This window comes from Microbacterium sp. NIBRBAC000506063 (assembly GCF_017968845.1).
Lineage (GTDB): Bacteria > Actinomycetota > Actinomycetes > Actinomycetales > Microbacteriaceae > Microbacterium.
Map to the genome: position 1 here is coordinate 1,510,724 of NZ_CP072876.1, position 455,477 is coordinate 1,966,200.

392 protein-coding genes, 5 tRNA genes, 128 pseudogenes and 1 riboswitch (2 of these 526 running past the window's edge) are annotated in these 455,477 nt (G+C 69.0%); of the genes and pseudogenes, 328 read left to right on the forward strand and 197 right to left on the reverse strand.

Annotation, left to right across the window (positions count from 1 at the left end; genetic code table 11):
- The 3 genes in view from KAE78_RS08645 to KAE78_RS08655 are tightly spaced (each overlapping or abutting the next) and all read right to left on the reverse strand, a layout consistent with a single transcriptional unit that may run on beyond the window.
- Positions 1-671, reverse strand: the 5' portion of a protein-coding gene (locus KAE78_RS08645; RefSeq protein WP_223170560.1) for a CoA-transferase. Its footprint begins 25 nt before the window's first position; the window shows 671 of its 696 coding nt (coding positions 1-671); the start codon lies at positions 669-671; its stop codon lies beyond the left edge, outside the window.
- Positions 668-1,528, reverse strand: coding sequence for a CoA transferase subunit A (locus KAE78_RS08650; protein ID WP_223170561.1), 861 nt, complete (start codon positions 1,526-1,528; stop codon positions 668-670). Before KAE78_RS08650 ends, KAE78_RS08645 begins: the two co-directional genes overlap by 4 nt.
- Positions 1,528-2,286, reverse strand: coding sequence for an enoyl-CoA hydratase family protein (locus tag KAE78_RS08655; RefSeq protein ID WP_223170562.1), 759 nt, complete (start codon positions 2,284-2,286; stop codon positions 1,528-1,530). Before KAE78_RS08655 ends, KAE78_RS08650 begins: the two co-directional genes overlap by 1 nt.
- A 153-nt stretch (positions 2,287-2,439) precedes the next feature.
- On the opposite strand from KAE78_RS08655, the gene KAE78_RS08660 reads away from it, so the two are divergent.
- Genes KAE78_RS08660 through KAE78_RS08675 form a run of 4 tightly spaced genes read left to right on the forward strand, consistent with a single transcriptional unit; the run spans position 2,440 to position 5,549 of the window.
- Entirely contained in the window at positions 2,440-3,342 is a 903-nt protein-coding gene (locus tag KAE78_RS08660; protein ID WP_223170563.1) for an SDR family oxidoreductase, read from the forward strand.
- Positions 3,339-4,121, forward strand: a complete 783-nt coding sequence (locus tag KAE78_RS08665; RefSeq protein WP_223170564.1) for a MaoC/PaaZ C-terminal domain-containing protein — start codon at positions 3,339-3,341, stop codon at positions 4,119-4,121. Before KAE78_RS08660 ends, KAE78_RS08665 begins: the two co-directional genes overlap by 4 nt.
- Positions 4,118-5,041: an NAD-dependent epimerase/dehydratase family protein gene (locus KAE78_RS08670; protein ID WP_223170565.1), complete on the forward strand. Its 924-nt coding sequence runs from the start codon at positions 4,118-4,120 to the stop codon at positions 5,039-5,041. The genes KAE78_RS08665 and KAE78_RS08670 overlap by 4 nt, the downstream gene beginning before the upstream one ends.
- Before the next feature lie 16 nt (positions 5,042-5,057).
- Positions 5,058-5,549 (forward strand): nuclear transport factor 2 family protein, encoded by a 492-nt coding sequence (locus tag KAE78_RS08675; protein ID WP_223170566.1) that lies wholly within the window; start codon positions 5,058-5,060, stop codon positions 5,547-5,549.
- A gap of 133 nt (positions 5,550-5,682) precedes the next feature.
- Here the strand turns inward: KAE78_RS08675 and KAE78_RS08680 are convergent, their stop codons facing one another.
- The gene (locus KAE78_RS08680) at positions 5,683-6,189 is read right to left on the reverse strand and encodes a GNAT family N-acetyltransferase (RefSeq protein WP_317451737.1); all 507 of its coding nucleotides are present in this window, start codon (positions 6,187-6,189) and stop codon (positions 5,683-5,685) included.
- A 132-nt stretch (positions 6,190-6,321) separates the two neighbouring features.
- Here KAE78_RS08680 and KAE78_RS08685 point away from each other — a divergent pair, with 132 nt between their 5' ends.
- The 7 genes and pseudogenes from KAE78_RS08685 to rocD all read left to right on the forward strand — a co-directional run bounded on the left by KAE78_RS08685 (position 6,322) and on the right by rocD (position 10,888).
- A complete protein-coding gene (locus KAE78_RS08685; RefSeq protein ID WP_223170568.1) occupies positions 6,322-6,882 on the forward strand; it encodes an acyl-CoA thioesterase in 561 nt (186 codons plus the stop codon).
- Between the two features lie 337 nt (positions 6,883-7,219).
- Positions 7,220-7,453: a hypothetical protein gene (locus KAE78_RS08690; protein ID WP_223170569.1), complete on the forward strand. Its 234-nt coding sequence runs from the start codon at positions 7,220-7,222 to the stop codon at positions 7,451-7,453.
- On the forward strand, positions 7,453-7,674 hold the full coding sequence (locus tag KAE78_RS08695) for a helix-turn-helix transcriptional regulator (RefSeq protein ID WP_223170570.1): 222 nt from the start codon (positions 7,453-7,455) through the stop codon (positions 7,672-7,674). The genes KAE78_RS08690 and KAE78_RS08695 overlap by 1 nt, the downstream gene beginning before the upstream one ends.
- Positions 7,671-8,558 (forward strand): NAD(P)-dependent alcohol dehydrogenase, encoded by an 888-nt coding sequence (locus KAE78_RS08700; protein WP_223170571.1) that lies wholly within the window; start codon positions 7,671-7,673, stop codon positions 8,556-8,558. Before KAE78_RS08695 ends, KAE78_RS08700 begins: the two co-directional genes overlap by 4 nt.
- The gene (locus KAE78_RS08705) at positions 8,474-8,662 is read left to right on the forward strand and encodes a zinc-binding dehydrogenase (protein WP_223172450.1); all 189 of its coding nucleotides are present in this window, start codon (positions 8,474-8,476) and stop codon (positions 8,660-8,662) included. The genes KAE78_RS08700 and KAE78_RS08705 overlap by 85 nt, the downstream gene beginning before the upstream one ends.
- 151 nt (positions 8,663-8,813) lie before the next feature.
- Positions 8,814-9,698 carry a dimethylargininase gene (gene ddaH / locus KAE78_RS08710; RefSeq protein WP_223170572.1) on the forward strand — a complete coding sequence of 295 codons (885 nt, stop codon included), beginning with the start codon at positions 8,814-8,816 and terminating at the stop codon, positions 9,696-9,698.
- 58 nt (positions 9,699-9,756) lie between these two features.
- Positions 9,757-10,888 (forward strand): annotated as a pseudogene (gene rocD / locus KAE78_RS08715) (ornithine--oxo-acid transaminase).
- Between the two features lie 36 nt (positions 10,889-10,924).
- Here rocD and KAE78_RS08720 read toward each other — a convergent pair.
- A pseudogene (locus KAE78_RS08720) lies at positions 10,925-12,279 on the reverse strand (MFS transporter).
- Positions 12,276-12,716 carry a MarR family winged helix-turn-helix transcriptional regulator gene (locus tag KAE78_RS08725; RefSeq protein ID WP_223170573.1) on the reverse strand — a complete coding sequence of 147 codons (441 nt, stop codon included), beginning with the start codon at positions 12,714-12,716 and terminating at the stop codon, positions 12,276-12,278. Before KAE78_RS08725 ends, KAE78_RS08720 begins: the two are co-directional and overlap by 4 nt.
- 65 nt (positions 12,717-12,781) lie before the next feature.
- On the opposite strand from KAE78_RS08725, the gene KAE78_RS08730 reads away from it, so the two are divergent.
- The 3 genes and pseudogenes from KAE78_RS08730 (at position 12,782) to KAE78_RS08740 (ending at position 15,741) form a co-directional block, all read left to right on the forward strand.
- Complete coding sequence (locus KAE78_RS08730) at positions 12,782-13,747, forward strand: alpha/beta fold hydrolase (RefSeq protein WP_223170574.1); 966 nt, start codon at positions 12,782-12,784, stop codon at positions 13,745-13,747.
- A gap of 62 nt (positions 13,748-13,809) precedes the next feature.
- Positions 13,810-14,854 (forward strand): annotated as a pseudogene (locus KAE78_RS08735) (biotin/lipoate A/B protein ligase family protein).
- Positions 14,851-15,741 (forward strand): annotated as a pseudogene (locus KAE78_RS08740) (DNA-methyltransferase). Before KAE78_RS08735 ends, KAE78_RS08740 begins: the two co-directional pseudogenes overlap by 4 nt.
- A 27-nt stretch (positions 15,742-15,768) precedes the next feature.
- On the opposite strand, the gene KAE78_RS17635 reads toward KAE78_RS08740, so the two are convergent.
- The 4 genes and pseudogenes from KAE78_RS17635 to KAE78_RS08750 form a co-directional block, all read right to left on the reverse strand.
- Positions 15,769-16,386 carry a carboxylesterase family protein gene (locus KAE78_RS17635; RefSeq protein ID WP_262927608.1) on the reverse strand — a complete coding sequence of 206 codons (618 nt, stop codon included), beginning with the start codon at positions 16,384-16,386 and terminating at the stop codon, positions 15,769-15,771.
- Positions 16,387-16,511: 125 nt separating this feature from the next.
- A pseudogene (locus KAE78_RS17640) lies at positions 16,512-16,940 on the reverse strand (carboxylesterase family protein); the annotation flags it as partial.
- A complete protein-coding gene (locus KAE78_RS19640; protein WP_411155922.1) occupies positions 16,838-17,275 on the reverse strand; it encodes a carboxylesterase family protein in 438 nt (145 codons plus the stop codon). The gene KAE78_RS19640 and the pseudogene KAE78_RS17640, both read right to left, overlap by 103 nt.
- Positions 17,276-17,409: 134 nt before the next feature.
- On the reverse strand, positions 17,410-18,558 hold the full coding sequence (locus KAE78_RS08750) for an MFS transporter (RefSeq protein ID WP_223170575.1): 1,149 nt from the start codon (positions 18,556-18,558) through the stop codon (positions 17,410-17,412).
- 257 nt (positions 18,559-18,815) lie between these two features.
- Between KAE78_RS08750 and KAE78_RS08755 the strand changes: the two genes are divergently transcribed.
- Entirely contained in the window at positions 18,816-19,451 is a 636-nt protein-coding gene (locus tag KAE78_RS08755; protein WP_223170576.1) for a phosphatase PAP2 family protein, read from the forward strand.
- Complete coding sequence (locus tag KAE78_RS08760) at positions 19,448-20,155, forward strand: alpha/beta fold hydrolase (RefSeq protein WP_223170577.1); 708 nt, start codon at positions 19,448-19,450, stop codon at positions 20,153-20,155. The genes KAE78_RS08755 and KAE78_RS08760 overlap by 4 nt, the downstream gene beginning before the upstream one ends.
- An 8-nt stretch (positions 20,156-20,163) precedes the next feature.
- Here the strand turns inward: KAE78_RS08760 and KAE78_RS08765 are convergent, their stop codons facing one another.
- The 9 genes and pseudogenes from KAE78_RS08765 to KAE78_RS08805 all read right to left on the reverse strand — a co-directional run bounded on the left by KAE78_RS08765 (position 20,164) and on the right by KAE78_RS08805 (position 26,625).
- Positions 20,164-21,417, reverse strand: a complete 1,254-nt coding sequence (locus tag KAE78_RS08765) for an NADH:flavin oxidoreductase/NADH oxidase (protein ID WP_223170578.1) — start codon at positions 21,415-21,417, stop codon at positions 20,164-20,166.
- Entirely contained in the window at positions 21,381-22,154 is a 774-nt protein-coding gene (locus KAE78_RS08770) for an FAD-dependent monooxygenase (RefSeq protein WP_262927609.1), read from the reverse strand. The genes KAE78_RS08765 and KAE78_RS08770 overlap by 37 nt, the downstream gene beginning before the upstream one ends.
- Positions 22,067-22,600 carry an NAD(P)-binding protein gene (locus KAE78_RS08775; protein WP_223170579.1) on the reverse strand — a complete coding sequence of 178 codons (534 nt, stop codon included), beginning with the start codon at positions 22,598-22,600 and terminating at the stop codon, positions 22,067-22,069. The genes KAE78_RS08770 and KAE78_RS08775 overlap by 88 nt, the downstream gene beginning before the upstream one ends.
- Position 22,601: 1 nt before the next feature.
- Positions 22,602-22,817, reverse strand: a complete 216-nt coding sequence (locus tag KAE78_RS08780) for an AMP-binding enzyme (protein ID WP_262927610.1) — start codon at positions 22,815-22,817, stop codon at positions 22,602-22,604.
- Positions 22,796-23,993 (reverse strand): annotated as a pseudogene (locus KAE78_RS19645) (AMP-binding protein). Before KAE78_RS19645 ends, KAE78_RS08780 begins: the two are co-directional and overlap by 22 nt.
- A gap of 41 nt (positions 23,994-24,034) precedes the next feature.
- Positions 24,035-24,262 (reverse strand): hypothetical protein, encoded by a 228-nt coding sequence (locus tag KAE78_RS08790; RefSeq protein WP_223170580.1) that lies wholly within the window; start codon positions 24,260-24,262, stop codon positions 24,035-24,037.
- 71 nt (positions 24,263-24,333) lie between these two features.
- Entirely contained in the window at positions 24,334-25,053 is a 720-nt protein-coding gene (locus KAE78_RS08795) for an acyl-CoA thioesterase (RefSeq protein WP_262927613.1), read from the reverse strand.
- 157 nt (positions 25,054-25,210) lie between these two features.
- Entirely contained in the window at positions 25,211-25,639 is a 429-nt protein-coding gene (locus KAE78_RS08800) for a cupin domain-containing protein (RefSeq protein ID WP_223170581.1), read from the reverse strand.
- Between the two features lie 12 nt (positions 25,640-25,651).
- Positions 25,652-26,625 (reverse strand): annotated as a pseudogene (locus tag KAE78_RS08805) (fumarylacetoacetate hydrolase family protein).
- On the opposite strand from KAE78_RS08805, the gene KAE78_RS19650 reads away from it, so the two are divergent.
- From KAE78_RS19650 to KAE78_RS08820, 4 genes and pseudogenes are all read left to right on the forward strand, one after another.
- The gene (locus KAE78_RS19650) at positions 26,624-27,055 is read left to right on the forward strand and encodes a helix-turn-helix domain-containing protein (protein WP_223170582.1); all 432 of its coding nucleotides are present in this window, start codon (positions 26,624-26,626) and stop codon (positions 27,053-27,055) included. The pseudogene KAE78_RS08805 and the gene KAE78_RS19650 overlap by 2 nt on opposite strands.
- Positions 26,982-27,266 carry an IclR family transcriptional regulator C-terminal domain-containing protein gene (locus KAE78_RS19655; RefSeq protein ID WP_411155923.1) on the forward strand — a complete coding sequence of 95 codons (285 nt, stop codon included), beginning with the start codon at positions 26,982-26,984 and terminating at the stop codon, positions 27,264-27,266. Before KAE78_RS19650 ends, KAE78_RS19655 begins: the two co-directional genes overlap by 74 nt.
- Positions 27,161-27,430, forward strand: coding sequence for an IclR family transcriptional regulator C-terminal domain-containing protein (locus KAE78_RS17670; RefSeq protein ID WP_262927615.1), 270 nt, complete (start codon positions 27,161-27,163; stop codon positions 27,428-27,430). Before KAE78_RS19655 ends, KAE78_RS17670 begins: the two co-directional genes overlap by 106 nt.
- Position 27,431: 1 nt before the next feature.
- Positions 27,432-27,829, forward strand: a pseudogene (locus KAE78_RS08820) (RidA family protein).
- On the opposite strand, the gene KAE78_RS08825 reads toward KAE78_RS08820, so the two are convergent.
- Positions 27,813-28,652, reverse strand: a complete 840-nt coding sequence (locus KAE78_RS08825) for a PaaX family transcriptional regulator C-terminal domain-containing protein (protein ID WP_223170583.1) — start codon at positions 28,650-28,652, stop codon at positions 27,813-27,815. The pseudogene KAE78_RS08820 and the gene KAE78_RS08825 overlap by 17 nt on opposite strands.
- A 136-nt stretch (positions 28,653-28,788) precedes the next feature.
- On the opposite strand from KAE78_RS08825, the pseudogene KAE78_RS08830 reads away from it, so the two are divergent.
- A pseudogene (locus KAE78_RS08830) lies at positions 28,789-30,395 on the forward strand (carboxylesterase/lipase family protein).
- Here the strand turns inward: KAE78_RS08830 and KAE78_RS08835 are convergent.
- Positions 30,296-31,477 (reverse strand): MFS transporter, encoded by a 1,182-nt coding sequence (locus tag KAE78_RS08835; protein ID WP_223170584.1) that lies wholly within the window; start codon positions 31,475-31,477, stop codon positions 30,296-30,298. The pseudogene KAE78_RS08830 and the gene KAE78_RS08835 sit on opposite strands and share 100 nt — an antisense overlap.
- Before the next feature lie 262 nt (positions 31,478-31,739).
- On the opposite strand from KAE78_RS08835, the gene KAE78_RS17675 reads away from it, so the two are divergent.
- Positions 31,740-32,195 carry a carboxylesterase family protein gene (locus tag KAE78_RS17675; protein WP_262927616.1) on the forward strand — a complete coding sequence of 152 codons (456 nt, stop codon included), beginning with the start codon at positions 31,740-31,742 and terminating at the stop codon, positions 32,193-32,195.
- Positions 32,096-33,256 (forward strand): carboxylesterase family protein, encoded by a 1,161-nt coding sequence (locus KAE78_RS08840; protein ID WP_262927617.1) that lies wholly within the window; start codon positions 32,096-32,098, stop codon positions 33,254-33,256. Before KAE78_RS17675 ends, KAE78_RS08840 begins: the two co-directional genes overlap by 100 nt.
- Before the next feature lie 281 nt (positions 33,257-33,537).
- Here the strand turns inward: KAE78_RS08840 and KAE78_RS19660 are convergent.
- The 15 genes and pseudogenes from KAE78_RS19660 to KAE78_RS19685 form a co-directional block, all read right to left on the reverse strand.
- Positions 33,538-34,002, reverse strand: a pseudogene (locus tag KAE78_RS19660) (ROK family protein); the annotation flags it as partial.
- A gap of 142 nt (positions 34,003-34,144) precedes the next feature.
- Entirely contained in the window at positions 34,145-34,528 is a 384-nt protein-coding gene (locus KAE78_RS08850; protein WP_223170585.1) for a MarR family transcriptional regulator, read from the reverse strand.
- Positions 34,529-34,574: 46 nt separating this feature from the next.
- Positions 34,575-35,507, reverse strand: coding sequence for a formylglycine-generating enzyme family protein (locus tag KAE78_RS08855; protein ID WP_262927619.1), 933 nt, complete (start codon positions 35,505-35,507; stop codon positions 34,575-34,577).
- Between the two features lie 216 nt (positions 35,508-35,723).
- Complete coding sequence (locus tag KAE78_RS08860; RefSeq protein WP_223170587.1) at positions 35,724-36,449, reverse strand: hypothetical protein; 726 nt, start codon at positions 36,447-36,449, stop codon at positions 35,724-35,726.
- The gene (locus KAE78_RS17680) at positions 36,407-36,658 is read right to left on the reverse strand and encodes a sulfatase/phosphatase domain-containing protein (RefSeq protein ID WP_262927620.1); all 252 of its coding nucleotides are present in this window, start codon (positions 36,656-36,658) and stop codon (positions 36,407-36,409) included. The genes KAE78_RS08860 and KAE78_RS17680 overlap by 43 nt, the downstream gene beginning before the upstream one ends.
- 59 nt (positions 36,659-36,717) lie before the next feature.
- A pseudogene (locus tag KAE78_RS08865) lies at positions 36,718-37,497 on the reverse strand (sulfatase); the annotation flags it as partial.
- A 72-nt stretch (positions 37,498-37,569) separates the two neighbouring features.
- Positions 37,570-37,959, reverse strand: a complete 390-nt coding sequence (locus tag KAE78_RS19665) for a hypothetical protein (protein ID WP_411156021.1) — start codon at positions 37,957-37,959, stop codon at positions 37,570-37,572.
- A pseudogene (locus KAE78_RS19670) lies at positions 37,948-38,198 on the reverse strand (MgtC/SapB family protein); the annotation flags it as partial. The gene KAE78_RS19665 and the pseudogene KAE78_RS19670, both read right to left, overlap by 12 nt.
- A gap of 97 nt (positions 38,199-38,295) precedes the next feature.
- The gene (locus KAE78_RS19675) at positions 38,296-38,577 is read right to left on the reverse strand and encodes a hypothetical protein (RefSeq protein WP_411156022.1); all 282 of its coding nucleotides are present in this window, start codon (positions 38,575-38,577) and stop codon (positions 38,296-38,298) included.
- A gap of 90 nt (positions 38,578-38,667) precedes the next feature.
- Positions 38,668-39,140 (reverse strand): annotated as a pseudogene (locus KAE78_RS19680) (ATP-binding cassette domain-containing protein); the annotation flags it as partial.
- Between the two features lie 18 nt (positions 39,141-39,158).
- Complete coding sequence (locus KAE78_RS08880; protein WP_223172454.1) at positions 39,159-39,782, reverse strand: ABC transporter ATP-binding protein; 624 nt, start codon at positions 39,780-39,782, stop codon at positions 39,159-39,161.
- On the reverse strand, positions 39,686-40,078 hold the full coding sequence (locus KAE78_RS08885) for an ATP-binding cassette domain-containing protein (RefSeq protein ID WP_223170588.1): 393 nt from the start codon (positions 40,076-40,078) through the stop codon (positions 39,686-39,688). Before KAE78_RS08885 ends, KAE78_RS08880 begins: the two co-directional genes overlap by 97 nt.
- Positions 40,079-40,169: 91 nt before the next feature.
- The gene (locus KAE78_RS08890; RefSeq protein ID WP_223170589.1) at positions 40,170-40,961 is read right to left on the reverse strand and encodes an ABC transporter permease; all 792 of its coding nucleotides are present in this window, start codon (positions 40,959-40,961) and stop codon (positions 40,170-40,172) included.
- A gap of 97 nt (positions 40,962-41,058) precedes the next feature.
- Positions 41,059-41,898, reverse strand: coding sequence for an ABC transporter permease (locus KAE78_RS08895; protein ID WP_223170590.1), 840 nt, complete (start codon positions 41,896-41,898; stop codon positions 41,059-41,061).
- Between the two features lie 66 nt (positions 41,899-41,964).
- A pseudogene (locus KAE78_RS19685) lies at positions 41,965-43,883 on the reverse strand (ABC transporter substrate-binding protein).
- Between KAE78_RS19685 and KAE78_RS08905 the strand changes: the two are divergent.
- Positions 43,782-44,324 (forward strand): TetR/AcrR family transcriptional regulator, encoded by a 543-nt coding sequence (locus tag KAE78_RS08905; RefSeq protein WP_262927855.1) that lies wholly within the window; start codon positions 43,782-43,784, stop codon positions 44,322-44,324. The pseudogene KAE78_RS19685 and the gene KAE78_RS08905 overlap by 102 nt on opposite strands.
- On the opposite strand, the gene KAE78_RS08910 is transcribed toward KAE78_RS08905, so the two are convergent.
- Positions 44,307-44,921 carry a TetR/AcrR family transcriptional regulator gene (locus tag KAE78_RS08910; protein WP_223170592.1) on the reverse strand — a complete coding sequence of 205 codons (615 nt, stop codon included), beginning with the start codon at positions 44,919-44,921 and terminating at the stop codon, positions 44,307-44,309. The genes KAE78_RS08905 and KAE78_RS08910 overlap by 18 nt on opposite strands.
- Positions 44,922-45,057: 136 nt before the next feature.
- On the opposite strand from KAE78_RS08910, the pseudogene KAE78_RS08915 reads away from it, so the two are divergent.
- The 4 genes and pseudogenes from KAE78_RS08915 (at position 45,058) to KAE78_RS08930 (ending at position 50,928) form a co-directional block, all read left to right on the forward strand.
- Positions 45,058-47,349: pseudogene (locus tag KAE78_RS08915) on the forward strand (glycoside hydrolase family 3 C-terminal domain-containing protein).
- A 179-nt stretch (positions 47,350-47,528) separates the two neighbouring features.
- Complete coding sequence (locus tag KAE78_RS08920; RefSeq protein ID WP_223170593.1) at positions 47,529-48,671, forward strand: ROK family transcriptional regulator; 1,143 nt, start codon at positions 47,529-47,531, stop codon at positions 48,669-48,671.
- Positions 48,668-49,594: a polysaccharide deacetylase family protein gene (locus KAE78_RS08925; protein WP_223170594.1), complete on the forward strand. Its 927-nt coding sequence runs from the start codon at positions 48,668-48,670 to the stop codon at positions 49,592-49,594. The genes KAE78_RS08920 and KAE78_RS08925 overlap by 4 nt, the downstream gene beginning before the upstream one ends.
- Positions 49,591-50,928 carry an MFS transporter gene (locus tag KAE78_RS08930; RefSeq protein ID WP_223170595.1) on the forward strand — a complete coding sequence of 446 codons (1,338 nt, stop codon included), beginning with the start codon at positions 49,591-49,593 and terminating at the stop codon, positions 50,926-50,928. The genes KAE78_RS08925 and KAE78_RS08930 overlap by 4 nt, the downstream gene beginning before the upstream one ends.
- Before the next feature lie 155 nt (positions 50,929-51,083).
- On the opposite strand, the pseudogene galE reads toward KAE78_RS08930, so the two are convergent.
- From galE to galT, 3 pseudogenes are all read right to left on the reverse strand, one after another.
- Positions 51,084-52,063, reverse strand: a pseudogene (gene galE, locus KAE78_RS08935) (UDP-glucose 4-epimerase GalE).
- 164 nt (positions 52,064-52,227) lie between these two features.
- Positions 52,228-53,395, reverse strand: a pseudogene (gene galK, locus KAE78_RS08940) (galactokinase).
- Positions 53,392-54,604: pseudogene (gene galT, locus KAE78_RS08945) on the reverse strand (galactose-1-phosphate uridylyltransferase). Before galT ends, galK begins: the two co-directional pseudogenes overlap by 4 nt.
- A gap of 51 nt (positions 54,605-54,655) precedes the next feature.
- Here galT and KAE78_RS08955 point away from each other — a divergent pair.
- The 3 genes and pseudogenes from KAE78_RS08955 to KAE78_RS08965 all read left to right on the forward strand — a co-directional run.
- Positions 54,656-55,189 (forward strand): annotated as a pseudogene (locus KAE78_RS08955) (LacI family DNA-binding transcriptional regulator); the annotation flags it as partial.
- A gap of 38 nt (positions 55,190-55,227) precedes the next feature.
- Complete coding sequence (locus KAE78_RS08960; protein WP_223172455.1) at positions 55,228-55,599, forward strand: substrate-binding domain-containing protein; 372 nt, start codon at positions 55,228-55,230, stop codon at positions 55,597-55,599.
- Between the two features lie 66 nt (positions 55,600-55,665).
- On the forward strand, positions 55,666-56,784 hold the full coding sequence (locus KAE78_RS08965) for a glycerate kinase (protein WP_223170598.1): 1,119 nt from the start codon (positions 55,666-55,668) through the stop codon (positions 56,782-56,784).
- Between the two features lie 90 nt (positions 56,785-56,874).
- Here KAE78_RS08965 and pgm read toward each other — a convergent pair.
- A pseudogene (gene pgm / locus KAE78_RS08970) lies at positions 56,875-58,513 on the reverse strand (phosphoglucomutase (alpha-D-glucose-1,6-bisphosphate-dependent)).
- Positions 58,514-58,590: 77 nt separating this feature from the next.
- On the opposite strand from pgm, the pseudogene pheA reads away from it, so the two are divergent.
- A pseudogene (pheA, locus tag KAE78_RS08975) lies at positions 58,591-59,554 on the forward strand (prephenate dehydratase).
- Positions 59,555-59,718: 164 nt separating this feature from the next.
- Here the strand turns inward: pheA and KAE78_RS08980 are convergent.
- A pseudogene (locus tag KAE78_RS08980) lies at positions 59,719-60,758 on the reverse strand (MsnO8 family LLM class oxidoreductase).
- A gap of 86 nt (positions 60,759-60,844) precedes the next feature.
- On the opposite strand from KAE78_RS08980, the gene KAE78_RS08985 reads away from it, so the two are divergent.
- Together KAE78_RS08985 and KAE78_RS08990 are read left to right on the forward strand one after the other, a co-directional pair.
- Positions 60,845-61,852, forward strand: a complete 1,008-nt coding sequence (locus KAE78_RS08985) for a LacI family DNA-binding transcriptional regulator (protein WP_223170599.1) — start codon at positions 60,845-60,847, stop codon at positions 61,850-61,852.
- Positions 61,853-62,099: 247 nt separating this feature from the next.
- Positions 62,100-63,740 (forward strand): annotated as a pseudogene (locus tag KAE78_RS08990) (glycoside hydrolase family 13 protein).
- A 91-nt stretch (positions 63,741-63,831) separates the two neighbouring features.
- On the opposite strand, the gene KAE78_RS08995 reads toward KAE78_RS08990, so the two are convergent.
- On the reverse strand, positions 63,832-63,993 hold the full coding sequence (locus KAE78_RS08995) for a hypothetical protein (RefSeq protein WP_223170600.1): 162 nt from the start codon (positions 63,991-63,993) through the stop codon (positions 63,832-63,834).
- 257 nt (positions 63,994-64,250) lie between these two features.
- On the opposite strand from KAE78_RS08995, the gene KAE78_RS09000 reads away from it, so the two are divergent.
- From KAE78_RS09000 to KAE78_RS09015, 4 genes and pseudogenes are all read left to right on the forward strand, one after another.
- A complete protein-coding gene (locus KAE78_RS09000; RefSeq protein WP_223170601.1) occupies positions 64,251-64,754 on the forward strand; it encodes an extracellular solute-binding protein in 504 nt (167 codons plus the stop codon).
- Positions 64,751-65,158, forward strand: coding sequence for a hypothetical protein (locus tag KAE78_RS09005; protein WP_223170602.1), 408 nt, complete (start codon positions 64,751-64,753; stop codon positions 65,156-65,158). The genes KAE78_RS09000 and KAE78_RS09005 overlap by 4 nt, the downstream gene beginning before the upstream one ends.
- A gap of 73 nt (positions 65,159-65,231) precedes the next feature.
- A pseudogene (locus KAE78_RS09010) lies at positions 65,232-66,198 on the forward strand (carbohydrate ABC transporter permease).
- A pseudogene (locus tag KAE78_RS09015) lies at positions 66,195-67,083 on the forward strand (carbohydrate ABC transporter permease). The pseudogenes KAE78_RS09010 and KAE78_RS09015 overlap by 4 nt, the downstream one beginning before the upstream one ends.
- Positions 67,084-67,089: 6 nt before the next feature.
- On the opposite strand, the gene KAE78_RS09020 reads toward KAE78_RS09015, so the two are convergent.
- The 5 genes and pseudogenes from KAE78_RS09020 to KAE78_RS09035 all read right to left on the reverse strand — a co-directional run bounded on the left by KAE78_RS09020 (position 67,090) and on the right by KAE78_RS09035 (position 69,270).
- Positions 67,090-67,326, reverse strand: a complete 237-nt coding sequence (locus KAE78_RS09020) for a GAP family protein (protein ID WP_223172456.1) — start codon at positions 67,324-67,326, stop codon at positions 67,090-67,092.
- A complete protein-coding gene (locus KAE78_RS17695; protein ID WP_262927876.1) occupies positions 67,287-67,415 on the reverse strand; it encodes a hypothetical protein in 129 nt (42 codons plus the stop codon). The genes KAE78_RS09020 and KAE78_RS17695 overlap by 40 nt, the downstream gene beginning before the upstream one ends.
- A gap of 80 nt (positions 67,416-67,495) precedes the next feature.
- A pseudogene (locus tag KAE78_RS17700) lies at positions 67,496-67,759 on the reverse strand (GAP family protein); the annotation flags it as partial.
- Positions 67,756-67,992: a sodium-independent anion transporter gene (locus KAE78_RS09030; protein ID WP_262927622.1), complete on the reverse strand. Its 237-nt coding sequence runs from the start codon at positions 67,990-67,992 to the stop codon at positions 67,756-67,758. The pseudogene KAE78_RS17700 and the gene KAE78_RS09030, both read right to left, overlap by 4 nt.
- A 40-nt stretch (positions 67,993-68,032) precedes the next feature.
- A pseudogene (locus tag KAE78_RS09035) lies at positions 68,033-69,270 on the reverse strand (SulP family inorganic anion transporter).
- Positions 69,271-69,575: 305 nt separating this feature from the next.
- On the opposite strand from KAE78_RS09035, the gene KAE78_RS09040 reads away from it, so the two are divergent.
- Positions 69,576-71,264: a cation:proton antiporter gene (locus tag KAE78_RS09040; RefSeq protein WP_223170604.1), complete on the forward strand. Its 1,689-nt coding sequence runs from the start codon at positions 69,576-69,578 to the stop codon at positions 71,262-71,264.
- 83 nt (positions 71,265-71,347) lie between these two features.
- Here the strand turns inward: KAE78_RS09040 and KAE78_RS09045 are convergent, their stop codons facing one another.
- From KAE78_RS09045 to KAE78_RS09060, 4 genes are read right to left on the reverse strand one after another with little or no spacing between them, the layout of a single operon-like run.
- Positions 71,348-71,581 carry a helix-turn-helix domain-containing protein gene (locus KAE78_RS09045; RefSeq protein ID WP_223170605.1) on the reverse strand — a complete coding sequence of 78 codons (234 nt, stop codon included), beginning with the start codon at positions 71,579-71,581 and terminating at the stop codon, positions 71,348-71,350.
- Positions 71,578-72,333, reverse strand: a complete 756-nt coding sequence (locus tag KAE78_RS09050; protein WP_223170606.1) for a hypothetical protein — start codon at positions 72,331-72,333, stop codon at positions 71,578-71,580. The genes KAE78_RS09045 and KAE78_RS09050 overlap by 4 nt, the downstream gene beginning before the upstream one ends.
- 5 nt (positions 72,334-72,338) lie before the next feature.
- Positions 72,339-72,611 carry a hypothetical protein gene (locus KAE78_RS09055; RefSeq protein ID WP_223170607.1) on the reverse strand — a complete coding sequence of 91 codons (273 nt, stop codon included), beginning with the start codon at positions 72,609-72,611 and terminating at the stop codon, positions 72,339-72,341.
- Positions 72,608-73,015, reverse strand: a complete 408-nt coding sequence (locus KAE78_RS09060; protein ID WP_223170608.1) for a hypothetical protein — start codon at positions 73,013-73,015, stop codon at positions 72,608-72,610. Before KAE78_RS09060 ends, KAE78_RS09055 begins: the two co-directional genes overlap by 4 nt.
- A 207-nt stretch (positions 73,016-73,222) precedes the next feature.
- Between KAE78_RS09060 and KAE78_RS09065 the strand changes: the two are divergent.
- The 4 genes and pseudogenes from KAE78_RS09065 (at position 73,223) to KAE78_RS09080 (ending at position 77,673) form a co-directional block, all read left to right on the forward strand.
- A pseudogene (locus KAE78_RS09065) lies at positions 73,223-75,750 on the forward strand (ATP-dependent Clp protease ATP-binding subunit).
- Positions 75,751-75,936: 186 nt separating this feature from the next.
- Complete coding sequence (locus KAE78_RS09070) at positions 75,937-76,473, forward strand: amino-acid N-acetyltransferase (protein ID WP_223170609.1); 537 nt, start codon at positions 75,937-75,939, stop codon at positions 76,471-76,473.
- A 63-nt stretch (positions 76,474-76,536) separates the two neighbouring features.
- Positions 76,537-77,172: a hypothetical protein gene (locus tag KAE78_RS09075; protein ID WP_223170610.1), complete on the forward strand. Its 636-nt coding sequence runs from the start codon at positions 76,537-76,539 to the stop codon at positions 77,170-77,172.
- 87 nt (positions 77,173-77,259) lie between these two features.
- Positions 77,260-77,673 carry an SseB family protein gene (locus tag KAE78_RS09080; protein ID WP_223170611.1) on the forward strand — a complete coding sequence of 138 codons (414 nt, stop codon included), beginning with the start codon at positions 77,260-77,262 and terminating at the stop codon, positions 77,671-77,673.
- Between the two features lie 3 nt (positions 77,674-77,676).
- Here the strand turns inward: KAE78_RS09080 and radA are convergent.
- Positions 77,677-79,019: pseudogene (gene radA / locus KAE78_RS09085) on the reverse strand (DNA repair protein RadA).
- A gap of 163 nt (positions 79,020-79,182) precedes the next feature.
- Here radA and KAE78_RS09090 point away from each other — a divergent pair.
- From KAE78_RS09090 to KAE78_RS09115, 7 genes and pseudogenes are all read left to right on the forward strand, one after another.
- The gene (locus KAE78_RS09090; protein ID WP_223170612.1) at positions 79,183-79,851 is read left to right on the forward strand and encodes a helix-turn-helix domain-containing protein; all 669 of its coding nucleotides are present in this window, start codon (positions 79,183-79,185) and stop codon (positions 79,849-79,851) included.
- Positions 79,838-81,250: a cytochrome ubiquinol oxidase subunit I gene (locus tag KAE78_RS09095; RefSeq protein WP_223170613.1), complete on the forward strand. Its 1,413-nt coding sequence runs from the start codon at positions 79,838-79,840 to the stop codon at positions 81,248-81,250. The genes KAE78_RS09090 and KAE78_RS09095 overlap by 14 nt, the downstream gene beginning before the upstream one ends.
- An 18-nt stretch (positions 81,251-81,268) precedes the next feature.
- Positions 81,269-82,279 (forward strand): cytochrome d ubiquinol oxidase subunit II, encoded by a 1,011-nt coding sequence (cydB, locus tag KAE78_RS09100; protein ID WP_223170614.1) that lies wholly within the window; start codon positions 81,269-81,271, stop codon positions 82,277-82,279.
- A gap of 65 nt (positions 82,280-82,344) precedes the next feature.
- A complete protein-coding gene (locus KAE78_RS09105) occupies positions 82,345-83,391 on the forward strand; it encodes an ABC transporter transmembrane domain-containing protein (protein ID WP_223170615.1) in 1,047 nt (348 codons plus the stop codon).
- A gap of 179 nt (positions 83,392-83,570) precedes the next feature.
- Complete coding sequence (locus tag KAE78_RS18665; protein ID WP_317451738.1) at positions 83,571-85,007, forward strand: ABC transporter transmembrane domain-containing protein; 1,437 nt, start codon at positions 83,571-83,573, stop codon at positions 85,005-85,007.
- Positions 85,008-85,024: 17 nt separating this feature from the next.
- Positions 85,025-85,549 (forward strand): annotated as a pseudogene (locus KAE78_RS18670) (ATP-binding cassette domain-containing protein); the annotation flags it as partial.
- Positions 85,550-85,663: 114 nt separating this feature from the next.
- The gene (locus tag KAE78_RS09115) at positions 85,664-86,125 is read left to right on the forward strand and encodes an SRPBCC family protein (RefSeq protein ID WP_223170616.1); all 462 of its coding nucleotides are present in this window, start codon (positions 85,664-85,666) and stop codon (positions 86,123-86,125) included.
- Between the two features lie 17 nt (positions 86,126-86,142).
- Here the strand turns inward: KAE78_RS09115 and KAE78_RS09120 are convergent, their stop codons facing one another.
- Entirely contained in the window at positions 86,143-86,919 is a 777-nt protein-coding gene (locus KAE78_RS09120; protein WP_223170617.1) for a hypothetical protein, read from the reverse strand.
- A 148-nt stretch (positions 86,920-87,067) separates the two neighbouring features.
- Here KAE78_RS09120 and KAE78_RS09125 point away from each other — a divergent pair.
- Together KAE78_RS09125 and KAE78_RS09130 are read left to right on the forward strand one after the other, a co-directional pair.
- Positions 87,068-87,157: transfer RNA gene (locus tag KAE78_RS09125), tRNA-Ser, on the forward strand.
- A gap of 208 nt (positions 87,158-87,365) precedes the next feature.
- Positions 87,366-88,211, forward strand: a complete 846-nt coding sequence (locus tag KAE78_RS09130) for a hypothetical protein (protein WP_223170618.1) — start codon at positions 87,366-87,368, stop codon at positions 88,209-88,211.
- A 98-nt stretch (positions 88,212-88,309) separates the two neighbouring features.
- Here the strand turns inward: KAE78_RS09130 and KAE78_RS09135 are convergent, their stop codons facing one another.
- Positions 88,310-88,468, reverse strand: coding sequence for a hypothetical protein (locus KAE78_RS09135; protein WP_223170619.1), 159 nt, complete (start codon positions 88,466-88,468; stop codon positions 88,310-88,312).
- 21 nt (positions 88,469-88,489) lie between these two features.
- On the opposite strand from KAE78_RS09135, the gene KAE78_RS09140 reads away from it, so the two are divergent.
- The 4 genes from KAE78_RS09140 to KAE78_RS09155 all read left to right on the forward strand — a co-directional run bounded on the left by KAE78_RS09140 (position 88,490) and on the right by KAE78_RS09155 (position 90,577).
- On the forward strand, positions 88,490-88,933 hold the full coding sequence (locus KAE78_RS09140) for an SOS response-associated peptidase family protein (RefSeq protein WP_223170620.1): 444 nt from the start codon (positions 88,490-88,492) through the stop codon (positions 88,931-88,933).
- A gap of 49 nt (positions 88,934-88,982) precedes the next feature.
- A complete protein-coding gene (locus tag KAE78_RS09145; RefSeq protein WP_223170621.1) occupies positions 88,983-89,618 on the forward strand; it encodes an NAD(P)-dependent oxidoreductase in 636 nt (211 codons plus the stop codon).
- Between the two features lie 2 nt (positions 89,619-89,620).
- The gene (locus KAE78_RS09150) at positions 89,621-90,070 is read left to right on the forward strand and encodes a MarR family winged helix-turn-helix transcriptional regulator (protein WP_223170622.1); all 450 of its coding nucleotides are present in this window, start codon (positions 89,621-89,623) and stop codon (positions 90,068-90,070) included.
- Between the two features lie 114 nt (positions 90,071-90,184).
- Positions 90,185-90,577 (forward strand): hypothetical protein, encoded by a 393-nt coding sequence (locus KAE78_RS09155; protein ID WP_223170623.1) that lies wholly within the window; start codon positions 90,185-90,187, stop codon positions 90,575-90,577.
- A 28-nt stretch (positions 90,578-90,605) separates the two neighbouring features.
- Here the strand turns inward: KAE78_RS09155 and KAE78_RS09160 are convergent, their stop codons facing one another.
- The gene (locus KAE78_RS09160; RefSeq protein WP_223170624.1) at positions 90,606-90,953 is read right to left on the reverse strand and encodes a hypothetical protein; all 348 of its coding nucleotides are present in this window, start codon (positions 90,951-90,953) and stop codon (positions 90,606-90,608) included.
- A gap of 190 nt (positions 90,954-91,143) precedes the next feature.
- Here KAE78_RS09160 and KAE78_RS09165 point away from each other — a divergent pair, with 190 nt between their 5' ends.
- The 3 genes from KAE78_RS09165 to KAE78_RS09175 are packed head-to-tail and all read left to right on the forward strand — an operon-like array spanning position 91,144 to position 93,392.
- The gene (locus KAE78_RS09165; RefSeq protein WP_223170625.1) at positions 91,144-93,054 is read left to right on the forward strand and encodes a sodium-dependent transporter; all 1,911 of its coding nucleotides are present in this window, start codon (positions 91,144-91,146) and stop codon (positions 93,052-93,054) included.
- Positions 93,051-93,182 (forward strand): methionine/alanine import family NSS transporter small subunit, encoded by a 132-nt coding sequence (locus KAE78_RS09170; protein WP_223170626.1) that lies wholly within the window; start codon positions 93,051-93,053, stop codon positions 93,180-93,182. Before KAE78_RS09165 ends, KAE78_RS09170 begins: the two co-directional genes overlap by 4 nt.
- A gap of 54 nt (positions 93,183-93,236) precedes the next feature.
- On the forward strand, positions 93,237-93,392 hold the full coding sequence (locus tag KAE78_RS09175) for a hypothetical protein (protein WP_223170627.1): 156 nt from the start codon (positions 93,237-93,239) through the stop codon (positions 93,390-93,392).
- Positions 93,393-93,503: 111 nt separating this feature from the next.
- On the opposite strand, the gene KAE78_RS17710 is transcribed toward KAE78_RS09175, so the two are convergent.
- Positions 93,504-94,673: a malate synthase G gene (locus KAE78_RS17710; protein WP_262927624.1), complete on the reverse strand. Its 1,170-nt coding sequence runs from the start codon at positions 94,671-94,673 to the stop codon at positions 93,504-93,506.
- Entirely contained in the window at positions 94,640-95,569 is a 930-nt protein-coding gene (locus tag KAE78_RS17715; protein ID WP_262927856.1) for a hypothetical protein, read from the reverse strand. The genes KAE78_RS17710 and KAE78_RS17715 overlap by 34 nt, the downstream gene beginning before the upstream one ends.
- Between KAE78_RS17715 and KAE78_RS09185 the strand changes: the two genes are divergently transcribed.
- Positions 95,462-95,719, forward strand: a complete 258-nt coding sequence (locus KAE78_RS09185) for a hypothetical protein (RefSeq protein ID WP_223172518.1) — start codon at positions 95,462-95,464, stop codon at positions 95,717-95,719. The genes KAE78_RS17715 and KAE78_RS09185 overlap by 108 nt on opposite strands.
- Positions 95,720-95,800: 81 nt before the next feature.
- On the forward strand, positions 95,801-96,550 hold the full coding sequence (locus KAE78_RS09190; protein WP_223170628.1) for an IclR family transcriptional regulator: 750 nt from the start codon (positions 95,801-95,803) through the stop codon (positions 96,548-96,550).
- A 137-nt stretch (positions 96,551-96,687) separates the two neighbouring features.
- Here the strand turns inward: KAE78_RS09190 and KAE78_RS09195 are convergent, their stop codons facing one another.
- The 6 genes from KAE78_RS09195 to KAE78_RS09220 all read right to left on the reverse strand — a co-directional run bounded on the left by KAE78_RS09195 (position 96,688) and on the right by KAE78_RS09220 (position 101,886).
- Positions 96,688-98,262, reverse strand: coding sequence for a dipeptide ABC transporter ATP-binding protein (locus KAE78_RS09195; RefSeq protein ID WP_223170629.1), 1,575 nt, complete (start codon positions 98,260-98,262; stop codon positions 96,688-96,690).
- A gap of 88 nt (positions 98,263-98,350) precedes the next feature.
- Complete coding sequence (locus tag KAE78_RS09200) at positions 98,351-98,923, reverse strand: ABC transporter permease (RefSeq protein ID WP_223170630.1); 573 nt, start codon at positions 98,921-98,923, stop codon at positions 98,351-98,353.
- Positions 98,920-99,213, reverse strand: a complete 294-nt coding sequence (locus KAE78_RS09205) for a hypothetical protein (RefSeq protein ID WP_223170631.1) — start codon at positions 99,211-99,213, stop codon at positions 98,920-98,922. The genes KAE78_RS09200 and KAE78_RS09205 overlap by 4 nt, the downstream gene beginning before the upstream one ends.
- Positions 99,210-100,241, reverse strand: coding sequence for an ABC transporter permease (locus tag KAE78_RS09210; RefSeq protein WP_223170632.1), 1,032 nt, complete (start codon positions 100,239-100,241; stop codon positions 99,210-99,212). The genes KAE78_RS09205 and KAE78_RS09210 overlap by 4 nt, the downstream gene beginning before the upstream one ends.
- 5 nt (positions 100,242-100,246) lie before the next feature.
- Positions 100,247-101,749 (reverse strand): ABC transporter substrate-binding protein, encoded by a 1,503-nt coding sequence (locus tag KAE78_RS09215; RefSeq protein ID WP_317451924.1) that lies wholly within the window; start codon positions 101,747-101,749, stop codon positions 100,247-100,249.
- Entirely contained in the window at positions 101,653-101,886 is a 234-nt protein-coding gene (locus KAE78_RS09220; protein ID WP_223170633.1) for a hypothetical protein, read from the reverse strand. The genes KAE78_RS09215 and KAE78_RS09220 overlap by 97 nt, the downstream gene beginning before the upstream one ends.
- 187 nt (positions 101,887-102,073) lie before the next feature.
- On the opposite strand from KAE78_RS09220, the gene KAE78_RS09225 reads away from it, so the two are divergent.
- Genes KAE78_RS09225 through KAE78_RS09235 form a run of 3 tightly spaced genes read left to right on the forward strand, consistent with a single transcriptional unit; the run spans position 102,074 to position 105,857 of the window.
- A complete protein-coding gene (locus KAE78_RS09225; protein WP_223170634.1) occupies positions 102,074-103,138 on the forward strand; it encodes a hypothetical protein in 1,065 nt (354 codons plus the stop codon).
- The gene (locus tag KAE78_RS09230) at positions 103,135-103,338 is read left to right on the forward strand and encodes a hypothetical protein (protein ID WP_223170635.1); all 204 of its coding nucleotides are present in this window, start codon (positions 103,135-103,137) and stop codon (positions 103,336-103,338) included. The genes KAE78_RS09225 and KAE78_RS09230 overlap by 4 nt, the downstream gene beginning before the upstream one ends.
- Complete coding sequence (locus KAE78_RS09235; protein WP_223170636.1) at positions 103,338-105,857, forward strand: NtaA/DmoA family FMN-dependent monooxygenase; 2,520 nt, start codon at positions 103,338-103,340, stop codon at positions 105,855-105,857. Before KAE78_RS09230 ends, KAE78_RS09235 begins: the two co-directional genes overlap by 1 nt.
- A gap of 75 nt (positions 105,858-105,932) precedes the next feature.
- Here the strand turns inward: KAE78_RS09235 and rraA are convergent.
- Positions 105,933-106,399 (reverse strand): annotated as a pseudogene (gene rraA / locus KAE78_RS09240) (ribonuclease E activity regulator RraA).
- Between the two features lie 74 nt (positions 106,400-106,473).
- A pseudogene (locus KAE78_RS09245) lies at positions 106,474-107,168 on the reverse strand (IclR family transcriptional regulator).
- A 147-nt stretch (positions 107,169-107,315) separates the two neighbouring features.
- Here KAE78_RS09245 and KAE78_RS09250 point away from each other — a divergent pair.
- Positions 107,316-109,202 (forward strand): annotated as a pseudogene (locus KAE78_RS09250) (FAD-dependent monooxygenase).
- A gap of 124 nt (positions 109,203-109,326) precedes the next feature.
- Positions 109,327-110,370 (forward strand): NAD(P)H-dependent flavin oxidoreductase, encoded by a 1,044-nt coding sequence (locus KAE78_RS09255; RefSeq protein WP_223170637.1) that lies wholly within the window; start codon positions 109,327-109,329, stop codon positions 110,368-110,370.
- Positions 110,371-110,460: 90 nt separating this feature from the next.
- On the opposite strand, the gene KAE78_RS09260 is transcribed toward KAE78_RS09255, so the two are convergent.
- Positions 110,461-110,676: a hypothetical protein gene (locus tag KAE78_RS09260; protein ID WP_223170638.1), complete on the reverse strand. Its 216-nt coding sequence runs from the start codon at positions 110,674-110,676 to the stop codon at positions 110,461-110,463.
- Between the two features lie 79 nt (positions 110,677-110,755).
- Positions 110,756-111,606: pseudogene (purU, locus tag KAE78_RS09265) on the reverse strand (formyltetrahydrofolate deformylase).
- Positions 111,607-111,697: 91 nt separating this feature from the next.
- Between purU and KAE78_RS09270 the strand changes: the two are divergent.
- Together KAE78_RS09270 and KAE78_RS09275 are read left to right on the forward strand one after the other, a co-directional pair.
- A complete protein-coding gene (locus tag KAE78_RS09270) occupies positions 111,698-112,084 on the forward strand; it encodes a hypothetical protein (protein WP_223170639.1) in 387 nt (128 codons plus the stop codon).
- A gap of 171 nt (positions 112,085-112,255) precedes the next feature.
- Positions 112,256-113,252, forward strand: a pseudogene (locus KAE78_RS09275) (IS481 family transposase).
- Here KAE78_RS09275 and KAE78_RS18675 read toward each other — a convergent pair.
- The 16 genes and pseudogenes from KAE78_RS18675 to KAE78_RS09370 all read right to left on the reverse strand — a co-directional run bounded on the left by KAE78_RS18675 (position 113,249) and on the right by KAE78_RS09370 (position 127,039).
- Positions 113,249-113,383: a hypothetical protein gene (locus KAE78_RS18675; RefSeq protein WP_317451740.1), complete on the reverse strand. Its 135-nt coding sequence runs from the start codon at positions 113,381-113,383 to the stop codon at positions 113,249-113,251. The pseudogene KAE78_RS09275 and the gene KAE78_RS18675 overlap by 4 nt on opposite strands.
- Positions 113,380-113,949: a glutamine amidotransferase-related protein gene (locus tag KAE78_RS09280; RefSeq protein ID WP_317451741.1), complete on the reverse strand. Its 570-nt coding sequence runs from the start codon at positions 113,947-113,949 to the stop codon at positions 113,380-113,382. Before KAE78_RS09280 ends, KAE78_RS18675 begins: the two co-directional genes overlap by 4 nt.
- 323 nt (positions 113,950-114,272) lie before the next feature.
- A complete protein-coding gene (locus KAE78_RS09285; protein ID WP_223170640.1) occupies positions 114,273-114,680 on the reverse strand; it encodes a VOC family protein in 408 nt (135 codons plus the stop codon).
- Positions 114,681-114,693: 13 nt separating this feature from the next.
- Positions 114,694-115,161: pseudogene (locus tag KAE78_RS09290) on the reverse strand (helix-turn-helix domain-containing protein); the annotation flags it as partial.
- Positions 115,162-115,167: 6 nt separating this feature from the next.
- The gene (locus KAE78_RS09295) at positions 115,168-115,599 is read right to left on the reverse strand and encodes an iron chaperone (protein ID WP_223170641.1); all 432 of its coding nucleotides are present in this window, start codon (positions 115,597-115,599) and stop codon (positions 115,168-115,170) included.
- A gap of 180 nt (positions 115,600-115,779) precedes the next feature.
- Positions 115,780-116,583 (reverse strand): substrate-binding domain-containing protein, encoded by an 804-nt coding sequence (locus tag KAE78_RS09300; protein WP_223170642.1) that lies wholly within the window; start codon positions 116,581-116,583, stop codon positions 115,780-115,782.
- Between the two features lie 36 nt (positions 116,584-116,619).
- Positions 116,620-117,027, reverse strand: a complete 408-nt coding sequence (locus KAE78_RS09305; RefSeq protein ID WP_223170643.1) for a transferase — start codon at positions 117,025-117,027, stop codon at positions 116,620-116,622.
- Between the two features lie 78 nt (positions 117,028-117,105).
- Positions 117,106-117,879: a DNA-formamidopyrimidine glycosylase family protein gene (locus KAE78_RS09310; protein WP_223170644.1), complete on the reverse strand. Its 774-nt coding sequence runs from the start codon at positions 117,877-117,879 to the stop codon at positions 117,106-117,108.
- Complete coding sequence (locus tag KAE78_RS09315; protein WP_223170645.1) at positions 117,872-118,639, reverse strand: EI24 domain-containing protein; 768 nt, start codon at positions 118,637-118,639, stop codon at positions 117,872-117,874. Before KAE78_RS09315 ends, KAE78_RS09310 begins: the two co-directional genes overlap by 8 nt.
- Positions 118,636-118,902 carry a Txe/YoeB family addiction module toxin gene (locus KAE78_RS09320; protein WP_223170646.1) on the reverse strand — a complete coding sequence of 89 codons (267 nt, stop codon included), beginning with the start codon at positions 118,900-118,902 and terminating at the stop codon, positions 118,636-118,638. Before KAE78_RS09320 ends, KAE78_RS09315 begins: the two co-directional genes overlap by 4 nt.
- The gene (locus tag KAE78_RS09325; RefSeq protein WP_317451742.1) at positions 118,871-119,146 is read right to left on the reverse strand and encodes a type II toxin-antitoxin system prevent-host-death family antitoxin; all 276 of its coding nucleotides are present in this window, start codon (positions 119,144-119,146) and stop codon (positions 118,871-118,873) included. Before KAE78_RS09325 ends, KAE78_RS09320 begins: the two co-directional genes overlap by 32 nt.
- 75 nt (positions 119,147-119,221) lie before the next feature.
- Positions 119,222-123,089, reverse strand: a pseudogene (locus tag KAE78_RS19690) (helicase-related protein); the annotation flags it as partial.
- Between the two features lie 261 nt (positions 123,090-123,350).
- Positions 123,351-123,824: pseudogene (locus tag KAE78_RS19695) on the reverse strand (DEAD/DEAH box helicase); the annotation flags it as partial.
- 201 nt (positions 123,825-124,025) lie between these two features.
- The gene (locus KAE78_RS09360) at positions 124,026-124,205 is read right to left on the reverse strand and encodes a PspC domain-containing protein (RefSeq protein WP_223170650.1); all 180 of its coding nucleotides are present in this window, start codon (positions 124,203-124,205) and stop codon (positions 124,026-124,028) included.
- 32 nt (positions 124,206-124,237) lie between these two features.
- Positions 124,238-125,926, reverse strand: coding sequence for an ABC-F family ATP-binding cassette domain-containing protein (locus KAE78_RS09365; protein ID WP_223170651.1), 1,689 nt, complete (start codon positions 125,924-125,926; stop codon positions 124,238-124,240).
- 402 nt (positions 125,927-126,328) lie between these two features.
- A complete protein-coding gene (locus KAE78_RS09370) occupies positions 126,329-127,039 on the reverse strand; it encodes a universal stress protein (protein ID WP_223170652.1) in 711 nt (236 codons plus the stop codon).
- Between the two features lie 237 nt (positions 127,040-127,276).
- Between KAE78_RS09370 and KAE78_RS09375 the strand changes: the two genes are divergently transcribed.
- The gene (locus KAE78_RS09375) at positions 127,277-127,582 is read left to right on the forward strand and encodes a hypothetical protein (protein WP_223170653.1); all 306 of its coding nucleotides are present in this window, start codon (positions 127,277-127,279) and stop codon (positions 127,580-127,582) included.
- Here KAE78_RS09375 and KAE78_RS09380 read toward each other — a convergent pair whose 3' ends face one another.
- From KAE78_RS09380 to KAE78_RS19700, 5 genes are all read right to left on the reverse strand, one after another.
- Positions 127,583-128,185, reverse strand: coding sequence for a hypothetical protein (locus tag KAE78_RS09380; protein WP_223170654.1), 603 nt, complete (start codon positions 128,183-128,185; stop codon positions 127,583-127,585).
- 85 nt (positions 128,186-128,270) lie between these two features.
- Positions 128,271-129,422 (reverse strand): hypothetical protein, encoded by a 1,152-nt coding sequence (locus KAE78_RS09385; protein WP_223170655.1) that lies wholly within the window; start codon positions 129,420-129,422, stop codon positions 128,271-128,273.
- A 103-nt stretch (positions 129,423-129,525) separates the two neighbouring features.
- Positions 129,526-129,705: a hypothetical protein gene (locus KAE78_RS09390; protein WP_223170656.1), complete on the reverse strand. Its 180-nt coding sequence runs from the start codon at positions 129,703-129,705 to the stop codon at positions 129,526-129,528.
- Positions 129,692-130,204, reverse strand: coding sequence for an RNA polymerase sigma factor (locus KAE78_RS09395; RefSeq protein ID WP_223170657.1), 513 nt, complete (start codon positions 130,202-130,204; stop codon positions 129,692-129,694). Before KAE78_RS09395 ends, KAE78_RS09390 begins: the two co-directional genes overlap by 14 nt.
- Before the next feature lie 673 nt (positions 130,205-130,877).
- Positions 130,878-131,192 carry an alpha/beta hydrolase gene (locus KAE78_RS19700; protein WP_411155924.1) on the reverse strand — a complete coding sequence of 105 codons (315 nt, stop codon included), beginning with the start codon at positions 131,190-131,192 and terminating at the stop codon, positions 130,878-130,880.
- Here KAE78_RS19700 and KAE78_RS19705 point away from each other — a divergent pair.
- The 7 genes and pseudogenes from KAE78_RS19705 to KAE78_RS09425 all read left to right on the forward strand — a co-directional run bounded on the left by KAE78_RS19705 (position 131,186) and on the right by KAE78_RS09425 (position 135,813).
- The gene (locus KAE78_RS19705) at positions 131,186-131,488 is read left to right on the forward strand and encodes a hypothetical protein (RefSeq protein ID WP_411155925.1); all 303 of its coding nucleotides are present in this window, start codon (positions 131,186-131,188) and stop codon (positions 131,486-131,488) included. The genes KAE78_RS19700 and KAE78_RS19705 overlap by 7 nt on opposite strands.
- A gap of 158 nt (positions 131,489-131,646) precedes the next feature.
- Entirely contained in the window at positions 131,647-131,829 is a 183-nt protein-coding gene (locus KAE78_RS19710) for a DUF4916 domain-containing protein (protein ID WP_411155926.1), read from the forward strand.
- Positions 131,830-131,926: 97 nt separating this feature from the next.
- Positions 131,927-132,193: pseudogene (locus KAE78_RS19715) on the forward strand (DUF4916 domain-containing protein); the annotation flags it as partial.
- 117 nt (positions 132,194-132,310) lie between these two features.
- Positions 132,311-133,873: a hypothetical protein gene (locus KAE78_RS09410; RefSeq protein WP_223170658.1), complete on the forward strand. Its 1,563-nt coding sequence runs from the start codon at positions 132,311-132,313 to the stop codon at positions 133,871-133,873.
- A gap of 187 nt (positions 133,874-134,060) precedes the next feature.
- Positions 134,061-135,101, forward strand: a complete 1,041-nt coding sequence (locus KAE78_RS09415; RefSeq protein ID WP_223170660.1) for a hypothetical protein — start codon at positions 134,061-134,063, stop codon at positions 135,099-135,101.
- Positions 135,086-135,292, forward strand: coding sequence for a hypothetical protein (locus KAE78_RS09420; RefSeq protein ID WP_223170661.1), 207 nt, complete (start codon positions 135,086-135,088; stop codon positions 135,290-135,292). The genes KAE78_RS09415 and KAE78_RS09420 overlap by 16 nt, the downstream gene beginning before the upstream one ends.
- Complete coding sequence (locus tag KAE78_RS09425; RefSeq protein WP_223170662.1) at positions 135,289-135,813, forward strand: hypothetical protein; 525 nt, start codon at positions 135,289-135,291, stop codon at positions 135,811-135,813. Before KAE78_RS09420 ends, KAE78_RS09425 begins: the two co-directional genes overlap by 4 nt.
- A gap of 147 nt (positions 135,814-135,960) precedes the next feature.
- Here the strand turns inward: KAE78_RS09425 and KAE78_RS09430 are convergent.
- A pseudogene (locus tag KAE78_RS09430) lies at positions 135,961-137,028 on the reverse strand (threonine aldolase family protein).
- A 71-nt stretch (positions 137,029-137,099) separates the two neighbouring features.
- Here KAE78_RS09430 and KAE78_RS19720 point away from each other — a divergent pair.
- Positions 137,100-138,642: pseudogene (locus tag KAE78_RS19720) on the forward strand (MFS transporter).
- On the opposite strand, the gene KAE78_RS09440 reads toward KAE78_RS19720, so the two are convergent.
- Both KAE78_RS09440 and KAE78_RS09445 read right to left on the reverse strand, forming a co-directional pair.
- Complete coding sequence (locus KAE78_RS09440; protein ID WP_223170663.1) at positions 138,606-139,271, reverse strand: SDR family NAD(P)-dependent oxidoreductase; 666 nt, start codon at positions 139,269-139,271, stop codon at positions 138,606-138,608. The pseudogene KAE78_RS19720 and the gene KAE78_RS09440 overlap by 37 nt on opposite strands.
- Positions 139,264-140,697: a DUF6421 family protein gene (locus KAE78_RS09445; RefSeq protein ID WP_223170664.1), complete on the reverse strand. Its 1,434-nt coding sequence runs from the start codon at positions 140,695-140,697 to the stop codon at positions 139,264-139,266. Before KAE78_RS09445 ends, KAE78_RS09440 begins: the two co-directional genes overlap by 8 nt.
- Before the next feature lie 87 nt (positions 140,698-140,784).
- Here KAE78_RS09445 and KAE78_RS09450 point away from each other — a divergent pair, with 87 nt between their 5' ends.
- Together KAE78_RS09450 and KAE78_RS09455 are read left to right on the forward strand one after the other, a co-directional pair.
- A complete protein-coding gene (locus KAE78_RS09450; RefSeq protein ID WP_223170665.1) occupies positions 140,785-141,261 on the forward strand; it encodes an Lrp/AsnC family transcriptional regulator in 477 nt (158 codons plus the stop codon).
- A 42-nt stretch (positions 141,262-141,303) separates the two neighbouring features.
- A pseudogene (locus KAE78_RS09455) lies at positions 141,304-142,286 on the forward strand (1,4-dihydroxy-2-naphthoate polyprenyltransferase).
- A 30-nt stretch (positions 142,287-142,316) separates the two neighbouring features.
- Here KAE78_RS09455 and KAE78_RS09460 read toward each other — a convergent pair.
- The 3 genes from KAE78_RS09460 to KAE78_RS09470 all read right to left on the reverse strand — a co-directional run bounded on the left by KAE78_RS09460 (position 142,317) and on the right by KAE78_RS09470 (position 144,545).
- Entirely contained in the window at positions 142,317-142,586 is a 270-nt protein-coding gene (locus KAE78_RS09460) for a DUF4229 domain-containing protein (protein ID WP_223170666.1), read from the reverse strand.
- A 106-nt stretch (positions 142,587-142,692) separates the two neighbouring features.
- Entirely contained in the window at positions 142,693-143,472 is a 780-nt protein-coding gene (locus tag KAE78_RS09465; RefSeq protein WP_223170667.1) for an ABC transporter permease, read from the reverse strand.
- Complete coding sequence (locus KAE78_RS09470; RefSeq protein WP_223170668.1) at positions 143,469-144,545, reverse strand: ATP-binding cassette domain-containing protein; 1,077 nt, start codon at positions 144,543-144,545, stop codon at positions 143,469-143,471. The genes KAE78_RS09465 and KAE78_RS09470 overlap by 4 nt, the downstream gene beginning before the upstream one ends.
- Before the next feature lie 61 nt (positions 144,546-144,606).
- Here KAE78_RS09470 and KAE78_RS09475 point away from each other — a divergent pair, with 61 nt between their 5' ends.
- The 4 genes and pseudogenes from KAE78_RS09475 (at position 144,607) to KAE78_RS09490 (ending at position 148,644) form a co-directional block, all read left to right on the forward strand.
- The gene (locus tag KAE78_RS09475; protein ID WP_223170669.1) at positions 144,607-145,617 is read left to right on the forward strand and encodes a helix-turn-helix transcriptional regulator; all 1,011 of its coding nucleotides are present in this window, start codon (positions 144,607-144,609) and stop codon (positions 145,615-145,617) included.
- A gap of 9 nt (positions 145,618-145,626) precedes the next feature.
- Complete coding sequence (locus tag KAE78_RS09480) at positions 145,627-145,971, forward strand: PLD nuclease N-terminal domain-containing protein (RefSeq protein WP_223170670.1); 345 nt, start codon at positions 145,627-145,629, stop codon at positions 145,969-145,971.
- A pseudogene (gene menD / locus KAE78_RS09485) lies at positions 145,968-147,634 on the forward strand (2-succinyl-5-enolpyruvyl-6-hydroxy-3-cyclohexene-1-carboxylic-acid synthase). The gene KAE78_RS09480 and the pseudogene menD overlap by 4 nt, the downstream one beginning before the upstream one ends.
- A gap of 155 nt (positions 147,635-147,789) precedes the next feature.
- Positions 147,790-148,644, forward strand: coding sequence for a polyphosphate kinase 2 family protein (locus KAE78_RS09490; protein WP_223170671.1), 855 nt, complete (start codon positions 147,790-147,792; stop codon positions 148,642-148,644).
- A 9-nt stretch (positions 148,645-148,653) separates the two neighbouring features.
- On the opposite strand, the pseudogene KAE78_RS09495 reads toward KAE78_RS09490, so the two are convergent.
- Positions 148,654-149,909: pseudogene (locus tag KAE78_RS09495) on the reverse strand (isochorismate synthase MenF).
- Between the two features lie 186 nt (positions 149,910-150,095).
- Between KAE78_RS09495 and KAE78_RS09500 the strand changes: the two are divergent.
- The 5 genes and pseudogenes from KAE78_RS09500 (at position 150,096) to KAE78_RS09520 (ending at position 155,166) form a co-directional block, all read left to right on the forward strand.
- Positions 150,096-150,653 (forward strand): YgaC family protein, encoded by a 558-nt coding sequence (locus tag KAE78_RS09500; protein WP_223170672.1) that lies wholly within the window; start codon positions 150,096-150,098, stop codon positions 150,651-150,653.
- A gap of 70 nt (positions 150,654-150,723) precedes the next feature.
- Positions 150,724-151,383 (forward strand): bifunctional demethylmenaquinone methyltransferase/2-methoxy-6-polyprenyl-1,4-benzoquinol methylase UbiE, encoded by a 660-nt coding sequence (gene ubiE / locus KAE78_RS09505; RefSeq protein WP_262927859.1) that lies wholly within the window; start codon positions 150,724-150,726, stop codon positions 151,381-151,383.
- A 25-nt stretch (positions 151,384-151,408) separates the two neighbouring features.
- Entirely contained in the window at positions 151,409-152,470 is a 1,062-nt protein-coding gene (locus KAE78_RS09510; RefSeq protein WP_223170674.1) for a polyprenyl synthetase family protein, read from the forward strand.
- 19 nt (positions 152,471-152,489) lie between these two features.
- Positions 152,490-153,861: pseudogene (locus tag KAE78_RS09515) on the forward strand (FAD-dependent oxidoreductase).
- 81 nt (positions 153,862-153,942) lie between these two features.
- On the forward strand, positions 153,943-155,166 hold the full coding sequence (locus tag KAE78_RS09520; RefSeq protein ID WP_317451746.1) for an alpha/beta hydrolase: 1,224 nt from the start codon (positions 153,943-153,945) through the stop codon (positions 155,164-155,166).
- A 40-nt stretch (positions 155,167-155,206) separates the two neighbouring features.
- Here KAE78_RS09520 and KAE78_RS09525 read toward each other — a convergent pair whose 3' ends face one another.
- Entirely contained in the window at positions 155,207-155,695 is a 489-nt protein-coding gene (locus tag KAE78_RS09525; RefSeq protein WP_223170675.1) for a YajQ family cyclic di-GMP-binding protein, read from the reverse strand.
- A 231-nt stretch (positions 155,696-155,926) separates the two neighbouring features.
- Between KAE78_RS09525 and KAE78_RS09530 the strand changes: the two genes are divergently transcribed.
- The 4 genes and pseudogenes from KAE78_RS09530 (at position 155,927) to KAE78_RS09545 (ending at position 160,271) form a co-directional block, all read left to right on the forward strand.
- Positions 155,927-157,177 (forward strand): maltose ABC transporter substrate-binding protein, encoded by a 1,251-nt coding sequence (locus KAE78_RS09530; protein WP_223170676.1) that lies wholly within the window; start codon positions 155,927-155,929, stop codon positions 157,175-157,177.
- Between the two features lie 81 nt (positions 157,178-157,258).
- A pseudogene (locus KAE78_RS09535) lies at positions 157,259-158,867 on the forward strand (ABC transporter permease subunit).
- Between the two features lies 1 nt (position 158,868).
- Positions 158,869-159,806 (forward strand): annotated as a pseudogene (locus KAE78_RS09540) (sugar ABC transporter permease).
- Positions 159,807-159,809: 3 nt separating this feature from the next.
- A complete protein-coding gene (locus KAE78_RS09545; protein ID WP_262927626.1) occupies positions 159,810-160,271 on the forward strand; it encodes an alpha-amylase family glycosyl hydrolase in 462 nt (153 codons plus the stop codon).
- Between the two features lie 22 nt (positions 160,272-160,293).
- On the opposite strand, the gene KAE78_RS17730 is transcribed toward KAE78_RS09545, so the two are convergent.
- Positions 160,294-160,584, reverse strand: a complete 291-nt coding sequence (locus tag KAE78_RS17730; RefSeq protein ID WP_262927627.1) for a hypothetical protein — start codon at positions 160,582-160,584, stop codon at positions 160,294-160,296.
- Positions 160,585-160,620: 36 nt separating this feature from the next.
- Here KAE78_RS17730 and KAE78_RS09550 point away from each other — a divergent pair, with 36 nt between their 5' ends.
- From KAE78_RS09550 to KAE78_RS09680, 28 genes and pseudogenes are all read left to right on the forward strand, one after another.
- Positions 160,621-161,328 (forward strand): hypothetical protein, encoded by a 708-nt coding sequence (locus KAE78_RS09550; protein ID WP_223172520.1) that lies wholly within the window; start codon positions 160,621-160,623, stop codon positions 161,326-161,328.
- A gap of 227 nt (positions 161,329-161,555) precedes the next feature.
- Complete coding sequence (locus KAE78_RS09555; protein WP_223170677.1) at positions 161,556-162,707, forward strand: alpha-amylase family glycosyl hydrolase; 1,152 nt, start codon at positions 161,556-161,558, stop codon at positions 162,705-162,707.
- Positions 162,708-162,732: 25 nt separating this feature from the next.
- Complete coding sequence (locus KAE78_RS09560) at positions 162,733-163,125, forward strand: alpha-amylase family glycosyl hydrolase (RefSeq protein ID WP_223170678.1); 393 nt, start codon at positions 162,733-162,735, stop codon at positions 163,123-163,125.
- Positions 163,086-163,304 (forward strand): DUF3459 domain-containing protein, encoded by a 219-nt coding sequence (locus KAE78_RS09565; RefSeq protein WP_223170679.1) that lies wholly within the window; start codon positions 163,086-163,088, stop codon positions 163,302-163,304. The genes KAE78_RS09560 and KAE78_RS09565 overlap by 40 nt, the downstream gene beginning before the upstream one ends.
- A 265-nt stretch (positions 163,305-163,569) precedes the next feature.
- Complete coding sequence (locus KAE78_RS09570; protein ID WP_223170680.1) at positions 163,570-164,001, forward strand: hypothetical protein; 432 nt, start codon at positions 163,570-163,572, stop codon at positions 163,999-164,001.
- Between the two features lie 201 nt (positions 164,002-164,202).
- Positions 164,203-164,352 carry a hypothetical protein gene (locus KAE78_RS09575; RefSeq protein ID WP_223170681.1) on the forward strand — a complete coding sequence of 50 codons (150 nt, stop codon included), beginning with the start codon at positions 164,203-164,205 and terminating at the stop codon, positions 164,350-164,352.
- A gap of 146 nt (positions 164,353-164,498) precedes the next feature.
- Positions 164,499-164,825, forward strand: a complete 327-nt coding sequence (locus KAE78_RS09580; protein WP_223170682.1) for a PadR family transcriptional regulator — start codon at positions 164,499-164,501, stop codon at positions 164,823-164,825.
- Positions 164,826-164,827: 2 nt separating this feature from the next.
- The gene (locus KAE78_RS09585) at positions 164,828-165,466 is read left to right on the forward strand and encodes an HAAS signaling domain-containing protein (protein WP_223170683.1); all 639 of its coding nucleotides are present in this window, start codon (positions 164,828-164,830) and stop codon (positions 165,464-165,466) included.
- Positions 165,467-165,552: 86 nt separating this feature from the next.
- Positions 165,553-165,675 carry a hypothetical protein gene (locus tag KAE78_RS17735; protein ID WP_262927628.1) on the forward strand — a complete coding sequence of 41 codons (123 nt, stop codon included), beginning with the start codon at positions 165,553-165,555 and terminating at the stop codon, positions 165,673-165,675.
- A gap of 92 nt (positions 165,676-165,767) precedes the next feature.
- Positions 165,768-166,679: an ABC transporter gene (locus KAE78_RS09590; protein WP_223170684.1), complete on the forward strand. Its 912-nt coding sequence runs from the start codon at positions 165,768-165,770 to the stop codon at positions 166,677-166,679.
- 46 nt (positions 166,680-166,725) lie between these two features.
- A complete protein-coding gene (locus tag KAE78_RS09595) occupies positions 166,726-167,184 on the forward strand; it encodes a hypothetical protein (protein ID WP_223170685.1) in 459 nt (152 codons plus the stop codon).
- Positions 167,185-167,329: 145 nt separating this feature from the next.
- Positions 167,330-167,992, forward strand: coding sequence for a spermidine/putrescine ABC transporter substrate-binding protein (locus KAE78_RS09600; protein ID WP_223170686.1), 663 nt, complete (start codon positions 167,330-167,332; stop codon positions 167,990-167,992).
- Between the two features lie 98 nt (positions 167,993-168,090).
- Complete coding sequence (locus KAE78_RS09605) at positions 168,091-168,567, forward strand: DUF2975 domain-containing protein (protein WP_223170687.1); 477 nt, start codon at positions 168,091-168,093, stop codon at positions 168,565-168,567.
- A complete protein-coding gene (locus KAE78_RS09610) occupies positions 168,567-168,782 on the forward strand; it encodes a helix-turn-helix domain-containing protein (RefSeq protein WP_223170688.1) in 216 nt (71 codons plus the stop codon). Before KAE78_RS09605 ends, KAE78_RS09610 begins: the two co-directional genes overlap by 1 nt.
- Positions 168,779-169,129 carry a hypothetical protein gene (locus KAE78_RS09615; RefSeq protein WP_223170689.1) on the forward strand — a complete coding sequence of 117 codons (351 nt, stop codon included), beginning with the start codon at positions 168,779-168,781 and terminating at the stop codon, positions 169,127-169,129. Before KAE78_RS09610 ends, KAE78_RS09615 begins: the two co-directional genes overlap by 4 nt.
- Positions 169,126-170,088 (forward strand): hypothetical protein, encoded by a 963-nt coding sequence (locus KAE78_RS09620; RefSeq protein WP_223170690.1) that lies wholly within the window; start codon positions 169,126-169,128, stop codon positions 170,086-170,088. Before KAE78_RS09615 ends, KAE78_RS09620 begins: the two co-directional genes overlap by 4 nt.
- On the forward strand, positions 170,057-170,308 hold the full coding sequence (locus tag KAE78_RS09625; protein WP_223170691.1) for a hypothetical protein: 252 nt from the start codon (positions 170,057-170,059) through the stop codon (positions 170,306-170,308). Before KAE78_RS09620 ends, KAE78_RS09625 begins: the two co-directional genes overlap by 32 nt.
- A 55-nt stretch (positions 170,309-170,363) precedes the next feature.
- Positions 170,364-172,454 carry an SCO7613 C-terminal domain-containing membrane protein gene (locus KAE78_RS09630; protein WP_223170692.1) on the forward strand — a complete coding sequence of 697 codons (2,091 nt, stop codon included), beginning with the start codon at positions 170,364-170,366 and terminating at the stop codon, positions 172,452-172,454.
- Between the two features lie 112 nt (positions 172,455-172,566).
- A complete protein-coding gene (locus KAE78_RS09635) occupies positions 172,567-172,983 on the forward strand; it encodes a hypothetical protein (RefSeq protein WP_223170693.1) in 417 nt (138 codons plus the stop codon).
- Between the two features lie 244 nt (positions 172,984-173,227).
- Complete coding sequence (gene rpsL, locus KAE78_RS09640; RefSeq protein ID WP_223170694.1) at positions 173,228-173,596, forward strand: 30S ribosomal protein S12; 369 nt, start codon at positions 173,228-173,230, stop codon at positions 173,594-173,596.
- Positions 173,597-173,601: 5 nt separating this feature from the next.
- Positions 173,602-174,071: pseudogene (gene rpsG, locus KAE78_RS09645) on the forward strand (30S ribosomal protein S7).
- Between the two features lie 85 nt (positions 174,072-174,156).
- Positions 174,157-176,271 (forward strand): elongation factor G, encoded by a 2,115-nt coding sequence (gene fusA, locus KAE78_RS09650; RefSeq protein ID WP_223170695.1) that lies wholly within the window; start codon positions 174,157-174,159, stop codon positions 176,269-176,271.
- Between the two features lie 161 nt (positions 176,272-176,432).
- The gene (gene tuf, locus KAE78_RS09655) at positions 176,433-177,623 is read left to right on the forward strand and encodes an elongation factor Tu (protein WP_223170696.1); all 1,191 of its coding nucleotides are present in this window, start codon (positions 176,433-176,435) and stop codon (positions 177,621-177,623) included.
- Positions 177,624-177,891: 268 nt separating this feature from the next.
- Entirely contained in the window at positions 177,892-178,188 is a 297-nt protein-coding gene (locus tag KAE78_RS09660) for an antitoxin (RefSeq protein ID WP_223170697.1), read from the forward strand.
- 1,221 nt (positions 178,189-179,409) lie between these two features.
- Positions 179,410-179,862: a choice-of-anchor K domain-containing protein gene (locus tag KAE78_RS09665; protein WP_223170698.1), complete on the forward strand. Its 453-nt coding sequence runs from the start codon at positions 179,410-179,412 to the stop codon at positions 179,860-179,862.
- Between the two features lie 121 nt (positions 179,863-179,983).
- The gene (locus tag KAE78_RS09670; protein ID WP_223170699.1) at positions 179,984-183,049 is read left to right on the forward strand and encodes a DUF5979 domain-containing protein; all 3,066 of its coding nucleotides are present in this window, start codon (positions 179,984-179,986) and stop codon (positions 183,047-183,049) included.
- A complete protein-coding gene (locus tag KAE78_RS09675; RefSeq protein WP_223170700.1) occupies positions 182,935-186,639 on the forward strand; it encodes a DUF5979 domain-containing protein in 3,705 nt (1,234 codons plus the stop codon). The genes KAE78_RS09670 and KAE78_RS09675 overlap by 115 nt, the downstream gene beginning before the upstream one ends.
- 260 nt (positions 186,640-186,899) lie before the next feature.
- The gene (locus KAE78_RS09680) at positions 186,900-187,031 is read left to right on the forward strand and encodes a SipW-dependent-type signal peptide-containing protein (RefSeq protein WP_223170701.1); all 132 of its coding nucleotides are present in this window, start codon (positions 186,900-186,902) and stop codon (positions 187,029-187,031) included.
- 67 nt (positions 187,032-187,098) lie between these two features.
- Here the strand turns inward: KAE78_RS09680 and KAE78_RS09685 are convergent, their stop codons facing one another.
- A complete protein-coding gene (locus KAE78_RS09685; protein WP_223170702.1) occupies positions 187,099-187,896 on the reverse strand; it encodes a hypothetical protein in 798 nt (265 codons plus the stop codon).
- 527 nt (positions 187,897-188,423) lie between these two features.
- Here KAE78_RS09685 and rpsJ point away from each other — a divergent pair.
- The 36 genes and pseudogenes from rpsJ (at position 188,424) to KAE78_RS09865 (ending at position 209,129) form a co-directional block, all read left to right on the forward strand.
- The gene (rpsJ, locus tag KAE78_RS09690; protein WP_017201594.1) at positions 188,424-188,732 is read left to right on the forward strand and encodes a 30S ribosomal protein S10; all 309 of its coding nucleotides are present in this window, start codon (positions 188,424-188,426) and stop codon (positions 188,730-188,732) included.
- A gap of 8 nt (positions 188,733-188,740) precedes the next feature.
- Positions 188,741-189,411: pseudogene (gene rplC / locus KAE78_RS09695) on the forward strand (50S ribosomal protein L3).
- The gene (gene rplD / locus KAE78_RS09700) at positions 189,404-190,066 is read left to right on the forward strand and encodes a 50S ribosomal protein L4 (RefSeq protein ID WP_223170703.1); all 663 of its coding nucleotides are present in this window, start codon (positions 189,404-189,406) and stop codon (positions 190,064-190,066) included. Before rplC ends, rplD begins: the two are co-directional and overlap by 8 nt.
- Positions 190,063-190,386 carry a 50S ribosomal protein L23 gene (gene rplW, locus KAE78_RS09705; RefSeq protein WP_223170704.1) on the forward strand — a complete coding sequence of 108 codons (324 nt, stop codon included), beginning with the start codon at positions 190,063-190,065 and terminating at the stop codon, positions 190,384-190,386. The genes rplD and rplW overlap by 4 nt, the downstream gene beginning before the upstream one ends.
- A 24-nt stretch (positions 190,387-190,410) precedes the next feature.
- Positions 190,411-191,249 (forward strand): annotated as a pseudogene (rplB, locus tag KAE78_RS09710) (50S ribosomal protein L2).
- A 12-nt stretch (positions 191,250-191,261) separates the two neighbouring features.
- Entirely contained in the window at positions 191,262-191,543 is a 282-nt protein-coding gene (gene rpsS / locus KAE78_RS09715; protein ID WP_223170705.1) for a 30S ribosomal protein S19, read from the forward strand.
- Positions 191,544-191,568: 25 nt separating this feature from the next.
- A complete protein-coding gene (rplV, locus tag KAE78_RS09720) occupies positions 191,569-191,967 on the forward strand; it encodes a 50S ribosomal protein L22 (protein WP_223170706.1) in 399 nt (132 codons plus the stop codon).
- Positions 191,967-192,713: a 30S ribosomal protein S3 gene (gene rpsC, locus KAE78_RS09725; protein ID WP_223170707.1), complete on the forward strand. Its 747-nt coding sequence runs from the start codon at positions 191,967-191,969 to the stop codon at positions 192,711-192,713. The genes rplV and rpsC overlap by 1 nt, the downstream gene beginning before the upstream one ends.
- Positions 192,713-193,132 carry a 50S ribosomal protein L16 gene (rplP, locus tag KAE78_RS09730; RefSeq protein ID WP_223170708.1) on the forward strand — a complete coding sequence of 140 codons (420 nt, stop codon included), beginning with the start codon at positions 192,713-192,715 and terminating at the stop codon, positions 193,130-193,132. Before rpsC ends, rplP begins: the two co-directional genes overlap by 1 nt.
- On the forward strand, positions 193,132-193,446 hold the full coding sequence (gene rpmC, locus KAE78_RS09735) for a 50S ribosomal protein L29 (protein ID WP_223170709.1): 315 nt from the start codon (positions 193,132-193,134) through the stop codon (positions 193,444-193,446). Before rplP ends, rpmC begins: the two co-directional genes overlap by 1 nt.
- Positions 193,446-193,868: a 30S ribosomal protein S17 gene (gene rpsQ / locus KAE78_RS19725; protein ID WP_223170710.1), complete on the forward strand. Its 423-nt coding sequence runs from the start codon at positions 193,446-193,448 to the stop codon at positions 193,866-193,868. Before rpmC ends, rpsQ begins: the two co-directional genes overlap by 1 nt.
- Positions 193,869-193,894: 26 nt before the next feature.
- Positions 193,895-194,263, forward strand: coding sequence for a 50S ribosomal protein L14 (rplN, locus tag KAE78_RS09745; protein WP_223170711.1), 369 nt, complete (start codon positions 193,895-193,897; stop codon positions 194,261-194,263).
- Between the two features lie 2 nt (positions 194,264-194,265).
- A complete protein-coding gene (rplX, locus tag KAE78_RS09750) occupies positions 194,266-194,613 on the forward strand; it encodes a 50S ribosomal protein L24 (protein ID WP_223170712.1) in 348 nt (115 codons plus the stop codon).
- 2 nt (positions 194,614-194,615) lie between these two features.
- Positions 194,616-195,206 (forward strand): 50S ribosomal protein L5, encoded by a 591-nt coding sequence (gene rplE, locus KAE78_RS09755; protein ID WP_223170713.1) that lies wholly within the window; start codon positions 194,616-194,618, stop codon positions 195,204-195,206.
- Between the two features lie 235 nt (positions 195,207-195,441).
- Positions 195,442-195,840 carry a 30S ribosomal protein S8 gene (gene rpsH / locus KAE78_RS09760; RefSeq protein ID WP_223170714.1) on the forward strand — a complete coding sequence of 133 codons (399 nt, stop codon included), beginning with the start codon at positions 195,442-195,444 and terminating at the stop codon, positions 195,838-195,840.
- A 6-nt stretch (positions 195,841-195,846) separates the two neighbouring features.
- Positions 195,847-196,383 carry a 50S ribosomal protein L6 gene (rplF, locus tag KAE78_RS09765; RefSeq protein WP_223170715.1) on the forward strand — a complete coding sequence of 179 codons (537 nt, stop codon included), beginning with the start codon at positions 195,847-195,849 and terminating at the stop codon, positions 196,381-196,383.
- Between the two features lie 2 nt (positions 196,384-196,385).
- Positions 196,386-196,748 (forward strand): 50S ribosomal protein L18, encoded by a 363-nt coding sequence (gene rplR / locus KAE78_RS09770; protein ID WP_223170716.1) that lies wholly within the window; start codon positions 196,386-196,388, stop codon positions 196,746-196,748.
- Positions 196,749-196,764: 16 nt separating this feature from the next.
- Positions 196,765-197,445, forward strand: coding sequence for a 30S ribosomal protein S5 (rpsE, locus tag KAE78_RS09775; protein ID WP_223170717.1), 681 nt, complete (start codon positions 196,765-196,767; stop codon positions 197,443-197,445).
- Complete coding sequence (gene rpmD / locus KAE78_RS09780) at positions 197,445-197,630, forward strand: 50S ribosomal protein L30 (protein WP_223170718.1); 186 nt, start codon at positions 197,445-197,447, stop codon at positions 197,628-197,630. Before rpsE ends, rpmD begins: the two co-directional genes overlap by 1 nt.
- Positions 197,630-197,878 carry a hypothetical protein gene (locus KAE78_RS09785; RefSeq protein WP_223170719.1) on the forward strand — a complete coding sequence of 83 codons (249 nt, stop codon included), beginning with the start codon at positions 197,630-197,632 and terminating at the stop codon, positions 197,876-197,878. The genes rpmD and KAE78_RS09785 overlap by 1 nt, the downstream gene beginning before the upstream one ends.
- Positions 197,879-197,928: 50 nt before the next feature.
- Positions 197,929-198,302: pseudogene (gene rplO / locus KAE78_RS09790) on the forward strand (50S ribosomal protein L15).
- Between the two features lie 100 nt (positions 198,303-198,402).
- A complete protein-coding gene (gene secY / locus KAE78_RS09795) occupies positions 198,403-199,725 on the forward strand; it encodes a preprotein translocase subunit SecY (protein ID WP_223170720.1) in 1,323 nt (440 codons plus the stop codon).
- Positions 199,722-200,321, forward strand: coding sequence for an adenylate kinase (locus tag KAE78_RS09800; protein ID WP_223170721.1), 600 nt, complete (start codon positions 199,722-199,724; stop codon positions 200,319-200,321). The genes secY and KAE78_RS09800 overlap by 4 nt, the downstream gene beginning before the upstream one ends.
- A gap of 7 nt (positions 200,322-200,328) precedes the next feature.
- Positions 200,329-201,176, forward strand: a pseudogene (gene map / locus KAE78_RS09805) (type I methionyl aminopeptidase).
- 2 nt (positions 201,177-201,178) lie between these two features.
- The gene (locus KAE78_RS09810) at positions 201,179-201,787 is read left to right on the forward strand and encodes a DsbA family protein (RefSeq protein WP_223170723.1); all 609 of its coding nucleotides are present in this window, start codon (positions 201,179-201,181) and stop codon (positions 201,785-201,787) included.
- A 209-nt stretch (positions 201,788-201,996) separates the two neighbouring features.
- On the forward strand, positions 201,997-202,218 hold the full coding sequence (gene infA, locus KAE78_RS09815; RefSeq protein WP_013583992.1) for a translation initiation factor IF-1: 222 nt from the start codon (positions 201,997-201,999) through the stop codon (positions 202,216-202,218).
- Between the two features lie 80 nt (positions 202,219-202,298).
- Positions 202,299-202,415 (forward strand): 50S ribosomal protein L36, encoded by a 117-nt coding sequence (gene rpmJ, locus KAE78_RS09820; protein ID WP_005050492.1) that lies wholly within the window; start codon positions 202,299-202,301, stop codon positions 202,413-202,415.
- A gap of 345 nt (positions 202,416-202,760) precedes the next feature.
- A complete protein-coding gene (gene rpsM / locus KAE78_RS09825) occupies positions 202,761-203,135 on the forward strand; it encodes a 30S ribosomal protein S13 (RefSeq protein WP_223170724.1) in 375 nt (124 codons plus the stop codon).
- 29 nt (positions 203,136-203,164) lie between these two features.
- Positions 203,165-203,562, forward strand: a pseudogene (gene rpsK, locus KAE78_RS09830) (30S ribosomal protein S11).
- A 146-nt stretch (positions 203,563-203,708) separates the two neighbouring features.
- The gene (locus KAE78_RS09835) at positions 203,709-204,698 is read left to right on the forward strand and encodes a DNA-directed RNA polymerase subunit alpha (protein WP_223170725.1); all 990 of its coding nucleotides are present in this window, start codon (positions 203,709-203,711) and stop codon (positions 204,696-204,698) included.
- Positions 204,699-204,728: 30 nt separating this feature from the next.
- A complete protein-coding gene (gene rplQ / locus KAE78_RS09840; protein ID WP_223170726.1) occupies positions 204,729-205,277 on the forward strand; it encodes a 50S ribosomal protein L17 in 549 nt (182 codons plus the stop codon).
- A gap of 116 nt (positions 205,278-205,393) precedes the next feature.
- Positions 205,394-206,257: an ion transporter gene (locus KAE78_RS09845; RefSeq protein ID WP_223170727.1), complete on the forward strand. Its 864-nt coding sequence runs from the start codon at positions 205,394-205,396 to the stop codon at positions 206,255-206,257.
- Positions 206,258-206,381: 124 nt separating this feature from the next.
- Positions 206,382-207,062, forward strand: coding sequence for a sulfite exporter TauE/SafE family protein (locus tag KAE78_RS09850; RefSeq protein ID WP_411155927.1), 681 nt, complete (start codon positions 206,382-206,384; stop codon positions 207,060-207,062).
- Positions 207,063-207,107: 45 nt separating this feature from the next.
- On the forward strand, positions 207,108-207,554 hold the full coding sequence (locus KAE78_RS09855) for a MaoC family dehydratase N-terminal domain-containing protein (RefSeq protein ID WP_223170728.1): 447 nt from the start codon (positions 207,108-207,110) through the stop codon (positions 207,552-207,554).
- Positions 207,554-207,994, forward strand: a complete 441-nt coding sequence (locus KAE78_RS09860; RefSeq protein ID WP_223170729.1) for a MaoC/PaaZ C-terminal domain-containing protein — start codon at positions 207,554-207,556, stop codon at positions 207,992-207,994. Before KAE78_RS09855 ends, KAE78_RS09860 begins: the two co-directional genes overlap by 1 nt.
- Before the next feature lie 3 nt (positions 207,995-207,997).
- Positions 207,998-209,129: pseudogene (locus tag KAE78_RS09865) on the forward strand (UDP-N-acetylmuramate dehydrogenase).
- 99 nt (positions 209,130-209,228) lie between these two features.
- Here the strand turns inward: KAE78_RS09865 and KAE78_RS09870 are convergent.
- Positions 209,229-210,444 (reverse strand): annotated as a pseudogene (locus KAE78_RS09870) (pyridoxal phosphate-dependent aminotransferase).
- Positions 210,445-210,557: 113 nt separating this feature from the next.
- On the opposite strand from KAE78_RS09870, the gene KAE78_RS09875 reads away from it, so the two are divergent.
- Together KAE78_RS09875 and KAE78_RS09880 are read left to right on the forward strand one after the other, a co-directional pair.
- A complete protein-coding gene (locus tag KAE78_RS09875; RefSeq protein WP_223170730.1) occupies positions 210,558-211,535 on the forward strand; it encodes an acyl-CoA dehydrogenase family protein in 978 nt (325 codons plus the stop codon).
- 62 nt (positions 211,536-211,597) lie between these two features.
- A pseudogene (locus KAE78_RS09880) lies at positions 211,598-212,065 on the forward strand (acyl-CoA dehydrogenase family protein); the annotation flags it as partial.
- Positions 212,066-212,326: 261 nt separating this feature from the next.
- Here the strand turns inward: KAE78_RS09880 and aceB are convergent.
- Positions 212,327-213,979, reverse strand: coding sequence for a malate synthase A (gene aceB, locus KAE78_RS09885; protein WP_223170731.1), 1,653 nt, complete (start codon positions 213,977-213,979; stop codon positions 212,327-212,329).
- A 183-nt stretch (positions 213,980-214,162) separates the two neighbouring features.
- Between aceB and KAE78_RS09890 the strand changes: the two are divergent.
- A pseudogene (locus KAE78_RS09890) lies at positions 214,163-215,610 on the forward strand (helix-turn-helix domain-containing protein).
- 44 nt (positions 215,611-215,654) lie between these two features.
- Positions 215,655-216,734, forward strand: a complete 1,080-nt coding sequence (locus tag KAE78_RS09895) for a hypothetical protein (RefSeq protein WP_223170732.1) — start codon at positions 215,655-215,657, stop codon at positions 216,732-216,734.
- Here the strand turns inward: KAE78_RS09895 and KAE78_RS09900 are convergent, their stop codons facing one another.
- The 5 genes from KAE78_RS09900 to KAE78_RS09920 all read right to left on the reverse strand — a co-directional run bounded on the left by KAE78_RS09900 (position 216,735) and on the right by KAE78_RS09920 (position 221,496).
- A complete protein-coding gene (locus tag KAE78_RS09900) occupies positions 216,735-217,790 on the reverse strand; it encodes an alpha/beta fold hydrolase (protein WP_223170733.1) in 1,056 nt (351 codons plus the stop codon).
- Positions 217,791-217,920: 130 nt separating this feature from the next.
- Entirely contained in the window at positions 217,921-218,952 is a 1,032-nt protein-coding gene (locus KAE78_RS09905; protein ID WP_223170734.1) for a helix-turn-helix domain-containing protein, read from the reverse strand.
- A 36-nt stretch (positions 218,953-218,988) separates the two neighbouring features.
- Complete coding sequence (locus tag KAE78_RS09910) at positions 218,989-219,951, reverse strand: alpha/beta hydrolase fold domain-containing protein (protein WP_223170735.1); 963 nt, start codon at positions 219,949-219,951, stop codon at positions 218,989-218,991.
- 19 nt (positions 219,952-219,970) lie between these two features.
- Positions 219,971-220,753, reverse strand: a complete 783-nt coding sequence (locus tag KAE78_RS09915; RefSeq protein WP_223170736.1) for a PucR family transcriptional regulator — start codon at positions 220,751-220,753, stop codon at positions 219,971-219,973.
- Positions 220,750-221,496 carry a PucR family transcriptional regulator ligand-binding domain-containing protein gene (locus KAE78_RS09920; protein ID WP_223170737.1) on the reverse strand — a complete coding sequence of 249 codons (747 nt, stop codon included), beginning with the start codon at positions 221,494-221,496 and terminating at the stop codon, positions 220,750-220,752. Before KAE78_RS09920 ends, KAE78_RS09915 begins: the two co-directional genes overlap by 4 nt.
- Positions 221,497-221,707: 211 nt before the next feature.
- Between KAE78_RS09920 and gabT the strand changes: the two are divergent.
- The 13 genes and pseudogenes from gabT to KAE78_RS09980 all read left to right on the forward strand — a co-directional run bounded on the left by gabT (position 221,708) and on the right by KAE78_RS09980 (position 231,853).
- Positions 221,708-223,065, forward strand: a pseudogene (gene gabT / locus KAE78_RS09925) (4-aminobutyrate--2-oxoglutarate transaminase).
- Between the two features lie 80 nt (positions 223,066-223,145).
- Positions 223,146-224,621, forward strand: a complete 1,476-nt coding sequence (locus tag KAE78_RS09930; RefSeq protein WP_223170738.1) for an NAD-dependent succinate-semialdehyde dehydrogenase — start codon at positions 223,146-223,148, stop codon at positions 224,619-224,621.
- Between the two features lie 36 nt (positions 224,622-224,657).
- Positions 224,658-226,021 (forward strand): annotated as a pseudogene (locus KAE78_RS09935) (NAD-dependent succinate-semialdehyde dehydrogenase).
- Positions 226,022-226,075: 54 nt separating this feature from the next.
- The gene (locus KAE78_RS09940; protein WP_223170739.1) at positions 226,076-226,513 is read left to right on the forward strand and encodes a pyridoxamine 5'-phosphate oxidase family protein; all 438 of its coding nucleotides are present in this window, start codon (positions 226,076-226,078) and stop codon (positions 226,511-226,513) included.
- Positions 226,514-226,631: 118 nt separating this feature from the next.
- Positions 226,632-226,704 (forward strand) — tRNA-Trp (locus KAE78_RS09945).
- Between the two features lie 39 nt (positions 226,705-226,743).
- A complete protein-coding gene (gene secE, locus KAE78_RS09950) occupies positions 226,744-227,007 on the forward strand; it encodes a preprotein translocase subunit SecE (protein ID WP_223170740.1) in 264 nt (87 codons plus the stop codon).
- Between the two features lie 57 nt (positions 227,008-227,064).
- Positions 227,065-228,092, forward strand: a pseudogene (nusG, locus tag KAE78_RS09955) (transcription termination/antitermination protein NusG).
- A 405-nt stretch (positions 228,093-228,497) separates the two neighbouring features.
- Complete coding sequence (rplK, locus tag KAE78_RS09960; protein WP_223170741.1) at positions 228,498-228,929, forward strand: 50S ribosomal protein L11; 432 nt, start codon at positions 228,498-228,500, stop codon at positions 228,927-228,929.
- An 11-nt stretch (positions 228,930-228,940) separates the two neighbouring features.
- Positions 228,941-229,625 (forward strand): annotated as a pseudogene (rplA, locus tag KAE78_RS09965) (50S ribosomal protein L1).
- 86 nt (positions 229,626-229,711) lie between these two features.
- A pseudogene (locus KAE78_RS19730) lies at positions 229,712-229,963 on the forward strand (transporter substrate-binding domain-containing protein); the annotation flags it as partial.
- Positions 229,870-230,400, forward strand: coding sequence for a transporter substrate-binding domain-containing protein (locus tag KAE78_RS09970; RefSeq protein ID WP_411155928.1), 531 nt, complete (start codon positions 229,870-229,872; stop codon positions 230,398-230,400). The pseudogene KAE78_RS19730 and the gene KAE78_RS09970, both read left to right, overlap by 94 nt.
- A gap of 23 nt (positions 230,401-230,423) precedes the next feature.
- Positions 230,424-231,079, forward strand: a pseudogene (locus KAE78_RS09975) (amino acid ABC transporter permease).
- Positions 231,066-231,853, forward strand: a pseudogene (locus KAE78_RS09980) (amino acid ABC transporter ATP-binding protein). The pseudogenes KAE78_RS09975 and KAE78_RS09980 overlap by 14 nt, the downstream one beginning before the upstream one ends.
- Before the next feature lie 58 nt (positions 231,854-231,911).
- Here KAE78_RS09980 and KAE78_RS09985 read toward each other — a convergent pair.
- Complete coding sequence (locus KAE78_RS09985) at positions 231,912-232,568, reverse strand: LysE/ArgO family amino acid transporter (protein WP_223170743.1); 657 nt, start codon at positions 232,566-232,568, stop codon at positions 231,912-231,914.
- A gap of 70 nt (positions 232,569-232,638) precedes the next feature.
- Here KAE78_RS09985 and KAE78_RS09990 point away from each other — a divergent pair.
- The 4 genes and pseudogenes from KAE78_RS09990 (at position 232,639) to KAE78_RS10005 (ending at position 236,159) form a co-directional block, all read left to right on the forward strand.
- A pseudogene (locus KAE78_RS09990) lies at positions 232,639-233,518 on the forward strand (LysR family transcriptional regulator ArgP).
- 148 nt (positions 233,519-233,666) lie between these two features.
- Positions 233,667-234,272, forward strand: coding sequence for a SipW-dependent-type signal peptide-containing protein (locus KAE78_RS09995; RefSeq protein ID WP_223170744.1), 606 nt, complete (start codon positions 233,667-233,669; stop codon positions 234,270-234,272).
- An 8-nt stretch (positions 234,273-234,280) separates the two neighbouring features.
- Positions 234,281-235,489, forward strand: a complete 1,209-nt coding sequence (locus KAE78_RS10000) for a signal peptidase I (RefSeq protein ID WP_223170745.1) — start codon at positions 234,281-234,283, stop codon at positions 235,487-235,489.
- Between the two features lie 94 nt (positions 235,490-235,583).
- Positions 235,584-236,159, forward strand: a complete 576-nt coding sequence (locus KAE78_RS10005; RefSeq protein WP_223170746.1) for a hypothetical protein — start codon at positions 235,584-235,586, stop codon at positions 236,157-236,159.
- Positions 236,160-236,739: 580 nt separating this feature from the next.
- Here KAE78_RS10005 and KAE78_RS10010 read toward each other — a convergent pair.
- Positions 236,740-237,417: pseudogene (locus tag KAE78_RS10010) on the reverse strand (YqaJ viral recombinase family protein).
- A gap of 354 nt (positions 237,418-237,771) precedes the next feature.
- Between KAE78_RS10010 and KAE78_RS10015 the strand changes: the two are divergent.
- The 3 genes and pseudogenes from KAE78_RS10015 (at position 237,772) to rplL (ending at position 240,010) form a co-directional block, all read left to right on the forward strand.
- Positions 237,772-238,668, forward strand: a complete 897-nt coding sequence (locus tag KAE78_RS10015) for a hypothetical protein (protein WP_223170747.1) — start codon at positions 237,772-237,774, stop codon at positions 238,666-238,668.
- A gap of 389 nt (positions 238,669-239,057) precedes the next feature.
- The gene (gene rplJ / locus KAE78_RS10020; RefSeq protein ID WP_223170748.1) at positions 239,058-239,573 is read left to right on the forward strand and encodes a 50S ribosomal protein L10; all 516 of its coding nucleotides are present in this window, start codon (positions 239,058-239,060) and stop codon (positions 239,571-239,573) included.
- Positions 239,574-239,624: 51 nt separating this feature from the next.
- Positions 239,625-240,010 (forward strand): annotated as a pseudogene (rplL, locus tag KAE78_RS10025) (50S ribosomal protein L7/L12).
- Positions 240,011-240,232: 222 nt separating this feature from the next.
- Here the strand turns inward: rplL and KAE78_RS10030 are convergent.
- Complete coding sequence (locus KAE78_RS10030; protein ID WP_223170749.1) at positions 240,233-241,237, reverse strand: LacI family DNA-binding transcriptional regulator; 1,005 nt, start codon at positions 241,235-241,237, stop codon at positions 240,233-240,235.
- A 348-nt stretch (positions 241,238-241,585) separates the two neighbouring features.
- On the opposite strand from KAE78_RS10030, the gene KAE78_RS10035 reads away from it, so the two are divergent.
- From KAE78_RS10035 to KAE78_RS10120, 17 genes and pseudogenes are all read left to right on the forward strand, one after another.
- Positions 241,586-242,872: an ABC transporter substrate-binding protein gene (locus tag KAE78_RS10035; protein WP_317451747.1), complete on the forward strand. Its 1,287-nt coding sequence runs from the start codon at positions 241,586-241,588 to the stop codon at positions 242,870-242,872.
- 211 nt (positions 242,873-243,083) lie between these two features.
- On the forward strand, positions 243,084-244,064 hold the full coding sequence (locus KAE78_RS10040; RefSeq protein ID WP_223170750.1) for a carbohydrate ABC transporter permease: 981 nt from the start codon (positions 243,084-243,086) through the stop codon (positions 244,062-244,064).
- The gene (locus KAE78_RS10045; protein WP_223170751.1) at positions 244,064-245,002 is read left to right on the forward strand and encodes a carbohydrate ABC transporter permease; all 939 of its coding nucleotides are present in this window, start codon (positions 244,064-244,066) and stop codon (positions 245,000-245,002) included. Before KAE78_RS10040 ends, KAE78_RS10045 begins: the two co-directional genes overlap by 1 nt.
- A 70-nt stretch (positions 245,003-245,072) precedes the next feature.
- Positions 245,073-246,463, forward strand: a pseudogene (locus KAE78_RS10050) (cystathionine beta-synthase).
- A gap of 55 nt (positions 246,464-246,518) precedes the next feature.
- Entirely contained in the window at positions 246,519-247,676 is a 1,158-nt protein-coding gene (locus KAE78_RS10055) for a cystathionine gamma-synthase (protein ID WP_223170752.1), read from the forward strand.
- Between the two features lie 115 nt (positions 247,677-247,791).
- On the forward strand, positions 247,792-249,114 hold the full coding sequence (locus tag KAE78_RS10060) for a multidrug effflux MFS transporter (protein WP_223170753.1): 1,323 nt from the start codon (positions 247,792-247,794) through the stop codon (positions 249,112-249,114).
- A 32-nt stretch (positions 249,115-249,146) separates the two neighbouring features.
- On the forward strand, positions 249,147-250,379 hold the full coding sequence (locus KAE78_RS18700) for a GNAT family N-acetyltransferase (RefSeq protein WP_317451748.1): 1,233 nt from the start codon (positions 249,147-249,149) through the stop codon (positions 250,377-250,379).
- 63 nt (positions 250,380-250,442) lie between these two features.
- Positions 250,443-250,527 (forward strand) — tRNA-Ser (locus KAE78_RS10075).
- Positions 250,528-250,608: 81 nt separating this feature from the next.
- Entirely contained in the window at positions 250,609-251,493 is an 885-nt protein-coding gene (locus KAE78_RS10080) for a bile acid:sodium symporter family protein (protein ID WP_223170754.1), read from the forward strand.
- 9 nt (positions 251,494-251,502) lie between these two features.
- Entirely contained in the window at positions 251,503-251,997 is a 495-nt protein-coding gene (locus KAE78_RS10085; protein ID WP_223170755.1) for an FBP domain-containing protein, read from the forward strand.
- A 61-nt stretch (positions 251,998-252,058) separates the two neighbouring features.
- Positions 252,059-252,655: an enoyl-CoA hydratase/isomerase family protein gene (locus KAE78_RS10090; RefSeq protein ID WP_223170756.1), complete on the forward strand. Its 597-nt coding sequence runs from the start codon at positions 252,059-252,061 to the stop codon at positions 252,653-252,655.
- Positions 252,656-252,716: 61 nt separating this feature from the next.
- Entirely contained in the window at positions 252,717-252,857 is a 141-nt protein-coding gene (locus KAE78_RS10095) for a hypothetical protein (protein ID WP_223170757.1), read from the forward strand.
- A gap of 42 nt (positions 252,858-252,899) precedes the next feature.
- On the forward strand, positions 252,900-254,027 hold the full coding sequence (locus KAE78_RS10100) for a hypothetical protein (protein ID WP_223170758.1): 1,128 nt from the start codon (positions 252,900-252,902) through the stop codon (positions 254,025-254,027).
- Positions 253,996-254,807, forward strand: a pseudogene (locus KAE78_RS10105) (inositol monophosphatase family protein). Before KAE78_RS10100 ends, KAE78_RS10105 begins: the two are co-directional and overlap by 32 nt.
- 450 nt (positions 254,808-255,257) lie before the next feature.
- Entirely contained in the window at positions 255,258-256,310 is a 1,053-nt protein-coding gene (locus tag KAE78_RS10110) for a M23 family metallopeptidase (RefSeq protein WP_223170759.1), read from the forward strand.
- Between the two features lie 63 nt (positions 256,311-256,373).
- Positions 256,374-256,445: transfer RNA gene (locus tag KAE78_RS10115), tRNA-Thr, on the forward strand.
- Positions 256,446-256,480: 35 nt separating this feature from the next.
- Positions 256,481-256,557 (forward strand) — tRNA-Met (locus tag KAE78_RS10120).
- A gap of 242 nt (positions 256,558-256,799) precedes the next feature.
- On the opposite strand, the gene KAE78_RS10125 is transcribed toward KAE78_RS10120, so the two are convergent.
- On the reverse strand, positions 256,800-258,038 hold the full coding sequence (locus KAE78_RS10125) for an IS256 family transposase (protein WP_411156023.1): 1,239 nt from the start codon (positions 258,036-258,038) through the stop codon (positions 256,800-256,802).
- A 290-nt stretch (positions 258,039-258,328) separates the two neighbouring features.
- Between KAE78_RS10125 and KAE78_RS10130 the strand changes: the two genes are divergently transcribed.
- Together KAE78_RS10130 and KAE78_RS10135 are read left to right on the forward strand one after the other, a co-directional pair.
- Complete coding sequence (locus KAE78_RS10130; protein WP_223170760.1) at positions 258,329-258,826, forward strand: IS110 family transposase; 498 nt, start codon at positions 258,329-258,331, stop codon at positions 258,824-258,826.
- Between the two features lie 146 nt (positions 258,827-258,972).
- Positions 258,973-259,527, forward strand: a complete 555-nt coding sequence (locus KAE78_RS10135) for an IS110 family transposase (RefSeq protein ID WP_223170761.1) — start codon at positions 258,973-258,975, stop codon at positions 259,525-259,527.
- Between the two features lie 159 nt (positions 259,528-259,686).
- Here the strand turns inward: KAE78_RS10135 and KAE78_RS10140 are convergent.
- A pseudogene (locus KAE78_RS10140) lies at positions 259,687-260,888 on the reverse strand (IS30 family transposase).
- A 67-nt stretch (positions 260,889-260,955) separates the two neighbouring features.
- Positions 260,956-261,576 (reverse strand): hypothetical protein, encoded by a 621-nt coding sequence (locus tag KAE78_RS10145; RefSeq protein WP_223170762.1) that lies wholly within the window; start codon positions 261,574-261,576, stop codon positions 260,956-260,958.
- Positions 261,577-262,047: 471 nt separating this feature from the next.
- Between KAE78_RS10145 and KAE78_RS10150 the strand changes: the two genes are divergently transcribed.
- The 3 genes from KAE78_RS10150 to KAE78_RS10160 all read left to right on the forward strand — a co-directional run bounded on the left by KAE78_RS10150 (position 262,048) and on the right by KAE78_RS10160 (position 264,014).
- The gene (locus KAE78_RS10150; RefSeq protein ID WP_223170763.1) at positions 262,048-262,689 is read left to right on the forward strand and encodes a hypothetical protein; all 642 of its coding nucleotides are present in this window, start codon (positions 262,048-262,050) and stop codon (positions 262,687-262,689) included.
- Positions 262,686-263,456, forward strand: coding sequence for a hypothetical protein (locus tag KAE78_RS10155; RefSeq protein ID WP_223170764.1), 771 nt, complete (start codon positions 262,686-262,688; stop codon positions 263,454-263,456). The genes KAE78_RS10150 and KAE78_RS10155 overlap by 4 nt, the downstream gene beginning before the upstream one ends.
- 192 nt (positions 263,457-263,648) lie before the next feature.
- On the forward strand, positions 263,649-264,014 hold the full coding sequence (locus tag KAE78_RS10160) for a hypothetical protein (protein ID WP_223170765.1): 366 nt from the start codon (positions 263,649-263,651) through the stop codon (positions 264,012-264,014).
- Positions 264,015-264,083: 69 nt separating this feature from the next.
- On the opposite strand, the gene KAE78_RS10165 is transcribed toward KAE78_RS10160, so the two are convergent.
- Entirely contained in the window at positions 264,084-264,554 is a 471-nt protein-coding gene (locus KAE78_RS10165; protein WP_223170766.1) for a hypothetical protein, read from the reverse strand.
- 63 nt (positions 264,555-264,617) lie between these two features.
- Entirely contained in the window at positions 264,618-265,340 is a 723-nt protein-coding gene (locus tag KAE78_RS10170) for a hypothetical protein (RefSeq protein ID WP_223170767.1), read from the reverse strand.
- Positions 265,341-265,475: 135 nt separating this feature from the next.
- On the opposite strand from KAE78_RS10170, the gene KAE78_RS10175 reads away from it, so the two are divergent.
- Together KAE78_RS10175 and KAE78_RS10180 are read left to right on the forward strand one after the other, a co-directional pair.
- Positions 265,476-265,946, forward strand: a complete 471-nt coding sequence (locus KAE78_RS10175; protein WP_223170768.1) for a hypothetical protein — start codon at positions 265,476-265,478, stop codon at positions 265,944-265,946.
- Complete coding sequence (locus KAE78_RS10180) at positions 265,943-266,362, forward strand: hypothetical protein (protein WP_223170769.1); 420 nt, start codon at positions 265,943-265,945, stop codon at positions 266,360-266,362. The genes KAE78_RS10175 and KAE78_RS10180 overlap by 4 nt, the downstream gene beginning before the upstream one ends.
- Before the next feature lie 80 nt (positions 266,363-266,442).
- Here KAE78_RS10180 and KAE78_RS10185 read toward each other — a convergent pair whose 3' ends face one another.
- The 4 genes from KAE78_RS10185 to KAE78_RS18710 all read right to left on the reverse strand — a co-directional run bounded on the left by KAE78_RS10185 (position 266,443) and on the right by KAE78_RS18710 (position 269,448).
- On the reverse strand, positions 266,443-266,808 hold the full coding sequence (locus KAE78_RS10185) for a single-stranded DNA-binding protein (RefSeq protein WP_223170770.1): 366 nt from the start codon (positions 266,806-266,808) through the stop codon (positions 266,443-266,445).
- A gap of 602 nt (positions 266,809-267,410) precedes the next feature.
- Complete coding sequence (locus tag KAE78_RS10190) at positions 267,411-268,331, reverse strand: helix-turn-helix domain-containing protein (RefSeq protein WP_223170771.1); 921 nt, start codon at positions 268,329-268,331, stop codon at positions 267,411-267,413.
- Positions 268,332-268,484: 153 nt separating this feature from the next.
- The gene (locus KAE78_RS18705; RefSeq protein ID WP_317451749.1) at positions 268,485-268,814 is read right to left on the reverse strand and encodes an alpha/beta hydrolase; all 330 of its coding nucleotides are present in this window, start codon (positions 268,812-268,814) and stop codon (positions 268,485-268,487) included.
- A 49-nt stretch (positions 268,815-268,863) separates the two neighbouring features.
- Positions 268,864-269,448: an alpha/beta hydrolase gene (locus KAE78_RS18710; protein WP_317451750.1), complete on the reverse strand. Its 585-nt coding sequence runs from the start codon at positions 269,446-269,448 to the stop codon at positions 268,864-268,866.
- A 169-nt stretch (positions 269,449-269,617) separates the two neighbouring features.
- On the opposite strand from KAE78_RS18710, the gene KAE78_RS10200 reads away from it, so the two are divergent.
- From KAE78_RS10200 to KAE78_RS10215, 4 genes and pseudogenes are all read left to right on the forward strand, one after another.
- Positions 269,618-270,265, forward strand: coding sequence for a hypothetical protein (locus KAE78_RS10200; RefSeq protein ID WP_223170772.1), 648 nt, complete (start codon positions 269,618-269,620; stop codon positions 270,263-270,265).
- A gap of 59 nt (positions 270,266-270,324) precedes the next feature.
- The gene (locus KAE78_RS10205) at positions 270,325-270,939 is read left to right on the forward strand and encodes a TetR/AcrR family transcriptional regulator (RefSeq protein WP_223172460.1); all 615 of its coding nucleotides are present in this window, start codon (positions 270,325-270,327) and stop codon (positions 270,937-270,939) included.
- Positions 270,940-271,064: 125 nt separating this feature from the next.
- Positions 271,065-272,419: pseudogene (locus KAE78_RS10210) on the forward strand (MFS transporter).
- The gene (locus KAE78_RS10215) at positions 272,383-272,640 is read left to right on the forward strand and encodes a hypothetical protein (RefSeq protein ID WP_223170773.1); all 258 of its coding nucleotides are present in this window, start codon (positions 272,383-272,385) and stop codon (positions 272,638-272,640) included. The pseudogene KAE78_RS10210 and the gene KAE78_RS10215 overlap by 37 nt, the downstream one beginning before the upstream one ends.
- Here the strand turns inward: KAE78_RS10215 and KAE78_RS10220 are convergent.
- On the reverse strand, positions 272,592-273,338 hold the full coding sequence (locus tag KAE78_RS10220; protein WP_223170774.1) for a hypothetical protein: 747 nt from the start codon (positions 273,336-273,338) through the stop codon (positions 272,592-272,594). The two genes, KAE78_RS10215 and KAE78_RS10220, sit on opposite strands and share 49 nt — an antisense overlap.
- 379 nt (positions 273,339-273,717) lie before the next feature.
- Between KAE78_RS10220 and KAE78_RS10225 the strand changes: the two genes are divergently transcribed.
- From KAE78_RS10225 to KAE78_RS17755, 18 genes and pseudogenes are all read left to right on the forward strand, one after another.
- A complete protein-coding gene (locus KAE78_RS10225) occupies positions 273,718-274,671 on the forward strand; it encodes a metal ABC transporter substrate-binding protein (protein WP_223170775.1) in 954 nt (317 codons plus the stop codon).
- Between the two features lie 14 nt (positions 274,672-274,685).
- Positions 274,686-275,393 carry a metal ABC transporter ATP-binding protein gene (locus KAE78_RS10230; RefSeq protein WP_223170776.1) on the forward strand — a complete coding sequence of 236 codons (708 nt, stop codon included), beginning with the start codon at positions 274,686-274,688 and terminating at the stop codon, positions 275,391-275,393.
- Complete coding sequence (locus KAE78_RS10235; RefSeq protein ID WP_223170777.1) at positions 275,390-276,238, forward strand: metal ABC transporter permease; 849 nt, start codon at positions 275,390-275,392, stop codon at positions 276,236-276,238. The genes KAE78_RS10230 and KAE78_RS10235 overlap by 4 nt, the downstream gene beginning before the upstream one ends.
- Before the next feature lie 31 nt (positions 276,239-276,269).
- Positions 276,270-276,656 (forward strand): SHOCT domain-containing protein, encoded by a 387-nt coding sequence (locus KAE78_RS10240; RefSeq protein WP_223170778.1) that lies wholly within the window; start codon positions 276,270-276,272, stop codon positions 276,654-276,656.
- Positions 276,657-276,730: 74 nt separating this feature from the next.
- The gene (gene truA / locus KAE78_RS10245; RefSeq protein WP_223170779.1) at positions 276,731-277,573 is read left to right on the forward strand and encodes a tRNA pseudouridine(38-40) synthase TruA; all 843 of its coding nucleotides are present in this window, start codon (positions 276,731-276,733) and stop codon (positions 277,571-277,573) included.
- 56 nt (positions 277,574-277,629) lie between these two features.
- Positions 277,630-278,322 carry an endonuclease/exonuclease/phosphatase family protein gene (locus tag KAE78_RS10250; protein ID WP_223170780.1) on the forward strand — a complete coding sequence of 231 codons (693 nt, stop codon included), beginning with the start codon at positions 277,630-277,632 and terminating at the stop codon, positions 278,320-278,322.
- 157 nt (positions 278,323-278,479) lie between these two features.
- Complete coding sequence (rplM, locus tag KAE78_RS10255; protein WP_223170781.1) at positions 278,480-278,926, forward strand: 50S ribosomal protein L13; 447 nt, start codon at positions 278,480-278,482, stop codon at positions 278,924-278,926.
- Between the two features lie 52 nt (positions 278,927-278,978).
- Positions 278,979-279,437 (forward strand): annotated as a pseudogene (gene rpsI, locus KAE78_RS10260) (30S ribosomal protein S9); the annotation flags it as partial.
- 15 nt (positions 279,438-279,452) lie between these two features.
- Positions 279,453-280,810 (forward strand): annotated as a pseudogene (gene glmM, locus KAE78_RS10265) (phosphoglucosamine mutase).
- A gap of 238 nt (positions 280,811-281,048) precedes the next feature.
- On the forward strand, positions 281,049-281,849 hold the full coding sequence (locus tag KAE78_RS10270; RefSeq protein ID WP_223170783.1) for an Lrp/AsnC family transcriptional regulator: 801 nt from the start codon (positions 281,049-281,051) through the stop codon (positions 281,847-281,849).
- A 297-nt stretch (positions 281,850-282,146) separates the two neighbouring features.
- Positions 282,147-283,599, forward strand: a pseudogene (locus tag KAE78_RS10275) (aldehyde dehydrogenase family protein).
- Positions 283,596-284,197 (forward strand): annotated as a pseudogene (locus KAE78_RS19735) (gamma-glutamyl-gamma-aminobutyrate hydrolase family protein); the annotation flags it as partial. The pseudogenes KAE78_RS10275 and KAE78_RS19735, both read left to right, overlap by 4 nt.
- A 148-nt stretch (positions 284,198-284,345) precedes the next feature.
- Positions 284,346-284,816: a DUF3830 family protein gene (locus KAE78_RS10285; protein WP_223170784.1), complete on the forward strand. Its 471-nt coding sequence runs from the start codon at positions 284,346-284,348 to the stop codon at positions 284,814-284,816.
- 58 nt (positions 284,817-284,874) lie between these two features.
- Positions 284,875-285,960, forward strand: a complete 1,086-nt coding sequence (locus tag KAE78_RS10290) for an extracellular solute-binding protein (RefSeq protein ID WP_223170785.1) — start codon at positions 284,875-284,877, stop codon at positions 285,958-285,960.
- Entirely contained in the window at positions 285,957-286,790 is an 834-nt protein-coding gene (locus KAE78_RS10295) for an ABC transporter permease (RefSeq protein ID WP_223170786.1), read from the forward strand. Before KAE78_RS10290 ends, KAE78_RS10295 begins: the two co-directional genes overlap by 4 nt.
- A complete protein-coding gene (locus KAE78_RS10300; RefSeq protein WP_223170787.1) occupies positions 286,787-287,587 on the forward strand; it encodes an ABC transporter permease in 801 nt (266 codons plus the stop codon). Before KAE78_RS10295 ends, KAE78_RS10300 begins: the two co-directional genes overlap by 4 nt.
- Positions 287,587-287,763: an ATP-binding cassette domain-containing protein gene (locus tag KAE78_RS17750; RefSeq protein WP_262927631.1), complete on the forward strand. Its 177-nt coding sequence runs from the start codon at positions 287,587-287,589 to the stop codon at positions 287,761-287,763. The genes KAE78_RS10300 and KAE78_RS17750 overlap by 1 nt, the downstream gene beginning before the upstream one ends.
- Positions 287,764-287,819: 56 nt before the next feature.
- A complete protein-coding gene (locus KAE78_RS17755) occupies positions 287,820-288,626 on the forward strand; it encodes an ABC transporter ATP-binding protein (RefSeq protein WP_262927632.1) in 807 nt (268 codons plus the stop codon).
- A gap of 17 nt (positions 288,627-288,643) precedes the next feature.
- On the opposite strand, the pseudogene KAE78_RS10315 reads toward KAE78_RS17755, so the two are convergent.
- A pseudogene (locus KAE78_RS10315) lies at positions 288,644-289,587 on the reverse strand (Ppx/GppA phosphatase family protein).
- A 56-nt stretch (positions 289,588-289,643) separates the two neighbouring features.
- Between KAE78_RS10315 and coaA the strand changes: the two are divergent.
- From coaA to KAE78_RS10375, 12 genes and pseudogenes are all read left to right on the forward strand, one after another.
- Positions 289,644-290,585 carry a type I pantothenate kinase gene (coaA, locus tag KAE78_RS10320; RefSeq protein ID WP_223170788.1) on the forward strand — a complete coding sequence of 314 codons (942 nt, stop codon included), beginning with the start codon at positions 289,644-289,646 and terminating at the stop codon, positions 290,583-290,585.
- A gap of 159 nt (positions 290,586-290,744) precedes the next feature.
- Positions 290,745-292,587, forward strand: a pseudogene (glmS, locus tag KAE78_RS10325) (glutamine--fructose-6-phosphate transaminase (isomerizing)).
- 19 nt (positions 292,588-292,606) lie between these two features.
- Positions 292,607-292,998, forward strand: a pseudogene (locus tag KAE78_RS10330) (holo-ACP synthase).
- Positions 292,961-294,067: an alanine racemase gene (alr, locus tag KAE78_RS10335; protein WP_223170789.1), complete on the forward strand. Its 1,107-nt coding sequence runs from the start codon at positions 292,961-292,963 to the stop codon at positions 294,065-294,067. The pseudogene KAE78_RS10330 and the gene alr overlap by 38 nt, the downstream one beginning before the upstream one ends.
- A pseudogene (tsaE, locus tag KAE78_RS10340) lies at positions 294,064-294,563 on the forward strand (tRNA (adenosine(37)-N6)-threonylcarbamoyltransferase complex ATPase subunit type 1 TsaE). Before alr ends, tsaE begins: the two are co-directional and overlap by 4 nt.
- Positions 294,564-294,617: 54 nt before the next feature.
- Complete coding sequence (gene tsaB / locus KAE78_RS10345) at positions 294,618-295,241, forward strand: tRNA (adenosine(37)-N6)-threonylcarbamoyltransferase complex dimerization subunit type 1 TsaB (RefSeq protein ID WP_223170790.1); 624 nt, start codon at positions 294,618-294,620, stop codon at positions 295,239-295,241.
- The gene (locus tag KAE78_RS10350; RefSeq protein WP_223170791.1) at positions 295,201-295,836 is read left to right on the forward strand and encodes a GNAT family N-acetyltransferase; all 636 of its coding nucleotides are present in this window, start codon (positions 295,201-295,203) and stop codon (positions 295,834-295,836) included. The genes tsaB and KAE78_RS10350 overlap by 41 nt, the downstream gene beginning before the upstream one ends.
- Positions 295,721-296,812, forward strand: a pseudogene (gene tsaD, locus KAE78_RS10355) (tRNA (adenosine(37)-N6)-threonylcarbamoyltransferase complex transferase subunit TsaD). The gene KAE78_RS10350 and the pseudogene tsaD overlap by 116 nt, the downstream one beginning before the upstream one ends.
- Before the next feature lie 333 nt (positions 296,813-297,145).
- A complete protein-coding gene (locus KAE78_RS10360; RefSeq protein WP_223170792.1) occupies positions 297,146-297,412 on the forward strand; it encodes a hypothetical protein in 267 nt (88 codons plus the stop codon).
- Positions 297,412-297,891, forward strand: coding sequence for a hypothetical protein (locus tag KAE78_RS10365; protein ID WP_223170793.1), 480 nt, complete (start codon positions 297,412-297,414; stop codon positions 297,889-297,891). Before KAE78_RS10360 ends, KAE78_RS10365 begins: the two co-directional genes overlap by 1 nt.
- 11 nt (positions 297,892-297,902) lie before the next feature.
- Complete coding sequence (locus tag KAE78_RS10370) at positions 297,903-298,115, forward strand: hypothetical protein (RefSeq protein ID WP_223170794.1); 213 nt, start codon at positions 297,903-297,905, stop codon at positions 298,113-298,115.
- Complete coding sequence (locus tag KAE78_RS10375; protein ID WP_223170795.1) at positions 298,112-298,627, forward strand: hypothetical protein; 516 nt, start codon at positions 298,112-298,114, stop codon at positions 298,625-298,627. Before KAE78_RS10370 ends, KAE78_RS10375 begins: the two co-directional genes overlap by 4 nt.
- A gap of 6 nt (positions 298,628-298,633) precedes the next feature.
- Here the strand turns inward: KAE78_RS10375 and KAE78_RS10380 are convergent, their stop codons facing one another.
- Positions 298,634-299,686, reverse strand: coding sequence for a THUMP-like domain-containing protein (locus KAE78_RS10380; RefSeq protein WP_411155929.1), 1,053 nt, complete (start codon positions 299,684-299,686; stop codon positions 298,634-298,636).
- 364 nt (positions 299,687-300,050) lie between these two features.
- Between KAE78_RS10380 and groES the strand changes: the two genes are divergently transcribed.
- From groES to KAE78_RS10395, 3 genes and pseudogenes are all read left to right on the forward strand, one after another.
- On the forward strand, positions 300,051-300,347 hold the full coding sequence (groES, locus tag KAE78_RS10385) for a co-chaperone GroES (RefSeq protein WP_017203655.1): 297 nt from the start codon (positions 300,051-300,053) through the stop codon (positions 300,345-300,347).
- A 131-nt stretch (positions 300,348-300,478) separates the two neighbouring features.
- A pseudogene (gene rarD / locus KAE78_RS10390) lies at positions 300,479-301,454 on the forward strand (EamA family transporter RarD).
- A gap of 119 nt (positions 301,455-301,573) precedes the next feature.
- On the forward strand, positions 301,574-302,845 hold the full coding sequence (locus KAE78_RS10395) for an ABC transporter substrate-binding protein (RefSeq protein ID WP_223170796.1): 1,272 nt from the start codon (positions 301,574-301,576) through the stop codon (positions 302,843-302,845).
- 186 nt (positions 302,846-303,031) lie between these two features.
- Here the strand turns inward: KAE78_RS10395 and KAE78_RS10400 are convergent, their stop codons facing one another.
- From KAE78_RS10400 to KAE78_RS18720, 5 genes and pseudogenes are all read right to left on the reverse strand, one after another.
- Positions 303,032-303,802 carry an ABC transporter ATP-binding protein gene (locus tag KAE78_RS10400; RefSeq protein ID WP_223170797.1) on the reverse strand — a complete coding sequence of 257 codons (771 nt, stop codon included), beginning with the start codon at positions 303,800-303,802 and terminating at the stop codon, positions 303,032-303,034.
- Positions 303,799-304,769 (reverse strand): annotated as a pseudogene (locus KAE78_RS10405) (ABC transporter ATP-binding protein). The gene KAE78_RS10400 and the pseudogene KAE78_RS10405 overlap by 4 nt, the downstream one beginning before the upstream one ends.
- Positions 304,759-305,736, reverse strand: coding sequence for a branched-chain amino acid ABC transporter permease (locus KAE78_RS10410; RefSeq protein WP_223170798.1), 978 nt, complete (start codon positions 305,734-305,736; stop codon positions 304,759-304,761). The pseudogene KAE78_RS10405 and the gene KAE78_RS10410 overlap by 11 nt, the downstream one beginning before the upstream one ends.
- A 12-nt stretch (positions 305,737-305,748) precedes the next feature.
- The gene (locus KAE78_RS10415) at positions 305,749-306,711 is read right to left on the reverse strand and encodes a branched-chain amino acid ABC transporter permease (RefSeq protein ID WP_317451753.1); all 963 of its coding nucleotides are present in this window, start codon (positions 306,709-306,711) and stop codon (positions 305,749-305,751) included.
- The gene (locus KAE78_RS18720; protein WP_317451754.1) at positions 306,672-307,094 is read right to left on the reverse strand and encodes a hypothetical protein; all 423 of its coding nucleotides are present in this window, start codon (positions 307,092-307,094) and stop codon (positions 306,672-306,674) included. The genes KAE78_RS10415 and KAE78_RS18720 overlap by 40 nt, the downstream gene beginning before the upstream one ends.
- A gap of 227 nt (positions 307,095-307,321) precedes the next feature.
- On the opposite strand from KAE78_RS18720, the pseudogene guaB reads away from it, so the two are divergent.
- Positions 307,322-308,822: pseudogene (gene guaB, locus KAE78_RS10420) on the forward strand (IMP dehydrogenase).
- A 69-nt stretch (positions 308,823-308,891) separates the two neighbouring features.
- Here the strand turns inward: guaB and KAE78_RS18725 are convergent.
- Genes KAE78_RS18725 through KAE78_RS10430 form a run of 3 tightly spaced genes read right to left on the reverse strand, consistent with a single transcriptional unit; the run spans position 308,892 to position 311,093 of the window.
- Positions 308,892-309,287, reverse strand: a complete 396-nt coding sequence (locus KAE78_RS18725) for an FAD-dependent oxidoreductase (RefSeq protein WP_317451755.1) — start codon at positions 309,285-309,287, stop codon at positions 308,892-308,894.
- Positions 309,206-310,000, reverse strand: coding sequence for an FAD-dependent oxidoreductase (locus tag KAE78_RS10425; protein WP_317451756.1), 795 nt, complete (start codon positions 309,998-310,000; stop codon positions 309,206-309,208). Before KAE78_RS10425 ends, KAE78_RS18725 begins: the two co-directional genes overlap by 82 nt.
- On the reverse strand, positions 309,993-311,093 hold the full coding sequence (locus tag KAE78_RS10430) for a hypothetical protein (RefSeq protein WP_223170799.1): 1,101 nt from the start codon (positions 311,091-311,093) through the stop codon (positions 309,993-309,995). Before KAE78_RS10430 ends, KAE78_RS10425 begins: the two co-directional genes overlap by 8 nt.
- Positions 311,094-311,390: 297 nt before the next feature.
- Between KAE78_RS10430 and KAE78_RS10435 the strand changes: the two are divergent.
- Together KAE78_RS10435 and KAE78_RS18730 are read left to right on the forward strand one after the other, a co-directional pair.
- Positions 311,391-312,508, forward strand: a pseudogene (locus KAE78_RS10435) (GuaB3 family IMP dehydrogenase-related protein).
- 17 nt (positions 312,509-312,525) lie between these two features.
- Positions 312,526-312,888: a hypothetical protein gene (locus KAE78_RS18730; RefSeq protein ID WP_317451757.1), complete on the forward strand. Its 363-nt coding sequence runs from the start codon at positions 312,526-312,528 to the stop codon at positions 312,886-312,888.
- Here KAE78_RS18730 and KAE78_RS18735 read toward each other — a convergent pair.
- Positions 312,860-313,120 carry a hypothetical protein gene (locus KAE78_RS18735; protein ID WP_317451758.1) on the reverse strand — a complete coding sequence of 87 codons (261 nt, stop codon included), beginning with the start codon at positions 313,118-313,120 and terminating at the stop codon, positions 312,860-312,862. The genes KAE78_RS18730 and KAE78_RS18735 overlap by 29 nt on opposite strands.
- Here KAE78_RS18735 and KAE78_RS18740 point away from each other — a divergent pair.
- The 3 genes and pseudogenes from KAE78_RS18740 to guaA all read left to right on the forward strand — a co-directional run bounded on the left by KAE78_RS18740 (position 313,109) and on the right by guaA (position 315,541).
- Positions 313,109-313,354 carry a hypothetical protein gene (locus KAE78_RS18740; RefSeq protein WP_317451759.1) on the forward strand — a complete coding sequence of 82 codons (246 nt, stop codon included), beginning with the start codon at positions 313,109-313,111 and terminating at the stop codon, positions 313,352-313,354. The two genes, KAE78_RS18735 and KAE78_RS18740, sit on opposite strands and share 12 nt — an antisense overlap.
- A gap of 41 nt (positions 313,355-313,395) precedes the next feature.
- Positions 313,396-313,968 (forward strand): DUF3817 domain-containing protein, encoded by a 573-nt coding sequence (locus KAE78_RS10445; RefSeq protein WP_223170800.1) that lies wholly within the window; start codon positions 313,396-313,398, stop codon positions 313,966-313,968.
- Positions 313,965-315,541 (forward strand): annotated as a pseudogene (gene guaA, locus KAE78_RS10450) (glutamine-hydrolyzing GMP synthase). The gene KAE78_RS10445 and the pseudogene guaA overlap by 4 nt, the downstream one beginning before the upstream one ends.
- A gap of 92 nt (positions 315,542-315,633) precedes the next feature.
- On the opposite strand, the gene KAE78_RS10455 reads toward guaA, so the two are convergent.
- The 3 genes from KAE78_RS10455 to KAE78_RS10465 all read right to left on the reverse strand — a co-directional run bounded on the left by KAE78_RS10455 (position 315,634) and on the right by KAE78_RS10465 (position 317,312).
- The gene (locus KAE78_RS10455) at positions 315,634-315,798 is read right to left on the reverse strand and encodes a hypothetical protein (RefSeq protein WP_223170801.1); all 165 of its coding nucleotides are present in this window, start codon (positions 315,796-315,798) and stop codon (positions 315,634-315,636) included.
- Positions 315,799-315,914: 116 nt separating this feature from the next.
- Positions 315,915-316,190, reverse strand: a complete 276-nt coding sequence (locus tag KAE78_RS10460) for a GlsB/YeaQ/YmgE family stress response membrane protein (RefSeq protein WP_223170802.1) — start codon at positions 316,188-316,190, stop codon at positions 315,915-315,917.
- Between the two features lie 228 nt (positions 316,191-316,418).
- A complete protein-coding gene (locus tag KAE78_RS10465) occupies positions 316,419-317,312 on the reverse strand; it encodes a Bax inhibitor-1/YccA family protein (RefSeq protein WP_223170803.1) in 894 nt (297 codons plus the stop codon).
- A 91-nt stretch (positions 317,313-317,403) separates the two neighbouring features.
- Between KAE78_RS10465 and KAE78_RS10470 the strand changes: the two genes are divergently transcribed.
- The 7 genes from KAE78_RS10470 (at position 317,404) to KAE78_RS10500 (ending at position 323,128) form a co-directional block, all read left to right on the forward strand.
- Positions 317,404-318,390, forward strand: coding sequence for a glycerophosphodiester phosphodiesterase family protein (locus tag KAE78_RS10470; protein ID WP_223170804.1), 987 nt, complete (start codon positions 317,404-317,406; stop codon positions 318,388-318,390).
- 112 nt (positions 318,391-318,502) lie between these two features.
- The gene (locus tag KAE78_RS10475; RefSeq protein WP_223170805.1) at positions 318,503-321,364 is read left to right on the forward strand and encodes a lamin tail domain-containing protein; all 2,862 of its coding nucleotides are present in this window, start codon (positions 318,503-318,505) and stop codon (positions 321,362-321,364) included.
- The gene (locus KAE78_RS10480) at positions 321,361-321,771 is read left to right on the forward strand and encodes a hypothetical protein (protein WP_223170806.1); all 411 of its coding nucleotides are present in this window, start codon (positions 321,361-321,363) and stop codon (positions 321,769-321,771) included. Before KAE78_RS10475 ends, KAE78_RS10480 begins: the two co-directional genes overlap by 4 nt.
- On the forward strand, positions 321,765-322,043 hold the full coding sequence (locus KAE78_RS10485) for an LPXTG cell wall anchor domain-containing protein (protein ID WP_223170807.1): 279 nt from the start codon (positions 321,765-321,767) through the stop codon (positions 322,041-322,043). The genes KAE78_RS10480 and KAE78_RS10485 overlap by 7 nt, the downstream gene beginning before the upstream one ends.
- 98 nt (positions 322,044-322,141) lie before the next feature.
- Positions 322,142-322,492 carry a hypothetical protein gene (locus tag KAE78_RS10490; RefSeq protein WP_223170808.1) on the forward strand — a complete coding sequence of 117 codons (351 nt, stop codon included), beginning with the start codon at positions 322,142-322,144 and terminating at the stop codon, positions 322,490-322,492.
- A 169-nt stretch (positions 322,493-322,661) separates the two neighbouring features.
- Entirely contained in the window at positions 322,662-322,901 is a 240-nt protein-coding gene (locus tag KAE78_RS10495) for a hypothetical protein (RefSeq protein ID WP_223170809.1), read from the forward strand.
- Positions 322,898-323,128, forward strand: a complete 231-nt coding sequence (locus KAE78_RS10500) for a hypothetical protein (RefSeq protein WP_223170810.1) — start codon at positions 322,898-322,900, stop codon at positions 323,126-323,128. Before KAE78_RS10495 ends, KAE78_RS10500 begins: the two co-directional genes overlap by 4 nt.
- 4 nt (positions 323,129-323,132) lie before the next feature.
- Here the strand turns inward: KAE78_RS10500 and KAE78_RS10505 are convergent, their stop codons facing one another.
- Positions 323,133-323,525, reverse strand: a complete 393-nt coding sequence (locus KAE78_RS10505; protein WP_223170811.1) for a YccF domain-containing protein — start codon at positions 323,523-323,525, stop codon at positions 323,133-323,135.
- A gap of 664 nt (positions 323,526-324,189) precedes the next feature.
- Here KAE78_RS10505 and KAE78_RS10510 point away from each other — a divergent pair.
- The 8 genes and pseudogenes from KAE78_RS10510 (at position 324,190) to ligD (ending at position 331,137) form a co-directional block, all read left to right on the forward strand.
- Complete coding sequence (locus KAE78_RS10510; RefSeq protein WP_223172462.1) at positions 324,190-324,849, forward strand: LuxR C-terminal-related transcriptional regulator; 660 nt, start codon at positions 324,190-324,192, stop codon at positions 324,847-324,849.
- Positions 324,850-324,903: 54 nt separating this feature from the next.
- A complete protein-coding gene (locus KAE78_RS10515) occupies positions 324,904-325,185 on the forward strand; it encodes a hypothetical protein (RefSeq protein WP_223170812.1) in 282 nt (93 codons plus the stop codon).
- Between the two features lie 159 nt (positions 325,186-325,344).
- Complete coding sequence (locus tag KAE78_RS10520) at positions 325,345-325,611, forward strand: PIN domain-containing protein (RefSeq protein ID WP_223170813.1); 267 nt, start codon at positions 325,345-325,347, stop codon at positions 325,609-325,611.
- 282 nt (positions 325,612-325,893) lie between these two features.
- A complete protein-coding gene (locus tag KAE78_RS10525) occupies positions 325,894-326,127 on the forward strand; it encodes a hypothetical protein (RefSeq protein ID WP_223170814.1) in 234 nt (77 codons plus the stop codon).
- A gap of 174 nt (positions 326,128-326,301) precedes the next feature.
- A pseudogene (locus KAE78_RS10530) lies at positions 326,302-328,779 on the forward strand (ATP-dependent helicase).
- Positions 328,780-329,177: 398 nt separating this feature from the next.
- A complete protein-coding gene (locus KAE78_RS10535) occupies positions 329,178-329,726 on the forward strand; it encodes an SseB family protein (protein WP_223170815.1) in 549 nt (182 codons plus the stop codon).
- Positions 329,672-329,947, forward strand: coding sequence for an SseB family protein (locus KAE78_RS10540; RefSeq protein WP_411155930.1), 276 nt, complete (start codon positions 329,672-329,674; stop codon positions 329,945-329,947). Before KAE78_RS10535 ends, KAE78_RS10540 begins: the two co-directional genes overlap by 55 nt.
- A gap of 170 nt (positions 329,948-330,117) precedes the next feature.
- Complete coding sequence (gene ligD / locus KAE78_RS10545) at positions 330,118-331,137, forward strand: non-homologous end-joining DNA ligase (protein ID WP_223170817.1); 1,020 nt, start codon at positions 330,118-330,120, stop codon at positions 331,135-331,137.
- A gap of 146 nt (positions 331,138-331,283) precedes the next feature.
- Here the strand turns inward: ligD and KAE78_RS19740 are convergent.
- Both KAE78_RS19740 and KAE78_RS10555 read right to left on the reverse strand, forming a co-directional pair.
- A pseudogene (locus tag KAE78_RS19740) lies at positions 331,284-332,695 on the reverse strand (phytoene desaturase family protein); the annotation flags it as partial.
- Positions 332,578-333,387 carry a TetR/AcrR family transcriptional regulator gene (locus tag KAE78_RS10555; protein WP_223170818.1) on the reverse strand — a complete coding sequence of 270 codons (810 nt, stop codon included), beginning with the start codon at positions 333,385-333,387 and terminating at the stop codon, positions 332,578-332,580. The pseudogene KAE78_RS19740 and the gene KAE78_RS10555, both read right to left, overlap by 118 nt.
- 156 nt (positions 333,388-333,543) lie before the next feature.
- On the opposite strand from KAE78_RS10555, the pseudogene sucC reads away from it, so the two are divergent.
- From sucC to KAE78_RS10575, 4 genes and pseudogenes are all read left to right on the forward strand, one after another.
- Positions 333,544-334,707: pseudogene (gene sucC, locus KAE78_RS10560) on the forward strand (ADP-forming succinate--CoA ligase subunit beta).
- A 60-nt stretch (positions 334,708-334,767) separates the two neighbouring features.
- Positions 334,768-335,669, forward strand: a pseudogene (gene sucD, locus KAE78_RS10565) (succinate--CoA ligase subunit alpha).
- A 118-nt stretch (positions 335,670-335,787) separates the two neighbouring features.
- Entirely contained in the window at positions 335,788-336,069 is a 282-nt protein-coding gene (locus tag KAE78_RS10570; protein ID WP_223170819.1) for a hypothetical protein, read from the forward strand.
- Between the two features lie 179 nt (positions 336,070-336,248).
- Positions 336,249-337,346, forward strand: a complete 1,098-nt coding sequence (locus KAE78_RS10575) for a polysaccharide deacetylase family protein (RefSeq protein WP_223170820.1) — start codon at positions 336,249-336,251, stop codon at positions 337,344-337,346.
- Positions 337,347-337,349: 3 nt separating this feature from the next.
- Here KAE78_RS10575 and KAE78_RS10580 read toward each other — a convergent pair whose 3' ends face one another.
- A complete protein-coding gene (locus KAE78_RS10580) occupies positions 337,350-337,931 on the reverse strand; it encodes a TetR/AcrR family transcriptional regulator (RefSeq protein WP_223170821.1) in 582 nt (193 codons plus the stop codon).
- 73 nt (positions 337,932-338,004) lie between these two features.
- Here KAE78_RS10580 and KAE78_RS10585 point away from each other — a divergent pair, with 73 nt between their 5' ends.
- Positions 338,005-338,412: a VOC family protein gene (locus KAE78_RS10585; RefSeq protein WP_223170822.1), complete on the forward strand. Its 408-nt coding sequence runs from the start codon at positions 338,005-338,007 to the stop codon at positions 338,410-338,412.
- Between the two features lie 53 nt (positions 338,413-338,465).
- Here KAE78_RS10585 and KAE78_RS10590 read toward each other — a convergent pair.
- Positions 338,466-339,931: pseudogene (locus KAE78_RS10590) on the reverse strand (NCS2 family permease).
- A gap of 89 nt (positions 339,932-340,020) precedes the next feature.
- Here KAE78_RS10590 and KAE78_RS10595 point away from each other — a divergent pair.
- From KAE78_RS10595 to KAE78_RS10640, 14 genes and pseudogenes are all read left to right on the forward strand, one after another.
- Positions 340,021-341,520 carry a DUF6350 family protein gene (locus tag KAE78_RS10595; protein ID WP_223170823.1) on the forward strand — a complete coding sequence of 500 codons (1,500 nt, stop codon included), beginning with the start codon at positions 340,021-340,023 and terminating at the stop codon, positions 341,518-341,520.
- A gap of 9 nt (positions 341,521-341,529) precedes the next feature.
- Positions 341,530-342,116: pseudogene (gene purN / locus KAE78_RS10600) on the forward strand (phosphoribosylglycinamide formyltransferase).
- Positions 342,117-342,150: 34 nt separating this feature from the next.
- Positions 342,151-343,757: pseudogene (purH, locus tag KAE78_RS10605) on the forward strand (bifunctional phosphoribosylaminoimidazolecarboxamide formyltransferase/IMP cyclohydrolase).
- Between the two features lie 80 nt (positions 343,758-343,837).
- Entirely contained in the window at positions 343,838-344,134 is a 297-nt protein-coding gene (locus KAE78_RS19745; RefSeq protein WP_411155931.1) for an Ada metal-binding domain-containing protein, read from the forward strand.
- Positions 344,077-344,337, forward strand: a pseudogene (locus tag KAE78_RS19750) (helix-turn-helix domain-containing protein); the annotation flags it as partial. The gene KAE78_RS19745 and the pseudogene KAE78_RS19750, both read left to right, overlap by 58 nt.
- A gap of 223 nt (positions 344,338-344,560) precedes the next feature.
- Entirely contained in the window at positions 344,561-345,325 is a 765-nt protein-coding gene (locus tag KAE78_RS19755; RefSeq protein ID WP_411155932.1) for a DNA-3-methyladenine glycosylase family protein, read from the forward strand.
- 49 nt (positions 345,326-345,374) lie between these two features.
- A pseudogene (locus KAE78_RS10615) lies at positions 345,375-345,873 on the forward strand (methylated-DNA--[protein]-cysteine S-methyltransferase).
- Positions 345,851-346,321, forward strand: coding sequence for a DMT family transporter (locus KAE78_RS19760; protein ID WP_411155933.1), 471 nt, complete (start codon positions 345,851-345,853; stop codon positions 346,319-346,321). Before KAE78_RS10615 ends, KAE78_RS19760 begins: the two are co-directional and overlap by 23 nt.
- The gene (locus KAE78_RS19765) at positions 346,285-346,626 is read left to right on the forward strand and encodes a hypothetical protein (RefSeq protein WP_411155934.1); all 342 of its coding nucleotides are present in this window, start codon (positions 346,285-346,287) and stop codon (positions 346,624-346,626) included. Before KAE78_RS19760 ends, KAE78_RS19765 begins: the two co-directional genes overlap by 37 nt.
- Positions 346,623-346,823, forward strand: coding sequence for an EamA family transporter (locus tag KAE78_RS19770; protein ID WP_411155935.1), 201 nt, complete (start codon positions 346,623-346,625; stop codon positions 346,821-346,823). The genes KAE78_RS19765 and KAE78_RS19770 overlap by 4 nt, the downstream gene beginning before the upstream one ends.
- Positions 346,824-347,103: 280 nt before the next feature.
- A complete protein-coding gene (locus KAE78_RS10625) occupies positions 347,104-349,002 on the forward strand; it encodes an ABC transporter ATP-binding protein (RefSeq protein ID WP_223170824.1) in 1,899 nt (632 codons plus the stop codon).
- Positions 348,971-350,784: pseudogene (locus tag KAE78_RS10630) on the forward strand (ABC transporter ATP-binding protein). The gene KAE78_RS10625 and the pseudogene KAE78_RS10630 overlap by 32 nt, the downstream one beginning before the upstream one ends.
- A 134-nt stretch (positions 350,785-350,918) precedes the next feature.
- Complete coding sequence (locus KAE78_RS10635; RefSeq protein WP_223170825.1) at positions 350,919-351,407, forward strand: hypothetical protein; 489 nt, start codon at positions 350,919-350,921, stop codon at positions 351,405-351,407.
- Positions 351,404-351,754 carry a hypothetical protein gene (locus KAE78_RS10640; RefSeq protein WP_223170826.1) on the forward strand — a complete coding sequence of 117 codons (351 nt, stop codon included), beginning with the start codon at positions 351,404-351,406 and terminating at the stop codon, positions 351,752-351,754. Before KAE78_RS10635 ends, KAE78_RS10640 begins: the two co-directional genes overlap by 4 nt.
- Positions 351,755-351,822: 68 nt before the next feature.
- Here KAE78_RS10640 and KAE78_RS10645 read toward each other — a convergent pair whose 3' ends face one another.
- The 7 genes and pseudogenes from KAE78_RS10645 to KAE78_RS10670 form a co-directional block, all read right to left on the reverse strand.
- A complete protein-coding gene (locus KAE78_RS10645) occupies positions 351,823-352,890 on the reverse strand; it encodes a phosphotransferase family protein (protein ID WP_223170827.1) in 1,068 nt (355 codons plus the stop codon).
- Positions 352,887-354,098 carry an acyl-CoA dehydrogenase family protein gene (locus KAE78_RS10650; protein WP_223170828.1) on the reverse strand — a complete coding sequence of 404 codons (1,212 nt, stop codon included), beginning with the start codon at positions 354,096-354,098 and terminating at the stop codon, positions 352,887-352,889. The genes KAE78_RS10645 and KAE78_RS10650 overlap by 4 nt, the downstream gene beginning before the upstream one ends.
- 54 nt (positions 354,099-354,152) lie before the next feature.
- Positions 354,153-354,284 carry a hypothetical protein gene (locus tag KAE78_RS17760; protein WP_262927860.1) on the reverse strand — a complete coding sequence of 44 codons (132 nt, stop codon included), beginning with the start codon at positions 354,282-354,284 and terminating at the stop codon, positions 354,153-354,155.
- Positions 354,245-355,744, reverse strand: coding sequence for an AMP-binding protein (locus tag KAE78_RS10655; protein ID WP_262927633.1), 1,500 nt, complete (start codon positions 355,742-355,744; stop codon positions 354,245-354,247). The genes KAE78_RS17760 and KAE78_RS10655 overlap by 40 nt, the downstream gene beginning before the upstream one ends.
- A 31-nt stretch (positions 355,745-355,775) precedes the next feature.
- Positions 355,776-356,620, reverse strand: a pseudogene (locus KAE78_RS10660) (fumarylacetoacetate hydrolase family protein).
- A 139-nt stretch (positions 356,621-356,759) separates the two neighbouring features.
- Positions 356,760-357,644: pseudogene (locus tag KAE78_RS19775) on the reverse strand (zinc-dependent alcohol dehydrogenase); the annotation flags it as partial.
- Between the two features lie 793 nt (positions 357,645-358,437).
- Complete coding sequence (locus KAE78_RS10670) at positions 358,438-359,274, reverse strand: FadR/GntR family transcriptional regulator (protein WP_317451762.1); 837 nt, start codon at positions 359,272-359,274, stop codon at positions 358,438-358,440.
- 144 nt (positions 359,275-359,418) lie between these two features.
- Here KAE78_RS10670 and KAE78_RS10675 point away from each other — a divergent pair, with 144 nt between their 5' ends.
- The 8 genes and pseudogenes from KAE78_RS10675 (at position 359,419) to KAE78_RS19790 (ending at position 366,805) form a co-directional block, all read left to right on the forward strand.
- Positions 359,419-360,354 carry a C-terminal binding protein gene (locus KAE78_RS10675; protein ID WP_223170830.1) on the forward strand — a complete coding sequence of 312 codons (936 nt, stop codon included), beginning with the start codon at positions 359,419-359,421 and terminating at the stop codon, positions 360,352-360,354.
- A gap of 27 nt (positions 360,355-360,381) precedes the next feature.
- Positions 360,382-361,209 carry an SDR family oxidoreductase gene (locus KAE78_RS10680; protein ID WP_223170831.1) on the forward strand — a complete coding sequence of 276 codons (828 nt, stop codon included), beginning with the start codon at positions 360,382-360,384 and terminating at the stop codon, positions 361,207-361,209.
- Between the two features lie 611 nt (positions 361,210-361,820).
- On the forward strand, positions 361,821-362,324 hold the full coding sequence (locus KAE78_RS10685; RefSeq protein ID WP_262927635.1) for a carbohydrate ABC transporter permease: 504 nt from the start codon (positions 361,821-361,823) through the stop codon (positions 362,322-362,324).
- Positions 362,321-363,142, forward strand: a complete 822-nt coding sequence (locus KAE78_RS10690) for a carbohydrate ABC transporter permease (RefSeq protein ID WP_223170833.1) — start codon at positions 362,321-362,323, stop codon at positions 363,140-363,142. Before KAE78_RS10685 ends, KAE78_RS10690 begins: the two co-directional genes overlap by 4 nt.
- A 67-nt stretch (positions 363,143-363,209) precedes the next feature.
- A pseudogene (locus tag KAE78_RS19780) lies at positions 363,210-364,477 on the forward strand (ABC transporter substrate-binding protein).
- 73 nt (positions 364,478-364,550) lie between these two features.
- On the forward strand, positions 364,551-365,291 hold the full coding sequence (locus tag KAE78_RS10700) for an SDR family NAD(P)-dependent oxidoreductase (protein ID WP_223170834.1): 741 nt from the start codon (positions 364,551-364,553) through the stop codon (positions 365,289-365,291).
- A 6-nt stretch (positions 365,292-365,297) separates the two neighbouring features.
- A pseudogene (locus tag KAE78_RS19785) lies at positions 365,298-366,155 on the forward strand (carboxylesterase family protein); the annotation flags it as partial.
- A gap of 110 nt (positions 366,156-366,265) precedes the next feature.
- On the forward strand, positions 366,266-366,805 hold the full coding sequence (locus KAE78_RS19790) for a carboxylesterase family protein (RefSeq protein WP_223172463.1): 540 nt from the start codon (positions 366,266-366,268) through the stop codon (positions 366,803-366,805).
- Positions 366,806-366,885: 80 nt separating this feature from the next.
- Here the strand turns inward: KAE78_RS19790 and KAE78_RS17790 are convergent, their stop codons facing one another.
- Together KAE78_RS17790 and KAE78_RS19795 are read right to left on the reverse strand one after the other, a co-directional pair.
- Positions 366,886-367,368 (reverse strand): aldo/keto reductase, encoded by a 483-nt coding sequence (locus KAE78_RS17790; protein WP_262927639.1) that lies wholly within the window; start codon positions 367,366-367,368, stop codon positions 366,886-366,888.
- Positions 367,347-367,643 carry an aldo/keto reductase gene (locus KAE78_RS19795; RefSeq protein WP_411155936.1) on the reverse strand — a complete coding sequence of 99 codons (297 nt, stop codon included), beginning with the start codon at positions 367,641-367,643 and terminating at the stop codon, positions 367,347-367,349. The genes KAE78_RS17790 and KAE78_RS19795 overlap by 22 nt, the downstream gene beginning before the upstream one ends.
- A gap of 450 nt (positions 367,644-368,093) precedes the next feature.
- Here KAE78_RS19795 and KAE78_RS10720 point away from each other — a divergent pair.
- Positions 368,094-370,471, forward strand: a pseudogene (locus tag KAE78_RS10720) (family 78 glycoside hydrolase catalytic domain).
- A 132-nt stretch (positions 370,472-370,603) separates the two neighbouring features.
- Positions 370,604-371,833, forward strand: a pseudogene (locus tag KAE78_RS10725) (alpha-hydroxy-acid oxidizing protein).
- A 102-nt stretch (positions 371,834-371,935) separates the two neighbouring features.
- On the opposite strand, the gene KAE78_RS10730 reads toward KAE78_RS10725, so the two are convergent.
- Entirely contained in the window at positions 371,936-372,394 is a 459-nt protein-coding gene (locus KAE78_RS10730) for a GNAT family N-acetyltransferase (RefSeq protein WP_223170835.1), read from the reverse strand.
- Positions 372,395-372,552: 158 nt separating this feature from the next.
- On the opposite strand from KAE78_RS10730, the pseudogene KAE78_RS10735 reads away from it, so the two are divergent.
- Positions 372,553-374,770, forward strand: a pseudogene (locus tag KAE78_RS10735) (NADP-dependent isocitrate dehydrogenase).
- Positions 374,771-374,826: 56 nt separating this feature from the next.
- On the opposite strand, the gene KAE78_RS10740 reads toward KAE78_RS10735, so the two are convergent.
- Genes KAE78_RS10740 through KAE78_RS10750 form a run of 3 tightly spaced genes read right to left on the reverse strand, consistent with a single transcriptional unit; the run spans position 374,827 to position 376,318 of the window.
- Positions 374,827-375,210, reverse strand: coding sequence for a L,D-transpeptidase (locus KAE78_RS10740; protein ID WP_223170836.1), 384 nt, complete (start codon positions 375,208-375,210; stop codon positions 374,827-374,829).
- Positions 375,201-376,103, reverse strand: a complete 903-nt coding sequence (locus KAE78_RS10745) for a peptidoglycan binding domain-containing protein (RefSeq protein WP_223170837.1) — start codon at positions 376,101-376,103, stop codon at positions 375,201-375,203. Before KAE78_RS10745 ends, KAE78_RS10740 begins: the two co-directional genes overlap by 10 nt.
- A complete protein-coding gene (locus tag KAE78_RS10750; RefSeq protein ID WP_223170838.1) occupies positions 376,091-376,318 on the reverse strand; it encodes a hypothetical protein in 228 nt (75 codons plus the stop codon). Before KAE78_RS10750 ends, KAE78_RS10745 begins: the two co-directional genes overlap by 13 nt.
- A 192-nt stretch (positions 376,319-376,510) precedes the next feature.
- On the opposite strand from KAE78_RS10750, the pseudogene KAE78_RS10755 reads away from it, so the two are divergent.
- From KAE78_RS10755 to KAE78_RS10785, 7 genes and pseudogenes are all read left to right on the forward strand, one after another.
- Positions 376,511-377,676: pseudogene (locus tag KAE78_RS10755) on the forward strand (ROK family protein); the annotation flags it as partial.
- Positions 377,677-377,955: 279 nt separating this feature from the next.
- Positions 377,956-379,053, forward strand: a pseudogene (locus KAE78_RS10760) (extracellular solute-binding protein); the annotation flags it as partial.
- Positions 379,054-379,173: 120 nt separating this feature from the next.
- Positions 379,174-379,608 (forward strand): carbohydrate ABC transporter permease, encoded by a 435-nt coding sequence (locus KAE78_RS10765; RefSeq protein WP_223170839.1) that lies wholly within the window; start codon positions 379,174-379,176, stop codon positions 379,606-379,608.
- Positions 379,596-380,141, forward strand: a complete 546-nt coding sequence (locus KAE78_RS10770; RefSeq protein WP_262927640.1) for a carbohydrate ABC transporter permease — start codon at positions 379,596-379,598, stop codon at positions 380,139-380,141. The genes KAE78_RS10765 and KAE78_RS10770 overlap by 13 nt, the downstream gene beginning before the upstream one ends.
- A complete protein-coding gene (locus KAE78_RS10775; RefSeq protein WP_223170840.1) occupies positions 380,141-381,094 on the forward strand; it encodes a carbohydrate ABC transporter permease in 954 nt (317 codons plus the stop codon). The genes KAE78_RS10770 and KAE78_RS10775 overlap by 1 nt, the downstream gene beginning before the upstream one ends.
- Before the next feature lie 40 nt (positions 381,095-381,134).
- Positions 381,135-382,088, forward strand: coding sequence for an ROK family protein (locus KAE78_RS10780; RefSeq protein WP_223170841.1), 954 nt, complete (start codon positions 381,135-381,137; stop codon positions 382,086-382,088).
- Positions 382,081-382,858 (forward strand): annotated as a pseudogene (locus tag KAE78_RS10785) (glucosamine-6-phosphate deaminase). The gene KAE78_RS10780 and the pseudogene KAE78_RS10785 overlap by 8 nt, the downstream one beginning before the upstream one ends.
- 107 nt (positions 382,859-382,965) lie before the next feature.
- Here KAE78_RS10785 and KAE78_RS10790 read toward each other — a convergent pair.
- The 6 genes and pseudogenes from KAE78_RS10790 to KAE78_RS10815 form a co-directional block, all read right to left on the reverse strand.
- Positions 382,966-383,361, reverse strand: a complete 396-nt coding sequence (locus tag KAE78_RS10790; RefSeq protein ID WP_223170842.1) for an NUDIX hydrolase — start codon at positions 383,359-383,361, stop codon at positions 382,966-382,968.
- Between the two features lie 4 nt (positions 383,362-383,365).
- Positions 383,366-383,743, reverse strand: coding sequence for a YrdB family protein (locus tag KAE78_RS10795; protein WP_223170843.1), 378 nt, complete (start codon positions 383,741-383,743; stop codon positions 383,366-383,368).
- 229 nt (positions 383,744-383,972) lie between these two features.
- Positions 383,973-385,988 (reverse strand): sigma-70 family RNA polymerase sigma factor, encoded by a 2,016-nt coding sequence (locus KAE78_RS10800; RefSeq protein ID WP_223170844.1) that lies wholly within the window; start codon positions 385,986-385,988, stop codon positions 383,973-383,975.
- 392 nt (positions 385,989-386,380) lie between these two features.
- A pseudogene (locus KAE78_RS10805) lies at positions 386,381-387,525 on the reverse strand (N-acetylglucosamine-6-phosphate deacetylase).
- Positions 387,522-387,872, reverse strand: a complete 351-nt coding sequence (locus tag KAE78_RS10810; protein WP_262927641.1) for a family 20 glycosylhydrolase — start codon at positions 387,870-387,872, stop codon at positions 387,522-387,524. Before KAE78_RS10810 ends, KAE78_RS10805 begins: the two are co-directional and overlap by 4 nt.
- Positions 387,869-388,945: a family 20 glycosylhydrolase gene (locus tag KAE78_RS10815; protein WP_223170845.1), complete on the reverse strand. Its 1,077-nt coding sequence runs from the start codon at positions 388,943-388,945 to the stop codon at positions 387,869-387,871. Before KAE78_RS10815 ends, KAE78_RS10810 begins: the two co-directional genes overlap by 4 nt.
- Positions 388,946-389,018: 73 nt before the next feature.
- Positions 389,019-389,103, forward strand: a riboswitch (ZMP/ZTP riboswitch).
- A gap of 69 nt (positions 389,104-389,172) precedes the next feature.
- Here KAE78_RS10815 and glyA point away from each other — a divergent pair.
- Together glyA and KAE78_RS10825 are read left to right on the forward strand one after the other, a co-directional pair.
- Positions 389,173-390,447 (forward strand): serine hydroxymethyltransferase, encoded by a 1,275-nt coding sequence (gene glyA / locus KAE78_RS10820; protein WP_223170846.1) that lies wholly within the window; start codon positions 389,173-389,175, stop codon positions 390,445-390,447.
- Complete coding sequence (locus tag KAE78_RS10825) at positions 390,444-391,334, forward strand: bifunctional methylenetetrahydrofolate dehydrogenase/methenyltetrahydrofolate cyclohydrolase (RefSeq protein ID WP_223170847.1); 891 nt, start codon at positions 390,444-390,446, stop codon at positions 391,332-391,334. Before glyA ends, KAE78_RS10825 begins: the two co-directional genes overlap by 4 nt.
- Before the next feature lie 10 nt (positions 391,335-391,344).
- Here KAE78_RS10825 and KAE78_RS10830 read toward each other — a convergent pair whose 3' ends face one another.
- The 8 genes and pseudogenes from KAE78_RS10830 to KAE78_RS10865 form a co-directional block, all read right to left on the reverse strand.
- Positions 391,345-391,866, reverse strand: coding sequence for a hypothetical protein (locus KAE78_RS10830; RefSeq protein WP_223170848.1), 522 nt, complete (start codon positions 391,864-391,866; stop codon positions 391,345-391,347).
- An 83-nt stretch (positions 391,867-391,949) separates the two neighbouring features.
- Positions 391,950-392,609, reverse strand: coding sequence for a DUF6882 domain-containing protein (locus KAE78_RS10835; RefSeq protein WP_411156024.1), 660 nt, complete (start codon positions 392,607-392,609; stop codon positions 391,950-391,952).
- Between the two features lie 194 nt (positions 392,610-392,803).
- A pseudogene (locus tag KAE78_RS10840) lies at positions 392,804-393,603 on the reverse strand (HpcH/HpaI aldolase family protein).
- Positions 393,588-394,369 (reverse strand): annotated as a pseudogene (locus KAE78_RS10845) (2-keto-4-pentenoate hydratase). Before KAE78_RS10845 ends, KAE78_RS10840 begins: the two co-directional pseudogenes overlap by 16 nt.
- A gap of 2 nt (positions 394,370-394,371) precedes the next feature.
- Positions 394,372-395,508 carry a 3,4-dihydroxyphenylacetate 2,3-dioxygenase gene (hpaD, locus tag KAE78_RS10850; RefSeq protein ID WP_223170850.1) on the reverse strand — a complete coding sequence of 379 codons (1,137 nt, stop codon included), beginning with the start codon at positions 395,506-395,508 and terminating at the stop codon, positions 394,372-394,374.
- A 16-nt stretch (positions 395,509-395,524) separates the two neighbouring features.
- Positions 395,525-397,020, reverse strand: a pseudogene (gene hpaE, locus KAE78_RS10855) (5-carboxymethyl-2-hydroxymuconate semialdehyde dehydrogenase).
- A 13-nt stretch (positions 397,021-397,033) separates the two neighbouring features.
- Positions 397,034-397,699 carry a GntR family transcriptional regulator gene (locus KAE78_RS10860; RefSeq protein WP_223170851.1) on the reverse strand — a complete coding sequence of 222 codons (666 nt, stop codon included), beginning with the start codon at positions 397,697-397,699 and terminating at the stop codon, positions 397,034-397,036.
- Positions 397,696-399,110: pseudogene (locus tag KAE78_RS10865) on the reverse strand (fumarylacetoacetate hydrolase family protein). The gene KAE78_RS10860 and the pseudogene KAE78_RS10865 overlap by 4 nt, the downstream one beginning before the upstream one ends.
- A 170-nt stretch (positions 399,111-399,280) precedes the next feature.
- On the opposite strand from KAE78_RS10865, the pseudogene KAE78_RS10870 reads away from it, so the two are divergent.
- Positions 399,281-400,670: pseudogene (locus tag KAE78_RS10870) on the forward strand (MFS transporter).
- A 60-nt stretch (positions 400,671-400,730) separates the two neighbouring features.
- Here KAE78_RS10870 and KAE78_RS10875 read toward each other — a convergent pair.
- The 6 genes and pseudogenes from KAE78_RS10875 to KAE78_RS10900 form a co-directional block, all read right to left on the reverse strand.
- Positions 400,731-402,083, reverse strand: a complete 1,353-nt coding sequence (locus KAE78_RS10875) for an FAD-binding oxidoreductase (RefSeq protein ID WP_223170852.1) — start codon at positions 402,081-402,083, stop codon at positions 400,731-400,733.
- A 93-nt stretch (positions 402,084-402,176) separates the two neighbouring features.
- Positions 402,177-403,584, reverse strand: a pseudogene (locus KAE78_RS10880) (aldehyde dehydrogenase family protein).
- 121 nt (positions 403,585-403,705) lie between these two features.
- Positions 403,706-403,981 (reverse strand): helix-turn-helix transcriptional regulator, encoded by a 276-nt coding sequence (locus KAE78_RS10885; RefSeq protein WP_223172467.1) that lies wholly within the window; start codon positions 403,979-403,981, stop codon positions 403,706-403,708.
- Between the two features lie 149 nt (positions 403,982-404,130).
- Positions 404,131-404,583 (reverse strand): annotated as a pseudogene (locus KAE78_RS10890) (cupin domain-containing protein); the annotation flags it as partial.
- An 81-nt stretch (positions 404,584-404,664) separates the two neighbouring features.
- Complete coding sequence (locus tag KAE78_RS10895) at positions 404,665-405,978, reverse strand: NAD(P)/FAD-dependent oxidoreductase (RefSeq protein WP_262927861.1); 1,314 nt, start codon at positions 405,976-405,978, stop codon at positions 404,665-404,667.
- A gap of 112 nt (positions 405,979-406,090) precedes the next feature.
- Positions 406,091-406,641, reverse strand: a pseudogene (locus KAE78_RS10900) (TetR/AcrR family transcriptional regulator).
- Between the two features lie 625 nt (positions 406,642-407,266).
- Between KAE78_RS10900 and KAE78_RS10905 the strand changes: the two are divergent.
- Complete coding sequence (locus tag KAE78_RS10905; RefSeq protein WP_317451763.1) at positions 407,267-408,274, forward strand: APC family permease; 1,008 nt, start codon at positions 407,267-407,269, stop codon at positions 408,272-408,274.
- A 39-nt stretch (positions 408,275-408,313) separates the two neighbouring features.
- On the opposite strand, the pseudogene KAE78_RS10910 reads toward KAE78_RS10905, so the two are convergent.
- Positions 408,314-409,959 (reverse strand): annotated as a pseudogene (locus KAE78_RS10910) (thiamine pyrophosphate-binding protein).
- A gap of 253 nt (positions 409,960-410,212) precedes the next feature.
- On the opposite strand from KAE78_RS10910, the gene KAE78_RS10915 reads away from it, so the two are divergent.
- The 7 genes and pseudogenes from KAE78_RS10915 to KAE78_RS10940 all read left to right on the forward strand — a co-directional run bounded on the left by KAE78_RS10915 (position 410,213) and on the right by KAE78_RS10940 (position 417,135).
- A complete protein-coding gene (locus tag KAE78_RS10915; protein WP_223170854.1) occupies positions 410,213-411,667 on the forward strand; it encodes a glyceraldehyde-3-phosphate dehydrogenase in 1,455 nt (484 codons plus the stop codon).
- A 304-nt stretch (positions 411,668-411,971) separates the two neighbouring features.
- Positions 411,972-413,662: pseudogene (locus KAE78_RS10920) on the forward strand (circularly permuted type 2 ATP-grasp protein).
- Positions 413,643-414,568 (forward strand): annotated as a pseudogene (locus tag KAE78_RS10925) (alpha-E domain-containing protein). The pseudogenes KAE78_RS10920 and KAE78_RS10925 overlap by 20 nt, the downstream one beginning before the upstream one ends.
- A 14-nt stretch (positions 414,569-414,582) precedes the next feature.
- A pseudogene (locus tag KAE78_RS18760) lies at positions 414,583-414,749 on the forward strand (transglutaminase N-terminal domain-containing protein); the annotation flags it as partial.
- Between the two features lie 183 nt (positions 414,750-414,932).
- The gene (locus KAE78_RS18765; RefSeq protein WP_317451927.1) at positions 414,933-415,409 is read left to right on the forward strand and encodes a transglutaminase family protein; all 477 of its coding nucleotides are present in this window, start codon (positions 414,933-414,935) and stop codon (positions 415,407-415,409) included.
- 30 nt (positions 415,410-415,439) lie between these two features.
- Positions 415,440-415,949, forward strand: coding sequence for a phosphoribosyltransferase (locus KAE78_RS10935; protein WP_223170855.1), 510 nt, complete (start codon positions 415,440-415,442; stop codon positions 415,947-415,949).
- 124 nt (positions 415,950-416,073) lie between these two features.
- Positions 416,074-417,135 carry a winged helix DNA-binding domain-containing protein gene (locus KAE78_RS10940; protein WP_223170856.1) on the forward strand — a complete coding sequence of 354 codons (1,062 nt, stop codon included), beginning with the start codon at positions 416,074-416,076 and terminating at the stop codon, positions 417,133-417,135.
- Between the two features lie 111 nt (positions 417,136-417,246).
- On the opposite strand, the gene KAE78_RS10945 is transcribed toward KAE78_RS10940, so the two are convergent.
- Positions 417,247-418,080: a DUF559 domain-containing protein gene (locus tag KAE78_RS10945; protein WP_223170857.1), complete on the reverse strand. Its 834-nt coding sequence runs from the start codon at positions 418,078-418,080 to the stop codon at positions 417,247-417,249.
- A 199-nt stretch (positions 418,081-418,279) separates the two neighbouring features.
- The gene (locus KAE78_RS10950) at positions 418,280-419,719 is read right to left on the reverse strand and encodes a helix-turn-helix domain-containing protein (protein WP_223170858.1); all 1,440 of its coding nucleotides are present in this window, start codon (positions 419,717-419,719) and stop codon (positions 418,280-418,282) included.
- A 120-nt stretch (positions 419,720-419,839) separates the two neighbouring features.
- On the opposite strand from KAE78_RS10950, the gene KAE78_RS10955 reads away from it, so the two are divergent.
- The 5 genes from KAE78_RS10955 to KAE78_RS10975 all read left to right on the forward strand — a co-directional run bounded on the left by KAE78_RS10955 (position 419,840) and on the right by KAE78_RS10975 (position 425,339).
- Entirely contained in the window at positions 419,840-421,696 is a 1,857-nt protein-coding gene (locus KAE78_RS10955; protein ID WP_411155937.1) for a phosphoenolpyruvate carboxykinase (GTP), read from the forward strand.
- A gap of 120 nt (positions 421,697-421,816) precedes the next feature.
- Positions 421,817-422,608, forward strand: coding sequence for a glycoside hydrolase family 16 protein (locus KAE78_RS10960; RefSeq protein WP_223170860.1), 792 nt, complete (start codon positions 421,817-421,819; stop codon positions 422,606-422,608).
- Positions 422,609-422,659: 51 nt separating this feature from the next.
- Complete coding sequence (locus KAE78_RS10965) at positions 422,660-423,601, forward strand: ABC transporter ATP-binding protein (RefSeq protein ID WP_223170861.1); 942 nt, start codon at positions 422,660-422,662, stop codon at positions 423,599-423,601.
- Positions 423,598-424,509 (forward strand): ABC transporter permease, encoded by a 912-nt coding sequence (locus tag KAE78_RS10970; RefSeq protein ID WP_411155938.1) that lies wholly within the window; start codon positions 423,598-423,600, stop codon positions 424,507-424,509. Before KAE78_RS10965 ends, KAE78_RS10970 begins: the two co-directional genes overlap by 4 nt.
- Positions 424,506-425,339 (forward strand): ABC transporter permease, encoded by an 834-nt coding sequence (locus KAE78_RS10975; RefSeq protein WP_223170862.1) that lies wholly within the window; start codon positions 424,506-424,508, stop codon positions 425,337-425,339. The genes KAE78_RS10970 and KAE78_RS10975 overlap by 4 nt, the downstream gene beginning before the upstream one ends.
- A 9-nt stretch (positions 425,340-425,348) precedes the next feature.
- Here KAE78_RS10975 and KAE78_RS10980 read toward each other — a convergent pair.
- From KAE78_RS10980 to ribD, 7 genes and pseudogenes are all read right to left on the reverse strand, one after another.
- Positions 425,349-427,279: pseudogene (locus tag KAE78_RS10980) on the reverse strand (ABC transporter ATP-binding protein).
- A gap of 24 nt (positions 427,280-427,303) precedes the next feature.
- On the reverse strand, positions 427,304-427,510 hold the full coding sequence (locus KAE78_RS10985) for an AsnC family protein (RefSeq protein ID WP_223170863.1): 207 nt from the start codon (positions 427,508-427,510) through the stop codon (positions 427,304-427,306).
- A gap of 87 nt (positions 427,511-427,597) precedes the next feature.
- Positions 427,598-427,948 carry a Fe-S protein gene (locus KAE78_RS10990; RefSeq protein WP_223170864.1) on the reverse strand — a complete coding sequence of 117 codons (351 nt, stop codon included), beginning with the start codon at positions 427,946-427,948 and terminating at the stop codon, positions 427,598-427,600.
- Between the two features lie 79 nt (positions 427,949-428,027).
- On the reverse strand, positions 428,028-428,510 hold the full coding sequence (ribH, locus tag KAE78_RS10995) for a 6,7-dimethyl-8-ribityllumazine synthase (RefSeq protein WP_223170865.1): 483 nt from the start codon (positions 428,508-428,510) through the stop codon (positions 428,028-428,030).
- Positions 428,507-429,769: a GTP cyclohydrolase II gene (ribA, locus tag KAE78_RS11000; RefSeq protein ID WP_223170866.1), complete on the reverse strand. Its 1,263-nt coding sequence runs from the start codon at positions 429,767-429,769 to the stop codon at positions 428,507-428,509. Before ribA ends, ribH begins: the two co-directional genes overlap by 4 nt.
- Positions 429,766-430,398, reverse strand: a complete 633-nt coding sequence (locus tag KAE78_RS11005; protein ID WP_223170867.1) for a riboflavin synthase — start codon at positions 430,396-430,398, stop codon at positions 429,766-429,768. The genes ribA and KAE78_RS11005 overlap by 4 nt, the downstream gene beginning before the upstream one ends.
- A complete protein-coding gene (gene ribD, locus KAE78_RS11010; protein ID WP_223170868.1) occupies positions 430,398-431,483 on the reverse strand; it encodes a bifunctional diaminohydroxyphosphoribosylaminopyrimidine deaminase/5-amino-6-(5-phosphoribosylamino)uracil reductase RibD in 1,086 nt (361 codons plus the stop codon). The genes KAE78_RS11005 and ribD overlap by 1 nt, the downstream gene beginning before the upstream one ends.
- A gap of 509 nt (positions 431,484-431,992) precedes the next feature.
- Here ribD and KAE78_RS11015 point away from each other — a divergent pair.
- The gene (locus KAE78_RS11015) at positions 431,993-432,190 is read left to right on the forward strand and encodes a rhodanese-like domain-containing protein (protein WP_223172470.1); all 198 of its coding nucleotides are present in this window, start codon (positions 431,993-431,995) and stop codon (positions 432,188-432,190) included.
- An 11-nt stretch (positions 432,191-432,201) separates the two neighbouring features.
- Here KAE78_RS11015 and KAE78_RS11020 read toward each other — a convergent pair whose 3' ends face one another.
- Positions 432,202-433,074, reverse strand: a complete 873-nt coding sequence (locus KAE78_RS11020) for an Fpg/Nei family DNA glycosylase (protein WP_223170869.1) — start codon at positions 433,072-433,074, stop codon at positions 432,202-432,204.
- A 70-nt stretch (positions 433,075-433,144) separates the two neighbouring features.
- Positions 433,145-434,122 (reverse strand): tryptophan--tRNA ligase, encoded by a 978-nt coding sequence (gene trpS, locus KAE78_RS11025; protein WP_262927862.1) that lies wholly within the window; start codon positions 434,120-434,122, stop codon positions 433,145-433,147.
- A 75-nt stretch (positions 434,123-434,197) separates the two neighbouring features.
- Between trpS and KAE78_RS11030 the strand changes: the two genes are divergently transcribed.
- The 4 genes from KAE78_RS11030 to KAE78_RS11040 all read left to right on the forward strand — a co-directional run bounded on the left by KAE78_RS11030 (position 434,198) and on the right by KAE78_RS11040 (position 436,167).
- Positions 434,198-434,860 (forward strand): SRPBCC family protein, encoded by a 663-nt coding sequence (locus KAE78_RS11030; RefSeq protein ID WP_223170871.1) that lies wholly within the window; start codon positions 434,198-434,200, stop codon positions 434,858-434,860.
- A 106-nt stretch (positions 434,861-434,966) separates the two neighbouring features.
- Positions 434,967-435,350 (forward strand): DUF4166 domain-containing protein, encoded by a 384-nt coding sequence (locus tag KAE78_RS17795; RefSeq protein ID WP_262927642.1) that lies wholly within the window; start codon positions 434,967-434,969, stop codon positions 435,348-435,350.
- Positions 435,347-435,541 carry a DUF4166 domain-containing protein gene (locus tag KAE78_RS17800; RefSeq protein WP_262927643.1) on the forward strand — a complete coding sequence of 65 codons (195 nt, stop codon included), beginning with the start codon at positions 435,347-435,349 and terminating at the stop codon, positions 435,539-435,541. The genes KAE78_RS17795 and KAE78_RS17800 overlap by 4 nt, the downstream gene beginning before the upstream one ends.
- Entirely contained in the window at positions 435,538-436,167 is a 630-nt protein-coding gene (locus KAE78_RS11040; RefSeq protein WP_223170872.1) for a DUF4166 domain-containing protein, read from the forward strand. The genes KAE78_RS17800 and KAE78_RS11040 overlap by 4 nt, the downstream gene beginning before the upstream one ends.
- Before the next feature lie 7 nt (positions 436,168-436,174).
- Here the strand turns inward: KAE78_RS11040 and KAE78_RS11045 are convergent.
- The 8 genes and pseudogenes from KAE78_RS11045 to sdhC all read right to left on the reverse strand — a co-directional run.
- A pseudogene (locus KAE78_RS11045) lies at positions 436,175-436,950 on the reverse strand (exodeoxyribonuclease III).
- A gap of 394 nt (positions 436,951-437,344) precedes the next feature.
- Positions 437,345-438,208, reverse strand: a pseudogene (locus KAE78_RS11050) (YihY/virulence factor BrkB family protein); the annotation flags it as partial.
- 104 nt (positions 438,209-438,312) lie between these two features.
- Positions 438,313-439,001 (reverse strand): annotated as a pseudogene (locus KAE78_RS11055) (succinate dehydrogenase iron-sulfur subunit).
- Positions 439,002-439,099: 98 nt separating this feature from the next.
- Positions 439,100-439,936 carry an FAD-binding protein gene (locus KAE78_RS19800; protein ID WP_411155939.1) on the reverse strand — a complete coding sequence of 279 codons (837 nt, stop codon included), beginning with the start codon at positions 439,934-439,936 and terminating at the stop codon, positions 439,100-439,102.
- A 77-nt stretch (positions 439,937-440,013) separates the two neighbouring features.
- Positions 440,014-440,771: pseudogene (locus KAE78_RS19805) on the reverse strand (FAD-binding protein); the annotation flags it as partial.
- Positions 440,768-440,902, reverse strand: a complete 135-nt coding sequence (locus KAE78_RS19810; protein WP_411156028.1) for a hypothetical protein — start codon at positions 440,900-440,902, stop codon at positions 440,768-440,770. The gene KAE78_RS19810 and the pseudogene KAE78_RS19805, both read right to left, overlap by 4 nt.
- A gap of 16 nt (positions 440,903-440,918) precedes the next feature.
- Entirely contained in the window at positions 440,919-441,371 is a 453-nt protein-coding gene (locus KAE78_RS11065) for a succinate dehydrogenase hydrophobic membrane anchor subunit (protein WP_223170873.1), read from the reverse strand.
- A gap of 16 nt (positions 441,372-441,387) precedes the next feature.
- Positions 441,388-441,803, reverse strand: a pseudogene (gene sdhC, locus KAE78_RS11070) (succinate dehydrogenase, cytochrome b556 subunit); the annotation flags it as partial.
- 153 nt (positions 441,804-441,956) lie between these two features.
- Here sdhC and KAE78_RS11075 point away from each other — a divergent pair.
- From KAE78_RS11075 to KAE78_RS11110, 8 genes and pseudogenes are all read left to right on the forward strand, one after another.
- Positions 441,957-443,063, forward strand: a complete 1,107-nt coding sequence (locus KAE78_RS11075) for a mannose-1-phosphate guanylyltransferase (protein WP_223170874.1) — start codon at positions 441,957-441,959, stop codon at positions 443,061-443,063.
- A 137-nt stretch (positions 443,064-443,200) separates the two neighbouring features.
- Positions 443,201-444,268, forward strand: coding sequence for a BMP family protein (locus tag KAE78_RS11080; protein WP_223170875.1), 1,068 nt, complete (start codon positions 443,201-443,203; stop codon positions 444,266-444,268).
- 92 nt (positions 444,269-444,360) lie between these two features.
- Positions 444,361-446,024: pseudogene (locus tag KAE78_RS11085) on the forward strand (ABC transporter ATP-binding protein).
- A 207-nt stretch (positions 446,025-446,231) separates the two neighbouring features.
- Positions 446,232-446,945 (forward strand): annotated as a pseudogene (locus KAE78_RS19815) (ABC transporter permease); the annotation flags it as partial.
- Positions 446,946-447,183: 238 nt separating this feature from the next.
- The gene (locus tag KAE78_RS11095) at positions 447,184-448,476 is read left to right on the forward strand and encodes an ABC transporter permease (RefSeq protein ID WP_223170876.1); all 1,293 of its coding nucleotides are present in this window, start codon (positions 447,184-447,186) and stop codon (positions 448,474-448,476) included.
- Between the two features lie 6 nt (positions 448,477-448,482).
- Positions 448,483-448,881, forward strand: coding sequence for a cytidine deaminase (locus KAE78_RS11100; protein WP_223170877.1), 399 nt, complete (start codon positions 448,483-448,485; stop codon positions 448,879-448,881).
- Complete coding sequence (locus tag KAE78_RS11105) at positions 448,878-450,167, forward strand: thymidine phosphorylase (protein ID WP_223170878.1); 1,290 nt, start codon at positions 448,878-448,880, stop codon at positions 450,165-450,167. The genes KAE78_RS11100 and KAE78_RS11105 overlap by 4 nt, the downstream gene beginning before the upstream one ends.
- A 35-nt stretch (positions 450,168-450,202) precedes the next feature.
- A complete protein-coding gene (locus KAE78_RS11110; RefSeq protein WP_223170879.1) occupies positions 450,203-451,318 on the forward strand; it encodes an adenosine deaminase in 1,116 nt (371 codons plus the stop codon).
- A gap of 160 nt (positions 451,319-451,478) precedes the next feature.
- Here KAE78_RS11110 and KAE78_RS11115 read toward each other — a convergent pair whose 3' ends face one another.
- The 6 genes and pseudogenes from KAE78_RS11115 to KAE78_RS11140 all read right to left on the reverse strand — a co-directional run.
- Entirely contained in the window at positions 451,479-452,432 is a 954-nt protein-coding gene (locus KAE78_RS11115) for an SDR family oxidoreductase (protein ID WP_223170880.1), read from the reverse strand.
- The gene (locus KAE78_RS11120) at positions 452,429-452,641 is read right to left on the reverse strand and encodes a hypothetical protein (RefSeq protein WP_223172521.1); all 213 of its coding nucleotides are present in this window, start codon (positions 452,639-452,641) and stop codon (positions 452,429-452,431) included. Before KAE78_RS11120 ends, KAE78_RS11115 begins: the two co-directional genes overlap by 4 nt.
- The gene (locus KAE78_RS11125) at positions 452,638-453,369 is read right to left on the reverse strand and encodes a bile acid:sodium symporter family protein (protein ID WP_223170881.1); all 732 of its coding nucleotides are present in this window, start codon (positions 453,367-453,369) and stop codon (positions 452,638-452,640) included. The genes KAE78_RS11120 and KAE78_RS11125 overlap by 4 nt, the downstream gene beginning before the upstream one ends.
- The gene (locus tag KAE78_RS11130; protein ID WP_223170882.1) at positions 453,366-453,620 is read right to left on the reverse strand and encodes a hypothetical protein; all 255 of its coding nucleotides are present in this window, start codon (positions 453,618-453,620) and stop codon (positions 453,366-453,368) included. The genes KAE78_RS11125 and KAE78_RS11130 overlap by 4 nt, the downstream gene beginning before the upstream one ends.
- Before the next feature lie 83 nt (positions 453,621-453,703).
- Positions 453,704-454,660: pseudogene (locus KAE78_RS11135) on the reverse strand (flavin-containing monooxygenase); the annotation flags it as partial.
- A gap of 130 nt (positions 454,661-454,790) precedes the next feature.
- Positions 454,791-455,477 (reverse strand): annotated as a pseudogene (locus KAE78_RS11140) (alpha/beta hydrolase); it runs 83 nt beyond the window's last position.

A 455,477-nucleotide genomic window follows, 5' to 3' on the forward strand; every position in this document is an offset into this window, starting at 1 on the left:
CGGGCGGGTCTCGGGCACGTCGCCCGGAAGGTGCAGGGGAAGCCGGTGGCGTCGACGATCTCGGCGACCGGCACGCCGGGGTGCGTGCTGACGAGGGCGACGGTGCCGTCGGGGCCGGAGAAGTCCAGCACCGCCAGGTTCGTGACGATGCGACGGAGATCCTGGAAGCGGGCGGCACCGGTGGTGGCCGCCTGCGCCGGACCGAGCCCTGTGATCACATCGACCCGGTCGACGAACACGCGCGGGCTGTGCCGGGCGATCCAGTAGCTGGTGGCGTGGCTGACCGTATTGGTGGCCGCGGCGCGGGCGCCGAGGAGCTGGCGTGCGGGCCGATCGCGGTCGCCGATCGCTGAGAGGTTCTGGTTGCCGTGCTGGTCGATCTGGGCGGCGCCCATGATCACGTGCCTCCGACCGCGGGCTATGAGCTCGAACAGATCCCGATAGGGGAAGGGAGACTGGATGTCGGTGAAGGATTCGTCGACCGCCGGCACGTCAGCGAACATCGTGGCCTCGCCGTCGCTCAGCAGCAGCTCCGGGGCATGAGTGAGCTTGGCCAGGCGTGCCCCGATCGCGGGGATCAGGCCGATGGGGCTCGCGAGGATGCGACCCGCGCCGAGCAGCAGGTCGCTGCAGGCCGTGGCGGCGACCTCCGCCCGGGTGGCGCCGGTCATCGCTCCTCCCCATGGAATGCAGCCACGGCGGCGCGGTACTGCTCGTCGTCGACCGCCACGAAGCGGGCGGCGAAGGCGTTCCACGCCTCAGCGGATGTCGAGGCTTCCGCGTACGCGCGCTGCAGCTCCTCATCGCGCGCCCTGTGCGGCGGATGCGCGGTGAAGCCGGCGCCTTCGGGAGATTCAAGGATCCAGTTCGTCAGCGTGGGATCGAGATGCGTGGTCGTGTGCGGGGCGTCCGTGAAGAGCTCGGCTCTCGGCACCATCCGCTCGACACTGACAACGGTCTCGGCCGCGGCTCCGGCGAAGAGGTCGTCGAAGAAGAGGTCGGGGCCCAGGCAGACCGCGGTGCCGCCCTCGTCGGCCCGGTCCAGGTGCACGAGGGCGAGGTCGAGCGGGATCGCGGGCATGGCGACGAGCGTCTCGCCGTCGCCATAGGGGGACTCGATGGTGCGGATGTCGGGGTTGCGCGTCACGGCATCCGATCCCAGACCGGAACGGGTCACCTCGAAGGGGAGACGCCGGGCGGCTGCGCGCAGACCCGAGACGAGCATGGCCTCGTCGAGTTCGACGCTGCGAATACGGCCGTCCTGCCTCGCTGCCGCGAAGTGCGGGTCGATCGGGATCGAATCGAGCGAGACGAAGCCGTGGACGACTGTCGTGGCCTGACCCGTGGCGCAGAGGATCCCGACGTCCGGGCCACCGAAACTGACGATCGTGAGATCCTTCGCCCCGGAACGCACCACCGCACGCACGAGGGCCAGCGGCTTTCGCCGCGAGCCCCAGCCGCCGATGCCGATCGTCATGCCGTCGTGGATGAGCTCGGCGGGGTCGTCGATGCTACCGGCCACGCCCATCACGTCTCCAGGTTCCCCCCGTCGGCGACGAAGGCGTCGCGATGCTCGTCGGCGACGCCGGCGAGGTTCAGCTCGAAGGTGAAGCCCTGCTCGAACCGGTAACTGCGGTTGACGTCGATCGGGTCGATGCCGTTGAGGGCTTCCTTGGCGGCTCGGATGACGCGCGGGTCCTTCTTGGCGATCTCGTCGGCGAAGCCGAGCGCGGCTTCGTCGAGCTCCGTGCGTGGGACGACTGCGCTGACCGAGCCGAACTCCTCGAGCCGCTGGGCGGTGACGGTGCGGCTTGTGTAGTACATCGAGCGCAGCATGTGCTGGGGGACCAGTCGAGAGAGGTGCGTGGCGGCGCCGAGCGCACCACGGTCCACTTCGGGCACGCCGAAGTAGGCGTCGTCAGAGGCGACGATGACGTCGCTGTTGCCCGCAAGTCCCACGCCGCCGCCGAGGCAGAAGCCGTTCACCGCGGAGATCACGGGGGAGGAGCACTCGTAGATCGCTTTAAAGGCCTCGTAGCAGCCGCGATTGGCGCCGAGGATGCCGGAGAAGCCCTCGATCTGCTGCATCTCCTTGATGTCGACGCCCGCGTTGAAGCCACGTCCTTCGGCGCGCAGTACGACAGCGCGCGTGGCGTCGTCGGCAGAGGCCTCGCGCATGGCTTCGGCCACGGCGAACCACCCGGCGACGGGCAGTGCGTTGACCGGGGGATAATCCATCGTGATGATGCGGACGCCGTTGGGCCGCAGGGTGGTTGAGAGCGACATCTTCGACACCTAACCTAACGTTTGCTTGTCACCCTAGCACTTGCTTGGTGTGCGCAATAGTCTCACACACGAGTTGCCCTAGCAATTGCTTGGTTGGTAGCCTGGGCGTGTCGTAACCTCGCGCCGCAGGGCGCAGTCTCGAAGGAGAGTCGAATGAGCGGTATCCTCACCGGTCGCGTCGCGGTCGTCACCGGCGCCGGACGCGGACTCGGACGCGAGCACGCCCTGGAGCTGGCACGGCAGGGCGCGAAAGTCGTCGTCAACGATCTTGGAACCTCCCTCGGCGGCGACGGCGTCTCCGAAGGCCCCGCGCACGAGGTCGTCGAGACGATCCGCGCCCTCGGCGGCGAAGCGGTCGCCAACGGCGCCGACGTCGCCGACTTCGCTCAGGCGCGCGACATGATCGCCCAGGCCGTCGACGCCTTCGGACGCCTCGACATCCTCGTCAACAACGCCGGCTTCGTCCGCGACCGGATGCTGGTCAACGCCGAGGAGGACGAGTGGGACGCCGTCGTGCGCGTGCATCTCAAGGGCCACTTCGCCCCGCTGCGCCACGCCGCTGCCTATTGGCGCGCCGAGGCGAAGGAGGGCCGGACGCCCGTGGCCCGCATCATCAACACCTCCTCCGGCGCAGGCCTCCAGGGCAGCATCGGCCAGGCGGCATACTCCGCGGCCAAGGGCGGCATCGCCTCGCTCACCCTCGTCGCCGCCGAGGAGCTCGCCCGCTACGGCGTCGGGGTCAACGCGATCGCCCCCTCGGCCCGCACGCGCATGACGGAGGGTCCCTTCGCCGAGGCCATGGCCGCCCCCGAGGACGGCTTCGACCGGATGGATCCCGCCAACGTTTCTCCCGTGGTGGCCTGGCTGGCAAGCCCCGACTGCGGCGTCACCGGCCGCGTGCTCGAGATCGAGGGCGGTGCGATCTGCCTCGAGGAGGGGTGGCGACACGGTCCGCGCCGAGAGCTCGATCGCCGCTGGCGCGCCGAGGAGGTCGGCGACGCCGTGCGCGCCCTCGTCGCCGAGGGCGCCCAGCCCGAGCCGGTGTACGGAGCATGAGCGCCGGCGAGTGGGCCGGGCGCGATCTCGGCGAGCGGACCGTCTCCTACACGCATCGGGACGCGATCCTCTACGCGCTCGCCGTCGGCGCCCGCGCGGACGAACTCGACCTCGTCTTCGAGGAGCGCCTGCGCGTACTCCCCGCCTTCGGTCTGACGCTCGCCCAGTGGGCGCCGGACGTGCTCGCCGATGCCGGAGCCTTCGATGACCGTGCTGTGCACGGCTCCCAGACACTTCGCGTGCACAAGGAGCTGCCGCGCGAAGGCGAACTGCGCCTGGCCGCGCGGGTCGGCGACGTGTGGGACAAGGGCAGTGCCGCCGTCTTCGACGTGATCGTCGAGTGCGACTACTTCACCGCGACCTGGTCGCTCTTCGCTCCCGGTTTCGGCGGCTTCGGCGGCGAACGCGGTTCATCTCGTCCCGCTGTGGCGGAGCGGCCGGAGCCGGTGCAGAGCACGGTGCAGACCTTCGCCGAGCAGGCCGTCCTCTACCGGCTGACCGGCGACCGTCATCACATCCATGTCGACCCCGAGGCATCCGCAGGCATCGGTCAGCCGACGCCGATCCTGCACGGGCTGTGCACCCTCGCGGCGACCGCGCTGTCGATCGCGCGGCAGACCGGTGCCCACCCGGCAGAGCTCGCAGAGCTCGCCGGACGCTTCTCCGGTCCGGTCATCCCCGGTGACGCACTCACTCTGCGCAACTGGGAGGACGGAGCCTTCGAACTGCGTCGTGGCGAGACCGTCGTCATCTCCGAGGGGAGGGCGGTGTACGCATGAGCCGCAAGATCCTGATCGTCGGCGCCACCGGCATGATCGGCAGCCACGTCGCCGCCGACCTTCTCGAGCGTGGCGCCGAGGTCACCGTGCAGTCGCGTCGCGAACCGCAGCCGTACGACCCCGCACCCGTTGCGGGTCTCCCAAGGATCATCGGCGATTACAGCGCCGATGACTTCTCGCCGAGACTGCTCGAGGGCTTTGATGCGATCGTGTTCGCGGCCGGCAACGACATCCGGCACGTCGGCGCCGACGAGGAGGACGAGGGCTTCTGGGATCGGATGCAGAGCACAGGCGTTCCGCGCTTCGCCGCGCTCGCAAAGCAGGCTGGGGTCGGCCGCTTCGTGCAGATCGGCAGCTACTACCATCAGCTCCACCCGGAGTGGGCCGACCGCATCCCCTACGTCGCCGCCCGCAAAAACGCCGATGAGCGTACCCGGGCGTTGACCGACGATGGTTTCGCGGCCATCACGCTGAACCCGCCGTCGATCGTCGGCGCCTCCGGCGGTCGAGCGCTTCGTCATTTCGGGCGAATGATCGCCTGGTTGCGTGGTGAGGCCGACGAGCCGGAGCTGTTCGCGCCCGTCGGTGGCACGAACTACATGTCGGTGCGCTCCTTATCCCAGGCTGTCCAGGGAGCGCTCGACGCGGGTACACCCGGCCACGCCTACCTCATCGGCGACGAGAACCTCACCTACCGCGAGTACTTCCAGCTGCTCGCCGATATCGCCGACAGCACGCTCACTGTCGAGGAGCGCGACGAGGAGCACCCCTTCCAGCCCGACCGCTTCATCGTGCAGGGACGCGGCGCCGTCATCTCCTACGAGCCCGACCCCGCCGACGTCGACCAGCTCGGTTACGACCGTGACGACGTGCGCCGTGCGCTCGCCGAGATCGTCGCGCGAGTCGACGCCCGGCGCTGACAGCAGAGGAGAACGGATGCTTCCGCCGGCTGATCGCCTGGACATCATCGACCTCGTCCACCGATACGCCGCGCGGGTCGACATGCGCGACTTGCCCGGTGCGGCCGCGCTGTTCACCGCGGATGGCGTCCTCGCGGTGCCGCGGAAGCCGGGAGCGTCTTCGCGCATCGACGTCTTCGAGGGGCGAGCGGCGATCGAGAGAGCCCTCGCTCGCGTCCTCCGGTTGGACGGCACCGTGCACGAGATCGTCGGGCATGTGATCGACGCGGATCCGGCATCCGAAGACCGGGCGCGTGGGCGGACGGCGTGCGTCGCCCACCACTTCAGCCGGGGCAAGGACGACCAGTGGTACATCCACTACGACGACAACTATGTTCGTACCGCGGTAGGTTGGCGGCTCGCACGCCGTGCATTGACGATCGACGCGATGCGTCTGAGCGACGTGCGGCATCCGAGCGGGGCAGGCCCCGCTCGCCTCATGAGCCGAAGGAAAGACGAACCGCGCTGACTTCGATCGCAGTCACACCAGGGCGTTTCGACACTTCGGCGCGCTTCGCTTGCTCAGTGCGGCGCGCGATCGGCTGCGCCGCTCTTGCTCAACGACCGTTTGCACTCGTGCGCAGCACGAGCGCTCAGGGGCCTCAGCGCACGAAGCGGACTTCGAGGATCTCCTCGCCGAGGAAGGGCTCGCGCTGGGAGGCGCCGTCGAGGTGGAAGCCGTTGCGGGTGTAGAAGCGGTGCGCGCGGGGGTTGTCCTCGGCGACCCACAGGTAGAGCGGCTCGCCCTGGTCGACGGCCGCGTCGAAGAGCTGCTGGCCGAGGCCGGTGCTGTGCCACTGGGCGAGCAGATAGATGAAGTAGAGCTCGCGTGCGGCGGGGGCGTCGTCGTCGCGGGCGGGGCCGGAGCCGACGAAGCCGACGATCTCGCCGTCGACGAGGGCGGCGCTCATGCGGTACTCCTCGCCCTGGGCGGCCCAGTGCGTCCACAGCTCGGCCATGCGGCGGGGCGAGACATTCTCGAGGACGGCCTTGCTGATCAGGTGGTCGTAGGTCTCGTGCCAGCACTTCGCATGCACGCGACCCAGAGCCTCCGCGTCCACGTCGCGGACCGGACGGACAATCACCTCTGGGTGGGCTTCGGCGCTCATGTCGGCGACTCTACGCGTGCCGCGCCGACAAGTGAAATCGAGCGATGGTGGCACCACACAGCATCCGATGCTTTGGAGAGGTTCGACAAGCAACTTCTCGAAATCATGCACGAATGATTACGCTCACTCTTCGTGAACGTGATCTGGCGCACTCTCCTGACGATCTTCTCCGCCCGTCGCCGTCTGCGGAAGGGCGAGACCATCGCGCCGAACGGCGTGAGTCGCATCCGTGTCCGCACGCTGCCGACCGATCTCGACATCCTCATGCACATGAACAACGGTCGTTACCTGTCGCTGTTCGACCTCGGCCGGTGGGATCTCCTGATCCGCACGGGCCTGTTCGACGCCATGAAGGATCGCGGCTGGTACGCGGTCGTGGCCGCCGAGACGGTCACCTTCCGCAAGTCGCTGGAGCTCTGGCAGGCGTTCGACATCGAGTCGCGCATGATCGGGCACGACGACAAGTCGATCTTCCTCGAGCATCGGGCCGTCGTCGACGGCGAGGTCTATGCGCGCGTGATCGTGAGCTCCCGGATGCTGCGCCGCACCGGGGGCGTCGTCCGTCACGACGAGCTCTTCGCCGCGCTCGGACGCCCGGAGGGGCTGCCCGAGATCGACCCGTGGGTGCACGACTGGGCCACGGCGTCGGCGCTGCCCTCCACGAAGAAGCCCGCCCCGAGCGTCTGGGCGTGACCTGCCCGGATCTGCGCGGGTGATTCTGTGCCCGGCGGGCGAGTGCCGCCGCGGCATCCGATGTAAAGAATCCTTGACATAGAGAGTGCGTCGTCGTACGCTGAGCGTGTCAAATATTCTTTACGCCGGAGGTCGTCATGGTCTACACAGAGCGCAACGTCTGGTCGAGCCTCGTCGCGAGCATCGTGGCAATGACCGTCTACGTGACCGTCATCCTGCAGCGCGCGGGCTCGGGTCCGGTCACCGCGGTCGACTGGGTGGCGCCCATGCTCTGGACGATCGGGCTGAGCATCGTGGGGGCGATCGTCTTCAGCATCCTGTGGGGATCATCGCCGGGATGCGCGATCCCGAGGGTGCGACGACAACCGACATCCGCGACCGCGACATCAGTCGCATGGGTGACCGCGTCGGGCAGTCCTTTCTCGTCATCGCCGGACTCGGCGTCATCGTGCTGTGCGCGCTCGGGGCCGACCTGTTCTGGATCGCCCACACCATGTTCTTCGGCTTCGCCGTCTCGGCGATCACCGGCGGCGTCGCACAGCTCATCGCCTACCGCCGAGGGCTCGTCTGATGGTCAAACCCACGCGGGTCACGAACGTCATTCGCGCGCACCGCGAGGACGCCGGCCTCACCCAGGCCGAGCTCGCCCGGCGCATCGGCGTCACGCGGCAGACGCTCATCGCCATCGAGCAGGGCCGCTATTCGCCCACGCTCGAGCTCGCCTTCCAGATCGCCCGGGAGTTCGGCGTCGGCCTCGACACGGTCTTCCAGTACCCCGAGGAGTCACGATGACCACCACGATGCGCGCCTGGACGCAGCGCGGCTACGGCGGCCCGGAGACCGTCTCCCGAGAGCGGCTGCCGGTTCCGAGCCCGAAACCCCGTCAGGTGGTCGTGCGGATGCGGGCCGTGGGGCTCAACGCGGGGGACGTCCACCTCCTGCGCGGCGATCCCCTCCTCGTGCGACTGGCGTTCGGGCTGATGCGCCCGAAGCAGCCCGTCCGCGGCATGGACGTCGCCGGCAGGGTCACCGCCGTCGGAGCCAAGGTGTCGGGCTTCGCGGTCGGCGACGAGGTCGTGGCCGAGGCCGGCGGCGGAGGCCTCGCCTCCTTCGTCCCGGTGGACGCGAAGCGCCTGGCCCGCCGCCCGGAGAACGTGGATCCGGATGCTGCGGCGGTCCTCCCGATCGCCGCCGGCACCGCCGCCCAGGCGCTCGATCTCGCCGGAGTCGCGGCGGGGCACCGGGTGCTCGTGATCGGCGCCTCGGGCGGCGTCGGGACCTTCGCGGTGCAGCTGACGACGATCCGCGGAGCCGAGGTGTGGGCCCTGTGCGGGCAGCACTCGCAGCAGCTCGTCGAGGATCTGGGCGCCGTGCGCACCTTCGACTACCGGCAGACGGACGCCGGCGACCTGCTGGCGAACTCCTTCGACGCGATCATCGATCTCGCCGGCACGGCGCCGCTGCGGGTCCTCCACGATCTCCTCGCCCCCGCGGGCACGCTCGTGCTCGTCGGCGGCGAGGGCGGGAGGGTGCTCGGCCCGATCCCCGGATGCTGCAGGCGGCGCTGCTGCGCAAGAGGGAGGGGCGCCGCATCCGCCCTCTCGCGGCGAAGGCGGACGCCGAGCAGCTGCAGGATCTCCTCGCGCTCGCCGCGGAAGGGCGGCTCACCCCGGTGATCGAACGGCGATATTCCTTCGCCGAGGCGCAGACCGCGCTCGCGCACATCGACTCCGGCCGGGTGGTCGGCAAGATCGTGGTGATCGCGGCATCCGATTCCTGAGCGCTTCCTGTGGCGATCACGGGCGTACGGGTGTCAGAATGGGATCTGGCGTGCTCGTGTCGCCCCTTCCTCGCCTGCTGAGAACCAGCGCGGGTCGAAGGGCCGCCGGGCCCGAGGACAGCGTCCGCCGCCCCACCTCACAAGGAGCATCATGGCCACGCCTGAAACCACCCTCTCCACCGCTGCAGCCCCGACCCGCACCGCGCACCGCCGCCGGTACCTCATGTGCCGTCCGGAGCACTTCACGGTCAGCTACAAGATCAACCCGTGGATGGAGCCCGCCAAGCCCACCGACACCGCGCGCGCCCTCGAGCAGTGGCAGAAGCTGCACGACCTCTACCTGGAACTCGGGCACGAGGTCGAGCTCATCGAGCCGCTTCCCGACTACCCCGACATGGTCTACACCGCCAACGGCGGCTTCCTCATCGACGGCATCGCCTACGGGCCGAAGTTCCGCTTCACCGAGCGCGCGGGCGAGGCGCCGGCATTCATCCAGTGGTTCGCCGACAACGGCTTCGACGTGCGCGAGCCCGTCGAGACCAACGAGGGCGAGGGCGACTTCCTGCTCGTCGGCGACACGATCCTCGCCGGTACCGGCTTCCGCTCGACCGACGACAGCCACCGCGAGGTCGGCGAGGTCTTCGGCCGTGAGGTCGTCTCCCTGACCCTCACCGATCCCCGCTTCTACCACCTCGACACCGCGATCGCCGTGCTCGACCCGATCGAGGGAACCGAGAACGGCGGCCCCGAGAAGGCGAACATCGCCTACCTCCCGGGCGCCTTCGACGAGGCCAGCCAGCAGATCCTCGCCGAGCGCTATCCCGACGCGATCCGCGTCGCCGACGAGGACGGCGCCGTGTTCGGGCTGAACTCGGCATCCGACGGCTACAACGTCATCATCTCCCCGCGCGCGAAGGGCTTCGAGCAGCAGCTGCGCGAGCGCGGATACAACCCCCTCACCGTCGACCTGTCCGAGCTGCTGCTCGGCGGCGGCGGCATCAAGTGCTGCACACTCGAACTGAGAGGCAAGCGATGACAGCCAACGTCACGACCGACGCCGAAGCGCACGTTGCGGAGAACTACCACCCCTTCCGGTGACGATCGCCAAGGGCGAGGGCACCTGGGTCGTCGATGTCGAGGGCAAGCGCTACCTCGACCTCCTCGCCGCGTACTCGGCGGTGAACTTCGGACACCTGCATCCGGCACTCGTGTCGGTGGTGAACGAGCAGCTGGGCGCGTGACGCTGACCAGCCGCGCCTTCCGCAACGACCGGCTGGAGCCCTTCGCCGCCGCGCTCGCGCGCCTGTGCGGCAAGGAGCTCGTGCTGCCGATGAACACCGGGGCCGAGGCCGTCGAGACCGGCATCAAGGTCGCCCGCGCGTGGGGCTATCGGGTCAAGGGCATCGCGCCGGGCAAGGCCCGCGTGGTCGTCGCCGGCGGCAACTTCCACGGCCGCACGACCACGATCGTCGGCTTCAGCGACGACGAGCAGGCGCGCGAGGGCTTCGGCCCCTTCACGCCCGGCTTCGACGTCGTGCCCTACGGGGATGCGGATGCCGTGGCCGCCGCCCTCACCGAAGAGACCGCCGCGGTGCTCATCGAGCCCATCCAGGGCGAGGCCGGCGTCATCATCCCGCCGGAGGCTACCTCCGCGCGATCCGCGAGCTGTGCACCGCGCACAACGTGCTGTTCATCGCCGACGAGATCCAGTCGGGCCTCGGACGGGTGGGCGAGACCTTCGCCTGCGACCGCGAGGGCGTCGTGCCCGACCTGTACCTGCTGGGCAAGGCGCTCGGCGGCGGCATCCTCCCGGTCTCGGCCGTGGTCGGAGACCGCGATGTGCTGGGCGTCATCCGCCCGGGCGAGCACGGCTCGACCTTCGGTGGCAACCCCCTGGCGGCCGCCGTCGGACTCCGCGTGGTCGAGATGCTCGAGACGGGGGAGTTCCAGGAACGCTCCCGTGCGCTGGGCTCGCACCTCGAAGGGCGCCTGGAGACGCTCGTGGGCAAGGGCGTGACGACTTACCGCGTCGCCGGTCTCTGGGCGGGCGTCGACATCGATCCCGCGCTCGGCACCGGCCGCGAGATCGCCGAGAAGCTCATGGACCGCGGCGTCCTGGTCAAGGACACCCACGGCCAGACCATCCGCATCGCGCCGCCGCTGGTGATCCGCCCCACCGAGATCGACTGGGCGATCGAGCAGCTGCGCATCGTGCTGGAGGGCTGAGCGGAATCGGATGCCGCGGCATCCGACCCGTCCATCTCAGCTGGTTCCGCCGCCCCTGTCTGAGTCCTTCGGAAGCCGCAGCGGCGTCGTGATCGCGGTCACGTCCTCGAGTCGGTCGGCCTCGAGGTCGCGGATCACCGAGATCGGCAGCGTCTCATCGACCGTGAGACGGAAGCGGGCGACCTCGCTGCGCCGCACGCGACCCGAGCGCGCCGTCCAGATCACGCCGATGAGGAACGCGACCAGTGCCATCACGCCGCCGAACAGGAGAGCGGCGCGCGGGTTGATCGCGTCGACGATCCACCCCGCGATCGGTGCGCCGACCGGGGTCGAGCCCATGATGACGGCCATGTACAGCGCGAGCACGCGGCCGCGGACCGCGCCATCCGTCGTCGTCTGCACATAGCCGTTGGCCGTCGTGAGCAACGTCACGACGGAGAAGCCCGTGAAGACGAGGGCGGCCGCGAACGTCCAGTACGTCGGCATGAGCGAGGCGACGATCGCCGCCACGCCGAAGCCGCCCGCGGCGAGGATGACCACCCGCATCCGGGCGCGGGCGCGGCGGGCCGCCAGCAGCGCGCCGGCGAGCGAGCCGATCGCGAGCACGGAGCTCAGCAGTCCGTAGCCGTCGGCATCGCGCCCGAACTCCAGTGCCATCGTGGAGGCGTAGATCGGGAAGTTCATGCCGAAGGCGCCGATGAGGAAGACGATGACGAAGATCGTGATGAGGTCGCCGCGTTTGGCCACGTAGCGGAAGCCCTCGGCGAAGCCGCCGCGTCGATTCCCTCGCGCGCTCGGCATGAGCTCGTTCCGGCGGATCATCAGCAGGGCGACGAGCATCGCGAGGAACGTCGCCGCGTTGAAGATGAACACCCAACCGGTACCGACGAGCACGATCAGGATGCCGCCGACGGCGGGGCCGGCCAGGCGCGCGAGGTTGAAGGAGGCCGAGTTCAGGGCGACCGCGTTTGGGGTGTCGTCGCGCGAGACCATGTCGGAGACGAACGCCTGGCGCGCGGGGCGTCGAAGGCGTTGGCGACGCCGAAGGCCGCGGCGAAGCAGAACATCAGCGGCAGCGTCATGACGCCGGAGAGCAGCAGCACCGCGACGGCGATCGCCAGCAGCATGAGGGTCGTCTGGGTCGCCAGCAGCACGTTGCGCCGGTCGAAACGGTCGGCGACCCAGCCGGTGAAGCTCACCAGCACGAGCGGAGGGCCGAACTGCAGCGCCATCGTGATCCCGACCGCGGTGGCGTCGTGATTGGTCAGCTCGGTGAGCACGACCCAGTCCTGAGCCGTCGCCTGCATCCAGCCGCCGACGTTGGAGATGAGGGCGCCGAGGAACCAGATGCGGTAGTTGAAGCTCGCGAAGGAGCGGAACATCGCCTTCATCGGTCGGTCACCCGCCGCATGAGGGCGCTCGCCGCGCGCAGGGTCGCGAGCTCCTCCTCGGTGAAGTCGAGCTCGGCGAGATCCTGGGCGAGCGCGGCGTCGCGTCTACGGACGGTCTCCTCGGCGATCCGATGGCCGGCCTCGGTGAGCTCGATGTTCACGCGACGGAGGTCGTCGGTGTCGGCGACGCGCACGACCCAGCCCTGCTCGACCATGCCGTTGACGGTGCTGGTCATCGTGGGGGAGGCGACGCGTTCGCACTCGGCCAGGCGGCTGATCGACTGGGTGCCGCGCAGGCGGAGGTGGCCGATCACCGAGAGTTGCGCATCCGACATGCCGTCCACGGCGCGATGTCGCCGCAGGCGCCTGGCGAGGCGGAACGTGGCGAGGCGGAGGTCGGTCGCAGTGAGGGAGAGGGATTCATCGGATGCAGACATTAGATAGATAGTCTACCTAAATTTCTTAGGGTGGGCCCGAGCGCGGGCATCCGTAGACTCGACCCATGGCACAGACCGCTGAGTTCACCGACGCGCACGGCATCGTCATCGTCTACGACATCCATCCGGTCGAGAATCCGCGCGGAATCGTGCAGCTCCTGCACGGCGTCGGCGAGCACGCCGGCCGCTACGGGAAGCTCATCGAGGCGCTGAACGGCGCCGGCTTCACCGTGTACGCCGACGACCACCGAGGGCACGGGCGCACCGGCATCCGACAGCACGGCACGCCCGAGCGCCTCGGCAAGCTCGGCAAGGGCGGTCTGACCGCGGCCAAGGAAGCCGTCTGGCAGCTCACCGAGATCATCCGCGCCGAGCACCCCGACCTCCCGCTCATCCTGCTCGGGCACTCGTGGGGCTCGTTCCTCGCGCAGATGCTCGTCAACGACCACGCCTCGGCCTACGACGCGCTCGTACTCAGCGGCTCCGCGCTGCGGATGCCGAACACGCTCAACGCGGCGCCCCTCAACGCGCGCTGGAAGGGGCCGGAGGCCACCGGCAACGAGTGGCTCTCCCGCGACCCGGAGGTCGGGAAGGCCTTCGACGACGACCCGCTCACGACGAGCACGCCCCTGCTGAAGCTCTTCGGCCCGATCGAGGCGGCCAAGCTCTACGGCCTCCCGCGAAGAACCTCTCCCGCGACATCCCCGTGCTCTCCATGGTCGGCCGTGATGACCCGGTCGGCGGGCGGTGAGCGTGCACAAGCTCTCGGATGCCTACCGCACGCGGTCCGGGCTCACCGATGTCACGACCCTCGTCTATCCGGACGCCCGGCACGAGATCTTCAACGAGCTGCAGCAGGACGAAGTGCGCGCCGACCTGCTGGCGTGGCTGGACACGCGCTTCCCGGCCGCACCCGGTCGTTGAGCGAGGACACTTCGACTCGCTGCGCTCGCTCAGCGCGGGTCTCCGCGACGAGTCGAAACGGGGTGACCTTTCCGATCGGTTCGCCGCGTTTCGTCTCCGATGCCTGACGGCATCTCCGCTCAACGACCGGGGTGCCCTCAGAAGGTGGATGCCCGCGTAGGCTGATCCTGTGCACGGTGAATACAAGGTTCCTGGCGGAAAGCTCGTCGTCGTCGACCTCGAGGTGAGCGAGGGCGGATCTCGCACTTCCGCCTCGCGGGCGACTTCTTCCTCGAACCCGATACGGCGCTCGACGACATCAACGCGGCCGTCGAGGGCCTTCCCGTCGAGACGGATGCCGCGGGCATCGCCGCCGCCGTGCGCGCCGCGCTCCCGGCGGGCGCCCAGCTGCTGGGCTTCTCGCCCGAGGCGGTCGGCACCGCGGTGCGCCGGGCGCTGGTCACCGCCCCGGGTGGAGCGACTTCGACTGGGAGATCGTGCACGAGAAGGCGATCGCGCCGCGTCTGCACCTGGCTCTCGACGAGGTGCTCACCACGCGGGTCGGCGACGGTCGACGTCGCCCGACCCTGCGCATCTGGGAGTGGGACGAATCCGCGGTCGTCATCGGCTCCTTCCAGTCGTATCGCAACGAGGTCGACCCTGAGGGGCGGCCCGGCATGGCTTCGACGTCGTGCGGCGCATCTCCGGCGGCGGGCGATGCTGATGGGCGCCGGGCAGATCGTCACCTACTCGCTGTACGTGCCGGCCGCCCTCGTGCAGGGGATGACCTTCGCCGACTCCTACGCGTTCCTCGACGACTGGGTGCTGCAGGCGCTGCGGGCGATCGGCGTCGAGGCCACCTACCAGCCCTCAACGACATCGCCAGCCCCACCGGCAAGATCGGCGGCGCCGCGCAGAAGCGGCTCGCCAACGGCGGGGTGCTCCACCACGCCACGCTCGCCTACGACATGGACGGGCAAGAGATGACCGAGGTGCTGCGGATCGGGCGGGAAAAGCTGAGCGACAAGGGCACGGCATCCGCCGCCAAGCGCGTCGATCCGCTCCGCAGCCAGACCGGCCTCAGCCGTGCCGAGATCATCGAGCGTTTCAAGGCCACCTTCCGCTCGCTCACCGGCGCCGAGGACGGCGCGGTCACCGCCGAGGAGTACGCCGACGCCGAGGAGCTCGTCGCGTCGAAGTTCTCCACCGACGCGTGGCTGCACCGCGTGCCGTGAGCTCTCCGCCGCCAGCGGCCCAGCCCGCGCCGGGCGCCGTCACGATCATCGAGGGCGACAATCTTGCCGCCGCTGCGACGCTCGCCGACAGCTCCTTCACGCTCGTGTACCTCGACCCGCCGTTCAACACCGGTCGCGCGCAGGAGCGGCAGGTGGTGACGGTGCGGCGCACCTCGGCCGAGACCGCATCTGCAGGGAGGTGCGCCACGGCTTCCACGGGCACGCCTATGAGCGGGTGCGGGGATGCTGCGCGCCTACGACGACCGCTTCGACGACTACGGCGCCTTCCTGCTGCCGCGCCTCGAGGAGGCCTGGCGGCTGCTCGCCGCCGACGGCACCCTGTACCTGCATCTCGACTACCGCGAGGCGCACTACGCCAAGGTCATGCTCGACGCGGTCTTCGGCCGCGACTCCTTCCTCAACGAGATCATCTGGGCCTACGACTACGGCGGCAAGTCGCGCAAGCGCTGGCCGACCAAGCACGACACGATCCTCGTCTACGTCAAGGACCCGCGCGCGTACTTCTTCAACTCGGACGAGGTCGACCGCGAGCCCTACATGGCGCCCGGCCTCGTGACGATCGAGAAGGCCGAGCGGGGCAAACTCCCCACGGACGTCTGGTGGCACACGATCGTGCCGACGACGAGTCGCGAGAAGACGGGCTACCCGACGCAGAAGCCGGAGGGCATCCTCCGCCGGATCGTCCAGGCCTCCAGCCGCCCGGCGACCGTGTGCTGGACCTCTTCGCCGGCAGTGGTACCACCGGTGCGGTGGCGTCCGACCTCGGCCGCGACGCCGTGCTCGTCGACGACAATCCGGACGCCATCCGGATCATGAGCGAGCGGATGCCGCACGCCCAGGTGCGACGGGTGCCGACGACGCGGTGATCAGACCGGACACGATAGGTGATGGCTTCACCCGGCGAGGAGTGCGCGCACCTCGACGAAACCGTCGCTGATCGTGGACGTGACGTCATCGAACACCTGTATGGCGCCTTCCGTCGGCGTCCATCGCGGCCACCCCGGATCGCCCCGGCGGATCAGCCCCACGGCCCCGGTGTGCACCTCGTCGGCGAGATGCTGCGGAGGAGCGTCGCCGGCGATGTTCTCGACGCGCTCTTCGCCGAGGCAGTCGAAGAAGAACGGCACGTCGAGGCAGTGCACGGCTGAGCCGAAGCTCGGCGACGCCCAGGCGAAACGGTAGAGCCAGGTCGGTGCCGAACCGCGCGCTCGGGCGATCCGCACCACCAGCGTGCGGAACATGCGGTCGGTGATGTAGCGGCCGATGATCGCCGCGGTGCCCCTGCGGGCGACGTCACGATTGTCGCTGAGATAGGTGTGGCGCGTGTCTCGCTCGACGCCCATGCGGCCCAGCAGCCACTTCGCGGGGATGAAGCGCAGCTTGCCCTTGGCCGAGTCCAGCGCCATCGAGAACTCGTCATCGGTGGCGCCCAGCACGAGCGCCTTGTCGGCGCCGACTCCTGCCTCGAGCGATTCGAGGGTCGGCCGCGGCAGGAGTTCGCCGTCGACCATGGGTCCGAAAGCGAGACCATCGTCGATGAAGGAGCGCATCTGCGCCAGGGGCTGCTGTCGGAGGGCTTGGACACCGTGTCCTGCAGCTCTAGGATGCGTTCTTCGCTGAGCGTCGACAGCCCCTCGCGAGTGGCGGCGACGCCGGCGAGATCCGCCAGACGGCGCCCCAGCGCCTCCGCGCGCTCGGGTGCGACATCGGCCGTGGCGCCCGACACACTGTAGACCGCGTGGAAGAGGTGCTGCGCCGCCGGCATGCCCAGCAGCGTCAGCACAGCGCCGCCGCCGGCCGACTGGCCCGCGATCGTCACACGCGAAGGGTCGCCGCCGAACGCGGCGATGTTGCGCTGCACCCACTCGAGCGCCGCCAGCCAATCGAGCACGCCCCGGTTGTGCGGGGCATCCTCGATGAAGCCGAAGCCGTCGAAGCCCAGACGATAGGAGATGCTGACGGTCACGACGCCATCACGGTTGAACGCCGCGCCGTCGTACCAGGGACTCGCGGGCGAGCCCGCGATGAAGCCGCCGCCGTGGATCCAGACGAGTACAGGCAGCGCGTTGTCCGTGCCGCCCGGCGTGGGCGTGAACACATTGACGTTGAGCGTGGACTCGCCGGGAATCGACGGTTCGGGATCAGCGTCACCTCGCCCAACTGCTTGCGTTGAGGCGTCGGCGCGTGCGCGGCGGCGTCGCGCACACCCGACCATGCAGGGTGAGGCTGGGGCGCGGCGAAACGCAGCTCGCCGACGGGCGGCGCGGCGAACGGGATTCCGAGGAACGCTGCGGAGGCACCACGCCAGCGTCCGCGCACACGACCGGTGTCGATCGTGACTTCGGGGTGGTCGGCGGCGGTCTCTGGTGTCGTGGGATGAGGGGACACGGTGTGGGACATGTGCGTGGCTTTCTACTTGACGCCCTTGATAGGACTGATGGCGACCCCGGCGAGTACGACGAAGACGATGCCGAAGATGAACAGCGCGGAGTACCCGCCGAAGTTGCTGATCAGGATGGCGGCGACGGCGGGGCTCAGTGCCTGGGGATATTGGTGGCGATGTTCAGGATGCCCAGATCCTTGCCGGCCGCTGAGCCGCCGCCCGGCAGCACCTCGGTCATGAGCGCGGTGTCGCACGCCATGTACAAGCCGAATCCGAGACCGAGCACGGTGCTCATCAGGATCATGCCGGTGAGGGTGGGCAGGATGAGGGGGATTGCGAAGGCCGCAGCCATGAACGCCGACGCCGCATAGATGAACACCTTGCGTCGACCGACCTTGTCGCTCCACCATCCACTGATCGAGATCGACAGGAGTGTGGTCACCATGCTCGCAATCGCGAGAACGGGCATGTGCGTGTTGGCCTCGGCGAGCCCGAACCCGAGGTAGTCGGTCAGAATATAGAGCTGGAAGGCGAAGACGACGAAGTACCCGAGGATGAACAGGAATCGCGCGGCGAATGCCCAGGCGAAGTCAGGGTGCTGCTTCGGGCTGACCCAGAAGGATCTGAAGAACTGCGCCCAGTTGAAGGGAGGGATCCCCGCGTCCTTGCTGGACCAGTCACGGTTCAGGACGACGAACAGCAGGGTGACGACGAGGATCGTGATGCCGAAGGTCGTGTAGCCGATTCCGACGTTGTGGGCCAGTGCGCTGGCGAGAATGACGCCGACGGTACCGCCGACGCTCATGCCGATTCCCATCATCGCGCTGGCGACGCCGCGACGGTTTCGGGGGAAGCGATCGGGGACCATCGCCGACATAGGGCCCTGGAGGGCGTTGAGCGACACCTGGATGATGACCCAGAAGATCGTGATCCACAGGATGGCCTCCAGTCCGCCGAGGCCGCACAGCAGCAGGCCCCCGACGGCGGCGCCGATGAGCATCCACGGCGCGCGCCGACCCAGACGTGACCGTGTGCGATCGCTGAAGGCGCCGACGAGAGGCTGGGCGAAGATCGTGAAGACGAACGACACCGTCGAGACGATAGCGAGGTTGCCGACCTTGTTCGCCTCGTCGATGAGTGCGACCTGATTGGGCAGCAGCACGGCGCCGAGACCGGCGTAGGTGGCAAAGAGCACCAGCGAGGTGATCGCGAGGCTCGGCAGCAGCCGGCGCGTGGCGGGAGGACTCTGCGGCGGGGCACCTGCCGTTGCGGCGGCCGAGGCGGTTGTTGAGGTGGACACGGTACTCCTCTTCATTGAGCAATGGGGCGGCGAGGTCGAAAACCTAGTGCCATTAGGGTTATAGTATGCACTGTTCCTGCACTAAGTTCAACCCCTGAACTATGGGGCTCGGAGATAAGACCTTGAGGGCACCCAGCGCAGGAATGCGTGCGGCGAAACGTTCGCACGCCACCCTTCGAACACAAGGACGTGCATATGTCGACAACGATCACATCGGCCCCATCAACAGGCCTCATCCCTTTCCCCTCCGCTCGGCCGTGACTTGGGGCACGGCGGCGGGAGCGGTGATCATCGCCCTGTTCCTGTCTGTGCTGGCCAATCCCGCCACCCCGTGGTTCGTCGCGGTCGATACGGCGTGGCACGCGTGGGTCGTCTCGTTGCGCACCGATGCACTGACCGCCTTCGAGATCGGCGTCGACATCGCCACCGGCGGACCCGTCGGCGGCAGCGTGCTCATGATCGTTCCCCTCGCCGTGCTACTGGTGCTGCGGCGCTGGTGGGCGGCGCTGTACTACGGCCTCGGTGTGCTGCTCGCCGGGACGCTCAGTCAGATCGCCAAGCACCTGGTCGCGCGGGAACGCCCGCTCGACGGTCTCTGGCACGTCGACTTCGGCTCGTTCCCCTCGGGACACATGACGACCTTCACCTTCTTCATCGTCGCGATGTGGGTGCTCCTCCCGCGCAGGTGGGCGGTCATCGCCGGTAGCGTTCTCCTTGTGCACGAAGTCTTCAACCGCACCTATCTGGGTGCCCATTGGCTCTCCGACACGGTCGCCGGGCTCGCACTGGGCGCCGCGGTCGCGCTGCTGCTCTGGGCGGCTTTCGCGCGCAGGATCGCCCGTCAGCCTCGCCCCAAGATGCAGCCCGCCGACGCGGAAGGCGCTCGCGCATGAAGCTCGAGACCCGCGAATGGGGATCGGGTGACCGTGTCGCGGTACTCATCCATGGCGTGATGTCGGACTCGCGCAACTGGCGCCGGGTCGGACCGGCCCTCGCCGAGGACGGATATCGGGTCATCGCGGTCGACCTGCGAGGACACGGTCGTACGGGGCATGCCGAAAGCTACACGCTGGCGGAGATCGCGGCGGATGTGGCCGAGACCGTGCCCTCCGCACCCCGCCTCGTGATGGGCCATTCGCTCGGCGGGCTGGTCATCCCGCATATCCTCGATGCGCTCGCGCCCGAACGAGCGATCTATGTGGATCCGCCTTTCCACTTTCGAGGGCTGCCGCTTCGACTGCGGGTGATGTTCACGCTGTTCCGCACCGGGCTCTTCCGCGTGACGCCGGAGAAGCTCGCGAAGATGAACCCCCAGTGGGAGGCAGAGGACATCGAGGCGGAGATCGACAACTTCAGAATCTTCGACTCGCGCATCCTGCGTGTCGTGCTGAAGAACCCGCAATGGCACCTGCCGCCGTCGGCCGCGAGCATCCCCTCTCTCATGGTGCTCGCAGACAACTCACTGGCCGTGCTCCCCGAGATGCGTGCGCACCTCGAGGGCATTGGATACGAGTTCCGTGTCGTGAAGGGCGCCGGTCACACGGTGAACCGTGACGACTTCGACGGTTTCATGGACGCCCTGAGCGGCTGGATCTAGACGCCAGCTCAGAAATGGGGCGGAATCCATCGGGATTCCGCCCCATTCGCGGTGCTCATCGCTTCGCGGTGCTCACCGATAGGCCAGAGCGGGCTGCCACCGAACATGCGTCGGATCGGCGGTGGTCTCCGACTCGGCATGCAACTGAAGCCGGGGCCGGACGGCCTCGGTGCGTGACGAGGGGGCTTGCGTCGCCCCGCTCGGAACGGGAGGGGCCAGTCTGCTCCCGCGCCGGTGTACTCCTGCTCGGCGGCGGCGTGGAGAGTCCACTGCGGATCGTAGAGATGGCCCCGACCGAGCGCGCAGAGATCGGCCCGCCCGGCCAGGATGATGGAATTGACGTCGTCGTAGGACGAGATCGCCCCGACGGCGATCACCGAGACGCCCGCGTGCCGGGCGACCTCGTTTCGGATGCGATCGGCGAACGGCGTCTGATAAGAGCGACCGTATCGGGGGCGCTCGCGGGAATCGACCTGCCCCGAGGACACGTCGATGGCCTGTGCACCGTGCGCGATGAAGGCACGCGCGATCTCGACGGCGTCGTCGACGGTGTTGCCACCCTGCACCCAGTCGTCGGCGGACAGGCGGACGGTCAGCGGGCGGTCCGAGGGCCAGGCTTCCTTCACCGCGTCGAAGATCTCCAGTGGGTACCGAAGTCGATTCTCGAGGCTTCCGCCGTACTCGTCGTCACGCTGATTCGACAGCGGCGACAGGAAGGACGACAGCAGGTAGCCGTGGGCGCAGTGCAGCTCGAGCAGGTCGAACCCTGCCTCTGCACCGCGCTGTGCCGCGCTCACGAACTCTTCTCGAATGCGCGTCATCTCTTCGCGCGAGATCTCTCGCGGTACCGCGCTGCGGGGTGAGTATGCGAGGGCCGAGGGGCCCACCGGCTCCCACGCCCCAGAGGGCAGGGGTTCGTCGATGCCCTCCCACATGGCCCGCGTCGACCCCTTGCGGCCGGAGTGGCCCAGCTGCAGCCCCACCGCCGCCGTCGATCGGGAATGGACGAAGTCGGTGATCTGCGACCAGCTCTCGCGCTGCTCGTCGGTGTAGAGGCCGGTGCATCCCGGCGTGATCCTGCCGGTCTCCGACACGCACACCATCTCGGTCATCACCAGGCCGGCACCGCCGAGCGCCTTGGAGCCGAGATGCACCAGATGGAAGTCACCCGGCACGCCGTCCGTGGCAGAGTACATGTCCATGGGCGAGACGACGATGCGGTTCTTCAGCCGGAGGGATCCGATCTCGACGGGTTGGAACATCGCGGGGCGGTGCCTTCGGCGCCCTGCCGGGCGGCGAAGTCGTGGTCCACCAGCGCGGTGAACTTCGGATCGCGAAGCTTGAGGTTCTCATAGGTGATGCGGCGGCTTCGCGTGAGCAGGTTGAAGCAGAACTCGATGTCTCCCTGCTCGCGGTACTGCGCGATGTTCTCGAACCATTCCAGACTTGCCTGCGCCGCACGCTGGGTGGATTCGACGACGGGCCTGCGTTCGCGTTCGTACGCGGACAGCGCGGTGTCGACAGCATCGTTCTCGGCGAGGCAGGCTGCCAGGGCGAGCGCGTCCTCCATCGCCAGCTTGGTGCCGGAACCGATGGAGAAGTGTGCCGTGTGTGCCGCGTCGCCCAGCAGCACGATGTTGCCGTCGTGCCAGCGTTCGTTGCGCACCGTGATGAAGTTGAGCCACTTCGAGTTGTTGGCGAAGATCTCATGATCGCCGAGTTCGTCGTCGAAGAGCGTCCGGATCTTGGCGATCGCCTCTTCATCGCTCTCGCCCGGCACGAACACGCGGTCCTCGGTCGAGTCGAATCCGGCGCTTCGCCACGTCTCGGGAGACATCTCGACGATGAACGTGCTTCCCTCGGCCGAGTACGGATAACCGTGCACCTGCATGACTCCGTGCGGCGTCTCTTTCACGATGAAGGTGAACGCCTCGAACACACGGTCGGTTCCCAGCCACATGTATTTCGACGCGCGGCGGTCGAGCGAGGGCGCGAACACCTCCGCGGAACGCTGGCGGATGGCGGAGTTGGCGCCGTCCGAGGCGACGACCAGGTCGTACTCTCGCCTGAGCTCCTCGACATCGGGGCAAGCGTCTGGAAGTGGACGAGGACGCCGAGTTGCCGGCATCGCTCCTGCAGAACGCGCAGCAGCTCCTTCCGGCTCATCGCCGCGAAGCCCTGGCCGCCGATCGTGTGAGTGCGACCGCGGAAGGTGATGTCGATGTCGGTCCAGCGGGCGAACTGCTCGGCCATGCGTCCCGCGACGACGGTGTCGGCGTTCTCGATGCCGCCCAGCGTCTCGTCGCTGAAGACGACCCCGAAACCGAACGTGTCATCTGCCGCGTTGCGTTCCCACACGGTGACTTCGCGTGCGGGATCCAACTGCTTGGCGAGTGCGGCGAAGTACAGGCCTCCAGGGCCTCCTCCGACGACGGCGATCTTCATGTCAGTGACCTCCTCTGGCGGCGGGAGCCGCCTCGAACTGTTCGGCGAGCCGGAAGCGCTGCAGCTTTCCGCTCGGATTCCTCGGCAACGTCGAGACGAAGTGGATCTCGCGCGGGTATTTGTAGGGAGCGATCTGCGTCTTCACGAAGTCCTTCAGCTCCGCGCGGAGGTCGTCGCCGGGCTTTGCGTCGTCGGTCAGCACGAGGAACGCGCACACGATGCTGCCTCGCTCCGGATCGGGCTTGCCGATGACGGCGCTCTCGACGACGGCGGGTGGGCGTTGAGTGCGCCCTCGACCTCGGGGGCGCCGATGTTGATCCCGGAACTGACGATCATGTCGTCGGTACGGCCGCGGTACCAAAAGCGTCCGTCTTCGTCCTGGACGACCATGTCGCCGGTGACGTTCCAGCCGCCCTGCACGTACTGAGGCTGGCGGTCGCCGTTCAGGTAGCGGCAGCCGGTCGGCCCGGCGACGGCGAGGCGACCGATCGTGCCTCGCTCCACCTCGTCGCCGGCGTCATCGAGGACGGCGGCGCGGTACCCGGGCACGGGTGTGCCGAGCGCACCCGGTGCGAGATCGTCGTCGCGCGTCGAGACGAAGATGTGCAACAACTCCGTGGCGCCGATACCGTTCAGCAGCTGCACGCCGGAGGAGGAGTGCACCTCGTGCCAGAGGTCTGCGGGGAGGTTCTCCCCGCAGACACGCCCAGTCGCAGCGTCGAGAGCTTGGCCGCGTTGCCCTCGCGGAGGATTGTTCGATACGCCGTCGGGGCGGTGAACAGGATGGTCGCGCCGGCTTCGTGGCTGAGCTCGGCCAGCTCGCTCGGGGTCGTGCGTTCGGTCAGAAGCGAGCGCGCGCCGGCACGCAGGGGAAAGATCACGAGCCCGCCCAGCCCGAAGGTGAAGGCGAGCGGGGGCGAGCCGGAGAAGACGTCGTCGGGTGTCGGCCGGAGCACGTGCTGCGAGTACGTGTCGGCGATGGCCAGGATGTCGCGATGAAAGTGCATGGTGATCTTGGGGTGCCCGTGGAACCCGAGGTCGGACACAGGAGCGCGACATCGTCGGCGGACGTGGCGACGTTCGCGAAGTCATCGCTCTTGCCGGCCATCAGCCGGGCAAGTTCACCGCCTTCTGCGGGATCGAAGGCGACCACGGTCAGGTCGCCGGCGACCGCGTCGAGATCGGTGCGAACGCGCACATCGCACAACGCGAGACGAGGGGAGGTGAGCTCGATGATCGATGTGACCTCGGACCCTCGGAGCACGGGCATGGTCGTGACGGCCACGGCTCCCACCTTGAGCACGGCCAGCCAGCAGGCGACCAGCCACGGATTGTTGGGGGAGCGCAGCAGGATGCGGTTGCCCGGCACGATCCCGCAGTCGTCCCTGAGCACCTGCGCGATCCTGTTCGCGCGGGCGAGCAGTTCGCCGTAGGTCAGGCTGACGCCGTCGGGGTGAGAAGACAGGGGCGATCTGGTCCGAACCGCGCGCTGGAGTCATCGATGAGTGCGGCAGCGGCATTGAGCTGCGGCGGATGCGGGAGCGCGGGGAGCGTGAACTCGAGGTCGGGCCACTGTTCGCGCTCGGGCAGCGCCTGCCGAGGGAACTCGTCCACGTGTGCGGAGGTGTGGAGCACGAGCGAACTCCTCTCTTTCTGCCGCATCGTCGCGACGTTAGTTTAACGGTTGAAGTATGAAGTTAGCAATCAATGACGTCCGTCACAAGAACAGCATGTTACGACTGTGTGTCGTCCGGCCGCCAGCGGACCATGCCCTCCTGGGCGACGGTCGCGAGGTGTCTGCCGCTGTGATCGAAGAAGCGACCCAGGGTGAGCCCTCGGTTGCTGCGTGCGGAAAGCCCCTCCTGCGCGTAGAGGACCCAATCGTTGAGACTTCCATCGCGATGGAACCACATGGCGTGGTCGAGGCTCGCCGTCGTCAGGCGCGGATCCGACCAGGCGTAACCGTGGGCGCGAAGGATCGGCTCGAGAATCGTGTAGTCGCAGACGTAGGCGAGGGCGGTGCGCTGCAGCGCGGCATCGTCGGGGAGTGCGTCGAATGCGCGCACCCACACTCCCTGGCTCGGAACGCGCTCGTCGGCCACGTCCACATAGATCGGTGACGGCACATGGCGCATGTCGAAACTTCGGCCATGCGACCAATAGTGCGCAGCGGCCGAATCGATCCCGGAGAGCGCCTCTGCGGCGCTCGGGAGAGATTCGGGGTCCGGGACGTCCGCCGGTGACGCGCTGCCGAAATCCTCGCCCTCCTCCTCGACCTGGAACGAGGCCTGGGCGGAGAAGACCGCCTTGTCGTATTGGTACCCGACCACCGCGCGGTTCGAGTACCCGCGACCGTCTCGTACCCGCTCCACGTCGTAGCGGATGGGGACCCCGACATCGGCGGGGCGCAGGAAGTAGCCATGAATCGAGTGGATCGATCGATCAGGCTCCACGGTCCGCGAGGCCGCCGCCAGTGCCTGAGCGACAAGATCGCCCCGTACGCCTTCGGCCAGGGCACGTACTGGGGAACGGCGATGAAGGCGTCGCGAGACGTCGCTGGATCGGTCGCCGTCATCGACGTCGCGGCGCGAAAGACGTCACTCGAGGCGTTCATGCGCGGTGGTAGCCCTCGAGCGTCGCATCATCAACGTCCTCGAGATTGACGACGATGTTCTCCGGAGTCCTCGTGGTCAGCCAGATGAGCTCCTCGGTGGTGCTCATGTTCGCCTCGACGTGCGGCATATAGGGAGGCACGAAGACGAAGTCGCCCTCGTGCATGTCGACCCACTCCGAGTAGGACTCGCCGTAGTAGATGCGTGCGGTGCCGGTGAGCACGTATCCGCCTGTTTCCGCTTCGCCGTGATGGTGCGGCAGAGAGCGGTATCCGGGTTCGTTGCTCACCTTGCCGAACCAGATCTTCGTCGCGGGAGTGTGCTGCACGCTGACTCCGGAAACGCGCACGGCACCGCCCGACTGGCCGGTGTCTCGATGTTCTTCGCCTCGACGGGTGACGAGGGGGGCTGCGGTGTCGTCGTTCATGGTCTCTCCTTCTCAATCGGATGCGGCGCGAGCGCCGTCGGCGGCCGGTGTGGACACGATGCGGTTTCGCAGCGTGCCGATGGTGTCGATGCTGGTCTCGACGATGTCGCCCGGTTTCAGGTAGTCGGGATCCTTCTGCCCCATGGCGACACCGCCCGGGGTGCCGGTCAGCACGACATCGCCGGCGCGCAGAGTGGCGAACTGGGAGATGTACGCCACCAGGTCCGCGGCGCTGAAGATGAGCTGCGCTGTGTTCGATCGCTGACGGATGCGGCCGTTGACACGGCAGGTGATGGCGAGTCCTGCGAGGGGTCGAACTCATCCGCGGTCACCATCACCGGGCCCAGCGGGGTGGTGCGGTCGAAGGCCTTGCCCGGCAGCCACTGCGGGGTGCGAAGCTGCCAGTCGCGCATGGAGATGTCGTTCGCGACGGTGTACCCGGCGATCGCCTGACTCGCGGTGGCCGCGGTCGCCTGCGACACGGTGCTGCCGATGATGACGGCGAGCTCGGCCTCCCAATCGACCGCGTCGCTCAGACCGTCGACAAGGATGTCGTCGTGCGGGCCGGTGAGAGTGTCGGCGAACTTCGTGAACAGAGTCGGATGCTGCGGGACGGGTCTGCCGAGCTCGGCGATGTGCTCGGAGTAGTTGTGTCCGCAGCAGATGATCTTGCCCGGCGCGGAGAGCACGGGTGCGAACTCGGCCGCTTGTACCGTGAGCCGGTCTCGATCACGGGAGTTTGCCACGCGCTGACGCCAGTCCTTCGTCGCCAGCACCTCGTCCACGTTGCGGAACGGCAGGAGGCGGTAGGTGCCGGATTCGCGTACGGCTGCGCGCGTACCCTCATCGATGCGCAATGTCGCCAGCTCCATCGGTGTCGCCTCTCTCTGGTTCGGATGTGGTTGAGACGATAACACGTGCGTTCCGTACAAAGGAAGATAACTGTGATATGTTCCGGTATATGGAAAGTCGAAAGGATCGCGCATGTCGGACACGCTGAGGTCGGTCAAGCACGCGCTCGCCGTCCTGACGCTGCTGCAGGGCGGTGAAGGATTCGGCGTCTCCGAGATCGCTCGCCGACTCGATCTCGGCGTCTCGACCAGCCACCGCCTGCTGGCCACCCTCGTAGAGTCGCGCTTCGTCGAGCAGGACGAACACTCGAGGAAGTACCGTCTCGGACCGGCCATGACCCGGGGGATGAACGGCTCGCCCTCTCGCGGTTTCTGCACCGGGCCGCCCGCACCTGGAACGCCTTCGCGACATCACCGGCGAGACGGTGCACGTGGCGCGAGTCAACGGGCCCTTCACCGAGTTTCTCGCGGCGTTCGAGTCGACGCACACGATGCGCGTGACCAGTCGTGTGGGAACATCGCTGCCCGCGCACACGACCTCTGCCGGCAAGGCGCTCCTTGCTGAGCTGCCACCGACCGAGCTGCACCGCCGTCTTCCTAGCGAAGAGCTGACGCGACTGACCCGCGCTCGCATGCGACCCGTACGGGTCTCCTCGCCGAGATCGAAGATGTGCGCTCGCGCGGGTATGCCCGCAATGCGGGCGAGGCCGAGGACGGTGTGCAGGCCGTCGCGATGGTCGTTCGCGATCAGAGGGGACGCGCCATCGCGGCGGTGACGGTCACCGGCCCCGACTCGCGCATGCGCATCGACGATTCCGCGGCATCCGAGGTTCGGGAGGAGCGTCTCATCGCCACCGTACGGGCGTGCGTGAAGGCCATCGAAGCCGCCGGAGACCCCGTGACCGCTCCCTCACCCATCCACGCAAAGACAAGGAACTGACATGACTCACACCCTCATCAACCCGGCCTCGCTCGCGCACCCCTCCGGCTTCAGCCACGGCGTCGCAGCGGGCAATGCGGTCTATCTCAGCGGGCAGACCGCGATGAGGCAGGACGGCAGCATCGAGCCGGGTGGAATCGTCGCGCAGTTCCGCCGCGCGTTCACCAATGTTCTGGACACCCTGCGAGAGGCAGGGGGACGCCGAGCGATCTGGTCTCCGTCACCATCTATCTGACCGACGTCGACGACTACCAGCGCAACGGCCGAGAGATCGGACGGGTGTGGCGCGAGCTCGCCGGATCCGACTACCCCGCGATGGCCGGCATCGGCGTGACCCGCCTCTGGCAGGCCGACGCCCTCATTGAGATCCAGGGGATCGCGGTCATCGCGAGCGAATGACCTCGAGGGCGTAGTCGCGCGCGAGCGGCGCAAGGTGCTCCTGCAGGCGATCCAGGAGCGCATGCGCTGCCGCGCCGGGCCAGTCCTTTGGCAGGAGACGCAGAGGGAGGCCGGGGTCGAGGAACGGAAGTCGGCGCCACTCGGTGAACATCGGCACATAGTCGCGGAACGCCTCGGCGCGGCCGGCGCGCGGATGACCCCGTCGCACGGTCGACCACCGGTCCGCGAGTGGGGAGTGTGAGGCGATGAACGCGCGGTACTGCGCGCTGAGCGCATCGAGATCCCACCACCGTGCGACGTCCTCTGCCGTGTTCTCCGCGAGCGGGGTGGCGGCGAAGAGTGTGACGTACTGGCTGAGATCGAGTTTCGAGAGATGGGTGCGTGCCTGCTCGATCAGGTGGGCCGGGGCGATCCATACCCCGGGAGAGACCGTCCCGAACCCCATCCAGCTGAGCTCTCGGCGCAGCGTGTGGCGCCTGTCGCGCAGTTCTTCGGGAATGGAAAAGATCGCGAGCAGCCAGGGATCCGAGTCGCGCGCGCGCTGCTCGGCGTAGATGCGGAGGTCGCCCTCGCGAAAGACGTCCTCGCTGGCAGAGGACAGTGCGTATGCGGCGACGCCGTCGTGGCGGACGCTCTCGATGAGGCCGCGTCGCTTCAGCCGGGACATCGACGAGCGCACTCCCTGTTCCGGCACGCCGAATTGGCCGAGCAGGCGGATCAGCGCGGCAACGGGGATTGCGCCTCCCTCATCGCGACCGTACAGGCCGTAGATGGTGAGGATCAGCTGTGTGTGCTGACGACGTGGAGCGGGATCAGCGGACACGGACGCTCCCGCTGGTCGCCGAGGCAAGGTCATGACGCATGAGGCCACTCTATCGTTACGACCGTCACACATTCGTGATATACGAAGTGTGTGACGCACGTCTAGAATAGTGCATATACCCGGAAGGAATGGATCGATGAGCGCAGACGTAGTGGTCTCAACCGACTCGGGAGACGTGCGAGGTCATCGTGCCGACGCCCTCGACGTGTTCGCGGGCATTCCCTATGCCGAGGCGCCCATCGGGGCGCGGCGTTGGACGCCCGCCGAGCCGAAGCGCCCATGGCCCGGTGTCCTGGATGCCACGGACTTCGGCCCGAGCGCTCCTCAGCCCTACGATCCGACGGGCGAGCGAGATCGCGTGCTCGGCGATCACGGTAGGCCGCCCTTCGATGAGGATTGCCTGACGCTGAACGTCTGGACTCCTGCCTGTGACGACGCGAAGCGTCCCGTTCTCGTCTGGATTCACGGTGGGGGTTCATCTCCGGGTCGGGGTCGCTCCCGATCTATCACGGCGATACCTTCGCCTCGGCCGGCGACATGGTCGTCGTCACCATCAACTATCGGATCGGGGCGCTCGGCTTCCTCGCCACCGAGGAAGCCGCCGAGCCGAACCTGTGGCTGAGCGACCAGATCGCCGCCATGGACTGGGTGCGCCGCAACATCGAGAGGTTCGGCGGCGATCCGGAGCAGATCACCGTCGCCGGGGAATCCGGCGGTGCCTTTTCGGCGCTGAGCCTTGCCGTCAGCGAGGTCTCCTCACCGTGGATCCGCCGTGTGATCCTGCAGAGCGCGCCTCTCGGGCTGCGCCTCGCGACGCCGCAGGACACCATGGCGACGACCCGGCGCATTATGGATCTGCTGGGATGCGCGACGATCGAGCAGTTGCGCGCCGTGCCCAGCGAAGCCCTCATCGGCGCGACGCTGCAACTCATGCCGCTCGCGGCGCGGTTCGGACATTGGTCGACGCCGTTCGTTCCCACGATCGGCAGCGCGCTGCTTCCCCAGCATCCCCTGGACGCGTTCATCGACGGCGCGGCGGCGGACATCGATGTGCTCGTCGGATGGAACGCCGACGAAGCCAGCTTCGCCTTCGCGCTGAATCCCTCGGTGCAGGGGCTCGATGACTCGCGTGTGCTCGAACGCCTCGCCGAGCGCTTCTCGCCCGCCGACAGCGCGTATGCGTCCTACGCGTCGCGCGCGGCATCCGGGGACGATGTGCCGCGACAGGTGCTGGAGGCGATCGTCAGCGACGAGCTGTTCATCCAGCCCGCGGTGGAATTGGCGGAGTCGCGGAGAGACGCGCGGTCGGTCTTCGCCTATCACTTCGCGTTTCGCTCGCTCGCCCACGACGGCCGGCTCGGTGCGACGCACTGCTTCGAGCTGCCGTTCACCTTCGCCAACCTTGAACGGTGGAGTCATGCCCCGTTCGCCCAGGGCCTCGACCCCGACGCGTTCCAGGAGACGAGCACGTTGATGCACGAAGCCTGGATCAGCTTCATCCGCACCGGTGACCCCGGTACAGGGACCAGGGTCCTGGTCCCCGTACGGGCGGGAGCGGCTCGTCATGGTGTTCGACTCAGCCTCCCGGGTGGAGCCCGATCCCGTGGGCGTCGCACGGACGCTTCACGAGCAGGCGGGCGACCTCATGCGTCATCGCCGCTGACCCGGTCGGGGCGGCTCAAGAGCTTACGAGCGAGAAGCGCGGCGATGATGCTGGCCAGAGCGACGGGAATCGCCGTGTAGAGAATGATCTCGTTGGCGCTCAGGCTGATCGCGAGGAGGATGCCTCCGACCGCGGGTCCGACGATCGATGCCATCCGGCCGAGAGCCGCCGCCCAGCCGACGCCGGCGGTGCGCAGGGGTGCGGGGTAGAGGGCGACCGCGATCGATGCCTGGCCGACCATCCCGACGAGTCCGGCACCGACGATTGCGAGCAGGAGCAGCGTGATCGTCGGCGTCGTGGTGACGAGGGCGACGGCGATCAGTCCTCCCGCGCCCAGTGCCGAGCCCCAGATGAGGATCTTCGCTGTTCCGAATCGGACCGAGAGCAGCATGAGCAGGATCCCTCCGACGAGTCCGCCGATTCCCGTGGCTGCTGTGCCCAGCGGCGCCTGCGCGGGATCGAACCCGAAGCTCAGCAGCAGCGTCGGCACCCAGGACAGCAGGGTGTAGTTGGCGAAGAACACCAGGAACGCGAAACACCAGAGCAGAACGGTGGACGAGGCGCGTCCTTCGGCGAAGAGCGCCGTGGCACGAACCTTGGGCTGATCGGAGCGGCGAACCTCGTCGGTGTTGTCGTGAACGGTGAAGAACTGCACGATGAGAATGAGCGCGGGCGCGATCGCGCCGACCCAGAACACCATGGCCGGACCCGCCGCAGCGATGAGGCGGCCGCCGAGCAGGCCGCCGATCATGACGCCGGCGCCGAGCCCCATGGTGATGGCGACCGTCACGGACTCCTTGCGGCGAGCAGGGCTGGATCCTGCCGCCAGAGAGATGGCGGCGGGAAGCACGGCTCCGAGGCCGAGACCGGTCACGAACCGGGCCGCGGTGAGGAACGGTACGGATTGACTGTCGATGATGATCGCGGTGAGCGCCGATCCGACCGCGATCAGCGCGGTGCTGGCAAGGATCACGTTGCGCCGACCGAGCATGCTCGTCAGCCACGACGACGAGGTGTATCCGAGTACCACCGCGATATTGGTCGCGACCAGCGGTGCGGTGAAGGCGGCGGCGGGCAGCTCCCAGGTGGCGGCGAGGCTCGGGATGACGATGCCGATGGCGGCGGTATCGAATCCGTCGACGATCATGGTCACCAGAAGCACGAGGACAAGGGTGACGGGGACGCGTTGTGTGGATGCAGGTTGTGCAGTGTCGGGTGAGATACGGGTCATGACTTCCCTTACGGGACGGGTGACGCCGTCGGCATTGAGTACAGGTGACGTGCGTCACGATGAGTGAATGTGAGCACACGCTAGTGAGATTTCCGTGGTGGCACAAGAGATTTTCCGCACAACGGGAAGACGACCGGGATGTGCGGGAAGCACTCGTTATAGTTCAAGAGTCGAACTAAGAAGCGGAGCTCACATGAACCCACTCACAGAGACCGACGCCGGCATCGTGGGCGGTCTGGATCTCGGCGGCTGTCATGCGTACCTCGGTGTGCCCTATGCAGCGCCTCCTGTGGGTCCCCTGCGATTCGCTGCGCCGGTCGCCGCAGCACCGTGGGCGGGCGCGCGCGACGCGACCCGCTTCGGGTCGGCCGCGCCGCAGCTGACCGCTGAGGGCGCGGGAGGAGCCCCGCCCACGCTCGCCCGTGGACTGGCAAGTCTCCTCTACCCGTTCAGCGGGAGCCCGGTGGGAAACGTCACGGTCGACGAAGACTGTCTCTTCGTGAACGTCTGGACACCGATCGGTTCCGGGGAGCCGCGGCCCGTCATGGTGTGGCTGCACGGCGGTGCGTTCCTGCACGGGCCGGCTCAGAACCGGCGTTCTGGGGAGACCGGCTGGCCGCACGACACGATGTCGTCGTCGTCACGGTGAATCATCGGCTCGGCGCGTTGGGATATCTGCCGCTCGGCGATGGTGCAGAGGATGCCGGCCACGCGGGCATGCTCGACATCGTCGCGGCGCTCGAGTGGGTGCGCCGGAACATCGCGAGCTTCGGCGGAGATCCGCACAACGTCACGGTGTTCGGGCAGTCGGGCGGGGGAATGAAGATCGCGACTCTCATGGCCATGCCCTCCGCGCGCGGGCTGTTTCACAAGGCGATCATTCAGAGCGGCGCGGGTCTGTGGCTTCCCTCGGAGGAAGAGGCACGTCCGCTCGCCGACGCGCTCTTCGATGTTCTCGGCGTCCAACGAGGAGACGTCGATGCGCTTCGAGATACGCCCGTGGACGCACTCGTCCAGGCACAGTTCGCCGCGATGGGCATGACGCCGACGATGCCGTTCGGGTTCGCGCCCGTGCGCGATGGAAAGGCGATCATCTCTCAGCCCGTGGATCGCGAGATGACCTCTGCACCGGATGTGCCTCTGCTGATCGGCAGCACGAGCGAAGAGGCGGGCATGTTCCTGGCGACGGATCCGTCGTTCGCGACCCTCGACGACGCGGCCCTCGATGAACGGCTCTCGGGAGACTTCGGGACCGAAGCCCCCGACGTTCTCCGCGCGTATCGCCGCGCCTTCCCCGCCGCCGATGCGCAGGGTCTTCTGCGCAGGATCGAGACGGACAGAGATCTGCGCGTGAGCGAACGGCAGTTCGTGCGCGCGAAGCGGGAGCACTCTCGGGCGCCGATCTTCGCCTACCTCTTCGACTACAACGGTGGTGTCCTGGACGGCGCCGTCGGCGCAGCGCACAGCGCCGACCTCGCCTTCGTGTTCGACAACGCGGATCGGATCCCGCTCTCGGGTACGCGGCCAGAGCGAGATGCCCTCGCCCGCACGATGGCGCAGAGCTGGACGCAGTTCGCGCGCACCGGCGATCCGAGCGTCCCGGGTGGGCGCGTGTGGCCCCGCATTCGCCGGACGGGCGCGAGACGATGGTCTTCGACGCCGCACGCGGCCGAGTCGAGCGCGACCCCGACGGTGAGCGTCTGGACCTGATGTCGCGGTTCACCTCGAAGCTGTTCGCCCGTCGTCCGTAGCGTCGATCTCGAGCGGGCGGGCAAGGATGCGATCACGGGCGGCCCACAGCGCGCCGCGGATGGCGACGTCGTCGCCGAGCGTCCCGCCGAGGATCGTCGGAGAGGGATCACCTCGTTGCCATCGCGCACGGGCCGTGTGGCGCGGAAGTGGCGCTCGATCTCTTCGGACAGATGAGCCCAGTACCCGCCGAGAACGATGACGCCAGGGTCGAGGGCGAGGGACATGATCTGAAGGGCATGCGCGACCCATGCCGCCGCCGCTCGCCACGCCTCCACCGCCCGGGCGTCTCCGGCGTCCACGCGCGCCACGAACGTTGCGAGAGCGGCGGTGAGACCCACCTCGTCCAGCTGCGGTGCGAGGCCTGCGCTCTCGAGCACCACGTCGGGGCCGGCGACCGTGACCAGGCATCCGTGCTGTCCGCAGATGCAGCGCGAGCCCCCGTGGTCGATGGGGATATGCCCGAAGGCCCCGCAAACCCGTTGGCACCGCCGTAGAGTCCGTCGGGCGTGACGATCGCGCCGCCGATTCCCGAGTTGCTCTTCAGGTAGAGCATGTCCGTGGGGCGATCGAGCACGGCGTACTCGGCCATCGCGGCCACCGTCGTGTCGCCGACGAGGCGCACGCCGCCCTCGAGCGATCCGGCGAGCTCGTCGACGACGGCCAGGCGGGTGCGCAGACCGCCGATGACATCCACGGGACCCCACTCGAGGTCGGTATCGGCCAGCACGATCGCCGGCTCGCCGCCCACCGGGGCGAACGCGACGATCGTGAGGTCGACCACCCTTCGTCCGAGCGCGGCCGTCGCGCGGAGGGCGTCATCGACGACATCCCCGAGCACATCGAGTATCACTTCGGGCGCGCCCATCGGACGTCCGTGGTGCAGTGAGAACCGCACGAGCTCGTCCCGGCGAGGGAGGACACGACGGCCGTGGCGCGATCGGCGTCGATCTGAGCGGCGACAAGGGCGATCGTGTCGGCGGCGAGCTCGAGCCGCACGAGAGGTCGTCCGCGGCCCTGCGACACCGGTTGCTCCGTGGCGCGCACAAGCCCCGTGCGCAGCAGCTTGTCCACCAAGGCCGTCACCGACCCGCGCGTGAGCCCGGTCGCCTCGGCGATCTCGCTGCGCGCGGCCTGCCCCGTGCGTGCGATGTGATCGAGCACCAACTGCAGATTGTGTCTGCGGACATCACCGCTGACGAGTGAGCGCGCCTCGCGTGCGGGCAGCGTCATGGTCGCCCCTTCTGCCTGCGATCGCGCACCTCAGCGAGTCGTGGTGTCATGCTCTCGATGGTACGGAATAGGGTCGCCTCGGCAGAATCGCCCCGCGCAGGCACGTGGGCTTCCTCACGGTGACGATGGTGCGGGATCTGCGACGCGCTCGGCGTGCACGGAGACCACCGTGCGAAAGCCGGTGTTGCCCGCGGACGAATCGGGGTGTTGCTGCTGCGCGCGGCGACACGGTAGCGGTTGCAGTACGACTCGTGGCAGAGATACGAGCCTCCGCGGATGACGCGGGTCGTGCCGAGGCCCGGCCCCTGCGGGTCGGACTCGGGGAACGCGTGTAGTAGCGAGGATCGAACCAGTCGGCGCACCACTCCCAGACGTTGCCCGCGACATCGGTCAGCCCGTATCCGTTCTCGCCGAAGACGCCCACCGGGTTCGTGGTGAGCCAGCCGTCCTCTCCGCTGTTGCGACGGGGAAACTCTCCCTGCCAGATGTTGCAGCGGTGCTCGCCCTCCGGGTGGAGCTCATCGCCCCAGGCATAGCGCCTGCCCGCGAGGCCGCCTCGGGCCGCGAACTCCCACTCGGCCTCCGTCGGCAGGCGCCGACCCGCCCAGGAGCAGTACGCGAGTGCGTCGTTGTGGCTGATGTGCGTCACCGGGTGCGCGGCATACCGTTCGAGGGTCGCCGAGGCCGCTTCGGGGCCTCCGCCGAACGGGGCTCGCCAGTGCGCGCCCCTCACCTCGAGCCACCACGGCGCTGCCGGCGAGCGACCGAGCACATCGGAGTCAGAGCCGGCGAAGGCGGCATAGAACACCGCAGACGTGCCGAAGCGCTCCGCCTCGGTGGTGTAGCCCGTCGCATCGACGAACGCAGCGAACTGACGCACCGTGACCGGCGAACGGTCGATGCGGAACGCCCCGAGCCGCACCTCGTGCCGAGGCGTCTCTCCGTCGTGCGGGTATCCCTCCTCGAAAGCATCGCCCATCGTGAACCGACCACCGGGATCAGCACGTCCTCGTGCCGCGGAGCGTGCTCCGCTCCGGGCGCAACGGTCCTCGGCGTCATCCCCGGTCCCGACGTGACGCGTACGTCGACACCGGGGATGACGGCTTGCGGCGCCGGCATGCCCACAGACTCTGCGCGGGGCCTGCCCCTCGCGCAGCATGCGTCGTGAGAAGGCTCTGCAGTCATGCCGGCGAGCCTACCGTGCGACCAGGAGCGCGCCGAGAGCGTCGTTGAGCTCTCGCAGCGCCTCGGTCGTGAGATCCGCCTTCATCGCGGCGAGTTCGACCATCGTCATCCCACCGGCGAAGTGCAGGATGAACGGGTTGTCGACGAAGGGGAACACCGCGGCGACCGCCGGCCTCGTCTCGGGCTTCTCCAGCAGCTCGCGCAGCGGAATCGTCGCGACGGGCGCACCCTCGCCGAAGTCGTCAGCGCGCGGAGCGGGCGCCTGCGAGGCGATCACCTGGTTCCATTGGGCGTCGATGAGCAGATGCTCGGGACCCACGGGGCCCTCGATCGGAAGACCGAGTCTCGTGTACTGCTCGGCCGGCGCGTCGGACGAGCGCAGCAGCTCGACCAGCAGCGTCGCCATCCGCTGCTCGAGCACGGCATCGCGCAAGGGGCGTTCCTGATGCGGATCTTCGTGCAGATCGAAGAGCAGCGTGCCGTAGAGATAGGGGTTGCCGAACGTGAAGGCCGGAACGCGCAGCAGAGGAACACCCTTCGTGAAGGCGAACGGCGGGATGAGCTCGGCATCGCGCAGCTCGGAGGGCGAGAACCGACTGCCCATGTGCATCGGCATGAGCGTGTAGTCGAACAGCGGCGCGTTCTCCGGCGTCGCGCACGCCCGCATGTAGACGTAGCGCCCGTCGGTGACGTTCACGTGCGAGCCCGCGTTGCCGAACAGGCCCGCCTCGCGCACCGGGGCGTCGGCGGAGATGACGTCGCGAAGGGGAGGCCCTGCATGTCGGTCGTGCGATCGACCCCGAAGTATTCGAGCAGGGTCGGACCCAGATCGATCGTCTGCACGAGGGCGTCACGACGCTCGCCGGCGACGTTCGTGCGCGGATCCCAGATGAACAGCGGCGTATGGATGTTCTCGTCGAACCAGGGCTGGACGTTCTTCCCCACCAGTTGTGCTCACCCAGCAGCAGGCCGTGATCGGTGCACACGATGAGCATCGTGTCGTGCCACATGTCGTGCTCGTCCATCAGATCGAGTACGCGCCCCAGCGAGCGGTCGCACATGGTCAGCAGCGCGAAGTAGGTATTGCGCAGGTGCTCGATCTCGTCGGCGTTCTCGATGACGCGACGGTAGGCGGGCCAGTCGAAGTGGCGCCCGCGGTAGCCGGTCTCGTAGAGCGAGAGGTACTCGTCCGTGCTGAAGAACGGCTCGTGCGGGTCGAAGGCCTCAAGCTGCAGGAACCACGAGTCGGCGTCCTTGTTCGTCTCGATGAAGTGGACGCCGGCATCGAAGGTGAGCGTCTGCGGATGCGAGGCCTCGTCGCGCATGTACTGGCGGTTGATCCAATCCTGCCGCCAGACGGGATCGTCGCGATCGATGACCGATTCCGGTACCTCGGGGGATCCACATGCCCTTCCAGGCATCCCCTCCTGTCCGCGGATGAACTCGTAGGTGTTGAAGCGGCCGTGGTAGGTCGCTCCGCCGTCACCCCAGTAGTGGCGGTGGTCGGTCACGAGGTGCGTGTAGACGCCGTTGTTCTTGAGCATCTCGGGCACCGAGTCGTCGAACGGCTCGAGCGGGCCCCACGACCGGTGCAGGAAGTTGTAGCGGCCGGTGTGGAGTTCACGACGTGCGGGCATGCAGGGCATCGAACCCGCGTAGCAGTTGTCGAACGTCGCCGTGCGCTGACGCAGACGCTCGAAGTTGGGTGCGACGATGCCCTCGGCGCCGTACGGCGGCAGCATCCGCCTGTTGAGCGTGTCGAACATGACCATGATCGCTTTCATGGCTTTCCTTTCCTCGCCCCGCGGGGACGTGCGTATCTTCGGCGGTCGGTTCAGTCCTCGGTTCGTCGCTCGTCATTCCTCGGGGTCGGCGGCCCACCACCGGACGGCCTGGACCTTGGGGTCGAGGCTGATGCGGTGCACGGCACGCTCGAGCGAGCTCGGGTCGACGTTCGAGCTGGCGGTGAGGGCGGCATTGACATTGACGAGCGAGTGCTTCCCCGCGGAGGACTTGATGGAGCGCAGGGTGAACTCGGGCCGATTCACCGCCTGCAGGACGAGCGCGCGGATCCTCGGCTCGCTCTTGTCGTTGGTGCGGGCCTCGAGATAGTACTCGACCGAGTCGTCAGTCATGCGGACATCGGGGGATGCCGAGCCGCGACGGTTGACCAGACGCGAGACCGGCCGCAGCAGGGTGTTCGCGCCGACGATCGCGACCGTGCCGAGAACGGCGATCGCGTACATCCCCGAGCCGGCGAGCGTGCCGACGGCGGCCGCGCACCACAGCGTCGCCGCCGTGTTGAGGCCACGGATGTTGATCCCCTCGCGAAGGATCACCCTGCGCCGAGGAAGCCGATCCCCGAGACGACCTGCGCGGCGACGCGCGTGGGGTCGGCCATCTCACCGGTGAATCCGTAGGCGCCCACGACGACGAACAGGGCCGAGCCGCCGGCGACCAGCGCGTTGGTGCGGATGCCCGCCATCCTCGATCGCCATTGACGCTCGAGCCCGATGCATGCCCGAGCACCAGGCCCACGATGACGCGCAGGCCCAGGTCGATGACGATCGCGATATCGGCTGTCACGCCACGAGCCCGCTCTGCTCGGCGATGAGCCGCTGCCGCTCGAGACGGCGCACCCGCTGCTGGGCCGGGTCGGCGACCGGCGCCGACATCAGCAGCTTGCGGGTGTAGGGATGCGTCGGATCCGAGGTGACCTGGTCGGCGTCTCCGTACTCGACGATCTCACCACGGTACAGGACCGCCACGCGGTGGCTGATATGACGCACGACCGAGAGATCGTGGCTCACGAAGAGGTAGGCGACGCCGGTGCGCTGCTGGATCTCGATGAGCAGGTCGAGCACGCGGGCCTGCGTCGACAGGTCGAGCGCCGAAACGGGTTCGTCGCACACGATGAGCTTCGGCTCGAGCGCGAGGGCGCGCGCGATCGCCACGCGCTGGCGCTGACCGCCCGAGAACTCCCGCGGCAGGCGGGATCCGGCGTCGCCGGGAGGCCCACCTGCTGCAGCAGTTCCTCGACCCGCTCGCCTGCCTCCGTGCGGCTGATGCCCTGCGCCCCGAGCGGCTCGGCGAGGATGTCTCGCACTCGAAGCGCTGGGTTCAGCGAGGTGTAGGGGTCCTGGAAGACCACCTGCAGGTCTTTCGCGAGCGCCCGGCGCTCATCCCTCCCGGCTCGGGTGATGTCGCGTCCGTCGAAGCGCACCTCGCCCGCGGCGATCGGAGCAAGTCCCAGCACGGCGCGGCCCAGCGTCGTCTTGCCCGATCCCGACTCGCCGACAAGGCCCACGGTCTCGCCGCGGGCGATGTCGAGCGACACTCCGTGCAGCACCTGGAACGGCGGCTTGCGCCATCCTTTCGCGGGGTACTGCACGACGAGGTCGTCGACCGTGAGCAGCGTGTCGTTCATCGGACTTCCTCCAGAGACTCAGAAGCGGAGCGCTGGGTCCGCCGAGGGCGGGCGGGCGGGGCCGCCGTCGAGGATCGAGTCGAGCAGCATGCGCGTGTACTCGTTCTGAGGATCGGCGAACAGCTGCTCCGTCGGGCCGTGCTCGACGATGCGTCCGAGCTGCATGACCGCCACGCGATCGCACAGGTCGGCGACGACGCCGAAGTTGTGCGTGACGAGAAGCAGCGCCATGTGCCGCTCCTGCTGCAGCCGCCGCAGGATGTCGAGTATCTCAGCCTGGACGGTGACGTCGAGCGCCGTGGTCGGCTCATCGGCGATGAGCAGATCGGGGTCGCACGAGATGGCGCCGGCGATGAGCACGCGCTGCGCCATGCCGCCGGAGATCTCGTGCGGATACGCGTCGAAGGTACGCTTCGGGTCGGCGATGCCGACCTGGGAGAGCAGATCGAGGGCGCGTTGCCTGGCGTCCTTGCGACTGAGGCCGAGCACGTAGCGCATCGGCTCGATCAGTTGGTAGCCGACCTTGAACGCGGGGTCGAGATTGCTCATCGGCTCTTGCGGGACGTAGGCGATGCGTCTTCCCCGCAGCCTGGCGTATGCTCCGGCGTCGAGTCCGATGAGCTCTTCGCCGTCGAAACGGATGCTTCCGGCCGAGACGCGACCGCCTCGGGGCAGCAGCCCAGGACGGCGAACGCCGTCTGCGTCTTGCCGGAACCCGACTCGCCGACGAGGCCGAGAACCTCACCCCGGTCGACGTCGATGTCGACGTCTTGCACGACGTCGCGCTCATCGCCGCTCGGCAGCGCGTACGACACGGCGACGCCGCGGATCGACAGCAGCGCGGAGCGGTCGGATGTCGCCGCGCTCTCGTGCCCGGCGACATCCGACTGCGTCCTGATGGCGGCGGTGGATGCGGCGACGCGCTTCTTCGGGGCCACTGTCTTGGCCCCTCCTCCAGGGTGTCGCGGATCGCGTTGCCCAGCAGCACGCAGGATGCGACGAAGAGCCCGATCATCACCCCCGGCCAGATCAGCAGGGTGGGCGCGGTGTAGAGGGCGAGGAACGCGTCTTGCAGCATGCCGCCCCACGTGGGGTGCTGGGGTCGCCGAGACCGATGAACTCGAGGCCCGCCTGCAGCACGACGGCGATGCCGGCGATGAAAGCGGCCTGGATGATGATGGGGGCGCGCACCACGCTCAGCACGTGACGGGAGATGATCCTGAAGTCCGACAGTCCCGACACACGGGCCGCGTCCACGTAGAGCTCGTTCTTCACCCCGATCACGAGGTTGCGCACGAGCCGGAAGAACGCCGGCGCCACCATAACGCCGAGCACGGTCATGGTGACCAGCGTGTTGGGCCCCACGACTGCGAAAAGCGCGACGAGGATGATCTTCGACGGCATCACGAGCACGACGTTGGCGATCCAGCTGGCGGCGGCGTCGAACGCGCCGCGCACGTAGCCGGCGATGAGACCGGTCGTCACTCCGAGGGCGACCGAGACGACGACGGTGATGAGGGCGCCGATGAGGGTCAGCGAGCCGGCGTAGAGCAGGCGGCTGAGCACGTCCCGACCGGCCTGGTCGCCACCGAGGAGGAACTCGGACTGGAAGGGCGGCTCGTTGGCGAGATGGATGCGCACATAGTCGGGCGCGAAGGGCGCCAGCCAGGGGGCGAACACGCTGATGGCGATGATGGCCAGCAGGATGATCGTCGGTATGACCGCCATCGGCTCCGCCAGCAGACGCCTGACGAGCCCCTTGCGAGGAGCGATCGCGGTGTCGACCGAGATGCCGGTCGTGGGTGTTGCGGGAACGGTCATGCCACACGCGCCTTCGGGTTGGTCCAGCCATTGGCCATATCGATGAGCAGGTTGACGACGACGACGATGACGGCCATGGTGATCACGACGCCCATGATCATGGGATGTCTCCGCGGATCGTCGAGTTGACGGCCAGCAGGCCGAGCCCGGGGAGGGCGAACACCTTCTCGATGACGACGGCGCCGCCGATCATGCCGATGAACTGCAGGCTGAGGATCGTCAGCGCGGGTCCTGAGGCGTTCTTGAGCGAGTGCTTGAGCAGCACCGAGCGCTCGCTGAGTCCGCGAGTGCGCAGGGTGCGCACGTAGTCCTGGCGGAGCACGTCGATGTAGGCACCGCGGATCTGCTGGGCAGCAGCGGCGACCCCACCGATCACGATCGCGGCGACGGGCAGGACGATGGATGCCGCCCACAGACCGAGATCCCGTCCTGGCGGCACGTAGCCCGTCGCCGGCAGCCAGCCGAGACCCAGCGCGAAGACGACGACGAGCACCATCGCGAGCCAGAAGTTCGGCAGGGCGAGTCCGACCACCGATCCGACCTGAAGAGTGCGATCGAGCCAGCCACGGCGCACGGCAGCGACGACGCCCAGGATCACGCTCACGATGGCGACGATGACGATCGAGACCGTGACGACGGACAGCGTCACCGAGATCCGGCTCGTGATGGCGCCCGTGACGCTTTCAGGGCTGAACCAGGAGGTGCCGAAGTCACCCCTGATCACGCCGGAGAGCCAGCTGAAGTACTGCAGGATCAGCGGTTGGTCCAGGCCCAGCTCCTGCGCCTTGGCGTCGACCTGGGCCTGGTCGGCCTCGGGGCCGAGCACGCGGCGGGCGATGTTGCTGCCGCCCGAGTAGACCATCGCGAACGTGATGAAAGATATGGCCAGCAGCAGGATCAGGCCTGAGACCGCTCGCTTGGCGATGAAGACGATCATGGATCACTTCCCCTTCGGGGTGGTGCGGTGTGGGCGGTGCGAGATCGCACCGCCCACACCGGTGAGTCAATCGGCGGGAGTGAAGTTGCGCAGGTACGGCACGACGCTGCCGGACTGCTGGACCGCATCCGTCTGCTGGTCGGTGAGGAACACGTTGTCGGTGAACAGCGTGACCGCGAACCAGGCGTTGTCGACCAGGTAGCGGCTCACGTCGGCGTAGGCCGCATCCTGCTCGGGACCAGTGGAGAACTGAATGGTGTCGAGCAGCTCGTCGAGCTCTGGCGTCTGCGTCGCCATGGGGTTCCATGCACCGCTGACCGAGATCATCTTCTGGATGTCGCGCCAGGGGTGCCCCGAGCTCGAGCCGAAGTTCGCCACCGCGTAGCGGCCCTCCATGAGGGACGGGACGACGTCCTCGGCGGGGATCTTGTCCCACTTCACCGTGATGCCCACCTCTGCGAGCTGCTGGGTGATGGCCGGGATCGCGTTGTCTCCGGGGAACTCGGGCATGGTGATCTCGAAGCCGTCACCGTATCCGGCCTCGGCGAGCAGGTCGCGTGCCCGCTGCGGGTCGTAGGGGTAGGCGTTGTCGAGCTCCTCGACGAAGGCGGGGCTCAGGACGTTGAAGATCTGCGTGGACGTGCTGCCCGCCCCGCGAAGATGTTCTCGAGGATCGCCTCGGAGTCGAGGGCGTAGTTGATCGCCTGCCGGACGCGGACATCGGCCAGCTCGGGCACCATCTCGCCGTCGCGGTCGAAGAGCACGAGTCCGCGCCAGCTGATCGGGTTGCGACCGACCTGGAGGTTGCTGGCCTCGGCCTCCGCGATGACGGTGGTGTCCGCGGTCGCGCCGTTGACCTGGCCCGACTTGAGCGCGTTGACGCGAGCGGTCAGATCTTCCATGGGCTTCACGATGAACGTGTCGTAGGGGAACGCGTCGGGGTTCCAGTAGTCCTCGTTGCGGGTGAAGACGTATTCGCTGCCGGTGATGGTCGCGCCGGTGTCGAGCACATACGGCCCCGATCCGACCGGGACGGCCGCGATCTCCGGCGTGCCGAGCGCGGCAGGGCTCGCCATCGCGCCCGCCACGAGGCACAGGTAGTAGGTGAAGGCGGGGTCAGGGGCGTCGAGGTGGATCTCGACGGTCACATCGTCGAGCACGACGACGTCGGTGACGCCGGCCACCATGTAGACGCTCACTCCGGTGCTCTGCTGCAGGTGCTCGATGTTCGCCTTCACGGCGGCGGCGTCGAACGGCTCACCGTCGGTGAAGGTGATGCCCTCGCGCAGTGTGAGCGTGAGGACGGTGTTGTCCTCGTTGTACTCGAACGACGTCGCCAGGTTCGGCTCGACGACGCCCTCGGGCGTGTAGTTCAGCAGCGTGTCGTAGACCGGCTGCCAGTAGTAGACCTGCCAGCCGGTGTCGAGCTGGCCGGTGTCGAACGACGCGAGGTTCTGCAGGTTCGCGAGGCTGAGCGTACGGTTCTCGGTGCTGGGAGCGGTGCTGCCTCCGCCGCCGGCGCACGCGGTGAGCGCAAGGGCGCCCGCGGCAATGGCGGCGATGATCGGCATCTTGATGCTTCTCAAGGAAATCGACCTCCTCGTCGATGGTGCTGTTCTCGGTTTCGCGCCTCGCGTCTGACGGTCTGCCTCTGAGTCATTGCCCTGGCTGGGCGGCGACTCGCCTGTGATTCGCGCTAAACCTACCGGGCACTCGGTAGTATTGTCAATCATGCACGCTGTACTTGTCGGAGAGATTGACACAATGAGTACGAACACCGTGACCGCCCGCCAGGCAGGAGACCGCGCAATGAACGACAAAGCCACGACGTCGGCGCATTCGACCCGTCGCAGCCCCAAGGGGACGAGCGCCGGAAGGAGATCATCGACGCCGCCGTGCGCCTCTTCGCCGAGGACGGCTACAACGCGGCATCGCTCGCGAACATCGCCGCCGAGGTCGGCATCTCCCAGGCGGGCCTGCTGCATCACTTTCCGTCGAAGAGCGCACTGCTGCTCGCCGCGATCCAGGATCGAGACGAGCGGTGGGTGAAGCTCGGCGACATCAGCGAGAGCGGGCCCCGCAGCCTTCTGACCATCCTTCCGGTGCTGCGCCAGAACGAAGAGACGCCCGCGTTGGTCAAGCTCAACGCCATCATCAGCATGGAAGGGCTGCTCGAAGATCACCCTGCCGGCGAGTGGGTGCACAGCACGTACGAGAATCGTCTGCGCGTGTTCGGCCACGGCATGGAGGCGATCATCGATTCCGAGCGGCTGCCTCAGGGGTCACGATCGCCGACATCACGAAGCTCTTCATCGCCGCGAACGAGGGCGTGCGCTACGAGTGGCTGCTCGAGGGTCAAGATTTTCATCGCTCCGACCGGCTCAAAGCGTTCCTCGAGCTGCTCCGCCCTACTTCAGGGACCCTGAGCTCGAACTCGACGTCGAGCTGGAGCCGGAGCTGATGGAGTAGCCGGCGGCGGGCGAAGCCAGCGCGAGCACGTGCTCGATGTGCGCCGCCATATCGATCGTGGGGTCGTTCAGCCACTGCGTCTGCAGACCGTCGGCGAGGGCGATGAGCACGGTCGCGAACGTGTCGGGGTCGACGGCCTCGTGGAGATGTCCGGCGTCGCGCCGTTGCTGCAGTCTGGCCACGAAGACGTCGCGCAGGCCCTGGCCGCGCTCGCGGAAGAACTCGTGTGCCGCGTGCTGCGGGTCGGTCGCCTCGGCGGCCAGCCGCGTGTACAGCTGCACGAGTCCCGGCACCTCGGCGTTGTGGCGAATGATGCGGAGAAAGGGCTCGACGAGATCGTCTGTGGCATCGTCGTGACCGTATGCGGTGAGATCGACCTCGTCACGCTTTCGCAGGATGGCCGTGAAGAGCTCTTCCTTGCTCTCGAAGTAGTGAAGGACGCCGGCCTGGCTCAGTCCCACGGCGTCGGCGAGTTCGCGCACGGATGTTCGTCGGTAGCCGTGGCGTGCGATGACGTCGAGGGCCACGGTGAGTATCTCTTCTCGCTTTGCCACGCCTTTGGCGTAGGAACCTCGTCGAGCCATGGATCGAGCATAAGCCGTACGACACTTGCTTTTCAATACCGAGTGTCATACGGTTTTCGTATCACCCAACGACGGGTGATCTCGCTGCCGACGTAAGGAACCGACAATGACGACGATCTCGGAGGGCATCCCCGTGGCATCCGCTGCAGGGCAGGTTGCCGGACTCACGCTCGAAGAGAAGGCATCGTTGACCAGCGGTGCGAGCTTCTGGCGCACCACGCCTGTCGAGAGGGCGGGAATCCCGGCGATCATGGTGACCGATGGCCCGCATGGCCTGCGTAAGCAGGCCGGCGACGGCGATCACCTCGGGATCGGCAACAGTGTTCCCGCCACGTGCTTCCCGCCGGCCGTCGGTCTCGGCTCCTCCTGGGATGTCGATCTCATCGGCCGCGTCGGCGAGGCCCTGGGTGCGGAAACGGCGATCGAGGATGTCGCGGTGCTGCTCGGCCCGGGCGTGAACATCAAGCGCTCCCCGTTGTGCGGCCGCAACTTCGAGTACCTCTCTGAGGATCCGATCGTCTCTGGCGTGCTCGGCGCCGCCTATGTCCATGCGGTGCAGTCCCAGGGCGTGGGCACGTCGCTCAAGCATTTCGCCGCCAACAACCAGGAGCACGATCGGATGCGGGCGAGCTCGGATGTCGACCCGCGCCCACTCCGCGAGATCTACCTGCGCGGCTTCGAGCGGGTCGTCAAGGACGCCCAGCCGTGGACGGTGATGTGCTCCTACAACCGCATCAACGGCGTCTACGCCTCGGAGGACCCGTGGCTGCTGACCGACGTGCTCCGCGGCGAGTGGGGCTTCGAGGGCCTTGTGGTCTCGGACTGGGGCGCGGTCAACGATCGCGTGAAGGGCCTCCCGGCCGGGCTCGACCTGGAGATGCCCTCCTCGAACGGTCGCACCGACGCTCAGCTCGTCGCGGCGGTCGAGGACGGTTCGCTCGACGAGACCGCACTCGACCTGGCGGCCGGACGCGTGATCGACCTGGTGCGCAAGGCGCAGGCCGGCGCGGGGAAGGTCTCGGGTCCGCTCGACGTCGACGCGCACCACGCCCTCGCCCGAGAGGCGGCGGCCCGCTCGATCGTGCTGCTGAAGAACGACGGCGCGCTCCTGCCACTGGCGAAGGACGCGAGGCTCGCCGTCGTCGGCGCCTTCGCCGAGACTCCGCGCTTCCAGGGCGCGGGCTCCTCGCTCATCAACCCGACGCGCGTGGACACCGCCCTCGAGGAGATTCGCGCGCTGTCCGCGGCGGAGGTCGCGTACGCCGCGGGGTTCCGCCTCACGCCGGAGACGTCGGATGCCGAGACGACGGCGCTGCGGGAGGAGGCGGTGGCCGCGGCATCCGATGCCGACACCGTCCTGCTGTTCCTCGGGCTCCCGCCCGTCTGGAGTCGGAGGGGTACGACCGCGAGGACATCGATCTGCCCGTCGAGCAGCTCGCGCTGCTCGACGCCGTGCTCGCGGTGAACCCGAATGTCGTCGTCGTGCTCTCCAACGGCGGCGTCGTCGCTCTGCCCTTCGCCGACCGCGTGCCGGCGATCCTGGAGGCCTGGCTGCTCGGGCAGGCCGGGGAGGGGCGACCGCGGACGTGCTGTTCGGCGAGGTCACCCCCTCGGCGAAGCTCACCGAGACGATCCCGCACCGGTTGAGCGACACTCCCGCCTACCTCGACTTCCCCGGTGAGTTCGGGCGTGTCCGCTACGGTGAGGGGCTCTTCGTCGGCTATCGCTGGTACGACGCCCGCGGCATCGACGTGGCCTTCCCCTTCGGGCACGGCCTGTCGTACACGAGCTTCGCCTACGGCGAGGTCGCGGCATCCGTCACCGCCTCCGGCGACGTCGAGGTGCGCGTGCCGGTGACCAACACCGGCGATCGCGCTGGGCGGGAGATCGTGCAGGTGTACACCTCGCTTCCGGGCGGTCGCGTGCAGCGGCCGGTGCGCGAGCTCAAGGCCTTCGCCTCTATCGCGCTCGAGGCCGGTGAGACGCGCGAGGCCGTGCTGACCGTGCGCCGGGAGGACCTCGCATACTGGGACATCCGCGTCGACCGCTGGGTCGTCGAGGGTGGCGAGTACGTCCTCGAGGCGGCGGCGTCGAGCCGTGACATCCGATCCGCGACGCGGGTGACGGTCCACGGCGACGCCGTGCAGGTGCCGCTGAGTCGCGAGTCCTCGATCGCCGAGGTCATCGCGCACCCGGTCGCCGGGCCGGTCGTCCAGGCGGCGATCGCGGAGATGATGAGCGGGATGGAAGGCATCGAGTCGGTGATGCCCGAGGGCGTCGACATGATGAAGATGATGGATTCCTTCCCGATCGGCCGCGTGTCGATGATGGTGGGGACTCGGTCAGTCCGGAGATGATCGACGGGCTCATCGCGATGGGCGACGCCGCGACCCCGTAGCGCTGTCCCACCCGCTCCCGTCGCAGGATCGGTCGCTCCGGCATCCTTGAGCAGCCCGGTCTGCGACGGGAGCGGTGGGCGCGAAAGTGACGGTGGCGAAGTGCGACACAAAGTGTCATACTTGTCCGCGGCCGGGCGCATCCGGCATCCGATTCGGCACCGACGCCCCGGGAGACAGTGTGGCACTACCCCTCGCAGGTCCGCAGGCGCTGCTGCGCTCGCTCAACGCACGGGCGATCCTCGACGCCCTGGCCCGCCGCGGATCGCTCACCAAGGCCGAGCTCATGGCGGCCACCGGGCTCTCCCGCACCGCAGTGACCCAGGTGCTCCGGATGCTGGAGTCCGCCGGAGCCGTGCACATCGCCGGTGTCGACCGGGCGACCAAGGGCCCGGCCGCGACGCGCTTCTCGCTGGATCCCGACCTCGGTTTCGCCGTCGCCGTGCACGGCGGGCGAGAGAGCGTGCACGTCGCCCTCATCGACGTGCGAGGCGTCATCCGCGCCGAGCGGTCGGCCCGCCACGCGCACCCCGAGGACCGTGCCGAGCAGATCGCCGACCTTGTGGACCAGTGCCGCAGCGACGTTCCCGGCGAGCTGCTCCACGCGATCGTCGGCATCCCCGGCATCATCGCCGGCGGCACGACCCTCCGTGACGACCAGGGCCCCGACGGCGGGGTCTTCCACGCCGAGCTCACGCGACGGCTCGGCTGCCCGGTCACGCTCGACAACGACATCAACCTCGCCGCCCTCGCCGAGCTCGCCGGCCCCGCCGGTCACGGACTCACCGACTTCGTGCTCCTGTCGATCGGTGACGCGATCGGCTCGGCGATCGTGATCGACTCCCGCCTGCACCGCGGCGTCGGCGGCGGCGCCGGTGAGCTGGGCTTCCTCCCACAGCCCTCGGTGCCGATCGGCACCCCCGTGCTGAGCGTCGAGGTGTACGCGGACTTCGCCCGCGACGCCGGCCGTGACCCGGCGCTCCCGCTCCCCGCGCACCTGGATGCGGCCGCGACCGGAGACGTCGCCGCGCTGCGGATGGTCGAGATGATCGCCGAGCGGATCCACGTGCTCGCCGCCACCGTCACGCTCACGATCGATCCCCAGGCGATCCTGCTCACCGGCTACGGTGCCCACCCCGTGCTGGTCGACGCCGTCCAGGATCGTGCCGCCCGCTTCGCACACCTGCTGCCCATGGCGTTCCGGCTCTCGCGCGGCGGCACCGAGGCCACCCTGACCGGTGCCGCCCGGGAGGCCTGCACAGCGCTGCGCGCGGCCCTCTTCGAGCGGATCCTCGGTCTCACCGCAGAACGGAGCAGACGATGACGTCCCCGACCCTGATCGCGCGTCTCGGGCATCCCGAAGGCACCCGTGCGATCATCCTCAACGCCGACGACTTCGGTATGTGCCACGCGGCCAACACCGCGATCACCGAGCTGTTGGCCGCCGGCCATCTCGACTCGGCGACGGTCATGCTGCCCTGCGCCTGGGCGCCCGAGGCCCTCGCCTTCGCCGCCGCGCGTCGCGACCTCGATGTCGGAGTGCACCTCGTGCTCACGAGCGAGTGGTCCCGGTACCGCTGGCGGCCCCTGACCGGTGTCGGCACGAGCCTCACCGACGACGACGGGTACTTCCCCGCCGAGGTCCGCACGGTCGAGGAGCAGGCCGACACCGCCGATGTCGCCGCCGAGTTCGCCGCGCAGCTCGAGGCGGCACTGGCCGCGGGCGTCGACGTCACCCACCTCGACAACCACATGGGCTCCGTCTATGGGCTCGAGACCGGCCGGGACTTCCTCGCGACGGTCTTCGAGCTCGCCGCCCGCCACAGGCTGCCGTTCCGGCTTCCGCGCTTCGCCGACGGCGTCAGCGACGACCCGCGGGTGCAGGCCGTGCTCGATCAGGCGATCGCCGTCGCCGACGCGCTCGGCATCGTCCTGCCGGACCGGTTGTGGACGCATCCCTTCCCCCTCCAGGGCGAGGGGACGGAGCAGGAAGAGGGCTATGAGCAGGTCCGCGACGGCTTCGTCGAACTGCTGCGGGCGACCAGGCCCGGCGTCACCGAGCTGTACCTGCATCCGATGGACGACACCGAGGAGCTGCGCGCCGCCGTCGACTTCTCCGCCGCCAAACGGGGTTACGAGAAGCGGCTGCTGGCCGACCCTGCCGTCGCCGCGGTGATCGCCGAGGAGGGGCTCGTGCGGGTCGGCTGGCGGAGCCTGCGCGACGTGCAGCGGGAGGAGGCGCGATGACTCTGCTCGACGGCATCCGATCCCGTCGTCTGACAGGCGCGCCCACCCGCCGGCAGTTGCTCGCCTTCGGCGGCGCGGCCTTCCCGATCCAGCTGATGACGCAGACGTTCTCGGCATTCGTCGTCTACTTCTACACCGCGCACCTCGGGGTTCCGCCCGAGTGGGTCGCCGCCGCGATGATCGCGCACGGCATCCTCAACGCGCTGCTGAACCCTCTCGTCGGCACGGTCTCCGACCGGATGCGCACGCCCTGGGGCCGCCGTGTGCCCTGGATCGGCCTGGGGATCGTTCCGCTCGTGGTCGCCTTCGCGCTCGTGTGGGTGCCGCCGGCGCTCTCGCACGGCGGGCTCATCGTCTGGTTCCTCGTCGTGGTCGCCCTCTACGACATCGCCTTCGTCGTCGTGGTGCTGAACATCTCGGCGCTGTTCCCGGAGATCTTCCGCACGACCGCCGAGCGCGCCCGCGGCAATGTGCCGAGGCAGGTCTTCGGCATCGTCGGGATGGTGCTGGGCACCGCCGGCGCCCCGGCCCTCTACGGCACGATCGGCTGGGCGGGCATGGCCATCGTTCTGAGCGTCGTGTGCCTCGGGATGCTCGCCTGGTCGTTCGGCGGCGGCATGATCGAGCGCGAGGCGGCGCCCGAACCCGAGGAACGGATGCCGTGGACCGCCCAGCTCGGCTACACCTTCGCCAACCGGGCCTTCGTCTTCTACGTGCTCGGGTCGCTGCTCGTGCAGACCTCGATCGCGGTGATCCTCGCCGCGATCCCCTTCTACGTGCGCTATTCGCTCGGCGCCGCCGACGCCGACGGCTCGATCCTGCTGGGGGCGATCTTCGCCGCCGCGATCCCGGCCATCTTCGGCTGGGGATGGGTGCTGCGCCACCTCGCCCCGCGCACGGCGCTGCTGATCGCCGTGGCGGTCTTCGGGGTGACCGTGCTCTGCTACTGGTTCCCGGCCTCCGTCATCGGAGCCGCTCTCGTCGGTGTCGGTGTGGGCGTGGGCGTCGGCGGGCTTCTGCAACTGATCGAGGTCGTGCTGGCGCAGGTGATCGACGAGGACGCCGCGCGCACCGGACGGCGCCGCGAAGGCGTCTATTTCGGCGTGAACGGACTCATCGTCCGCGGCTCGATCGTCATCCAGGCGATCGTGGCGGCGTGGGTGCTGCGGGCGAGCGGCTTCGATGCGGCTCTCGGCCACGCGCAGCCGGAGTCGGTGGACGGCGGCATCCGCATCATGCTCGCGGTGATCCCGCTGGGATTCACGGCGCTGTCGTTCCTGTGCTTCTGGCTGTTCCCGATCCGCGAGCGCGACGTGGTGCCGCCTCTCGGCTGAAACATCGCCCCGGTACGAGGGGCTCCTGTCGCGTCGGTCTCACTTGTTGTGGGTCGTCGGCGTCGGATGCCGCATCTTCTGAGACCGCCGGAGTGGTCGGTCTCAGTTGTTGCGGGATCGGTGAGGCGGATGTCGCAACAAGTGAGACCGGCGGGTCAAGGGGCGGCGGCGGAGCGGGCCTCCCAGCCCGAGCGCACCATGTCTTCGACCGTGTGACGCATGCGCCAGTCCAGGTCGCGGGCGGCGAGTTCGCCCGAGGCGACGATCCGGTCGGGGTCGCCCGGGCGGCGCGGGCCGATCTCGGGCGTGAATCGGATGCCGGTGACCTCCGCCATCGCATCCATGATCTGGCGCACCGAGAGGCCATCGCCGGAGCCGAGGTTGTAGGCAGGCTCGATCGGCTCACCGGCGGCCAGGCGCTGCGCGGCGGCGACGTGGGCGAGGGCGATGTCGCCGACGTGGACGTAGTCGCGCACGTTCGTGCCGTCGGGGTGTCATAGTCGTCGCCGAAGATCACCGGGGTCTCATCGGCGAGGAGCTTCTCGAACACGATCGGGAAGAGGTTGTGCGGGCTGACGTCGTACACCGCCGGATCGGCGGACCCGACGACGTTGAAGTAGCGCAGCGAGGTGTGGCGCAGCGGCGCCGCGGTGCCGGCCGTCGCGACGGCCTGGTCGCGGATCAGCCACTCGCCGATGAGCTTCGACTCGCCATAGGGGCTCGCCGGGCGCTTGGCGGTGTCCTCGGTCACGAGGGCGACGTCGGGCGTGCCGAAGACGGCGGCGCTCGAGGAGAAGACGATGTTCGCGACGCCGGCGGCCGCCATCGCCTCGAGGATGACCCGCGTCCCCTCGACGTTCTGCGCGTAGGTGTGCAGAGGGCGCTGCACCGAGGCGCCCGCGTACTTGAACCCGGCGACGTGGATGACGCCCTCGACGCCGTGCACGCGGAGGGTCTGCTCGACGACCGCGCGGTCGAGGATGCTGCCCTGGACGACCGCGACGCCCTCCGGCACGAATCCCGATCGGCCGCTGGAGAGGTCGTCGAGCACGACGGGGGTCAGCCCCGCCCCCTGCAGTGCGCGCACGACGTGCGCTCCGATGTATCCGGCACCGCCGGTGACCAGCCACGACATAAGGGTCCTCTCTGTTGCCGAGCCATTGTCTCGCATCCTCGCCGCGATTCGTCCCTATCGGCCGGTCGGCTGCGGCGTCCCGTTCCGCGGACGGTGTCCCGATTCGCGGAGTGATTTCCGGTATCCGTCGGCAGATCGGGACACTGTCCGCGAATCGGGCGCGATCATGCGTCGCGCCCCGCTCCGGCCGACGGCACGACCGTGAAGATGTCGGGCGGGGTGAAGTCGGATGCCGCGAACGCCGCCGTGACGGCATCCGACACCCCGTCCGCATCCGCGTGGGAGACGAGGGCGATCGCCGCGCCGCCGAAGCCGCCGCCGGTCATCCGCGCCCCGAGGGCGCCGGCCGAGAGGGCGGCCTCGACGGCCGTGTCGAGCTCGGGCGTGGAGATCTCGAAGTCGTCGCGCATCGACGTGTGCGAGGCGGTCAGCAGTGGGCCGATCGCGCGGGCGCCTTCGGTGCGGAGCGTGCGCACGGTGTCGAGCACCCGCTGGTTCTCGGTCACGATGTGTCGCACGCGCCGGAAGGTCTCCGCGTCCAGGAGCGAGGCCGCCCGGTCGAGGTCGGATGCCGCCACATCCCGCAGCGCCGGCACGCCCAGAGCCGCGGCGCCGCGCTCGCAGGAGGCGCGGCGCTGACCGTAGCCGCCGGTGGCGTGGGAGTGCTTCACGCGCGTGTCGAAGACGAGCACCTCCAGGCCCGCCTCTGCGAAGCCGAGCGGGACGAGCGTCGTCTCGAGGCGGCGGCAGTCGAGGAAGAGCGCCGCATCCGCCTCCCCGAGCATCGAGGCCATCTGATCCATGATCCCCGTCGGCGCCCCGACGGCCTCGTTCTCGGCACGACGGCCGATCCGGGCGAGTGCACGGGCGTCGAGGCCGGCCTGCCAGACGTCGTTCAGCGCCGTCGCGACGGCACCCTCGATCGCGGCGGACGACGAGAGCCCCGCGCCCACCGGCACGTCGGAGACGATCGCGATGTCGACGCCCGTGCCGGAGGCGCCCGCCTCGCGCAGCGCCCAGGCGACGCCGAGAGGGTAGGCGGCCCACTCGGGTACGGTCACCCCGGTGAAGAGTTCCGGCGAGAGCTCGGCGAGAGCGACCTCGACGGGCTCTTCGGCGAAGGACGATGCCACACGGATGCGGTCGTCCGCGCGCTCCGCCACCGCGGCCGTCGTGCGCTGCGAGATCGCGAACGGCAGCACGAAGCCGTCGTTGTAGTCGGTGTGCTCGCCGATGAGGTTGACGCGCCCGGGGCCGACCAGACGCCGGCGGGGCGTGACCGGTGAGATCGCGGAACAGTGCAGTCGCAGCATCCGATCGCTGCGCGGTCATGCGGCGGACTCCGCCGCGCGCTGGACGGCCTCGCGCAGGCGGGCGGCGCCGTCCTCCGGGGTGATCTCGGTGGCCCAGGCCCACATCGCGGCTTCGGAGCCGGCGAGGAACTTGAGCTTGTCGGCGGCGCGCCGCGGGCTCGTCAGCTGCAGATGCAGGCGCACGGTGTCGCGACCGACGTGGACAGGCGCCTGGTGCCAGGCGGCGATGTACGGGGTCGGCGTCTCGTAGAGCGCGTCGACGCCGCGCAGCAGCGTCAGGTACAGCGGGGCGAGCTCGTCGCGCTCGGCCTCGGTCGTCTCGGCGAGATCGGGAACGTGCCGGTGCGGCAGGAGGTGCACCTCCAGCGGCCAGCGCGCGGCGAAGGGCACGAACGCCGTCCAGTGCGCCCCCTGCAGCACGACCCGCTCGGAGGCCTGTTCGAGGTCGAGGATGCGCCGGAAGAGATCGGGCGCGGTGCGGTCGATGCTCTCCAGGGTGCGGGCGGTGCGCGGCGTGATGTACGGGTAGGCGTAGATCTGCCCGTGCGGATGCGGGAGGGTCACCCCGATCGCCGCGCCGCGGTTCTCGAAGGGGAAGACCTGCTCGATGCCGGGCAGCCGCGACAGCGCCGCCGTGCGGTCGGCCCAGGCCTCGATCACGGTGCGCGCGCGGGTGGTCGTCTGGGTGCCGAAGGATCCGGAGTGGTCGGGGCTGAAGCAGACCACCTCGCAGCGGCCGACGGAGGTGCGGGTGCGGCCGAGCCCGAGGGCGTCGAGGTCGTCGAGACCGCGCGGCGGGTTCGCGGCGGCGGGCGCGGTGCCGTGTGCCTCGGCGAGGGCGGGGCCGAAGGCGGGGGAGCGGTTCTCGAAGACCGCGACGTCGTAGAGCGACGGGACCTCGGAGGGGTTCGCCGGCGACTGGGGGCGAGCGGATCGGCGTCGGCCCGGGCATCATGACCCGGTTCTGCCGGCTCGCGGCCACGGTGATCCAGTCGCCGGTGAGGATGTCGAGGCGCATGCTCGAGGTCTCCGGACGCGGATCGAGGATGCGGGTGTCGATGGCGCGCTCGGGGCCGAGGGCGGTGTCGGGGTCGTCGTAGTAGATCAGCTCGCGTCCGTCGGCGAGACGGGTGGCGCGCTTGACGACACCCGCGCCGAGGTGCTCGGTCGACGATTCCGGAGAACTCACGCTGTTCACGGTACAGCGAAGCCATGTTATCGTCAACATGACTGAACTTTCCGGAGTTGCGGGCAGGGGACGATGACCAGACGAGTGTCGATGGCGGATGTCGCCGCGCGCGCCGGCGTCTCGGCGCAGACCGTCTCGCGCGTCGTCAACGGCAGCCCGCGTGTCGACCCGGCCACGCGCGCCGCCGTCGAAGCCGCGATGGTCGCGCTCGACTACCGTCCCCATCGCGCGGCGCGGGCGCTGCGCACCGGCCGCACCCAGACCATCGGACTCGTCGTGTCGACGCTCGCCACCGTGGGTAACTCCCGCACGCTCGAGGCGATCTCCCTCGCGGCCGCGACCCGCGGCTACGCGCTGACGGTGGTCACAGCCCCTCGCCGCGACGACGTCGCCGACGCCTTCGCCCGTCTCCACGAGCAGGGCATCGACGGGGCCATCGTGCTCAACGAGGCGACGGCGCTGGCTCGCACGCTCGAGGTGCCCGCCTCCCTCGCGCTCGTCGTGGTCGACTCCCCTCCCGATGAGCGCTACGTCGTCGTGCAGACCGACCACGCCGCCGGGGCGCGCCTCGCGACCGCGCACCTCCTCGCTGCCGGGCACGAGACCGTGCACCACCTGGCGGGGCCCGAAGGCTCCTTCGCCGCCGCCGAGCGCGAGCGGGGCTGGCGCGAAGCGCTGGCCGGGCGGCCGGCCGGGGAGGTGCTGCGCGGGACTGGAGCGCGGCATCCGGGTTCCGTGCGCTGCAGGACCTGCCCGATACGGCCACGGCCCTCTTCGCCGCGAACGACCAGATGGCGCTGGGTGCCCTGCGCGCGCTTGCCGAGTCGGGGCGCACCGTGCCCGGAGACGTCGCGGTCGTGGGCTTCGACGATGTGACGGATGCCGCCGACTACCGTCCGCCGCTGACGACCGTCCGCCAGGACTTCGATGCACTCGGAGAGGCCGCGGTGGCAACCCTCACCGCGGTGATCGGGGGCGAGCCGGCGCAGGGCGTGACCCTGATGCCCGGGCTCGTGCGCCGAGCCAGCGCCTGAGGCGCGTGCGGCGGACGCGTGGGGGTTCGGCGGGCAGGGGTAACGTCATGAGCAGGAGGAGCGCACATGCGGATAGTCTTCGCCCCCGACAGCTTCAAGGGGACGCTCTCGGCATCGGATGCCGCGGCCGCGCTCGCCGAGGGTTGGCGCTCGGTCGACGCGGATGCCGAGCTGGTGCTGCGGCCGATGGCCGACGGCGGGGAGGGGACGGTCGAGGCGTTCGCCGCCGCCGTGGACGGCACCCGGGAGATGGCGGTCACCGTGACGGGGCCGGCGGGCGACCCGATCCCCGCGCGGTGGCTGCTGTTGCCGCCGACGGAGGGCACGCCCCGGGGCACGGCCGTGATCGACCTCGCCTCGACATCCGGGATCGAGCTGCTCGGCGACCGCCGCGAACCCTGGGACGCTGGCACGGCCGGCTTCGGCGAGGCGATCGCCGCCGCGCTCGACCACGGCGTCTCGCGTCTCGTGCTGGGCATCGGGTCGAGCGCCTCGACCGACGGCGGGGTGGGCATGCTCACCGCTCTCGGCGCGCGCATCCTCGACGCCGAGGGTGCGCCGGTCGCCTCCGGAGCGCGCGGCCTGCTCGACGCGGCATCGGTCGAGCTCGCCGGGCTGCGACCCGCACCCGAGGTGATCGTGCTCACCGATGTGACCCACCCGCTCACCGGACTGCGCGGCGCGGCGGCGGTCTTCGGCCCGCAGAAGGGGCTGATCGCGCCCGAGGACATCGCCCGGGTGGATGCGGCGCTCGGCCGCTTCGCCGGGCTCATCGGGCTCGACCCGGCAACCCCGGGAACGGGAGCCGCCGGCGGCGTGGGCGGCGCGCTCGTCGCCTGGGGTGCGCGTCTGGTGCCCGGTGCTGCCGAAGTCGCCCGGATGATCGGGCTGCCGGAGGCGCTCGCGACCGCTGATGTCGTCGTCACCGGCGAGGGCTCCTACGACGGCCAGTCCGGTGACGGGAAGGTGCCGTCCTACGTCGCCGATCTCGCCGCGCGGTCGGGAACGGTCTCTCTGCTGGCCGCCGGCCGGATCGCCGCGGATGCCGACGCCGGGCTGTTCGCGGCATCCGTCTCCCTCACCGAGATCGCCGGCTTCGCCGAGGCGGCGCTCGCCGACCCGGAGCGGTGGCTGCGCGAAGTGGGGGTGCGGCTGGCGCGATCGGTGCCGCCGTTGCCGCGCTGATACTGCGTTTCGTCTCGATCCCGCTACGCGGGTTCTCGCTCAACGACCGGGGGACGGGCTTCGCTCAACGACCGGGAGGACGGGCTCCGCTCAACGACCGGAGAGCGCCTCGGAGACGACGGCCCGGGCCTCCTCCTGGACCTGGGCGAGATGCTCCGGGCCGCGCAGCGACTCCGCGTACAGCTTGTAGACGTCCTCCGTGCCGGAGGGCGGGCGGCGAACCAGGCGTGCGCGGTCTGCACCTTCAGCCCGCCGATCGCCGCATCGTTGCCGGGGGCGTGCGAGAGCTTGGCGGTGATCTCCTCGCCGGCGAGCGAGGTGGCGCTCACCGCGTCCGGGGAGAGCCTGCCCAGCGTCGCCTTCTGCTCGGGCGTCGCCGGTGCATCCACCCGCTGATATGCGGAGGAGCCGAACTCCGCCTCGAGCTCGCGGTAGCGCTCCGACGGCGTCTTCCCGGTCACGGCGATGATCTCGGCGGCCAGCAGGCACAGCAGGATGCCGTCCTTGTCGGTCGACCACGCGGAGCCGTCCCGGCGGAGGAAGGAGGCCCCCGCCGACTCCTCGCCGCCGAAGGCGACCGAGCCGTCGAGCAGCCCGGGCACGAACCACTTGAATCCGACGGGCACCTCCAGCAGCGTCCGACCGAGAGAGGATGCGACCCGGTCGATGATCATCGACGAGACGAGCGTCTTGCCGATCGCCGCCTCCGCGGGCCAGTCGGGCGGTGCGAGAAGAGGTAGTCGATCGCGACGGCCAGGTAGTGGTTGGGGTTCATGAGCCCGGCATCCGGTGTCACGATCCCGTGCCGGTCGGCGTCGGCGTCGTTGCCGGTGAGCACGTCGAAGTCGCCCCTCTTGGCGACGAGCGAGGCCATGGCGTTCGACGAGGAAGGATCCATCCGGATCTTCTCGTCCCAGTCCAGTGTCATGAAGCGCCAGGTCGGGTCGACCTCGGGGTTCACGACCGTCAGATCGAGTCCGTGCAGCTCGGCGATGAGCGCCCAGTACTCCACCGAGGCGCCGCCCATCGGGTCGGCGCCGATCCGCACGCCCGCACGGCGGATCGCCTCCACGTCGATGATCGACGGCAGGTCGCGCACATAGGCGTCGCGGAAGTCGTACTCCCCGATGCGCGCCGCATCGATGTCGGCGAATCGGATGCGGGTGACCTCGGCCAGTCCGCCCGCGATGAGCGCGTTCGCCCGCTCGGCGATCCAGCCCGTCGCATCCGTGTCGGCCGGCCCGCCGTTCGGTGGGTTGTACTTGAAACCGCCATCGCGGGGCGGGTTGTGCGAGGGGGTGATGACGATGCCGTCGGCGAGGGCTGCGACATCCGACACTCCGCGGTTCGCCGTGAGGATGGCGTGGCTCAGCGCCGGGGTCGGCACCCAGGAGTCGCGGGCGTCGACCCGCACGTCGATGCCGTTCGCGACGAGCACCTCGATCGCGCTGCGCTCGGCGGGGCGCGAGAGCGCGTGCGTGTCGCGCCCGAGGAAGAGCGGCCCGCCGATGCCCTGCGAACGCCGGTAGTCGACGATCGCCTGGGTGGTGGCGAGGATATGGTGCTCGTTGAAGCTGCCCGACAGCGACGAGCCGCGATGGCCGCTCGTGCCGAACACGACCCGCTCGGCGGCCACGGCCGGATCCGGCCGGCGGTCGTAGTAGGCGTCGATCAGCTCATCGATGTCGACGAGGTCCGATTCTTCTGCGGGCAGTCCTGCGCGGCTCATGCGCCCAGTCTGTCACCGGGCGCCGCGTCTGTCAGGTGGCTCCCGTCACGAACGATCGCGGGACTAGGCTGTTGCGGGTGAACTCCGACTCCGCGGCATCCGTCCCCTCACGACGTACGTACAGCTATCTCGGACCCGCGGGACCTTCACGGAGGCGGCCCTCGATCAGGTCGCCGAGGCGCGCGGACAGATCTGGCGGGCCGTGCACAACGTCGGCGAGGCGCTCGACGACGTGCTCTCGGGGACGAGCGACGCGGCCATGATCGCGATCGAGAACTCCATCGAGGGCGGTGTCTCCACCACGCAGGACGCGCTGGCGACCCTGCCCGGGCTCCGGATCGTCGGCGAGTACCTCGTTCCGGTGAGCTTCGTGCTCGTCGGAGCGCCCGGGACCTCGCTCGCGGATGTGAAGACCATCGCCGCCCACCCCGTGGCCTACGCCCAGTGCCACCGCTGGCTCGGCGACCACCTGCCCGCGCACACCCACGTTCCGGCGGCGAGCAATGTGGCCTCCGCGCTCGGGTCCTCGACGGCTCGCTGCCGGCCGAGGCCGCGATCGCCGCGCCCGGCGTCATCCGCCATCAGGAGGTCGAGGTGCTCGCCGAGGCGATCGGCGACAACTCCGAGGCCGTGACCCGGTTCGTGCTCGTCTCGCGCACGGCGCCGTCGCCGCCGCCCACGGGAGCCGACAAGACCTCGCTCATCGCCGAGCTCCCCGACGACCACCCGGGTGCCCTGCTGGAGCTGCTCGAGCAGTTCTCGACCCGCGGCATCAACCTCTCGCTCATCGAGTCGCGGCCGATCGGAGACGCCCTCGGTCGCTACCGTTTCGTGATCGACGCCGACGGCCACATCCACGACGAGCGGATGGCCGACGCGCTCCTGGGTCTGAAGCGCTTCAGCCCCAAGCTCATCTTCCTGGGCTCCTACCCGCGCGCCGACCGGCAGGTCGTGCAGTACCCCGATCGCTACGCGGACGACGTGTTCGTCGAGGCCCGTGACTGGCTGCGCGGCATCGTCTCGGGCGAGCCGGAGGACTGAGCCGCGCGGTTTCGCGGTGAGGCATGTTCGCTCTGCAGGAGGGTGCGGGCGGTCTGCAGGAGCGATGACCTGGATTCCGGGCACGCACCGGCGTGTCGCCTGCGCCGGGACGCGTTGGTCCTGCAGACGGCCGGATGCCTCCTGCAGAACGACCGGGGTATCGGCTACAAGGCGGCCGCGACGAGCTCCAGGGTCTGCGCGCGACCCGGCGAGGCGTCGCGCGGCTCGGACTCGTAGGCGCCGGCGACCGGCGAGAGCATGACCTCGTCGACGCCGTACCGCGCCGCGAAGTCCCGCACCTGTGCCGCGACGTCCGCGCCGGTGCCGATGAACCAGCGCGCCCGGGCATCGGCCGTGAACTGCTCGAAGAGCGGATCGGATGCCGCGCCGCGCGCCTCCTCGACGGTCTCGAGCGCGGTCAGCGGCCTGTTCGTGCGCAGCCGCGCGAACATGCGCAGCTGCGGCAGCGCTCGCTCCTCGGCCTCTTCCGCGGTCGGGGCGGCGACCGCGTTGACGGTGAGGAAGGTGCGCGGTTCCGGGTGCTCCTCGCTCGCCTGGTAGCCGTCGCGGTAGAGGGCGAGCGCACGGTCGAGCCCCGAGCCGGAGAAATGGTTGGCGAAGACATAGGGGAGTCCGGCGGATGCCGCCAGCTGCGCCGAGTAGTCGCTCGACCCGAGCAGCCACACCTCGGGGAGCCGGTCGCCGCCGGCGTCGCGTGCACGGTGTACTCGCCGCCGCTCGTGAAGCGCAGGGCAGCGCCCTCGGGAGAGCTGAGCGCCGCGATGTCCTGCACATGCCTCGGGAACTGCTCCACGTCGCTCGTCGTCCCCGAGGTGCGCAGGAGCTGGGTGATGACCGGGTCGCTGCCGGGCGCGCGGCCCAACCCCAGGTCGATGCGTCCGGGCGCGAGAGCCTCCAGTGCGGCGAACTGCTCGGCGACGATGAGTGGGGCATGGTTCGGCAGCATCACACCGCCCGAGCCGAGGCGCATCCGCGCGGTGCGCGCGGCCGCCGCGGCGATGAGCACGGGCGGCGAGGTCGAGGCGACCGCGGGCATGTTGTGGTGCTCGGCGAACCAGTAGCGGCGGATGCCGAGAGCCTCGGCCCTCCGCACGAGATCGAGCGAGGCGGCGACCGCCTCGGAGCTGGTCTGACCGGTGCGCACGGGCACGAGGTCGAGGACGGAGAGGGCTGGCGCAGTCATCTTCGGGTGCAACCCGGCATCCGATCTCCCCATTCCCTCCCGCAAGTGATTGCGTTTTCCTGCAAGTTCTTGCGTAGACTGTCGCCGTGTCCCAGCGTCTCGCCGAAGTGGCCCGCAAGGTCGGGGTCAGCGAAGCCACCGTCAGCCGTGTGCTCAACGACAAGCCCGGAGTGTCGGATGCGACGAGGCAGGCCGTGCTCACGGCCCTCGACGTCCTCGGCTACGAGCGGCCGACGAAGCTGCGCGGCGAGCGTGCGCGGCTGGTCGGGCTCGTGCTCCCGGAATTGACCAACCCGATCTTCCCGGCCTTCGCCGAGATCATCGGCGGAGGGCTGACGCAGAACGGCTACACCCCGCTCCTGTGCGTGCAGAACGCGGGCGGCATCTCCGAGTCGGAGTATGTGGACCTCCTGCTGCAGCAGCAGGTCTCGGGGGTGATCTTCCTCGGCGGCAACTACAGTCAGGCCGACTCTCCGCACGAGCACTACGAGCGCCTGCGGCGGGTGAAGCTCCCGACCGTCTTCGTCAACGCACGGGTGGACAGGCTCGAGTTCGCGACCGTCTCCACCGACGACGTGCTCGCCGCGGAGCAGGCCGTGACGCACCTGCGCCAGCTGGGGCACCGGCGCATCGGCCTGCTGCTCGGGCCGAGCGATCACGTGCCCTCGGAACGCAAGCTCGACGGTGCGCGGCGGTGCCTCGCGCAGCTCGGCGACCCGCTGGAGGACGACCTCGTCGTGCGCGGGCTCTACACGATCGAGTCCGGGCAGGCCGGCGCGAAGCAGTTGATCGACGCCGGTGCCACGGCGATCGTCTGCGCCAGCGACCCCCTCGCCCTCGGGGCCATCCGGGCCGCCCGGCGGGCCGGCAAACGGGTCCCCGACGACGTGAGCATCGTGGGCTTCGACGACTCCTCGCTCATGAGCTGCACGGAGCCGCCCCTGACGACGGTCAGGCAGCCGATCGAGTCGATGGGGCGCACCGCGATCGACCTGCTCCTCGCCCAGATCCGCGGTGGCGGACGCTCGCACACGGAGCTGCTGTTCGAGCCCGAGCTCGTGCTGCGCGCCTCCACCGCCCCGCTCGCCTCCTGAGGCGTCGCCGAACCGAGCGGAACCCCGGTGTCGGGTGGTGGCCGGATGCCGCGGATCGCTGCGGCCGAACCCGCTTGCGCATTCTTGCGTGATCTTGCGTAGATATGAAATTACAACTGTTTGTCTACTTCTTGCGTTAATCCATCCGCGAAGCTACATTCGTCGTCGACACACTTCGACGATGAGGAGCACCGTGGACGCAGACGTCCAGACGCGCGAGGACGCGACCCGCACCCAGCCCGTTTCCGTGCCGACGATCGCGCCGGGCGCGCTCGAGGAGGATCCGCTGTGGTGGCGTCACGCCGTGATCTACCAGGTCTACGTGCGCAGCTTCGCCGACGGCAACGGCGACGGCACCGGCGACCTCGCCGGGGTGCGCGCCCGTCTCCCCTATCTGAAGTCCCTCGGCGTCGACGCCATCTGGTTCAACCCCTGGTACGCGAGTCCTCTCGCCGACGGCGGCTACGACGTCGCCGACTACCGCACGATCCATCCCTCCTTCGGCACCCTGGCCGAGGCGGAGAAGCTCATCTCCGAGGCGCTCGCGCTCGGCATCCGCACGATCATCGACATCGTCCCGAACCACGTCAGCGACCGGCATCCGTGGTTCCAGGAGGCTCTGGCAGCGGGGCCCGGCAGCCCCGAGCGCGAGCGGTTCTGGTTCCACCCCGGGAAGGGCGAGGGCGGCGAGGAGATCCCTACGCACTGGGTCTCCAGCTTCCAGGGCCAGACCTGGACGCGCACCGTCGACCCCGACGGCACGCCCGGGGAGTGGTATCTGCATCTGTTCACCCCGAGCAGCCCGACCTCAACTGGAACCACCCCGACGTGCGCCGGGAGCATGAGGACATCCTCCGCTTCTGGTTCGACCGCGGCGTCTCCGGCGTGCGCATCGACTCCGCGGCGCTCCCGGTGAAGGATCCGGCGCTCCCGGAGATCGCGGGGGAGCCCCGCGGCGGCGCCCACCCGCACATCGACCGCGACGAGCTGCACGACATCTATCGCTCGTGGCGTCGCGTGGCCGACGAGTACGAGGGGACCTGCATCCTCGTCGGCGAGGTCTGGCTCGACGACGCCGAGCGCTTCGCCCGCTACCTGCGCTCGGACGAGATGCACACCGCGTTCAACTTCGACTTCATGACCCAGCCCTGGGACGCCGGCTGCATGCGCGCGTCGATCGAGCGCACGCTCGCCGAGCACGCCCCCGTCGGCGCGCCGGCGACCTGGGTGCTCTCGAACCACGATGTGACCCGGCCCGTCACCCGGTACGGGCGCGCCGACTCGGGCTTCGCCTTCGATCGCAAGCGCTTCGGCACCCCACCGACCTGGAACGGGGCATGCGCCGCGCCCGGGCCGCCGCGCTCCTGGTCGCCGCCCTCCCCGGAGCCATGTACATCTACCAGGGTGACGAGTTGGGCCTCCCCGAGGTCGAGCTCCCCGCGAGGTCATCGAGGATCCGATGCACTTCCGCTCCGAGGGGGTCGACCCCGGCCGGGACGGATGCCGCGTCCCGCTGCCGTGGGCGGGCGCCTCGGCGCCGTACGGCTTCGGGACCGACCCGGAGCACGAGCCCTGGCTGCCGCAGCCGGCGGACTGGTCCTCGCTCACCGTCGAGGCCGAGGAGGCGGACCCGCAGTCGATGCTGCGCCTGTACCGCGATGCCCTCGCGATCCGGCGGACCCGCGACGACCTCGCCGGCGAGCGGCTGGAGTGGCTCGAGCTCGGCGCCGGTGTGCTCGCCTTCCGACGTGGCGAGCACACCGCATCCGTCACGAACTTCGGCCCCGTGCCGATCGCCCTCCCTGCGCACCGCGGGGAGGTCCTCTGCAGCGCACCGCTCGAGGACGGCGCGCTGCCGCCCGACACCACCGTCTGGCTCGAGATCTGAGCCCGGCATCACCTCGACCCTGCATCACCCACACCCACGAAAGGGAAAGACAATGAAGTCACCAGGACGGATCCTGCTGGTCGGCGCCACGTCAGTGGCGTTGGTCGGCTCCATGGCGGCGTGCTCCGCCGGCGAGAGCGGTGAGCCCGAGTCCGGCAGAGTCGAGCTGCGCGTCGCCACCTTCCCGCCCGGCGCCGACGTCGCCGCCTATGAGGCCTTCGCCGCGCAGGAGAAGCAGTTCGAAGACGAGCATCCCGACATCGACATCATCGGCGTCGAGTACGAGTGGGAGGGGCCGACCTTCGCCGTGCAGCTGGCCGGCGGCAGCCTCCCCGACGTCTTCACCGTGCCCTTCACCGACTCCAAGACGCTGCTCGAGAACGGTCAGCTCATGGACGTCACCGCCGAGATCAGGGAGCTCGGATATGAGGACGCCTTCAATCCGATCGTCCTCGAGGGCGTGACGGATGCCGCAGGAAACATCTTCGGCTTCCCCGTCAGGCCTACGGGATGGGACTGCACTACAACCGCGACCTGTTCGCACAGGCCGGCCTCGATCCGGATTCGCCGCCGACCACCTGGGACGAGGTGCGCCAGTACGCCCAGCAGATCTCGGAGCGGACCGGCAAGGCCGGGTACGCGCAGATGGCGATCAACAACACCGGCGGCTGGCAGCTCACCGCGCAGTCCGTCGCTCGCGGCGGTCGCACCCAGGTCGACAACGTCGACGGCTCGGCGCAGTCCACGATCGACAACCCCGGCACGAGGGCGACGCTGGAGTTCCTGCATCAGCTGCGCTGGGTCGATGACTCCTTCGGCTCCAAGGTGGACCTCGACTGGGGCACGATCAACCAGGAGTTCGCCGCGGGCAACATCGGCATGTACACATCCGGATCGGATGTCTACACCGCGCTCGTCCGCGACTTCGGTCTCGCTCCGGACGCCTACGGTCTGACGGTGGTCCCCACCGAGGGCGCCGACCCGGGCACGCTCGGCGGCGGGACATCGCGGTGATCAGCCCGACGATCGACGAGGCGACCAAGGCCGCCGCCGTCGCCTGGATCGACTGGTACTACATGCGCAAGCTCCTCGACGAGGATGCGGCGGTGCTCGACGCCCGGACGCTCAGCGAGTCCGGCCAGGCCGTGGGCACCCCGGTGCTTCCGGTGCTCAGCCGTGAGCTCTACGAGGAGTCGCTGGTCTGGATCGAGCCGTACATCAACGTACCGCGCGATCAGATGGCGCCGTTCATCGACTCGATCTGGGACCAGACCCCGGTCGGCGAGCCGAAGAAGGCGACGCAGGAGATCTACGCCCTGCTCGACGACGTCGTGCAGACCGTGCTCACCGATCGCAACGCCGACATCGACGCGCTCCTCGCGAAGGCCCAGGCCGACGCCCAGGGGATCCTCGACTGACCGGCATCGGAGGGGCGCTTCGCAGGGAGCCATGCGGCGAAGCGCCCCTCCTCTCCACACAGCAAGGCAGGACATGACCATCACCTTCCCCGAGGTCGCCGCGGCGGCATCCGACCCTCCGCAGGACCCGCCGCCGCGGCGGCGTGCGCGGCGCACTCCCCTGACGTGGCTTCGCGGGGGAGGGCTCTCGAACCTCCTGTTCGTGCTGCCGATGCTGATCGTCTTCTTCTTCTTCAGCTGGTCGCCGATCGTGCGGTCGGTGATCATGAGCCTGCAGAAGACGAACCTCATCGTCTGGGAGTGGGTGGGCCTGGACAACTACATCGCGGTGCTCACCGACCCGCAGCTGGGTCAGGCCGTGATCAACACCCTGTACTTCGCGGTGCTGGCGCTCGTCTTCGGCTTCCCGCTTCCGCTGTTCATGGCCGTGCTCATGAGCGAGGTGCGCCGGGGAAGGGCCTCTACTCGGCGCTGGCGTATCTGCCGGTGGTCATCCCGCCGGTCGTCGCCGTGCTGCTGTGGAAGTTCTTCTACGATCCATCGGCGACGGGTGTGTTCAACACGATGCTGGGATGGGTCGGCATCCCGCCGCAGCCCTGGCTGTCCTCGGCCGTGCAGGCGATGCCCTCGCTCGTGCTGGAGGCGACCTGGGCGGCGGCGGGCGGCTCGATCATCATCTACCTCGCCGCGCTGCTCGCCGTGCCGCCGGAGCTGTACGACGCCGCCGAGGTGGACGGCGCCGGGATCTGGCGCAAGGTCTGGCACGTCACGCTGCCGCAGCTGCGCGGCATCCTGTTCATCATGCTGATCCTGCAGATCATCGCGACCGCGCAGGTCTTCCTCGAGCCGTTCCTGTTCACCGGGGAGGACCGGCGGGCGCGACGCGCACGATCCTGCTGTACATCTATGACAAGGCCTTCCGCAACAGCCTCGGCGGCGACTACGGGGAGGCGACGGCCGTGTCGGTGCTCCTGGCGATCGTGCTCGCCCTGCTGTCGTGGCTGTACTTCCGTCTGACGAACCGGTGGAGCACCTCATGAGCGCGCTGGATTCCGAACGCACCATCGTCTCCGCCTCGGAGCGACGGCGGCTGGGGGTCGGATCGGCTTCGGCCTCACCCACGCCTTCCTCCTGGCGACGCTCGTCTTCGTCGGGCTCGGACCGATCCTGTGGCTCATGAAGGCCGCGGTCACGCCGACGCAGGACACCCTGACGCAGCCCTTCGCACTGTGGCCGAACGGCATCGACTGGGCGAACCTGTCGCAGGCGTGGAACGACATCCACATCGACCAGTACTTCTTCAACACGATCGTCATCGCCGCCGGCGCCTGGCTGGCCCAGCTCTTCGTCGCGACCACGGCCGGCTACGCCCTGTCGGTGCTCCGACCGAGATACGCGCCGATCCTGAGCGCGCTCGTGCTCGCGACCCTGTTCATCCCCGGCATCGTGCTGCTGGTGCCGCTGTACCTGACCATCGTGAATCCGCCGTTCGGCATCGGCTCGCTGCTGAACAACTACCTCGCGGTGTGGCTGCCGATGGCGGCGAACGCCTTCAACATCCTGCTCGTCAAGAGGTTCTTCGACAATCTCCCCGAGAGGTGTTCGAGGCCGCCCGCACCGACGGCGCCGGCCCTTTCCGGCTGTTCTGGTCGATCGTCCTGCCGATGTCGAAGCCGATCCTCGGCGTCGTGTCGGTGTTCGCGATCATCGCCGCCTGGAAGGACTACCTCTGGCCGATGCTCGTGCTGCCGGATCCGGCCGTGCAGCCGCTGTCGGTGCGACTGCCCGCGGTGGCGAGCCAGACCGAGCTCGACGTCTTCCTGGCCGCCCTGGCGATCGCGACGCTCATCCCGATCGGGATGTTCCTCATCTTCCAGTCGGTCTTCCTGCGCTCGGCAGGGCTCGGCGGCGCGGTCAAGGGCTGAGTGTCCTCAGAGGCTTCCGATGCCCTTGCCGACCACGACCGCGCCGAGGACGGCCAGCACGACGCACATGATGACGGCGTTCTCCCGGCTCAGCCAGACGCGGAGGGCGTCCAGTGCGGCCGCGAGCCGATCGGATGCCGCGAGGTATCCGAGCACGAGCACGAGCACGGTCGATCCGGCGAGCAGGGTGAAGATCCCGACCGTCAGCGCGAGAGCTCCCGTGTCGAGCTCGCTCGATCCGATCGTGGCCCCGCGCTGGCGGCGAGCAGGAGGTTCTTCGGGTTGACCCCGCCCAGCAGGAGCCCGAGCCCGAGCGCGCCGCCGAAGCCCATGCCGTCGATCCTCTGCATCCACGGGGCAGGTGCGGATCCTCGCCTTCGCGCGGACGTCCGCGCCACTGCCGGAGGGCGAGGAGGAGCAGGCCTGCGCCGAGCAGGATCTGGATCGTGCCGAGGAGAGGGCGGGATGCGGCATCCGACTCTTCGGGGAGGAGACCGGAGAGCAGACTGAAGAGCGTCGTGGCGGCGAGGATCCCCGCGAGCCAGCCCAGGAGGAACCCGACGCTCGTGACCCGCGCCCTCGGCGAGAGCAGCATGAGGATCGCGGCGATGATCGGCACCGGGCTGATCGCGATGCCCAGGGCGAGCGGGATGGTCTGTCCGATCACCTCGTTCATGCGTCGTCCTCTCGCGGCCGTACGGCGGTGACGGCCTCGACGGCCGCGCGATTGGTCGGGTGCAGCGGCTCGTCGTCGAGGATCCCCAGCAGACGGAGCCGCTTCTGCACGGGAGGCGTCACACGGCTGAAGGCGAGGGAGACGCCGTGGTCCCGCAGCCAGTCCTTGAGTCCTTCGAACGACTCGGCGGCGGTCACATCGACATCGCTCACCGCCTCCAGGTCGAGCACCACGTGCCGCACGGCGTCCGGCCCCGGGCGGTGATCGCCTTCTTCACCGCTTCGACGAACACGTTGCCGTTCGCGAAGAACAGCGGGCCGACATCCGCACGACCACGACGCCCGGTGCCGTGACCGCTCCGCGCGGCGCCTCCTCCAGCAGAGAGGCCGCTGGGTCGTCGTTCGCGGCGAGCACGTCGATCGCCGGGCTCGCCGCGCGCTTGGCGAGGTTGACGAGCGCGAGGACGAAGGCGACGAGGATGCCGGGGATCGATCCCACCAGGAGCGTCACGAGGAAGCAGATCGCGCCGACGGCGAATTCGAAGCGGTCGATCTTCCAGAGCCGCCCCAGCTCGGTGAACCCGAGCAGCGGGATGATCGCGACGGCGACGATCGCGCCGATCGCGGGAGAGGGGATGTCGGCGAGCAGGGCGGTGCCGAACAGGAGCAGGAGCAGGGTCCCACCGGCGAGGACGAGCGAGGGCAGCTGGGTGCGCGAGCCCGCCTGATCCATCGCCGCCGTGCGGCTGGTCGAGGAGCCGACGGCGAAGCTGCCCTGGAAGCCTGCGGCGACATTCGCCAGGCCGAAGGCGAACAGGTCGCGGTTCGGCCGGGTCGGATAGTGCCTCTTCTCCCCGTAAGAACGGGAGACGAGCAGGCCTTCGGCCGTCGTGACCATCGTCAGCGCGAGGGCGGAAGGGATCAGCAGCGCCCACGTCTGCCAGTCGAGCATCGGCCAGGTCAGAGAGGGCGGTCCCGCCGGAACCTCGCCCAGCACGGCCACGCCGCGCTGATCGAGCTGGGCGACCACGACGAAGACCGTGGCGGCGACGAGCACGACCAAGGCCCACGGCACTCGGGGCAGGAACCGCTTGCCCAGCAGCAGCACGGCGACCGCGACGGCCGAGATGAGGATCGACCACGCGTGGGCGGTGCCCAGCCCCGACACCAGGTCGACGAGCTTCTGGGTGAACTCGCCGCCGGAGTCGATCGACACGCCGAGCATCTTCGCGATCTGGGAGACGAGGATGTCCAGCGCCAGGCCCCGACGAAGCCGACGAGGATCGGCTTCGACAGGAAGTTGGCGAGGAAGCCCAGTTTGAAGACCGCCAGCAGCATGAACATGACTCCGCAGATGATCGCCTGTGCGAGAGCGAGGGTCAGATAGTCCGCCGAGCCTGCGGCGGCCAAGCCGCCGATGGAGGAAGCCACGAGAGCGGCCGCGGCGGCATCCGGCGATGCCACGACCTGTCGCGAGGAGACGACGAGGGCGTAGACGATCGTCGGCACCACGAGCGCGTACAGCCCGGCCGTCGGGGGAGCCCGGCGATCTGCGCGTAGCCGATGTTGAGCGGGATGGCGATGGCCAGCAGCGTGATGCCCGCGGTGAGCTCGGTGGCGAGGTTCTTCCGGGTCAGCCCGGCGAGGGGTCTCTGCACGCTGGTCTCCTTCCGGTCGGGCGGCAGTGCTCGGGTGGTTCGTCCTCGATACACAGCATGGGTCACCGGTGCTCGTCTGTCGATGGGGTCATCACCCGTCCAGGGTGACGTCGGGGGAGTCGGATGCCGTCTGCGCGACGCCGTCGGTATCGTGAGCGCATGGACGGCGAGATCTTCCTTGTTCTGGTGTGCGCCCTCGCGGTCGCGGCGTTCGCGCGGTGGCGTGGATGGCCCGCGCCGCTGCTCGTGACGGGCGTGGCGCTGGCGGCCTCGCTCCTCCCCTTCGCGCCCACGCTCGACCTCGACGGGCACATTCTGCTGGGCATCGTGCTGCCGCCGCTGCTGTACTCGGCCGCGCTGGACGTCTCCTTCGTGAACTTCAAGAGGAGCCTGCCGCAGATCCGTCGCCTGGGCATCGGTCTGGTTCTCGTGACGACCGTCGTCGTCGGCCTCCTCGCCTGGTGGATCATGCCCTCGCTGACCCTGCCCGGAGCCCTGCTGCTGGGAGCGATCGTCGCCCCGCCGGACGCGGTCTCCGCCGCCGCGATCGGACGCCGACTCGGTCTGCCCCGGCGCATCATGACGGTGCTGTCCGGGGAGAGCCTCGTCAACGATGCGACCTCGCTGACGCTCTTCCGAGTGCTCGCGGCGATCCTGGCGGGTGCGACGCTGACGGTCTGGGGCGGCATCTGGCAGTTCGTTCTCGCGGTCGTGCTGGGCGCGGGCATCGGTCTCGTCTTCGGCATCGCCATGCACCAGCTCCGGATGCGGGTCGACGACTCGGTGCTCGTGGGCACCTTCTCGCTGCTCGTGCCCTTCGGCGCCTACGCCATCGCCGAGCACGTCGGCGGCTCGGGCGTGCTGTCGGTCGTCGCGATGGGGCTGTTCGTCGGCTATCACTCGCCGAAGACCAGCTACGCGACCCGGCAGCAGGAGCGTCCGCTGTGGCTGTCGGCGGATCTCCTCCTCGAGAGCTTCGTCTTCGCCTACATCGGCCTGCACAGTCCCGCGCTCGTCGCCGGCCTGGAGACGGATGACGTGCCCACCCTCCTCGTCCTCACCGGCGCCGTTCTGCTGGCGGTGCTGCTGGTGCGGCCCGCCTTCGTGTACCCCGCCTACGCGTGGGGGCAGATGTGGGCGCGTCTGCGGCAGCGGCGGGGTGCGGCATCCGGTCGCTCTGCGCCCTCGGGGCGCCCTCGATACGAGCCCGAACCCGTGCTGTCGTGGAAGGACAACGCGGTCGTGTCGTGGGCCGGCATGCGCGGGGTCGTCACCCTCGCGACGGCGATCGCCGCCGCAGATCTCGCCGGCCTCGACGAACGGTCCGAGACCGTGATCCTGTTCGTGGCGTTCTCGGTGACCATCGCGACACTGCTGCTGCAGGGGCTCACGCTGCCGCTGCTCATCCGGGCGCTCGGCGTCGCCGACGGCTCCGACGAGGCCGAGGAGGAGCGGGCTCGCGAGGCCGTGCGCGTCGCCTCGGCGAAGGCCGGCGCGGAGTTCCTCGCCGCACAGCGCATCGAGTGGGAGGCGAAGCACGGTGCCGCAGGCACGAAGGTGTTCGACGACATCGCCGAGCGCTTCTCACGCGTGTGGGCCGACACCGACGATCTCCGTGAGACGAAGAAGGAAGCGTCGGATGCCGCGGCGCCCTCCTTCGCCGACTACGTCGCCCTGTCGAAGGGGTGGCTTGCCATGCGGCGCGAGGTGCTGATCCGCGAGCGCGACGCCGGCACCCTCGACGAGGAGGTCATGCGGGATCTGCTCACGGCTCTGGACGCCGAAGAGCTCGCCCTCGACACCCGCAGCGCCGTGCATCCCGAGGAGGGTGGTGCCTCGCGGGACTGAGGCGGGTGACATCCGCTCCGACTCCTCGGCAGTCGTTGTCGCATATCGACGCCAGGAGCGACATCTTCTGACCAGGATTCGGGTTAGCGGTCGGCGAGTACGAGGAGCTCGCCGACCTCGCACTGCAGGGCGTCGCAGATCGCGCGGAGCGTCGAGTAGCGGATCGCCCGGGCACGGTCGTTCTTGAGCACCGAGAGATTGACGATGCTCACTCCGACCCGGGCGCTGAGCTCCGTGAGGGTCATGCCGCGCTCGGCGAGCAGCTCGTCCAGGCGGCAGTGGATGCCGGTGGGCTCCTCGTTCTCGGCCGGGGTCATACCAGCCCCTCGGTGTCGCGCTGCAGGCGGGCGCCGTAGCGGAACACCGCAGCCAGCGCAGCGAACGCGAGGCCTGCCGCAAGAGGCCAGAACGGAAGCGTGAGCGTGAACGCAGGGCTCGGCCACCAGGCCTGCAGGGCGTCTTCGACGCCCGGGATGTCGGGGTATTGAGCTCCGTTCCATGCGAACAGCTCGGCCGAGGCCATGCTGCCGGCGAGATCGCCGAGCATCGTCGCGGCGACGCCTCCTGCCGCGACGACGGCCGCGGTCACCATCAGCATGCGCGCCACGACCGGTGCGAAGGCGCGGCCGGCGAGGAGCTGGAAGCAGGCCACCGCGATCATCGCGGCGATGACGGCCGGCAGCAGCCACAACAGCGTCTGGCTGATCATCCACGAGACGCGGGCGCCCGCGCTGAGCCCTTCGACGAGGATCTCGGCTGAGGTGAACCCGCCGCTGACGAGCGTGGCGTTCGTGCCCTCGATCATGGTGCCTTCAGGAAGAGCCGGCCAGAACTCGCGGACCGGGACGGTGATGAGCACCTGGCTCTGCAGGAGGATCACGAGGCCTGTCACGATCCCGCCGACGAGCGAGAATCCTGCCCAGATGGCGGCGACGACGAGTGTCACGCGAACTACAACCGAGGCGTCACCGGGCGGATCGGAGCGCTTGCCCTGTCGGATGATCGCGGTGATGACGGCGGCGAGCGCGCCGAGGGCGATTGCCGCCGCGATGGGGATCCAGGAGCTCATGGTGCTCACACCAGCCCTTCCGTGTCGCGTTGCAGACGCGTTCCGTCGGCGACCAGGACACCGAGGACGAAGATGAGGACGCCGAGGAGGAGCAGTGTCGGGTCGACGCGGTCGAGCACCCACAGCCAGTCCCACAGCGGCAGTTCGATCGCATCGGGACCGTCTGGCGTGAAGACACCGCTGTGACCGGCATCGTAGACGGCGTAGCCCAGCTCCCTCACTGCCAGGTCTACGGCGAGCGCCTCCAGCTGCGGTGCGACGGCGGCTGCGACGATCACGAGCGCACCGAGCGCGCCCAGGCCCCATGACAGCAGCCGGGCGAACGGACGCCCCTGAGCATCCGCACCGCGAGCAGCACGGCGAGAAGCCCGCCCGCGATGATGACGAGGATGCCGAGCCCTTCCGCGAGGGCCTGTAGCGTCCGGGGAGCGAGGAGCGCCTCATCGCTGACGATGCGGAGTCCGTCGTAGTCGAGACCGCCGGCCTCAGGCCGGCCGCCTTCGATCGGCACCTGCGGTTGACGGGCGGTCAGGAGCCCCGCACGCCCGTTCCAGTAGTCGGTGAAGTAGCCGGTGATCCTCGGAACGGCTGCGACCACCGCGCCCAGGAGGATCAGGCCGCCGAAGAGCAGCGCGGAGATGAGCACCGTGGTTCGGCCTGCGCGAGACGTGGTGTCAGACATTCGATCCCCTCCTTATCGATATTCGTTGTTATCGACGATCGTTAACATAACGACTCTCGATAACCGCGTCAACCCCGGGGCGAGACATCGGATGCAGCAGATATGCCGACGGCGAACACGGGCATACGCGCGCCCCGGGCTGGTTACTCTCGATATACGGCGAGGACTGACGGTCCGCGCCATCGCCCCGAGCGAGAAGGAGTGACAATGTTCGAGAGATTCACCGACCGTGCACGTCGTGTGGTCGTCCTCGCCCAAGAAGAGGCGAAGATGCTCAACCACAACTACATCGGCACCGAGCACATCCTCCTGGGGCTCATCCACGAGGGCGAGGGCGTGGCCGCCAAGGCACTCGAGGCGCTCGGCATCTCGCTCGAGAACGTGCGCGAGCAGGTGCAGGACATCATCGGCCAGGGTCAGCAGCAGCCGACCGGCCACATCCCCTTCACCCCGCGCGCCAAGAAGGTGCTCGAGCTGTCACTGCGCGAGGCGTTGCAGCTCGGCCACAACTACATCGGCACCGAGCACATCCTCCTCGGCCTCATCCGCGAGGGCGAGGGCGTGGCCGCCCAGGTGCTCGTCAAGCTCGGCGCCGACCTCAACAAGGTGCGCCAGCAGGTCATCCAGCTGCTCTCCGGCGCCCCGGGCCGTGAGCCCGCCGCCGTCTCCGGCGCTGCGCACGAGGCCCCGCCGGCGCTCAAGGCGGCTCGCAGGTGCTCGACCAGTTCGGCCGCAACCTCACCCAGGCCGCGCGCGACAACAAGCTCGACCCGGTCATCGGCCGCGAGAAGGAGGCCGAGCGGGTCATGCAGATCCTCTCGCGCCGCTCCAAGAACAACCCCGTCCTCATCGGCGAGCCCGGCGTCGGCAAGACCGCCGTCGTCGAGGGCCTCGCCCAGGCGATCGTCAAGGGCGATGTTCCCGAGACGCTCAAGGACAAGCAGCTCTACTCCCTCGACCTCGGCTCGCTCATCGCCGGCTCCCGCTACCGCGGCGACTTCGAAGAGCGCCTGAAGAAGGTCACCAAGGAGATCCGCACCCGCGGCGACATCATCGTCTTCATCGACGAGATCCACACCCTGGTCGGTGCGGGCGCCGCCGAGGGCGCGATCGACGCCGCTTCGATCCTCAAGCCCCTGCTCGCCCGCGGCGAGCTGCAGACGATCGGTGCGACCACGCTCGACGAGTACCGCAAGCACTTCGAGAAGGACGCCGCACTCGAGCGCCGCTTCCAGCCTGTGCAGGTGCAGGAGCCCACCCTCCCGCACGCGATCAACATCCTCAAGGGGCTGCGCGACCGCTACGAGGCGCACCACAAGGTGCAGATCACCGACGGCGCGATCGTCGCCGCCGCGAACCTCGCCGACCGCTACGTCTCCGACCGCTTCCTGCCCGACAAGGCGATCGACCTGATCGACGAGGCCGGCGCGCGCCTGCGCCTGTCGATCCTGTCGAGTCCGCCGGAGCTGCGCGAGTTCGACGAGCGGATCGCCAAGGTCCGTGAGGACAAGGAGACCGCCTCCGAGGACCAGGACTTCGAGAAGGCCGCCGCCCTGCGCGACCAGGAGAAGGAGCTGCTCGCCGAGCGGCTGCGCCTGGAGAAGCAGTGGCGCTCGGGCGACGTGGCCACCAAGGCCGTCGTCGACGAGGGCCTGATCGCCGAGGTGCTCGCCCAGGCGACCGGCATCCCGGTGTTCAAGCTCACCGAGGAGGAGTCCAGCCGTCTGGTCTTCATGGAGAAGGCGCTGCACCAGCGCGTCATCGGCCAGGAAGAGGCGATCAACGCGCTCTCGCGCACGATCCGCCGTCAGCGCGCGGGCCTGAAGGACCCGAAGCGCCCCAGCGGCTCGTTCATCTTCGCCGGCCCCACCGGCGTCGGAAAGACCGAGCTGGCCAAGGCGCTCGCCGAGTTCCTCTTCGACGATGAGGGCGCGCTCATCTCCCTCGACATGAGCGAGTTCGGCGAGAAGCACACCGTCTCGCGGCTGTTCGGCGCCCCTCCCGGGTTCGTCGGCTTCGAAGAGGGCGGCCAGCTCACCGAGAAGGTGCGCCGCAAGCCGTTCTCGGTCGTGCTCTTCGACGAGATCGAGAAGGCCCATCCCGACATCTTCAACTCGCTCCTGCAGATCCTCGAAGAGGGCCGCCTGACCGACGGCCAGGGGCGCGTGGTCGACTTCAAGAACACCGTGATCATCATGACGACCAACCTCGGCTCATCGGCGATCGCCGGTGGCCCGGTCGGCTTCCAGATCGAGGGCAACACCCAGACGACCTACGAGCGGATGAAGGGCAAGGTCGACGAAGAGCTCAAGCGCCACTTCAAGCCCGAGTTCCTCAACCGCGTCGACGACATCATCGTCTTCCCGCAGCTGTCGAAGGACGAGCTGCGCCAGATCGTGGGTCTGTTCACCAAGCAGCTCAGCGAGCGCCTGCTCGACCGCGACATGACGGTGGAGCTGTCGGATGCCGCGAAGGACAAGCTCATCGAGATCGGCTTCGACCCGACGCTCGGCGCCCGGCCGCTGCGCCGCGCCATGCAGCGCGAGATCGAGGACCAGCTCTCCGAGCGGATCCTGCACGGCCAGCTCAACGCCGGCGACCACGTGAAGGTCGACGCCGAAGGCGGCAAGTTCGTCTTCGACACCGCACCGCGTGGCGAGAAGGTCTCGGTCAGCGTCAACACCGGCGGTGCCATCTCCGGCACGCCCGACCTGGCGGTGGCCTCGGGCGAGTAGTCGCACGAACGGGGTCGGGTGCTGCGGCATCCGACCCCGTTTTCGTGTGCGGCGCACCCGAGTGGGTACCGAATTCCGGATTGATCGGATGTCGCACGGCGTGTTGCCGACCGACGCGCCTCGGCGTGCGTGAATGATCCGGAGTTCGACTCGGCCGTCGAAGCAGCACGGGCGTAGGCTGGTCGGATGACCCTCAGGCAGGCCCAGGATCCGGCAGGCGAGCACGCTCGTGTGACGGTGCGCGCGGCGACGACCGCCGACATCCGCGGCATCCAGTCCCTGCTGGAGCCGCTCGTGCAGCGCAGGATCCTCCTGGGCAAGGACCTCGCCGTGCTCTACGGCGCCGTGCAGGAGTTCGTCGTCGCCGAGAACGAGGGGCAGCTGATCGGATGCGGCGCGCTCCATGTGATGTGGGAGGACATCGCCGAGATCCGCACGCTCATCGTGCGCGACGACTGGCTGCACCATGGTGTGGGCCGGGCGATCGTCGAAGACCTGGAGGCGCGCGCCCGTGACCTGGGTGTGCGACGACTGTTCTGCCTCACCTTCGAGGTCGACTTCTTCAGCCGACGCGGCTTCGCGCCCATCGGCGAGCAGATCGTCGACGCCGACGTGTACTCGCAGCTGCTGCGCAGCCCCGATGAGGGTGTCGCCGAGTTCCTCGACCTCGCGCACGTCAAGCCGAACACCCTCGGCAACACCCGCATGCTCAAGCACCTCTGACCGATCTCGGCACTCCCGGGGCGTAAGCCCGAGGATCACGGACGCCGCGATTAGCCTGAACGCATGACCCGCACGCATTCGCCCGCCGTGTACCGCCGTCGGCGGCTCGTGGTGTTCGGCGGGCTGCTCGTCGTCCTCGCCGGTATCGGTGTCGGCGTCTGGCTGCTGCTCGCGCAGCCCTGGCAGGCGTCGGCGGCCGGGCCCGAGCGGACGCCCGCCGCGGAGGTGGAGACCGATGATCCGTCGGATGCCGCCGAGCCGGACGACGCGGACACCGACGCTGACGCGGGGGAGGCGGATGCGGCATCCGACTCCGAGGGGAAGACCCCCGCGCCCGAGCCCACGGTCGGCCCGTGCGTCGAGGACAACATCCAGGTCCGCCCGCTGACGGACGCCACGAGCTATCGAGGCGGTGCCAAGCCTCAGCTGTCGATCGAGCTCACCAACACCGGTGACGTCGACTGCACGATCAACGTCGGCTCGTCGACCCAGGTGTTTACGATCCGCAGCGGCAAGGACGTGTGGTGGCGGTCGACCGACTGCCAGAAGAATCCGAGCGACATGATCGTGACGCTCGAGGCCGGTCAGACCGTCACGAGTGCCGAGCCCGTCGAGTGGAACCGTACGCGCTCCTCCGTGAAGATCTGTGACTCGGGCAACCGCCCGACCGCCCGCGGGGTGGGGCGTCCTATCACCTGAGCGTGGAGATCGGTGGCTTCGAGGGAACCGGAACGAAGCAGATCCTGCTGTACTGACCGACCGTCGCGGCGGATCTAGGCTGGAGTCATGGCCGCGAAGAAGAGATCCGGGAAGAAGAAGCCGGCGCCCGAGGAGTTCCGTTCCGAGGCTCTGGCGCAGGCGTTGGAGCACCAGGACATGGCGGCCGTGGCGCTCGCACTCCGCAACGGCAACACGGTCGTGCCGCTGATCAGACCCGGCGCGCGCGACAATCCTCTCGACGGTGGTGAGGTGTGGACCTACCGCGATCCGAACACGGGCGAGGTCGCGCTTCTGCTGTTCAGCGACGCCCGCAACAAGCCCGCCAACCTTCCGCCGGGGGTCGGGATCTACTCGCCCGCCTGGCTGCGGGCGTTCCTCACGGAGCACCGCGAGACGATCACCACGGTGTTCCTCGACATCGCCGGGCCCCACCCGATGCAGGCGCCGCCCGAGGAGCTCCTCAAGGCGCTCGACGCCTGACCGTCAGAACGGCGCGCGCTCGGTCGTGCGCAGACGGTCGAGCGCCGCGCGCAGCGTCTCGGCGCGATCGTCGACGACCCTGTCGTAGCCGAGGCGTGCGGCCTCGGAGCGCCGCTGAGCCGCCTGGGTGACCGGGCGGATCTCGCCGGCGAGGCTCAGTTCGCCCACCGCGGCGATCGTGTGCGGCACACGGAACTGCCCGATGGAGCCGGCCACGGCGATCGCGACGGCGAGGTCGGCGGCCGGCTCGGTGAAGCGCACCCCGCCCACGGTCGATACGTACACGTCGAGGTCGCTCGTCTTGATCCCGGCGCGGCGCTCGAGGATCGCCAGCACCATCGCGACCCGGGAGGAGTCGAGGCCGTTCACGACCCGCCGAGGGTTGGGCGCCTGCGTCGACACGGTCAGCGCCTGCACCTCGACCGGCAGGGCGCGCCGGCCCTCCAGGGCGATCGCGACGCAGGTGCCCGGTTCCGTCGCCCCGCGGGAGAGGAACAGACCGCTCGGATCGGGCACCTCGGCGATGCCCTCGCCGGTCATCTCGAAGCAGCCGACTTCGTCGGTCGGGCCGAAGCGGTTCTTGAGCGCCCGCACGAAACGCAGCGCGGTCTGGCGGTCGCCCTCGAAGTGGCAGACGACGTCGACGAGGTGCTCCAGCATCCGGGGCCCGGCGACCTGCCCGTCTTTCGTGACGTGCCCGACGATGATGATCGGCAGGCCGCGCTCTTTCGCGATGCGGATGAGCGTGGATGCGACCTCGCGCACCTGGCTGGGCTGCCCGGCGGCGCCGTCGGTGAGCGAGGAGGCGACGGTCTGCACCGAGTCGACGATCACCAGGTCGGGCCGCACCTCGTCGATGTGACCGAGGATCGTGGCGAGATCGGTCTCGCTGGCCAGGTACAGCTCGTCGTGGAGGGCGCCGGTGCGCTCGGCGCGCAGCCGCACCTGGGCGGTGGACTCCTCGGCGCTCGCGTACAGCACTCGCTGCCCGGCGCGGGCGCTCTGGGCGGCGACCTCCAGCAGCAGCGTCGACTTGCCCACGCCAGGTTCGCCCGACAGCAGGACCGCAGCCCCCGGCACGATGCCGCCGCCGAGCACCCGGTCGAACTCGCCGACCCCGCTCGTGCGGCGGGGTGCGTCGGCGGTGCTGATCTGCGTGATCGGCCGCGCCGCCCGCTCCTGGGGCGGCGCGAGCGCGCTGATCTGCCGCACGATCCCGGTCTGCGCGCCCTGCTCGACGACCGTTCCCCACTGCTGGCACTCACCGCAGCGGCCGACCCACTTCGCGGCCGTCCACCCGCACTCCGAGCACGCGAAGGCGGGGGAGCGGGTCTGCGAGTGGCCATGCTCTCAGGGTAGTCGCGGCATCCGACGCCCGAGACTGCGCGCCGCCGCAGGCGGAGGCGGGATTATTCACGGCCCGGTACCCTCTTCACCGGGAGGGCTGGGGAATAATGGGGGCATGGCCAATGGGGGCCCTCCTACGGGCCGATCTCGAGCTTCTCCCGGGTGCAGATCCTGCACCTGGTGCAGTCTCGTGGGGAGCGCACGATCGCCGAGCTGAGCGAGGCGACGGGCCTCCACCAGAACACCGTGCGCGAGCACCTGCAGCGTCTCATCGAGGGCGGTTACGTGCTTCAGGCCAGCGAGCGGCGGACCACGCGCGGACGGCCGCGCACGCTCTACAGCGCCGCCACCGGGCTCCCGGAGGCGTCCAGTCCGGTGGCGAGGGACAAGGTGACCGCCGCCGCACGTCGCGGCGACCTCCTGCGGCAGGTGGTGCCGGATGCCGCATCCGGTCTCGACCGGCGGGCGACCCATCAGCTGGACGCCCTCGTCGAGCATCTGGAGGAGAGCGGATTCGATCCGCTCATCGACGATGATGCGCTCACGGTCGAGCTCACGCCCTGCCCGCACGCGGCAGCTCGTCCTGAGGACCGCCGCACGCTGTGCGCCGTGCATCTGGGGCTGATGCAGGGCGTCCTCACCGAGGCGGGCGGTCCGCTGTCCGCCGAATGCGTGCGCTCTCCGCGCGCGGCGGAGGAATGCACCGTGCAGCTGCGGATGATGCCGCACGCTGCGGAGAGCGGGCGTCCCGCGATCGGGGCGCCGCCGAGACGGCCGGATACGACCGGCCGGGCGAGCAGAAGGGGAATCGCGCCGCATGGAATGGCTTGATCCGCTGGTCCTGTCCCGATGGCAGTTCGGGCTCACCACGGTGTACCACTACCTGTTCGTCCCTCTCACGATCGGCATGGCGCTGGCCGCGGCGATCTTCCAGACCGTGTGGGTGCGCACGGGCAAGATCGAGTATCTGCATCTGACCCGCTTCTTCGGGAAGATCTTCCTCATCAACTTCGCCATGGGCGTCGTCACCGGCATCGTGCAGGAGTTCCAGTTCGGGATGAACTGGTCGGACTACTCCCGCTTCGTCGGGGACGTCTTCGGCGCGCCGCTGGCATTCGAAGGACTCCTGGCGTTCTTCCTGGAGGCGACGTTCATCGGGCTGTGGATCTTCGGCTGGGACAAGCTCCCGCCCAAGATCCACCTGCTGACCATCTGGGGCGTCGCGATCGGCACGATCCTGTCCGCGTACTTCATCATCGCGGCGAACGCGTTCATGCAGAACCCGGTCGGCTACGAGTACAACGAGCTCACCAACCGCGCCGAACTCGTCGACTTCTGGGCACTGCTGACCAACCCGGTCGCCCTCGCGGCCTTCCCTCATACGATCTTCGGGGCGTTCATGTTCGCCGCCGGTGTCATCATCTCCGTCTCGGCCTGGCACATCCTCCGCGGCCAGCACCTGGACACGATGCGGATCTCGCTGAAGTTCGGGCTCTGGGCGATGATCGTCTCCACCGTCGGTGTGGTGATCACGGGCGATCAGCTCGGCCTGGCGATGTATGCGACCCAGCCGATGAAGATGGCCGCCGCCGAGGCCACCTTCGACACGGTCTGCGGGCCGGAGGCCGCCTTCAGCCTGTTCACGCTCGGCACGCCCGACGGCAAGACCGAGCTGTTCAGCATCCGTGTGCCGTATCTGCTCTCGCTGCTGTCCACGCACACCCTCGACGGCTGCGTGCACGGCATCAACGACCTCAACGCCCAGTACGCCACGGAGTTCGCCCACACGGGCCTGACCGACTTCACCCCCGTCCTCTGGATCACCTACTGGTCGTTCCGCTGGATGATCGGCCTGGGCCTGCTGCACTGCCTCATCGCGATCGCCGGCCTCTGGGTCACGCGCAAGAAGGCCACGCGCGAGCCGGCCGCCTGGATGTGGAAGATCGCGATCTGGTCCTTCCCGCTCACCCTGGGGGCGAACATCGTCGGCTGGGTCTTCACGGAGATGGGCCGGCAGCCGTGGATCGTGTTCAGCCTCATGAGCACGCGCGACGGCGTCTCGCCGGGGGTCACCGGCCTCGAGGTGCTGATCTCGCTCATCGCGTTCACCGCGATCTACGCGGTCCTCGCCGTCGTCGAGGTCCGCCTCATCGTCAAGGCCGCGCAGAAGGGCCCCGACACCACCGAGAAGCCCGACGAGACGTCACAGGTCCCGTCGGTGGTCTACTAGGCCGGAGAGGACACGCACATGGATCTCGCCACGCTCTGGTTCTGGATCATCGCCTTCCTGTTCATCGGGTACTTCGTCCTGGACGGCTTCGACTTCGGCGTCGGGATGTCGCTGCCCTTCCTGGGCAAGGACGACGTCTCCCGCCGCCAGCTCATCAACACGATCGGGCCGGTCTGGGATCTCAACGAGACCTGGCTCATCGTCGCCGGCGCGTGCCTGTTCGCCTCCTTCCCGGAGTGGTACGCATCGCTGTTCAGCGGCTTCTATCTGCCGCTGCTGATCATCCTGCTCGCGCTCATCGCGCGCGGGGTGTCGTTCGAGTACCGGCACCAACGTCCGGATGCGAAGTGGAAGTCCCGTTTCGACCTCATGATCATCGTCGGCTCGGCGGTGCCGGCCTTCCTCTGGGGTGTGGCGTTCGCGAACATCGTGCAGGGGGTGCCGCTGGATGAGAACCACATCTACCAGGGCACGATCTTCACGCTGCTGAACCTCTACGGGCTGCTCGGCGGGGCGGTGACGCTGCTGCTGTTCTTCACCCACGGGGTCACCTTCGTGGCGCTGAAGACCGACGGCCAGATGAGGGAGGACGCCCGCAGGCTGGCCTTCCGCGCAGGGCTCGTGACCCTCGTGGCGGCCGCGGTCTTCCTCGTCTGGACCGTGCTGGCCCACTTCTCGGTCGCGGTGCTGCTGCTGGCCGCGCTCGCCGCGGTCGCGCTCGTCGCCTCCATCCTCGCCAATCTCCGCGGACGCGAGGGCGCCGCCTTCACCTTCGGCGCCGTGACGATCGGCGCGGCGGTGCTCGCGCTCTTCACCGCGCTCTTCCCGAACGTGCTGCCCTCCACCATCGATCCGGCGTTCAGCCTCACGATCGAGAACGCCTCGAGCACGCCGTACACGCTCGAGATCATGAGCTGGACCGCGCTGTTCGCGCTGCCGCTGGTCCTCGCCTATCAGGGATGGACATACTGGGTCTTCCGCAAGCGGGTCACCCGGGCCTCCATCGAGGGTGCGCCCGCGCACGCGTGAACCGAGTGCGACCGAGAACCGGCTCGGCCGGGGGTGAACGGAGCAGGCCCGTCGACCCGAGGCTGTTGCGCCATGCGCGGGCCGCGCGGGTCTTCCTCCTCGCCTCCGGGGTCATCGGCGTGCTGCAGACGGCCGTGGTGATCGGATTCGCCTGGCTGCTGACCGATGCCATCACCGGGGTGATCGCCGGGCGCGACGTGACCGGATCGCTTCTTGCCCTCGTCGCCGTGGCCGCGCTGCGCGGCATCCTGATCGCGCTGTCGGATGCCGTGGGCTCCCGCGCGGCGGCCCGCACCGGATCGGAGCTGCGCGCGGAGCTCATCGCGACGATCGGGCGCCTCGGACCCGGGTGGCTCGCGCAGCGCAACCGGGCGGCGCTGGCGGTGACCGCCGGGCATGGGCTCGATGCGCTCGACGCCTACTTCGGCAGATACATCCCGCAGCTCATCCTGACCGTGATCACGACCCCGGTCGTGCTGGCCGTCATGTGGTGGCAGGACTGGCCGAGCGGACTGATCGCCTCGGTCACTCTTCCGCTCATCCCGCTGTTCCTCGTCCTGATCGGGCTCGCCACCCGCGCGGTCCAGCGCCGTCAGTGGGAGACGCTGCAGCGGCTCGCCGTGCGCTTCGCCGACACTGTTCAGGGGCTGGCGACCTTGCGGCTGTTCGGGCGCGAGCGGCGCGCGGCCGAGCAGATCGGGGCGACCGCCGACCGGTACCGGCGCGAGACGATGAAGGTGCTCCGATTCTCCTTCCTCTCAGGCTTCTCCATGGAGCTGCTGTCGTCGCTCGCCGTCGCGCTCGTCGCGGTGGCGGTGGGATTCCGGCTGCTGTCGGGCGAGCTCACGCTCGAGGTCGGACTCTTCGTCCTCCTCCTCGCTCCCGAGGCGTTCCTGCCGATCCGTCAGGTCGGCGTGCAGTTCCACGCCGCTGCGGAGGGCGTGGCGGCCACCGAGGACATCCTCGAGGTGCTGGACGAGGGTGTCGCGGAGCAGGGCGGGCGCAGCGATGACGGGTCGGGCGCCGCCGTGCCGACGCCTTCGTCGTCCGCCCGGGCCCGCGGACGCCGCGCGCGTTCTCCGCGTCCGCGATCTGCGGGTGCGCCGCGGTGACGCCTTTCTGCCGCCGGTCTCGTTCAGCGTGGAACCCGGCGCGATCACCCTCGTCGAGGGCCCAGCGGCTCCGGCAAGTCGAGCATCCTGGGCGCCCTGCGCGGGGCGGCGGAGTTCGACGGCGAGGCGCGTCTCGCGGCATCCGACATCCGGGACCTGAACCCGGCCGAGTGGCTCGCGTGGGCCGGGCAATCACCGGGGCTCCTGCGCGGGACGATCGCCGAGAACGTGGCGCTGGGCGACGCGGGGCGCATCCCGACGGTATCCGTGCGGCGCTCGACGAGGCCTGCGCGCCCGAGCTCGATCCGGCGCAGGAGCTCGGGGTCCAGGGCGAAGGGCTCTCCGGTGGCCAGGCGCAGCGCGTCGCCGTGGCCCGGGCACTGCACCGGCATGCCGCCGACCCCACGAGGATCCTCGCGCTCGACGAGCCCTCGAGCGCGCTCGACGCCGAGACCGAGGAGCGGCTCTGGCGGAGCCTGCGCGCGCGGCGGATGCCGGGGCCGCGGTGCTCCTCGTCTCGCACCGCCGCTCGGCGCGCGACATCGCCGACCGGGTCGTCGCACTGGGGGTGCGCGTATGAGGGCGGGGCGCGGCGGATCCTGCGGCTCGCCCAGCCTCCGGCCGGCCGGTTCCTGCCGGGGCTGATCTGGGGCGTGCTGTCGGCCGGCGCGGCCGTGTGTCTTCTGGCCGTGAGCGGCTGGCTGATCGTGACCGCGTCGATCGTCGACTCGCTGGTGCCGCTGTCGGTCGCCGTCGTCGGCGTGCGGTTCTTCGCGGTGGCGCGTGCGGTCTTCCGGTACCTGGAGAGGCTCTCCGGGCACGATGCGGCGCTGCGGCAGCTCGCCCGCACGCGCGCGGACATGATCCACCGCCTCATCCCGCTCTCGCCGGCCGGCCTCGCCCGCACCGATCGAGGGCACGCGCTGTCGGCCCTGGTCGACGACGTGGAGAATCTGCAGAATCTGCCGCTGCGCGTCGCGCAGCCGCTCGGCGTCGCCGCGCTCGTCGGGGCCGGCGCCGTCGGGTTCGTCCTCTTCGTCTCGCCGCCCGCGGCGCTCGCCCTGGCCGCGTGCCTCCTCGCGGCGGCGGCCGCCTCCATCGGTCTCGGCTGGGTGCTCGGCGCCCGTGCGGAACGCCGGCTCTCGGCACTGCGCGCGGAGCTGTCGGCCGCGCTCACCGACTACCTGGGCAGTCTCGATGTCCTCCTCGCCTACGGGGCGGAGCCGGCGGCGAGGGGCGCGTGCAGACGGCGGATGCCGCGTTGCGCCGTGCGGTCACCCGCGCCTCGCTCGCGCAGGCCGTCTCGGCCGGTGTCGTCTCGCTCCTGGCCGGTGTCGCATCCGTCGGGGCGCTCGCCGCCGCTGCGCCCGGCCTCGCCACCGGCGCGATCGATGCGCCCTGGCTCGCGGTCGTCGTCCTCGTGCCGATGGTGGTCTTCGAGGTGTTCGGCGCCACCTCGATCGCGGTCTCGTCCTGGCGGAGCGTGCGGACGAGCGCGGAGCACATCGCCGACACGCTGCCGGATCGGATGCCGGAGGAGCTGCGCTCCGACGACGGTGACGCCTCCTTCGCCCCGCCCGGGACGCCGGCGCTGCGCCTGCGCGGGGTGCGCGTGAACTGGCCCGGCGGTGATGCCGGCCTGCGCGGGGTCGACCTCGATCTCCGGCCGGGGGAGCGGGTGCTGGTCACCGGGCCGGGCGGGGCGGGGAAGAGCTCTCTCGCGGCGGCCCTGGTCGGCTTCCTCCGCGTGGAGGGCGAGTACACGGTCGACGGCAGGGGCGCGCAGACGATCGCGGGGCCGGCGCTGCGCCGCACGATCGGACTGTGCGAGCAGAGCCCGCAGCTGTTCGACGAGGACATCCGGCAGAACCTGCTCTTCGCGCGCGACACCGCCACCGATGAGGAACTGCTCGCCGTGCTCGGCAGAGTCGGGCTCGGCGACTGGGTGCGCGAGCGCGGCGGACTCGACGCCCGTGTCGGCGACCGGGGCGCGATGGTGTCGGGCGGCCAGGCGCAGCGGCTGGCCCTGGCACGGGCGCTGCTGCGCGACTTCCCGGTGCTGGTGCTCGACGAACCGACCGCGGGGTGGACCCGGAGGCGGCCGACACCCTGCTCCGGGACATGCTCTCGGCGACCGGAGAGCAGTCCGTCCTGTTGATCTCGCACGTCGCCCCGCCGGAGGGCACGATCGACCGAATCGTCCGGATCGACGCGGGACGCACCGTCGGAGCAGGGGGTGCGTCATCGGGCTCGGCCACGTAGCGTGGAGGAGATGGGACGCACAGACGAGGCGAGCAGAGTGATCGAAGCGTCGGCGGTGCGCGTCTACAAGGCGCTCACCACGGCCGAGAAGGTGGCGCGTTGGTTGCCGCCCGAGGGCATGACCGGTCGTGTGGAGGACTTCGACCCGCGACCGGGCGGCGCCTACCGCGTGGTGCTGACCTACGACGACGCCGCGGGCGCTCCCGGCAAGTCGACCGCCGCCGAGGACGTCGTCGACGGTCGCTTCACCGAGGTCGAGCCCGGTGTGCGCGTCGTGCAGGAGTTCTCCTTCGACAGCGATGACCCCGGCGTCGCCGGAGCCATGACGATGTCGTGGGAGGTCGCGGCCGAAGGCGCGAGCGCGCTCGTCACCGTGCGCGCGGAGAACGTCCCCGACGGCATCGACGAGGAGCAGCACCTGGCCGGGATGGCGTCGTCGCTCGAGAACCTCGCCCGACTCGTGGAGGGGTGAGACGCGGCATCCGACCCCTACTCGTAGAGTGACGGCGTGGGCTCCATCGTGATGCCCTGGGCCTCGAACGCGCGACGGCGCTCCTCGATGCGGCGGTGCATCTCGATCTGCGCCTCCTCGACGAGGGCGCCGTCGATGGTGACGCTCTCCCCGCGGGGACGGCCGCCGTTCGCCGCGATGTAGGCGTCGAGCTCGGGACCGGACGTCCACGAGGCGATGAGTCCGTGGCGCGGGGCTTCGCCGCGGTGCCAGACCGCGTGCCAGAGCCGTTGCGTGTCGATGATCATCCGGGTGCCGGCGCGGAGGGGAAGGCGCACCTCGGTGGCGGGATCGAAGCGGTCCGAGCGCAGGATCATGAGCGAATCGGCGTCGTCGGTGAGATTGACGTAGCCGCGCACCACCCAGCCGGTGCCCTCGGGGTTGAGGCGGTTGTTGTCGTCCTGATGGAGGTTGTAGACGGCATCCGCGTACTCGTTCGGCTGCAGCTCGATGACCCGGCAGCGCCCGACGTTCGCGCCCGGCTCCTGGGCGCGACGGACCAGGCCGGGCGCCTTGGCGACCTGCTCGGGGATCCAGACGCCGTCCTTGTCGGTGCGAGGGGGCGTGTAGTTCCAGAATCCGTTGCAGTCGACGTCACCGCGGTAGCTGGTCAGGGGCGCGAAGCGCGTGATGCCTGAGGAGCGCCAGCGCAGGTACTCCAGCTCCTGCCATTCGGCGGGCTCGAGTCCGTCGGCGGCGTCATCGAGGACGACGTATCCGGTCTCGTCGAGGGCGGAAGACGTGACGTACTCCATGACGTCCTTTCCCAGGGCCAATCGTGCCTCGTGTCTCCTCGTCATCCTATCCAGCGTGCGGGTTCGAGGTCGGATGCCGCGAGCCGCGACCCGTGGCCGATCCCGGCTCGGTTCGCGCGCGGGTTCGAGGTGTCGTAGAATATCCCACGGTGACGTGTCCGAGCGGCCGAAGGTGCAACTCTCGAAAAGTTGTGTAGGGTAACCCCTACCGTGGGTTCAAATCCCACCGTCACCGCCAGAAAAACCCCCGTTTATCGGGGTTTTTCCATTGGTGCGACGGGGGTGCGCCCCTCCTGGCTGGTTGAAGCGAAGAGATCGCGGCGTCGCCATGGCGCTGAGGCCGATCCGGCACTACGCTGAGCCCAGACTCCGGAGGGGGACAAGATGCGTATTCGCAGACTGGCGAAGGTGGCGGTCGCCGTCTTCATGGCCGGCACGCTGGCGGCATGCACGACGACCCACACGCCCGACCATGCCCCGATTCGGTGCCGGCGCCGGAGCAGACGGAGATCGTCGGCGACATCGACGCGGCGGGCGCCGTGTTCGTGGTGCGCACCCAGGAGCGCGAGTGGCAGCTCGCTCCCTCGGAGTGGCAGGTGATGGACGACTTCGGGACGGATGCCGCATCCCCGCCCGACATCGGAAGTCCCGACAGCGTGTACGTCTTCGTTCCGATCGGTGAGTGGGCGTTCGGTCCCGCGACGATGTACACCGGGGACGTGATGCATTCGTGCAGCGGTGTGACGGTCGATGCCGACTACGTCGAGCTCGGGAACGGGTGGTACGAGATCACGCCGCACGGCCCCGCAGGTGCGTACACGCTGGAGCTCTACGCAGGGTCGGGGCCGACGAGCGGCCTCTCGCCGCGGACGGGCATGATGATGGGCTCGGTCATCTGGACGACCACCCCGGCGCAGGCGGATGCCCCGCTCGGGCCACCGGAAGTGTCGATGAGCCTGCTCACCGACGAGTCGGGAGCGCTCGAGGCGGGCGATCTCCAGTTGGAGATCGCGAACGTGTACCCGCCCGTCGACGTCGAGCTGACGGTGACCGTGACGGCCGCGAACGGAGAAGCCCTGACGTTCCAGCCCGAGTCGACCGGTGTGTGCATCGGGTCGTCGATCAACTTCGTCGTCTCCTACCCGGAGACGCAGCGGGTGCTCCAGCTCGGCGACGCTCCTTTCACATACGACGTCGAGCTTTCGATGAACGGCGAGACGCACCGCGGCAGCGCGGAGTGGTCGACCGGCCCCGGCGACGTGCCGGTCGAGTTCGACGCCCCGCTCTCCTGAGCCCGGCACGGCATCGATCGTGGCGATGCCGAGGTTGTCGAGGGGCCCCGGCCTTGTCGTGTCGGGGGCAAGGCGTACCCTGGCCGCATGTGCTCGTCTTACGGCCTGGATCCGAGATTCGACGATGAAGAGTGGCGTGACGCGATGGATGCCGCGGCGATCGACGCGCTGCGCGCATGGGCGGAGGGGAACGCGGGCGAGACGCTGCGCCCCACCGGGATCAACGCGCGCAACACGAACCCGGTCTTCACCGACACGAGCACGATGACGGCGGGCTGGTGGGGTACCTCGTCGGCGGCAAGGCAGCGGGATTCACGTCGATCTGGACGCGCTTCGAGCGCCTGCAGGCGCAGCGAGGTCCGACCGGCGCTCGCGTCATCGTCGCCGCCACCGACTGGCGGGAGAAGCAGAAGCCGTCGAATGACTGGTACCACTTCGATCTCGACGGGCGCCTGCTCGGGATGGCCGCCGTCGCCCGCCCCGGACGCACCGCGGACGGCGAGGAGTACACCTGCTACAGCCTCGTGATGCGGCCCGCTGCCGCCCGCATCGCCGACGTGCACGACCGGATGCCGCTGCTGATCGCCCCGGGGTTCGCCGAGGAGTGGCTGACCAGCGACGCGCCCGCCGGCGAACTGCTCGATGCCGCGGCGTCCGCGTCCTCGCCCGTCGTCGATCAAGTGGCCGCGCATCTCCAGCGCGACGACGGCGCACTATTCTGACGCACGCGGCGTGCGATCGGTCAGTTGCTTTAGTTGCTAAACTAGTTGCATGACCGCGATCGCTCTCTTCGGCGCCACCGGCAAGACCGGGCGCCGCGCCCTCGACCGCGCCCTGGCCGCCGGCTACGACGTCCGCGCCCTGGTGCGCACCCCCGCCAAGCTCGATGCCGCATCCGACCGCCTCACCGTCATCCAGGGCGACGTGCTCGATGCCGCTGCCGTCGACGCCACGGTGGCGGGATCGGATGCCGTCCTCGCGCTGTTCGGGCAGGTGAAGGGGTCTTCGCCGACCCTGCAGGCCGACGGGACACGGAACATCGTCGCCGCCATGAAGACGCACGGCGCCGGTCGCATCGTCACGTTGTCGGGCGGCGGCCTGCGCGCGGAAGGGCACGACCAGCCCAAGGTGGCCGACAACATCATCCGATTCCTGCTCAAGACGTTGTCCGGGCACGTCCTCGCCGATGCCGAGGAGCACCTGAAGGTGGTCCAGGACTCCGGGTTGGACTGGAACGTCGTGCGCGGCCCCCGACTGACCGAGAAGCCCGGCAAGGGCGCGTACCGCGTCGGCTGGGTCGGTGTGAACGCGAGCACGCAGATCAGCCGTGACGACCTCGCGGACTTCATCCTCACGCAGGTCGACGACCGCGACTTCGTGCAGCAGATGCCCTTCGTGAGCGACTGACGATGCCTCCCTCGCGCATCGCCCTCATCGCGGAGGTGCTGGAGAGCGTCGTCGTGCTCGGCCGCCGACTGATGGTGGAGAACGCCACACCGCTGGGCGACGTGCACCTGAGCCGCTCTCAGTGGGATGCGCTCTTCGTGCTCGCGCACTCCTCGGCACCGGTCACCCCCGGCTCGCTGGCCGCGGCGCTCGCCGTGACCCCTGGGGCGGTCACCCAACTCGTCGAGGGGCTGCGCAGCCGGGGACTGGTGGAGACCACCCGGCACCCGGACGACGGGCGCGCGCGCATCCTGCAGCTGACGTCCTCGGCTCGCGGACAGATCGAACGATTCGAGCGCGCCGCCACCGAACGCATGGCGCCCCATTTCGACGCGCTGGACGAGGGCCAGCTCGCGCAGCTGCGCGCACTGCTGGCCGCCGCGGCATCCGACCCGGGGAGCGACGCGACCTAGAACCACCTCGCTCTCGACGTGCAGGCGAGCGCGGTCTAGCCTGGACCCAGGCGGGTCTCCTGCCCGCTTACGACGGCGAAAGCCCTGAAGAGAGCGAGGTGCGAGATGGATTCCATGATGATGGACGCCATGTCGGCGGACATGAAGTCGACGCCCGGCATGGACATGATGGACATGTCCGTCATGCAGGCCTGTATGGACGCGTGTTCGGCCTGTGAGCAGGCCTGTACGGTGTGTTCGATGCAGATGATGGACTGCGCGCCGGCGTGCATGAACTGCGCCGACATGTGCAACACCATGATGCGTTCGATGATGCGGATGCAGGGGATGACCCCGGCCGTCATGATGTCGATGCTCGACGCATGCATCGCGATGTGCCAGATGACCATGGACGCCTGCATGGAGCACGCCGACCACAGCGAAGTCTGCAAGATGTGCGCTCAGGCCTGCAAGGCATGCATGGACGCCTGCATGGACATGAAGAACATGATGATGGCCGCCGCTTGAGCGGCCTTTTCTCTGCGGTGCGCGTCGGCTAGAGCGGCGCGACGTTGAAGCGCGTGCCGCCGACGGCGAGCACGTGATAGCGCCGGTGCAGCGCCACCGGCGAACCGGGCTGCGTCTCGAGTGCGGCTCCGGCGGCGTTCCACAGGGTGTGGGAGTCGCCGTCGAGCGTGCGCACCGTGAGCGAGCCCGTTGCGGCATCCGTCGTCTCCACCAGCGCGTCGACCCAGTCGCTCGGAGTCGCGGATGCGAGCCGGGCCTGGATCAGGTGCAGCGAGTGCCCCGGAGCGAAGGAGGAGCAGACATCGCCGTGCCGGCACATGCACGCTGCACGCTCGCTCACCTCGAGGGGTGAAAGGCGGGGCAGCGGGGTGGACACGACGGTCTCCTCTCGACGGAACTGTTTCCGCAAGAATAGGTGTGCTCCTGCCGAGCGCCAACCGTGCGTGAAACGGGGTGAAACAATTGGATCTCCGAAGCTGCCGGAGAAGAAGTCCCTAGGATGGGCGCATGCCCAGGCTTCCCTTCCGGAGAGGTGCGACAGCGATCGCTGTGGAGAGCGGCTGACCGTGAGCACCTTCCTTTTCGCGATGCTCGTCGGGCCGATCTGGCTGGGCGTGGCCGTTGGTGTGATCGCCGGGGTGCTCCTTCTCAGCTTCGCCGCCGTCGGGGTGCTGAACACGGGACTGGGTCACGCGATCGCCGCCATCGGGAAGGCGATCCGGGCGCGGAGGCACCCGGAACCGTTGCCGCCCCTCGAGACGAGGTCCTGGCTCCTGACGACCAGGAGGATCCGCTGCTCGGGCGGACCTGAGTGGGTCTCGTTGACCTTCGGAGGGGAGTGGGACAAGGTGGTTCCTATGAGTGAATCGCCGAGGACCTCAAGCCCGCCACGCGAGACCTGGGGCACCCGCGGAGCCTTCATCATCGCGGCCATCTCCTCCGCGGTCGGGCTCGGCAACATCTGGCGCTTCCCCGGAGTCGCCTACGAGAACGGCGGTGGCGCGTTCCTGCTGCCCTACCTCGTCGCGTTCCTCACCGCGGGGCTTCCGATCCTGTTCTTCGACTACGCGATCGGGCATCGGTACAAGGCGTCGCCGCCGCTGGCATTCCGCCGCATCAACAAGAAGTTCGAGCCCCTCGGCTGGTGGCAGGTCGCGATCTGCTACGTCATCGCGACCTACTACTCCGTCGTGATCGCCTGGGCCGCCACCTACGCCTACTACGCCTCGCACCGGGCGTGGGGCGATGACGCCGTCGGCTTCTTCATCGAGAACCACCTGCACATGGCCGACCCCGAGGACGGCTTCACCCTGCAGTTCGCTCCGGCGGTGCTCATCCCGCTCGCTGCGCTCTGGATCGTCGTGGTCTTCGTGCTCGCCCGCGGCATCCGACGGGGCCTGGACAAGGCGAACAAGATCACGCTGCCGCTGCTGGTGATCACCTTCACCGCGATCGTCGTCTACGCGCTGTTCCTTCCGGGCGCCGTCGACGGCCTCAACGCCTTCTTCACGCCGAGCTGGGAGGCGCTGGCGAACCCGGCCGTGTGGATCGCCGCCTATGGCCACATCTTCTTCTCGTTCTCGATCGCCTTCGGCATCATGCTGACCTATTCGTCGTACCTGCGGCGCAAGAGCGATCTCACCGGTTCGGGCCTCGTCGTCGCGTTCTCGAACACCAGCTTCGAGCTGCTCGCCGGCATCGGCGTCTTCGCGACCCTCGGTTTCCTCGCCTCGGTGCAGAGCGTCGCGATCGCCGAGCTCGAGAGGATCACGGGCGTGGGACTGGCCTTCATGACCTACCCGACGCTGCTCTCGGAGATGCCCGGCGGCGCCGTCATCGGCGTCCTGTTCTTCCTCTGCCTCGTGCTCGCCGGATTCACCTCGCTCCTGTCGATCCTGCAGGTGGTGTCGGCATCCGTTCAGGACAAGACCGGCTGGAGCCCGAGCAAGGCCGGTCTCATCGTCGGCCTCGCCACGGCCGTGCCCTCGATCCTGCTGTTCTCGACGACGAGCGGCCTGAGCAGTCTCGACATCGTCGACGCCTTCGTGAACAACATCGGGGTCGTCGCCGCCGCCGTCTTCACCCTCCTGCTCGTGGCGATCATCGCGCGCAAGACGCCGGAGTTCCGGGCGCACCTCAATGCCGTCTCCTCGCTGAAGGTGGGCTGGCCCTGGGCGCTCATGGTGACCATCCTCACCCCGATCATCCTCACCGTGATCCTGGTGACCGGCGCCTGGGACTACATCGTGAACGGCTACGGTGCCCCGCCCTACCCGGCGTTCTACGTGGGGATCGCCGGCTGGGGCATGATCGCCGCGATGCTCGTCTTCAGCTTCGTCGTCAGTTACCGCTCGTATTTCCGGCCGGAGGTCGATGAGGACGGCTTCGAAGACACCGACACCCTCGCGCTCGAGGTGCAGCAGGACAAGGACCGTCTGCTGGCCGAGCGCGCGGCGAAGAAGGGAGACTTCCGATGACTCCTCTGGCGATCGCCTTCCTCGTCCTTTCTGCGGGTCTCCTCTGGGGCGGCCTCGCCTGGAGCCTGCTGCGCCTGCGCAAGCATCCCGACATCCCCGAGGGCGACGAGGTCCCGCCGTCGACCTGAGCCTCTGCCGATAGGGCCTTCACTCCGTGCGGCATGCGGCGTAGCGTGGCCGTCATGAGCGATCCACGTGCAGAAGACGATGCGACACCCGACGAGGAGCGCGACGCCCCGCTCGGCGGCGACGAGACGACCGAAGAGCAGCTGGAGGCCGACAATGAGGTCGAGGAGGACATGCTGAAGACCCTCGACCCCGACGACCCGCCGGCCTGAGCCGGATGCCGCCGCCCGATCTGCGGACAGACGCCCGAATCGCGGACTGAATCGCAAGCATTCATCGGCAGATCGGGCGGATGTCCGCAGATCGGGCGCGGACGGATGCCGTCAGGCGGCCTGCTCCGCCTTCTTGCGGCGGCGCATCTCGTGCAGGATCGGCTCGGTGTAGCCGCTCGGCTGCGCGGCGCCCTCGACGATCAGTCGGCGCGCCGACTCGAAGGCCAGTCCCGGGCCGTTCTCACCGATAAGCGGCTCGTAGTCGGGGTCGCCGGCGTTCTGTCCGTCGACCACGGGCGCGAGACGGCGCAGGCTCTCATCGACCTGCGCCTCGGTGATGAGGCCGTGACGCAGCCAGTTCGCCAGCAGCTGGCTGGAGATGCGCAGCGTCGCGCGGTCCTCCATGAGTGCCGTGCCGTGGATGTCGGGCACCTTCGAGCAGCCCACACCCTGATCGATCCACCGCACCACATAGCCGAGGATCGACTGGACGTTGTTGTCGAGCTCCTCGTGGATCTCCTCGGCCGTCAGCTCACCGTCCAGCAGCGGAGGCACGAGGATCTCGGTGATCCCGCGCACCTCGCGCTGGGCCACCTGCGCCTGCACCTCCGCGACGTCGACCTCGTGGTAGTGCAGCGCGTGCAGCGTTGCGGCGGTCGGCGACGGCACCCACGCGGTCGTCGCGCCCGAGCGCACGTGGCCGATCTTCTGCTCGATCATGTCGGCCATGAGGTCGGGCATCGCCCACATGCCCTTGCCGATCTGGGCGCGACCGGGGAAGCCCGCGGCGAGGCCGCAATCCACGTTCCAGTCCTCGTAGGCGCCGATGAATGCCTGCGCCTTGATGCGCGCCTTCGGCACGACGGGCGCGGCGTGGAGAGACGTGTGGATCTCATCGCCGGTGCGGTCGAGGAAGCCGGTGTTGATGAACACGACGCGTTCGGATGCCGCGGCGATGCAGGAGCGGAGGTTCACCGTCGTCCGGCGCTCCTCGTCCATGATGCCGACCTTGAGGGTGTTGGCGGGCAGCCCCAGCAGCTGCTCGACCCGGCCGAAGAGCTCCACCGTGAAGGCGACCTCGTCGGGACCGTGCATCTTGGGCTTGACGATGTACAGCGAGCCGCGACGCGAGTTCGTACCGGCGGTCTCGCCGCGCAGATCCGGGAGGGCGCCGAGGGTCGTCATGATCGCGTCGAGGATGCCCTCGGGCACCTCGGCGCCGTCTGAGTCGAGCACGGCATCCGTCGTCATGAGGTGCCCGACGTTGCGCACGAGCAGCATCGAGCGGCCCGCGACCGTGACGCGGCCCTGGCCGTCGGGGCGATGTACTCGCGGTCGGGGTTCATCGTGCGGGTGAAGGTCGTGCCGCCCTTGGTGACCTCTTCGCTGAGGGTGCCGGTGACGAGCCCGCGCCAGTTGCGATAGCCGAGCGACTTGTCGTCGGCGTCGACCGCGGCGACGGAGTCCTCGAGATCCATGATGGCGGTCGTCGCCGACTCGACGAGGATGTCGTTCACGCCGGCGGCGTCGGTCCGGCCGATCGGGCCCTCCGGGTCGATCTGGATCTCGACGTGCAGGCCGTGGTGTCGCAGCAGCACCGCGGTGGGCGCGGCGGCGTCGCCGCGGTAGCCGACGAAGGCGGCCGGGTCGGAGAGGGCGGATGCCGCATCCGCCCTCTCGACCGTCAGGGCGCCGTTGTCGACGCGGTACCCGGTGGCATCCGCGTGCGAGCCCTCGGTGAGGGGAGCGACGAGGTCGAGGACGCGGCGGCCGTAGGCGATGACCTCGGCGCCGCGCTTCGGGTTGTACGCGCGGCCGGGGGCGAGATCGCCCTCCTGCGGGATCGCGCCGGTGCCGTAGAGGGCGTCGTAGAGCGACCCCCAGCGGGCATTGGCGGCGTTGATGGCGAAGCGGGCGTTGAGCACGGGGACCACGAGCTGGGGCCCGGCGAGCGTCGCGATCTCGTCATCGACGTTCTCAGTCGTGATGGTGAAGTCCTCGGGCTCGGGGAGGAGATAGCCGATCCGCTCCAGGAAGGCGCGGTAGGCGATGGGCTCGGGCGGGCCGGGATGGGCGCGGTGATACGCGTCGATCTCTGTCTGGAGGCGGTCGCGCTCGGCGAGCAGCTCGCGGTTGCGGGGGCGAGGTCGGTGATGATCGCCTCCACGCCGCTCCAGAAGGCGTCGGCATCCGATCCGGACAGCGCCTCCTCGACGAACGCGAGGAGGGGCGCGGCGACCTGGAGCGATCCGCGCTGTTCGCGGGTGATCTCGGAGAGTGCCGAGGCGGCGTTCGGTGTCATGTCGTGCTCCTTCGTCGCGGTGTGAAGGCGACGCTAGCAACGAATCTTCATTTTCGGAACTTCTATTCCGTATAGTGGAATCTAGCAGCGGATGCGAGGAGGAGCCATGGCCGAGAAGGACAGCGGCGTGCAGTCGGTCACCCGGGCGTTCGCCCTGCTCGAACTGCTCACGACGCTCGGCGGGGAGGCCGGAGTCGGCGAGCTCTCCGAGGGCCTCGGCCTGCCCGCGCCCACGATCCATCGACTGCTGCGCACCCTCATCCAGCGCGGCTACGTCATGCAATTGCCCTCCCGCCGCTATTCGCTCGGCCCGGGGCTGATCCGGTTGGGCGAGGCGGCGACCCGGCGCCTGTCGTCCTGGGCGATGCCGGCGCTGCTCCGGCTCGGCGAGGCCACGCACGAGACCGCCAACCTCGCGGTGCTCGACGGCGACATGGCCGCCTACGTCGCGCAGGTCCCGTCCCGGCACCAGATGCGCATGTTCACCGAGGTGGGTCGCCGCGTCCTCCCGCACGCGGCCGGCGTCGGCAAGGCGCTGCTCTCGCAGCTCGACGACGCCGAGGTCTCGGCGATCGTGCGCCGCACCGGGCTGCCCGGCTACACGCCCACGACCCTCACGAGCGAGGAGGCGCTGCTGGCCGAGCTCGCCGGCATCCGGCGCCGGGGATACGCCGTCGACGAGGGCGAGCAGGAGGTCGGCGTGCGCTGCTTCGCCGTGCCGATCCCCGGGCTCGCCCTGCCGATGGCGGTGTCGATCTCTGGGCCGGCAGGGCGCGTGACCCTCGCCTCCGCCGAACGTATGGTCTCGGCGCTCGACGACGCGGCCGCGTCGCTGCGGGCGGCCGTGCCGGGGTAGCGGAGTCGCCGTCTGCAGGAGGCGTGCATCCTTCTGCAGGAGGATGCTGCAACCGCAGCGGCCTTTCCCGCGCGGGAACCGGTTGCAGGGCGGATCGCTCCTGCAGAGCGCAGTGGCGCTCCTGCATCCGGTGTCGACTACGCGGCGTCTGCCTCCGCGAGGACCCGGTGTCCCGGGATCGCGTCGATGAGGCGACGGGTGTAGGCCTCGCGCGGCTGCGCGAACAGCTCACGCGTCGGCGCGCGCTCGACCAGGCGGCCGTGTTCGAGCACCGACACCTCCTCGGCGATCTGGCGCACGAGACTGAGGTCGTGCGAGATGAACAGGTAGGTCAGCCCGTCACGGTCGCGCAGCTCCATGAGCAGGTCGACGATCTGCGCCTGCACCGTGACGTCCAGGGCCGAGGTCGGCTCGTCGAGCACCAGGATCTCGGGACTCAGCGCGAGCGCCCGCGCGATGGCCACCCGCTGCCGCTGCCCGCCCGAGAGCTCGCCGGGGCGCCGGTCGAGCAGATCGCGGGAGAGGGCGACGTGATCCAGGGCCGCCTCGACCTTGCGCAGGCGCTCGGCCGGCCCGGCCGTGGTCGTCAGAGCGATCGGCTCTTCGATGAGGCGGCGCACCGGCATCCGCGGGTCCAGGGCCGACAGCGGGTTCTGGTACACCAGCTGCAGCTGCTGCGCGTAGGGGTTCGACGACGGCGGTTCGGGCGCGAGCACCCGGTCGCCCACCGAGACGGTGCCTGCGTCGAACGACTCCAGCCCGGCGACGATGCGCGCGATGGTCGACTTCCCCGACCCCGACTCGCCCACGAGCGCGTGAATGCTCCCTCGCCGCACCGAGAGGTCGACCGCGTCGACGGCGGGGACGGGGGCACCCGCGAAGCGCTTGACGAGACCCGTGATCGTCACGGCGCGGGCGTCGGATGCGGTGACGGGGCGCAGGCGGTCGGCGTACCGGTCGGGACTGAGCGCCGGGGCGTTGGTGAACAGCACGCGGGTGTAGTCGTCGGAGGGATCGTCGAGCACCTGCTCCGTTGGTCCTTCGTCGACGAGACGGCCGCCGTGCAGCACGGCGATCCGTTCGGCGCGGTCGCGGGCCAGTGCGAGGTCGTGCGTGATGAACAGCACCGACAGACCCAGGTCGCGCCGCAGGTCGTCGATGAGGTCGAGGATGGTGCTCTGCACGGTCACATCGAGGGCGGAGGTGGGCTCGTCGGCGATCAGCAGTCGCGGACGCCCGGAGATGGCGATGGCGATGAGCGCGCGCTGCAGCTGGCCGCCGGAGAGCTCATGCGGATAGCGGGCCAGCTTCTGGGCGGCATCGACGATGCCGACGCGCTCGAGCAGATCGATCGCCTGGGCCGTGCGCTCCGCGCGGGGCACGCCGAGGCGGCGCAGCTCGGCTCTCAATCGCGATCCGATCGACTGCAGCGGATCGAGCGAGCTGAGCGGGTCCTGCGGGACGAATCCGATCTCATGTCCACGCAGCAGGCGCCATTCGCGGTCGCCGAACCGGGTGACGTCGCGGGACGCGAACTCGATGGAACCGGCGGTGATCGCCCCGTTGGCGGGAAGCAGCCCCGCCGCCGACAGCGCGATCGTCGACTTTCCGGATCCGGACTGGCCGACCAGGGCGATCGTCTCGCCGTGGGGCACGCTCAGGGTCACATCGTCGACGACCTGGCTGGCCGTGCGGCCGCGACGGTACGACACGGACAGTCCTCGCACGACGAGGACCGGCTCGGGTGAGACGCGGTGGGGACGTCGGAGATCTGGGGGATGTCGGCGGCTGCGATGAGGGTCATGTGTCTGCTCCGTCGGGGTCTTGTGAGATCAGGGCGCTCACGCGGCTGATGGACAGCACGGTGAGGATGATGACGACGCCCGGAAGCAGGGTCAGCCACGGGCTGGAGGCGATGTACTCGCGGCCTTCGGCCACCAGCAGGCCCCACTCGGGATAGGGCGGCGGAGCGCCGTATCCGAGGAAGCTCAGCGCGGCGATCCAGAGGATCGATGCGCCGAACTGCAGCGTCGTCATCGAAAGCACGGGCCCGTAGGAGTTCGGCAGGACGTGGCGCCAGAGGACCCCCGCCGACCCCACACCCAGGTGCCGCGACGATTCAACGAAGGTCAGCGCCTTCACCCGCAGCACCTCCGAGCGCATGAGTCGGGCGAACATCGCCACGGAGGCGATGCCGACGGCGATCGCCGCGTTGACCGAGCCGAAGCCGAGCGCCACGACGATGACCATCGACAGCAGCAGGCCGGGGATCGACAGCAGCACGTCGACGATCCGGCTGATGATCGTGTCGGCGGCGCGCCCGAAGTAGGCGGCGATGAGGCCGAGCAGCGACCCGACGCCGAGGCCGATCACGACGGCGATGACCGACGCCAGAAGCGTGCGTGAGGTGCCGTGGACGACGCGCGTGTACAGATCGCGACCGAGGTAGTCGGTGCCGAAGGGTGGGCGAGGCTGGGCGGGAGCAGGGTCTGCCCGGGCTGGACCTCGAGCGGGTCGTGCGGCGACAGCAGGCCCGGGGCGATCACGGCGACGGCGAGCACCAGCAGGAAGGCGATCGCGGCGATGTCGAACCCTGCGAGTCTGCGTCCGCTGCGCACCCGTCGAGTGGGCGGCGGGGCGGCCTCGGCGACGAGCTGGCTCATGAGCGGACTCCTTCAGGTGCGGATGCCGTGAGGTCGGCGTCGCCGGCCGATTCGATAGCCGCCGGCGTGACGTCGCGGGCGCTCGTGCGCGTCCCGCGACGGGTCTTCAGCCGGGGGTCGATGAGCGGGTAGACGAGGTCGGTCACGAGGTTCACGGTCGTGAACACGATCGACACGAACATGACGACGGCGAGGACGACCGGGCCGTCCTGCGCCCGGACGGACTGCTCGGTCAGGAACCCGAGGCCGGTGCGCGAGAAGATCGTCTCGGCGATCACCGACCCGGCCAGCAGCTCGCCGACGGTGAGCCCGAGCAGGGTGATGGCAGGGATCGCGCCATTCTTCAGGATGTGTCGCCCGATGATCCACGGCGGCGCGGTGCCCGAGGCGCGCAGCACCGTGACGAACGGCTCCTTCGAGGCCCGCGTCAGCCCCTGGATGAGCACCTGGGCGATCGGCGCGCTCACCCCGATCGCGAGCGTGATCGCCGGCAGCAGGAGGGACTTGAACCCCTCGTCGCGGATCGACGAGAACCATCCCAGGCTGTAGGCGAACAGCTGCAGCAGCAGGAGGCCGACGAGGAAGCCGGGTGTCGCCAGCGCCAGCGCCGGCAGGGTCCGCACCAGGCTGCGCAGGCGCGGCCACGGAGCGAAGACGGCGACGAAGGCCACGAGCAGCGCGAGGATGATGGCCAGGACGAGGGCGAGGGCGGCCAGCGCCAGCGTCTGGCCGATCCCCTGCGCCAGCAGCTCGTTCACCTGGCGGCCGTCGCGCAGCGAGTAGCCGAGGTCGCCCTGCAGGATGCGGCTCACCGAGATCCAGAACTGTTCGAGGGGCGGCTTGTCCAGGTTGTAGTAGTTGATGATGACCTGGGCCTGGTCCTCGGGGATCGGGTTCTGCGGGTTGTTGATGCGGCTCTCGATGGGGTCGCCCGGCAGCACGAACAGCACGGCGTAGACGAACACATAGGTGAGGACGACGACCAGCAGGGACTGACCGAGGCGCCGCAGGATCGTGGACAGCGGCATGACGACTACTTCTTCTCGGTCCAGGTGCTGTAGAACCACGGCCGCGCCTCGTACGTCGTGCCGAAGTCGTGGACGTGCGGCTGGATGCCGAAGACCTGGGTGTCGTCGATGATCGGCAGCCCGTAGCCCTGGTCGATCACGTGCCGCTGGATCTCGCCGACGATCCGGGCGCGCTCCTCGTCGGAGGTCGCGACCCCCTGGGCCTCGTACAGCGCGTCCAGGGTGCTGTCCGACTCGGCGTACGCGTACAGGTTCGAGTAGCCGGAGTGGTAGTTGACCGTCTGACGCACCCAGGCATCCGCCTCGGGCCAGCCGTTGCGGCGCACCGCGACGTTCGGATCGGCCAGGACCGTCGAGTAGTTCGCGTAGTCGGTCTCCTTGATCTCCAGCTCGATCCCGAGCTTCTTCAGCTGCCACTGCACGAGCTGGAAGAGCGGCTTGGCGGTGCTGTCGAAGACGTCGACGTAGGTCAGCAGGTGCAGGCGCTCGCCGTCCTTGGTGCGGTAGCCCTCGGCATCCAGCTCGGTCCAGCCCGCCTCGTCCAGGAGCCGGTTCGACTCGTCCGGGTCGTAGGCGAGCTCGGCGGAGAGGTCCACGTAGCCGAAGGTCGTCGGGGTCACCGTGCTCGTGGCGACCTGCCAGTGCCCCGTGTAGAGGTCGTCGATGATCTGCTGCCGGTCGATGCCGTGCTGCAGGGCGCGCCGCACATTGACGTCGTCGACGAAGGGCGCCGACTGGCGGACGTCCCAGACGTTGGCGTTGCCGGCGCCCTGGATGCCGACGACAGTGATCCCGGCCGCCTCGAGGCCGGCCTCCTCGCTGGGCTGGATGTAGCGGATCAGGTCGGCCTCGCCCGACTTCAGCGAGCCCAGACGGACGCTGTCCTCGGTGACGGGGATCACGATGACCTGGTCGAGGTAGGCCTCGCCCTGGTGCTCCAGGCTGGGCGGCGCCCAGTCGTAGCCCTCGCGCTTGGCGAAGACGATCTCCTTGCCGTAGGTCTCGGACTCGACGAAGAACGGTCCGGAGCCGATGATGCCGGTGATCTGCGACTGGGCTTCCAGTGTCGCATCGATGGTCGCATCGGCGACCAGGGAGGTGCGCCAGAACGACAGGATGTTGAGGAACGGCGCGTAGGGAGCGGTGAGGACGACGGTGACCGTCTGGGCCTCGTCGTCGGCGGTGACCGACTCGACGTCGGGGAACCAGTTGTTCGCCGGGATTCCCTTCTCGGCGTCGCCGAAGGCCTGCCACTCGAGGTTGCGCTGCACGCTCGCGGCGTCGAGCGGGGTGCCGTCGCTGTACGTGACGCCGTCGATGATCTCGAACGTGTAGGTCAGGCCGTCGTCGGAGATCGTCCAGTCCGAGGCGATGTAGGGCAGCAGCGCGCCGGTGGCCGGGTCGCGATAGATCAGCCGGTCGGTGATGTTGGTGACGTAGCCGCTGTCCTGCCAGGTGCCGCTGGACTGGAGCTGCGTGTTGCTCGACAGCTCGGCGTCGAGGTAGATGAGAGTGCCGCCGGCCTTGTCTGTGCTCCCGGCGCTCTCGGGGCCGGTGGCGGCCGGTGCGGCGCAGCCGGCCAGGAGTGCTCCGGATGCCAGTGCGCCGACAACGGCGAGGACGAGGCGTGGGGACGAATGCTCATGGTGTGCTCCTGCGGCGAGAGAGGGTAGGGACGTCGATCACGGGACTCGGTCATGCAAGCAGTCGTTCGGCGTCGGGGCGTGAGGCGACGTCACACGGGGCAATTCGATGTCATCTGCCGACACACAAGGTCGCCGATCTTCATCTTCCGCGCGCGGAGGCGCTTCACACTCGTACAGTCGATCGACATGACCTCCCTTGCCGCCGTCGCGCCCCGCGTCGCGACCCTCGACCACTTCGACCGTGAGCTCGACACCCTGCTGATCGGTGTCGCCTCCCGTGCTGCGGATCAGGAGCGCTCTCGCACGCTGCTGCGCGACGACGTCGCCGCGCTGCAGGCGATCGGGTTCGGCTCGCTCCGCCTCCCGGTCGAATCCGGAGGGCTCGGCCTGAGCTTCGAGCAGTACATCGAACGCCTGATCCGGGTCGGCACGGCCGACTCGAACCTCGCGCACATCTATCGCGGGCACGTGGCGTTCGTCGAGAGCCTGCTGGCCGGGCACGACCCCGACCCCGCGCACACCCGACTCTGGATCGACCGGATCGCCGCCGGAGACCTCATCGGCAATGCGCAGTCCGAGAGGAACGCGACCGCCGACATCACCACCGTGCTCGAACGCGACGGCGACCGGCTCACGCTCACCGGCCGGAAGTACTACACGACCGGCAGCATCTACGCCGACTGGATCCAGTTGAGCGCCCTCGAGGGCGAGCAGCGGGTCGGTGTCACGGTCTCCACGAAGGATCCCGGGGTCGCCTCGGCCGACGACTGGGACGGCTTCGGTCAGCTTCTCACCGGTACGGGCACGACGACCTTCGACCGCGTCGCGGTCGACCCTGCCGATGTCGTGGTCGCGGGCGAGGACGCCGACCGCGGCGACCACATCGCCGCGGTCTTCCAGCTCGTCCTGCTGGCGGTCGTGGCGGGCATCGGGCAGGCGGCGCTGCGCGACACGGTCGAGTTCGTGCGTCCGCGACGGCGCGTGTTCGGGTTCGCCGGCGAGACGCTGCCGCGCGAGGACGTGCTCGTCCAGGAGACCGTGGGCGCCGTGTCGAGCGCGGCGGATGCCGCCGTGCGACTGGTGGTCTCGGGCGCCCGCGACATCGAACGTGCTCTCGCCCGCAGGCAGGAGGGCGACGCCGACGCGCTCGGCGACGTACTGCTGGACGTCTTCCGCCTTCAGCAGGTCGTCGCCCCCATCGTCCTGGACGCCATCACCGAGCTCTTCGAGGTGGGGGAGCCTCCGCAGTGAGCGGCCGCATCGCCCTCGACCGGCACTGGCGGAACGCGCGCACCGTGCACTCGCACAATCCGGCCGCACAGCGACGCCGCGCCATCGGCGACTTCGAGCTGAACGGCCGCAGACCCGTGTGGCGTGGGGCCGCGGCCGCACTGACCGAAGACGCAGCGACGCCGGACGACGATGCCACGCAGCCGAAGGAGAACGACTGATGGCCGATCCGAAGCGACTCATCCTGAACCTGTTCGAGATGAACACGGTCAGTCACATCACGCACGGCCTGTGGCAGCTGCCGCGCAACAACCGTGAGCGGTTCAACGACATCGACTACTGGACCGAGCTCGCGCAACTGCTGGAGGCGGGCGGCTTCGACGGGATCTTCCTGGCCGACGTCGTCGGCGCCTACGACGTGTTCCGCGGAGGGCCAGAGACGGCGTTGCGCGAAGGGCTGCAGATCCCCAGCAACGACCCGCTGCTGGTGGTGCCGGCGATGGCGGTCGTCACGAAGAAGCTGGGATTCGGCGTGACCTTCTCGACCACCTACGAGCCGCCGTTCGCGTTCGCACGGCGCATGTCGACGCTCGATCACCTCACCAAGGGGCGGATCGGCTGGAACATCGTCACCTCGTACCTGCCGAACGCCGCGCAGAACTTCGGGCTCGACCAGGAGGTGCCGCACGACCGGCGGTACGAGATCGCCGACGAGTACCTGCACGTGCTCTACAAGCTGTGGGAGGGCTCCTGGGACGACGATGCGGTGATCCGGGACCGCGAGGGCGGCGTCTACACCGACCCGTCCAAGGTCCGGTACATCGATCACGTCGGCGAGAACTTCCGCGTCAAGGGGCCGCATCTGGCCGAGCCCTCGCTCCAGCGCACTCCCGTGCTCTTCCAGGCCACCGGCTCCCCGGCGGGCATCGCGTTCGCGGGTCGGCATGCGGAGGTCGTCTTCACCGGTGGTCGGTCGGTCGAGGACTTCCAGCGCAACGCGCAGGCCATGCGCGACGCGACGATCGCGCAGGGTCGCGGCGGCGACGACATCAAGTTCATCGTGCAGGCCGGCGTCGTCGTGGGGCGCACCGAGGAGGAGGCCGCCGACAAACTGCGCACCTATCGCGCGCACCAGAGCCTCGACGGCATCCTGGCCCATGCGAGCCTGTCGGTGGATCTCACCGCCTACCCGCGTGAGACTCTGCTGTCTGATGTCCCGGGGCCACCGGCGGCCGCTTCCCGCTCCCCGGAGCGACGGTCGGCGAGGCGCTCGACAAGATCGTCGAGGGGCGCGAGGACCGGTTCTTCGTGGCGGGGACGCCCAAGGTCGTCGCCGACGAGATCGAGCTGTGGCTCGACGAGGCGGGCATCGACGGCATCAACCTGCGCCAGTACCACTCCTTCGACACGGCGCGGGACTTCGCCGAGCTGGTCGTGCCCGAACTGCGTCGGCGCGGCCGCCTGCGCGAGGAGGGCGAGGCGCCGACGACGCTGCGCGAACGGCTCTTCGGCCGTGGCGACCGGCTGCCCGACGCGCACACCGGCGCACGCTACCGCGGCGGGGCGAACCTGGGGCTGCAGGCGGAGGAGCTCGCGCTCACCGTCTGAGCGGTGCCCGGGACGCCGTGCGGTCCGTCTCGGATGCCGGGGTACACTGCAACGCATGCGACGGCTGACCCTTGACGAGGCCCGGCGCATCGCGGTGCGCGCCGCGCTGCTGGACGCCGATCGTCCGGGCGACGTGGTGGAGGTCGCGGAGCAGATCGGAACGATCAGCATCGACCCGACCGCCGTCATCGCACCCTGCCAGCACACGATGCTGTGGTCGCGCATCGGCTGGTCGTACGAGACCGGCCAGCTGAAGAAGGCCGTCGAAGAGGACCGGCTGCTGTTCGAGTTCGACGGCACCTTCCGTCCCTCGAGCGCACTGGTCCACCTGTGGCCGGTGCTGCGCGGGCGGACGCTTCATCCGCAGACCCAGCAGTGGCTCGAGGCGAACCTGCCGTTCCGCGATCACGTGCTGCGGCGGCTGCGCGAAGACGGGCCGATGCTCGCATCCGACATCGAGGACACCCACCTCGTCGCGCGCAAGAGCGAGAGCGGCTGGTACGGCTCGAACCAGGTGCCCCGGATGCTGGAGCAGCTCTCGCGCACGGGTGAGGTGGCGGTCTCCGCTCGCCAGGGGCGCCTGCGGGTGTGGGATCTCGCCGAGCGCGTGTACCCGCAGGGGCTGCCGGAACTCACCTACGAGGAGGGGGAGCGCGGCCTGGAGGAGCTGCGGCTGCGGTCCAACGGCATCACCCGTCATAACGCGGCCTACACGCGGGTGAGGAACGCCGGTGAGGTCGTCGAGGTCGAGGGGAGCAGCGCGAAGTGGCGCGTCGATCCCGAGGCGCTCGCCGCACTCGACGACGACCCGGGCGGGCGTGTGGCGATCCTCAACCCCTACGACGGGATGCTCTTCGACCGCTCACGGTTGCGCGACCTGTTCGATTTCGACTACGTGCTCGAGCAGTTCAAACCCAGGTCGCAGCGCAGATTCGGGTACTTCGCGCATCCGATCCTCGTTGGCGACCGCTTCGTCGGGCAGCTCGACGCCGCTCTCGACAAGAAGAAGGAGAACCTCGTGGTCACGGCCATCCACGAGATGATCCCCTTCGACGAGGAGGAGACCGAGATGGTCCGCGCCGAGATCCGCGACCTCGCCGAGTGGCTCGGTGTCGGCCTGGTGGGGCTGTAGCTCGGCGGTCTCACTTGTTGCGGGTGCAGGGCGCGCGAACGCGCATCTTCTGAGACCGGAGGATGCGGCGATGAATCAGCGCTCGACGAGGATGCCGTCCTCGTCGCTCCACAGGTGCGCGCCCGGGCGGAAGGTGACGCCGCCGAAGCTGACGACGACATCCGACTCGCCGGCGCCGGTCTTCGCGCTCTTGCGCGGGTTCGTGCCGAGCGCCTTCACGCCCAGGTCGAGGCCGTCGATCGCCACGCTGTCGCGGATCGCGCCGTGCACGACGATCCCCGCCCAGCCGTTCTCGACCGCGGATCCGGCGATGAGGTCGCCCACGAGCGCGGTCTCGACCGAGCCCTGGCCCTCGATGACGAGCACCGCGCCCTCGCCCGGCGTCTGCAGGATGGACTTCAGCAGGGCGTTGTCCTGGAAGCAGCGCACCGTGCGGACCGGCCCGTCGAAGCGTGCCTTCGCGCCGAAGGAGCGCAGCTGGAGGGGAGAGACTGGAGCTCTTCGCCCTTCTCGTCGTACAGGTCGGCGGTGGCGATCGACATGGCTTCTCCTTCGCGCTTTCGGCCATTCTCGCAAGCCGATGCGATCTCCGCGAGCCGCGCGACGCACTGTGACGTCAGCCGCCGAGCGCCTCGCGGATCGTCTCGGCAGAGCGCCGGAGTCGCTCGGCGATCGCGGCGGGGTCCTCCGGCGCCGCCACATGCACCACCGCGATCGCGGCCGGGCGGCGGCCGCGCAGCAGGAGCGGCACGGCCACGGCCTGCACGGTGGGGATCACCTCGTCGTGACTGGTGGCGTAGCCGGTGCGGGCGGCCTCGGCGACATCCGACCGCAGTCTCTCGGTCACGCCCGCGGGCCAGTCGGATGCCGGCATGGCCGACAGCATCGCCTTGCTGGGCGCTCCCACGGTCGCCGGATGCCGGGCGCCGGGGCGCTGGGCGACGGAGGCGACGGCGTGCCGGGGCTCGACGCTGGCGAGGGTGATCGTCTCGTCGCGGTCGAGCACGGCGAGGAAGCAGGTCATGCCCAGCTCGTTCGCGATCGCGGTGAGCTCGGGAGGGCCTCGGCCTGCAGATCGTGCGCGACGCCGGCGGCGAGGGCGGCCATGCGGGCGCCCAGCGCGAGGCGCCCGGCCGAGTCGCGGACGACCAGCCCATGGTCCTCGAGCGTGCGCAGCAGCCGGTAGGCGATCGAGCGGTGCACGCCCAGGCGGTCGGCGATCTCGTCGATCGTGAGCGCGCCCGTCGACTCGGCGAGGATCTCCAGGATCCGGATGCCGCGGCTGAGCGTCTGCGAGGCCGGGGTGCTCATGGGTGTCCTCTCCGGGCGCGCGAGTCTTGCGGCCGTCCCGCGCGTCGTATACGATCTGTTCAATAGTAGAACGATGTGTTCGAATATAGAACACTAACGCACGAACCGCAAGGCTCTGACAGAGATGTCGGGAAAGGATCGACGACGATGCAGTTCCACCACCACGGATACGTGTCCCACGACCCGAGGGTGCGTCCCGCCGTCGGCACGGGAATCGATCGTCCCGCCGATCTCCCCGACGAGATCGACGTCCTCATCGTCGGCTCCGGACCCGCCGGCATGCTTCTGGCGGCGCAGATGTCGGAGTTCCCCGAGGTCACCACGCGCATCATCGAGCGGCGCGACGGCCGGCTCAAGATCGGTCAGGCCGACGGCATCCAGCCCCGCAGCGTGGAGACCTTCCAGGCCTTCGGCTTCGCCGAGCGCATCATCGCCGAGGCCTGGAACATCGGGTGGATGAACTTCTGGGGGCCCGACCCCGAGAACCCGGGCGACATCATCCGCACCTCCCGCACCGAGGACTACGCCTTCAAGATCAGCGAGTTCCCGCACCTGATCGTCAATCAGGCACGGGTGCTCGACTACTTCGCCGAGGCCGCGCTGAACGGCCCGGGCCGCATCGTGCCCGACTACGGCGTGGAATTCACCGGTCTCACCGTCCACGACTCCGGCGAGTACCCGGTGGAGGTCGGGGTCCGCTACGTCGCGGGGAGCGCGAGGGCCAGGAGCGCACGATCCGCGCGAAGTATGTCGCCGGCTGCGACGGCGCCCGCTCGGGCGTGCGCGAGGCCATCGGACGCACGCACGTCGGCGAGTTCGCCGCGCACGCCTGGGGCGTCATGGACGTCCTCGTCAACACCGACTTCCCCGACTGGCGCACCAAGTGCGCCATCAACGCCGCCGCGGGCAACATCCTCCTCATCCCGCGCGAGGGCGGCTATCTCTGCCGCGTGTACGTCGACCTGGGGAAGTGGCCGCCGACGACAACCATCGCGTGCGCCAGACCCCGATCGAGGAGATCATCCGCCGTGCGAACGAGATCCTGCATCCGTACTCCCTCGACGTGAAGAACGTCGCCTGGCACAGCGTGTACGAGGTGGGCCATCGCGTCACCGACAAGTTCGACGACGTCGATGTCACCGACGATCACGCCCCGCGCGTCTTCCTCGCCGGCGACGCGTGCCACACGCACAGCGCCAAGGCCGGTCAGGGCATGAACGTCTCGATGCAGGACGGCTTCAACCTGGGTTGGAAGCTCGGCCAGGTGCTCGCCGGCCGCGCCCCCGCGTCGCTGCTTCGCACCTACTCGGCCGAGCGCCAGCCCGTCGCGCAGCAGCTCATCGACTTCGACCGCGAGTGGTCGACGCTCATGGCGCGCAAGCCCGAGGAGATCACCGACCCGCAGGACCTGGCCACCTACTACCTGGCCACGGCCGAGTTCCCCTCCGGCTTCGCGACGCAGTACTCGCCCTCGCAGATCACGGCCGCGAGCGCCCGGCAGGAGCTGGCGACCGGCTTCCCCTCGGCAAGCGCTTCACCTCCAGCCCGGTCACGATCGTCGCCGACGGCAACACCGTGCAGCTCGGGCACCACGCGAAGGCCGACGGGCGCTGGCGCATCTACGCCTTCGCCGACGCCCCGGCGGCCGGCGAGCCCTCGAAGCTCGCCGACTTCGCCGCGTGGCTGGCATCCGACTCCTCGCCGCTGGCGCGGCACACGCCCGTCGGTGGCGACCCGGATGCCGTCTTCGACGTCAAGGTCGTCTACCAGCAGGGCTGGGAGGACGTCGACATCAACCGGGTGCCCGCGGTGTTCCGCCCGCAGACCGGGCCCTTCGGCCTGACCGACTGGGAGAAGGTGTTCACCGCGGGCCCGAACGTGTGGACGCCCACCGACATCTTCACCGAGCGCGGGCTCTCCCGCGACGGCGTCATCGTCGTCGTGCGCCCCGACCAGTACGTCGCCCACATCCTCCCGCTCACGGCTCGCGAGGAACTCAGCGACTTCTTCGCGCAGGTGCTGCTGCCCGCGTGACCCGCCCGCCCCGCCGGTCGCGAGTACGCGAACAGCGCTCTCCGTCGACCGGATGAGGGACGATTCGTGGGTTCTCGCGATCGGGGTGGGGCTCCGGATGCCGCGGCGGGCGTAGCCTCGAAACATGAGTGATCTGCGTGGCCTCCTCGGCATCGCCCACCCCATTGTGCTCGGTCCTTTCGGTGGCCTCTCCAGCGTCGCGCTGACCGCCGCGGTGAGCGAGGCGGGAGGCCTCGGCTCCTACGGCCTCTACGGCTACGACGGCGACCGCATCCGGCAGACGGCCGCCGAGCTGCGCGCGGCGACCGACAGGCCCTTCGCACTGAACCTCTGGCTGCCGACCGGCGACGAGGTGACACCGGATGCGACCTACACCGCCTACGCGCAGGCGCTGCAGCCGTTCTTCGAGGCGGTCGGCATCGAGGTCCCGGCGCGTCCGGAACGCTTCCTCCCTCCGTTCGAGGAGCAGCTCGAGGCGGTGTGGGAGGCGGCGCCGGCCGCGCTCAGCGTCGTCTACGGCGTGCCCCCGCGCGAGCTCGTCGCCGAGGCGCACCGCCGCGGCATCCGGCTCATCGGCACCGCCACGACCGTCGCCGAGGCCGTTGCGCTCGAGGACGGCGGGGTCGACGCGGTTGTCGCGACCGGCATGGAGGCGGCTGGCCACCGGGTGTCGTTCCTCCGTGCCCCGGAGGAGTCGCTCGTGGGCACCTTCGCGCTCGTGCCTCAGGTGGCGGATGCCGTGAGCATCCCGGTCATCGCCGCCGGCGCCATCGCCGACCGCCGCGGGGTGGCCGCCGCTCTCGCGCTGGGCGCCGACGGTGTGCAGGTGGGAACCGCGTTCCTCCGCACGCGGCAGTCGGCCGCGAACGACGCGCACCGCGCCGCGATCGACGAGACCGCCGCCGAGGAGAGCGTGCTCACCCGGGCGATGAGCGGGCGGCTCGCCCGTGGGGCCCGCAATCGCGCGGTCCGTGCCATCGAGGCGGGCGGGTTCATCGCGCCCTTTCCCGCGCAGAACTGGCTCACCGGGCGCTTCCGCGCGGTCGCAGGCGAGAAGGGCCTGGGACAGCTGCAGTCGCTGTGGCTCGGTCAGGGCGCGCCGCTGGCGCGACTCGACGATGCCGAGGCGGTGTTCGCCGAGCTCGCCGCCGGGCTCGGCGGGTCATAACGGAGACTGCCCGGCCGAAGCAGCGGGTTTCCGGGCATTGCGGCGGGACATGGCGCCGGTGCTCCGGAGGTGAAGACCACCGCGAACGGCTCAGGCGTCGTCGGTCTCCGGGTAGTCGCCGGCATCCGATGCCGCTGTGCGGTCGGCGTCTTCGACGGGTTCGTCGTCCAGGGGCACGGGGAGCTCGTCGGCGGGGAGACCCTCGGCCTCGAGGATCTCGTCCTCCGGGAGGGCCGGGCGCTCTTCATCCGGAGAGACGTTCTCCGGCGCGATGCTCTCCTCCGGCGTCGATGGCTGGTCTGACATGGCGCACTCCCTTCGCTGATTCCAGGATCCCGCGTGGAGCACGTCCTGTACAGGGCACTCGTGTGCGGCCCGGGCAGCGTTACAGGATCACGGTCGAGCGGCCGTGCACGATCACCCGGTCCTCGGCGTGCCACTGCACGGCGCGGGCGAGCACGAGGCGCTCGACGTCCGCCCCCGGCTCTGCAGCTCGGCGGCGGACTCGGAGTGGGTGACGCGCGTGACGTCCTGCTCGATGATCGGGCCCTCGTCGAGGTCGGCGGTCGCGTAGTGCGCGGTGGCGCCGATGAGCTTGACGCCGCGATCCTTGGCGCGGGCGTAAGGGTTCGCGCCGATGAACGCGGGCAGGAACGAGTGGTGGATGTTGATGACCGGCACATCCAGCTGCGAGAGGAAGTCGTCGCTGAGGATCTGCATGTACCGGGCGAGCACGACCAGGTCGACGTTGCCCTGCAGGAGCTCGAGCTGGCGGGCCTCCATGGCGGGCTTGTCGCCCGAGGGGATGTGGATGAACGGCACGTCGAAGTTGCGCACGGCCTCGGCGAGGTCGGCATGGTTGGACACGACCATCGAGATGTCGATGTCGAGCTGTCCGCGCTGGGTGCGCCAGAGAAGCTCCATGAGGCAGTGGTCGTACTTCGAGACGAAGATCGCCACGCGCTTGCGCTTGGCGGCGTCGTGCAGCGACCACTCCATGCCGAAGCGGTCGGCGACCTCCTGCAGCGCCGACTCCAGCTCGGGGCGGGCGGCGGCCAGGCCCTCGCGGTGGATCACGGTGCGCTGGAAGAAGCGGCCGCCCTCGGCGTCGGTCGAATGCTGGTCGAGGGAGATGATGTTCGCCCCGTGCTCGGCGAGCACTCCGGCGACGGCCGCGACGATTCCGGGCTGGTCATCGCAGGCGATGAGCAGGCGGGCGGTATCGGGCTGTGACATGGTGGCTCCTCGGGGACTCACAGACGATTCTGCCCCGCTCGGGGCGTTGCGGGCGAATCGGGCTCGCTACCCTGGCTGTGTGGACGATCGGATGCCGGTGACGACGGCGGCGCTGCTGGACTCCGCCCGCGCGCGCCTGGCCGGCGCACCCCAGGAGGGCCTGGGCCGCGAGCGGGCGTCGCGCTGGCGCGGCACGCGGATCGTCCCCGCCGGGACGGCGTGGCACCTGGGCGTGCTGCTGCTCACCGAGGAGCAGGCCTTCGCCACCGCCGAGGTGCTGCGGGCGGCCGAGCAGGTCCGCCGCGGGTACAGTGCGGAGTCGGCGCGCGCCCGCGCGACGCGTCGGGAGCAGGCGCGGCGGGCGGCTTCGCCGAGGGGGCGACCGTGCACGTCGGATGGACCGAGATCGACGTCGCCGCGGTCGATGCCGGTGCGGCATCCGGACCCCTGGCGCTCATCGACGGGGTGCCCTCGGTGAAGTGGAGCGCAGCAGGCGGCTACATGCCCCTGACGGCGTATCTCGACGAGCGTCTCTCGCTCATGGGTCGTTAGCTGTAGTTCCCCGACACGTTGTGAACGGCTGAGGTAGGGCGAAGACCTCCGGGACGATGTGGGTACCACCCTCACATCGGATTCCACGGAGGTCTTCGTGACTCACGCTAACGCGCCTTTGACGCCGGAGGGGCGTCGTCGTCTTGCTGTTCTCGTCGTTGATCGGAAATGGTCGCTGCGGCGGGCCGCGGAACGATTCCAGTGTTCGCCGGGACGGCGAAGAAGTGGGCGGACCGGTATCGGGCAGGGCTGCCGCTGACCGATCGCAGCTCGAAGCCGCGCAGGTCCCCGGTCGGCTGCCGCGGAAGACGGAGCGGCGGATCGTGTCATTGCGGTTCAGCCGCCGATGGGGCCGCACCAGATCGCGTACCACCTGCGGCTGCACCGGTCCACGGTGGGCCGGGTGCTGACCCGCTATGGCATGCCGCTGCTGGCGCACCTGGACCAGGCCACCGGGCTGCCGGTCCGAAAGCCCAAGCCGAAGCGGTACGAGGTCGCCGCACCCGGTCAGCTGGTGCATGTCGACATCAAGAAGCAGGGCCGCATCCCCGATGGCGGCGGGTGGCGTGTCCACGGGAAAGGATCCCCGCAGGATCGGGCTGCCGGCGTCGCCCGGGGCAGGCAGCCCGGGCGGGAGCGGCGGGCTCCCGCGGCTACCGGTACCTGCATCACGCCGTCGACGACCACTCCCGGGTCGCGTACTCAGAGATCCTCGACGACGAGCGCAAGGAGACCGCCGCAGCGTTCTGGACCCGCGCGAACGCCTTCTTCACGAGCCTCGGCGTGACCGTGACCGCGGTGATGACCGACAACGGCGCCTGCTACCGATCGCACGCGTTCGCTGACGCTCTCGGCGACACCGTCAAGCACAAGTGGACGCGGCCCTACCGGCCACAGACCAACGGGAAGGTCGAACGCTTCAACCGCACCTCGCCGCGGAATGGGCCTACGCCGCGCCCTACGCCAGCGAGGACGAGCGAGCCGAAGCCTACGAACGCTGGCTGCATCACTACAATCACCACAGACCCCACACCGGCATCGGCGGCCAAACCCCCTCAGCCCGCGTTCACAACCTCACAGGGAAGTACAGTTAGCGGCCCGCGACGAGCTCGGCGAAGCGGGCGAGGAGGTGCGCGGGCTCGGTGACGGATGCCGCGAGCACCTCGCCCTGCACACGCGTGAACTCCTCGGGGTCGAAGTACCCCTTGGTGCGGTAGTAGCTCATCCGGTCGGCGAAGTCGCGGGGCGTCGGCTCGGGTGGAACTGCGTCGCCCACAGGCGGGTTCCCGCACGGTAGGCCTGCACGGGGCAGGTCTCGCTCGCGGCGAGCAGCACGGCGCCCTCCGGGGCGGCGCGCGAGGCCTCCTTGTGCGCGGCGAAGGCGTGGAAGCCCGGAACCGAGGGGCCGAAGAGCGGATCGGATGCCGCGGCATCCGTGGTCGAGACCCACACCGCGCTCGCGGGCTCGGGGTGCTCGAGGGTGACCGAGCCGCCGAGCATGCGCGTGACGACGCCGATGCCGTAGCAGGTGAAGAGGGCGGCGGGGCGTTCCTCGAGCGCCGCGCGGGCGAGCCGCTCGAGGTCGCTCTCGACCCGGCGCTGAAGATCGGAGGGCGCGGCGTCGGTCACGTTGAACGGCGAGCCGCCGACCAGGACGCCGCGATAGCGATCGAGGATCCCTTCGGTGAGGGGCGTGGTCAGCAGGTCATGGCGATCGAGCTGCCCGACGCCCAGCGCATGGCGGAAGGACGCGTGCTCTGCGGATGCGGCGCCCTCCTCGGGCGGACGCACACGTAGAGCAGCGGGGTCATCCGACGATCCTACTGAGCGCTCGTGCTGCGCACGAGCGCAACCCGGTCGTTGAGCGAGAGCGGCGCAGCCGATCGAGCGCCGTACTGAGCAAGCGAAGCGCGTCGAAGTGGCGAAACGCCCCGGCGTCGATCGCGGACGCGTCGAGGCGCCTCGTCTCGCGGCGCTCGCTCAACGACCGGTGGTGAACCCCCGCGCACCCCCGGTCGTTGAGCGAAGCCCGAGAGGGCGTAGTCGAAACGGTCGAAGAACGCGCGCCCGGAGGGCGCGTCAAGACACCGAGGGCGGTCAACGATCGGCGAAGATCAGGCCTGGTTGATGCGCAGGAGGTTGCCGGAGGGGTCGCGCACCGCCGCGTCGCGCACCCCGTAGTCCTGATCGATCGGCTCCTGCACGATGTCGGCGCCGCCGGCGGCGAGCTTCTCGAAGAGCGCGTCGAGGTCGTCGGAGGCGAGGGTGATCGCCCCGTAGCTCCCCTTGGCGATGAGCTCGAGGATCGTGCGACGCTCCTCGTCGGTGATGCCCGGGTCGGCGGCCGGCGGATGCAGCACGATCGAGGTTTCGGGGTTCCCCGCCGGGGCGACGGTGATCCACCGCATCCCCTCGTATCCGACGTCGTTGAGCACCTCGAAGCCCAGGAGATCCCGGTAGAAGGCCAGCGTGGCATCCGGGTCGGTCTGGGGAAGGAAGGCGTGGTGGATGGTGATGGTCATGTGCGGCTCCTGATGGGGCGGACACCTGTTTGACCATGCAGCGCGGGATGGCTGCCGGCGCGGTGTCGGGGTGGTTTCGGTAGACGCTCGGCGGAACGCCGACCAGCTCGGTGAAGCGGGTGCTGAAGGTGCCCAGCGACGAGAACCCCACCGCGAAGCAGATCTCGGTCACGCTCAGGTCGCCGCGGCGCAGCAGGGTCATCGCCCGCTCGATGCGGCGGGTCATGAGGTAGGAGTACGGCGACTCGCGGTAGGCCTCCTTGAAGCGCCGGCTGAGGTGGCCGGCCGACATGTGCACCCCGCGGGCGAGCGCCTCGACGTCCAGCGGCTGGGCGTACTCGCGGTCGATGCGGTCGCGCACCCGGCGCAGAGCGGCGAGCTCTCGCAGTCGCGCATCGTCGGAGGCCGCTCTCACCTGCCCGATCGTGCCATCTGCGCGCGTGCGTGTCCAGAGGGTCGGCGAGCGGCGGCTGAGACACATCGGGAGCTAGGAGATCGCCTTCTCCAGCACCGCGGCCAGCTGCGCCTCCACCTCGTCGTTCCAGGCGGTGATCGCGAAGCTCACCGGCCACAGCACGCCGTCGTCGAGGTTCGCGGCGTCGTTGAAGCCGACCGTCGCATAGCGCGCCTCGAACTTCGCCGCGCCCTGGAAGAAGGTGACGACCTTGCCGTCGCGAGCGTAGGCGGGCATGCTGTACCAGGTCTTGGGCATGAGGTCGGGGGCGACCCGGCTCACCAGCGCGTGGAAGCCCTCGGCGAGGACGCGGTCGGCGTCCGGCATCTCGGCGACCTTCTCCAGGAGGGCCTTCTCGCCGGCGGCGCGGTTCTTCTCCAGTTTCGCGGCCTCGCGCAGCTCCTTCGCGCGCTCCTTCATCGCGGCCTTCTCGAAATCGCTGAATCCGTCGTTCTTGTCTGCCATGGGGTGTGCTCCTTGTCTGTGGTGCTCTTCACACTACGCAGACCCCCTGAGGGGCACTTCTCGATTCCTGATCGATGTCGGATGCCGCAATTCGTGAGGCGGCTCGCATCGCCGGTCTCACTCGTTGCGGGTGGGGTCGACCAGATCCCGCACCAACTGAGACCGCCGCATCTGCGAGTCTCACTTGTCGTGGGTGATCGTGATCGGAGGTCGCCACAACTGAGACCGCCGGACTCCAGAAGGCGGGCGGCGTGGTGAGGTCTCAGCGGGAGGAGTTGCTCGTGCGCCCGCGCACGATGCCGACGAAGGTGTCCACATCCGGCGTCGTGCGCTCGCGCGGCCAGGCGAGCGCGACCGTCGAGACCGGGCCGCCGCGCAGGGGCGGTACTCGGCGTCCTTGCCGTGATGCAGACGCGCGAGCGACATGGGCACGACCACGATGCCGATTCCGGATGCGGCGGTGGCCACGGCATCCGCCGTCGCCTCCAGCGGGGCAAACCGGGGCGCAAGAGTGCCGGGGATGTCGAGGTCGCCGAGCACATGGTCCTGCGGCACGATGAGGGTCTCTCCGGCGAGGTCGTCGGCGGTGAGCTCGTCGGCGGCGAGCAGGTGGGAGTCGGCGGATGCCACCACCACCGCGATCTCGTCGTACAGGGTGATCACGTGCAGGCCCTCGTCGTCGAGCGGGAGTCGCACGATCGCCGCATCGACGGCATCCGATGTCAGGGACTCCCGCTGCGTCGCGAAGGCGAGGGGGACGAGCTCGAGCGGGACATGCGGCATCCGCTCCTTCCACGTGTCGATCCACTTGCCGGGCGTCGCCCCGGGGACGACGCCGAGCCGGAAGGTGCGCGGATCCTCGGGGGAGGGCCGGGGCGACGGCGAAGGCGTGCGCTTCGGTGCAGGCCGCTTCTTCTTCGTCGCCGGGGTCGGCTTGCGGACAGGGCGCGCCGAAGGCCGCCCGGTCGCACGTCGCTTCGCCATGGGCTCAGCCTAATCGGCGCCCCGTCGCCGCGAGGCTCAGGCGGCCAGCCAGAGACCCTTCGGGTCGGTGGCCACCGCGGTCCCCGCGGGGATGGTCTCGTCGTCGCCGATGCGGGCGCCGCGGGCGATGCGTGCCCCGGCGCCGACGGTCGTGCGCACGCCGATCTGCGCGCGGTCGCCGATGCGGGCGCCCGGTCCGATGTGGGCGTGCGCGTCGAGGCGCACGTCTTCGCCGATGAGGGCATCGGGTTCGATCCAGGCGCCGCGGGCGACGTGCGCTCCGGCGCCCACACGGGCTCCGGGCTCCACATATGCCCCCACGGCGATATACGCCTTCGGATGCACCTTCGCGCCGTGCGCGACGAGTCCGCGGCCATTGACGTGCTTGCGGTAGCGCAGCACGGCTCCCTGGTCGTCTTCGATGTCGACGTAGTTCTTGCCCACAAGTACCTCCTGTCCGGATCACCCGGATATAGAGACAACCGAGGCGCCCCTCGATTCATTCCCGGGCGTCGACACACGTCAGTTCTGGCAGCGCGGGCACCAGAAGGTGACGCGTTCGCGCGTGGGATCGGCGCCGATCTCGCCCCGCAGGATGAGGGTGCCGCAGCGCCGGCAAGGCTTGCCGGCGCGGCCGTACACCCAGGTGTTCTGCCCGCGACGGCTCACCCCCGTGAAGGTGCGGTCGCCGCGGTCGCGGTTCGCGCGGATCGTGCGGGCGCCCAGGTCGATGAGCGCCGCCGCGTCGACCTCGGGTGCCGGCGCGGTCGGCAGGATGCCGCGTAAGAACAGGAGCTCGGCCGCGTACTCGTTCCCGAAGCCGGCGACGTTGCGCTGGTCGAGGAGCGCCACGTGGATGGCACGCGGGTCGGCCGTGACACGGCGAGCGGCCTCGGCAGGGTCCCAGTCCCCGGCGAGCGGATCCGGGCCGAGATGCGCGATGAGCAGGTGTTCATCGCGCGTGGGGACGAGGTCGACCTCCGAAAGGTCGACCCCGACTGCCTCGGCGCGGGAGGTCCCGACGATCGCCCGCACGCGGAAGGCCGGATGCCGCCACCGCTCACCGGGCCGATAGACGAACCACGCGCCGTCCATGCGCAGGTGGGAATGGAGGGTGAACTCACCGATGCGCAGCAGCAGGTGCTTGCCGCGGGCGGCGCACCCGTGCACCCGCTCGCCGCGCAGGTCCGCTGTCGCGACTCGCGGCACGCGCAGGTCGAAGCGGGTGACCTCGGCGCCGGCGAGAGCGGCGTCGAGACGCTGCGCGGCGCGGTAGACGGTGTCGCCCTCAGGCATCGGCGTTCGGCGCCTCTGCCGGAGACGCGTCCGCACCATCGATCAGCGAGCGGGCGAGCAGCGTGGAGCCCGCGACGGCAGCCGGCATCGTGAACAGCGCGCCGAGGGGCACCATGAAGCACAGCTGCGTGGCGACGCCGAAGCCGAGCACACGGGCGCGTGAGGCGGCGAGGGTGCGGGAGCGCTCCTCACGGTCGATCGCGCGGGCGTCGAACGACCGCCCGGAGAGCTCGCGGGCGAGGAGCTTCCCGGAGAGCAGCACACCGGTCACCGCCCCGATCGCTCCGCCGATCACGGGGATGAGACCGATCAGCAGCACGACGACGGCGTTGCGCGCGCCGAAGACGACCAGGCGCAGGCTCTCGCCGAGGGACGCCCGGAATCCGCTGCCACGCCCCTCGGGGACTCCGCCGAGGTCGGTCTCGACGGCCTTCCAGATGCGGTCGTAGAACGGGCTGCCGATCGCGAGCGCGAGCGCGGTGAAGATCGCGACCGCGAGCGCCGCGACGGCGATGAAGAGCACGACGCCGATCGCACCGCGCAGCAGCATCCGCCACGGCGTGTCCCACCCGTCGGCGAAGGGCGTCAGCCAGCCGGTGATCGGGCCGAGCGCGAAGCCGTAGGGGATGAGCGCGGCGGCGATGATCGCCATCGCGATGAGCGCCGGGATGAGGCCGAGAACCATGAGCCCGGGGCGGGTGCGCCACAGGCCGAAGCCGCGCAGCAGCATCCGCACGCCCGTGAAGAACTCAGCGATCAATAGTGGTACCGCGCTTGCAGGATCGTGATGAGATCATCATCGGCGACGTACACGAGGCGGTTCGCCTCGTCGATGCGCCGCGACCAGGCGCCGGCGAGAGCATGCTTCAGCCGTTCGGGTTTGCCGATGCCTTCGAAGGGGTCGTCTCTCAGGACGTCGGCGATCAGGAGATTGATGCGCTTGAGCGTGCGACGATCCTGCGTCTGCCAGTACAGATAGTCCTCCCATGCCTCAGAGGTCCACGCGAGACGGCGAGGGGTCATTCGTCGAGCAGGTCGTGTGCGGTGGTGTTGCCCGCACGGACGGCCTCCATCGCTGAAAGGAGTCGACGTGCGTTCTTGGGGAGCGCAGCAGATAGCTGGTCTCCACGAGCGAGTCGTACTCGTCCTTCGACATCAGAACGGCTGAGCCGCGCCGGGAAGTGATCTCCACCTCGGTGTGATCGAGGTTGACGCGTTCGATCAGTCCGAAGAGATCGCGTCGTGCTTCGCTTGTCGTGATTGCCATGCCGGGACCCTCCTTGTACCAGATATGGTACCACTGTGTCCGAGTCGGATGGGCGCCTCATGTCGGTAGCGCCGGCTACAGCGCCTTGCGGAGGGTGAGACCGCGCGGAGAGCTGACGAAGCCCGCCTCCTGCAGGGCCGTCGCCAGCGGTGTGCCGTAGACGAACTCGCCGTTGACCTTCTCGATGGTGAGGGTGTCGAGTCGCCGGGCGCGTGCGGTGGCGGCGAGATCGGATGCCGCCGCACGCTGCTCGTCGGCGTCGTCGCTGAACAGCAGAGCCGACTTGCCGCCGCGTTCGAGGTAGAGCACGAGCGCGCCGTCGACGAGGACGACGAGCCCGCCGGCCTTCCGCCCGGGTCGGTGGGCGGCACCCTCGCGGCGTGGCCAGGCGAGCGCGGCGCCGTAAGGGTTGGCGGGGTCGGTCGCGGCGAGCGTGATCGCCTGCCGCGGGGCGGATCGGCGAGCCCTGCGAAGTCGCGGAGCCGGTCGACGGTGGCCGATGCCGCGAACTGCGCCGCCCCAGTCTCTCGATCACGTAGCCGCGGCGGCACTGGCCCGCTTCCTCGAATCCCGCGAGCACCCGGTACGCCTGAGCGAATCCGCCCGGGGCTCCTTCGGCCTGCACCGAACCGCGGGTGACGACGCCGTAGCGATCCAGCAGCAGCGAGGCACCGACGGTCGCGCGGCGGGCGGCGTCGGTCTCGGGCTCCGGAAGCAGCGACCAGCGGCCGCCGAGCGTCGGGCGAGGGCCCGCCGAGCGGGCGGGCGCCGCGAGCGAGATGCCGCGGTACGTGCGCGTCCGGGGCGCGCGGCGAGTCACTCGGTGGGCCTGGGAGCCGCCGGCCAGGAGCGACCGGATCGGCGCGAAGGTGTCGTTCGTGACGCGGCCGGCCCAGGTCAGCGCCCACAGCGCGTCGAGCACCGACTGCTCCGGTTCCTGAGCAAGACCCGGCGCAGCCGGATCGGGTCGAAGGGCGGCATCCGCCATCTCGCGCAGCTGGGTGGCGAAGTAGGCGCCGCCGGCGGCCATCGCGGCGAGGAGCCGCTCCTCGAGAGAGCCCGTCACGATCTCGTCGTCGCGCTCGGGGAGGGTGAAGGGGGCGAGCTCGGCCGGATGCAGCGACACCCAGCCGTCGCGCCCGGGGAGGGTGCCGTTTCCCGACCAGATCAGCTCGCCGCTCGCGGTCAGCTCGTCGAGCATCGCCGGGACGTAGTCGCGCACGCGCGCCGGGAGGATCAGCGACTCCCAGGCGCTCGCCGGAATCGGCACGCCCGCGAGCTGCTCGGCGACCGCCAGTACGCCGTCGACACCCTCGAGCGGGCGACGCAGGTGCTGCCAGTCGGGGAGGAACCGCGCGTAGGCCTCGGGCGAGACCGGTTCGACGCTGCCGCGGATCGCGGCGAGGGAGCGCATCCGGATGCGGCGGAGCGCCTCGGTGTCGCACCACTCCTGCTCGCCGGCACTCCCACCGGTCCCTGTGCTTCGACCAGGCTCAGCAACCGACGTCGAAGGGTCCGGCAGGAAGTATCCGCTCGTCACCCGCCCTGCGACTCGAGCCGCTGCAGGGTATGGCGGGCGACGGCGGCGCCGATGCCGAAGCGGGTGGCGACGGCATCCGTCGTGAAAGGCCCGTGGGTGCGGGCGTGGCGGGCGACCAGGTCGCCGAGCGGGTCGGCGATGGGCTCTAGGAACGCCACAGGGATGCCGAGGGGAGTGCGACGCCCAGCGCATCGCGCAGGCGCCCGGCGTCTTCGATCGCCGCGACACGGCGCACACCGGCGATCGTCACCTCGATCGCCCGGCGGGACTCGACGAGGGCGGCGAGGTGGGCGGCGGCCGTTTCCGCATCGTTGCTACGTTTCGACTCGGTCGCGCTCTGCGCATCCTCGCTCAACGACCGGAGAGCGACCTCTTCGGCATCGAGCGGCCCCAGCAGCCGGAGCAGGTCGGCGACACCCTCCACGCCGCGCGCATGACGGGCGGGGTCGAGTCGCTGCACCTCCCGCTCGTACTGGGCGATGACATCGGGGTCGAGGAGCTCCCGCAGCTCCACAGTGCCGAGCAGCTCGCCCAGCAGCGCCGGGTCGACCGAGAGGGCGGCCGCCCGCCGCTCGGCGAGCGGCGAGTCCCCCTCGTACATGAACGCGCCGACGTAGCCGAACAGCAGGTCGCGGGCGTAGGGGAGGGCTGCGCCGGCTCGGTCTCGACGAGCCGGATGTGGCGCTCACCGATCGCGGTGGTGAGTCGGCGCAGCGACGGCAGATCGTAGACGTCCTGCAGCACCTCGCGCAGGGTCTCCAGGATGATGGGGAACGTCGGATGCCGGCGGGCCACCTCCAGCAGCTGCGCGGAACGCTGGCGCTGCTGCCACAGCGGCGTGCGCTTGTTCGGGTTCGTCCGCGGCATGAGCAGCGCCCGGGCGGCGCACTCGCGGAACCGGGAGGCGAACAGCGCCGAGCCGCCGACCTCCTCGGTCACGAGCTGCTCGATCTCGTCGGGCTCGAAGACGAAGAGCTCGGCGCCCGGGGTTCGGCGTCGGCATCCGGGATCCGCACGATGATGCCGTCGTCGCTCGCCACCGCCGATCCCTCGACGCCGAGGCGTTCGCGCACGCGCGCGTTCACCGCCAGCGCCCACGGCGCGTGCACCTTCATGCCGTACGGAGAATGGAGGATGACACGCCAGTCGCCGACCTCGTCGCGGCCTCGCTCGACGGTGAGCGTCGTATCGGTGGGAGGGTGCCGGTGACCTCCCGCTGCTCGGCGAGGTGACCGAGGAGGTTGGCCTGCGCGTGCTCGTCTAGTCCGGCATCCGACAAGCGTGCGGCGGCCTTCTCGGGGGTCGCGCTCGACAGCTCGCGTGAAAACCTGCCCAGCGCCTCGCCCAGCTCGAAGGGGCGGCCGATGCCGTCGCCGTGCCAGAACGGCACGCGGCCGGGCTGCCCATAAGCGGGGATCACGTTGACGCGGTCGTGGGTGATCTCGGCGATGCGCCAGCTCGTCGTGCCGAGGGTGAAGACGTCGCCGACGCGCGACTCGTAGACCATCTCTTCATCGAGCTCACCGACCCGGGCCCCGGTGGTCTCGCCCGCGACGAAGACGCCGAACAGGCCGCGGTCGGGGATCGTCCCGCCGCTCGTGACGGCGATGCGCTGGGCGCCAGGGCGTCCGGTCAGAGTACCGGCATCGCGGTCCCAGACCAGGCGCGGGCGCAGCTCGGCGAACTCGTCGGAGGGGAAGCGCCCCGCGAGAAGGTCGAGCGTCGCCTCGTACGCGGAGCGGGGAGATCGCGGAAGGGCGCGCTGCGGCGCACCGTCTCGAACCATCCCTCGACGTCGACAGGACCGAGCGCGCTCGCCGCGACGGTCTGCTGGGCGAGGATGTCGAGCGGATTGCGGGGGACCTGGATCGCCTCGATCTGGCCGGCGAGCATGCGCTCCGTCACGATCGCCGTGTGCAGGACGTCGCCGCGATGCTTCGGGAACAGCGAGGCGCGACTGATCTCGCCGACCTGGTGACCGGCGCGCCCGACGCGCTGGAGACCGGATGCCGCGGACGGCGGTGCCTCGACCTGGATCACCAGATCGACCGCCCCCATGTCGATGCCGAGCTCCAGGCTGCTGGTCGCCACGACGCAGCGGAGCACGCCCGATTTCAGTTCGTCTTCGACGACGGCGCGCTGCTCCTTCGACACCGAGCCGTGGTGCGCTTTGGCGAGGACCGGGTCGGCGCCCGCCGTGGAACCCGACTGCGCGATCATCTGCGCGGGCGGGCGGTGCTCGGGAAGATCGATTCCCTGGCGCTCGGAGTAGATCTCGTTGAGGCGACCGGTCAGGCGCTCGGCGAGCCGCCGCGAGTTGGCGAAGACGATGGTCGAGCGGTTCTCGAGGATGCGATCGACGATCGCCTCCTCCACATGCGGCCAGACCGAGCCGGTCACCTCGGTGTACTCGGCCTCGCCGGCCGCAGAACCGGTCCCTGTGCTTCGACCAGGCTCAGCAACCGATGTCGAAGGGTTCGGCGGAGGCGGCGGATTGCGCATGTCCTCGATCGGCACGGTCACCCGCAGGTCGAAGGTCTTCGACGCCTTCGGCGCGACGATCTCGACCGGCGCCGCCCCGCCGAGGAAGCGCGCGACCTCGTCGATCGGTCGCACCGTCGCCGACAGCCCGATGCGCTGGGCGGCGCCGGCCTCCGCGTCGTGCGCCTGGCGCAGGGCGTCGAGCCGCTCGAGGCTCACCGCCAGGTGCGCGCCGCGCTTGGTCGCCGCGACGGCGTGCACTTCGTCGACGATCACGGTGTGGACGCCCCGCAGCGTCTCGCCGGCACGGCTGGTGAGCATGAGATAGAGCGACTCGGGGTGGTGATGAGGATGTCGGGCGGGGAGGAGACGAGCTTGCGGCGCTCGCTGGAGGTCGTGTCGCCCGAACGTACGCCCACCGACACCTTGGGGCGTCGACGCCCAGGCGCCTGGCGGCCTGACCGATGCCGATGAGGGGGAGCGGAGGTTGCGCTCGACGTCGACGCCGAGCGCCTTCAGCGGCGAGATGTAGAGGATGCGGGTGCCCGCGGCATCCGACCCTTTCCGCTCAGGATCCGCGGAGCGCTCCCGGAACACCCGGTCGATCGCCCAGAGGAAGGCCGAGAGCGTCTTTCCGGAGCCCGTCGGCGCCACCACGAGCGCATGACGACCGTGCGAGATGGCATCCCACGCGCCCTCCTGGGCCGCTGTGGGTGCGGCGAACGACCCCCGGAACCACTCCTGGGTGGCGGGGTGAACCGCTCGAGGACGTCACTCACCACTCCATCATGGCCGGTGGCGCCGACACTTCGACTCGCGACGCTCGCTCAGTGCATCGCATCGGCGCGGCGGCCGCTGCTACTCGCTGGGGATGATGATCCACAGCAGGATGTAGGCCCACAGCGAGAGCCCGGCGAACAGCACCAGCAGCACGGTCAGCACGCGGACGGTGGTCGCCGAGAGCCCGAATCGGCGGGCGACTGCGGCGCAGACGCCGGCGACGACACGTTCGTTCCTGGGGCGGACGAGCTTGCTCATGTACCCATCCTGCCCCAGGAACGTCCGTCGTGTCACCCGATCTCGATCAGACCGCCCTCCTGGATCTCGAGGGTGAGGTCCAGGTCGAGCCGCTGCAGGAAGGCGTCGTCATGGCTCACGATCAGCACCGCGCCGCGGTAGGCGCGCAGCGCCTCCACGAGCTGGTCGACCGTGTCGAGGTCGAGGTTGTTCGTCGGTTCGTCGAGCACGACCAGGTGCGGGGCCGGGTCGGCCAGCAGCAGCGTCGCCAGCGCGACGCGGAAGCGCTCGCCGCCCGAGAGTGCCGCCACCGGCCGGTCGACCGTCGCCCCGCGGATGAGGAACCGCGCGAGCCGGTTGCGCAGCTCCTTCTCGGGGATGTCCGGCGCCGCACGGGAGACGTTCACGAACACCGACGCGCGCTCATCGAGCCCATCGACCCGCTGCGGAAGGTATCCGATGCGGTCGGTGTGGGCCGCGGCGCGCACCGTACTCCGGAGAGACTCCGGGTTCGCGTCCCCGGCGGCCGTTTCGGTGTCGAATGGCCAGGTTTCTGCGGAGTCGCGCCCCGCCTCCGCAGCAGACGGCTCCGCGGCATCCGCCACCAGACGCTCGAGCAGCGTCGTCTTCCCGACGCCGTTGCGCCCCACGAGCGCCACGCGCTCCGGCCCCTGGATCACCCAGGACCGCTCGTCGTCGCCGAGCGTCGCGATCCGTCGTGCCCGTGAGACGTCGGGGTCGGGCAGTTCGATCGCCATGGAGTCGTCGCTGCGGATGCGGCGCCCCGCCTCCTCGCGCGCGACACGCGCGGCCTCCTCCTTGCCCGCCATTTCTCCGCGGAGCCTGCCGGCCGACACTTCGGCGGCCATCTTCCGCCCGCCCGCGACGATCTTCGGCACGCGCTTCTCCAGCTGCGCCTTGCGGCCCATCTGCGCGCGTCGGGCGAGTTTCGTCTCGGCCTCGATGCGTTCGCGCTTCTCGCGCTTGAGCAGCTGCGCTGCGGCGCGCTCCGCGTCGACGGCCGCGTGCTGCTCGGCGTCCAGCCAAGCCCGCCAGGCCGAGTACGGGCCGCCGAACACGCTCAGCTCGTGCGCGTAGAGCTCGGCGGTGTCATCCATGAGCTCGAGCAGACCCACGTCGTGGCTGACCACGATGAGCGTGCCGCGCCAGCCGCGCACCATCTCGGCCAGTCGCGCGCGGGCGTCGCGATCGAGGTTGTTGGTCGGTTCGTCGAGCAGGGTGACGGGCGCGCGACGGAGTCGGATGCCGGCGACCGCCACGAGCACCGCCTCGCCGCCCGAGAGCTCGCCGACGCGGCGGTCCAGGAAGCTCGGGTCGAGACCGGCTTCGCCGAGGGATGCGGCGGCGCGCGCCTCGATGTCCCAGTCGTCGCCGACCGCATCGAAGTGCCGCGGTGAGGCGTCGCCGGACTCGATCGCCCGCACGGCGTCGAGTGCCGGGGCGACGCCGAGCAGTTCGGCGACCCGGCGATCGACGTCGAGCGTCAGCCGCTGCGGGAGGGAGGCGACGTCGCCGCCGACGTGGACATGGCCGCTCGTCGGAGTGAGGTCGCCGGCGATGAGTCGCAGCAGGGTCGACTTGCCCGAGCCGTTGCGGCCGACCAGGCCCGTGCGGCCGCTGCCGAAGGAGCCCGAGACGGCGTCGAGTGCGACAGTGCCGTCGGGCCAGGTGTACAGGAGGCGGTCGAGGGTGACCGCGGTCGAGGGATGGGTGGTACCCATGGGTGTCTCCCGGATGTGTACAGGTGCACTGACACCGGGGCATCCGGTACGGAGAGGCTCAACGTACCTTCTGGAAATCGCCGCTTGTACTGAGCGAGCTCAGCGAGTCGAAGTGAGAGGTCGGCGATCGTCGGGTCAGCGCGCGGACAGGGGCGCGGAGGCGACGATCAGCTTCAATGGACTTCCAGACACGGCGGACAGGACGCTCCAGTGTACGGGCGTCCGGCCCTATCCGGCAAGGCCGGCGCTCCCCTCCGGTCGTTGAGCGAGCGCAGCGAGTCGAAACGCGGCGACCTTTCCGTAGAGGTCACCACGTTTCGACTCGGTCGCGCTGCGCGCGGCCTCGCTCAACGACCGGTGGGGGTCTGTGGGTCAGTGCTCAACGACCGGTGGGCCCGTGACTCAGCGCACCACGACCGTGACGGTCGCCAGGCGCTGCAGCACCTCGTGGCTGATCGATCCGAGCAGGAAGCGGCGGATCGCTCCGCGGCCGCGTGAGCCGACCACGGTGAGGCGGGCGTCCTCGGCGAACTGGTTGATCACGGCCGAGGGGTAGCCCTCGACGATGTGCTCTTCGATCTCAAGCCCCGGATGCTGCGCCCGCAGCCCCGCCAGCGACAGCGAGAGCGCGCCCTGGGCCTGCTCGTTCATGCCGGTGCGGTAGTCCTCGGGCATGACCATCATCGCGTTGCGGGGCGCGACGACCGGCGTCCAGACGCTCACCGCGATGAGCGGCTCCTGCAGCCGGTCGGCCTCCGCAGCGGCGAAGGCGATCGCCCGCTCGGAGACCTCCGAACCGTCGACGCCGACGACGACGCCACGATGCTCACCACGCTCGACATCCGGTACGACGGCCACCGGGCACCCTGCTCCGGCGACGACACGGATGCCGTGGGAGCCGCGCGCGGGACCGGCACCGGGTCCGCGGTAGTCGCTGCCGATCACCAGGAGCGCCGCCTCCTGCGATGCCTCGATGAGCTCGGAGACGGGATCGCCGACGACCAGGCGGGTCGTGACCGCGACGCCCGAGTCGGCCACCCGGGCCGCCTGCTCCGCCAGTGTCGTCTCCGCATCGGCGCGGGCGGCCTCCAGCACCGCTCCCTCGCCGACCATGCCGACGGCACCCCGATGACGCCGAGCAGCTCCACAGCCTGACCGCGGGCGGCGGCACGGCTGATCGCCCAGTCGATCGCGCGGGTCGAGACCGCGGCATCCGTTGTTCCTACGACGATCGTGCCGGCCATCTTCGCTCCTTCATCGGGTGCTTTCAGCCTACTCGCCCCGCCCTGTGGTCGGGATATCCGTCGTGGGGCGGATGCCGGCATCCGATGATCCTCGTAGCCTGGAGGCATGAGCGATGACATGAGCGGACACGAGATGCGTCAGCGGATGACGTGGGGTGCCGGGCTCGCGATCGGCATGGGTGTCGGGGTGGCGCTGGGCGTCGCACTCGACAACGTCGGTCTGGGCGTCGCGCTCGGGATCGGCATCGGCCTGGCTTTCGCGGTCGCGTTCGGGCAGGTGACGAAGCCGCGGGGCGGCGGATCTGCGGCATCCGGCGACCTGGGGTCAGACCTCGGCCCCGACGGCGACCCGGGAGCCGATGACGACGGGGACGAAGAGGGACCGGTCAGTGGCTCTTCGCCCGGTCGCTGATCAGCGCGTGCCCGATCCGGTGTGATAGCTGGGGTCTTGCATGCACTTGGCGCCCTCGGGGTCGCCCATAACTCTGGTCATGAACCCGCTGGTGTTGGACTCTCGTTCGTAGTCGCGACCGGTGAAGGGCTCGTCCACCAACCCGACCGCGAGCAGGCATTCCGCGGCGAGATCGTCGAGGTTCCGTTTCTCGGGGTTCTGGATCATGTCCGAGTAGAGCCCTTCGATCGCGGCGAACCCCGAAGACTCGCAGGCCAGCATCGTCTCGTGAACGAGGTCTTCGTCCCATGAGCCGCCCACGGCCATCTGGAAGATGCCGGAACCCATGTCCATGAGCTCCGCCGTCAGACCGTTCGAGCGGATGCACTCGATCACCAGGTTCTTCGCTTCGAGATACTCGTCGCGCGTGATGACGTCGTCCTCGAGGATCTTGTGTTCGAGGTCGGTCGTCGCTTCTTGTCTCGCTTGCTCGAACTCTGCCTCGTAGTAGGCGCTGACCTCGCTCCTGGGCGTCGGCGGCGGATTCGAGCAGCCCGTGAGCGTGAGAGCCGCCACCGCGAGAGCGGCCAAGAGGGCACCTGCCGGGAGTCGTCGAGTGGTCATGTCCTGAGCTTTGCGCAGCACGGTGCCGCCGGCATCCGGGACGCCCCTGACTCGACCCTGATCTTCTCTCTGGATCGAGAGGATCTCACTCCAGGCAGCGCACGTTGGTCGTGGTGCCGGCGACGTTCTTCCAGGTGCCGCCGGTCGCCGAGGCGAGGACGGTCGTGCCGTTGCGCGCCTGCAGGATGCTGCCGGCACTGCGCGCGTTCGCGATCGACTTGACGGAGAAGCTTCCGGGGATCGTGTGCGTGCTGCACGAGCCCCAGGAGAGCTTGGTGCCGGAGATGTTCTGCTGGGAGAAGGCGCACACGCTGCCGGTGGCGCACGAGCCGACCGATCGTCCGAGGGAATGGTCATCTCCATGTCGAGCTTCGGCCAGCTCGCACGGTGGAAGTCCAGAACGACGCCGCCGGGCACCTCGTCGAGCACGGCCTGGATGTCCGGATGCACGGGCTCGCCGGCCGAGGCGGCCGACGCGGGGCCGGCGACGAGCAGCGCCAAGACGGCGAGCGATGCGGTGATCAAGGTCTTCTTCACGGGTTCTCCCCTCGTACAGTGTGTAGGAGATCACAGCGTTTCCGGGGAAGTAATCGTCTCCTTCGACCATGTAGATCTCGAAGCCGATGATGCGCCCGGTCTCCTGCGATACGAGGATATGCCGTTCCTGCGCCACGTCGGGGTGCGTCGTCGAGAGGCCGATCACCGGGCGTCCCGCGCGATCGAGGCCGGCACCCAGGACGGTCACCCCCGAGGCGTCGTCGATGAGTTCGAGCAGGGAACCCTGCTGCTCGTTCGTGAGACTCCACGCCTGGAACGCGGTGTCGATCGCGTCGAACAGCGCGAAGCCGGAGGAGAGCCCGCCCAGGGCGATCGGCTGCAGGAACTCCTCCAGCTCGGCCGGTGTCCGGCCAGGTGGGTCCGGCAGAAGCGGGTCGTACTCCCCGGGCGCGAACACCTCGTCTCGGAGCACTTCTCCCGCCCGCGGTGCATCCGACGGGAGGGCGAGCGCCGGATCATCGGCCCGGGAGGGCGTGCCGGCGACGACGCGGATGCGCGCGGAGAGGTCTTCATTCCAGGTGAAGTGCACCTCCTCCGGGCTGATGGCCGTGCGGCTCGCCCTCTCGCCCTCCACATCGACGTGGAAGTACCAGCCGATCGAGTGGGACTCCCGCTGAGGCTCGTCGAGTCCGTCGCTGCGCTCCAACGAGCGGAGGGCGTCGTCGACGGCATCCGACACCGTGAGGACGGTCGGCGTCCACTCCAGCGGGGCGGTGTGAGCGCGGCCGCGGGCGCCGGCGTGAGCGTGGTGCCGAGAGGAACGAGGAGGAGTGCGGCGGCGATCACCGCGGCGCTCGTGGCCACGCGTGCCGGGACTCCGCGGAGCGCTCCGCCCGAGCGGGCGCCGTCTCGTCGACGAGAGCCAGTTCCGCGAGTTCGCGCTTGGCCCGATCGGTCAGCGGCAGGTCGCGGTGCCCGCTCGTGGGCCGTGCCGCTCGCACGCGGCGTTCAATCTCGTCCATAGTCCACCTCCATACCCTCGCGATCCATCGCATGCAGGAGCGATCTCAGGCGTAGGCGGGCACGATGGAGCCTGACCCGCACGTTCGTCGCGGAGTAGCCGAGGATCAGGGCGATCTCCTCGCGCGACAGGTCTTCCCAGTACGCCATGTAGAGGATCTCGCGATCGGCTTCGTCCAGCTGGCGAAGAGCCGCACGCACGACGATCGCATCGTCATCGGCCGGTGCGAGCATGCGCTCGACATAGGAGGCGCTCGCCTCGCGCAGATAGTCGTCGGCCCGCGCGATGCGGCGGTACTCATTGCCGATGACGTTGCGCAGGGTGCCGTACAGCCAGCGCAGTGTGAGCTCGCCGCCGTCGCGGTCACGCTTCCAGGCGATCCGGAACGTCTCCGCCACGACGTCCTGTGCATCGGCGGTGCCGCTCAGCCGCTGCTCGGCGACCGTGAGCAGCACGCGGTAGTACCGGGCGTACACGCGGGTGAAGGAGTCGGTACTCACGCACATCCTTTCCCGCGGTCAGTGGCTCGGCGCGAAGGCCCTTCGCTCTACGTATTTCCGCACATGCCTCCGGCGTTACAAGAAAGTCTCACGAATGTGAGCCCGCTTCTCGATCGCTGCTCTCAGGGTTCTTGGGAAATGATGAAGACCTCCCCGATTGCGCACGCGGCGCCGGTCTCGAAATCGATGTTCCGGGCATCGACGTAGCCGCCGCCCACCGTGATCTGATCCCCTCGTTGAGGGGCGCATCCTGCCAGAACGGACCGGAGTCATCGACCCGCAGAAGGGTCGAGGGGAACACCGGTATGACCGCCTCGCCGCCCCGTCGGGCTGAATGATCAGGCATCCGTTCTGCGAAGCGACCAGTCCCTCAAGTGAGGCCGAGAACCCGCCCTCGCCGACCGGCTCGTACGTCGCGATCGTTCCTGTCGCAGTGCCGCCCTGCGCTGTACAACCCACGAGTAACACTCCCAGAATGCCCAGCGTCACGACTCTTGTACCGACCGTCATTCGAATCTCATCTCTTGATCATGGGCCGACTGGTGGTCTCCAAGGATTCCTCCTGCATCAATGGGCAAGCTCGTCGCGAAGAACGGCTCACTGTACCTATTTCCGCACACGTCTCCGGCGTTACAAGAAGGTCCTGCGCACGTGCGATCGGATGCCGTCGAACTCAGCCCGCGGCATCCGACTCGATCCACTTCTGGAGGAAGACGCGGATGTCGGCGAGCTCCTCCTCCGAGATGCTGTGGGTGAGCCCCTGGTAGACGCGGCCCGACAGCGTGGCGTGATCGGGCAGCCACTGGGCCGTGTGGTCGATGTGGTGCGGTGGAATGACATCGTCGTGCGAACCGCGGCCCCAGAACACCGGCGGGCGGCTCTCGCGCAGCACCTCGTCGCCGGGCAGCTCGCCGCCGGCGACGTAGCCGCTGAGAGCGGCGACCGCCCCGAAGCGCTCGGGCGCCAGGCGCAACGCCTGCAGTGCCACCGCCGCCCCTGCGAGAAGCCGAGGAGGGCGAGGGGCGCGGCGTCCGACCCTCGCCCGCGGCATCCAGCCACCCCAGCAGCGCCTCGGCGGCCGCCGTGATCGCCGAGGGGTCGCGGCCGTCGAGACCGTCGATCGCGTACCAGGAGCGGCCGGGCATCGGCCAGGCGGGTCAGTGGCGCGGCGACCGCGGCCACCGCAAGGCCTTCGGGCAGATAGGGGATGAGTCCGAAGAGATCGCGTTCGTCGGCGCCGTATCCGTGCAGGAGCACGAGCAGCGGCTTGCCGGCGCGCTCTGACTCGGGATGCGACCACAGGGTCGCCGCGGCATCGATGACGGGAAGATCGCTCACCCCTTCATCCTGCCAGTGTCCTCTGACGCGGGAGGAGACGTGCTGATAGAAAGGGACTATGGCGGTGCGCACACCAGATCCGGACCCGGACGTCCCGACGAGGGATGCCCCGGCAGGACGGCGTGCCCGACGCGAGCAACCCGGCGTGGCTGAGCGAGGTCGAGCTCGCCGAGGCGCGTCGGCGCCTTCCCATGCTCTACGTGGAGGCCGTGCCGGTGCGCACCGACGGCGTCGGCGTCGTGACCGAGGTCGGCATGCTGCTGCGCTCCACTCCCCTGGGGAGATGACCCGCACGATCGTCTCCGGACGGGTGCGCTTCGGCGAGACCGTGCGCGATGCGCTCTTCCGTCACATCGAGAACGATCTGGGTCCGATGGCCTTCCCGCTGCTGCCGCCGCAGCCGGTGCCGTTCACCGTCGCCGAGTACTTCCCCCTCCCGGGGTCTCGGCGTTCCACGACGATCGCCAGCACGCCGTCTCGCTCGCCTTCGTCGTGCCGGTCACCGGCACCTGCGAGCCGCGCCAGGACGCGCTTGAGGTCACCTGGTTCTCTCCCGAGGAGGCGGCATCGGAGGCCGTGACCGCCGAGATGGAGGGCGGCCGAGGCACTCTCATCCGACACGCGCTGGCCAGCGTGGGCCTGCTGCGATAGACGCTTCGCGCCCGCACCCCGGAACTTCTCCTGCGGGGTGGACTCCCAGGCGGAGCGGGTACTCTCGAAATCAGCGCGCTCTTCCGCGTCCGAGCCCTATGATCCCTGAGAGTTGACATGCCTGACCACTCGGCGCCCGACCGGCACAACGACACGCCCTTCGACCAGATCCTCGCAGACAGCGGGAGCGAAGCAGGCTTCTCGACCGTCTTCCGCGGCTATGACCGCGACGAGGTGGACGCGGTCATCCGCAACCTCACCCTGCGTGCGGAGGAGGCGAACGACCAGATCGCCGATCTGAAGCAGTATCAGCGACGGGCGAGCGCCGCCATCAAGCAGACCCAGGAGAAGGCCGAGCAGCTGGAGGCGCAGCTCGCCGCCGCGCTCGCCGCGGCCGCCGAGTCCGAGGAGCAGGAGACGATCGCCCGGCTCGAGGGCGAGCTCACCGTCGCCCTCGCCAAGCTCGACGCCACCGAGAAGCAGATCCAGACGCTCACCGACGAGCTCAAGGGCGCATCGGAAGAGGGCGCAAGCCGTCCGCAGTTCGAAGAGGTGCTGCGCGTCGCCGAAGACCAGGCGAGTGTCATCATCAGCAATGCTTCGCTCCACGGCGAGCGACTGCTCGAGGGCGCCCGCCAAGACGCGGAGAAGTACCGCCAGGATGCGCAGACCGAGGCCGACACCATCCGCCTGCAGGCACAGCATGACGCGCAGCAGGCGCGTCTGAAGATCGAGACCGAGCTGACGGCGCACGACGCGCGCATCGAGCGCGAGGCCGCCCACGCCGCCGAGAAGGTCGCCCAGGCCGAGCGTGAGGCCGCCGCGATCCGCTCCGAGGCGGAGAAGGGCGCTGCCGCGCTGCGCTCGCTCGTGACCCGCGAGACCGCGCAGCAGCGCTCGGAGGCCGAAGACACCGTGCGCGAGCTGCAGATGCGCGCGATGGAGTTCGAGGCGTCGCTCACCCGCCGTCAGGACGACGCCCAGCAGGAGTTCCTCGTGCTGCACAACCAGGCCGTCGCCCACGCCGAGCGCATCACGAACGACGCCAACGAGCAGGTCGCCGCCTCCCTCGATCACGCCAAGCGCGTCTCTGCCAAGGCCGACGACTTCGAGCAGCTCATGCGTGCCCAGGCCCAGCAGATCGAGGCCGACGCGAACGTCCGTGCCCGTGAGCGCCTCGACGCCGCGCACACCAAGGCGCAGCACATCCTCGACCTCGTCTCCGCGCATGCCCAGTCGGTGCTGCGCGACGCCGAGGACCGCACCCGCCAGCTGCGCTGGCAGCAGCACGAGCTCACCAGCTTCATGACCGAGGTCAAGGAACTCATGCGCGTCTCGTCTCCTTTGGCGACGGATGCCGCGCCCACGCAGCCCGACGGCGACCTCGACGCGGAGCTCGCCGAGCTGACCGCGCAGGCCGATGACGCCGATGACGTCGAGAACGCGTCGGGAGCGGGTGTCGACGATGCCCCGTACGAGATCGACGACACATCCGATGCTGATGTGGTCGAGGAAGCGGCCGACGCCGACCAGGTCGACGAGGCCGATGTCGACGGCTCCGAGGATGCGGCATCCGACTCCGACGAGAACACCGAGGTCGACGACGACACCGCGGTCGATGACGACACCGCTGTCGTGACCACCGTGCCCAGCGGCGAGGATCAGCACACCGACGACTGATCGGCGCCCTCACCGCACGTCGCCGCGCTGAGACGCGGCGACCTGGGTCGGCCGCGCCCGATCCGCGGGCAGGACGAGCGGATACGGGCAGAGCGGGTGCCGGTCGGATCGATCGGTTTTTGGCCGCACCAGCGCCAGAGTGTATAGATGGACATAGAGTCGACCCCTGCGCGGGCAGGCGGCGACGATGTGGAGGGTTCATGGGGTCTCGTTCCTCACGCGCGCACTGGCGGGCGTCATCGGTGTCGCGGTCGCGGCGTCACTCTCGGTCGTGCACGCCCCGGGTGCGGCGCAGGCGAGCACGCACGGCGCCGGAGTCGCGGCGTTCGCCGAACCGATCGGGTTGGCCAAGATCGGTGGGACCGTCTCGCTCCCTGCGGGAGTGGCCGCGTCAGGTCAGACACGAGTGCTGCTGTACGCGGCAGCCGACGCAGCGACCCCGATCGCGACCGTCACGGCGGACAGCCAGGGCGACTACCTCTTCAGCGACTTGGCCTCCGGCGAGTACAAGCTGGCGTTCCTCTCCGAGGGCAGGGCGGTCTTCGATCGCTTCTGGGGTGCGGGAGCCACGGACTTCGGTACGGCCGAGACGCTGACGCTCGCCGACGGTGAGAGCCGTGTCGACCTCAACCTGACACTGGCGCGATCGGCTGCGGTCTCCGGCAGAGCTTCGGCTCCCGTATCCGTGGTCTTGCAGGACGGTGATGTCACGGTGCGGGTCTTCTCCTCGAGCGGGACAGGGAAGACGCCCGTGCGAACTGGCATCGTGCGCAGCGATGGTGGTTATCTCGTCGGCGGTCTTGCGGCCGGAACATATCGCGTCGAGTTCAGCACCGCCAAGAAGGGCATCGTCAGCGAGTGGTGGCCCAACCGGGCGACGTTCGGCACTGCCGATGCGATCACCCTGGGCAGCGGTGCCTTGCGATCCGGCGTCAACGCGACCCTCGAGTCTCAACGGATCATGCTCGCCGCGGTACCGACGGTGAGCGGGTCGCACGCGGTCGGCAAGACGCTCACCGCCAAGCGCGGAACCTGGACTTCGGGTACCACGTTCTCCTACCAGTGGTACGCGGGCGGCAAGGCGATCTCGAAGGCGACCTCCTCGACGCTCAAGGTCACCAGCGCGATGCTGGGAAGAAGATCACGGTCAAGGTCACGGGCAAGAAGTCCGGCTACAGCACGACCTCGAAGACCTCCGCGCCGACCAAGGCGGTGCTCAACTCGCTGACGACGAAGGTGCCGACCATCAGCGGCACGGCGCGTGTCGGCCAGACACTGAAGGCCAAGACCGGCACCTGGACGACCGGGACGAAGTACAAGTACCAGTGGTACGCGGACGGCAAGGCGATCTCCGGAGCGACGAAGTCGTCGCTGAAGCTGCCGACGTCGGCCGGAGGAAGAAGGTCACTGTCAAGGTGACCGGCTCAAAGCCGGGCCATCTGACCACCACTCGCACCTCGAAGGCGACCGTGAAGGTCGTGCGGAACCTCAAGACGACGGTGCCGAAGATCAGTGGTTCTGCGATCGTCGGCAGAACGCTCACGGCCACGCCGGGCACCTGGACCACGGGGACGAAGTACAAGTACCAGTGGTATGCGGATGGTAAGGCGATCTCGAAGGCCACGTCGTCGAAGCTGAAGGTGACCAGCGGGATGGTCGGCAAGAGGATCACGGCGAAGGTCACCGGATCCAAATCGGGCTACGCCAAGGCGTCGAAGACCTCGAAGGCGACGGCGAAGGTGAACTACCCGAGCAGGACGAGCCCTGCCAGCAAGACGACGTGCCCCGCCTGGGCGCCGATCAAGGGCAACCACAGCTCACGCGGTGAGTGGATCTACCACGTCAAGGGCGGTCAGTTCTACAACGCGACGCACCCGGAGGAGTGCTTCCGCACAGAGGCGGCGGCGAGAAACGCAGGCTATCGCAAGTCGCTGCGGTGAGCCGCGGCGGTCGCAGCCTGCCGCGCCCGATCCGCGGGCATCCGCCCGTTTCGCGGACGAATCCGCCGCATCCGTCCGCGAAACGGGCGAGAGTCCGCAGAACGGGCGGACAGGACGAACGGAAGCGGGCGGGCGGCCGCGCGCCGGTCAGGCGCCGGCGGTCTCGCGGGCGATCGCGGCGATGAAGGCGTCGACGTCGTCTTCGGTGGTGTCGAAGGAGCACATCCAGCGCACCTCGTTCTTCGCGGCATCCCAGTCGTAGAAGCGGAACGATTCGCGGAGGCGGTCGGCGACGCCGTCGGGCAGCGTCGCGAAGACGGCGTTGGACTGCGTCTGCTGCGTGAAGCCGACGCCGCCGATCGTGCCGTCGGCGATGCCCGCCTCGACACCGGCGCGCAGGCGCTGCGCCATCGCGTTGGAGTGGCGGGCGTTGCGCAGCCACAGATCGCCCTCGAGCAGCGCGATCAGCTGCGCCGAGACGAACCGCATCTTCGAGGCGAGCTGCATCGAGTACTTGCGCGAGAAGATCAGGCCGTCGGATGCCGCGGGCTCCAGCACTACGATCGCCTCGCCGAGCATCGCGCCGTTCTTCGTGCCGCCGAAGCTCAGCACGTCCACGCCGGCGTCGCGGGTGAACGCGCGCAGTGGAACGTCGAGGGCGGCGGCCGCGTTGGAGAGGCGGGCGCCGTCGAGGTGCAGACGCATCCCGCGCGCGTGCGCGTGATCGGCGAGCGCGCGGATCTCCTCGATCGAGTAGAGGGTTCCGAGCTCGGTGGACTGGGTGATCGAGACGACCAGCGGCTGGGCGCGGTGCTCGTCGCCCCAGCCCATGCCTCGCGGTCGACGAGCTCGGGGTGAGCTTGCCGTCGTCGGTGGGGACGGTCAGCAGCTTGATGCCGCCCATGCGCTCGGGCGCGCCGCCCTCGTCGACGTGGATATGCGCGGTGGACGCCGCGATCACCGCGCCCCACCGCGGCAGCATCGACTGCAGGCCGACGACGTTCGCGCCGGTGCCGTTGAACACCGGGAAGGCCTGCACGCCTTCGCCGAAGTGCGTGGCCATGACCTCCTGCAGGCGGACCGTGTAGGCGTCCTCGCCGTAGGCGACCTGGTGGCCGTCGTTCGCGTCCGCGATGGCCGCGAGGACCTCGGGTGGATGCCGGAATAGTTATCGGAGGCGAAGCCCCGGGCGGCCCGGTCGTGCAATGTGGTCACCCCTACAGACTATGCGGTGCAGCGAGTCGACGCCCGCGGCGTCGAGCCGGCAGCGGGAGCCCGAACGTCGGATGCCGAGAGTACGCTCTTCCCGTGGCGCCCTCTCCGTCCTCTCCGGCCGCCGCCGTCCCGCGGCGGTGCGCAGGCGTGCCTTCATCCAGGTGCTGGTCAACACGGCGATCGCCAACGTCACCACCAGCTACCTCTGGTTCGCGCTGACCTTCTGGGTCTACATCGAGACGCGCTCGGTTCTGGCCACCGGCATCATCGGCGGCGCCTACATGCTGTTCGTGTCGATTTTCGCGATGGTGTTCGGCACGATCGTCGACCGCCACCGCAAGCACACGGTGATGGTGGGCTCCAGTCTCGTCTCCGCGGCGGCCTTCCTCGCCGCGGCGGGCTGTACCTGTGGCACCCGGAGTCCGCGCTGCTGAACCTCGGCGGCCCCTGGTTCTGGTTGTTCGCCGGCATCATCCTCTTCGGCGGCGTCATCGAGCAGATGCGCAACATCGCACTGTCGACCACCGTGACCCTCCTCATCGACGAAGACCGTCGCGCGAACGCCAACGGGCTCGTCGGCACCGTGCAGGGCGTCGCCTTCATCATCACGAGCGTCTTCTCGGGCCTGTCGATCGGCTTCCTCGGCATGGGCGGCACGCTCGCCATCGCCACCGCCGCGATGGGCGCGACCTTCCTGCACCTGTTGTTCGTGCGCATCCCCGAGGGCAAACCTGAACCCGAAGAGGGCGGCTCGCACGCGCTCGACTTCCGAGGCAGCATCCGCGCGATCCGACTCGCCCCCGGGCTGTTCGCGCTCATCCTCTTCTCCACGTTCAACAACCTCATCGGCGGCGTCTACATGGCGCTCATGGACCCGTACGGCCTGGAGCTGTTCTCGGTGCAGATGTGGGGAATCGTCCTCGGCATCTCCTCGACGGGCTTCATCATCGGCGGTGCCGTGGTCGCGAAGTGGGGTCTGGGCCGTAAACCCATGCGCACGATGCTGCTCGTCGTGGCGGCCATGGGGCCCTCGGCAGCATCTTCATGATCCGCGAGTGGTGGGCGCTGTACCTCGTCGGCATCTGGCTCTACATGGCGCTCGTCCCTCCGGTCGAGGCGGCCGAGCAGACGGTGATCCAGAAGGTGGTGCCCTTCACCAAGCAGGGGCGTGTCTTCGGGGTGGCCGCGGCCCTCGAGTCGGCGGCGGCACCCGTCACCGCCTTCCTCATCGCGCCGATCGCCGAGTTCTGGGTCATCCCCTACATGAACACCGCCGCCGGGCAGGAGCGCTGGGGTTGGCTCCTCGGTGAAGGCCAGGCGCGCGGCATCGCCCTGATCTGCTTCTTCGCCGGGCTGATCATGGTCGTGGTCGCCCTCTTGGCATTCCGGAGCCGCGCCTACAAGCAGCTGACCGAGCTGTACGCGAAGGCGCCCGAGCCCGCCGAGGGCGACGACGAAGAGTCGGATGCCGGGGCACGGCCCGTGCGGCATCCGAGCTCCCCGACGCCCCGCCGCCGGTGCCCGGAGCGGCACCCCCTGTCCCGCCGACACGCCGCGACCCTTGATCAGCGGGTGCGCTACGCGTCGAGGTCGATGATCCGGTCGTTGATGTAGCGCGCGTGTGACTCCCAGAGGTTCACGATCTCCTGCGCGGCGATGCCCTCCACGCCCTCCAGGCTCTTGACCCGGAAGATCGTCGCGGCGGCGCGCAGCTGTTCATCGGCCTCGCGGGCGGCCTTGGCGAAGCCCTGCGCGACCGCGCGCACCCAGGCTTCGCTCGCGGCCTTGACCGCGACGTAGTTCGCGCCTCCGGCCAGCGGCCGGGCGACCGCTCGGGAGGAGATGATCGCGAGCCGACCTGCACTCGACGCGCGCAGGTCGGCGTCGAACGCGCGACTGACGTTGCGCAGCACCGTGAACGACGTCTCCAGCGCGCGGTAGTCCTCATCGCTCTGTGCGGCGATCCCACCCCCGCCGCGCCAGCCGCCGACGAGCGGGATCACGCCGTCGACGCCGCCTTCGGCGAGGTGGATCCGTCGCTTCAGGTCGTCTACGGCGACCGGGTCCTCCAGATCGCACACCTCGGCCCGCGCGCCGAGCGCTTCGAGCTCGGCCAGTCGCCCGGCGTCGCGCGAGACGGCGACCACCCGGGCGCCGGCGGTCACCAGCGCTCGGGTGGCCGTGTGTCCCAGGGTGCTCGTCGCCCCGGCCAGGACCACGAGCCTGCCGGCGATATCAGGCATCGCCCGCCCGGATGCCGGCCGTGGACTCGATCACGGGCCGCATCTTCTTCTCCAGCGCCTCGAAGAACATCGACAGCGGGAACTCGTCGGGAAGCACGGCGTCAGTGTAGCCCTTGGGCGGCCCGGCGAGTACCTCGTCGGAGAGACCGCGCGCCCAGACGGATGCCGGGTGCGGCGTCAGCACGGAGCGCACGAGCTCGTACGCGGCCAGCCAGTGGGCCACCTTCGGGCGGTCGATCGAGCGCCAGTACAGCTCGTCGATCTGCTCGCCGAGGGCGATGACGGCATCCGGCACGCCCTCCCAGTCGAAGGTGAGCTGCGTGTCGGTCCAGTGCAGCACGCCCCGCTGGTGCAGCCACGCGAACAGCAACTGTCCGCCGAGGCCGTCGTAATTGCGCACGCGCGAGCCGGTGATCGCGAACCGGAAGATCCGGTCGAAGATCACCGCGTACTGCACGAGGACGGCGTGCTCCCGCATCCGCTCCTCGTTGTCGCTCAGGGCATCGGTGCGCGAAGAGAGCCGCTTCTGGATCGCGACGCTCTCGCGGAACGCGGTCAGGTCGCAGCGCAGCTCCTCCAGCGAGTAGAGGAAGTACGGCATCCGCTGCTTGATCATGAAGGGATCGAAGGGCAGATCGCCGCGCATGTGCGTGCGGTCGTGGATGATGTCCCACATCACGAAGGTGTGTTCGGCGAGCGCCTGGTCGTCGAGCATGCGCGCGGCCTCCTCGGGGAGGTCGAGCTTGGTGATCTCGGATGCCGCCCGCACCACGCGCCGGTAGCGCGCCGCCTCGCGGTCCTGGAAGATCGCGCCCCAGGTGAACTGCGGGATCTCGCGCATCGACACGGTCTCGGGGAACAGCACCGCCGAGTTCGTGTCGTAGCCGGGGGTGAAGTCCACGAGCCGCAGTGAGACGAACAGCTTGTTGCCGTAGTCGCCCGCCTCGAGCTCCGCGATGAACTCCGGCCAGATGGTCTCGACGATGAGCGCCTCGACGAGGCGGTCGGGCGAGCCGTTCTGCGTGTACATCGGGAAGATCACCAGGTGGCGGATGCCGTCCTCGCGGTGCTGCTGCGGTTGGAAGGCTACGAGCGAGTCGTAGAAGTCGGGGACCCCGAAGCCCTCCGACGCCCAGCGCTCGAAGTCCTGAACGGATGCCGCAAGGTACTCGGCATCGTGGGGGAACGCCGGCGCGAGGGCGCGGATGCCCGCCGCGATGGCGGCGACGTGCTCGTGCGCGGCGGCGTGGTGCGCGACATCCGGAATCGACCCGTCGTGGTCCTGCAGCTCGCGGATCGCCAGAACCGCGGACTTGAGTGACAGCCAGGCCGGCGACGTCTCGGCGATGTGCGCGTCTTCGACGACCTCGGGTTCGCCGACGATGGCCTTGTTCGCGACCTGGTCGTGAGCGGCGCTGCTGTGCATGGGAACCTCCGATCTTCGAGTTGGCGTGGGGTCGATCAGCAGGAAAATTTCCTGCAATGAACGCCTCCTGCCGGTATTATTCCACGTATGGAAGACCCCGTCGAGCTTCGCATCGTGGACGAGATCTCGCGCGACGCGCGGGCGACGCTCGCGCAATTGTCGGAGAAGGTGGGTCTGTCGGTGTCGGCGGTGCAGGCGCGCCTGCGCAAGCTCGAGTCCAGCGGCGTCATCCGCGGTTACCGGGCGATGCTCGATCCGGAGGCGGTCGGCAAGCCGCTGTCGGCGTTCATCGAGATCACCCCTCTGGATCCTGCCCAGCCCGACAACGCGCCGGAGCTGCTCGAGGGCCTTGATGCCATCGAGGCGTGCCACTCGATCGCCGGCGATGCGAGTTACATGCTCTTCGTGCGGGTACCGTCGCCCCGCGCTCTCGAGGAGCTCATCCGCGACATCCGGCTGGCGGCATCCGTCAGCACGCGCACGACCGTGGTCCTGCAGACCTTCTATGAGAACCGCCCGGTCTCGCCCGCGTCTCCGGGTCGGTCAGGCGTTCCCGGGCGGTGAGCGCTGCGTCCGGCGGTCGTCGGGCCGGATAGGATTCCTGGCGTGGCAGCATCATCGAAGCGCACCCGAAAGCGCTCCTCCTCCGGCGTCAGCGGCAACCCCGCTTTCCGCAGCACCGGCAATCCCGCCAAGCGCCCCGCGGTCGAAGCAGGCCCCGTCCGCGCCCGCGACTGGATCGGCGCGGCCAGGCCGCGCACCCTCCCGCTGGCGGTCGCCCCGGTCGTGATCGGCACGGGGCGGCGCAGATCACCGAGCACGCCTTCCACTGGGTGATCGCGTCGTTCTGCCTCGCGGTCGCGGTGCTCCTGCAGATCGGTGTGAACTTCGCCAATGACTACAGCGACGGCATCCGGGGCACCGACGCCCAGCGCGTGGGGCCGGCGCGACTGACCGCTTCCGGTCGCGTGCCGGCGAAGCGCGTGCTCGCCGTGGCTTTGGTCTTCTTCGGCCTCGCCGCCCTTGCCGGGCTGGCGATCGTCATCCGTACCGAGCAGTGGTGGATGCTCGCGGTCGGCGCCGCCTGCATCCTCGCCGGATGGTTCTACACCGGCGGCAGGCGCCCCTACGGCTATGCCGGCCTGGGCGAGGTGTTCGTGTTCGTCTTCTTCGGGCTCGTGGCCACGCTCGGCACGACCTGGGTGCAGGCGTTCCAGCTCACGCAGGAGGCGTGGATCGGCGCCGTCATCGCAGGACTCCTGGCCTGCGCGGTGCTCGTCGCGAACAACCTGCGCGACATCGATCAGGATCGCGCGGTCGGCAAGCGCACCCTGTCGGTGCTCATCGGGCGCACCGGCTCGCGCGTGCTGTTCACGCTGCTCATCGTGGTGGCGTTCCTGCTCGTGGCGCTGCTGGCGGTGTTCTATCCGATCGCGTGGCTGACCATGCTCGCGCTCCTGGCCGCCCTGCCCGCGGTGCTGATCGTGTGGACCTATCGCCTGCCGAAGGAGCTGATCATCGCGCTGGCGCTGACGTCGTTCACCGCGCTGCTGGTCGCCGGCGGGCTGTACTGGGCCTTCGTCTGGTAGCGGCGCGGGCGGTCGGATGCCGCGCCGCCGCTACTGGTCGGTCGCCGCGTCTTCCACGTCTTCGTCGCCGGGGCCCTGGTTGCGGGCCTTGCGTCGTTCGTAGATCTCGCGGGAGGCGTCCGACAGCGGTGCGCGCAGGAAGATGAGCGAGATGCTGACGCCGATGAGCGCCGCGAAGAGCGCGGCCAGCCACCAGAACTCCTGGAAGATCGGGAAGAACAGCAGCATGATCGCCAGCGGGACGAGGAAGGCGAGCAGCCGCAGCACGGTGTAGACGAGCAGGGGCGGCAGCTTCTTCATCCCTCCAGTCTACGGATGCGGCGTGCGCATCCGTTCCGCACGGATGCAGGATGAGACGACGGATGCAGGGCGACACACCGGGCGTCTGCCCTGCATCCGGCGCGACTCAGCTGCTGCGGCGGATCGCCCGGATGCCGACGGCGAGCCCGACGATGGCGACGGCCAGTGCGGAGACGACGCCCCACAGCACGGCCGGCTCGCCGAAGGCGCCGGCCAGCAGCGCGCGTTCTGCCTGCACGACCCAGTTGACCGGGTTCACGGATGCCACGACCCGCATCCACCCCGGCCCCTCATCGAGCGGCAGGAGCATGCCCGACAGGATCAGCAACGGGAAGATCAGCGTCTGCTGGACGCCCCAGAACAGCCACTCGCGCTCCTTGGTGCCCAGCGCCAGCGTGTACGAGAGGGCGCCCAGTCCTACGCCGAAGACCGCGAGCAGCGCGAGGCCGGCGAGGAGGCCGAGCGGGTTCACGGTGAAGCCGAAGGGCCAGGCGATGAGCACGATGAGCAGCGCCTGCACCACGATCGGCGCGATCTCCTTGAGCGCACGGCCGATCAGGAGCGAGGAGCGCGCGAGCGGGGCCACCAGCGTGCGTTCGTGCGATCCGGTCATCATCTCGTACTGCAGGTTGGAGCCGACCGCGCCGGTGCCGAAGAGCACGATCATCACGAGGATGCCGGGCACGAACCACTGCAGGGTCTCGCTCGCGGGGAGGCCGGACATGCCGATCAGGAGCGGCCCGAACAGTCCCAGGAAGACCAGGGGCTGGAGCAGGCTGAAGATGAGCGAGAAGGGATCGCGGACGACGGGGCGCAGCTCCCGGGTCAGCACGTGCCAGGTGTCGCGACCGGCGTTCGCGCGTACGGCGGTGTCGGTGGTGGTCATCGGTTCGCTCCTTCGTTCTCACGGGTCGCGGCGGTGTGCGCGTCTTCGGTGTCGGATGCCGCGCTCTGCGGCGAGTCGGCTTCGCTCTCCTTCTCCGCCTCGCTCTGCTGCTCGGCGTCGCGCAGGGTGCGCCCGGTGAGCGCGAGGAACACGTCGTCGAGAGTGGGCGGGACACCGGTGGCGGCCCGTACGGTGATCCCGGCGGCGTCGAGGGCGCGTACGGCTGCCGGAAGCAGTGCATCGCCGTCGGGGGCCGTGACCGAGACGGTGCTGCCCTCCGCCCGCACCTCGCGATCGGTGAGCCCGCCGACCACCGCTGCTGCCCGCGCAGCCTCCTCGGCGGTCGCGAGGGTGAGGGTGACGACGTCGCCGGCCAGCTCGGCCTTCAGCCTCGTCGCGGTGTCGTCGGCGATGACCCGCCCGCGGTCCATGACCATGACGCGCTCGGCGTAGCGGTCGGCCTCCTCCAGGTAGTGCGTGGTGAGGAAGACGGTCGTGCCGTGCTGGGTGCGCAGGTCGAGGATGTGCTGCCAGAGGTTCGCGCGGCTCTGCGGGTCGAGCCCGGTGGAGGGCTCATCGAGGAACACCAGGGGAGGGGCGTGCATGAGGCCGAGGGCGATGTCGAGGCGCCGCTTCTGCCCGCCGCTGAGCTGCTGCACGGTGCGGGTGGCGAAGCTCGACAGATCGAGCGACTCGATGAGCTCATCGGCCCTGCGCGCGCTGTCGCCGCGGCTCATTCCGTAGAACGCGCCCTGGCTGAGCATCTCGTCTCGAACGCGCTGGGAGAAGCTGCCGCTGTTGAGCTGGCCGACGTAACCGATGCGTGCCCGGACACCGGCGGGATCGCGGAGGATGTCACGGCCGACTACCCGCGCGGTGCCGGAGGTCGGGGGGATCAGCGTCGTCAGCATCCGCAGGCTGGTCGACTTGCCGGCGCCGTTGGGGCCGAGGAAGGCGACGAGCTCGCCCCGGGCGGCCTGGAAGGTGAGGTCGGTGACCGCCTCGACGGTCTTCTTCTTGACGGTGAATCTCTTGGTGAGGCCTTGCGCCTCGATGATCGCTTCGTGTGCCATGCCTCGAGGGTAGGAAGCATTGCGGACAGATTCCGTCCTCGATCTCTGGCAGTCTGAGTCCATGACCGATACGACCTCCCGTGCGTTGTCGCTTCTGAACCTCTTGCAGACGCACCGGCACTGGCCGGGTTCCGAGCTCGCCGCCAGACTCGGCGTGACCGAGCGCACCGTGCGCCGCGACATCGATCGGCTGCGCGAGCTCGGCTACCGCGTCGAGTCCACCCCCGGTACGGCCGGGGGCTACCGGCTGGAGGCGGGCAGCGCGGTTCCGCCGCTGCTGCTCACCGACGAGGAGGCCGTCGCGATGGCGATCGGGCTGCGCGTGGCGGCCTCGCAGCGGCTCATCGCCGGCGCCGAGACGACCATCACCGCGCTCGCCAAGCTCGAGCAGGTGCTGCCGGCGCCGCTGCGCCGCAGGGTGAACGCGCTCGCCGAGACGGTGCAGCCCGCCGGCATCACCAGTGGCGCACCGGTGTCGTCCGAGGTGCTCGGAGAACTCGCCCTCGCGATCCGCGACCATGAGCGCGTCCGCTTCTCCTACACGTCCGCCGCGGGCGTCGTCACCCGTCGCCGCGTCGAACCGCACGCGCTGGCGCCCGCCGACCGGCACTGGTACCTGCTGTGCTGGGATCTCGAAAGAGACGACTGGCGTACGTTCCGCGTGGACCGGCTCGCGCAGCTCGCGCACACGCGAGTGCTGTTCACCCCGCGCCCGCTCACCCCCGAGGAGATCGAGGAGTTCATCCTCATCGCGCGCTCCTGGGTGCGTCAGGCGGTCGAGGCCGACGTGGTGATGGAGCTGCCCTTCGACGAGATGAAACGGCAGTTCGGGCAGTGGTCGCAGGGCGCGACGGCCGAGGACGCGGAACACACGCGCTGGCCGGTCGGCGGCGCCGACTGGCGCGAGACCCTCTACGGCATGCTCTACATCCCGCCCGGTGTCGAGTTCACCACCGACCTCGCCGAACCGGGCCGCAGCGAGCTGCGCGAGTCGCTCCAGCGGGTGCTGCGCGCCATGGACGCGCCCGCGCCGCCGCCGGCTGGCAGGGCGTCCATAGCGAACCCCGCCTAAACTGGAGATATGGCGCGATTCCTTATCATCGGCGGCTTCCTGGCCGCGGTGTTCTGGGTGTTCAGCATCGTCGATTGCGCGGTGCAGCCCTCGACGCGCCATCGCGGCGTCTCCAAGGGAGCGTGGCTTGCGATCGTGATCCTCATCCCGGTGCTCGGCGGCATCCTGTGGTTCACGCTCGGCCGTGCCCGCAAGACCCCGGATGCCATGCCGCGTCTGACCTCGCCCGATGACGACCCCGAGTTCCTGCGCCGCATCAGCGAGGCCGAGTCGGATGCCCGCATCGCGCGCCTCGAAGAGGAGCTCGCCCGCCTCGAAGAAGAGACCGACGACGGGACGGAACCGCGCACGTGAGTGCGCAGCCGGACGGTTCCCCGGCGACGGATGCTGCCCTCGCGCTGCTTGCGGGGCTGATCGCCCACGGTGTGCGCGACCTCGTACTTGCTCCGGGCTCGCGTTCGCAAGCTCTCGCCCTCGTCGCGATGCGCCTGCATCGCGACGGCGTCCTGCGTGTCCATGTGCGCATCGACGAGCGCGTCGCCGGCTTCACCGCTCTGGGCCTCTCGCGCGAGACGGGTGTGCCCGCGGCGGTCCTGTGCACGTCGGGGACGGCAGCGGCGAACCTGCTCCCCGCCGCGATGGAGGCCTTCCACGCCGGCGTCCCCCTGCTGCTGCTGACCGCCGATCGACCCCGGAACTGCGCGGGGTCGGCGCGAACCAGGCGACGGTCCAGCCGGGAATGTTCGCGCCCTTCGCCCGCTTCGAGACGGACGCGCCGGTGCCGGGTGATGCCGATACAGACTGGGCGGCGCTGGCCGCAGAGGCCGTCGCCGCGGCCATGGGCGCCGACGGCATCCGAGGCCCCGTGCACCTGAACCTGCCGCTGCGCGAACCGCTCTCGGGGCCGCTGCCCGCCGTGCTCGACGCGGCACCGGGCCCGGTGCCGGTTGCCGCGGCATCCGATGCCGTCGTGCTCGAACGCGGTCCGCGCACGGTCGTGATCGCGGGAGCGGATGCCGGACCCGCCGCCGAGGAGGTCGCGTACGCCGGCTCGTGGCCGCTCATCGCCGAGATCGTCAGCGGTGCGCGCTACGGGCGGCTCCTCGTGCACGGATACCGCCGGCTGCTGCGCGCGGAGGAACTGGGCGGAAGGGTCGAACGGGCGGTCGTGCTCGGGCACCCGACGCTGAGCCGCGAGGTCGCGGGGCTGCTGTCGCGCACCGACGTGGAGGTCGTGGCGGTGCGCCGCGGGGGAGAGGCGCTGGATCTCAACGGCCGGACGCGCGCGGTGGGCGCCGTCGGCGTCGCCGAGGGGGAGCGCGATCGGGTCTGGCTGGGGGCGTGGATGGAGGCCTCGGCGGCGGAAGCCGTCGATCTCTCCGAGGCCGCGCCCGACCAGGGCGGGCTGTTCTCGCCGGATCCGGAGGCGCGCGGGCGCGCGGTCAAGGCCGAGCTCGACGCCGTCCGCCGTCCGCTCGATCGAGAACTCCTCGTCGACGCGGTCTGGCGGGCGACCTGGCCGCACGACCGGCTGCTGTTCGGCTCCTCGCGGCTCGTGCGGGTGGCCGATGCCGTCCTCGGCGGCAAGAAGGTGCCCGTGCACGCCAACCGCGGCCTCGCCGGCATCGACGGCACGGTCGCGACCGGGATCGGCATCGCCGTCGCCAGCCAGGAAGGCGGTGCGCCCGGTGTGACGCGTGTGCTGCTGGGCGATGTCGCGCTCCTGCACGATGTGGGGTCTCTGCTCCTCCCTGCCGATGAACCGGCGCCCCGGATCCAGGTGATCGTCGGCAACGACGGCGGCGGCACGATCTTCGACGCGCTGGAGGTGGCCGGGGTCGCCCCGGCATCCGACCTCGACCGCGCCTTCTACACGCCGCACTCGGCCGACCTCGCCGCTCTCGCCGCCGCCTACGGCTGGGAACACCGCCGGGTCACCACGCGCACCGCGCTCGATCAGGTGCTCGTCGCGCCCGTGGCCGGACCGCAGCTCATCGAGGTGCCCCTGGAGCGGTGAGCGTTACAGCGCTCGTGCCGCGCACGAGCGCAACCGGTCGTTGAGCAAGAGCGGCGCAGCCGATCGCGCGCCGCACTGAGCAAGCGAAGCGCGTCGAAGTGTCGAAACGCCCTGGCGAGTATGCGAAAGGATGCCTCGCCCGACACAATGGTCACGTGGCGAAGCGAACCTGGAAAGCCGAAGCATCCGAACTCCTGCGCGTGCACGAGGGGTTCTCGCTCGCGGGCGTCGACCCGGGCTCGACGCCCGGATTCCCGGGCGGCAAGGGCGAGGGAGAGAAGGCTCTGAGACAGGGCCTCGCCGACCTCGGCGAGCTGCAGGAGCGCCTCTACGCCGAGAGCCGTTCGGGCGTGACGACGGATTCCGTGCTCCTCGTGCTGCAGGCGATGGACTCCGCGGGCAAGGGCGGGATCGTCCGGCACGTGGTCGGTGCCGTCGATCCGCAGGGCGTCTCCATCACCGGATTCAAGAAGCCGACCCGGGAGGAGCTTGCCCACGACTTCCTCTGGCGCATCGAGAAACGGCTGCCCGAGCACGGCGTCATCGGCGTCTTCGATCGTTCGCACTACGAGGATGTGCTGATCGGAAGGGTGCGCTCACTGGCATCCGACGACGAGATCGAGCGCCGCTACGGGGCGATCAACGACTTCGAGGAGCGTCTGGCCGAGACGGGTACCCGCATCGTCAAGGTCATGCTGCACATCTCGCCCGAGGAGCAGAAGGAGCGGCTCATGGAGCGCCTCGAGCGTCCGGACAAGCACTGGAAGTACAACCCGGGCGACGTCGACGAGCGGATGCTGTGGGACGACTACATGGCCGCCTACCAGACCGTCTTCGATCGCACCTCGACCTCGCACGCCCCCTGGTTCGTCGTGCCCGCGAACGCGAAATGGTATGCCCGCCTGGCGGTGCAGGAGCTGCTGCTGGCGGCGCTGGAGGACATCGATCCGCAGTGGCCGCCGGCCGACTTCGACGTCGAGGCGGAGAAGCAGCGACTCGCCGCGACCTGAGCGACGTCGCTACGCCAGCGCGTCGACGAGCGGGCGGAACTTCACCCGCGTCTCCAGCAGTTCGGTCTCGGGGTCGCTGCCGGCGACGATCCCGGCGCCGGCGTAGGCGGTCACCCCGATCGTTTCTCCGTCGGACACCGTGAACTGCGCGCAGCGCAGCGCGATCGCCCACTCGCCGTTCCCCGCGGCGTCCACCCAGCCGACGGGGCCCGCGTAGCGGCCGCGGTCGAAGGGCTCCAGCCGCCGGATCGCGTGCACCGCGGCATCCGTCGGCGTTCCCGCCACGGCCGCGGTCGGATGCAGCGCACCGACCAGGTCCAGGGCGGAGGAGTCGCCGTGGAGCTCGCCCTCCACATCGGTCGCGAGGTGGAAGAGGTTCGGCAGCTTCAGCAGGAACGGCTGCTCGCTGGAGGCGAGCGCGCGCGTGTGCGGCCGGAGGGCGGTGAGCACGCTCTGCACGGCGTACTGATGCTCGTCGAGATCTTTGACGCTGGAGGCGAGGTGCGCGGAGGCCTCGGTGTCGGCATCCGGATCGGCACCGCGTCCGATCGTCCCGGCGAGCACGCGTGCGGTCACGGTGCCGTCCTGCACGGTCACGAGCGTCTCGGGGCTCGCGCCGATGAGTCCGTCGACGGCGAACACCCAGGTGTCGGGGTAGCCGGTCGACAGGCTCCGCACCAGACGGCGAAGGTCCGCGCCGGCGGGACCGTGCCGTTCAGGTCCCGTGCGACGACGACCTTGCTGACCTCCCCGGCGGTGATCGCCTCCAGGGCGCTTCGCACGGCGCTCTGGTACGACGCGGGCGTCTGCGCGCCCGGCCCGAGGGTGCCCGCCCAGTGCGGGCCGTACTCGCGGGGTGCGATCTGTGGATCGGGCGTGTCCGCGGCGCGGATGCGCGTCACCCAGGTGCGTCCCTGTTGGCGGCCGATCACGGCCGAGGGCACCGCGAGGGTGCTGTCGGATGCCGACGCCTCGTCGAACACGAGGGCGCCGAGAGCGATGAGGCCCGTGCCCGGCAGCTGCAGCGGATCGTCGACCTCCGCGGCCTCGACGACGCGGCGCCACTGCGCGGCGAGAAGCGCGGTGCGGGTCGCATCCGACTCCTGCGCGGGGACGTCCAGGCGCAGGACCGTCTCGCTTCCCACCGCCACGATGCCGTCGCCGCGGCGCAGCCAGGCCCACGGACGATCGGGGTCGGCGAAGGCGAGGAGGTCCTCGACGGGATCGATCTGTCGGGTCTCGACGACCAGGCGGGCGGTGCTCACCCTCTCAGCCTACGGCGGTCGTGCACCGTCATCTTCCGTGCGCAGGAGCACGAGTGCCGTGTGCAGGAGCCATCGCGTGAAATCGAGGAACTTCCGGGCCGGTAGGGGGTGAGATGCGCTCTCGCTCCTGCAGACGGTTCGGCTCCTCCTGCAGACGGCGATCGCGGTGGGTCCTACACTCGAACGGTGAGCACGCAGCGCCCGGAGCCGGGAACGCCGATGACCTTCCAGTGGCGCAAATGGGACGACGCGCCGCACTGGCGTCACGAGTGCGTGTACCTCGGATCGGATGCCTGGGGCGACTGGGTCGGCCAGCCCCGCGGCTGGCGCAGCGACCGGCCTGGTGCCTCGTTCATCGCCGAGGGCCCCAACGTCACGCTCGTGCCGCCGTCGGCCGACTTCGCGTTCACGGTCAACCGCGACCACCCGCGGGGCCTGCGCGTCTACATCGACCTCGGCTGGCAGGTGCGGTGGTCGGGCGATCCGCTCGTGGCGGTCGGCATCGACATGGACCTCGACGTCGTCCGCGTGGAGGGCGAGCGCGGCACCTGGGTCGACGACCGCGACGAATGGGCGGAGCATCGGGTGCGGTTCGGCTATCCGCCCGAGATCGTCACGCATCTGGAGGCGCTCGCGCTGACGCTGGAGTCGGATGTCCGCGCGCAGCGCGCCCCCTACAACGACGCGACGGCCGACGCCTGGCTCGATCGGCTCGAGGCGCTCGGGGCAGGCCGCCCCGCGTAGACTCGACTCCGTGACCCCGACAGAGCCCAATCGCGCCGACCTCGGCAAGGATCCCGCGCGCGTGAGCGGCATGTTCGACCAGGTCGCCGCTCGCTACGACCGCACGAACACGGTGTTGAGCGTCGGCAACGACCAGCTCTGGAGGGCGGCGATGGTGCGGGCGGTCGCGCCACAGCGCGGCCAGCGCATCCTGGATCTCGCCGCGGGTACGGGGGTCTCCTCGGCGGCCCTCGCCAAGAGCGGCGCCGACGTCGTCGCGGCCGATTTCTCGCCCGGCATGCTCGCGGAGGGCCGCAGGCGGCACGGGCACCGGCACAATCTGACCTTCGTGGAGGCGGATGCCACCGACCTGCCCTTCGCGGACGCCGGCTTCGACACGGTCACGATGTCGTTCGGGCTGCGCAACGTCAACGAGCCGAAGAAGGCGCTCGCCGAGCTGCTGCGGGTGACCAGGCCGGGTGGACGCCTGGTGATCTGCGAGTTCTCCACGCCGCCGAACCCGGCGTTCCGCGGGCTTTACCGCTTCTACAACGACCGCATCCTGCCGCTCGTGGCGCGGACGGTCTCGTCGAACGCCGACGCCTACGACTACCTGAACGAGTCGATCCAGGACTGGCCCGATCAGCAGCGGCTGGCGGCGTGGATCCGCGAGGCCGGCTGGACCGACGTCGCCCACCGCAATCTGTCCGGCGGCATCGTGGCGCTGCACCGGGCGACGAAACCGGCGTGACCCTCGCGCAGGTAGGCTGGAGGGCGTGACTTCGAGCCCTGCGCCCTCGGGTTCGCGCCTAGCGAGCCGCTTCGGCTTCAGCGACCGTGTTTTCGCCGGTCCTGCAGCCCGTCGTGTCGCACGGGAGGTCGAGGCGGGTCTCGATCGCGTCGAGGCGGAGCTGGCCGAGGAGCTGCGCGTCGCCGACCCCGTGGCGGATGCCGCCAGCCGCTACCTCTACGAGGCCGGCGGCAAGCGCATCCGGCCCGTGCTCACGCTTCTGGTCGCCCAGCTGGGCGACGGCAACGTCACCCAGGTGATCGACGTCGCCAAGGCGCTCGAGCTCACCCACCTGGGCTCCCTGTACCACGACGACGTGATGGACAGCGCCGACCGTCGCCGGGGTGTGCCCGCCGCTCACGCGGTCTGGGGCAACAGCGTCGCGATCCTCACGGGCGACATCCTGTTCTCTCGGGCGAGCCAGATCATGGCGCGGTACGACGACCGTGCGATCCGGCTCCAGGCCGACACCTTCGAGCGGCTCGTGATGGGGCAGATGCACGAGACCGTCGGCCCTCAGCCCGGCGACGACCCGATCGCGTTCTATCTGCAGGTCCTCGCCGACAAGACCGGATCCCTCATCGCCGCGGCGACGCAGTCGGGCATCACGTTCTCGAACGCGCCCGTCGAGTTCGAGGAGCCCATGCGCCAGTACGGCGAGAAGGTGGGCGTCGCTTTCCAGCTCCTCGACGACGTGATCGACCTCTCCGATCGTCCCGACGAGACCGGCAAGGTGCCGGGCACCGACCTCATCCAGGGTGTGCCGACGATGCCGTATCTGCTTCTGCGCGCGAGGACGGATGCCGCATCCGCCGCCCTCGCCGACCGCATCGACGACGGAGTGGCACGGATCGCCGACGGTGCCGACCCCTCACTGCTGGACGGCCCGCTCGCAGAGCTGCGCGAGCACGCCGTGACACACGAGACCCTGGAACTCGCCCGCGCCTGGACACGCGAGGCGATCGCGACGCTGGAACCGATCCCCGCCGGCCCGGTGCGCGACGCGCTCACGCGCTTCGCCGAGAACCTCGCGGATCGAAGCAGCTGAACCACATCGAGAGGAACCCATGACGAAGCTCAGGCTGGCCATCGTCGGGGCAGGACCGGCGGGCATCTACGCCGCCGACATCCTGCTCAAGGCGGAGCGCAAGTTCGACGTCTCCATCGACCTGTTCGAGCAGCTCCCGGCACCCTACGGCCTTGTCCGCTACGGCGTGGCCCCCGACCACCCGCGCATCAAGGGCATCATCAACGCCCTGCGCGACGTGCTCGACCGCGGCGACATCCGTCTCTTCGGCAATGTCCGCTTCGGCGAGGACATCACCCTCGAGGATCTCAAGCGTCACTACAACGCGGTGATCTTCGCCACGGGCGCGATCCGCGACACCGCTCTGGACATCCCCGGCATCGAGGCGGAGGGCTCCTACGGCGCCGCCGACTTCGTGAGCTGGTTCGACGGGCACCCCGACGTGCCGCGGACCTGGCCGCTGGATGCGGCATCCGTCGCCGTCATCGGCAACGGCAACGTGGCCCTCGACGTCTCGCGCATGCTCGCCAAGCACGCCGAGGACCTGCTGGTCACCGAGGTCCCGCAGAACGTGTTCGAAGGGCTGAAGGCCAGCGAGGTCACCGACGTGCATGTGTTCGGCCGCCGTGGCCCCGCGCAGGTGAAGTTCACGCCGCTGGAGCTGCGCGAGCTCGGCGAGTTGCGTGACGTCGACATGGTCGTCTACGACGAGGACTTCGACTACGACGAGGCGGCCGAGACGGCGATCGCCAGCAACAAGCAGGTCATGGTGATCAACCGCATCCTGCAGTCGTGGCGCACGCTCCCTTCGGTGAACAACGCCGGCGGAGGGGCGTCGCGCCGGCTGCACCTGCACTTCTGGGCGCGTCCGGTCGAGGTGAGGACGGATTCCGCGGGCCGTGTCGAGGCGCTCGTCTACGAGCGCACCAGGCCCGACGGAGAAGGCGGTGCCGTGGGCACGGGGAGCTGCGCGAGCTTCCGATCCAGCAACTGTACCGGGCCGTCGGATACTTCGGCTCCCCGCTGCCGGGAGTGCCCTTCGACAAGCGCCATGGCGTGATCCCCAACCATGAGGGGCAGGCGCTGGCGAAGGACTCGAACGAGCGGGTGCCCGGCATCTACGCGACGGGCTGGATCAAGCGGGGCCCGGTGGGCTTGATCGGCCACACGAAGTCGGATGCCATGGAGACCGTCCGCCACGTTATCAACGACCAGGGCTCGTGGTGGCGTCCGGAGGACCCTCCGAGGAGGCGATCCCCGCGCTGCTGGCCGAACGCGGTGTGAAGTGGACCGACCTGGAGGGCTGGCACCGCCTCGACGAGCACGAGATCGCCCTCGGCGCGCCCGAGGAGCGGGCGCGCATCAAGGTCGTCCCGCGCGAGGAGATGGTGCGCATCTCCCGCGCGGAGTGACCCGCGGCATCCCCGCCCTCCCCGGTCGTTGAGCGAGCGCAGCGAGACGAAACGCAGTGCGCGTCTGACTAGGCTGGCCAGATGAGCGAGTGGATCCCCGACATCCTGGGCGAGGAGTTCCGGCAGCTCACGCTCCCGCTGGGCGAGGACGACCAGGGCGAGGTCGTCGCGACGCTCGTACGGGCGCTCCCCGCCGAGCGCACCGTCTGGCAGAAGCTGGCTCGCCGGCATCCGATGCTCGACGGCGTCGACGTGCTCTACATCCACGGCTGGTCGGATTACTTCTTCAACAAGCGCTTCGCGCGGTTCTGGACCTCGCGCGGAGCCCGCTTTTTCGCTCTGGACCTGCGCAAATACGGCCGCAGCCTGCGGGAGGGCCAGACCGCGGGGTACATCGTCGATCTCGCCCAGTACGACGAGGACATCGCCGCCGCGCTCGCCGAGATGGGGCACTCACCCGAGGGGCGCGTCTCGGACCGGCGTCTCGTCCTGGTCGGGCACTCGACGGGAGGTCTGACGCTGTCGTTGTGGGCCGATCGGCATCCGGATGCCGCGGACGCACTGATCCTGAACAGTCCGTGGCTGGAGCTCCAGCTGGCGGGGTTCGCGCGGGAGGCGATCGCGCCGCTGCTGGGACTTCAGGCGCGGTGGAATCCGCATGAGATCGGCCCGCAGCTGGACGCGGGCTTCTACTCTCGCGCCCAGAAGGAGGTCGAGGATCCCGCGGATCCGATCGAGATCAACCTCGCCTGGCGGCCGGCGCAGACGATGCCCGTGGCCGCCGGGTGGCTCAAGGCCGTGGTCGACGGACACCGGCGCGTGGCGGAGGGCCTTTCCATCCAGGTGCCGGTCTGTGTGCTGTTGTCGGCGCGCACCGCGGTGCCGACCCGCTGGTCGGAGGAACTCACCTCCGCCGACACCGTGCTCGTCGTCGACGAGATCGCCCGGGCGGCGCTGAAGATCGGCTCCACCGTCACGATCGAGCGCATCGATGGTGCGCTCCACGACGTGTTCCTGTCTCGCCACGAGGCGCGCGAGGACGCCTACGCGCGCCTGGGGCGCTGGGTCACGGGTGGGTGGCGAGCTCCCGGCGGTGACGCGGTCGGTTGCTGGTGGAGGGAGCGCGACCGCTTCGCTTCCGCCGGCGCACGAGAGCGTGGTCGAAGCCGTCAGCCCTCGTACTCCGCGCTCACGATGTCTTCTTCGTCCAGGTCGCTGACGCTCAGCGACTCGGTGTCTATGTCCACGTACCCTCGGGCAGCTCGTCCACGACTTCGCCATCGTTGGGCCCGCCCACCAGCCTGAATCTCTTCATTCGCCGAGTGTACGCGAGCGCACGCCGGGCTCAGCGGTAGTTGATGAACTGCAGGTCCACGTCGAGGTCGGCGCCCTTCAGAAGCGCGATCACGGACTGGAGGTCGTCGCGGCTCTTGGACTGCACGCGCAGCTCGTCGCCCTGGATCTGCGACTTGACCGACTTGGGGCCCTCGTCGCGGATCAGCTTCGAGATCTTCTTGGCGTTCTCGGAGGAGATGCCGTTCTTGAGCGAGGAGACGATGCGGAACTCCTTGCCGCTGGCGACGGGGTCGCCCGTCTCCAGGCTCTTCAGCGAGATGCCGCGCTTGATGAGCTTGGACTGGAAGACGTCGAGCACGGCCTTCGCGCGCTCCTCGGAGTTCGCGGTGATGACGATCTGCTCGCCGCTCCAGGCGACCGAGGCGCCCGTGCCCTTGAAGTCGTAGCGCTGCTCGACCTCCTTGCGGGCCTGGTTGAGAGCGTTGTCGGCCTCCTGCTGGTCGACCTTGGAGACGATGTCAAAAGAGCTATCTGCCATGGCGACAGTGTACCCAGGGGAGGGAAGTCGGCAGTCGTGGAAGCGTTTCCAGAGGGTGCGGCATCCGACACTCCTTGTATTACAGGTTGATCTCGGCTGTTCCAGGCATTGCGCAGAAGGGTGGATGGCGTGCATACTGTAAGCGCTTGCAGTTCGCAGGCGACGATGGGCACGCAGCGGTGGGAGCCGCAGGGTCGATCGTCACCCACAGCACTTGAGAGAGGCACACCAATGAAGGTGAACAAGCGAGGCATCCTTGCGCTCGGGGCTATCGCAGCCATTTCATCGCTCACCCTGGCCGGCTGCGCCGGCGGTGGCGACCCCACCCCCGCAGAGCCCAGCGACCCGCCCGTCGAATACTCGGGCGAGATCACCGTCTGGGTCGACGCCGACCGAGCGGGCGTCCTGGAGGCCGCCGCTGACGACTTCACCAACGCGACCGGTGTCCAGGTCACGCTCGTGCAGAAGGAGTTCGGCGAGATCCGCGACCAGCTCGTGCAGCAGGTCCCCACCGGAGAAGGCCCCGACGTGGCCGTCGGCGCGCACGACTGGCTCGGCGAGCTCGTCACCAACGGCGTCGTCGCCCCCGTCGAACTCGGTGACCGCGCCGGAGAGTTCGAGCAGGTCGCCCTCGACGCGTTCAACTACGACGGCCAGAACTACGGTGTTCCGTACGCGATCGAGAGCATCGCGCTGCTGCGCAACACCGACCTGGTCTCCGAGGCGCCGACCGACTACGACGACATGATCGCCAAGGGTGAGGCCGCGGGGACGCGGTACTCCTTCCTCGTCGGCCTCGACCCCGAAGCCGCCGACCCCTACCACCTCTACCCGTTCCAGACCTCGTTCGGCGCTCCCGTCTTCGGCACCGCCGCCGACGGCAGCTATGACGCATCCGACCTCCAGATCGGCAACGCCGGCGGCGAGGCCTTCGCCGAGTGGCTCGCCGAGCAGGGCGCCGCGGGCGTGCTCAACACGAACATCAACGGCGACCTCGCCCGCGAGAACTTCGTCGACGGCAACGCCCCGTTCTTCCTCACCGGTCCCTGGAACGTCCCGGCGGCACTGGATGCCGGACTCAACATCGCGGTCGACCCCATCCCCTCGGCCGGTGGCCAGGACGCGCAGCCCTTCGCCGGTGTGCAGGGCTTCTTCCTCAGCGCCCGCAGCGAGAACCGTCTCGCCGCGAACGAGTTCCTGCTGAACTACGTCGGCAGCGAAGAGGTGCAGACCGCGCTCTACGAGGTCGGCGGCCGCGCCCCGGCGCTCAGCGCCGCGTTCACCTCGGCAGTGGCCGGCGACCCCATCACCGCCGGTTTCGGTGAGGTCGGAGCCAATGCCGTGCCGATGCCCTCCATCCCCGAGATGGGTGCCGTGTGGCAGTACTGGGGCGTGACCGAGGCCGCGATCATCAACGGCAGCGACGACCCGGTCGGGCTGTGGCAGAAGATGGCAGCAGACGTCGCGGGGGCGACGCAGTAACCTGCGAACACGCGGTGAGGCGGCATCCGCGCGATGCCGCCTCACCCTTGTCCTCAACGACGAGTGAGCGAGGCATGGCGAATGACGACAGTGAATGACCGCGAGGTCCAGGCGGCGCCGACGAAGCGGCAGCGCCAGGCGGCGCGGATGGCCGAGGCGGCCGGCGGCGGGTGGAAGGTCCTGCTCGTCAAGATCGTCTCGCTCGGCATCATCGACGCCCTTGCGCTCTACTCGATCCTCGTGCTGCTGCAGAGCCGCCAGTGGGTCGCCGCGATCGTCGTCTTCGTGGTCACGGCGCTGGCGAACTGGGTGTACTTCAGCCGCGGCAAGCTCCCGGCGAAGTACCTCATCCCGGGGCTCATCTTCCTCTTCGTCTTCCAGATCTTCGCGGCGATGTTCACCGGATACATCGCCTTCACCAACTACGGCACCGGTCACAACAGCACGAAGTCGGATGCCGTCCACGCGCTCATGCTCTCGGCCCAGGAGCGCGTGCCCGACTCCTCCGCCTACCAGCTCACGGTCGTCGAGCAGCTCGGGCAGCTCTCGTTCCTGGTCACCGACCGCGACGGCAACGTCTTCATCGGTGGCGAGGAGCGGCCACTCGAACCCGTCACCAACGCCGAGATGAGCGGCGGCAAGGCCGTGAGCGTCCCCGGACACTCCTCCTTCGCCTTCGCCGACATCCTCGCGAACCAGGGTGAGATCGCCGCGATGGCGGTGCCGATCAGCGACGACCCCAACGACGGGGCGCTGCGCACCCCCGACGGTTCGATGGCGTTCGTCTACGACTCCAAGCTCGTCTACGACGAGGCCGCCTCGACGATGACCGATACGCGCACCGGCGTCGTCTACTCCGACATCGGCACCGGAGCCTTCACCGCCACCGACGGCACCGAGCTCATGCCGGGCTGGCGGATCAACGTCGGTTTCGACAACTTCGTCCGCGCCTTCTCGGAGCAGTCCATCCGCGGCCCCTTCTTCTCGGTGCTCGTGTGGACCTTCGTCTTCGCGGGCCTCTCGGTGTTCACCTGCTTCGCGCTGGGTCTGTTCATCGCGATCGTGTTCAACGACCCGCGGATGAAGTCCAAGAAGTACTACCGGGTGGTCATGATCCTCCCCTACGCCTTCCCCGGGTTCCTCTCGGCGCTGGTGTGGGCGGGCATGATGAATCAGGAGTTCGGATTCATCAACGAGGTGCTCCTGGGGGTGTGAACATCCCCTGGCTCACGAACGAGTGGCTGGCGAAGTTCAGCATCATCCTGGTGAACCTCTGGCTCGGCTTCCCGTACATGTTCCTCATCTGTACGGGCGCGTTGCAGGCCATCCCGGACGATGTCCAGGAGGCGGCCCGCGTCGACGGCGCCAGTGCCTGGCAGGTGTTCCGCTCGATCAAGCTGCCGCTGCTGCTGGTCTCGGTCGCGCCGCTGCTGATCGCCTCGTTCGCGTTCAACTTCAACAACTTCAGTCTCATCTACATGCTCACCGGCGGTGGCCCCGAGATGTGACCGCTGGCGTGAACGTCGGTGCCACCGACATCCTCATCACGATGGTCTACAAGGTGGCCTTCGTCGGATCGTCCTCCGACTACGGTCTCGCGGCCGCCTTCTCGATCATCATCTTCTTCCTCGTCGCGACGATCTCGGTGATCGCCTTCCGACAGACCAAGGCACTCGAGGAGCTGAACTGAGATGACCACCTCACAGGCACTGCAGACCACCTCGGCGATCGTCACCGGAGGCGCGGGCACACCGGGCGCCACCCAGGAGCCGCGCCGGCCGTTCAAGAGGTATTTCCGCGAGACCGGGTGGCGCCACCTCGTCGGCATCGCCGTGGGAGCATTCGCGCTCCTCCCGCTGCTGTACATCTTCTCGGCGTCGCTGAATCCGGGCGGCACCTTGCTGACGGCGAACTCGCTGTTCTCGAACTTCAGCTTCGAGAGCTACATGACGCTGTTCACCACCCCGCGGCATCCCTACGGCGCCTGGTTCATGAACACGCTCGTCATCGGCGTGGTCACTGCGATCGGCACGGTGATCCTCGGGGCGCTGGCCGCCTACTCGTTCTCGCGGATGCGCTTCACCGGTCGCCGCTTCAGCCTCACCGCGCTCCTGGTCGTGCAGATGTTCCCGCAGATGCTGGCGATGGTGGCGATCTTCCTGCTGTTGGTGGCCATCGGCGACATCTTCCCCGCGCTCGGTCTCAACTCCCGAGTCGGTCTCATCATGGTCTACCTCGGCGGCGCCCTGGGGCGAACACCTACCTCATGTACGGGTTCTTCAACACCGTGCCCGCATCGATCGACGAGGCGGCCAAGATCGACGGTGCCGGTCACGCGCGCATCTTCTTCACGATCATCCTGCGCCTGGTCGCACCGATCCTCGCCGTCGTCGGTCTGCTCAGCTTCATCGGCACCTCGAGCGAGTTCGTGCTCGCCAGCGTCATCCTCATCGACCCCGACAAGCAGACGCTCGCCGTGGGCCTGTACAAGTTCGTCTCCGACGAGTTCTCCAAGAACTGGAGCGTGTTCGCCGCGGGCGCGGTGCTCGCCGCCATCCTGCCGGTCGCGCTGTTCCTCGCGCTGCAGCGGTACATCGTCGGAGGTCTGACCGCAGGCAGCGTGAAGTAGCGGATGCGCCGCCTGGCAGCGTTCGCGATCATCGCCGCGCTCGCGCTGACGGGGTGCTCGGCGGCATCCGACGGTCATGCTCGCGAACTCGCGGACTCGGATGCCGGCATCCAACTCTTCCAGCTGCCCTGGCTCTCGATCGCCGCGGAATGCGAGCAGACGCTCGCGCCGGCGGGCTTCTCCTGGGTGCTGACCTCTCCTCCCCAGGAGCACATCACCGGGGAGCCGTGGTGGGTGTCGTACCAGCCGGTGAGCTACCTGGTCGAGTCACGTCTGGGCACGCGCGAGGAGTTCGCCGAGATGGTCTCGCGCTGCGCGGACGTCGGCGTCGACATCATCGCGGACGCCGTGATCAACCACATGACCGGGCAGAACGATCCCGGCATCGGCTGGCGGGATCGCCCTATGAGCACTACGAGTACCCGGGGCTGTACGGCCACGACGACTTCCACCACTGCGGGCTGACCACCCACGACGACATCGAGGACTACCGTTCGCGCGAGCAGGTGCAGACCTGCGAGCTGGTGAACCTCGCCGACCTCGATACGGCGTCGCCGCGGGTGCGCGGGACGATCGTCGCCCACCTGGAGGATCTGCTGTCGCTGGGCGTCGCCGGATTCCGGATCGATGCGGCCAAGCACATGGCGGCCGACGACGTCGCCGCGATCGTGGCGGAGTTGCCGGACGGCACGCGCATCATGAGCGAGGTCATCCGCGGCGGCGGCGAGCCCGTGCTCCCCGAGGAGTACACCGCCTTCGGCGAGGTCTTCGAGTTCACCTATGCGCGGGACCTCGCGATGCCGCTGCAGTCGGGGTGTGGGGAGCACCCGCGACGGATGCCGGCAGTCGTCCCCTCCATGTACCCGCCGAAAGCGCGATCGTCTTCGTCGACAACCACGACACCGAGCGTGGTGAGGCCAGAGTCACCTACCGCCAGCCGGATCTCTACGCGATCGCCAACGCGCTCCTGCTCGCCGACGACTACGGCACTCCGGTCGTGTACTCCGGGTATGCGTTCACCGACCGGGATGCCGGGGCGCCGACGGATGCCGACGGCCGCGTGTCACAGGCCTCGTGCGCCGATGCCGCCGACCGCGGACAGCCCGACGCGACGACGGTCTTCGTCGAGGGTGAGCGCACCTGCGTGCAGTCTTGGCCGGTGATCACCGGGATGCTCGACTTCCGGGTCGCGGTCGGTGACGCGCCGCGCCTCGCCGGAGTCGAAGAGGGCGACGCCTACGGCTTCGAGCGCGAAAGGCGCGGCATCCTCGCCGTGAACGTCGGCCGCGCCGCCGAAACGCTCGTGATCCCGACGAGTATGCCGGACGGGGCATATTGCGATGTGATCGCGGGTGGCGCCGGGAGGACGCCTGCCTCGGCGCGACGATCACCGTCGAGGACGGTTCGGCGACCTTCGACGTCCCGGGCCGCTCGGCGATCGCGATCCATCTCCACGCGCTGGCCCCCGCCACCCCCGGTCGTTGAGCGAGGACGGGCGAAGCCCGACCGAGTCGAAACGTGAGGGCAAGGACGCCGTGACATCTCTTCGCGCATCCGTCCTGTCACGTTTCGACTCGCCTTCGACCCGCCTTCGGCTCGCGGAGCGACCGGGAGAGGGCGACCGAGTTGCGCTCGTGCGCAGCACGAGCGCAGAATTGAGGCACAACTTAAGGGCTCTGTCATGGCGCACGCTGTGCAACCACGTCGTATCCGCGGCGGGTTGCCGCCGCACCCCGAAAGGACAATGCCATGACTCTTCTGCTCCCTCACCACGACGGCTCGCCGCTGTACGTCTCGAACCAGGCGCCCGCCCTCGGCGACGTGGTCACCGTGCGCCTGCGCGTGCCCTCCGGCTACGGCCCGCTCGCGGCGGTCCGCACCCGCTCCAACCCCGACCACGAGCCGGAGTGGACCGAGGCGCGGCCGATGGGTGCATCCGGTGGCTGGGACTGGTGGGAGGCGCCGGTCACGGTGCGCAACCGCCGCCACGGCTACCGCTTCGTGCTCCAGCACACCGACGGCACGGTCGAGTGGCTGAACCAGACAGGTCTGCACCGCCTCGAGACCCTCGATGCCGAGGACTTCGCCCTCGTCGCCTACCCCGCCCCGCCCGCGTGGCTGAACGAGGCCGTGATGTACCAGGTGTTCCCGGACCGCTTCGCGCGCTCGGCCCAGGCCGACGAGCACGAGGCGCCGGAGTGGGCGATCCCGGCGGAGTGGTCGGACCCCGTCGACGCGGTCATGCCCGGCCGTTCGCAGCAGTTCTACGGCGGCGACCTCCCCGGGATCATCGAGAAGCTCGACCACCTGGTCGAGCTCGGCGTGAACCTCCTCTACCTCACGCCGATCTTCCCCGCCGCCTCCAACCACCGCTACGACGCCTCGAGCTTCGACCGGGTCGATCCGTTGCTCGGCGGCGATGAGGCTTACGCGCGCCTCATCGAGGAGGCGCATGCCCGCGGCATCCGGGTCATCGGCGACCTCACGAGCAACCACTCCGGCGACCGGCACGAGTGGTTCCAGCAGGCGCTCGGCACCCCCGGCGCCGAGACGGAGAGCTACTACTACTTCACCGACGACCAGAACACGCAGTACGAGAGCTGGCTGGGAACGCCCACGCTGCCGAAGTTCAACTGGGGGTCCGCGGAACTGCGCGAGCGCTTCATCTCCGGCGACGACTCGGTGGTCGCGAAATGGCTGAAGCCGCCTTACAACGCCGACGGCTGGCGCATCGACGTGGCCAACATGACCGGGCGTCTGGGCGACGTCGACCTGAACGAGGAGGTGCGCCAGCTCTTCCGCGAGACGATGCTGCGGATCAACCCCGAGGCGATTCTGCTGGGGAGTCGACCAACGACGCCGCCAGCGACCTGCAGGGCGACGGCTGGCACGGTGCGATGACCTACCCCTCGTTCACGCGTCCGCTGTGGGGTGGCTGTCCGAGCCCACCGGCGAGCCCTGGTTCACCGGCGAGGGCGAGGAGAAGACCGAGCCCTGGTTCTTCGGGCAGCCGATCGGCGGCATCCCGCGGTACACGGCCGCCGAGTTCGCCGCCGTCGTCGTGCGTTTCACCGGGAGCATCCCGTGGCGGGTGCGCCTGGGCAACATGCAGCCGCTGGACACCCACGACACCGGACGCTTCGCGACCAACGCCGCGCCGGGCACGATCCCGCTCGCCGTGGGCCTGTCGATGACGATGCCGGGCGTGCCGGTGGTCTTCGCCGGCGACGAGTTCGGCGCCACCGGCGGCGACGGCGAGGCCAGCCGCACGCCAATCCCGTGGGGACCGAGACCGAGGCGCAGACCGCCGAGCGCCTGACGCTCTACCGCGACCTCATCGCGCTGCGTCGAGAGCACCCCGTGCTCGGCACCGGCGGCATGCGCTGGGTGCACGTCGACGACGAGACCGTCGCGTTCGTCCGGGAATCGGATGCCGAGACCCTCCTCGTCCTCGCGACCCGGGCCGGCGTCGACGCCGAGGTGCCGGCGGGCTGCTGACGGGAGCGGACCGCGCGGAGGCGCTGTTCGGCGAGGCGACGCTGGGTGCGGCATCCGACGGCTCCGTGCTGCTGTCGGCCGAGGGACCCACTTTCGCAGTCTGGGCGCTGCCGGGCGTCGCGGTCCCGCGGTCATGATGTCGCGGCCTTCCCGGATCCTGATCCGCGAGTGCACCACATCTCGTCGGGTGCACCGCGTATTCGCCGTCGGAGACCGGTGCGCTCGACGACAAGCAGCGCACTCGACGCAGGGAGAGGGGCGCCAGATGGTCTCGCCTGAGCAGTATGAGCGGCTCAGTCGTGGACTCGCCGAGGGCGTGCGCGGCCGCGAAGGGCTCATCGGCCTCGTCCTGCTGGGCTCGGCGTCCGACGATGCCCGCGCCCGCCGCGACGAGTGGTCGGATCACGACTTCTTCGCGCTGATCGAGGAGGGCAGGGGTCGCGACATTCGCCCGGATCTCTCCTGGCTCCCCGATCAGGAGCGCCTGGTGCTCACCGCGCGCGAGGGCGAGATCGGCTTCGCCTGCGTCTACGACGACGGGCACGTGTTCGAGTTCGCCTTCTCGGATGCCGCGGAGCTCGCCGGTGCCGTCGTGAACGATGCGACCGTGGCCGTCGACGACGCGGCCGGGACGACGGCGGCGCTCGTCGCGCGGGGCGGGAGCGCGCGGCATCCGCCGACTCCTTCGACCCCGTGAACGATGCGCGCCTCGTGCTCGTCAAGCTCCTGATCGGGGTCGGTCGGGTGCGCCGCGGCGAGGTGCTGAACGGTGCGGCGTTCATCCAGCAGTGGGCGGTGCAGCACCTCGTACGCGCCGTCCGGGGCGCTTCGCCGAGCGTTCGACGACGGTGCGCGACACGATCGATCCGGTCCGCCGCTTCGAGCAGGACTTCCCGGAGTGGGCGGGCGCATCGCCGCCGCGATCGCGCAGGAGCCCGAGGCGGCGGCCCGGGCGCTCTTCGCGCTGCTCCGGGAGCTCGAGCCCGACTGGCCGGAGTTCCCCTCGCGGGCCGCGGATGCCGTCGCCGTCCGTCTCGGCTGGCGCTGACGACCTCCGGCGCCCGGTTTCGCCGAACCCCCACGATCCCGCCGAACCACCACGGGATGAGCGCAGATAGCGTGGGGGTTCGGCGGCAGCGTGGGGTTCGGTGCCGGGTGTTCCGGTAGCGTGCGAAGCATGCTACCTTGTACGGCATGACACCGGATGTCGGAGCGCAGATGCGCAGGGGAGTGGTCGAGTACTGCGTGCTCGGGCTCCTCGCGCGCGAGCCGATGTACGGCTGGCAGCTCGCCGACGCCCTCACGGGCACCGGGCTCATCGCCAGCATCGGCACGCTCTACCCGCTGCTCGGGCGCCTGCGCGACAACGGGTGGGTGTCGACCTTCGACCGGCCCTCCGAGAGCGGGCCGGTGCGCAAGTACTACGAGCTCACGGCATACGGCAGAGAGCAGCTCGCGCAGTTCCGCGCACAATGGACACCCTTCGCCCGTACCGTCACGGGCATGGTGGGAGAGGAATGACCATGACCACGCAGACGACCGGCGCCCAGCTGAGGGACGACTACCTGGCGCGTCTCGACGCCGCGATGCGCGGCGTCCCCCACGGCATCGCCGGCGAGATCCGCGCGGGAATCGCCGAGGAGCTCGAGGGGTTGGATGCGGCGGCGGCCGCGGCGCGCATCGCGCAGCTCGGAGACCCCGTCGACATTGCGCGCGAGGCGCAGCAAGAGGGCGCCGTCCCTGTCCTCGCCCCCGCTCCGGTCCCCGCGGGACCCCCGGCGACGAGCACGCGGGGCTTCGCGATCGCCGCCGCGCTGACACTCAGCTTCGGCGGTGTCGTGCTGCCTTTCCTGGGCTGGGTCGTCGGAGCGGTGCTGGTGTGCCTGAGCACGATGTGGCGCACCGGCGAGAAGGTCATGGCGATCGTCGTGCCGCTGGTGGCCGCATCGATCTCGGCGCTGCTGGCGATGGGCATGTGGACCATCACGTCGGTCACCGTCACCGGCACGGGAACCACGCCCGATGAGGTGTCGCCGTTGATGCCGGCCTGGTACGACCTGATCTGGATGGGCCTGATCCTGCTGGGCTTCCTTCTCGTCCCGCTGTCCGGTCTCTGGCTGCTCTGGCGCATGAGGGGGCGCTCGCCGGCATCCGATCGCTGAGCATCGGGCGCGCCTCGCCCGCGCCGTGATCCGGGTGGTCGTACGGTGTGAGCATGGCGGCACGTGTGGGAGGACGCAACCGGTTCGTGAGCTGGACCGTCGGTCTGCTCTGCGTCGTCGTGATCGGCGGGCTGCTCTCCCTCGCCGCGCCCTTGGGGCCCTCGGTGGTCGAGTACATCGGCGACACCCTGCGCTCGCTCGATCCGTGACGGGGCACGGCGACACAGCGGCATGGCTCACCGGTGCCGGCGCTCCGCGCCGGTAGTCTCTGCACTGCACACCATTCACCTGAGGAGCACCCATGAGTGACCCCGAAGTTCCTGAGTCCGAAGACAAGCCGGCCGATGTGAACGACGTCGTCGACAGCGCCAACGAGGCCCTGGCCGAAGCCGAGGCCGCGGCGAACGCTCCCGAGACGGCGGCGGATGCCGTCGACCCCGACGTCGCCGCCTTCGAGGCCGCCGAGCGCGAGCACCCCGGAACCTTCTCCGCCGAGCCCTCGGATGCCGCAGACGCGCCCTCCGACGACGTGCCCGCCTCGGATGCCGAGACGACCGTGATCGCCGAGGAGCCCGTCGTCGTCGCCGAGACGCAGGTGCTGCCCTCAGAGCCCGTCTCCGAGCCGGCGCCCGCACCGGCACCGCAGCCGCAGCCGATCTTCGTGCAGGCGCCCGAACCGCCCCGCCCGCACGGCAACCGCGGCACCGCGGGCCTCATCGGTCTCGTCGCGACCGTCGTCTTCGGCGTGCTCTACCTGGCCGCCGGGCTCGGCTTCGGCGCGATCTCCGGCGACGTGTCCTGGGCGAACATCGGCACCGCGGCGCTCGCCGAGGTGCAGACCTGGGGCTTCTGGATCCCGGTCGTCCTCTTCTTCATCGGCTTCTGGCTGCTGGGTGCGATCATCAACCGCGGCCGCTGGGCCGGCTGGGTGATCTTCGGCCTCGTCGTCGGCTTCTTCGCCTACGGCGGACACATCCTCGGCCAGCTGTTCGAGGCGCCGTTCTGGCTGCTGACCGCCTCGCAGGGCTGGGCGCTCGTCCAGGGCGAGCTGTTCGCCCCGCTCGCCATCGCCGCCGCCCTCTTCGGCCGTGAGGTCACGATCTGGTTCGGCGCCTGGGCCTCGCGCATCGGTGCCCGCAAGGAGGAGCTCAACGCCGAGGCGCAGCGCGAGTACGAGCGCACGCTCGAAGCCGGCCCGACTCTGTCGAGGTAATCACGAACGCCACCGCGCCTCACCCCCACGGGCAGCCGCCCGCGGGGTGTCGCCGTTTCTGGCGGTCGTCCTCGCGACCGTGCTGTTCTTCGCGCTCGCGATCATGGGGCTCGGCGCACTGAGCTACTACACCGACACCGATGTGATCGCCGTGCCCGGGCTCGGTCAGGCGCCGGGCGTGCTGGCGATGGGTGCGGCGGTGGCGGCGTTCTCGGGCACGCTGTGGACGACCGTCCGGCCTGCCCGCCCGTCGTTCACGCCGGTCCTGATCACGGCGCTCGCGACGCCGCTGGCGCACCTGTTCGTGCTGTGGCTGGTGCTGCTGGTCACGGGTTCGGGGCTGCTGGTGGCCACGACCGTCGCGGGTGATCTGGTCCGCGGCGGGTTCAGTCTGGTGCTCCTGCTCGCCGCCGCAGTGGCCGCCTGGGGCGGCGTGGCGCTGCGGCGCACCCGCTCGACCGGGCCGCAGTGGCCCTGGGAGCGCCGTGCCGACGACGAGGACTGATGTGGCATCCGGCTCGTGAAGTCCTGGGCAGTCGTTGCCGGTATCGATGGGATCGGTGCGGCAACAGGTGCCGAGGAGTCGGGCAGTCGGATGCCGCACGCGCGTCCGCGGGGCGCCGCGGCATCCGTCCCCGTACTCTGGAGGGGTGGAGCGCTCTCTGGAGACACAGGTGGACCAGGCCGTCGCCGCCTGGCTGCGGTGGATTCCCCGCTGGGTACCGGCCACGCACCGTGGGCGGGTCTCACCGTGCCGGAGGTGCCTCGGCTCACCGATCCTGTCGGCCGCGGGCATCGGTTCGGATGTGCCGCACGGCGTGCAGCACGGGCTCTCCACCCGCATCAAGAAGATCGTCGACCACGCGGTCGCGGAGTACACCGCGCGGAACCTGCCGATGCTGCAGGCCGAGCTCGATCAGCAGGCGGACCGCAACCGTGCGCGCAGCTATCGGCCCGCCGAGGACCTGGAGCCGGAGTTCGAGGGGCTGCCGCTGGATCCCGAGCCCGTTCCGGGATCGCCGTTCCTGTTCACGATCTCGGGCCTGGCCGATGAGGCGGCCGAGGAGCTGCCGCCGCTGCCGCCGCTGAGCGAAGAGGCCAAGGCCGCACTCCGGCAGGAGGTGGCGCTCGCCGACGAGTACGCGAACCTGGTGGGCCGGGAGATCTGCGGACACCTGCTGCGGCACCGGCTGGAGGTGCAGGCGGCGATCTCGCAGTACGTCGAGCCGCAGATCGAGGCGATGCTCGCCGAGCTGACCGAGGCCTTGGACTCTCCGTTCGATCCCGACGGGCACCCGGGGCCGCGCGAATAGCTGGGGGAATGCCGGGAGTCGTCGACACGGCTTGAGCACCATCGATGCGACTACTATCGTTTTTCGATAGGTATCGACCGTCTATCGATAGGAACTCGATGCACCCTCGAATCATTCTCGCGCTCAAAGCGCTGATCGTCGTGATGCTCGTCCTTCTGCTCTGCAGCCAGGCGTTCATGCTTCCCGGAGTCGCAGCCGGCGTCGCGGAGCGCAACCCCGATCTCGCGCACCTGGAGCTTCCCGGCGTGATCGGCGGCATCGTGTTCCTCGTGCTCGTCCAGATCGTGCTGCTGTGCGTCTTCCGCCTGCTGACGCTCGTGCGCGCCGACCGGATCTTCAGCCCCGCGGCCTTCCGCTGGGTCGACATCATCTTCGCCACGATGCTCGCCGCGGCGGCCCTGATCGCCGGCGCCTTCGTCGTGCTCAACGTCGCGGACGCCATGAACCCCTCCATCGCGATCCTCGCGCTCCTCGGGATGACCGTGGCCGTCGGCATCGCCCTGCTGGTTGTCGTGCTGAGGGGGCTCCTGCGCAAGGCGCTGCAGCTCGAGCAGGACCTCTCCGAGGTCGTCTGATGCCCATCGTCATCGACCTCGACGTGATGCTCGCGCGTCGCAAGATGAGCGTGCAGGACTTCGCCGACGCGATCGGCATCACCCCCGCGAACGTCGCGGTGCTCAAGAACGGACGCGCCAAGGCCGTGCGCTTCACGACGCTGGACGCGATCTGCCGTGTGCTCGACTGCCAGCCGGGCGACGTTCTGCGCTGGATCCCGGAGGAGGGCGAATGACCGCCGGCATCGACTGGACCGTCCAGGCCGCCGACTTCGTCCTGGACACCGGGCGCTGCCCCGTCTGCGCCGAGGCCGCGCTCGATCAGGGACACTGCCTGGCCTGCGGGGTCGACCTGAGCGGCACGGCGGGGCGTGACGTACTGGACGCGTCGACGGCCGCAGCGCGCGCACTGCGGGAGCGGGAGCGCCTCCTGCGGGCGGCGCATCTCGCCCGTGCCGCTGTGCCGCACACAGTCCGGGCATCGTCTGCAGTCCAGCCCGCCGCCCAGCCTGCCGCATCCGTCGCCGTCGCGGCCTCGGCGGCCCGCCGCCGGCGCGCGCAGGAGCGACCCTGCAGTCGGTGATCGCGACGGCCGGCGCCGCGCTCTTCGCCGTCGCGGCGATCGTGTTCGCCTTCTTCAACCCCGACCTGACCGACCGGACGCTGCGCAGCATCGTGATCGCCGTCGTCACGCTCGTGTTCCTCGCCGGGGCATGGGCGCTCGCACGCCGGCGTCTGCAGTTCTCGGCGGAGGCTGTCGGAGGGCTCGGGCTCGTTTTCCTCGGTCTGGACGTCCATTCCCTCTCCCAGCACGCGACGGCGCTCCACCCCTGGGCGTCCGCGGCGCTCGGCACGGCCGTCGTCGGGACCGTCATGCTGTTCGCGGCGCTGCGCGCCCGCATCCGGATCTGGTTGTGGGCGGCTCTGCTCGGGCTCGCCGCGGTTCCCGGGATGCTCGGGCTCGCCGTCCCGGGCGGCTTCGCCACGGCACTCGGGTTCGCGCTGTCGGCCTTCGCCGCGACGGGGCTGTGCGCATGGACCCCGCGGCTGTCGGCGAGGTTCGCGGAGAAGTCGGATGCCGGACCGGCTCGCCTGCGCGCAGAGGTCGTCACGCTCACCGCGCTGCAGCTGCTGGCGACGGCCTCGGCCGTCGGAGCCGTCCTTCCGGGTGGCGAGGCGCTGCCCTCGGCGCTCATCCTCGCGCTTCTCGCCGGCAACGCCGTCCTCGCCGCCCGGCATCTCCTCCCGCGCACGTGGGCCGTGATCGCCGGCGTCCTCACGGTGGCCGCCGGTGCGATCGCCGCCCGGGCCGTCGCGCCCGTGTTCGGGCGGGGTTCGAAGGACACTTCGCCCTGGCGAGCGGGGGAGCCGCCCTCGCCTTCCTCGTCTGTGCTCTCGTGCCCCTCCCGCCGGGCGCGCCCCGGCGCCCCTCGCCGTCGGTGCTCTGATCGCGCTCGCGGCCGTCAGCGTGCCTTCGCTCATGATCGGTCTGTTCACCGGCGTCGTGCTCATGAGCACGCTCATCGACCCGATGGCCGATGACTGGTCCGTACCGGGAACCTGGTCCGCGGTCGCCGCCCTCGCGGTCACCGGTGCCGGCCTCCTCGGCTTCGGGGTCGTCGCACGGCGTCGTGCCGGCATCCGTCCGCTCCTCGGCGTCGTCCGCGTGTGCGCGGCGATCTATCTGTCGGCCGCCGCGCTGGTGCTCGTCTCCGGCGGCGTGCTCCCCGGGTGGCGAGCATCGTGCTGGCCCTCGGGATGACGGCGGGGATCGGCGCGGTGCTGTGGCGGGTGCGGGTGGATCGGCTCCCGTCCGGATGCTCGTGCTCATCGGCGGACATCTCGCGCTCGCCGTCGCCGTCGTGCTCGCGTGGGGCGACCGTCAGATCATGCCGCTGGCCGGACTCGGCGTGCTCGCCGCGCTCTGGGCGCTCGCGCAGGCGGTTCGGCACGGCAGGAGGTTCGTGCACGTCGGCGCCGGATACGGCTACGCGCTCCTCGTGCTGGCCACGGCGCTGTCGCTGGCCGGTATCGACGGCATCGCGCAGCTGTGCCTGACGGCCTCCGCTGGCCTCATCGGGGCGATCGCGGTCACCTTCCTCCCCGCGATCGGGGCCCGCAACTGGCAGGCGGTGCTCCTGGTGGCCACGGTTCCCTTCGCGATCGGCGTCGTGCAGGTCGTGTTCGAGCGCAGCGGCTGGACGGCGCTGTCGACCGGGCTGATGTTCCTCCTCGCGCTGTCGCTCCTGTTGACCCGCCGCCCAGGCCTGACCGGAGCCGTGCGCACGCTCGCGGCGGGGATGCTCGTGCCGACCCTCGCCGTCGTGCTCGTCTGCCTCGGCGCGCAGCTCCTGCCGATGAGCGGCTCGCCGGTCGTGCTGCCGGTCATCGCCGTCGTCATCGCGCTCGTGCTCCCCAGTGGCATCCTGATCCGCGACGCCCTCGTCGCCCGTGGTCGGAGCACACGGATGGCGGATGCGGCCCGCGTGGCGATCGAGGCCTCCTCGCTGCTGACGGCGGTCATCGCGGTGGCCCTGGCGTTCACGCGCGAGGCGGCGGGACCGGGAGTCGCCTGTCTCGTGCTCCTCATCCTCGGCATCGGCGCCGTGCTGACCGCGCTCGTCGCCGACCGCCGCTACGGCTGGGTGCTCGCCGGCGCTTCGTTCACAGGGGCGCTCTGGTCGCTCTGGTGGCTCGCCGGTGTGGAGCTGCCGGAGGCCTATCTGCTCCCTCCGACGCTCGGGGCCGCGCTCGTCGGCGTGTTCCTCACTCTGCGCGGGGTGCGTGCGGCGGCGCTCTTCACCGCCGCGCTGGTCGTCGCGATCGTTCCCCTCGTCGTGCTCGTGGCCGAGTCGGAGGGTTCGGGTGCCGTCCCCTGGCGGGCGTACGGGCTGCTCGCCGCGGGCGGTGTTCTCGCTGCGGCCGCCGCGCTGCTCGGACGGGGCGAGACCGCCAGGCTGCGGCGCCTGCAGGCGCTGCGGGTCCCGACCGCGCTCGCCGCCGGGATCGCCGCGCCCGCCGGCACGATCCAGGCCGTGCGCTGGGGAGTCGGAGCGGACACGCCCCCTCCCGGCGCCGAGCCGTTCGCGGTGTTCCTGGCGTGCCTCGCGATCAGCGTCCTGTCCGCACTCGTCCTCGCATCGGCGGCCGCCGTCGTCCGCGGGGCACGGGCGGGCTCGACGGAGGAAGCGTCCGGCTCGCGCTGGCTGACGGCTCCGGCCGTCCTCGCGCTCGCGGTCGGCGTGTGGCCGGCGATCGAGCGCGACTGGCCGGTGATCTGGGCGATGTGGACGCTCATGATCGTCGCGCTCGTCGTCGTCGTGATCGCCGCATCCCGTCGCCGGACTTCGCTCCCCCCGGTCTGGTTCCTCTTCGGCGTCGCCTTCGTGACCGGCGTCGTCGCCTGGAGCCCGCGCGATCTGCGGGTGGAGTGGTTCTCCCTGCCGATGGGCGCCTTCCTGCTGCTCGCCGGAGCGATCGGCCTGCGCGCCGCGAACCGGGCGGGCGCTGCGCCGGCCGAGCGGCGCCTCGGCGCCTGGCCGCACGGCTGGGGCGGCTCCTGGGCGCTGCTGGCACCCGGGATCGTGGTGACGGTCTCGGCGTCGATCGTGGCCACCTTCACCGATCCCCTCACCTGGCGCGCCATCCTGGTCATGGTCCTGGCGCTCGCCGCCATCCTGGTCGGCGCTTCCCGGCGGCTCGCGGCTCCCTTCCTCATCGGACTGGTGGTCCTGCCGATCGAGAACGTCTTCGTGTTCTCCGTGCAGCTCGGCCGGAACATCGAGGCCATGCCGTGGTGGATCACGCTGGCGCTCATGGGCGCGGTGCTGTTGATCATCGCCGTGGCGGGGGAGCGCCGCGAGGGAGCCGAGAAGGGGGTCGTCGCCCGCGTGCGCGATCTGCGATGAGCGACAGCGTGCTCGCCGCCGTGCAGCCGCGAGAACGCAGGAAACGTTCTTCCCGGCGCTCGCGCAACGTTCTCCGCGCTCTCGGCGAGGGGCGTCGTCTCGGAGGGATAGCATGAAGCGCATGCGGAAGGGTCTCGGGGTGATCGCCGTCGCGTCGGTGCTGATGCTTGCCGGTTGCGGGAGCGCCGCCCGTGGAGACATCGCGACCTGGGAACTGCGCGACGCGGCATCCGTCACGGCGAGCACCACCGAGCTCGAGGTCCTCGTGACGCGGCTGGGCTGCGCCAACGGGGAGACGGGCGATGTGCACGTGCCGCAGGTCTCCTATGAGAACGATCGTGTGATCGTGAGGATCGATGTCGAGCCTCTGCCCTCCGGGGCCTACAACTGCCAGGGCAACGATGCCGTTCCGGTGACGGTCTCGCTGAGTGAGCCTCTGGGCGACCGACTGCTCGTCGACGGCGCCTGCGCCGAGGCGGATGCGGCGATCACCGTCTTCTGCGGGCACGATGGGGTGCGCTGGGGGTAGCCGCGTCTGATAGGCCCCTTCATCCCTTGGATGCGCGAGGGCATTTGACCGCGAATGTGACGCGGCATTACACTTGATCAAGTCTGTGCACGTCTTGGCGTGCCCAGGTGCAGGGCGCCGATCCCATATCGGTTCCGCCCCCACGGCATACCCACCATCGAAAAGCGCAGTGATTCCGCTGCGCTGGCGGGTCATGATGTGAAACCCATCATGCTGTCACCGTGCAGCACAACAAGGAGAGAACGTGCCAACCATTCAGCAGTTGGTTCGCAAGGGACGCAAGCCCAAGGTCAACAAGACCAAGGCGCCCGCCCTGAAGGCGAACCCCCAGCAGGCCGGTGTCTGCACCCGTGTGTACACCACCACCCCGAAGAAGCCGAACTCGGCGATGCGCAAGGTCGCCCGTGTGAAGCTGCGCAACGGCACCGAGGTCACCGCCTACATCCCCGGCGAGGGCCACAACCTGCAGGAGCACTCGCTCGTGCTCGTCCGCGGCGGTCGTGTGAAGGACCTCCCCGGTGTGCGCTACAAGATCGTCCGCGGTGCCCTGGACACCCAGGCCGTCAAGAACCGTAAGCAGGCTCGTTCCCGCTACGGCGCGAAGAAGGGTTGAGTTAGATGCCTCGTAAGGGTCCCGCCCCAAGCGCCCCGTCGTCAACGACCCGGTCTACGGCGCTCCGATCGTCACCTCGCTGGTCAACAAGATCCTCGTCGACGGCAAGAAGTCGCTCGCCGAGTCGATCGTCTACGGCGCCCTCCGTGGCGTCGAGGCGAAGTCCGGCCAGGATGCCGTCGCCACCCTCAAGAAGGCGCTCGACAACGTGCGCCCCACCCTTGAGGTCCGCAGCCGCCGCGTCGGCGGCTCGACCTACCAGGTGCCGGTCGAGGTCAAGCCTCACCGCGCCAACACGCTCGCCCTCCGCTGGCTCGTCAGCTACGCCAAGGGTCGTCGTGAGAAGACCATGACCGAGCGCCTCCAGAACGAGATCCTGGATGCCTCGAACGGCCTGGGGGCCGCGGTCAAGCGCCGCGAGGACACCCACAAGATGGCCGAGTCGAACCGCGCGTTCGCACACTACCGCTGGTAACAGCTTCGCCCGCCCGGGCCACCAGGCTCGGGCGGGCACCCTCTGACCTGTCGCACGACGACTTCTCGAGAAAAGGAAAACGCCCGTGGCACAAGACGTGCTCACCGACCTGAGCAAGGTCCGCAACATCGGCATCATGGCGCACATCGATGCTGGAAAGACCACCACGACCGAGCGCATCCTGTTCTACACGGGCGTGAACCACAAGCTGGGCGAGACCCACGACGGCGCCTCGACCACCGACTGGATGGAGCAGGAGAAGGAGCGTGGCATCACGATCACCTCCGCCGCCGTCACCTGCTTCTGGAACAAGAACCAGATCAACATCATCGACACCCCCGGCCACGTGGACTTCACGGTCGAGGTGGAGCGCTCGCTCCGCGTGCTCGACGGTGCGGTCGCAGTCTTCGACGGCAAGGAGGGCGTGGAGCCCCAGTCCGAGACCGTGTGGCGTCAGGCCGACAAGTACGGCGTGCCCCGCATCTGCTTCGTCAACAAGATGGACAAGCTGGGCGCCGACTTCTACTTCACCGTCGACACCATCGTCAACCGCCTCGGCGCCAAGCCCCTCGTGCTGCAGCTGCCGATCGGCGCCGAGAACGACTTCGTCGGCGTCGTCGACCTCATCGAGATGCGTGCGCTGGTGTGGCCCGGTGACGCCAAGGGTGACGTGACGATGGGCGCCTCCTACGAGGTGCAGGAGATCCCCGCCGACCTCAAGGACAAGGCCGAGGAGTACCGCCAGCATCTGCTGGAGACGGTCGCCGAGACCGACGAGGAGCTTCTGGAGAAGTTCTTCGGCGGCGAGGAGCTCACGATCGCCGAGATCAAGGGTGCGATTCGCAAGCTCGTCGTGAACAACGAGATCTACCCGGTCCTGTGCGGCTCGGCCTTCAAGAACCGCGGTGTGCAGCCGATGCTGGACGCCGTCGTCGACTTCCTCCCCAACCCGCTGGACGTCGGCGCCATCGAGGCGCACGACCCCAAGGACGAGGAGAAGGTCATCGAGCGTCACCCCGACGCGAAGGACCCCTTCTCGGCGCTGGCCTTCAAGGTCGCCGTGCACCCCTTCTTCGGTCGTCTCACCTATGTGCGCGTCTACTCGGGCGAGCTGGAGTCCGGCTCGCAGGTCATCAACTCGACCAAGGGCAAGAAGGAGCGCATCGGGAAGATCTTCCAGATGCACGCCAACAAGGAGAACCCGGTCGACAAGCTGACCGCCGGCAACATCTACGCGGTCATCGGTCTGAAGGACACCACCACCGGTGACACCCTGGCCGACATCAACCAGCCGGTCGTCCTCGAGTCGATGACCTTCCCGGAGCCCGTGATCGAGGTCGCCATCGAGCCGAAGACCAAGGCCGACCAGGAGAAGCTCGGCACGGCGATCCAGAAGCTCGCCGAGGAGGACCCGACGTTCCGCACCGAGCTGAACGTCGAGACCGGCCAGACGGTCATCAAGGGCATGGGCGAGCTGCACCTCGACATCCTCGTGGACCGCATGAAGCGCGAGTTCCGCGTCGAGGCGAACGTCGGAAAGCCCCAGGTGGCCTACCGCGAGACCATCCGCAAGACGGTCGACAAGCACGACTACACGCACAAGAAGCAGACCGGTGGTTCGGGTCAGTTCGCGAAGATCCAGTTCGCGCTGGAGCCGCTGGACGTCACCGCCGAGAAGACCTACGAGTTCGAGAACAAGGTCACCGGTGGCCGCATCCCCCGTGAGTACATCCCCTCGGTGGATGCCGGTTTCCAGGACGCCATGAACGTCGGCGTGCTCGCCGGCTACCCGCTCGTGGGTGTCAAGGCGACCCTGCTCGACGGTGCCGCGCACGACGTCGACTCCTCGGAGATGGCGTTCAAGATCGCCGGTTCGATGGGCTTCAAGGAGGCCGTCCGCAAGGCCGGTCCCGTGCTGCTCGAGCCGCTCATGGCCGTCGAGGTCCGTACGCCCGAGGAGTACATGGGCGACGTCATCGGCGACCTGAACTCCCGTCGTGGGCAGATCCAGTCGATGGAGGATGCCGCAGGCGTGAAGGTCGTTCGCGCCTCGGTGCCCCTGTCGGAGATGTTCGGCTACATCGGTGACCTGCGCTCGAAGACCTCGGGTCGTGCGGTCTACTCGATGGAGTTCGACAGCTACTCCGAGGTCCCTCGCGCCGTCGCGGACGAGATCGTCCAGAAGACCAAGGGCGAGTGACCCGGTCGGTCGGTCCTGAGCCCGCCTCCGGACCGGCCGGCATCCTTACAACTTCACAGCATCGCAAGAAATCTCTCTACTAAACTGAGAACCAAACCGTAGAGATCCGGTCACAATCCAGTGCCCGGGCACCTCTACATGACCGTCCTGAGGAGGACCTAGTGGCTAAGGCCAAGTTCGAGCGGACCAAGCCGCACGTGAACATCGGAACGATCGGTCACGTTGACCACGGCAAGACGACGCTGTCGGCAGCGATCTCGAAGGTGCTCGCCGACAAGTACCCGTCGGCCACCAACGTGCAGCGCGACTTCGCGTCGATCGACTCGGCTCCGGAAGAGCGTCAGCGTGGTATCACCATCAACATCTCGCACATCGAGTACGAGACCCCGAAGCGTCACTACGCGCACGTCGACGCACCCGGCCACGCCGACTACGTCAAGAACATGATCACCGGTGCCGCCCAGATGGACGGCGCGATCCTCGTGGTCGCCGCGACCGACGGTCCCATGGCGCAGACCCGTGAGCACGTTCTGCTCGCCAAGCAGGTCGGCGTTCCCTACCTGCTCGTCGCGCTGAACAAGTCCGACGCCGTCGACGACGAGGAGATCCTGGAGCTCGTCGAGCTCGAGGTCCGTGAGCTGCTCGCCAGCCAGGGCTTCTCCGAGGACGCTCCGGTCGTCAAGGTCTCGGCTCTGAAGGCGCTTGAGGGCGACGAGAAGTGGGTCAACTCGATCCTCGAGCTCATGGAGGCCGTCGACGAGCACGTTCCGGACCCGGAGCGTGACCGCGACAAGCCGTTCCTCATGCCCGTCGAGGACGTCTTCACCATCACCGGCCGTGGAACGGTCGTCACCGGCCGCGCCGAGCGCGGTACCCTCGCCATCAACTCCGAGGTCGAGATCGTGGGTCTGCGCCCGACGCAGAAGACGACCGTCACCGGTATCGAGATGTTCCACAAGCAGCTCGACGAGGCATGGGCCGGCGAGAACTGTGGTCTTCTCCTCCGCGGCACCAAGCGCGAGGACGTCGAGCGCGGCCAGGTCATCGTGGCTCCGGGTTCTGTGACCCCGCACACCGACTTCGAGGGCACGGCGTACATCCTGTCCAAGGAGGAGGGTGGCCGTCACAACCCCTTCTACACGAACTACCGCCCGCAGTTCTACTTCCGTACCACCGACGTCACCGGCGTCATCACGCTGCCCGAGGGCACCGAGATGGTCATGCCCGGCGACACCACCGACATGACGGTCGAGCTCATCCAGCCGATCGCCATGGAGGAGGGCCTCGGCTTCGCCATCCGTGAGGGTGGACGCACCGTGGGTGCCGGTACGGTCACCAAGATCAACAAGTGAGTCGAGGCGTATCAATGCCGGCATAGCCGGCGTTGATACGCCTGCGACTCAGGTTGAGCGAGGACGCGCTTCGCGCGCCCGAGTCGAAACCTTTCGGTAACCACCGAAGAGCAGAAGCCGCCTCAACCAGATCACTTTCCCGCAAAGGGGTCGGACCTCAGGGTCCGGCCCTTTGTCGTACTCGCGGGCCTTGCCCGTCGAGGGCGCAGGCCGCACAATGGGAGCGTCGGCGACCGCCGGCATCCCTGAGACCTGGAGGGTCACCACGATGACGGATCAGAGCAACGCGGCATCCGATGCCTTCGAGAAGGCGAAGTCGTTCTTCGCCGAGAACTCGGAGAAGCTCGGGGACTCGGCATCCGATGCCCTGGCGCAGGCCAAGGACTTCTTCGAGCAGAACAAGGACAAGATCGAGGAGGCGCTCAAGAGCGAGAAGGTCGAGGACGTCAGCGACAACGTCCTGGACAATCTCGCCGGTTTCGCCAAGAAGGTCCTCGGCGAGGACCAGGCCGCCAGGATCGAGGAGATCCGCAATAACATCGACAAGTCGATAGGAAACGACTGACGACGACGGCCCGTCCGCAGCGGCGACGCTCCCTCCTGGGCGTCGCCGCTGCCGTGTGCGGCGCGGCTTCCGCGCTGCGCAGAGTCGGATCCGGACATATATGCAGTCTGTGGAATGTTGAGCGCGATGCGGAAAACACTTGACGGGATGAAGGAGTCGGCCTATGTTCGCTCTAGCCCGAAGTTCGGTTCAGTTCACTGACGTGCGCTCAGCTTGGGGAAGTCGTTCGCACAGGGACTTCGTGGCATTGGGAACCCTCTTCTGAGGGATTTTGGGGAGTACATGGACGTTTCGCGGGGTGTGCGGGGAGCAGTCGACAGGGCGGCTCTGCCGTCATCGACGTCGCCGTTCACGCGGAACGGTCCGCTGAGCGCGCTGGTCGTGCTGGGCATGCTGCTGTTCGTCAGCGGCGCGAGCCCGATCGCGCTTCGCCATCGGCACCGAGTGCCAGCCGCTCAGTTCTAAGCGCAGGGCGGGTGGCGAGCCCTCGTCGCCACCCGTTCTGTCCCTCCGGCATCCGGGCACAGAGAGCCCTGCCCAAACGTCTAGGTCGCAAACTGGACGAAAGACATAGAATCGTCTGGCCAAAGGTCGACGTTCTGCTATGCTCTGACGTGGGGAGCGCCGATCCGTCCGTGGGTCGGCGACAGATTGTTCGGGGGAGAACAATTGATGTGGGGAAACACGCGCTCGCGCGCGCTCAAGAGCACTCAGCCGCACGGCCGGATCCGGCGTTGGACGTCGATGTTCGCCGCAGGTCTCATGGCGTTCGGCGGCCTCGCCGCGATCGAGATGGTCACAGCAGCGCCCGCGAGCGCGGCCACGATCACCGTCACCAACCCGCAGGCGCAGATGGCCGCACACAGCGGCTGGTCGGGGCGACGGGAAACGCGAACCCGGTCGCCGGCGACTGCATCCGCTACGGCGATAACGCCGGCGGCACGACCGGTACGGCGACCAATACCGCCACCGGCGGCGAAAATGGTACCTCCGGTTCGCCCAATCACTGGACCAACGGTCGATCCGGCTGGGTCTCCGGCGGAACCAACACCGCGTGGTCGGCGCACGGAACCTCGTCCCAGTTCCTCTCGTGCAACACGACGTCCGGTGTGCACCTGGGCAACCAGTCCGCACTCGGCTTCCAGCCCGAGCGATCTCCAGCATCGAGACGGGCACCACCTTCAACCTCGGTCGCATGGCGCACAGCAACAACCCGTGTATGTGACGAACTCGTGGTTCCGCGGCTCCATGAACATCCAGTTCATGGGCATGGACATGAGCTTCCCGTGGCGACTGCATGAGACGCCCAACAACGCCACCCCTCCGACGAACGTCGCCAACAACGATCTGCTCGACTTCCTCAGCCAGACGACGAACCAGACGTTCACGCACGACGGGATCACCTACACGATGGTCGTGCACGGCTTCACCGCCGCGGGAGCGAACAACACGTGCGCGGCGACGCTTCCGGGCGGGGTGACGCCGGTCAACCAGTTCTCGACCGTCGAGACGCAGGTCACCTACGGCTGTCTGTGGGCCTCGGTCGAGCAGGTCCGCAACGTGACCGTCCGGAAGGTGGTGTCCTCGCCCTACGGGACCGCCCGGCGCAGAGCTTCTCCTTCACGAGCGACTCGACCCTCGACGGCTCGGTCTGGGACCAGAACTTCTCCCTGACGCACGGCCAGTCGGTCACCCGCTCCTACAACTCCGGCGAGCAGATCATGATCACCGAGGCGGACCAGTCCGCCCCTGGTCGTTCACGAGCGTCGCCTGTGTCGACGGCACGGGTGCAGCGGTGCCCGGCGTCACGGTCACCGGTCGCACGGTCACGATCCCGCCCGACACCACCACGGCGAACCCCGCCGCCGCGGACATCACCTGCACCTACACGAACACCTACACACCGCGGGCGACCCTCTCCCTCGTGAAGGACGTCGTCAGCACGGGCCAGCCCGCACCGGTCGCACAGCCCGGGCACTGGACCCTGAACGCGCAGGGTCAGGGCGTCGTCTCCGCGGAGAGCGTCTCAGGCCCCGGCAACAGCGCCGCCGTCACCGGCCAGAGCGTCATCGCCGGCACCTACCTCCTGAGCGAGACCGCAGGCAACCCGAACACCACCGGCGGATACCAGCAGGACGGCGCCTGGGTCTGCCAGACCTCCGGCGGCGGCGCCGTTCCCGTGTCGAACGGCAGTGTCACCCTGACGCACGGACAGAACGTCACCTGCACCGTGACCAACCGCTACCAGACCGGCTCGCTCGCGATCACGAAGACCGTGGATGCCGCAGACGACGCCTACACCGCCGGTGCCGCCATGGCTTTCACCGCCGAGTACGTGTGCCTCGTCCCGGGCGGCACGAACCAGATCACCGGCACCGTGACGATCAACCCGGCCGCGACCAACGGTGCCGCCGGCACCGCGGCGACGGTCGCGGACCTCCCGGCCGGCGCCGACTGCACCGTCACCGAGCTGAACGCTCCGACGGGCACCTCCGAGAACCTGGCCAACGGCTCCTATGTGTGGGGATCGCCCACGACGACGCCGTCGACCTCGGTGGAGGTCCCGACGAACGACACGGTCACGGTGAACCTCACCAACCCCGTCTCGCAGAACACGGGCAGCCTCGTCATCACCAAGCAGGTGCAGCCGCGCGACGGCGTTCCGGCATCCGGGTACACCGGCGGCAGCCGCGCCTTCGAGATCGGCTACGTCTGCACGATCGGCGCGGCGACCACCGCGAGCGGCACGATCGAGCTCGCCCACGGCGACAGCGAGACCGTGACCGGCATCCCGGCGACGTCCTCGTGCGCGATCACCGAGACCCAGAGCGCGGTGGACGGCGACTTCGCCGACGCCTCCTACCGCTGGGACGGCACGGACATCACCTCGCCGGTGACGATCCTGACGGATGCCGCGGCGACCGCGACGGTCATCAACCACTTCACCCGCGACCTCGCCGACCTCACGATCGCCAAGCGCGTCGACGGCGCCGGTTACACGGGCGGCGACTTCACGATCGAGTACACCTGCGGCGACGTCTCCGGCAGCGTCACGCTCGCCCACGGTGCCTCCGACACGGTCCAGGTGCCCTCGGGCGTCGAGTGCGAGGTCGCCGAGACCGACGCGCGTCCCGACCTCGCGCCGGGCTACGTCTGGGGCGACCCCGCATACGAGGGACTCACCGACGGCACGGTGACGGCCACGAGCGACGCGCCCGCCTCGGTCACCGTCGTCAACCCGAACGCCATCGGCTTCGGTCGCATCGCGGTGATCAAGCAGATCGCGAACTTCGAGAACCAGGTCAGCGCCGGCACGACGTTCGAGGTCACCGTCGTCTGCGACGCCCCCGCCCAGGGGCAGCAGTCGGACTACTCGCAGGTCTTCACCTTCGAGACCGAGCTCGGCGGCGCGCAGGAGACGCCCTTCCTCCCGATCGGCACGTCGTGCACGGTCGAGGAGACGGCGCTTCCCAGCGGCAGCACCGCACTGCCCGGCGCCTCGTACGCCTGGGTCCAGACCCCGACGTACGAGGGTCTGACCGACGGCGCCGTCACGGTACCCGCCTCGCAGACTCCGGCATCCGTCACCGTCGTCAACGACATCGTGCGCGTCTACGGACCGCTCGCGATCACCAAGACCGTGACCAATGGCACGGATGCCGCGATCACGGCGCCGTTCACCGGCACCTGGACCTGTGTCTTCGGCGGCGAGACCGTCGCGAACGGAACCTGGAGCGCACCGGCCTCCGGCGGCGCGGCGAACCTGTCGAACGCGACGGGCGACCACGCCCAGCTGCTCGTCGGCAGCGTCTGCGAGGTCACCGAGACCGCGCCGGCGAATCCCGTCGACGGCGACAACTCCTACACGTGGGCGGTCGAGCTGCCCACGAGCCTCGCGCCGATCACGACCGCGGGCGTGACCGCCGAGGTGGAGAACACCCTCAGCCGCACGACCGGCTCCTTCTCGGTGACCAAGAGCGTCACCGGCGGCACCGCCGGCGAGCAGTTCGAGGACACCGACTTCACCTTCCACTTCGAGTGCCGGCCCGCCAGCGGCGACCCGATCTCGGGCACCCTGGGCGTGCCCGCCGGAGGCAGCGGCGGTCCCGACGAAGAGATCCCCGCGGGCTCCGACTGCGTCGTGACCGAGGACACCGGGAGTCTCCCGACGCCGATCGACCCCTTCCGCTGGGACGACGTGAGCTTCAGCGTCACGGGCGCCGAGGGCACGCCGGTCGCCGACGGCATCCGATTCACGACTCCCGCCGACGGAGCCACCGTCGCAGTGGCCGTGACGAACACCATGTCGGCCCGAGCCGGCGACGTGAGCGTCCGCAAGCAGGTCACCGCGCTCGGCGACGGCTTCGTCGGCGGGGCCGAGCCGCTGTTCCCGATGACGCTGACGTGCGTGGACCCGACCACCGGCGCCTCCGCGCAGGTCGGGGCGACGCGCACGATCGCCGACGGCGAGACGACGACGTGGACGGGCATCCCGCTCGGCGCCGACTGCTCGGTGCAGGAGGGTGAGATCGCCGACGGTGGACTCAAGGACGCCTCCTTCGCGTGGAGCGCGCCGACCTACAGCCACCCCGAGGGCGTCACGGTCGCCGAGACCGATACCCCGGTCATGACGGTCACGAACTCGATGCACCGTGTCTACGGCGAGATCGCGCTGGAGAAGGTCTTCGACGACGGCGGGCACTCGGGCGTCGTCCCGGCCGACCGCGTCTACGACGGCACCTGGGAGTGCCGCTACGACGGTGCGATCGTCGCCGAGGGCACCTGGTCGGGCACCGGCTCGTCGGCGGGCACCCCGCGACGCTGGTCGCCACCACCGGCGCGATCGATGAGATCCCGCTGACGGCGGAGTGCTCGGTCACGGAGAGCACCCTGGCCGCGCCGAGCGCGAGCGACGCCTCGTTCCGCTGGCTCGACCCGGTCTACACCGGGATCGCCTCGGTCAGTGCGACCCCGAGCGAGAACCTCCTGTCGGTGGGCAACGAGCTCACCCGCGAGACCGGCTCGGTCGTCGTGGAGAAGACGCTCTCCGGTGAGACCGACGGCTTCACCGGTGACGAGGACTTCGCGGGCTTCCCGATCGGCATCGTCTGCGCGCTGGACCCGGCCGACCTCGGGAACGCGGACGCCGAGCACCGCAGGACGGGCGAGGCCACCGTGCTGCCCGGTGCGGGCACGGCGACCCTCATCGCCGACGTCCCGCAGGGCTGGACCTGCGCCGTCAGCGAGGGTGTCTTCACCGGCGGCCTCCACGACGACTCCTACGCCTGGAGCGGGCACACGATCGAGATCGACGGCGACCAGGCGACCGGGCTCACCATCGGCGAGGGCGCGCACGAGGTGACGGTCGACAACGAGATCACCCGGGTCACGGGCACGATCGAGATCACCAAGCACATCGACTCCGCCTTCGACGGCGTCGTCGACGACGACGCGCAGTTCACCGGCGCCTTCACCTGCGTGTACGCGGAGGGCACCGACCGGGAGGAGACGTTCTCGGGCACCTGGACCGTCTCCGGCACGGGTGCGGCGACGCTCACCGGCGACACCGTCCTCCCGCTGGGGACCTCCTGCGCCGTGACCGAGACCGCTCCCGACGACGCCGACCTCGTCGACGCCTCGTGGACCTGGACGGATGCCGTCGTCGACGCCGATCCGGCCACGGTCACGGCAGGCGCCCCGGCCTCCTTCGCCGTCACGAACACGCCGGAGCGCGTCTTCTCGTCGCTGGCGATCGCCAAGGCGCTCGAGGGCCCGTCCGAGGGATTCGCGGATGCCGGACTCACCGTCAGCGGCGACTGGACCTGCGTCTACGGCGGCGAGACCGTCGCCTTCGGACGCTGGACGGCACCGGCCGCCGGGGGAGCGGCGACGCTCGACCCGGCCGCCCCGCAGATCCCGGTCACCGCGGACTGCTCGGTCACCGAGGACACGCTGCGGGACGGCGTCTTCGTCGACGGCTCCTACGCCTGGGGCGCCCACCCCGAGACGCAGAGCGTGGAGATCGAGGCGGGGGAGACGGCATCCGTCACCGTGACGAACACCGTCGTGCGCGTCTTCGGGAGCTTCTCCATCACCAAGGCCGTCGAGCGCGGCGAGGGCGTGAGCGAGCAGGTGCCGGCATCCGCCATCGAGTACTCGGGCACGTACGTCTGCGAGTACGACGGCGTGCAGACCGAGCCGCTCCCGTGGTCGATCACGGGCGAGGGCACGTTCCTGGCCCCCGACGACCACTACGTCGACACCGACTGCTGGGTCGCCGGCGAGGACCAGCCGGCCGCGCCGCATCCGGACGACGACTCCTATCAGTGGGTCGGCGTGCAGATCGGCGACCCGGTGACGATCGAGGCGGCGCCCGCCGTCGCGAACACGACGGTCACCAACACCGTCGCGCGCCTCACGGGCAGCTTCTCGGTCACGAAGGCGTTCGAGGGCGACTCCTCGGGCCTCGTCGACGAGACGCCGGAGTACGGCTTCGAGTGGCAGTGCGTGGCCGCGGACGGCGACGTCTTCCCGGCCGCGGGCGACGGGGAGTTCTCGATCGCCGCGGGCGGCGTGTGGAGTCCTGCCGTCGAGATCCCGGTCGGCAGCGACTGCGTCGTCACCGAGGTCGGGCTGCCCGAGGTGAACGACCCCTCGTACACGTGGGAGACCGAGATGTCGATCGCGGGCGCGGAGGGCACCGACGACGGAGCCTCGATCGCCTTCGAGATCCCCGCGGATGCCGAGGCCTCTGTCCTCGTGACGGCGACCAACACGCTCAGCCGCGAGATCGGCAGCTACGCGATCGCCAAGACCGCAGACCCGATCAGCGGCAGCACGGTCGAGCCGGGCGACGTCATCACCTACACCGTGACCGTCACTCCCGGCCAGATCGGCTTCGTCGACGACGTCGTGGTGGTCGACGACCTCGGCCAGGTCGTCCCGTTCGCCACGCTGGATGAGGACTCGCTCATCGCGTCGGCCGGCTCGGCCGCCGTCTCCGGCGACGCACTCGTCTGGACGATCGGTCGCGTGTCCGCCGGGACACCGCTCACCCTCACCTACGCGGTGACGGTGGATCCGGGCCAGTGGGGCGTCGAACTGCGCAACAGCGTGACCACGACGGGTGAGAACCCGCCGAGCGAATGCCCCGACTGCACCACGGAGCACTACACGCCCGCGTGGGAGATCAGCAAGACCGCCGATCCCGACAGCGGCTCCGCCGTCGTCGCCGGCGACGTGATCACCTACACGCTCACGGCCGCGAACACGACCGAGAAGGCGACGGTGTCGGGAGCGACCGCCACCGACGACCTCTCCGGCGTGATCGGGTTCGCCGAGCTCGGCGCGCTGCCGGACGGCCTCACCCGCGATGGCGACGTACTGACCTGGGCGATCCCGGTCATGGAGCCCGGCGACACGGCCAGCGTCAGCTACGCGGTCACGGTCCGCGAGGGCTTCGACGGCGTGACGATCCGCAACGGCGTCGAGCCGGGCGACGGAGGGGAGTGCGTCGAGGACTGCGCGACCGTCCACCACACGCCGCGCTGGACGCTCTCGAAGTCGAGCGACCCGGCCAGCGGCTCGGTCGTCCTCCCCGGTGGTGAGGTGACTTACACGCTCACCATCGTCAACGAGGGCGAGGTCCCGGTCGCCGGCGCCGTCGCGATCGACGACCTGAGCGGCGTGCTGGCGCATGCCGAGCTGGTCGGCGAGCTTCCGGACGGACTCGAGCTCTCGGGCGAGACCCTCACCTGGACGCCTGGCACGATCGCCGTCGGGGCGACGGTCTCGGTGAGCTACACGATCGCGGTCGACGAGGACGCGCGCGGTGTGACGCTGCGCAACGTCGTCGTGCCGGAAGGTCCCGGCGGCGAGTGCACCGAGGACTGCGCGACCTCCCACCCGGTTCCGGCGTGGACGATCGCCAAGTCGAGCACGCCCGGATCGGGATCGACCGTCGAGCGAGGGCAGACGGTGACCTACACGCTCACCGCCGTCAACGTCGGCGACGGCACGCTCTCGGGTGCGCTCGGAATCGACGATCTCAGCGATGTGCTGGCGCAGGCCACCCTCACGGGAGCCCTCCACCCGACGCTGTCGCTGAGCGGTGAGACGCTCACCTGGACGATCCCCGACCTCGCGCCGGGCGAGACGGCGACGGTGAGCTACGCGGTGACGATCAACGCGGACGCCGAGCCGGCCCCGATCACCAACGTCGTCGTCCCCGCGGGCGCGCCGGGCGGGGAGTGCGCGGAGAGCTGCACGACGACGCACAACGTGCCGGGCATTCTGGAGGGCAGTGACAGCGGCGGCCCCGGATTCCTGGGCGTCACGGGCGCGGACGTGCCCTGGGCGATCGGCGGTGCCGCGGTGGCGGCACTCCTCGCCGGCATCCTGCTCATCGCTTTCGGCCGCAGCCGCCGCGAGAAGGAGAGGCAGGCGGTCTGATCACGTCGTCCCTTGGCCCTTCCGCAAGCCGCTGGAAGGGCCAAGGGCGAGGAACCTCAAGGGTTCCTCAGGAACGTCAGGTTTCCCCAAGACCCTGCGCAGTCCGATTGATGAGGCCTCCGGGGCAGTGGGCATTCTGTCTCCTGGGGAGATGACGTATCCGTCGATGCCCCGTCCGAACCCGAAGAACGGACGGGGCTTTTCCATGGGTGCGCACCAGAGAGACTTCCCTCCGAATGAACCCGATACGGAGACTTCTCATGAACAGATTCGCCAAGGGCGCTGTCGCCGCAGGTGCCGGACTCGTCCTTCTTCTCGGCGGTGCCGGCTCGCTCGCGCACTGGAACGCGCAGGACGCGCTCGACGGGGGACCATCACCGCTGGAACGCTGACGCTCGAGGTCCAGGACGGAGCGTGGGCTCCGGAGATCACGACATGGGTTCCCGGTGACACCGCGACCTACACCGCCGACCTCGTGGTCGCGGCTGCGGGCGACCACATCCGGGGCGCGATCGCGGTCGCGGAGTCGTCGATCACCGGCGACGTCGAGTTCTTCGAGATCGCCTTCGTGACCGGTGCGGCAGAGGTGACCGGCGGCACCGGGTCCTTCGACACGGCGGCCGCCACCTTCAGCGGTCCGGGCGTGTACACCATCCCTGTCGAGGTGACCGTCACCTTCCCCTTCGGCGAGGAAGTGGACAACGATTCGCAGCAGGCATCGCTCGATCTCGAGGGCATCGAGTTCACGGTGAAGCAGACTGCGGCGACGCCGTAGGGCGCTGGACGCCGTAGGGCGCTGGACGCGATGCGGCGCGCAGGGCGGCGCATCGCGTCCGGTTCCGAGTCCCTCTTCTGCGCCCGAAGCGAGGAACACACCGTGAAGAAGGTGAGCGACACCGCGCCGGGACGGGGAGTGCCGGCGCGCTCTCGCGACCGCGCACTTCTCGCGTTCGGCGCTGCCGCCGCCCTGCTCCTCGCGCTTTCATCCATTCCCGCCAGTCCGTACGACCAGGCCGCCCACATCGCAGGGAAGACCCAGAGCACGCCCATCGCCGCGCCGGTGGTCGCAGGCCGGAGGAGGGCGATCGCGATGACGTCGACGGCGGGTATGAGCGCGCTGAGGACATAGGGCAGCCGCTCCCACGGCAGGAGGACGGCTGCGGCGGTGGCCGCGAAGATCATGCTCGTGCCGAGGAGGAGCAGATCGTAATCGCTGACCTGGCCCAGGGCGATGACCGCGCCGGTCGCCAGCAGCACGCCCCCGCCGAGCAGAAACTGGTGGAGGATGATCGTATGAGATCTCGTGCCTCCGCGAGTGCTCGCATCCTGCCTGGTCATGCTCCGACGGGATCGTGTCGAAACGGCGATCGAGAGTGCGTCCCGACCGCCGCGCCGACCGGTGCACCAGGGTGACGCGCGGGCGCGACACGCCCGGGTTTGCGGAAGGCGATCGGGCATGGCAGAATTGACAAGTTCCACATTTCTGCGTGCGCCCGGCGTGCGCAGAATCACTGCCAGGGCAGTGCATAGGCGGCGCACATGCGCAGGGACCTAGGCCGCGGGCAGCAGAACAATCCCGACACCTTGAATATCGAGGTTCTGCCGTGCGCGGCGGAGGTCGGCATCCGCCTTCTGTAAGGCAGGCGGAATGACAGCAGAACAGTGGTGCGCAGATCGGTTCGCAAGATCCTGATCGGTGCCATGGCGTGAAGAACGCCGACGTGCGTCCAATGCCCCCGGGCCACCGGGTCGGTAAGACGCGAGAAAAGAGAGTGAGCAGACAAATGGCGGGACAGAAGATCCGCATTCGCCTGAAGTCGTATGACCACGAGGTCATCGACACGTCGGCGCGAAAGATCGTCGACACCGTGACCCGTGCGGGCGCGACTGTCGTGGGCCCCGTGCCCCTTCCGACCGAGAAGAACGTCGTGTGCGTCATCCGGTCGCCCCACAAGTACAAGGACAGCCGCGAGCACTTCGAGATGCGCACCCACAAGCGCCTGATCGACATCGTCGACCCGACGCCCAAGGCCGTCGACTCGCTGATGCGTCTCGACCTCCCGGCCGATGTCAACATCGAGATCAAGCTCTGAGGTTCGACATGGCTGACATCAACTCCAAGATTTCCAAGGGCATGCTCGGCACCAAGCTCGGCATGACCCAGGTGTGGAACGAGAACGGCAAGCTCGTTCCCGTGACCGTGATCGAGCTCGCACCCAACGTGGTGACGCAGGTTCGCACGCCCGAGAAGGACGGCTACAACGCCGTTCAGATCGCCTACGGCCAGATCGACCCCGCAAGGTCACCAAGCCGCTGACCGCCCACTTCGAGGCCGCCGGCGTCACGCCGCGCCGCCACGTCACCGAGATCCGCACCGCGGATGCTGCTGACTACTCACTCGGTCAGGAGCTCACGGTCGACGGTCTGTTCGAGGCCGGCCAGCTCGTCGACGTCGTCGGCACGAGCAAGGGCAAGGGCACCGCGGGTGTCATGAAGCGCCACAACTTCGCGGGCGTCTCGGCATCGCACGGTGCACACCGCAACCACCGCAAGCCCGGTTCGATCGGCGCCTCGTCGACTCCGAGCCGCGTCTTCAAGGGCATGCGCATGGCCGGCCGTATGGGCGGCGAGCGCGTGACCGTCCTCAACCTCACGGTGCACGCCATCGACGCCGAGAAGGGTCTGCTGCTCGTCAAGGGCGCCGTCCCCGGCGCGCGCGGCCGCATCGTCTACGTCCGCAACGCAGTGAAGGGGCCTGAGACACATGGCTGACTCGACTCTCGCGCTCGACGTGCGCAGCGCCGCAGGCAAGAAGGCAGGCTCTGTCGAGCTTCCCGCCTCGGTGTTCGACGTCAAGACGAACATCCCGCTCATCCACCAGGTCGTCGTCGCGCAGCGCGCGGCGGCACGCCAGGGCACGCACGCCACGAAGACTCGCGGCGACGTCTCCGGTTCCGGCCGCAAGCCCTTCAAGCAGAAGGGCACGGGCAACGCCCGTCAGGGTTCGGTCCGGATGCCGCAGCACCGCGGCGGTGGCACCGTCCACGGTCCGCAGCCGCGCGACTACTCGCAGCGCACCCCCAAGAAGATGATCGCCGCCGCCCTCGCGGGCGCGCTCAGCGACCGCCTTCGCGGTGAGCGCCTGCACGTCATCGAGTCCTTCGGCATCGAGGGCACGCCCTCGACCAAGGCCGCCGCGAGCTTCCTCGCCGAGGTCGCCCCGTCGAAGAACGTGCTCGTCGTGATCGAGCGCAATGACGAGCTGACCATCAAGAGCGTGCGCAACCTGCGCAACGTTCACGTGCTCAGCTTCGACCAGCTCAACGCCTACGACGTGATCGTCTCGGACGACATCGTCTTCACCAAGGCCGCCCTCGACGCGTTCATCGCGTCGCGGACCGGCTCCAACGAGGAGGTCTCGGCATGACCGCGAAGGACAACGTCCTGGCCACGGCCGGCAACAAGGACCCGCGCGACATCATCCTGAAGCCGGTGGTCTCTGAGAAGAGCTACGGCCTCATCGACGAGGGCAAGTACACGTTCCTCGTGGACCCGCGCGCCACCAAGACCGAGATCAAGCTCGCCATCGAGAAGATCTTCGGCGTCAAGGTTGCCGGCGTCAACACGATCAACCGCGTCGGCAAGGCCCGCCGCACCCGCTTCGGCACCGGCAAGCGCAAGGACACCAAGCGCGCCATCGTGACCCTGAAGTCGGGCACCATCGACATCTTCACGGCAGTCGGCTGACGGTCGGGATAGAGGACTAGAGATATGGCTATTCGCAAGTACAAGCCCACGACCCCGGGTCGCCGCGGCTCGTCGGTGGCCGACTTCGCCGAGATCACCCGATCGACGCCCGAGAAGTCGCTGCTGCGCCCGCTGTCGAAGACCGGTGGTCGCAACAACCAGGGCCGCATCACGACGCGTCACATCGGTGGTGGCCACAAGCGCCAGTACCGCATCATCGACTTCCGTCGCAACGACAAGGACGGCGTCAACGCCAAGGTCGCGCACATCGAGTACGACCCCAACCGCACCGCGCGCATCGCGCTGCTGCACTACTTCGACGGTGAGAAGCGCTACATCCTCGCCCCGAACAAGCTGCAGCAGGGCGACATCGTCGAGTCGGGTCCCGCCGCGGACATCAAGCCCGGCAACAACCTGCCGCTGCGCAACATCCCCACCGGTACCGTGATCCACGCGATCGAGCTGCGTCCCGGTGGCGGTGCGAAGCTGGCCCGCTCGGCCGGCGCCGGCGTCCGCCTCGTCGCCAAGGACGGCCCTTCGCGCAGCTCCGTCTGCCGTCGGGCGAGATCCGCAACGTCGACGCCCGCTGCCGCGCCACGATCGGCGAGGTCGGCAACGCCGAGCAGTCCAACATCAACTGGGGCAAGGCCGGCCGCAAGCGCTGGAAGGGCGTCCGCCCGACCGTCCGCGGTGTCGCCATGAACCCGGTCGACCACCCGCACGGTGGTGGTGAGGGCAAGACCTCCGGTGGTCGTCACCCGGTCAGCCCGTGGGGTCAGGCCGAGGGCCGCACCCGTCACCCCAACAAGGAAAGCGACAAGTACATCGTGCGTCGCCGTACCGCCGGCAAGAAGCGCAAGTAGGAGTAGAAGAAGATGCCACGGAGTCTCAAGAAGGGCCCCTTCGTCGACGAGCACCTGCTGCGCAAGGTGGTCGGGCAGAACGAGGCCGGAACCAAGAACGTCATCAAGACCTGGTCGCGCCGATCGATGATCATCCCCGCGATGCTCGGTCACACGATCGCCGTCCACGACGGTCGCAAGCACATCCCCGTGTTCGTGACCGAGACCATGGTCGGCCACAAGCTGGGCGAGTTCGCGCCCACCCGCACCTTCCGCGGCCACGAGAAGGACGACAAGAAGGGCCGTCGCCGCTGACGCGGTGGCGCAAGAGGAGTAAGAAATGGTGGAGTCCATCGCACGCGTGCGACACATCCGCGTGACCCCTCAGAAGGCTCGTCGTGTTGTCGCGCTCATCAAGGGCAAGCAGGCTCAGGAGGCCCTGGCCATCCTGAAGTTCGCCCCGCAGGGTGCCAGCGAGCCGATCTACAAGCTTGTCGCGTCGGCCATCGCCAACGCACAGGTGAAGGCGGACCGCGACGGCGAGTACCTCGATGAGCAGGACCTGTACGTGAAGAACGCGTACGTCGACGAGGGCACGACGCTCAAGCGTTTCCAGCCCCGCGCACAGGGTCGCGCATTCCAGATCAAGAAGCGCACGAGCCACATCACGGTCGTGCTCTCGACGCCGGAGGTCGCGGAGACCGCTGCCGGCGACAGCAACAAGAAGGCGAGCAAGTAATGGGACAGAAGGTAAACCCGTACGGCTTCCGCCTCGGCATCACCACGGACCACGTGTCGCGCTGGTTCTCGGACTCGACGAAGCCCGGGCAGCGTTACGCCGACTACGTGGCCGAGGACATCAAGATCCGGGGCCTCCTGAAGACGCAGCTCGACCGCGCCGGTGTCTCGAACATCGAGATCGAGCGCACCCGTGACCGCGTCCGCGTCGACATCCACACGGCCCGTCCGGGCATCGTGATCGGTCGTCGCGGCGCCGAGGCCGAGCGCATCCGTGGCGACCTCGAGAAGCTCACCGGCAAGCAGATCCAGCTCAACATCCTCGAGGTGAAGAACCCCGAGGCTGACGCCCAGCTGGTCGCACAGGGCATCGCCGAGCAGCTCTCCGCTCGCGTGGCGTTCCGCCGTGCGATGCGCAAGGGCCTCCAGGGCGCCCAGCGCGCCGGCGCTAAGGGTGTCCGCATCCAGGTGTCCGGCCGTCTCGGCGGCGCGGAGATGAGCCGCTCCGAGTTCTACCGCGAGGGACGCGTTCCCCTGCACACGCTGCGCGCGAACATCGACTACGGCTTCTACGAGGCCCGCACGACGTTCGGCCGCATCGGCGTGAAGGTGTGGATCTACAAGGGCGACCTCACCAACAAGGAACTCGCACGTGAGCAGGCCAACCAGAAGCCTGCCCGTGACCGTGGCGACCGCCGTCGTGGCCCTCGTGCCGAGGCGCCGGTGGCAGAAGGAGCGTCGGCATAATGCTCATCCCCCGCAAGGTCAAGTACCGCAAGCAGCACCACCCGGGCCGCTCGGGCCACGCCACCGGCGGCACCAAGGTGTCGTTCGGCGAGTTCGGCATCCAGGCGCTCACCCCCGCCTATGTGACCAACCGTCAGATCGAGTCCGCTCGTATCGCGATGACCCGTCACATCAAGCGTGGTGGAAAGGTCTGGATCAACATCTACCCCGACCGTCCGCTCACGAAGAAGCCGGCCGAGACCCGCATGGGTTCCGGTAAGGGCTCGCCGGAGTGGTGGGTCGCAAACGTCAAGCCGGGTCGCGTCCTCTTCGAGGTCGCCGGCGTCAACGAGGAACTCGCTCGTGAAGCCCTGACCCGTGCCATCCACAAGCTGCCTCTCAAGGCACGCATCATCAAGCGCGAGGAGGGCGACGCGTAATGGCGATCGGCACCAAGGAGCTCGCATCTGCCGAGCTCGACACGTTCGAAGACCAGCGCCTCGTCGAGGAGCTGCGCAAGGCCAAGGAGGAGCTGTTCAACCTCCGCTTCCAGTCGGCCACCGGCCAGCTGGACAGCCACGGCCGCATCCGCGCCGTCAAGCGCGACATCGCCCGTATCTACACCGTCATCCGTGAGCGCGAGCTCGGCATCCGTGCCACGCCCGCCGCCGTGGAGGCTCCGGCCAAGGCGAAGAAGTCGAAGGCGAAGAAGACCGAGGACACCTCGGACGACGCCGAAGGGAAGGCTGAGTAATGGCCGAAGAGAAGAAGGCCGCCACGAAGGCCCCCGCAGCGAAGGCTGCGGAGAAGAAGCCCGCCGCCAAGGCGACGAAGACCGCTGAGAAGAAGGCGGCGCCCGTCAAGGAGGCCGCACCGCAGGCTGCCGGCCACGAGTCGGCCGAGCACGACGTCCGCGACGCGGACGCCCGTGGTTACCGCAAGGCGCGCCGCGGCTACGTCGTCAGCGACAAGATGGACAAGACCATCGTCGTCGAGGTCGAGGACCGCGTGAAGCACGCCCTGTACGGCAAGGTCATCCGCGTGTCGTCGAAGGTCAAGGCGCACGACGAGGCCAACACCGCCGGCATCGGCGACCTCGTCCTCATCAACGAGACCCGCCCGCTCAGCGCCACCAAGCGCTGGCGCCTGGTCGAGATCCTCGAGAAGGCCAAGTAAGCCTTCGGCTTGCTTAAGGAGTAATTGTGATTCAGCAGGAATCCCGCCTCAAGGTCGCCGACAACACCGGCGCGAAGGAGCTGCTCACGATCCGCGTTCTCGGTGGCTCGCGCCGTCGTTACGCAGGTCTGGGTGACACCATCGTGGCCACGGTCAAGGACGCGATCCCCGGCGGCAACGTCAAGAAGGGCGACATCGTCAAGGCGGTCATCGTCCGTTCGAAGAAGCAGACCCGTCGTCCCGACGGCTCGTACATCAAGTTCGACGAGAACGCGGCCGTCATCCTGAAGGCCGACGGCGAGCCCCGCGGCACGCGTATCTTCGGCCCGGTCGGTCGTGAGCTCCGTGACAAGAAGTTCATGAAGATCGTGTCGCTGGCACCGGAGGTCATCTGATCATGGCGAACATCAAGAAGGGTGACCTGGTCCAGGTCATCGCCGGCGCCCGTGACGAGCGCGGCAAGCAGGGCAAGGTCCTCGACGTCATCGTCGAGCAGGACCGCGTCATCGTGGAGGGCGTGAACTACGTCACCAAGCACACCCGCGTCGGACAGACCCAGCGCGGCACCAAGACGGGCGGCATCGAGACGATGGAAGCCCCGATCCACATTTCCAACGTCGCCCTTGTCGACCCCGAGAGCAAGAAGCCGACCCGCGTCGGCCACCGCCTCGAGGAGCAGGTCAAGGACGGCAACAAGCGCACCGTCCGTGTGCGCTACGCCAAGAAGTCAGGCAAGGACCTCTGAGAATGAGCAACGCAACTGCCGCGCCGGCTGGCAAGATCCAGCCGCGCCTGAAGCAGAAGTACCGTGAGGAAATCCAGCAGAAGCTGCAGGACGAGTTCGCGTACAAGAACGTCATGCAGATCCCGGGCCTCGTCAAGGTCGTCGTCAACACCGGCGTCGGTGAGGCGGCTCGCGACAGCAAGGTGATCGAGGGCGCCATCGACGACCTCACCCGGATCACCGGCCAGAAGCCGGTCGTGACCAAGGCCCGCAAGTCCATCGCCCAGTTCAAGCTGCGCGAGGGTCAGGCCATCGGTGCGCACGTCACCCTCCGTGGCGACCGCGCCTGGGAGTTCGTGGACCGTCTGGTCAACCTCGCGCTGCCCCGTATCCGCGACTTCCGCGGTCTCTCGGGCAAGCAGTTCGACGGCCACGGCAACTACACCTTCGGTCTCCAGGAGCAGAGCGTGTTCCACGAGATCGACCAGGACAAGATCGACCGCGTCCGTGGTTTCGACATCACCGTCGTCACCTCGGCCAAGACGGACGAAGAGGGCCGTGCGCTGCTGCGTCACCTCGGGTTCCCCTTTACACAGCAGGACCCTGCTGCGTAAAGGTCCTCACCGCGGGCCGCTGCGCGGCCCGCGGAACGGTCGTTGAGCGAGGCGGCGCAGCCGTCCTCACCGTGAGACGCCACGCGACTCACGGAACGGTCGTTGAGCGAGGCAGCGAAGCTGCCGAGTCGAAACGCCCAAGCAAGACAACCGAAACAACAACTGAAGATAGAGCACTCACGAAGGTCGGATGTCGTGTAACGGCATCCGAAACCGCTGAACAAAGGAACACCAAATGACAATGACAGACCCGGTCGCAGACATGCTGACCCGTCTGCGCAATGCGAACTCGGCGCACCACGACACCGTGACGCTGCCGTCGAGCAAGCTGAAGACGCACATCGCCGAGATCCTCCAGCAGGAGGGTTACATCGCCGGCTTCGAGGTCACCGACGCCCGTGTCGGCCAGACCCTCACGCTGACGCTGAAGTACGGCCCGAACCGGGAGCGTTCGATCGCGGGCATCAAGCGCGTGTCGAAGCCCGGCCTGCGCGTGTACGCACGCTCCACCGAGCTGCCCAGCGTGCTCGGCGGCCTCGGCGTCGCCATCCTGTCCACCTCCTCTGGCCTCCTCACGGACCGCCAGGCACAGCAGAAGGGCGTGGGCGGAGAAGTTCTCGCCTACGTGTGGTGATCGAGAATGTCGCGTATTGGACGACTTCCCATCGAGATCCCTGCCGGCGTGACCATCGCGGTCGACGGCAGCGCGGTCTCGGTGAAGGGACCCAAGGGTGAGCTCACCCTCCAGGTGGCCAGCCCCATCGAGGTCAAGGTCGAGGAGGGCCAGGTCCTGGTCACTCGCCCGGACGACGAGCGCGAGTCGCGTTCGCTGCACGGACTGACCCGCACCCTCATCAACAACAACATCATCGGCGTGACCCAGGGCTACTCCAAGGGCCTCGAGGTCGTCGGCACCGGTTACCGTGTGCAGCAGAAGGGCAGCTCGCTCGAGTTCGCCCTCGGCTTCTCGCACCCGGTCCTGGTCGACCCGCCCGCGGGGATCACCTTCGCGGTCGAGGGCAACAACAAGGTCACCGTGAGTGGTATCGATAAGCAGGCCGTCGGCGAGGCGGCTGCGAACATCCGCAAGATCCGCAAGCCCGAGCCGTACAAGGGCAAGGGCGTGCGCTACGCCGGCGAGGTCGTGCGTCGCAAGGCCGGAAAGGCTGGTAAGTAATCATGGCTGTGAAGTCGAAGTCCGACGCCCGCGCGCGTCGCCACGCCCGTCTTCGCAAGAAGATCGTCGGCACGGAGACCCGTCCGCGCCTCGTCGTCAACCGTTCTGCACGCCACGTGTTCGTGCAGCTCGTCGACGACAGCAAGGGGTTCACCGTCGCATCCGCGTCCACGCTCGAGACCGATCTGCGTGCCTTCGAGGGTGACAAGACCGCCAAGGCCCGTAAGGTCGGCGAGATCGTCGCCGAGCGCGCGAAGGCCGCCGGCGTGACCGAGGCAGTGTTCGACCGTGGCGGCAACCGCTACGCCGGTCGTGTCGCGGCCATCGCCGAGGGCGCCCGTGAAGGGGGCTGGCACTGTGAGTGACAACAAGGAGAACGAAGTGACCACCGAGCAGACTGCTCCCGAGGGTCAGACCGCCGAGGCGGCCGAGCCCGCCCGCGAGCAGCGCGAAGGCCGCCGCGGCGGCCGTGACCGCGGCCAGGGCGGTCGTGACCGCAACTCGCGAGACCGCGGGGACAACCAGTTCCTCGAGCGTGTCGTCACGATCAACCGCGTGTCGAAGGTCGTCAAGGGCGGTCGCCGCTTCAGCTTCACCGCGCTCGTGGTCGTCGGTGACGGCAACGGCATGGTCGGTGTCGGCTACGGCAAGGCCCGAGAGGTGCCGCTGGCGATCTCGAAGGGTGTCGAGGAGGCGAAGCGCAACTTCTTCCGCGTGCCCCGCGTCGGCTCCACCATCCCGCACCCCGTGCAGGGTGAGGCCGCCGCAGGCGTCGTGCTGCTTCGTCCGGCCGCTGCCGGTACCGGTGTCATCGCCGGTGGTCCGGTCCGCGCCGTTCTCGAGTGCGCCGGCATCCACGACGTCCTCTCCAAGTCCCTCGGCTCGTCGAACACGATCAACATCGTGCACGCGACCGTCGAGGCGCTGCAGTCGCTGGAGGAGCCTCGCGCCGTCGCGGCCCGCCGCGGCCTGGATTACGACGCCGTCGTCCCGGAGATCATCATCCGGAACGAGGCCAAGGCCGCTGCCGCCGCTGCGGCCGCGCAGAAGGTAGGTGCCTGATGGCCGCCCGTCTCAAGGTGACCCAGATCAAGTCCAAGGTGAGCGAGAAGCAGAACCAGCGCGACACGCTGCGCTCGCTCGGTCTCAAGCGGATCGGCGACTCGGTCGTCCGTCCGGACGACTCGCAGACGCGCGGGTACGTCAAGACCGTTGCTCACCTCGTGAAGGTTGAGGAGATCGACTAATGGCTGAGAAGGCCGAGAAGGCGACCGAAGAGGTCGCCGAGAAGAAGGCACCCGCCGCCAAGAAGGCTGCTGCCGAGAAGAAGCCGGCGGCCGAGAAGGCCCCGGCGAAGAAGGCGCCCGCCAAGAAGGCTGCGGACGAGAAGGCCGACGCCCCAAGGCTGCCGCCAAGAAGCCCGCTGCCAAGAAGCCGGCTGCCAAGAAGCCCGCCGAGAAGTCGGATGCCCCGGCATCCCGTCCCGGCGTGCTGAAGGTGCACCACCTGCGTCCGGTCCCGGGTGCCAACACCGCCAAGACCCGTGTGGGTCGCGGTGAGGGCTCCAAGGGCAAGACCGCCGGTCGCGGCACCAAGGGCACCAAGGCGCGCAACACCGTGCGCGCCGGCTTCGAGGGTGGCCAGATGCCGCTGCACATGCGCACCCCGAAGCTGCGCGGGTTCAAGAACCCGTTCCGCGTCGAGTACCAGGTCGTGAACCTGGACAAGCTCGCCGAGCTGTACCCGAAGGGTGGTGAGGTCACCGTCAGCGACCTCGTCGCCAAGGGCGCGGTGCGCAAGAACGAGAAAGTCAAGGTCCTTGGGGCGGCGACATCCAGGTCAAGCTCACCGTGGCCGTCGACAAGGTCTCGGGCTCTGCCGAGCAGAAGATCGTCGCCGCAGGCGGATCCATCAAGTAACACTGCGCAAGAGGGGTCGGAGATTCTCCGGCCCTCTTGGGTTACGCTGGTCTTTCGGCCGTCTTTTCGCGGATCGGCATCCCTTTCAGGAGGAACGCACTTGTTTAGCGCCATCGCGCGGATTTTCCGCACGCCTGACCTGCGGCGGAAGATCGGTTTCACTCTGGCGATCATCGCCATCTACCGGCTCGGCTCGCATGTCCCGGCTCCGTTCATCAACTTCCCGAACGTCCAGGAGTGCCTCGCCTTCAACGCGGGCACCGAAGGCCTGCTGGGTCTGGTGAACGTCTTCTCCGGTGGCGCCCTGCTGCAGCTGTCGATCTTCGCGCTGGGCGTGATGCCGTACATCACGGCCACGATCATCACCCAGCTGCTGCGTGTGGTCATCCCGCACTTCGAGACGCTGCACAAGGAGGGCCAGGCCGGCCAGGCCAAGCTCACCCAGTACACGCGCTACCTGACGATCGCGCTGGCGCTCCTGCAGTCCACGACGCTCGTCACCGTGGCACGCAGCGGGCAGCTGTTCGGTGCGACCGACTTCGCCGCCTGCAACCAGCTTCTGACCAACGACGTGTGGTGGGCGCAGATGCTCATCATCATGTCGATGACCGCCGGCTGCGGTCTGATCATGTGGTTCGCCGAGCTCGTCACCGAGCGCGGCATCGGCAACGGCATGTCGCTGCTGATCTTCGTGTCCATCGCCGCCACCTTCCCCGGCTCGCTCGGCCGCATCTGGGAGGCGCACGGCATCGACATCTTCCTGCTGGTGATGATCGTCGGACTCATCGTCATGACCCTGGTGGTCTACGTCGAGCAGTCGCAACGACGCATCCCGGTGCAGTACGCCAAGCGCATGGTCGGCCGGCGCACGTACGGCGGCACGAACACCTACATCCCGATCAAGGTGAACATGGCGGGCGTGATCCCGATCATCTTCGCGTCGTCGCTGCTGTACCTGCCGATGCTCATCGCGCAGTTCAACACCCCCGCCGACGGCTCGGCCCCGGCGCCGTGGGTCACCTGGATCCAGCAGTACTTCACCACCGGCGACCACCCGCTCTACATGGCGGTCTACTTCTTCCTGATCATCGGCTTCACCTTCTTCTACGTCGCGATCACCTTCAACCCGGTCGAGGTCGCCGACAACATGAAGAAGTACGGCGGGTTCATCCCCGGCATCCGCGCCGGCCGCCCGACAGCCGAGTACCTCGACTACGTGCTGACCCGCATCACGACGCCGGGCTCGATCTACATCGGTCTGATCGCGCTCATCCCGCTGGTCGCACTGGCGACGGTCCAGGCCAACCAGGACTTCCCGTTCGGCGGCGCCTCGATCCTCATCATCGTCGGCGTCGGACTCGAGACCGTCAAGCAGATCGACGCGCAGCTTCAGCAGCGCCACTACGAAGGGCTTCTCCGATGACGAACTCCTCCGCACGCCTCCTGATCGTCGGCCCGCAGGGCTCCGGCAAGGGCACGCAGGGAGTCCGCGTCGCCTCGGCGCTCCGGATCCCGGTCGTCTCGACGGGCGACATCTTCCGCGCCAACATCAAGGAAGGAACGGAGCTCGGTCAGAAGGTCACCGCGATCCTCGATGCCGGCGACCTCGTCCCCGACGAACTGACGAGCGAGATCGTGCGCGATCGGCTGTCGCAGGACGACGCGCAGGGCGGATTCCTCCTGGACGGCTACCCGCGCAACACCGCGCAGGTCGCCCACCTCGACGAGTACCTGAGCGGACGCGGTGTGGCCCTCGACGCGGTCCTCCTGCTGGACGTCCCGCGTCCCGAGAGCATCGCACGCCTGCGTCAGCGGGCTCTCGAGCAGGGGCGTTCCGACGACACCGAAGAGACGATCGCCCGGCGCCTGGACATCTACGAGCAGGAGACCGCCCCGATCCTCGAGGTCTACGGGCAGCGCGGCATCGTCGACCACATCGACGGCGTCGGCTCGCTCAACGAGGTCACCGAGCGCATCGCCGCGGCGCTCTCGGCGCGCGGCGTCCTCGCCACGGCCTGATCCGCCGGTGTTCCGCCGCTCCATCTACAAGACCCCGCGCAGTTGCGGGCGATGGTCGAACCCGGACTCATCACCGCCGCCGCTCTCGACGCGGTGCGTGCGATGATCGCGCCCGGCGTCACCACCGGGCAGCTCGACGCCGAGGCGAATCGGGTGATCCTCGCCCGCGGTGCGGAGTCGAACTTCCAGCTCGTGCGCGGCTACAGCCACACGCTGTGCGTGTCGATCAACGAGCAGGTCGTGCACGGCATCCCCGGCGATCGTGTGCTGGAGCCCGGCGACATCGTCTCGGTCGACTGCGGGGCCCAGTACAAGGGATGGAACGGCGACAGCGCGATCACGGTCGTGGTCCCGGATGCCGCGCGCCCCGATGTCGTGGCGCGGCGCGAGGAGCTCTCCCGCGTCACCGAAGGGTCGCTCTGGGCGGGCATCGCCGCGCTGGCGACCGCCTCGCACATCGGCGACATCGGCGCGGCGATCCAGGACTACATCGAGGCGCAGGGACCTTCTGCCGTGTCAGGCGAGACCTACGGCATCCTGCGGCAGTACGTCGGCCACGGCATCGGCCGCAAGATGCACGAGTCGCCGTCGGTGTTCAACTACCGCACGCCCGACCCCGGACCGGAGGTGCGCCCCGGTCTCGTGCTGGCCATCGAGCCGATGGTGACCGCCGGTACCGAAGAGACCTTCGTCGAGGGCGACGAGTGGACCGTGTCCACCGCGGACGGCACCGATGGCTCACATTGGGAACATAGCGTCGCCGTGCATGATGGTGGCATCTGGGTGCTGACCGCGCCCGATGGTGGGAAAGCCGGACTCGCGCCCTTCGGCGTCGAGCCTCGACAGATCGGATAATCATGGCCGCAGCCAAGGGCGGAACCAACTGGTTCGCCGTCGTCATCGCGACGATCACCGTCGTCGCCATCGTGGGCGTCGGTGCGCTCGTGGTGTTCCTGAACAACCGTGCGACCGCGCCGGGCGCTGCCCCGGAAGGCGCCATCATCAACTCCGAGACCGGGGCGATCAGCTTCGGCGACGGCCCCGACACGATCGCCGTCTATCTCGACTTCATGTGCCCCGCGTGCGGCTCGTTCGAGGCCCAGTACGGCGACCTGCTCGCCGAGGCCGCCGGCGATGACACGATCACGCTGGAGGTGCACCCGATCGCCATCCAGGATCACCTGTCCCAGGGAACCGAGTTCTCCTCGCGCGCGGCCAGTGCCATGTATTGCGTCGCCAGTGAGGCGCCCGAGGCCGGCCTGGACTTCCAGCTCCAGATGTTCGCCAACCAGCCGGCTCAGGGGACGACGGGCCTCAGCGACGAGCAGATCATCGCCATCGCCGAGCAGACCGGCGGCGGCGCGGCTGCCGACTGCATCTCGGACGGCACCTACAAGAAGTTCGTGCGCGACCGCACCCCTGAGACGCCCCGGGTCCGCAGGGGATCGCGACGCCCACCGTCGTGATCAACGGCGACCGCATCGAGAACACCGAGATCGCCGCGGAGCTCGCCGCGCTGCTCGGTTGACCGACCGTCGAGTTGCCGGAACCCCGAGGCTCCTATAGCATAGACCCTTGGTGCGTTGCGCCTGCTTCGGCGTGTCTGTGAGCGGGCCGTCCCCACATCCATCCATTCACCGCAGACCGACCGGTCTGCATCAGCGACAGCGAGGCTATGGCTAAGAAAGACGGTGTCATCGAGATCGAGGGCACGGTGTCCGAGGCGCTGCCCAACGCGATGTTCCGCGTTGAGCTCACCAACGGGCACAAGGTCCTTGCGACGATCTCCGGCAAGATGCGGCAGAACTACATCCGCATCATCCCCGAGGACCGCGTGGTCGTGGAGCTCAGCCCCTACGACCTGACCCGCGGCCGCATCGTCTATCGCTACCGCTAGACCGGTCGAGAAGTAACGGCCGTCATCGGTCCCTGAGCAAGGGCACGATGACGGTACGAAGACAGCGAACAGGAAACATCATGAAGGTCAACCCCAGCGTCAAGCCGATCTGCGATCACTGCAAGGTGATCCGCCGTCACGGCCGCGTCATGGTCATCTGCAAGAGCAACCCGCGCCACAAGCAGCGGCAGGGTTGAGCCTTCGGCGGGTCACGCGCCGCGTAGCGGCGCCTGACGCGCGAAGGCTCAAGATTGAGCGAGCCCGCGCGAAGCGCGAGCGAGTCGAAATCTCGAGAAGCAACACCGAACACAACTCAATATCCGGTCAGAGCACCAGGGCGTTTCGTCTCGCTGCGCTCGCTCAACGACCGGGGGAAACTCCGGTCGAGATGCAGGCGTTTCGACTCGTCGCTTCGCTCCTCGCTCAACGACCGGGAGATCTCAAACGGCAGGATCAGAACCTCGCGAGAGGGGACACCTCGGGGCGGAGGCCCGGGCACCGATCCTGCTCCACACCTCCACCGACTCCCAGGAGAGAACCGCATGGCACGTCTTGCCGGCGTTGACATCCCGCGTGACAAGCGCGTGGTGATCGCACTTACGTACATCTACGGCGTAGGCCGTACCCGCTCGATCGAGATCCTCAAGGCGACGGAGATCGACGAGAACATCCGCGTCAAGGACCTCAGCGACGACCAGCTCATCGCGCTCCGCGACTACATCGAGGGCAACTACAAGGTGGAGGGCGACCTTCGCCGCGAGGTGGCCGCCGACATCCGACGCAAGGTCGAGATCGGCTCCTACGAGGGGCTGCGCCACCGTCGCGGCCTTCCGGTCCGCGGTCAGCGCACCAAGACCAACGCCCGTACCCGCAAGGGCCCCAAGCGCACCGTCGCCGGCAAGAAGAAGGCCCGCTAAGAGCGGCCAGGTAAGAGGAGAAGACTTTCATGGCTGCACCCAAGTCCGCCGCGCGCAAGCCGCGCCGCAAGGAGAAGAAGAACATCGCGCTGGGCCACGCCCACATCAAGTCGACGTTCAACAACACGATCGTTTCCATCACCGACCCGTCCGGCGCCGTCATCAGCTGGGCCTCGTCGGGTGGCGTGGGCTTCAAGGGCTCGCGCAAGTCGACGCCCTACGCCGCGGGCATGGCCGCCGAGGCCGCCGCACGCCAGGCGCAGGAGCACGGCGTCAAGAAGGTGGACGTCTTCGTGAAGGGTCCGGGCTCGGGCCGCGAGACCGCGATCCGTTCGCTCACTGCCGCCGGCCTCGAGGTCGGTTCCATCCAGGACGTCACGCCGCAGGCGCACAACGGCTGCCGTCCCCCAAGCGCCGCCGCGTCTGACCCTTCGGCAGGCTCAGGGGCCGGCACTCGCCGGCTCCCGGGTCGGTCGTCCTGCGGCATCCGCTTCGCGCCCTGTCGCACGAACAAAACTCCACACCTCATCCACCACATGTCATATAGCGGGCATGTGACCGAAAGGAACATCAGTGCTCATTGCACAGCGTCCCACACTGACCGAGGAAAAGATCGCCGCTGACCGCAGCCGGTTCGTGGTCGAGCCGCTCGAGCCCGGCTTCGGCTACACGATCGGCAACGCGTTGCGTCGCAGCCTGCTGTCGTCGATCCCCGGTGCTGCCGTCACCAGCATCCGTATCGACGGCGTGCTGCACGAGTTCAGCACCATCCCCGGCGTGAAGGAGGATGTCACCGACATCATCCTCAACATCAAGCAGCTCGTCGTCTCCAGCGAGCGCGACGAGCCGATCACTGCGTACCTGCGCAAGACGGGCGCCGGCGAGGTCACCGCCGCCGACATCTCGGCTCCCGCCGGTGTCGAGGTACACAACCCCGAGCTCGTCATCGCGACGCTCAACGACAGCGCGAAGTTCGAGCTGGAGCTGACGATCGAGCGTGGCCGCGGCTACGTCTCGGCGACGCAGAACCGCAGCGAGTACGCCGAGGCAGGTCAGATCCCGATCGACTCGATCTACTCGCCGGTTCTCAAGGTCAGCTACCGCGTCGACGCGACCCGTGCCGGTGAGCGCACCGACTTCGACAAGCTCGTCCTGGACGTCGAGACCAAGCCCTCGATCCTGCCGCGCGACGCCGTGGCATCGGCGGCCTACACGCTGACGGAGCTCTTCGGCCTTGCTCGCGAACTCAACGTCGAGGCCGAGGGCATCGAGATCGGCCCGGCACCGGTCGAGGCGGTCCTCTCCAACGAGCTGTCGATGCCGATCGAAGACCTCGATCTGTCGGTCCGCTCGTACAACTGCCTCAAGCGTGAGGGCATCAACTCGGTCGCCGAGCTGGTCGCGCTCTCCGAGACGCAGCTGATGAACATCCGCAACTTCGGGCAGAAGTCGGTCGACGAGGTGCGCGACAAGCTCGTCTCTCTCGGCCTGTCGCTGAAGGACTCGGTCGCCGGCTTCGACGGCGCCCACTTCTACAGCGGCTCCGAAGAAGAGTCCTTCTGACACACCCGACCTTGACCTGGAGCTAGAAACATGCCCAAGCCCACGAAGGGCCCCCGCCTCGGAGGCGGCCCCGCCCACGAGCGTCTGCTGCTTGCCAACCTTGCCGCGGCGCTGTTCACCCACAAGTCGATCAAGACGACCGAGACCAAGGCCAAGCGCCTTCGTCCGCTCGCCGAGCGACTGATCACCTTCGCCAAGCGCGGCGACCTGCACGCACGTCGTCGCGTGCTGTCGGTCATCGGTGACAAGGAAGTCGTGCACGTCCTGTTCACCGAGATCGCCCCGCTGGTCGCCGACCGTGAGGGCGGCTACACGCGCATCACCAAGGTCGGCAACCGCAAGGGCGACAACGCCCCGATGGCCGTGATCGAGCTCGTCCTCGAGCCCGTCACGAAGAAGCCCTCCGCGAAGAAGGCTGCTGCGGCCAAGGCCGCCGAGAAGCCCGCCGAGGACGCGGTCGCTGAGCCGGTCGAGGACGCCCCGGTCGACGAGGCGGCGGATGCCGGCGCCGAGTCGCCCGAAGAGGGTGCTGCCGCCGAGGCCGCCGCTGAGGAGGCCGTCGAGGAGAAGGCCGAGTAAGGCCCCCGTCGTACGAAACCCGCTCGCCCTTCGGGCGGGCGGGTTTTGCCGTTCACGGGTGCGGGCTCCAGAATGTTGCGGGTGACCGCGTCGCCGTGACGCACGGGCAGGGGAGGATGATGCAGCAGACGCGCTGGTTCTCGCGGGAGCGAGTGGGACGATTCGTGCTGTCGCCGATCGTGCAGAGGACGATCATCGTCGTCATCCTGATCAATGCGGCGGTGCTCGGGCTGGAGACGATCCGCGGGCTCTCCGAGCCCGCCGCACTGGTCCTGCATCTGCTCGACAAGATCTGCCTGGGCATCTTCGTGGTGGAGATCGCGCTGAAGCTCTACGCGCAGCGCCTCCGCTTCTTCCGCGACGCGTGGAACGTCTTCGACTTCCTCGTGGTCGGCGTCGCGCTCATCCCCGGCTCCGACGGACTGGCGGTCCTTCGGGCGTTGCGGGTCCTGCGCGTACTGCGTCTCGTGTCGGTCGTGCCGGCGCTGCGCCGGGTCGTCGACGCGCTCATGCGGGCGATCCCGGGCATCGCCTCCATCGCCGTGCTCCTGGTGATCATCTTCTACGTCGGCGCCGTGATGGCCACGACCCTCTTCGGCGACCACTTCCCGGAGCTGTTCGGGTCCCTCGGAACGTCGCTGTTCTCCCTCTTCCAGGTGACGACGCTCGACAACTGGTCCAGCATCGCGCGCGAGGTGGCCACGGTCCTCCCCTGGGCGCCGTTCTTCTTCGTCCCCTTCGTGCTCGTCAGTGCTCTGACCGTGCTCAACCTCTTCATCGCCGTCATCGTCGATGCGATGCAGGGGATCGACCGGGAGCGCGCGGATGCCTCTCCGGCCGTGCCCGCAGGAGGCGACCGCGTTTCGGAACAGAGCGTGCTCGTCGAGGAGGTGCGCCTGCTGCAGGAGCAGGTCACGGCGCTCACCGCTGCCGTCGAGGGCGCGCGCGGCTCGGAGCGCGACGCCTCGCCGGTAGGCTGAGAAGCCGGAGGTATCGGATGCCGGAGGGCAGGACGCGGCGGCGGTCGCGGGAATACGCGGCGTTCGTCTTCATCGGACTGCTGGCGGGGCTGCTCTCCGGGCTCTTCGGGGTCGGGGCGGCACGGTGATCGTGCCGCTGCTGGTGCTCATGCTGCACTTCGATCAGCGTCGTGCGGCCGGGACCTCGCTCGCCGCCATCGTACCGACGGCATCCATCGGGGTGCTCTCCTATGCGCTCACCGACTCGGTGGCGTGGATACCCGCCCTGATCCTCGCCGGCGGGGCCGTCGTCGGGCGCAGGTCGGCACGCGCCTGCTGCCCGGGTGTCGCAGTCGGCGCTGCGCTGGGTTTCGTGGCGTTCCTGGTGCTGGTCATCGCCAGCCTGTTCATCGTGATCCCGTCGCGCGGAGCGGCGTTGGAGATCACCTGGTACGCGGTGCTGGGTCTGGTCGGGCTCGGGCTGTTCACGGGGATCGTCGCGGGACTCATCGGCGTGGGCGGGGGTGTGGTCGTCGTCCCCGCGCTCATGGTGCTGTTCGGCACGAGCGACCTGGAGGCGAAGGGGACCTCGCTGCTGATGATGATCCCGACCGCGGTCTCGGGCACGATCGGCAACCTCCGCCATCGCAACGTCGACCTGGTCGCCGCAGGGGCCATCGGTCTTTCCGCCTGCACGACGACGGCGCTCGGCGCCTGGCTCGCCACGCTGATCGATCCCTTCGCCGGCAACATGCTCTTCGCGGCCTACCTCGTCGTGATCGCGATCCAGATGGCGATCAAGGCGCTGCGCACACGGCCCCGGTAGCGGCATCCGCTCTCGCCGGCGATGCAGGGTCGGTAGGATCGAAGCGTGCCCGTGAACACTGAACTGGTCGGTCGTGAGTTTCCGCCGACGCCCGCCTACCTGGTCGGACGAGAGAAGGTGCGCGAATTCGCGCGTGCCGTCTTCGCCGATGCCCCGCTGCACACCGACGTCGAGGCGGCCCAGGCCCTCGGCTACGCCGACGTCGTCGCCCCGCCGACCTTCGCGATGGTGATCCAGGATCAGACGCTCCAGCAACTGCTCGCCGAGCCCGATTCGGGCATCGTGCTCGCCCGCACCATCCACGGTGAGCAGCGCTTCGCCTACACCCGCCCGATCGTCGCCGGCGATGAGCTGACCGCGACGCTCTGCGTCACCTCCGTGCGGGCGGTCGGCGGCAATGCGATGGTCACGAGCGAGGCCGAGATCACGGATGCCGCAGGAGCCCACGTCGTGACCGCGACCTCGGTGCTGCTGGTGGGAGAGGACGCCTGATGGACTTCACCGTGGGCGCGCAGATCGCCGAACGCACCGTGCATCTCACGCGCGAGTCCCTCGTGCGCTACGCCGGGGCCTCCGGCGACTTCAACCCGATCCACTACCGCGACGACGTCGCCGAGAAGGTGGGCCTGCCCGGTGTCCTCGCGCACGGCATGCTGACGATGGGCATCGCCTCCTCCGTCGTGGTGGCGGCGCTGGGCGACTCGGCAGCCATCACCGACTACGGCGTGCGGTTCACCCGGCCGGTGGTCGTGCATCCCGACGACGGCGCCGAGCTGCGGATCGTGGCGAAGGTGGGCGCGGCGGATGCCGAGACCGCCCGGATCGATCTGACGGTGACGCACCGTTCGACAGGCTCACGGCAGGCGGCCGACGGAGGGTCGGGCGAGACCACCGTGCTCGGCAAGGCGCAGCTGCGCGTCGCGCTCGCCTGAGCCATGGCCGAGATCACGCCCATCCCGCTCGCGCAGCTGACGACCCTGCGCACGGGGCCGCGCCGTTGCGCATGCGCGAGGCCACGACGACCGAAGAACTGGTCGAGGAGTTGCGCGCGGTGTGGGCCAGCGGCGACGACTGGTTCGTTCTCGGCGGGGGTCGAACCTCTTCGTCGGCGACGAGCCCTTCGACGGGACCGTCGTGCGCATCCTCACCTCCGGCATCGAGCGGCTGCCCTCGCCGTTCGAGGGTCGCGCGCGCGTGCGCGTGCAGGCCGGCAACGACTGGGATGCACTCGTCGCGTACACGGTCCGTGAGGGACTCGCCGGGATCGAGGCGATGTCGGGCATCCCCGGCACGGTCGGAGCAGCCCCCGTGCAGAACATCGGCGCCTACGGCCAGGAGATCCAGGAGACGCTCGTCGAGGTCGAGCTCATCGACGAGTCGACGGGCGAGGTGTCGGTCGTCCCGGCATCCGAGTTGGGCCTGGGCTTTCGCACGTCGGTGCTCAAGCATCACTACGGCGGCGAGCCGCTGCGCCGTGCGGTGATCCTCTCGGTCACCCTCGATCTCGCCGATGTCGGCTCGGCGGGGCGCATCGTGCGGGGAGACCAACTGCGGCGGGCCCTGGCGCTCGCGAACGACGACCCCGTGCCGCTGGCGTGGGTGCGTGAGCAGATCCTCGGTATCCGGGCGTCCAAGGGCATGGTGCTCGATGACGACGACCCGACACCTACAGCGCCGGCTCGTTCTTCCAGAACGCGATCGTCTCGGACCAGGTCGCGCGCGGGTTGCCGGCGGAGTGCCCGCGCTGGCCGGTCACGCCCGACCTCGACACGGTCACGGTGATCCCCTGGGCGCCTTCGACGGTACGGTGCCCGCCATCCCGCAGCAGGCCAGCGACGTCAAGGTGAGCGCGGCCTGGTTGATCGAGCAGTCCGGCATCCGGCGCGGCTTCAAGCTGCCGCGTTCGCGCGCGGGGCTGTCGACCAAGCACGCCCTGGCCCTCACCAACCGGGGAACGCGACGGCGGCCGAGCTGTCGGAGCTCGCCCGCTTCATCCGGAGCCGGGTGCACGCCGAGTTCGGACTGCTGCTGCAGCCCGAACCCGTGCTGGTGGGCGTCGAGCTCTGACCCCGCCGAGAACGTACAGTACGTCCTTCTGGCTGCGCGCGAAGAACGTTTCGTGCGTTCTCGCGGAGTGCGCACCGACGGATGACGCGGCGGGCAGGCTCAGGCGAACAGGCGCTGGAGGCGCTGGATGCCCTCCAGGAGCTGGTCGTCGCCGAGGGCGTACGACAGGCGCAGGTATCCGGAGGGCCGAAGGCCTCGCCGGGGACGACGGCGACCTCGGCCTGCTCGAGGATGAGGTCGGCGAGCTCGAGTGACGTCGTCGGCGTGACGCCGCCCCAGGAGCGGCCGAGCAGACCCTGCACATCGGGGTAGACGTAGAAGGCGCCGCCCGGGGTCGGCACGCGTACGCCGTCGATCTTCGACAGCTCGGCGACGATGAGCTGTCGGCGGCGGTCGAAGGCCTCCTTGAACTGCTCGGCCTCGGTCTGCGGCCCGTTGAGGGCGGCGATCGCAGCCTTCTGGGCGACGTTGTTGACATTGCTGGAGAGGTGCGACTGGAGGTTTCCGGCGACCTTGATCGCATCGGCGGGGCCGACCATCCAGCCCACGCGCCAGCCGGTCATGGCGTAGGTCTTGGCGACGCCGTTGACGAGGATCGTCTGGCCCGCGGCATCCGGGACCGCCTGCACGATCGACGTGGCCGTGCCGCCGGTCCCCGAGCCCGTCGAAGGGTAGGTGAGGTTCTGGTAGATCTCGTCGGAGATGATCCAGATGCCGTGCTCGACCGCCCACTCGCCGATCGCCCGGGTCTCCTCGGCGGTGTAGACCGATCCGGTGGGGTTGGACGGGGAGACGAACACGAGTACGGACGTGCGCGCGGTGCGGGCTGCCTCGAGCTGCTCGACGGTGACCTTGTAGTCCTGATCGGCGCCGGCGAAGACCTCGACGGGCAAGCCGTCGGCGAGGCGGATCGCCTCGGGGTAGGTGGTCCAGTAGGGGCCGGCAGCAGCACCTCGTCGCCGGGGTTCACGACGGCCTGGAAAGCCTGGTAGACGGCCTGCTTGCCGCCGTTGGTGACGATGACCTGGCTCGGGGAGACCTCGAGCCCGGAGTCGCGGAGGGTCTTGGCGGCGACGGCCTCACGGAGGGCGGGAAGGCCCGCCGCCGGCGTGTACCGGTAGCTGGTGGGATCGGCGAGGGCCTCGGCGGCGGCGTCGACGATGAACTGCGGCGTGGCGAAGTCGGGCTCGCCGGCGGCGTAGGAGATCACCGGCTTGCCATCGGCCTTGAGCGCCTTGGCCTTGGCGTCGACCTTCAGGGTCGCCGATTCGGCGATGGCGGAGAGCTTGCGGGAGAGAGGAGCGCGTTCGGTCACGCTTACGAGCGTAGTCCTCCCTCCGGTGCCCGTGACAGGACGTGTCCTCGCATTGGCACTCAGTCTCAGCTACAATGGTTCGCAGTCTCACAGCTTTCTCAAGGGGAGAGATCATGCCCACCCAGTCCTACGCGCCGCCGGCAGCCGACTACGCCTTCCTCTACCGCGATGCCTTCGGCCGAGACATCGTCGCCGGCGCCACGGGCGGCGAGATGACCGCAGAGGATGCCGCAGAGATCCTCGCCGGCGCAGGGGATTTCGCCGCCGAGGTGCTCGCCCCGCTCGACCGGCCCGGCGACCAGATCGGCGCGAGGCTCGAGAACGGGCAGGTGCGCCTCCCCGCGGGCTTCGCCGAGGCGTACCAGGCCTTCATCGAGTCGGGCTGGGTGACCGCGGTCGCTCCCGCCAGCGCCGGCGGCGACGACCTTCCGGCATCCGTCCAGGCGGGGCTCGGCGAGATCTGGAACGGCGCCAACGCGGCCTTCGCGCTGTGCTGGATGCTCTCGGCCGGCGCGATCCACGCCCTCGACGCGGTCGCGTCCGAGGAACTGCGCGAGACCTACCTCACCAAGCTCGTCAGCGGCGAGTGGACCGGCACCATGAACCTGACCGAGCCGGATGCCGGCACCGACCTCGGCGCGATCCGCACGTTCGCCACTCCGCGCGAGGACGGCACCTGGGCGATCCGCGGACAGAAGATCTTCATCACGTGGGGCGACCACGATGTCGCAGAGAACATCGTGCACCTCGTGCTCGCCCGCACGCCCGACGCCCCGGCCGGCAGTCGTGGGCTGTCGCTGTTCGTGGTGCCGCGCACGCTCGTGGCGGCCGACGGTTCGCTGGGCGAGCGCAACGCGGTCGAGACCGTCGCGATCGAGCACAAGCTCGGCATCCACGCGAGCCCCACATGCGTGCTCTCCTACGAGGACGCGACCGGCTACCTCGTCGGCCCGCTGCACGGGGGACTGTCGGCGATGTTCGTGATGATGAACTCCGCCCGCGTCGGAATGGGGCACCAGGCCACCGGTATCGCCGAGCGCGCCTACCAGGCCGCCGCCGCCTACGCGGCCGACCGCAGGCAGGGCGGGTGATGGATCGCCCCGAGGGCGCGCCGATCGCCGAGCACCCCGACGTCGCGCGTCTGCTGCGATCGATGTCGAGCCAGATCTTCGCGATGCGCGCTCTTTCGGTCTACGTCGGCGACCTCTTCGACCGCGCCGAGAACGACGACGACACCCTGCGCCTGGCCGAGTTCTTCGTGCCGATCCTCAAGGGTTGGGCGAGCGAGGAGACGCTGCGGGTCACCTCCGAGGCGATCCAGGTCTACGGCGGCATGGGCTTCATCGAGGAGACCGGCGCCGCCCAGCACTACCGCGACGCGCGCATCGTGCCGATCTACGAGGGCACGACCGCGATCCAGGCCAACGACCTCCTCGGCCGCAAGCTCCTGCGCAACGGCGGCGAGACGGCCGCCGAGCTGTTCGCCGCGATCGACGAGACCGTGACGGCGTTGCGCGCCGCGCCTGGCGAGGTGGCCGCGCGCACGGCCGAGCGCCTGTCCCGGGCGTCGGATGCCGCGCAGCGCGCCACCGCGGCCGTGCTGGCCTTCGCAGACTCGCCTCGTGACGCCTACGCAGGCAGCGTCCCCTACCTCACGCTCCTGGGCACGCTCGCGGTGGCTGGATGCACGGGCTCGCCGTGCTCGCCGCATCCGATGACGCCCGGCGCCTGGCCGACGCCGACTTCTACGGCGCCCACCACCTCTCGCGGGTGCACGCGCTCGCCGAGGCCGTCGCCGCCGGCGAGATCGACTGACGCGGCTTTCGACATGACGAAGCGGGGTCGGATGCCGCGGCATCCGACCCCCGCTTCGTGCTCAGCCTCAGTCGGTCTCGACCAGGTGCCGGTTGTAGGCGCCCAGCGTCAGGAACGCCGGGAACTCTTCGCCCAGGGCCACCTCGCGGAACACCTCCGCGGCGTCGTCGAAACGGTCGCCCTCGGTGCGGGAGACCTCGCCGAGCACCTGGGTGATCAGTCCTTCGACGTAGTCGCGCGTGATGGGCGTGCCGTCCTCGGTCTTGCGGTCCTGGTGGATCCACTGCCAGATCTGGCTGCGCGAGATCTCGGCGAGGGAGGCGTCCTCGGTGAGGGTGCCCAGTGACACGACGCCCGAGCCCCGCAGCCAGGCCTCGACGTAGCGGATCGTCACCGACACGTTGTCGTGCACGCCCCGCGCGGTGATGGGACGACCCATGCGCAGATCCAGCAACTGCGCTGCGGTCACCTCGACGTCGTCGCGCTGACGGTCCAGCTGATTCGGCCGGTTGCCCAGGACGGCGTCGAACTCGGTCCGAGCCGTCTCGATGAGGCCCGGATGTGCGACCCAGGTGCCGTCGAAGCCGGTCGCGGCCTCTTGGCGCTTGTCGGCGGCGACCTTCTCCAGCTCGACGGCGGTCGACTCGGGGTCGCCCGCGTTCGGGATGACCGCGCTCATGCCGCCGATCGCGTGGGCGCCGCGCTTGTGCGCGGTCTTGACGATGAGGTCGGTGTAGGCGCGCATGAACGGCACCGCCATGGTGACCTCGTTGCGGTCGGGCAGCACGAACCGGGAACCGCGTCCGCGGTAGTTCTTGATGATCGAGAACAGGTAGTCCCAGCGTCCGGCGTTCAGTCCTGCGCAGTGGTCGCGCAGGGCGAAGAGGATCTCTTCCATCTCGAAGGCCGCGGGCAGGGTCTCGATGTGGACCGTCGCGCGGATCGTGCCGTGCGCGAGGCCGAGGTACTGCTCGCTGAAGGTGAAGACGTCGTCCCACAGCTTCGCCTCTTCGGCCGACTCCAGCTTCGGCAGGTAGAAGTAGGGTCCGCGCCCGGCGGCGATGAGCGCCGGGGCGTTGTGGAAGAAGTACAGGCCGAAGTCGACCAGCGATGCGGATGCCGCGAGTGCACGGCCGGTGCGGTCGGTGTACTGCAGGTGCGCCTCGGTGAGGTGCCAGCCGCGCGGTCGCATCACGATCGTGGGAGTGCGCTCGGCGGAGATGCGGTACTCCTTGCCCTCCGGGCTGGTGTACTCCAGGTCGCCGCGGATCGCGCTCGCCAGCGTCAGCTGGTCTTCGATGACGTTCGCCCAGGTCGGCGACATGGCGTCCTCGAGGTCGGCGAGCCAGACCTGCGCGCCGGAGTTGAGGGCGTTGATCGCGAGCTTCGGGCTCACGGGGCCGGTGATCTCGACCCGGCGATCCTCGAGACCGGGGCCGGCGCCGGCGACTCGCCACTCGGCATCGTCTCGGATGTGGCGGGTGTCGGCGGGGAACTGCGGGTCCTGGCCGGTGCCGATCTCGAAGCGGCGCCGCAGGCGCTCGGCGAGCCGGTCATGGCGGCGGCCGGCGAAACGGCTGTGCAGTTCGGTCAGGAACGCGATCGCCTCGGGCGTGAGGATGTCCTCGTAGCGGTCGCCCAGGCGGCCGAGGATCTCGATCGCGGGGCCGGTGGTGGAGTTCTCAGTGACGGGCGCGATGCCCGTGGCGGTGGGTGTCATCTTGAACCTCGTTCATTGAGCGGTGGCGGCGACGCCGCCGAAGTCGAAATGTCGTGTGCTGACCGGTGGTTCTTCCACTCTGGGTGAAGATCAACCCCTCCGCCGTACGAATCGGCTGTGAAGTTTCATGAATATTCTTCTTTCGTGACAGAATGGCGTGATCCACCCGAGCAAGGAGCGAACATGACGATGACGGACGCCGAAGCAGACGCCCTCACGATCGGCCGCCGCATCCGGCAGCTGCGCACGCAGCGCTCGATGACGCTCGAGGAGCTCGCCACGGCCGTCGATCGCGCGCCCAGCCAGCTCTCGATGATCGAGACCGGCAAGCGCGAGCCGAAACTCACCCTCCTGCAGGCGATCGCCCGTGCACTCGGAGTGACCGTCGATCGGCTTCTCGAGGGCGAGCCGCTCGATGAGCGCAGCTCGGTCGAGCTGTCGCTCGAGCGGGCCATGCGAGGGCAGACGTTCCAGGCGCTGGGCATCGAGCCGTTCCGGATCGCCAAGAGCGTGCCGACCGAGGCGCTCAAGGTCATGCTCGCCCTGCACGAGGAGATCGGGCGCCTCCGCGACGAGCGCGCCGCGACCCCTGAGGAGGCGCGGCGCGCGAACGTCGAGCTGCGGCATCTCATGCGCAGCCAGGACAACTACTTCGCAGAGCTCGAGACGAAGGCCGCCGAGATCCTGGCGGCGGTCGGGCACCCGGGCGGTCCGCTCACGCAGCGCACGGCATCCGAGATCGCCGCCCACCTCGGATTCACCCTGCACTACGCACCCGACCTCCCCCAGTCCACGCGCAGTGTCGCCGACCTCAAACACGGCAAGCTCTACCTGTCGACCCACGCGCAGAAGGCGGATGCCCGCAACGCGGTGCTGCAGGCGCTGTCCAGCCGCATCCTCGGGCATCACGAACCCACCAGCTACGCGGAGTTCCTGCGCCAGCGCGTCGAGACGAACTACCTCACCGGCGCCCTGCTCGTCCCGGAGGCGCACGTCGTCGGCTTCCTCACAGACGCCAAGGAGCGTCGCGCGATCTCGATCGAGGATCTGCGCGATGCCTACTCGGTCTCTTACGAGTCGGCGGCGCACCGGTTCACGAACCTCGCGACCCGGCATCTGGACATCCCCGTGCACTTCCTCAAGGTGCACGAGTCGGGCACGATCACCAAGGCCTACGAGAACGACGACGTGAACTTCCCGACCGATCGCCTGGCGCGATCGAGGGGCAGATGTGCTGCCGCAAGTGGACGAGTCGCGTCGTCTTCGACGTCGACGACCGCTTCAACCCGTACTACCAGTACACCGACACCGGGAACGGCACCTACTGGTGCACCGCGCGGGTCGAATCCTCCAGTGAGGGCCTCCACTCGGTGAGCGTGGGCGTGCGTTTCGACGACACGAAGTGGTTCGTCGGTCGCGACACTCCCAATCGGGGTGCGTCCACGCACTCGGTCGAGGTGTGCTGCCGGCGCGCGCCGGCGGAGCTCGAGGCGGCCTGGCGCGATCAGTCCTGGCCGAACGTGCGCACGCCTCGGACGCTTCTGGCGACCCTCCCCACGGGTGCGTTCCCCGGTGTGGACACGACGGATGTCTACGAGTTCCTGGAGGCGCACGCGCCGGCCGGCGGCTGAGGATCATCGGTGTGCCCGGCACGTCGGCGTGAGAGACTCGCCCCGTGGACGATGTGTTCGGGATTCTGGCGGGGCCGCGGGGGCGGAGACTGTGCCTGGAGGTCGCCACCGAGATCGGCGACGACGTGTGCCGCGAGTCACTGTTCTGGCTGTCGCACAAGCACGCCGCCCATCCCGGAAAGATCATCGGCTTCGGCTGGAAGGCGACGTCCAAGGCCGTCGCCGAGAGGGCGGACGCCGTGCACCTCTCGGACCTCACCGACGCCATCGCGGCAGCCGACCTCACCGCGATCGACGGCGCCCTGGTCGCACGGGCGTTCGCGCGCTCGGTCGGCGCGGCGATGTACTGGCAGGAGCCCGATGGGGACGACACCGTCGCGGGTCTTCCTGAGGTGATCGAGGCGCTCCGGCCGGTTGCCGGGGCGATCGACGCCCTGCCCGAGACGGCGTGGTGGCGTGCCGGGGTGCGCTCGCCGCAGTGGGCCGTGGAGTGGGGTGCTCTCGAGAGCATCGGCCCGGTGGAAGTGGGCGGGGTCGAGGGGCTCGACCTCTGGCGCGCAGAGGTCGTCGCCGGTAACGAGCGTGCCGCGGCCGAGCGCCCGGACGACCCGACCTCGAACTGGAGCGGCTCGTGGTGGTCGAAGCCGGGGCACGTCGTCGTGACCTCAGGCGAGGACGCCGACGGGGTGCCGGCCTCCATCACGATGGTCGAAGACGGGTTCGGCTGGACCGCCGCCGCGGCGATTCGGATGGGCGGCGCGGGACGCGTCTTCGAGATCCACACCCCTGACGACTGGGCGGAGCTGTGCCGGGCCTACCCGCTGGATACGACCCACGAGCACCGGCACGACTGGTTCCGGGCGACCGGCCGCGACGGCGCATGGGTGGAGCCGGACTGGCGGGCGGTGGCATCCGATTGGGACGCCGTGCATCTCACCGCCTTCGCCTACCTGGCCGGCGCGACCCGGGCAATCCCCGTCGACGAGGTGCGCGCCTCGGTGATCGCCGGGTGGGGACCGGATGCGACCTACTGGCTCACCGGCCGAGTGCGCGAACTGGGCGAGATCGTCCGCTGGCGCCGCGACGAGCAGGACGAGGTCTGGGTGCGCGCGGCATCCGACTGATCACGCCGGCGTGGCCAGCAGCTCGGCGAGATGCCGGTCGATCTGAGGCATGTAGGTCGGAGCCACGGCGAACAGGCCGAGGTGCCCGAGCACGTCCTCGATCACGCGCAGCTCGCTTCCGGGAATCAGCGCCTGCTCCGCGGCGCAGTCGCGCACCGGGAAGAACATGTCTTCGTCGATGGGCATCACGAAGGTCTTGGCGGTGATGCGTCCGAGCGCGGCGGCGAGATCTCCGCCGGTGTGGCGGGCGACATCGCCGCGCTGCCACTTCCATGCCATGGTGAGCAGGTCGTTCGGATCCATGGCGGTGAAGTACGGCCGAAGGAATCCGTCGAGGAAGGCCTCCTTCGACTCGAACTCCAGCGCGCGCCAGACCTCCTGCTTCCAGAACTCGGTCGAGAACCCCAGAATGGCCCAGATGTTCGCGTGTCGGGTGAGCCCGTCGGCGACCTCGGTGTGCGAGGCGTACTCGCCCCCGTTCCATCCCGGATCCGACCAGATCTGCTCGTTGAGCGCTTCGGTGAACAGGAAGTCGTGCGGGGTGTTCTGCGCCGTGCCGGCGATGGGTGCCGCGCGCCGGACCTTCTCGGGGAACCTCACGGCCCATTCGTACGTCTGCTGTGCGCCCATGGATCCGCCGACCACGAGAGCGAGACGATCGATGCCGAAGTGCTCGCGCAGCAGACGTTCCTGCGCGACGACATCGTCGCCGATGCGGACCTTCGGGAAGCGCGACATCGAGATCGAGGCATCGTCGGTGTTGTGCGGTGACGTCGAGAGGCCGTTCCCGATCTGATTGACGCTCACGATGAAGTAGCGCGAAGGATCCAGCGCGTGATCCTCGCCGATATAGGCATCCGCCCAGATCTGGTGCGTCCCCGAGTACCAGGTCGGGATCAGGATCGCATTGTCCTTGTTCGCGTTGAGGGTCCCCCAGGTGCGCACCGCGAGCTTCAGGTCGGGGATCGCACCGCCCTCTTCGAGGTCAAGTCTGCCGATCGAGATGAGCTCGAAGTCCTTGTGGACGTCGCCGCTGTAGTAAGGGTTGTCGATCATCGTTCCACTCCATCGTGGTCGGGGCTCTGTCAGACTCATCGTCGCCGCCGCGGCCGGCGAGCGTAACCGACAGTGCGGCGCGGTTCGGGCGCACTCGACCGCCAATCGGCGGCTCGCAGTGCGGGCGTTCTCAGGAGCCGGATACCGGTGCCGGCAGCTCGAGCACATGCGAGCTGCGCACCCGCCACCGGAGGTAGGCGACGGCCATGCGGGTGCGTCCCCAGCCGTCCAACGGGTCGAATCCGAATGCGGATGCGATGACGTCGATGCGCGTGGTCATCGTGCTGTGATGAACGCCGGCAGTACGGGCGGCTTCCCGCACGGAGGTCGAGTGCACGAGCGCATCGAGGGTGGGCGGTGCCCAGGTGTGCGCGTCGGCGAGGCCGGCGACGGCTGACTCGTCGGCATCCATCCGGGGCCGGACAGGCTGGTCGGCAAGGGTGGCGGCCAGGACCCCGAGATCATCGGCGCGGAAGACGCCGTCTTCGGCCGTGTCGGAAAGACGCAGCGCGAGCACCGCGGTGCGGAAGGACGTGGCGAGGTCATCGCGTTCGACGGCGATCCCGATACCGAGAGGCGCCGCGGAGATCGCCGAATCGGCCGGGATGACCGCGGTGTGCACGGGACCGAAGTCGGTGCGGACGACATCCTCGGGACCGGCGGGGTGGGTGCGCCAGACGGCGAACAGCGGCGCGGCGATCGCTCGGAAGGAGGTGTCGGCGGGGAGGCCACGCCTGGTCGCGGCGTCCCTGCGCAGGGCGAGATCGGCGCTGTCGTCGAAGAGCACGGCGAGGTCCCGAGGGCCGGGAGCCCGGCCGTGATCATCACGGAGATGAATGGCCAGAGCGAGCCGTTCCAGGATGATGGCATCGTTCACGCCGGCTTCGGACCCCTCGATCCAGACGATGAGGCCATCGGATTCGAGCGCCGACTCCGGCGGTGGCGCGGACGGCAGTCTGCGGCCCGAGGGGTCGACTCTCACGGGCGGCGCCTGGTTCGAGCGCTGGGCCCCGACCGGCCGCCCGGCGAGAGCCGCCGCGGCACTGAGCAGGCCTTCCGTGCCGACGTGCCCGGCCATCAGCTCATCGAAGCACGCGATCACGCGCAGTCCTTGACTGGCCGCGGGGTCAAGCGCGCGCAGGCGTCCCAGCAGTTCCTGCATGCTCTTCCTCCTTGGACAAGTGTCGCGCGAGTTCGATCAGTCCGCCAGGGTGCGCCTGAGCCAGTCGCTGCGTGCGCGGATCATCGCGCGCGAGATCGACGTGTGGGAGGCGAAGATGTCGCAGGCGTGGAAGGCGCCCGGCCAGACGTGCAGTTCGACGTCCACGCCGGCTTCCCACAGTCGTCGGGCGTAGTCCACCGCCTCGTCACGGAAGATCTCCGCGGCTCCGACGTCGATGAACGTCGAGGGGAGGCCGCTGAGGTCGCCGGCGCGCGCGGGCGCCGCGTACGTAGGAACCCCGGGTCCGCCCACCGCGTCGCCCAGGAGCGCGCGCCAGCCCGTCTCGTTGCTGATGCGATCCCAGACGCCGACGCCGTCGAAGGCGTGCGTCGACGGGGTGAGGCCGCGATCATCGAGCATCGGATAATCCAGCAGCTGTCCGCGAAGCACCGGTCCGTTGCGGTCGCGTGCGGCCAGCGCGACCCCGGCGGCCAGCCCTCCTCCGGCGCTGGCGCCGGCGACGAGGATGCGGTCGCTGCGTACGGCCAGCGAAGAGGCCTGTGACGCGAACCACTCCAGTGCGGCGTAGCAGTCCTCGAAGGGAATCGGGTGCGGATGCTCCGGGGCCAGGCGATAGTCGACGGTGAGGAGGACGGCACCGAGTTCCACCACCCAGCCCAGCGCGTGATCTGCTCCGCTGAAGCGATCTCCGAACATCAGTCCGCCGGAGTGCAGGAGGACGATGCCGGCGCCGGATCGCCCTTCGCGAGGCGTCACGATCGATGCCTCCAACGTCGTGCCCCATCCAGGCAGCTCGATGTCGACGACGTCGATCGGGCGCCCGGCGATCAGTTCCTCTCGCGGCGGAGAGGCGTAGGACCGGCGCATGTGCTCGATGAGGTCGGGCGTCACGGTCGGCGGGAAGACGCCGCCGAGGACCGCGAGCGCGGCCCGCAGCTCCGGGTCGAAGGCATTGCGGCGGGAGCCCTCGGCGTTCATTCCGGCATTTTGGCACACCTCAGCGCGGAGGCGCCGTCTGCAGCGCCGCCCACAGCTCCGCGCGACCCGGGAAACCGCCCAGATCCAGCTCCAGGAGCCTGCTCGCCTGGGTGACGCGGGTGCGCAGAGTATGCCGGTGGATGCCGAGCTCTGCCGCAGCCGGTTCCAGCCGGGCATCGTGCGTGAGCCATACCCGCAGGCTGCGCTCCAGGTCGCCGCCTGCGGCGTCGTGATCGCGCAGCGGGGCGAGGCGGGCGGATGCCGCGAGCTGGGCGTCTTCGGTGGCGAGGGCCCGCAGCAGGCTCGCCGCCTCCGTGTCCGCGAAGCGGGTCGCGCCGGTCCCGCCGCGCCGCAGCGCGGCGAGTGCCTCGGCGTGCGCGCGGGAGAACTCGTCGTAGCGAGCGGGGGAGGAGACGCCGATCCGGATGCCGAAGCGGGCCGCCGCCTCATCGACCAGCTCTTCGCGCTCGGCCGTGACGCACATCGTGTAGCCGGCATCCGATTCCGCGGTGAACGCCTCACGCGGCTCGGAGACGCGCTCCCACCACTGGCTGAGCGAGTCGGCGGGGGCGTCGGGGTCGGCGACGGCGACGACGAAGGGCGCGGGCGGGACGCTGCCGAGAACGCGGCGGGCCAGGCCCGGATCGTCCAGCTGAAGCGAGGAGAGCACCTGCGCGTGGAGCCGGCGCCGCTGTCGCAGCAGGTCCTCGCCCTGATCGAGGGCGAGCCCCGCCATGGCGATGACCGAGGTGACGACGGCGCGCGCCTCTGGGTCCAGCGCCCCGGCGGCGATCGCGATCACGCCGCGCAGATGTCGGTCGCGCCCGAGCGAGAAGAGCGTGAACGCCTGATCGCCGAGCGTGAGCGACTGGCCGGCCTGCTGCCCCGGGCGAGGATCTCCGTCGCCCGCGCGACCAGCTCCGCCTCCGTCTCAGGAGGCAGCGCTCTTCGGGGATGCTCCGAGGCGAGCACGCCCGCAGCGTCGACCATGCCGATCCAGGCGTCCAGTCGGCGGGCGAGCTCGGCGAGAGTGGACTCGAGTCCATGAGGGCGGAGAGCGGCGAGGGCCAGGGCGCGCTGGGTCTCCAGAGCCCAGTTGCGGCGCCCGAAGGCGTGTGCGGCGATCGACTCCGCGTGCGCGCGGGCGACGGCGATGAAGGGTGTGCGGTAGGGAACCTCGAAGAGGGGGATGCCGGCATCGGTGCAGGCCTCGACGAGCGGTGCGGGCACATCGGGCAGCGCGACCTCCCGGCCGAAGCCGAGACCCACGACACCGCGCGCGGCGAGCCGGTGCACGTAGTCGGAAGGGCTCACGGCCGACTGGCCGACGAGCTGGGTGCCGGTCGTGAGCAGGGCCAGATCGTCGGCGAGGAAGGGGGTGGGGTCGGCGAGGTCGCTCGAGTGCACCCAGCGCAGCGCGCGATCGAGCGCGCCCTCGGGGAGCGTCTCGGCGGGGGTGACCAGGGTCAGCTGCAGATCGGTCTGACGCAGCAGTGCGCGCAGGGTGGGCTGCTCGGGCAGCGGCGGAGCGGAGCGGGCGACCATCGGCAGTTCCTTCCTCGGGAGACCCGCTGCGTTTCGTCTCGGTCGCGCTACGCGCGTCCTCGCTCAATGACCGGAGGCCGCCCCCGGTCGTTGAGCGAGCGCAGCGAGACGAAACGCAGCAAGGTTGTGTTATACGAACTGGTGAACCAACTCCTTATATTGTACGCAGTGGCGAATGCTTCCCGCATCCGATCTTCCTACAGTCGACACCATGACCACCCTCGCAGACACCGCCACCACGCCCCTCGGCGGCCCGCAGCTCCCGCAGGAGCGCCGCCTCGTCACCGCGCTGCCGGGCCCGCGCTCGGCCGAGCTCCTCGCCCGGAAGTCGGATGCCGTCGCCGCCGGTGTCGGCCACACCGTGCCCGTCGCGGCGGTCGCCGCCGGAGGCGGAGTCGTCGTCGACGCCGACGGCAACTCGCTCATCGACCTCGGCAGCGGCATCGCCGTGACGACGGTCGGCAACGCCCACCCGAAGGTCGCCGCCGCCGTGGCTGCCCAGGCCGCGCAGTTCACGCACACCTGCTTCATGATCTCGCCCTACGAGTCGTACGTCGCCGTCGCCGAGGCGCTCAACCGCCTCACCCCCGGTGACTTCGCCAAGAAGAGCGCCCTGTTCAACTCCGGTGCCGAGGCCGTCGAGAACGCCGTGAAGATCGCCCGCAAGCACACCGGTCGCCAGGCGGTCGTCGCCTTCGACCACGGCTACCACGGCCGCACCAACCTCACGATGGCGCTCACCGCGAAGAACCAGCCCTACAAGAACGGCTTCGGTCCCTTCGCCCCGAGGTGTACCGGGCGCCGCTGTCGTACCCCTTCCGCGATGGGTTGAGCGGGCCCGAGGCCGCCGCGCGCACGATCCACCAGCTCGAGAAGCAGGTCGGTGCCGAGAACCTCGCCGCCATCGTCATCGAGCCGATCCAGGGCGAGGGCGGGTTCATCGTCCCCGCCGACGGCTTTCTCCCCGCGCTCCAGGAGTGGACGCGCGCCAACGGCATCGTCTTCATCGCCGACGAGGTGCAGACCGGCTTCGCCCGCACGGGCGAGATGTTCGCCAGCACGCACTTCGGCATCGAGCCCGACCTCATCACGACAGCGAAGGGCATCGCCGCAGGGCTCCCGCTGGCGGCCGTCACCGGGCGCGCCGAGATCATGGACGCCTCGCACGCCGGCGGCCTCGGCGGCACCTACGGCGGCAACCCGATCGCCTGCGCGGCCGCCCTCGCCGCGATCGACGTCTTCGAGAACGACGGAATGATCGAGCGGGCACGCCAGATCGAGAAGGCCCTCAAAGGCCGGCTGCAGGAGCTCGCGGCATCCGACGCCCGCATCGGAGACGTGCGCGGACACGGTGCGATGATCGCCGCCGAGTTCGTCGACGCCGAGACCGGGGCACCGGATGCCGCACTCACCGCCGCCGTCGCAAAGGCCGCGATCGCCGAAGGCGTGATCGTCCTGACCTGCGGGACGGACGGCAACGTCATCCGGTTCCTGCCGCCGCTGTCGATCGGCGACGAGCTGCTGAACGAAGGCCTCGACATCATCGCCGCGGCGCTCGCCGCCGCCTGACACTTCCGGCCGCGGTCCCGGCATCGGGGGATCACGGATCGCGGCCGGATCAGACACCGTTCGAAGGAAGAAGAGACACCATGACCACGCAGATCGCACCGAACGAAGCGGACCTCCTGGAGCGCGTGCCCGCGCAGCTCTACATCGCCGGCGAGTGGACGGACGCCGAGGGCGGACGCACCTTCGAGGTGCGCGATCCCGCGACGAACGCCGTCATCCGCACGATCGCGGACGCCTCGCCGGCCGACGGCATCCGGGCGCTCGATGCGGCCGTGGCCGCGCAGGACGCCTGGGCGGCCACCCCGCCGCGCACCCGCAGCGACATCCTGCGCCGTGCCTTCGACCTCGTGCAGGAGCACAAGGAGGATCTCGCCCTCCTCATGACGATCGAGATGGGAAAGCCGCTCGCCGAGGCGCGTGGCGAAGTGGCCTACGGGGGCGAGTTCCTCCGCTGGTTCAGCGAGGAGGCCGTGCGCATCAGCGGTCGCTACGGCCTCAACCCCGAGGGCACCGGCCGCATGGTCGTCTCGCAGCGCCCCGTCGGCCCCTCGTTCTTCATCACGCCGTGGAACTTCCCCTTCGCGATGGCCACCCGCAAGATCGCCCCGGCGCTCGCCGCGGGCTGCACCGTCGTCATCAAGCCGCCGGCGCTGACGCCCCTCACGACGATCTTCTTCACGACCCTCCTGGAGAAGGCGGGCCTGCCCGCCGGCGTCGTCAACGTCGTGGCGACCTCCTCCTCGTCGAAGCTGTCGGCGCCGATCATCGCGGATCCGCGGCTGCGCAAGCTCTCCTTCACCGGATCGACCGAGGTCGGCCGCAAGCTCATCGAGCAGGCCGCCGAGGGCGTGCTGCGGGTCTCCATGGAGCTCGGCGGCAACGCGCCGTTCGTCGTCTTCGACGACGCCGACCTCGACAAGGCGGTCGACGGCGCGATGCTGGCGAAGTTCCGCAACATCGGCCAGGCCTGCACCGCGGCGAACCGCTTCATCGTGCACGCGGATGTCGCAGACGACTTCGCCCGCCGGGTCACCGAGCGGGTGCAGGCGATGAGGATCGGTCGCGGCACCGAGGACGGCGTCGCGATCGGACCCCTCATCGACGAGGACGCCGTGGCCAAGGCCGCAGAGCTCGTCGGCGATGCGGTGGAGCGCGGCGCCGCGGTGCTCACCGGCGGCAACGCGCTCGAGGGCGAGGGCTCATTCTTCGAGCCGACCGTCGTCTCCGGCGTCGCCGCGGGCAGTGCGATCCTCCGGGAGGAGATCTTCGGCCCGGTCCTGGCCATCGCCACCTTCCAGGACGAGGAGGAGGCCGTGCGGCTCGCCAACGACACCGAGTACGGTCTCGTCTCCTACGTCTTCACCGAGGATCTCGCCCGCGGGCACCGGATGATCGATGCGCTCGAGACGGGCATGATGGGTCTCAACGTCGGCGTCGTGTCCAACGCGGCCGCACCCTTCGGCGGGCTCAAGCAGTCGGGCATCGGCCGCGAGGGCGGATTCGAGGGGATCCACGAGTTCCTCTCCACCAAGTACACACTGATCCCCACCGACTGACCCCGCGTCAGACATCCCATCGCGAAGGAGCGAGACATGACCGCATACGCAGTGATCAACCCGGCCACCGGAGCGACCGAGAAGACCTACGGGGCCGCCACCGACGCGGAGGTGGAGGAGACAATCGCCCGGGCGGATGCCGCGCACCGCGACTGGTCGCGCACCTCCACGGTCGCCGAGCGCGCGGCCCTCATCCGCCGCATGGCCCAGCTGCACCGCGAGAGGCGGGAGGAGCTCGCCGACATCATCGTGCGCGAGATGGGCAAGCCCCGGGAAGCGGCGTTGGGCGAGGTGGACTTCGCCGCCGACATCGCCGACTTCTACGCCGACAACGCCGGGACCGTCACCGCCGACCAGCCCCTGGAGATCCTGGGGAGGGCAGCGCCGTCATCCGCCGTTCCTCGCTGGGGCCGCTTCTGGGCATCATGCCGTGGAACTTCCCCGCGTATCAGATCGTGCGCTTCGCGGCTCCGAACCTCGCGGTCGGCAACACGATCATCCTCAAGCCCGCACCGCAGTGCCCCGAGTCCTCGGAGGCGATCGCGCAGATCTACCGCGACGCGGGCTTCCCGGAGGGCGCCTACCAGAACCTGCTCGCCACGAACGAGCAGATCGCGGAGATCATCGCCGACCCGCGCATCCAGGGCGTGTCGGTGACCGGCTCGGAACGCGCCGGTGCTGCCGTCGCCGAGGTCGCCGGACGCCACCTGAAGAAGGTGGCGCTCGAGCTCGGCGGCTCGGACCCGTTCATCGTGCTCTCGGCATCCGATCTCGACGAGGTCGTGCGATCCGCGGTCGACGCGCGCCTGGACAACAACGGGCAGTCGTGCAACGGCGCCAAGCGCTTCATCGTCGTCGGCGAGCTGTACGACGCCTTCGCGGAGAAGTTCACCGCCGCGATGGCCGCCGTCGCACCGAGCGATCCCATGCAGGACGACACGATCCTGGGTCCGCTGTCGTCGGATGCCGCATCGGCCCGCCTGCAGGAGCAGCTCGACCACGCCGTCGCGCAGGGCGCGACCGTGCTGACCGGCGGCGGCCGCGAGGGCAACTTCTTCGCGCCGACCGTGCTCGCCGATGTGACCCCGGAGATGGACGTCTACCGGGAAGAGCTGTTCGGCCCGGCGGCGGTGCTCTACCGCGTCGCCGACGAGGATGCGGCCGTCGCGCTCGCCAATGACACCGCCTTCGGGCTCGGCTCGTACGTCTTCACGACCGATGCGGAGCAGGCCGAGCGCGTGGCCGACCGGATCGAGGCCGGCATGGTCTACGTCAATCTCGTTCTCGCCGACAGCCCGGAGCTCCCCTTCGGCGGGGTGAAGCGCTCCGGCACCTCGCGCGAGCTCGGACTGTTGGCCGCCGACGAGTTCGTGAACAAGAAGCTCATCCGCATCGGCTGAGCCTCGACATCCGATCCCCTGTTGCTGCGCGCCGCGCGGCGACAGAATGGAGATATGGAGAACACGCAGGATCCGGTCGTCGCACTCACCGATGAGCAGTGCTGGGAGCGTCTGGGCGCGCAGGAACTCGGGCGCATCGTCACGCATGTCGGCGGCGTCATCGACATCTTCCCGGTCAACTACGTCGTCGACGGTCGTGAGATCGTGTTCCGCACCGCCGAGGGCAGCAAGCTTTTCGAGCTCACTGTGAACGACGACGTGCTCTTCGAGGTCGACGATCACACCGAGACGGATGCCTGGAGCGTCGTGATCCGCGGCACCGCCCGCCGCCTCGAGACCGACGACGAGGTGCAGCACGCCGACACCCTGCCGCTGACGCCCTGGATCCCCACGCTCAAGCACAACTACGTGCGGATCGCGCCGGGGGAGATCAGTGGGCGGGCGTTCCGCCGCGATGGAGAGCCCGACCGCTACGGCGTGCAGCCGTACTGACCCGGGTTCGGACGGGTGCGCGGGATGCCGTACAATTGATCTCGCAGTGATTATCTGCATTCTTTTGCCATGCCCGAGAGGGTAGGCGGAATGCGGATGCAGGGGCCGAAGGGTCTCTAGGGCGGTAGCTCAATTGGCAGAGCAGCGGTCTCCAAAACCGCAGGTTGCAGGTTCGATTCCTGTCCGCCCTGCGCGTCAGCCCACGCTGGCACACGAAAGGTACATGCAGGATGACTAACGACCCCACGGGTGGCGATCTCGTCGCAGGCGGCGGTGCCGTCAGCGAGAAGAAGCTCGGCTTCTTCGGGCGCATCGCGCTGTTCATCCGCCAGATCCTCGCCGAGCTTCGCAAGGTCGTCACTCCGACCCGCAAGGAGCTCGCCAAGTTCACCTCGGTGGTCTTCGTCTTCGTGCTGATCGTGATCGGGATCGTCTACGGACTCGACTTCGTGTTCTCGTGGCTGGCCCGACAGGTGTTCGGGATCCCGGGCTGATCAGCCTGACATTCCCGCCGCGGCGCCACAGCCGCACCACAACGGAGAAGAAACAACGTGTCTGAACGATTTGCCGACGACGCCGACTGGGCGACCGCCGCTGAGCAGTCCAGCGAGGACGACGAGGCCCAGGAGGGCAACATCCTCGCTGCGGAGGAGCGCGCGGTCGCACCTGCAGAGCACGTGGCGCTGCACATCGAGGGCGACGATGACGAAGACCTCGCCGACGACACGGATGACATCGATATCGAAGACCCGGAGGCAGACGCGATCGTGAACGACGCCCTCAACCTGGACCAGGCGGCAGAATCCGAGGCCGCCGCGGAGGTCCTCAACGACTCGGTCGCCGAGGAGGCCGCCGAGATCGAGGCCGCCACCGCCGACGAGGTCACCCCTACGACGGGCCGGATCTCGGCGACGACGAGGATGCGGCATCCGACTCCGCCGACGAGGACTCCGAGGAAGACCCCTACGAGGCGTTCCGCGCCGACCTGCGCATGCTCCCGGGCAAGTGGTACGTCATCCACTCCTACGCCGGCTTCGAGCGCAAGGTGAAGGCCAACATCGAGCAGCGCAAGTCGACGCTCGAGGTCGAGGACGACATCTACCAGATCGAGGTCCCGATGGAGGACGTCGTCGAGATCAAGAACGGTCAGCGCAAGATGGTCACGCGCGTCCGGATCCCGGGCTACGTGCTCGTGCGCATGGAGCTCAACGAAGACACCTGGTCGGTCGTGCGCCACACGCCGGGCGTGACCGGCTTCGTCGGCAACGCGCACAACCCGACCCCGCTGCGGTTCGAAGAGGCCTTCAACATGCTGAAGTCCCTTGTCGAGGTCAAGGACGTCCCGACCACCAAGGCCACGGCGGTCAAGGGCGGCACGGCTGTTGCCCGTCCGATCCCCGCCGAGGTGGACTTCGAGGTCGGCGAGACCATCACGATCAAGGAAGGCTCCTTCGCGGGCCTGCCGGGCTCCATCAGCGAGATCAAGCCCGAGAGCGGCAAGCTCACCGTGCTCGTCTCCCTGTTCGAGCGCGAGACCCCCGTCGAGCTCAGCTTCGACCAGGTCACGAAGATGTTGTGACGGTGCGGATCAATGCCGCGCAGCGGCGTTGATGCGATCGTCCCGGTTGAGCGAGCACGCCGCAGGCGAGCGAGTCGAAACCTCAGCGATTTCCCTGAAACGCCCCGTGCGACCTCGGTCGGCGGGGCGTTTCCTTTGCCCGGCATCCGCTCGTCACGCCGAGACAGGCAAAGACGCCGCAACAGGCCGATCTCGCAGAAAGTCGCCTGTTCTCGCGCCTTCGCCTGTTCCTGCGCGTTCCCGTGCGGAGGGTGGACGCGAGATCGGGTAGACTTATGTGGTTTGCGTGCCGTTTCGGCGTGCGCGCGGACGGAACCGCGGTCCGGAAAGGCCGGATGCGCGGGAGAACGACTCGGTCCCTGAGCTTGTCGAAGGGCCCGGATCATTCGACGAAAGGAAGAGGAAATGGCACCGAAGAAGAAGGTGACCGGCCTGATCAAGCTTCAGATCAACGCCGGTGCCGCCAACCCGGCGCCGCCGATCGGCCCCGCGCTCGGTCAGCATGGCGTCAACATCATGGAGTTCTGCAAGGCGTACAACGCCGCGACCGAGTCGCAGCGCGGCAACGTCATCCCCGTGGAGATCACCGTCTACGAGGACCGCAGCTTCACGTTCATCCTGAAGACCCCGCCGGCCGCGGAGCTCATCAAGAAGGCCGCCGGCCTCCCGAAGGGCTCGGCCACGCCGCACACGGTCAAGGTCGGCAAGATCACCAAGGACCAGGTCCGCCAGATCGCCGAGACCAAGAAGGCCGACCTCAACGCGAACGACGTCGAGGCCGCAGCCAAGATCATCGAAGGCACTGCCCGTTCCATGGGCATCACGGTCGAGGGCTAAGGGGAATCATCATGGCAAAGTCCAAGGCTTATCAGGCTGCCGTCGCGAAGATCGACGCAGACAAGTTCTACACGCCCACCGAGGCGGTCGCGCTCGCGAAGGACACCGGGTCGGCGAAGTTCGACTCGACCGTCGAGGTCGCGCTCAAGCTCGCGGTCGACCCGCGCAAGGCAGACCAGATGGTGCGCGGCACCGTCATCCTGCCCACGGCACGGGCAAGACCGCCCGCGTCATCGTCTTCGCCACCGGTGCTGCGGCTGAGGCCGCCATCGCCGCGGGCGCGGACGAGGTCGGCAGCACCGAGCTCATCGAGAAGGTCGCCGGCGGCTGGACCGACTTCGACTCCGCGGTCTCGACCCCGGAGCTCATGGGTCAGGTCGGGCGCCTCGGCAAGGTGCTGGGTCCCGTGGCCTCATGCCCAACCCGAAGACCGGCACCGTCACCCCGAACCCGGCCAAGGCCGTCGAGGAGATCAAGGGCGGAAAGATCGAGTTCCGCGTCGACAAGCACGCCAACGTGCACTTCATCGTCGGCAAGGCCTCGTTCTCGGCCGAGCAGCTCGATGACAACATCAAGGCCGCCCTCGAAGAGGTCGTCCGGCTGAAGCCGGCCAGCGCCAAGGGCCGCTACATCCAGAAGGGTGCGGTCTCGACCACGTTCGGCCCCGGCATCCCGCTGGACGTCAACGCGATCTGAGCCCTTCGACAGGCTCAGGAGTCGTCTGACTTTCGCACGAAGGCCCTCACCTCGGTGGGGCCTTCGTCGTTCCCGGATGCCGCGGCATCCGGCGCCGAGGGCAACGCGGCGTAACGCGAGTCGCCGCCCTCTCCCGCCCGTTCAGCTTCCACGACGCCTCCGGCGCCCTCGTCGGCTACGACGTCGAGATCGCCGAGTCCGTCGCCGAGAAGCTGGGTCTGGAGATCGACTTCCAGGAGACGCAGTGGGACGCGATCTTCGCGGGCCTCGACGCCGGTCGCTTCGACGTCATCGGCAATCAGGTCTCCATCAACCCCGACCGCGAGGCGAAGTACCTCTTCAGCGAGCCGTACACCGTCTCGCCCGGCGTGATCGTCGTGCTCGAGGACGACGACTCCGTCGCCTCCTTCGACGACCTCGCAGGCAAGACCACCGCGCAGTCGCTCACGAGCAACTGGTACGAGCTCGCCCAGAGCCACGGCGCGAACGTCGAGCCCGTCGAGGGCTGGGCGCAGGCGGTGACGCTGCTGCAGCAGGGCCGCGTCGACGCGACCATCAACGACAAGCTCACCTTCCTCGACGACGAGACCACCAACGCGCCGACCGGGCTCAAGATCGCGGCCGAGACCCCGAGGCCGGTCGCGCCGCCTTCGTCTTCACGCAGGACAAGCAGGCCCTGGTCGCCGCGATCGATGAGGCGCTCGCCGAGCTCCGCGCCGACGGCACCCTCGCTGCGATCAGCGAGAAGTACTTCGGGGACGACGTGTCGCAGTGACCGACGCCGCAGAGGGCGGCGGCATCTGGCAGCTCGTCCTGGACTCGTTCTGGCCCTGCTCCTGGCAGGGCTCAAAGGGACGATCCCGCTGTCGCTGAGCTCCTTCGCGGTCGGTCTCGTGATCGCGCTGGTCGTCGCCCTCATGCGGATCTCCGTGAACCCCGTGCTCTCGGGGATCGCACGCTTCTACATCTCGGTGATCCGTGGCACGCCGCTGCTCGTGCAGCTGTTCGTCATCTTCTTCGGTCTTCCCGCCATCGGCGTGCTGATCGACCCCTGGCCGGCCGCCATCATCGCCTTCTCGCTGAACGTCGGCGGCTACGCGGCCGAGGTGATCCGTGCCGCGATCCTCTCCGTGCCCAAGGGGCAGTGGGAGGCCGGGTTCACCGTCGGGATGTCGCGCACCAAGACGCTGGAGCGCATCATCCTGCCGCAGGCGGCGCGGGTGTCGATCCCGCCGCTGTCGAACACCTTCATCTCGCTGGTCAAGGACAGCTCTCTCGCCTCGCTCATCATGGTCACCGAGCTGTTCCGGCAGGCGCAGATCATCGCCGCCCGCACCTATGAGTTCATGGTCATCTACCTGGAGGCGGCCCTCATCTACTGGCTCTTCTGCCTCGTGCTCTCCGCCGGGCAGGGCGCGATCGAGAGGAGGCTCGAACGCTATGTCGCACACTGAGGAACCGTTGCTGCGGGCGAGCGGGATCGTGAAGAGCTTCGGCGACAACCGGGTGCTCGACGGCGTCGACTTCGAGGTGCGCCGCGGCGAGGTGATGTGCCTGATCGGTCCGAGCGGCTCGGGGAAGACCACGGTGCTGCGCTCGCTCAACGGCCTGGAGACGCCGGAGGAGGGCGTGCTCGAGTTCGCGCCCCTCGACGGGCGCGATGAGCTGCGCGTGGACTTCTCCGAGAGACTGAGCAAGGCGCGGCGGAGTGCTCTCCGCGACCGCTCGGCGATGGTGTTCCAGCACCACAACCTCTTCCCGCACCGCACGGTGCTCCAGAACGTGATCGAAGGACCCGTACAGGCGCACGGGGTGCCCAAGGCCGAGGCGATCGCTCATGCCGAGCGGTTGCTCGAACGCGTCGGCCTGGCCGCCAAGCGCGACGCCTATCCGCACGAACTCTCGGGGGGCCAGCAGCAGCGCGTCGGCATCGTGCGGGCGCTCGCGCTGCAACCCGAGCTCCTGCTGTTCGACGAGCCGACCAGCGCCCTGGACCCGGAGCTCGTCGGAGAGGTGCTCCTCGTGCTCAAGGAGCTCGCCGACGAGGGGTGGACGATGCTCATCGTCACCCACGAGCTGGGCTTCGCGCGGCGCGTCGCCGACGAGGTGCTCTTCTTCGACGAGGGCGTGGTCGTCGAGCGCGGTGCGCCCAAGCAGCTGTTCGAGAACCCCGGCACGAGCGCACCCGGCGCTTCCTCGATCGGATCCTGCGGCCGCTGGACGATTGAGGCCCGGCATCGGTGCGGTACAGCGCGTTCCTGACCGGCAGCGGATGCCGCAAGCGGCTCAGCCGGTGAAGACCGGCACGACGAGGCCGACCGCGATCGCGATCATGACGACCGCGATGCCGGCGTCGAGGATCCGCCACGCGCGCGGGGTGCGCAACCAGCGGCCGAGGTAGCGGGCGCCGAAGCCGAGCGCGGTGAACCACAGGATGCTGGCGGCGACCGCCCCGGCGGCGAAGAGCCAGCGGCTCTCGCCGTGGGTCGCGGCCACCGATCCCAGCAGCAGCACCGTGTCGAGGTAGACGTGCGGGTTCAGCCAGGTGAGGGCGAGCGCCGTCAGCGCGACGGTGGTGAGGGTCGCGCGGCGGGTGAGCGTCGTGGTCGCGCCGGAGGCGGATGCGGCATCCGACGCCTCCGCGGTCTCGAGCGTCTGGCCCGCGCCGCGCCAGGCGCGCCGGGCGGCGAGCAGTCCGTAGCCGAGGAGGAAGGCGGCGCCGAGCCAGCGGGCGGCGGTGATGAGCCAGGGCACGGCCTCGAGCAGCGCGCCGAGCCCGGCGACGCCGACGATGATGAGCGCGGCATCCGACACCGCGCAGATGACGACGACCGCGAGCACATGCTCGCGACGGATGCCCTGGCGCAGCACGAAGACGTTCTGCGCGCCGATGGCGATGATGAGGGAGAGACCGAGTCCGAGGCCGGCGAGAACACTGAGCACCCTTCGACGCTAGGTCGATCGGGTCATGAACTCCAGCGAAGATTCCTACAGAACCATTAGTGTCGCTTAAGTGATCATCACTCCGGAGCTCGCCGCCACGGTCGCCGCGGTCATCGACGAGGGCACCCTCGACGCGGCCGCCCGACGGCTGCGCATCACGCCGTCGGCCGTCAGTCAGCGCCTGAAGTCGCTCGAGCAGCAACTCGGGAGGGTGCTCGTCGTGCGCTCGAAGCCGGCCAGGGCGACCGACGCGGGGAGGCGGTCGTGCGGCTGGCGCGCCAGATCGCCCTGCTCGAGCACGATGCGCTCGCGTCCTTCGGCACGGAGCCGGATGCCGCCGGCCGCCGCATCGGCGTCCCGCTCGCCGTCAACGCAGACTCCATGGCGACCTGGTTCCTCCCGCCGCTCGCGCGGCTGTCCGAGCGTCTCGGCGTGGACTTCGACCTGCACCGCGACGACCAGGACTTCACCGCGCGGCTGCTGGAATCGGGCACCGTGATGGCGGCGGTCACGAGCGAGAGCGAGCCGGTCGCCGGATGCTCGGTGACGCGCCTCGGCGTGCTCGAGTACGAGGCGATGGCCACGCCCGAGTACGTCGCACGGTGGTTCCCCGACGGCGTCGGGGCCGACGCGCTGGAGAACGCACCCTTCGTCGACTTCGACCGGCGCGACAGCCTTCAGCGCGACTGGCTGCGGGCGCAGGGCGTCGCCGCGCCGGGCGTGCCGCGCCACTACGTGCCGGCGTCGTACGACTTCGCGCGCGCCGTGGAGCTGGGTCTCGGATGGGGATGCTGCCGCAGCTGCAGGTCACGCCGGGGCGGCTCGTGCGGTTGGGCGGCCCGCCCATGCGGGTGGCCCTTCACTGGCAGCAGTGGAACCTGCGCTCTGAACTCCTCGACGAGGTCGCTGCCGAAGTCGCCGCCGAAGCACGCGAGCGGTTGGAACCCTGAATCGTTCCCTGCCGGCTGAGGATTCATGACGGCATATGCACGTCGCGCTTGTCGCGCTGTCGGCGATGGGCCATGATATGGACAAGTGCCGTTGTCGCCCCGGCGGCCTCTGCGCTCCTATCCGAACACGTGTGCAGAGGGGCACCTGATGAACAACACAGCAACAAAGCGACGCAAAGTTCTCGCGGTACTGGCAGGAGGCGTCGTCCTCGGTGTCGGCGCGGCGATCACGCTCGCGGCATGGAACGACTCCGAGTTCGCGACCGGATTGTTCGGCGCGGGATCGTTCAACCTCGAGGGCTCGACGACCTCGGCGACCGACGACTTCGACGACCACGCGACGGCGGGAGCGGCGGCCGAGCTCGAGTTCACCCTCCCGCTCGCCGAGAACCTGGCGCCGACGGATGTCGTCTACGCCTCGTTCTGGGTGAGATTGGACGCCGCCACGACGACCGCAGGTACCCTGACCGGAGCAGGAGCCACCGGAACCGGGGCAAACGCCGACCACCTCTCCTACGAGGTCCAGGTGATCGGGCCGACCGCGGACTGCGACGCCACGGCATCCGGCACCGTGATCGCCTCCGGCGACGATCTCGCCGACTTCACCGCAGGTGCCCCCACCGCGCTCGCCGTGGGAGCAGGCAGTGATCCCGGTGCGGCCGTGCACCTCTGCTTCGCCGTGACCGCCGAAGACGGGCTGCTCCAGGGCGAGACCGCCACCGGCACCTGGCAGTTCACGGCCGAATCGAACTGAGTCCGGCCATGACCACCCGCCGTCGGATGCGGGAGGCTCGACGTCGGCGCTCCCGTCGGATACGCGCACTGCTCGCGGCAGGCGTGGTGTTCGGCGTGGGCGCCGCCGGGACACTCGCGGCGTGGAACGACTCCGAGCACGCGACCGCCACGTTCGACTCGGGCAGCTTCGGCATCTGGGGCAGCATCGACGGGGCCGACTTCGTCGACCACGCCGTGTCGGGCACCCCCGCGACGCTCAACTTCCAGCTGGCGCCGACGGCGATGGTCCCGGGAACGACGACCTACGCGCTGTTCTCCGTCAAGACGCTCGACGACTCGGTCGGAGGCAGCGTCAGCCTGGCGGCGGGCACGCCGAGCGGCGCACTCGCCCCCTACCTGCGGTACGGCGTGCGGATCGTCCCACGCCGACGTGCGATGCCTCCGCGTACGATGCGTCCGGGGACGTGGTCGTCGCCGCAGGATCGATGCTCACTGCACACGGCGCGTCACCGCAGACGCTCGCCGCGGCAGGCGCGAGTCCCGTCCACTACTGCTTCGCGGTCACCCTCCCCGCAGACGCCGACAACGGCGCTCAAGGGCAGAGCGGCGCGCAGAGCTGGACGTTCGCCGGAACCACGGGCTGAGACGAAGGCGCAGAAGAGGATGACGCAGAGCACGCTCACTCGACGGGAACGGCGCGAGCAGGCGCCGTCGGCGAGTCGCGCCCGCCCGCACCTGGGGAGGATCCTGTGTGAGCTCCTGCTCTGGTGCGCTGCGGCGGCCGGAGTGGTGTGCCTGGTGCTCGTCGTCGTCGCCTACACGATGAACATCACCCTGATCATGTTCCGCACGGGATCGATGGCTCCGGCGATCCCCGCCGGATCGGTCGCGGTCGTGCAGCGTGTACCGGCATCCGACATCTCCGTCGGAGACGTCGTCACGGTCGATCGCGAGGGACTGCTCCCGGTGACCCACCGCGTCACCTCCGTCGAGGCGGGAACGGATGCCGCGACGCGCGTGATCACCCTGCGCGGCGACGCGAACGCCGCAGACGACCCGCTTCCCTACGAGGTCGAGTCGGTTCGGATCGTGCGCTTCTCGGTTCCGGGGCTGGCCCCGGTGATCGCCGCGTTCGGCAACCCCTTCGTGCTCGGGACGCTCACAGTCGGGGCGTCGCTTCTCGTCGTCTGGGCGTTCTGGCCGCGCGCGTCGAAGCGGGGTGATCCCTCGCCATGAGACCCCGACCCGACCCTGGTGTCCTGTCCTTCCGTCGAACCCTCCTCGGCACGGGGCTGCTCGTGCTGGTCGGAGGCGGGGGTGCCACGGCGGCGTGGGGTGCGCCGGTGACCGAGGTCGTGCAGGGGAGTTCCTGCGCATCGTGTCGGTCGCCGACTGGCAGAGCGCGGCGAACCTGCTGCCCGAGGACGTCGTGCAGTGGGACCTGACCATCAGCGCCGATGCCCCGGAACCGGGAACCGTGTCGATAGGGGTGAGCGCGTCGGGCGACGCGCCGCTGGTCGTGGACGCGCTGCTCTGCCTCCAGGAGTGGGATGTCGACGAGTGCCCGGGCGGGGCGACGACCTTGCGCGCCGGATGGGACCTGCCGCGCGACGATGCGATGACGGCATTGGCGGAGGTCACCGATACGGACGTTGCGCGGCTGCGGTTGTCGATCTCGCTCGGCGACGGGGCCGCGGAGGGCGTCACGGCGGTGCGGGTCCACGCCATCGGAGCGGGGGAGACCGTCACCGTGGACCCTTCCACGCCCCTGCCCCCGACCGGCCTGTCGCCGGTCGTCCCACGCCTGCTGTCCGCCGGTGCGATCGTGCTCGTGCTCATCGCCGTGCTCATGCTCGTGGCCGGACGTCGCGCGCGAACCGAGGACCAGTCCGGGGAGGGAGCATGAGCGCCGGGCGGACGCGGCGGGTGCTCGTCGCGGCGACGGGCCTCGCTCTGCTGGCCGGGGTGGCGCTCGTGCCGCAGGCGCAGCAGACCGAGGCGGCGTTCACCGACGGGGAGCTCGCGGCGGGACCTTCACGGCGATCACGGTTCCGACACCGGTGCCCTGGGATCACCCGAGTGCTCGGCGCAGAACATTCTCGTCGTCGGTGCTCAGTTGACGGTTCGGTGGCGGGTTCCGGCGGAGTTCAGCGGATACACATCGGCGAATGCCGAGTACGGGCAAGTAGTCGACGGTGTGTTGGATCCCATTCTCGGCGCCTTGCTCGGTTCGGTCACCACTACCGGCACGCCAAGCGCCTACACGACGGTTGTCCAGGGCGGACTGCTCAGCGGGCTCCTGGGGGTTCAAAACGGTTCGCGATCCGGTTGAAGCACTCGAGCGGCTGGGTCTCGGACTGGTTGGTGGCCGACGCGACATTCCCTGCCCTCCTCGGCACAGGTACGTGCACGCTGCAGGTCCTGCCAAGTTGACCGTGCCACCTCACGGCTAGCGCGCAATGGCACTTCGTCGAGTGAGCAGCCGCCTACTCCGCCAGTGCGAGGGCTCGGAAGATGTCGCGCTCGCGGAGGGCTTCCCGGCGACTCGCGGCATCCGTTCGCGTGTGGCGGGACGGCACCGGATTGCCGGTCGTGCGCGCGTAGAGCTCGTCGATGAGGCCGGTCGCGAGGTTCACGAGCCGAGAGATCTCGCGGTCGTCGCGGTCGATCCACACCGACTTCGGCTCGTCGTGCAGGGGCGGAAGTCCTCGTGCTCCTCCCACACGAACAGCGTCCGCTCGGCGCCGAGCACATGCTGCTGCCACCACACCTGGCGAAGGTACGTGCGGGGATCGTGCGCCACGACTTGTTCGTCGTCTTGATCTCGGCCAGCAGCACCCGGCCGTCGCCGTCGACGGCCACGCCGTCGGGGTGGCGAGATGCCGCCGCTCGATCTCGGCATGGAACAGCGCGGAGGACGGGCGGATGCCGTGCGTCGCAGCCACCCAGGCGGCGATCTCGGGCTCGCGCCGTCGGCCGTGATCGGTGTAGGCGTTCCCGCCGAAGCGCGAGCCGCCGAGCTTCGCATCGGCCGCCCGTGCGATCGACTTCTCGCCGGTCAGGCCTGCGACGTCTGTCGCCGTGATCCCCTGGGAGCGTGCGCGCAGCCACGCGACCCGGTCGCGGGAGTCCGCGACGATGCGCGCTTCAAGTTCCGGGGTCACGCCTCGACCCTACCCGGCATCGCCGACGCCACCGGACCGGACTCGCGGCATCCGTGCCACTCGCCCCTTCGCGTCATTCATGACCCGCGAGTGCACCACTTGCCGCCGAATGCACCATGTATTGGTGTGCGCAAGGTGGTGCGTTCGGCGACAGGTAGTGCACTCGGCGATGAGGGCGGAGGACGACCGCTTCTCCACAATCGCGCGAATGCGTGAGTTGTTCATTTCGGGAGAGATCCACCCCGGTGGCCGGGCGTCACGTTTCAGCATGGAGCGATGAAGAACTCCGTGTCGTCGATGTCGCCCAGGATTCGTTCCCGCCGCAGTCTGCTCTCAGAGGGGTGGAGTGATCGGATGCTGGCAACTGCTCTCGATGCCGAGCGACTGCACCAGATCAGGCGAGGCTGGTACATGGCGCAGGACGAGTGGGACGAGCTCTGGGCCGAGGACAGGCATCGGGCGCATGTGATCGCCGTCGCTCGAGATGCCCAAAGTCGTGCCCCCATGTCGTACACATCGGCGGGGGTGCTGCACGAGCTTCCGCTGTTCCGGATGCATCCGGAACGCGTGCACACCACGACCGCTGCGCCGTTGCGCAACTCCAGCGGCCCCGATGTCATGCGGCACGTCGAGGCGCTTCCGCCCGACGACGTCACGGTCGTCGACGGCATCCTGTGCGCGACCCTGTCGCGTACTGTGTTCGATCTGATCCGCACGCTGCCGATCGAGGCTGCGATCAGCGCCGCTGATGCCGCCGAGCGAAAAGTGACTCTGCGTGGCCGGGAGTGGGATCACGACGCGCGAGCAGTCTGGCGGCTCGGGCTGCAGCGGCGCATCGACGCGGGACAGGGGGCGCGTGGCATCCGACAGGCGCGATTCGTCGCGGAGTTCGCCGACGGGCGCGCGCAGCTGCCCGGCGAGAGCGTCAGCAGGCTGCAGCTGTGGCAGCTGGGCTTCGCCGCGCCGAGTCTGCAGGTCGTGATTCCGGGGCCTCACGGGAACACCTTCGAGGTCGATTTCGGGCTGGACGATGTGGGCGCCTTCGGTGAGTTCGACGGTGAGACGAAGTATCGCGATGAAGCGATGCGCAGGGGCAGGAGCATCGAGGATGTCGTGCTGGCGGAGAAGCAGCGCGAGGACTGGATCCGAGGTCGCACACAGCGACGCTTCGCCCGTTGGAGCACGCCGCACATCCGGACCCACCATCATCTCGGGCGCAGACTGGCCGCGTTCGGCATCCGTGCCCCGTGAGCGCTCCACCGTCACCCCCCCGTCGAACGCACTGCTTGTTGCCGAGTGCACCATCTCTTCGACGTGGACAACCGGTGCAGTCGCGAAGAGATGGTGCACTCGGCGGGGAAGTAAGGGGAGTGGGGACGGGCGATTTGGGGGAGAGGGGCGGATGCCGTAAAGTAGTACCAACCGAAGACCGCCGGTCATCGTGGTGCCCGCAAGTGCACAGCGATCGAAGCTTCTGTGAGAGCAGAGGGCCTGCGCAGGTGACACGAACCGATCCCGAACGGGATGACCAGGCTCCGTGCGCTTGCGCCGGGGCCTTTTTCTTTTGCCGGGTTTCCCGCCGTGGGTCTGAGGCCGATGCTTCACCACCGTGACGCATCTCGCATACACAAGGAGTGGCCATGGCGCAGAAGGACGCATCGGTTGCCGAGCTCACGAAGAACTTCGAGGACTCGACCGCCGTTCTGCTGACCGAGTACCGCGGTCTGTCGGTGGGGGAGCTCCGTGAGCTCCGCAACAGCATCCGGCAGGACGCGGAATACGCCGTGGTGAAGAACACGCTGACCAAGATCGCTGCGAGCAACGCAGGGATCACGGGGCTCGACGACGACCTCAAGGGTCCGTCGGCCATCGCATTCGTGCACGGTGACCCGGTCGCCGTCGCGAAGGGTCTTCGTGCCTTCGCCAAGGCACACCCTCTTCTCGTGATCAAGGGCGGTTACTTCGACGGTAACCCGCTCAGCGCCGAGGAAGTCGGAAAGCTCGCCGACCTCGAGAGCCGTGAAGTCCTGCTGGCGAAGCTCGCCGGCGCGATGAAGGCCTCGATGTCCAAGGCTGCCGCCCTCTTCCAGGCGCCGCTGTCCAAGACCGTCCGTACGGTCGAGGCGCTGCGTGAGAAGCAGGACGCCGCCGCCTGATCGGGCTGCGGAAGCAACACCTTTACACCCCAACAAAGCAGGAGATAAATCATGGCTAAGCTCAGCACTGAAGAGCTGCTCGACCAGTTCAAGGAGCTCACGCTCATCGAGCTCAGCGAGTTCGTGAAGGCCTTCGAGGAGACCTTCGACGTCACCGCTGCCGCTCCGGTCGCCGTTGCCGCCGCAGGCGCGCCCGCCGGTGCCGCCCCGAGGCCGCCGAGGAGAAGGACTCGTTCGACGTCGTTCTCGAGGCCGCAGGCGACAAGAAGATCCAGGTCATCAAGGTCGTCCGCGAGCTCACCTCGCTCGGCCTCGGCGACGCCAAGGCTGTCGTCGACGGTGCCCCCAAGGCTGTCCTCGAGGGCGCCAACAAGGAGACCGCAGAGAAGGCCAAGGCCGCTCTGGAAGAGGCCGGCGCCTCCGTCACCCTCAAGTGAGTCGGGAGGGCTCACTGCCGCGTAGCGGCGTTGAGCCCTCTGCGACTCAGGTTGAGCGAGCCCGCGCGAAGCGCGAGCGCGTCGAAACCTCTCGTCTCGTGCGTGAGAAGTTCAGCGAGCGAGTCGAAACCTCAAGGAGCAGGATCGGATGCCGCTGAGCGGTGTTCGGTCGAAGAGCTTCATCGAATGCCCCGGAACCACGGTTCCGGGGCATTCGTGCGTCTACTCCGGGGGCGCCGCCGTGGAGCTGCGGACGATCAGACGGGCCTTCATGTGGATGGTCTGCGGCGGCTTCTCGGGATCGGCGAGGTGCGCGAGCAGGAGGTCGACGGCCGCGGCTCCCTGCTCGCGCGGCACCTGCCGGAGAGTCGTGAGCGAGAACATCTCGGCGTACTCGTGGTCGTCGATCCCGACGACGCTGAGATCGCCCGGCACGCGGATGCCCAGTCGTCGCGCAGCGATGATCCCGCCGACGGCGACCTCATCGCTGACGGCGACGATGCCCGTCGGGCGGCTGCGCACGTCTCCCAGGGCATCGACGGCCGCGTTGTAGCTGGCGGGCAGGGAGGCTGCTGCGCGGATGTGCGAGATGTGCGCGGCAAGTCCGGCGTCCTCCATGGCCGCGGTGTAGCCCTCCAGCCTTCGGCGCTCGACCTGAGGCCAGTGCTCGCCGCCTCCGCCGCCCAGGAATGCGATCGACTCGTGCCCGAGGCCGATCAGATGCTCGGTGGCGCGCCTGGTGGCGTAGTCGTCGTCGACGGCGATGACGCTGACGGAGCCGGCGATCCCCACAACGCTGACGAGCGGGCATCCGATGGCCAGGAGTCGTTCCAGCTCTCGGTCCTCGGGTTCGAGCCCGATGGCGATGAGCCCGTCGAAGCGCTTCCGCGCGAGGAAGTCGTCGAAGACGCGCGCCCGGGCGGCCGTGCCCGGCTTCGCGTCGTAGAGGGTCAGGTCGAGCCCCTCCTCCAGGAGTCGCTGCTGGACGCCCTCGAGGACCTCGGCGAAGAACCACCGGGTCACATACGGCATGATGACGCCGATGCTGTTCGTGTGACCGGTGGCAAGGCTCACCGCCGTCGTCGACGGGACGTAGCCGAGTGTCTCGGCAGCGACGACGACCTTCGCGCGCGTCGTCGCGGATACGTGCCCTCGTCCGGAGAGAGCACGACTGGCCGTCGACTTCGAGACGCCCGCAAGCGCGGCGACGTCGGCGATACCGGCCATGGGACTTCCTCTCCGAACCATCCGAGACTAGCGCGACCCCCATAAAGATGGAACCGGTTGCGGTTCTCTGAACGATGCTCATCGACACTGCAAGCGGTTACATCTCGGGTATAGCGCTTGTATTACAGTTCGGCGGCGCTTGTTGTGCCGGGGCTCGATCATGGAATAGCTTGGGCGCTGGAAACGGTTCCCGGTTTCGTCGCCGCAGATCTGACATGCGGCGGGACACCGCTTGTACCCGGACCGTTGTGCACCACTCGAAGAGGAGAATCACATGATGAGAAAGAAAGGCGGCCGGATCGCGGCTGTCGCGGCATCCGTCGGCGCAGTGTCGCTCGCCCTCACCGCATGCGGTGGCGGCAACGGCGGGGCACCGATCCTGGTGCGGGTCCGAGCGGGGACTGCAGCGCTTACGAGGCCTACGGTGAGTTCAGCGGCGAGAGCGTCGAGCTGTACACCACGATCCAAGGCGTCGAGCTCGATCAGATGGCCGAGACCTTCTTCGACTTCGAGGACTGCACCGGCATCGACGTCAACCTCGTGGGCACGCAGGAGGCCGAGACGCAGATCAACGTCCGGGCCGCCGCCGGCGACCCGCCCGACCTGATGATCATCCCGCAGCCCGGTCTGCTGGAGCGTCTCGTCTCCGACGGCTACGTGCTCCCGGCATCCGCCGAGGTCGAGGCCAATGTCGACGAGTTCTGGTCGGAGTCGTGGAAGGGCTACGGCACGATCGACGACGTCTTCTACGCGGCGCCCCTCATGGCCAGCGTCAAGGGCTGGGTCTGGTACTCGCCGGCCGAGTTCGCCGACAAGGGCGTCTCGATCCCCGAGACCTGGGACGAACTGCTCACCCTGACGGCGACGCTCGCCGAGGACTCGACCGCGACCTACCGCCCCTGGTGCGTCGGCTTCGGCTCCGGTGACGCGACCGGCTGGCCGGGCACGGACTGGGTCGAGGACCTCGTGCTGCGCACCGCAGGACCGGAGGTCTACGACCAGTGGGTCGTCGGCGAGGTCAAGTTCTCCGATCCCGAGATCCGCAAGGCCTTCGAAGAGGTCGAGAAGATCCTGCTGAACCCCGACTACGTCAACGGCGGCTTCGGCGGTGTCGAGTCCATCGTCTCGACGACGTTCAACGACGGCGGACTGCCGATCCTCGACGGGAACTGCTCGATGCATCACCAGGCCTCGTTCTACGAGGCGCAGTGGCCCGAGGGCACGACGGTCTCGCCGGACGGCGACATCTGGGCGTTCCTGACGCCGAAGTACGACGCGGCGGCGGGTGACGCGGTCACCGGTGGTGGCGAGTTCGTCGCCAAGTTCGTCGAGTCGGAGGCCGTCGACGCCGTCCAGCAGTTCCTGGCCACCGACACCTGGGCCAACCTCCGGGTCGACATCGGTGGCGTGATCAGCGCGAACAAGGGACTGGACCCGTCGCTGGCCTCGAGTGAGCTCGGGCGTGCGGCGATCGAGATCCTGCAGGCGGAGGACACGGTGTTCCGCTTCGACGGATCCGACCTCATGCCGGCCGCGGTCGGCACCAGCTCCTTCTGGACCGGGATGAACGACTGGGTCGTCGGAACGGTCAACACCGACCAGCTGCTGGCGTTCATCGACAGCACCTGGCCCTAGTAAACCGGGGGACGAGGGGGCGCCCCGAACCGCAGTCGCGGTCCGGGCGCCCCACCGCCCCCAGCCTTGATCCATCGGTATTGACCTCGACATATGGGGGAGACAGCGTTGTTCACGACCCATTCAGATGAGGGCAGCGCGCAGCATCGCGTGCGCCCGTCCACGACTTCTCGGCCCTCGGTCGACGCTGAACGCAGGGAAGTGATGCGCGATGCGAGGTGACTTCTGGGGATCCACCGCCGAGAAACTCGGCTTGCTCGGCATCGGCCTCGTCGTGTTCATCGCGGTGATCGGCCTCGTCCTGTTCCTCGCGGATAAAGCACCCAAGCGAGGCCGCGACGTCGTCCAACTCCTGGCGTTCCTCGCGCCGGCGCTCATCCTGCTGATCGTGGGTCTCGTGTACCCGGCGATCCGGACGACGTATCTCGCCTTCACCGACCGTCGCGGCGAGTGGGTCGGCCTCGACAACTTCGTCTGGATGTTCACCCAGCCGAACACCCTGATCGTCCTCGGCAACACTTTCCTCTGGGTGGCGCTCGTCCCGGCGTTCTCGACGCTGGTCGGGCTCGCCTACGCGGTGTTCATCGACAAGTCCAAGGGCGAGAAGGCGCTGAAGGCACTCGTCTTCATGCCGATGGCGATCTCCTTCGTCGGCGCGGGTATCATCTGGCGCTTCGTCTACGAGTACCGGGCCGAAGGCTTCGAGCAGATCGGTATCCTCAACCAGCTCGTCGTCTGGCTCGGCGGCACGCCGCAGCAGTGGCTGATCAACTCGCCGTGGAACACCGTCTTCCTCATCATCGTGATGATCTGGATCCAGACCGGCTTCGCGATGGTGCTGCTGTCGGCCTCGATCAAGGCGGTTCCGGTCGAACGCATCGAGGCGGCCAAGCTCGACGGCGCCAACGCCTGGCAGCAGTTCCGGAACGTCACGATCCCCGAGATCCGTCCGACGATCGTCGTGGTCGTCACGACGATCACGATCGCGACCCTGAAGGTCTTCGACATCGTCCGAGCGATGACCGGCGGAAACTTCAACACGAGCGTCATCGCCAATGAGATGTACACGCAGGCGTTCAACCGCGGCGAGTTCGGTCAGGGTTCGGCGCTGGCGGTCGTGCTCTTCATCATGGTGCTGCCCATTGTGATCTACAACGTCAGAGTGATGCGCAAGCAGAGGGAGGTGCGCTGATGGCCATCGCGCCGATTAATGTGTCCGGGCAGGACTTGAACACCGAGGCGGTCACCGTCCGCCGTGGGTCCAAGGCGTCGCGCGTCAAGAAGACGCTGACCTCGCCCTGGGCGACCGCCGCGGCGATCATCATCGCCGTGATCTGGACGATTCCCACCTTCGGGCTGTTCGTCTCGTCCTTCCGGCCGCCCAACGACATCCGCTCGACCGGATGGTGGACGGTCTTCACGAATCCGTCGTTCACGCTCGATAACTACGCGGAGGTGCTCTTCGCCTCGGGGGCGTCGAGTGCGAACCTGGGTTCGTACTTCATCAACTCCTTCGTCATCGCGATCCCCTCCGCGCTCTTCCCGATCGTGCTGGGCGCGATGGCCGCCTACGCTCTCGCCTGGATCCCCTTCCGGGGGGCGCACTGGATCTTCATCATCATCTTCGCGCTGCAGATCGTGCCGCTGCAGATGGCGCTGATTCCGCTGCTGCAGATCTTCTCGCAGGTGCTGGGCATCAGCGGCACCTTCCCGGCCGTGTGGGTCGCCCACACGATCTTCGGGCTCCCGCTCATGACGTTCCTGCTGCACAACTTCATCGCGCAGATACCGGGCGATGTGCTGGAGGCCGCGCGCGTGGACGGCGCCAACCACACGCAGATCTTCTTCCGGATCATCCTGCCGCTGTCGGTGCCTGCTCTGGCGAGCATGGCGATCTTCCAGTTCCTGTGGGTGTGGAACGACCTGCTGGTGGCGCTGGTGTTCTCGGGCGGAACGGTCGAAGTCGCCCCGCTCACACAGCGACTGGCGGAGATGGTCGGAAACTTCGGCCGGAACACGCACATCCTGCCGGCGGGAGCATTCATCTCGATCATCGTGCCGCTGATCGTGTTCTTCGCGCTGCAGCGCTACTTCGTGCGCGGACTGCTGGCCGGCTCGACGAAGGGCTGACCGACGGGCGTGAGCCGGATGCCGCGACTTCTTTCCGCGGCATCCGGCCCCGCCGCGTACGCTGGAGCATGTGAAATATGCGGAGAACATCGTCGAGCTCGTCGGCGACACGCCCTTGGTCAAATTGCAGCGGGTCACGGAAGACATCGCCTGCACGGTGCTCGTCAAACTCGAGTACCTGAACCCCGGCGGGTCGAGCAAGGACCGCATCGCCACACGCATCATCGACGCGGCCGAGGCCGAGGGCAAGTTGAAGCCCGGCGGCACGATCGTCGAGCCCACGAGCGGCAACACCGGTGTCGGGCTGGCCCTCGTCGCACAGCAGCGCGGGTACCGCTGCGTGTTTGTCCTCCCCGACAAGGTCGGCGAGGACAAGATCAATGTGCTGCGGGCGTACGGTGCCGAGATCGTCGTGACGCCGACATCCGTCCCCGCCGACAGCCCCGAGTCGTACTACAGCGTCAGCGACCGTCTCGCCGCGGAGATCCCGGGCGCCTTCAAGCCGAACCAGTATGAGAACCAGAACGGCCCGCGCAGCCATTACGAGTCCACCGGGCCGGAGATCTGGCGCGACACCGACGGAACGATCACGCACTTCGTCGCCGGTGTCGGCACGGGCGGCACGATCACCGGCACGGGCCGGTACCTGCGGGAGGTGTCGGATGACGCGGTGCGCATCATCGGCATCGATCCCGAGGGCAGCGTCTACTCGGGCGGCACGGGTCGTCCCTATCTCGTCGAGGGAGTGGGCGAGGACATCTGGCCGGGCGCCTACGATCCGAAGATCCCGCATGAGATCGTCGCCGTCGACGACGCGGAGTCGTTCGCGATGACCCGCAGGCTCGCCGAGGAGGAGGGCATCCTCGTGGGTGGTTCGAGCGGGATGGCCGTCGCCGGCGCCCTGCGCGTGGCGAAGGATCTGCCGGCCGAGGCCGTCATGGTCGTGCTTCTGCCCGACGGCGGTCGCGGATACCTCGGAAAGATCTTCAACGACTCCTGGATGCGCGCCTACGGCTTCGCCGAGGCACCGGAGGGCGAGACTGTGGCCGATGTGCTCGAGGCGCGGGCGCTTCGGCAGGCTCAGGGCCGGGAAGAGGAGACATCCCCGCCCTCGTGCATGCGCACCCGACCGACACGGTGCTGGAGGCCATCGAGATGATGACCGAGTTCGGCGTCTCGCAGCTCGTCGTACTCAGTGCCGAGCCGCCCGTCATGATGGGTGAGGTCGTCGGCACGGTCGATGAGAAGGGGCTGCTGGATCTGCTCTTCCGCGGCGAGGCGAAGCCGGCGGATGCCGTGGGCGTCCATGTCTCGGATCCGATGCCGCTCATCGGCATCCGGGACTCGATCGCCCAGGCGCGCGCGGCGCTGGCGGAGGCCGACGCGCTGCTGGTGACCGAGGAGGGCAAGCCCCACACGGTGCTCACCCGGCAGGACCTGCTGGCCCACCTCTCGCACTGACGCGTGGCGTAATACGACGGCCCTTGACGACCTCCTCCGACGTAGGCTGAGAGACATGTCCGACCACAGCTTCGCCACGCGCGCCATCCACGCCGGCCAGGAGTTCGACCCGACGACGGGTGCGATCATTCCGCCGATCTACCAGACCTCGACGTTCGTGCAGGACGGCATCGGCGGCTTCCGCGGCGGCTACGAGTACAACCGTGCGGGCAACCCCACGCGCACCTCGCTGGAGACGCAGCTGGCGGCGCTGGAGGGCGGCGTGAGCGCGCTGTCGTTCGCCTCGGGCCTGGCATCCGAGGACGCCCTTCTGCGCGCCCTGCTGCGCCCGGGCGACCACGTGCTGCTCGGCAACGACGTGTACGGCGGCACGCACCGGCTCCTCTCCCAGGTGTGGGGCCCGTGGGGCATCGAGACGAGCACGGTCGAGCTGTCCGACCTCGATGCGGTGCGTGGCGGCATCCGACCCGAGACGAAGATCGTGTGGATCGAGACGCCGAGCAACCCGCTGCTGAAGATCGTCGACATCGCCGCGGTTGCGGAGCTCGCGCACGCCGCGGGTGCGACCGTCGTCGTCGACAACACCTTCGCCTCGCCGGCACTGCAGCAGCCGCTGGCGCTCGGCGCCGACGTGGTCGTGCACTCGACGACCAAGTACCTCGGCGGCCACTCCGATGTGCTGGGCGGCGCCGTCGTCTTCGGCGACGACCGCTTCGTCGATGCGGTGAAGTTCCAGCAGTTCGCCGTCGGCGCCGTCTCGGCTCCGCTGGATGCCTGGCTCACGACCCGGGGGGTCAAGACCCTCGCGGTCCGGATGCGGCAGCACACCGAGAACGCCACCGCGATCGCCGAGTGGGCCGCGGCCCGGCCCGAGTTCGCGACGGTGTTCTACCCCGGGCTGGCCACCCATCCTGGTCACGAGGTGGCCGCACGCCAGATGAGCGGCTTCGGAGGGATGCTCTCCTTCGGGCTGGCCGCCGGTCCCGGCGCCGCTCGCGCCTTCGCCGAGGCGACGGAGCTCTTCCAACTCGCCGAGTCGCTGGGCGGCGTCGAGTCGCTCATCGGCTACCCGCCGGAGATGACGCACGCCTCCGTCCGCGGCACCGAACTCGCCGTCCCCGAGAACGTGGTGCGTCTCTCGGTCGGCATCGAGGAAGCCGGCGACCTCATCGCCGACCTCGAGCAGGCGCTGGCGAAGATCGCCGGTCGCTGAGCCGGCGATTCCGGGCGGTACCAGGCATCCTGGGAGAGATATCCTGTAGCGTAGTTCGAATCGATTCGATTCTGCCGTGCTCTGCGGCATCCGCTCTCTCCTTTCCGGAAGCTCTGTGACCGACCCCACTTCGCCTGCATCCTCGCCGCGCCCCTCGACGGGTGCCATCCGCACCATCGGATCCAACCCCGCGACCGCCCCGATCGTCCTCCACCCCGGCGACGCGATCCCCACGCGCCGTCGTGTGCTCTACGTGATCCTGCTGGGCGCCCTCACCGCCCTCGGTCCTTTCACGATCGACCTGTACCTGCCGGCGTTCCCGGTGCTGCAGGAGGACTTCAACACGACGAAGGCGGCAATCCAGCTCACCCTCTCGGGCACGATGATCGGGTTCGCGATCGGTCAGCTGGTGGTCGGTCCGCTCAGCGACAAGGTGGGCCGACGCGTTCCGCTCATCGCCGTGACGGCGCTGCACGTGCTGGCGAGCACCGCTGCGGCGCTGGCGCCGAATCTCGAGCTGCTCAGCGTCACCCGGGTGTTCATGGGCATCGGCGCGGCCGCCGGCGGCGTCGTCGCCATGGCGATCGTGCGCGACCTGTTCGGCGGACGGCGCCTGGTCATCATGCTCTCGCGGCTCGCGCTCGTCTCAGGCGCGGCCCCCGTGATCGCGCCGCTGACCGGCTCGGCTCTCCTCACAGTGATGCCCTGGCGCGGCATCTTCTACGTGCTCGCCGCCTATGGCGCGGTCATGCTGGTCTGCGCGGTGGTCTTCATCCCCGAGACGCTGCCGAAGGAGCGCCGCGGCGGGGTCGTGGGAACGATGACGATGGGCCAGCGGTACAAGAGCGTGCTCACCGACCGCGTGTACATCGGCGTTCTCATCATCGGGGGCATGACCTTCTCGGGCCTGTTCTCTTACCTCGCCGCCTCGCCCTTCCTCTTCCAGGAGACCTACGGGCTCAACGCCCAGCAGTACGGTCTGCTCTTCGCCGTGAACTCCCTCGGTCTGGTCGTCGCGGTGCAGGTCTCGGCACGCCTTGCCGCGAGGTTCGGCCCTCAGTGGGTGCTCGCCTGGTCGACGGGGGCACTGCTGTTCTTCGGTACCTCGATCATCGTCGCCGACCTGCTCGGTCTCGGACTCTGGGGAACGGTCGTCACGCTGAGCCTGTTCATGGTCTCCTGCGGCTTCACCTTCCCCAACGTGCAGGTGCTCGCCCTCGACCGGCACCCGGCGGCGGCGGGAACGGCGGCCTCGCTCATCGGTGCCGCCAACTTCGGCGTCGCCGCGATCATCTCGCCGCTCGCGGAGGCCGTCACCCACAGCGGGGAGACCACCGCGACCTCCATGGCGTCGGTCATGGTCGGATGCGCCGTCGTCGGCGTTCTCGCGCTCTGGCTCATCGTGCGCCCGCGCGCGGTCGGCATGCTGAATCCTTAGTGTCGCCGCGCAGCGCCCTGCACAATGGGACGATGACGTCGCGCACTCTTCTGGCCTCGGGACTCGCCTGCCTCGCCCTGGCGGTCGGGCTCGGTGTGCTCATCGTCCAGACGATCGGCGACGGCCCGCTCCCGGTCGACGTGTGGTGGAACGCCTTCATGACCGAGGCGCGCTCAGACCTGACCGTCTCCTTCGCTCGCACACTGGATCGTCTCGGCGGCGGCCGGTTCGCGCTGTTCGTCGTGCCCGGGGCGATCGCGATTCTGCTGATCGTGCTGCGGCGCTGGCGGGCGCTCGCCTTCGCCCTGGCGACCTTCATCGCCAGCGTCGCGGTTGTGCAACTGCTCAAGAACCTCTTCGGGCGAGGCCGCCCCGAAGACATGCTCGTGCTGTCGGACTTCGGCTCCTTCCCCTCCGGGCATGCGGCCAACGCCGCGACGATCGCGGTCGTGCTGTGGGTCGTTTTCCCGCGGGTGTGGGTCGCCGTCGCCGGAGCCGTCTGGGTTCTCGCGATGGCGTTCTCGCGCACCGTGCTCTCGGTGCACTGGCTCTCCGACACGATCGGGGGAGCGCTCGTCGGCGCGGGAGTGGCGTTCGTCGCCGCGGCGATCTCGGCGCCGTGGATCGCGCGGGATCGCGCAGGAGAAGGAGACGACATGATTGGCTTCGGCATCCGACCCTTCCGTCACGAGGATCGTGACGCGGTGGCGGAGGTGTGCGTGAAGACGGCGGATGCCGGAACGGATGCCACGGGCATGTTCCGCGACGACCGGCTGTGGGCCGACGTGTTCGCCCTGCCGTATGTCGAGCGGCATCCGGATCTCGCCTGGGTCGTCGAGGCGCCAGGCGCCGGGGTCGTCGGATACGTCCTGGGCGTGGCCGACACCGACGCCTTCGAGACGTGGTTCCGCGACGAGTGGTGGCCGTCGCGCGTAGGGGCGTACGCGGAGTCGGATGCCGTCATCCCGTCGAGGGAGGCCGAGATCCTGCGCTACGCCGGGGCGAGGGCACCGGGGACGCTCTCGGCGACGGCCGAGTACCCCGCCCATCTGCACATCGACCTGCTGCCCGCGGCCCAGGGACAGGGGCTCGGACGGAAGCTCACCGATGCCCTCTTCGCCGCGCTGCGCGAGCGCGGCGTGCCGGGCCTGCACGTCGGTGTCGATCCGCGCAACACGGGCGCCGCGGCGTTCTACCAGCGGCTCGGCTTCGAGCGGCTGCCGTCCGCTCCAGGCGTGCTGCTGCTCGGCATCCGGCTTGCCTGAGAGCCGCCCGGTCACGAGGGGCCGGCGGGCAGGGTAGGATGGTCTGCGGCCCTCAGGGGCCCTGGAGGATTCGCCTAGTGGCCTATGGCGCACGCTTGGAAAGCGTGTTGAGTGAAAGCTCTCAGGGGTTCGAATCCCCTATCCTCCGCCGATTTCTTGACTTCGCCAGCCGTGCCGGATGTGGCACCGCGGTGCGACCTGGTGCACACTGAATCCCATGGGATCAGCGTTGACCACCATCGGATTGCCCGTCGCCCTCGGCATCATCATGTTCGGCCTGGGGCTCACCCTCACACTCGGCGACTTCAAGAGAGTGCTGAAGCATCCGAAGGCGGTGTTCATCGCTCTCGTCTGCCAGCTCATCCTGCTGCCCGCGGTCTGCTTCGGCCTCGTGCTGCTGTTCCAGCTGCCCCCTGTCCTCGCGGTCGGCATGATGATGCTCGCCGCCTCCCCGGGAGGCACGACCGCGAACCTGTACAGCCATCTGTTCCGCGGCGACGTCGCCCTGAACATCTCGCTGACGGCCGTGAACTCGGTGATCGCCGTGGTGACGCTCCCGATCATTACGAACATCGCCATCTGGTACTTCCAGCCCTTCGACGATCAGCTCGGACTGCAGTGGGGCAAGACCCTCGAGGTGTTCGCGATCGTGCTTCTGCCGGTCGCGCTGGGCATGCTCGTCCGGCACTTCTGGCCGCGATTTGCCGACCGGATGGATCGCCCGGTGCGGATCGCGTCGGTCATCATCCTCGTGGTCGTCATCGGCGGCGCCGTCGCGACGAACTGGCAGCTGCTCGTCGACAACTTCCTGAGCCTGGCCGGCATCACGGTGCTGTTCTGCGTGATCAGTCTCGCGGTCGGCTTCTGGGTGCCGCGCCTGTTCGGTGTGAGCGACCGTGAGGCGATCGCCTGCTCCTTCGAGATCGGCATCCACAACGCCACACTCGCGATCGTGATCGCCCAGTCTGTGCTGGGGTCGATGGAGCTGAGCCTGCCGGCAGCGGTCTACGGCGTACTGATGTTCTTCGTGGCGTTCGCGTTCGGATTCGTCGTGAGAGGAAAGATCCAGAAGGGCTCGGATGCCGCGAAGGCGTCCGCTCGGCCGACTTCCTAGACTGGAGTCATGCGCGCTCTGACAGAGACCGAAGTGCGGGAGGCGTTCGTCAACGCCTCCGAGGAGGAGTTGCGGCTGCTGCGGCTGCCGCACGACTTCCTGCTGGTCGACTGGGACTACCTGGACTTCTTCGCCTGGCGGGATCCGAGCGGGGCGAAGCGCGGCTACGTGCTCATGCAGGAGGACGATCGGGTGATCGGTGTGGTGCTACACGCCTCCGGGCCCGGTCGCATGCGCTCGGGCATGTGCAACATCTGCCACACGATGCAGCCCGGTAACCAGGTGGGGCTCTTCACGGCGCGGCGCACGGGCGATGCGGGTCGCCGGGGCGACAGCGTCGGCACCTACATCTGCGCCGACCTGTCCTGCCACGAGAACGTGCGGCTGGCGCATCCGCTCGCCCCCAACGAAGTGCGGGCGCCCGGCCAGGTCGACATGCGCCTGGACGGCACCACGCGCCGCATGGAGAACTTCGTCGGGCGCGTGCGGGAGCCGGTGCCGTAGGCTGGTGGTGGCATCCGATCCCATGTGAGGTCGGACTCAGTACCGCATCGAAGGAGACGTCATGAGTGAGCCCATCCTCTACACGCGGGGCGACGGCCTTGCCCGGCTGACGCTGAACCGTCCGGCCCGCCTCAACGCCTTCAACGCCGACCTGGCCCGCGCCTGGCGCGATGCGACGACGGATGCCGTCGGGCGCGACGATGTCGGTGCGATCCTCATCGACGCGGCCGGTCCGGCGTTCTGCGCGGGCGGCGACGTGATCGACATGGCGCAGTCGATGAGCGGCGGGCAGGACATCACTGCGCTCGCCGGTGTGATCAATGAAGGGATCCGCGCGCTCGTCGAATCCGACGTCCCGGTCGTCGTCGCCGCGCACGGCACGACCGCCGGCGGGGGCCTGGGCATCCTGCTCAGCGGCGACTACGCCGTCGTGGGGGCGAACTCCCGCCTGGGCAGCCTCTACGCGAACATCGGGCTGACCCCCGACCTCTCCGTCTCGGCGCAGCTGGCGCGGGCGGTGGGGAGCGACGCGCTCTGCAGCTCGTCCTGCAGGACCGCATGCTCACCGGCGAGGAGGCCCGCGACTGGGGCCTGGTCGCCGAGGTCGTGGAGGGGCGGATGCCGCATCCACCGCCGACGCCGTCCGCGAGCGTGCTGAAGAGATCGCCCGGTTCTGGCTGGCCGGCGCCACCGCCGCCTACGGGCAGGCCAAGCGGCTCGTGCGCTCTCAGCCGACGCGGACCTTCGCCGAGCAGCTCGCGGAGGAGGCGCGTTCCATCGGCGCATCCTTCGACACCGCGGACGCCCGGGCCCGCGTCGCGGCCTTCGCCTCGGCCGGCGGGAAGGGCGGTCGCGGCTGACGCATGGCAGGATGAGGGCACACGGTCTTTGAGAGGACTCGCATGTCAGAATCGCCCACTCCCCGGCAGACCACCTCCTCCCTCCTCATGCGCGGAGCGATCTGGGTCGCGATCGGCGCCCTCATCGCCGCGGCGCTCGTGTGCGTGTTCTGGGTGCTGTTCGGCTCGCAGAACGGTCTCGTCGCGCGCGCCTTCCTGACGATCCTGCTGCTGGCGGGCTTCGCCGGGGTCGCGATCCTCGAGGCCGGCCTCGCCTCGAAGCGCCCGGACTGGTTGAGCCTGGCCAGCATGATCACGTGGATCGTCGCGCTGCTCGTCGGCGCCGTGAAGATCTGGCAGCCCTGGGCGTCGGATTCCGCGGACAACCCCGCCACACGGGTGTTCTTCCTGGCGCTCGCGATCGGGCTTCTCCAGCTCGCCCTCGTGCACGTGCGGCTGTACCGTCCGGCGGCGCAGCGGTACGTGACGACCTTCACCCGGGTCATCTACTACACGACGATCGCGTTCCTCGTGATCCTCGTGGGGCTGGTCGTCTTCTACCTGACCTTCCCGCACCACATCGACTACTCCGACATGTACTGGCGCATCGTCGTGGCGGTGACGATCCTCGTCGCGGTCGGCACGACGCTCATCCCGCTGCTGAACGCGCTGTTCGCCCCGAAGGCGCCGCCGCGCGCGGACGCTCCCGAGCTGCTGCCCTGGCCGACGTACGGCGACGGCATCACGCCTCTGCCGGCGCTCGCCGACGGATCGCCCGACTGGAACGCCTACTACGCCGCCGAGCAGCGCGCTCTCGCGGGTCCGCCCGCCTGGTCGACCGCCCCGTCCGCCGCGGCGCCGATCGCCTCGGTTCCGGCGACGCCGACGGCACCTGCACCGGTCTCGCAGGGTGCCCTGCCGCCGATCCCGCCGATCCCCGGGTCGTTCCCGACCCCGACCCCGACCCCGACGCCGCCGGTCGCCGAGGTGTCTCCTCCGGCTCCGCAGACGGTCCCGGGGAGGAGCCGGTCATCGGCGCCGAAGCGGGCGCGGATGCCGAGGCGCCTCCTGCGCCGGCCGAACCCGCCACGCCGACGCCGACGGATCCGGCATCCTTCCCGCCTCCGCCTCCTCCCGCCCCGGCGCCGTGAGCGAGACGGTGACCGATGCGCACAGGGCGGCCGACCCTGAAGGGCTGACCCGCCTCGCCGTCGAGATCGCCCGCGAGGCAGGTGACCTGGCACGCGCGCGGCGTGCGGAAGGCGTCGCGCTGGCGGCGACGAAGTCGACGCTCGCCGATATCGTCACCGAGGCCGATCGCGAGGTCGAGGAGTTGATCCGCGGACGCCTCCGTACGGTGCGACCGGATGACGGATTCTTCGGCGAGGAGTCCGGCGGAACCGCCGGGGAGTCGGGCGTCACCTGGGTCGTCGACCCGATCGACGGCACGGTCAACTATGCCGCGGGGATCGCGAACTATGCCGTGAGCATCGCCGCCGTGACGGGTCCGGTCGATCGCGACGCCTGGGAGGTGCAGGCGGCGGTCGTTTACGCGCCCGCTCTCGGCGAGCTGTTCCAGGCGGCGCGCGGGGAGGCGCATGGCTCGACGGTGCGCGCCTGCAGGCCTCGACCGAGACGCCCGCGGGCGCGCTGATCGGAACGGGCTTCGGCTACGATCCGGCGACGCACGAGGGCGACCTCGCCACGGTCCGATCCGTGATGCCGCTCGCGAGGGACCTCCGTCGGATGGGCGCGGCCGCGATCGATCTCGCCTACGTCGCGGCGGGTCGGCTCGATGGCTACTTCGAGCGCGGACTCCAGCCCTGGGATCATGCGGCGGGCTCGCTCCTGGTCACCGAGGCCGGTGGCCGGTTCAGCCAGTTCGAGCGGGAGAACTCCCGCCGAATGACCGTCGCGGCGGGTTCCCAACTCCACGATGATTTAGTTAGGATCATTGCGGGGGGAAAATAAGCGGTTTCGTTCATGGCATTCCCAGGCTGTGACCGATAGTGTTTACCTGATCGTTATCTTTGTAACCCGATGCAAGGCCACGAGTAGCCCGATTCCGACAGCCCGAGAGACACTTTCTTGACGTTCGATACCCCCCAGGCTCAGCCTGCGCCCACGCGACGGTCGAGCCGACGCCACAGCGCGGCCTCGCCCGCTCCCACGGGATCGACGTTCCTCTCCTCCTCGGCATCCTCGTCCGAGCTCTCCTCGCCAGCTGAGGCTTCTCCGCAGTCCGCCGCCTCCGTGGCGCAGGACCCGCAGCACGCCTCGCCGGCACCGACTCGGGCAAGCGCGCGCCGTGCCGCGCGCATGGCCCAGGCCGCCGCCCGTCCGGCGCCCGCAGTGCTCCCGGCGCCCGCCGCTCCCGCGGCCGCGTCACCCCTGACCCGTCGTACCGTCCGCACTGCTCCGATGGTTCCGGCGGTGGCGGTGACCTCATCCGTGGCCTCGTCTCCGGTGACCGACGTCATCGTGGTCCCGGTCGCCGTTCCCACCGAGACATCGGATGCCGCGCCCGCTCCTGCTTCGCAGAAGGCCGCCGCGCCGGAGCCCGCTGCTGCGGAAGAGGCGCCCGCTGAGCAGGAGATCCCGGCATCCGACACGGCCGACCTCTTCGACGAGGCGCTCCGGATCTTCGGCACGTCCGAGATCCCCACGATGCCGCAGGCCGCGGCATCCGATGATGCTCCTGCAGCCACCGCGCACATCGTGCCGCCTCGCCACCGGAAGGGTGCGCGCAAGCTCGTCACGGCCGGCTCCACGTTCGCCGTCATGGGCGTGACGACGCTGCTGGCCGTGTCGATGACGCTGCCGAGCGAGGCCGTCGCCGCCGCCCAGGGCGCCCAGGCCTTCTCCATGGCGTCGCTGGCCGCGAGCACCTCGGCCGATGCCCCGGTGATCGAGGAGGAGGAGATCCAGGCCTTCATCGCGCCGGAGGACGTCTCCACCGAGTCGCTGGCGCGCACCGCCGAGAACTACTCGACCGTCTCGCTCGTCGAGCTGGCGGCGCAGCAGGGCATCCGGTACTCCGACACCGTCTACACGAACGACCCGAACGCTGCCATCCAGTGGCCGTTCTTCGTCGGCGTGCCGATGACCTCCCGCTATGGGATGCGCTGGGGCCGCATGCACCAGGGCATCGACCTCGTGCCCGGAAGCGGTGCGCCGATCCAGGCGATCGCCGACGGTACGGTGCGCATCGCATCCGAAGCCGGCGGCGCGTACGGCGTGCACGTCTACATCGACCACGTGATCGACGGCATGAACGTCACGAGCCACTACGCGCACATGCAGTACGGGTCGCTGGAGGTGACCGCCGGTCAAGAAGTGAAGGTGGGCGATGTCCTCGGAAAGGTCGGAAACACCGGTCGCTCCTACGGTGCGCACCTGCACTTCGAGATCCTCATCAACGGCTCGCACGTCGACCCGCTGCCGTTCATGAACAAGTACGCCGGGACCTACTAGCCCGGTTTCATGAGGACGCCATTGTGATGGTATTCTCGTCTGGTTGCCCGCTGAGGGCAGCACGCCCCGATAGCTCAGTGGCAGAGCACTTCCATGGTAAGGAAGGGGTCGTCAGTTCAATCCTGACTCGGGGCTCGCAGCATTCTTTTCGTTCGATTCGGATGCATCGCGGCGGAGTAGCTCAGTTGGTGAGAGCGCACGACTCATAATCGTGAGGTCGCGGGTTCGAGTCCCGCCTCCGCTACCAGATTCTGTTGAACCGTGCTGACCTGGGGTGATATTTATCCCAGGTCAGCATGGTTTTTGCGTTGGTGCGCGATGGTGATCGTGGCGGCGTCGAGTGGTGCGTGACGGTGAATTGGATGATCAAGAGACGCCTGAGGTCGTGATCGAAGGCCGCGGATGTCACTGTCGCCAGCGACGCGGTGCTACCTCTGCAGGTTGACGCCGGGGTGTGTCCGATGAACGGTGTTTCTGGGCCGGCGGTCATTAGTTGATTCGGTCTTCGAAGGCGATCGCGAACGCGTTCAGTGCTGGCTTCCACCTCGTCGCCCAGCGTGCCCTGCCCCGACCGGTGGGGTCAAGTGAGCGGGTCACGAGGTAGAGGCACTTCAGCGCTGCGGCATCGTTGGGGAAGTGCCCACGCGCCCTAACGGCGCGGCGGTAGCGGCCGTTGAGAGACTCGATCGCGTTCGTTGAGCAGATGATCCGTCGGATCTCGACGTCCCAGTCCAGGAACGGCACGAACTCGGACCAGGCGTTGCGCCAGAGCTTGCTGATCGCCGGATACTGCTGCCCCCACTTCGCGTCGAACTCCTCGAACCGCTCCCGGGCGGCCGCTTCAGTCGGAGCCGTATAGACCGGTCGGAGGTCCTTGCCCATCTCTTCCCAGTAGTGGCGGGACGCGAACCGGAACGTGTTCCGGATCAGATGAATGATGCAGGTCTGCACCGTCGCGAGCGGCCACGCGGTGTTGATCGACTCCGGCAGCCCTTTGAGACCGTCGCAGACGACGATGCAGACGTCCTCGGCGCCACGGTTCTTGATCTCGGTGAGGACACCGAGCCAGAACTTCGCTCCCTCACCGCCGTCGCCGGCCCAGATCCCGAGAATGTCGCGTTCTCCGTTCACCGTGACACCCACGGCGATATAGAACGGCTTGTTGCGCACCTGCCCGTCGCGGACCTTCACCACCAAGGCGTCGATGAACACCACCGGATAGACGCGATCCAATGGTCGGTTCTGCCATTCGGTCATCTCCTCGATCACCTTGTCGGTGATCCGGCTGATCGTGTCCTTCGACACGGACGCACCATAGACGTCGTCGAAGTGCGCCGCGACCTCACCGGTCGTGAGCCCACGCGCGGTGAGCGAGAGCACGATCTCGTCGACCCCGGTGAGCCGTCGCTGCCGTTTCTTGACGATCTTCGGCTCGAACGACCCCGCCCGATCCCGCGGCACGTCGATCTCGACGGGACCGACCTCGGTGAGCACGGTCTTCGAGCGGCTGCCGTTGCGGATGTTGCCGCTCTCAGCCTGCTGGTGCTTCTCGTGACCAAGGTGCTCGGTCATCTCCGCCTCGAGCGCTGTCTCCAAGACTCGCTTGGTGAGTCCGTTCAACAACCCGTCGGGACCGACGAGGTCGACGCCCTGTTCCTTCGCTTGCTTCAGCAACTGCTCCGCGAGCTGCTGCTCATCGATGATCTCTCCCGTCACAGGATCGATCATCTCGGTCGTGTCCATCACGGCCTGTTCCTTTCGGTCAGGCCGACCCAGAAACACCGAAAACCAGACATGCATGCTGGTATGGCGGTGCGGGGGTCGTGACCCGAAATCTGACTGGCGTCCTGCTGGACTGCCGTTGGTCTGATCAGTCCGGCTCCCGCACCTATCTGACGGCACCTGCCGGTCGGGCATGACCTAATACGAGCCTGGCCCCGTCGCAGGAGGCCTGGTGCATGTCCTGTCTGACCGATCCGGCCGGTGTCGACCCACTGGATCGGAAGGGCATCACCAGCATGACAGAGCATCACCGCCGGGTCGGCGGAATCGACTCTCATAAAGACAGCATCCACGCGGCGGTCATCGACGAGGTCGGGCATCACGTCGCCGATCGTGAGTTCCCGACCACGCAAGCCGGCTACCGTCGGGCGGTCGCGTGGCTCATCGAGCACGGCCCCTTGACGGCGGTCGGGGTCGAAGGAATCTCGAGCTACGGCGTCGGCATCACCGCAGCCATCGCCGCGGCTGGCATCCGGGTAGTGGAGGTCAACCGCACCAGGCCAGCCGAGCGGCGACGGCAGGGGAAGACGGACCGGCTCGACGCCTACCGCGCCGCCCGGTCGGTGCAGTCGGGTGAAGCCACCACCGACCCGAAGAGCGCCACGATCGAACCGCTGCGGGCACTGACCGTGGCCCGCCGCTCCGCGGTCAAGGCTCAGCAAGTCGCTCTGCGGCAGATCGGCGCGGTGCTGATCAACGCCCCGCCCATCTCCGGGATCGTTACCGGGATCTGAGGGACGCGAAGCTGGTCGCCGCTCTTGCTGCCGTACGCCCGGAACAACACACCGATCCCGGTCTGGCCGACACACTCCACTCCCTGCGTTCACTGGCACGCCGCCACCGCACGCTCCACGAGGAAATCGTCGGCATCGAGGCTCGCATGAAAGCGCGCGCGACCGCAGCCAACCCCGCCCTCATGGCCGTCAAAGGAGTGGGTCCCGTCGTCGGCGCTCAGCTACTGATCACCGCCGGCGACAACCCCGACCGGCTGCGCTCGTCCGCGTCCTTCGCCGCGCTTTGCGGCACCGCGCCGATCCCGGTCAGCTCCGGCCGCACCGACCGGCACCGGCTCTCCCGCGGCGGAGACCGGCAAGCCAACGCCGCGCTGCACCACATCGTGAAAGTCCGACTCTCCTGCGATCCCGCCACCCGCGCCTACCGCGACACGCACCTCGCGAAAGGATGGACGATCAAAGCCGTCTTCCGTGCGCTCAAACGCGCCGTCGCACGCGAGATCTTCCAAGCACTCGCCGGGCACTGCGCCGTGCCCGACTACAGCGACCTGCGCTCCGCACGTCGAGCCAAGAACCTCACCCTGACCGCCGCGGCCCTCCATCTCGGCGTCTGGCCCGCCCGAGTCGGCGAACTCGAACTCGGACGACGACCCAACGACGACCTCGCCACCCGCTACCGCGAATGGCTCACCGCCGCTTGACACGCAATAGGAGCATCAGTCCCCTCTGTCCCGCACCGGTAGCGGTAGCGGACCTTGAACTCGGGTTCCTTCAAGATGGCGGGAATCGACCCAGTCATCGGGATGAGAGCCGAAGACTCCTTGTCGATGCGCGCCTGCATCTTCGCTAGCTGACCAGGTTCAACCGGTCGTTGCAACACCGGGTTGTTGGAGCAACAGTAGCTGCTCGTTGAATGCCTCGGCTGGTGTCCTCCAGCCGAGCGTCTTGCGTGGCCTTGTGTTGAGGGCATAGGCGACGGCGTCGATCTCCTCGGCGGACCATCGCGAGAGGTCCGTGCCTTTCGGAAAGTACTGGCGGAGCAGGCCGTTGGTGTTCTCGTTCGTGCCGCGCTGCCAAGGTGATTGTGGGTCGGCGAAGAACACCGGGATACCGGTCTCGACTCGGAACTGGGCGTGCGCAGACATCTCCTTGCCGCGATCCCAGGTCAACGACCGGGCCAGCTGCTCCGGCAGCGTCGACATCGTGTTCGTCAGCGCTTTCGCCATCGTCACCGCGCCATACCCGGCCAGCGCTGGCCCGTTCTTCGGGGTCTCCTTATGCCGGTAGCCTTCCTCGCGTGGGAGGTGAACAAGCAGCGTGTAACGAGTCGCACGTTCGACGACGGTGCCGACCGCAGAACGTTCCAGTCCAATCAGCAAGTCGCCCTCCCAATGCCCGGGAACGGCGCGATCCTCAACCTCAGCGGGACGCTCACTGATCAGCGTCTCCGGGGTCACGTGGGCCCAGGTCTTGCGCCTGGAGCGTTCCCGTGGGGCGCGGAGCGCTCGTCCGGTACGCAGACACCACACCAGCTCGCGTTTGAGCGCGCCCCGCCCTCGATATAGAGCGACTGGTAGATCGCTTCGTGGCTGATGCGCATGGAATCATCATCCGGGAAGTCGATGCGGATCCGGTTCGCGATCTGCTCAGGACTCCACGCCCACGACCACGGCCGGTCCTTCCGGTGCGGCTTGTTCCGGCCCGTGAACTTCGGCACCTCAGGACCAGCCACGACAGCACCGTCGGGCATCACGATCTGCCCGGAGAGACGTTCCTCAACGTAATCCCGCAGTCTCGGGTTCGCGACGAGTTTGGCGACCTTGGGTCGCTTCGCGGCGATGTCCGACTTCCACTGCGCGACGGACGCTCGATAGTCCCGTTTGCTGCCCCGGGTCGCAGCGTTGCGCCGCAGCTCGCGGGAGATCGTCCCCGGGTCGCGTCCGACGCGTCGGGCTATCTCACGAACACCGCAGTCTTGCGCGTTGAGGATCGCGATCTCCTCCCGCTCCGCGAATGACAGATACCTGCCGGAGGGTGGTTTGCTCAGATCGAACGGCGGCATGCCGCCAGCGTTATGGAACCACCGCCCACCGACCGGCTGCGACACCCCAACCCGAGCCGCCGCCTCTTCAGGCAGCAACCCTTTCGCGATCTCGACCCAGAACCTGTGCTGCACCTCTCGAGAGATCGGCGGTGTGCCCGGCGACCGCAACTTCGGTCTGATCGCCCGATCCGCATCCTGCTGACGACGTCCCATCACACACCTCCCACTCGAGGTGTTGCGACGACCAATTGAATCCGCCCTGTTCCGGTGTCCACTTTGGGTGCGGCTCGAACTCGAGGCGGTCGACATCTGCGGGGTAGACGAGTCCCAGGGATGGAGCGGAGCCGTTAGCGGACGCGGCGCGCATCAGTTCGCACGTCGTGGTCGCTGGCAGCTGGCCGATCACCTTGTGACGTGCCTTCCACGGCGGAAGGTTCTGGACGACGGTCCAAGAGTCCTGCGTTGGCGAGTAGCTTTCCCGACGGGTGTCGGAGTCCTTGCGTCGGACCTCAAGCTCGATGACGTCGTACTTCTTGAACTGCGCCTCGCCGTCGAGCCAGCGGAACGCGATCGGATACAGCCGAATCCAGGTTGGTTCATCTCCATCGATGCGCACACCCGCAACACACGAAGTGTCCCCGTAGCTCGTCGACGGCTGCGGCGTCGCCTTCACTGTGATCAGTACACGCGCCTGTTCGCCTTCCACCCTCATAGCGTGAGCATATTGCGGAGACCGGACAGCGCCAGTTCGGGCGGTCACTTGACCGTCGCGCACCATTGCCCGAGCCCCGCTCACCTCTCGGAGCGGGGCTCGCTGCGTTGTCGCCGAATGGATCGGTGCGCGCTCGCAGATAGGCAAGGACATGGCTGACAAGGATGGCTAGTGCGCCACTGCATGAAGACGCCGATTCTGCCGTGTTCTGCGCCTAAAACTGCATGCAACATGCCGGACCGATGGGACTCATGGACCGACGGTTACGCCACGCCGTCATGGATAGATTGATCGGCACACCTTTTGTGGCACCAAAAGACGCTTCTGACCAGCATGATTGTGTGACTAGTCCGCAAGGCAAGCAGGTCTGTACATGCGTGCATGGATGTATTTCGCAAAGGACCTTCTTGTTTTCGTCCGTCGCGGCAGGTAGTCTCGGGATTCCACAAGTGTTAGGAGTGCTGTATGGAAGTCAGCGAGACGCTCAAGAAGGCGTGGACTGCCGTCGAGGATGCCGGTCTGCCCGAGAAGATTCAGGAAGTTGCGTTCCGCGAAGCGGTGCGACTGCTCGCCCCCACTCAGGTCGTGGCGGCTGCCCCTGCCGCCGCACCGCGCTCGTCTGGCCAGACGGAGAAGTCTGCCCAGACAAGCGGGCCCACCGGGAGTGGTACGAGCCGCGGTGGCTCCAACGGCGACGGGTCCAAGATCACCGAGGCTGAGAGCACGATCCTCGACAAAGTCGAGCAGCATACGGCCGTCTCCCGCGCGAAGCTGGAGGAACTGGTCCACCTCGATGACGGGGTCCTGAAGGTCAGCCTCCCCGGTATCAAGTTGGGCAAGAATAACGCCGACAAGACGCGGGCGATCGCGCAGATCCTCACCATCGTGCGCGGCTTCGGTCTGGACGAGGGCGAGACCTCGCTGGAACTCGTGCGAGCCGAGGCCCAGCGGCTCAAGTGCTACGACTCGGCGAACTTCTCGTCGCAGATCAAGGTACTGAACGGCTACCTCATCACCGGTAGCGGCACTAATCGCCGCATCCGGGCGAAGTCCGGTGCCATCAACGGGTTCCCCGCATTCGTGGACAGCCTCCTGGGCGAGTCGTGACCGCGCTCGACGATCGCGTCCAGCAGGGCTTCATCGCCGCGGGCATTCCCGCCGAACTGGTGAAGGAGCTGCTGGAGGCGTTCGCCGAGGCGAAGCGGCGGTTCTACCGGGACGACCTGCGGCCCTCCGAGATCGAGGGCGCTCGGTTCTCGGAGGCCGTGTTCCGGATCCTCGAGTGGGCGACGACGCAGCAGTACACGCCGCTCGGCGGCAACCTGCCCAAGATCCCGACCCTGATGGGCAAATTCGAGCAGGCTACGGCTGCGCCTGAGAGCGTCCGCTTCCACATCCCGCGTACGCTCCGTCTAATTTACGACGTGCGGAACAAGCGGGACGTGGCGCACCTTGGCGACGGCATCGACCCGAACCAGCAGGACGCCACGATGGTCGTTCGGAACATGGAGTGGGTGCTCGCAGAACTTGTTCGGCTCCACCACAACATGTCTGCGACCGAGGCGCACGGGATCATCGTCGACTTGGTATCGAAGGACGTCCCGCTGATCCAGGTCTTCGACGGCTTCCCGCGCGTGTTGAAGCAGTTGAAGGCATCGGACCACGTGCTCACCCTGCTCTACTGGCGCGGTGTCGAGGGTGCCACTTTCACCGAGTTGCACTCCTGGGCGAGGGCAGCGATGCGCGCCAACCTGAAGCGCACCCTGAACACGCTGGACGCCAAGGATCTGATTCACCTCAACGGTGACCGCCACGTTCTGACTAACCTCGGCGAACGGGACGTCGAGCAGCGCAAGTTGCTCGAACCGCAGTAGGTCGTTCCCTGGAGCCTCCGACACAAGCCATACCGAACCTCTCGTGGGCTCCCGCCGATCTTCCAGCAGTTCGCGGAGGCCGGCCAAGCCTTCTTCGCCGGCCTGCTCGACGAGGATTTCATCGAGCCCACGCCGGCCCGCGAACCCGGCACGGGAGGCAATGGCGAAGGCGGCAGCCTTCCGGTAATCACCATGCAAGACCACGTGCTACTGGAGAACCTCACCCTGCTCACGGCCGACCCCAAGATTGCGGAGGCCCTCGCGGTCCTGACAGATGTCGGCGTCAGCACTGGAGAGCAGTTCGACCGTTTGCGGCGGATCACCCCAACTGAGCAGGCCTCCCGCAAGGCCAAGCGGGCGCCGCTCGAAGAGCTCGTGAAGACCGCCGTCGGCAAGTTCCTCGCCAAACTCAGCCTCAAACACGCCCGAGCGGTGCGGTCCGCGCGCCGGTCCGCAGCTCAGGTCATGAGCTGCGTGATCAGAGCGGATGCTGCGGCACCGGCACCCGAGTTGGCTGCCGAGGTAAGCACGCCCTCAGCGGTAGCAAGAGCTTCTTGAGCACGCGCTGGTCCGGCTCGGTCTTCGCTGCCTCCTCGACCACGAGCGTCGCCGCTTCACGGGCGGCGTCTACCTCGTCAGGGTCAATCCCTGAGTGGCCTCGATCAGCGCTAATGCGCGGCCGACAGCATCAGCCAGTTGCTCGTATCCGGCAGCGATCGGTACTTGCTGTGTGATGGTGCTGCCTTCAAGGGCGATGTTCACATTGCTGCCATTGACGACAATGACGTGACCGTTGCCTGATGGTGAGGCAGGAACAGGCGGGGTCTTGGCCCACTTGACCGAGATGTGACGCATGTTGCGGCTCCCGGCGTCGAGCACGTCGACGTGCGTCGCGTACACGTGCTGTTGCCCGCCGCGCGGGTCATCCCAGGTCAGCTGGTCGCCCTCGTAGATCGGGGTGTCGACGTTGAAGTCGACGGACTTGGACTGTACCAGGCCGTCGAAGACCTCAACGTTCCGACCGGGAGCTTCGGCGCCGGGCGTGACGGTGACCCTCTTCGTTCCGAAAGTCTTGCCGAACGTCTGGATGAACGTCATGTCGTCTTCCTCTCCGGGGCGACTGAGAGCCATCATTGCCTCCGGTTCATTTTCGCTTGGTGGTCATGGTGTCGAATCGATCTCAACGAACTGGAGCAGTTCAACGCCCAGGGGCTTCGTGCGCTGCTGGAGGGGTCCGCTTGGAGTCATCATCGTGTTCAGGGGTGCGTTGTCGAGTAGGCCAGCGTTCTGTAGCTCATCGAGCACCGGCGTCACGAGCTGCCGCCAACCGGCAACGCTCGGGAAGACGTACTTCTCGAGAAGCGCCCCGAGCGACGAAGCGCCCCACTGAGCAGGTTCGTGCCAGTCGGCCGTGCTCGCTTTGATCCATGCCCGCGGGTCGCGGAAGAAGTTGAGCATCGCGAAGTGCAGGTCGTCGTAGCGCGCCACAAGAGTCAGGAACTGTGCCCGTTTCGACTCATCGATGGTGCTCCACGGGCCAGCGTGCCGGACGGCTGAAGCGAGCCGGGTGCGCTTCTCCGCGCTGGAGGTCTCGGCGGCAGCTCTGGATGCACGCTCATATGCAGCCATGAACTCGTCGGAATCCAACACGGCCTCGGGCGTGAGCCCGTCGACACGCGTCAAGACGTCTTCCACAACACGAGCGACCGCCACGTTGAACTTGTGCTGCCGTGCGCCCTGACGTTCGGCAAGCAGTCCTGAGGTGAACTGCGCCACGACGCCACCGACCAGGGGAACTGCTGAAATCCCAGCCAGGCCGGCATTGATCATGGTGTCCCTGAGCGGTGAATGCCCTGGCACACGATCGTCGAGCGAATCCGTCATAGCTCCGATTCTCGCGCAGCCCACCGACAAACCCGGTCCGACTGGACCTCCCGTTCGATAGAGCGAGCTGACAAGCACGACTCGGTGAGACTGCCCTTCGGCAGTCGTGAACCGGTCCGATGACAATATGTACCTATGGATGGCTTCGTCAGTTGGGTGGTGCGGCACCGCATCGTCATCGGCGTTGTGCTGTTCGGGCTTGGCCTCGGAACCTCTGTGTTGCTCGCTTTCGGTGCGTCCTCGGCTGACCCGCCCGACGGCGCTCAGAGCGCCCTTCTAGTTATCATCAGCGGCCTGTTCAACGTCGGTGGTGCATGGGCGGTATCACGCCGGCCTGGCGGCCCAAACCTCACTGGTTCACAAGTGGCCGTTCGTCACCTCGCCAAGATCACGACCGATGTCGGCAAGCTGGCGCAGTTCGCCGACGAGGCCTTCGAAGGCAGACCCGCTGGAAAGAATCGCGAGGACGTAGGGCAGTTGAGTTGGAAACTCAGTGACATTGAGAGCCGCCTAATCACGAACCTTGAAGATTGGGCGAAGGTCTACCCGGACCTGATCGAAAACGGACCTAGCGATGCGAGCGGTCAAGAACCGGAGGAACAATGAGCGACGAACTGATCCAGGCCAAGGTGGCGCGCATCATCAATAACACCGACCTGGCACTTAACAAGGGTGCTGATGACGGTGTGGAAGAGGGCATGAAGTTCGCCATCCTTAGTGACGCTGGCGAAGAGATCCGAGACCCCGACACCGACGAGGTTCTGGACTCGATTCAGATTGCCAAGACCGTGGTAAAGATCATCCATTCTGCCTCCCGCTCGTCGATCGGACGGACCTTCCGCAAGCACGAGTCAGCGGGGATCTTCAACGCATTTGGGCAGGGCTCAACCCGATACGAGACTCTCGCGACCGACGAGAGCCGCGTCCAGCAGGAACTTGACCCGAAGAAGGCCAAAGTCAAAGTTGGCGATCGCGCTGTGGAGTACACGGGAGAATACACCGGTATCGTCTACGACTTCTGATCCGTGACCGGCGCGCCGTGTGGGCGGTGCGGCGCACCGGCTGGCTTCCGAGAACAGAAGATCGCCAGGTTGGCGAGTTGTCAGCCGGTCCCACCGTTGTGGTCTCGTACGACTGCGTAGTTGGTCCGTGCAGCGTCGTGGCCGAGCTTCTTCGCGACGAACTCTGACCGCTGCGTGCCGTCGGCAGCCGTGTAGGACTTCACGTAGCCCTCGGCGAGGAACCAGTCAGACCTGAGGAACTTCGAGTACGACTCCTCCGCAGCGCTCCGGTATTGCACCAGATCGTGGAACGTGGTGTTGACCTTGACGGTCGATCCGTCCTTCTCACGTTGATAGTGCTCTTGGCCGATCTTCGCGTAAAAGCGGGCATCGCCCGTGCGGGTGAAGCTGAGCGAGGGCTCTGATGCGATGAAACCGGATAGAGACCGCTGAGTATGGAGTGTCACGCGTTCTCCTCGTGAGATTCGGCACTGCTATGTCACCGCTTCTGCGTTGTTCCGCGGCTTACGGGGAGTACCCGGCGCTCCTCGGCGACCAGGCCGGAGCCCCACACCCCGGTGCAGTAACTGAGTCTGTACCCGGCTCGGTCCGATGCCGTACCTCTTGCCGATGGCGGCGAGGCTGTACCCTGCTCATATAGTTCCACGAACGCGTCGGCCTCATTGACCTGGGGACTCGGTCGCGTGCTTCAACGTCGTGGCGGCGTAGGTGCGCGCGAACGGTCGACCGGTGCAGGTCGTATCGCTGCGCCAGCTCCGATACGCGGGCACCCTGGCGGTACTGGCTGACGAGCGCCCCGATCTCTGTCGCGTCCAGGCGTGTTCCAGCCATCTCAATCGATGCCGCCACAGGGCCGCGCATGTCACTTCTGGGCGAAGTCGAGGTACGCCTGGGTAGGAGGAGACTCCCGTCCTTGGCCCGTTTTATCAGGGTTTTCAGCGCCCGCCGGGTGTTCCAGGACCCTCTCATTTGGACTACTTGATCAGATCCTCGGCTCAGCCGGCGATTTTTCCGTCCCGCGCCGTGATCGCGGACGCCGGGCCGGAGCTCACATCCGGTCGAAACGGGTGCGGGCCAGCCGGTGCAGCATGAGCGCGACATCGAGTCGCGTCCGGCCGGAGGGCGTCGTGGGGTCGTATCCGAGCAGTGCGGGAAGCTTCTGCAGGCGGGCATTCATCGACGAATGGTGGATGCCGGCATCGGCTGCGAGGGCCCGCACGCTGGTGCCCGCGGTGATCCCGTGCAGCAGCGGCAGGGTCCAGGTGGCGGCCAGCAGCCGATCGACGTCCTCGACGTCGGGGTGAACCGTGGGCCGCTGATCCTCCGCCTCCGCGAGGCTCAGGAGAGCGCCGAGATCGTCGGCGCGTACGACCGGATGCCGGGAGTCGCTGAGTCGCAGGGCGACGAGAGCCGAGCGCCATGAGACCCGCACGTCCATCGGGGAAGAAGCGACGACGCCGATGCCCGCCTGCTCTGCCGGGTGCGGCCCGTCGTCCGCCGTCAGAACTGCGCGGACCACGCCGAACCTGGTCGCGACGATGGCATGCGGCAGCGGGCGAGTGAGCTGCGCCGACGAGAGCACCGCGATCGTGCGGATCGGCGCATGCGTCGGGAAGGCGAGGTGCGCGACCGCCTCCTCTCGCTCGCTGTCGGTGGCATCGCCGGCCAGCAGCACCTCCACGGCGCGCCGGGTCGGTGCCGTGGTGTCGAGCCTGTGCGAGATGATCGACAGGGAGATCGCGAGCCGTTCGAGGATCATCGCATCGTTGGCGTGCGGCGCCTCGGCGCGCTCGATCCAGACGACGGCGTCCTCGCCGAAGCGGACCGCAGGCCAGCCCTCGGGGAGCCCGGTCGCGGCGAGGATCCGTCGGCCTCGAAGAGAAGCCCTCTGCGCGTGCAGCGGGACGATAGCCGACCGGGGCCCCGCTGAGCACAGCCGCTCCCCGCAGCATGCCTTCCGCGCGGACACGGCCGTCGACGAGCCTGTCGAAGTACTCGATCACCCGCAGCGTCTCGCTGGCCTCCGGGTCGAGTGCGCTGAGCCTTCCTGCGAGCTCCTTCATCGCAGCATCCCTTCGCCGTCATGCCCCACCCTACGCGAGCGGGGCATGACGGTCAGCGGTCAGGCGTCGAGCATGCGGGTCAGCCAGCGGTTGCGGGTCTCGACCATTGCGATCGACAGCTCCGCGTGAGGGGCGAGTCCGTCGAAGCCGTGGAACCCGCCGGGCCACACATGCAGCTCGCACTCGCCGCCGGCGGCCCAGATGCCCGAAGCATAGGCGACGTCCTCATCGCGGAACACCTCGGCGCTGCCGACGTCGATGAAGGTCGGAGGCAGGCCCGAGAGATCGTCGGCCCGCGCCGGCGCTGCGTAGATCGAGACGGCGTCTGTGCCGCGACGATCGCCGAGCAGGGCATCCCAGCCGGTGTCGTTGCTGGCGCGATCCCACACCCGACGCCCTGGAACTGGTGAGAGGAGACCGTTTCGTTGCGGTCATCGATCATCGGATAGATGAGCAGCGAGGCGCGCAGCGCCGGTCCCTTGCGGTCCCGAGCGAGAAGCGTGACGCCGGCGGACAGTCCGCCCCGGCGCTCGCACCTCCGACGATGAGGCGGGAGAGGTCGATGCCGAGCTCGTCGGCATGCTCGGCGGTCCAGACCAGGCCCGCGTAGCAGTCCTCGACCGGCACCGGATCGGGAAACTCCGGCGCAAGACGGTACTCGACGGAGACGATCACGGCTCCGTGGCTGGCGATGTACGGCAGGAAGCCCTGGACGCCCTGAAGGCGGTTGCCGAGGATCATCCCACCGCCGTGGATGTGATAGATCCCGGGACCCGGCGTGGTCTGATCGGGGCGCCGGAAGATCGATGCGACGATCTCCCCGCCGTCGAAGCCCGCGATCGTGCGCTCCTCGTGCACGGCGCCGACCGCGGCGACCTGCTCGGCGAACGTCGGATCCTCCGGCATCTGGCGCAGCGCCGGGATCATCTCCGGAGTGACGGTCGGCGGGATCATCTCCGCGATCAGATCCAGAGCGGCGTTCAGCTCGGGGTCGAAGGGCGGGCTGGGGTGGATGCTGGTCATCGCGATCTCCATCGGTCGGTCAGGTCCGCGGCACTGCGGATGACTAGATTCTGGTCGTGCTCCGGAGCTGTCGCGACCGCCGCGTGCTCCTGTTTCGGCGGTAGGCGACCGACACATGGCGCTCCCGCTCCGCCGGTCGGAGCGCTGGTGTCTGAGTACGATCAGCGATGTGACCACAGATATCGAAGGCGCGGACGCCCGATCCACGAATCTCCCTGTCAAGCTCGTCCTCGCCCTCATCGGGCTGGTCGTGCTCGGCTTCGGTGCGTGGTTCGGCGCAGCGCACTGGGCGATGTCCGGCACGAAGGTCGTCCTCGATGCGCAGCCGTTCGAGTGCGCCGGCGACGAGGTGACCCGCTACGCGGATGATGCCTTCGCGACGGAGGATCAGGCGATGTGGCGGCACGCGATCGAGCTGCGCGAAGGGCTGGACTGCAGCATCCGCTTCCATGTCGTCAATGAAGGCTGGCGTTCCGTCAACGTCGAGAGCATCGTCCTTCCGTTTCTCGGCGCAGAGTCCGCGCTTCCGACTGCCACCTCGCTCGGACCACACGGCGATCCTGCGGTCCTCCCGCCGATCGATGCCCGCGTCGACGCCGCCTTCACGATCTCCGGCTCCCCTCTGGAAAGCGACGACCGGGAGACGTTCGTCGCGCGACTCGCCTCCAACGCCGATGGCTGCGTCTCGGAGGGTGGGGCGATCATCGTGCCCGCACCTGCGGTCGTCGTGTCGGCGTGGGGGATGTCGCGGACGATCCAACCGGTGGCGAGCGAGCTGGCCTTCCTCGGTACGGTCGACAGCTCCTGCGACGAGTAGGCGCCCCTCCTTTTCCTTGCACTCGTGCAGAAATGCACACTGTGCAATAATCTGGAGTGATGAGTGACGAAGGACTCCGCGCGCGCAAACAGCGTCAGACACGGGATACGATCCATCGCGCCGCCGTCGACCTCGCCCTCGAGCTCGGACCGGATGCCGCCACCGTCGCAGCGATCAGCGAGCGCGCCGACATCTCGCCGCGCACGTTCTTCAACTACTACCCGAGCAAAGAAGACGCGATCGTCGGCCTGCACGAGGGGCTGCCCAGCGACGACGAGCTCGACGAGCTGCGCACGGGCGTCTCCGACGACCTGATCGCCGACATCCTGCGGCTCATGCTCGGGGTCTTCAGCCCCAGCGACGACCGGCTCCTCGAGCAGCGCAAGGCCCTCATGGCGGAGCACCCGCGACTCCTCCAGCGTCAGTGGGCGCGCATGATCGGCATCGAGCAACGGATCGGGGGCGCCGTGGCCGAGCGGATGCGGGCGACCGACCGTTTCGCCCATCTTCCCGACATCGACGCCGCCGCCCTCGCCCTCGTCGTGACCTGCAACGCCGTGCTGCGGCTCAGCATCCGCAAGGTCATCGCCCACGACATCCCGCCGTCGGAGATCCAGCCGCATCTGGACGACACTCTCCACACGCTTCGAGAGGTACTGCGCACGCTGCCATGACGTCTTCCCGCACTGCTCCGCGCCCGCGCTCCCACGAGACGCGCCGCGGCATCATCCTGCTCTTCGTCGGCCTGGTGCTGGCGATGCTGCTGGCCGCGCTCAGCCAGACCGTGCTCAGCGCCGCGATGCCGACGATGGTCGGCGAGCTCGGCGGTGTCGACCAGATGCTGTGGGTGATGACCGCCTACATCCTTGCGTCGACGATCATGATGCCGATCTACGGCAAGATGAGCGACCTGATCGGGCGCAAGCCCCCGCTGATCATCGCGATCCTGCTGTTCATCGCGGGATCGGTGCTCGGCGCGCTCGCGCCCGACATGGGCGTGCTCATCGCCAGTCGCGTCGTGCAGGGGCTCGGCGGCGGCGGGCTCATCATCCTCTCGCAGGCGATCATTGCGGATGTCATCCCCGCCCGTGAGCGCGGGAAGTACATGGGCATCATCGGGCCGTCTTCGCGGTCTCGTCCGTGGCCGGCCCGCTCCTGGGCGGCTGGCTGACCGAGCAGGTCGACTGGCGGTGGACCTTCTGGATCAACGTGCCGCTGGGTCTGCTGGCGCTGGCGGCGGCCATCACCCTCCTGCATCTGCCGAAGGGCACCAATACCCGGCCGAAGATCGACGTCCTCGGCATGATGACCCTGGCCCCGGCCACCGCGTGCCTGATCCTCGTCGCCTCCTGGGGCGGCAACGACTTCGCCTGGACCTCGCCGGTCATCCTGTCCTTGATCGCGGCCACGGTGCTGCTGTCGGTCCTGTTCGTGCTCGCCGAGCGTCGGGCGACCGAGCCGATCATCCCTCCGGCGCTCTTCCGGGACCGCAACTTCAACCTCGCGACGTCGGCGGGCCTGCTCGTCGGCGTCACGATGTTCGGTGCGATCGGATATCTTCCGACCTATCTGCAGATGACCTTCGGCGCCGACGCGACAGCCGCCGGCATGCTCATGGTCCCGATGATGGGCATGATGCTCGTGACCTCGCTCGGCAGCGGATGGCTGGTGAGCAAGTACGGCCGCTACAAGTGGATGCCGATCGCCGGTGCAGCGCTCATCACGCTCTCGCTCGTGCTGCTGAGCTTCATGACGCCCGAGACGCCGCTGTGGCGGTTCTGCACCGACGTGGGACTCCTGGGCGCCGGGCTGGGCGTGAACCTGCAGATCCTCGTCCTGATCGTGCAGAACTCCTTCCCGAGCCGGATGGTCGGCACGGCGACGGCGGCGAACAACTTCTTCCGTCAGATCGGTGCGTCGCTGGGAAGCGCGATCGTCGGCAGCCTGTTCACCGTCCGGCTGGTGGGTATCCTCGGCGAGCGGGTTCCCGAGGAGGGGCGGCCCAGGTCGGCGACGTCGGCTCCCTCACTCCGCACGGCGTCCTGGATCTGCCCGCAGGCCTGCAGTCGATCGTCGTGCACGGCTACAACGACGCCCTCACACCCCTCTTCCTGTGGATGGCGCCGCTCGGCCTCGTGGCCGTCGTGCTGCTGAGCTTCATCAAGGAGATCCCGCTGAAGACCACGGTCGAGCGCGACATCGTGCCCGAGGGCATCAGCGAAGGGCAGCTCATCATCGAGCATGAGGACGAGTTCGACCCGGCGGCGCCTTCCGACGCACCGGTGCGGCCAGGGTCATCCTCGCGTGCGGAGGCCTTCCCTCCGGGTCAGCCTTCGCCGCGGACGCGCTCCCACCGGTCTCCTCCTTCGGCATGAGCGACCACGGCAGCCTCCGATGCGGCGTCGAGGAGGGCATGCAGATCGTAGCCGGTGGACGTCGCCTGCGCCCATCCGATGCTCGCCGAGAGGCGGATGGGGATCGCCTGGTGCTCCTCGAGTGTCGAGACGCGCTCGAGGAGCACGCTGAGGATCTCCCGCATCCCGCCCTGTGACCGCGGAACGAGGGCGATGAACCTCGTGGGGCTCATCCGCTCGACATCGGCGTCGGCGGGCAGTGTCGCGTAGACGTCGTCTGCGAAGCTCTCGCTGATCGCGCTGAACGCGGCGGTGCCGGATGCGGCACGGATGTCGTCGGGATGGAAGATGCGGTTGGCGACCTCGAGGAGGCCCTCGGCGCCGACGCGGGCGATGCCCACGTCGAGGGAGTCGATCAACCGGCGGTTCCGGGCGCGCTGATCGGTCACGCGACGCAGGGCGAACCCGATGAGGGACGATTGCGCGCGAAGCAGACGCTTGGAGGAGCGGTTGCGCAGCGCGCCGACGGCCATGGTCGTGCCGATGAAGCCGAGGACGATGAGCAGGACGATGAGATCGATCGCCTTCTGCACGGACAGTCCTGTGTAGAACAGCCCGATGACCATGAGCACGCCGATGAACACGAGCGCGCCGAGCAGGATCGGCACGGAGTAGTAGGTGGCGATCCACGCGATCGGGAAGGCCCAGAGGAAGGCCATGGGGCCTCGCTGCCGGCATCGAGCAGTCCGATCGCGACGATGTCCACGGCGGGCACGATCAGGATCCCGTGGCCGCCGATGCGACGCCAGGGAACAGCGAGGGCGGCCAGGGTGACGGCCACGATCAGGGCGAGCGCTGCGAGAAAGCGCCAGTCGGTGAAGCTCGCGGGAACGAGCAATGCGGAGACGGCGGCGATGGCGACGGTCGAGAAGGCGAGGACGAGCTGCCATTGCCAGATCGACCGTGATCGGACGTCACCGAAGTGCCGTTCCGGCGCCTTGGACACGTGCTCTCCTGTCGCTGCCCCTTCCCGCTGCCACCATAGCGGGACGATGAGCCGCGTTTGATTTTCGGTGTACCGAAACCTAAAGTTTAGGTGTGCCGAAAAGTCATCGAATCGTCGCTGTCGCCGGAGTCGCGCTCGCCGCACTGCTCGCGCTGAGCGGGTGCGGTCTTGCGGCATCCGATTCGCCGTACAGCGCCCCCGACCGCTCGCCTGCGGCCGACGATCGCCCGCTCGTGCTCACGACCTTCACGGTGCTCGCCGACATGGCGCGCAACGTCGCCGGAGAACACCTGCGGGTCGAGTCGATCACGAAGATCGGCGCCGAGATCCACGGCTACCAGCCGACGCCCGGCGACATCCGGCATGCCGCCGACGCCGCGCTCATCCTCGACAACGGTCTGGGCCTGGAAGCCTGGTTCGAGAGGTTCGTCCAGACCGTGGACGCACCGCATGTCGTGGTGTCGGATGCCGTCGAGCCGATCGACATCGCCGCCGACGCCTACGCCGGGCTGCCCAACCCGCACGCGTGGATGAGCGCGCTGAACGCGCAGCTGTACGTGGATGCCATGGCGGCGGCCTTCAGCGATCTCGCGCCTGCCCACGCCGAGGCCTTCGTCGCCAACGCCGAGGCGTACAAGGCCGAGATCCAGGAGGTCCACGACGAGCTGCTCGCGGCGCTGGACACGCTCCCCGAGAACCAGCGGGCGCTCGTCACCTGCGAAGGGGCCTTCTCCTACCTCGCCCGCGATGCCGGGCTCACCGAGCAGTACATCTGGCCGGTCAACGCCGAGCAGCAGGCGACCCCGCAGCAGATCGCGGCGACGATCGCCTTCGTGGAAGCAGGCGACGTCCCCGCGGTCTTCTGCGAGTCCACGGTCTCCGATCGCGCGATGCAGCAGGTCGTCGCCGCGACAGACGCCGAGTTCGGGGGCGTGCTCTACGTCGACTCGCTGTCCGAGCGCGATGGGCCTGTGCCGACCTATCTGGATCTCCTGCGCCACGATGCCGACACGATCGTCGCCGGACTCACGCGAGGCTCGGAGTGACACCGGCGCTCGAAGTGACCGGCCTCTCCGTGAACTACGGAGAGGTCACGGCGCTCGACGACGTCTCGATCCGCGTCGAGTCGGGGCGTGTCTGCGCGCTGATCGGCATGAACGGCTCGGGCAAGTCCACCCTGTTCAAGGCGATCATGGGGCTCGTGCGGCCCTCGGCAGGACGCACGACGATCCAGGGCTCGTCACCCGCGATCGCCCGGCGTCGGGGAATCGTCGGCTACGTGCCGCAGAGCGAAGAGATCGACTGGAGCTTCCCGCTGTCGGTGCGCGACGTCGTGATGATGGGGCGTTACGGGCGGCAGGGAGTGCTGCGTCGCATCCGTGCTTCCGATCGTGCCGCCGTCGATGAGGCGCTCGCGAGGGTCGAGCTCGCCGACCTCGCGGATCGGCAGATCGGCCGGCTCTCGGGAGGGCAGCGCAAACGCGCCTTCGTCGCCCGGGGGATCGCGCAGCAGGCCGAGGTGCTGCTGCTGGACGAGCCCTTCGCCGGTGTCGACAAGCGTTCCGAGGCGACGATCGTGCGGCTCCTGAAAGATCTCGCCACAGACGGCCGGACCATCCTCATCTCCACCCACGACCTGCATGCGCTGCCGGCGCTCGCCGACGAGGCGATCCTGCTCATGAACCGCGTGCTGCTGCACGGCGACGTCGACACGGTGCTGGAGCCGGCCAACCTCGCCAGGGCCTTCGGGCTGGAGGCGGACGCATGAGCATCCTCGACCTGCTGCTCGAGCCCCTCGCCTACGACTTCATGGTGCGGGCGCTGGTGACGACCGTGATCGCCGCCGTGGTGTGCGCGCTGCTGTCGTGCTGGCTCGTGCTGATCGGCTGGTCTCTCATGGGCGACGCGGTCTCGCACGCGGTGCTGCCGGGCGTCGTCATCGCGTACATCTTCGGGGCGCCCTTCGCGCTGGGCGCGCTCGTGTTCGGGCTCCTCGCGGTGGCGCTGATCGGCGGCATCCGCGACACGAGCAAGGTGAAGGAGGATGCCGCGATCGGCATCGTCTTCACCACGCTGTTCGCGCTCGGCCTCGTGCTGATCTCGGTGACGCCCTCGCAGACCGACCTGAACCACATCATCTTCGGCAACGTGCTGGGGGTGTCGCCAGCGGATCTCGTGCAGATCGTGGTGCTGGCCGCCGTCGCCTTCGCGGTGCTCATGGTCAAGCGGCGCGATCTGACGCTGTACGCGTTCGATCCCACGCATGCGCATGCGATCGGGCTCTCGCCGCGGCTGCTGGGGGCGCTGCTGCTGGGGGTGCTGGCGCTGACGGCGGTCGTCGCGCTGCAGGTGGTCGGGGTGATCCTGGTGGTGGCGATGCTCATCATCCCCGGCGCCAGCGCGTATCTGCTCACGGAGCGCTTCGGGCGGATGCTGCTGATCGGCCCGGCGCTCGCCGCCCTGTGCTCGGTGGTCGGCATCTACCTGAGCTATTGGCTGGACGCGGCGCCGGGAGGGCTCGTGGTCCTCGTGCAGGGAGCGGCGTTCGCGCTCGCGTACCTGGCGAGCAAGGTGCGGGCGCGGCTCTTCCGGGCGGTGTCCGCCTGGCGATAGGCTCCACACAACAACTCTGAAAGGAACCCCCATGTCCTTCTTCTCCGCTGTGTGGGATGTGCTGCTGTGGGCACTGCTGTTCACGGTCTTCATCGGCTACCTGATGGCGCTCTTCTCGATCATCACCGACCTGTTCCGCGACACGAAGCTGAACGGCTGGCTGAAGGCCCTGTGGTTCGTGTTCCTGATCTTCCTGCCGCTGCTGACCGCGCTGGCGTATCTCATCTTCCGCGGACGCGGCATGACCGAGCGCGCGGTCGCACAGCAGCAGGCGGCGCAGGCGGCGGCGGACGACTACATCCGTTCGGTGGCCGGTTCTCCGACCGACGACATCGCCAAGGCGAAGTCGTTGCTGGACTCCGGCGCGATCACGCAGGCCGAGTACGAGCAGCTGAAGGCGGCCGCACTCGCCCGCTGACCGAGGCTCACACGCCCTCGTGCCCCGCGCTCGGCGCCGGGGTGCGGGGGCGTCGCGGTTCTAGACTGGCAACCGTGCGCATCCGACTCGACATCGCCTACGACGGCACCCATTTCCGGGGCTGGGCGCGTCAGCCGGGGCTGCGCACGGTGCAGGGCACGCTCGAGGACGCGCTGGCGCGGATCGTCGGCTCCGAGGTGCGCCTGGTCGTGGCCGGGCGCACGGATGCGGGCGTCCACGCATCCGGTCAGGTCGCCCACGTCGACCTGGACGAGGCCCAGTGGGCGCGCATCGAGTCGCGACACGGGCGTGCGGCGCACGATCCTGCCGGGTCGATCGCGGGTCGCATGCGCGGAGTGCTGGGAGCGTATCCGGATGTCACGGTCAGCCGCTCCGCGCTCGCACCCGAGGGGTTCGACGCGCGCTTCTCCGCCGTGTGGCGTCGGTACCGGTACCGCCTGGCCGACGGCCTGTCGGGCTACGATCCGCTGCGCCGGCTGAACACGACGACGATCCGTGGCGAGCTGGACGCCTCGGCGATGGATGCCGCGGCGCGCTCGCTCATCGGTCTCCACGACTTCGCCGCCTACTGCAAGCCGCGCGAGGAGGCCACGACGATCCGGACCCTCCTCGAGTACGGCTGGCATCGTGACGCCGACGGCGTCCTGATCGCCGAGGTCACGGCGGACGCCTTCTGCCACAGCATGGTGCGGGCGCTCGTGGGCGCCTGCGCCGCTGTGGGGGAGGGGCGCCTCGACGTGGAGGATCTCGTGGTGCTGCGCGAAGGGCGGGAGCGGACGAGCGAGTTCAAGGTCCTCGCCGCTCGAGGTCTCACGCTCACCGAGGTCGGCTATCCCGCCGACGACCTGCTCGCCGCACGCGCGGAGCAGACGCGGAATCGCCGCGATCGCGAGTAGACACGAGTGGTGCCTTCACGCCCCGCGCACAGCCGAGGGGCGTACCGTGGAACGTGATGCGGATCATCTCGTACAACCTGCGCAAGCACCGTGCGGCATCCGAGCTCACCAGGCTCGTCGAGGACCACGGTGCGAACCTCCTGTGCCTGCAGGAGTGCGACGTCGCCGCCCTCCCCGAGCGCATCGCGAACCTGAAGCTCGCGCGTGCGACCGCGGGCAACCGGCTGGGGCTGGCGCTGTATCACGGGGCGAGCATGTTCCGTGCCGAGAAGGTCATGACCTGGGGGCTGAAGAAGTCCCTGCACGACATCGTGCTCCGGCCGGCGCACGAGAGGGTGCTCGGTGTGCGGCTGCGCGACATCGACGACGGGCATGAGATCGTCGTGGGGTCGTTCCATGCGGCACCGCTGACGGCGCTGAACTCGCTGCGGCGCAGTCAGATCCGTGCGGCGCTCACGCAGCTGCAGTCCCTCGGCCCCGATCTGCCGGTGCTCATGGTCGGCGACTACAACTATCCGGTGTTCAAGGAGAGCCTCGGGCAGACGGTCCGCGACCACGGCTACTCGCTGACCCTCAGCGACGACCACACCTATACGCGGTACCGGGTCTTCCGCGGACACTACGACTTCGCGACATCCGTCGGCCTGACTATCGACCGCATCACCACGCTTCCGCAGGGCACGAGCGATCACCGGCCGATCCTCGTGACGGCGCGGGTGCGCGAGGCGTTCGCCTACGAGCGCATTTGATCGAGGCGACCGGATGCCGTAAGCTGATCCTTTGGTGCCCGCACTGCTGGGTGCCACGAACGTGAGCCCTCCACTGGCGTGTTCCCTCCTGTCGGAGAGAACCACCCCGGAGCGGGATTCACGAACCACTCCGTTCGATCAAGAAAGCAGCACTACTGTGACGCGCACTTACACCCCGAAGGCCGGGCAGGTCCAGCGTGACTGGGTCGTCATCGACGCAACCGATGTCGTCCTCGGCCGCCTCGCCTCCCACGCCGCCACGCTCCTGCGTGGCAAGCACAAGCCGACGTTCGCCAACCACGTCGATGTCGGTGACTTCGTCATCATCATCAACGCCGACAAGGTGGCACTGACCGGCCAGAAGCTCCAGAAGAAGCTGGCGTACCGTCACTCGGGCTACCCGGGCGGCCTCAAGTCGGTCACCTACGCCGAGCTGCTCGAGAAGAACCCCGTCCGTGCGGTCGAGAAGGCCGTCCGTGGGATGCTCCCGAAGAACACCCTGGGCCGCCAGCAGCTCTCCAAGCTGAAGGTCTACACCGGTGCCGAGCACCCGCACGCTGCGCAGCAGCCCCAGCCGTACACCCTCGACCAGGTCGCCCAGTAAGCGCCGCACAGACTAGGACAATTCTCGTGGCGAACAACGATTCCATCGAAACCCCCAGAACTACACGACCGAGACTCCCGAGGCGGCTGCTGCCGAGCACGCCGCTCCTCGCCCGGTCCTCAACGTCCCCGGCGCCGCCGTGGGCCGTCGCAAGCAGGCCATCGCCCGCGTGCGCCTCGTTCCCGGCTCGGGCACGATCACGGTCAACGGCCGTGCACTCGAGGACTACTTCCCGAACAAGCTCCACCAGCAGCTGATCACCGACCCGTTCACGGTCCTGGGCCTCACGGGTGCCTACGACGTGATCGCTCGCATCTCCGGCGGCGGCGACTCCGGTCAGGCCGGCGCGCTGCGCCTGGGCATCGCCCGTGCCCTCAACGAGATCGACGCGGAGAACAACCGTCCGACCCTCAAGAAGGCCGGCTTCCTCTCGCGTGACGCTCGCATCAAGGAGCGCAAGAAGGCTGGTCTCAAGAAGGCCCGCAAGGCTCCTCAGTACTCGAAGCGTTAAGGTTCGGCCCTTCCGATGCCGCTTTTCGGCACGGACGGTGTGCGAGGACTCGCCAATGGCGTCCTCACCGCCGACCTCGCTCTCACCCTGGCCCAGGCGACCGCGGTCGTCCTGGGCCAGGGCCGTACTGCAGAGGCGCGCAAGGCGCAGGGCAAGCGGCTGACGGCCGTCGTCGCCCGCGATCCGCGCGTATCCGGGGAGTTCCTCGCCGCGGCCGTGGCCGCGGGCCTGGCCTCGTCCGGCGTCGATGTGCTCGAGGCCGGGGTCATCCCGACGCCGGCCCTGGCGTTCCTGATCGCCGACCGCGACGCCGACTTCGGCGTCATGGTGTCGGCGTCGCACAACCCCGCCCCGACAACGGCATCAAGATCTTCGCCCGCGGCGGGGTGAAGCTCCCCGACATCGTCGAGGAGCGCATCGAGAAGGCGATGTCCGGCGACAAGCTGCTGCCCACGGGCGCCTCCGTCGGCCGCATCCGACGCTTCTCGGACGCCGAGGACCGCTATCAGCTGCACCTGCTGGCTTCGATCCCGCATCCGCTCGACGGCATCCACGTCGTGCTCGACTGCGCGCACGGCGCGGCGGCGGGCGTCTCGCCGCAGACCTTCACGGACGCCGGCGCCAAGGTCACGGTCATCGGTGCCGATCCCGACGGCCTCAACATCAATGACGGCGTCGGCTCGACCCATCTCGACAACCTCGCCGAGGCCGTCGTCCGGCTCGGAGCCGATGTCGGCATCGCCCACGACGGCGACGCCGACCGCTGTCTCGCGGTGGACGCCGACGGCAACATCGTCGACGGCGATCAGATCATGGCGATCCTCGCGGTGGCGATGAAGGAGCGCGGCGAGCTCGCCGAGAACACGCTCGTGGCGACTGTCATGAGCAACCTCGGACTCCACCGGGCCATGCACGAGCACGGCATCACCGTGCGCCAGACCGCCGTCGGCGACCGCTATGTGCTCGAAGACATGAATGAGGGCGGCTACTCGCTCGGTGGCGAGCAGTCCGGCCACGTGATCATGAGTCGGTACGCTACGACCGGCGACGGTCTGCTCACCGGTCTGCACCTGGTGTCGGAGATGGCCCGCCAGAAGAAGTCGATGGCCGAACTCGCGTCGATCATGACCGTGTACCCGCAGGAGCTCGTCAACGTTCGCGGCGTCGATCGCACCCGGGTGAAGGACGACGAGGGCGTCACGGCCGCCGTGCGCGCCGCCGAGGAGCAGCTGGGCGACACCGGTCGGGTGCTGCTGCGCGCCTCGGGCACCGAGCAGCTCGTGCGGGTCATGGTCGAGGCGGCCGATGCCGACACGGCCCGCTCGCTCGCCGACTCCCTCGCAGAGGTCGTGCGGGAGCGGTTGGCGCTGTAGGCGAACTCGTCGTCTCGCACGGCTTCCCTCCCGGAAGGCGAGGATACGAGCGAGCCCCTTCAGGTGCGTGCATGAGTGCGCTGCGGCGCGCGCAGGATTCCGCACCGCGTCCCAACGGGTACCCTTCATTCCTGATGGCCTCTGCGCCGAAGGAGTGTTGCATGGCGATGAACGACATCAAGGTCGACAGCGCGGATCGCCTTGTGGCGGCGGCGCTGCAGGTGAACGGGCGTGCCTCATGGGGGAGATCGCTCGTGCGCTCGACATCCCGGAGCGCACGGTCGCGCGACGCGGCCAGAGACTGCTCGACAGCGGACTCGTCAGGGTGTCCACGTACGTGGACCCCGCCCGCGTGCTGCACGCGAGGGCGGTGCTGTTTCGCATCACCACCCGCCCGAAGGAGCTGTGGAACGTCGCTCGCACTCTCGCCCGACGCGCGGATGCCTCGTCCGTGTCGATCCTGGAGGGCAGCAGCGACATCGCCGGGATGCTCCTGCCTCGCGATGACGCGTCGATCCGTGAGTTGCTCTTCACAGACTTCCGTGAGTTGAAGGGGGTCGAGTCCATCAACGTCACGACTGTGCTGAAGTTCTTCCGCTCAGGGCACGATTGGCGCGCGGATGTGCTGAGCGACGCGCAGGTGCGGCTGCTCGATCCTCCTACGACGCGGAGGGCCGATCCGGGTGACGTTCTCTCTGCGGATGAGCAGGCGCTGATCGAGCTGCTTCTTCTCGATGGGCGGATGCCCGTGGCTCAGCTGGCGCGCGGCGTCGGTTTGAACGTCACGACGACCCGTCGCCGCATGGAGTCACTCACGCGACGCGGACTCATGCATCCTCGCACCGAGGTCGTCCCTCAGTTCTTCGGGCTCGGGCTCGAGGCGCTGGTGTGGTTCCGGGCGCCGATGGCGCGCCTGGAGACCATCGGGTGCGCACTCGCGGAGACGGCTGAGGTCAAGTTCATCGTGGCGACCACGGGACCTCCCAGCTGCTCGCGAACATCCTCGTCAAAGACGAGGCGGCCTTCTACGAGTTCCTGACGGGGCCTGCCATCGCGGGGCATGACGGACTCGAGGTGGTCGACTCCCTGGTGGTGATCACCCCGGTCCTGAGGGGGTCGCTCATGGTCGATGAGGCGCCCGAGCGCGACGGTGAGGACGCACTCACCGGGGCGATCAGAATCTAGGCCACATCCTCCAAGTTATAGAGCTGTTATGGCGAAATAGTTCAATCTGACTTGCATAATTGGCCAATACAAGCAAATATCATCTCGTACGGATTCAACCGGCGAGAGGATCACCGTGTTCACGGCAACGGGAAGCGACTGGGCGCAGCGCGTGGAAGCACTGGATCTGCGCACGAGCCTGCTTCTCGACGGCGGATGGGTACACGGCTCCGCCGCACCGCTCACGCCTGTCAGCCCTCGCGACGGCCGTGCACTGCCGGAGGTAGCGGCAGCGTCGGCCTCTGATGTCGATGCCGCGGTCCGCTCGGCGCGCACCGCCTTCGAGTCGGGCGTCTGGTCGCAGCGTGCACCACGTGACCGCGGGCAGGCCCTGATCGCCTTCGCGCAGAAAATCCACGACACGGCCGAAGAGCTCGCGCTGCTGATCTCGCTCGAGATGGGCAAGCCCATCCGCGAAGCCCTGCAGACGGAGCTCCGCGCGGTCGTGAACTGTTTCCGCTGGTATGGCGAGGCTGCGGACAAGGTTCTCGACGAACTGCCAGTCACGACGCCGAGCAGCTTGGCGCTGGTCACCCGCGAGCCCGTCGGCGTCGTCGCCGCAGTGGTGCCGTGGAACTTCCCGCTGACCATGACGGCCTGGAAGCTTGCGCCGGCACTCGCCGTGGGCAACAGCGTGATCCTCAAGCCCGCCGAGAACTCCACCTATTCGGCGCTGCGCCTCGCCGAGCTCGCCATCGAGGCGGGCATCCCCGCCGGCGTCCTCAACGTCACTCCCGGTCGCGGGATGAGACCGGACGGGCGCTCGGCGAGCACGGGGATGTCGACGTCGTGACCTTCACCGGCTCTCCCGAGGTCGGTCGGAGGTTCCTCGGCTATTCGGCTGCTTCGAACGGCAAGCGCGTCTGGCCGGAGCTCGGCGGCAAGACCGCGAGCCTGGTGCTGCCCGACGCCGATCTGGAGCAGGCCGTGCGAGCCACGGCAGACGGATGCTTCTACAACCAGGGCCAGATGTGCACCGCTTCCTCGAGGTTGCTCGTACCCCGGGCCGACCGCGATCGCGCGCTGGAGATCGCCGCCGAGGTCGCGCGCACGAGCCTTCCGGATGATCCCTTCGCCGTCACCACCTCGATGGGCGCCATCGTCGGCGAGGGACAGCTCCGCAGCATCGCGGGATTTGTGGAGCGCGCGGTCGCGGAGGGCGGAGAGATCGCCGCGGGAAGCGCTGAGCGCTACGAGGCCGTTCCCGGAGGCAGCTACTTCGCGCCCGTCGTCCTCGGCGTCACCCCGGAGCACGAGGTCGCACGTCGCGAGGTCTTCGGTCCGGTGCTGTCCGTCATCGCCTACGACGACGTCGAGGATGCGCTCAACATCGCCAACGGCACCGAGTACGGTCTCGCCGCAGCCCTGTGGAGCAACGACCTCAACGCCGTGCACAGGCTGTCGCGCCGGCTCAAGGCAGGGTGGTCTGGGTGAACTGTTTCGAAGAGGGCGACATGACCATTCCGTTCGGCGGGGTGAAGGGCTCGGGCTTCGGGCGGGACAAGAGCCTGCACGCACTGGAGAAGTTCACCGATCTGAAGTCCACCTGGATCGAGCTGTCATGATCCGGCCCCTCATCGGGATCACCACCTGGCAGCGTCGGTTCGACACCGAGCTTGGCGAGAAACGCCCCGTGCACAGCCTGGGCGTCGAGTACGCCTCACCTGTGGAGGCTGCGGGCGGCGCGGTCGTGCTGCTTCCTCCCACCGGAGGCGTCGACGACGTGCTGAACCGGCTCGACGGTCTGGTCGTCTCCGGCGGGGAGGACATGGACCCGACCCGTTACGGTGCAGGACGGCAGAACGGCAGGAGCTACGACCCCTCCCGCGACGAGTTCGAGATCGCGCTCGTCTCGGGCGCCCGCGACCAGGGATCCCTGTCCTTGCGATCTGTCGCGGGATGCAGGTGGCCAACATCGCCTTCGGCGGCACTCTGATCGTCGACATCGCGGCGTCCGCGGCTCATCGCCCCGTGCGGGGCGCGGCACAGCTCGACGAGCGGCATCCGATCTCCCTCGATCCGGTCAGCCGACTGGCGAGGACGTATGGGGTGACCGAGCGGATCGTCAACACCATCCATCACCAGGCCGTCGGAACTCTCGCCCCGGGGTTCCGTGCTGTCGCCTGGGCGCCGGACGGGATCATCGAGGCGATCGAACCCGATGGCGAATGGCCCTTCTGGGGTGTGCAGTGGCATCCGGAGAAGATGGCGCAGCCGGCCGAAGCTGCTCAGGAGCAGCCCTTGTACGCGGCATTCCTCGCCGCGGCACGTCAACGAGCGGCGGGGAGTCCGCCGCAGAGAAAGGAACAGAATGAGCAAGCAGATCTTCCTCGAGTACGAGAACGGCACCCGTGCCGTAGCGACCTTGATGGAGGACCTCGCCCCCGAGACCTGCAAAGCGCTGTGGGGCGCTCTGGAGAAGCCGGTCACGATGCAGGCCCTGCACGCCATCTACGCCGGACCCGAGGTCATGGTCGGCCTTCCCGAGGAAGCGCAGAACTTTGACCCCGAGGCGGTGCCCCACGAGAACCAGCAGGTCATTCCCGCCCCTGGCGACCTGATGTGGTACTGGCAGCGCCCCATGCAGATGGGCGGGCTGCCGTTCGAGTGGTACGAGGTCGGTGTCTTCTACGACCGCGGGGCACGTACGCTCGGTCCGCTCGGCTGGACTCCGGTGAACATCTGGGCGTCTGTCACCGAGGGTCTGGCGGAGTTCGCCGCGGAGAGCGCCGCCATCCGTATCGACGGCGCCAAGAACCTCACGATCGGTCGTGTCGCCTGAGGGAACCTCGCCCACGCCGCCTGATCACATACCGAATGACGAATACAAAGGAGTAAGCATGAAGAACCGCAGACTATTCACGCTCGGCGCCCTCGCGGCCGCCAGCTCGCTCGTGCTGGCCGGCTGCAGCGGCAATGCCGAACCCCCGTCGGAAGGCGGCGACGAGAAGCCGTTCGCCGGCGAGACGCTCGTCGTCACGACCTTCGGCGGCGACTGGGAGACGGCCTTCGTCGAGGCGGTCGTTGAGCCCTTCGAAGAGGAGACCGGTGCCAGTGTGCAGCTCGTCACCCTCTACAGTGCCGACGCGCTCGCGCAGGTGACCGCCCAGAAGGCCAGCCCGCAGATCGACGTCGTGCACTTCTCCGGAGGACAGGAGTACACCGCCGCACAGGAGGGACTGATCGAGCCGATCGCCGCATCCGACCTCTCCGAGTACGACAACCTCGTCGAGGTCGCGACCGTCGGACTCGAGCGCGGGGAAGGCCCGGTGATCCAGCTGGCGCCCATCGGGCTCGTCTACAACACGGAAGCGGATGCCCCGGCACCGACATCCTGGACGGACCTGTTCGACGAAGCCTACGCGGGTCACATCGCACTCGCCGACTTCTCCAACACCTACGGGGTGCTGTCCATGCTTCGCGTCTCGGACGTGCTCGGCGGAGGGATCGACGACCCCTCCCAGGCGATCGCCGACCTTGGCGCGCTTGCGGCCGATGGCGACGCGATCGTCGTCCCGACATCGCCCGACCTTCAGACGGCGTTCGCGCAGCGCGGCACCTGGCTCGCCCCGTACGCGATGGACTACGCCGGCACTCTGCAGGACGCCGGACTCCCGGTGGAGTTCATCGTCCCCGAAGAGGGCGTGACCGCATCGCTCATCACCGCAAACGTGGTCTCCGGCCGGGAGAACCCGGAGCTGGCTAAGTTGTTCATCGACTTCGAGCTGCGCCCGCACGCACAGAAGGTCTTCGCCGAGCAGATGCGCTACTCGCCGGTCAACACGACCACCGAGCTGTCGGCGGACGCCGAGGGCACTGTGCTCACCGCCGATGAACTCGCTTCGGCCGTCGTGTACGCTCCTGGTGACATCGCCGCGAACCGTCAGGCGTGGACCGATGAGTGGAACGCCCTGATCACCCAATGAGCACTCGAACCCGCAAGGAGCCCTGGCTCCTTCTCCTGCCGGCGATCGCCCTCCTGGCGATCGGCTTCGTCACCCCGGTGGCGGGTATGCTCCTCATGAGCGTGCAGTCGCCGGCAGGCGGGTTCACCCTGGAAAACTTCACGCGACTGTTCTCCAGCGACTACCATCTCCAGGCTGCGTGGCGCTCGCTCCGCCTGGGGCTGATCCAGACGGCCGTCACTCTCGTGCTGGCCATCCCGCTCTCGTACATCATGGCGAGGTCCGGTCCGAGAGTGCGCTCCTTCCTGCTGATCGTCATCATCCTCCCGCTCATGACGAGCGTCGTCGTCCGCACCTTCGGGTGGGTCGTGCTGATGGGACCCATGGGCCTGCTCATGGACATTCCCGGCGCCGAACTTCTCGTTCGCGGCACACAGGGCTTCCTCGGCACCGAGGCGGGAGTGGTCATTGCCATGGTCCAGGTGCTGCTGCCCTTCGCGGTGTTGAGCATCCTCGGCGTCATCTCCGGCATCCGCCCGCAACTCGAAGAGGCAGCGCGCACGATGGGCGCCGGTTTCTGGCGCACACTGTGGCATGTCGTACTGCCCTTGTCGGTGCCCGGCATCATCGCCGGGGCATCCCTCGTCTTCGTGCTGTCGGTCAGCTCGTTCATCACGCCCCGCTTCATCGGCGGTGCGCAGATCCCGGTCTTCGCGCAGACGATCTACGTCGACGCGACCACCAATCTCAACTGGCCGTTCGCAGCGGCTCAGGCTGTGCTGCTCTTCGGCGGCGTCACGCTCGTGCTGGCGGCGACCGCTCGACTCGGAAGGGCACGGGTGCAGGCATGATCCGCTCAGTGCCGATCCTCGGAAAGATCCTGGCGATTCTTCTCGGCGTCGTCGTGACGCTGTACATGCTCGTCCCGCTTCTCGTGGTCGCAGGTGCCTCGGTGAGCGAGAGCCGTTTCCTCACCTTCCCACCGCAGGGGTTCACCCTCGACTGGTACGTGGACGCCCTCACCTCAGACACCTACCTCGAGCCCTTCCGGCTGAGTCTGATGGTCGGTGTGACGGTCGCGATCTTCGCAGCCGTCATAGGGACGGCTGCGGCGCTCGCCCTGACGCGCTTCCCGATCCCCGGTGCCGGAGCGATCCAGGCGTTGCTGATGTCGCCGTTGACGCTGCCGACGATCATCCTCGCCATCGGTGCGCTGTCGTTGACGTCCATGACCATCGGTGCTCCCAACGTCGGCGTGCTGGTCGTCGTGCACATCGTGATCGCGATTCCCTATGTCATGCGCACCGTCACCGGTGTGATGGCGCGGGCGGATCACTTCACCGAAGAAGCTGCACGGACCCTCGGTGCGAGCGCGTGGAACCGCTACCGCCTGGTCGTGCTACCCATCGCCCGCCCGGGCATCGCCGCAGGCGCCTTCTTCGCATTCAACATCTCGTTCGACGACGCGGTGATCGCGCTGTTCCTGAGGACGCCGCAGCTGGAGACACTGCCGATCGCCATCTACGGGCAGCTGGAGTTCAGCACGTCGCCGACGGTCGCCGCCGTCTCGACGCTCATGGTCTTGATCACCGTCGTACTCATGATCGTCCTCGAACGCATTATCGGCCTGGGAAGGTTGTTCGTCTGATGACTACGCTCACCATCGCTTCTCTCACGAAGGACTTCAAGAGCACCACCGTGCTCAAGGGGATCGACCTTACGGTCGAGTCGGGGGAGTTCATCTCCTTGCTCGGGCCGTCGGGCTGCGGCAAGACGACTTTGCTGCGCTGCATCGCCGGCCTCGAGACGCCCAGCGGCGGGTGATCGAGATAGGTGGGACGGACGTCACGCGCCTCCCGCCGGAGAAGCGTCATCTGGGCATGATGTTCCAGAGCTATGCGCTTTTCCCGCACATGACGGTCGCGGAGAATGTGCGGTTCGGGCTGCGGATGGCCGGCGACAAGCCGAAGTCCGAACAGCGCGCGCTCGCCGTGCGTGCGTTGGAGCGCGTGCAGATGGGCCACCTCGCCGACAGGTTCCCGGCTCAGCTGTCGGGCGGACAGCAACAGCGGGTCGCGCTCGCGCGAGCGATCGCGTTCGAACCGCGGGTCCTTCTGCTCGATGAGCCACTGTCTAACCTCGACGCGCGTCTGCGGGAGGACATGCAGATCGAGCTGAAGGAGTTGCATCGTGCTCTGGGACTGACGACCGTCTTCGTCACCCACGACCAGGAGGAGGCGATGAGTCTCTCCGACCGCATCGTTCTCATGAACGCCGGCCGCATCGAGCAGGAAGGAGCGCCGACCGAGCTGTACGGTGCCCCGCGCTCGTCCTTCGCCGCAGACTTCATCGGCTCGGCGAACCTCCTGCCGGCCACCCGTTCCGGCGGGTCGGCAGTGCTGGAGGGAACCGACGTGACAGTCGCCGTGAGCGGCGAAGGGGCGATGGGCAAAGGGCAGGTCATGCTCCGTCAGGAAGATCTCCGCCTCCGCTCCGCGGTCGCCGCGGACGCACCGGTGCCTGTCGACGTCGTCGCCTCCGTGTACCGGGGTGCCGATGTCGTCTACGTTGTCGAGCTGGCTGGGCGGCGCCTGCGTGTCGTGCTCCCGAGGCATGAGGAGATCCTCCCGGCGGGATCGGCCGGCCTCGGCTGGCGGGAGGGCGCCGCGCTGTGGCTCTCTGAGTGAGCTCGCGGCATCCGGTCTCAGGGTTGGTCGCCCTCCCACGACATCGACTCGATGTAGCGCAGAAGCACGCCCTCGCGCAGCGCCCAGGGGCTCACCTCGAGCACATCGATCTTGAGCGCCTCCATCGCGGCGTGCAGGACGACGGCGGCCGCGACGATCTGGAACGTCCGGTCCGGGGTGATCCCGGGCAGCTCCTGGCGGGCGGCGGCGGGATCTTCGCCAGACGCGGGATCCATGCGGCGAGCGAGTCCTTGGCCAGCTCGACGCGGTCGTAGCTCGGCACCGAGGCGACGCGGCGCCCGGCCAGCGTGGCGAGGGAACGGATCGCCTTCGACGAGCCGACGATGTGATCGGGCTTCGGGAGGGCGCGGAACTGCTCGGCCAGCGGCGCCAGCACCCCGCGGGCGTGTTCGCGCAGACGCTCGACCGCCTCCAGCCCGGGCGGGTCGTCGGGGAGGAACTGCACCGTCATCCGACCGGCTCCGAGCGGAACGGATGCCGCGAGCTCCGGTGTCTCCTCGGCGCCGGCCGCGAACTCGAAGGAGCCCCCGCCGATGTCCAGCAGCATGATGCGCCCGGCCGCCCACCCGAACCAGCGGCGCACAGCGAGGTAGGTCAGCTCCGCCTCCGCCTGCCCGCCGAGGACCTGCAGGCTCTGACCGAGCGCCGCCTCGATGCGGGCGATGACCTCGTCGCCGTTGCGCGCCTCGCGCACGGCGCTCGTCGCCGTCGCCAGCAGGGCGTCGACGCTCTCCGCGGCGGCGATCTCGCGGGCGCGGGTGACGGCGGCCTCGAGAGCCCGGATGCCGTCCTCGCTGATCGCGCCGTCGGCGGTGAGGAAGCGCATGAGGCGCAGCACCGTGCGGTCGCTCGTCGTCGCCGTCGGCCGCCCGCCCGGATGGGCGTTGGCGGCGAGCAGGTGGACGGTGTTCGAACCGATGTCGAGGACTCCCAGGCGCACGGGTCGAGAATACCCGGTGAACGGCACGGGACCGGCCGACCGATACGATGTAACCCGTGAGCGACGACCCGAACCCGCAGCTTTCTCCGTACCGGGAGATCGATCGCGCGGACTGGGCGCGTCTGGCCGCCGACCTCGATCAGCCGCTCGCCGAGACCGAGCTCGTCGCGATCCGCGGGCTGGGAGACCGCCTCGACCTCACCGAGGTGAGCGAGGTGTACATGCCGCTGAGCCGGCTGCTCAGCCTGTACGCGTCGGCGACGAAGCGTCTCGGCGGCGCGGTCAGCGACTTCCTGCAGGAGGACGACACCACCACGCCCTTCGTCGTGGGCGTGGCCGGATCCGTCGCGGTGGGCAAGTCGACGATCGCGCGCCTGCTGCGTGAACTCATGAGCCGCTGGCCGGGCACCCCGCGGGTCGAGCTCGTCACGACCGACGGCTTCCTCTACCCGAACGCCGAGCTCGAGCGCCGTGGGCTCATGGAGCGCAAGGGGTTCCCGGAGTCCTACGATCGCCGCGCGCTCGTGGAGTTCCTCACCAAGGTCAAGAGCGGCGCACCCGAGGTGCGCGCTCCCTTCTACTCGCACATGAAGTACGACATCATGCCGGACGCGCACGTGGTGGTGCGGCGCCCCGATGTCGTGATCGTGGAGGGGCTGAACGTGCTGCAGCCGCCACCCGCGCCCAACGACGTCGCCGTGAGCGACCTGTTCGACTTCTCCGTCTATGTCGACGCCGATCCCGCGCACATCGAGCGCTGGTACGTCGACCGCTTCCTCGCGCTGCGCAAGGGCGCCTTCAGCAACCCCGCCTCCTACTTCAACGTGTTTGCGCACCTGACCGACGAGGAGTCGGAGCAGGCGGCGCTCGGATACTGGCGCGACATCAACATGCCCAACCTCGTCGAGAACGTGATGCCCACCCGGCATCGGGCGACGCTCGTGCTGAACAAGGGCGAGAACCACGCCGTAGAGAGCGTACTTCTGCGCAAGCTTTGACAAGCGGCGGATCAATGCGCGAAGGGCGTTGATGCGCCGATTGTCAAGGTTGAGCAAGCGAAGCGCGTCGAAACCTCGGTGTTCTCGCGGATCAATGCGCGAAGCATCCCCCGCGGCATCTGGCGTCCGCGCAGGGTTGCGCCCCTTATCCTTGGAACCATGTGTGGAATCGTCGGATATGTGGGCCCGCGCCCGAGCCAGGACATCCTGATCGCCGGGCTCGCCCGCCTGGAGTACCGCGGCTATGACTCGGCCGGGATCGCGATCATCGACGAGTCCGGCGACCTGGGCATGCGCAAACGCGCCGGCAAGCTCAAGGTCCTGCGCGACGACCTCGCCGCCACTCCGCTCGCCGACGGCACGACCGGCATCGGGCACACCCGGTGGGCGACGCACGGCGGGCCGACCGACGGCAACGCCCACCCGCACCTCGCCGACGACGGCCGGCTCGCGGTCATCCACAACGGCATCATCGAGAACTTCGCCGAGCTGAAGGCGGAGCTGGTGGCCGGGGCGTCACGTTCCTCAGCGAGACCGACACGGAGGTCGCCGCAGCCCTCCTCGGGCGCGAGTACCGCCGAGCGGGCGATCTGCAGGCGGCGTTCCGCGCCGTGGTGGCACGACTCGAAGGAGCCTTCACGCTGCTGGCGATGCACCAGGACGAGCCCGGCCTCGTCGTCGGCGCCCGGCGCAACTCGCCGCTGGTCATCGGCATCGGAGACGGCGAGAACTTCCTCGGATCGGATGTCGCCGCCTTCGTCGAGCACACCCGCAACGCCCTCGCGATCGGGCAGGATCAGATCGTCGCGATCCGTCCGGATGCCGTCGAGGTCACCGACTTCGAGGGCGCGCCCGTCGAGGTGGAGCCCTTCGAGGTGACCTGGGACGCATCGGCGGCCGAAAAGGGCGGCTGGTCGTCGTTCATGGCGAAGGAGGTCTCGGAGGAGCCCGAGGCCGTCGCGAACACGCTGCGCGGCCGCATCCGGGACGGCGAGGTCGTCATCCCCGAGCTCGAGGGTCTCGACGAACTGTTCACCGGCATCTCGCGCATCATCATCGTCGCCTGCGGCACGGCCGCCTACGCCGGACAGACAGGCAAGTACGCGATCGAGCAGTGGACCCGCATCCCGGTCGACGTCGAGCTCGCCCACGAGTTCCGCTACCGCGACCCGGTCGTGGGGCCCGAGACGCTGGTCGTCTCGATCTCGCAGTCGGGCGAGACCATGGACACCCTCATGGCGGTCAAGTACGCGCGCGAGCGCGGGGCCAAGACGCTGTCGATCTGCAACACGCAGGGCGCCACGATCCCTCGCGAGTCGGATGCGATCGTCTACACGCACGCGGGCCCAGAGGTCGCCGTCGCCTCGACGAAGGCCTTCGTCGCCCAGATCACGGCGCTGTACCTCATGGGTCTGCACATCGGGAGGCTGCGGGGGACGGTGCCGGATGCCGCGACCCACGTCGCCGAGCTCGAAGCCGTTCCGGGCAAGATCAGCCGCGTGCTCGAGACCGAGCAGGAGCGCATCGAGCAGTTCGCCGCGTGGATGGCCGACACCCGCTCCGTGCTGTTCCTCGGCCGCCACGTCGGCTACCCGATCGCCATGGAGGGGCGCTCAAGCTCAAGGAGCTCGCCTACATCCACGCGGAGGGCTTCGCGGCCGGTGAGCTCAAGCACGGCCCCATCGCGCTGATCGAGCCGGGGCAGCCGGTGTTCGTGATCGTGCCCTCGCCGCGTCAGTCGGCCGAGATGCACAAGAAGGTGATCTCCTCGATCGAGGAGGTCCGCGCCCGCGGTGCGCGTGTCGTCGTGATCGCCGAGGAGGGCGATGCGGCCGTGCTGCCCGTCGCCGACGAGGTGCTGCGCATCCCGCTGGCGGGTCCGCTGTTCGAGCCGCTCCTGGCCGTCGTGCCGCTGCACATCTTCGCGATGGGGCTGTCCAGCGCGAAGGGCCTGGATGTCGACCAGCCCCGCAACCTCGCCAAGTCGGTCACCGTCGAGTAGCCGCCGGTAGGCTGAGGCGGTGATCATCGGCACCGGCATCGACCTCGTCGACATCGCCCGCTTCGAGCGGACGGTGGAGCGCACCCCGCGGCTGCTCCCGCGCCTCTTCTCGCCGGCCGAACGACTGCTCAAGCTCCGTTCGCTCGCCGCCCGCTACGCCGCGAAGGAGGCGCTCATCAAGGCGCTCGGGGGTCGGACGGCGTCTACTGGACCGAGATCGAGATCGCCTCGGAGCCCTCGGGCAAGCCGGTGTTCGCGCTGAGCGGCTCCACGGCATCCGTGGTCGAGGAGCGCGGCATCACCGCCCTGCACCTGACGATGACCCACGACGCCGGGCTGGCCGCGGCGTTCGTCGTGCTGGAGGGGATCCGCGATGACCGCACCGTTCCGCGAGGCGACGATCGACGCTGATGCGATCGCCGACAACGTCCGTCACCTGCGCCGGCTCACCGGGGTGGATGTCTTCGCCGTCGTCAAAGCGGACGGCTACGGGCACGGGGCGACCATCGCCGCCGTCGCCGCTCTCTCCGGCGGGGCGAGCCGCCTCGGCGTCGCCACCCTCGGGGAGGCGCTCGCGCTGCGCCGCGACGGGATCACGGCCCCCGTCATGGCCTGGCTGCACGAACCGGGTGAGCGCTTCGCGGCGGCCGCCGTCGAGCGCATCGAGCTCGGCATCTCGAGTTTCGATCAGCTGGAGGCCGCCGGGGCGGCCGCACATGTTGACCAGCCCGTCGACGTCCACCTGAAGATCGATACGGGGCTCTCCCGCAACGGCATCGCTCCCGGCGACTGGGGGCGCGTGTTTGCCGAGGCGGCGCGGCTGGAGCGGGTGGGCCGCATCCGGGTGATCGGCCTCTTCAGCCACGTGGCCAACGCCTCGCGTCACGCCGACCTGCAGGCGCTCGCCGCGTTCGAGAGGGGCACGGCGGCGGCGACGGATGCCGGCATCCGCCCGCAGTTCCGTCATCTCGCCGCGACCGAGGCCGCCATCGCCCGCCCCGAGCTGCGCCTGGACGCCGTGCGCTGCGGGATCGGCATCTACGGACTCTCGCCCTTCGCGGATCGCTCCTCGGCCGAGCTGGGCCTGCGCCCGGCCATGACGCTGCGCGCGGCCGTCGCCGCCGTCCGGCGCGTGCCCGCCGGCACGGGCGCCTCCTACGGCTACGACTTCGTCACCGCCCGCGACACGACTCTGGCGCTCGTGCCGCTCGGCTACGCCGACGGCGTGCCGCGGCAGGCCTCCGGCGCGGGTCACGTCGTGGTGGGCGGACATCGGATGCCGGTGGCCGGCCGCATCGCCATGGACCAGTTCATCGTCGACGCCGGCGGACACTCGGTGTCGGTGGGCGACGAGGTCGTGCTGTTCGGCGATCCGACGCTGGGGCAGCCCGCTGCCGATGAGTGGGCGGCCGCCGCCGGCACCATCAACTACGACATCGTCACGCGCATCGGCGCCCGCGTTCCGCGGCGGACGGCATGAGCCTCCGATCACCGAGCTCGTCGACGAGTCCGGAACCCGGACGGTACGAGATCGCGGCATCCGACGACATGGAGGAGCTCGGGCGCGCCTTCGGGCGGTGCTGCGCGCGGGTGACCTGCTCGTACTGACAGGCCCGCTGGGCGCGGGCAAGACGACTTTCACCCGCGGGCTCGCCGAGTCCCTCGGTGTGCGGGGGCCCGTGCAGAGCCCGACCTTCGTGATCGCGCGCACCCACCCCTCGCTCGTGGGCGGACCGGCGCTCGTGCACGTGGACGCCTACCGGCTGGGCGCGGCGGCCGAGCTCGACGATCTGGATCTGGACCTGGAACGCTCTGTCGTCGTCGTCGAGTGGGGGCGCGGCATGGCAGATTCGCTTGTGGACCAGTGGTGGGACGTCGAGATAGAGCGGCCCGTCGGGGCAGACGAGTCGCTCGCAGATGAGGATCTCGATGCCGACGCGCCGCGGGTGGTGACGGTGCGCCGCGTCGGCGCCTGACCGGACGGGGGAGCCGTAACGCTCAGGATGTCCGCGACGACGTAATCTGGAGACGTGATTCTCGCCGTGGACACCTCTTTGGGTACCGCCGTCGCGCTCGTCGGCGCGGACGGTACCGTGCGCGCCTCCGCCGCCACCGCCGGTGCACTCGGGCACGCGGAGATCATCGGCGACCTGCTGAGGGACGTGCTCGCCGAGGTGGACCCGGCCGAAATCACCCATGTCGCCACCGGAATGGGGCCTGGGCCCTTCACCGGCCTGCGCATCGGCATCGCCGCTGCCCGTGCCTTCGCGCTCGGTCGGGGCGCGCCGGTGCTCCCGGTGCCGAGTCACTTCGCCCCGGCCCTCGCGCACCTGACCTCGGATGCGGCGTCCACGCCCTTCGCGGTCGTCACCGACGCCCGCCGCCGCGAGGTCGCCGTCTCCGTCTTCGACGGCCTCGACGCCGACGGGCTGCCGCGTCTCACGGCCGAGACCGTGCTGGTCGCCCGCGCGGATGCCGAGGCGCACCTCGCGGGGACGCCGTACGCCGAGGTCACAGAACTCGCGGCATCCGACCTCGGACGCGTGGCCGCCCGTGCCCTCGCCGCCGGCCGCACGCTCACCGGCCCCGAACCGCTCTACCTGCGATCTCCCGATGTCCAGCCGCCCGCGCCGCGGAAGAAGGTGGGCGCATGACGATCCGCCTCGCCACCCCCGACGACCTCGCGGCCATCATGCGCATCGAGCGCTCGTCGTTCCCGACCGACGCCTGGTCGGAGGCCGCGATGGCCGAAGAGCTCGCCTCCCGCACGGGCACTATCTCGTCGACGACGTCGCCGGCGCCATCGTCGGCTATGCCGGGCTGCGGGCGGTGCAGGGAGCATCGGATGCCGACATCCAGACCATCGCGCTCGATGCCGATCACCGCGGCACCGGTCGGGGGCGCCGTCTGCTGACCGCCCTGCTCGACGAGGCGACCCGCCGCGGTGCGCGAGACGTGTTCCTCGAGGTGCGCGCCGACAACCCCGCCGCCGAACAGCTCTACCTGTCGGAGGCCTTCGTCGAGATCGGCCGCCGCCCGCGGTACTACCAACCCGACGATGTCGATGCGATCGTGATGAAGCTCGACCTGCGCGGGCGGGCCGCCGCGCCCGTCGCCGAGGCGGGGCGTGCACATGAACCGCGAAACCCCGCTGGTGCTCGGCATCGAGACGAGCTGCGACGAGACCGGGATCGGCATCGTCCGCGGGCGGACGCTGCTGAGCAACACGATCGCCAGCAGCATGGATGAGCACGCCCGCTACGGCGGCGTCGTGCCCGAGGTCGCGGCCCGTGCGCATCTGGAGGCGCTCCAGCCGTCGATCGAGGCCGCGCTCGCCGAGGCGCAGGTGCGACCCGAAGACCTCGACGCGATCGCGGTGACGAGCGGTCCGGGTCTGGCAGGGGCGCTCATGGTCGGCATCGGCGCGGCCAAGGGCCTCGCCGTGGCCCTCGACAAGCCGCTCTACGCGGTCAACCACCTCGTCGGGCACATCGCCGCCGACATCCTCGACGCCGAGGCGCCGCCCCTGGAGTATCCGACGATCGCGCTGCTCGTCAGCGGCGGGCACACCTCGCTCCTGCACGTGCGCGATCTCACCACCGACGTCGAGCTCCTCGGCGAGACGATGGACGACGCCGCCGGCGAGGCCTTCGACAAGGTCGCTCGGCTCCTCTCGCTGCCGTATCCGGGCGGCCCCGAGATCGACCGTGCCGCGGCATCCGGCGACCCGGACGCGATCCACTTCCCGCGCGGGCTGTCGCGGGCGTCCGACAGGGCGAAGCACCGCTACGACTTCTCGTTCTCAGGGCTGAAGACCGCTGTCGCCCGTTGGGTGGAACGCTGCGAGGCGGAGGGCGCCCTTCGACAGGCTCAGGGACCGGTCGTTCCGATCCCGGATGTCGCGGCGAGCTTCCGCGAGGCGGTCGTCGACGTGCTCGTGACCAAGGCTCTCGACGCCTGCGAGGAGCGGGGGTGCCGCGTCTGCTGCTGGGCGGCGGTGTGATCGCGAATCGTCGCCTGCGCGAGGTGGCGCTCTCGCGGGCCGCGGACGCGGGGTCGCCGTGCGCATCCCGCCCTCTCGCTCTGCACCGACAACGGGGCGATGATCGCGGCACTGGCCGCGGAGCTCATCCGCTCCGGTCGCCCGCCCTCGACTCTGGCATTCGGCGCCGACTCGACGCTGCCGGTCACCGAGATCCAGGTCGCGGAGGAGGTTCCGGTATGAGCGAGGACGGCACCGACGGCCCGCTGCGCCGCGACCTCCGGGCCGCGGAGGGCTCGCGCGCCGAGGAGGCGCCGTCCACGGAGACCCCGCCGCCGCTGGCGGGTGCGGCTCCGCGGCCCGGCCCGCGGTGCCGCCGCCGAGCTCCGTCGCACAACAGGCCCCGACCTCGCCGCTTCTCGGCGACCTCGGCGCCGACATCGAGCATCCCGAGGCGAGCGCGCGCATTCCGGGCGACACCCGCCGTCCGCTCACCCGGTTCCCGACCGACCCGATCGGCATCGTGCCGACGTACGAGGTGGGCCCCGAGCTCGGCGCACCGGAGCCCCTGCTCGAATGGGAGCCCGCACCGACCCCGGTCGTCAAGGGAGCACTGGCGCCCTGGGCGCTGGGCGCGGCGATCCTCGCTCTCGTCGTGTCGTTCTTCGTCGGCTGGGGGTCCCGATCGGCCTGCTCGCGGTCGGCACGGCGATCGTGGCGCTGCGACGCCCGATCGAGAGCCATGGGATCGCCCGCTGGGCGCTCGTGCTGGGCCTGGTGTCCACCGCGTTCAGCCTCGGCTGGCTCATCTGGGCGGCGATGGCGCTGGAGCGGCTGGGCTGATGCGCGACGAGACGGCCGAGCTCAGGGCGCTCCAGGAGCGGGCGTACGCTCCCGGTGGCATGCTGAACGAGGCCGAGTCTCGGCGACTGCACGAGCTGCAGGAGCGGCGCCGACGCGCGTCGGCATCGGATGCCGAAGAACCACCGAAGGACGCGGCGCCGGATGCCGTGGGCCCCCGACCGCGGCTTCCGACACCGCGGGTCCCGGTCGGGCTCCTTGTCGCCGGCCGCCTCGCAGACGGCCCCGCCCGTGCCGCTCCGCCGGAGTCGAACCTCGGAGGCTCCTCCGCCCGGCCCGCCGTCGACGACGCGACCCTCGGATCGGCCGTCCTCGAGCAGCCCGTCCCGGCATCCGACTCTGCGTCCCTCGCTCGCGGCGCCGGCCGCTGCTCGCCCTCGCGGGAGCGGCGCTCCTTCTCCTGGGTGTCGGTGTCGGCTGGGCGCTGCCGCAGCTGGCCGCGCAGACCGGCCCCTCGCTGAGTGTCGAGCAGTTGGAGCGACGCGACGAGCTGACCGAACTCGAGCCGTTCGACGAGGGCACGATGACGCTCGTGAAGCAGGATGACGTCGAGGGCGCCCGCGTGTGGCTGGCGACGCGACTGGAAGGAGACATCACCTGCGTCATCATCGACACGGGGACGACCACGGCACCTCCTGCCTGCGGGAAGAGGCTCTGGAGAACGGTGTGCTGTCTGCGAGCGTGACCATCGAGGGCGACGACACACGATTCGAGTCAATCGAGGCGGCGGTGGTGTTCTCCACGTCCGGTGAGCCCGTTGCGCAGATCCACCGCTTCAGCCACCAGACCGGCGACTGGCTCTCGCAGTTCCCCGGCGACGTGCGAGTCCAAGCGGAGCAGCTGATCGAGGACGGCTTCGACATGCACTCCGTGCAGGTGGTCGGCGAGTTCGACGGCGAGCTGGTGTGGACGGCTTGGCGCGACGGCGGGAGGGAACGATGCCTCATCGTCGGAGGGCACAACGGCGGAGTCGCCTGCGCGCCGATGGACGAGGCAGATGAATCGGGGCTGCGCTTCGTCACGATCACCGGAGACCGCACGGGTGCAGAGGCCCATGTGCTGACGCTGCACTACACCATCTGGTTGTGGCCCTACCTCACGATCGAGACCCGGTCGGCGACGGGGATCACGGTCGAGGAACAGAGCGGGCAGATCATCGACGTCGAGCTCTCCTGCCCGGAGTGCGAGGCCGACTGAGCGCGCTCACACCCGGTCGGCGAGGATCGCCAGCCGCTTCTGCCCGACCCGCGTGAGGAAGAGCGTCGCCGCCTCGTCGCCGCGCAGTGCGAGCTTGCGGCGGAACTGCGCGGGGTCGACGTCCACGCCGCGCTTCTTGATCTCCAGCGTCCCGATCCCGTGGGTGCGCAGCGCGGCATTGATCGCAGGCACCTTCGCGGGCAGCGTCTCGCGCACGCGGAAGGACTGCACGAAAGGACTCGTGCCCGCGGCATCCGATGTCAGATACGCGATATGCGGATCGAGCATGCCGGCGTCGAGGCTGCGGGCGACGTCGCCGATGAGGCGGGCACGGATGATCGCCCCATCGGGCTCGTGCAGGAACTCCCCGAGCTCGCGGCTGGGCTCGTCCTCGGAGTCGGATGCCGCGGTCAGCTCATGCGCCTCGTCGCCGCGCAGCACGAGCGCCGAGCGCCGGACGCCGTCGCGCGCCAGCACACCCGACCACAGCACGAGCTCGACCACGCTGCCGTCGGCGCTGATCCACTGTGCTTCGGCATCCTCCGGGAGCGCGTCGCGGTCGTGCGCGGGACCGAGCTTGATCCCGGTGGGGATGCGGCCGGCCAGGTCGAAGGCCCAGTCGAGGGGAGGCGAGTAGTCCTCGGCGCGGATGCGGCGGGTCTCGCTGTGCCCGCCCGTGCGGCGGGCGGGGTCGAGCCAGACGGCGTCGGCTCCGCCTGCGGAGTTCTCTGCCGGCCCGTCCGCTGAGTTCCGGTCGCCCCGCGAGCGCAGCGAGTCGAAACGCCGCGTGCGTGCGATGAAGTCCTCCGCGGTCGCGTGCCGCACCTCGACCCGATCGCCGAAGACGGCGAGGTTGTAGGCGGCGATCGCCGCGGTCACCTCGTCGGCGTCGACGGCGGTCACCCGCAGGCCCATGGCCGCGAACGCCAGGGCGTCGCCGCCGATCCCGCAGCCGAGGTCGGCGACATGCGAGAGGCCGACCGCCCGCAGACGCCCGGCGTGATGGGCGCCGACCGTGCGGCGGGTGGCCTGCTCGAGCCCGGCGCGGGTGAAGAGCATGCGTGCGGCGAACTCGCCGAACTTCGCCTGCCCCCGGTGTCGCAGGTGAGCCTGCCCGACGACGGCCGAGACGAGTGCGGGGGCGTGCCCGGCGGCGCGCAGACGTGAGACCTCGCGCGCGACGTCCGTTGTCGATGCGATCGGCGGCAGCGCATCCAGCAGCGCCAGACCCTCGGGGTCAGCAGCGCACGCAGCTCGTCGATCTCCACCCGCTCAGCCTACGGCGACGTCGCCGTTCCGTGACGCAGGATTGGCACTCGCGTTGCATGAGTGCCAGCCGACCGCCTACACTGTGAGTTAGCACTCTCGGGTTGAGAGTGCGAACAAGTCTTTCGTGTCAGCGTCAAGAAAGAAGAGGTAGACCGTGTCGGTTTCCATCAAGCCGCTCGAGGACCGTATCGTCATCAAGCAGGTCGAGGCCGAGCAGACCACCGCGAGTGGTCTGGTCATCCCTGACACCGCCAAGGAGAAGCCCCAGGAGGGCGAGGTCGTGGCCGTGGGCCCCGGTCGCATCGACGACAACGGCAACCGTGTCCCGCTCGACGTCGCCGTGGGCGACCGTGTCCTGTACAGCAAGTACGGCGGCACCGAGGTCAAGTTCGGCGCGGACGAGTTCCTCGTCCTGTCGGCCCGCGACGTGCTCGCAGTGGTCGTGCGCTGACCTCTCCACGAGCTCAGGGACTGAAGAGTTCCACGGAGGGCCCGGATGCTTCGGCATCCGGGCCCTCCGTCGTATCCGGCGTCGGCGTGGAGGGCGGCGCCACCCCTCGGCGCGGCCTCTAGGCTGGCCTGATGGTGAAGAAGCGGTCGATGTCCGAGGCGACGCTCGGCGGCGTGTACGCGATCGCCGCGTACCTGCTCTGGGGCTTCCTCCCGGCGTACTTCCTGCTCCTGGCGCCGACCGGTCCGTGGGAGATCGTCGCCTGGCGCGTGGTGTTCTCCCTCGCCGTCTGCGCGGTGCTGCTGACCCTCGCCCGCACGTGGCGCAAGCTCCTCGCGATCTTCCGACAGCCGCGGCTGCTGGCGTGGACGGCCCTGGCCGGCATCCTCATCTACATCAACTGGCAGGTGTTCCTGATCGGGACGCTCACCGAGCGGATCATCGAGACGAGCCTGGGGTACTTCATCAACCCGATCTTCACCGTGCTGCTGGGCGTGCTGATCCTGCGCGAGCGTCTGCGGGTCACGCAGTGGGTCGCCGTGGGGCTGGCCGCCATCGCGGTCACCGTGATCATCGTCGGCTACGGGGACTTTCCCTGGGTCGCCCTCTGTCTGGCCGGATCGTTCGGTCTCTACGGTCTCGTCAAGAAGCGGATCGGCCCCTCGGTGGACGCCGTGAGCGGTCTGACGCTGGAGACCGTGTGGCTCACGCCCATAGCGATCATCCAGCTCGTCATCGTCGGTGCGACCACGGGCATCACCCTGGCACGGCGGGCGCCGGGCATGCGGTGCTGCTCTGCCTCGCCGGCGTCGCCACGGCAGCGCCCCTGCTGCTGTTCGCCGCCGGGACCAGGCGTGTTCCGCTGAGCCTCATCGGCCTGCTGCAGTTCCTCACGCCCATCATGCAGTTCGTCTTCGGCGCCTGGATCATGGGGAGCCCATGCCGCTGGAGCGCTGGATCGGGTTCGGGCTGGTGTGGACGGCGCTCGTGCTGCTCACGGTCGATCTGCTCGCGAACGCCCGGCGCACCCGGCGTGCGGGCAGGGCCGCGGATGCCGCATCCGACATCGAGAGAGCATGGACCGGAGCGACGTCGTTACCCAAGTGAGACCTCCCATCGAGCATCGTTAGCGAACGGCAACCTACGGGAAACAGAGCACGGCTAAGTTGAGTTCTACTGACCGGTTCCCGAACCGGTTCTAACGTTCATTCGAAGCAAGGAGCAACATGAGCGTCTTCACAAGTACGCGTGCGCGCAAGGTGTTCGGCAGCATCGCCGCAGTCAGCGCCAGCGCGTTGATCCTCGCCGGCTGTGCCGGTGGGGCCGACCCCGCCGATCCGGTCGACCCCGAGGGCCCGACCGAGCGCGAGCCGCTGAGCCTGTCGATCGGAACGGTGCTTCCGCAGACCGGTGCCCTCGCCTTCCTCGGACCGCCCGAGGAGGCCGGTGTCGGCGTGGCCGTGAACGAGGTCAACGCCGCCGATCTCGGTGTCACGATCTCGGTCGAGTGGGGTGACTCCGGCGACACGGACAACCGTGCCTTCGACACCACCATCCCGCGTCTGATCAGCGCGGGCGTCTCGGCGATCATCGGTGCCGCGTCGTCCGGTGTGACGGCCCTGTTCCTCGATGACGTGGTCGCCTCCGGCGTCCTCACCATCTCGCCCGCCAACACCTCGCCCGCATTCACGACCTGGGACGACAACGGCCTCTACTTCCGCACCGCGCCCTCGGACGCGCTGCAGGGCGAGGTCCTCGGCAACCTGGTCGCCGAAGACGGTCACGAGACCCTGGGCATCATCTGGCTGAACGACCCCTACGGCTCGGGCCTGAACGACGCCACGACCGAGAACTTCGAAGCGGCCGGCGGAACCGTCGTCGCCTCGGAGTCCTACAACCAGGGTGACACCAGCTTCGACGCGCAGGTCAGCACGATCCTCGCGGCCCAGCCCGACGCCATCGCCGTGATCGCGTTCGAGGAGACCTCGACGATCATCCCGGCTTTCGTCGCCAACGGCTTCGACGGCTCGAACTTCTACCTCGTCGACGGAAACATGTCCCAGTGGGGCGATGACATGCCGGTGAGCATCGAAGGCTCGAAGGGCACCACCCCGATGGGCGCCGACCTCACGCAGGACTTCTTCGACAGCCTCGAGGAGAACTGGCAGGAGCGCGAGGGCGTGTCGCTCGACGGCGAGTACAGCTACGCGGCAGAGTCCTACGACGCCGTCGTGCTGCTGGCCCTGGCCTCGCTGGCGGCCAACTCCACCGACTCGGCGGCCATCGCGGGCAAGCTCCGCGAGGTCTCCGGCGGCGAGGGCGACGGCACCGCGTGCACCACGTTCGCGGAGTGCGCGCAGATCATCCTCGATGGCGGCACCGCCAACTACGAGGGTCTGACCGGTCCCATCGACTTCGATGAGAACGGCGACCCGACCGGTGCCACGATCGGCATCTTCCAGTTCGGTGACGACAACCGTCACACGCGCATCGGCTGATAGCCCGCGCTGAACAGGCAGAGGGCCCCGGAACCTTGGTTCCGGGCCCTCTCGCTGTGCCTGGGCCACTGCCCTCCGAGCCGGGGCATCATCTTTCGCCGCATCCGGCGGAGAGCGGAAAAGAGAAGCGCCGCCCGGCATCCAGCCCGGCGGCGCTCTCCCTCGTCTCGGTGAAACGGCTACATGTCAGTCCTGCCCGAGGGTTCCCAGGTACAGGCCGATCACCTTCGGGTCGTTCAGCAGGTCGCGACCGGTTCCCTCGTAGGCGTCGCGGCCCTGGTCGAGGACGTAGCCGCGATCGCAGATCTGCAGGCAGCGACGGGCGTTCTGCTCGACCATGATCGTCGTCACACCCGCCTTGTTGATGTCGGAGACGCGGATGAACGCGTCGTCCTGACGGACGGGGGAGAGACCGGCGGAGGGCTCGTCCAGGAGAAGCACCGCGGGGTCCATCATCAGCGCCCGCGACATCGCCACCATCTGGCGCTCACCACCGGAGAGGGACCCCGCGCGCTGCTTCAGCCGCCCACCGAGCTCGGCGAAGATGCTGGAGACGAACTCGAGACGCTCGGTGAAGACCTTCGGCTTCTGGTAGAGCCCCATCTGCAGGTTCTCCTCGATGGTGAGCGAGGGGAACACGTTGTTCGTCTGCGGCACGAAGCCCACGCCCCGGGCGACGAGCTTGTCGGCCTTGAGGCCCACGATGCTCTCGCCCTCCAGGGTGATGTCTCCTCCGCGCACCTGGACCATGCCGAAGATCGCCTTCAGCAGGGTCGACTTCCCCGCGCCGTTCGGGCCGATGATACCGATCAGCTCGCCCTTGCGGGCGACGAGATTGGCGCTGTTGAGGATGTTCACGCCCGGGAGGTACCCGGCGACGAGATCCTTCGCTTCGACGACGACCTCGCCTTTCGGGGAGGGGCCCGTCACTGCGGTATCGGATGCGGGGGTGCTCACCGGTTCTCCTCCTCGGCTTCTTCGATCGATGCCTCGACCTCTTCCTTGATCTCTTCGAGGAGCTCGACCGCCTGCGTGTCGACCTCGCCGGCGACGCGGCCGGTGACGACGCCGAGGTCGACGTCCTGGTGGCTGCCGAGGTAGGCGTCGATGACCGCCTGATCCTGCATGACGGTCTCCGGCGGCCCTTCGGCCACGATGCGGCCCTCGGCCATCACCACCACCCAGTCGGCGATGTGACGCACCATGTGCATGTCGTGCTCGACGAACAGCACGGTCATGCCCTCGTGCTTCAGATCGAGGATGTGGTCCAGGAGCGATTGGGTGAGGGCGGGGTTGACGCCTGCCATCGGCTCGTCGAGCATGACCAGCGTCGGGTCGCTCATGAGAGCGCGCGCCATCTCCAGGAGCTTCCGCTGCCCGCCCGAGAGGCTGGCGGCGTAGTCCTCGGCCTTGGTGTCGAGCTTGAACCGCTCCAGCAACTCGCGCGCCTTCACCTCGATCTCGTCGTCCTGCTTGCGCCAGAGCCAGGGGACGACGCTCGCCCACAGGCGCTCGCCCCGCTGCGAGGGTGCGCCGAGCTTCATGTTCTCGACGACGGTGAGCAGCGACAGGGCCTTGGTCAGCTGGAAGGTGCGGACCTGGCCGCGGCGGGCCACCTTGAAGGAGGGCACGCCCGAGATCTGCATCCCGTCGAAGCTCCACGTGCCGGAGTTCGGCTTGTCGAAGCCGCAGAGCAGGTTGAACAGCGTGGTCTTGCCAGCGCCGTTGGGGCCGATCAGCGCGGTGATCGCGTGACGGGGATCTCCAGATGCTCGACGTCCACGGCGGTGAGGCCGCCGAAGCGACGTGTGACGTTGTCGGCCACGAGGATCGGGTCGACCTTGGCGCAGCCCGGGGCCGCGTCGCCTACATGGAGGCCTGTCGTCTTCGCCCGGGGCTGTGCCGGGCCTGCGTTACTTGACAAAGGTCAGCTCCTTCTTGTTGCCGAAGATTCCCTGTGGCCGGAAGATCACCAGGAGCATCAGCGCGACGCCGACGAGGATGAAGCGGATGGTGCCCGCCTGGATGCCGGTGATGGGCAGCCAGCCCGCGTTGGCCATCGCCGGGAGGACGAGGTCGAGGAAGGCCATGATCACCCAGAAGATCAGGGCTCCGACGGCCGGGCCGAAGACGGTGGCAGCACCGCCCAGCAGCAGGATCGTCCAGATGAAGAACGTCAGCGGGGGCGTGTACTGCGCGGGGACCACCGACGAGGGCAGGGCGAGCACGACACCGCCGAGGGCGCCCATCATGCCGCCGATGATGAGGGCCTGCATCTTGTAGGCGAACACGTTCTTGCCCAGTGAGCGCACGGCATCCTCGTCTTCACGGATGCCCTTGAGCACCCGGCCCCAGGGGCTGCGCATGATCGACCAGACGATGAAGATGGCCAGGGCGAGCATGAGGAGTCCGAAGACGCGCACCCACAGCTGGTTCTCGTTGTACGTCCATGGACCGAAGCCGTAGGTCCCTGGTGGGAAGGGATTCGCGTTGCGGAAGCTCTCGTGGTAGTTGTTCAGGCCGCGCGCCGCGCCTGTCCACTGGCCGAACAGGTTCGTCGTGAACAGCAGCCGCACGATCTCGGCGGCCGCGATCGTGACGATCGCGAGGTAGTCGGCGCGAAGACGCAGTGTCGGGATACCGAGGATGATGGCGAAGCCGGTCGCCGCGAGCATGCCGACGAGGATTCCCACCCACCAGGGGAGGCCGAAGCTGAGCACCGAGATCGCATAGCCGTAGGCGCCGAGGGCCATGAAGCCGGCCATGCCGAAGTTGAGCAGGCCCGCGAAGCCGAAGTGCACGGCGAGGCCTGTGGCCGCGAGGGCGTAGGCGATGGTGACCGGGCTGAGGATCCAGCCGGCGGTCGTGGAGAAGATCTGTCCGAAGTCCATGAGCGCGCCCTCCTATCCGATTCTCTCTTTTCGCCCGAGCAGACCTGTTGGTCTGACGAGCAGGATGGCGATGAGCACGACCAGCGCGCCGACGTACTTCAGATCCGAGGGCAGCCACAGCGTCGAGATCTCGACGAGGATGCCGACGATGATGGCACCCACCATCGCGCCGAAGGCGGTTCCGAGGCCTCCGAGCACGACGGCGGCGAAGATCAGCAGCAGGATCTGCATGCCCATGTCCCAGCGCAGGCCCGGCCGGAAGTAGGCCCACAGGACACCGGCGATGGCGGCGAGGGCGGTCGAGAGCATCCAGACGATGCGCACGACCCGGTCGACGTTGATGCCGCTGGCGGCGGCGAGCGGCGGGTTGTCGGAGATCGCGCGCGTGGCCTTGCCGGTGCGTGACTTCAGCAGCCAGACGGCCACCGCCACCAGCAGCACCGCGCTGACGCCCATCGAGATCATGTCGATCACCGAGAGGCGGATGGGGCCCCAGAGCTGCAGCTTCGTCTGGCCGGCGCCCGGGAGCTGATAGGTGTCACCTCCCATGAAGAACTGATAGGTGTAGCGGCCGGCGAAGGAGAGGCCGATGCTCACGATCATGAGCTGCACCAGGCCCAGGCCTCTTCGTCTCAATGGTTTCCAGAGCCCGGCGTCGATGAGCCAGCCGAGGACGGCGGCGAGAACGACGACGATCGGCAGCGCGATCCACATGGGAAGCGCGAAGCCCACGCCGAAGAGGAAGGCCATCACCGCACCGAAGGTGACCGCCTCCGCGTGGGCGAAGTTGGTCAGTCCCGTCGTCCCGAAGATCAGTGACACGCCGAGGGAGGCGAGACCGAGCAGCAGACCGAAGTTGAGGCCGTTGATGAGCCGTTCGACGAACTGGTCGACGAAGCTCGTCGTCACGCGTTCGCCGACGCCGAGGAAGAAGTTCACGTTCGCGGTGTTCGTCTGCCCGAACTCGCGTTCCATCGATGCGCCGTCCTCGACGATGATGCCCTCGGGGAGGGTGTCCTCGTCGAGGGTGATGGTGTGGGGCTCGCGCTCGGGACCCCGACGCTCCAGCGCCCCTCCTCGTTCGTGATCGCCTCGGCGAAGTATCCGCCGCCCTCGACCGTGATGCGGACGCCCTCCAGGGGCTCGCCCTCGTAGCGGACGATGCCGCGGAACTGGTAGGGGTGTTCCTCGCCGATCTCTTCGCCGCCGGTCTCCTCTTCGACCAGGTCCACCGGCGCCTCCTCTGCGAAGGCGGGTGGCGCCCCCGCCAGCAGGAAGAAGCTGCATAGCAGCGCGCCGAAGATGGCGACGAGCCATCGGGCTCTCGAGCGATTCGTGATCGCGGTCGTGGAATCCACAGATCCTCCAGTCCGGTGCACCAAGGACCCGACTCGGGTTCATCGGCCTTGATGAACGACGCTATGAGCGTAGTGTGTCCAACGCATTTCGACTACTTCACAGCGCGAAGAATTGTCGAATCGTGAGAAATCGAGACCAAAGGGTCACCGTTCGTTCCGGGAATAGATCGCTCTCCTGCTCGCTTAGAATTGACAACACACACTCGCTGCGCGGAGAAAGAGGCATGATGCAACAGCCCGATCCCTTCGGTTTCGTCGGTCTGACCTACGACGACGTGCTGCTCCTGCCGGGGCATACCGATGTGATCCCCAGCGAGGCTGATACGTCATCCCGCGTGACCCGCCGCATCACCGTGGCCACCCCGCTGCTGTCGAGCGCCATGGACACCGTGACCGAGGCGCGGATGGCGATCGCCATGGCGCGCGAGGGCGGCATCGGCATCCTGCACCGCAATCTCTCCGTCCAGGACCAGGCCGCCCAGGTCGACCGCGTCAAGCGCAGCGAGTCGGGGATGATCACCGACCCCATCACGACGACCCCCGAGGCGACCGTCGAAGAAGTCGACGCGATGTGTGCGAAGTACCGCATCTCCGGTCTGCCGGTCGTCGACGAGGAGGGCACGCTCGTAGGCATCGTGACCAACCGCGACATGCGGTTCGTCTCGGGCTTCGAGCGCAAGACCACGCTGGTCAAGGACGTCATGACGAGCGAGAGCCTCGTCACCGCGAAGGTGGGGTGAGCGCGGGCGAGGTCATCTCGCTCTTCGCGCAGCATCGCGTCGAGAAGCTTCCGCTGCTGAACGATGACGGCAAGCTCGCCGGCCTCATCACGATCAAGGACTTCGACAAGAGCGAGAAGTACCCGCTGGCGACCAAGGACGACCAGGGCCGGCTCCGCGTCGGCGCGGCGATCGGATTCTTCGGCGACGCCTGGGAGCGCGCCGAGGCGCTGCGCGACGTCGGCGTGGACGTGCTCGTCGTCGACACCGCCAACGGGCAGTCCCAGGGCGTGATCGATCTCGTCCGGCGCCTGAAGTCCGATGAGAGCTTCGCCCACATCGACGTCATCGGCGGCAACGTCGCCACCCGCGAGGGTGCGCAGGCTCTCGTCGACGCCGGCGTGGACGCCGTCAAGGTCGGGGTCGGGCCGGGCTCGATCTGCACGACCCGCGTCGTCGCCGGTGTGGGCGTGCCGCAGGTCACCGCGATCTACGAGGCCTCCCTCGCCACGAAGCCGGCCGGTGTCCCGCTCATCGCCGACGGCGGTCTGCAGTACTCCGGCGACATCGCCAAGGCGCTCGTGGCCGGAGCGGATTCGGTCATGCTGGGTTCGCTCCTGGCCGGAACCGATGAGTCGCCGGGAGAGATCGTCTTCCAGTCCGGCAAGCAGTTCAAGCAGTACCGCGGCATGGGCTCGCTCGGCGCGATGCAGACCCGCGGCAAGCAGACCTCGTACTCCAAGGACCGCTACTTCCAGGCCGACGTCCCCAGCGACGACAAGCTCATCCCCGAGGGCATCGAGGGCCAGGTGCCCTACCGGGGCCCGGTCGCCGCCGTCGCCTACCAGCTCGTCGGGGTCTGCGTCAGTCGATGTTCTACGTCGGCGCCCGCACGATCGAGGAGCTCAAGGAGCGCGGGAAGTTCGTGCGCATCACCTCGGCGGGTCTCAAGGAGTCGCACCCCCACGACGTGCAGATCGTCGTCGAGGCTCCCAACTACAAGCGCTGAGCCGGCCTCGGGTCGCGAGGCCGCATCCTCGCCGACGCGGCTCGAGACCAGGTTCGTCGGCGCCCGACGTCAGGCCAGGCGGAAAGCCGGTGCGGCCAGGGCGGCGGGATCGAGCGCGAGCTCGGCGAGCGTCTCGCCGACTCCGGGCACGAACTTGAATCCCTGGCCGGAGAATCCGGCGCCGACGACGATGCGCCCGCGCCGGTCGAGCACGAAGGCCTCCGTCGGCGTCGACGTGTAGGTGCAGGTGAGCGGCACGGCGCTGTCGGGGTCGAGGCCGGGGAACCACGCGCGCACATAGTCAGCGAGCACGTTCTGCAGCACCGGGCGGTGCGGCCTGGCATCCGGGTCCACCTCGTCGCCGACGCCGTGGAAGCCGACCTTCACACCCTCGCCCGGGTGGGCATCCCGTACACGTTCGAAGGCCACGCCCCCGGCGCCACGAAGTGGTTGAACGACGGCCACTCCAGGCTCCGATCGGCCGGCGCGAAGTGGGCAGGGCTCTCCTCGGTCACGCGCAACGGAGGCAGGCGGATGCCGTCCAGCAGCTTCGCAGTCCATGCTCCCGCCGTCACGACCGCCGTGTCGGCCCGGATGTCTCCGCCATCGGCCAGGTGCACGGTGACGCCGTCGGCGTCCTCCTCGATGCACCGTACCGGGGTCTCCCAGCGCACCTGCCCGCCGCCGTCGGCGATGCGCCGCTCGAACTCGCGGAGCGCTGCGGCGGCGCGCACGACACCGGCATCCGGAGAATGCAGAACCGTGTCTTCGAAGCGCATCCCGGGCCAGCGCCTCGTCGCCTCACCGGAGTCCAGCAGCTCGGCGGGGATGCCGCGCTCCCGCAGCACCCTCTCGACCTCGATGAGACCGACGCCCGCCGCGCTGCCGAGCGCGGTGCCGGACCCGTGCGAGACGAGGCCGTGCAGGCGCAGGATCGGCTCGCCGCCGACGGAGCCGAGCGCGTCCCAGCCTTCGCGCGCCCGGGCGAGCAGGTCGAGGTAATGCGCTTCGGCGTAGGCATTGTTGAAGTTGCGGGTCTCGCCGTGCGAGGCGCCGCGCGTGTGCCCGCGGGCGAAGCGCTCGAGCACGATCGGCTGCTCACCTCGCCGGGTCAGCGCCCAGCCCGTCGCCAGCCCCATCGCGCCGCCGCCCACGACGACGATCCTCGTGTCACCCATCCCTCCATTCTGCGGCCTGGGCACGGTGTTCTCTCCACAACGCCGGGCAGCGTCCATCGCGTCGGGTAGCGACGTCGGGGAGGGACGTTCCCGACGGCGCCCAACGCTCCGGGCGAAGGAGCTCAGCGCCCGGGCGGAGGGATGCGGAAAGCCGCCAGTCGCGCCCCGAGCCGCTCGTGCGTGGTGATGTGCTCGTGCCCCAGCGCGCGAACGGGCGCTGGGTGACTCCGCGGATCCAGTCCTCGCGCTGTTTCTCGGCCAGCAGCGTCTGTTCGAGGGAGCGGTCGCCGCGCAGCTCCGGGTCGACGTACTTGCCCTCGCCGTCGAACTCCCCGAGCGCCGCCACGTCGTCGAGTCCGAAGTCGACCCAGTACGGCCGACGGCCGGGGCGGGGAACAGGAACCTGAAGCGTGATCCGCTGGAAACCGAGGCGGCGCAGCTGGAGCCTGCTCACGCTCTCTCCGGGCAGTTGAGCGCGCCCATCGCTGAAGGCGATGACGCGGCGTGCGCGCCGGATCCCGGGAACATGCGAGTCCATCGCGAGAGCGCCGAGCTCCTCGCGCCAGGCCGCGGCCAGCCCCTCGTCCTGCACCTGCCCGGTCACCGCGATCGACCGCAGGGCGGCATCCGCGCAGGAGAGCGCGGCCTCGATGGGCAGCTGACAGCTCAGATCGAGAACGGTGCGGGCCAGCGGCGTGCATCGGATGCCGTGACGCTCGGTGATGTCGTCCGCCGCCACGGCATGCCGCATGACATCGGGGACGCTCCTGCTGCGCGCCGTCGAGATCACATGTACGCGGCGAGGGCGCAGCCGGTACAGCGGCAGATCCCACAGGACCGCGGCCGAGACGCCCGCTGCGATGATGCCGTTCGGCGCGTCGCGGTCAACGGCGAGGATGTGAACGAGGTGGCGCCCTTCGGGCCAGAGCTCCTGCCACACAGGCGTGGGGACGTACCACCCGCGGCGCACCCGGTGCAGTTCGCCACCGGCGACCTGGGCCCGGATCCGGCGTTCGCTGAGACCGGCGTCGAGGAGATCTTCGCGTGAGCGCAGCATCCGGCGCGCTTCGTCGGGGGTGATCGCGGACGGCATGCCGACATCTTCCCGGGAGCGGCAGTCGGCGCGGGACGGTCGCGGGCCGATGTGGATGGATTCGCCGGACGGCGTCGCTGTGGAAAGCGGATGCGGCGTCGTCGCATTCGAGGGTGTGTCCGCCGGCCGGAGCGTCGGGGAACGTCCATCGCGTTCGGTAGCTGCGTCGGCAGCCGACGCTCTCGACGGCAACCAACGCTCTCGGCGGTGGCCGGGAGTCGCGAGAGCGGCCGCACCCCCGAGCTCGGATGCGCATGAGGCGGTGTCGCGGCGTGCGGGTAGTGTGGAGGGGTGACCATGGAGATCGAGCTCGGCAGAGGAAAGCGCGCGCGCCGCGCCTACACCTTCGATGACATCGCAGTGGTGCCCTCGCGCCGCACGCGCAACCCCGAGGACGTGTCCACCGCGTGGACGATCGACGCGTTCTCCTTCGAGATCCCGGTCCTCGGCGCGCCGATGGACTCGGTCGTGAGCCCGCAGACGGCGATCATGCTCGGCCAGCTCGGCGGGCTCGGCGTCCTCGACCTCGAGGGGCTGTGGACCCGGTACGACGACCCCGAGCCCCTGCTGGCCGAGATCGCCCGGCTGTCGGATGCCGAGGCCACCGTCCGCATGCAGCAGCTGTACTCGGAGCCCATCAAGCCCGAGCTCATCAAGGCGCGTCTCGCCGAGATCCGTGAGGCCGGCGTCACGGTCGCCGGCTCCCTCACCCCGCAGCGCACGCAGGAGCTCTACGAGACCGTCGTCGCCGCCGGCGTCGACCTCTTCGTGATCCGCGGCACGACCGTCTCGGCCGAGCACGTCTCCAGCTCCGCCGAGCCGTTGAACCTGAAGAAGTTCATCTACGACCTCGACGTCCCCGTGATCGTCGGCGGCGCCGCGACCTACACCGCGGCCCTCCACCTCATGCGCACGGGCGCCGCCGGCGTGCTCGTCGGCTTCGGCGGAGGAGCGGCGTCCACGACGCGTGCGACCCTCGGGCTCCATGCCCCCATGGCCACGGCGGTGTCGGATGTCGCCGCAGCCCGCCGCGACTACCTCGACGAGTCGGGCGGCCGCTATGTGCACGTCATCGCCGACGGCGGCGTGGGCACCTCCGGTGACATCGTCAAGGCGATCGCGATGGGCGCGGATGCCGTCATGCTGGGCGTTGCGCTCGCCCGCGCCACCGACGCACCGGGCCGCGGCTTCCACTGGGGCCCGAGGCGCACCACCCCAAGCTTCCGCGCGGTCGCCGCGTCGAGGTCGGCGGCGTCGCCCGCCTCGAGGAGGTGCTCTACGGTCCGGCGCCCGTCGCCGACGGCACCGCCAACCTCATCGGCTCGCTGAAGAAGTCGATGGCCACGACCGGGTACTCCGACCTCAAGGAGTTCCAGCGCGTCGAGGTCGTCCTCGCCCCCTACGAGCAGTCCTGATCGGCGCCGCATCCACCGTGTCGATTCCCCCTGTCGCCGAGCCGACCCGACCGGTTGCTGAGCCTGTCGAAGCATTCCCGCCCACCCTGCGCGAGGTGATGCTGCGCCCCTGGTGGATCGGCATGCTCGGGCTCGCTCTCGTCGTGGCCGCGGTGTTCGCGTGGCTGGGGCAGTGGCAGCTCGGCAACGCGATCGACACCGACCCGCCGCCTCCGGGGATGACCGAGGAGATCCGTCCGCTCGCCGATGTGGTCGAGACCGGCGTCTACCTGCCCGAGCCCTATGTCGGCCAGCGGGTGGTGACGACCGGTGAATGGGTGCCCGGCGACTTCCTCGTCGTGTCCTCCCGATTCAACGAGGGCGGGAGGGGTATTGGGTGACGGGCCAGCTCCGGGTCGCCGAGCGCACCTCCATCGCCGTGGCGGTGGGGTGGACGCCCGAGCGTGCGACGGCGGATGCCGTGGCATCCGATCTCAACGCGCGCGCGCCCTTCTCCGCCGAGGTCACCGGCCGGCTGATCTCCGATGAAGGCGTCCAGCTCCCGCCCCGCGACGACGTGCAGCAGATGTCGCGGATGTCGCCCGCGATGCTCCTCAGCCGTTGGCACGACATCGAGCAGCTCGACGTCTATCGCCCCTACCTGGCCTCCGCGGAGGCCCCGCCGGGCTCGTCGACATCTCCTCGCCGCCGCCGACGGAGGGCTCGACGGTCAACTGGCTCAACATCTTCTACGCCGTGGAATGGGCCATCTTCGCCGGCTTCGCCTTCTACATGTGGTACCGGCTGGCCCGCGACTCCTGGGAGCGCGAGGTCGAGGACTTCGAAGAGGCCCGCGCGGCGGCCTGAGCGCGGCGGGACGGGGCGACCGGCGCGGTTAGACTGGACGCATGCCCGAACCCAAAGTCGCCAGCTTCCCGGCGATCCGCGGGGCGCTGAAGTTCTACCAGATCGCCTCGATCATCACCGGCGTCATGCTGATCCTGCTCGTGCTGGAAATGGTCCTGAAGTACACGCCCATCCACGTCGAGCTCTTCGCGGGAGGAACCGGCGGGCTCCTCTGGTTCGCACCGGTCTTCGCCGGACCCGGCTGCGAGTGGTACTCGCTGTTCGTGCCGGGCGGCCTCGGATGCGAGATGGAGTCCGGTGGCGACGGTGTGAACATCTCGCTGCTGATCCTCATCTCGCACGGCTGGTTCTACGTCGTGTACCTGTTCGCATGCTTCCGCATCTGGAGCCTCATGCGCTGGCGGTTCCCCCGCTTCCTGCTGCTGGCCCTCGGCGGCATCGTGCCCCTGCTGTCGTTCTTCATGGAGGCGCGCGTGGCCCGCGAGGTCAAGGAGTATCTGGCGGAGCGCGAGGCATCGGACCCTTCGACAGGCTCAGGGACCGCAACAGGTTCAGGGGCCGGAGCAGCAGGCTCAGGGACCGAAGAGACAACGGAAGCGGAGGTCACCGCATGAGCGCCGACACCGTCCAGCGACCGGTCCTCGTCGTCGACTTCGGTGCGCAGTACGCGCAGCTGATCGCCCGACGCGTGCGCGAGGCCGGTGTCTACAGCGAGCTCGTGCCTCACTCGATCACCGCGGAGGAGATCCAGGCGAAGAAGCCGGTCGCCCTCATCCTCTCCGGCGGACCCTCGTCGGTCTACGAGGAGGGCGCACCGCGCCTGGACACGGGGATCTTCGACCTCGGCATCCCGACCCTCGGCATCTGCTACGGCTTCCAGGTCATGGCCCAGGCGCTCGGCGGCGAGGTCGCCAACACCGGGCTGCGCGAGTACGGGGCGACGGATGCCACCCTCACCGATGACGGCGGAGTGCTGCTCGGCGGCCAGCCGCCGCTGCAGAACGTCTGGATGAGCCACGGCGACCAAGTCGCCCAGGCTCCCGCCGGCTTCGAGGTGCTCGCCCGCACGGCGGTCACGCCCGTGGCGGCCTTCGGCAACGACGAGCGCTGCTTCTACGGGGTGCAGTGGCATCCGGAGGTCAAGCACTCCGATCACGGCCAGGAGGTGATCGAGAACTTCCTGCACAAGGCGGTGGGCCTCGCCTCCGACTGGAACAGCGGCAACGTCATCGAGGAGCAGGTCGCCCGCATCCGGGAGCAGGTGGGTTCCGCACGCGTGATCTCGGCGCTCTCGGGCGGTGTGGACTCGGCGGTCTCGACGGCCCTCGTGCACCGGGCGATCGGCGATCAGCTCACCGCGGTCTTCGTCGACCACGGGCTCCTGCGCAAGGGGGAGCGCGAGCAGGTCGAGAACGACTACGTGGCCTCCACGGGTGTGCGGCTCATCACGGTGGAGGCGGAGGACACCTTCCTCGGGCATCTCGCGGGCATCACCGACCCCGAGGAGAAGCGCAAGATCATCGGCCGCGAGTTCATCCGCGCCTTCGAGGCGATCCAGCGCGACCTCGTGGCGGAGGCCGCGGCCGACGGCGAGCCCGTGCGCTTCCTCGTACAGGGCACCCTCTACCCCGACGTCGTCGAATCCGGCGGCGGTGCGGGCACCGCGAACATCAAGTCGCACCACAACGTCGGCGGCCTCCCCGAAGACCTCGACTTCGAGCTCATCGAGCCGCTGCGCACCCTCTTCAAGGACGAGGTCCGCGCGATCGGCCGCGAGCTCGGCATCCCCGAGGCGATCGTCGGGCGTCAGCCCTTCCCTGGGCCGGGACTGGGCATCCGGATCATCGGTGAGGTCACCCGCGAGCGGCTCGACCTCCTCCGTGAGGCCGACGCGATCGCGCGGGAAGAGCTCTCCAAGGCGGGCCTGGACGGCGAGATCTGGCAGTGCCCGGTCGTGCTCCTCGCCGACGTGCGCTCGGTGGGCGTGCAGGGCGATGGCCGCACGTACGGGCATCCGATCGTGCTCCGACCCGTCTCCAGCGAAGACGCCATGACCGCCGACTGGACGCGTCTGCCCTACGACGTTCTCGCGAAGATCTCCAACCGCATCACCAACGAGGTGCGGGATGTGAACCGGGTCGTGCTCGACGTCACGTCGAAGCCCCGGGGACCATCGAGTGGGAGTGAGTCGCTCGCCGGAGCGGTGACGAGGGCCCGAGCAAGGATCGTTTCCGCGGAATCGTCCTCGCCCGGGCCCTCGTCAGCGTTCGGCGCGGGGCTCAGGGCTGCTTCTGTCCCGTGATCGCCCGTATCGCCCACATGATCACAGTGAGTGCGACCAGGCCGACGGCGACCCAGATCAGGAACTGCACGGCCTCGACGAGACCGCCCACGATGAAGAGCACGATGGCCGCGATGATGAGCACTATCAGGAAGATATTCATGTCGTGATCCTCGCGGTGGTCGCCGGCAGCGACAAGACCCTTGCGCTCGGCTGTGAAGTGTGCAAAAGGCCCGCCCCGAGAGGGCGGGCCTTTCCTGAGTTGCGGAGCGGGAGGGCTCAGTCGGCGCGGCTCTTGCTGCCCCGGCCGACGATGAGGCCGTAGATCAGCAGCACGAGGATCGCCCCGCCGATCGCGAGCGCCCAGGTGCCGAGGTCCCAGAATTCGGTGAGCGGGCGATCCAGGAGGAGGCTGCCGAGCCAGCCGCCCAGCATCGCGCCCAGGACACCGAGGACGAGGGTGGCGATCCAGCCGCCGCCCTGCTTGCCGGGCAGGATCGCTTTGGCGATGGCTCCCGCGATCAGGCCGAGGAGGAGGAATCCGAGGAAGGACATGGTGTGCTCCTTTGCGTCGTGGTTGACGTGAGGAATCCTCCTCCTCGGATGCCGTGCTGTCGAGACCCTTGCGGTGCGTCGCCGGATGTGCGAAAGGCCCGCCCCGAGGGACGGGCCTTTCGTGCAGAGTGCCCAGAGGTTTCGACTCGTTCGCGCTTCGCGCGAACTCGCTCAACCTAGACACGATCTCGCATCAACGCCGCTTTGCGGCATTGATCCGAGCCGTGTCTAATTGCTGCCGCGGATGATCGCGATGAGGCGCAGGATCTCGACGTACAGCCAGACGACCGTGACCATGATGCCGAAGGCGCCCATCCAGCCGAACTTGCGGGGTGCGCCGTTGCGCACGCCCTGCTGGATCCGGTCGAAGTCCATCACGAGCGAGTACGCGGCGAGGAACACGACGAAGATGCCGAGGATCACGCCCAGCGGGATGCCCATGATCGTCTCGCTGCGCAGACCGAAGGCGTTGTCGTTGACGCCCGTCCACATCAGCACGAGGTTCAGGAGCGAGAAGACCAGGTAGCCGATCATGGCGATCATCCAGATCTTCGTCGCCTTCTTCGAGGCGCGGACCTTGCCGCTGGCGAAGAGGGCGAGGGTGACACCCACGACGGCGAGCGTCGCCAGCGTCGCCTGCATGACGATCCCCGGGTACATGACCTCGAAGAACGCCGAGATCGCGCCGATGAAGAGGCCTTCGAAGGCCGCGTAGGCCCAGATGAGGGCCGGGCGCACCTTCTTGCGCGAGGTGAAGATGATGACCATGGCGAGCACGAAGCCGCCGAGCGCGCCGACCAGCCAGGGCACCATGGTCAGCTGGCCCGTGGTGTAGAGCGTGTTCGCGGTCCACATCCAGCCGACGACGGCGGTCGCGACGAGGACGCCGAACAGGGCGACCGTCTTCCAGATGGTGTCTTCGACCGTCATGCGGTCGGTCTCGATGGCGCCGGCCGGCGGGGCGGCGTACATGCCCTCGAGCTGCGCGTTGGCGGCGGCGTTCACGCCCAGGTGCGCGGTGGCCGCGGTGTTCGCGCCGGCCTGCGGGTTGCCGGGGTACGTTGCGACAGCACGAGGATCCTGCTGCTGGAACGCGGGATTGTTGAAAGCGGGATTGCTCATGGTGCTGGCCTCACTCCAAGGGGATCTAAAGGTCGCTTGTCTCTACGATAGCGGTCGCGGCTATGCACAGGGTGTGATCTACGCTGAGAACGTGCCCAGGAAGTCTCCGCTCGTGATCGGGCATCGGGGCGCGCCCGGGTATCGCCCCGAGCACACCCGTTCCTCCTACGAACTGGCCATGGCGATGGGCGTCGATGCTGTGGAGCCCGACGTCGTGGCGACCTCCGACGGCGTCCTGGTGGTGCGGCACGAGAACGAGATCTCCGGCACGACGGATGTCGCGGAGCGGCCCGAGTTCGAGGACCGCCAGACGACGAAGTCGGTCGACGGGCATCGGATCACCGGCTGGTTCACCGAGGACTTCACCTGGGCGGAGCTGGAGACCCTGCGCTGCCGTGAGCGCCTCCCCGAGGTGCGTGGCACGAGTGCAAGCTTCGACGGGCAGCAGCGGATGCTGCGTCTGACCGAGGTCCTCGATCTGGTGAGGGCGGGATCGCTGGAGCACGGCCGGGAGATCGGCGTCGTCCTGGAGGTCAAGCACGCGACCCACTTCGCCGGGATCGGACTCGATCTCGCGCCGCTCATCGAGCGCGACCTGCGCGCAAGCGGCTGGGCCGACGGAGCGCTGCCGCTGGTGATCGAGAGTTTCGAGTCGACCGTGCTCGGGCAACTGCGCGAACGGCGGATCGCCGCCTCGTACATCTATCTGATCGAGGCGACCGGGCGTCCTCACGATCTGTTCTCCGTGCACGGCCGCGCCGCGCGCACCTACCGGTCGACGGTCTCTCCCGAAGGGCTCGACGAGCTCATCGGCCGCGTCGACGGGGTGAGCGTCAACAAGCGGATGCTGCTCTCCCGCGGAAGCAGGATCGTCCCCGATGCGCACGCGAGAGGCCTGCGCGTCTTCACCTGGACGTGCCGCCCGGAGAACGCCTTCCTGGCATCCGACTACCGCAGTGCGGGCGGCCCCGCCGAGTTCGGCCACTACGAGGAGGAGTGGGCGGTGATCGCCGACTCCGGCGTCGACGGCGTGTTCGTCGACCATCCCGATCTGGGAGTGGAGTTCTTCCGCCGGTAGGCGTCTCCGAATCGACACCGGCCGTTCACCGAACGGTCGGATGCCGTGCGCCGCGAGTCAACGCGGACTCGGTCGACTGGGCGGGTCCGATGTCCCCGACCCCTGGAGTCCCATGTCTCGCCTGTCTCGCGGGCTGGCCGCATCCGTGGTGTGCGCTGTCGCCGCCACCGCGCTGCTGACCGCACCGGCCGCGGCCGCCGACGAAGAGTTCGGCATCCGCATCAACGAAGTCGTCTCCGACGGGGGAAGCCCCGACGACTGGATCGAGTTCTACAACCACTCGGACGCCGCCGTCGACCTGAGCGGTTACATCGTGCAGGACGAGAGCGACAAGAACCCGTACACGTTCCCCGACGGGACCGTCGTCCAGCCGGGCGACTACCTCGTGATCGACACGCTCACGGGCGGCGTCGGCGACTTCGACTTCGGGCTCGGCAGGGGAGACTCCGTGCGCCTGTTCGCCCCGGGCGATGCGAACGGCGAGACGCCGATCCTCCAGACCACGTGGCCGGCCGGCACGCACGCCTTCCCCAGCTGGGGCGCGCAGGAGGTCGACGGCGAACTGGTCTGGTCGATGACCGCCGAGGCCACCAAGGGCGCGGCGAACATCTTCGCCTCCGGCGGCGGGGAGGTCCCGGCATCCGGTGTCGTCATCAACGAGATCATCTACGACCCGATCTCCGGCTACGACAAGGACAGCGTGGAGATCTACAACGTCGGCTCCGAGACGGTCGACCTGACCGGCTGGAAGTTCTCGGACGACAACCGCGCCCGCTTCGGCGAGGCGCCCGCCGGCTTCGAGCTCGCGCCGGGCGAGTTCTTCGTCTTCGTCCAGGACACGCACTTCACCTTCGGACTCGGCAAGGGCGACGAGGTCGTGCTCTACGACCCCTCGGGCGCGATCGTCGACGAGTACGCCTACGAGAACACCGCGCCGATCGCGGTGTGGGCGCGCTGCCCCGACGGCACCGGCGACTGGGCGCACGCGACGACGGCGACGCCCGGAGCGGCGAACGACTGCTCCCCGCCGGCCGTCCCCGGTACGGTCGTGCTGAACGAGGTCGACTCGCAGCCCTCCGACTGGGTGGAGCTGTACAACCCGGGCACCGAGCCCTTCGACATCTCCGGATACGAGCTGCGCGACAACGCCGACGACCTCGACCACCGCTGGGCGTTCCTCGAGGGCACGATCATCGGCGCCGGCGAGTACTTCCTCGTCGAGGAGGGCGACATCGGGCTGACCGAGGGCGTGGAGACCGGCTTCGGCGTGTTCGGCATCGGCAGCGCGGATGAGATCCGCCTGTTCGACACCACGGGCACCCTGGTCGACCGCACGGGCGCCTGGACGGCGCACGCCGCGATCGGCGGCGACTTCGCCGCGGCGACCTATGCGCGCTGCCCCGACGGCATCGGCGACTTCGTCCTCGCGTACGCGACCCCGGGCGAGGGCAACCGCTGCGTCGCCCCGGATGTCGCGATCAACGAGATCGTCTCCAACGGCGACGCCACTGACTGGGTCGAGATCTACAACTTCGGGGCCACGCCGGTCGACATCTCCGGCTGGACCGTGATGGACGAGGACCCCTTCGGTCACGCCGACCAGACCACGCCTCTGCCGGCGGACACCGTTCTCCAGCCCGGTGAGTTCTACGTCTTCGACCAGCCGCGCGACTTCGTCTTCGGGCTCGGCAACGGCGACCTGGTGACGGTGCGCGACGCGAACGGCAACACGGTCGACGAGCACCGCTACCCGGCGCACAACCCCGGCACAGGTTCGTGGAGCCGCTGCCCGGACGGCACCGGTGAGTTCGTCGGCGTCGAGGTGCGCACAAAGGGCCTCTTCAACGCCTGCGGCAACCCGGTGCGCATCAACGAGGTCGAGTCCGACGGCGGATCGCCCGACGACTGGATCGAGCTCGTCAACCCCACGATCGACCCGCTCGACGTCTCGGGCATCGTCGTGAAGGACGAGGAGGACGACCACGCCTACGAGATCCCGGCGGGCACCGTGATCGCCCCGGGCGGCTACCTCGTGATCGAGCGCGACGAGCTGGGCTTCGGCCTGGGCGGCGGCGACTCGGTGCGCCTGTTCGAGGGCGACCGGCTCATCGACTCGACGACCTGGGGTGCCGGGCACGCGGCGACCACGTGGGGGCGCTGCCCCGACACCACGGGGCCCTTCGCGGTGACGGCGGAGCCCACCAAGGGCGCCCCGAACGTCTGCGTCGGTGAGATCCCCGTCTCGCCGTGGCCCGGTTCGGCGGAGGTGCGGGTGCTCGACCAGACGCCGACCTTCCTCGAGGACAGCTCGGGTCTGGATGTCCAGGAGACGGCCGAGGGCACGTTCCTCTGGGCCGTCGACAACGGCACCGGCACGATCTGGAAGCTCGCGGCATCCGCCGACGGCTCGGTGGAACTCGTCCCCGGCTGGGAGGACGGCAAGCGCGTGCGCTACCAGCGCGATGCGGGCAACCCCGCCGCGGCCGGGCCGGACGCCGAGGGCATCACGGTCGACGACGCCGGCTTCGTCTACGTCGTCGCCGAGCGTGACAACAGCGCGAAGAGCGTCAACGAGAACACCATCCTGAAGGTGGATCCGGATGCCACGGCATCCGACCTCGTCGCCATCGCCGAGTGGGACATCACCTCCCTCCTCCCGCCGGTCGGCGCCAACCTCGGTGCCGAGGCGATCGAGTGGATCTCGGACGACGTCCTCGCCGGAAAGCTGCACGACGACAACACGGGTCTGCCCTACGCTCCGGGCGACTACCCGGGCCACGGCGATGGGCTGTTCTTCGTCGCGGTCGAGGACGGCGGTGGGCTCTTCGTCTTCGCTCTCACGAGCAGCGGTGCCACGCTCGTCGCCGAGATCGACCCCGGCCTGCCGGCGGTCATGGCTCTCGACTACGACAGTGTGCTGGGCGTGCTCTGGGCGGTCTGCGACGACGGCTGCCAGGGCGGTCGGCGCAGGTGACCCTCAACGGCACCGACACCCCCGATGTGGAGCACTTCGCCCGCCCCGCGGGCCTTCCCGACATCAACAACGAGGGCTTCGCGACCGCGCCGGTCTCACTGTCGGTCGACGGAGAGCGCCCCGTGTGGTGGTTCGCCGACGGCTATACCTCGCAGTCCCTGCGCGTGGGGACGCTCCTCGGCGGCTCCGGCGGCGGCGATGACGGCGGATCGGATGGCGGCGGCTCCGGTGGCGACGGCGGCTCGGGCGGCACCCCTCCGCTGAGCGGCGACGAGCTGACGGCCGACAACGCCGGCGACGTCGACGCACCGGCATCCGCCGCGCGGGCGAGCGCATCGTGCTCTCGCTCGGCGCCGCCTACGCAGGTACGGCGGTCGACGTCTGGCTCTACTCCGACCCGGTGCTGATCGGCAGCGGCGTGCTCGACGCGCAGGGCCGCATCACCGTGACGATCCCGGCTGACGCCGAGCTCGGCACCCACCGGATCGCGGTCTACGACAGCGAGGGCGAGCTGCTTGGATGGACCGAGATCCAGGTGACTGCGGCAGGTTCCGGCACCGGTGAGAGGCTCCCCGACACCGGCTCGGACATCCCCTTCGGGGCGATGGCGATCGCCCTGCTGCTGCTGGCCGGCGGCGGGCTGGCCGTCCTCGTCCGGCGGCGCTCGCGGATCGGGTAGCACCGCGGTCCGGGTGGACTCCCGACCCTGCTCTGGCAGGGCGGGGTCCACCGTGATCGCGGCGTTTCGGCCGCGGAAATCGGACTAAGCTCGACCGCATGACAGAGGCGGCACGTCGGGGTGCTTTGGCGTGCATCACGATCGTCGTGATCCTGGCGACGGGCGCGGGCCTCGGGCTCGCCGTCGGTGACGTGCTGAGCCTCGACGCGACGTCGCGGCCCGACCTCGACGCGCCCTTGCCGCGGGACCCGGCTATGGCGTGGATGGCGCGCGGGCTCCTCGTGCTGGCACTCGCCTGGGTGCTGATCGGCATCCTCGCCGCACGCACGCAGCTCGTGCGCCGGCCCGGTGCTGCCGCGGCGCGGGCGACCTGGCTCGCCTCGACCCGCCCTGGCGCGCCCGGGAGTCGACGCTGGGCCTGCTGCGACTGGACTACTGGCTGCTGCTGATCATCCCGGTGGCACTTCTGATCGGCACGAGGGCGATCCAGACGTCCTTCCTGTCGTGGGTGCATCTGACGGTCGTCCTGGGTACGTGGACGGTCTTCGCGCTCGTGCTGCGGCGACTGTTCGGGCACTCCCGCTCGCCGTACCCGGTGATCGCCGCCGTCGGGGAGTCGTGGTGCTGCGCTGCATCCTCACCCTGTTCGCCCTGTCTTTCGCCGGTCCCGGCGGCTACTGGTCCGCCTTCCTGTCCGACCCCTCGCGGCGCGTGCTGTATATCACGGTCGCCTTCGCCCTGTTCGTCTGGGTGTTCATCGCCGCCGGCTGGGCGATGTCGGTGCAGGTGGGCGTACGACGCGCGATCGGCGCGATCCTGGGTGCGGTGGGGCGGGGCTGGCCGTGCCCTCGCTCATGATCGCCCTCGTCGGGCTCGAGTGGGTGCAGACGGCGGAGGGCGATCAGTGGGGACTGCTGCCCGGTGGCCTCACGCGCGTCCTGGACATCGCCACGCATCTCGGCGTCCCTGACGAGACGCCCTGGGTCGCCTTCGGCGTCGGTGCGCTGCTCTTCGTCGTCGGTCTGCTGCTGTCGCTGCGGTGGCGGCGGGTCGAGGCGCTCCGTCCGGACTCCTACGAGATCTGAGCCGTCACAGCGCGCCGGCGCCGTCGCGCGTGGAGACGATCTCCTTGCCCAGCGGCATGAGCGAGATCGGCACCATCTTGAAGTCGGCGATCGCCAGCGGGATGCCGATGATCGTCAGGCACAGCGCGATGCCGGAGAAGATGTGCCCCAGCGCCAGCCACCAGCCGGCCAGGATCACCCAGATGACATTGCCGAGGAAGGAGCCCACACCGGCGGTCGGCTTGCTGACGATCGTGCGGCCGAAGGGCCAGAAGGCGTAGTTCGCGGTGCGGAACGAGGCGATCGCCCAGGGGATCGTGATGATCGGGATGCACAGCAGGATGCCGGCGACGACGTAGCCGACGAACAGCCAGAAGCCGGCGAAGATCACCCAGATGATGTTGAGCAGCGTGCGCATGCTCCGATTGTCTCAATCGGATGCTGTGCGTACGCCGCACTTCCTCGTGGATCTGCACAACCTCGCAGGGATTCCGGGGAACCCTGCGAGGTTGTGCAGATCTGCGGACTACTGCGGGGCTGCGGGGGCGACTGCTCGCCGTGGCGCTGCGCGCGACGGAGCGCTTATCCAGAACCGGGCGGGCGCCTCCAGCGAGGTCGCCCGGATCGCCCGCGCCCAGGAGCGCGAGCTGCGCGCCTGGCTCTACGACGGCGATTCGCCCGCCGACAGCGATCTGCCCACCGACCTCCGCGACTACGGCGGGGCGCTCGAGCTCGACTACCCGGTGCGCATCGACGTCGTCTCGGCGGGCCTCTCGACCGAGCGCGCGAGCGGCGAGGTCACGGCCGCGGCCCGCGAGGCGATGCTCAACGCCGCACGGCACGCCGGCGGCGAGGTGTCGGTCTACATCGAGGGCTCGGCGACCGGGGTCGACGTGTACGTGCGCGACCGCGGCGAGGGTTTCGACCTCGACGCCGTCGACACCGACCGCTGGGGCGTGCGCGAGTCGATCATCGGGCGGATGCGGCGCATCGGCGGCATCGCGACGGTCCGCAGCGACGAGACCGGCACCGAGGTGCACCTGCGCTACCGGGGAACGGGGCATCTGGAGGGGGAGAACGTCGTGGCTGATCCGATCCGCGTCGTCATCGTCGACGACCACTCCATCTTCCGCTCGGGGCTGCGCGCCGACCTCGACGGCGTGATCGAGGTCGTGGGCGAAGCGGCGGATGTGGCATCCGCCGTCTCCGTGATCTCCGCGGCGGAGCCGGACGTCGTGCTGCTCGACGTGCACCTGCCCGGCGCCGAGGGCGACGATGCGACCGGCGGCGAGTCGGTGATCCACGGCGTCGGCGCGACTGCGACGCGGTTCCTCGCGCTGAGCGTGTCGGATGCCGCGGAGGACGTCGTCCGCGTCATCCGCGCCGGCGCCCGCGGGTACATCACGAAGGGCTCCTCGGGTGCGGAGGTGAGCCAGGCCGTGCAGGTCGTCGCCGGCGGGGACGCGGTGTTCTCGCCGCGCCTGGCGGGCTTCGTGCTCGACGCCTTCGGCGCCGTCGCGGGGGAGACGGCGGCGACCGGCGACGAGCTGGACCGGCTGTCGGCGAGGGAGCAGGAGGTCATGCGCCTCATCGCCCGCGGCTACGCCTACAAGGAGGTCGCAGCCGAGCTGTTCATCTCGATCAAGACCGTCGAGACGCATGTCTCGTCCGTGCTGCGCAAGCTGCAGCTGTCGTCGCGGCACGAGCTGACGGCGTGGGCCTCGGAGCGCCGGCTGTTGTGATGTGCCGAGCATATAGGCATATCGACTGATATGCTTGTATGCATGAGGACGACGGTGATTCTCCCGGACGAGCTTCTTCGCCAGGCGAAAGAGGCTGCTCGCGCCGCTGATCAGACCTTCACGTCGGTGCTGGAGGAGGCGCTGCGACGCGAATTGGCCAGGCGGCTCGAAACTCGGCACGAGCCGTTCGTGCTTGTGCCGTTCTCACCGTCGCCCGGTCGGGAAGGAACACTCCCCGGTGTCGACGTGACGAACAAGGAACAGATTCACGACATCCTCGATGAGGATGACTTCGCTGTGCAGCAGATACGCGCCTCTGAGCGGGCGGCCTCGTGATCGCTCCTGACGTCAACATGATGCTCCACGCGCACCGCACGGATTCTCGTTTCCACGACGATGCCGCCGCCTGGCTCTCGGGGCGGTGAACGGGCCTGAGCGGCTCGGGCTCATCGACACGGTGATCGCTGGTTTCGTGCGGATCATGACGAACCCAGGGTGTACAAAGAGCCCGCCGATGTAGAGGCGACGCTGTCGTTCGTGGAGAAGCTGTTGCGGCATCCGGGAGTCACCCGGCTCGGCTCCGGGCCGCGGCACTGGGACATCTTCTCCGAGCTGTGTCGTGCGGTCGACGCCCGAGGGAACCTCGTATCGGACGCGGCGATCGCCGCCGTTGCGATCGAGCACGGTGCGACACTGGTCTCCCTCGACCGCGACTTCGCGAAGTTTCCGGGTCTGCGTTGGGAGCTGCCCGGGAACGGGTGACCGGAGCCACCTTGCACGTGCGATCCTGGAGGGGATGAAAGAAGTCCAGGGCCCTACCCCCGCCGGAACCTCCAAGCCGTACCGCTCGCTGACCGAGGCGCTGCGCGCGCACCGGATCGATCCGGTGAACCACGCGTTCATCGAGGCGATCGTCACCGCGACAGGCGTCACCTCCCTCATCGATCGCGGTCGATACATCGAGGCGATCCGCCGCGGAGAGGGGCCTCTCTGCACATCGGCAAGACGTACACGAACGGCTTCTCCGAGGACGAGGAGATCGTCGTGGGCAAGGCCGTGCTGCGCCTGCAGCCGAGCGAAGGCCGGGCGCCGTACTTCTACGTCACCCACCCGAGCGAGTACGCGCAGGCGACGACAGGCGGGGCCAAGCCCCGCGCGGCACGACGGGAGCCGACGCCGCGCGCCGCGCCCAAGCCGAAGCTGATCGAGCGTGACTACGGGGTCTGCGACGTGTGCTTCATGGTCAAGAACGCCTCCGGCACCTGCGGCTGCGACTGAGTTTTTCGCCGCGCTTCGGCGGGGCGCTGCGCTGAATTCTGGGACCGGTCCCAGAAACGCAGCTCGATGCGGCGTCTGATCGGGATCGAGGGGACCGGTCCCGAAAATGCCGAGTGCGGGAGTGCCCTCGGCCCGAGCGGCAACGTCGGATGCCGCGAATAGACTGGGGAGACGATGAGCGAGCCCCTTCCGGCCGCAGTTTCTGCGGCATCCGATACTCCTGCGCCTGATCCTCTGCTGGCGGGTCTGAACCCGCAGCAGCTCGAGGCGGTGACCTACCGCGGGCCGGCGCTGCTCATCGTCGCCGGCGCGGGTTCGGGCAAGACGAGCGTGCTCACCCGCCGCATCGCGAGCCTGTTGCGGGGCCGTGAGGCGTGGCCGAGCCAGATCCTCGCGATCACCTTCACCAACAAGGCCGCCGGCGAGATGCGCGAGCGCGTCGCCCAGCTGGTCGGCGAGACCGCGCGTGGTATGTGGATCTCGACCTTCCACTCCGCCTGTGTGCGCATCCTCCGCCGCGAGGCCGAGCAGTTCGGCTTCACGAAGGCCTTCACGATCTACGATTCCGGCGACTCGCGGGCGCTCATCAAACGGCTGGTCAAGCAGCACGAGGCCGACGCGTACGGGTTGACGCCGGCATCCGTCCAGTCCCGCATCTCCAAGGCGAAGAACGAGCTGGCGGATGCCGAGAGCTACGCCCGTCAGGCGAACACGAGCGATCCCGTCGAGCGACTCTTCGTGGAGATCTTCGCCGACTACCAGCGCGAGCTGCGCAAGGCCAACGCCTTCGACTTCGACGACCTGATCGCGCAGACGGTGTTCCTGTTCCGCGCCTTCCCGCACGTCGCCGATGTGTACCGGCGCCGTTTTCGGCACATCCTCGTCGACGAGTATCAAGACACCAACCACGCCCAGTACGCGCTCATCCATGAGTTGACCAGGCCGGTCTCGGGCTCGGCGCCGGAGGCGGAGCCCTTCGAGGCGAACGGGATGCTCATCTGGGACGAGCCGGCGGGCCCTTCGACGGGCTCAGGGACCGAGGCGGCGGAGACGGGCGCCTCGCTCACGGTCGTCGGCGACTCTGATCAGTCGATCTACGCCTTCCGCGGCGCCGACATCCGCAACATCAGCGAGTTCGAGCGCGACTTCCCGGGGCGAAGGTCATCCTGCTCGAGCAGAACTACCGTTCGACGCAGAACATCCTGTCCGCGGCGAACGCCGTCATCGGCAACAACTTCGACCGCAAGGACAAGAAGCTGTGGAGCGATCGCGGCGACGGCGCGAAGATCGTCGGTTTCACCGGCTACTCGCAGCACGATGAGGCACAGTTCATCGCCGACGAGATCGAGGCGCTGCATCGGGCGGGCGAGGCGTACTCCGAGATGGCGGTCTTCTACCGCACCAATTCGCAGTCGCGCGCGCTGGAAGAGATCTTCATCCGCGCGGCCGTGCCCTACAAGATCATGGGCGGCACGAAGTTCTACGAGCGCGCCGAGATCAAGGACGCCCTCGCCTACCTCATCGCCGTTGCGAACCCGGCCGACGAGATGTCGTTGCGCCGCATCCTCAACAAGCCGCGCCGCGGGATCGGCGGCGTGACCGAGGCGAACATCGCGCGCTTCGCCGAAGACCGCGGCATCACCTTCCGCGAGGCGCTCGCCGCGTCCGCCGAGATCGGGCTGGGCCCGAAGCTCCAGGCGGCGCTGACGCAGCTCGACACCGTGCTGCGAGAGGCGACCGAGATCCTGATCCCTCCTCGGGAGAGGTGCCGCCGCCCACCTCGGTGGCCGAAGGGCTCACGCTGCTGCTGAACAAGAGCGGCTATTTCGACGCCCTCCGCGCCAGCCGCGACCCGCAAGACGAGGCGAGGGTCGAGAACCTCGACGAGCTCGTCGCCGTCACCCGCGAGTTCGCGCGCAACAACCCCGAGGGCACGATCGTCGACTTCCTCACCGAGGTCGCCCTCGTCTCGGATGCCGACGACCTCGACGACGCCTCCGGCTCCGTCTCGCTCATGACCCTGCACACCGCCAAGGGGCTCGAGTACGACGCGGTCTTCCTCACCGGCGTCGAGGAAGACCTCATCCCGCACCGCATCTCGGCGGGGAGCCGGGCGGCCCGCAGGAAGAGCGTCGCCTTTTCTACGTCGGCATCACCCGCGCGCGCAAGCGCCTGTACCTGTCGCTGGCGATGACTCGCGCGCAGTTCGGCGAGGTGTCGGTCGCGATGCCGAGCCGCTTCCTCCAGGAGATCCCGGCTGAGCTCATCGACTGGCGGCAGTCGCCCGGAGACGTCAATTCCCGCGGCGGCACCCAGTCGCGCGCGCTCAATGCCCGGCGCCCTTCGACAAGCTCAGGGACCGGGAGCGGCGGAGGAGGCGCCTGGGGCGCACGGCCGCTGCCGAAGAGAGAGTCGTCGCTGAAGCCGCTGTCCACGGCATCCGACAGATTCCCCAACCGGGTCACCGCCAAGGTGCGCGACAACGGCGATCTCACGCTCGAGGCGGGCGACCGCATCCGTCACGCCGACTTCGGCGAGGGGCGTGTCGACATGGTCACCGGAGAGGGGGCCAAGCGCATCGCGCACGTGCGCTTCGACACCGCCGGCCAGAAGAAGCTGCTGATCAAGATCGCGCCGATCGAGAAGCTGTAGCACGGCATCCGGGCACCCGGCGCCCGCCGGCGAGCTTCCCCCGTGGCGGCTTCGCTCCGGACGACGATCGCAGGACCCCGGGTTAGGCTGGCAGATATGGCCCTGTTCTCCCGCCGCAAGAAGACCGATCCGACGCCCGAGGTCGCTGAGGCGCCCGAGTCCGCCGCGCCCGAGACCGAAGAGGCGCCGGCGGCTCCCGAGGTGAACATCTCGGTGCAGGCGTTCCGCGGCGTCGGTGCCCAGGCGGGTCCGGAGGTCGGGCTGGAGGAGTCGGATGCCGCGGCACCCGCCCCCGCGCCCGTGCAGGCGGCCGCCCGGCATCTCCGCAGCCGACCGCCGAGCGACCGCTGCCGCTCGCTCCCATCGCCCCTCCCGCCCAGAACCACACCGTTCCGGGCATGCAGGACAACGTGCTGCTGCGCGAGGCCCTCGCGCGTCTGGGCGAGAAGCCCACGAACGAACAGCTGCTCGGGGTGCTGCGCCAGGCGCTGCAGGGGCACCTCATCCTGCGCGTGCACGGCGATGCCCAGGAGCAGCTGAAGCAGGGACAGGCCCTGTCGATCGGGATCCTCCGCGACGGCGACCGCAGCTTCCTGCTCGCCTTCAGCTCAGCCGAGGCGCTGCGGCGCGTCCTCGTGCAGGACTCCGATCCGAAGGACTCCTCCGCCGTCGCACAGCCCGTCTCCGCGGTCCTCCACCAGGTGATCGCGGGCGACTTCACCGGCCTGATCCTCGACAACGCCTCGGCGCCGCACCGCGCGGTCTTCCCGACCGAGGTGCTGAAGAAGGCGATCGAGGAGGCCGACCCGAAGCTGGCGGTCAAGGGCATCCTCGCGGTTCCGCAGGAGAGCGGTGTGGAGGGCTCGTGGCCGATGCGCTCAAGACCACCAAGATGTGGGTGGCCGCCGGCACGCAGCCGACCGGTGAGGTCGGCATCGCGGAGATGAAGTCGCCCGACGGCTCCCGCTTCCTGCAGCTGTTCAGTCACCCGCTGGAGGTCGTGGCGCTCGGACGCGGGGAGCGGCCGCTGCCCTTCACGCCCGAGCAGCTCGGCAAGGTGCTGAAGAGTCAGCTCGGCCTCTCCGGTGTCCTCGTCGACCCGGCAGGGCCGTCGGCGGTCGTGCGGCGCGAGGCGCTCACCGAGCTGATCGCGCTCGCCGTGGAGTAGCCGACGGATCGGAGCTCCGGCATCCGGTTCGGAATTCCGGACGTCCGGGACGCCATCGGCGAGTCGTGGCCCGACACGCCGGGGGCGGCGCACCTCGTCCGAGATCCCGAACCCGGATGCCGCAGAACACCTGTCTTCCGCGTGCCGTCGGCGCCCCGTAGAGTCGGGGCATGCCCGCCGAGCGCGTCGTGATCTCCGTGTCGGACCCCGACGGGGAACGGGAGGTCGCCCTCTCGAGCCCGAACCGCGTCGTGTGGCCGGAGGCCGGCATCACCAAGGCCGAGCTCGCCGAGTACGTGCAGCTCGTCGCCGAGCCCTTCCTCCGGGCGAACGGCGACCGTCCGGTCTCGCTCGAGCGGTTCCGGGCAGGGATCGACTCCGAGGGCTTCTTCTCGAAGAACCCGCCGAAGGGAACGCCCGACTACGTCGGGGCGGTCGAGGTGACCTACGGCAGCGGGAGGCGGCATCCGCAGGTCGTCCTCGAGCGTCCCTCCGCGGTCGTGTGGGCGGTGCAGATGAACACGATCGTGTTCCATCCCTGGGCGTCGCTGGCATCCGACACGGATCTGCCGGTGGAGCTGCGCATCGATCTGGACCCGCAGCCGGGCACCGACATCGACGATGCGGTCGTCGTCGCCCACGCGCTGCGCGAGGTGCTGCGGGAGGCGGGGCTGGAGGCCTTCGCCAAGACGAGCGGCAACCGCGGCCTGCACATCTTCGCGCCGATCGTGCCCGAGCACGAGTTCCTCGACGTCCGTCACGCGGTGATCGCGGCCGGACGCGAGCTGGAACGTCGGATGCCGGACGAGGTCACCCTCAACTGGTGGAAGGAGGAGCGCGGGGCGCGCATCTTCCTCGACTACAACCAGGCCAATCGCGACCGTACGATGGCCGGCGCCTACAGCCCGCGCGCACTGCCGGGCGCGACCGTGTCGACGCCGGTGGAGTGGGACGAGCTCGACGGCATCGACCCGGCGGCGTTCACGGTGCGCAGCATCCCGGAGCGCCTCGACACCGTGGGTGACCCCTGGGAGCGGATGCACGAGGCGCCCGGCCGCCTCGACACGCTGCTGAGCTGGTGGGAGCGCGACGTGGCCGCCGGTCTCGGGGAGCTGGTGTTCCCGCCGGAGTTCCCCAAGATGCCCGGCGAGCCGCCGCGCGTGCAGCCGAGCCGGGCGAAGAAGGACTGAGCAGGGTCCCACCCTTCCCGAGTGCACCGGTTGTCGTCGAGGCACCAGGTGTTCGCGGTCAGAAGACGGTGCACTCGGTGACAGGTGGTGCACTGGGCGAAAGGAGGAAGGGCGGGAGGGGCGCTCAGGGCCGGGGAAGAGGTCGGCGAGTGAGGCGGGGTCCCGGCATCCGCCAGAGCGGTGCGCGCCGCGTACCACCCGGCCATCGCGTTGACACCGGGCCCGGGCGGCGTCGCCGCCGAGGCGAGATACACCCCGCGCACGGGTGTGCGCCACGGTGCGGGGAGAGGGTGGGACGCCGGGCCGCCTGCAGCATCGTGAAGGAGCCGGCGAGGATGTCGCCTCCGATGTCGGAGGGATTGAACGCCTCGCGATCGGATGCCGGCACAGCGTGACCGGCGAGGATGCGATCGCGGAAGCCCGGTGCGAACCGCTCGATCTGCCGGGTGACGAGCTCGGTGGGGTCGAGGTCCGAGCCCAGCGGCACGTGGATGTACGTCCACAGCACCGCCTTGCCCGCCGGGCGCGGGTCTCGTCGACCACCGAGGGCTGCACCGCCAGCACGTAGGGGCGCTCGCTCACCCGCCCCGCCGCGACCGCGTTCTCGCTCGCCCACACCTCGGCGTGCGTCCCGCCGACGTGCACGGTGGGCGCCCGCGCCACGAGCGGGTTCGTCCATGGGACCGGGCCGTCGAGGGCGAAGTCGACCTTCGCGGCCGCAGGGCCGTAGCGGTACCGCCGCACGGCGTGGGCGTAGCGCGAGGGAATGTCGCGATGCGTCAGCAGGAGCCGCGGGGAGGTGTTCAGCAGCAGGAGGTCGCCGCGGGCGGGGTCGCCCCAGTCCAGCGCGTCGAGGTCGTCCACCCGCGCGTCGGTCTCGAGCGTGCCGCCGTGCGCGCGGACATCGTCGATCATGGCGTCGGCGATCGCCTGGGCGCCGCCGCGCGGAAAGGCCCAGCCGCCGGCGTGCGCGTGGGCGGCCAGCAGCAGTCCCGCCGCCGCGGCGCTCAGCGAGGGCAGCGGGGTGTTCGCGTGGGCGATGACACCGGAGAGCAGAGACGCGGCCTCCTCGGTCCGGAAGGAGTGCTTCGCCATCGCCGTGCCCTGTTCGAGCACCCGCAGGCCGAAGCGGAGGGCGGTGAGCGGATGCCGCGGCACCCGTAGCAGCGAGGAGCCGGTGAAGTCGACGACCCCTCGATGTGCCTGCTCAAGGGCCGCAGCAGCGCCCGCCAGGCTCTGGCATCCGCCCCGAGCGCTTCGGCGGTGCGCTCGAGGTCATGCCAGGCGATGCCGGCACGGCCGTCGTCGAGCGGATGCGCGTAGGCGACCTCGTGCCGGATCCAGTCCACGCGCCGCTGGATTCCGAACGCGCGGAGGAAGGGGAGGCCAGAGCGGCGGGGTGGACGGCGGAGCCGATGTCGTGCCGGAATCCGGGCAGGGTCAGCTCGGCGGTGCGGACGCCGCCGCCGAGGGTTCCGGCCGCCTCGAGGACGCGCACCTCATAGCCCGCGCGAGCGAGCGCGACGGCGGCGGCGAGTCCGTTCGGACCGCTGCCGATGATCGTCGCGCGCGCCACGGTTCAGGCCAGCTCGGCCTGCACGCGCCGGGTGATCTCGGCCATCGGCATCGCGCGGGGAAGACGGCGACGACGATGTCGTCCGCGGAGGGCTCGCCGGCGGCATCCGGATGCACGCCGTAGCGCCGCAGCACATCGTCGAACGCGGATTGGAGGGCGGATGCCGGCACGCGCTTCCCGCGCAGGAGCTGGCGCAGCACGTGGTTGTGCACGGCTGTCACGAGCGCGGCGAAACCCACCGCGTCCAGCGGATCGATGTCGGGAAGCGCCGTGCGCAGGTAGTCGTCGAACAGGCGCTCGTAGCGGAACACCGTGATGATCTCGCGTTCGCGCAGCGCCGGGACCTGCCGCACGATCTCGTAGCGGCGCCGGGCGACCTCGGGGTCGCTCGCGAAGTGGGTGAACACGGTCGTGGACGCCTCGCAGATCGCCAGCCAGGGATTCGGGTGGCCGGCCGCCAGGAAGGCGCGCAGCTGTTCGAGCAGCACCTCGTGATCGGCGAAGACGACGTCCTCCTTGCCGCCGAACTGGCGGAAGAAGGTCGAACGCGAGACGCCGGCGGCGCGGGCGATCTGCTCGACGGAGGTCTGATCGAACCCTTGCGCGGCGAACAGATCCAGCGCGGCCGAGACGACGCCGGTGCGCGCGGCGGAGTGGTGTGCGACATCGCTCATGATCAGAGCCTATTCCTCTGCGCCTCTCAGGGCCCGCACCATGCCCGGAGAGGCATCTTCCGGGTAGTAAGCTGGTGAATCGGGTCGATTTATTCCCCGATCGATGCTCCGACAAATCTGTCGCGTCCCGCCAGCCGCAATCAGCGAAGGACTGAAGTGGATCTCTACGAGTACCAGGCACGAGACCTGTTCGAATCCTACGGAGTGCCGGTGCTCGCCGGCATCGTCGCCGACACCCCGAGGAGGTGAAGGCAGCCGCGGAGAAGATCGGCGGCGTGGTCGTCGTCAAGGCGCAGGTCAAGACCGGCGGTCGCGGCAAGGCCGGTGGCGTGAAGGTCGCCAAGACCCCCGAAGAGGCGTACGAGGCGGCCAAGGCCATCCTCGGCCTCGATATCAAGGGCCACGTCGTCAAGCGCGTGATGGTCGCCGCCGGTGCCCGCATCGCCGAGGAGTTCTACTTCTCCGTGCTGTTGGACCGGGCCAACCGCTCCTACCTCTCGCTGTGCTCCGTCGAGGGCGGCATGGAGATCGAGCAGCTGGCGGTGGAGAAACCCGAAGCGCTCGCCCGCATCGAGGTCGACCCGCTGGTGGGCATCAACAAGACCAAGGCGATCGAGATCGCCAAGGCGGCGAACTTCCCCGACGAGCTCGTCTCGAAGGTGGCCGATGTCTTCGTCAAGCTCTACGAGGTCTACAAGGGCGAGGACGCCACGCTGGTCGAGGTGAACCCCCTCGTGCTCACGGAAGAGGGCGAGATCATCGCGCTGGACGGCAAGGTCTCGCTCGACGAGAACGGCAGCGAGGTGCGTCACCCGCAGCACGAGGCGCTCGAGGACAAGGACGCGGCCGACCCGCTGGAGGCCAAGGCCAAGGAGGCCGGTCTCAACTACGTCAAGCTCGACGGCGAGGTCGGCATCATCGGCAACGGCGCGGGCCTGGTCATGTCGACGCTCGACGTCGTCGCCTACGCCGGCGAGAACCACGGCGGCGTGAAGCCGGCGAACTTCCTCGACATCGGCGGCGGCGCGAACGCGCAGGTCATGGCCGCCGGTCTCGACGTCATCCTCGGCGACGCGCAGGTCAAGAGCGTGTTCGTCAATGTCTTCGGCGGCATCACCTCGTGCGTGGCCGTCGCAGAGGGCATCGTGAAGGCCCTGGAGATCCTGGGCGATGCCGCCACCAAGCCCTGGTGGTCCGCCTGGACGGCAACCAGGTCGAGGAGGGTCGCGCCATCCTCGCGGAGGCCAACCACCCCTCGTCACCCTCGCCGCGGGCATGGACGAAGGCGCCGACAAGGCCGCAGAGCTGGCGAACGCCTGACCGATTTGGCTGGTCCCTGAGCCCGCCTGCGGGCAGGGGCCGAGATAAAGGACTGAAGAAATGTCGATCTACCTCAACAAGGACTCCAAGGTCATCGTCCAGGGCATCACCGGCGGCGAGGGAACCAAGCACACCGCGCTCATGCTCAAGGCGGGTACCAACATCGTCGGCGGCGTGAACGCCCGCAAGGCCGGCACCACCGTCACCCACGAGAAGCCGCACGAGGGCGAAGTGGAGCTGCCCGTGTTCGGCACGGTCGCCGAGGCGATGGAGAAGACCGGCGCAGACGTGTCGGTCGCCTTCGTGCCGCCGAAGTTCGCCAAAGACGCGATGATCGAGGCCATCGACGCCGAGATCCCGCTTCTCGTCGTCATCACCGAGGGCATCCCCGTGGGCGACAGCGCCGAGGCCTGGGCCTACGCGAAGTCGAAGGGCAACAAGACCCGCATCATCGGCCCGAACTGCCCCGGCATCATCACTCCCGGTGAGGCGCTGGCCGGCATCACCCCGGCCAACATCACCGGCACCGGCCCCATCGGGCTGGTGTCGAAGTCGGGCACGCTGACGTACCAGATGATGTTCGAGCTGAAGGACATCGGATTCTCCACCGCCATCGGCATCGGCGGCGACCCGATCATCGGCACCACGCACATCGATGCGCTCGAGGCGTTCGAGGCGGACCCCGACACGAAGGCGATCGTCATGATCGGCGAGATCGGGGGCGACGCGGAGGAGCGTGCGGCCGAGTACATCAAGGCGCACGTCACCAAGCCCGTCGTCGGCTACGTCGCCGGTTTCACCGCGCCCGAGGGCAAGACCATGGGCCACGCCGGCGCCATCGTCTCCGGCTCCGCCGGCACCGCGCAGGCCAAGAAGGAGGCCCTCGAGGCCGCCGGCGTCAAGGTCGGGAAGACCCCTCCGAGACCGCCGAGCTCATGCGCGCCATCGTCGAGGCCCTGTAACAGCGACACGAGGATGAGGGGCCGGATGCTCGCATCCGGCCCCTCTCTGCATCCCGGGGAGAGGTGACATGCGCGACGATCGTGCTGCCATCGCCGAGCTGCTCGCGGGTGCGGGCCGATGAACGCCCGGCGCTCGGTCGCGGCTTCCCTCGCCCTGCTCTGTCTCCTCGGCACCGCGAGCTGGGGACCGGTTGCCGAGGCGCACGAGGAGCCGCCCGAGCGGGACGACGTCCGGGTGCGTGTCGTCGATGCGCCGCCGGCGCCTCTCGACCCCGCGGCCTTCCCCGAGCTCACCCTGCAGCGCCTCCGCAACGACACCGTCGGCGTGCAGGCACGCATGGCCTACCTCCCGGGCACGGGGATCACGTCGCCGCGCTCAACGCGCGCATCGACGAGCTGATCCGCTCGACCATCCGTCAGCAGGGCGGAGACTACACACCGGTCGTCGAGGCGCGAGGCGCTGGGCTCAGCGCCCGCGGCTGCCTGCCCGGCTCGACGCTCCTACCGGCTTCCGAGGTGCTCTCGCACCCCGAGCTGGGACCGCCAGCGGGTTCGGGCGCGGCGGTCGTCTGCGACATCGTGGCGGCGCAGGGTCCCTTCTTCGGCGAGCGTCTGCGTGTCGTCGTCGGCACGGCCTCGGAACAGGACTCCGACAGCTCCGTCGTCATCTACGTCGACACGGCGACCGGCGAGACCGCGACAGCCGAGGATCTCTGGCAGGAGGGAGCCGCCGCAGCCCTGCACGGGGATCTGGTCGAGGCGATCCGTCGCGAAGCCGGTGCGCTCAGCCGCACGCCGTACGGCGAGGGCGCCGAGGAGCAGGAGGACGGTATCCGAGCGGCTCTGGCCACGACGGTCCCGGCGGCCGAGGGCGCGATGGCCTTCACCGTCCCGGCGGAGCTCTTCGTCGCGGATCCGAGCGGGCTCGGCATCGGGGCGACCCCGGAGGCGTTCACCGTCGAGGTTCCGGCCGAGCTCGTCGCGCGTCTTGCCACGCCCTTCGGTCGACGTCTGGCGGCGGCATCCGGACGCGCCTTCGACGGCCCGGACGCCGTGCCCGCAGGCCGCGAATGGGTCGATTGCACCCTTCTGCCGTGCCTCGCGCTCACCTATGACGACGGGCCGTCCGCGCACACGCCGCGTCTGCTCGATGAGCTCGAGGGTGCACGGGCCGCCGCGACCTTCTACGTCCTGGGGTCGTCGGCGTCCCGTCTGCCCGGGACCGTCTCGCGAGCCGCGGCCGAGGGGCATGAGATCGGCGCGCACACGTGGAGCCATCCTCATATGACCCAATTGACGGATGCCGGGATCCGCTCGCAACTGAAGCGCACGCGCTCGCTCCTGCGGACGCTCTCGGGCCAGCCCGTGGCGACGTTCCGGCCGCCCTACGGCGACGTCGACCGACGTGTGCTCAAGGTCGCGGGCCTCCCCGCGGTGCTCTGGACGGTGGACACGCGCGACTGGGCCGGGCCGTCGGACAGGAGGCTCCTGCGGGAGGCGATCGACGAGCCGGAGCCGGGCGGGATCGTGCTGTTCCACGACACGCACGAGCAGACGGTCGCGCTCGCGCCCGAGATCATCTCGGAGTTGCGCGATCGGGGCTTCACGCTCGTGACGGTGACCCAGCTGTTCGACGGCGACCTGCCACGGCGCGGCGCCTGGCGCGGCGCCCCCTGACGCTCAGCGCGTGCCGGACGTCGTCGCCTCGAGCAGACCATCGAGCACGTCGTGCGCGTGGGCGCGGGCGGCGGTATCCCCAGGGCGATCGGAGAGCCAGAGGGCGAGCTCGTTCATCGCCCCGGACAGCGCGGCGGTCGCCGCGTCGAGCAGGCGTGGCGCGATGCCCGTCTCCGACAGGCCCTCACGCAGGTGTGCTGCTGAGCCCTGCGCGTCCATCCGGCGCCATTCGTCCCAGCTCAGCACCGCGGGAGCCTCGATCAGCAGGATCCGTGCCGCGGCGCCCTCGGTGATCGCGTCGAGGAAGGCGTGGCTCCCGGCGCGCAGCGCGGCATCGGCATCCGCTCCCGCCGTCGCGGTGACGATCGCGTCGGCGATCGCCTCCTGCTGCGCGGCGGCGACGGCGCGGAACAGCCCGGGCTTGGCGGAGTAATGGTGATAGACCGCGCCGCGGGTGACGTCTGCGGCGCGGGCGATCTCGTCGACGGATGCCGCGGCATAGCCGTGCTCGGCGAAGTGCGCGCGGGCGACCTCGAGGATCCTCCGCGCGGTCTCGGCGGCTTCGGCCGCGGTTGCTCTGGCCATGCGCTTCCCTTACGTGCGTTGTGTATGTATCCTAGTGCCACTGATACAAACACGCTGTACGTAAAGGGTCGCCATGGAGATCACGAGTTTCTACCCGGTGCTGATGGTGGACGATGTCGCCGCATCCGCCGACTTCTATCGCGACGTGCTCGGCTTCGAGACGACGTTCGAGTCGGACTGGTACGTGAGCCTGCGGTTCGACGGAGGTGAGCTGGCGATCCTCGATCGCTCGCATGAGACGATTCCCGGCGGTTTCGGCGAACCGGTGCGCGGACTGCTGCTCAACGTCGAGGTTCCGGATGCTGCCGCCGAGCATGCGCGCATCGTGGGCGAACGCGGCCTGCCCGAGCGTCTCGCCCTGCGCGACGAGGCCTTCGGGCAACGGCATTTCATCGTGGAGGCGCCCGGCGGCGTCCTCCTCGACGTCATCGAGCCGATCGCGCCCTCGCCGGAGTTCGCCGAAGCCTACGGCACGGAGTGACGCCTGTACGGCGAGGGAGGACGCCGCGGCATCCGACCGTCGCCGCACAGGCGTCAGATCCCGACGCCGAAGAGCGCCTCGATCGGGCCGCGCGCGAAGAACAGCACGAAGCCGCCGGCGACCACCCACAGCAGCGGGCTGATCGTCTTCGCCCTGCCGGAGAACGCGTGGATGAGCACCCAGCTGACGAAGCCGGCGCCGATGCCGTTGGCGATCGAGTAGGTCAGCGGCATGACGGTCGCGGTCAGGAACACCGGCACGAGCACGCGGAAGTCGCCCAGGTCGATGTGCTTGATCTGCGACATCATCATCGCGCCGACGATGACCAGCGCCGCGGCGGCGATCTCGGTCGGCACGATCTCGGTCAGCGGCGTCAAGAACATGGCCAGGATGAACATGAGACCGGTGACGATGTTGGCGAAGCCGGTGCGCGCCCCCTCGCCGATGCCCGATCCGGACTCGATGAACACCGTCGTCGAGGAGGACGAGGTCGCCCCACCGACGACGGCGCCGACGCCCTCGACGACCAGCGCCGACTTGATGCGCGGGAAGTCGCCCTTGGCGTCGGCGAGACCCGACTCCTTGGCGAGACCGGTCATCGTCCCCATCGCGTCGAAGAAGTTCGAGAAGACCAGGGTGAAGACGATCATGACCAGCGCGACGAGGCTGACCTTGCCGAGGTCGAAGCCGAAGCTGATCGCGCCGATGAGGCTGAGGTCGGGCAGGCTGAACGGCGAGCCGGACAGCGACGGGACCGTCAGCCCCCAGCCGCCGGGTTGACGCCCTCGGGCCCGAACATCGGCCCGATCTTCCAGATCGCCTCGATGATCACCGCGGCGACGGTACCGCCGACGAGACCGATGAGGATGCCGCCCTTGACCTTGAGCGCGACCAGCACGCCGATCGTCAGCAGAGTCAGCACGAACAGCAGCGTCGGGACCGTGGCGACCGAGCCGTGCACGCCGAGCTCGACCGGCGGGTTGTCGCCGGAGGTGACGAAGCCGGAGTTGACGAAGCCGATGAAGGCGATGAACAGGCCGATGCCGACGGTGATCGCGATCTTGAGCTGGATCGGCACGGCGTCGAAGATCATCTTGCGCAGACCGGTGGCGGCCAGCAGCACGATGATCAGTCCGTTGATGACGACGAGCGCCATGGCCTCGGGCCAGGTCACCTCCCCGGCGACCGAGAAGGCGACGAAGGCGTTGATGCCCAGGCCCGCCGCGAAGGCGAAGGGAAGGCGGGAGATCAGGCCGAACAGGATCGTCATGACCGCGGCGCTCAGAGCGGTGGCCGCACCGATCGCGCTGAAGGCGAGGGAGTTGCCTTCGACATCGGTCACGCCCGACAGGATGATCGGGTTGAGGATCACGATGTAGGCCATCGTCACGAAGGTGACCAGGCCTCCGCGGATCTCGGTGCCGAGGGTCGAGCCACGCCGGGTGATCTCGAAGTAGCGGTCCAGGGCATTCTTCGGCTCGGCGGTGGTCTCGGAAGCGGACGCAGGGGCAGTTGTCATGGGTAGAACCTCCGAAGACGAACTTAGCGCCCCGGCGCCGGGCGTGCCCACGCGAAACGGTCGGATTCTCGTCGTAGTCTCGTGGGGACATGCAACGCCTCCTCGTCGCGCTCCTGGCCGCCGTCGACGCGGCCATCGCCGCGGCCGTCGGGCTGGTCGTGCTGCTCGCTCCGCTCACGCTGCTCTGGATCGTCGCCTTCGGGGTCGCGGGCGACTGGGCGGCGCTCTGGCCGACCACGGCGACGCTGTGGCAGTTCGGCCACGGGGCTGCGCTCTCGGTGACGATCCCCGATGACATGGTCGTGGCGGTGGGGATCGATCCGGATGCCGCGGAGTTCGTCCTCTCGCTCGTCCCCCTCGCCTTCCTGTGCTTCACGCTGCTGTTCGCGGGGCGCTCGGGCGTGCGCGCGATCCGGGCGGGCGCAGGAGCCGTCGGGGTCGCAGCCGGCACCGTCACCTTCGCCGCGATCGCTGCGGGTGTGGCTCTCACCGGGAGCCTGGGAGCGGTGGAGACGTCACTCGGGCAGGCGATCGTGTTCCCGCCGCTGGTCTACCTCGTCGGCGCGCTCGCCGGCGCCCTCGGAGCGGCGTGGCGCCTCGGTGACGAGGGGCCGGTCTCGCAGCTGCGCGCCTGGGTGGAGGACTACCACGAGTGGGGCGCGGTGCCGGAGAGCATCGTGCGCGGCGGCCTCGCCGCGATCGTGGGGATGGTCGGCTTCGGCGGTGTGCTGGTGGCCGTCGCCGTCTTCGCCGGGATGGGCGAGATCGTCGCGCTCTTCGAAGCGCTCGGCGTCGATGCCCTCGGCGCGACCGTGATCACCCTCGGACAGCTCGCCTACGTTCCCGTGCTGGTGATCTGGGCCATCGCCTGGCTGGCCGGACCCGGCTTCGCCGTCGGCACGGGCACGGCGATCTCGCCCGCCGGCACGGAACTGAGCGTGATCCCCGCGATCCCGGTGCTGGGCGCGCTGCCGGAGAACACCTCGATGTGGGCCCTCGTCGTCGTGCTCGTGCCGGTGGCCGTGGGCGCCTTCGCCGGGTGGATGATCCGATCGCGGCTGGTCTCCCACGGCGGGGACATCGGGCTTTTTCCGCGTGCGGCGATCGCCGTCGGCATCGCGGCGCTCGCCGCGGGGTTCGGGCGGCGGCCTCGGGGCTGGCCTCCGGCTCGATCGGACCCGGTCGCATGGCCGAGCTCGGCCCGCATCCGGGGTTCGTGGCGCTCGCCCTCGGCGCGGAGGTGCTCCTCGGCAGCGCGATCCTCCTGCTCTCGCCGCGCCACCGTGAAGAGATCGCCGAGGAGCGCTCCTGGGCGACGTCTCTCGCCGGGCTGGGGCAGCCCTCTGCGGGCTCTGAGCCGTCCCACTCGGCCCTCGAGCCGTCCGCCTCGGTCCCTGAGCCGGGCCCACACGCCTCCGAGGCTCCGGGCGACGCGAAGCATCGGCCGGAGGGAGGCGGGGGATCGAAGGATCCGAGGGCTCGGATGCCGCCACCGACCCGAAGGCGAGACCGTGCCCATGGACCTCGGCTTCCTGGGCGACGACAGCGAGGAAGGGATCGGGGACGGAGACCCGTCCTCACCTCGGTAGACTTGCCGGGTGCTCACGGTCGCTGTCCTCATCTCCGGCACCGGCTCGAACCTCCGCGCCCTGCTCGACGCCGCACGCCGGCCCGACTTCCCCGCGCGGGTGGTCGTCGTCGGCGCCGACCGCGACGCGGCCGGCCTCGCGCACGCGGCGGAGTTCGGCATCCCGAGCTTCACGGTCCGGTGGTCCGACTACGACAGCCGTGCGGCCTGGGAGAGGCGCTCGCAGAGCAGCTTCGTGCCCACGCCCCCGACCTCGTCGTCCTGAGCGGACTCATGCGCCTGCTTCCGCCCGCGGTCGTCGCCGAGTACGCTCCGCGCATCGTCAACACCCACCCCGCCTACCTGCCGGAGTTCCCGGGAGCCCACGGCGTGCGCGACGCGCTCGCCGCCGGGGTCACCGAGACCGGCGCCAGCGTCATCGTCGTCGACGACGGCGTCGACTCCGGCCCGATCCTCGCCCAGGAGCGCGTGCCCGTCCTCCCCGGAGACACCGAGGAGACCCTGCACGAGCGCATCAAACCCGTCGAGCGGCGCCTGCTCATCGACGTCGTCCGCCGAGTGGCGACGGGTGAACTGGCGCTGGCGGCATCCGACTGACCCGAAGAACCCGAAACCACCGAAGGAGAAATCCATGGCCGGCCCACGCCTTGACCCCTCGCTCTATCGCGACCGCGATGCGGTGCCGATCCGGCGTGCGCTGGTGTCGGTGAGCGACAAGTCCGATCTGCTCGTGCTGGCCGAAGCGCTCGCGAAGGCGGAGGTGGAGATCGTCTCGACGGGCTCGACCGCGCAGACCATCCGCGACGCCGGTTTCGAGGTGACCGACGTCGCGGCGGTCACCGGGTTCCCCGAGTCGCTGGGCGGCCGCGTGAAGACCCTCCACCCGAGCGTGCATGCGGGCCTCCTGGCCGACCTGCGGCTCGAGGATCATGAGCGCCAGCTGGCCGACCTCGACATCGCCCCCTTCGAGCTCGTCGTGGTGAACCTGTACCCCTTCGTCGAGACGGTGGCCTCCGGCGCCTCGGCCGACGACGTCGTCGAGCAGATCGACATCGGGGGCCGGCGATGGTCCGCGCCTCCGCGAAGAACTTCGCCAATGTCGCGATCGTCGTCTCTCCCGAGTCCTACCCGGGGATCATCGAGGCCGTCTCCGCCGGCGGCACGACGCTCTCGCAGCGTCGCGAGCTCGCCGCGCGCGCCTTCGCGCACACCGCCCAGTACGACCGGGCCGTGGCGACCTGGTTCTCGGAGGAGACCCTCGCCGAGGACGAGGATCTGCCCGAGCACCTGACGGTCAAGGCCGAGCGGCTGGCCTCGCTGCGCTACGGCGAGAACTCGCACCAGCGTGCCGCGATCTACACGCGCACGGGCGGCCACGGCATCGCCCAGGCCACGCAGCTGCAAGGCAAGGAGATGTCCTACAACAACTACGTCGATGCGGATGCCGCGCTGCGCGCCGCCTTCGACATGGTCTTCCCCGCCGTGGCGATCATCAAGCACGCCAACCCCTGCGGCATTGCCACGACCGCGCCCAACGCCCTCGACCCGATCGCCAGCGCCCACCTGCGCGCCCACGAGTGCGACCCGGTCTCGGCCTACGGCGGCGTGATCGCCACGAACGGCACCGTGACGCTGAAGATGGCTGAGAACCTCAAGGACATCTTCACGGAGGTCATCGTCGCGCCCTCCTTCGAGCCGGCGGCGCTGGAGGTGTTCAAGGCGAAGAAGAACCTGCGCGTGCTGCAGCTTCCCGCCGACTGGAAGCAGGAGCGCATGGATGTGCGCCTGGTCTCGGGCGGACTCCTGCTGCAGGACGCCGACCGCTTCCCCGACGACGTCGCCTCGGTCGCCAAGGATTGGGAGCTGGTCACCGGGGAGCGCCCTGAAGAATCCGAGATGACCAACCTCATCTTCGCCTGGAAGGCCTGCCGGGCCGTGAAGTCCAACGCCATCGTGCTCGCCAAGAACCAGGCGACCGTCGGCATCGGCATGGGCCAGGTCAACCGGGTCGACTCCTGCCGCCTCGCCGTCGAGCGGGCGGGCGACCGCGTGGTCGGGTCGGTGGCGGCATCCGATGCCTTCTTCCCCTTCGCCGATGGGCCTCAGGTGCTCATCGACGCCGGCGTGAAGGCGATCGTGCAGCCGGGCGGCTCGGTGCGCGACGAGGAGGTCATCGCCGCGGCGAAGGCCGCGAACGTGACGATGTTCTTCACGGGCGAGCGCCACTTCTTCCACTGAACCTGCGGTTGGCAGGAATCCGCTCCGTGATGTCCGATTTCCGCTAGCTCGGTGATTCCTGGCGTGCGAGAGTGGATCGCATGAGCCTGACGATGACCTTCGAGGAGCGGTACCGCGCGATCGACGCGCGCGATGCCCGCTTCGACGGTCAGTTCGTCACCGCGGTGCGCTCTACCCGGATCTACTGCCGGCCCAGCTGTCCCGCCCGCACGCCCAAGGCGGCCAACGTCACCTTCTACCCGACGAGCGCCGCCGCCCACGAGGCGGGCTACCGCGCGTGCAAGCGCTGCCTGCCCGAGGCCGCACCCGGGTCGCCCGAATGGAACCTGCGGTCGGATGCCGCGGGCCGCGCGATGCGGCTGATCGCCGAGGGGTGATCGAGCGGGAGGGCGTCACCGGCCTCGCCGGTCGCCTCGGCTACTCCGCGCGTCATCTGACCCGTCTGCTGCAGGCGGAACTGGGCGCCGGTCCTCTGGCGCTCGCCCGCGCCCAGCGCGCCCACATGGCGCGGATGCTGCTCGTGGGTACGGAGCTGGCGGCATCCGACGTCGCCTTCTCCGCGGGCTTCGCCAGCATCCGCCAGTTCAACGACACGATCCGCGAGGTCTTCGGCCTGACGCCCACCGAGCTGCGGGCGCGGGGAGCCGGTCGAAGCGCCCGGCGGACCCTTCGACGGGCTCAGGGACCGAGGGAGGTTCGGGGACCGAGGGAGCGCAGGGACCGAGCCGTCGGCGACCGCCGCGGCGATAGAGCTGACCCTGCCGCTGCGCGAGCCCTTCGACGCGGACGGGGTGTTCGCGTGGATGCAGGCGCGTGCGCTCGCCGGTGTGGAGGTCGCGGGACCGGATCACTACGCGCGCACTCTGGCGCTCCCGGGCGGCCCCGCATGGTTCCGTGTCCGACGCCAAGGGGCCACGCTGCGCCTCTCGGCCCGCCTCGCCGCACTTTCCGACCTTCCGGTGCTCGTCGCCCGGGTCCGCCGCCTGTTCGATCTCGACGCCGATCCGCTCGCCGTCGACGCGGCGCTGAGCGTCCACGCCGAGCTCGCGCCGCTCGTCGCGCGCGTGCCCGGCATCCGGGTTCCCGGCACCGCCGACCCGCACGAAATGCTCATCCGCGCGATGGTCGGACAGCAGGTCAGCGTCGCCGCCGCGCGCACGGCGCTGAGCCGACTCGCGGCAGAGCTCGGTGAGACGGTCCCCGAGCGCGAGGGCTGCGACCGGCTCTTCCCGACGATGGCGGCGATCGCCGCGCACGGCGGCGAGGTCCTGCGGGGCCCGGCCGCCCGCATCCGCTCCATCGTGCACGCCGCGGGGCTTCTCGCCAACGGCGAGCTCTCGCTCACCACCGGTGACGACAACGCCGCGCAGCGGGCGGCGCTCCTGGCGCTGCCCGGCATCGGGCCCTGGACCGCCGACTACGTGCGCATGCGCGTGACCGGCGATCCCGACGTCTTCCTCCCCGGCGATGTCGCCGTGCGCTCCGGCGCCGCCTCTGCCGGCCTTCCCGCCGAATCCCGCCCCTCGAGGAGTGGACCCGCCGCGCCGCCCCCTGGCGCAGCTGTCTGACCGCACACCTGTGGCGCCATCTCGCCGCAGCAGGCACCAAGGAGGCCGCATGACCGCGCTCATCCAGACCCTCGACACCGCCGACGGCGCCTTCACCCTGCTCGTCGACGCCGAGCAGCGCGTGCTCGCCTCCGGATGGACGGCGGACCACGAGGAGATCATCGCCCGGCTCGCCCCGGCGCATCGCCCGGCGGAGATCGCCGGGGGGAGACGGATGCCGCATCCGCCGTCCGCGCCTACTACGCGGGCGACGTGCACGCGATCGACGGGGTGCCCGTGCGGCAGCACGGCACCGCCTTCCAGCAGACCGGATGGGATGCGCTCCGCGGCATCACCCCAGGGAGGCCCCTGACCTACAGCGAGTTCGCGGTCGTGCTGGGCCGGCCGAGCGCCGTCCGCGCCGCCGCCTCGATCTGCGCCCGCAACGCGCCCGCGCTCTTCGTCCCCTGCCACCGCGTGCGGCGCGGCGACGGCAGCATGGGCGGCTTCGCCTGGGGACAGAGGTCAAGAGCGCCCTGTTGGCTCGTGAGGCGGGCTCGCTTTCATGACCCGCGCGTCGTCACCGGCTCTGCTGGTCACCCAATTCGTCCTCACGGGGCTCATCTGGGGGTCGAGTTTCCTGTTCATGAAGGTCGCCCTCGAGGGGTCAGCTCCGGGCAGGTCGCGTGGTCGCGGCTCGTCCTGGGCGCGATGACCCTCGCCGTGTTCGTCCTGGTCAGGCGCGACGTGCTGCCGCGGAGCGTGCGGGTCTGGGCGCACATGACGGTGCTCGCCCTCTCCTTCTGCGTGGTGCCGTTCCTGCTGTTCTCCTGGGCGCAGCAGTACGTGACCTCGGGGCTGGCCAGCATTTACAACGCCACGACGCCGATCATGACGGCGGTCATGGCGTGGGCGGTGTTCCGGGTCGAGAAGCTGCGCGGCATGCAGATCGTCGGCATCCTGCTCGGCATGCTCGGGTCATGGTCATCATCGCCCCGTGGCAGGGCCTCGATCTGAACCAGAGTCTGGTGGCGCAGTTCGCGATCCTCGGCGCGACGGCCTGCTACGGCTTCAGTCTCGCGTACATGCGCCGGTTCGCCGCGCAGACCGGGATGAGTGCGCTCGTCTTCGCCTTCCTGAACATCGGCATCGCCGCGGTCGTCATGCTGCTGCTCACACCCGTCGTCGCCCTCGGCCCGGTGCGCCTGGACCCGTGGATCGTGGCGAGTCTGCTCGCCCTCGGGTGTCTGGGCACCGGCGTCGCGTACATCTGGAACCAGAACGTGCTGCGCGCGTGGGGCCGACGCGCACCTCGACCGTGACCTACATCACCCCCGCCGTCGGCGTCGTGCTCGGGATCGTGGTGCTCGGCGAGCAGTTGCATTGGAACGAGCCGGTGGGCGCTGTGCTCGTGCTGCTGGGGATCCTCCTCGCGCAGAACCGGCTTGCGGCGCTGCGGCGCGGGCGTGGGGAGGAGAAATCCGATCTTGCGCTGAGCGCGCGCGCACCCATAGACTGATCGGCTGTCGTGTCGCCCGACCGGTGACCTCCGACCGCCCACTGTCGCCGATCCGAGGAGGAAGCCATGTCCCAGGCCAACGTCTACGAGCCCATTGCGGCCCTCCTCGTCCGTGACGGGGCCACGGGTCCAGGCCGGCAGGGGATCATCGCGCCGACGGCATAAGCCGGCCCTCACTCCCTCTCATCGGCCGTAGGCTCATCGAAGGCCCTGCCTTCACCGCCTCTGCCGCGCGCTTCGCGCCCCCTCTCTTCGCACGTCTCTCGTCCCCGCAAGGAACATGACTTCTTCTTCTCCCACGGAACAACCCCGTTCGTCGCTGTCCACCTTCAAGGCACTCGCGCGTCTGTACCCCTTCGCCAAGCCCGCGCTGCCGCGGCTCGTGCTCGGCGGCGCGAGCGCGCTCCTGGCGAGCCTGCTCGCCCTCGCCTTCCCCCTCGTGCTCGAGGAGGTGGTGCGCGGTCCCATCGCCGAGAGCAGCCTCGACGGGCTCATCTGGGGGTCCCTCGCGGTGCTCGTGCTGGGCCTTCTCGAAGCCCTCATGGTGTGGGCGCGCCGCTGGTTCGTGATGGCGCCCTCGACCAAGGTCGAGTACGACATCCGCACGACCTTCTACCGCCGCCTGCAGCGCCTGCCTGTCGCCTTCCACGACCGCTGGCAGTCGGGGCAGCTGCTCAGCCGCATGATGCAGGACATCAGCATGCTGCGGCGCTGGATGGCCTTCGGCCTCGTGCTCCTGGTCGTCAACATGCTGACGATCCTCGTCGGCGCCGTGCTCCTGTTCCGCTGGCACTGGGCGCTGGGCACGACCTTCCTCCTCGTGTGCGCGCCGCTCTGGTACGCCGGCTACCGCTTCGAGAAGACCTACGGCACCCTGGCGCGCCAGAGTCAGGACCAGGCCGGCGATCTCGCCACCTCGGTGGAGGAGAGCGTGCACGGTATCCGGGTCCTCAAGGCCTTCGGGCGCGGCAAGCACGCGCTGCAGAAGTTCGCCAGGCAGGCCGAGACGCTGCGCCACACCGAGATCCGCAAGGCGCGCGCCGTCGGCTGGATCTGGTTCTGGCTCGTGCTGCTGCCCGACATCGCCTTCGCGCTGTGCCTCGGCGTCGGCGTGGTGCTGACGCTGCAGGGCAACCTCGATCTCGCCGAGCTCGTCGCCTTCTTCGCGATGGCGACGGTGCTGCGCTGGCCGATGGAGTCGATCGGCTTCTTGTTCTCGTTCCTGCTGGACGCGCGCACGGCCACCGACCGCATCTTCGAGGTGTTCGACGAGGAGAACACGATCACCGACCCGGCAGAGCTGAAGACCGTCACCGACGGCCGCGGGCGCCTGACCTTCGAGGGCGCGCACTTCCGCTATCAGGACGCGTCGGATGCCGAGAGAGACCTTCTCGACGGCATCGACCTCGAGCTGGAGCCCGGCGAGACGATGGCGCTCGTGGGTCTGACCGGTTCGGGGAAGACGACACTGACGACCCTCCCCGGGCGTCTCTACGACGTCACCGGCGGGCGGGTACTGCTCGACGGCGTCGACGTGCGCGACCTCACGCTCGGCGAGCTGCGCACGCGCGTCGGCATGGCCTTCGAGGACGCGACCCTGTTCTCGCAGTCGGTCCGCGACAACGTGCTGCTCGGGCGGGAGGACCTCGATCCGAAGAGCACGGAGGGGGAGGCCGTGCTCCGCGAGGCGCTGGGCGTCGCCCAGGCCGGCTTCGTCGACGACCTGCCCGACGGGGTCGACACGATCATCGGCGAAGAGGGCCTGTCGCTCTCCGGCGGGCAGCGGCAGAGGCTCGCCCTCGCCCGTGCCGTCGCGGCGCGCCCCACGGTGCTCGTGCTCGACGACCCGCTGTCGGCGCTCGACGTCGACACGGAGGCCCTCGTCGAAGACGCCCTGCGCGAAGTACTGCACGAGACGACCGCGCTCGTGGTCGCGCACCGCCCTTCGACGGTCATGCTCGCCGACCGGGTGGCGCTCCTGGAGGCGGGCCGCGTGACCGCCGTGGGCAAGCACTCGGATCTGCTGCGCACGAGCGCGCACTACCGGCACGTGATCTCCAGCCTGGAGGACGAGGCTGAGCGTCAAGGGAAGGGGACCCCACCCGACCCGTCGAAGTCATCGAGATCGATCCCGAGGAGGTGGACGCATGAGCACCACGGTGACCGGAACCAGCGGTGAGGACCGCTCCGACTACACCAAGGAGGAGTCGCGCGCGATCCGCCGCCGCTCCCTGCGCCTTCTCGGCTCGCTCGTGCGGCCGCTGAAGTGGCAGCTCGTGCTCGCGGCGACGGTGCTCGTCGTCTCGACGGCGCTGCGCGTGGCCGGGCCCGCGCTGATCGCCTACGGCATCAACAGCGCCCTGCCGGCCGTCCTCGACCACAACGACTGGCTGCCGACCATCGGCGTCGTGGTCGTCTACCTGCTCGCCGGGTTCGGCGGCGCCGCGCTCATCGGCTGGTACGCGGTCGTGGCCGCGCGTCTCACCCAGGCGGTCATGCTCGACCTTCGCAAGCGGATCTTCGTGCACACGCAGAAGCTGAGCCTGGAGTTCCACGAGTCCTACACCTCGGGGCGCATCATCTCGCGTCAGACGAGCGACCTCGACTCGATCCGCGAGCTCCTCGACGGCGGCCTCAACGAGCTCGTCTCGGGCGTGCTCTACGGCACCTTCACGCTCATCGCGCTGCTGCTGCTGGATCCGCCCTCGGGCGTGGTCCTGGTGATGATGGGCGTCCCGCTGTACTTCCTCATGCGCTGGTTCTACGTCAGCGCGCAGAAGGTCTACCGCGAGTCGCGCGTGGTCAGCGCGCAGGTGATCGTGAAGTTCGTCGAGACCATGACCGGCATCCGTGCGGTCAAGGCGTTCCGCAAGGAGAGGCGCAACGACGAGGAGTTCGGTGATCTCTCGGGCAAGTACCGCGACGTGAACCTCCGTGCGATCAAGATCTTCGGCATCTTCGAGCCGGGCATCATCGCGATCGCCTCGGTCACGATCGCCGCGGTGGTGCTGTGGGGCGGCATCCGGGTCGCAGACGATGCGCTGGCGATCGGCACCCTGCTGGCCGCCGTGCTGTACGTGCGCAACTTCTTCTCGCCGCTGCAGGAGATCGCGTTCTTCCTGAACTCGTACCAGTCGGCCACGGCCGCGCTGGAGAAGGTCTCGGGGTCCTCGAAGAGGAGCCGACGGTGCCCGATCCCACACGCCCGATCGACCTGTGGTCCTCGCGCGGGCACGTCGAATTCCGCGACGTCACCTTCGGGTACTCCGAGGACCGCACGATCCTGCCGCACTTCTCGCTGGACATCCCGGCCGGGCAGACGATCGCGCTGGTGGGTACGACCGGAGCCGGAAAGTCGACGCTCGCCAAGCTCGTCTCGCGATTCTACGACCCCTCGAAGGGCTCCGTGACGCTCGACGGCGTGGACCTGCGGTCGCTGCATCCGAAGGATCTGCGCCGCGCGATCGTCATGGTCACCCAGGAGGCGTACCTGTTCAGCGGCACGGTCGCCGACAACATCGCCCTCGGAAAGCCCGAGGCGACGATGGAGGAGATCCAGGCGGCGGCGCGCGCGGTGGGAGCGGACGACTTCATCCAGCGCCTGCCCGACGGTTACGGGACCGACGTGAACAAGCGCGGCGGGCGCGTCTCGGCGGGGCAGCGCCAGCTGATCTCCTTCGCGCGGGCGTTCCTCGCCGATCCCGCGGTGCTCATCCTCGACGAGGCGACCGCCTCGCTCGACATCCCCTCCGAGCGCCTCATCCAGGAGGCGCTGCAGACGCTGCTGGCCGACCGGACGGCGATCATCATCGCCCACCGTCTGTCGACGGTCGCGATCGCCGACAGGGTGCTGGTGATGGAGCACGGCCGGATCATCGAGGACGACGCCCCCGAGGTGCTGATCGCCGGCACCGGCAAGTTCGCCCAGCTCCACGCGGCCTGGCGCGAGTCGCTCGTGTGATGCCCTATCGCGCTCGTGCTGCGCAGCCGATCGAGCGCCGTGCTGGGGCGGCGTAGCGAGTCGATGTGTCGACTCGCTACGCCGCCACGACGATCGGGGATGCCCTGGGCCCCGCAGGCGAATAGCATCGAGGGGTGGAGATGTTCTGGCTGTGGGCCGCCGACTTCTGGTGGGTCGCCCCGAGCGCGATCGCCGCGGGCGGCCTCGGTGCCATCGGCCTGCATCGGCTCCGCCGGACCTCCGCCCGACGCCTGGCGTATGAGGCCGCCCGCGTCGAGCTCGCCGAGGCCCGCAAGGCCGCGGGGGCGCGGCGGAGCGAGCTGAAGGCGGCCCGCGCGGAGGTCGGGCGCCTCATCGCCGAGAGGGCGGCGACCCGCTCGCCCGCCGTCGATGTCGCCGGTGCCCGCCGGAGCGCGCGGCAGGCGGAGAAGGCGGTCAAGGCCGCCGACGCGACGGTGCGGGCGCTGCGCGCACGGCTGGCCGTCGCCCGCCACGAACTGGCGGCGACGACGGATGCCGCCGACTACCCCCTCGCCGCGTCGGCGCGACCCACGACACCGTCACCGCCCGCTGGCTCGATTACGAGACCGACCCCGCCAAGCTCATCGCCTACCCTGCGATGAGCGATGTGCGAAACCCCGAGACGAAGGCGTTCCTCGACGCGTCCGAGCGCGCGCGGTGGCTGCGCCCGACGGGGCAGAAGGCGGTCACCCCCGCGGAGTTCGCCCGCTATCGCGACGCCGTCGCGGAACTCGAGCGGGCCTTCGATGCCGCGGAGAAGGCGGCGAGGGCGAGCGCGCACGGCACGCGGGCCGCGGCATCCGATCCGCAGACGCTCCGCTGGCAGGAGACCGCACAGCAGGTCCTCTCTCGTTCGGCGGAAGCGCTGGACCGAGCAGCGGATGCCGCGGCATCCGCCCTCGCCGCGTGGAACAGCCGCGGGCAGCCTGACGACGAGAAGCCTCGGTGACACTCGTCGCCGACGCAATCGTATGACGCAGAGCCGTCAGGGCATCGATGTTCGAACGACCTCCTCGATCAGCTGCTCTGCGTCTTCGAGCATCGCGGGACACCAGCTTCGAGGGTCGGTGCGAAAGCATCTCCGGGTCGCTGTCCCTGGAGCCATCGACTGTAGATCGCCTCGCAGAAGATCGCGGCCTTCCAGAGGGCCAGAACCTGGTACCAGGCAAGGCCCGACATATCGAGGCCTGTGAGGTCGCTGTACCTTTGAACGAGTTCGTCGCGCGAAGGGTATCCGGGCTCTCGGGTAACCGATGTCAACTGGATCGGGGTGAGCGGTCTGTCCGGCGCCGCATAGGTGGCGATGAGATATCCGAGATCAGCAAGGGGATCGCCGAGTGTGGACATCTCCCAGTCGAGGATTGCGGTTACCTGTGCGGGAGCGTTGCGGGCGTACATGAGGTTGCCGAGGCGATAGTCGCCATGGACGACGGAGTCCCGCTGGGTCACGGGGATGCGGGAGGCAAGCCAGTCACCGATCTCACGCACAGCCGAGAGCGAGCGGGATGCCGTTTGAGGCCAAAGTGCGGAAAAGCGCTGGATCTGTCGTTCAAGATAACCGTCAGGCCGGCCGATGGTGATAAGAGGTTCTTCGCGTACATCGAGCAGATGCAGGCCGGCCAGAGTGTCCACAGCCGCCATCCCGACCGCGCGGCGTTGGTCCATCGAGTCCAGAGCAACGGGAGAGCGCTCAGTGATCACAGTCCCGTCGAGGAAGTCCATGATGTAGAAGGGCACGCCCAGTACCCCGGAATCCTTGCATACGGAGAGGATGTTCGGCACGGGAACTTCGGTCTCGGACAGAAGTCGCTGAATGCGTGCCTCGCGGATCATGTCATGAGTGGAAACAGGATGGGGAGGGCGCGGCCCTCGCCGAAGAACGAACGAACTGCTGTCGCAGCGGATCAGATAGGTGAAGTTGGATTGTCCCTCACCGATCCGCCGCCAGCTCAGAGGGCCTTCGCCGAGACCCTGTTGTTCGAGATAGCGCTGCAAGGAGTCAAGGATCAGTATTGGGGGCCGCTTCAGTTCCCTGGCTTCCTCCACCGTGGCGACGACTTCGACTCCGTCGGGGTGAGAGTTCACGCGTCACCTGCCTGAACCACATCTTGGCGCGCGTAACCAGAGCGGCGTCGGGTGTTTCCCGCGTGACGGGCTATCGCCCAGCGGTGCGTTTCGTTTGAGCCGTCGTAGATGCGAAACGGTCGTACCTCGTTGATGTACTGCGCGAGCGGAAGGGCATCGGAGACCCCGTCGCCGCCAGTGAGCTGGATGGCCCGGTCCATGACGCGAAAGATGGCCTCCGAGCAGTAGACCTTCGCTACAGAACTCATGGCTGAGCCGACCCGAGAGTCCTCGGCCAGAAGCTTGACGGCTTTGTCTATCATCGCATCCGAGGTTTCGATGTCGATGACGGAATCGGCGATCATCGTCTGGGCGATGCCGAGGTCCTGGAGCAATGAGCCGAACACCTCTCGGTGGGCGGCGCGATCCAGCGCGATGTCAAGCGAGCGTCGGGCAAGCCCAAGCCAGCGCATGCAGTGAGTGAGGCGTGCGGGCCCAAGGCGCACTTGCGCGTAGGAGAACCCTCGGCCCGGCTCGCCGAGCACAGCGTTGTCGGAGACGAGACAGTTCTCGAAGTGAACATAAGGGTGACCGCCATCGATCGCGCGATCTGTGGTGTGGATCGCCTCGCCGATCCTCACTCCGGGGTTGCTCATGTCAACGAGCAGCATCGTTGAGCCTGCGGGGACTCCCTCCGACTCCTCATTGCGGGCCATGACAATGGCGAACGCAGCGCCGTTCGCGCCGCTAATGAACCGTTTCTCTCCGTCGATCCGCCATCCTCCGTCGACTCGGGTCGCGGTTGTGCTCAACGCCGCCGGATCGCTACCCGCTCCCGGATGGGGCTCCGTCATCGCAAAGCAGGAGCGAATCTGCCCGCGGGCGAGTGGCGCGAGGAAGGCATCTCTCTGCTCCGGCGAGGCGATGGCTTCAAGCAGGTACATGTTGCCCTCGTCCGGAGCCATGCAGTTGATCACGGACGGACCGATAGGTGAGTATCCCGCTTCTTGGAATATCGGCGACCATTGACGTATGTCAAGACCCAAGCCGCCGAACTCTTTGGGCGCCTGGGGAGCAAAGACACCCGCCCGTCTTGCCTCGGCTGCAAGCGCATGACGAACATCCGGGTCGAGCCGTTCGCCAGGCTTCGGCTCCGCGGGGATGACCGTCTCCCGGATGAACGTCCGAGTCGCTGATCGTAGATCGTCCAAGACTGCGGTTTCCATCATGTTCTCGTCTTCCTGCTCTGCCTGAGAGCCGGTGGGAGATGAGCAGCGCTCTCGTCAACGCTCCATGACATGACGCATCTCCTCCCTGGCGGTTGTGCGTAGTTCGCTCTTGCGAACCTTTCCCGTGGATGTGCGTGGCAGCGCGTTCACCTTCTCGAACCGGTCCGGCACCTTGTAGTGCGCCAGCCGTTCACGGAGGAAGGCGCGTAACGCCTCGGGAGAGGGCCGGTCCGGGACTGGGTGACGATGAAAGCGACCGGGCGTTCGCCCCAGTGCGGATGCGGGGCCGCGACGACCGCGGCGTCGAGGATCTCCGGATGCGCGAGCAATGCGTTCTCGACCTCGATCGAGGAGATGTTCTCTCCGCCGGAGATGATGAGATCCTTTGCGCGGTCGCGCAACTCGATATAGCCGTCCGGGTGCATGACTCCGATGTCGCCGGAATGGAACCAGCCTCCCTCGAAGGCCGTCCGGGTGGCTTCGGGATCGCCGAAGTAACCGAGCATGACGTTGTTGCCGCGCATGACGATCTCGCCGAGCGACTCGCCGTCAGCAGGGACGTCGGCCATCTCGGCGTCTACGACGCGCACTTCTCCGGACTGGATCATCGGGACGCCCTGACGCGCCATTCGCTCTGCGCGCTGGGCAGCGGGCAGAGCGCTCCAGGACTCCTGGTACTCGCAGAGCGTGTAGGGGCCGTAGACCTCGGTCAGCCCGTAGGCGTGCGTGACCTTCACGCCTATGGACTCGAGACGGGCGATGATGGTGGGGCTCGGCGGAGCCCCACCGGTGATCATCGTCAAGGGCTGGTCGAGCGGATGCGACTGAGGGGCATCCGCGATCACCGACAGAACCGTCGGCGCCCCGCAGAGGTGGGTCACGCCGACCTCGTCGATCGCCCGCCACACCGCCTCTTCGCGCACGGCGCGCAGACACACGTGCAGACCGGCGGCGGCGGTGACCGCCCAGGCGGTGCACCAGCCGTTGCAGTGGAACATCGGCAGGGTCCACAGATAGCGCGTCGCGCTGTCGAAGCCGGTATGTGCGAGGAGACCGAGAGAGGTGAGCGCCGCACCTCGGTGGCTGTACATGACGCCCTTGGGCCGCCCTGTCGTTCCGGAGGTGTAGTTGATGGAGATGACCGCGTTCTCGTCATCGATCACCCAAGGACGTGCGGGGAGCCCCGAGCCCTCGTCGAGGAGAGAGGCGTAGGAGCCCGAGCCCGCCCAAGCCTCGCCGAGTGCGATGATCTCGGGGCCGGTCTCCAGTTCGATCACCGCGGCGGCAGCGACCTCTCGGTACTCTGGGTCGACGAAAAGCATCCGTGCCCCGGAATGCTCCAGGATGCTCGTGATCTCGGAGGCGGACAGGCGTGTGTTGATTGCGACGAGCGCCGCCCCCGCGAGCGGGACCGCGAAGTGCGCGATGAGGAGTTCGGGCACGTTCGGCGCGAGGACCGCGATCCGATCGCCAGGCTCGATGCGTGCCGCGATCGCTCGCGCCGCGTACTGCGCCTGCGTGGCGAATTCGGCATAGCTGAGGCTGTCGCCCTCGTTGCGGATCGCCTCGCGTTCGGGAAAGACAGAAGCCGCGCGCTCGAGGAACGCGAGAGGGCTCAGCGGCCTGATGTTGGCTGGGAGGGACATCTTCGTCTCCGTGGGTGCGACGTCCACCGGTTCAGGCGGATCGGAATTCCTGCTTCTGCCGCCCGAGGCCTTCGATCTCGATCTCGACGACGTCGCCGGGCTTCAGATAGGGGAATCGCCCTGAGAGCGCGACCCCTTCCGGCGTGCCGGTCAGGACGAGATCGCCGGGCTCAAGCACGAGGTACTGGCTGAGGTGCCAGATGATCGTCTCGACGTCGAAGATCATGTCCGCGGTGCGGGAGTCCTGCCGAGGCTCGCCGTTGACCCAGCTCCGCAGACGCAGATCGCGGTGGTCAAGCTCATCGGCGGTCACCAGCCACGGGCCGGTGGGGTTGAAGCCCTCCGCGCATTTGCCCTTGCTCCACTGGCCGCCGGATTCGTCGAGCTGAAAGGTCCGCTCGGAGACATCGTTGACCGCGACGAAGCCCGCGATCACCGCCTGCGCATCAGCGGGCGAGGCGAGATAGCTGGCGCGCCGCCCGATGACGACGCCGAGCTCGACCTCCCAGTCGGTCTTCTCGCTGCGGCGAGGGATCGTCACGGGGTCATCAGGGCCTACGACGGTGTTCGGCGTCTTGAGAAAGATGATCGGGACATCCGGAGGGCGGAGCCGGATTCCGCCGCATGGGCAGCGTAGTTCATGCCGATGCAGATGACGGCGCTCGGCCGGACGATCGGGGCGCCGAAGCGCAGCCCCGCTCCGTCCACTGCGGGCAGTTCGCCCGCCGCCAGAGCGGCGGCTGCGCGAGACGGCCCGTCGCCGGAGAGGAAGTCGCCGTCGATGTCCGTCGTGATCCTGCGCAGATCGCGGATCGTGTCGCCGTCGATGATGACGGGAAACTCCTGCCCGGGCGGACCGATCCTCGCGAACCTCATCGGATCGCCTCGAACCGTGCGACCCGCACTGCCTCCTCGGAGAGCGGTCGGGACAGGAGCAGCGTCTTGTTCGCCCCGAGGTTCCCTTGGCGACCTCGTGGAAGGCACGGGGCCCGTCCTCGAGCGGCAGCATCCGGTCGATGAGCAGCCCGAGCTCCGGTCTGCCCTCCGAGACCCATTCGGCGGTCGAGCGAAAGTGCTCGTCCGAGTAGCAATAGCTGCCGAGGAGCACGCGCTCGAAACCGCTGAATCCGTAGGGGCGCAGCAACAGCTCGCGCGTGCCCATGCCGACGAGGACGATCCGTGCGCCGGGTGCGGCGACATCCACTGCATCCTGGAGACTGGCTTCGACGCCGACGGCGTCCACGACGAGCGTCGCCGTGCCGCCGAGATGCTCGTGGACGGCGGCGGCGAGATGCTCGGGCGCGGTCACGGAGAATCCCAGTCGTTCCAGAACCTCCCGGCGCGCATCGATCGGCTCGCTCACGAGCACGGCGTTGATGCCCGCTCTCCGTGCGCCGATCGCGGCAGCCTGGCCGATCGGTCCGCCTCCGATCACGACGACCCGGTCGCCGTCGCGCGGAGCGCCGCGCATGACGGCGTGGAATCCGACGGCGAGCGGTTCGATGAGGGCGCCGTGCTCCACTGGCATCGTCTCCCGCAGAGGTACGATGTTGCCGGCTGGAACCGTGACCGCGTCTGCGAAGCTGCCCGGAAGATCTGGATCCACGCCGAGGACTCGCAGGACGGGGCAGATCTGCGGCTGTCGGTCGAGGCACGCATCGCATGTCCCGCAGCCGAGCAGCGGATTGATGGTGACGAGTGTGCCGGCGGACAGGGCACCGAGCGATTCGCGGAGACGGCCCACGGTCTCGTGGCCCATGACCTGTCCGCCGACTCGGCGTCCGGTCTCGCCCGTGTACCCGTGGGCGTCGGAGCCGCAGATGCCGGTGGCGACGACATCGACGACGGCCCAGTCCGCGGGGGTTCGGGATCCGGCCCGTCGATGAGCTCCATGCTCCAGGGCCGGTGTAGGCGAGGCTGCGCATCAGGCGACCACGCCGTCCGGGAAGCGCTCGAAGTTGCCCGGATCATAGATCGGCAGGATGATGTCGGCTGTCTTCCGCACCCGCTCGTAGGCGGCGAGGATCTCGTACATGTTCTCGTTGATCCCGAGAGGCACGTTCTCGGTGACGTTGCGCAGGTGGAAGTAGCTGTCCGAGATGGCGACGACGCCCTGGGCGGTCTCGGCCTCGAGCACGAGGGAGGCGCGGTGGTGACCCCCGACCACCAGGTCCGCAGGCCGGGGGCGATGACGTCCTCGTCCTTGAGCAACCGTACGCGCGGCCAGGCCGTCGTGACGAGCGGCACGAGGATGTCGTCCGGGATGCTCGTCGCCCGGTTGTCGTGCGGATGCTCGTGCGTGGTATGGAAGTGCACCCAACCGCGCTCGGCGATGCAGATCGTCGCGTTCGGGAAGGCGAGCACGTTGCTCACCGTGTAGAGCTGCAGTGGAGTGAGGATGACGTGGGTGATCTGTTCGGGAGCGACACCGAGCGCGGCGAGCTGGTCGAGTACGAACCAGCCCTCCGGACGGCGCATTCGCGCCTTCTCGCCCAGGAAGCTCGCCCATCCTGCGTTCATCGGCTCGAGGTCGAGGGCGGGACCGGTGTTGACGAGGGCGAGCACCCCTTCGCCGCGGATGAGCTGCACCTGGAAGGTGAGCGGATGCCACCGATCGAAGTCGTTCATCCAGTACAGCTCGGGGCCGGGGATGATCGCCTCGCCGACCGGGATCGTCGTCACCGAATACGTGGTCATGCGGTCTCCTCCGGTTCGGGAGAACCGGGCTCAGCGTCGAGCCGTTCGAGTTCGCCACGCACCTGCCTGAGGTGCAGGTGCATCGCTGACGAGGCGGCGATCACATCGCCGGCGCGCAGTGCGTCGAGAATCTGTCCGTGCCACAGCAGCGCCCGGTCCACAGCGCCCGGCACGGCGACCGACTCGACCCGGGCACGGTAACCCAGGCCGGTGATTGAAGCGTGCATGGAGACGAGGATCGCGTTGTCGGTGGCCCGGGCGATCGCGTCGTGGAACGCGATGTCGAGTTCGGCGTGCTCTTCTGCGGAGTCGCGGGCGGCAGCGAGCCGGGCGTCGATCGCGGCGATCTCCTCGATGTTCTCATCGCTCGCTCTCTCGGCGGCGATCGCCGCGATGTGAGGCTCCAGCAGCTCGCGCGCCTCCTGGAGCATCGAGAAGTATTCGCGAGGGTTGGTCACGGTCAGGAAGTCCTGGTCGAGGACGTGCCAGCGGAACTTGGGCGCGACGACGGCGACGCTGCCCTGCCGGACGATGATGAACCCCTTCGCGTCGAGGGCCTGGAGGGCTTCGCGCACGACGCTTCGGCCGACCCCGTAGGAGTCGCAGAGCACGGACTCCGGAGGAAGGGGGTCCCCTGGCGAGACCTCTCCCGCACCGATGCGTCGGAGATAATCGTTGACGATGGCGTTACTCAGTCGTGTACGCGCCACGATCCGCCACCTCCCTCTCTGTGCTTCGTCTGCTGCACGCCGGAAGCGACCGCTCCCACCTCGTCGTCCTGTCTGGCCCGCTGTCATCCTATTGTGACGGTCGGGCGCCGGACGGTCCGGCATCGTTCGGAACGACGGTTTGCGCGATGGTGCGCGGTGCTGCCTGGTTCGGCACGAGATTAGCCACTGTTCAGATATGTGTCAAGATTGGTGTGCAAAGAAGGGCTATTTTCCGCGAGTTATACACTCACCTATATGAAGGGTTCGATGATGCGCCCCATTGTTCTTCTCACCGACAACGACCTCGGCGACCGTTCTCTGGAGACCGGGTGGCTGCGCGATGCCCTCGATGCCGAGGTCGTCGTGGCCGACTGTCGAACGACCGAGCAGGTGCGAGAGCAGATCGAACGGCATCGGCCTGCTGCCATCGTCACGCAGTGGGCGCCCATCGACGCCGCGGCGATCGCAGCGGCCGAGGACTGCCGGGTCATCAGCAGGATCGGGATCGGCGTGGACATGATCGACCTGACGGCCGCACGCGAAGCCGGCATCCCGGTCCGCAACGTCCCGCATTACTGCACGGAGGAAGTCGCGACGCACGCGGTGGCGATGGCCCTCGCCCTCTGGCGCCGCCTGCCGCAGCTCGATGCGGAGGTTCGCGCCGGAACATGGGCGGCGGCGACCCACGCACCGCACATCGGACGGCTCTCCGAGGCCACCCTCGGCCTCATCGGCTGCGGCAGGATCGGCACTCTCGTCGGGCGCGCCTTCGAAGCATGGGGCGCCAAGGTCATCGTCGTCGACCCGGCGCCGGCCAATGATCCGTGGGCCCGGGTCGAGCTGAACCAGCTCGCGGAGGAGGCCGACATCATCAGTCTGCACGCGCCGCTCCTGCCGCAGACGCACCATGTCGTCGATACCGAGCTGCTCTGGTCGATGCCGCGTCGTCCCGTGCTCGTCAACACCTCTCGCGGCGGGCTCGTGGATCTCGCCGCCGCGGTCGAAGCGGTGACCGAGGGGCGGCTGCGCGGGCTCGGCCTCGACGTGTTCGAGGAGGAGCCGATCGCGGGAGATCACCCGGTACGCATGGCGCCGAACACTCTGCTGGGTCCTCACGCCGCATGGTGTTCGCAGCAGGCGCTGCCCGATCTGCGCCGCGGGGCGATCGACAATGTGATCGAGGCGCTCGGCGGCGCGCGCTGACCAGACCCGAGAATCGAGAGGATCACCATGACTGCGACCAAGACCACCACCACGGGCTCGGCGGGAGACTTCGAAGGGAGGCTCGCACTCGTCACCGGGGCAGCCTCCGGCATCGGTGCGGCCACGGCGGAAGGGTTCGCCGCGGGCGGCGCTCACGTGGTTCTGCTCGATCTCGACGCCGACAGGCTCGCCGATCGCGTGGCCGTCCTCGGCGAGGACCGTGCGACGGCGGTGCCGCTGGACGTCACCGACACCGAGGCGGTCGCGGAGGCGATCGCCTCGGCGGCCGATCGTCACGGGTCGATCCATCACGTGGTCAACTGCGCGGTGAGTTTCCTCGCGGCAGGCGTGGACGCCACCGCCGAGCAGTGGCAGCGCGCTCTCGGCGTCAATGTGGCGGCGTCGGCGATGCTCACCGCCGCAGCCAGCAGGCGCATGCCGCCGGGAAGCACGGTCGTCAACGTCTCGAGCATCTCCGCCCATGCGGCGCAGCCCGCCCGCTGGACCTACAACGCGACGAAGGCTGCGATACTCGCACTGACGCGCGGCCAGGCGCTCGACCTCGCTCCTGCGGGTATCCGCGTCAACGCGGTCAGCCCGGGCTGGATCTGGACTCCTGAGGTGGAGAAGGCCGCCGGGGGAGACCGGGCTCGGTGGGAGCCGGTGTGGGGGCGCTACCACATGCTCGAGCGGCTCGGCGAGCCCTCCGAGGTCGCGGACGCGATCCTCTACCTCAGCGGGCCGCGCTCGACCTTCATCACGGGGACCGAGCTCATGGTCGATGGAGGTTACTCGGCGATGGGACCCGAAGGTCTCGGCGACACGGCGAAGTTCGCCGGAAGCGATATGCACTGAACAGGGCGCCGGCGCGGATCCTCACGATCGCTCGAGGCGGTCAGGCGTCCTTCGGTGACCCGTTGTTTCGCTCACACATCTGATAGGTTGTCGAGAGTTTGGTGAGGTTGCCGCAGATTTTCGGGTTGTCATTGACACCCATCAGACAAGTTGGTAGAAAGATTCGAGGCCGTGTTTCACGACCAGAACTCGATGAGGAGAAGGATGAGTCAGACGCTCGCGCCGGCACGACGGCGCCGCAGGGCCTCTGCGGGGCTGTCCAGGACGGTGCTCCTTTACACGCTCCCGGCGCTCGCCGTCTACGCCTTCGTCGTGCTCGTGCCAACGGTGCAGGGCAGCGTGTACGCGTTCACCGACTGGAACGGACTGGGCAGCGACTACTCCTTCGTCGGCTTCGACAACATCATCAAGGTGCTGAACGACCCGCAGTCGATGCGGGCGCTCCGGAACACCCTGGTCATCGCCATCACGTTCACGATCGTCCAGAACGTGCTCGGTCTCCTCCTCGCGATCGCCGTCAACTCCCAGATCAAGACCCGCAACCTGCTCAAGGTGCTCATCTTCGCCCCCGCCGTGATGACCCCGTCGTGGTCGGGTACCTCTGGCAGTACATGCTCGCCCCGAACGGACCCGTCAACACCGTTCTCAGGTCGGTCGGACTCGACTCGTTCGCTCGCACCTGGCTGGGCGACCCGAACCTCGCCCTCGGATCCATCATCTTCGTGCTCGTCTGGCAGCTCGCCGGGTACTCCATGATCATCTTTCTTGCAGGGCTGCAAAGCGTGCCGGAGGAGCTCATCGAAGCCGCTGCCGTCGATGGTGCCGGGCCGCTGCGCCGTTTCTTCAACGTCGTGCTGCCGATGCTCGGGCCCGCGATCACGATCAATCTCATGCTGAGCATGATCGGCTCGCTCAAGCTGTTCGATCATGTCTGGGCGCTGACCAACGGCGGCCCGGGCGGGCTCACTCACACGCTCACCACACTGATGTTCCGGGAAGCGTTCACCTATGGGTCCTGGGGCAAAGGCGTCTCGCTCGGTCTGGTGCTGCTGGTGATCGTACTCCTGATCTCCGTCGTCCAGTACCGCATGCTGCTGAGGCGGGAGCTGCGATGAACCGCTACACATGGCGCACGGGGATCCTCGAGGCACTGATGATCCTCGTCGGCCTCGCTATCGCGTTCCCCGTCTACATCATGGTCAACATCTCGTTGCGGCGGACGAACGACCAGACCTCGCCTCTGGTGCCCTCGCCGGACATGACCTTCGAGAACTATACGCGAGCGTGGGGCTCGGCGGGCCTTTCCCAAGCGCTGCTCAACAGCCTGTTCATCACCGTCGTCAGCGTCGCCATCCTCGTCGTCTTCTCCGCGATGGCCGCTTACGCCCTCGTTCGCGTCACCTCGCGACTTTCTACGCCGCTGTTCTACTTCTTTCTCATCGGGCTGCTGCTGCCCTTCCAGATCGCGATGATCCCCCTGTACTTCACGATGCGCGACATCGGGCTGCTCGGCAGCCTCTGGGGCCTCATCCTGTTCTACGTCGGGGAGCGCATCTCTTTCTCGATCTTCCTGTTCGCCGGCTTCATCCGCGCGCTGCCCAGAGACTACGAAGAGGCGGCGTGGATCGACGGGGCGAGCACCAACCGGGCATTCTGGACGGTCGTCTTCCCCTTGCTGCGTCCCATCACGTGGACCGTCGTGATTCTCAACGCGATCCACGCCTGGAACGACCTGCTCACACCGATGCTCTACCTCAGCGGCACGCCGAACGTGACCGTTCCCGTCGCGATCCTTCGCTTCGTCGATCAGTACGTCACGAACTGGCCGCTCATCTTCGCGGGCCTGGTCATCGGTGTCACCCCGATCCTCCTCGCCTTCTTCCTCCTTCAGCGGTCCGTCATCAAGGGCTTCGCTAGCGGCCTCAAGGGCTGACCGCAACCCCGGCACCACCCACACATCACAGATAGGAGATCTCATGTCACACCGTCGCATCACTTTGATGGCCGCCGGCATCGCCGCCGGCGCGCTCGCGCTCGTCGCATGTTCGCCGTCCGATCCCGCACCCGACCCCACCGGGGACGACACCGGTGCGGGTGTGCTCACCATCGCGAGCATTCCGAACTACCAGGACTCCTTGCCGGTCGTCGTCGAAGCTTTCAAGGACAAGTACCCCGACATCGATGTCCAGCTTGAGTTCGTCGATGTCGCGGCGCTGCACACGCAGATCCGTACGCAACTGAGCGCGGGCACCGCCCCGGACATCTTCACCGCCTATCCCGGCAACGGAACTCCGACTGCCATGGAGAACCTGGTTCCCGGCGGCTATCTCGCCGACATGTCCGACCTCGGATTCAGCTCGAAGCTGCCCAGCGGCATGGAGAGCACGACTTCCATCGATGGAAAGCGCTACATCCTGCCGCTGTCCCTCGGCGGAATCGGCGGAATCTACAACGTCACGGCTCTGGAGGAGACCGGTCTGGACATCCCCGACACCTGGAGCGGAGTGCTTCAGTTCTGTGCCGACGCCGCGGCCCAGGGCAGGTCAGCCTACGCCTACGGTGCGCAGACCGGATGGATCAACCAGTTCCCGTCCTTCCCGCTCTCGGCGACGCTTGTCTACGGTGCCGATCCGACCTTCACCGAGCGGCAGAACGCCGGTGAGGCGACCTTCTCCGACTCCCCTGGGTGGAGGTCTTCGACAAGATCGAGCAGATGCTCGAAGCCGACTGCTTCCAGCCCGAGCCGCTCGGAACCTCCTATGAGAACGCGATTCAGCTCGTCGCGACGGGAGAGGCGATATCGATGATCTCGGTGACCTCGACCTTCGCCGCATTGCTGGGGGCCGCACCGGAAGGCACGGCGTTCGTGTTCGGCGCCTTCCCTGCCACCGACAACCCCGACGAGACGTGGATCTCCGCAGGAGGCACCGGCGGCTACGCCATCAACGCCGCAGCGAAGAACCCCGTCGCCGCCCGGTTGTTCATGGACTTCCTCGGCTCGGATGAGATGCTGGCCGAGGTCGCCCGGGTGCAGAACGCGTTGCCGTCGATCACGAGTGACTCCTTCGAGACACCCGAATCGCTGTTGCCGATGCTGCCCTATGTCGAAGCAGGAAAGACCCACCCCTACAACGACCAGCTCTGGCCGAATGCCATGGTCGCGACGGTCCTCATCGAGCAGGTCCAGCTCTTCGTCGGCGGACAGATCAGTGCGGAGGATGCACTCGCCGCGATGGATGCCGCCTTCGCCGAAGGCCCGTCGAGCTGACGTCGCCCGCATGCCGATGGCGCGGGGCTGAGCCTCTGGCAGGCTCCGCGCCATCGGGGAGCAAGGAGGAGCCATGAGCCAGCGGTTCGCCGGCGATGTGGTCATCGTGACGGGTGCGTCGCGCGGCCAAGGAGCCTCGCACGCGCGACGTTTTGCCGCCGAGGGAGCGAGGGTGGTGATCGCGGACCTGCTGGAGGAACAGGGTGCGGCGCTCGCCGGCGATCTCGGCGGCAGTGCTTTCGCTGTCCGTCACGATGTCACCTCCGAGGAGTCCTGGGCTGGGCTCCTGGCGCATACCGAGGCCCGCTTCGGTGCAGTGACCGTGCTCGTGAACAACGCAGGGGTGGATCTGCAACGATCGATCGAGGAGACGAGCCTCGAGGACTTCCGCCGGATCGTCGAGGTCAACCAGACCGGCACCTTCCTCGGCATCCGCGCAGTGATCCCGAGCATGCGGCGCGCCGGGGGAGGATCGATCATCAACATCTCGTCGATCGGTGGCATCCACAATCTTGCACGGGGGAGGGTCGCCTACGTCGCCGCGAAGCACGCCGTCCGGGGGATGACGAAGGTCGCGGCCGCCGAGCTCGCCTCCGACGGCATCCGCGTCAACTCGGTTCATCCTGGTTTCGTCGATACAGAGATGTTCCGCGAGGCGCAGGTGCCCGCTGAGCGGATCGCCGCCGTGCCTCTCGGCAGACCAGCAGAGCTGGACGAGATCTCCGACCTGGTCCTGTTCCTCGCCTCCGCCGATTCGGCCTATATCACTGCCACCGAGCACCTCATCGACGGCGGCCTGTCCGGAGGGTTCTGACCGAGCATGGCCGAGATCGTCGTCGAGACCCCGGGAGGACGTTACCGCGGCGTGCGCGTGGACGGCGTGAGCTCCTTCCTCGGAATGCGCTATGGCGTCGCCACCGGCGCGGAGGGGCGTTTCCGTCCCGCCTCGCCGGCCGCTGCGCACGCCGGTGTCCGCGACGCCCTCTACTACGGACCGGCCGCGATCCAGCGGGACGCCCGGCTCGACGCGGACCCTGAACGATCGAGCGCGACCCGGCTCTACTTCCCTCGAGGCGGCTCGACGGAAGGAGTTCCGACCTCCGAGGAATGCCTGACCCTGGACGTGTGGACGCCGACCACGGACTCCGGCGCCCGACTGCCTGTGATGGTCTGGTTCCACGGCGGCGCTTTCCGCTCGGGCTCGAGCGCCGCGACCATCGCCGCCGGCGATGAGCTCGCCCGCAGCGGTCGGGTCGTCGTGGTCACCGTGAACCACCGTCTTGGACTCCTCGGCTTCACCGCTCTCGGTCATCTGCTCGGCCCGGAGTACGCTTCGTCGGGCGCCGCCGGCCTCACCGACATGGTGCTCGCTCTGGAGTGGGTGCGGGACGCGATCGGCGCCTTCGGCGGGGATCCCGGAGCCGTCACCGTCTTCGGACAGTCGGGCGGCGGGGCGAAGGTCGCGTCGCTGCTGCGGATGCCGCGCGCGGCTGGTCTGTTCCAGCGCTGCATCGCGCAGAGTCCGGGGAATCCGCCGGTCGACGAGGCGTCCGGCCGACGGCAGACCGATGAGCTGCTGCGCATCCTGGGTATTCCTCCCGATGAGACCCGCCGGCTCCTCGAGCTGCCCGCGGAGGCCTTCGTGGAAGCGCAGCGGTCGATCACCGGGTTCGGTCCCTCACCCGTCGCCGACGGTACCGAGATCCTCGCCGAGGGGACCCCCGACTCCCGCACCTCGCCCGCGGCCGAGATCTCCTCGTGGGCGCGACGAGCCATGAGTGGTCGCTCATGTTTGCGGGGACGCCCTGGTTCGCCGATCTCGAAGAGGGAGGCCTGCCTGCGGCACTGCGCGCCGTCGCCTCGGCTCTCGACGATCCGGAGACCGCCATCGCGGAGAGCCGATCCCGCGTCCCCGGGGAGTCGCCGCCACTGCGCCTCTCCCGCATCCTCGCCGAACGGTCCTTCGGCCTCGTCGCCGAGCGCCTCGCCCGCAGCCACACAGGGTCGGGTCGCGTCTTCCGCTACGAGGTCGTCTACGAGACCGACGCCGAGCCCAGTCCGCTCGGCGCGACGCACTGCATCGATGTGCCCTGTGTCTTCGGCACAGTGCGATGGACGCCGCTGCTCGGGGACAGGCCGGAGCGATGGAACCTGCAGCGCGACGTCATGGCGGCATGGCTGGCCTTCGCGGAGAGCGGCGAACCGGTAATGCCCGGTGGGGGCGGATGGCAGGAGGCGGGGCGGAAGGGAGCACCACTGTGCTCATCGACGCCGAGGGGTGGGAGGTGGCGGAGCGCAGAAGTCCTGCTTCCGCCGATGACCCTCTGATCTTCTGACCCGGGATCAGCCGGCCGTGTCTCTCGGCAGGGAGGACAGCTGCTCGTCGAGGGATTCGAGCTCGCCTCGGCTCAGGACGAGTCTTGCCGCTGCGAGCGAGGCGTCGAGGGAGGCTTGGCGTCTCGCTCCGGTGATGAGGCCGACGTGCGGACCCGCGGCGAGAAGCTTGGCGAGGAGCACGGATGCCACGGCGACGCCGTGCTCGGCGGCGATCCGTGCGGCGGGGAGCCCGGCACGGAGGCGGCGTCCAAGACCTCCCGGGCGCCGCCTCCGCCGAGCGGGGAATAGCCGAGGAAGGCGATGTCGTGACTGTGGCATCGCGCGAGCAGCTCGGCGGGAGCCGGTGCGCCGATGGCGTGCCGATGCTGCACGGCAGCGATCGGCGCGATGCCCAGGGCGATGTCCAGCTGCTCGGAGTCGACGTTGCACAGCCCGATGCGCGCGATGCGTCCTTCCCCTCGTAGTTCCTCCAGCGCACCGACGCTCTCAGCGAAGGGGACGGCGGGGTCGGGGAAGTGCAGGAAGTAGAGGTCTATCCGATCGGTGCGAAGCACGGCGAGGCTGCGATGGCAGTCCGCGCGCAGGGCGGAGGGCGAGGCGTCGACGATATAGTGGTCGCCGTCGCGGAAGTGTCCCCCTTTGTGGAGACGAGCACGCGCTCCCGGGCACCGATGCGATCGAGCACGCGGGCGATGAGCGCCTCGTTGTGGCCCTCCGCTCCGCGGCGGGTGTATGCGCGGGCCGTGTCGATCATGTCGATCCCGGAGGCGACGGCTCTCTCGATGAGCGCTTCTGCGTTCGCATCATCGGGGGATCCTCGATCGACCACCGCGCTCCGCCGAGCAGGATCCGAGCGATCTCCTGATCGCCGAGGGAAAGCCGCATGTTCTCCAGCATGTCATATATGTTGGCATAAACATCCTCTATACCAGGAGAAAATGCCAGTAGCATGGGGTTACTCATCCGATAGGTAGCGTTCTTTGAAGGAGCAGACGTGACGATCACCATCCGACTCACCGCTGGCTACCGCGAGAACCCGCTTGGCCTGCCGGGTGCCCGGGGAGTCATGCTCGGCTGGTCCGTCCACGGCGAGGGCGCCATCGACGGCAGGGGAGGCGTGGATGTCGAAGTCGCCTCCGACGAGGACGCTCTCGCTGCGGGCGAGTTGCTCTGGCGCGCGGACGGCGTTCGCGGTTCTGTGGTCCGATACGGTGGTCCCCTTCCTGGATCCCGGCGCGCTCTGCACTGGCGCGTCATCGCACGCGACGCCGAGGGCGCGATGGTCGTCAGCACACCGGGCGTCGCGGAGATCGGGCTGGAGTCGGCGGAGGACTGGTATGCGGGCTGGGTCAGCGCGCCGCTCGTCCCACTGCGTCGTGAGACCTGGGACCCGGTGCCGCTGCTGCGCCGCAGCTTCCCGCTCGGCCGTGCCCCCGGACGAGCGCGGATCTACGTGACGGCGCTCGGCACCTACCGGCTCTGGGTCAACGGAACCGAGGTCACTGCCGAGAGCCTGCTGCGCCCGGGATGGACGGATTTCGGTATCCGCGTCCTTCACCAGACATACGATGCGACAGGGCTATTGCACGCCGGGGAGAACGTCGTCGCGGTCGAGCTCGCCAACGGCTGGTACGCGGGCTGGCTCGGCCTGCAGCGCGAGCCTGGTTTCTACGGCGAGCATCCGGCCCTGCGCCTTCAGCTCGAGAGCGAAGAAGGGCTGCTCCTGGGCACCGACGGCTCCTGGCGATGCACGACCGGCGAGATCATCGCGAGTGACATCCTTCGCGGTGAGGCGCAGGACCTGCGGCAGGCGGTCACCGGATGGCGCGAGCCGGGCTTCGACGACACCGGGTGGGGTCTGGTCGAGGTGCGCGAGGAGATCACCGTGCCGATCACGCCCCAGCCGCACGATCCCGTCGCCCCTTACCGGGAGTTCGAAGGCAGGCTTGTTCGTGCGCATGCCCGCGGGCCCGCGGTCTTCGACTTCGGGCAGAACATGGTCGGCTGGACGCGCATCCGCACCCGCACCCATCCCCGCGCCGACATCATCGTCCGCCACGGCGAGATGCTCTCGGACGACGCCCTCGTCTGGCGCGACAACCTGCGCAGCGCCTTCCAGGAGGATCGTTACACTACCGGCGACGATGGGACGCATGTGCTCGAGTCGCGGCACACTCTGCACGGCTTCCGCTACGCCGAGGTCTGGGGACTCGTCCCCGCCACTCCCCACGCGGGACTGGAGGTGCCCGATGACTTCTCCATCACTGCCCTGGCGGTCGGGGGCGGACAGCGCCCAGCAGGTGCTTTCGAATGCTCCGACGCCGGGCTGACACACGTCTCCCGCATGGTGGAGTGGACCGTGAGAGACAATTTCATCGAGGTCATCACCGACTGCCCCAGCGGGACGAGCGGCTCGGCTGGCTCGGCGACGCCGGTGTCATCGCCGAGACCTCCGCCTATCACTTCGACGTCGCCGCCTTCCTCGCCAAGTTCGTCCGGGACGCGGCCGACAGCCAGGAGGAGGATGGCATGGTCCACGACTACGCCCCGACCCTCCTGCCCGCGAGAAGCCGTGACGGAGCGCCCGGCTGGGCGGACGGCTATGTGCGACTCGTGCACTTGGCGGCTCGTCGCTATGGAGATCTCGTCACCTCGGCGGAGCATATCGAGTCGATCGAGCGCTACCTGGGCGCGGTCGAGAGGGCCAACCCCACCGGTATCCGCACGCAGCGCGTCGGCTCGGATTTCTCCGATTGGCTGAGCCTCCCCGAAGACCCGGACGAGCCGCCGCATCCTGGGTACGCGTACACCGGTGCCCGATCGACCAGTTCGCGCCGTGTCGTGGCCACGGCTCATACCATCCGCTCCTTCGAGCAGTACGCCGACATCCTCGGCTGGCTCGGCAGGGACGAGGAGGCGCAGCGGGCCAGAGCACGCGCCGATGAGATCAGGGTCGCCTATGCGGCAGCCTTCGTCGACGAGCGCGGCTGGATTGAGGGCGACACTCAGACCGTCTACGCTCAGGCCATCGGATGGGACATCGTCCGAGGCCCGCTGCGCGAGCTGGTCGGCGCACGGCTGGCGCAGAAGATCGAGGAGATCGGTCACATCACCACCGGGATCCACGGTGTCCAGCACATCCTGCCCGCACTCGTGGCCGTTGGTCGCGAAGACCTCGCGGGCCGGATGCTGCTGCGCGGAGAGATGCCCGGCTGGAAGCACATGGCGGCGATGGGCGCGACGACCGTGTGGGAGAAGTGGGATGCGTTCCGCACGGACGGCACCCACTCGACCGCCGAGATGAACTCGCTCAACCACTGCGCGCACGGCGCGGTCGGCGAGTTCCTCTTCGAGCGGGTCGCCGGGATCGGAGCGCGCGACACCGTGCGCGAGGGAGCGGTCCTCTCCGCCCCGGTGTATCTCGATGGACTGGAGTGGGCTGGCGCAGAGCACGAGACGGTCGCCGGTCCGGTACGCAGCTCCTGGCGCCGTATGCCGGCAGGGGTCGTTCATGAGCTCGACCTCGGCCCGGCGGTCGGAGCACGCTTCGTGCCGCCCTCAGGCTGGGTGCACGCGGAGCAGCCCGGGCGCACGGAGATCGATCTCGGTCCCGGACGGCATGTGATGACTCTGGTGAGGCAGGAGCAGATTCGATAGCGCTTCTGCCGACTCAACGATGAAATCACTGATAACTCTCCTTCGCTGCGGCTTGTTGGTGTCGATGTCGCTCCGGCGACATGTCATGGCTTCTGCGAAGCATCCGGTCTTCGAACCTTGAGGAGCACTCCCATGGCAAAGCGTCGGTTCCCGGATCCGGTCGAGGTCTTCTCGTTGCTGCAGTTCAAGAAGCTGGACCTCAATGCCCGGCGGCGCAGGCTCGCGGCGGCGTTGACGATCGAGGATCTGCGCACGATCGCCAAGCGCCGCACGCCGGCGGCGGCGTTCGATTACACCGATGGGGCTGCGGAGGGCGAGGTGTCGCTGTCGCGGGCGCGGCAGGCGTTCGAGGATGTGGAGTTCCACCCCGGAGTCCTCACCGATGTCGCAGACGTCGACACCCGGGTGAGGGTCTTCGGGGGCCTTCGGCGATGCCGTTCGGGATCGCGCCGACCGGGTTCACCCGCCTCATGCAGACCGAGGCGAGACCGCGGGGGCCTCCGCAGCGGGCGCGGCGGGCATCCCCTTCACCCTCTCCACCCTCGGCACCACCTCGATCGAAGACGTCAAGGCCGCCAACCCCACAGGCCGCAACTGGTTCCAGCTGTATGTGATGCGTCAGCGCGAGATCTCCTACGGCCTGGTCGAGCGCGCCGCGGCATCCGGGTTCGACACCCTCATGTTCACCGTCGACACCCCCGTCGCCGGGGCCCGGCTGCGCGATAAGCGCAACGGCTTCTCCATCCCACCCGCCCTCACCCTCGCAACGATCCTGAACGCCCTGCCCCGCCCTGGTGGTGGTGGGACTTCCTGACCACCCCGGCGCTGCAGTTCGCCTCGCTGTCCTCGACCGGCGGCACCGTCGGGGAGCTGCTGGATGCCGCGATGGACCCCTCCATCAGCTACGACGACCTGGACATCATCCGGGGATGTGGCCGGGCAAGCTCGTCGTCAAAGGCGTACAGACCCTCGCCGACGCGAAGAAGCTCACCGACCGGGGGTGGACGGCATCGTCCTGTCCAACCACGGCGGCCGCCAGCTCGACCGCGCCCCCATCCCCTTCCACCTCCTCCCGAGGTCGCCCGGGAAGTCGGCCGCGACACCGAGATCGCGATCGACACCGGCATCATGAACGGCGCCGACATCATCGCCTCGATCGCCCTGGGCGCGGACTTCACCCTCATCGGCCGCGCCTACCTCTACGGGCTCATGGCCGGCGGCCGCGCCGGCGTGGACCGGGCCATCCAGATCCTGGCCGAACAGATCATACGCACCATGAAACTCCTCCAAGTCCGCAACGTCGAAGAACTCGAACCCCGCCACATCACCCAACTACAGAGACTCACCCCACGCGAACACTGAGCGGGCGCGGTTCCTGCGGTCTGACGTGCTGAGCTGCTCCGGCGTCTAAGAGGGCGACGGAGTTTCGGTGGGGGAGGGGAATCCGAAACCCCGCCGCCGGTCTCAGGAGTCGAACCGGATCTCGGCGATGACCTCGCCGTACTCGGTCTCACCGACCGGAGTAAAGCCTACGCGCTGGAAGAAGGCCTCCGGGCCGCCCTCGCCGGATTCGTAGATGACGTTGACGTGATCGAAGCCGCGCTTGCGGGCCTCGGTGATCAGGTTGTCGACCGCGAAGCGCCCGACACCCTGCCCCTGGGCGTCGGCGTCGACGTTGATCCGCCACAGCACGCAGCGGAAGTGCTCTTCCGGTGCGTCGTTGTCGAAGTTCGCACTCACGAAGGCGACGACCTCGTCGCCGTCGAGCACGACGCGCTGCCAGGTGGTCTGCGGGTTCATCACGGTGGCGGCCGTGCCGTAGGAGACCGGCGCGAGGAACTGTTCCTGCCCGGGCTTGAGGGACAGGTTGTTGACGGCGACGATCGTCGCGGCTGACAGTTCGACCATACGCAGTTCCGACATATGCCCAGGGTAACCGCAACCGCGTACGCAGACACGTCCTTTGTTGCACTCGGTGGAGGAAGGGGCACTCGGACGACCCCTTCTGCGGAGAGTTCGGACATGTTCCACTCCGGTATCGTTGTACGCAGACGATACGTCCGTGAACGGAGAACTCCCTGGTGACCGACGCCACAATCATCTACACCCACACCGACGAGGCACCGGCTCTGGCCACCGCATCGTTCCTCCCGATCATCGAGGCCTATACGGGCCAGGCGGGAGTCGGAGTCACCACCCGCGACATCTCGCTCGCGGGCGCATCCTCGCCGCCTTCCCGCAGAAGCTCACCCCGAGCAGCAGGTGGGCGACGCGCTCGCCGAGCTCGGCGGCCTGGCGACCCTGCCCGAGGCCAACATCATCAAGCTTCCGAACATCTCCGCATCGATCCCGCAGCTGAAGGCCGCGATCGCCGAGCTGCAGGAGCAGGGCTACGACATCCCCGACTATCCGGACGAGCCCGCCTCGCTCGAGGAGAAGGATGTGCGGGCCCGTTACGACCGCATCAAGGGCTCCGCGGTCAACCCGGTGCTGCGCGAGGGCAACAGCGACCGCCGCGCTCCGCTGTCGGTGAAGAACTACGCGCGCAAGCACCCGCACCGCAACAAGCCCTTCCCCGAGGGGTCGAAGACCCGCGTGGCGACGATGGACGCCGACGACTTCAAGCACAACGAGAAGAGCTGGGTCGCCGCCCACGACGACGTGCTCACGATCCGCCACATCGCCGAAGACGGCACCGAGACGATCCTCAAAGACGACCTGAAGGTCCTGCCGCGCGAGATCATCGATGCGACGTTCCTCTCCGCCTCGGCCCTCGACGCCTTCCTCGCCGAGACCCTCGAGACGGCCAAGAACGACGACGTGCTGTACTCCGTGCACCTCAAGGCGACGATGATGAAGGTCAGCGACCCGATCATCTTCGGCCACGTCGTCACGGCCTTCTTCGCCGACGTGTTCGCCGCGCACGGCGCCGCGCTCGCCGAGGCGGGGCTCACTCCCAACAACGGCCTGGGCTCGATCCTGGCCGGGCTCTCGGAGATCGCCGGGGGCGAGGAGATCGCCGCGGCCTTCGACGCCGCTCTGAAGGACGGCCCGCGTCTGTCCTATGTGAACTCCGACCGGGGCATCACGAACCTGCATGTGCCCTCCGACGTCATCGTCGACGCCTCGATGCCCGCGCTCGTCCGCAACGGCGGCAAGCTCTGGGGCGTCGACGGCGGCGAGGACGACACGCTCGCGGTCATCCCCGACTCGTCCTACGCCGGCGTCTACCAGGCCGTCATCGACGACGTGATCGCCAACGGCCCGCTCGACCCCACCACGATCGGCACCGTGCCCAACGTCGGACTCATGGCCCAAGCGGCCGAGGAGTACGGCAGCCACGACAAGACCTTCGAGATCGCCTCCGCGGGAACCGTGCAGGTCCTCGACGGCGACGGTCAGGTCGTCATCGAGCACGAGGTCGGCGCCGGCGACATCTGGCGCGCCACGCAGACCAAGCACATCCCGGTCATGGACTGGGTCAAGCTCGCCGTCACCCGTGCGCGCGCGACCGGTTCCCCGGCCGTGTTCTGGCTCGACCTGAACCGCTCGCACGACGCCCAGCTGATCGCGAAGGTGCACCAGGCGCTCGCGACGCTCGACACGGCGGGCGTGCAGATCACGATCCTCCCGCCCGCCGAGGCCGCGCGCTACTCGCTCGCCCGCATGCGCCAGGGGCTCGACACGATCTCCGTCACCGGCAATGTGCTGCGCGACTACCTCACCGACCTCTTCCCGATCCTCGAGGTCGGCACCTCGGCCAAGATGCTCTCGATCGTCCCGCTGCTCGCGGGCGGCGGCCTCTTCGAGACCGGTGCCGGCGGTTCTGCGCCCAAGCACGTGCAGCAGCTCGTCGAGGAGAACTACCTGCGCTGGGACTCGCTGGGCGAGTTCTTCGCGCTCGCGGCCTCGCTCGAGCACCTGGGCGACTACGCGGGCAACCCTCAGGCCAAGGTCCTCGCCGAGACGCTCGACGCGGCGACCGGCACCTTCCTCGAGGAGGACCGCTCGCCCGGGCGCAAGCTCGGCACGATCGACAACCGCGGCAGCCACTTCTACCTGGCGCTGTACTGGGCGCAGGAGCTGGCGAAGCAGACGGCGGATGCCGGCCTCGCCGCCGCGTTCGCGCCGGTCGCCGAGAAGCTCCTCGCCGCGGAGGAGACGATCGTCCAGGAGCTCACCGCCGTTCAGGGTTCCCCCGCGGAGATCGGCGGCTACTACCGTCCGGACCCGGCGCGCGTGGCATCCGTCATGCGACCTTCGGCGACGCTCAACGCGATCATCGACGCGCTGAACTGATCGGGAACGGCAGAGGGCTCCGGGGCGAATGCCCCGGAGCCCTCTGCCGTTCCCGATCAGTAGTGGATCGAGACCTCGACGCCCTGCGGCGTCCACTCGTAGAGCTGCTGGGCGCGCCACTCGGGCATGCCCACGCAGCCGTGGCTCATGCGGTTGCCCCAGTTGCTGTGCCAGTACACGCCGTGGAAGGCCTGGTTGCCGTTGAAGTACATGGCCCATCGCACGTTGGGCTGCTCGAACATGGCGTACCCCTGGCTGTCGGTGGGGCCGGACCAGTTCGGGTCCTTGAAGCGCTCGCCGCCTCGACGCTCGTATCCGCGCATGTTCTGCAGCGGCGTCTTCCAGTTGATCGTGTAGTTGCCGGTGTGCGTGGGCGTGCCGCTCGCGCCGCTGGAGATGGCCCAGCTGTCGACGACCTTCCCGTCCTCGATCATCGACATGCGCTGCGTGCTGAGGTTGACGGAGAGCTTGCGGACGACCTGCGTGCTGGCGAAGGGACCTCCTTCACCTCCAGCTGATAGGTGGCGCTGCCGAGGCGGATCTGCTCGGCCACGCCCTCGGCGATGTTCTCGACGCCGATCACCTCGCGCCCGGCCTTGCCCTCCTCGACGGCGCGCAGCACCGTACCTGAGGAGTTGACGATCTCCTTGCCGGTCACCGGCTCGGCGTTCGCCTTGTCGGGGACGATGTCGACCGTGGCCTGGATGGCGGCGAGGTCGGGCTCGAGGCGCAACGCGCCGTCTTCCGCGACGAAGTCGAACCAGCCGGCGACGGTCGCACGCTTGAGGGAGACGACGCGCTCCTTGCCGACGTAGAAGCCCGACTTGCGGATCATCGCGTTGGCGGTCTCCAGGGCCTCGGTGGCCGCCTCGTCGGTGATGTCGGGGGCGTAGGCGATCGGGCCCTCCGAGAAGGTGACCTCGGTCTCGCCGGCTGCGAGGGCGTCGCCTATCGCCGCGGTGAGGGCATCGATGTCGATTCCGGTGCCGCTGGTCGCCGGCGTCATGACGAAGGTGTTCTCGTCGGCGTCGAAGACGACCGTCGCATCCACCGGGGCCTCCCAGGCGGCCGGGACGGCGGAGCGCAGCTTGCTCTCGGCGGTCTCGGGGTCGAGGGTCAGCGCGACGGGGGAGGGCTCGGGGTTCCAGGAGCCGAAGTCCCAGAACGGATGTGCCGCATGCGCCTCCTGGGCCAGCAGCTGCGCGTCCACGGAGACGCCGAGGTCGGCGCCGGTGACGGTCGCCGCCGTGCCTGTGCCGGTGAGGGTGATCTCGGTGCCGGCAATGGTGCTGCTGACCTTCTCGGCGGCGGCGCCGGGGGTTAGCCCGCCCACGGGGATGCCCGCGATCGTGGTGCCGGGGCGATGAGGACCGTGGACAGCGCGCCGGCGGCGCCGAGCACGAGCAGCGCACCGACGCCGATGCCGATCCAGAGCGCCGTGCGACGCGGCTTCGCCGGGGCGGCGGGCTGCCAGACGAGCGCCTGCCCGGAGTCGAGCACAGCGGTCTTGTCGATGCCGCCGGTCGGCGTCGCGGCTACGTCGGTCATGAGGCACCCCCGGTAGTTGCATGCCGTGTCCTCTCATCGTAAGCGAAGAACCGGCGGGCGCGTGCGTGGGATGCGCCGTGGTCGCCTGTTCACCGGGGTATTGCGCGCTGAGGCGATAACGGTTCGATAAATGTGCGCGGATCTGCGATTCGGGGGTTGCGCAATTTTAGTTCGTAACGTTTACTAACAAACATGGTTTCCACCGAAGCAGGCCACCAGGTCACCTCGAGCGCCGTCACCGGCTTCGGCCCCGGCCGTGCGCTGCGCCAGAACCGCAAGGTCCTGCCCGAGCATGCCCGCGCGCACAATCGTTCGCTCGTGCTGCAGACCCTCTTCCATCAGGGCGCCATGAGCCGGGCCGATCTCGCACGCGAGACGGGCCTGACGAGGGTGACCATCTCCGACCTGGTCGCCGAGCTCATCGGCGGGGCCTCATCGTCGAACGCGGCATGCGCGAGATCTCCGGTCCCGGCAAGCCCGCGATCCTCGTCGACCTCGACAAGGAGAACCACCGCATCGTCGGTCTGGATCTCTCCTCCAGCGATGTCTTCGTGGGTGCCGTGCTCACCCTCGACGGCGACATCGTCGCGCGTCGCGAGGTCCCGGTGCCGACCGATGCCGCCGCCGTCCTCGCCACGGTCATCGCCCTCGCCCGGGAGGTCGTCGCCGATTCGCATGCCCCGGTGCTCGGCATCGGCGTGGGCACTCCCGGTGTGGTCGACGACCGCGGCGTGATCCTCACCGCCCCGAACCTCGGCTGGGTCGGCTTCGACCTCAAGGGAGCGCTGGAGAGCGAACTCGATCTCCCCGTGCTCGTCGCCAATGACGCGAACGCCGCCGTCCTCGCCGAGTACACCTTCGGCGGCGCCGGCGGAGACGTCCTGCTGATCAAGGTCGGCCGCGGTGTCGGTTCCGGTCTCCTCGCCAGCGGTCAGCCCATGCGCGGCGCGCACTTCGCCGCAGGCGAGATCGGGCACGTGACCGTCGGCACCGACGGCGGCCCGACGTGCGTCTGCGGCAAGGACGGATGCCTGGAGGCGTGGCTGTCGGTGCCCTCGCTCACGGCGCGTCTGGCCGCGGCATCCGAGGGCGCCCGTGAGGGCATCCTCTCCGACGCAGGTGAGCGCCTCGCGATCGCCATCGCGCCCGTCATCGGCGCGCTGGACGTCGCGGAGCTCCTGCTGTCGGGTCCCGCTGATCTTCTCGGAGGCGCGCTCGCCAAGGCGGCCTCCGACACGCTTCGTTCCCGCACGCTCGCCGAGTTCCATGATCGGGTGCGGGTGCGAATGGCGACGCAAAGCGCAGACGAGATCGTCCTGCGCGGCGCAGCCGTCATGGTCCTCTCCGGACAACTCGGGTGTCGTAACGGGCCCGGTCCCGCTCGTCCCCAGCACCAAGAAACCCACCACTGGAACACCCACAGAGAGACAAGGGAACACTATGAAGAAGAAGCTGTCAGCCCTCGCGCTCCTCAGCGCGTCGGCGATCGCTCTCGCCGGCTGCACAGGGGCGGCGAGGCGCCCACCGAGCCCGGCGGTGCCGCCGAGACCGGCAACATCACCGTGTGGCTTGTCGGCGGTGACACGCCCGACACTGCGCGCCAGTACCTGAAGAGCACCTTCGAGGCCGAGAACGAGGGCTGGACCCTCACGATCGAGGAGAAGACCTGGGCCGACGTCTCGGAGACCTACACCGCCGAGCTCGCCTCGAACAACGCTCCCGACGTCGTCGAGGTCGGCAACACCCAGGCGCTCGGCTTCGCCGACGCGGGCCTGTTCCTGGACATCACCGACATCAAGGAGGAGCTGGGCGGCGACGACCTGCTCGGCGGACTCGTCGAAGCCGGCACTTACGAGGACGCACTGTACGCGGCGCCCTACTACGCCGGCGGACGCGTCATCTTCTACACTCCGCAGATCGTCGGCGACACGCTGCCGACGACGCTCGAGGAGTACGTGGCTCAGGCCAAGGAGATCACGACGGACACGCTCTCGGGCATCTACGCCCCGGGTCAGGACTGGTACAACGCCCTTCCCTACATCTGGGCCTTCGGCGGCGAGATCGCCGTCCTCGACGGCGGCGTCTGGGACGCGCAGTTCTCCAGCCCCGAGAGCCAGAAGGGTCTCGCCCTGCTGCAGGACGTCTACCAGAACGCCTCGAACGCGCCGGTGGACGGCGACGAGCGCGTCGGCAACATCGCCTTCTGCGAGGGCAATGTCGGCTTCCTCTCCAGCCCCGCTTGGGCCGAGGGCAACCTGACCGGTGCATGGCCGTGGGGTGACGCCGCAGAGGGCCAGGAGGTCTCCGAGGGCTGCCCCGAGACCTACGCCTCCGACCTGGCGGCCTTCGCCCTCCCGGGTGCGACCGCCGGCACGACCGCTCCGATCTTCGCCGGTGGCTCGAACATCGCCGTCGCCTACAAGAGCCAGAGCCCCGAGAAGGCCAAGGAGGCCCTGAAGATCATCCTCTCCGAGGGCTACCAGAAGCTCCTCGCCGAGAACGGTCTGACGCCGGGTCTGATCTCTGCGGCATCCGCGCTGCCGGACACCGCGGTCGCCAAGGCGCAGGCCGAGGGCCTGGCCAACTCGAAGTTCACCCCCACCAGCCCGAACTGGGCCGAGGTCGAGTCGTCGCGCTTCCTGCAGGACGCCTTCGTCAAGATCGCCAACGGCGGTGACATCAAGCAGATCGCCGAGGAGCTGGACGCTCAGATCGAGGGCGTTCTCAACAAGTAAGCCGCAGCGGATCCGTCCGCAGCGACACTGCATACAGTGATGAGGGTCCCGGTCAAGGGCCGGGACCCTCATCCATTCCCCGGCAGCCTCTTGCCGGCCACAGACAGAAAAGGAGAGGCGATGAGCGACACGCTGACGGATGCGGTCCCCGACCGCGCCGCGCGCTCACATACCGCCGCCGAGCGCGCCCGACGTCGCACGATCCGCGAGACCGTGGGCGGATGGGGCCTGCTGGCACCCGCCGTCGTCGTCCTGGGCGTCATGGTGGGTTACCCCGCCATCCTCATGGTGATCCACTCGTTCACCGACTACACGATCCGGAACAAGGTTCGCGAGGAACCGTGGAACTGGATCTGGTTCGACAACTACGTCGAGCTGTTCAGCTACTCCGACTTCCCGGCCGTGCTGCTGCGCAGCCTCGCGCTCATGGTCGTGCTCACGGCGCTCATCATGATCCTCGGCATGCTGGTGGCCGCCTTCATGCACCGCATCAGCAAGGGTGGCGCCTCCTCGTCTCGATCGGCCTCCTCCTGGCCTGGGCGATGCCGCCGCTGACGGCCACGGTGGTGTGGGGATGGATCTTCGACCCCGAGTACGGCCTCGTCAACTGGCTGCTGTACAACATCACCGATGATGCGAAGTGGCTCAACCACTCCTGGCTCTTCAACCCGTGGTCCTTCTTCATGGTGCTGACGATCATCATCGTCTGGCAGGGCGTTCCCTTCGCCGCCTTCGCCTTCTACGCCGGTCTCGGACAGGTCCCCGGCGAGGTGCTCGAGGCCGCCTCCCTCGACGGCGCGAACGGCTGGAAGCGCTTCTGGCAGATCACCTTCCCGTACATGCGCAACATCGTCACCGGCGTGCTGGTGCTGGAGGTCATCTGGAACCTCAGGATCTTCACGCAGGTCTACGCGCTGCAGGAGCGCGGAGGCATCACCAGTCAGACGAACGTCCTCCCCGTCTACCTCTTCCGTCAGGGCGTCGGCGAGATCGGCATGACCGCCGCCATCGGAATGGTGATGGTCGTCGTCCTGGTCATCCTCTCCATCGGCAACGTCCGTCAGACCCTGAAGCACGAGGAGCTGTGATGAGCACTCAGCCGACCGTGGGCATCCAGCCCGCCACCACCGACGTCGTCCGCGAGGAAGCAGGGATGGTCGAGGGCGCACGCCGCAAGAGCACGCGCGCGAAGAAGCGGGGCCTCTCCGGCTTCCTGTTCAAGGTCATCGCCCTCGTCGTCTTCTTCTGCTCGGCGTTCCCCGTGTACTGGATGGTGAACCTCTCCTTCACACCCAACCGCGACATCGTCACGCGTGACAAGTCGTTCTTCCCGACGGACTTCACCCTCAACAACTACGTCACGGCGTGGACGCGCGAAGCGCGCCCCGGGCAGAGCGACTTCCAGAACTCGCTGCTGACGACCACGACCGTCACGCTCAGCGTGCTGTTCGTGACGATCCTCATCGCCTTCGCCGCCTCGATCGCGATCGCCCGTTTCCGGTTCAAGGGGCGCTACACCTTCATCCTGTCGATCATCATCATCCAGATGATCCCGGGCGAGGCGATGATGTTCACCCTCTACGGCATGATCGACGACTGGCAGCTCATGAACACCATGCTGGGTCTGGGGATCGTGTACACGGCATCCGTGGTGCCCTTCACGGTCTGGATGCTGCGCGGTTTCGTCACCGGCGTGCCCGCGGACCTCGAGGAGGCGGCCATGATCGACGGCTGCACCCGCACGCAGGCGTTCTGGAAGGTCACCTTCCCGCTGTTGGCGCCGGGTCTGGTCTCCACCGGCATCTTCGCCTTCATCCAGGCCTGGAACGAGTTCACGATGGCCCTGCTGCTGATGAGCGGCAAGAACCTCACCCTGATGCCCTGGCTGATGTCGTTCACGACCTCGTCGGTGGGCGGACAGGTCAACTGGGGTGCGGTCATGGCCGGGTCCGTGATGATCTCCATCCCCGTGGTCATCTTCTTCCTCATCGTCCAGGGGCGCATGACCGGTGGTCTCGTCTCCGGCGCGGTCAAGGGTTGATGGTCCGGGTTTCCGCCCGCGTACGTGCAGGAGTAGAACGTTGAGAGTCGGCCTTGATGTCGGCGGCACGAAGACCGAGGCCGTCGCGCTGAGCCCGCGGGGCGAGATCATCGGCCGCGTGCGTCGCCCCACCGGCTGGGGATCGGATGCCGTGATCCAGAGCATTCTCGCGGCGGTCGCCGAGCTGGCCGAGACGGTGGGCTTCGCGGCATCCGACATCGAGACGGTCGGGATCGGCATCCCCGGCGTCGTCGAGCCCGACACGGGCCAGGTGCTGCACGCCGTGAACCTGGGTGTCGAGTCGCTCGACATCCCGGGGCGGCTCGTGGGAGAGCTGGCCGCCCGGGTCCGTGTCGCCAACGATGTGAAGGCCGCGACCATCGGCGCCGCGTCGCTGCGCGGCGAGGCCGGTTCGATGGCCTACCTCAACCTCGGCACGGGGGTGGCCGCAGGCATCATCCTCGGCGGTGATCTGTGGCACGGCGCCCACGGCACCGCCGGCGAGGTCGGGCACATCTCGGTCGACCCGAACGGGCGGCTGTGCGGCTGCGGTCAGCGCGGCTGCATCGAGGCGCTGTGCGGCGGGGGTCCCGTCGCGCGCGCCTGGGGGCGCCCCGGCGCCTTCCCCATCCGTGACATCTTCGATGCTGCGGATGCGGGCGATGCGCAGGCGCGGGAGCTCCGTGACGGTCTGGCCCGAGCGGCCGCGGCCGCGGTAAGGGTGCTCGTGCTCACCGCGGACGTCGAGGTCGTCGTCCTCGGTGGTGGACTCACCGCCCTGGGCGAGAGGCTCGAGCGGGAGATCGTCGAGTCGCTGCGGCGCGAGGGGGAGGGCTCGGCGTTCCTCACGTCGCTGCGGCTGTGTGAGAGGATCGAGATGCTCCCCGCCGGGTCTCCGGCTGCCGCACTCGGCGCAGCGCTCATCGGCGCCGACCGTCGCACGAGTGCCACGGGAGGACACGACACTGAGGAAAGGGCTGCGCTGCGTGGCTGAAGTCATCATCGTTCCCGATTCGGAGGCCGCAGGGGCCCTGGTCGCCGACGAGATCGTCCGTCTGATCGAGTTCCGCCCCGATGCGGTCCTCGGGCTTGCGACCGGTTCCACACCGCTTCCCGTCTACGAGGCGCTGCGGGATCGCCTCGCCGGCCGCGACGTGTCACAGGTGCGCGGCTTCGCGCTCGACGAGTACGTCGGCATCGACCCCGCCCACCCGAGAGCTACCGTTCCGTCATCCGGCGAGAGGTCGTCGAGCCGCTCGGCCTGGACCCCGAACGCATCCGCGTGCCCGACGGCAGCCTCGACGGCATCGAGCACGCGGGCGCCGACTACGAGGCGGCCATCGCCGCAGCGGGCGGCGTCGATCTGCAGATCCTCGGCATCGGCACCGACGGCCACATCGGATTCAACGAGCAGGGGTCGTCGTTCGGCTCCCGCACGCGCGTGAAGACCCTCACCGAGCAGACGCGCGCCGACAACGCGCGCTTCTTCGATTCGATCGACCAGGTGCCCATGCACTGCATCACTCAGGGCCTGGCGACCATCCTCGACGCGCGCCACCTCGTGCTGCTCGCCTTCGGGCCGGCAAGGCGCGGGCGGTGGCCGGCGCCGTTGAAGGACCGGTGTCGGCGATGAACCCCGGATCGGCGATCCAGCTGCACGAGCACGTGACCGTGGTCGTCGACGAGGCCGCGGCATCCGAGCTGCAGCTGGCCGACTACTACCGTTACACCTACGCGAACAAGCCCGACTGGCAGGGCATCTGAGCGCTCGCGCCGGTGGAGGCGATCGGCCCCTGAGCTGGCCGAAGGGCCGAGGTCCCGGTAACAGGCGCTTCGACAGGCTCAGCGACCGTTGGCTGAGCGGCGTGCGCTCAGCCCCACGCCAGCGGCAGCAGGTGCTCCACGCTCAGCGGTGCCAGTGGGACGCTCTGGACATCGGCGGGGGTGATCCAGCGGAGCTCTGCCAGCTCGGCCTGGGCGACGACGTCGGCGGGGGCCACGACGAGCGAGAAGGCGGATGCGACGACCCGGTGTCCGGGCTCGTTCGCGGCATCCGACACGAAGGTTCCCAGCGGCACCAGCTCGGCGGGGGAGACTCGAAGCCCGAGCTCCTCCTCCAGCTCGCGCGCGAGCGTCTCGGCCGCGGATTCGCCCGCCTCGGGCTTGCCGCCGGGTTGCATGAACCTGGTCGTGCCCTGCTTGCGTACGACCAGAGCGCGTCCGTCGCCGTCGGTGATCACCGCCGCGCTGACGTGGATGTCAGTCATCGGCTCACGCGAAGGCTCGGCGCCCGGCGATGACACCGGCGCTGACGGCGACCACGGCGAAGGCGATGCCGATCCACGCCTGCCCCATCGCCCACCAGCACATCGTCACGGCGGCATAGATCAGCAGCTCCACGATCGCGCGGATGAAGGGGTGCACACGCAGCACCGGACGCGGGGAGAGAAACAGCGCCCACAGCAGAAGGGCGACGATCGGTGTGCCGACACCGAGGATGACGGACCAGGGGAGCGTCCACTCGCTGAACCCCCAGAGAACGAGCGAGGCCAGTGCCGCCACGAGGACGACGGCGCGGACGATGTCGATCGGCGAGATCGAGGGACGGACGGCGTGCTGCGCAGCAGGGGTCTGGTCGGCGGTGGACATGAGTCCAGTCTACGAGTCGGTGATCGACGCATGATCACGGCTACACCGAGCGCTCTCACCCGGTCGTTGAGCGAGGAGCACAGCGACGAGACGAAACGCAGTGACGATCCCTGAGCCCGAACAGTCTGCGGGTGGAAAGCTGAGGGGTCGTGTCACCACGTTTCGACTCGCTGCGCTCGCTCAACGACCGGAATTGGTCGAAACGAGCACTAACGCAGGTCGAAGCCGTTCAGGATGAGAGTGAGCACTCGTGCGGTACGAGTGAGTCCGGATTCTCCGTCGGCATACTGGAATGTGGCAGAGGTGTTGCTGAGGATCTGGAGGCCTGTCGGCCGCAACTCGACGGTACCGTTTCCGTTTCCGTCGAGCGTGACGGTCCCACCCCGCCTCCGGAGCCGATCCAAGCGTTCACTGTCGCTCCCGGTGTGCCGCTCAGCGGGACGCTGACGCGAGTGATGCCGTCGGAACCGTACGTCGTCGTCGCGGTTCCCAGAGAGATCGGGTCGGTCGGGACGATCGGACCCGGCTCCTCCGAACCGTCACCGGGACCGGGCTCTTCACCCTCTTCGTCGCCGGGCTCGCCGTCTCCACCGTCGCCGGGCTCGCCGTCTCCACCGTCGCCGGGCTCGCCGTCTCCACCGTCGCCGGGCTCGCCGTCTCCACCGTCGCCGGGCTCGCCGTCTCCACCGTCGCCGGGCTCGCCGTCTCCACCGTCGCCGGGCTCGCCGTCTCCACCGTCGCCGGGCTCGCCGTCTCCACCGTCGCCGGGCTCGCCGCCTTCGTCACCGTCGCCCGGCTGACCTTCGCCATCTCCAGGTTCAGGCTCGCCATCGCCAGGCTCGCCCGGTTCCTCACCGGGTTCTCCAGGCTCACCTGGTGTACCGGAACCCGGCTGCTCGGGCTCGCTCGGCTCCTGCGGTGTCGTACCGCCCGGAGCCGGAGTGCTCGGCTGTTCGGGTGCGGCGCTGAACGGAGGGTCCTGCGCCGGCGGGGCCCCCGGGGCATCCTGCTCGGGCGCGGCATCCGGGTCTGCCGATCTGAACTCCTCGTCGGGGAGCAGCTCCTGCTCGTCCTCTTCGTCGAGCGGCACGGGAACGGCCTCGAGGTCGTCTTCGGGCCCGATCTCTGCGGTGATGGACGACGACGAGGACGTGTCGTCGCCCTGTGCGAGAGCGCTCGTGGCGGAACCGTTCATGAGTCCGGGGACGATGGCCGCGGCGACGACGACGCCCGCGATCGCGACTGCGGCCGCGGCTGATCCGACGAGGATCCCCGCGCCGCTGAGCACACCGCCGGCTGCGGCACCGGCTCCGATGCCCGCGCCCACTGCGCCTGCGCCTCCTGCGGCGCCGGCTCCGCCGCCCGCCGCTCCGCTGCCGCCTGCCCCGCTTCCGCCCGTGCCGCCGAACGACCCGCCGCCAGCGGTGCTGCCGGCTGTCACGGCCGCGCCATCGACCACGCCGGGAGGCATGGCCGCGAGGGCGACGATCGGCGTGCCCCCGCCCTGGAGCGCGGCGAGGTAGGCGCTTGCGCCGGTGACGCCGAGCACCAGCGGCAGCAGCACGAGGGCGAGACGGTGCGAGACGTCTTTGGCCTCGGCGGCCACGATCATGCAGCGGGCGCACTCTTCGAGGTGCTGTTCGAGTCGCTTGTGGTCACGGGTGCTGAGATTGCCGCGGGCGTAGGCGCCGAGCGACTCGATCGTCCACTGGCAGTCCGAGCCCGCGGGCGCGCTGCGCAGATGAGCCTGGATCCACGCCTCGCGCAGGCCTTCGCGCGCGCGGAACGCGAGCTGCGAGACCGCGCCGGCGCTCATGCCGAGCAGCGGGGCGACGGCGGCGGGCTTCATCTGCTCGATCTCGGTGTACCAGAGCACCTCCTGCCAGCGCGAGGGGAGGCTCCGGAACGCCTGCGCCGTCAGGCTGCGATCAAGGGCGTCATCGGCGGCCTGCTCGGTCGTGTCGGGATCGGGCAGCACATCGAGCTCGTCGATGGGGGACTCGCGGTTCGCGCGACCCCAGCCTGCGGCGGTGTTCCGGATGCTCGTGAACAGATAGGCGCGGAAAGAGCCGTTGGGGCCGCCGCCCTTCTGGATCGCCTGGAAGATGCGCGCGTAGGCCTCCTGCACGAGATCGTCGGGGTCGATGCGCGAGGTCATCGACCGGGCGACGGTCAGGCCGGACCGGTAGTGCCGTGACCAGAGTTCACCGAAGGCCCCTGCGTCGCCCGAGCGCGTGCGGAGCACGAGTTCGGCGTCAGAGGCCGCGGTGGGAACTTCAGGGATCTGGTCTGTCAATGTCGTCAATCGGTCGGTGGGCGTACGAACGCTGTCATCTGAGAGATGCGATGACGGCGGATTTATGACGCCATCCGACCATTCTCCCCGAAACTCCCAGGAAATCACTGGGTGTGGAAAACCCGTCAGCAGAGTCTCAGAAAAAATCTCGAAAGCCGCGTAATGAATCCGCATCACGCCCGTCTCTTCTTGTAGAGACAGGCCGTGATCCTCACCGGGGGGCGAGGGTCGTGGCTCGGGCGGTGCTGGTGCCTCGGGGAGGAGTTCCAGGGCCGCCCTCTTTTTGGGGAGTCATCACCGATGACCGGAAGAGACAGCGTGTGTGGGTCGACAGGCCCGATTCAGTCGGCCCACACGTGCTGCACGGTCAGCTCCGCGTCCAGCAGCACGGCGTCCGCCGCGAATCCCGGCGCCAGCCGTCCGAACTCCTCGCCGCATCCGATCGCCTGCGCAGGCGTCGCCGTGAGCGCGAGCACGGCGTCCGGCAACGCAGCACCCGCGGCAACGCTGATGCGCAGCGCCTGATCCTGGGTGAGCGTCGAGCCGGCGATCGACCCGGTCGCTCGGGTGCGGGCGACGCCGTCGGTGACGGTCACGGCGACGGCACCGAGGTCGTAGTCGCCATCGCCCGACCCCGCGGCGGCCATCGCGTCCGTCACCAGCACGACCCGCCCGGGTGCGGTGTCGAACAGCAGCCGGATCACCTGCGGGTGCAGGTGCACACCGTCGGCGACGCCCTCGAGGAAGACCCTGTGGTCGGCGGCCGCGGCCAGCACGGGGCCGGGGTCGCGATGGTGGATGCCCCGCATCGCGTTGAAGGCGTGCGTGAGGATCGTCGCGCCCGCGTCGAAGGCGGCCGCGGCCATCGTCCCGTCGGCGTTCGTGTGCCCGACGGCGGCGGCGGCGCCGGCCGCCACGATGCGCCGGATCGCGTCGAGGCCGCCCGGCAGCTCCGGGGCGAGCGTCACCTGCCGCACCGTGCCCTCGCCGGCCTCCAGCAGCCGCTCGACCGCGGCAGGGTCCGGATGCCGCAGAAGAGAGGGCTCGTGCGCACCGTGATGGGCCAGGTCCAGGAACGGGCCCTCGAGATGCGAGCCGAGGATGTCGGTGTCCGTGCGGGTGAGCTCCGCGACCAGAGCGACGCGGCGCTCCAGATCCTCCAGCGGCGCTGTCACGAGCGAGACCACCGAGCGGGTCGTGCCGTGTGCTCGGTGCAATGCGCGGGCCGCGCGGATCGCCTCGACGCCGTCGTCGAACGAGGCCCCGCGCCGCCGTGGCTGTGGATGTCGATGAAGCCCGGGGTCAGCACCGCACCGGGGCCGGCCTCCGCGGCGGCGTCGATCACGGCATCCGCCTCGGTCCACGTCGGCCCCGTGCCCACCGCGATCACGCGACCGCCCTCGCTGCGCACCCAGGCGTCGTCGGTGACGGCACCCCCCGAGACGAGGCGGGCGGAGTGGATCAGCCGGGAACCGGCATCCGTCATGATGTGCTCCAGGGGATCTCGGGTGCGGCGTGCCACCCCCATCCGGCGGCCTTCCACAGCGGTGCGAGCCTGCCCACGCGCTCTGCGAACGACTCCCAGGAGCGCTCGGGCGTACCGGCGGGTTGCGACCAGGCTATCTCGGCCTGGGCCGCCGCCCGCGGGAAGATGAGCTGATCGATGTCGGATGCCGCACGCACCGTCTCCGACCACAGCGGCGCCTCGACGCCGAGGATCGCCTCGTCGGCGAGGCCGGGGACGAGACCGCTCGGCTCCCATTCGTAGGACTGTCGGACCGGGACGATTCCCGCCCAGACCAGCCCCACCGGGAAGTCGGGCGTCGGCTTCATGTCGAGGTAGGCGGCGTCGGAGGGGACAGGATCACGGATCCGCCGCGGGCGGCGAAGTTCACCGTCGCCGCCGCGTGCGCGGGGTCGGGGGTCGTGCTGCCCCAGAACTGGCCGATCGTGCCGGGGGCGATGGTGCCCGCCCCGGCCTCGTGCCACGCGATCGGCGTCTTGCCCCGCTCCTGGACGAGGGCGGTGATGCGCCCGATGAAGTAGTCGAAGTCGTCGGCCGGTGTGCCCAGCGCCTCGTCGCCGCCGATGTGCAGGTAGGGTCCGGGCGTGAGCTCGGCGATCTCTTCGAGCACGCCGCGCAGGAAGTCGTAGGTGCGCTCCTCGCGGATCTTCACCGAGGAGTGCCCGACGCCCCAGCCGAGGAACGGCTCGCCGTGCACCGGCAGGTCCTGACCGAGCTCGGCGGCCTGCGTGACGAGGTGGTCGTTGAGGACCGGTTCCTCGACGAGGTCCGGGTAGGCGACGCCCACGGCGTGGGTGTGCCCCGGCAGGTCGATCTCGGGGATCACCAGCATGTGGCGCTCGGCGGCGTAGGCGACGATCTCCCGGTAGTCGTCCTTCGTGAGGAAGCCGCCCGGGTCGCCGAGCGACGAAGTGCCCGAGGCGCGTTCGGTCAGCAGCGGCCAGCTGTCGATCTGGATGCGCCAGCCCTGGTCATCGCTGAGGTGCAGATGCAGGCGGTTGAACTTCAGTGAGGAGGCGCGGTCGATGAACCCCTTGATGACGTCCGTGCCGTGGAAGTGGCGCGCGATGTCGAGCATGACCCCGCGGTGGGGGAAGCGCGGCGCATCCGCGATCTCCACGGCCGGGACGAACCGCCCCTCGGCGTCTTCGCCCACGAGCTGGGCGAAGGTCTGGCGCGCGTAGAAGAGGCCGGCCTCGTCGCCGGCGGTGAGGACGGCGGATGCGGCGCTCACGCTGATCGTGTACGACTCGGCCTTCGCGCCCGCGTCGATGCGGGTCACCACGTTCGCGTCGTCGGCGGCGAGGCGGAACGGCAGACCTTCGCCGAGTGCGACCGAAGCGGGGTAGGGGACGAGGGGCAGGGTGTTAGGTAAGACCATGAACAAAACCTATCGGATGCGGGTGCGGGAGGGAACAGCCGGCTCCCGCGGAGGGGATGCCGATCCGGTATGCTCGAGACGTCGCGACTGGCGTCTGGGTGGATCACCACCGGGGAGCGACCCACAACGGAATTCGACCGCGCGCCTGGGCCGATGCGCATTTCGACACGTTCACTTCGCGGACGTGCTCAATGACCGAATTCTGTTGCTATCGAGTGGAGAACGCCATGACCGACCCGTACTTCAACGCCCCGCTGTCGGAGGTCGACCCGGAGATCGCCGAGGTCCTCGAGCGCGAGCTGAACCGCCAGCGCGGATTCCTCGAGATGATCGCCTCCGAGAACTTCGTGCCCGTCTCGGTGCTGCAGTCGCAGGGCTCGGTGCTCACCAACAAGTACGCCGAGGGCTACCCGGGCCGCCGCTACTACGGCGGCTGCGAAGAGGTCGACGTCGCCGAGTCGCTGGCGATCGAGCGCGCCAAGAGCCTGTTCGGCTCCGCGTTCGCGAACGTCCAGCCGCACTCGGGCGCGACGGCCAACGCCGCGGTGCTGCACGCGATCGCCCGTCCCGGTGACACGCTGCTCGGCCTCTCGCTCGACCAGGGCGGGCACCTCACCCACGGCATGAAGATCAACTTCTCCGGCCGCCTCTACGACATCGTCGCCTATGGCGTCGACCCCGAGACCAGCCTCATCGACATGGACGAGGTGCGGCGCCTGGCCCAGGAGCACAAGCCCAAGGTCATCATCGCCGGCTGGTCGGCCTACCCCCGTCAGCTCGACTTCGCCGCGTTCCGCGCGATCGCCGACGAGGTCGGGGCGCTCCTGTGGGTCGACATGGCGCACTTCGCCGGGCTCGTCGCCGCGGGCATCCACCCGAATCCCGTGCCGCACGCGCACGTGGTCTCCTCCACCGTGCACAAGACGATCGGCGGCCCGCGCTCGGGCTTCATCCTCACCAACGACGCCGAGATCGCCAAGAAGCTGAACTCGGCCGTCTTCCCGGGCCAGCAGGGCGGCCCGCTCATGCATGTGATCGCCGCGAAGGCGACGGCGTTCAAGCTCGCCGCGACGCCCGAGTTCAAGGAGCGCCAGGAGCGCACGGTCCGCGGTGCGGCGATCCTCGCCGAGCGCCTCACGCAGCAGGACGTGGCGGATGCCGGCATCGCCGTCCGCTCCGGAGGCACCGACGTGCACCTCGTGCTCGTGGATCTGCGCGACGCCGCGATCGACGGCAAGCAGGCCGAGGACCTCCTGCACGAGATCCACATCACCGTCAACCGCAACGCCGTCCCCAACGACCCGCGTCCCCCGATGGTGACCAGTGGTCTGCGCATCGGCACCCCGGCGCTGGCGACCCGCGGCTTCGGCGACGCCGAGTTCACAGAGGTCGCCGACATCATCGCGCTCGCGCTGCAGCCCGGCGCCGACGTCGACGCGCTCCGCGCCCGAGTCGACGCGCTCGCCGAGGCCTTCCCGCTCTACCCGGGTCTGACCCAGTGACCGCGAAGGTCCTCGACGGCAGGGCGGCTTCGGCGGCCATCCGCGCCGAGCTGACCGAGCGCGTCGCCGCGCTGAAGGAGCAGGGGATCACTCCGGGCATCGCCACGGTGCTCGTCGGGGCCGATCCGGCATCCCAGCTGTACGTGGGGATGAAGCACAAGCAGTCGCTGGCGATCGGGATGAACTCGATCCAGAAGGAGCTGCCCGCCGATGCTACGCAGGAAGACGTCGAGGCGCTGATCGACGAGCTCAATGCCGATCCTGACTGCCACGGCTACATCGTCCAGCTGCCGCTGCCGAAGCACATCGACACCGATGTGATCCTGGAGCGGATCGATCCGGCCAAGGACGCCGACGGGCTGCATCCGACCAACCTCGGCCGGCTCGTCCTCAACGTCAACGAGCCCATCACGACCCCGCTGCCGTGCACGCCGCGCGGAGTGATAGAGCTGCTCGTGCGCAATGGCTATGACCTGAACGGCAAGCATGTCGTCGTCGTCGGCCGCGGCGTCACGATCGGCCGCTCGATCGGGCTGCTGCTGACCAGGCGCGAGTACAACGCGACCGTGACCCTCACCCACACCGGCACCGTCGACATGCCCCGGCACCTGCGCGAGGCGGATGTCATCGTGGCCGCCGCGGGCGTGAAGCACCTCGTCCGCCCCGAGGACGTCAAGCCCGGCGCCGCCGTGCTCGATGTCGGCGTGACCCGCGAGCAGGATGCCGAGACCGGCAAGGCGCGCGTGTACGGCGACGTCCATCCGGATGCCGCAGGGGTCGCCGGCTACGTCTCGCCGAACCCCGGCGGGGTAGGGCCGATGACGGTCGCGCTGCTCATGACGAACGTCGTCGAGGCGGCCGAGCGGGCCGCGGCATCCGCCTCCTGAGCGATCCGGTCTAGAGTTCGTCGAGCATCTTCCGCTGCTCGGGTGTGAGCCCGTCGTTCGCCTCGGCGCGCGCCGCATCGGTCGCCGCCGAGGGTGCCGAGGAGCCGGATGCCGAGCGCGCCGCCTTCTGGTCGATGCTGTCGTAGATCTCGCCGGCCTTGGCCTCGAACCGGTCGACGATCTTCGCGTAGACGACCCAGCCGATCGCGATGATGATCGGCGGGAGGGCATAGGCCCACAGCCAGCCGGGTGCGCGGATGCCGCTGAAGATGACGGTCAGGACCCAGACCACCCAGGCCACGGCGAGCACGACGAGGAGCTGCACGAGCCCTTCGCCGGCGCTCGTGCGCTCGGGGCGGGACTTCGCGCTCAACGAGGTGAACCACTTGTGCACGAGAGGCTTCACGAACAGTACGAGCACCGTCATCACCACGGCGGCCCACAGCGCCGAGAACCCGACGCTCGCGGGGGTCAGGAAGCCGATCAGCAGCAGCACGCCCGCATTGAAGATGAACAGGCAGGCGAAGCGCACGATCCATTTCCTCATGCGCCCAGAATGTCAGAGCGGCCTTGTCCTCGCCAGCGGAATCGCCCGAGGCGGAGGGACGACGTGCCTCAGGCTCCGGGCTGGAAGCCGATGATGCGGGCGCTCTCGTCGAAGTGGAACGTCGCGTGCCCGGAGGCGTCGGAGACGCGGGCGCCGCTGTACGCGGCATCCGCCCATTCGAACTGCCAGCCGGCCAGCCGGGCCAGGCCCCACGCCGAGGTGCGGCCGTCGCGCAGCGGGGTCGTGGACAGGATGTGGGGGAGTGCGCCGAAGGCGCCGGCCACGGTCAGCGGCGGCAGGCCGGCGTCGAGTAGGAACACCGCGCGCGTGCCGCCCTCGACCGGTGCGACGAAGGCGGGTGCGGCGCCGGTGAGCTCGGTCGCGGCGAGGCCGATCACGAAGGCCGTGTCGTCGATCCAGGTGTCGGGCTGCAGGGTCGCCGTTGGTGGGAACGGCACCTCGGCCTGCGACAACAGGCCGATGCCGGCCTCCTCGCCGTGCGTGCGGAGCTTCGCGACGGGGCCCTCGGCCTTGCCCTGCGGGTGCGCCCAGCCCCAGAGGATCGATCCGGATGCCGGGGCGAGCGTCGCCACGAGCTCGGCGGATGCCACGAGTCGCCGCGCCGGGTCGGCGACGGCCGAGAACGTCACGGTGCCGGCCTCGAGATCCACGTCCCAGCGGTGTTCGCCGAGCGCGGCCGTGGCGGTGTTCAGCGCCTCGCGTCGCAGGGCGGCGAAGAGCGCGGCGCGGTCGGCGAGGGGTACAGGGCTTCGAGCGTCATGGCTCCAGTCTTGCGCCGGTTGCTATGAATCCGCCAGCCGTGTCGCCGAGTGCACCATCTGTCGGCGAGTGCACTGTCTGTTCCCCACGACGACGTGGGTCCTTCGTCGACACGTGGTGCACTCGGCAGGAAGCGGGAGGCTCAGTAGCTGGCGCGGTTCTCGTCGGGGGCGCCGATGAAGCGTGACGCGAGCGCCTCGGAGGAGCGGGCGAGGAGGGCGACGTCGGCGCCCACCGCGACGAAGTCGGCGCCCTCTGCGAGATAGGCGTCCGCGGCGGCGGGGTCGAAGGCGTTCACCCCACGGGCTTTCCCACCTTCTTCGCGGCGGCGAAGACGCGGTGCACGGCGGTGACGACCTCGGGATGGGTCTGCTGTCCGAGGAGCCCCATGGAGGCGGCGAGATCCGAGGGGCCGACGAAGACAGCGTCGACGCCGTCGACCGCGAGGATCTCCTCGGCCTTCACGACCGCCCCCGCGGTCTCGATCTGCACCGTCAGCGACACGTGCTCGGCGGCCTGCGCGAGGTAGTCGTCGACGCGGTTCCAGCGCGCCGAGCGGGCCAGGGCGCTGCCGACGCCACGACGCCCGCGCGGCGGGTAGTGCACGGCTTCTACCGCGGCGCGGGCCTCTGCGGCATCCGACACCATCGGCACGAGGATGTTCTGCGCGCCCACGTCGAGCACCTGCTTGATCGTGACGGTGTCATTGGCCGGAACGCGCACGAGCGGGGTGATCGGGTAGGCGGCCACGACCTGGAGCTGCAACTGGATCGACTCGATCGTGTTCGGCCCGTGCTCGCCGTCGATGAGCAGCCAGTCCAGGCCCGAGCCGGCGCAGATCTCGGCGAGCACGGGTGATCCCGTGCATGCCCACATGCCGATCTGAGGGCGATCGGATGCCGCGAGCCGCTCGCGGAAGGTCGGTGCTAGACGAAGCGACATGTGATGGTTCCTCCCTCGCGGTAGTCGCACACTACCTCGTCACCGCGCTCCACCCACATCGGGCGGGTGAAGGATCCCGCCAGGATGATCTCGCCCGCCTCGAGGCGCGCGCCGTGCTGATGGAACTTGTTCGCCAGCCACGCCACCCCGGTCGCGGGGTGCCCGAGGACGCCGGCGGCCACGCCCGTCTCCTCGATCTCGCCGTTGCGGCTGAGCACCCCCGGTACCCAGCGCAGATCGACCTCCTGCGGGTCCAGGTGCACGTCGCCGAGCACCATCGCACCGTAGGCGGCGTTGTCGCTGATCGTGTCGACGATCGTGCGCCCCTCCAGCTCGATGTGCGAGTTGAGCACCTCGAGGGCGGGCACGGCGTAGTCGATCGCGGCCAAGGCGTCCTCGAGCGTGCAGTCGGGTCCTTCCAGCGGGTGCTTCAGGACGAACGCCAGCTCGACCTCGATGCGCACGTTCGCGAAGTCGTCGAAGGGGATCTCGGCGCCGGTGGCGTAGACGGTGTCGTCGAACATGACGCCGTAGTCCGGCTCGGTGATCCCCGTCGCCTGCTGCATGGCCTTCGACGTCAGCCCGATCTTGCGACCGACGAGCGTGCGCCCGGCGGCGAGCTGCTGATCGCGCCATATGCCCTGCACGGCATAGGAGTCCTCGATCGTCGCCTCCGGGTAGCGTGCGGTGATGCGGGGATCAGCACCTTCGTGCGATCCGCCTCGGCGAGCTCCTCCGCGAGCTGCGCGATCACGTCGGTGGGCAGCGTCACAGCTGGTTCCCCAGCTTGTACTCGGCCTCCTCGGGGCGGGTGTAGGAGAAGCCGTCGGCGCCGATCGTGACGGCCATCTCGCTGTCGTCGGTGCGGGCGACGACCGGCTGCGGGTTGCCGTCGAGGTCGAGCACGAGGGACGCCTCGGTGTACCAGGACGGCACGACGGGGTTGCCCCACCAGTCGCGACGCTGGTTGTCGTGCACGTCCCAGGTGACGACGGGGTTGTCGGGATCGCCGGTGTAGTAGTCCTGCGTGTAGATCTCGACGCGGTGCCCGTCGGGGTCGCGCAGGTACAGGTAGAAGGCGTTGGAGACGCCGTGGCGGCCCGGGCCGCGCTCGATCGCGTCCGAGCGACGCAGCGCGCCGAGCTTGTCGCAGATCGCGAGGATGTTGTGCTTCTCGTGAGTGGCGAAGGCGACATGGTGCATGCGCGGGCCGTCACCGCCGGTGGCGGCGGTGTCGTGCACGGTGGGCTTGCGCCGCATCCAGGCCGCGTAGACCGTGCCCGCCTCGTCCTGGATGTCCTCCGTCACACGGAAGCCGAGGTCCTGGTAGTGCTTGACCGCGCGGGGCACATCGGGGGTGACCTGGTTGAAGTGATCCAGGCGCACCAGCTCGCCCGGCGTGTGCAGGTCGTAGCGCCAGGAGAGCCGCTCGACATGCGTGGTGTCGAAGAAGAACTCGTAGGGGAAGCCGAGCGGGTCGACCACGCGCACCGAGTCGCCGATGCCCGTGGTGAAGCCCTGCGGATCGCGGCGCACGTCGCATCCGATCTCCTCGTAGAAGGCGACGGCCTTGTCGAGGTCCTCAGCGCTGCGCACCCGATAGGAGAACGCGGCCACGGCGGCGATCGGTCCCTTGCGCAGGACGAGGTTGTGGTGGATGAACTCCTCGGTCGAGCGCAGGTAGATCGCCTCGTCGTCCTCCTCGGTCACGTACAGCCCGAGCACGTCGACGTAGAACTCGCGCGAGGCGGCGAGGTCGGTGACGACGAGCTCCATGTAGGCGCAGCGGAGGATGTCCGGTGCCGGCGAGGTCGGGGTCGGGACGGGGTTGTCCGTCTGGATGGGCGCCTCCTGGCTCACGAAGAAGCCGGAGGAGGTGCGGGTCATCTCTTCTCGGTTGGTCATGGTCGCTTCCTTGCGTTCAGTTCTTGCCGAAGGTGGGGTTGTGGACAGCGCCGAGCGTGATGTGCACGGCCTGCTGGTCGGTGTAGAAGTCGATCGAGCGGTAGCCGCCCTCGTGACCGAGGCCCGAGGCCTTCACACCGCCGAAGGGGTGCGCAGGTCGCGGACGTTGTTCGAGTTCAGCCACACCATGCCGGCCTCGACCGACTGCGCGAAGTTGTGCGCGCCCTTGAGGTCGTTGGTCCAGACGTAGGCGGCGAGGCCGTACTTGGTGTTGTTCGCGAGCGCGAGCGCGTCCTCCCAGGTGTCGAAGGGCGTGATCGCGACGACAGGGCCGAAGATCTCCTCTTGGAAGATGCGGGCGTCGGGGGCGACATCGGCGAACACGGTCGGTGCGACGAAGTTGCCGAACTCGAAGCCCTCCGGCCGGCCGCCGCCGGCGACGAGGCGCCCCTCGGACTTGCCGATCTCGATGTAGCCCATGACCTTCTCGTAGTGCTCCGGATGCACGAGCGCGCCCACCTCGGTGGCGGGTCGTGCGGGTAGCCGACCTTGACCCGCTTCGCCTGCGCGGCGTAGCGCTCGACGAACTCGTCGTAGACCGAGCGCTGCACCAGGATGCGGGAGCCCGCGGTGCAGCGCTCGCCGTTGAGCGAGAAGACGCCGAAGATCGTCGCGTCGATCGCGGCATCCAGATCAGCGTCCTCGAAGACGATGGCGGGGCTCTTGCCGCCGAGTTCCATCGAGAGGCCCTTGAGGTAGGGGCGGCGTTGCCGAAGATGATCTGCCCGGTGCGGCTCTCGCCGGTGAAGGAGATGAGCGGGACATCGGGGTGCTTGACGAGCGAATCGCCCGCGAAGCCCTCCTCGCCGAAGCCGTTGACGAGGTTGAACACGCCCCGGGGCAGGCCGGCCTCCTCGAAGATGCCCGCCCACAGTGACGCCGACAGCGGTGTGAACTCGGCGGGCTTGAGCACGACCGTGTTTCCGGTGGCCAGGGCCGGGCCCAGCTTCCACGACTCGAGCATGAACGGCGTGTTCCACGGGGTGATCAGGCCCGCGACGCCGATCGGCTTGCGGTTGACGTAGTTGATCTGCCGGCCGGGCACCTTGTAGGTGTCGTCGGCCTGCGCGACGATGAGGTCGGCGAAGAAGCGGAAGTTCTCCGCGGCCCGGCGGGCCTGGCCCAGTGCCTGGGTGATCGGCAGACCCGAGTCGAAGGACTCCAGCTCGGCCAGTCGCTGGTCGCGCGACTCGACGATGTCGGCGATCCTGTGCAGCACGCGCGAGCGCTCGCGCGGCAGCATCCGGGCCAGGGCCCTTCCTCGAAGGCCTTCTTGGCCGCCTGGACGGCGCGGTCGATGTCGGCGACCTTGCCCGACGCCGCCTGGATGTAGACCTCGTTCGAGACCGGTTCGAGGACGTCGAAGGTGTCGCCGTCGATCGAGTCGACGAACTCGCCGTCGATGTAGTGGCGGAGGCGGTCGGGCAGGTTCTCGGGAGTGGGGTGGGTCATGATGGTCTCCGGTTCAGACGGACTTCTGCGAGTCCTGGTGGGCGAGGAAGGCGTCGAGAGTGCGCTGACGGTGCGCACGGGCGGCGAGCTCGATGTCCAGGGGCGGGGCGCCAGACTCGATGAGCGCGAGGATCTCCTCGTGCTCCTTAACCGACTCGCGGGCGCGGCCCGGGACGAAGCTGAAGATCGAGTCGCGCAGCGCGTCGAGGCGCGCCCAGCCGCGATGGACGAGATCGAGGATGTGGTCGTTGGGACAGTTCTCGAAGAGGGTCGAGTGGAAGCGGCGGTTGAGCTCGGTGAGGCGGTGCGGGTCGAAATGGTCGAGGCTGGCGATCATGAGCTCGTTGATCTCGCGGGCACGGGCGATGTCCTCGGAGGAGACATGGGGCGCCGAGAGCATCGTCGCCGCGCCCTCCACGATGGAGAGCGTCTGCATCGTGGTGGAGTACTCCGACTCCCTGACCATCGACACATGTGCGCCGACGTTCGTCTCGAACGTGATCAGGCCCTCGGCCTCGAGCTGACGGATCGCCTCCCGCACGGGCACCACGCTCATGTCGAGCTCTTTCGCGATCGTGCCCAGCACCAGACGATAGCCGGGGGAGAAGCGCCGGTCGGCGATGCGCTCCTTGATCCAGGCGTAGGCCTGCTGCGACTTGCTGAGCGTGACCGTGCTCATGCGTCGCTCCGCGTCGCCTGATACTTCGCGCGCCACTGCGCGTTCATCGGGAACAGTCCGTCGACCGGGTGACCGGCGGCGACCTGCTCGGCGACCCACGCGTCCTCGTCCTCCTGGGCGAGCGCCTCATCGACGACCTCTTCGGCGAGGGCCGGAGGGATCACGATCACGCCGTCGCCGTCGCCGACGATGATGTCGCCGGGCTGGACGGTCGCGCCGCCGCAGGCGATCGTCACGTCGTAGTCCCAGGGCACGTGCTTGCGTCCGAGGACCGCGGGGTGCGCGCCCTGCGAGAAGACGGGCAGGCCGATCTCGGCGACCGCGTCGAAGTCGCGCACCCCGCCGTCGGTGACGACGCCCGCCGCGCCGCGCGCCTGGGCGCGGAGGGCCAGGATGTCGCCGAGCGTGCCGGAGCCGCGCTCGCCGCGGGCCTCGATGACGATGATCTCGCCGGGTGCGACGGCGTCGAAGGTGCGCTTCTGCGCGTTGTATCCGCCGCCGTGGCTGCGGAAGAGGTCTTCGCGTCCCGGGACGAAGCGCAGCGTCTTCGCGGTGCCGACGATCTTCGCCCCCGGGATGTTGGTGCGCACGCCCTCGATCGAAGTGGCGTTGTATCCGCGCTTGCGCAGCTGCGCCGAGAGACCCGCGGTCGGTGCCTTCTCGAGCTTGGCGCGCAGCTCGGGATCGAGCCCGCCCGCCTCGGGCAGTCCGGCCGCCTCGCGCGAGCCCCAGGCCTCCGTGCGCTGCAGATCGTCGACCGCGGGCAGGGAGCCGAGGCGACCGTCGAAGGGCGTGTCGCCCTGGATGACCGTGGTCACCAGGCGTCCGGAGCTCGCGCCGGTGGCCGGGACGTCGACCTCCACCTCGACGATGTCGCCGGGGACGAGGACGGAGGAGCCGGCCGGTGTCCCCGTGAGGATCACGTCGCCGGTCTCGAGCGTGAAGTGCTGGGAGAGGTCGGCGACGATCTGGGGAGTGAGAAGAACATGCCCGCGCTGGAGTCGTCTTGGCGGAGCTCGCCGTTGACCCAGGTGCGTACGCGGATGCCGGCCGGGTCGATGCCCCGCGCGTCGATGAGCTCGGGGCCGAGAGGCGTGTAGCCGTCGCCGCCCTTGGAGCGGACGTTGGAGCCCTTGTCGTTCGTGCGCAGGTCGTAGAGGCCGAGGTCGTTGGCGGCGGTGACGGATGCCACGTGCGCCCAGGCGTCGTCGACGCCCACCCAGCGCGCGGGCTCGCCGATGACGAGGGCGATCTCGCCCTCGAAGGCGAGGAGCTCGGTGCCCGCGGGGCGTTCGACCGCGCCGCCGGTGGCGGCGAGGGAGCTGGTCGGCTTGAAGAAGTAGGAGGGGTGGGCGGGGCGCCGGCCGCGCTGCTCGGCGCGAGAGGTGTAGCTCAGGTGGATCGCGATGATCTTGCCGGGGTGGCCGGGTGTGCCGTCACGGGTACGCCTCCTTGCGAATTTTGACGAGCGCTCTTGCGCTGTATCTCAAATCGTATATGATCGTACCTCATCGGGCAAGAGCGAGTTCTCGCATCGCGACCCGAAGACAGCGACGTCCGACCGACACAGGAGTCACCCGCATGAGCACACCGCAGAGTCCCGCCTCGCCGCCGGAGGGGTTCACGCCCACCGGCACGATCTCACAGTCCAAGGACCGGCGCCGCGTCGTGTTCGCAACCGTCGTCGGCACCACCGTCGAGTGGTACGACTTCTTCATCTACGCGCAGGCCGCGGGTCTCGTCTTCGGGACGCTCTTCTTCGCCGGGCTCGGCCCGAACAGCCTGCTGTTCTCCTTCGCCACCGTCGGCATCAGCTTCCTGTTCCGTCCGCTCGGCGCCTTCCTCGCCGGCCACCTCGGCGACCGGTACGGTCGCCGCATCGTGCTGATGTGGACGCTGATCCTGATGGGCGCGGCGACCACCCTGATCGGCCTGCTGCCCACCTTCGAGATGATCGGCGTCGCCGCCCCGGTGATCCTGCTGCTCCTGCGCATCCTGCAGGGCATCTCGGCCGGCGGCGAGTGGGCGGGGCGGTCCTCATGGCCGTGGAGCACGCCCCGAAGGCCAAGCGCGGACTCTTCGGCGCCTCGCCGCAGGTCGGTGTGCCTCTGGGCCTTCTGCTGGCATCCGGGGTCATGGCGCTCGTCGCGCTCCCCGGCGACGAGTGGTTCCTGGCCTGGGGCTGGCGCATCCCGTTCCTCTTCAGCATCGTGCTGATCCTCGTCGGCCACTACATCCGTCGTCGCGTCGAGGAGAGCCCCGTGTTCGCCGAGATCGCCGAGCGCAAGGAGCAGACGAGGATGCCGATCGTGCAGCTGTTCCGTCGGCACGCGCTGCTGGTGCTCATCGCGGCGCTCGTCTTCGCGGGCAACAACGCCGTCGGTTACATGACCACCGGCGGGTACATCCAGAGCTATGCGACCGACCCCGAGGGGCCTGTCGGCCTCGCGCGCGCCGAGGTGCTCGGTGCGGTGACCCTCTCCGGTGTCTCGTGGCTGGTGTTCACCTGGTTCGCCGGGTGGATCTCCGACAAGATCGGACGCCGCACGACCTACATCGCCGGCTGGATCCTGCAGGGCATCGGCGTCTTCCTGCTGTTCCCCTCGTCAACACCGGGAGCATCGTCAACCTCACGCTCGCGCTGGTCATCCTCACCGTCGGACTCGGGCTCACCTACGGTCCGCAGTCGGCGCTCTACTCCGAGCTGTTCCCCGCCAGCATCCGCTTCTCGGGCGTATCGATCTCCTACGCGATCGGCGCCATCATCGGCGGTGCCTTCGCGCCGATGATCGCTCGGGCGATCGTGCAGTCGACGGGCTCCACCGATGGCGTCACCTGGTACCTCGCCGGGATGACGGCGCTCGGCCTGATCGCGACTCTGCTGCTGCGCGACCGCTCGGGCATCCCGCTCGGGCCGGAGCACGAGGCGGAGCAGGCGGTCTCCCCGATCCGCGGGCTCTCCAAGGCCTGAGTCCCGGTGCACAGCGCCCCCGCCCGGCCGGCGGGGGCGCTGTCGTCGTCAGCCGGTGGCTCAGATCGCGCGTCCGGGGGTGAGGATCCCGGTCGGATCCAGCGCCGCCTTGATCGCGCGCTGCGTGTCGAGGGCGACCTCGTCGAGCTGCCAGGGCAGCTCGTGCTGCTTGACCGAGCCGATGCCGTGCTCCCCGGTGATCGTGCCGCGCAGCGACAGGGCGAGCCGGGTGATGTCGTCGATCACGGCTTCGGCCGCCCGGTACTCCTCGGGCGTCTCGCCGGCCTGCACGCTCGGATGCAGGTTCCCGTCGCCGGCGTGCGCGACGGTCGAGACCTGCCGGCCGTGCCGTGCGGCGATCTCGTCGATGCCGCGGAAGACCGCGGCCAGCTCGCTGATGGGCACGGCCACGTCGCACGACACCCGCAGCCCGCGCGCGGTCAGCGCGGGGTTGGCGAGACGGCGTGCCTCCAGCAGGGCGTCGGAGTCGGCGATCTCGGTGTCGTCGGCGCCGTGCTCGCGACACAGCTGCAGGATCGTCTCGGCCCGCGCCGCGGCGTCGAGCCCGGTGGTCTGACCGACCAGGAGCGCGGCGCCCGGAAGCGGCAGGCCGCTGGGCTGGAACGACTCGATGATCTCCACGCTCGCGCGATCGATGAGCTCGAGCACCTCGGGCTGGGCGGCACTGCCGACGATCGTGGTGACCGCGCGCCCGGCATCCTCAATATCGTCGAAGCTCGCTCGGAACGTGCGAGGAGTGCCCGGTGCGACGGGCTTGAGCCGCACGGTCGCGCCGGTGATCACCCCCAGCGTCCCCTCGGATCCGACGAACAGGCTCGTCAGGTCGTAGCCCGTGGTGTTCTTGCGGGTGCGGGCGCCCGTGCGCAGCACGCGGCCGTCGGCGAGCACCACCTCGAGGGCGGCGACGGCATCCGTCGTCACCCCGTGGGAGACGCAGCGCAGACCGCCCGCGTTCGTGGCGATGTTCCCGCCGACGGTGGAGGTGCGGGCGCTGGCCGGATCGGGCGGGAAGAACAGCCCGTGCGCGCGGGCGGCCTGATCGAGGTCGGCGGTGATGACACCGGGCTCGATGTCGGCGAGGCGATTGCCGGCGTCGATGGCGATGATGCGGTTCATGCGCTCCAGCGAGACGATGAGCCCTCGCGGATAGGCGATGGCGCCGCCCGACAGGCCCGTTCCGGCGCCGCGGACCGAGACGGGCACGCCGTGGCGGTGCGCCCAGGCGAGGGCCGCCGACACATCCGCTGTCGACGCGGCGAGCACGACCGCCCGCGCGGCCCCCTGGGGCTCGGCTCGTGAGCTGTCGCGGCTGAACGCGGCGACCGTCTCGGGATCGAGCACCAGACGGTCGCCGAGGTGCGCGATCAGCTCGGCGACCTGCGGCTCGGTCATGGCGACATCCTCCTCGGCGGGTGTACGACGACTCCGAGAAACGGTACCCGCTTCCGTGCGCCGTGTCCCGCGGAAGGGGGATCGGATGCCGCCTCAGCCGTTGATGACCTGCGGCACCGAGACGGCCTTGAGCCCTCGGTGCCGAACTCCAGACCGTAGCCGGACTTCTTCACGCCGCCGAAGGGGACGAAGGGGTGCACACCGCCGTGCGAGTTGATCCACACCGTACCCGCCTCCAGTCGGGCGGCGATCTCGCGGGCACGATCGCGGTCGGCCGACCACACCGAGGCGCCGAGGCCGACGTCGACCCCGTTGGCGAGCGCGACCGCCTCATCCACGTCGCGGTAGCGGATGATCGGCAGCGCCGGCCCGAACTGCTCCTCGACGACGAGCGGGTTCTCCGGATCGATGTCGGCGACGAGAGTGGTCGGGTAGAAGTGCCCGGCCGCGTCGCGATCGGGCTCCCCGCCCAGCACGACGCGGGCGCCGGAGGACTTCGCGGCCTCCACGAGCCGGTCGACGACCTCGAACTGCATCCGGTTCTGCAGGGGCCCGAGCACGTTCTGCTCCTCGAGCCCGATGCCCATCGGCATGTTCTTGGCGACCTCGGTCAGGGCCGAGACGACCTCGTCGTAGACGTCGTCGTGCACGTAGAGGCGCTTGAGCGCCGCGCAGGTCTGCCCAGTGTTGATGAACGACCCCCAGAACAGGCCCTCGGCGATCGCGGCAGGATCGACATCCGGCAGGACGATGCCGGCGTCGTTGCCGCCCAGCTCCAGCGTGAGGCGGGTGACGTTGCCCGCCGAGCTCTCGATGATCTTCTGGCCGGTCGCGGTGGAACCGGTGAACATGATCTTGCCGAAGGCCGGGTTCGCGACCATCGCCGCGCCGATGTCGCCGGCGCCGGCGACGACGTTCAGCACGCCCTCGGGCAGTTCCTGGTTCATCACGGCGGCCAGCGCCAGACCCGACAGCGTCGTGTACTCGCTGGGCTTGGCGACCACCGCGTTGCCCATGCGCAGCGCGGGCGCCAGCTGCCAGATCGCGATCATCATCGGCCAGTTCCACGGCGTGATCGCGCCGACGAGCCCGACCGGGCGGTAGTGCAGCTCGGCGTAGGTCTCGCCGTCGTCGACGACGACCTCGAAGGGGAGGGAGTCGCGGCGGTCGCACGCAGCCAGGCGACGCAGGCGCCCACCTCGAAACGCGCGTTCGGGCCGTTCAAGGGCTTGCCCTGTTCCCGGGAGAGGAGGTGCGCGAGCGCTTCGCTCGAGCGTTCGACGGCATCCGCCACCCGGTTCAGGGTCGCGACGCGCTCCTCGTCGCCGAGTGCGGCCCAGGCCGCCTGCGCCGACTGCGCACGGGCGACCGCGGCGTCGAGATCGGCGGCGGTGTGCACCGGCGCGGCGCCGATGACCTCTCCCGTGGCCGGATCCTCCACCGGTCGGCCCTGGCCGCCGTCCGCCGTGATCGCGGCGAGCAGAGTCTCGTAGGTGTCCATGTCTGTGTCCTCCTGGGGTAGGGAGCCTCTCGGCTCCAGGTCGATCATGCGCCCGGGTGCGGGCGCGGGCTTGTCTGATCGTGCACGGCTGCGTGCGTCTGGCGCAGGACCGCGAACGTCGTCACCGCTCGGATCTGAGGGTGCGGGGCGAGCAGCCGAACTCGGCGCGGAACGCACGGCTGAAGTGCGCGGCGTCCGTGAAGCCCCACTCGGCGGCGATGCCCATGATCGGGCGGTCGTCGCAGAGCGGGTCGAGCAGCCGCATCCGGCACTCCTCCAGGCGTCGCCGCCGCACCCAGGTCGCCACGGTCGCGTCGTTCTCATGGAAGAGCGCGTGCAGATGCCGGGGCGAGATGAAGTGGGCGGCGGCGATGCTCGCCGGGTCGAGGTCGGGGATCCGAGGTTGCGGTCGATGAAGCGGACGATGTCGCCGAAGAGCCGCTGGTGCGGCGTCAGGGTCAGCGGTCCGCGCGCGAGCTCGTCCGCCAGCAGCGTCACGACCATGTCGACCGAGTTCCGGGCAAGGCGCGCGCCCGCGGCGCCCTGCACCACGCCGAGGTCGGCGGCCAAGTTCGTCAGGTGCGGCACGATGAGCCGCCCCATGCCGCCGCTGCGCTCGAGCGGGGTCGCGGTGAGCTCGGCGACCGCGTCCAGCGGCAGGTCGACGCAGTGCGCGGGGAACATCATCACGAGCGTGCGGAAGCGGTCCTCGAAGGAGAGCGTGTAGGGGCGATCGGTGTCGTAGATGGCGATCGACCCCGGCCGCAGCAGGGTCTCGCGGCCCTCCTGGACCAGCAGGCCCGTGCCCTCGAGCTGGACGCCGACCTTGAAGTAGCGCCGGCTCCGGGCCGCGATGAGCGCCGGGGTGCGTTCCACCGTATGATCGGTGGCCTCCACGATCGAGAAGTGCACCTCGTCGGCGGTGGTGTGCCGGATCGATCCGCGGAACGGATCCGGATGCTCGGTCGTCACCTGCAGCGGCACGAACGACTCGCTCACCGCCGTACGGAACCGGGTGAAATCGAGCGCGCCCGGATTCCGGCGGGTGTCGCCGACGCCGTTGTCGTGCGAGCCATGGTGCTATCCCTCCTCTGTCGCGCGGAACTCCTCGATGAGACCGCGCGCGGTCGTGATCCCGGTCTCGATGGCGCCATCGACGACGACGCCGTTCCACCCCTTCGCCCAGTCGGCGCCCGCGAAGCGCAGGCGCGTGCCGGTGTCGCGGAAGAGGCTCCAGCCCTCCAGGAACTGGCCGGAGCGGGGTGTGGCCCAGGTCTGTCCCGACCAGCGGTCGGCGCCCCAGTCGTGACCGGTGGTCTCGACGACCTCGAGATCCGGCACCCACTGCCTGATGAGCTCCTCGACGGAGTCTCGGTCCTTCAGGTCGATCTTCGTGTGATCGGGGCCGAAGCCGACGAGGATCGTCGTGTCGTCGTCGAGGAAGTACTCGCTGCGGATGAGGGCGATCGGGTGTCCGGTCGGCGCGTAGGCGATGAGCGAGCGATGACCGCGGATCTTGATCCAGATCTTGAAGCCGGTGCAGTCCCAGCCCTCCTCGATCACGGCCTGTGCCTTCTCGGGCAGGGCGGGGGAGAACGAGAGGTTCCCCAGGGCGCCGAGCGGAGCGGTGACGATGACGGCATCCGATTCGATCCGACTGCCGTCCTCGAGCGTGACGGTCGCGCCATGCGCGCCGTGCTCCACGGCCGTGACGACGGTGCTCAGGCGGATGTCGGTGCGCAGATCCGCCGCGATGGCCTCATAGATGCCGCGCATGCCGCCATGCAGCTTGAACCGCAGCGTCTGCTCGTCGAGCAGACCCAGGCGGTGGTCGCTGAGGGACGCCCAGTGCTTGGCCATGAGCGGCGATGCGGTCGCGGTGTAGCCGTTGTAGCCGGCCGACCAATAGGCGTCGGCGAGGTCGATCTCCTCCTGGCTGAATCCGCCGTCGCGGAGCGCGTCGAGGACGCCGCCCTGGTCGGCGGCGCGGAACCGCTCGATGAGCGCGTCGTCGCCGGAGTCGAGGATGTGCAGCGGCTCATGCGGGTAGGGGAAGAAGTCGCGCGAGCCCTCGAAGATCTTCGCCTGGGGGCGCTCCAGCTTCGCATCGAGCTCGGCCTCGGTGCCCTGGTGGACCTCGCCGCCGCTCAGCCAGTACGCGGTGTCGGCGACGGGGCTCGGGTAGATGGTCTGCCCGTAGCGGGTGATCTCGGTCCAGATGAACGGCTGCATCCAGTGCACCCAGGTCGCGCCCATCTCGAGCGTGTGCCCGAGACGCTCCTCGGTCCAGGCGCGCCCGCCGATGCGGTCGCGTGCTTCGAGGATCGTCACGGCCACTCCCGCCGCTTCGAGCTCGCGGGCTGCGATCAGGCCGGAGAATCCGGCGCCGACGATGGTGACAGTACGGGACGTGCGTGGGCCATGGGAAACCGCCTTTGGTTCGTTCGGTGGGCGCCCCGAGCCTACGACTATCCAATTGGATAGTCAATATCCATCTGGATAGTCTTCAGGTTCTTCCGGCCGAAGCCTCCGAGATCAGGCGTCGGATGCGGGTGAGCACGCGCTCCACATCGGCGCCGTCGCCGAGCGTCAGCTGCTTGAGCACGATGCCGTCCAGGGCGAACCAGATCGCCTCGACGAGCTCCTCGTCGTCGAGCCCCAGCTCGCGGAGGCGCTCGCGCGTGGCCGCGCGGTACGTCTCGTAGTAGCGCTCGACGTGGGGCGCAGCTCCGGGCGGCGGCGCGACTCCAGCAGCAGCTCGTACTGGAAGGCCTCGATTTCCTCGCTGCGCCTGGCATGCGACTCGATGCCGGCGGCGAAGGCTGCGACATCCGACACCGCCGCGCGCATGCTCGTGTCGCGCAGGCTCTCCTCGACGGCGAACTCGAGCGCCGCGGCGATGAGCTGGTCGCGGGAGCCGAAGTGATGGCGGACGAGCCCGTGCGAGACACCGGCCTCCGCGGCGACGGCGCGGTAGGTCAGATCCCGCAGGCCTCCGCGGGCGACGACGGTGATCGTGGCGCGCAGCAGGGATTCGCGTCCGGGAGAAGTGCTCACATCCGCAACCCTAAGGGCCTGTGCTCCCCTCGTGCCCGATCGGGCAAGGGGTGTGCCGGATCAGACAAGTCGCGGGGCGGCCGCCGCGGGAGGATTCGAGGAACGTCACCCGAACGCAGGAGTTTTCCATGAGTGCGAACACCGTCGCCACAGACACCACGGTCCGGCAGAGCCGCCGGCTGGGCGTCCCGGCGATCACCGTCATGATCATCGCGGCCTCCGCGCCGCTGACCGTCATCGCCGGCGGCGCCACGACCGCCTACTCGGTCACCGGCTCCATCGCCGTGCCCGTCGGCTACATCGTCCTGGCGCTCGCGCTGGCGATCTTCGCGATCGGCTACGCCGCGATGAGCCGCTTCATCACCAACGCCGGGGCCTTCTACGCCTACGCCTCGCGCGGTCTCGGTCGCCCGACCGGGGTCGGCGTCTCGCTCATCGCGCTCGTGGCCTACAACTGCATGCAGATCGGCATCTACGGCATGTTCGGCTTCCAGATCTCGATGCTGCTGGACGAGAAGCTCGGCTGGGACGTGCCGTGGTGGATCCCGATCCTCGTGTGCATCGTCGTGGTCGGACTCCTCGGCGTCAACCGCGTCGACCTGTCGGCGAAGGTCCTCGGGTCATCGTGCTGCTGGAGTTCGCGGCGGTCATCGTCTTCAACGTCGTCGCCTTCGCGAATCCCGCCGAGGGCTTCACCGCTGCCCCCATCTCGCCGAGCGCGCTGTTCGTGCCCGGGATCGGTGCCGTGCTCGTCTTCGGCATCGCCGCCTTCATGGGCTTCGAGTCCGCGGCGATCTACGGCGAGGAGGCCAAGGACCCCAAGCGGACAGTGGCGCGGGCGACCTTCAGCGCCGTCGTCATCATCGGACTGTTCTACGCGCTGTCGTCGTGGGCGCTGGCGCTGGCGATCGGTCCCGAGAAGATCACCTCCGGCGGCATCACGATGGACGAGGCCGGTCCGCCGCTGTTCTTCACCTTCGTCGCCGACCGCCTGGGGCTCATCGTCGTGGACATCATGTCGCTGCTGTTCATCACGAGCCTGTTCGCCGCGCTCGTCGCCTTCCACAACGCCGTCGCACGCTACCTCTTCTCGCTCGGTCGCGAGCGGGTCCTTCCGCACGGGCTCTCGGCCGTGCGCCCGCGCCAGGACGCGCCCTGGGCGGGGTCGCTGACCCAGTCGGTACTCGCCGCCGTCGTGGTGATCGTGTTCGCGATCGCCGGTGCCGGGTCGGAGCTCGGTCCGCTCTTCCCCGTCGTCACCCTGTTCTCCTGGCTGACGAACACCGGCGCTCTCGGTCTCGTGCTGCTCATGGCCATCGTCTCGATCGCGGTGATCGGCTACTTCCGGCGCGATCCGAAGGACGTCGGGATCGTCGCGCGCGTCGTCGCGCCGATCGTGGCCTTCCTCGCACTGACGGTCGCGCTCGTGCTGATCATCGCGAACTTCAACGTGCTGCTGGACCAGCCCGAGGCCAACGCCGTCACCTTCCTCCTTCCGGCGCTGGTGATCGTGCCGGGGATCCTCGGCATCGCCTGGGGCTTCTGGATGAAGCGGAACCGTCCCGCCGACTACGCGCGGATCGGTCACGGCGCCGACGACGAGGCGGCGACCCTCACCGAGATCGGGGACTGACGAGCGAGGGGCGGATGCCGCGGCATCCGCCCCCTCCTCTCAGGAGTTGATGCGGATGATCTCCTGCTGGTACGGGGCGATGATCGTGCCGCAGATGCGCAGGTCGATCAGCAGGAACGGGCGGGTCGCCGGGTCCTCGGCGGTCCATTCGCGCACGCGCTCGAGGTCGTCGAGGGTGCGCACGATCAGCCCTTCGCCGCCGGCGGCGGTCGCGAGCCCGGCGAAGTCCACCTCGGGGATGCGCATGGGCCCCTCGGCGAGACCCTTGAGCCCGTACAGGTTGATCTCGGCGCCATAGGCGGCGTCGTTCCAGACGACCGCGCAGCCGCGGCCGCCCGCGACGCGCACCGCCGACTCCAGGTCGGCCAGCGCCATGAGTCCGCCGCCGTCTCCGGAGTTGAGGATCACCGTGGTCTCCGGGCGCGCCACCGCGGCGCCCACGACGCTCGGCCAGCCCAGGCCGATCGCCTGGAAGGCGGTGCCGACCATCATCATCCGATCCGGAGCGGCGACCGGCCAGTACATGTTCGACCAGCCCAGGAAGTGTCCGCCGTCGGTGACGACCACGCGGTCGGTCGGCAGCAGCTCGGTCAGGCGCGCCGCCGTCGAGCGCGGGTCGAGCCGGCCGTCCGGGGCGAGCTCCTCGCCGGGCTCGTAGGTGCGCGCCGCGGCCACGTCGACGCTCTCGCGCCAACCGGAGGGCGCGGCGTCCGCGAGCAGCCGCACGATCTCCTCGGCCACGAGGCGGGCGTCGCCGCGGACGAAGCCGCCGACGTGCGCGTGCGTCGCGGCGCTGGTGATGTCGACCTGATACACGCGCGTGCCGGGGAGAAGAGCTCCCCGAACCGCATCGTGAACTGGTTCAGGCCCGCGCCGAAGACGACCGCGACATCCGCCTCGCCGATGAGCTCCATCGCCCCCTCGGCCCCGAACCCGCCGGTGACCCCGAGGTCGAACTCGGATGCCGGGAAGACGCCGCGTCCGAGTGCCGTCGTCGAGGTCAGCGCACCCGTGGCATCGGCCAGCCGGCCGAGGGCGTCGCCGGCACCGGCGAGCCAGGCGCCGCGGCCGGCGAGCAGATGGGGGCGCTTCGCGCCGCGGAGGGCATCGGCGATCTCGGTGATCGTCGCCTCGGCGAACTCCCCGCGCGGGGCGAGTGGCTCGGGCAGGCGCAGGCTCGGGGCCGGCGGCACGGGGCCCGCCTCGAGCGCGGCGACGTCGTAGGGGATCGCGAGCACGACCGGCACGCGGTAGGTCAGGGCATGCTCGATCGCGATGACGGTGGAGGCCGCGGCATCCGTGCGCCCGGCCGTATAGGTGCGCGCGCCGACGGCGGAGGCCAGCGCGATCTGGTCGACGTCCCAGGGGCGGGGGCCCGAGGTCGGCTCGTCGCCGACGACGAGGACGAGCGGGACCTGCGCCTGCACGGCCTCGGCCAGCGCCGTGAGGGTGTTGGTGAAGCCGGCGCCGTAGGTCGTCGTGGCAGCGGCGATGCGACCGGAGGCGCGGTAGTGGGCGTCGGCGGCGACCACCGCACCCTGCTCATGGCGGACGGCCGTGAACGGGACGGGGGTCTCGCGCTCCAGGGCGTCGAGGAAGTAGGCGTTTCCGTTGCCCATGAGGCCGAAGACGGCGTCGATGTGCTGAGCGAGGGTGAGGGCGACGTGCGCGGAGACGGTAGGCATGGTGAGGCCTTTCGAGACGGAACGGTGAGGGAATCCGTATGTGTCTCGCTCGGTGCGACTGTGCACCAGACGCTTCGTGCCCCTTTTTCGGGCACCGAGCCGCGAAGGGCTCGGACGCTTCGATTCTATACGCCGGTCGGAGTCGTCCTCGCGCTCCCGTAGACTGGAGGAAGGCCGTCGGCCGCATATCCCCACCATTTCGATTCACACGTTTGTCGTGCGCGATCCGCACGCCATCGCGAAGGAACACGTCATGACTAACTGGAATGCGCACCGCAGCGCCTGGGTCGCCCGCGAAGAGCTCGCCGAGCGGATCATCCCGCTCGTCGGGGGCCTCTACCGCGATCACGGCGTCGTCACCTCCATCCACGGACACCGGCTGATCAACCGCTCGGCGACCGGGATCCTCGAGGCCCATGAGCTCGCCGAGCACCTCGGTCACGCCACGATCCGCCTCGAGGACACCTTCGCCGTGCTCGAGGGACTGCAGGAGATCGGCCCCGGACCGGCCTCGCTCGACGTCGCCCGCCTGATCTCCGGGCACGCGGCATCCGGGCTGTCGATGGTCGGCTACCTGCGCGGCGAGCTCGCCGACGTCCTCGGCGCCTCCGAGGCGCACGACGGAGGAACCGACGTCGTCCTCTACGGGTTCGGCCGCATCGGCCGCCTCGTCGCCCGCATCCTCATCGCCCACGCCGGCGGCGGCAAGGGCCTGCAGCTGCGGGCGATCGTCGTGCGCCGGGGCGGCGAGAACGACCTCGTCAAGCGCGCGAGCCTCCTGGCCCGCGACTCCGTGCACGGCCCCTTCGCGGGCACTGTCACGGTCGACGAGGAGAACGACCAGATCATCGCCAACGGCACCCGGATCCAGGTCATCTACGCGAACGACCCGGCGGAGATCGACTACACCGCGTACGGCATCGATCGTGCGATCGTCGTCGACAACACCGGCCGCTGGCGCGACGAGGAAGGGCTCAGCCAGCACCTGCGCTCCACCGGTGTCGCCCGTGTGCTGCTGACCGCCCCCGGCAAGGGCGCCCTGAAGAACATCGTGCACGGCATCAACGAGGCGATGATCACCGCGGACGACAAGATCCTGTCGGCGGCCTCCTGCACCACCAACGCCATCACCCCGGTGCTCAAGGCCGTCGACGAGGCCTACGGGATCGTGCGCGGTCACGTCGAGACCGTCCACTCCTTCACGAACGACCAGAACCTCATCGACAACTTCCACAAGGGCGACCGGCGCGGGCGCTCAGCGGTGCTGAACATGGTCATCACCGAGACCGGTGCGGCCAAGGCCGTCGCCAAGGCGCTTCCCGAGCTCGAGGGCAAGCTCACCGGCAGCGCGATCCGCGTGCCCACCCCCGACGTCTCGCTCGCGGTGCTCAACCTCACCCTGGAGAAGAACGCGACCAAGGACCAGGTCAACGATTACCTGCGCCGCGCCTCGCTGCACTCGAAGCTGCGCCAGCAGATCGACTACGTCGAGTCGCCCGAGATCGTCTCGACCGACTTCGTCGGCTCGCACCGTGCGGGCATCGTCGACGGCCTGGCGACGATCGCCGAGGACACCAACCTCATCCTCTACGTCTGGTACGACAACGAGTACGGCTACTCGCGCCAGGTCGTGCGCGTGCTCGAGACGATGGCGGGAACCCACCCGGTGGTGCTGCCCCGTCGCATCGAGGTGACGCTCGACGCCTGAGCGCGGCATCCGCGCCGTCTGCGGCATGGCGCCTCGCCGTCAGAGTTCGGACGCTCGTTTCGCGGATGCGCGCCCGAATCGCGGACGAATCGGCCGCATCCGTCCCCGATTCGGTCGACGGTCCGTGGAACGGGCGCAGAGGCGACGGCCATCGGCCCTGCTCGGACGGTGACGTTCCGCTCCGCCTCTGTCGCTCGGGGCACTCCGCGCAGTAGTGTTCCTCGGAACGGCGGATGCCGTGACCGAGATCCCTCCCGGTAGGCATCCGTAATACGCACGAAATGCGGACGGGGAGGATGCGGTGATGGAGCCGTTGTTCACGGATTACGCGTCTCGCCAGGCGTCACGGCCAGGCCCCTCGCCCTGGGACGAGATGTTCCCCTCCGATGCCGTGGTGGGTCGTGACGGCGTCCGCGCCCCTACCGGGAGATGTTCGGCGCGCTGGCGCGCATGGACCACCAGGAGCTGCAGGCGCGGACGGATGCTCTGGCGAGCTCCTATCTCGCCCAGGGCGTCACCTTCGACTTCGCCGGCGAGGAGCGTCCCTTCCCGCTCGACGTCGTCCCCGGGTGATCGCCGCACGGGACTGGAGCACCATCGAGTCCGGCGTCGCGCAGCGCGTTCGTGCGCTCGAGGCGTTCCTGGCCGACGTGTACGGTCCGCAGCGCGCGGTCCGCGACGGGGTGATCCCGGCGTCGCTCCTGGCCTCGTCCACGCACTTCCACCGCCAGGCGGCGGGCATCGTGGGGGCCAACGGCGTCCGCATCCACGTCGCCGGCATTGATGTGATCCGCGATGAGCGCGGCGAATGGCGCGTGCTGGAGGACAACGTGCGCGTCCCCAGCGGGGTCAGCTACGTGCTCTCGAATCGCCGGGTCATGGCGCAGACGCTGCCCGAGCTGTTCACGAGTCTGCGCATCCGCCCGGTCGTGGACTACCCCTCGCGGCTCCTGCAGGCGCTGCGCGCCGCCGCGCCGCAGGGGATCGACGACCCGACCGTCGTCGTGCTCACCCCGGCGTCTTCAACTCCGCCTACTACGAGCACACGCTCCTGGCCCGGCTCATGGGCGTCGAGCTCGTGGAGGGGCGCGACCTGTTCTGCTCGGGCGGGCGGGTCTGGATGCACACCACGGCCGGCCCCACCCGGGTCGATGTGATCTATCGCCGGGTCGACGACGAGTTCCTCGATCCGCTGCAGTTCCGGCCCGACTCGGTGCTGGGGCACCCGGCCTCATGCTCGCCGCGCGCCTGGGCAACGTCACCCTCGCCAACGCCGTCGGCAACGGCGTCGCCGACGACAAGCTCGTCTACACCTATGTGCCCGACCTCATCCGCTACTACCTGAGCGAGCAGCCGATCCTCCCCAACGTCGACACCTGGCGCCTGGAGGAGCCCGAGGCGCTCGCCGAGGTGCTCGACCGGCTCGACGAGCTCGTCGTCAAACCCGTGGACGGCTCGGGCGGCAAGGGCCTGGTCGTGGGACCGGATGCCTCGAAGGAGACCCTCGCCGCGCTGCGGCGCACCCTGCAGGCCGACCCGCGCGGCTGGATCGCGCAGCCGGTCGTGCAGCTGTCGACGATCCCGACGCTGGTCGACGAGGGCTTCCGCCCTCGTCATGCCGACCTCCGCCCCTTCGCCGTGAACGACGGCGACGACATCTGGGTGCTGCCCGGAGGCCTCACCAGGGTCGCGCTCCCCGAAGGGCAGCTGGTGGTCAACTCCAGCCAGGGCGGAGGGTCGAAGGACACCTGGGTCCTCGACGACGGCCCGATGAGCGGGGCGATGCGCACGCTGTCCGAGCAGGTGCCGGCATCCGATGAGGTCTCGCTCGCGACCGGCGCGATCTCGATCGTCTCGCCGCACCAGGACGGCACGTCCACGCCGCTGCGCTCCTCGCCCCTGGACGAGGACGTCGAGACGCGGCATCACCAGCAGCAGCAGCAACAGCAGCAGCAGGCGGGCCCGGGGCGGGATCATGCTGAGTCGCATCGCTGAGGCCTTGTTCTGGATCGGCCGCTACGTCGAGCGCGCCGACGGCACCGCCCGCATCCTCGATGTGCATCTGCAACTCCTGCTGGAGGATCCGTGGGTGGACGAGGACACCGCATGTCGGGCGCTGCTGTCGGTCATGGGGATCACCGCCGACCCGGCGATCCCCTGGGCCGCGATGATGTGGTCGCGATGCTCGCGATGGACAAGAGCCATGCGGCATCCATCGCCCACTCGATCGCCTCGGCTCGCGAGAACGCGCGTCGTGCCCGCGAGATCATCTCGACCGACCTGTGGGAGACCCTCAATCACACGCAGACGGGGATGCCGCGGCGGATCGCCTCCGACAAGACGCACCAGTTCTTCCGCTGGGTGCGCGACCGCTCCGCCCTCGCCTTCGGCGTCGTCGACTCGGGCACCAGTCGCGACGAGGCCTGGCACTTCTTCTCCCTCGGCAGCGCATTGGAGAGCGCGGACATGACCGCCCGGCTCCTGGCCACGCGCTCGCTCGCCGAGATCGGCGGCCCGAGCTGGACGACGCTCCTGCGCAGCTGCGGCGGCTACGAGGCGCATCTGCGCAGCCACCGCGCCGTGCCGACGGCGAACTCTGCGGTGGAGTTCCTGCTCGTGGACCGTCTGTTCCCGCGCTCGGTGCTCTTCAACGTGCTGCGCGCCGAGGAGTGTCTGCGCGGCATCGATCCGGCGATCTCCTTCGGTTCGGTGGACAAGGCGTCGCGGATCCTCGGGCGGATCCGCTCCGAACTGGAGTTCCGGCCGATCGATGACATCGTCGTGCAGCTGCCGGAGCAGATGGAGGAGGTGCAGGCCGCGGTGTCGCAGGCGAGCGACGCGGTGCGCGAGCGGTACTTCCCGTCGATGGCCATGCCGATCTGGACGGGGGAGGCGCTGTGAGCCGGCTGCAGATCGTGCATCGCACGGGGTTCACCTACGAGGAGCCGGCGACGGCCTCCTACAACGAGGCGCGGATGCTGCCGCGCTCGCGCGGGGGCAGTTCGTGCTGCAGGCGGCGCTGGAGATCTCGCCGCAGGCCACGCAGAACTCCTACGCCGACTACTGGGACACGCGGGTCTCGACCTTCGAGGTGCTCGTCCCGCACCGGCAGCTCACGGTGACCGCCACGAGCATCGTCGACGTCCGGCCCACGCCCAGGCCCGAGACGAGTGTCGCCTGGGAGGAGCTGGCCGCCCGCATCCCGGTGTCGGGCGACCTCACCGAATGCCTCATGCAGACCGACGCGACCGCGCCCGACGCGGAGATGCGTGCCCTGGCCGAGGAGATCCTCAACCGGGGCGGCGGGGTCGGCGAGACCGCCTTGGCCGTCTGCCGTGCGGTCGGGGAGGCCATGGAGTACCGGCGCGGGGTCACGGGGGTCACCTCCACGGCGCGGGACGCGTGGCCAGTGCGCTCGGGTGTCTGCCAGGACATCGCGCACATCGCCCTCGGGGTGCTGCGCGCCGCCGGGATCCCGGCACGGTACGTCTCGGGGTATCTCCTGCCCGATCCGGACGCCCCGATCGGACAGCCGATCGTCGGCGAGTCCCACGCGTGGATCGAGTGGTTCGACGGGCAGTGGTGCGGCTACGACCCCACCAACCTCCTCGAGATCGGCGAGCTGCACGTCTACGTCGGGCACGGCCGGGACTACTCCGACGTCGCACCGCTGCGCGGGGTCTATGCCGGCCCGAGCTCGTCGGGCATGTTCGTCTCCGTCGAGCTGACCCGGCTGGAGTGAGGCAGGACGCGGCGTGGGAGAGTGGTCTCCATGACGGATGCGACGGCGGAGCGCGAGACGCTCACCTGGGACGGTTTCGGCTCGGCGACGCGGGAGCTGGCGCGGGCGATCCTCGCCGACGGCTTCGAGCCGGAGGTGGTCGTCGCGATCGCCCGCGGCGGACTGCTTCCGGCCGGCGCGATCGCCTACGGGCTCGGCACGAAGAACTGCGGGGCGATCAACGTCGAGTTCTACACGGGCATCGGCACCGTCCTCGACGCCCCGGAGGTGCTTCCACCCGAGCTCGACCTGGAGTACCTGAACGGGCGCCGTGTCCTCCTCGTGGATGATGTCGCCGACTCCGGGCGGACCCTGGCGCTGGCGGTGCGACTCCTGAGCGACAAGGGCGCCGACGTGCGCTCGGTGACGATCTACACGAAGCCGACCACGGTCATCCAGCCCGACTACGCCTGGAAGGACACCGACCGGTGGATCGACTTCCCCTGGTCGTTCCGGGGCACGGTCCGCGAAGAGGATCAGGCGCTGCCGCCGAGCGCCTGAGGTGCGCCCGATCCGCGGACGGGTGCCCGTTTCGCGGACCGATTCGCGGCATCCGTCCGCCGAACGGGCAGCCGTCCGCAGATCGTGACACCAGGCGAGCGGAGTCGGCTGGCAGGATGAGGGAATGACGGTCGAGACGCTCCGCACCGAGAGGCTGCGTTCCCATCGCCTCCTCGGCCCATCGGAAAGTGTTCCGGATGCCGCGCGCCACCTGCTCGCCGTGCAGAGCCAGGAGTTCTGGGCGGGGCGCTGGGCGCTCGCCGTGCGCTCGTCGGGAGAGCCGACGCTCGGCGACGTGGATGCGTACTTCGACAGCGGCGAGCTCGTCCGCTCGTGGACGATGCGCGGAACGCTGCATACGATCCCGGCGAGCGATCTGGGCTGGGTGCTCGCTGCGACCGCGCAACGGCAGCTTCGCGCGGCGGCGCCGCGCTATCGTCAGCTCGGTCTGGGCGCGGAGGCGTTCTCCGCGGCGGAGCGCGCCGTGCGGAAGGCTCTGCAGGTCGACGATCGTCTGACTCGGGCCGCGCTGTTCGCCGTCCTCGAGGGATGCGGCATCGACCCCCGCGAGCAGCGCGGTCTCCATGTCATCCAGAATCTGGCGCTGCGCGGCATCCTGTGTCAGGGCCCCGTCGTCGCCCGTGACGGCGTGACCCGCGAACAGTTCTTCGTGCTGGTCGAGGAGCACATCAAGGATGCGGTGGGGCCGGCAGATCCTTACTCGGAGCTCTTCCTCCGCTACGTGCAGGGACATGGCCCTGCCACGGTCGCCGACTTCGCGTGGTGGTCAGGACTCACTCTCGGCGTCTCACGGGCAGCGGCCGAGGCGGCATCCGATCGTCTGGATCAGATCGAGGAAGGACTGTTCCTCGCGCGAGATCGTCTGCCCGCCCCGCAGGAGCGTCGTGTTCTGGCGCTCGGCTCATTCGAGGAGTACTACATCTCCTATGCGGACCGGGACGTCGCGTGTCCGCCGGAGCGGCGTGCGCTCATCGGCCCGGCGGTGAACGGCCAGGTGCGGCCGATCATCCTCGCCGACGGTGTCGCGGCGGGAACATGGAAGCACTCGACGGCGGCCGGCCGACCGCTTGCGCCGCCGGAAGTGACGCTGTTCGACGACACCTCCGTGAGTGACGACGAGGTCTCCGCCGCGCTCGCCGCCTACCTGCGCTTCCTCACCGGCTGACGTCGCCCGTTTCGCGGACATGCGCCCGTTCTACGGACTGATCCGCAGAGTCCGCCCGCAGAACGGGCGGACGGCCGCAGAACGGGCGCGGTCTTGCGGACGGCAGCCGCGTCAGGAGCGGTCACGGAGCCGGGCGAGGGCGGCGAGGATGGACGCCTGCACCGCGGGCCAGTCATACACGATCTGGGCGTAGTCGAAGTGGAGCGTTTCGAAGCCCTGGGCGGATGCGGCGGCGTCGCGGACCAGATCCTTGTGACGCTTGCTCTCAGGGGCATGGTTCTCCTTGCCGTCGGCTTCGATGATGAGTGAATCATCGAGGACGAAGTCGACCCTGCCGACACCGTGGATGACGACCTGGCATTCCAGGCGGATGCCGAGAACATGCAGCCGCAGACGCAGGAGCGACTCCAGTCCGCTGTCGGCGTCCGGCCGGGCGAGATCGACGAGCCATCGGGCGGAGGCAGGGAGGGCGGATCGGATCCGACGGCGGGCGGCGGCCGTGAGCAGCCCCTTCCGCCACGCCGACTCGAAAGCGGCGAAGAACGCCTCCTCGCCTGCGCATCGCTGGAAGTGAACGAGGGCCGTCTCGACCTCGGCGCGCCCGAGAGGTGGCGCCCCGCGATAGTAGTGGGAGACGCAGGAGCAGCCGAGGTGCGGGTGCGGGTGGCCCTTGTGTCCGAGCCAGACATGCGGAACCTCAGAGTCCGACAGTGTCCAGACACCGGCGTCGCGCAGCACGCTGACGCAGGTCAGTGCGCCTCCGTGCTCGATTGCAGCGCGAAGGGTCGGATCCACCGAGGTGGCGAAGACGCCGTTGCGGATGCGCTCGATCTCGCCCTTGTCGACCAGTCGGGCGAGTGCCCGTCTGCTGAACCCCAGGGACTGCAGGTGGGTTCCGCGGGCGAGCCCGCCGAGCCGAGAGATCGCGTCGCGTGCCGAGAGCATGTCTTCAGCGTGGAGGATGTCCGCGGCATCCAAGGCCGGGAGTCGGCCGGATGTGGAGAACTTCGCGGATTCATTGAATGTGGAGGAGGGGAGCCGGCGCCCGATTCGCGGACAGGTGCCCGTTCTGCGGGCTGATCTGCGGCATCCGCTCACGAAACGGGCAGATGTCCGCAGATCGTGACACGGCGGATGCCGCGACTCACTCCGCCGCGTGCCGCTCCAGGAACGCGTACACCTCGCTGTCGTCGACCCCGGGGAAGGCGCCTCGCGGCAGCGGCGAGAAGATGTGTGTGTGCACGCGGGCGCTCGGCCAGGCCTTGCCCTGCCAGCGGGCGATCTCCTCGGCCGGGGGGCGACGGCAGCAGGATTCATCGGGGCAGGTCGACACCGCGCGGGCGGGGGTCTCGCGGCCCCGCCACCAGCGGGCGTCGTCGAAGGGCACGCCGACGGTGATGGAGAACTCGCCCTCGGTGGAGAACCCGGTCTGGGTCGCGCACCAGAAGGTGCCCGAGGGCGTGTCGGTGTACTGGTGCTGCTCGGTCGTGCGGTTCTGCTGGCTGAAGGCCGCGCGCGCCTGGAACTTGCGGCACACCGGCTGGCCCTCGACCGATCCGGTCACGTCCATGGGCAGGGGCAGGTCGTCGTTCTCGTAGACGCGGGCGATGGCGCCGGTAGAGTCCACGCGCAGGAAGTGCAGAGCCATGCCGAGATGCTCGGTCATGAGGTTGGTCATGCGCATCGCAGCGGCCTCGTGCGTCACGCCGAAGGCGTCGCGGAAGTCCTCCACGGCGAGGTTCTTGTCCTTCTTCGCCTGCTGCAGGAACGCCACGCCCGCGGTCTCGGGGACGAGGCAGCAGGCGGCGAAGTAGTTGATCTCGAGCCGTTGCTCGAGGAAGGCCGCGTAGTCGGTGGGCGGCGTGTGCCCGAGCAGCCGATGCGCCATCGCCTGCAGGGCCATCGAGCGCAGGCCGTGACCTCCGGGGATGGATGCCGGCGGCAGGTAGATGCGGCCGTTCTCGAGATCGGTGATGGACCTCGTCGAGCTGGGGAGGTCGCCGGCGTAGATGAGTTCGAAGCCGAGTTTCTCGGCCATGATGCTCACCGTGCGGTGGGTGAGGGCGCCGCCGGTGTGCCCGGCGGCCTTGAGCTGCTTCTCGGCGAGCTTCTCGATGTCGGGCAGATAGTTGTTCTGCGCCCGCATCCGCAGGCGCAGCTCGGTGTTCGCGCGTCGCGCCTCCTCGGGGGTGGCGATCGCCTCGCCCTCGCGTCGGACGAGCTCCCGGTGCAGCCCCAGGATCGACTCGATCGTCTCGTCTGTCATCGACTTGGTCACGCGCACGGGGATGATTCCGAGCTGGCGGAACAGTGGACTGGACTGGGCGCGCTCCAGCTCGATCTCCAGCGCCGCGCGGCGGTTGGGCGGCTCGGCGGCGATCAGCTCGGCGACCTCTGTGTCGGTGGCCTGCGCGATCGCCTGCAGGAGCGAGAGCTTGGGCTCGCGGCGTCCGTTCTCGATGAGGCTGAGCTGTGAACCGGCGACCCCGACCAGCGCCCCGAGCTCATCGAGGGTGTATCCCTTCGCCAGACGGAAGTGTCGGATGCGGTGGCCGAGCGTTGTCAGGTGGATGCCGGTGTCCATTCCTTGAGCATAGCGAAAGAATCAAACTTCTTTACGCTCAGATCGTCAGAAAGCGTGCAGAAACCCTTCGATACTGGATATGTACCGACCAGCTGAGGAGAAGTGATGGCCATCGTCGACATGACACGTCCGACCACCCGCCCCATCGCCGCCATTCGCGAGTTCGGTGCAGCTCCGACCTATCAGACGCCCGGGATGTCCGCACTGCGCGCGTGGGTCGACGACATCGCCGCACTCACGCAGCCCGCCCGCATCCACTGGATCGACGGCTCCCGCGCCGAGAACGACGCGCTTCTGCGCGGCCTCGTCGAGGAGGGCAAGCTCACCAAGCTCAACCCCGAGTGGCGCCCCGGCTCGTACCTCGCCCGCTCGCACCCCAGCGACGTCGCCCGCACCGAGGCGCGCACCTTCATCGCCTCCGAGCGCGAGCAGGACGCCGGCCCCACGAACAACTGGGCCGACCCCGTCCAGATGCGCGCCACGATGGACGAGATCTTCGAGGGCTCCATGCGCGGACGCACGATGTACGTCGTGCCGTTCTCGATGGGCCCGGTCGGCGGACCGCTCTCGCACATCGGCGTCCAGGTCACCGACAGCGCCTACGCCGTCGCCTCCATCGGCATCATGACCCGCGTCGGCGACGCCGTCACGCGTCAGATCGCCGACGGCGCCCCGTGGGTGAAGACCGTGCACTCGGTCGGCGCTCCCCTCGCCCCAGGCGAGGAGGACGTCGAGTGGCCCTGCAACGACGAGAAGTACATCGTTCACTTCCCCGAGACCCTCGAGGTCTACTCCTACGGCTCGGGCTACGGCGGCAACGCGATCCTCGCGAAGAAGTGCTTCGCCCTGCGCATCGCCAGCGTCATCGCCCGTGACGAGGGATGGCTCGCCGAGCACATGCTCCTCATCCGGGTCGTCTCGCCCGGGGGCAAGCAGTACCACGTGGCCGCGGCGTTCCCCTCGGCGTGCGGCAAGACCAACCTCGCCATGCTCCGCCCGACGATCCCCGGCTGGAAGGTCGAGACGCTCGGCGACGACATCGCCTGGATCCGCCCGGGCGACGACGGCCGCCTGTGGGCGATCAACCCCGAGGCCGGCTTCTTCGGCGTGGCACCCGGCACCGGCGAGTCGACCAATGTGACGGCCGTCGAGACCCTCTGGGGAAACACGATCTTCACGAACGTCGCACTCCGTCCCGACGGCGACGTCTGGTGGGAAGGACTGACCGACGAGGCACCCGCCGAGCTCACCGACTGGGAGGGCAACCCCTGGACGCCCGACTCGGGTCGCCCTGCCGCCCACCCCAACTCCCGCTTCACGGTGTCGGCGGCGCAGTGCCCGCAGATCTCCGCCGACTGGGAGGCGCCCGAGGGCGTTCCCCTCGACGTCATCCTCTTCGGCGGTCGCCGCGCCTCCAACGTCCCGCTCGTGGTCGAGGCCACCGACTGGGCGCACGGGGTCTTCCTCGGCTCGACGATCTCCTCGGAGCGCACCGCCGCCGCCGAGGGCACGCTCGGCGAGCTCCGCCGAGACCCCTTCGCGATGCTGCCCTTCTGCGGGTACAACATGGGCGACTACTTCGCCCACTGGCTCGACGTCGGCCGCAGGCTCCGCTTCGACCGCGCACCGCGCATCTTCCAGGTCAACTGGTTCCGCCGTGGCGCCGACGGCCGGTTCCTGTGGCCGGGATTCGGCGACAACTCGCGCGTGATCGACTGGATCATCCGCCGCATCGACGGCGAGGTGACCGCGGTCGAGAGCCCGATCGGGCGTCTGCCGCGCGTCGAGGACCTCAACCTCGACGGGCTCGACCTGCCCGAGGCCGATCTCGAAGAGCTCTTCTCCGTCGACCCGGCGGCGTGGGAGGTCGAGGCGGATGCCACGGACGCCTTCTTCGACACCTTCGGCGAGACGCTGCCGGCGGCCCTGCGCTCCGAGCTCGCCTCCCTGCGCTACCGGCTCGCGCAAGCGAAGTAGCGCCCCCAGACCCGCGGTGAGCGGATGCGACGGTAGGGGATAACCGTCTCGTCCGCTCACCGCGATTTTTCTGCCGGGAGCGCGGTGCCTCCCGCATCCGATGCTCGCTATTCTGTGCGGATGCCCCTGACACCGCGACGTGACCCGCATCGCTTCATCCTGGAGTTCGCCGACGACTTCTCCGGCGCGGCCCTCGACCCGGACAAGTGGATCGCCGAGTACCTGCCGCAGTGGACGGCGCCGGGTCAGGGCGCCGCTCGGTACGACATCGACGAACGCGGACTGCGTCTCCGGATCGACGCCGACCAGCCCGAGTGGCGCGACGGCGACGGGGGCACGCGGGTCTCCAGCATCCAGACGGGGCTGTACTCCGGTCGGGCGGGCTCGGATGCCGGTACGCATCGTTACACGCCCGGACTGGTCGTGCGCACGCCGGTCCCCACACGGCGGCTCTGGACGCCCGCCGGCGGCTTCGTCGAGGCGACGTTGAGCGCGAGCGCCGATCCGACGTGCATGCTCGCGGTCTGGCTGGTGGGTCTCGAGGAGCGTTCCCCGGAGGAGTCGGGCGAGATCACGATCGCCGAGCTCTTCGGCGATGCGGTGAGCCCCGCGGGCTCACGGGTGCGGCTCGGCGTGAAGGCGATCAACGACCCCCGCGCGCAGGACGACGTCATCGATGTGCCGGTGGACTTCGACGCGGCAGAGCCTCACCGCTATGCCGCCGCCTGGGATGCCGACTCGGTCGACTTCTACGTCGACGATCGGCTGGTCCACCATGTCGACCAGGGCTTCGACTACCCGATGCAGCTCATGATCGACCTCTTCGAGTTCCCCGCGTCCGCGCTGCGGAAGGAGGCGGAGTACCCCAAGTCCGCCTGCGTGCACGGGGTGCGAGGCTACCGTCTGCGCTGACGTCGCCGGGCGCAGAGGCCGAGTGTCGGAACCCGAACATAGGATGGTTCGGTGCCTGCATCCGTCATCTCCGCCCAGGGCCTCGTGAAGTCCTACAAGATCAAGGGGAAGCCCGACTTCCTCGCCGTCGACGGCCTCGACTTCGAGGTCGCCCCCGGAGAGTCGTTCGGTCTTCTCGGTCCCAACGGGGCGGGAAAGTCCACGACGATGAAGATGATCGGCGCGGTCTCGACGCGCACCGCGGGCGACCTGAGCATCCTCGGGCTCGACCCGGATCAGTACGGGCCCGAGATCCGTTCGCGGCTGGGCGTCGTCCCGCAGCAGGACAACCTCGACGGCGAGCTCAACGCGCGCGAGAATCTCTTCATCTACGGTCGCTATTTCGGCCTGCCCGCCAAGGTCTGCCATGAGAAGGCCGACGAGCTGCTCGCCTTCGCCCAGCTGGAGGAGAAGGCCAAGAGCAAGGTCGACGCGCTCTCGGGAGGCATGAAACGGCGTCTCACGATCGCCCGCGGGCTCATGAACGATCCGCGCATCCTGCTGCTCGACGAGCCGACGACGGGTCTCGACCCGCAGGCGCGCCACGTGCTGTGGGACCGCCTCTTCCGCCTCAAGGAGCGCGGCACGACCCTCGTGCTGACGACGCACTACATGGACGAGGCCGAGCAGCTGTGCGACCGGCTCATCGTCGTCGACAAGGGTCGGATCATGGCCGAGGGCACGCCGTCCTCGCTCATCCGCGAGTACTCCAGCCGCGAGGTGCTCGAGGTGCGCTTCGGCTCCGACCGCAACGAGCAGACCGCGGGTCAGCTGCAGGGCATCGGCGACCGCATCGAGGTGCTGCCCGACCGCATCCTCATCTACGCGCACGACGGCGAGGCCGCGCTCGAGAGGGTGACGGCGGCGGGGCTGCACCCGCGGACGTCGCTCGTGCGCCGCTCCTCGCTGGAAGACGTGTTCCTGCGCCTGACCGGAAGGTCGCTGATCGAATGACCCTTCCGACGGTTGGTGAGCCCACCGAACCACAGGGCCCGGAGGGAGAGTCGGGTCCCGCGGAGCGCCCGCACCCGTCGCTCGACGAGCTGCGCGCGGAGGCGATGGCCTGGGGGCGCAAGCCTCGTGCGCGAGGCAGCTGGTACGTGACCGAGCACATGGTGCGCGCGATGCGCGCCTACGGCTGGACGATCATCGTCGGCGCCCTCGGGCAGCCGGTCGTCTATCTGCTGGGGCTCGTGGTGGGCCTGGCCGCACTCATCGACGCGCCGATCGTCAGCAATGGCGTGGAGGTCTCCTATCTGGTCTTCGTCGCGCCGGCGCTGCTGATGTCGGCGACGATCTCGGTGGCGTCCGAGGAGTTCACCTATCCGGTCATGGCCGGCTTCAAGTGGCGTCGCTACTTCTTCGGCTTCAGCGCTTCCTCGCTCTCGCCGGGACAGATCGCCACCGGCGTCGTCTTCGGCGCCACCGCGCGCATGGCGGTCGTGTCGGTGGCCTACGTCGGCCTGCTCTATCTCTTCGGGGCGATCCCGAACGTCGCCTGGGGGTGGCTGTCGGTCTTCGTGGGGATCCTGGCCGGTCTCGCCTTCGGCGTGCCGCTCATGGCCTACGCCGCCTCCATCGAAGACGACAAGGGGCAGTTCGCGCTCGTGCAGAGGTTCGTCTTCATGCCGATGTTCCTGTTCTCCGGCACGTTCTACCCGCTCGCTGTCCTGCCGATCTGGCTGCAGTGGATCGGCTGGATCTCGCCGCTGTGGCACGCCGCGGAGCTCGGCCGCGCCCTCACCTACGACCATGTCGTCGCGCCGTGGATGATCGCCGTGCACCTGGGGTATCTGATCCTGTTGATCATCGTCGGATACGTCATCGGACGCCGCCTGTTCCAGAGGAGGCTGGCGAAGTGACCCTTCAGCACGCACCGCTGCCGACGACCGGTACCCGTCGCACCGGCGGAGTCCGCTCGCTCTGGGCGGGCAATCCCGGCGCCGTCGTGCAGCGGGGCTTCATCGCCGCACGCTCATCGAGCTGGGTGGTCATCCTCTCCGGCTTCTTCGAGCCGGTGTTCTACCTGCTCTCGATGGGGATCGGCCTGAGCGCGCTCATCGGCGACGTCGAGACCTCCACCGGGCTCGAGGTGTCGTACGCCGCCTTCATCGCGCCGGCACTCCTGGCCGTCTCGGCGATGAACGGCGCGATCTACGACTCCACCTGGAACGTCTTCTTCAAGCTCAACTACGGCAAGCTCTACGAGGGGATGCTGGCGACCTCGCTCGGGTCCCTCGACGTCGCCCTGGGCGAGATCCTCTACGCCCTCATGCGCGGGCTCCTGTACGCGTCGGGCTTCATGATCATCATGCAGTTCGCCGGGCTCAACCTCTCCTGGACGGCGCTGCTCGCCCTCCCGGCGGTGCTGCTCATCGGCTTCGGCTTCGCCAGTGTCGGCATGGCGATCACGAGCTACATGAAGGCCTTCCAGCACATGGACTGGATCAACTTCGTGCTGCTGCCGATGTTCCTGTTCTCGGCGACGCTGTACCCGATCACGGTGTACCCCGAGTTCGTGCAGTGGATCGTGAAGGCGCTGCCGCTGTGGCACGGTGTCGAGCTCATCCGCGGGCTCACCACGGGCGTGCTGCACACCGGCATGATCTGGCATGTCCTGTACTACGTGGTCATGATCGCGGTCGGCCTGGTCTTCACGACCAAGAGGCTGCGGGCGCTGTTCCTGGACTGACGCCGCGGTTCACGCCAACAGCTGGTGCCGGGCGAGGTCGCGATACAGCGGCGTCGATTCGATGAGCTCGGCGTGCGTGCCCTGCCCGACCACGCGGCCGGCCTCGAGCACCACGATGAGGTCGCTGTCGACGACGGTGGAGAGCCGGTGGGCGATCACCACGAGCGTGCGGCCGGTGGCGACGGCGTCGATCGCCTCCCGCATCCGCTGCTCGTTGACGCCGTCGAGGGAGGAGGTCGACTCGTCCAGAAGCAGGATCGGCGCCTCGGTGAGCAGTGCGCGGGCGATGGCGAGGCGCTGACGCTCACCGCCGGAGAGCATCACGCCGTCCTCGCCGACGGGTACATCGAGACCGAGCGGGCTGCGTTCGAGCACGTCGCCCAGGTTCACCGCGCGCAGCACGCGCTCGCAGTCGGCGTCGGATGCCGTGGGGGAGGCGAGCCGCAGATTGTCGGCGAGGGTGCCGGCGAGGGTGGGGGCGTCCTGCTCGACGTAGCCGAACTGCGCGCGCAGCTGCGCGCGCGGATACGTGCGGATGTCGTGGCCGTCCAGGCGGATCGACCCGCCCGTCGGATCGTAGAAGCGCTCGATGAGGGAGAGGATCGTGCTCTTGCCGGCGCCGCTCGGGCCGACGAGTGCGACGCGGGCGCCGCGCGGCACGGCGAAGGAGACCCCGCGCAGGACCTCGCGGTCCGCGGGGCGAGAGACCCTTCGGCCGGCTCAGGAACCGGATGTGGAAGCAACGAGGTCGACTCGGTACCGTCCCGCTCGAGGTGCGCGTCGACGAGCAGCGAGTGCGCCTCCGAGGCTGCGGCCTCCCGGGCGGCGATGACCGCGTCCGGGTACCGGAAGCGGACGTCGTGGAAGGAGAGGGCTGCGGCATCCGATGTCGGCTCTTCGACAGGGAGCGCGGCGGCGATCGCGGCGTCGTCTGCGTCTTCGTCGGGGAGCTCGAGCACCTCCTGGATGCGGCCGAGCGCGCCGAGCGCCTGGTTGATCGAGGTGATCGCGCCGAAGGTCGAGGCCAGCGGCATGATCAGCATGAACAGGAACATCACGAACACCACGAGCGAGGCGACCGTGATCGCCCCTGAGGCCACGCGCAGACCGCCGACGCCCAGCACGACCAGCAGCGACAGTTGCATCGCGACGCCCGCGATCGGCACGACGAGCGCGGAGATCTTCGCGATGCGCACGCCGATGCCGTAGGCCTCCTTCGCCCGCTCGGTGACGGCGTCCTTCTCACGCTCGGTGGCCCCCGAGGCGCGGATGGTGCGGATCGAGCCCACCGCGCGCTCGACGCCGGAGGCGAGCTCGCCGACCTTCTCCTGCTGGGCGGCGGAGGCGGTGCGGATGCGGGAGCTCAGCAGCACCACGACCACGACCGAGCCGCCGATCACCACGACGATGAGCAGCAGCAGTATCGGGTCGATGATGAGCATCGCCACGAGGGATCCGAGGAAGAGGAGGACGTTGCCGACGGCGTCCGCGAGCCCTTGGGTCAGCACGGCGTAGAGGAGCGTCGTGTCGGTGCCGACGCGCGAGACGAGGTCGCCGGTGCGGCGCGCGTCGAACTCGCGGACGGGCAGGTGCAGGATGCGGGCGATGAGCTGTCGGCGGCTGGAGTAGACGACGGCGGTGCCGGTGCGCTGGAGGAGATAGTGCTGATAGCCGGAGATCACCGAAGAGATCACGACCAGTGCGACGAGCACCCATACGAGGACGCCGAGCACGCCGCCGTCCTGCACGTCCTGGATGAGCTGTCCGACCAGCAGCGGCTGTGCGAGCGAGGCGATCGCGCCGGCGACGCTGAGGATCGCCACGACGATCAGCGTGCGCTTGTGCTCGAAGAGATAGGGGAGGAGCTGGCGGAACGTGGCGCGGGGACCGTCGTGTTCAGCGCCTCGTCCGCGGCGGCGTGTGATCGCCGTGCGCGACATGGTGACCTCGTTCTCAGGGTTTGCTCAACTATGGCCGTATTTCCTATGCGCGGCCTGCTTGCTCACGCCCAGGGCGCTCGCGATCGCCTGCCAGGAGTACCCGGCCAGACGGGCACGGCGCACCTGCACCTCTTCGGCGCGGGCGATCTCCTGGCGGAGGTCGCCGAGTCGCCGGATCTCGGCGAGCGGTTCGCGTTCCGGATCGAGGGCGGATGCGGTGCGCAGGGTCATGGTGTCAATCTACATTGACGCGCGAGTGCTGTCAACCAATATTGACGCGGACTCCTCCGCCTTCGCGTCGAGGAGGGGAGAGAGGTGTTACCAGATGACCGCGATCGCGGCGTTGGCGAGGGTCAGCAGACCGATGAGCCAGAAGATCACGGCGGGCGGCGTGCCGTCGGCGCTCTTGCGCTGGCGGCCGGCGCCGATGCCGAGCAGGGCACCGATCACGAGCAGGATGACCAGCTTGATGCCGATCTTCATGTAGTTCAGATCCGCATCGCCCCACGGGGCCGCCAGGGCGAACCCGGCGACGGCGGCGATGGCCAGCCCCCAGTGCATCGCGCGGTTGATCGTGCGCTTTCCGAGGGCCTCCACGACCCATCCGCCGAAGAGGACGGCGAACCCCCCGAGGTGGACCAGGACGACGACATCGCGCAGCGTTTCCATGCCTTCACGCTACGTCGGATGCCGCCCCGCCGCTAGGAAGGCAGACCTGACCTCGACAGGCCCGTCGCCCTCGTCTCGCTCAGCGTGCGGTGCCGCGCAGGTCGCGGACGACGATCGCGGTGCGCAGCGCGGCATCCGCCGCCTCCGCGCCCTTGTCCTCGGTCGAACCGGGAAGCCCCGCCCGGTCCAGACCCTGCTGCTCGTCGTCCAGGGTCAGCACGCCGAAGCCGACGGGCTTGCCGGCGTCGAGCGAGACGCGCGTGAGGCCATCGGTGGTCGCCGCCGACACGTACTCGAAGTGGGGCGTGCCACCGCGGATGATGACACCGAGCGCGACCACGGCATCCGCTCCGCCGGCGAAGGCGGCCTGCGCGGCCACCGCGAGCTCGAAGGAACCCGGAACGCGCACGAGGCGGTGCGCGGCACCGGCGGCGTCGAGCACGCGCTGCGCGCCGGCGATGAGGCCATCGGTGATCGTGTCGTGCCAGGTGCCGGCGATGACGACGACGTTCACGCCGGCACCGTCGACCGCCTCGCGTTCCGGGGCTCCTGCTCCGCTCACTGGGCGTCCTTTCCGTTCGCGAGAGCCGCCGAGAGCTCGACCTCGCCGATGATGTGACCCATCCGGTCACGCTTGGTCTCCAGGTACTGGTGGTTGTTGGGTCCGACCCCGACGATGAGCGGCACCTGCTCGACGATGTCGAGCCCGAGTTCGCACAACTGTGCCACCTTGTCGGTGTTGTTCGTCATCAGTCGCACCCTGCTGATGCCGAGGTCGGTGAGGATGCCGGCGGCGGCCGCGTAGTCGCGGGCGTCGGCGGGAAGGCCCAGCGCCAGGTTGGCGTCGACCGTGTCCAGCCCGCCCTCCTGCAGGCTGTAGGCGCGCAGCTTGTTGATGAGGCCGATGCCGCGCCCTTCGTGGCCGCGCATGTAGATCACTACGCCGCCCTCCTGCTCGATCGCGGAGAGCGCGGCGTCCAGCTGCGGACCGCACTCGCACTTGAGCGAGCCGAAGGCCTCACCGGTGAGGCACTCCGAGTGCACTCGGACGAGCGCGGTCTCGCCCAGATCCCCCGAGACGACCGCGATGTGATCGGTTCCGGTCACCCGGTCCTTGTACGCGAGGAAGCGGAAGGACCCGTGCTCGGTCGGGACGGTGGCATCCGCCCGCAGGCTCACCCGGCGCCGCGCCGCGCGGGACGGACCCTCCGGCTCGTGCTCGTTCAGGTGGTCGATGAGCTGCTCGATCGTGATGACGGGGACGTTGTCGCGCTTGCCCAGCTCCTTCAGCCGCGGCAGGCGCATCATGCTGCCGTCCTCATCGACGATCTCGGCGATCGCGCCGACCGGCTGGAGGCCCGCCAGCCGCATGAGCTCCACGGCCGCCTCGGTGTGGCCGCTGCGCTCGCGCACGCCGCCGTCGACCGCGCGCAGGGGGAGCACGTGCCCCGGTCGGATCAGGTTCGTCGCCGTCGACTCCGGGTTCGCCAGCACGTTCAGGGTGCGTGCACGATCGGCGGCGCTGATGCCGGTCGTGATGCCGTCAGCCGCGTCCACGCTCACCGTGTACGCGGTCGAGCGGGCGTCCTCGTTGCGCTCCACCATCGGCGGCAGGTCGAGGTGGTCGGCGAGGTCTGCCGGCATCGGCGCGCAGATGAAGCCGGACGACCAGCGCACGGTCCACGCGACCCACTCGGGGGTGGCGAGCTCGGCGGAGAGGATCGCATCGCCCTCGTTCTCGCGGTTCTCGTCGTCGGCGACGATCACCGGCCGGCCGGCACGCAGGGCGTCGAGCGCCTCGGGGATGGTGGCAAGACTCATCGTGAGTGTCCTTCCGCAGGTGCCCGGAAGGCGAGCAGACGCTCGACATGCCGGGCGATGATGTCCGTCTCGAGGTTGACGTGGTCGCCGACGGCGCGCGCGCCGAGGGTCGTCGCGGTGAGCGTCTCGGGGATGAGCGAGACCTCGAACCACGCGGGTCCCGCTGCGGAGGGGGCGCTCACGGCGCTCACCGTCAGCGAGGTGCCGTCGACCGAGATGGAGCCCTTGTCGACGACGAGGGGAGCGAGTGCCTCAGGCAGGGCGATCCGCAGCACCTGCCACTTGTCGCCGGGGCGCACTTCCAGCACCTCGCCGACCCCGTCGACGTGCCCCTGCACGATGTGGCCGCCCAGGCGCGCTCCCACCGGCATCGCCTTCTCGATGTTGACCCGCGAGCCGACCCCGATGCCGGCGAGCGCGGACACGTCGAGCGTCTGCTTCATGACATCGGCGTCGAAGGTGTCGGAGGTCGAGTCCACCACGGTCAGGCACACGCCGCTCACCGCGATCGACTCGCCGTGCACGGCGTCGCCGACCGCGCCCGGAGCGCGCACGGTGAGCCGCCAGCCGTCGCCGGCCGGTGCGATGCGGGTGATCTCCCCGATCTCGGTGATGATTCCGGTGAACATCAGTGGGGGCCTCCTTGGGCTGCGGGGTCGTCTTCCCCGGTGGTTGAGTGAGCCCTCGAAGAGGGCGAGTCGACACGCGGTCGTAGAACCAGCAGAAGGTCGTCACCGAGCGATTCGGCCGACGACACCGTCAGACGCTTCTGCTCGCCGATCGTCGTCACGCCGACGTCTCTGATGGCGAGCCGGTCGCCGCCCAGGAGCGTCGGCGCCACGTAGACGAGCAGCTCGTCGGCGAGCCCCTCGCGCAGGAACACGCTGGCGATGGTCGGTCCGCCCTCGATGAACACGCGCTGCACGCCGCGCTCGCGAAGGTCGGTGAGCAGCCCGTCGAGATCCGCGCCGTCGTGGCGGAGCACGGCCTGCGGATGCCGCAGCACCGCCGCATCCGCGGGGATCTCGCGGGTGCCGAGCACCACGGGGACCGGCTGCGACTCGTACAGCGAGCCGTCGTCGCGCCGCGCGGTCAGTGCCGGGTCGTCGGCGAGCAGTGTTCCGGTACCGACGACGATCGCGTCGGCAGCGGCCCGGCGACGGTGCACGTCGGCGCGTGCCTCGGGGCCGGTGATCCACTGGCTCGTCCCATCGGATGCCGCAGCACGCCCGTCCAGGCTCTGCGCCCACTTCACGGTGATGTGGGGGCGGCCGAGCCGCTGCACGGTGAGCCAGGAGTCCAGGAGGTCTTCGGCGGCATCCGTCGCGGCATCCGCTTCGACGTCGACGCCCGCAGCGCGCAGACGCTCGGCTCCGCCGGAGGCGAGCTCGCCGTCGTCGCCGATCGCGAAGACCACCCGGGCGACGCCGGCGTCGATGAGCGCCTGGCTGCAGGGGCCGGTGCGGCCGGTGTGGTTGCAGGGCTCGAGCGTCACGACCGCGGTCGTGCCACGTGCGGCATCCGGGTCCAGTTTCGAGAGCGCGTCGACCTCGGCGTGGGCCGTGCCGGCACCCCGGTGCCAACCCTCGGCGAGCACGGCGCCGGAGGGGGAGAGGATGACCGCGCCGACCTGCGGGTTCAGCCCGCGTGGGCCGCGGCGGGCGAGCGTGAAGGCCCGCGCGAGTGCTGTGCGCTCCGCCTCGGTCACTGCCATCCGTCGTCCTTTGAAAATGGCTCCGGGGTTCTCGAGAACGCGCATGCGCGCCGCGTGCTGCCTCCCATCCGGACTAGCGAGGTCTCCCTCGCATCACCGTCGGTTCCGGAATTCCACCGGATCGGCGGAGGGAACTCCTCGTTCCCGCCGCTCGCGGACTGTCACCGCCGGTTCGGATTCTCACCGACCCCGGAGCACGTTGATGCTCTGATTGTACTCAACGCGCGGCGTCGCGGTTCATTCCCTGTCATGGAAGGACCTCTCCGGGCGTTCCGCGGTGACCGCGCGTCACAATGTTTCGGCGGCCCTCGCCCTCTGCGGCGGCACTATCGTCAAGTCAGAAGAGACCCTCTGCACGCGATCCAAGGAGACAGCATGTCCACCGCCGCCACCGTCCGCACCGTCACCGTCGATGAGACCGCCGAGATCGTCGCCGCGGGCACGCACACCATCTTCGATGTGAACTCCCCCAGCGCTACGCGGACGGGCACGTCCCCGGGGCGGTCAACATCGCCAAGGACGCCGTGGCCGGCGCACTTCCGACGGAGGAGGACGCTCCCGTGGTCTTCTACTGCGGCAGCATCACGTGCCAGGCGGCGCCGAACGCCGCGCAGTTCGCCGCCTCCCTCGGGTACACCGACGTGAGCGTGCTCAGCGCGGGCATCGCCGGCTGGGAGGAAGCCGGACAGCCCACCGAGAAGGCCTGAGCTTCGCGCCGCTACTTCAGCAGGCGGGAGAGTCGCCGGTCGGCGAGCGGTTTGCCGCCGGTCTGACAGGTCGGGCAGTACTCCAGCGACCGGTCGGCGAAGAAGACGCTGCGCACCGTGTCGCCGCAGACGGGGCAGGGCTGCCCCCGGCGGCCGTGCACGCGCATCCCGCTGCGCTTGGAGTCTTTGAGGTCGGCGGGCGGAGTGCCGGATGCCGTGGCGACCGCCTCGCGCAGAGTGCTCTGCAGCGCGTCGTAGAGCCGGGCGACCTCGTCGGGGCCGATCTTCCCCGAGATCGCGTACGGAGACATCCGCGCGACATGGAGGATCTCGTCGGAGTAGGCGTTTCCGATCCCGGCGATCACCGACTGGTCGCGCAGCAGTCCTTTGATCTGCATGCAGCGACCGTCGAGCAGGCCGGCGAACACCTCTTCGGTGAACGCCGGGTCCAGAGGATCGGGCCCGAGGCGCGCGATGCCGGGAACCTCGTCGGGGTCGCGCACGACGTAGACCGCGAGCGACTTCTTCGTGCCGGCCTCGGTCAGGTCGAAGCCGCTGCCGTCATCGAGCGTGACCCGCAGCGCGATCGGAGAGCGCCCCGGCTTCACGAGCGTGGTCGTCACCTTCTCGTACCAGCGCAGCCAACCGGCCTTGGCGAGGTGGAAGACGAAGTGCAGTTCGGTGTCGTCTCGCGTCGTTCGGATGTCGACGAACTTGCCGTGCCGGGCGGCGCCGATGATCTCGGCGCCGTGCAGGGCATCGATCGGCGGGTCGTAGGTGCGCAGTGCGGAGATCGCCGCGACGCTGATCCTCGTGATCGTCCTGCCCGCGGCGCGCTCGCCGAGGAACTCGGCGAGTCCCTGCACCTCCGGCATCTCGGGCATGGCCTCATCCTCGCACGCACCACGGACACGCGGGCGGACCGGTGAGGCGCGAGGGAAGAGAGAAGCGCGCTCAGACGCGCCGGAGCAGGCCCACCTTGTCGTAGACGTCGGCCAGGGTGCGGTCGGCGACGGCATCGGCCTTGGCGGCGTTCTCCGCGAGGATCCGGTCGAGCTCGGCCGGATCGTCCAGCAGCTCGAGAGCGCGCTCGCGCACCGGCCCGAAGACACCAGTGACGACCTCGGCGAGACCCTTCTTGAAGTCGCCGTAGCCGCGGCCGGCGTACTCGTCCTCGATCGACGCGATCTGGCGGCCGGTCAGTGCGGCGTAGATCACCAGCAGGTTCGAGACGCCCGGCTTGGCCTCGCGGTCGAAGCGCACGGAGCCCTCGTTGTCGGTCACGGCGCGCATGATCTTCTTCGCCGTCTTGGCGGGTTCGTCCAGCATCCACAGCACACCGGCATCCGACTCCGCGGACTTCGACATCTTCGCGGTCGGGTCCTGCAGGTCGTAGATGCGCGCCGTCTCCTTCTGGATGACCGGAAGCGGGACCGTGAACGCCTCGCCGAAGCGCTTGTTGAAGCGCTCCGCCAGGTCACGCGTGAGCTCGACATGCTGCTTCTGGTCGTCGCCGACCGGAACGACATCCGTCTGATAGAGCAGGATGTCTGCGGCCATCAGCACCGGGTAGGTGAACAGGCCGACAGAGGCCTTGTCCGCGCCGTAGCGGGCGGACTTGTCCTTGAACTGCGTCATCCGCCCGGCCTCGCCGAAGCCGGTGATGGTCGACAGGATCCAGGCGAGCTCGGTGTGTGCCCGCACATGCGACTGCACGTACAGCGTCGACTTCGACGGCTCGATGCCGGCGGCGATGTACTGCGCGGCCGTGCGCCGCGTCTTCTCGCGCAGCTCGGCCGGGTTCTGCTCGACCGTCAGGGCGTGCAGGTCGACGACGGAGAAGAAGGCGTCGTAGGAGGTCTGCAGATCCCGCCACTGCAGGAGAGCCCCGATGTAGTTGCCGATCTGAAGCGAGTCGGCCGAGGGCTGCATTCCGGAGTAAAGGCGAGGCTTGGTCACGGAACCAATCCTACGGGGATGCCGCACGAGGTGACCTACGCTGGAGGCATGCGCTCCGTACCGCCCCGCCTCCCCGGCGGGAGCCGTGCTCCGAGGTCACGCGCACTGTATGTCGAGACGACCATCCGCGCTCCGATGGAGCGGATCTGGGAGCTCACGCAGACTCCCGTGGAGCATGTCCGCTGGGATGTGCGCTTCAGTCGGATCCAGCCCACCGGTGTGCGGGAGAAGGGGGCTCAGGAGTTCCGCTATGAGCTCGATCTGGGCGTGCACGTCATTCGCGGCACGGGCGTCTCGCTCGGGGAACGGCGCAGCGCTCATGGTGAGCGCACCTCGGCTCTGATCTTCACACCCGACGACGTCCTCTCCCCGCTGGGCCCCGGACGCGGCTACTGGCGCTATGTCCCCACCGACGACGGCGTGCGCTTCTTCACCGGCTACGACTACGCCCCGGGATGGGGATGGCTTGGACGGATGCTGGATCCCCTGATCACACGCCCCTTCGTGTGGTGGCTGACGGCCTGGAGCTTCGACCGCCTGCGGCTGTGGGCCGAGGACGGAATCGAGCCTGAGCGCTTCTCGCTGTGGCGAGCGCTGCTGCCCGCTCGCGGGCCGCGCCCGCGAGCGCGCCGTTGTCTGTCGCGTCCGCCGACCGGCGGCCGCACGATCGTGGAGAACGCCCCGGACACGCTGCAGGAGATCGACACATGACGCCTCCGGACGGGATCTTCCCTCGTGCGCTCGGCGCCGACTTCGAGCGGCTCCACCCCAGCTGCAGCGACGCTTCGGCGTCGGGGTGGTCAGCGGGTACGGATGCGTGGGACGGGGAGTGATGAGTCACGTGCGGCGCGGGCCGTGGTGGACTATGCCGTTCCTCGCCCTCGGCGCGAGCCGGAACATCATGTTCCCCGAGAAGGGGAGGGACATCCCGTTCCAGATCGAGAACTACGCCTACATCGACGGATTCGGGCGGGAGACAGTCACCTTCGTCCGGACGATGCAGATCCGCCGGGGCCGGCGTCGCCGCTTCGACGCGACCATGATCTACAGCCCGGCGCGGGAGAGGATCGTCGACTATCTTGGCACGCACCAGCATCTCGCCGTCGACCTCGACCTGGTGGTCACCGACGACGGCGGGCTCCGGCTGACCTCCGGTGCGCAGCGCTTCTTCGAGGGCCGTTGGCGTTCCGGTTCCCGATGATCCTCAGCGGGTTCGCCCACCTCACCGAGCACTTCGACAATGAGCGACAGGTCTTCGTCATCGATCTGGAGGTGCGCAATCGCCTGCTCGGTTTCCTGTTCGGCTACCGCGGCGAGTTCACCTGCGAGTACCCGGAGGGCACGGATGCGCCGGTGACCACGAAGCCCTATCGCGAGGAGCGACGCGAATGAGTACGCGCGACTCCGTGTTCCTCCGCGCGCTCGGCCCGGAGGCCGAACGACTGAGCCCGGAGGTGCGCGAGTACGTCGCGGGTCCTCCGGAGGGACGCACCGCCGGTCGCGGCCGGGGTGTCTTCGCGGTCGCCGGCAGCCCTCTGCGCCGACTCGGAGGGCTGTTGGCGCTCGTGACCGGACCGGGCGTGATGCTGACGCGCTATGAGCGCGAGGTGCCTTTCGAGATCGTGAACCTGCCCACGACGGAGAACGGCGTGCCCGTGCTCCACGCCGAGCGGGACTTCCGGTTCCGCGGGGGTGCACAGCGCTTCGTCGACGTGCTCTACGTCGGCGCGACGGCCGGCACTCTGGTCAACGTCCCCGGCACGCGCGGCCGGGTGGAACTGCTGCTGGAGTGCGCGGTGACGCCCGGCGGCGGACTGCGCCTGCGCTCGCGCGCGGCACGGATCAGGCTGGGAGCGCGACGGTTCCGCCTGCCGGCGATCCTCGCTGTGCAGGTCGAGGCCGTCGACGACTGGGATGCGGCGCGAGGGCGGCGCACGATCGATGCGGTCGTGCGGCATCCGCTGCTCGGAACCGTGCTGCGCTATCGAGGCTGGTTCGACTACGAGTACGAGGAATGACCGCCTCTCAGTACCGGTAGTCGACGACCACCGGGGCGTGATCGCTCCAGCGCTCGGCGTAGGAGGCCGCCTTGGCGACGCGGTAGTTCTCGGCGCGCTCCGCCAGGGCGGGGGTCGCCACGTGATAGTCGATGCGCCAGCCGGTGTCGTTGTCGAAGGCCTGGCCGCGCGCCGACCACCAGGTGTAAGGACCGTCGACCTCGCCGTGCACGCGACGACCGATGTCGACCCAGCCGAGCCCCGGGCCACGCGTGCCGTCGACGCACTCGATGTCTTCGCCCTCCGGCCCGAAGAAGCGGTCGAAGTAAGCACGCTCGCGCGGCAGGAAACCGGCCTTCTTGCGGTTGCCGCGCCAGTTCTTGATGTCGAGCTCGCGATGGCCGACGTTCAGGTCGCCGGTCACGAGCGCCAGCTCGCGCTCGCTCTTCAACGCGGCCAGACGCTCGGTCATCGCGTCGAGGAACAGCCACTTCTGCTCTTGGCGGGGGTGTCGACCTCGCCGCTGTGCACATAGGTGCTGACGATCGTGACCGGCTCGTCGCCGAGCAGGAAGTCGCCTTCGAGCCAGCGGCCCGCGGAGTCGAACTCCTCGGGGCCGAGCGTCGTGCGCGTCGCCAGCGGCGGAGTGCGGCTCACGATCGCCACACCCGCCCGGCCCTTCGCGGTGGCCGGGTCGTGCACGAACGTCCACCCGGGGAAGGCCGCCTCCAGATGCTCGTCCTGCGCGCGCACCTCCTGGAGGGTCAGGACGTCGACGTCGGCGGCGTCGAGCCACGAGTGCAGGCCGTTGCGGACCGCCGCGCGGATCCCGTTGACATTGACAGAGGCGACACGCAGATGGGGCATGCTTCCAGCCTAGCCAGCGTCGCCGACGGTCATTCGAACAGGCTGCTGCGCTTGATCGGCGGGGAGCCGACTCCTCGATCTGAGCCAGTTCCTCCGCGGCCTGCCGTACGGCCCGATCCGCACGCCGCCGGCGCCACCACGCGGCATCCGCGCGTTCTTCCTTCGCTTCGCGCAGCCTGATCCGCGCGGCGAGCAGGAGCGCGGCATGCTCGGCCGCACGCCGCTCGTTCTCGCTCTGGTGGCTGAGGGGGAGTTCCTGATCGCCGGCGGAGACCGCGATCCAGGAGGCTGCGACGAGGATGACGATGCCGTTCAAGCGGAACCAGAGCAGGAAACCGATGAAGATCGCGAACGTCGCCAGAAGGGGGTTGTTCGGCGTGTACCCGAAGAGGTAGCCGGCACCGAGCTGCAGGACCGCCATGCCCGCACCGCCCAGCGTGGCGCCGGGCATGATCGAGCGCAGGCCCAGGCTCGTCCCGGCGAGGAAGCGGAACAGCCCCGCAAGGGCGAGCGTGTTGATCACGAACGCCACGAAGATCGACAGGAGGCGCACGAAGATCCCGGACCAGATCTCCGTGTCGGGTCCGAAGAACGAGAGGATCCAGCCGAACAGGCCCGAGGTGACCGTCGCCGCCACCGATCCGGCGATCAACGCTGCGCCGAACACGGCCGCCGCCAGCAGGTCCCGCGCCTTGAGGAGGATGTAACCGCGGCTGTCGAAGGGGAGCACGAAGATGTCGCGGACGGCGCGACGGGCGAAGGTGATGAAGCCGATCGCCGTCCAGATCGCGACGCCGATCGCCACGATACCGGTGATCGTGAAGACGCTGGCGCTCCGATCCGCGACCTCTCTGACCTGCTCGGGTGTGACGAGGCCGTTGTCGCTGATCAGATCGGGGATGTAGCTGTTGACGATCGCGATGAGGCTGTTGATCACGTCGTCGTTCGCGCCGAGCCACAGCCCAGCGCTGGCGAAGGCGACATAGAGCGCCGCGACGATCGCGAATAGCGCCTGGTAGCTGACCCCCGCCGCGAGGAGGAATCCATTGTGCTGCAGGAAGTGACGCCAGACGCGCACCGGAAACCAGGCGAGCGTGCGCCGGGTCAGCGCGGTGGCGCGCTCGACGGGCTGTTCGAGACGGCCCCGCAACGACTGCAGCGGACTCGCGTCCTGCGTTTCAGGGTTGTCGGACACGTCCCCACCTTAGAGCTTTCCGGCATCCGATCGAGAACGCGCGGACCGTTCCTCCGCCTGCGGGCAGAGGACGTCTCGTGCGCTCTCGGCGGTGGAGACGGTTCTCAGCGACCGCCGCGGAGGATGGCCTGCTTGACCTCGGCGATCGCCTTGGTGACCTCGATGCCGCGGGGGCACGCCTCGGTGCAGTTGAAGGTCGTGCGGCAGCGCCACACTCCCTCTTTGTCGTTGAGGATGTCCAGGCGCACATCGGCGTTGTCGTCGCGCGAGTCGAAGATGAAGCGGTGCGCGTTGACGATCGCCGCCGGCCCGAAGTACTGGCCGTCGGTCCAGAACACCGGGCACGACGAGGTGCACGCCGCGCACAGGATGCACTTGGTGGTGTCGTCGAAGACCTCGCGGTCGACGATCGACTGCACACGCTCCTTGCCCTTCTCGGGGTGGAGTTCGCCACGAGGAACGGCTGCACATCGCGGTAGGAGGCGAAGAACGGCTCCATGTCGACGATGAGATCCTTCTCCAGCGGCAGGCCCTTGATCGCCTCGACGTAGATCGGCTTGGAGATGTCGAGATCCTTGATCAGCGTCTTGCACGCCAGGCGGTTGCGGCCGTTGATGCGCATCGCGTCGGAACCGCAGATGCCGTGCGCGCAGGAGCGGCGGAAGGCGAGCGAGCCGTCGACCTCCCACTTGATCTTGTGCAGGGCGTCGAGCACGCGGTCGGTGGAGTACAGCTCGACGTCGTAGTCGACCCAACGCGGCTCTTCGTCGACCTCGGGGTTGAATCGGCGCACGATGAGCGTGACGAGGAAGGACTGCACGCCGGTGTCGTCGGCCGCGTCGCGCGCCTCAGCCTCGGACGCGAGTTCCGGATCCACGAGTGCGGTGGACATCAGTACTTCCTTTCCATCGGCTGGTAGTTGGTGATGACGACCGGTTTCCAGTCGAGACGGATGTGGTCGTCGGCGACGGAGGAGTGCGGGTCGCCCGACAGGTAGGCCATCGTGTGCTTCATGTACGTCTCGTCGTCGCGCTTCGGGAAGTCGTCGCGCATGTGGCCGCCGCGGCTCTCCTTGCGGTTGCGGGCGGTGTAGACGACGACCTCGGCGATGTCGAGGAGGAAGCCGAGCTCGACGGCCTCGAGCAGGTCGGTGTTGAAGCGCTTGCCCTTGTCGTCGACGTGGATGTTCTTGTAGCGCTCGCGGAGATCGGCGATCACGCCCAGCACGTGCGTGAGCGACTCCTCGGTGCGGAACACCTGGGCGCCCTTGTCCATCTCGTCCTGGAGCGTCTTGCGCAGCACGGCGATGCGCTCGGTGCCGGCGTTGCTGCGGAGACCCTCGAGCATCTCGCGGACCTCCTTCGCCGGGTCGTCGGGGAGCGGCACGAAATCGGCCGTCTTGACGTACTCGACCGCGTTCTTCCCGGCGCGCTTGCCGAACACGTTGATGTCCAGAAGCGAGTTCGTGCCCAGACGGTTGGCGCCGTGCACCGAGACGCAGGCGCATTCGCCCGCGGCGTACAGCCCCGGCACGACGGTGTCGTTGTCGGCCAGCACCTCGGCGTCGTTGTTGGTCGGGATGCCGCCCATCGCGTAGTGCGCGGTCGGCATGACCGGCACGGGCTCGACGACCGGGTCGACGCCCAGATAGGTGCGGGCGAACTCGGTGATGTCGGGGAGCTTGGTCTCGAGCACCTCCGCACCCAAGTGCGTGCAGTCCAGCAGCACGTAGTCCTTGTGGGGCCGGCGCCGCGACCCTCGGCGACCTCCTGGACCATGCAGCGGGCGACGATGTCACGCGGGGCGAGGTCCTTGATCGTCGGGGCGTAGCGCTCCATGAAGCGTTCACCGCTCGCGTTGCGCAGGATCGCTCCCTCGCCGCGCGCGCCCTCGGTGAGGAGGATGCCGAGGCCGGCCAGACCGGTCGGGTGGAACTGGAAGAACTCCAGATCCTCCAGCGGCAGACCCTTGCGCCAGACGATGCCGACGCCGTCGCCGGTGAGTGTGTGCGCGTTGGAGGTCGTCTTGAAGATCTTGCCGAAGCCGCCGGTGGCGAAGACGACCGCCTTGGCGTGGAAGACGTGCAGCTCGCCGGTGGACAGGTCGTAGGCGACCACGCCGGCGGTCTGGGTCTTTCCGTCGGCGTCCTTGACCGTGATCAGGTCGAGCACGTAGAACTCGTTGAAGAAGTTGATGCCGAGCTTGACGCAGTTCTGGAACAGCGTCTGCAGGATCATGTGGCCGGTGCGGTCGGCGGCGTAGCAGGCGCGGCGCACCGGCGACTTGCCGTGCTCGGCCGTGTGCCCGCCGAAGCGGCGCTGGTCGATCTTGCCCTCGGGGTGCGGTTGAACGGCAGACCCATGTTCTCCAGGTCGATGACCGCGTCGATCGCTTCTTTGGCGAGGATCTCGGCGGCGTCCTGGTCGACCAGGTAGTCACCGCCCTTGACGGTGTCGAAGGTGTGCCACTCCCAGGAGTCCTTTTCCACGTTCGCGAGGGCCGCGGCCATGCCGCCCTGCGCGGCACCCGTGTGCGAACGGGTGGGGTAGAGCTTGGAGATCACGGCCGTGCGTGCCCCGGACCGGCTTCGATCGCCGCTCGCATGCCTGCGCCGCCGGCGCCGACGATGACGATGTCGAACTCGTGGTAGTGAACGCCGTCACGAACGACGGAATCCTGGGTCTGCGTTGTCACTCTCGTTGCTCTCTTCTCAGTTCCCGACGACGCCCTGGGCGACGCACTCATCCCACAGCACGCTGCTCTCCGTCACACCGAGGCACGGGTCGAAGGTGAAGACGACGAGGGTGCCGAGGAGGATGAGCAGGGCGGCGGCGAGGCCGATCGCCCAGACGAGCGCCTTGCGCGCCCGCGGAGCCGTCACGTAGTCGTTGACGATGGTGCGCATGCCGTTGGCGCCGTGGATGAGTGCGAGCCAGAGCATCAGCACATCCCACCACTGCCAGAACGGCGAGGCGAACTTCCCGGCGACGAAGGCGAAGTCCAGCGCGGCGATGCCGTCGCCGATCATGAGGTTGACGAAGAGGTGGCCGAAGATGAGGACGACCAGGAGCACGCCGGAGACGCGCATGAAGACCCAGCCCCACTTCTCGAGGTTGATCTTGCGGGCGCGGCGTGCGGGCGCCTCGACGGTCTGTGCGGACATCAGTGACCCCTCCGACGTGCGAGAAGACGTTGATGAGGTGGCGCGGAGTGAAGCCCGCCATGACGACGGCCCACAGGCCGAGCACGCCCCAGAAGAGCTGGCGGTGGTAGCGCGCCCCCTTCGACCAGAAGTCGACGAGGATGATGCGCAGGCCGTTGAAGGCGTGGAAGGCGATGCCGCCGACCAGGACGACCTCGCCTATGCCCATGACCGGGTTCTGGTAGGTGCCCAGGACCGCGTTGTACGCCTCGGGGAGACGCGGATCAGTGCGGTATCGAGCACATGAACCAGAAGGAAGAAGAAGATGGCGACTCCGGTGATGCGGTGAAGCACCCATGACCACATGCCTTCGCGTCCTCGGTAGAGGGTTCCGCGCGGGGTCTTGGAAGTGGTTTCCGAAATCGACGGTGTCAAGCGAGTGCTTGCGGACACGGTCGTCCTCCCTGATCGATGCGAGGTCGGCTGCGCGCACCATGGCGCGCCCGATCCCTCTCATCCTATTCCTGTCCGACACCTGTGAGCGACGAAGGTGACCCTAACCCGGTGCACAGACGCGAATCAGGGCAGGGTCTATAGGGTGGGGGTGTGATTGAAGGGTTCTACGCGGTCATCCCCGCCGGCGGCATCGGCAGTCGTCTGTGGCCCTTGTCGCGGGCGGACGCCCCGAAGTTCCTGCACGACCTGACCGGCTCAGGCAACTCGCTCCTGCGCGACACCTGGGACAGGCTCGAGCCTTTGGCCGGGCCCGATCGAATCTCGGTGGTGACCGGAAGGGCGCATCGCGCCGCCGTCGAGGCGCAGCTTCCCGGCATCCCGGATCACAATGTCTTCCTCGAGTCCGAGCCGCGCGAGTCGGCGGCGGCCATCGGGCTGGCCGCCGCGATCCTCCACCATCGCGATCCGGATGTCATCATCGGCTCCTTCGCGGCCGACCACATGATCCGCGGCACCCAGGTCTTCCAATGGGCGGTGCAGCAGGCCGTGCAGGTGGCGCGCGAGGGCTACATCGTCACGATCGGGATCCCGCCGACGGAGCCCTCGGTGGGCTTCGGCTACATCAAGCGCGGAGAGGAGCTCGTCGTGGAGGGGGCTCCCGAAGCGGCCCTCGTGGAGCGTTTCGTCGAGAAGCCCGACCTCGACACGGCGCGGATGTACGTCGCCGAACGCAACTACCTGTGGAACGCCGGCATCTTCATCGCCAAGGCGAGCGTGCTGCTCGAAGAGATGGCGCTGCACCAGCCCGCCCTGCATGCGGGTCTCGTCGAGCTCGCCGCCTCCTGGGACGACCGCGAGGCGCGCGGTCCCGCCGTCGATCGCATCTGGCCGACGCTGCCGAAGATCGCGATCGACTACGCCGTCGCCGAGCCCGCCGCGGAACGCGGCCGCCTGGCCGTCGTCCCCGGACACTTCGACTGGGACGACGTGGGCGACTTCGCCTCGCTCACCAAGCTCATCTCGCAGGGGCGCAAGAACGACCTGGCCGTGCTGGGCCCGAACGCCCGTGTGCTGTCGGATGCCGCCAGCGGCATCCTCGTCAGCCAGACCTCGCGCGTGATCAGCCTCGTCGGCGTGCGCGACATCGTCGTGGTCGACACCCCGGATGCGCTCCTGGTCACGACGACCGAGCATGCGCAGCGGGTCAAGAGCGTGGTCGAATCGCTCAAGCTGACCGGTCGCGGCGACGTGCTGTGACAACCGTGTGTTTCGCGATCATTGCAAGTCGATAACCTTCCGGGTCCGACTGCGCAAATCTCTAGGTCGCAGGGTGAGACAGTAGGTAACTTTGTTCCGCCCGCGAAATCCGCGGTCCCATCAATGTGGAGGCTGCATTGACCATTTCGACCACCAAGAAGGTCCTCGGCGTCACCGGCGCCGCGGCACTGCTCCTCGCCCTCGCCGGCTGCGGCTCGGCGCCCGAGGCACCGACCGGCACCACCGAGCCCGCACCCGAGGTCGACTTCCTCGCCTGCGCCGTCTCGGACGAGGGCAGCTGGAACGACAAGAGCTTCAACGAGGCCGCGTTCGAGGGCCTGAAGAAGGCAGAGGCCGAGCTCGGCGTCAGCACCCAGGGCTTCGAGTCGCACTCGCCCGACGACTTCGGTCCGAACCTCGAGTCCGCGGTGAACGCGAACTGCGACATCACCTTCGCCGTCGGCTTCAACTTCTCGTGGGAGGGCTCGCTCGAGCGCATCATCAACGAGAACGCCGAGGCGCACTTCGGATGGGTCGACGGCTGGCCGATGGGCGATCACGGCAACCTGAAGCCGATCGAGTACTCGATGGCGGAGTCGAGCTTCCTCGCCGGCTACCTCTCGGCCGACTTCAGCACCAGCAAGGTGCTCGGCACCTATGGCGGCATGGACATCCCCTCGGTCACGGTCTTCATGGACGGCTTCCGCAACGGCGCCGCGAAGTGGGCCGAGGACAACGGCACCGACGTCACCGTGCTGCCGTACCAGTTCGTCGGCGACTTCGCCAACACCGGTGTCGCGCAGTCGATCTCCGAGGCCTTCCTCGCCGATGACGCCGACGTGATCTTCCCGGTCGCCGGCGGTCTGTTCACCGGCACCGCTGCGGCGATCGAAGCAGCCGGCAGCGACGCGGTCTTCCTCGGAGTCGACAAGGACATCGCCCTGACGCAGCCCGACCTGGCGCCCATGGTGCTGACCTCGGTCGAGAAGCGCATGACGCAGGCCGTGTTCGACGTCATCGCCGAGCTCGTCGGCGGCGCGGACTTCGACGCGACCTCCTACGTCGGCACGCTCGAGAACGGCGGCACGGCGCTCAGCGACTTCTACGACTTCGAGTCGGAGGTCTCCGACGAGGTCAAGGCGAAGATCGCCGAGCTCACCCAGCAGATCATCTCGGGTGAGATCGACCCCGCAGCAGCACCGTAAGCACCTTCCTTCGGTCGCCCCGCAGATCTCCTCTGCGGGGCGACCGAAGTCGTTCTTCCCCAGACGAGGGCCCTCCGGCAGACTAAGGAAACATGAAGCTCGAACTTCGCGGTATCACGAAGCGATTCGGACCGCTCGTCGCCAACGACTCGATCTCGATCACCGTGGAGGCAGGGCAGATCCACGCGCTGCTCGGTGAGAACGGTGCGGGCAAGTCCACGCTGATGAACGTCCTGTTCGGGCTGTACGACCCGGATGAGGGCGAGATCGTTCTCGACGGACGGCCGCGGGACTTCGACGGGCCCGGCGATGCGATGCGCGCCGGCATCGGCATGGTGCATCAGCACTTCATGCTGATCCCGGTGTTCACGGTCGCCGAGAACGTCATCCTGGGCTTCGAGCCCACCCGTGCCGCAGGACTGCTCGATCTGCGCACGGCGCGGAAGCGGGTGCGCGAGCTCTCCGAGCGATTCGGGTTCAACATCGATCCGGATGCCGTCGTCGGCGACCTGTCGGTGGGTGCTCAGCAGCGCGTCGAGATCATCAAGGCGCTCTCGCACGATGCGCGCGTCCTCGTGCTCGACGAGCCGACCGCGGTGCTGACGCCGCAGGAGACCGATGAGCTCATGGAGATCATGCGGCAGCTGGCCGCGGAGGGCACGTCGATCGTCTTCATCACCCACAAGCTGCGCGAGGTGAAGGCGGTCGCCGACACCATCACGGTCATCCGGCACGGCAAGGTGGTGGGCGAGGCCTCGCCCGAGGCTACGCCTGCGGAGCTCGCGACCATGATGGTCGGCCACGCCATCGACCTGGTGGTCAACAAGGAAGAGGCGAAGCTCGGCGACGTGGCGCTCGAGGTCACCGACGTCGTGGCTTTCGACCAGTTCCGCAACCCCGTCCTCAACGGCGTGTCCTTCGAGATCCGCGAGGGGAGATCCTCGGCATCGCGGGTGTCCAGGGAAACGGGCAGACGGAGCTCGCCGAGGCGATCGTGGGCCTGCGCAAGGTGCAGGGCGAGATCAGGCTCTACGGCAAGGATCTCACCAAGGCGGGTGTCCGGGAGGTGCTGGATGCGGGCGTCGGCTACGTGCCCGAGGACCGCAAGCGCGATGGGCTCGTCGCCGAGTTCACGATCGCGGAGAACCTCATGCTCGACCGCAGCAACGGTGCCCCGTTCGCGGGGCCGTTCGGCGTGAACTTCGCCTTCCGCGACGAGTTCGCCGCCCAGAAGATCGCCGAGTTCGATGTGCGCACGCAGGGTCCTGACGTCCCCGCCGGCCGTCTCTCGGGCGGGAACCAGCAGAAGGTCGTGGTCGCGCGGGAGATGTCGCGCGAGCTGCGTCTGCTCGTCGCCTCCCAGCCGACGCGCGGCGTCGACGTCGGATCGATCGAGTTCATCCACGAGCAGGTCGTCGCCGCCCGGGACTCCGGCATCCCGGTGCTGATCATCTCGAGCGAGCTCGACGAGGTCGTCGCGCTCGCCGATCGGATCGCGGTCATGTACCACGGTCGCATCCTCGACATCGTTGCGCCGGATACGGCCCGATCGAAACTCGGTGAACTCATGGCGGGGTGGTCGCATGAGCAGGAAGGACGCGGCTCAGCGCGACTTCGAGAAGCTTCGGGCGGAGAGCCAGCCCACCCGCGGCTACCAGATCCTGCACGAGATCTTCGCCGGCGGCTTCATGCGCACCCTGTGCGCGGTGCTGGCGGCGTTCGCCATCGGCCTGCTGCTGATCATCTTCACGAATGATCGCGTGCTGGAGGCGATGGGCTACTTCTTCAGCGCCCCGGCGCCACCTTCTCGGCGATCGGCGACGTCGTCGGCAACTTCTTCTCGGGTCTGTTCCGCGGAGCCGTCTACGACAGCTCGCAGGCGACGTTCGCGGCGGGTCTCAAGCCCCTCACCGAGACGCTGCGCTTCGCGGGCCCCCTGATCGCGGCGGGCCTCGGCATCGCGCTGAGCTTCCGCGTCGGACTGTTCAACATCGGTGGTCAGGGGCAGATCCTGGTGGGCGCCTGCTTCGCCGGCTGGGCGAGCTTCCAGCTCCAGTTGCCGATCGTGCTCCACCTGATCGTGGCCGTGCTGTTCGGCATCATCGGAGCGGCGATCTGGGCGGGCATCGTCGGCTTCCTGAAGGCCTTCACCGGCGCGCACGAGGTGATCGTGACGATCATGATGAACTACACGGCGCTCTTCCTGGTGACCTTCCTGATGCGCACCTCGATCCTCAACCCGGGGGCGACGACGAGCAACCCCTCCACGCATCCGCCCGCGCCCACGGCCCAGCTCCCGCAGCTGTTCCCCGGCTACCAGCTGCACGCCGGCTTCCTCCTCGCCCTCGTCGCCGTCCTGGTGTACTGGTGGATCATGGAGCGCTCGGCGCTCGGATTCCGCTTCCGGGCGGTCGGCTACAACCCCCTCGCCGCCGAGACGGCCGGCATGAATCCCAAGCGCATCATCATCATCGCGATGATGGCCTCCGGTGCCCTGGTCGGCGTCGCTGCGGCGAACCAGGCGCTCGGTCGCAGCGGCGGCTTCAGCCCCTCGGTCGACGCCGGCATCGGTTTCGACGCGATCACGGTGGCCCTGCTCGGGCAGAACTCGGCGATCGGCATCCTGTTCGCCGGACTCCTCTTCGGCGGGATGGAGGCGGCGGGCCCCGCGATGCAGCGGGTGGGGGTCTCGCCCGACATCCTCGGCGTGGTGCAGGGCCTCATCGTCCTGTTCGTCGCCGCACCGCCCCTCGTCCGCGCGATCTTCCGTCTGCCGACGCCCAACCCGAACTTCGCGGGCTTCCGCGGGGAGGCTCGGAGGTCATGGCCGCCGTGCACGAAGAGCCGCCGCTGCCCGATGAGGAGACGGTTCCCGAGCCGCCGGAACCGTCCGAAAGCGTCGAGGAGGCACGAGGATGAGCACCACCACCAAGCCGTCCGCGCCCGAGCTGTCGCCGGAGCTGAGCGCCGCCGCCCCCATCGCCTGGAAGGCGCCGATCCTCTACGCGGTGAGCGCGGTGATCGTCCTGGTGTTCTTCGGGGTGATGGGTTCCACGACACCCGCACGTTTCCGGTGGACGGACGCCACCGCGGCCATCACGCTCGAGCCGACGATGCTCACCCCGCGCACGGTCGGCTTCGTCTGCGGCGCGCTGCTCGCCGTGATCGCCGCCGCCGCGCTGTGGCGGGCGGTCGAGCGGAAGAGCTTCAGCCCCTGGTTCGGGGTGCTCGCGGGAGTCCTGTTCCTGCTGAGCCTGCTGGCCTGGACGGGTGCGGGCGGCACGGTCCAGGTGGTCTACCTGCTCAACGGCACGATCGCCCTCTCGACGGCCGTGATCTTCGGTGCGCTCGCCGGGGTGATCGGCGAGCGCGTGGGCGTGGTCAACATCGCGATCGAGGGGCAGCTCCTGGCGGGGGCCTTCGTCGCCGCCGTGCTGGGGAGCATCACCGGGAACCTCTGGGTCGGCTTGTTCGGCGCGATGATCGGCGGCGCGCTCGTGTCCCTGGTGCTGGCGGTGTTCTCGATCAAGTACATCGTCAATCAGATCATCGTCGGCGTGGTGCTGAACGTGCTGGTCATCGGCCTGACGAACTTCTTCTACTCGTCGGTGCTCAACACCAATGCGAGCGCCTTCAACAACCCCGGCTTCTTCCGCAAGATCACGATCCCCTGGCTCTCCGAGATCCCCGTCCTCGGGCCGGTGCTGTTCGATCAGAACATCATCACCTACACGATGTTCGTGCTCGTCTTCCTCGTATGGCTCGTCCTGTTCAAGAGCCGCCTGGGCCTGCGCATCCGCGCGATGGGCGAGCACCCGCTGGCCGCCGACACCGTCGGTCTCAACGTCAACCGCACGCGCTTCTGGACGGTGTCGATCGCCGGCCTCATCGCCGGTCTCGGCGGCGCCGCCCTCACCATCGGATCGGTGGGCGCGTTCGGCCGCGAGATGAGCGCGGGCCAGGGCTTCATCGCGCTGGCCATGGTGATCCTCGGCCGCTGGCATCCGCTGTACGCGGCCATGGCCGCCCTGCTCTACGGGTTCAGCGGCGCCTTCCGCATCTGGGCAGGCGGGGTCCCGGTGGGCTCGGAGATCCCCTCCGACCTCATCCAGATGGTGCCCTATGTCGTCACGCTCGTCGCGGTCGTGCTGTTCGTGGGCAGGGCCATCCCGCCGGCGGCCGTCGGCAAGCCCTACATCAAGGAGTAGCATCCGATGACCGACATCGACTGGGACGAGCTGCGCCAGGTCGCCACCGACGCGATGCGCAAGGCCTATGCGCCGTACTCGCGGTACCGGGTAGGGGCGGCGGCGCTCGCCTCCGACGGCCGGATCGTGGCCGGATGCAACGTGGAGAACGCCTCCTACGGCGTGGGTCTCTGCGCCGAATGCGCGCTCGTGGGCGACCTGCACATGTCCGGCGGCGGGCAGCTCGTCGCGTTCGTGTGCGTCAACGGCGCCGGGGAGACGATCATGCCGTGCGGCCGGTGTCGACAGCTCCTGTACGAGCACGCGATCCCCGGGATGCTGCTGGAGACCGTCTCCGGCATCCGCACGATCGACGAGGTCCTGCCCGACGCCTTCGGACCCCGCGACCTCGAGGAGATGGCATGAGCGTGGAGCCGTTCGACGCGGTGCAGGTCATCACCGCCAAGCGCGACGGCGGGGTGGTGCCCGAGGATGCGCTGCGGTGGATGGTCGACGCCTTCACCCGCGGCTATGTGTCGGATGCGCAGATGGCCTCGTTCGCCATGGCGGTGCTCCAGCGCGGCATGGAGCGCGATGAGATCCGCGTGATGACCGATGCGATGATCGCCTCGGGGGAGCGGATGAGCTTCGCGAAGCTCGGCAAGCCCACGGTCGACAAGCACTCCACGGGCGGCGTCGGCGACAAGATCACACTGCCGCTCGCGCCGCTGGTCGCCTCCTTCGGCGTCGCCGTCCCGCAGCTCTCGGGGCGTGGGCTCGGCCACACGGGCGGCACGCTCGACAAGCTCGAGTCGATTCCCGGATGGCGCGCGGCACTGTCGAACCAGGAGATGTTCGACCAGCTGTCGGATGTTGGCGCCGTCATCTGCGCGGCCGGTTCCGGCCTGGCTCCCGCCGACAAGCGCCTGTACGCGCTGCGCGATGTGACCGGCACGGTCGAGGCGATCCCGCTCATCGCCTCGAGCATCATGTCGAAGAAGATCGCCGAGGGCACCGACGCCCTCGTGCTGGACGTGAAGTTCGGTTCGGGCGCGTTCATGAAGGACATCGACAGGGCCCGCGAACTGGCCGAGACGATGGTCGCGCTCGGCACCGACTCCGGCGTGGCCACGACCGCACTGCTGACGGACATGTCGGTGCCGCTCGGTCTCGCGATCGGCAACGCCAACGAGGTGCGCGAGTCGGTGGAGATCCTCGCCGGCGGAGGCCCCGCCGACGTGCGTGAGCTCACCGTCGCCCTGGCCCGCGAGATGCTGGCGCTGGCAGGTCTCCCCGACGCGGACGTCGAAGCGGCGCTCGACGGCGGTCAGGCGATGGATGTCTGGAACGCCATGATCCGCGCGCAGGACGGAGACCCGGATGCCGCGCTCCCGGTGCCCCGCGAGACGCATGTCGTGACCGCGTCCTCCTCCGGCGTCGTCACGCGGATGGAAGCGCTGCCGTTCGGCATCGCCGCCTGGCGACTGGGTGCCGGCCGCGCGCGGGCCGAGGATCTCGTCGTGCACGCGGCCGGGATCGATCTGCACGCGAAGCCGGGCGATAGGGTGGAGGCCGGTCAGGCGCTCTTCACGCTGTCGGCCGACGACGACGCCCGCTTCGACCGCGCTCTCGATGCCCTGGAGGGGGCGTGGGAGATCGGCGATGCGGCATCCGACGTCGGCCCTCTCGTGCGCGAACGCATCACCGCCTGAGACACCAGACCACCCCACGACCCGGGAGTACACACATGGCCATCGACCAGCACGGCGACCAGACCGTCGACGGCGTCTCGATCCGTTCCCTGCCGAAGATCTCCCTGCACGACCACCTCGACGGCGCGCTGCGACCGGCGACGATCATCGAGCTGGCCGAGCCCCTCGGGCTCGAGGTGCCCGAGAGCGAGGACGAGGCGCTCGCCGAGTGGTTCGCGCAGCAGAGCGACTCGGGCTCCCTCGTGGAGTACCTGAAGACCTTCGATCTGACCACCGCCGTCATGCAGACGAAGGAGGGGCTCACGCGCGTCGCGCGGGAGTTCGTCGAGGATCTGGCCGACGACGGCGTCATCTACGGCGAGGTGCGCTGGGCCCCGGAGCAGCACCTGGCGCGGGGGCTGACGCTGGAGGAGGCCGTGGCCGCCGTCCAGCAGGGCATCGAGGAGGGCGAGGACGCCGTCGACCGCTCGGGGCGCAGCATCCGCGTGGGCCAGCTCGTGAGCGCCATGCGTCACACCGACCGTTCGCGCGAGATCGCCGAGCTCGCGGTGTCGTTCCGCGGGCGCGGAGCGGTGGGCTTCGACATCGCCGGCCCGGAGGACGGCTTCCCGCCGTCGAACCACCGCGCGGCCTTCGACTACCTGGCCGAGCACTTCTTCCCGGTGACCGTCCACGCCGGGGAGGCGGCCGGTCCGGACTCGATCCGATCGGCGCTGCTCGACGGCCGTGCTCTGCGTCTCGGGCACGGTGTGCGCATCGCCGAGGACCTCGAGGTCATCGACCGCGAGGGCGACGAGGTGCAGGTGCGCTTCGGCGATCTCGCGCGGTGGGTGCGCGACCGGGAGATCCCGCTGGAGCTCTCGCCGTCGTCGAACCTGCAGACCGGCGCGATCGCGGCCTGGGGCACCGAGCTCGTCGACCACCCCTTCGACCTGCTGTACCAGCTCGGCTTCGCGGTCACGGTCAACGTCGACAACCGCACGATGAGCCGCACCTCGCTCACGCGCGAGCTCGCCCTGCTCGTGGACGCCTTCGGCTACGACCTGGACGATCTGGAGGCGTTCCAGTTCAACGCGGCATCCGCCGCCTTCCTCCCGGTCGAGGAGCGCGAGGAGCTCGTCGAGCTCATCGCCGACGGCTTCGAGGCGTAGCAGCGGCTCGTCTGCGGGACGGGCCTGCCCGTCTGCAGGAGCCGAGCGGCCGTCCGCAGGAGCGACCGGCCCGAACCGCCGCAATCGGCCACGATGGGCCGGTTTTCTGAGGGATTCTCCTGCAGACCGCCGCCCGGCTCCTGCAGACGGCGTGGCGGCGTCAGCGCCGCGCCACGCCGGGGTTGGTCGCCAGGTACTCCTCGAAGGCCTCGCGGGAGGTGCGCGTGGGCGTGAAACCGAAGTCGTGCTTCAGTCGGTCGTTCGCGAGCACCGGGCGGTAGCGCAGGAAGGGCACCTTCTCAGGGCCGTGCTCGGTCAGGTGCAGCATCCGACCGACGCGCAGGGCGAAGGCGAGAACGGATGCCGGGAGAGTCAGCAGCGGCTTGCCCAGCCTCTCCGCGATCTCGGGCACGGTCATCCGGCCGTCGCCCGCGACGTTGTACACGCCCGCCGGGCCGTCGGTCGCCGCGCGTACGAAGGCCGCCGCGACGTCGTCGACCCACACGAAGACGAACGGCGAGTCGGAGCCGGCGATGTGCAGCAGGCGCGTGCCGTCCCACAGCGCCGTGATCTGGTTCTGCACCGTCTCGCCGAGGATCGTGCCGATGCGGAAGACGACCTGCGACAGTGCGGGGTGCGAGACCCGGTACGCCGCGAGCATCTCCTCCACGAGTCGCTTGTGACGGGAGTAGGGGAAGGCGTCGTTGCCGCGCAGCGGCGCGTCTTCGGTGATCCACTCGGGGTTGTCGGCGTGATAGCCGTAGGCCGCGCCCGAGGAGGAAACGACGATCCGCTGCACACCCGCGGCCGCGCTCGCCGCGAGCACGTTCGCCGAGCCCTCGACGTCGACGCGGTACTCCCGCGCGGCGTCGCGCCCGGGGCTCACGATCGCGGCGAGATGCACGACCGTGTCGATCCCGTGCTCGCGCAGGAGGGGTTCAAGAGCTGCGGCATCGGTCACATCCAGTTCGACGTCGAGGATGCCCTCCCGCGGCGAGGTGGGCACCCGCACATCGCCCGAGACCACGAGAGCGACGTCGTCCCGTGCGGCCAGGGCCGCGGCGACGTGCGAGCCGAGGAACCCGCTGCCGCCGGTGAGGAGCACACGGGTCATACGAGCGCCTTGCCGGACGTGTCGCCGGTGACCGCGCCGGTGCGCTTCTTGGTGTGACGCGCCCACAGCGTCGCCACGATGAGTCCTGCGACGATGTCCCAGATTCCCCACCAGCCGGCGACGATCGCCATGCCGCCGAGGCCTCCGAAGAAGGTGAAGACGAGGCCGAGACCGAGCCCGGCGTTGCGGATGCCGACCTCGAAGGTCATCGCCTTCCGCTCTCTGGTGGCCAGCCCCCGAGACGGGCGGTCGTGTAACCGAGGAGCAGTGCGACGCCGTCGTGGATCGTCACGACGAGCACGATGATGCCCAGCACCGCGATGAACACGGCCCAGTTGCCCACGAGCGCGACGACGATGAACCCGACGAGGGCGAGCAGGCTGAACCACTTCACGAAGGGCTGCACCTTGGCGGCCAGGCCGGGGAGCTTCGCGCGGAGCAGGAGGCCGACGGCGAAGGGGAGGCCGATGATGAGGAAGATGTCCAGCAGCATCTGCCACGGGTTCAGCGTCACGGTCTGCAGCAGCTCGCGGGCGCCGGGATGCAGAGAGCCCCAGAACGCCACCGACAGCGGGAGGAAGACGATGTACAGCGGGTTGGCCACCGCCGTCATCGAGACCGAGAGCGCCACGTTGCCGCCGGCGCGGTGCGTCAGCACCTGCGAGATGTTGCCGGGCGGGCAGCAGGCGACGAGGATCATCCCCAGTGCCATCGACGGTGTCACCGGCAGCACGAGGGTGAGGAGGAACGTCACCGCCGGCAGCAGCAGGAGCTGGGCGAGGATGGCGATCGCGAAGGGTTTCGGATGCCGCGCCACGGCCTTGAAGTCGCTCGGTGCCGTGTCCAGGGCGATGCCGAGCATGATGAGCGCGAGCACCACGTTGAGGATGATCAGGCTCCCGGGGGTGAAGTTCAGGACGATCTCGTCGACGTTCATGCCCGCTCCTCCAGTGCTGCACGCTCGCGGCGGACGGCCGCGCGGTAGGCGTCTTTGTTGACGTAGTAGGACATCCGGTCCAGCCCCAGGTAGTCGTAGCCTCCGGTGACATCGGGCCAGGACTCGCCCTGCACCCGCGCGCGGAAGCGCGCCGCGCGCGCCGGGTCGCGCTCGACGGCCTCGATATAGGTGGCGATGAGCTCGGCCTGCTCGTAGCGGCCCTGCCAGCCCAGCCCCGAGGCCTCGACCATCCCGACGACGTAGAGGCCGTTGAAGGAAGGGGGAACGCGTTGAGGAAGAGGTGCGGGCTGGCACCGGACCAGTGCAGGTGGGAGCGTTCCACGAAGGGGTAGTCCAGCGTGTAGCCGGTCGCCAGCAGGACGAGGTCGTAGTCGCCCGAACCGCCGTCGCGGAAGTGCACCCTCTGCCCGTCGAAGCGGGCGATATCGGCGCGGATCTGCAGATCGCCCTGGCCGAGGTGGTTCAGGATCAGGGTGTTGACGATGGGATGCGACTCGTAGATCCTGTAGTGCGGCTTCGGGAAGCCGAAGCGCACCGGGTCGCCGGTGAACGCCTGCAGCACGCGCTTGTCGACGAACTGCTTGATCGGGCGGGGGAGCGGGCGGCCCTGGTTGAGGGTGTCGCTGGGCCGGCCGAAGAGGTAGCGGGGCACGAAGTAGTAGCCGCGACGCACGCTCATGTCGACGGATGCCGCGTGGTGGACGGCGTCGACGGCGATGTCGCAGCCGGAGTTGCCCGCGCCGATCAGCAGCACGCGCTTGCCGCGCAGCTGGTCGGGCTGCTTGTAGGCGCTCGTGTGCAGGAGCTCGCCGGTGAACTCGCCGGGGAAGTCGGGGACGTTCGGCTCGGCCAGGGTGCCGTTGGCGAGGATGACGCCCGCGTACCAGCGGGTCTCCTCGCTGCCGTCCTCGGCGACGGAGGTGAGGTTCCAGCCGCCGTCGTGCGGCTCGAGAGAGGTGACCTGGGTGCGGAAGCGGAACCGGGAGGTGAGACCGAAGTGGTCGGCGAACTCCTGGAAGTACTCGCGCAGCGCCCGGTGGCCCGGATAGTCGACGGTCGAGCGCATGGGGAACTCGGTGAACTCGGTCGTGGTGCGCGAGGAGATGAGGTGCGCCGACTCGTACATCGTGCTGCGCGGGTTGGTGATGTCCCACAGCCCGCCGACGCCGTGCGAGGCCTCGTATCCGTCGACCGCGATGCCGGCCCTCTGCAGCGCCCTGGCTGCCGACAGCCCCGAGGGACCGGCGCCGATGACGGCGTACTTGCTCATATGACTCCCCTGCACATCATTGTGCTCCTGAGCCCTCGGCTGGAACTCGATCCCGCAGCCGAAGGGACTGAGGAAGATGTTAGTCGGTGTTAACCGAAAGTTGAAAGCGATCGGGTCCGGAGGGTGAGGGTCAGGGAGCGACCGACGCGGCGAACGTGCCGAGGGCCTCCGTCAGTCGGGCGATCATGTCGGCGTCCGAGATCGTCGGCGTGCCGTCGCCCGCCTGCACGCCGTAGTCGCCGAACGAGGAGTGGCCCGCCCCGGCGATCTCGATCAGCCACGCGTCTCCGGGGAGGAGAGATCGCGCTGAGGCGATGTCGTCTCGCGTCGTGAGACCGTCTTCCGAGCCGGAGAGGCTCAGCACGGGCAGACCGGTCTCGGAGAGATCGGCGGCGCAGTACGACGCGAAGAGGGCGAGCCCTTCTGCGTCGCCTGCGAGCATGCACGCCCGCACCCCGCCGAGGGAGTGGCCCCCGACGATCCATCGATCGACGTCGGGGCGAGCCCGGTGAAGGCCGAGAGGGGGCGCAGGTCGAAGAACGCGAGGTTGAGCCATGGCTTCGTGATGACGACGGTGATCCCGTCGTCGGCGACGACCCCGGAGAGCTTCGACGCGTAGGCCCAGGGGTCGACCTTGGCGCCGGGAATGTGGACGAGTCCGACGGTGGAGGTTCCGGCAGCCGGGGTCAGCACGATCCCGGCGGAGTCGTCGGTCACCACGATGCGGTCGTCTGCTCGTACAGCCGCGAGCGGTTCGGGCTCGGCCGGCATGACGCCGACCTGGCTCCATACGACGATCCCGACGGCGGCGACGAGG

Coding starts and splice junctions, on each gene's coding strand:
- KAE78_RS08650 (WP_223170561.1), bottom strand. CDS start 1,528: ATGGGCGTGGCCGGTAGCATCGACGACCCCGCCGAGCTCATCCACGAC.
- KAE78_RS08655 (WP_223170562.1), bottom strand. CDS start 2,286: ATGTCGCTCTCAACCACCCTGCGGCCCAACGGCGTCCGCATCATCACG.
- KAE78_RS08660 (WP_223170563.1), top strand. CDS start 2,440: ATGAGCGGTATCCTCACCGGTCGCGTCGCGGTCGTCACCGGCGCCGGA.
- KAE78_RS08665 (WP_223170564.1), top strand. CDS start 3,339: ATGAGCGCCGGCGAGTGGGCCGGGCGCGATCTCGGCGAGCGGACCGTC.
- KAE78_RS08670 (WP_223170565.1), top strand. CDS start 4,118: ATGAGCCGCAAGATCCTGATCGTCGGCGCCACCGGCATGATCGGCAGC.
- KAE78_RS08675 (WP_223170566.1), top strand. CDS start 5,058: ATGCTTCCGCCGGCTGATCGCCTGGACATCATCGACCTCGTCCACCGA.
- KAE78_RS08680 (WP_317451737.1), bottom strand. CDS start 6,189: ATGAGCGCCGAAGCCCACCCAGAGGTGATTGTCCGTCCGGTCCGCGAC.
- KAE78_RS08690 (WP_223170569.1), top strand. CDS start 7,220: ATGCGCGATCCCGAGGGTGCGACGACAACCGACATCCGCGACCGCGAC.
- KAE78_RS08695 (WP_223170570.1), top strand. CDS start 7,453: ATGGTCAAACCCACGCGGGTCACGAACGTCATTCGCGCGCACCGCGAG.
- KAE78_RS08700 (WP_223170571.1), top strand. CDS start 7,671: ATGACCACCACGATGCGCGCCTGGACGCAGCGCGGCTACGGCGGCCCG.
- ddaH (WP_223170572.1), top strand. CDS start 8,814: ATGGCCACGCCTGAAACCACCCTCTCCACCGCTGCAGCCCCGACCCGC.
- KAE78_RS08725 (WP_223170573.1), bottom strand. CDS start 12,716: ATGTCTGCATCCGATGAATCCCTCTCCCTCACTGCGACCGACCTCCGC.
- KAE78_RS08730 (WP_223170574.1), top strand. CDS start 12,782: ATGGCACAGACCGCTGAGTTCACCGACGCGCACGGCATCGTCATCGTC.
- KAE78_RS17635 (WP_262927608.1), bottom strand. CDS start 16,386: ATGGTCGACGGCGAACTCCTGCCGCGGCCGACCCTCGAATCGCTCGAG.
- KAE78_RS19640 (WP_411155922.1), bottom strand. CDS start 17,275: ATGTCCCACACCGTGTCCCCTCATCCCACGACACCAGAGACCGCCGCC.
- KAE78_RS08760 (WP_223170577.1), top strand. CDS start 19,448: ATGAAGCTCGAGACCCGCGAATGGGGATCGGGTGACCGTGTCGCGGTA.
- KAE78_RS08765 (WP_223170578.1), bottom strand. CDS start 21,417: ATGTTCCAACCCGTCGAGATCGGATCCCTCCGGCTGAAGAACCGCATC.
- KAE78_RS08775 (WP_223170579.1), bottom strand. CDS start 22,600: ATGAAGATCGCCGTCGTCGGAGGAGGCCCTGGAGGCCTGTACTTCGCC.
- KAE78_RS08790 (WP_223170580.1), bottom strand. CDS start 24,262: ATGCGGCAGAAAGAGAGGAGTTCGCTCGTGCTCCACACCTCCGCACAC.
- KAE78_RS08800 (WP_223170581.1), bottom strand. CDS start 25,639: ATGAACGACGACACCGCAGCCCCCCTCGTCACCCGTCGAGGCGAAGAA.
- KAE78_RS19650 (WP_223170582.1), top strand. CDS start 26,624: ATGTCGGACACGCTGAGGTCGGTCAAGCACGCGCTCGCCGTCCTGACG.
- KAE78_RS19655 (WP_411155923.1), top strand. CDS start 26,982: ATGCGCGTGACCAGTCGTGTGGGAACATCGCTGCCCGCGCACACGACC.
- KAE78_RS17675 (WP_262927616.1), top strand. CDS start 31,740: ATGAACCCACTCACAGAGACCGACGCCGGCATCGTGGGCGGTCTGGAT.
- KAE78_RS08850 (WP_223170585.1), bottom strand. CDS start 34,528: ATGACGCTGCCCGCACGCGAGGCGCGCTCACTCGTCAGCGGTGATGTC.
- KAE78_RS08855 (WP_262927619.1), bottom strand. CDS start 35,507: ATGGGCGATGCTTTCGAGGAGGGATACCCGCACGACGGAGAGACGCCT.
- KAE78_RS19665 (WP_411156021.1), bottom strand. CDS start 37,959: ATGTACGCGATCGCCGTTCTCGGCACGGTCGCGATCGTCGGCGCGAAC.
- KAE78_RS08890 (WP_223170589.1), bottom strand. CDS start 40,961: ATGACCGTTCCCGCAACACCCACGACCGGCATCTCGGTCGACACCGCG.
- KAE78_RS08895 (WP_223170590.1), bottom strand. CDS start 41,898: ATGATCGTCTTCATCGCCAAGCGAGCGGTCTCAGGCCTGATCCTGCTG.
- KAE78_RS08925 (WP_223170594.1), top strand. CDS start 48,668: ATGACGTCCCCGACCCTGATCGCGCGTCTCGGGCATCCCGAAGGCACC.
- KAE78_RS08930 (WP_223170595.1), top strand. CDS start 49,591: ATGACTCTGCTCGACGGCATCCGATCCCGTCGTCTGACAGGCGCGCCC.
- KAE78_RS08965 (WP_223170598.1), top strand. CDS start 55,666: ATGCGGATAGTCTTCGCCCCCGACAGCTTCAAGGGGACGCTCTCGGCA.
- KAE78_RS08995 (WP_223170600.1), bottom strand. CDS start 63,993: ATGCTCGTCTTCGAACTGCTTCTCCTGCGCGGCGAAGGCCTCATAGGC.
- KAE78_RS09000 (WP_223170601.1), top strand. CDS start 64,251: ATGGGACTGCACTACAACCGCGACCTGTTCGCACAGGCCGGCCTCGAT.
- KAE78_RS17695 (WP_262927876.1), bottom strand. CDS start 67,415: ATGGGCTTCGGCGGCGCGCTCGGGCTCGGGCTCCTGCTGGGCGGGGTC.
- KAE78_RS09040 (WP_223170604.1), top strand. CDS start 69,576: ATGGACGGCGAGATCTTCCTTGTTCTGGTGTGCGCCCTCGCGGTCGCG.
- KAE78_RS09045 (WP_223170605.1), bottom strand. CDS start 71,581: ATGACCCCGGCCGAGAACGAGGAGCCCACCGGCATCCACTGCCGCCTG.
- KAE78_RS09050 (WP_223170606.1), bottom strand. CDS start 72,333: ATGAGCTCCTGGATCCCCATCGCGGCGGCAATCGCCCTCGGCGCGCTC.
- KAE78_RS09060 (WP_223170608.1), bottom strand. CDS start 73,015: ATGTCTGACACCACGTCTCGCGCAGGCCGAACCACGGTGCTCATCTCC.
- KAE78_RS09070 (WP_223170609.1), top strand. CDS start 75,937: ATGACCCTCAGGCAGGCCCAGGATCCGGCAGGCGAGCACGCTCGTGTG.
- KAE78_RS09075 (WP_223170610.1), top strand. CDS start 76,537: ATGACCCGCACGCATTCGCCCGCCGTGTACCGCCGTCGGCGGCTCGTG.
- KAE78_RS09080 (WP_223170611.1), top strand. CDS start 77,260: ATGGCCGCGAAGAAGAGATCCGGGAAGAAGAAGCCGGCGCCCGAGGAG.
- KAE78_RS09095 (WP_223170613.1), top strand. CDS start 79,838: ATGGAATGGCTTGATCCGCTGGTCCTGTCCCGATGGCAGTTCGGGCTC.
- cydB (WP_223170614.1), top strand. CDS start 81,269: ATGGATCTCGCCACGCTCTGGTTCTGGATCATCGCCTTCCTGTTCATC.
- KAE78_RS09115 (WP_223170616.1), top strand. CDS start 85,664: ATGGGACGCACAGACGAGGCGAGCAGAGTGATCGAAGCGTCGGCGGTG.
- KAE78_RS09120 (WP_223170617.1), bottom strand. CDS start 86,919: ATGGAGTACGTCACGTCTTCCGCCCTCGACGAGACCGGATACGTCGTC.
- KAE78_RS09130 (WP_223170618.1), top strand. CDS start 87,366: ATGCACGACGACCCACACGCCCGACCATGCCCCGATTCGGTGCCGGCG.
- KAE78_RS09145 (WP_223170621.1), top strand. CDS start 88,983: ATGACCGCGATCGCTCTCTTCGGCGCCACCGGCAAGACCGGGCGCCGC.
- KAE78_RS09150 (WP_223170622.1), top strand. CDS start 89,621: ATGCCTCCCTCGCGCATCGCCCTCATCGCGGAGGTGCTGGAGAGCGTC.
- KAE78_RS09155 (WP_223170623.1), top strand. CDS start 90,185: ATGATGATGGACGCCATGTCGGCGGACATGAAGTCGACGCCCGGCATG.
- KAE78_RS09170 (WP_223170626.1), top strand. CDS start 93,051: ATGACTCCTCTGGCGATCGCCTTCCTCGTCCTTTCTGCGGGTCTCCTC.
- KAE78_RS09175 (WP_223170627.1), top strand. CDS start 93,237: ATGAGCGATCCACGTGCAGAAGACGATGCGACACCCGACGAGGAGCGC.
- KAE78_RS17710 (WP_262927624.1), bottom strand. CDS start 94,673: ATGCTGCTCGTGCGCAACGTCGGGCACCTCATGACGACGGATGCCGTG.
- KAE78_RS09185 (WP_223172518.1), top strand. CDS start 95,462: ATGGGCGCGGTGATACGCGTCGATCTCTGTCTGGAGGCGGTCGCGCTC.
- KAE78_RS09190 (WP_223170628.1), top strand. CDS start 95,801: ATGGCCGAGAAGGACAGCGGCGTGCAGTCGGTCACCCGGGCGTTCGCC.
- KAE78_RS09205 (WP_223170631.1), bottom strand. CDS start 99,213: ATGAGCCAGCTCGTCGCCGAGGCCGCCCCGCCGCCCACTCGACGGGTG.
- KAE78_RS09210 (WP_223170632.1), bottom strand. CDS start 100,241: ATGCCGCTGTCCACGATCCTGCGGCGCCTCGGTCAGTCCCTGCTGGTC.
- KAE78_RS09220 (WP_223170633.1), bottom strand. CDS start 101,886: ATGAGCATTCGTCCCCACGCCTCGTCCTCGCCGTTGTCGGCGCACTGG.
- KAE78_RS09225 (WP_223170634.1), top strand. CDS start 102,074: ATGACCTCCCTTGCCGCCGTCGCGCCCCGCGTCGCGACCCTCGACCAC.
- KAE78_RS09235 (WP_223170636.1), top strand. CDS start 103,338: ATGGCCGATCCGAAGCGACTCATCCTGAACCTGTTCGAGATGAACACG.
- KAE78_RS09255 (WP_223170637.1), top strand. CDS start 109,327: ATGAGTGATCTGCGTGGCCTCCTCGGCATCGCCCACCCCATTGTGCTC.
- KAE78_RS09260 (WP_223170638.1), bottom strand. CDS start 110,676: ATGTCAGACCAGCCATCGACGCCGGAGGAGAGCATCGCGCCGGAGAAC.
- KAE78_RS09270 (WP_223170639.1), top strand. CDS start 111,698: ATGCCGGTGACGACGGCGGCGCTGCTGGACTCCGCCCGCGCGCGCCTG.
- KAE78_RS18675 (WP_317451740.1), bottom strand. CDS start 113,383: ATGAGCTACTACCGCACCAAGGGGTACTTCGACCCCGAGGAGTTCACG.
- KAE78_RS09285 (WP_223170640.1), bottom strand. CDS start 114,680: ATGACCATCACCATCCACCACGCCTTCCTTCCCCAGACCGACCCGGAT.
- KAE78_RS09295 (WP_223170641.1), bottom strand. CDS start 115,599: ATGGCAGACAAGAACGACGGATTCAGCGATTTCGAGAAGGCCGCGATG.
- KAE78_RS09300 (WP_223170642.1), bottom strand. CDS start 116,583: ATGGCGAAGCGACGTGCGACCGGGCGGCCTTCGGCGCGCCCTGTCCGC.
- KAE78_RS09310 (WP_223170644.1), bottom strand. CDS start 117,879: ATGCCTGAGGGCGACACCGTCTACCGCGCCGCGCAGCGTCTCGACGCC.
- KAE78_RS09320 (WP_223170646.1), bottom strand. CDS start 118,902: ATGACCCCTCGCCGTCTCGCGTGGACCTCTGAGGCATGGGAGGACTAT.
- KAE78_RS09325 (WP_317451742.1), bottom strand. CDS start 119,146: ATGGCAATCACGACAAGCGAAGCACGACGCGATCTCTTCGGACTGATC.
- KAE78_RS09360 (WP_223170650.1), bottom strand. CDS start 124,205: ATGAGCAAGCTCGTCCGCCCCAGGAACGAACGTGTCGTCGCCGGCGTC.
- KAE78_RS09365 (WP_223170651.1), bottom strand. CDS start 125,926: ATGGGTACCACCCATCCCTCGACCGCGGTCACCCTCGACCGCCTCCTG.
- KAE78_RS09370 (WP_223170652.1), bottom strand. CDS start 127,039: ATGGTCGGCGAGGGAGCGGTGCTGGAGGCCGCCCGCGCCGATGCGGAG.
- KAE78_RS09375 (WP_223170653.1), top strand. CDS start 127,277: ATGAGCGATGACATGAGCGGACACGAGATGCGTCAGCGGATGACGTGG.
- KAE78_RS09380 (WP_223170654.1), bottom strand. CDS start 128,185: ATGACCACTCGACGACTCCCGGCAGGTGCCCTCTTGGCCGCTCTCGCG.
- KAE78_RS09390 (WP_223170656.1), bottom strand. CDS start 129,705: ATGGACGAGATTGAACGCCGCGTGCGAGCGGCACGGCCCACGAGCGGG.
- KAE78_RS19710 (WP_411155926.1), top strand. CDS start 131,647: ATGCCCCGGCAGGACGGCGTGCCCGACGCGAGCAACCCGGCGTGGCTG.
- KAE78_RS09410 (WP_223170658.1), top strand. CDS start 132,311: ATGCCTGACCACTCGGCGCCCGACCGGCACAACGACACGCCCTTCGAC.
- KAE78_RS09415 (WP_223170660.1), top strand. CDS start 134,061: ATGTGGAGGGTTCATGGGGTCTCGTTCCTCACGCGCGCACTGGCGGGC.
- KAE78_RS09440 (WP_223170663.1), bottom strand. CDS start 139,271: ATGCCTGATATCGCCGGCAGGCTCGTGGTCCTGGCCGGGGCGACGAGC.
- KAE78_RS09445 (WP_223170664.1), bottom strand. CDS start 140,697: ATGCACAGCAGCGCCGCTCACGACCAGGTCGCGAACAAGGCCATCGTC.
- KAE78_RS09450 (WP_223170665.1), top strand. CDS start 140,785: ATGGAAGACCCCGTCGAGCTTCGCATCGTGGACGAGATCTCGCGCGAC.
- KAE78_RS09460 (WP_223170666.1), bottom strand. CDS start 142,586: ATGAAGAAGCTGCCGCCCCTGCTCGTCTACACCGTGCTGCGGCTGCTC.
- KAE78_RS09465 (WP_223170667.1), bottom strand. CDS start 143,472: ATGACCACCACCGACACCGCCGTACGCGCGAACGCCGGTCGCGACACC.
- KAE78_RS09470 (WP_223170668.1), bottom strand. CDS start 144,545: ATGGCACACGAAGCGATCATCGAGGCGCAAGGCCTCACCAAGAGATTC.
- KAE78_RS09475 (WP_223170669.1), top strand. CDS start 144,607: ATGACCGATACGACCTCCCGTGCGTTGTCGCTTCTGAACCTCTTGCAG.
- KAE78_RS09480 (WP_223170670.1), top strand. CDS start 145,627: ATGGCGCGATTCCTTATCATCGGCGGCTTCCTGGCCGCGGTGTTCTGG.
- ubiE (WP_262927859.1), top strand. CDS start 150,724: ATGTTCGACCAGGTCGCCGCTCGCTACGACCGCACGAACACGGTGTTG.
- KAE78_RS09520 (WP_317451746.1), top strand. CDS start 153,943: ATGAGCGAGTGGATCCCCGACATCCTGGGCGAGGAGTTCCGGCAGCTC.
- KAE78_RS09525 (WP_223170675.1), bottom strand. CDS start 155,695: ATGGCAGATAGCTCTTTTGACATCGTCTCCAAGGTCGACCAGCAGGAG.
- KAE78_RS09530 (WP_223170676.1), top strand. CDS start 155,927: ATGAAGGTGAACAAGCGAGGCATCCTTGCGCTCGGGGCTATCGCAGCC.
- KAE78_RS09545 (WP_262927626.1), top strand. CDS start 159,810: ATGCGCCGCCTGGCAGCGTTCGCGATCATCGCCGCGCTCGCGCTGACG.
- KAE78_RS09555 (WP_223170677.1), top strand. CDS start 161,556: ATGACTCTTCTGCTCCCTCACCACGACGGCTCGCCGCTGTACGTCTCG.
- KAE78_RS09570 (WP_223170680.1), top strand. CDS start 163,570: ATGGTCTCGCCTGAGCAGTATGAGCGGCTCAGTCGTGGACTCGCCGAG.
- KAE78_RS09580 (WP_223170682.1), top strand. CDS start 164,499: ATGACACCGGATGTCGGAGCGCAGATGCGCAGGGGAGTGGTCGAGTAC.
- KAE78_RS09585 (WP_223170683.1), top strand. CDS start 164,828: ATGACCACGCAGACGACCGGCGCCCAGCTGAGGGACGACTACCTGGCG.
- KAE78_RS09590 (WP_223170684.1), top strand. CDS start 165,768: ATGAGTGACCCCGAAGTTCCTGAGTCCGAAGACAAGCCGGCCGATGTG.
- KAE78_RS09605 (WP_223170687.1), top strand. CDS start 168,091: ATGCACCCTCGAATCATTCTCGCGCTCAAAGCGCTGATCGTCGTGATG.
- KAE78_RS09610 (WP_223170688.1), top strand. CDS start 168,567: ATGCCCATCGTCATCGACCTCGACGTGATGCTCGCGCGTCGCAAGATG.
- KAE78_RS09615 (WP_223170689.1), top strand. CDS start 168,779: ATGACCGCCGGCATCGACTGGACCGTCCAGGCCGCCGACTTCGTCCTG.
- KAE78_RS09625 (WP_223170691.1), top strand. CDS start 170,057: ATGAGCACGCTCATCGACCCGATGGCCGATGACTGGTCCGTACCGGGA.
- KAE78_RS09630 (WP_223170692.1), top strand. CDS start 170,364: ATGCTCGTGCTCATCGGCGGACATCTCGCGCTCGCCGTCGCCGTCGTG.
- KAE78_RS09635 (WP_223170693.1), top strand. CDS start 172,567: ATGAAGCGCATGCGGAAGGGTCTCGGGGTGATCGCCGTCGCGTCGGTG.
- KAE78_RS09660 (WP_223170697.1), top strand. CDS start 177,892: ATGACGGATCAGAGCAACGCGGCATCCGATGCCTTCGAGAAGGCGAAG.
- KAE78_RS09680 (WP_223170701.1), top strand. CDS start 186,900: ATGAACAGATTCGCCAAGGGCGCTGTCGCCGCAGGTGCCGGACTCGTC.
- rpsJ (WP_017201594.1), top strand. CDS start 188,424: ATGGCGGGACAGAAGATCCGCATTCGCCTGAAGTCGTATGACCACGAG.
- rplD (WP_223170703.1), top strand. CDS start 189,404: ATGGCTGACTCGACTCTCGCGCTCGACGTGCGCAGCGCCGCAGGCAAG.
- rplW (WP_223170704.1), top strand. CDS start 190,063: ATGACCGCGAAGGACAACGTCCTGGCCACGGCCGGCAACAAGGACCCG.
- rpsS (WP_223170705.1), top strand. CDS start 191,262: ATGCCACGGAGTCTCAAGAAGGGCCCCTTCGTCGACGAGCACCTGCTG.
- rplV (WP_223170706.1), top strand. CDS start 191,569: ATGGTGGAGTCCATCGCACGCGTGCGACACATCCGCGTGACCCCTCAG.
- rpsC (WP_223170707.1), top strand. CDS start 191,967: ATGGGACAGAAGGTAAACCCGTACGGCTTCCGCCTCGGCATCACCACG.
- rplP (WP_223170708.1), top strand. CDS start 192,713: ATGCTCATCCCCCGCAAGGTCAAGTACCGCAAGCAGCACCACCCGGGC.
- rpmC (WP_223170709.1), top strand. CDS start 193,132: ATGGCGATCGGCACCAAGGAGCTCGCATCTGCCGAGCTCGACACGTTC.
- rpsQ (WP_223170710.1), top strand. CDS start 193,446: ATGGCCGAAGAGAAGAAGGCCGCCACGAAGGCCCCCGCAGCGAAGGCT.
- rplX (WP_223170712.1), top strand. CDS start 194,266: ATGGCGAACATCAAGAAGGGTGACCTGGTCCAGGTCATCGCCGGCGCC.
- rplE (WP_223170713.1), top strand. CDS start 194,616: ATGAGCAACGCAACTGCCGCGCCGGCTGGCAAGATCCAGCCGCGCCTG.
- rpsH (WP_223170714.1), top strand. CDS start 195,442: ATGACAATGACAGACCCGGTCGCAGACATGCTGACCCGTCTGCGCAAT.
- rplF (WP_223170715.1), top strand. CDS start 195,847: ATGTCGCGTATTGGACGACTTCCCATCGAGATCCCTGCCGGCGTGACC.
- rplR (WP_223170716.1), top strand. CDS start 196,386: ATGGCTGTGAAGTCGAAGTCCGACGCCCGCGCGCGTCGCCACGCCCGT.
- rpmD (WP_223170718.1), top strand. CDS start 197,445: ATGGCCGCCCGTCTCAAGGTGACCCAGATCAAGTCCAAGGTGAGCGAG.
- KAE78_RS09785 (WP_223170719.1), top strand. CDS start 197,630: ATGGCTGAGAAGGCCGAGAAGGCGACCGAAGAGGTCGCCGAGAAGAAG.
- KAE78_RS09800 (WP_223170721.1), top strand. CDS start 199,722: ATGACGAACTCCTCCGCACGCCTCCTGATCGTCGGCCCGCAGGGCTCC.
- KAE78_RS09810 (WP_223170723.1), top strand. CDS start 201,179: ATGGCCGCAGCCAAGGGCGGAACCAACTGGTTCGCCGTCGTCATCGCG.
- infA (WP_013583992.1), top strand. CDS start 201,997: ATGGCTAAGAAAGACGGTGTCATCGAGATCGAGGGCACGGTGTCCGAG.
- rpmJ (WP_005050492.1), top strand. CDS start 202,299: ATGAAGGTCAACCCCAGCGTCAAGCCGATCTGCGATCACTGCAAGGTG.
- rpsM (WP_223170724.1), top strand. CDS start 202,761: ATGGCACGTCTTGCCGGCGTTGACATCCCGCGTGACAAGCGCGTGGTG.
- rplQ (WP_223170726.1), top strand. CDS start 204,729: ATGCCCAAGCCCACGAAGGGCCCCCGCCTCGGAGGCGGCCCCGCCCAC.
- KAE78_RS09845 (WP_223170727.1), top strand. CDS start 205,394: ATGATGCAGCAGACGCGCTGGTTCTCGCGGGAGCGAGTGGGACGATTC.
- KAE78_RS09860 (WP_223170729.1), top strand. CDS start 207,554: ATGGACTTCACCGTGGGCGCGCAGATCGCCGAACGCACCGTGCATCTC.
- KAE78_RS09875 (WP_223170730.1), top strand. CDS start 210,558: ATGCCCACCCAGTCCTACGCGCCGCCGGCAGCCGACTACGCCTTCCTC.
- aceB (WP_223170731.1), bottom strand. CDS start 213,979: ATGACACCCACCGCCACGGGCATCGCGCCCGTCACTGAGAACTCCACC.
- KAE78_RS09900 (WP_223170733.1), bottom strand. CDS start 217,790: ATGATCGACAACCCTTACTACAGCGGCGACGTCCACAAGGACTTCGAG.
- KAE78_RS09905 (WP_223170734.1), bottom strand. CDS start 218,952: ATGCAGGAACTGCTGGGACGCCTGCGCGCGCTTGACCCCGCGGCCAGT.
- KAE78_RS09910 (WP_223170735.1), bottom strand. CDS start 219,951: ATGAACGCCGAGGGCTCCCGCCGCAATGCCTTCGACCCGGAGCTGCGG.
- KAE78_RS09920 (WP_223170737.1), bottom strand. CDS start 221,496: ATGGTCGCCCGCTCCGCTCCGCCGCTGCCCGAGCAGCCCACCCTGCGC.
- KAE78_RS09930 (WP_223170738.1), top strand. CDS start 223,146: ATGACCACGCAGATCGCACCGAACGAAGCGGACCTCCTGGAGCGCGTG.
- KAE78_RS09940 (WP_223170739.1), top strand. CDS start 226,076: ATGGAGAACACGCAGGATCCGGTCGTCGCACTCACCGATGAGCAGTGC.
- secE (WP_223170740.1), top strand. CDS start 226,744: ATGACTAACGACCCCACGGGTGGCGATCTCGTCGCAGGCGGCGGTGCC.
- rplK (WP_223170741.1), top strand. CDS start 228,498: ATGGCACCGAAGAAGAAGGTGACCGGCCTGATCAAGCTTCAGATCAAC.
- KAE78_RS09995 (WP_223170744.1), top strand. CDS start 233,667: ATGAACAACACAGCAACAAAGCGACGCAAAGTTCTCGCGGTACTGGCA.
- KAE78_RS10000 (WP_223170745.1), top strand. CDS start 234,281: ATGACCACCCGCCGTCGGATGCGGGAGGCTCGACGTCGGCGCTCCCGT.
- KAE78_RS10015 (WP_223170747.1), top strand. CDS start 237,772: ATGCTGGCAACTGCTCTCGATGCCGAGCGACTGCACCAGATCAGGCGA.
- rplJ (WP_223170748.1), top strand. CDS start 239,058: ATGGCGCAGAAGGACGCATCGGTTGCCGAGCTCACGAAGAACTTCGAG.
- KAE78_RS10030 (WP_223170749.1), bottom strand. CDS start 241,237: ATGGCCGGTATCGCCGACGTCGCCGCGCTTGCGGGCGTCTCGAAGTCG.
- KAE78_RS10035 (WP_317451747.1), top strand. CDS start 241,586: ATGCGGTGGCGGCAACGGCGGGGCACCGATCCTGGTGCGGGTCCGAGC.
- KAE78_RS10040 (WP_223170750.1), top strand. CDS start 243,084: ATGCGAGGTGACTTCTGGGGATCCACCGCCGAGAAACTCGGCTTGCTC.
- KAE78_RS10045 (WP_223170751.1), top strand. CDS start 244,064: ATGGCCATCGCGCCGATTAATGTGTCCGGGCAGGACTTGAACACCGAG.
- KAE78_RS10055 (WP_223170752.1), top strand. CDS start 246,519: ATGTCCGACCACAGCTTCGCCACGCGCGCCATCCACGCCGGCCAGGAG.
- KAE78_RS18700 (WP_317451748.1), top strand. CDS start 249,147: ATGACGTCGCGCACTCTTCTGGCCTCGGGACTCGCCTGCCTCGCCCTG.
- KAE78_RS10085 (WP_223170755.1), top strand. CDS start 251,503: ATGCGCGCTCTGACAGAGACCGAAGTGCGGGAGGCGTTCGTCAACGCC.
- KAE78_RS10090 (WP_223170756.1), top strand. CDS start 252,059: ATGAGTGAGCCCATCCTCTACACGCGGGGCGACGGCCTTGCCCGGCTG.
- KAE78_RS10100 (WP_223170758.1), top strand. CDS start 252,900: ATGTCAGAATCGCCCACTCCCCGGCAGACCACCTCCTCCCTCCTCATG.
- KAE78_RS10110 (WP_223170759.1), top strand. CDS start 255,258: ATGGTTCCGGCGGTGGCGGTGACCTCATCCGTGGCCTCGTCTCCGGTG.
- KAE78_RS10125 (WP_411156023.1), bottom strand. CDS start 258,038: ATGATCGATCCTGTGACGGGAGAGATCATCGATGAGCAGCAGCTCGCG.
- KAE78_RS10130 (WP_223170760.1), top strand. CDS start 258,329: ATGACAGAGCATCACCGCCGGGTCGGCGGAATCGACTCTCATAAAGAC.
- KAE78_RS10135 (WP_223170761.1), top strand. CDS start 258,973: ATGAAAGCGCGCGCGACCGCAGCCAACCCCGCCCTCATGGCCGTCAAA.
- KAE78_RS10150 (WP_223170763.1), top strand. CDS start 262,048: ATGGAAGTCAGCGAGACGCTCAAGAAGGCGTGGACTGCCGTCGAGGAT.
- KAE78_RS10160 (WP_223170765.1), top strand. CDS start 263,649: ATGCAAGACCACGTGCTACTGGAGAACCTCACCCTGCTCACGGCCGAC.
- KAE78_RS10165 (WP_223170766.1), bottom strand. CDS start 264,554: ATGACGTTCATCCAGACGTTCGGCAAGACTTTCGGAACGAAGAGGGTC.
- KAE78_RS10170 (WP_223170767.1), bottom strand. CDS start 265,340: ATGACGGATTCGCTCGACGATCGTGTGCCAGGGCATTCACCGCTCAGG.
- KAE78_RS10175 (WP_223170768.1), top strand. CDS start 265,476: ATGGATGGCTTCGTCAGTTGGGTGGTGCGGCACCGCATCGTCATCGGC.
- KAE78_RS10180 (WP_223170769.1), top strand. CDS start 265,943: ATGAGCGACGAACTGATCCAGGCCAAGGTGGCGCGCATCATCAATAAC.
- KAE78_RS18710 (WP_317451750.1), bottom strand. CDS start 269,448: ATGACCAGCATCCACCCCAGCCCGCCCTTCGACCCCGAGCTGAACGCC.
- KAE78_RS10205 (WP_223172460.1), top strand. CDS start 270,325: ATGAGTGACGAAGGACTCCGCGCGCGCAAACAGCGTCAGACACGGGAT.
- KAE78_RS10215 (WP_223170773.1), top strand. CDS start 272,383: ATGGCGCCGCTCGGCCTCGTGGCCGTCGTGCTGCTGAGCTTCATCAAG.
- KAE78_RS10220 (WP_223170774.1), bottom strand. CDS start 273,338: ATGGCCTTCCTCTGGGCCTTCCCGATCGCGTGGATCGCCACCTACTAC.
- KAE78_RS10235 (WP_223170777.1), top strand. CDS start 275,390: ATGAGCATCCTCGACCTGCTGCTCGAGCCCCTCGCCTACGACTTCATG.
- KAE78_RS10240 (WP_223170778.1), top strand. CDS start 276,270: ATGTCCTTCTTCTCCGCTGTGTGGGATGTGCTGCTGTGGGCACTGCTG.
- KAE78_RS10250 (WP_223170780.1), top strand. CDS start 277,630: ATGCGGATCATCTCGTACAACCTGCGCAAGCACCGTGCGGCATCCGAG.
- KAE78_RS10270 (WP_223170783.1), top strand. CDS start 281,049: ATGGGGGAGATCGCTCGTGCGCTCGACATCCCGGAGCGCACGGTCGCG.
- KAE78_RS10285 (WP_223170784.1), top strand. CDS start 284,346: ATGAGCAAGCAGATCTTCCTCGAGTACGAGAACGGCACCCGTGCCGTA.
- KAE78_RS10290 (WP_223170785.1), top strand. CDS start 284,875: ATGAAGAACCGCAGACTATTCACGCTCGGCGCCCTCGCGGCCGCCAGC.
- KAE78_RS10295 (WP_223170786.1), top strand. CDS start 285,957: ATGAGCACTCGAACCCGCAAGGAGCCCTGGCTCCTTCTCCTGCCGGCG.
- KAE78_RS10300 (WP_223170787.1), top strand. CDS start 286,787: ATGATCCGCTCAGTGCCGATCCTCGGAAAGATCCTGGCGATTCTTCTC.
- KAE78_RS17750 (WP_262927631.1), top strand. CDS start 287,587: ATGACTACGCTCACCATCGCTTCTCTCACGAAGGACTTCAAGAGCACC.
- KAE78_RS17755 (WP_262927632.1), top strand. CDS start 287,820: ATGATGTTCCAGAGCTATGCGCTTTTCCCGCACATGACGGTCGCGGAG.
- alr (WP_223170789.1), top strand. CDS start 292,961: ATGACCGCACCGTTCCGCGAGGCGACGATCGACGCTGATGCGATCGCC.
- KAE78_RS10350 (WP_223170791.1), top strand. CDS start 295,201: ATGTCCAGCCGCCCGCGCCGCGGAAGAAGGTGGGCGCATGACGATCCG.
- KAE78_RS10360 (WP_223170792.1), top strand. CDS start 297,146: ATGGGAGCCCGCACCGACCCCGGTCGTCAAGGGAGCACTGGCGCCCTG.
- KAE78_RS10365 (WP_223170793.1), top strand. CDS start 297,412: ATGCGCGACGAGACGGCCGAGCTCAGGGCGCTCCAGGAGCGGGCGTAC.
- KAE78_RS10380 (WP_411155929.1), bottom strand. CDS start 299,686: ATGCTCTTCACCCGCGCCGGGCTCGAGCAGGCCACCCGCCGCACGGTC.
- KAE78_RS10395 (WP_223170796.1), top strand. CDS start 301,574: ATGAGCGTCTTCACAAGTACGCGTGCGCGCAAGGTGTTCGGCAGCATC.
- KAE78_RS10410 (WP_223170798.1), bottom strand. CDS start 305,736: ATGGACTTCGGACAGATCTTCTCCACGACCGCCGGCTGGATCCTCAGC.
- KAE78_RS10415 (WP_317451753.1), bottom strand. CDS start 306,711: ATGGAACGCGAGTTCGGGCAGACGAACACCGCGAACGTGAACTTCTTC.
- KAE78_RS10425 (WP_317451756.1), bottom strand. CDS start 310,000: ATGGGTGACACGAGGATCGTCGTCGTGGGCGGCGGCGCGATGGGGCTG.
- KAE78_RS10430 (WP_223170799.1), bottom strand. CDS start 311,093: ATGCCGTCCGCGATCACCCCCGACGAAGCGCGCCGGATGCTGCGCTCA.
- KAE78_RS18735 (WP_317451758.1), bottom strand. CDS start 313,120: ATGTCGTGCCAACGGCTGAGGAGCATCGCGGGCGACATCCGCGACATC.
- KAE78_RS10445 (WP_223170800.1), top strand. CDS start 313,396: ATGCCCGAACCCAAAGTCGCCAGCTTCCCGGCGATCCGCGGGGCGCTG.
- KAE78_RS10455 (WP_223170801.1), bottom strand. CDS start 315,798: ATGAATATCTTCCTGATAGTGCTCATCATCGCGGCCATCGTGCTCTTC.
- KAE78_RS10460 (WP_223170802.1), bottom strand. CDS start 316,190: ATGTCCTTCCTCGGATTCCTCCTCCTCGGCCTGATCGCGGGAGCCATC.
- KAE78_RS10465 (WP_223170803.1), bottom strand. CDS start 317,312: ATGAGCAATCCCGCTTTCAACAATCCCGCGTTCCAGCAGCAGGATCCT.
- KAE78_RS10475 (WP_223170805.1), top strand. CDS start 318,503: ATGTCTCGCCTGTCTCGCGGGCTGGCCGCATCCGTGGTGTGCGCTGTC.
- KAE78_RS10490 (WP_223170808.1), top strand. CDS start 322,142: ATGACAGAGGCGGCACGTCGGGGTGCTTTGGCGTGCATCACGATCGTC.
- KAE78_RS10500 (WP_223170810.1), top strand. CDS start 322,898: ATGATCGCCCTCGTCGGGCTCGAGTGGGTGCAGACGGCGGAGGGCGAT.
- KAE78_RS10505 (WP_223170811.1), bottom strand. CDS start 323,525: ATGCGCACGCTGCTCAACATCATCTGGGTGATCTTCGCCGGCTTCTGG.
- KAE78_RS10535 (WP_223170815.1), top strand. CDS start 329,178: ATGCAGGACAACGTGCTGCTGCGCGAGGCCCTCGCGCGTCTGGGCGAG.
- KAE78_RS10540 (WP_411155930.1), top strand. CDS start 329,672: ATGTGGGTGGCCGCCGGCACGCAGCCGACCGGTGAGGTCGGCATCGCG.
- ligD (WP_223170817.1), top strand. CDS start 330,118: ATGCCCGCCGAGCGCGTCGTGATCTCCGTGTCGGACCCCGACGGGGAA.
- KAE78_RS10555 (WP_223170818.1), bottom strand. CDS start 333,387: ATGAGCGATGTCGCACACCACTCCGCCGCGCGCACCGGCGTCGTCTCG.
- KAE78_RS10570 (WP_223170819.1), top strand. CDS start 335,788: ATGAACGCCCGGCGCTCGGTCGCGGCTTCCCTCGCCCTGCTCTGTCTC.
- KAE78_RS10580 (WP_223170821.1), bottom strand. CDS start 337,931: ATGGCCAGAGCAACCGCGGCCGAAGCCGCCGAGACCGCGCGGAGGATC.
- KAE78_RS10585 (WP_223170822.1), top strand. CDS start 338,005: ATGGAGATCACGAGTTTCTACCCGGTGCTGATGGTGGACGATGTCGCC.
- KAE78_RS10595 (WP_223170823.1), top strand. CDS start 340,021: ATGCAACGCCTCCTCGTCGCGCTCCTGGCCGCCGTCGACGCGGCCATC.
- KAE78_RS19745 (WP_411155931.1), top strand. CDS start 343,838: ATGAGCCTGACGATGACCTTCGAGGAGCGGTACCGCGCGATCGACGCG.
- KAE78_RS19755 (WP_411155932.1), top strand. CDS start 344,561: ATGCAGGCGCGTGCGCTCGCCGGTGTGGAGGTCGCGGGACCGGATCAC.
- KAE78_RS19765 (WP_411155934.1), top strand. CDS start 346,285: ATGGTCATCATCGCCCCGTGGCAGGGCCTCGATCTGAACCAGAGTCTG.
- KAE78_RS10625 (WP_223170824.1), top strand. CDS start 347,104: ATGACTTCTTCTTCTCCCACGGAACAACCCCGTTCGTCGCTGTCCACC.
- KAE78_RS10640 (WP_223170826.1), top strand. CDS start 351,404: ATGAGCGATGTGCGAAACCCCGAGACGAAGGCGTTCCTCGACGCGTCC.
- KAE78_RS10650 (WP_223170828.1), bottom strand. CDS start 354,098: ATGATGGAAACCGCAGTCTTGGACGATCTACGATCAGCGACTCGGACG.
- KAE78_RS10655 (WP_262927633.1), bottom strand. CDS start 355,744: ATGTCCCTCCCAGCCAACATCAGGCCGCTGAGCCCTCTCGCGTTCCTC.
- KAE78_RS10670 (WP_317451762.1), bottom strand. CDS start 359,274: ATGCCGGACCGTCCGGCGCCCGACCGTCACAATAGGATGACAGCGGGC.
- KAE78_RS10675 (WP_223170830.1), top strand. CDS start 359,419: ATGATGCGCCCCATTGTTCTTCTCACCGACAACGACCTCGGCGACCGT.
- KAE78_RS10680 (WP_223170831.1), top strand. CDS start 360,382: ATGACTGCGACCAAGACCACCACCACGGGCTCGGCGGGAGACTTCGAA.
- KAE78_RS10685 (WP_262927635.1), top strand. CDS start 361,821: ATGCTCGCCCCGAACGGACCCGTCAACACCGTTCTCAGGTCGGTCGGA.
- KAE78_RS10690 (WP_223170833.1), top strand. CDS start 362,321: ATGAACCGCTACACATGGCGCACGGGGATCCTCGAGGCACTGATGATC.
- KAE78_RS10700 (WP_223170834.1), top strand. CDS start 364,551: ATGAGCCAGCGGTTCGCCGGCGATGTGGTCATCGTGACGGGTGCGTCG.
- KAE78_RS19790 (WP_223172463.1), top strand. CDS start 366,266: ATGTTTGCGGGGACGCCCTGGTTCGCCGATCTCGAAGAGGGAGGCCTG.
- KAE78_RS10730 (WP_223170835.1), bottom strand. CDS start 372,394: ATGTCGGAACTGCGTATGGTCGAACTGTCAGCCGCGACGATCGTCGCC.
- KAE78_RS10740 (WP_223170836.1), bottom strand. CDS start 375,210: ATGTCGATGATCGAGGACGGGAAGGTCGTCGACAGCTGGGCCATCTCC.
- KAE78_RS10750 (WP_223170838.1), bottom strand. CDS start 376,318: ATGACCGACGTAGCCGCGACGCCGACCGGCGGCATCGACAAGACCGCT.
- KAE78_RS10765 (WP_223170839.1), top strand. CDS start 379,174: ATGAGCGACACGCTGACGGATGCGGTCCCCGACCGCGCCGCGCGCTCA.
- KAE78_RS10770 (WP_262927640.1), top strand. CDS start 379,596: ATGCCGCCGCTGACGGCCACGGTGGTGTGGGGATGGATCTTCGACCCC.
- KAE78_RS10775 (WP_223170840.1), top strand. CDS start 380,141: ATGAGCACTCAGCCGACCGTGGGCATCCAGCCCGCCACCACCGACGTC.
- KAE78_RS10790 (WP_223170842.1), bottom strand. CDS start 383,361: ATGACTGACATCCACGTCAGCGCGGCGGTGATCACCGACGGCGACGGA.
- KAE78_RS10795 (WP_223170843.1), bottom strand. CDS start 383,743: ATGTCCACCGCCGACCAGACCCCTGCTGCGCAGCACGCCGTCCGTCCC.
- KAE78_RS10810 (WP_262927641.1), bottom strand. CDS start 387,872: ATGAAGCCGACGCCCGACTTCCCGGTGGGGCTGGTCTGGGCGGGAATC.
- KAE78_RS10815 (WP_223170845.1), bottom strand. CDS start 388,945: ATGGTCTTACCTAACACCCTGCCCCTCGTCCCCTACCCCGCTTCGGTC.
- glyA (WP_223170846.1), top strand. CDS start 389,173: ATGACCGACCCGTACTTCAACGCCCCGCTGTCGGAGGTCGACCCGGAG.
- hpaD (WP_223170850.1), bottom strand. CDS start 395,508: ATGACCAACCGAGAAGAGATGACCCGCACCTCCTCCGGCTTCTTCGTG.
- KAE78_RS10860 (WP_223170851.1), bottom strand. CDS start 397,699: ATGAGCACGGTCACGCTCAGCAAGTCGCAGCAGGCCTACGCCTGGATC.
- KAE78_RS10875 (WP_223170852.1), bottom strand. CDS start 402,083: ATGACCGAGCCGCAGGTCGCCGAGCTGATCGCGCACCTCGGCGACCGT.
- KAE78_RS10915 (WP_223170854.1), top strand. CDS start 410,213: ATGACTAACTGGAATGCGCACCGCAGCGCCTGGGTCGCCCGCGAAGAG.
- KAE78_RS18765 (WP_317451927.1), top strand. CDS start 414,933: ATGCGTGCCCTGGCCGAGGAGATCCTCAACCGGGGCGGCGGGGTCGGC.
- KAE78_RS10935 (WP_223170855.1), top strand. CDS start 415,440: ATGACGGATGCGACGGCGGAGCGCGAGACGCTCACCTGGGACGGTTTC.
- KAE78_RS10940 (WP_223170856.1), top strand. CDS start 416,074: ATGACGGTCGAGACGCTCCGCACCGAGAGGCTGCGTTCCCATCGCCTC.
- KAE78_RS10945 (WP_223170857.1), bottom strand. CDS start 418,080: ATGCTCTCGGCACGCGACGCGATCTCTCGGCTCGGCGGGCTCGCCCGC.
- KAE78_RS10950 (WP_223170858.1), bottom strand. CDS start 419,719: ATGGACACCGGCATCCACCTGACAACGCTCGGCCACCGCATCCGACAC.
- KAE78_RS10955 (WP_411155937.1), top strand. CDS start 419,840: ATGACACGTCCGACCACCCGCCCCATCGCCGCCATTCGCGAGTTCGGT.
- KAE78_RS10960 (WP_223170860.1), top strand. CDS start 421,817: ATGCCCCTGACACCGCGACGTGACCCGCATCGCTTCATCCTGGAGTTC.
- KAE78_RS10970 (WP_411155938.1), top strand. CDS start 423,598: ATGACCCTTCCGACGGTTGGTGAGCCCACCGAACCACAGGGCCCGGAG.
- KAE78_RS10985 (WP_223170863.1), bottom strand. CDS start 427,510: ATGACCCTGCGCACCGCATCCGCCCTCGATCCGGAACGCGAACCGCTC.
- KAE78_RS10990 (WP_223170864.1), bottom strand. CDS start 427,948: ATGGAAACGCTGCGCGATGTCGTCGTCCTGGTCCACCTCGGGGGGTTC.
- ribA (WP_223170866.1), bottom strand. CDS start 429,769: ATGAGTCTTGCCACCATCCCCGAGGCGCTCGACGCCCTGCGTGCCGGC.
- KAE78_RS11005 (WP_223170867.1), bottom strand. CDS start 430,398: ATGTTCACCGGAATCATCACCGAGATCGGGGAGATCACCCGCATCGCA.
- ribD (WP_223170868.1), bottom strand. CDS start 431,483: ATGGCAGTGACCGAGGCGGAGCGCACAGCACTCGCGCGGGCCTTCACG.
- KAE78_RS11020 (WP_223170869.1), bottom strand. CDS start 433,074: ATGCCCGAGATGCCGGAGGTGCAGGGACTCGCCGAGTTCCTCGGCGAG.
- trpS (WP_262927862.1), bottom strand. CDS start 434,122: ATGCAGCCCTCGGCCGACTCGCTTCAGATCGGCAACTACATCGGGGCT.
- KAE78_RS11030 (WP_223170871.1), top strand. CDS start 434,198: ATGCGCTCCGTACCGCCCCGCCTCCCCGGCGGGAGCCGTGCTCCGAGG.
- KAE78_RS17800 (WP_262927643.1), top strand. CDS start 435,347: ATGATCCTCAGCGGGTTCGCCCACCTCACCGAGCACTTCGACAATGAG.
- KAE78_RS11040 (WP_223170872.1), top strand. CDS start 435,538: ATGAGTACGCGCGACTCCGTGTTCCTCCGCGCGCTCGGCCCGGAGGCC.
- KAE78_RS11065 (WP_223170873.1), bottom strand. CDS start 441,371: ATGTCCGCACAGACCGTCGAGGCGCCCGCACGCCGCGCCCGCAAGATC.
- KAE78_RS11095 (WP_223170876.1), top strand. CDS start 447,184: ATGAGCACCACCACCAAGCCGTCCGCGCCCGAGCTGTCGCCGGAGCTG.
- KAE78_RS11100 (WP_223170877.1), top strand. CDS start 448,483: ATGACCGACATCGACTGGGACGAGCTGCGCCAGGTCGCCACCGACGCG.
- KAE78_RS11105 (WP_223170878.1), top strand. CDS start 448,878: ATGAGCGTGGAGCCGTTCGACGCGGTGCAGGTCATCACCGCCAAGCGC.
- KAE78_RS11110 (WP_223170879.1), top strand. CDS start 450,203: ATGGCCATCGACCAGCACGGCGACCAGACCGTCGACGGCGTCTCGATC.
- KAE78_RS11115 (WP_223170880.1), bottom strand. CDS start 452,432: ATGACCCGTGTGCTCCTCACCGGCGGCAGCGGGTTCCTCGGCTCGCAC.
- KAE78_RS11120 (WP_223172521.1), bottom strand. CDS start 452,641: ATGACCTTCGAGGTCGGCATCCGCAACGCCGGGCTCGGTCTCGGCCTC.
- KAE78_RS11125 (WP_223170881.1), bottom strand. CDS start 453,369: ATGAACGTCGACGAGATCGTCCTGAACTTCACCCCCGGGAGCCTGATC.
- KAE78_RS11130 (WP_223170882.1), bottom strand. CDS start 453,620: ATGGTCGAGGCCTCGGGGCTGGGCTGGCAGGGCCGCTACGAGCAGGCC.